At 67.2% G+C, this 446,779-nt stretch carries 434 protein-coding genes, 4 tRNA genes, 1 other RNA gene and 4 pseudogenes (2 of these 443 running past the window's edge); 213 read left to right on the top strand and 230 right to left on the bottom strand.

The window, feature by feature from the left end:
- The 4 genes from AC1DFC_RS02760 to AC1DFC_RS02745 all read right to left on the bottom strand — a co-directional run.
- Window positions 1–603, bottom strand: the 5' portion of a protein-coding gene (locus tag AC1DFC_RS02760; protein WP_413314148.1) for a M14 family metallopeptidase. Its footprint begins 333 nt before the window's first position; only the first 603 of its 936 coding nucleotides appear in the window; it begins with the start codon at window positions 601–603; its stop codon lies off the left edge, out of view.
- Window positions 604–714: 111 nt separating this feature from the next.
- Window positions 715–1,686 (bottom strand): MBL fold metallo-hydrolase, encoded by a 972-nt coding sequence (locus tag AC1DFC_RS02755; protein WP_478178634.1) that lies wholly within the window; start codon window positions 1,684–1,686, stop codon window positions 715–717.
- Between the two features lie 76 nt (window positions 1,687–1,762).
- Window positions 1,763–2,965, bottom strand: coding sequence for an ammonium transporter (locus AC1DFC_RS02750; RefSeq protein ID WP_007833846.1), 1,203 nt, complete (start codon window positions 2,963–2,965; stop codon window positions 1,763–1,765).
- Between the two features lie 151 nt (window positions 2,966–3,116).
- Window positions 3,117–4,022, bottom strand: a complete 906-nt coding sequence (locus tag AC1DFC_RS02745; protein ID WP_413335125.1) for a LytTR family DNA-binding domain-containing protein — start codon at window positions 4,020–4,022, stop codon at window positions 3,117–3,119.
- 157 nt (window positions 4,023–4,179) lie between these two features.
- Between AC1DFC_RS02745 and AC1DFC_RS02740 the strand changes: the two genes are divergently transcribed.
- Entirely contained in the window at window positions 4,180–5,400 is a 1,221-nt protein-coding gene (locus AC1DFC_RS02740; RefSeq protein ID WP_007833849.1) for an acyltransferase family protein, read from the top strand.
- Here the strand turns inward: AC1DFC_RS02740 and AC1DFC_RS02735 are convergent.
- Together AC1DFC_RS02735 and ylqF are read right to left on the bottom strand one after the other, a co-directional pair.
- Complete coding sequence (locus AC1DFC_RS02735; protein ID WP_007833850.1) at window positions 5,330–5,764, bottom strand: PaaI family thioesterase; 435 nt, start codon at window positions 5,762–5,764, stop codon at window positions 5,330–5,332. The genes AC1DFC_RS02740 and AC1DFC_RS02735 overlap by 71 nt on opposite strands.
- A 166-nt stretch (window positions 5,765–5,930) precedes the next feature.
- Window positions 5,931–6,893, bottom strand: a complete 963-nt coding sequence (ylqF, locus tag AC1DFC_RS02730) for a ribosome biogenesis GTPase YlqF (RefSeq protein ID WP_413335129.1) — start codon at window positions 6,891–6,893, stop codon at window positions 5,931–5,933.
- Between the two features lie 208 nt (window positions 6,894–7,101).
- Between ylqF and AC1DFC_RS02725 the strand changes: the two genes are divergently transcribed.
- The 3 genes from AC1DFC_RS02725 to AC1DFC_RS02715 all read left to right on the top strand — a co-directional run bounded on the left by AC1DFC_RS02725 (window position 7,102) and on the right by AC1DFC_RS02715 (window position 8,774).
- Window positions 7,102–7,716 (top strand): SmpA / OmlA family, encoded by a 615-nt coding sequence (locus tag AC1DFC_RS02725; RefSeq protein ID WP_007833854.1) that lies wholly within the window; start codon window positions 7,102–7,104, stop codon window positions 7,714–7,716.
- Between the two features lie 145 nt (window positions 7,717–7,861).
- Entirely contained in the window at window positions 7,862–8,290 is a 429-nt protein-coding gene (locus tag AC1DFC_RS02720; RefSeq protein WP_007833856.1) for a CBS domain-containing protein, read from the top strand.
- Between the two features lie 124 nt (window positions 8,291–8,414).
- Window positions 8,415–8,774 (top strand): HPF/RaiA family ribosome-associated protein, encoded by a 360-nt coding sequence (locus tag AC1DFC_RS02715; protein WP_007833857.1) that lies wholly within the window; start codon window positions 8,415–8,417, stop codon window positions 8,772–8,774.
- A gap of 6 nt (window positions 8,775–8,780) precedes the next feature.
- On the opposite strand, the gene AC1DFC_RS02710 is transcribed toward AC1DFC_RS02715, so the two are convergent.
- The 7 genes from AC1DFC_RS02710 to AC1DFC_RS02680 form a co-directional block, all read right to left on the bottom strand.
- Complete coding sequence (locus AC1DFC_RS02710) at window positions 8,781–9,227, bottom strand: MerR family transcriptional regulator (protein ID WP_007833858.1); 447 nt, start codon at window positions 9,225–9,227, stop codon at window positions 8,781–8,783.
- Complete coding sequence (locus AC1DFC_RS02705) at window positions 9,217–9,645, bottom strand: nuclear transport factor 2 family protein (RefSeq protein WP_478178633.1); 429 nt, start codon at window positions 9,643–9,645, stop codon at window positions 9,217–9,219. Before AC1DFC_RS02705 ends, AC1DFC_RS02710 begins: the two co-directional genes overlap by 11 nt.
- 102 nt (window positions 9,646–9,747) lie before the next feature.
- Window positions 9,748–10,674: an SDR family NAD(P)-dependent oxidoreductase gene (locus AC1DFC_RS02700; RefSeq protein WP_007833861.1), complete on the bottom strand. Its 927-nt coding sequence runs from the start codon at window positions 10,672–10,674 to the stop codon at window positions 9,748–9,750.
- A gap of 96 nt (window positions 10,675–10,770) precedes the next feature.
- Window positions 10,771–11,154 (bottom strand): response regulator, encoded by a 384-nt coding sequence (locus AC1DFC_RS02695; RefSeq protein WP_042673450.1) that lies wholly within the window; start codon window positions 11,152–11,154, stop codon window positions 10,771–10,773.
- 122 nt (window positions 11,155–11,276) lie between these two features.
- Entirely contained in the window at window positions 11,277–12,833 is a 1,557-nt protein-coding gene (gene gshA, locus AC1DFC_RS02690) for a glutamate--cysteine ligase (RefSeq protein ID WP_042673437.1), read from the bottom strand.
- A gap of 152 nt (window positions 12,834–12,985) precedes the next feature.
- A complete protein-coding gene (locus AC1DFC_RS02685) occupies window positions 12,986–13,303 on the bottom strand; it encodes a putative quinol monooxygenase (protein WP_007833867.1) in 318 nt (105 codons plus the stop codon).
- A complete protein-coding gene (locus AC1DFC_RS02680) occupies window positions 13,300–13,989 on the bottom strand; it encodes an alpha/beta hydrolase (protein ID WP_007833869.1) in 690 nt (229 codons plus the stop codon). The genes AC1DFC_RS02685 and AC1DFC_RS02680 overlap by 4 nt, the downstream gene beginning before the upstream one ends.
- Before the next feature lie 147 nt (window positions 13,990–14,136).
- Between AC1DFC_RS02680 and AC1DFC_RS02675 the strand changes: the two genes are divergently transcribed.
- Window positions 14,137–14,610: a Fur family transcriptional regulator gene (locus AC1DFC_RS02675; RefSeq protein ID WP_413335137.1), complete on the top strand. Its 474-nt coding sequence runs from the start codon at window positions 14,137–14,139 to the stop codon at window positions 14,608–14,610.
- A gap of 6 nt (window positions 14,611–14,616) precedes the next feature.
- Here the strand turns inward: AC1DFC_RS02675 and zigA are convergent, their stop codons facing one another.
- The 3 genes from zigA to AC1DFC_RS02660 all read right to left on the bottom strand — a co-directional run bounded on the left by zigA (window position 14,617) and on the right by AC1DFC_RS02660 (window position 17,685).
- Window positions 14,617–15,810, bottom strand: coding sequence for a zinc metallochaperone GTPase ZigA (gene zigA / locus AC1DFC_RS02670; RefSeq protein WP_413335139.1), 1,194 nt, complete (start codon window positions 15,808–15,810; stop codon window positions 14,617–14,619).
- Between the two features lie 91 nt (window positions 15,811–15,901).
- Window positions 15,902–16,615 (bottom strand): DUF899 family protein, encoded by a 714-nt coding sequence (locus AC1DFC_RS02665; RefSeq protein ID WP_413335140.1) that lies wholly within the window; start codon window positions 16,613–16,615, stop codon window positions 15,902–15,904.
- 104 nt (window positions 16,616–16,719) lie between these two features.
- A complete protein-coding gene (locus AC1DFC_RS02660; RefSeq protein WP_413335142.1) occupies window positions 16,720–17,685 on the bottom strand; it encodes an SDR family NAD(P)-dependent oxidoreductase in 966 nt (321 codons plus the stop codon).
- 81 nt (window positions 17,686–17,766) lie between these two features.
- Here AC1DFC_RS02660 and AC1DFC_RS02655 point away from each other — a divergent pair, with 81 nt between their 5' ends.
- Window positions 17,767–18,420: a glutathione S-transferase gene (locus tag AC1DFC_RS02655; protein ID WP_413335144.1), complete on the top strand. Its 654-nt coding sequence runs from the start codon at window positions 17,767–17,769 to the stop codon at window positions 18,418–18,420.
- Window positions 18,421–18,468: 48 nt separating this feature from the next.
- Here the strand turns inward: AC1DFC_RS02655 and AC1DFC_RS02650 are convergent, their stop codons facing one another.
- The 3 genes from AC1DFC_RS02650 to AC1DFC_RS02640 form a co-directional block, all read right to left on the bottom strand.
- Entirely contained in the window at window positions 18,469–19,266 is a 798-nt protein-coding gene (locus AC1DFC_RS02650; protein WP_007833879.1) for an enoyl-CoA hydratase/isomerase family protein, read from the bottom strand.
- A gap of 18 nt (window positions 19,267–19,284) precedes the next feature.
- A complete protein-coding gene (locus AC1DFC_RS02645) occupies window positions 19,285–19,707 on the bottom strand; it encodes a hypothetical protein (RefSeq protein WP_413314133.1) in 423 nt (140 codons plus the stop codon).
- A gap of 64 nt (window positions 19,708–19,771) precedes the next feature.
- Window positions 19,772–20,044, bottom strand: coding sequence for a DUF2164 domain-containing protein (locus tag AC1DFC_RS02640; protein ID WP_007833887.1), 273 nt, complete (start codon window positions 20,042–20,044; stop codon window positions 19,772–19,774).
- Window positions 20,045–20,148: 104 nt separating this feature from the next.
- Here AC1DFC_RS02640 and AC1DFC_RS02635 point away from each other — a divergent pair, with 104 nt between their 5' ends.
- Both AC1DFC_RS02635 and AC1DFC_RS02630 read left to right on the top strand, forming a co-directional pair.
- Entirely contained in the window at window positions 20,149–21,348 is a 1,200-nt protein-coding gene (locus tag AC1DFC_RS02635) for a lactonase family protein (protein WP_413335148.1), read from the top strand.
- A 30-nt stretch (window positions 21,349–21,378) separates the two neighbouring features.
- Window positions 21,379–21,591, top strand: a complete 213-nt coding sequence (locus AC1DFC_RS02630) for a hypothetical protein (protein WP_007833897.1) — start codon at window positions 21,379–21,381, stop codon at window positions 21,589–21,591.
- Between the two features lie 16 nt (window positions 21,592–21,607).
- Here AC1DFC_RS02630 and AC1DFC_RS02625 read toward each other — a convergent pair whose 3' ends face one another.
- The 3 genes from AC1DFC_RS02625 to AC1DFC_RS02615 form a co-directional block, all read right to left on the bottom strand.
- Window positions 21,608–22,516 carry a DUF808 domain-containing protein gene (locus AC1DFC_RS02625; RefSeq protein WP_007833898.1) on the bottom strand — a complete coding sequence of 303 codons (909 nt, stop codon included), beginning with the start codon at window positions 22,514–22,516 and terminating at the stop codon, window positions 21,608–21,610.
- Between the two features lie 118 nt (window positions 22,517–22,634).
- A complete protein-coding gene (locus AC1DFC_RS02620) occupies window positions 22,635–23,327 on the bottom strand; it encodes a PepSY-associated TM helix domain-containing protein (protein WP_413335150.1) in 693 nt (230 codons plus the stop codon).
- Window position 23,328: 1 nt separating this feature from the next.
- On the bottom strand, window positions 23,329–23,847 hold the full coding sequence (locus AC1DFC_RS02615; protein ID WP_042673438.1) for a GNAT family N-acetyltransferase: 519 nt from the start codon (window positions 23,845–23,847) through the stop codon (window positions 23,329–23,331).
- Between the two features lie 87 nt (window positions 23,848–23,934).
- Between AC1DFC_RS02615 and AC1DFC_RS02610 the strand changes: the two genes are divergently transcribed.
- Genes AC1DFC_RS02610 through AC1DFC_RS02600 form a run of 3 tightly spaced genes read left to right on the top strand, consistent with a single transcriptional unit; the run spans window position 23,935 to window position 24,655 of the window.
- Window positions 23,935–24,084 (top strand): hypothetical protein, encoded by a 150-nt coding sequence (locus tag AC1DFC_RS02610; RefSeq protein WP_007833921.1) that lies wholly within the window; start codon window positions 23,935–23,937, stop codon window positions 24,082–24,084.
- Window positions 24,081–24,371, top strand: coding sequence for a VF530 family protein (locus tag AC1DFC_RS02605; RefSeq protein WP_413335152.1), 291 nt, complete (start codon window positions 24,081–24,083; stop codon window positions 24,369–24,371). Before AC1DFC_RS02610 ends, AC1DFC_RS02605 begins: the two co-directional genes overlap by 4 nt.
- Window positions 24,368–24,655, top strand: a complete 288-nt coding sequence (locus tag AC1DFC_RS02600) for a 2Fe-2S iron-sulfur cluster-binding protein (RefSeq protein WP_413314130.1) — start codon at window positions 24,368–24,370, stop codon at window positions 24,653–24,655. Before AC1DFC_RS02605 ends, AC1DFC_RS02600 begins: the two co-directional genes overlap by 4 nt.
- Here AC1DFC_RS02600 and AC1DFC_RS02595 read toward each other — a convergent pair.
- Window positions 24,652–25,965, bottom strand: coding sequence for an MFS transporter (locus AC1DFC_RS02595; protein WP_413335154.1), 1,314 nt, complete (start codon window positions 25,963–25,965; stop codon window positions 24,652–24,654). The two genes, AC1DFC_RS02600 and AC1DFC_RS02595, sit on opposite strands and share 4 nt — an antisense overlap.
- 87 nt (window positions 25,966–26,052) lie before the next feature.
- Here AC1DFC_RS02595 and AC1DFC_RS02590 point away from each other — a divergent pair, with 87 nt between their 5' ends.
- The gene (locus tag AC1DFC_RS02590) at window positions 26,053–26,709 is read left to right on the top strand and encodes an RluA family pseudouridine synthase (protein ID WP_478178632.1); all 657 of its coding nucleotides are present in this window, start codon (window positions 26,053–26,055) and stop codon (window positions 26,707–26,709) included.
- Between the two features lie 4 nt (window positions 26,710–26,713).
- Here the strand turns inward: AC1DFC_RS02590 and AC1DFC_RS02585 are convergent, their stop codons facing one another.
- The 5 genes from AC1DFC_RS02585 to egtB all read right to left on the bottom strand — a co-directional run bounded on the left by AC1DFC_RS02585 (window position 26,714) and on the right by egtB (window position 30,738).
- Complete coding sequence (locus AC1DFC_RS02585; protein WP_007833935.1) at window positions 26,714–27,154, bottom strand: universal stress protein; 441 nt, start codon at window positions 27,152–27,154, stop codon at window positions 26,714–26,716.
- Between the two features lie 117 nt (window positions 27,155–27,271).
- Window positions 27,272–28,030 (bottom strand): 2OG-Fe dioxygenase family protein, encoded by a 759-nt coding sequence (locus AC1DFC_RS02580; RefSeq protein ID WP_007833936.1) that lies wholly within the window; start codon window positions 28,028–28,030, stop codon window positions 27,272–27,274.
- The gene (locus AC1DFC_RS02575; protein ID WP_007833937.1) at window positions 28,027–28,311 is read right to left on the bottom strand and encodes a DUF427 domain-containing protein; all 285 of its coding nucleotides are present in this window, start codon (window positions 28,309–28,311) and stop codon (window positions 28,027–28,029) included. Before AC1DFC_RS02575 ends, AC1DFC_RS02580 begins: the two co-directional genes overlap by 4 nt.
- 163 nt (window positions 28,312–28,474) lie before the next feature.
- Window positions 28,475–29,371 carry an L-histidine N(alpha)-methyltransferase gene (gene egtD, locus AC1DFC_RS02570; RefSeq protein WP_413334804.1) on the bottom strand — a complete coding sequence of 299 codons (897 nt, stop codon included), beginning with the start codon at window positions 29,369–29,371 and terminating at the stop codon, window positions 28,475–28,477.
- 113 nt (window positions 29,372–29,484) lie between these two features.
- The gene (gene egtB, locus AC1DFC_RS02565; RefSeq protein WP_413334768.1) at window positions 29,485–30,738 is read right to left on the bottom strand and encodes an ergothioneine biosynthesis protein EgtB; all 1,254 of its coding nucleotides are present in this window, start codon (window positions 30,736–30,738) and stop codon (window positions 29,485–29,487) included.
- A gap of 160 nt (window positions 30,739–30,898) precedes the next feature.
- On the opposite strand from egtB, the gene AC1DFC_RS02560 reads away from it, so the two are divergent.
- Window positions 30,899–32,245, top strand: a complete 1,347-nt coding sequence (locus tag AC1DFC_RS02560; protein ID WP_413314126.1) for an NAD(P)/FAD-dependent oxidoreductase — start codon at window positions 30,899–30,901, stop codon at window positions 32,243–32,245.
- Between the two features lie 46 nt (window positions 32,246–32,291).
- Here the strand turns inward: AC1DFC_RS02560 and AC1DFC_RS02555 are convergent, their stop codons facing one another.
- The gene (locus tag AC1DFC_RS02555) at window positions 32,292–32,810 is read right to left on the bottom strand and encodes a thermonuclease family protein (RefSeq protein WP_007833944.1); all 519 of its coding nucleotides are present in this window, start codon (window positions 32,808–32,810) and stop codon (window positions 32,292–32,294) included.
- Window positions 32,811–32,932: 122 nt separating this feature from the next.
- Between AC1DFC_RS02555 and AC1DFC_RS02550 the strand changes: the two genes are divergently transcribed.
- On the top strand, window positions 32,933–33,412 hold the full coding sequence (locus AC1DFC_RS02550) for a tetratricopeptide repeat protein (RefSeq protein ID WP_007833946.1): 480 nt from the start codon (window positions 32,933–32,935) through the stop codon (window positions 33,410–33,412).
- A 119-nt stretch (window positions 33,413–33,531) separates the two neighbouring features.
- Window positions 33,532–36,534, top strand: a complete 3,003-nt coding sequence (locus AC1DFC_RS02545) for a transglycosylase domain-containing protein (protein ID WP_413334770.1) — start codon at window positions 33,532–33,534, stop codon at window positions 36,532–36,534.
- 37 nt (window positions 36,535–36,571) lie between these two features.
- On the opposite strand, the gene AC1DFC_RS02540 is transcribed toward AC1DFC_RS02545, so the two are convergent.
- Window positions 36,572–37,549: a TRAP transporter substrate-binding protein gene (locus tag AC1DFC_RS02540; protein WP_042673454.1), complete on the bottom strand. Its 978-nt coding sequence runs from the start codon at window positions 37,547–37,549 to the stop codon at window positions 36,572–36,574.
- A 216-nt stretch (window positions 37,550–37,765) separates the two neighbouring features.
- Between AC1DFC_RS02540 and AC1DFC_RS02535 the strand changes: the two genes are divergently transcribed.
- Window positions 37,766–38,770 (top strand): hypothetical protein, encoded by a 1,005-nt coding sequence (locus tag AC1DFC_RS02535; RefSeq protein ID WP_193386552.1) that lies wholly within the window; start codon window positions 37,766–37,768, stop codon window positions 38,768–38,770.
- A 118-nt stretch (window positions 38,771–38,888) separates the two neighbouring features.
- Here the strand turns inward: AC1DFC_RS02535 and AC1DFC_RS02530 are convergent, their stop codons facing one another.
- Together AC1DFC_RS02530 and AC1DFC_RS02525 are read right to left on the bottom strand one after the other, a co-directional pair.
- Window positions 38,889–39,794 carry an SMEK domain-containing protein gene (locus tag AC1DFC_RS02530; protein ID WP_007833955.1) on the bottom strand — a complete coding sequence of 302 codons (906 nt, stop codon included), beginning with the start codon at window positions 39,792–39,794 and terminating at the stop codon, window positions 38,889–38,891.
- Window positions 39,795–40,403: 609 nt separating this feature from the next.
- Window positions 40,404–42,095 (bottom strand): long-chain fatty acid--CoA ligase, encoded by a 1,692-nt coding sequence (locus AC1DFC_RS02525; RefSeq protein ID WP_007833957.1) that lies wholly within the window; start codon window positions 42,093–42,095, stop codon window positions 40,404–40,406.
- 227 nt (window positions 42,096–42,322) lie between these two features.
- Here AC1DFC_RS02525 and AC1DFC_RS02520 point away from each other — a divergent pair, with 227 nt between their 5' ends.
- On the top strand, window positions 42,323–42,763 hold the full coding sequence (locus tag AC1DFC_RS02520; RefSeq protein WP_007833959.1) for an OsmC family protein: 441 nt from the start codon (window positions 42,323–42,325) through the stop codon (window positions 42,761–42,763).
- Between the two features lie 43 nt (window positions 42,764–42,806).
- Entirely contained in the window at window positions 42,807–43,775 is a 969-nt protein-coding gene (locus AC1DFC_RS02515) for a Bug family tripartite tricarboxylate transporter substrate binding protein (RefSeq protein ID WP_413334773.1), read from the top strand.
- Between the two features lie 20 nt (window positions 43,776–43,795).
- Here the strand turns inward: AC1DFC_RS02515 and AC1DFC_RS02510 are convergent, their stop codons facing one another.
- The gene (locus tag AC1DFC_RS02510; protein ID WP_413334775.1) at window positions 43,796–44,512 is read right to left on the bottom strand and encodes a Crp/Fnr family transcriptional regulator; all 717 of its coding nucleotides are present in this window, start codon (window positions 44,510–44,512) and stop codon (window positions 43,796–43,798) included.
- A 143-nt stretch (window positions 44,513–44,655) separates the two neighbouring features.
- Here AC1DFC_RS02510 and AC1DFC_RS02505 point away from each other — a divergent pair, with 143 nt between their 5' ends.
- The 18 genes from AC1DFC_RS02505 to AC1DFC_RS02420 all read left to right on the top strand — a co-directional run bounded on the left by AC1DFC_RS02505 (window position 44,656) and on the right by AC1DFC_RS02420 (window position 59,135).
- A complete protein-coding gene (locus AC1DFC_RS02505; protein WP_007833966.1) occupies window positions 44,656–45,165 on the top strand; it encodes an ester cyclase in 510 nt (169 codons plus the stop codon).
- Window positions 45,162–45,935: an SDR family NAD(P)-dependent oxidoreductase gene (locus tag AC1DFC_RS02500; RefSeq protein WP_413314118.1), complete on the top strand. Its 774-nt coding sequence runs from the start codon at window positions 45,162–45,164 to the stop codon at window positions 45,933–45,935. Before AC1DFC_RS02505 ends, AC1DFC_RS02500 begins: the two co-directional genes overlap by 4 nt.
- Before the next feature lie 205 nt (window positions 45,936–46,140).
- Window positions 46,141–47,214, top strand: coding sequence for an MBL fold metallo-hydrolase (locus AC1DFC_RS02495; protein WP_413334777.1), 1,074 nt, complete (start codon window positions 46,141–46,143; stop codon window positions 47,212–47,214).
- Between the two features lie 36 nt (window positions 47,215–47,250).
- Window positions 47,251–48,594: an MFS transporter gene (locus tag AC1DFC_RS02490; RefSeq protein ID WP_413334779.1), complete on the top strand. Its 1,344-nt coding sequence runs from the start codon at window positions 47,251–47,253 to the stop codon at window positions 48,592–48,594.
- A 96-nt stretch (window positions 48,595–48,690) separates the two neighbouring features.
- Window positions 48,691–49,470: a GntR family transcriptional regulator gene (locus AC1DFC_RS02485; protein WP_413314114.1), complete on the top strand. Its 780-nt coding sequence runs from the start codon at window positions 48,691–48,693 to the stop codon at window positions 49,468–49,470.
- A complete protein-coding gene (locus AC1DFC_RS02480; RefSeq protein WP_007829577.1) occupies window positions 49,467–50,270 on the top strand; it encodes a transporter substrate-binding domain-containing protein in 804 nt (267 codons plus the stop codon). The genes AC1DFC_RS02485 and AC1DFC_RS02480 overlap by 4 nt, the downstream gene beginning before the upstream one ends.
- Before the next feature lie 119 nt (window positions 50,271–50,389).
- Window positions 50,390–51,052 carry an amino acid ABC transporter permease gene (locus tag AC1DFC_RS02475; RefSeq protein WP_007829576.1) on the top strand — a complete coding sequence of 221 codons (663 nt, stop codon included), beginning with the start codon at window positions 50,390–50,392 and terminating at the stop codon, window positions 51,050–51,052.
- Window positions 51,053–51,074: 22 nt separating this feature from the next.
- Window positions 51,075–51,728 (top strand): amino acid ABC transporter permease, encoded by a 654-nt coding sequence (locus tag AC1DFC_RS02470; RefSeq protein ID WP_007829575.1) that lies wholly within the window; start codon window positions 51,075–51,077, stop codon window positions 51,726–51,728.
- Complete coding sequence (locus tag AC1DFC_RS02465) at window positions 51,712–52,497, top strand: amino acid ABC transporter ATP-binding protein (RefSeq protein WP_413334781.1); 786 nt, start codon at window positions 51,712–51,714, stop codon at window positions 52,495–52,497. Before AC1DFC_RS02470 ends, AC1DFC_RS02465 begins: the two co-directional genes overlap by 17 nt.
- 70 nt (window positions 52,498–52,567) lie before the next feature.
- On the top strand, window positions 52,568–53,149 hold the full coding sequence (locus AC1DFC_RS02460) for a DUF1439 domain-containing protein (protein WP_007829573.1): 582 nt from the start codon (window positions 52,568–52,570) through the stop codon (window positions 53,147–53,149).
- A complete protein-coding gene (locus tag AC1DFC_RS02455; RefSeq protein WP_478178631.1) occupies window positions 53,146–54,138 on the top strand; it encodes a glycerophosphodiester phosphodiesterase in 993 nt (330 codons plus the stop codon). Before AC1DFC_RS02460 ends, AC1DFC_RS02455 begins: the two co-directional genes overlap by 4 nt.
- Window positions 54,135–54,413, top strand: a complete 279-nt coding sequence (locus tag AC1DFC_RS02450; protein WP_413334785.1) for a hypothetical protein — start codon at window positions 54,135–54,137, stop codon at window positions 54,411–54,413. The genes AC1DFC_RS02455 and AC1DFC_RS02450 overlap by 4 nt, the downstream gene beginning before the upstream one ends.
- A 24-nt stretch (window positions 54,414–54,437) precedes the next feature.
- Complete coding sequence (locus AC1DFC_RS02445) at window positions 54,438–54,857, top strand: hypothetical protein (protein WP_413334787.1); 420 nt, start codon at window positions 54,438–54,440, stop codon at window positions 54,855–54,857.
- A 77-nt stretch (window positions 54,858–54,934) separates the two neighbouring features.
- Window positions 54,935–56,410, top strand: coding sequence for a TolC family protein (locus AC1DFC_RS02440; RefSeq protein ID WP_007829569.1), 1,476 nt, complete (start codon window positions 54,935–54,937; stop codon window positions 56,408–56,410).
- 1 nt (window position 56,411) lies between these two features.
- Window positions 56,412–57,803: a multicopper oxidase family protein gene (locus AC1DFC_RS02435; RefSeq protein ID WP_478178630.1), complete on the top strand. Its 1,392-nt coding sequence runs from the start codon at window positions 56,412–56,414 to the stop codon at window positions 57,801–57,803.
- A gap of 33 nt (window positions 57,804–57,836) precedes the next feature.
- Window positions 57,837–58,355, top strand: coding sequence for a cupredoxin domain-containing protein (locus AC1DFC_RS02430; RefSeq protein ID WP_007829565.1), 519 nt, complete (start codon window positions 57,837–57,839; stop codon window positions 58,353–58,355).
- 10 nt (window positions 58,356–58,365) lie between these two features.
- Window positions 58,366–58,812 carry a DUF411 domain-containing protein gene (locus tag AC1DFC_RS02425; protein WP_093058287.1) on the top strand — a complete coding sequence of 149 codons (447 nt, stop codon included), beginning with the start codon at window positions 58,366–58,368 and terminating at the stop codon, window positions 58,810–58,812.
- Between the two features lie 32 nt (window positions 58,813–58,844).
- On the top strand, window positions 58,845–59,135 hold the full coding sequence (locus AC1DFC_RS02420) for a copper-binding protein (protein WP_413334792.1): 291 nt from the start codon (window positions 58,845–58,847) through the stop codon (window positions 59,133–59,135).
- Window positions 59,136–59,158: 23 nt separating this feature from the next.
- Here the strand turns inward: AC1DFC_RS02420 and AC1DFC_RS02415 are convergent, their stop codons facing one another.
- The gene (locus AC1DFC_RS02415; RefSeq protein ID WP_478178629.1) at window positions 59,159–60,451 is read right to left on the bottom strand and encodes an NAD(P)/FAD-dependent oxidoreductase; all 1,293 of its coding nucleotides are present in this window, start codon (window positions 60,449–60,451) and stop codon (window positions 59,159–59,161) included.
- Window positions 60,452–60,491: 40 nt separating this feature from the next.
- Here AC1DFC_RS02415 and AC1DFC_RS02410 point away from each other — a divergent pair, with 40 nt between their 5' ends.
- From AC1DFC_RS02410 to AC1DFC_RS02390, 5 genes are read left to right on the top strand one after another with little or no spacing between them, the layout of a single operon-like run.
- On the top strand, window positions 60,492–61,520 hold the full coding sequence (locus AC1DFC_RS02410; protein ID WP_007829542.1) for a P1 family peptidase: 1,029 nt from the start codon (window positions 60,492–60,494) through the stop codon (window positions 61,518–61,520).
- A gap of 16 nt (window positions 61,521–61,536) precedes the next feature.
- Window positions 61,537–62,916, top strand: coding sequence for a TAXI family TRAP transporter solute-binding subunit (locus AC1DFC_RS02405; RefSeq protein WP_007829541.1), 1,380 nt, complete (start codon window positions 61,537–61,539; stop codon window positions 62,914–62,916).
- A complete protein-coding gene (gene pabB, locus AC1DFC_RS02400; RefSeq protein ID WP_413334796.1) occupies window positions 62,906–64,675 on the top strand; it encodes an aminodeoxychorismate synthase component I in 1,770 nt (589 codons plus the stop codon). Before AC1DFC_RS02405 ends, pabB begins: the two co-directional genes overlap by 11 nt.
- A gap of 51 nt (window positions 64,676–64,726) precedes the next feature.
- Window positions 64,727–65,224 carry a MerR family transcriptional regulator gene (locus AC1DFC_RS02395; RefSeq protein ID WP_413334798.1) on the top strand — a complete coding sequence of 166 codons (498 nt, stop codon included), beginning with the start codon at window positions 64,727–64,729 and terminating at the stop codon, window positions 65,222–65,224.
- Entirely contained in the window at window positions 65,142–65,594 is a 453-nt protein-coding gene (locus AC1DFC_RS02390) for a carboxymuconolactone decarboxylase family protein (RefSeq protein WP_007829538.1), read from the top strand. Before AC1DFC_RS02395 ends, AC1DFC_RS02390 begins: the two co-directional genes overlap by 83 nt.
- 162 nt (window positions 65,595–65,756) lie before the next feature.
- On the opposite strand, the gene ettA is transcribed toward AC1DFC_RS02390, so the two are convergent.
- Window positions 65,757–67,418, bottom strand: a complete 1,662-nt coding sequence (ettA, locus tag AC1DFC_RS02385) for an energy-dependent translational throttle protein EttA (RefSeq protein WP_056587499.1) — start codon at window positions 67,416–67,418, stop codon at window positions 65,757–65,759.
- 311 nt (window positions 67,419–67,729) lie between these two features.
- Between ettA and AC1DFC_RS02380 the strand changes: the two genes are divergently transcribed.
- Both AC1DFC_RS02380 and AC1DFC_RS02375 read left to right on the top strand, forming a co-directional pair.
- Window positions 67,730–69,529 (top strand): DEAD/DEAH box helicase, encoded by a 1,800-nt coding sequence (locus tag AC1DFC_RS02380; RefSeq protein WP_478178628.1) that lies wholly within the window; start codon window positions 67,730–67,732, stop codon window positions 69,527–69,529.
- 137 nt (window positions 69,530–69,666) lie between these two features.
- A complete protein-coding gene (locus AC1DFC_RS02375) occupies window positions 69,667–70,680 on the top strand; it encodes an endonuclease/exonuclease/phosphatase family protein (protein ID WP_478178627.1) in 1,014 nt (337 codons plus the stop codon).
- Between the two features lie 3 nt (window positions 70,681–70,683).
- On the opposite strand, the gene AC1DFC_RS02370 is transcribed toward AC1DFC_RS02375, so the two are convergent.
- From AC1DFC_RS02370 to AC1DFC_RS02350, 5 genes are all read right to left on the bottom strand, one after another.
- Window positions 70,684–71,754 carry an ABC transporter ATP-binding protein gene (locus AC1DFC_RS02370; RefSeq protein ID WP_007829530.1) on the bottom strand — a complete coding sequence of 357 codons (1,071 nt, stop codon included), beginning with the start codon at window positions 71,752–71,754 and terminating at the stop codon, window positions 70,684–70,686.
- Window positions 71,755–71,773: 19 nt separating this feature from the next.
- Window positions 71,774–72,625 (bottom strand): carbohydrate ABC transporter permease, encoded by an 852-nt coding sequence (locus tag AC1DFC_RS02365; protein ID WP_007829528.1) that lies wholly within the window; start codon window positions 72,623–72,625, stop codon window positions 71,774–71,776.
- Window positions 72,622–73,500, bottom strand: a complete 879-nt coding sequence (locus AC1DFC_RS02360; RefSeq protein WP_007829526.1) for a carbohydrate ABC transporter permease — start codon at window positions 73,498–73,500, stop codon at window positions 72,622–72,624. Before AC1DFC_RS02360 ends, AC1DFC_RS02365 begins: the two co-directional genes overlap by 4 nt.
- 43 nt (window positions 73,501–73,543) lie before the next feature.
- Window positions 73,544–74,926, bottom strand: a complete 1,383-nt coding sequence (locus tag AC1DFC_RS02355) for an ABC transporter substrate-binding protein (protein ID WP_007829525.1) — start codon at window positions 74,924–74,926, stop codon at window positions 73,544–73,546.
- A gap of 107 nt (window positions 74,927–75,033) precedes the next feature.
- Window positions 75,034–75,777: a FadR/GntR family transcriptional regulator gene (locus AC1DFC_RS02350; RefSeq protein WP_007829524.1), complete on the bottom strand. Its 744-nt coding sequence runs from the start codon at window positions 75,775–75,777 to the stop codon at window positions 75,034–75,036.
- A gap of 150 nt (window positions 75,778–75,927) precedes the next feature.
- Here AC1DFC_RS02350 and AC1DFC_RS02345 point away from each other — a divergent pair, with 150 nt between their 5' ends.
- The 5 genes from AC1DFC_RS02345 to AC1DFC_RS02325 all read left to right on the top strand — a co-directional run bounded on the left by AC1DFC_RS02345 (window position 75,928) and on the right by AC1DFC_RS02325 (window position 80,616).
- Window positions 75,928–77,664: an IlvD/Edd family dehydratase gene (locus tag AC1DFC_RS02345; protein WP_007829523.1), complete on the top strand. Its 1,737-nt coding sequence runs from the start codon at window positions 75,928–75,930 to the stop codon at window positions 77,662–77,664.
- A 117-nt stretch (window positions 77,665–77,781) separates the two neighbouring features.
- Window positions 77,782–78,690 (top strand): 2-dehydro-3-deoxygalactonokinase, encoded by a 909-nt coding sequence (locus tag AC1DFC_RS02340; protein ID WP_007829522.1) that lies wholly within the window; start codon window positions 77,782–77,784, stop codon window positions 78,688–78,690.
- Window positions 78,687–79,328 carry a 2-dehydro-3-deoxy-6-phosphogalactonate aldolase gene (locus tag AC1DFC_RS02335; protein WP_007829521.1) on the top strand — a complete coding sequence of 214 codons (642 nt, stop codon included), beginning with the start codon at window positions 78,687–78,689 and terminating at the stop codon, window positions 79,326–79,328. Before AC1DFC_RS02340 ends, AC1DFC_RS02335 begins: the two co-directional genes overlap by 4 nt.
- Window positions 79,328–80,101 carry an aldolase gene (locus AC1DFC_RS02330; RefSeq protein ID WP_413334832.1) on the top strand — a complete coding sequence of 258 codons (774 nt, stop codon included), beginning with the start codon at window positions 79,328–79,330 and terminating at the stop codon, window positions 80,099–80,101. The genes AC1DFC_RS02335 and AC1DFC_RS02330 overlap by 1 nt, the downstream gene beginning before the upstream one ends.
- Before the next feature lie 194 nt (window positions 80,102–80,295).
- The gene (locus AC1DFC_RS02325) at window positions 80,296–80,616 is read left to right on the top strand and encodes a hypothetical protein (protein WP_007829519.1); all 321 of its coding nucleotides are present in this window, start codon (window positions 80,296–80,298) and stop codon (window positions 80,614–80,616) included.
- Between the two features lie 45 nt (window positions 80,617–80,661).
- Here the strand turns inward: AC1DFC_RS02325 and AC1DFC_RS02320 are convergent, their stop codons facing one another.
- From AC1DFC_RS02320 to AC1DFC_RS02305, 4 genes are all read right to left on the bottom strand, one after another.
- Entirely contained in the window at window positions 80,662–81,375 is a 714-nt protein-coding gene (locus tag AC1DFC_RS02320) for an SDR family oxidoreductase (protein WP_413314095.1), read from the bottom strand.
- A gap of 97 nt (window positions 81,376–81,472) precedes the next feature.
- A complete protein-coding gene (locus AC1DFC_RS02315) occupies window positions 81,473–82,888 on the bottom strand; it encodes an MATE family efflux transporter (RefSeq protein WP_007829518.1) in 1,416 nt (471 codons plus the stop codon).
- Between the two features lie 18 nt (window positions 82,889–82,906).
- Complete coding sequence (locus tag AC1DFC_RS02310; protein ID WP_007829517.1) at window positions 82,907–84,220, bottom strand: MFS transporter; 1,314 nt, start codon at window positions 84,218–84,220, stop codon at window positions 82,907–82,909.
- 109 nt (window positions 84,221–84,329) lie between these two features.
- Window positions 84,330–84,785: a MarR family winged helix-turn-helix transcriptional regulator gene (locus AC1DFC_RS02305; protein WP_056587461.1), complete on the bottom strand. Its 456-nt coding sequence runs from the start codon at window positions 84,783–84,785 to the stop codon at window positions 84,330–84,332.
- Between the two features lie 75 nt (window positions 84,786–84,860).
- Here AC1DFC_RS02305 and AC1DFC_RS02300 point away from each other — a divergent pair, with 75 nt between their 5' ends.
- The 10 genes from AC1DFC_RS02300 (at window position 84,861) to AC1DFC_RS02255 (ending at window position 94,003) form a co-directional block, all read left to right on the top strand.
- Window positions 84,861–85,409, top strand: coding sequence for a PaaI family thioesterase (locus AC1DFC_RS02300; protein WP_007829509.1), 549 nt, complete (start codon window positions 84,861–84,863; stop codon window positions 85,407–85,409).
- 3 nt (window positions 85,410–85,412) lie between these two features.
- On the top strand, window positions 85,413–86,375 hold the full coding sequence (locus tag AC1DFC_RS02295; protein ID WP_413334811.1) for a LysR substrate-binding domain-containing protein: 963 nt from the start codon (window positions 85,413–85,415) through the stop codon (window positions 86,373–86,375).
- Window positions 86,376–86,478: 103 nt separating this feature from the next.
- Window positions 86,479–86,754, top strand: a complete 276-nt coding sequence (locus AC1DFC_RS02290; protein ID WP_007829504.1) for a DUF4242 domain-containing protein — start codon at window positions 86,479–86,481, stop codon at window positions 86,752–86,754.
- A gap of 48 nt (window positions 86,755–86,802) precedes the next feature.
- Entirely contained in the window at window positions 86,803–88,659 is a 1,857-nt protein-coding gene (locus AC1DFC_RS02285; protein WP_413334813.1) for an AfsR/SARP family transcriptional regulator, read from the top strand.
- 77 nt (window positions 88,660–88,736) lie between these two features.
- Complete coding sequence (locus tag AC1DFC_RS02280; protein WP_413334814.1) at window positions 88,737–89,792, top strand: Fe(3+) ABC transporter substrate-binding protein; 1,056 nt, start codon at window positions 88,737–88,739, stop codon at window positions 89,790–89,792.
- 46 nt (window positions 89,793–89,838) lie between these two features.
- A complete protein-coding gene (locus tag AC1DFC_RS02275) occupies window positions 89,839–91,518 on the top strand; it encodes an ABC transporter permease (RefSeq protein WP_478178626.1) in 1,680 nt (559 codons plus the stop codon).
- Window positions 91,515–92,198 (top strand): ABC transporter ATP-binding protein, encoded by a 684-nt coding sequence (locus AC1DFC_RS02270; RefSeq protein ID WP_007829498.1) that lies wholly within the window; start codon window positions 91,515–91,517, stop codon window positions 92,196–92,198. Before AC1DFC_RS02275 ends, AC1DFC_RS02270 begins: the two co-directional genes overlap by 4 nt.
- A 105-nt stretch (window positions 92,199–92,303) precedes the next feature.
- Window positions 92,304–92,993: a glutathione S-transferase family protein gene (locus tag AC1DFC_RS02265; protein ID WP_413334820.1), complete on the top strand. Its 690-nt coding sequence runs from the start codon at window positions 92,304–92,306 to the stop codon at window positions 92,991–92,993.
- 63 nt (window positions 92,994–93,056) lie between these two features.
- Window positions 93,057–93,470, top strand: coding sequence for a lactoylglutathione lyase (gene gloA, locus AC1DFC_RS02260; protein ID WP_042672808.1), 414 nt, complete (start codon window positions 93,057–93,059; stop codon window positions 93,468–93,470).
- Window positions 93,470–94,003 carry a DUF1697 domain-containing protein gene (locus tag AC1DFC_RS02255; protein ID WP_413314082.1) on the top strand — a complete coding sequence of 178 codons (534 nt, stop codon included), beginning with the start codon at window positions 93,470–93,472 and terminating at the stop codon, window positions 94,001–94,003. The genes gloA and AC1DFC_RS02255 overlap by 1 nt, the downstream gene beginning before the upstream one ends.
- Here the strand turns inward: AC1DFC_RS02255 and AC1DFC_RS02250 are convergent, their stop codons facing one another.
- The 4 genes from AC1DFC_RS02250 to AC1DFC_RS02235 form a co-directional block, all read right to left on the bottom strand.
- Entirely contained in the window at window positions 94,004–94,732 is a 729-nt protein-coding gene (locus AC1DFC_RS02250; protein WP_478178625.1) for a haloacid dehalogenase type II, read from the bottom strand.
- A 2-nt stretch (window positions 94,733–94,734) separates the two neighbouring features.
- Entirely contained in the window at window positions 94,735–95,370 is a 636-nt protein-coding gene (eda, locus tag AC1DFC_RS02245) for a bifunctional 4-hydroxy-2-oxoglutarate aldolase/2-dehydro-3-deoxy-phosphogluconate aldolase (protein WP_007829490.1), read from the bottom strand.
- A 160-nt stretch (window positions 95,371–95,530) separates the two neighbouring features.
- Window positions 95,531–97,372 carry a phosphogluconate dehydratase gene (gene edd / locus AC1DFC_RS02240; RefSeq protein ID WP_007829489.1) on the bottom strand — a complete coding sequence of 614 codons (1,842 nt, stop codon included), beginning with the start codon at window positions 97,370–97,372 and terminating at the stop codon, window positions 95,531–95,533.
- 196 nt (window positions 97,373–97,568) lie between these two features.
- Window positions 97,569–98,126 carry an OmpA family protein gene (locus AC1DFC_RS02235; protein WP_007829488.1) on the bottom strand — a complete coding sequence of 186 codons (558 nt, stop codon included), beginning with the start codon at window positions 98,124–98,126 and terminating at the stop codon, window positions 97,569–97,571.
- Window positions 98,127–98,261: 135 nt separating this feature from the next.
- Between AC1DFC_RS02235 and AC1DFC_RS02230 the strand changes: the two genes are divergently transcribed.
- Window positions 98,262–98,966: a gamma-glutamylcyclotransferase gene (locus AC1DFC_RS02230; protein WP_478178624.1), complete on the top strand. Its 705-nt coding sequence runs from the start codon at window positions 98,262–98,264 to the stop codon at window positions 98,964–98,966.
- On the top strand, window positions 98,963–99,502 hold the full coding sequence (locus tag AC1DFC_RS02225) for a superoxide dismutase family protein (RefSeq protein ID WP_007829486.1): 540 nt from the start codon (window positions 98,963–98,965) through the stop codon (window positions 99,500–99,502). The genes AC1DFC_RS02230 and AC1DFC_RS02225 overlap by 4 nt, the downstream gene beginning before the upstream one ends.
- A gap of 19 nt (window positions 99,503–99,521) precedes the next feature.
- Here the strand turns inward: AC1DFC_RS02225 and AC1DFC_RS02220 are convergent, their stop codons facing one another.
- Entirely contained in the window at window positions 99,522–100,082 is a 561-nt protein-coding gene (locus AC1DFC_RS02220) for a nucleotidyltransferase family protein (protein WP_478178690.1), read from the bottom strand.
- A 38-nt stretch (window positions 100,083–100,120) separates the two neighbouring features.
- On the opposite strand from AC1DFC_RS02220, the gene pdxH reads away from it, so the two are divergent.
- Complete coding sequence (gene pdxH, locus AC1DFC_RS02215) at window positions 100,121–100,774, top strand: pyridoxamine 5'-phosphate oxidase (RefSeq protein ID WP_007829484.1); 654 nt, start codon at window positions 100,121–100,123, stop codon at window positions 100,772–100,774.
- Between the two features lie 12 nt (window positions 100,775–100,786).
- Here pdxH and AC1DFC_RS02210 read toward each other — a convergent pair whose 3' ends face one another.
- A complete protein-coding gene (locus tag AC1DFC_RS02210) occupies window positions 100,787–101,992 on the bottom strand; it encodes an OmpA family protein (protein WP_413314701.1) in 1,206 nt (401 codons plus the stop codon).
- Between the two features lie 24 nt (window positions 101,993–102,016).
- Between AC1DFC_RS02210 and AC1DFC_RS02205 the strand changes: the two genes are divergently transcribed.
- The gene (locus AC1DFC_RS02205) at window positions 102,017–102,370 is read left to right on the top strand and encodes a hypothetical protein (protein ID WP_413314702.1); all 354 of its coding nucleotides are present in this window, start codon (window positions 102,017–102,019) and stop codon (window positions 102,368–102,370) included.
- A gap of 139 nt (window positions 102,371–102,509) precedes the next feature.
- Here AC1DFC_RS02205 and AC1DFC_RS02200 read toward each other — a convergent pair whose 3' ends face one another.
- The 4 genes from AC1DFC_RS02200 to msrA all read right to left on the bottom strand — a co-directional run bounded on the left by AC1DFC_RS02200 (window position 102,510) and on the right by msrA (window position 106,737).
- On the bottom strand, window positions 102,510–103,463 hold the full coding sequence (locus tag AC1DFC_RS02200) for an AEC family transporter (protein WP_478178623.1): 954 nt from the start codon (window positions 103,461–103,463) through the stop codon (window positions 102,510–102,512).
- A gap of 154 nt (window positions 103,464–103,617) precedes the next feature.
- On the bottom strand, window positions 103,618–105,711 hold the full coding sequence (locus tag AC1DFC_RS02195) for a TonB-dependent receptor (protein ID WP_478178622.1): 2,094 nt from the start codon (window positions 105,709–105,711) through the stop codon (window positions 103,618–103,620).
- A gap of 80 nt (window positions 105,712–105,791) precedes the next feature.
- Entirely contained in the window at window positions 105,792–106,163 is a 372-nt protein-coding gene (locus AC1DFC_RS02190) for a hypothetical protein (RefSeq protein ID WP_042672802.1), read from the bottom strand.
- Between the two features lie 22 nt (window positions 106,164–106,185).
- Entirely contained in the window at window positions 106,186–106,737 is a 552-nt protein-coding gene (msrA, locus tag AC1DFC_RS02185; protein ID WP_478178621.1) for a peptide-methionine (S)-S-oxide reductase MsrA, read from the bottom strand.
- A gap of 104 nt (window positions 106,738–106,841) precedes the next feature.
- Between msrA and AC1DFC_RS02180 the strand changes: the two genes are divergently transcribed.
- The 4 genes from AC1DFC_RS02180 to AC1DFC_RS02165 are packed head-to-tail and all read left to right on the top strand — an operon-like array spanning window position 106,842 to window position 110,190.
- A complete protein-coding gene (locus tag AC1DFC_RS02180) occupies window positions 106,842–107,567 on the top strand; it encodes a TetR/AcrR family transcriptional regulator (protein ID WP_007829476.1) in 726 nt (241 codons plus the stop codon).
- A gap of 21 nt (window positions 107,568–107,588) precedes the next feature.
- The gene (locus AC1DFC_RS02175; RefSeq protein ID WP_413334826.1) at window positions 107,589–108,266 is read left to right on the top strand and encodes a protein-L-isoaspartate O-methyltransferase family protein; all 678 of its coding nucleotides are present in this window, start codon (window positions 107,589–107,591) and stop codon (window positions 108,264–108,266) included.
- Between the two features lie 16 nt (window positions 108,267–108,282).
- Entirely contained in the window at window positions 108,283–108,630 is a 348-nt protein-coding gene (locus AC1DFC_RS02170) for a rhodanese-like domain-containing protein (RefSeq protein WP_007829472.1), read from the top strand.
- 21 nt (window positions 108,631–108,651) lie between these two features.
- The gene (locus AC1DFC_RS02165; RefSeq protein ID WP_413334830.1) at window positions 108,652–110,190 is read left to right on the top strand and encodes a TolC family outer membrane protein; all 1,539 of its coding nucleotides are present in this window, start codon (window positions 108,652–108,654) and stop codon (window positions 110,188–110,190) included.
- A gap of 130 nt (window positions 110,191–110,320) precedes the next feature.
- Here AC1DFC_RS02165 and AC1DFC_RS02160 read toward each other — a convergent pair whose 3' ends face one another.
- Both AC1DFC_RS02160 and AC1DFC_RS02155 read right to left on the bottom strand, forming a co-directional pair.
- Window positions 110,321–111,703 (bottom strand): 3-deoxy-D-manno-octulosonic acid transferase, encoded by a 1,383-nt coding sequence (locus AC1DFC_RS02160; protein WP_007829468.1) that lies wholly within the window; start codon window positions 111,701–111,703, stop codon window positions 110,321–110,323.
- Window positions 111,704–111,707: 4 nt separating this feature from the next.
- Window positions 111,708–113,090, bottom strand: a complete 1,383-nt coding sequence (locus AC1DFC_RS02155; protein ID WP_007829466.1) for a phosphomannomutase/phosphoglucomutase — start codon at window positions 113,088–113,090, stop codon at window positions 111,708–111,710.
- Window positions 113,091–113,201: 111 nt separating this feature from the next.
- Between AC1DFC_RS02155 and AC1DFC_RS02150 the strand changes: the two genes are divergently transcribed.
- From AC1DFC_RS02150 to AC1DFC_RS02140, 3 genes are read left to right on the top strand one after another with little or no spacing between them, the layout of a single operon-like run.
- Window positions 113,202–114,806 (top strand): DNA-3-methyladenine glycosylase 2 family protein, encoded by a 1,605-nt coding sequence (locus AC1DFC_RS02150; protein WP_478178620.1) that lies wholly within the window; start codon window positions 113,202–113,204, stop codon window positions 114,804–114,806.
- Between the two features lie 6 nt (window positions 114,807–114,812).
- Window positions 114,813–115,310, top strand: coding sequence for a methylated-DNA--[protein]-cysteine S-methyltransferase (locus AC1DFC_RS02145; protein WP_478178619.1), 498 nt, complete (start codon window positions 114,813–114,815; stop codon window positions 115,308–115,310).
- 29 nt (window positions 115,311–115,339) lie between these two features.
- Window positions 115,340–116,281 carry a DMT family transporter gene (locus AC1DFC_RS02140; RefSeq protein WP_413331311.1) on the top strand — a complete coding sequence of 314 codons (942 nt, stop codon included), beginning with the start codon at window positions 115,340–115,342 and terminating at the stop codon, window positions 116,279–116,281.
- A 21-nt stretch (window positions 116,282–116,302) separates the two neighbouring features.
- On the opposite strand, the gene AC1DFC_RS02135 is transcribed toward AC1DFC_RS02140, so the two are convergent.
- On the bottom strand, window positions 116,303–116,965 hold the full coding sequence (locus AC1DFC_RS02135; protein WP_478178618.1) for a DUF1345 domain-containing protein: 663 nt from the start codon (window positions 116,963–116,965) through the stop codon (window positions 116,303–116,305).
- Between the two features lie 206 nt (window positions 116,966–117,171).
- On the opposite strand from AC1DFC_RS02135, the gene AC1DFC_RS02130 reads away from it, so the two are divergent.
- From AC1DFC_RS02130 to AC1DFC_RS02115, 4 genes and pseudogenes are all read left to right on the top strand, one after another.
- The gene (locus tag AC1DFC_RS02130) at window positions 117,172–117,987 is read left to right on the top strand and encodes a hypothetical protein (RefSeq protein WP_007829458.1); all 816 of its coding nucleotides are present in this window, start codon (window positions 117,172–117,174) and stop codon (window positions 117,985–117,987) included.
- 41 nt (window positions 117,988–118,028) lie between these two features.
- Window positions 118,029–118,994, top strand: a pseudogene (locus tag AC1DFC_RS02125) (class I adenylate-forming enzyme family protein).
- A 143-nt stretch (window positions 118,995–119,137) separates the two neighbouring features.
- Window positions 119,138–119,974: a phosphate/phosphite/phosphonate ABC transporter substrate-binding protein gene (locus AC1DFC_RS02120; RefSeq protein ID WP_007829454.1), complete on the top strand. Its 837-nt coding sequence runs from the start codon at window positions 119,138–119,140 to the stop codon at window positions 119,972–119,974.
- A gap of 82 nt (window positions 119,975–120,056) precedes the next feature.
- On the top strand, window positions 120,057–120,761 hold the full coding sequence (locus tag AC1DFC_RS02115; RefSeq protein WP_007829451.1) for a glutathione S-transferase N-terminal domain-containing protein: 705 nt from the start codon (window positions 120,057–120,059) through the stop codon (window positions 120,759–120,761).
- A gap of 8 nt (window positions 120,762–120,769) precedes the next feature.
- On the opposite strand, the gene AC1DFC_RS02110 is transcribed toward AC1DFC_RS02115, so the two are convergent.
- From AC1DFC_RS02110 to nthA, 4 genes are all read right to left on the bottom strand, one after another.
- A complete protein-coding gene (locus AC1DFC_RS02110; RefSeq protein WP_042672818.1) occupies window positions 120,770–122,020 on the bottom strand; it encodes a glutamate carboxypeptidase in 1,251 nt (416 codons plus the stop codon).
- A 167-nt stretch (window positions 122,021–122,187) separates the two neighbouring features.
- Complete coding sequence (locus tag AC1DFC_RS02105) at window positions 122,188–122,556, bottom strand: nitrile hydratase accessory protein (RefSeq protein WP_007829434.1); 369 nt, start codon at window positions 122,554–122,556, stop codon at window positions 122,188–122,190.
- A gap of 61 nt (window positions 122,557–122,617) precedes the next feature.
- Window positions 122,618–123,283, bottom strand: coding sequence for a nitrile hydratase subunit beta (gene nthB, locus AC1DFC_RS02100; protein ID WP_413331313.1), 666 nt, complete (start codon window positions 123,281–123,283; stop codon window positions 122,618–122,620).
- A complete protein-coding gene (gene nthA, locus AC1DFC_RS02095) occupies window positions 123,280–123,951 on the bottom strand; it encodes a nitrile hydratase subunit alpha (RefSeq protein ID WP_413314722.1) in 672 nt (223 codons plus the stop codon). The genes nthB and nthA overlap by 4 nt, the downstream gene beginning before the upstream one ends.
- Before the next feature lie 70 nt (window positions 123,952–124,021).
- Between nthA and AC1DFC_RS02090 the strand changes: the two genes are divergently transcribed.
- The 3 genes from AC1DFC_RS02090 to AC1DFC_RS02080 all read left to right on the top strand — a co-directional run bounded on the left by AC1DFC_RS02090 (window position 124,022) and on the right by AC1DFC_RS02080 (window position 125,838).
- On the top strand, window positions 124,022–124,864 hold the full coding sequence (locus tag AC1DFC_RS02090; protein ID WP_413331314.1) for a thymidylate synthase: 843 nt from the start codon (window positions 124,022–124,024) through the stop codon (window positions 124,862–124,864).
- Between the two features lie 5 nt (window positions 124,865–124,869).
- Window positions 124,870–125,394 (top strand): dihydrofolate reductase, encoded by a 525-nt coding sequence (locus AC1DFC_RS02085; protein ID WP_193386530.1) that lies wholly within the window; start codon window positions 124,870–124,872, stop codon window positions 125,392–125,394.
- A gap of 204 nt (window positions 125,395–125,598) precedes the next feature.
- Window positions 125,599–125,838 carry a hypothetical protein gene (locus tag AC1DFC_RS02080; RefSeq protein ID WP_007829428.1) on the top strand — a complete coding sequence of 80 codons (240 nt, stop codon included), beginning with the start codon at window positions 125,599–125,601 and terminating at the stop codon, window positions 125,836–125,838.
- Window positions 125,839–125,919: 81 nt separating this feature from the next.
- Here AC1DFC_RS02080 and AC1DFC_RS02075 read toward each other — a convergent pair whose 3' ends face one another.
- From AC1DFC_RS02075 to AC1DFC_RS02050, 6 genes are read right to left on the bottom strand one after another with little or no spacing between them, the layout of a single operon-like run.
- Complete coding sequence (locus AC1DFC_RS02075; protein WP_413314724.1) at window positions 125,920–126,636, bottom strand: GntR family transcriptional regulator; 717 nt, start codon at window positions 126,634–126,636, stop codon at window positions 125,920–125,922.
- Between the two features lie 58 nt (window positions 126,637–126,694).
- A complete protein-coding gene (locus AC1DFC_RS02070; RefSeq protein WP_413314726.1) occupies window positions 126,695–127,456 on the bottom strand; it encodes an aspartate/glutamate racemase family protein in 762 nt (253 codons plus the stop codon).
- A gap of 23 nt (window positions 127,457–127,479) precedes the next feature.
- Window positions 127,480–128,907: a dihydropyrimidinase gene (hydA, locus tag AC1DFC_RS02065; RefSeq protein WP_413314727.1), complete on the bottom strand. Its 1,428-nt coding sequence runs from the start codon at window positions 128,905–128,907 to the stop codon at window positions 127,480–127,482.
- A gap of 48 nt (window positions 128,908–128,955) precedes the next feature.
- Window positions 128,956–129,684: a maleate cis-trans isomerase family protein gene (locus tag AC1DFC_RS02060; protein ID WP_413331315.1), complete on the bottom strand. Its 729-nt coding sequence runs from the start codon at window positions 129,682–129,684 to the stop codon at window positions 128,956–128,958.
- A gap of 5 nt (window positions 129,685–129,689) precedes the next feature.
- Complete coding sequence (locus AC1DFC_RS02055) at window positions 129,690–130,883, bottom strand: serine hydrolase domain-containing protein (protein ID WP_007829421.1); 1,194 nt, start codon at window positions 130,881–130,883, stop codon at window positions 129,690–129,692.
- A gap of 32 nt (window positions 130,884–130,915) precedes the next feature.
- Entirely contained in the window at window positions 130,916–132,229 is a 1,314-nt protein-coding gene (locus tag AC1DFC_RS02050) for an MFS transporter (protein ID WP_086012090.1), read from the bottom strand.
- A gap of 417 nt (window positions 132,230–132,646) precedes the next feature.
- On the opposite strand from AC1DFC_RS02050, the gene xth reads away from it, so the two are divergent.
- Both xth and AC1DFC_RS02040 read left to right on the top strand, forming a co-directional pair.
- Window positions 132,647–133,432: an exodeoxyribonuclease III gene (gene xth / locus AC1DFC_RS02045; RefSeq protein WP_007829412.1), complete on the top strand. Its 786-nt coding sequence runs from the start codon at window positions 132,647–132,649 to the stop codon at window positions 133,430–133,432.
- A 3-nt stretch (window positions 133,433–133,435) separates the two neighbouring features.
- On the top strand, window positions 133,436–133,963 hold the full coding sequence (locus AC1DFC_RS02040; RefSeq protein ID WP_478178617.1) for a hypothetical protein: 528 nt from the start codon (window positions 133,436–133,438) through the stop codon (window positions 133,961–133,963).
- Between the two features lie 102 nt (window positions 133,964–134,065).
- On the opposite strand, the gene ntrC is transcribed toward AC1DFC_RS02040, so the two are convergent.
- The 12 genes from ntrC to AC1DFC_RS01980 all read right to left on the bottom strand — a co-directional run bounded on the left by ntrC (window position 134,066) and on the right by AC1DFC_RS01980 (window position 147,685).
- A complete protein-coding gene (gene ntrC / locus AC1DFC_RS02035) occupies window positions 134,066–135,598 on the bottom strand; it encodes a nitrogen regulation protein NR(I) (RefSeq protein ID WP_478178616.1) in 1,533 nt (510 codons plus the stop codon).
- A gap of 22 nt (window positions 135,599–135,620) precedes the next feature.
- Window positions 135,621–136,700: a nitrogen regulation protein NR(II) gene (gene glnL / locus AC1DFC_RS02030; protein ID WP_056510423.1), complete on the bottom strand. Its 1,080-nt coding sequence runs from the start codon at window positions 136,698–136,700 to the stop codon at window positions 135,621–135,623.
- Between the two features lie 4 nt (window positions 136,701–136,704).
- Window positions 136,705–137,211, bottom strand: a complete 507-nt coding sequence (locus AC1DFC_RS02025; RefSeq protein WP_007829405.1) for a hypothetical protein — start codon at window positions 137,209–137,211, stop codon at window positions 136,705–136,707.
- A 135-nt stretch (window positions 137,212–137,346) separates the two neighbouring features.
- Window positions 137,347–138,762 carry a type I glutamate--ammonia ligase gene (gene glnA / locus AC1DFC_RS02020; protein ID WP_007829403.1) on the bottom strand — a complete coding sequence of 472 codons (1,416 nt, stop codon included), beginning with the start codon at window positions 138,760–138,762 and terminating at the stop codon, window positions 137,347–137,349.
- Window positions 138,763–138,908: 146 nt separating this feature from the next.
- A complete protein-coding gene (locus AC1DFC_RS02015) occupies window positions 138,909–139,709 on the bottom strand; it encodes a competence/damage-inducible protein A (protein ID WP_007829401.1) in 801 nt (266 codons plus the stop codon).
- On the bottom strand, window positions 139,706–140,596 hold the full coding sequence (locus AC1DFC_RS02010; protein WP_007829399.1) for an EI24 domain-containing protein: 891 nt from the start codon (window positions 140,594–140,596) through the stop codon (window positions 139,706–139,708). Before AC1DFC_RS02010 ends, AC1DFC_RS02015 begins: the two co-directional genes overlap by 4 nt.
- Window positions 140,597–140,646: 50 nt before the next feature.
- Window positions 140,647–141,621 (bottom strand): sterol desaturase family protein, encoded by a 975-nt coding sequence (locus AC1DFC_RS02005; RefSeq protein ID WP_007829397.1) that lies wholly within the window; start codon window positions 141,619–141,621, stop codon window positions 140,647–140,649.
- 13 nt (window positions 141,622–141,634) lie between these two features.
- The gene (locus tag AC1DFC_RS02000; RefSeq protein ID WP_007829395.1) at window positions 141,635–142,447 is read right to left on the bottom strand and encodes a polysaccharide deacetylase family protein; all 813 of its coding nucleotides are present in this window, start codon (window positions 142,445–142,447) and stop codon (window positions 141,635–141,637) included.
- Entirely contained in the window at window positions 142,431–143,438 is a 1,008-nt protein-coding gene (locus tag AC1DFC_RS01995; RefSeq protein ID WP_478178615.1) for a YncE family protein, read from the bottom strand. Before AC1DFC_RS01995 ends, AC1DFC_RS02000 begins: the two co-directional genes overlap by 17 nt.
- A gap of 90 nt (window positions 143,439–143,528) precedes the next feature.
- Complete coding sequence (locus AC1DFC_RS01990; protein WP_413331316.1) at window positions 143,529–144,278, bottom strand: pseudouridine synthase; 750 nt, start codon at window positions 144,276–144,278, stop codon at window positions 143,529–143,531.
- 61 nt (window positions 144,279–144,339) lie between these two features.
- Complete coding sequence (gene ggt / locus AC1DFC_RS01985) at window positions 144,340–146,076, bottom strand: gamma-glutamyltransferase (RefSeq protein ID WP_413331317.1); 1,737 nt, start codon at window positions 146,074–146,076, stop codon at window positions 144,340–144,342.
- A 37-nt stretch (window positions 146,077–146,113) separates the two neighbouring features.
- Window positions 146,114–147,685: a class I SAM-dependent methyltransferase gene (locus AC1DFC_RS01980; protein ID WP_237726042.1), complete on the bottom strand. Its 1,572-nt coding sequence runs from the start codon at window positions 147,683–147,685 to the stop codon at window positions 146,114–146,116.
- A 347-nt stretch (window positions 147,686–148,032) separates the two neighbouring features.
- Here AC1DFC_RS01980 and AC1DFC_RS01975 point away from each other — a divergent pair, with 347 nt between their 5' ends.
- Together AC1DFC_RS01975 and AC1DFC_RS01970 are read left to right on the top strand one after the other, a co-directional pair.
- On the top strand, window positions 148,033–148,308 hold the full coding sequence (locus AC1DFC_RS01975; protein ID WP_007829385.1) for a hypothetical protein: 276 nt from the start codon (window positions 148,033–148,035) through the stop codon (window positions 148,306–148,308).
- A gap of 9 nt (window positions 148,309–148,317) precedes the next feature.
- Window positions 148,318–148,521 (top strand): hypothetical protein, encoded by a 204-nt coding sequence (locus tag AC1DFC_RS01970; RefSeq protein WP_007829384.1) that lies wholly within the window; start codon window positions 148,318–148,320, stop codon window positions 148,519–148,521.
- Window positions 148,522–148,588: 67 nt separating this feature from the next.
- Here the strand turns inward: AC1DFC_RS01970 and ssrA are convergent.
- From ssrA to ompA, 4 genes are all read right to left on the bottom strand, one after another.
- Window positions 148,589–148,973: a transfer-messenger RNA gene (gene ssrA, locus AC1DFC_RS01965) on the bottom strand.
- 12 nt (window positions 148,974–148,985) lie between these two features.
- Window positions 148,986–149,651, bottom strand: coding sequence for an HAD family hydrolase (locus AC1DFC_RS01960; protein WP_042672795.1), 666 nt, complete (start codon window positions 149,649–149,651; stop codon window positions 148,986–148,988).
- Window positions 149,651–150,379, bottom strand: a complete 729-nt coding sequence (gene ubiG / locus AC1DFC_RS01955; RefSeq protein ID WP_007829382.1) for a bifunctional 2-polyprenyl-6-hydroxyphenol methylase/3-demethylubiquinol 3-O-methyltransferase UbiG — start codon at window positions 150,377–150,379, stop codon at window positions 149,651–149,653. The genes AC1DFC_RS01960 and ubiG overlap by 1 nt, the downstream gene beginning before the upstream one ends.
- Before the next feature lie 132 nt (window positions 150,380–150,511).
- Window positions 150,512–151,162, bottom strand: coding sequence for an outer membrane protein OmpA (gene ompA, locus AC1DFC_RS01950; RefSeq protein ID WP_007829381.1), 651 nt, complete (start codon window positions 151,160–151,162; stop codon window positions 150,512–150,514).
- 224 nt (window positions 151,163–151,386) lie between these two features.
- Between ompA and gyrA the strand changes: the two genes are divergently transcribed.
- From gyrA to mnhG, 21 genes are all read left to right on the top strand, one after another.
- Complete coding sequence (gene gyrA / locus AC1DFC_RS01945; protein ID WP_007829380.1) at window positions 151,387–154,032, top strand: DNA gyrase subunit A; 2,646 nt, start codon at window positions 151,387–151,389, stop codon at window positions 154,030–154,032.
- A complete protein-coding gene (locus AC1DFC_RS01940) occupies window positions 154,029–154,619 on the top strand; it encodes a DUF2059 domain-containing protein (protein WP_007829373.1) in 591 nt (196 codons plus the stop codon). The genes gyrA and AC1DFC_RS01940 overlap by 4 nt, the downstream gene beginning before the upstream one ends.
- 7 nt (window positions 154,620–154,626) lie before the next feature.
- Window positions 154,627–155,757, top strand: coding sequence for a 3-phosphoserine/phosphohydroxythreonine transaminase (gene serC / locus AC1DFC_RS01935; RefSeq protein WP_007829371.1), 1,131 nt, complete (start codon window positions 154,627–154,629; stop codon window positions 155,755–155,757).
- 24 nt (window positions 155,758–155,781) lie between these two features.
- On the top strand, window positions 155,782–156,906 hold the full coding sequence (pheA, locus tag AC1DFC_RS01930; protein ID WP_007829369.1) for a prephenate dehydratase: 1,125 nt from the start codon (window positions 155,782–155,784) through the stop codon (window positions 156,904–156,906).
- A gap of 19 nt (window positions 156,907–156,925) precedes the next feature.
- Window positions 156,926–157,816, top strand: a complete 891-nt coding sequence (locus tag AC1DFC_RS01925; RefSeq protein ID WP_007829368.1) for a prephenate dehydrogenase — start codon at window positions 156,926–156,928, stop codon at window positions 157,814–157,816.
- Between the two features lies 1 nt (window position 157,817).
- Window positions 157,818–159,830 (top strand): bifunctional 3-phosphoshikimate 1-carboxyvinyltransferase/cytidylate kinase, encoded by a 2,013-nt coding sequence (locus tag AC1DFC_RS01920; RefSeq protein ID WP_478178614.1) that lies wholly within the window; start codon window positions 157,818–157,820, stop codon window positions 159,828–159,830.
- A gap of 231 nt (window positions 159,831–160,061) precedes the next feature.
- Window positions 160,062–161,750, top strand: coding sequence for a 30S ribosomal protein S1 (gene rpsA / locus AC1DFC_RS01915; RefSeq protein WP_007829366.1), 1,689 nt, complete (start codon window positions 160,062–160,064; stop codon window positions 161,748–161,750).
- A gap of 78 nt (window positions 161,751–161,828) precedes the next feature.
- Entirely contained in the window at window positions 161,829–162,155 is a 327-nt protein-coding gene (locus AC1DFC_RS01910; protein ID WP_007829365.1) for an integration host factor subunit beta, read from the top strand.
- Between the two features lie 57 nt (window positions 162,156–162,212).
- Window positions 162,213–162,548 (top strand): LapA family protein, encoded by a 336-nt coding sequence (locus AC1DFC_RS01905; protein ID WP_007829364.1) that lies wholly within the window; start codon window positions 162,213–162,215, stop codon window positions 162,546–162,548.
- Window positions 162,538–163,707 (top strand): lipopolysaccharide assembly protein LapB, encoded by a 1,170-nt coding sequence (gene lapB / locus AC1DFC_RS01900; RefSeq protein WP_413331321.1) that lies wholly within the window; start codon window positions 162,538–162,540, stop codon window positions 163,705–163,707. Before AC1DFC_RS01905 ends, lapB begins: the two co-directional genes overlap by 11 nt.
- Window positions 163,708–163,845: 138 nt before the next feature.
- On the top strand, window positions 163,846–164,175 hold the full coding sequence (locus AC1DFC_RS01895) for a ComEA family DNA-binding protein (protein WP_413331322.1): 330 nt from the start codon (window positions 163,846–163,848) through the stop codon (window positions 164,173–164,175).
- A gap of 145 nt (window positions 164,176–164,320) precedes the next feature.
- The gene (locus AC1DFC_RS01890; protein ID WP_413331324.1) at window positions 164,321–165,289 is read left to right on the top strand and encodes a TRAP transporter substrate-binding protein; all 969 of its coding nucleotides are present in this window, start codon (window positions 164,321–164,323) and stop codon (window positions 165,287–165,289) included.
- A gap of 21 nt (window positions 165,290–165,310) precedes the next feature.
- Window positions 165,311–165,820: a TRAP transporter small permease gene (locus tag AC1DFC_RS01885; protein ID WP_413314749.1), complete on the top strand. Its 510-nt coding sequence runs from the start codon at window positions 165,311–165,313 to the stop codon at window positions 165,818–165,820.
- Complete coding sequence (locus tag AC1DFC_RS01880) at window positions 165,813–167,114, top strand: TRAP transporter large permease (RefSeq protein WP_413314750.1); 1,302 nt, start codon at window positions 165,813–165,815, stop codon at window positions 167,112–167,114. Before AC1DFC_RS01885 ends, AC1DFC_RS01880 begins: the two co-directional genes overlap by 8 nt.
- Before the next feature lie 31 nt (window positions 167,115–167,145).
- Window positions 167,146–167,526 (top strand): fluoride efflux transporter CrcB, encoded by a 381-nt coding sequence (gene crcB / locus AC1DFC_RS01875; RefSeq protein ID WP_413314751.1) that lies wholly within the window; start codon window positions 167,146–167,148, stop codon window positions 167,524–167,526.
- A gap of 77 nt (window positions 167,527–167,603) precedes the next feature.
- Entirely contained in the window at window positions 167,604–170,543 is a 2,940-nt protein-coding gene (locus AC1DFC_RS01870) for a monovalent cation/H+ antiporter subunit A (RefSeq protein ID WP_413331325.1), read from the top strand.
- Window positions 170,543–170,893, top strand: coding sequence for a Na+/H+ antiporter subunit C (locus tag AC1DFC_RS01865; RefSeq protein WP_007829346.1), 351 nt, complete (start codon window positions 170,543–170,545; stop codon window positions 170,891–170,893). Before AC1DFC_RS01870 ends, AC1DFC_RS01865 begins: the two co-directional genes overlap by 1 nt.
- Before the next feature lie 41 nt (window positions 170,894–170,934).
- On the top strand, window positions 170,935–172,593 hold the full coding sequence (locus AC1DFC_RS01860; protein ID WP_478178689.1) for a monovalent cation/H+ antiporter subunit D: 1,659 nt from the start codon (window positions 170,935–170,937) through the stop codon (window positions 172,591–172,593).
- Window positions 172,590–173,081, top strand: a complete 492-nt coding sequence (locus AC1DFC_RS01855) for a Na+/H+ antiporter subunit E (protein ID WP_478178613.1) — start codon at window positions 172,590–172,592, stop codon at window positions 173,079–173,081. The genes AC1DFC_RS01860 and AC1DFC_RS01855 overlap by 4 nt, the downstream gene beginning before the upstream one ends.
- The gene (locus AC1DFC_RS01850) at window positions 173,078–173,356 is read left to right on the top strand and encodes a K+/H+ antiporter subunit F (protein ID WP_007829342.1); all 279 of its coding nucleotides are present in this window, start codon (window positions 173,078–173,080) and stop codon (window positions 173,354–173,356) included. The genes AC1DFC_RS01855 and AC1DFC_RS01850 overlap by 4 nt, the downstream gene beginning before the upstream one ends.
- Window positions 173,353–173,709: a monovalent cation/H(+) antiporter subunit G gene (gene mnhG / locus AC1DFC_RS01845; protein ID WP_007829341.1), complete on the top strand. Its 357-nt coding sequence runs from the start codon at window positions 173,353–173,355 to the stop codon at window positions 173,707–173,709. The genes AC1DFC_RS01850 and mnhG overlap by 4 nt, the downstream gene beginning before the upstream one ends.
- 98 nt (window positions 173,710–173,807) lie before the next feature.
- Here the strand turns inward: mnhG and AC1DFC_RS01840 are convergent, their stop codons facing one another.
- The 7 genes from AC1DFC_RS01840 to AC1DFC_RS01810 form a co-directional block, all read right to left on the bottom strand.
- Window positions 173,808–174,821 (bottom strand): XdhC family protein, encoded by a 1,014-nt coding sequence (locus tag AC1DFC_RS01840; RefSeq protein WP_007829339.1) that lies wholly within the window; start codon window positions 174,819–174,821, stop codon window positions 173,808–173,810.
- A 17-nt stretch (window positions 174,822–174,838) separates the two neighbouring features.
- A complete protein-coding gene (locus AC1DFC_RS01835) occupies window positions 174,839–175,447 on the bottom strand; it encodes a CoxG family protein (RefSeq protein WP_478178612.1) in 609 nt (202 codons plus the stop codon).
- A 33-nt stretch (window positions 175,448–175,480) separates the two neighbouring features.
- Entirely contained in the window at window positions 175,481–176,695 is a 1,215-nt protein-coding gene (locus tag AC1DFC_RS01830) for a vWA domain-containing protein (protein ID WP_478178611.1), read from the bottom strand.
- 30 nt (window positions 176,696–176,725) lie between these two features.
- On the bottom strand, window positions 176,726–177,628 hold the full coding sequence (locus AC1DFC_RS01825) for an AAA family ATPase (RefSeq protein WP_007829333.1): 903 nt from the start codon (window positions 177,626–177,628) through the stop codon (window positions 176,726–176,728).
- A 67-nt stretch (window positions 177,629–177,695) separates the two neighbouring features.
- Complete coding sequence (locus AC1DFC_RS01820) at window positions 177,696–178,487, bottom strand: FAD binding domain-containing protein (RefSeq protein WP_478178610.1); 792 nt, start codon at window positions 178,485–178,487, stop codon at window positions 177,696–177,698.
- Between the two features lie 20 nt (window positions 178,488–178,507).
- The gene (locus AC1DFC_RS01815) at window positions 178,508–180,892 is read right to left on the bottom strand and encodes a xanthine dehydrogenase family protein molybdopterin-binding subunit (RefSeq protein ID WP_007829328.1); all 2,385 of its coding nucleotides are present in this window, start codon (window positions 180,890–180,892) and stop codon (window positions 178,508–178,510) included.
- A gap of 13 nt (window positions 180,893–180,905) precedes the next feature.
- Complete coding sequence (locus tag AC1DFC_RS01810) at window positions 180,906–181,403, bottom strand: (2Fe-2S)-binding protein (protein ID WP_007829325.1); 498 nt, start codon at window positions 181,401–181,403, stop codon at window positions 180,906–180,908.
- Between the two features lie 179 nt (window positions 181,404–181,582).
- On the opposite strand from AC1DFC_RS01810, the gene AC1DFC_RS01805 reads away from it, so the two are divergent.
- On the top strand, window positions 181,583–182,722 hold the full coding sequence (locus AC1DFC_RS01805; protein WP_478178609.1) for a helix-turn-helix domain-containing protein: 1,140 nt from the start codon (window positions 181,583–181,585) through the stop codon (window positions 182,720–182,722).
- Between the two features lie 25 nt (window positions 182,723–182,747).
- Here AC1DFC_RS01805 and AC1DFC_RS01800 read toward each other — a convergent pair whose 3' ends face one another.
- The 8 genes from AC1DFC_RS01800 to AC1DFC_RS01765 form a co-directional block, all read right to left on the bottom strand.
- Window positions 182,748–183,125, bottom strand: a complete 378-nt coding sequence (locus AC1DFC_RS01800) for a nuclear transport factor 2 family protein (RefSeq protein ID WP_007829322.1) — start codon at window positions 183,123–183,125, stop codon at window positions 182,748–182,750.
- 92 nt (window positions 183,126–183,217) lie between these two features.
- On the bottom strand, window positions 183,218–184,714 hold the full coding sequence (locus AC1DFC_RS01795) for a M81 family metallopeptidase (RefSeq protein WP_478178608.1): 1,497 nt from the start codon (window positions 184,712–184,714) through the stop codon (window positions 183,218–183,220).
- Window positions 184,711–185,967 carry a Zn-dependent hydrolase gene (locus tag AC1DFC_RS01790; protein ID WP_007829319.1) on the bottom strand — a complete coding sequence of 419 codons (1,257 nt, stop codon included), beginning with the start codon at window positions 185,965–185,967 and terminating at the stop codon, window positions 184,711–184,713. Before AC1DFC_RS01790 ends, AC1DFC_RS01795 begins: the two co-directional genes overlap by 4 nt.
- 34 nt (window positions 185,968–186,001) lie before the next feature.
- A complete protein-coding gene (locus AC1DFC_RS01785) occupies window positions 186,002–186,715 on the bottom strand; it encodes an ABC transporter ATP-binding protein (protein WP_478178607.1) in 714 nt (237 codons plus the stop codon).
- A complete protein-coding gene (locus AC1DFC_RS01780; protein WP_478178606.1) occupies window positions 186,712–187,479 on the bottom strand; it encodes an ABC transporter ATP-binding protein in 768 nt (255 codons plus the stop codon). The genes AC1DFC_RS01785 and AC1DFC_RS01780 overlap by 4 nt, the downstream gene beginning before the upstream one ends.
- Window positions 187,476–188,435 (bottom strand): branched-chain amino acid ABC transporter permease, encoded by a 960-nt coding sequence (locus tag AC1DFC_RS01775; RefSeq protein ID WP_413313369.1) that lies wholly within the window; start codon window positions 188,433–188,435, stop codon window positions 187,476–187,478. The genes AC1DFC_RS01780 and AC1DFC_RS01775 overlap by 4 nt, the downstream gene beginning before the upstream one ends.
- A 5-nt stretch (window positions 188,436–188,440) precedes the next feature.
- Window positions 188,441–189,301, bottom strand: a complete 861-nt coding sequence (locus AC1DFC_RS01770) for a branched-chain amino acid ABC transporter permease (protein WP_007829315.1) — start codon at window positions 189,299–189,301, stop codon at window positions 188,441–188,443.
- Window positions 189,302–189,323: 22 nt separating this feature from the next.
- Complete coding sequence (locus AC1DFC_RS01765; RefSeq protein ID WP_007829314.1) at window positions 189,324–190,529, bottom strand: ABC transporter substrate-binding protein; 1,206 nt, start codon at window positions 190,527–190,529, stop codon at window positions 189,324–189,326.
- A gap of 209 nt (window positions 190,530–190,738) precedes the next feature.
- Here AC1DFC_RS01765 and AC1DFC_RS01760 point away from each other — a divergent pair, with 209 nt between their 5' ends.
- Window positions 190,739–191,503 (top strand): FadR/GntR family transcriptional regulator, encoded by a 765-nt coding sequence (locus AC1DFC_RS01760; RefSeq protein ID WP_413313371.1) that lies wholly within the window; start codon window positions 190,739–190,741, stop codon window positions 191,501–191,503.
- A gap of 122 nt (window positions 191,504–191,625) precedes the next feature.
- On the opposite strand, the gene AC1DFC_RS01755 is transcribed toward AC1DFC_RS01760, so the two are convergent.
- Window positions 191,626–192,582: a LysR family transcriptional regulator gene (locus AC1DFC_RS01755; RefSeq protein ID WP_007829312.1), complete on the bottom strand. Its 957-nt coding sequence runs from the start codon at window positions 192,580–192,582 to the stop codon at window positions 191,626–191,628.
- Between the two features lie 106 nt (window positions 192,583–192,688).
- Between AC1DFC_RS01755 and aptA the strand changes: the two genes are divergently transcribed.
- Window positions 192,689–194,044 (top strand): omega-aminotransferase AptA, encoded by a 1,356-nt coding sequence (gene aptA, locus AC1DFC_RS01750; protein ID WP_413313375.1) that lies wholly within the window; start codon window positions 192,689–192,691, stop codon window positions 194,042–194,044.
- Window positions 194,045–194,078: 34 nt separating this feature from the next.
- On the opposite strand, the gene AC1DFC_RS01745 is transcribed toward aptA, so the two are convergent.
- Entirely contained in the window at window positions 194,079–194,939 is an 861-nt protein-coding gene (locus AC1DFC_RS01745; RefSeq protein ID WP_413331341.1) for a hypothetical protein, read from the bottom strand.
- A gap of 107 nt (window positions 194,940–195,046) precedes the next feature.
- Between AC1DFC_RS01745 and AC1DFC_RS01740 the strand changes: the two genes are divergently transcribed.
- The gene (locus AC1DFC_RS01740) at window positions 195,047–196,486 is read left to right on the top strand and encodes an MFS transporter (RefSeq protein WP_413331342.1); all 1,440 of its coding nucleotides are present in this window, start codon (window positions 195,047–195,049) and stop codon (window positions 196,484–196,486) included.
- A gap of 10 nt (window positions 196,487–196,496) precedes the next feature.
- Here AC1DFC_RS01740 and AC1DFC_RS01735 read toward each other — a convergent pair whose 3' ends face one another.
- Complete coding sequence (locus AC1DFC_RS01735; RefSeq protein ID WP_413331343.1) at window positions 196,497–197,798, bottom strand: SUMF1/EgtB/PvdO family nonheme iron enzyme; 1,302 nt, start codon at window positions 197,796–197,798, stop codon at window positions 196,497–196,499.
- 176 nt (window positions 197,799–197,974) lie between these two features.
- Here AC1DFC_RS01735 and AC1DFC_RS01730 point away from each other — a divergent pair, with 176 nt between their 5' ends.
- From AC1DFC_RS01730 to AC1DFC_RS01720, 3 genes are read left to right on the top strand one after another with little or no spacing between them, the layout of a single operon-like run.
- Window positions 197,975–198,514, top strand: a complete 540-nt coding sequence (locus AC1DFC_RS01730; RefSeq protein WP_413313379.1) for a TRAP transporter small permease subunit — start codon at window positions 197,975–197,977, stop codon at window positions 198,512–198,514.
- Between the two features lie 58 nt (window positions 198,515–198,572).
- Window positions 198,573–200,114 carry a TRAP transporter large permease gene (locus AC1DFC_RS01725; protein WP_007829307.1) on the top strand — a complete coding sequence of 514 codons (1,542 nt, stop codon included), beginning with the start codon at window positions 198,573–198,575 and terminating at the stop codon, window positions 200,112–200,114.
- Entirely contained in the window at window positions 200,111–200,590 is a 480-nt protein-coding gene (locus AC1DFC_RS01720) for a hypothetical protein (protein ID WP_007829305.1), read from the top strand. The genes AC1DFC_RS01725 and AC1DFC_RS01720 overlap by 4 nt, the downstream gene beginning before the upstream one ends.
- A 162-nt stretch (window positions 200,591–200,752) precedes the next feature.
- Here the strand turns inward: AC1DFC_RS01720 and AC1DFC_RS01715 are convergent, their stop codons facing one another.
- The 4 genes from AC1DFC_RS01715 to xseB form a co-directional block, all read right to left on the bottom strand.
- Window positions 200,753–201,832: a TRAP transporter substrate-binding protein gene (locus AC1DFC_RS01715; protein ID WP_413313388.1), complete on the bottom strand. Its 1,080-nt coding sequence runs from the start codon at window positions 201,830–201,832 to the stop codon at window positions 200,753–200,755.
- A gap of 110 nt (window positions 201,833–201,942) precedes the next feature.
- Window positions 201,943–203,799 carry a 1-deoxy-D-xylulose-5-phosphate synthase gene (gene dxs, locus AC1DFC_RS01710; RefSeq protein WP_007829285.1) on the bottom strand — a complete coding sequence of 619 codons (1,857 nt, stop codon included), beginning with the start codon at window positions 203,797–203,799 and terminating at the stop codon, window positions 201,943–201,945.
- A 21-nt stretch (window positions 203,800–203,820) separates the two neighbouring features.
- Entirely contained in the window at window positions 203,821–204,741 is a 921-nt protein-coding gene (locus tag AC1DFC_RS01705) for a polyprenyl synthetase family protein (RefSeq protein WP_007829284.1), read from the bottom strand.
- Entirely contained in the window at window positions 204,738–205,004 is a 267-nt protein-coding gene (xseB, locus tag AC1DFC_RS01700) for an exodeoxyribonuclease VII small subunit (RefSeq protein ID WP_007829283.1), read from the bottom strand. Before xseB ends, AC1DFC_RS01705 begins: the two co-directional genes overlap by 4 nt.
- 277 nt (window positions 205,005–205,281) lie before the next feature.
- On the opposite strand from xseB, the gene AC1DFC_RS01695 reads away from it, so the two are divergent.
- From AC1DFC_RS01695 to AC1DFC_RS01660, 8 genes are all read left to right on the top strand, one after another.
- A complete protein-coding gene (locus AC1DFC_RS01695; protein ID WP_007829282.1) occupies window positions 205,282–206,421 on the top strand; it encodes an aromatic ring-hydroxylating oxygenase subunit alpha in 1,140 nt (379 codons plus the stop codon).
- A 147-nt stretch (window positions 206,422–206,568) separates the two neighbouring features.
- Window positions 206,569–207,486 (top strand): DMT family transporter, encoded by a 918-nt coding sequence (locus AC1DFC_RS01690; protein ID WP_007831137.1) that lies wholly within the window; start codon window positions 206,569–206,571, stop codon window positions 207,484–207,486.
- Between the two features lie 40 nt (window positions 207,487–207,526).
- On the top strand, window positions 207,527–208,435 hold the full coding sequence (locus tag AC1DFC_RS01685) for a sulfurtransferase (RefSeq protein ID WP_007831138.1): 909 nt from the start codon (window positions 207,527–207,529) through the stop codon (window positions 208,433–208,435).
- On the top strand, window positions 208,432–209,031 hold the full coding sequence (locus tag AC1DFC_RS01680; RefSeq protein WP_007831140.1) for a DUF2796 domain-containing protein: 600 nt from the start codon (window positions 208,432–208,434) through the stop codon (window positions 209,029–209,031). Before AC1DFC_RS01685 ends, AC1DFC_RS01680 begins: the two co-directional genes overlap by 4 nt.
- Window positions 209,032–209,035: 4 nt before the next feature.
- The gene (locus tag AC1DFC_RS01675) at window positions 209,036–209,782 is read left to right on the top strand and encodes an ABC transporter ATP-binding protein (protein ID WP_042673075.1); all 747 of its coding nucleotides are present in this window, start codon (window positions 209,036–209,038) and stop codon (window positions 209,780–209,782) included.
- The gene (locus AC1DFC_RS01670) at window positions 209,779–211,041 is read left to right on the top strand and encodes an ABC transporter permease (RefSeq protein WP_413331344.1); all 1,263 of its coding nucleotides are present in this window, start codon (window positions 209,779–209,781) and stop codon (window positions 211,039–211,041) included. The genes AC1DFC_RS01675 and AC1DFC_RS01670 overlap by 4 nt, the downstream gene beginning before the upstream one ends.
- A 3-nt stretch (window positions 211,042–211,044) precedes the next feature.
- On the top strand, window positions 211,045–211,680 hold the full coding sequence (locus tag AC1DFC_RS01665; protein ID WP_007831145.1) for a DUF3299 domain-containing protein: 636 nt from the start codon (window positions 211,045–211,047) through the stop codon (window positions 211,678–211,680).
- Between the two features lie 167 nt (window positions 211,681–211,847).
- The gene (locus AC1DFC_RS01660) at window positions 211,848–213,920 is read left to right on the top strand and encodes a DUF3300 domain-containing protein (protein ID WP_478178605.1); all 2,073 of its coding nucleotides are present in this window, start codon (window positions 211,848–211,850) and stop codon (window positions 213,918–213,920) included.
- 42 nt (window positions 213,921–213,962) lie between these two features.
- Here AC1DFC_RS01660 and AC1DFC_RS01655 read toward each other — a convergent pair whose 3' ends face one another.
- Window positions 213,963–215,168 carry a M20/M25/M40 family metallo-hydrolase gene (locus tag AC1DFC_RS01655; protein ID WP_413331346.1) on the bottom strand — a complete coding sequence of 402 codons (1,206 nt, stop codon included), beginning with the start codon at window positions 215,166–215,168 and terminating at the stop codon, window positions 213,963–213,965.
- A 23-nt stretch (window positions 215,169–215,191) separates the two neighbouring features.
- On the bottom strand, window positions 215,192–215,905 hold the full coding sequence (locus AC1DFC_RS01650) for a helix-turn-helix domain-containing protein (protein WP_413331347.1): 714 nt from the start codon (window positions 215,903–215,905) through the stop codon (window positions 215,192–215,194).
- 202 nt (window positions 215,906–216,107) lie between these two features.
- On the opposite strand from AC1DFC_RS01650, the gene AC1DFC_RS01645 reads away from it, so the two are divergent.
- Genes AC1DFC_RS01645 through AC1DFC_RS01610 form a run of 8 tightly spaced genes read left to right on the top strand, consistent with a single transcriptional unit; the run spans window position 216,108 to window position 225,793 of the window.
- Window positions 216,108–217,265, top strand: a complete 1,158-nt coding sequence (locus AC1DFC_RS01645) for an NAD(P)/FAD-dependent oxidoreductase (protein WP_413331348.1) — start codon at window positions 216,108–216,110, stop codon at window positions 217,263–217,265.
- Window positions 217,266–217,310: 45 nt separating this feature from the next.
- Window positions 217,311–218,762: a M81 family metallopeptidase gene (locus tag AC1DFC_RS01640; protein ID WP_413331349.1), complete on the top strand. Its 1,452-nt coding sequence runs from the start codon at window positions 217,311–217,313 to the stop codon at window positions 218,760–218,762.
- A 46-nt stretch (window positions 218,763–218,808) separates the two neighbouring features.
- The gene (locus tag AC1DFC_RS01635; RefSeq protein WP_413331350.1) at window positions 218,809–220,401 is read left to right on the top strand and encodes an ABC transporter substrate-binding protein; all 1,593 of its coding nucleotides are present in this window, start codon (window positions 218,809–218,811) and stop codon (window positions 220,399–220,401) included.
- 18 nt (window positions 220,402–220,419) lie between these two features.
- Complete coding sequence (locus AC1DFC_RS01630; protein ID WP_007831166.1) at window positions 220,420–221,355, top strand: ABC transporter permease; 936 nt, start codon at window positions 220,420–220,422, stop codon at window positions 221,353–221,355.
- A gap of 24 nt (window positions 221,356–221,379) precedes the next feature.
- Entirely contained in the window at window positions 221,380–222,273 is an 894-nt protein-coding gene (locus AC1DFC_RS01625) for an ABC transporter permease (RefSeq protein ID WP_413331416.1), read from the top strand.
- Between the two features lie 10 nt (window positions 222,274–222,283).
- A complete protein-coding gene (locus AC1DFC_RS01620) occupies window positions 222,284–223,324 on the top strand; it encodes an ABC transporter ATP-binding protein (RefSeq protein WP_478178604.1) in 1,041 nt (346 codons plus the stop codon).
- Complete coding sequence (locus tag AC1DFC_RS01615; protein ID WP_413331351.1) at window positions 223,321–224,319, top strand: ABC transporter ATP-binding protein; 999 nt, start codon at window positions 223,321–223,323, stop codon at window positions 224,317–224,319. The genes AC1DFC_RS01620 and AC1DFC_RS01615 overlap by 4 nt, the downstream gene beginning before the upstream one ends.
- A 16-nt stretch (window positions 224,320–224,335) precedes the next feature.
- Window positions 224,336–225,793: an N-acyl-D-amino-acid deacylase family protein gene (locus tag AC1DFC_RS01610; RefSeq protein ID WP_478178603.1), complete on the top strand. Its 1,458-nt coding sequence runs from the start codon at window positions 224,336–224,338 to the stop codon at window positions 225,791–225,793.
- A gap of 10 nt (window positions 225,794–225,803) precedes the next feature.
- Here the strand turns inward: AC1DFC_RS01610 and AC1DFC_RS01605 are convergent, their stop codons facing one another.
- The 5 genes from AC1DFC_RS01605 to AC1DFC_RS01585 all read right to left on the bottom strand — a co-directional run bounded on the left by AC1DFC_RS01605 (window position 225,804) and on the right by AC1DFC_RS01585 (window position 229,885).
- Window positions 225,804–226,016 (bottom strand): hypothetical protein, encoded by a 213-nt coding sequence (locus AC1DFC_RS01605; protein ID WP_007831182.1) that lies wholly within the window; start codon window positions 226,014–226,016, stop codon window positions 225,804–225,806.
- A gap of 118 nt (window positions 226,017–226,134) precedes the next feature.
- Window positions 226,135–227,025, bottom strand: coding sequence for a ZIP family metal transporter (locus AC1DFC_RS01600; RefSeq protein ID WP_478178602.1), 891 nt, complete (start codon window positions 227,023–227,025; stop codon window positions 226,135–226,137).
- A gap of 108 nt (window positions 227,026–227,133) precedes the next feature.
- Window positions 227,134–228,030 carry a dienelactone hydrolase family protein gene (locus AC1DFC_RS01595; RefSeq protein ID WP_007831187.1) on the bottom strand — a complete coding sequence of 299 codons (897 nt, stop codon included), beginning with the start codon at window positions 228,028–228,030 and terminating at the stop codon, window positions 227,134–227,136.
- Window positions 228,031–228,133: 103 nt separating this feature from the next.
- The gene (locus AC1DFC_RS01590) at window positions 228,134–228,883 is read right to left on the bottom strand and encodes an aspartate/glutamate racemase family protein (protein WP_007831190.1); all 750 of its coding nucleotides are present in this window, start codon (window positions 228,881–228,883) and stop codon (window positions 228,134–228,136) included.
- Window positions 228,884–228,994: 111 nt separating this feature from the next.
- Complete coding sequence (locus tag AC1DFC_RS01585; protein WP_007831192.1) at window positions 228,995–229,885, bottom strand: transporter substrate-binding domain-containing protein; 891 nt, start codon at window positions 229,883–229,885, stop codon at window positions 228,995–228,997.
- Between the two features lie 186 nt (window positions 229,886–230,071).
- Here AC1DFC_RS01585 and AC1DFC_RS01580 point away from each other — a divergent pair, with 186 nt between their 5' ends.
- On the top strand, window positions 230,072–231,283 hold the full coding sequence (locus AC1DFC_RS01580) for a D-amino acid dehydrogenase (RefSeq protein WP_413331354.1): 1,212 nt from the start codon (window positions 230,072–230,074) through the stop codon (window positions 231,281–231,283).
- Window position 231,284: 1 nt separating this feature from the next.
- Here the strand turns inward: AC1DFC_RS01580 and AC1DFC_RS01575 are convergent, their stop codons facing one another.
- From AC1DFC_RS01575 to polA, 3 genes are all read right to left on the bottom strand, one after another.
- Entirely contained in the window at window positions 231,285–232,187 is a 903-nt protein-coding gene (locus tag AC1DFC_RS01575; protein ID WP_478178601.1) for a LysR family transcriptional regulator, read from the bottom strand.
- A 125-nt stretch (window positions 232,188–232,312) separates the two neighbouring features.
- A complete protein-coding gene (locus AC1DFC_RS01570; RefSeq protein WP_007831196.1) occupies window positions 232,313–233,587 on the bottom strand; it encodes a M20/M25/M40 family metallo-hydrolase in 1,275 nt (424 codons plus the stop codon).
- A 41-nt stretch (window positions 233,588–233,628) separates the two neighbouring features.
- The gene (gene polA, locus AC1DFC_RS01565) at window positions 233,629–236,445 is read right to left on the bottom strand and encodes a DNA polymerase I (protein WP_478178600.1); all 2,817 of its coding nucleotides are present in this window, start codon (window positions 236,443–236,445) and stop codon (window positions 233,629–233,631) included.
- A 97-nt stretch (window positions 236,446–236,542) separates the two neighbouring features.
- Here polA and AC1DFC_RS01560 point away from each other — a divergent pair, with 97 nt between their 5' ends.
- The 3 genes from AC1DFC_RS01560 to AC1DFC_RS01550 are packed head-to-tail and all read left to right on the top strand — an operon-like array spanning window position 236,543 to window position 238,868.
- Window positions 236,543–236,914, top strand: coding sequence for a hypothetical protein (locus AC1DFC_RS01560; protein ID WP_007831198.1), 372 nt, complete (start codon window positions 236,543–236,545; stop codon window positions 236,912–236,914).
- A 58-nt stretch (window positions 236,915–236,972) separates the two neighbouring features.
- Window positions 236,973–238,031, top strand: a complete 1,059-nt coding sequence (locus AC1DFC_RS01555; protein WP_413331359.1) for a homoserine kinase — start codon at window positions 236,973–236,975, stop codon at window positions 238,029–238,031.
- 9 nt (window positions 238,032–238,040) lie between these two features.
- A complete protein-coding gene (locus AC1DFC_RS01550; protein ID WP_007831200.1) occupies window positions 238,041–238,868 on the top strand; it encodes a BPSS1780 family membrane protein in 828 nt (275 codons plus the stop codon).
- A 38-nt stretch (window positions 238,869–238,906) separates the two neighbouring features.
- Here the strand turns inward: AC1DFC_RS01550 and AC1DFC_RS01545 are convergent, their stop codons facing one another.
- The gene (locus AC1DFC_RS01545) at window positions 238,907–241,321 is read right to left on the bottom strand and encodes a UvrD-helicase domain-containing protein (RefSeq protein WP_478178599.1); all 2,415 of its coding nucleotides are present in this window, start codon (window positions 241,319–241,321) and stop codon (window positions 238,907–238,909) included.
- A 206-nt stretch (window positions 241,322–241,527) separates the two neighbouring features.
- Between AC1DFC_RS01545 and AC1DFC_RS01540 the strand changes: the two genes are divergently transcribed.
- Window positions 241,528–242,505 (top strand): GMP reductase, encoded by a 978-nt coding sequence (locus AC1DFC_RS01540; RefSeq protein WP_007831202.1) that lies wholly within the window; start codon window positions 241,528–241,530, stop codon window positions 242,503–242,505.
- 16 nt (window positions 242,506–242,521) lie between these two features.
- Here the strand turns inward: AC1DFC_RS01540 and AC1DFC_RS01535 are convergent, their stop codons facing one another.
- Window positions 242,522–243,388, bottom strand: coding sequence for an alpha/beta hydrolase (locus AC1DFC_RS01535; protein ID WP_478178598.1), 867 nt, complete (start codon window positions 243,386–243,388; stop codon window positions 242,522–242,524).
- 88 nt (window positions 243,389–243,476) lie between these two features.
- On the opposite strand from AC1DFC_RS01535, the gene AC1DFC_RS01530 reads away from it, so the two are divergent.
- Window positions 243,477–243,552, top strand: a tRNA-Ala gene (locus tag AC1DFC_RS01530).
- 51 nt (window positions 243,553–243,603) lie between these two features.
- On the opposite strand, the gene AC1DFC_RS01525 is transcribed toward AC1DFC_RS01530, so the two are convergent.
- A complete protein-coding gene (locus tag AC1DFC_RS01525; protein ID WP_007831205.1) occupies window positions 243,604–244,311 on the bottom strand; it encodes an SDR family NAD(P)-dependent oxidoreductase in 708 nt (235 codons plus the stop codon).
- A gap of 139 nt (window positions 244,312–244,450) precedes the next feature.
- On the opposite strand from AC1DFC_RS01525, the gene AC1DFC_RS01520 reads away from it, so the two are divergent.
- The 4 genes from AC1DFC_RS01520 (at window position 244,451) to AC1DFC_RS01505 (ending at window position 246,609) form a co-directional block, all read left to right on the top strand.
- Window positions 244,451–244,526 (top strand) — tRNA-Lys (locus tag AC1DFC_RS01520).
- Window positions 244,527–245,004: 478 nt separating this feature from the next.
- On the top strand, window positions 245,005–245,457 hold the full coding sequence (locus tag AC1DFC_RS01515; protein WP_413331363.1) for a hypothetical protein: 453 nt from the start codon (window positions 245,005–245,007) through the stop codon (window positions 245,455–245,457).
- Window positions 245,458–245,586: 129 nt separating this feature from the next.
- Entirely contained in the window at window positions 245,587–245,898 is a 312-nt protein-coding gene (locus AC1DFC_RS01510) for a site-specific integrase (RefSeq protein WP_413331365.1), read from the top strand.
- Between the two features lie 540 nt (window positions 245,899–246,438).
- Window positions 246,439–246,609 (top strand): hypothetical protein, encoded by a 171-nt coding sequence (locus tag AC1DFC_RS01505; protein ID WP_007831210.1) that lies wholly within the window; start codon window positions 246,439–246,441, stop codon window positions 246,607–246,609.
- Window positions 246,610–246,701: 92 nt separating this feature from the next.
- On the opposite strand, the gene AC1DFC_RS01500 is transcribed toward AC1DFC_RS01505, so the two are convergent.
- The 4 genes from AC1DFC_RS01500 to AC1DFC_RS01485 all read right to left on the bottom strand — a co-directional run bounded on the left by AC1DFC_RS01500 (window position 246,702) and on the right by AC1DFC_RS01485 (window position 247,742).
- Window positions 246,702–247,265: an HNH endonuclease gene (locus AC1DFC_RS01500; RefSeq protein WP_007831211.1), complete on the bottom strand. Its 564-nt coding sequence runs from the start codon at window positions 247,263–247,265 to the stop codon at window positions 246,702–246,704.
- Between the two features lie 52 nt (window positions 247,266–247,317).
- Window positions 247,318–247,391, bottom strand: a tRNA-His gene (locus tag AC1DFC_RS01495).
- 28 nt (window positions 247,392–247,419) lie between these two features.
- The gene (locus tag AC1DFC_RS01490; RefSeq protein WP_007831213.1) at window positions 247,420–247,626 is read right to left on the bottom strand and encodes a hypothetical protein; all 207 of its coding nucleotides are present in this window, start codon (window positions 247,624–247,626) and stop codon (window positions 247,420–247,422) included.
- Between the two features lie 42 nt (window positions 247,627–247,668).
- A tRNA-Arg gene (locus AC1DFC_RS01485) sits at window positions 247,669–247,742 on the bottom strand.
- 723 nt (window positions 247,743–248,465) lie between these two features.
- Between AC1DFC_RS01485 and AC1DFC_RS01480 the strand changes: the two genes are divergently transcribed.
- Window positions 248,466–248,858 (top strand): hypothetical protein, encoded by a 393-nt coding sequence (locus AC1DFC_RS01480; RefSeq protein WP_007831215.1) that lies wholly within the window; start codon window positions 248,466–248,468, stop codon window positions 248,856–248,858.
- 5 nt (window positions 248,859–248,863) lie between these two features.
- Here the strand turns inward: AC1DFC_RS01480 and AC1DFC_RS01475 are convergent, their stop codons facing one another.
- The 22 genes from AC1DFC_RS01475 to AC1DFC_RS01370 form a co-directional block, all read right to left on the bottom strand.
- A complete protein-coding gene (locus AC1DFC_RS01475) occupies window positions 248,864–249,325 on the bottom strand; it encodes an acyl-CoA thioesterase (RefSeq protein WP_007831217.1) in 462 nt (153 codons plus the stop codon).
- A gap of 2 nt (window positions 249,326–249,327) precedes the next feature.
- Complete coding sequence (locus AC1DFC_RS01470; protein ID WP_007831218.1) at window positions 249,328–249,861, bottom strand: MarR family winged helix-turn-helix transcriptional regulator; 534 nt, start codon at window positions 249,859–249,861, stop codon at window positions 249,328–249,330.
- The gene (locus AC1DFC_RS01465; protein ID WP_007831219.1) at window positions 249,858–250,634 is read right to left on the bottom strand and encodes an SDR family NAD(P)-dependent oxidoreductase; all 777 of its coding nucleotides are present in this window, start codon (window positions 250,632–250,634) and stop codon (window positions 249,858–249,860) included. The genes AC1DFC_RS01470 and AC1DFC_RS01465 overlap by 4 nt, the downstream gene beginning before the upstream one ends.
- Window positions 250,635–250,738: 104 nt before the next feature.
- Window positions 250,739–252,328, bottom strand: coding sequence for an ATP-dependent acyl-CoA ligase (locus AC1DFC_RS01460; RefSeq protein WP_007831222.1), 1,590 nt, complete (start codon window positions 252,326–252,328; stop codon window positions 250,739–250,741).
- Window positions 252,318–253,049: an ABC transporter ATP-binding protein gene (locus AC1DFC_RS01455; RefSeq protein ID WP_007831224.1), complete on the bottom strand. Its 732-nt coding sequence runs from the start codon at window positions 253,047–253,049 to the stop codon at window positions 252,318–252,320. Before AC1DFC_RS01455 ends, AC1DFC_RS01460 begins: the two co-directional genes overlap by 11 nt.
- Window positions 253,050–253,131: 82 nt before the next feature.
- Window positions 253,132–254,919, bottom strand: coding sequence for a branched-chain amino acid ABC transporter ATP-binding protein/permease (locus AC1DFC_RS01450; protein ID WP_413313432.1), 1,788 nt, complete (start codon window positions 254,917–254,919; stop codon window positions 253,132–253,134).
- Complete coding sequence (locus AC1DFC_RS01445; RefSeq protein WP_413313434.1) at window positions 254,916–255,971, bottom strand: branched-chain amino acid ABC transporter permease; 1,056 nt, start codon at window positions 255,969–255,971, stop codon at window positions 254,916–254,918. Before AC1DFC_RS01445 ends, AC1DFC_RS01450 begins: the two co-directional genes overlap by 4 nt.
- Window positions 255,972–256,005: 34 nt before the next feature.
- Window positions 256,006–257,169: an ABC transporter substrate-binding protein gene (locus AC1DFC_RS01440; protein WP_478178597.1), complete on the bottom strand. Its 1,164-nt coding sequence runs from the start codon at window positions 257,167–257,169 to the stop codon at window positions 256,006–256,008.
- A 40-nt stretch (window positions 257,170–257,209) separates the two neighbouring features.
- Complete coding sequence (locus tag AC1DFC_RS01435) at window positions 257,210–257,674, bottom strand: aromatic-ring-hydroxylating dioxygenase subunit beta (protein ID WP_413313438.1); 465 nt, start codon at window positions 257,672–257,674, stop codon at window positions 257,210–257,212.
- Window positions 257,671–258,990 carry an aromatic ring-hydroxylating dioxygenase subunit alpha gene (locus AC1DFC_RS01430; RefSeq protein WP_413313440.1) on the bottom strand — a complete coding sequence of 440 codons (1,320 nt, stop codon included), beginning with the start codon at window positions 258,988–258,990 and terminating at the stop codon, window positions 257,671–257,673. The genes AC1DFC_RS01435 and AC1DFC_RS01430 overlap by 4 nt, the downstream gene beginning before the upstream one ends.
- Window positions 258,991–259,012: 22 nt before the next feature.
- Window positions 259,013–260,158, bottom strand: coding sequence for an ABC transporter substrate-binding protein (locus tag AC1DFC_RS01425; protein WP_478178596.1), 1,146 nt, complete (start codon window positions 260,156–260,158; stop codon window positions 259,013–259,015).
- Window position 260,159: 1 nt separating this feature from the next.
- Window positions 260,160–261,326: an ABC transporter substrate-binding protein gene (locus AC1DFC_RS01420; protein ID WP_478178595.1), complete on the bottom strand. Its 1,167-nt coding sequence runs from the start codon at window positions 261,324–261,326 to the stop codon at window positions 260,160–260,162.
- A gap of 52 nt (window positions 261,327–261,378) precedes the next feature.
- A complete protein-coding gene (locus AC1DFC_RS01415; RefSeq protein ID WP_478178594.1) occupies window positions 261,379–262,113 on the bottom strand; it encodes an SDR family oxidoreductase in 735 nt (244 codons plus the stop codon).
- Window positions 262,110–262,922 (bottom strand): cyclase family protein, encoded by an 813-nt coding sequence (locus tag AC1DFC_RS01410; RefSeq protein ID WP_478178593.1) that lies wholly within the window; start codon window positions 262,920–262,922, stop codon window positions 262,110–262,112. Before AC1DFC_RS01410 ends, AC1DFC_RS01415 begins: the two co-directional genes overlap by 4 nt.
- A 16-nt stretch (window positions 262,923–262,938) precedes the next feature.
- The gene (locus tag AC1DFC_RS01405) at window positions 262,939–264,192 is read right to left on the bottom strand and encodes an SDR family NAD(P)-dependent oxidoreductase (RefSeq protein WP_478178592.1); all 1,254 of its coding nucleotides are present in this window, start codon (window positions 264,190–264,192) and stop codon (window positions 262,939–262,941) included.
- Window positions 264,189–265,361: a thiolase family protein gene (locus tag AC1DFC_RS01400; RefSeq protein ID WP_478178591.1), complete on the bottom strand. Its 1,173-nt coding sequence runs from the start codon at window positions 265,359–265,361 to the stop codon at window positions 264,189–264,191. Before AC1DFC_RS01400 ends, AC1DFC_RS01405 begins: the two co-directional genes overlap by 4 nt.
- Window positions 265,358–266,995: an AMP-binding protein gene (locus AC1DFC_RS01395; RefSeq protein ID WP_478178590.1), complete on the bottom strand. Its 1,638-nt coding sequence runs from the start codon at window positions 266,993–266,995 to the stop codon at window positions 265,358–265,360. The genes AC1DFC_RS01400 and AC1DFC_RS01395 overlap by 4 nt, the downstream gene beginning before the upstream one ends.
- Window positions 266,996–267,002: 7 nt before the next feature.
- Window positions 267,003–267,491 carry an aromatic-ring-hydroxylating dioxygenase subunit beta gene (locus tag AC1DFC_RS01390; protein WP_478178589.1) on the bottom strand — a complete coding sequence of 163 codons (489 nt, stop codon included), beginning with the start codon at window positions 267,489–267,491 and terminating at the stop codon, window positions 267,003–267,005.
- The gene (locus tag AC1DFC_RS01385) at window positions 267,491–268,804 is read right to left on the bottom strand and encodes an aromatic ring-hydroxylating dioxygenase subunit alpha (RefSeq protein ID WP_478178588.1); all 1,314 of its coding nucleotides are present in this window, start codon (window positions 268,802–268,804) and stop codon (window positions 267,491–267,493) included. The genes AC1DFC_RS01390 and AC1DFC_RS01385 overlap by 1 nt, the downstream gene beginning before the upstream one ends.
- 16 nt (window positions 268,805–268,820) lie before the next feature.
- On the bottom strand, window positions 268,821–269,813 hold the full coding sequence (locus AC1DFC_RS01380; protein WP_478178587.1) for a PDR/VanB family oxidoreductase: 993 nt from the start codon (window positions 269,811–269,813) through the stop codon (window positions 268,821–268,823).
- Between the two features lie 16 nt (window positions 269,814–269,829).
- Entirely contained in the window at window positions 269,830–271,314 is a 1,485-nt protein-coding gene (locus tag AC1DFC_RS01375) for an indolepyruvate oxidoreductase subunit beta family protein (protein WP_478178586.1), read from the bottom strand.
- A gap of 137 nt (window positions 271,315–271,451) precedes the next feature.
- Window positions 271,452–273,644, bottom strand: coding sequence for a thiamine pyrophosphate-dependent enzyme (locus tag AC1DFC_RS01370; RefSeq protein ID WP_478178585.1), 2,193 nt, complete (start codon window positions 273,642–273,644; stop codon window positions 271,452–271,454).
- A gap of 145 nt (window positions 273,645–273,789) precedes the next feature.
- On the opposite strand from AC1DFC_RS01370, the gene AC1DFC_RS01365 reads away from it, so the two are divergent.
- The gene (locus AC1DFC_RS01365) at window positions 273,790–274,272 is read left to right on the top strand and encodes a MarR family winged helix-turn-helix transcriptional regulator (RefSeq protein WP_007831268.1); all 483 of its coding nucleotides are present in this window, start codon (window positions 273,790–273,792) and stop codon (window positions 274,270–274,272) included.
- An 18-nt stretch (window positions 274,273–274,290) separates the two neighbouring features.
- Here the strand turns inward: AC1DFC_RS01365 and AC1DFC_RS01360 are convergent, their stop codons facing one another.
- The 6 genes from AC1DFC_RS01360 to orn form a co-directional block, all read right to left on the bottom strand.
- Window positions 274,291–275,175, bottom strand: coding sequence for a quinone oxidoreductase family protein (locus tag AC1DFC_RS01360; RefSeq protein ID WP_413313460.1), 885 nt, complete (start codon window positions 275,173–275,175; stop codon window positions 274,291–274,293).
- Window positions 275,172–275,969 carry an alpha/beta fold hydrolase gene (locus AC1DFC_RS01355; RefSeq protein ID WP_478178584.1) on the bottom strand — a complete coding sequence of 266 codons (798 nt, stop codon included), beginning with the start codon at window positions 275,967–275,969 and terminating at the stop codon, window positions 275,172–275,174. The genes AC1DFC_RS01360 and AC1DFC_RS01355 overlap by 4 nt, the downstream gene beginning before the upstream one ends.
- Window positions 275,966–276,970, bottom strand: a complete 1,005-nt coding sequence (locus AC1DFC_RS01350) for a 3-hydroxybutyryl-CoA dehydrogenase (protein WP_478178583.1) — start codon at window positions 276,968–276,970, stop codon at window positions 275,966–275,968. Before AC1DFC_RS01350 ends, AC1DFC_RS01355 begins: the two co-directional genes overlap by 4 nt.
- Window positions 276,960–278,033 (bottom strand): NAD/NADP-dependent octopine/nopaline dehydrogenase family protein, encoded by a 1,074-nt coding sequence (locus AC1DFC_RS01345; RefSeq protein ID WP_007831275.1) that lies wholly within the window; start codon window positions 278,031–278,033, stop codon window positions 276,960–276,962. The genes AC1DFC_RS01350 and AC1DFC_RS01345 overlap by 11 nt, the downstream gene beginning before the upstream one ends.
- Before the next feature lie 212 nt (window positions 278,034–278,245).
- Window positions 278,246–280,156 (bottom strand): DEAD/DEAH box helicase, encoded by a 1,911-nt coding sequence (locus tag AC1DFC_RS01340; RefSeq protein WP_007831277.1) that lies wholly within the window; start codon window positions 280,154–280,156, stop codon window positions 278,246–278,248.
- A 253-nt stretch (window positions 280,157–280,409) separates the two neighbouring features.
- A complete protein-coding gene (gene orn, locus AC1DFC_RS01335) occupies window positions 280,410–281,006 on the bottom strand; it encodes an oligoribonuclease (protein ID WP_042673080.1) in 597 nt (198 codons plus the stop codon).
- 60 nt (window positions 281,007–281,066) lie between these two features.
- Here orn and AC1DFC_RS01330 point away from each other — a divergent pair, with 60 nt between their 5' ends.
- Genes AC1DFC_RS01330 through rsgA form a run of 3 tightly spaced genes read left to right on the top strand, consistent with a single transcriptional unit; the run spans window position 281,067 to window position 283,666 of the window.
- Window positions 281,067–282,326, top strand: coding sequence for a M48 family metallopeptidase (locus AC1DFC_RS01330; protein WP_478178582.1), 1,260 nt, complete (start codon window positions 281,067–281,069; stop codon window positions 282,324–282,326).
- Window positions 282,327–282,352: 26 nt separating this feature from the next.
- The gene (locus AC1DFC_RS01325) at window positions 282,353–282,703 is read left to right on the top strand and encodes a 4a-hydroxytetrahydrobiopterin dehydratase (protein ID WP_007831287.1); all 351 of its coding nucleotides are present in this window, start codon (window positions 282,353–282,355) and stop codon (window positions 282,701–282,703) included.
- Window positions 282,704–282,715: 12 nt separating this feature from the next.
- A complete protein-coding gene (rsgA, locus tag AC1DFC_RS01320; RefSeq protein ID WP_478178581.1) occupies window positions 282,716–283,666 on the top strand; it encodes a ribosome small subunit-dependent GTPase A in 951 nt (316 codons plus the stop codon).
- Window positions 283,667–283,678: 12 nt separating this feature from the next.
- On the opposite strand, the gene AC1DFC_RS01315 is transcribed toward rsgA, so the two are convergent.
- The 8 genes from AC1DFC_RS01315 to rpsP form a co-directional block, all read right to left on the bottom strand.
- Window positions 283,679–284,704 (bottom strand): hypothetical protein, encoded by a 1,026-nt coding sequence (locus AC1DFC_RS01315; protein WP_478178580.1) that lies wholly within the window; start codon window positions 284,702–284,704, stop codon window positions 283,679–283,681.
- Between the two features lie 13 nt (window positions 284,705–284,717).
- A complete protein-coding gene (gene hisC / locus AC1DFC_RS01310; protein ID WP_007831296.1) occupies window positions 284,718–285,809 on the bottom strand; it encodes a histidinol-phosphate transaminase in 1,092 nt (363 codons plus the stop codon).
- 16 nt (window positions 285,810–285,825) lie between these two features.
- On the bottom strand, window positions 285,826–286,827 hold the full coding sequence (locus AC1DFC_RS01305) for a CobD/CbiB family protein (RefSeq protein ID WP_007831297.1): 1,002 nt from the start codon (window positions 286,825–286,827) through the stop codon (window positions 285,826–285,828).
- A 41-nt stretch (window positions 286,828–286,868) separates the two neighbouring features.
- Window positions 286,869–287,609, bottom strand: a complete 741-nt coding sequence (locus AC1DFC_RS01300; protein WP_478178579.1) for a CoA pyrophosphatase — start codon at window positions 287,607–287,609, stop codon at window positions 286,869–286,871.
- Window positions 287,610–287,733: 124 nt separating this feature from the next.
- Window positions 287,734–288,111 (bottom strand): 50S ribosomal protein L19, encoded by a 378-nt coding sequence (rplS, locus tag AC1DFC_RS01295; RefSeq protein WP_007831302.1) that lies wholly within the window; start codon window positions 288,109–288,111, stop codon window positions 287,734–287,736.
- 110 nt (window positions 288,112–288,221) lie between these two features.
- A complete protein-coding gene (gene trmD, locus AC1DFC_RS01290; protein WP_007831309.1) occupies window positions 288,222–288,968 on the bottom strand; it encodes a tRNA (guanosine(37)-N1)-methyltransferase TrmD in 747 nt (248 codons plus the stop codon).
- Between the two features lie 16 nt (window positions 288,969–288,984).
- Complete coding sequence (gene rimM / locus AC1DFC_RS01285) at window positions 288,985–289,539, bottom strand: ribosome maturation factor RimM (RefSeq protein ID WP_007831310.1); 555 nt, start codon at window positions 289,537–289,539, stop codon at window positions 288,985–288,987.
- 17 nt (window positions 289,540–289,556) lie between these two features.
- Window positions 289,557–289,820: a 30S ribosomal protein S16 gene (gene rpsP / locus AC1DFC_RS01280; protein ID WP_007831311.1), complete on the bottom strand. Its 264-nt coding sequence runs from the start codon at window positions 289,818–289,820 to the stop codon at window positions 289,557–289,559.
- 180 nt (window positions 289,821–290,000) lie between these two features.
- On the opposite strand from rpsP, the gene AC1DFC_RS01275 reads away from it, so the two are divergent.
- Both AC1DFC_RS01275 and AC1DFC_RS01270 read left to right on the top strand, forming a co-directional pair.
- Entirely contained in the window at window positions 290,001–290,525 is a 525-nt protein-coding gene (locus tag AC1DFC_RS01275; protein WP_007831312.1) for a GNAT family N-acetyltransferase, read from the top strand.
- Window positions 290,526–290,532: 7 nt separating this feature from the next.
- Window positions 290,533–290,979, top strand: coding sequence for a TM2 domain-containing protein (locus AC1DFC_RS01270; RefSeq protein WP_007831313.1), 447 nt, complete (start codon window positions 290,533–290,535; stop codon window positions 290,977–290,979).
- 3 nt (window positions 290,980–290,982) lie between these two features.
- Here the strand turns inward: AC1DFC_RS01270 and AC1DFC_RS01265 are convergent, their stop codons facing one another.
- From AC1DFC_RS01265 to hda, 5 genes are all read right to left on the bottom strand, one after another.
- Window positions 290,983–291,993 carry an inorganic phosphate transporter gene (locus AC1DFC_RS01265; RefSeq protein ID WP_007831314.1) on the bottom strand — a complete coding sequence of 337 codons (1,011 nt, stop codon included), beginning with the start codon at window positions 291,991–291,993 and terminating at the stop codon, window positions 290,983–290,985.
- A gap of 14 nt (window positions 291,994–292,007) precedes the next feature.
- Window positions 292,008–292,652 (bottom strand): DUF47 domain-containing protein, encoded by a 645-nt coding sequence (locus AC1DFC_RS01260; protein ID WP_007831315.1) that lies wholly within the window; start codon window positions 292,650–292,652, stop codon window positions 292,008–292,010.
- A gap of 126 nt (window positions 292,653–292,778) precedes the next feature.
- Window positions 292,779–293,390 (bottom strand): 2-amino-4-hydroxy-6-hydroxymethyldihydropteridine diphosphokinase, encoded by a 612-nt coding sequence (folK, locus tag AC1DFC_RS01255; protein WP_478178578.1) that lies wholly within the window; start codon window positions 293,388–293,390, stop codon window positions 292,779–292,781.
- Window positions 293,387–294,985, bottom strand: coding sequence for a polynucleotide adenylyltransferase PcnB (gene pcnB / locus AC1DFC_RS01250; protein WP_478178577.1), 1,599 nt, complete (start codon window positions 294,983–294,985; stop codon window positions 293,387–293,389). The genes folK and pcnB overlap by 4 nt, the downstream gene beginning before the upstream one ends.
- A 26-nt stretch (window positions 294,986–295,011) precedes the next feature.
- Window positions 295,012–295,698 (bottom strand): DnaA regulatory inactivator Hda, encoded by a 687-nt coding sequence (hda, locus tag AC1DFC_RS01245; RefSeq protein WP_235505650.1) that lies wholly within the window; start codon window positions 295,696–295,698, stop codon window positions 295,012–295,014.
- Window positions 295,699–295,838: 140 nt separating this feature from the next.
- On the opposite strand from hda, the gene purM reads away from it, so the two are divergent.
- The 5 genes from purM (at window position 295,839) to AC1DFC_RS01220 (ending at window position 300,286) form a co-directional block, all read left to right on the top strand.
- Complete coding sequence (gene purM, locus AC1DFC_RS01240) at window positions 295,839–296,879, top strand: phosphoribosylformylglycinamidine cyclo-ligase (protein WP_007831326.1); 1,041 nt, start codon at window positions 295,839–295,841, stop codon at window positions 296,877–296,879.
- Between the two features lie 50 nt (window positions 296,880–296,929).
- A complete protein-coding gene (locus AC1DFC_RS01235; protein ID WP_007831328.1) occupies window positions 296,930–298,012 on the top strand; it encodes an AI-2E family transporter in 1,083 nt (360 codons plus the stop codon).
- 119 nt (window positions 298,013–298,131) lie between these two features.
- Window positions 298,132–298,704 (top strand): cysteine hydrolase family protein, encoded by a 573-nt coding sequence (locus AC1DFC_RS01230; RefSeq protein WP_413313485.1) that lies wholly within the window; start codon window positions 298,132–298,134, stop codon window positions 298,702–298,704.
- Window positions 298,701–299,321: a DJ-1/PfpI family protein gene (locus AC1DFC_RS01225; protein ID WP_413313487.1), complete on the top strand. Its 621-nt coding sequence runs from the start codon at window positions 298,701–298,703 to the stop codon at window positions 299,319–299,321. The genes AC1DFC_RS01230 and AC1DFC_RS01225 overlap by 4 nt, the downstream gene beginning before the upstream one ends.
- Window positions 299,285–300,286 (top strand): GlxA family transcriptional regulator, encoded by a 1,002-nt coding sequence (locus tag AC1DFC_RS01220; protein WP_007831333.1) that lies wholly within the window; start codon window positions 299,285–299,287, stop codon window positions 300,284–300,286. The genes AC1DFC_RS01225 and AC1DFC_RS01220 overlap by 37 nt, the downstream gene beginning before the upstream one ends.
- A gap of 28 nt (window positions 300,287–300,314) precedes the next feature.
- On the opposite strand, the gene AC1DFC_RS01215 is transcribed toward AC1DFC_RS01220, so the two are convergent.
- The 7 genes from AC1DFC_RS01215 to murJ all read right to left on the bottom strand — a co-directional run bounded on the left by AC1DFC_RS01215 (window position 300,315) and on the right by murJ (window position 307,221).
- Window positions 300,315–301,922 carry a M14 family metallopeptidase gene (locus AC1DFC_RS01215; protein WP_478178576.1) on the bottom strand — a complete coding sequence of 536 codons (1,608 nt, stop codon included), beginning with the start codon at window positions 301,920–301,922 and terminating at the stop codon, window positions 300,315–300,317.
- Between the two features lie 47 nt (window positions 301,923–301,969).
- The gene (locus AC1DFC_RS01210) at window positions 301,970–303,268 is read right to left on the bottom strand and encodes an RNA polymerase sigma factor (protein ID WP_478178575.1); all 1,299 of its coding nucleotides are present in this window, start codon (window positions 303,266–303,268) and stop codon (window positions 301,970–301,972) included.
- Window positions 303,265–303,690: a YciI family protein gene (locus AC1DFC_RS01205; RefSeq protein WP_007831336.1), complete on the bottom strand. Its 426-nt coding sequence runs from the start codon at window positions 303,688–303,690 to the stop codon at window positions 303,265–303,267. The genes AC1DFC_RS01210 and AC1DFC_RS01205 overlap by 4 nt, the downstream gene beginning before the upstream one ends.
- 47 nt (window positions 303,691–303,737) lie before the next feature.
- On the bottom strand, window positions 303,738–304,169 hold the full coding sequence (locus tag AC1DFC_RS01200) for a YciI family protein (RefSeq protein ID WP_413313495.1): 432 nt from the start codon (window positions 304,167–304,169) through the stop codon (window positions 303,738–303,740).
- Between the two features lie 142 nt (window positions 304,170–304,311).
- The gene (locus tag AC1DFC_RS01195; protein WP_007831340.1) at window positions 304,312–304,740 is read right to left on the bottom strand and encodes a bleomycin resistance protein; all 429 of its coding nucleotides are present in this window, start codon (window positions 304,738–304,740) and stop codon (window positions 304,312–304,314) included.
- Between the two features lies 1 nt (window position 304,741).
- Complete coding sequence (locus AC1DFC_RS01190) at window positions 304,742–305,593, bottom strand: SirB1 family protein (protein ID WP_007831342.1); 852 nt, start codon at window positions 305,591–305,593, stop codon at window positions 304,742–304,744.
- 74 nt (window positions 305,594–305,667) lie between these two features.
- Window positions 305,668–307,221 carry a murein biosynthesis integral membrane protein MurJ gene (murJ, locus tag AC1DFC_RS01185; protein ID WP_478178574.1) on the bottom strand — a complete coding sequence of 518 codons (1,554 nt, stop codon included), beginning with the start codon at window positions 307,219–307,221 and terminating at the stop codon, window positions 305,668–305,670.
- Between the two features lie 119 nt (window positions 307,222–307,340).
- Between murJ and rpsT the strand changes: the two genes are divergently transcribed.
- Entirely contained in the window at window positions 307,341–307,655 is a 315-nt protein-coding gene (gene rpsT / locus AC1DFC_RS01180; RefSeq protein ID WP_007831346.1) for a 30S ribosomal protein S20, read from the top strand.
- A gap of 147 nt (window positions 307,656–307,802) precedes the next feature.
- On the opposite strand, the gene AC1DFC_RS01175 is transcribed toward rpsT, so the two are convergent.
- The gene (locus AC1DFC_RS01175; protein WP_007831348.1) at window positions 307,803–308,126 is read right to left on the bottom strand and encodes a DUF3579 domain-containing protein; all 324 of its coding nucleotides are present in this window, start codon (window positions 308,124–308,126) and stop codon (window positions 307,803–307,805) included.
- A 161-nt stretch (window positions 308,127–308,287) separates the two neighbouring features.
- Here AC1DFC_RS01175 and AC1DFC_RS01170 point away from each other — a divergent pair, with 161 nt between their 5' ends.
- From AC1DFC_RS01170 to AC1DFC_RS01135, 8 genes are all read left to right on the top strand, one after another.
- Complete coding sequence (locus tag AC1DFC_RS01170) at window positions 308,288–309,496, top strand: aspartate aminotransferase family protein (RefSeq protein WP_007831350.1); 1,209 nt, start codon at window positions 308,288–308,290, stop codon at window positions 309,494–309,496.
- Window positions 309,493–310,458: an ornithine carbamoyltransferase gene (argF, locus tag AC1DFC_RS01165; protein WP_056510143.1), complete on the top strand. Its 966-nt coding sequence runs from the start codon at window positions 309,493–309,495 to the stop codon at window positions 310,456–310,458. Before AC1DFC_RS01170 ends, argF begins: the two co-directional genes overlap by 4 nt.
- A gap of 124 nt (window positions 310,459–310,582) precedes the next feature.
- The gene (locus AC1DFC_RS01160) at window positions 310,583–310,897 is read left to right on the top strand and encodes a YkgJ family cysteine cluster protein (protein ID WP_007831354.1); all 315 of its coding nucleotides are present in this window, start codon (window positions 310,583–310,585) and stop codon (window positions 310,895–310,897) included.
- A gap of 74 nt (window positions 310,898–310,971) precedes the next feature.
- Entirely contained in the window at window positions 310,972–311,625 is a 654-nt protein-coding gene (gene kynB / locus AC1DFC_RS01155) for an arylformamidase (RefSeq protein ID WP_478178573.1), read from the top strand.
- Between the two features lie 10 nt (window positions 311,626–311,635).
- Complete coding sequence (kynU, locus tag AC1DFC_RS01150) at window positions 311,636–312,913, top strand: kynureninase (protein WP_042673085.1); 1,278 nt, start codon at window positions 311,636–311,638, stop codon at window positions 312,911–312,913.
- Window positions 312,914–312,926: 13 nt separating this feature from the next.
- Complete coding sequence (locus AC1DFC_RS01145; RefSeq protein ID WP_478178572.1) at window positions 312,927–313,412, top strand: hypothetical protein; 486 nt, start codon at window positions 312,927–312,929, stop codon at window positions 313,410–313,412.
- Between the two features lie 16 nt (window positions 313,413–313,428).
- Complete coding sequence (gene kynA / locus AC1DFC_RS01140; protein ID WP_007831360.1) at window positions 313,429–314,265, top strand: tryptophan 2,3-dioxygenase; 837 nt, start codon at window positions 313,429–313,431, stop codon at window positions 314,263–314,265.
- Window positions 314,266–314,364: 99 nt separating this feature from the next.
- On the top strand, window positions 314,365–315,603 hold the full coding sequence (locus AC1DFC_RS01135; protein WP_413331389.1) for an SMI1/KNR4 family protein: 1,239 nt from the start codon (window positions 314,365–314,367) through the stop codon (window positions 315,601–315,603).
- Window positions 315,604–315,660: 57 nt separating this feature from the next.
- Here AC1DFC_RS01135 and AC1DFC_RS01130 read toward each other — a convergent pair whose 3' ends face one another.
- From AC1DFC_RS01130 to AC1DFC_RS01100, 7 genes are all read right to left on the bottom strand, one after another.
- Window positions 315,661–316,845, bottom strand: coding sequence for an FAD-dependent monooxygenase (locus AC1DFC_RS01130; protein WP_478178571.1), 1,185 nt, complete (start codon window positions 316,843–316,845; stop codon window positions 315,661–315,663).
- Window positions 316,846–316,849: 4 nt separating this feature from the next.
- Entirely contained in the window at window positions 316,850–317,140 is a 291-nt protein-coding gene (locus AC1DFC_RS01125; RefSeq protein ID WP_007831363.1) for a DUF6587 family protein, read from the bottom strand.
- 134 nt (window positions 317,141–317,274) lie between these two features.
- Window positions 317,275–319,170, bottom strand: a complete 1,896-nt coding sequence (gene feoB / locus AC1DFC_RS01120) for a ferrous iron transporter B (protein ID WP_007831364.1) — start codon at window positions 319,168–319,170, stop codon at window positions 317,275–317,277.
- Window positions 319,163–319,465, bottom strand: a complete 303-nt coding sequence (locus tag AC1DFC_RS01115) for a FeoA family protein (RefSeq protein ID WP_007831365.1) — start codon at window positions 319,463–319,465, stop codon at window positions 319,163–319,165. The genes feoB and AC1DFC_RS01115 overlap by 8 nt, the downstream gene beginning before the upstream one ends.
- 152 nt (window positions 319,466–319,617) lie before the next feature.
- Window positions 319,618–320,079: a metallophosphoesterase family protein gene (locus AC1DFC_RS01110; protein ID WP_478178570.1), complete on the bottom strand. Its 462-nt coding sequence runs from the start codon at window positions 320,077–320,079 to the stop codon at window positions 319,618–319,620.
- Window positions 320,080–320,115: 36 nt separating this feature from the next.
- Complete coding sequence (locus tag AC1DFC_RS01105; RefSeq protein ID WP_007831367.1) at window positions 320,116–322,980, bottom strand: aconitate hydratase; 2,865 nt, start codon at window positions 322,978–322,980, stop codon at window positions 320,116–320,118.
- Between the two features lie 153 nt (window positions 322,981–323,133).
- Entirely contained in the window at window positions 323,134–323,568 is a 435-nt protein-coding gene (locus tag AC1DFC_RS01100; RefSeq protein WP_007831369.1) for a hypothetical protein, read from the bottom strand.
- Window positions 323,569–323,703: 135 nt separating this feature from the next.
- Here AC1DFC_RS01100 and AC1DFC_RS01095 point away from each other — a divergent pair, with 135 nt between their 5' ends.
- Window positions 323,704–324,549 (top strand): helix-turn-helix domain-containing protein, encoded by an 846-nt coding sequence (locus AC1DFC_RS01095; RefSeq protein ID WP_413331393.1) that lies wholly within the window; start codon window positions 323,704–323,706, stop codon window positions 324,547–324,549.
- A gap of 15 nt (window positions 324,550–324,564) precedes the next feature.
- On the opposite strand, the gene AC1DFC_RS01090 is transcribed toward AC1DFC_RS01095, so the two are convergent.
- The 4 genes and pseudogenes from AC1DFC_RS01090 to AC1DFC_RS01075 all read right to left on the bottom strand — a co-directional run.
- Complete coding sequence (locus tag AC1DFC_RS01090; RefSeq protein ID WP_413331394.1) at window positions 324,565–325,179, bottom strand: hypothetical protein; 615 nt, start codon at window positions 325,177–325,179, stop codon at window positions 324,565–324,567.
- A gap of 8 nt (window positions 325,180–325,187) precedes the next feature.
- On the bottom strand, window positions 325,188–326,336 hold the full coding sequence (locus AC1DFC_RS01085) for a DUF2827 domain-containing protein (protein ID WP_478178569.1): 1,149 nt from the start codon (window positions 326,334–326,336) through the stop codon (window positions 325,188–325,190).
- Window positions 326,333–327,484 carry a DUF2827 family protein gene (locus AC1DFC_RS01080; protein ID WP_413331396.1) on the bottom strand — a complete coding sequence of 384 codons (1,152 nt, stop codon included), beginning with the start codon at window positions 327,482–327,484 and terminating at the stop codon, window positions 326,333–326,335. Before AC1DFC_RS01080 ends, AC1DFC_RS01085 begins: the two co-directional genes overlap by 4 nt.
- A gap of 84 nt (window positions 327,485–327,568) precedes the next feature.
- Window positions 327,569–328,060: pseudogene (locus AC1DFC_RS01075) on the bottom strand (YadA-like family protein); the annotation flags it as partial.
- Here AC1DFC_RS01075 and AC1DFC_RS01070 point away from each other — a divergent pair.
- Window positions 327,945–328,178 (top strand): hypothetical protein, encoded by a 234-nt coding sequence (locus tag AC1DFC_RS01070; protein WP_414930031.1) that lies wholly within the window; start codon window positions 327,945–327,947, stop codon window positions 328,176–328,178. The pseudogene AC1DFC_RS01075 and the gene AC1DFC_RS01070 sit on opposite strands and share 116 nt — an antisense overlap.
- Before the next feature lie 18 nt (window positions 328,179–328,196).
- Window positions 328,197–328,613 (top strand): hypothetical protein, encoded by a 417-nt coding sequence (locus AC1DFC_RS01065; RefSeq protein ID WP_478178568.1) that lies wholly within the window; start codon window positions 328,197–328,199, stop codon window positions 328,611–328,613.
- Between the two features lie 53 nt (window positions 328,614–328,666).
- Here AC1DFC_RS01065 and AC1DFC_RS01060 read toward each other — a convergent pair.
- Together AC1DFC_RS01060 and AC1DFC_RS01055 are read right to left on the bottom strand one after the other, a co-directional pair.
- Window positions 328,667–335,365, bottom strand: a pseudogene (locus AC1DFC_RS01060) (ESPR-type extended signal peptide-containing protein); the annotation flags it as partial.
- Window positions 335,366–335,719: 354 nt separating this feature from the next.
- Window positions 335,720–335,848: pseudogene (locus AC1DFC_RS01055) on the bottom strand (ESPR domain-containing protein); the annotation flags it as partial.
- Window positions 335,849–336,318: 470 nt separating this feature from the next.
- Between AC1DFC_RS01055 and AC1DFC_RS01050 the strand changes: the two are divergent.
- Together AC1DFC_RS01050 and AC1DFC_RS01045 are read left to right on the top strand one after the other, a co-directional pair.
- Window positions 336,319–337,455 carry a DUF2827 domain-containing protein gene (locus AC1DFC_RS01050; protein ID WP_007830522.1) on the top strand — a complete coding sequence of 379 codons (1,137 nt, stop codon included), beginning with the start codon at window positions 336,319–336,321 and terminating at the stop codon, window positions 337,453–337,455.
- A gap of 20 nt (window positions 337,456–337,475) precedes the next feature.
- Window positions 337,476–338,336, top strand: a complete 861-nt coding sequence (locus tag AC1DFC_RS01045) for a hypothetical protein (RefSeq protein ID WP_413331397.1) — start codon at window positions 337,476–337,478, stop codon at window positions 338,334–338,336.
- 74 nt (window positions 338,337–338,410) lie between these two features.
- Here the strand turns inward: AC1DFC_RS01045 and AC1DFC_RS01040 are convergent, their stop codons facing one another.
- The 5 genes from AC1DFC_RS01040 to AC1DFC_RS01020 all read right to left on the bottom strand — a co-directional run bounded on the left by AC1DFC_RS01040 (window position 338,411) and on the right by AC1DFC_RS01020 (window position 344,442).
- Window positions 338,411–340,996: a bifunctional aconitate hydratase 2/2-methylisocitrate dehydratase gene (locus AC1DFC_RS01040; protein ID WP_007830518.1), complete on the bottom strand. Its 2,586-nt coding sequence runs from the start codon at window positions 340,994–340,996 to the stop codon at window positions 338,411–338,413.
- A 76-nt stretch (window positions 340,997–341,072) separates the two neighbouring features.
- Window positions 341,073–341,621, bottom strand: a complete 549-nt coding sequence (locus tag AC1DFC_RS01035; protein WP_007830517.1) for a hypothetical protein — start codon at window positions 341,619–341,621, stop codon at window positions 341,073–341,075.
- A gap of 36 nt (window positions 341,622–341,657) precedes the next feature.
- Window positions 341,658–342,656, bottom strand: a complete 999-nt coding sequence (locus tag AC1DFC_RS01030; RefSeq protein WP_007830516.1) for an HpcH/HpaI aldolase/citrate lyase family protein — start codon at window positions 342,654–342,656, stop codon at window positions 341,658–341,660.
- A complete protein-coding gene (tam, locus tag AC1DFC_RS01025) occupies window positions 342,653–343,441 on the bottom strand; it encodes a trans-aconitate 2-methyltransferase (RefSeq protein ID WP_478178567.1) in 789 nt (262 codons plus the stop codon). The genes AC1DFC_RS01030 and tam overlap by 4 nt, the downstream gene beginning before the upstream one ends.
- Before the next feature lie 14 nt (window positions 343,442–343,455).
- Window positions 343,456–344,442: a malate dehydrogenase gene (locus tag AC1DFC_RS01020; protein WP_007830514.1), complete on the bottom strand. Its 987-nt coding sequence runs from the start codon at window positions 344,440–344,442 to the stop codon at window positions 343,456–343,458.
- Between the two features lie 185 nt (window positions 344,443–344,627).
- On the opposite strand from AC1DFC_RS01020, the gene AC1DFC_RS01015 reads away from it, so the two are divergent.
- The 19 genes from AC1DFC_RS01015 (at window position 344,628) to accD (ending at window position 364,124) form a co-directional block, all read left to right on the top strand.
- Window positions 344,628–345,386, top strand: coding sequence for a GntR family transcriptional regulator (locus AC1DFC_RS01015; protein ID WP_007830512.1), 759 nt, complete (start codon window positions 344,628–344,630; stop codon window positions 345,384–345,386).
- 233 nt (window positions 345,387–345,619) lie between these two features.
- Window positions 345,620–346,066, top strand: coding sequence for a succinate dehydrogenase, cytochrome b556 subunit (sdhC, locus tag AC1DFC_RS01010; protein ID WP_007830511.1), 447 nt, complete (start codon window positions 345,620–345,622; stop codon window positions 346,064–346,066).
- Window positions 346,067–346,079: 13 nt separating this feature from the next.
- On the top strand, window positions 346,080–346,445 hold the full coding sequence (gene sdhD / locus AC1DFC_RS01005) for a succinate dehydrogenase, hydrophobic membrane anchor protein (protein WP_007830510.1): 366 nt from the start codon (window positions 346,080–346,082) through the stop codon (window positions 346,443–346,445).
- Between the two features lie 7 nt (window positions 346,446–346,452).
- Window positions 346,453–348,261: a succinate dehydrogenase flavoprotein subunit gene (sdhA, locus tag AC1DFC_RS01000; protein WP_007830509.1), complete on the top strand. Its 1,809-nt coding sequence runs from the start codon at window positions 346,453–346,455 to the stop codon at window positions 348,259–348,261.
- Between the two features lie 16 nt (window positions 348,262–348,277).
- The gene (locus AC1DFC_RS00995) at window positions 348,278–348,979 is read left to right on the top strand and encodes a succinate dehydrogenase iron-sulfur subunit (protein WP_007830508.1); all 702 of its coding nucleotides are present in this window, start codon (window positions 348,278–348,280) and stop codon (window positions 348,977–348,979) included.
- Between the two features lie 23 nt (window positions 348,980–349,002).
- Window positions 349,003–349,317 carry an FAD assembly factor SdhE gene (locus AC1DFC_RS00990; protein ID WP_007830507.1) on the top strand — a complete coding sequence of 105 codons (315 nt, stop codon included), beginning with the start codon at window positions 349,003–349,005 and terminating at the stop codon, window positions 349,315–349,317.
- 24 nt (window positions 349,318–349,341) lie between these two features.
- The gene (gene gltA, locus AC1DFC_RS00985; protein WP_007830506.1) at window positions 349,342–350,652 is read left to right on the top strand and encodes a citrate synthase; all 1,311 of its coding nucleotides are present in this window, start codon (window positions 349,342–349,344) and stop codon (window positions 350,650–350,652) included.
- A 121-nt stretch (window positions 350,653–350,773) separates the two neighbouring features.
- Window positions 350,774–350,914 carry an entericidin A/B family lipoprotein gene (locus tag AC1DFC_RS00980; RefSeq protein ID WP_007830505.1) on the top strand — a complete coding sequence of 47 codons (141 nt, stop codon included), beginning with the start codon at window positions 350,774–350,776 and terminating at the stop codon, window positions 350,912–350,914.
- 115 nt (window positions 350,915–351,029) lie between these two features.
- On the top strand, window positions 351,030–351,983 hold the full coding sequence (locus tag AC1DFC_RS00975; protein ID WP_007830504.1) for a LysR family transcriptional regulator: 954 nt from the start codon (window positions 351,030–351,032) through the stop codon (window positions 351,981–351,983).
- 45 nt (window positions 351,984–352,028) lie between these two features.
- Complete coding sequence (leuC, locus tag AC1DFC_RS00970) at window positions 352,029–353,450, top strand: 3-isopropylmalate dehydratase large subunit (RefSeq protein WP_478178566.1); 1,422 nt, start codon at window positions 352,029–352,031, stop codon at window positions 353,448–353,450.
- A gap of 16 nt (window positions 353,451–353,466) precedes the next feature.
- Window positions 353,467–354,117, top strand: coding sequence for a 3-isopropylmalate dehydratase small subunit (leuD, locus tag AC1DFC_RS00965; RefSeq protein ID WP_007830502.1), 651 nt, complete (start codon window positions 353,467–353,469; stop codon window positions 354,115–354,117).
- Window positions 354,118–354,161: 44 nt separating this feature from the next.
- Window positions 354,162–355,250, top strand: coding sequence for a 3-isopropylmalate dehydrogenase (leuB, locus tag AC1DFC_RS00960; RefSeq protein WP_478178565.1), 1,089 nt, complete (start codon window positions 354,162–354,164; stop codon window positions 355,248–355,250).
- Between the two features lie 90 nt (window positions 355,251–355,340).
- A complete protein-coding gene (gene asd, locus AC1DFC_RS00955) occupies window positions 355,341–356,486 on the top strand; it encodes an aspartate-semialdehyde dehydrogenase (protein WP_478178564.1) in 1,146 nt (381 codons plus the stop codon).
- A 169-nt stretch (window positions 356,487–356,655) separates the two neighbouring features.
- Window positions 356,656–359,475, top strand: coding sequence for a FimV/HubP family polar landmark protein (locus AC1DFC_RS00950; RefSeq protein ID WP_478178563.1), 2,820 nt, complete (start codon window positions 356,656–356,658; stop codon window positions 359,473–359,475).
- A gap of 29 nt (window positions 359,476–359,504) precedes the next feature.
- Entirely contained in the window at window positions 359,505–360,326 is an 822-nt protein-coding gene (gene truA / locus AC1DFC_RS00945) for a tRNA pseudouridine(38-40) synthase TruA (RefSeq protein WP_007830498.1), read from the top strand.
- Window positions 360,323–361,015, top strand: a complete 693-nt coding sequence (locus tag AC1DFC_RS00940; RefSeq protein WP_007830497.1) for a phosphoribosylanthranilate isomerase — start codon at window positions 360,323–360,325, stop codon at window positions 361,013–361,015. The genes truA and AC1DFC_RS00940 overlap by 4 nt, the downstream gene beginning before the upstream one ends.
- A gap of 47 nt (window positions 361,016–361,062) precedes the next feature.
- Window positions 361,063–362,340, top strand: coding sequence for a tryptophan synthase subunit beta (gene trpB / locus AC1DFC_RS00935; RefSeq protein ID WP_007830496.1), 1,278 nt, complete (start codon window positions 361,063–361,065; stop codon window positions 362,338–362,340).
- On the top strand, window positions 362,340–363,185 hold the full coding sequence (gene trpA / locus AC1DFC_RS00930) for a tryptophan synthase subunit alpha (RefSeq protein WP_007830495.1): 846 nt from the start codon (window positions 362,340–362,342) through the stop codon (window positions 363,183–363,185). Before trpB ends, trpA begins: the two co-directional genes overlap by 1 nt.
- A gap of 66 nt (window positions 363,186–363,251) precedes the next feature.
- Window positions 363,252–364,124 carry an acetyl-CoA carboxylase, carboxyltransferase subunit beta gene (gene accD / locus AC1DFC_RS00925; protein WP_007830494.1) on the top strand — a complete coding sequence of 291 codons (873 nt, stop codon included), beginning with the start codon at window positions 363,252–363,254 and terminating at the stop codon, window positions 364,122–364,124.
- A 68-nt stretch (window positions 364,125–364,192) separates the two neighbouring features.
- Here the strand turns inward: accD and AC1DFC_RS00920 are convergent, their stop codons facing one another.
- Window positions 364,193–364,753, bottom strand: a complete 561-nt coding sequence (locus AC1DFC_RS00920; RefSeq protein WP_007830493.1) for a YggT family protein — start codon at window positions 364,751–364,753, stop codon at window positions 364,193–364,195.
- 25 nt (window positions 364,754–364,778) lie between these two features.
- Between AC1DFC_RS00920 and AC1DFC_RS00915 the strand changes: the two genes are divergently transcribed.
- From AC1DFC_RS00915 to AC1DFC_RS00895, 5 genes are all read left to right on the top strand, one after another.
- Window positions 364,779–365,447: an LON peptidase substrate-binding domain-containing protein gene (locus AC1DFC_RS00915; RefSeq protein ID WP_478178688.1), complete on the top strand. Its 669-nt coding sequence runs from the start codon at window positions 364,779–364,781 to the stop codon at window positions 365,445–365,447.
- A gap of 123 nt (window positions 365,448–365,570) precedes the next feature.
- Window positions 365,571–367,133 carry a lysine--tRNA ligase gene (gene lysS, locus AC1DFC_RS00910; protein WP_478178562.1) on the top strand — a complete coding sequence of 521 codons (1,563 nt, stop codon included), beginning with the start codon at window positions 365,571–365,573 and terminating at the stop codon, window positions 367,131–367,133.
- 2 nt (window positions 367,134–367,135) lie between these two features.
- A complete protein-coding gene (locus AC1DFC_RS00905; RefSeq protein WP_413331403.1) occupies window positions 367,136–368,407 on the top strand; it encodes an Hsp70 family protein in 1,272 nt (423 codons plus the stop codon).
- Window positions 368,404–368,925 carry a M48 metallopeptidase family protein gene (locus AC1DFC_RS00900; RefSeq protein ID WP_007830489.1) on the top strand — a complete coding sequence of 174 codons (522 nt, stop codon included), beginning with the start codon at window positions 368,404–368,406 and terminating at the stop codon, window positions 368,923–368,925. Before AC1DFC_RS00905 ends, AC1DFC_RS00900 begins: the two co-directional genes overlap by 4 nt.
- A gap of 38 nt (window positions 368,926–368,963) precedes the next feature.
- Window positions 368,964–369,650, top strand: a complete 687-nt coding sequence (locus tag AC1DFC_RS00895) for a hypothetical protein (protein WP_413331405.1) — start codon at window positions 368,964–368,966, stop codon at window positions 369,648–369,650.
- An 18-nt stretch (window positions 369,651–369,668) separates the two neighbouring features.
- Here AC1DFC_RS00895 and AC1DFC_RS00890 read toward each other — a convergent pair whose 3' ends face one another.
- The 24 genes from AC1DFC_RS00890 to AC1DFC_RS00775 all read right to left on the bottom strand — a co-directional run bounded on the left by AC1DFC_RS00890 (window position 369,669) and on the right by AC1DFC_RS00775 (window position 391,531).
- A complete protein-coding gene (locus AC1DFC_RS00890; protein WP_478178561.1) occupies window positions 369,669–370,535 on the bottom strand; it encodes a DUF7164 domain-containing protein in 867 nt (288 codons plus the stop codon).
- A 21-nt stretch (window positions 370,536–370,556) separates the two neighbouring features.
- On the bottom strand, window positions 370,557–371,903 hold the full coding sequence (locus AC1DFC_RS00885) for a glycosyltransferase family protein (protein WP_007830487.1): 1,347 nt from the start codon (window positions 371,901–371,903) through the stop codon (window positions 370,557–370,559).
- A 3-nt stretch (window positions 371,904–371,906) separates the two neighbouring features.
- A complete protein-coding gene (gene nagZ / locus AC1DFC_RS00880) occupies window positions 371,907–373,001 on the bottom strand; it encodes a beta-N-acetylhexosaminidase (RefSeq protein WP_007830486.1) in 1,095 nt (364 codons plus the stop codon).
- Window positions 372,998–373,390: a holo-ACP synthase gene (gene acpS / locus AC1DFC_RS00875; protein WP_007830485.1), complete on the bottom strand. Its 393-nt coding sequence runs from the start codon at window positions 373,388–373,390 to the stop codon at window positions 372,998–373,000. Before acpS ends, nagZ begins: the two co-directional genes overlap by 4 nt.
- A gap of 13 nt (window positions 373,391–373,403) precedes the next feature.
- A complete protein-coding gene (locus AC1DFC_RS00870) occupies window positions 373,404–374,180 on the bottom strand; it encodes a pyridoxine 5'-phosphate synthase (RefSeq protein WP_478178560.1) in 777 nt (258 codons plus the stop codon).
- A complete protein-coding gene (gene recO, locus AC1DFC_RS00865) occupies window positions 374,177–374,947 on the bottom strand; it encodes a DNA repair protein RecO (RefSeq protein ID WP_413314986.1) in 771 nt (256 codons plus the stop codon). Before recO ends, AC1DFC_RS00870 begins: the two co-directional genes overlap by 4 nt.
- Window positions 374,948–375,076: 129 nt before the next feature.
- Complete coding sequence (era, locus tag AC1DFC_RS00860; protein ID WP_478178559.1) at window positions 375,077–376,042, bottom strand: GTPase Era; 966 nt, start codon at window positions 376,040–376,042, stop codon at window positions 375,077–375,079.
- Window positions 376,043–376,049: 7 nt separating this feature from the next.
- Entirely contained in the window at window positions 376,050–376,736 is a 687-nt protein-coding gene (rnc, locus tag AC1DFC_RS00855; protein WP_007830481.1) for a ribonuclease III, read from the bottom strand.
- 17 nt (window positions 376,737–376,753) lie between these two features.
- Complete coding sequence (locus AC1DFC_RS00850) at window positions 376,754–377,122, bottom strand: DUF4845 domain-containing protein (RefSeq protein WP_007830480.1); 369 nt, start codon at window positions 377,120–377,122, stop codon at window positions 376,754–376,756.
- Between the two features lie 34 nt (window positions 377,123–377,156).
- Window positions 377,157–378,122, bottom strand: coding sequence for a signal peptidase I (lepB, locus tag AC1DFC_RS00845; protein WP_007830479.1), 966 nt, complete (start codon window positions 378,120–378,122; stop codon window positions 377,157–377,159).
- A gap of 8 nt (window positions 378,123–378,130) precedes the next feature.
- A complete protein-coding gene (gene lepA / locus AC1DFC_RS00840) occupies window positions 378,131–379,942 on the bottom strand; it encodes a translation elongation factor 4 (protein WP_007830478.1) in 1,812 nt (603 codons plus the stop codon).
- Window positions 379,943–380,463: 521 nt separating this feature from the next.
- A complete protein-coding gene (locus AC1DFC_RS00835) occupies window positions 380,464–381,945 on the bottom strand; it encodes a DegQ family serine endoprotease (protein ID WP_413331409.1) in 1,482 nt (493 codons plus the stop codon).
- Window positions 381,946–382,039: 94 nt separating this feature from the next.
- Window positions 382,040–383,122 carry a MucB/RseB C-terminal domain-containing protein gene (locus AC1DFC_RS00830; RefSeq protein ID WP_007830476.1) on the bottom strand — a complete coding sequence of 361 codons (1,083 nt, stop codon included), beginning with the start codon at window positions 383,120–383,122 and terminating at the stop codon, window positions 382,040–382,042.
- A 29-nt stretch (window positions 383,123–383,151) separates the two neighbouring features.
- On the bottom strand, window positions 383,152–383,826 hold the full coding sequence (locus tag AC1DFC_RS00825; RefSeq protein ID WP_007830475.1) for a sigma-E factor negative regulatory protein: 675 nt from the start codon (window positions 383,824–383,826) through the stop codon (window positions 383,152–383,154).
- A gap of 17 nt (window positions 383,827–383,843) precedes the next feature.
- The gene (gene rpoE, locus AC1DFC_RS00820; RefSeq protein WP_413314991.1) at window positions 383,844–384,518 is read right to left on the bottom strand and encodes an RNA polymerase sigma factor RpoE; all 675 of its coding nucleotides are present in this window, start codon (window positions 384,516–384,518) and stop codon (window positions 383,844–383,846) included.
- Between the two features lie 10 nt (window positions 384,519–384,528).
- On the bottom strand, window positions 384,529–385,011 hold the full coding sequence (locus tag AC1DFC_RS00815) for a hypothetical protein (RefSeq protein WP_007830473.1): 483 nt from the start codon (window positions 385,009–385,011) through the stop codon (window positions 384,529–384,531).
- 16 nt (window positions 385,012–385,027) lie between these two features.
- A complete protein-coding gene (fabF, locus tag AC1DFC_RS00810) occupies window positions 385,028–386,272 on the bottom strand; it encodes a beta-ketoacyl-ACP synthase II (protein WP_007830472.1) in 1,245 nt (414 codons plus the stop codon).
- Between the two features lie 99 nt (window positions 386,273–386,371).
- Complete coding sequence (acpP, locus tag AC1DFC_RS00805; protein WP_007830471.1) at window positions 386,372–386,611, bottom strand: acyl carrier protein; 240 nt, start codon at window positions 386,609–386,611, stop codon at window positions 386,372–386,374.
- 98 nt (window positions 386,612–386,709) lie between these two features.
- The gene (gene fabG, locus AC1DFC_RS00800; RefSeq protein WP_056510018.1) at window positions 386,710–387,453 is read right to left on the bottom strand and encodes a 3-oxoacyl-ACP reductase FabG; all 744 of its coding nucleotides are present in this window, start codon (window positions 387,451–387,453) and stop codon (window positions 386,710–386,712) included.
- Between the two features lie 27 nt (window positions 387,454–387,480).
- A complete protein-coding gene (fabD, locus tag AC1DFC_RS00795; RefSeq protein WP_478178558.1) occupies window positions 387,481–388,434 on the bottom strand; it encodes an ACP S-malonyltransferase in 954 nt (317 codons plus the stop codon).
- 53 nt (window positions 388,435–388,487) lie between these two features.
- Window positions 388,488–389,468, bottom strand: coding sequence for a beta-ketoacyl-ACP synthase III (locus AC1DFC_RS00790; protein ID WP_007830468.1), 981 nt, complete (start codon window positions 389,466–389,468; stop codon window positions 388,488–388,490).
- Window positions 389,468–390,565, bottom strand: a complete 1,098-nt coding sequence (gene plsX, locus AC1DFC_RS00785) for a phosphate acyltransferase PlsX (protein WP_081502619.1) — start codon at window positions 390,563–390,565, stop codon at window positions 389,468–389,470. Before plsX ends, AC1DFC_RS00790 begins: the two co-directional genes overlap by 1 nt.
- 61 nt (window positions 390,566–390,626) lie before the next feature.
- Window positions 390,627–390,809, bottom strand: coding sequence for a 50S ribosomal protein L32 (gene rpmF / locus AC1DFC_RS00780; RefSeq protein ID WP_007830466.1), 183 nt, complete (start codon window positions 390,807–390,809; stop codon window positions 390,627–390,629).
- Between the two features lie 164 nt (window positions 390,810–390,973).
- On the bottom strand, window positions 390,974–391,531 hold the full coding sequence (locus tag AC1DFC_RS00775) for a YceD family protein (protein WP_007830465.1): 558 nt from the start codon (window positions 391,529–391,531) through the stop codon (window positions 390,974–390,976).
- An 82-nt stretch (window positions 391,532–391,613) separates the two neighbouring features.
- On the opposite strand from AC1DFC_RS00775, the gene AC1DFC_RS00770 reads away from it, so the two are divergent.
- Genes AC1DFC_RS00770 through AC1DFC_RS00760 form a run of 3 tightly spaced genes read left to right on the top strand, consistent with a single transcriptional unit; the run spans window position 391,614 to window position 394,119 of the window.
- Window positions 391,614–392,195: a Maf family nucleotide pyrophosphatase gene (locus AC1DFC_RS00770; protein WP_413331413.1), complete on the top strand. Its 582-nt coding sequence runs from the start codon at window positions 391,614–391,616 to the stop codon at window positions 392,193–392,195.
- Window positions 392,192–392,962: an SAM-dependent methyltransferase gene (locus tag AC1DFC_RS00765; protein ID WP_007830463.1), complete on the top strand. Its 771-nt coding sequence runs from the start codon at window positions 392,192–392,194 to the stop codon at window positions 392,960–392,962. Before AC1DFC_RS00770 ends, AC1DFC_RS00765 begins: the two co-directional genes overlap by 4 nt.
- Window positions 392,963–392,964: 2 nt before the next feature.
- Window positions 392,965–394,119: an MFS transporter gene (locus AC1DFC_RS00760; protein WP_478178557.1), complete on the top strand. Its 1,155-nt coding sequence runs from the start codon at window positions 392,965–392,967 to the stop codon at window positions 394,117–394,119.
- A gap of 4 nt (window positions 394,120–394,123) precedes the next feature.
- On the opposite strand, the gene AC1DFC_RS00755 is transcribed toward AC1DFC_RS00760, so the two are convergent.
- Genes AC1DFC_RS00755 through AC1DFC_RS00740 form a run of 4 tightly spaced genes read right to left on the bottom strand, consistent with a single transcriptional unit; the run spans window position 394,124 to window position 397,287 of the window.
- A complete protein-coding gene (locus AC1DFC_RS00755) occupies window positions 394,124–395,140 on the bottom strand; it encodes a S49 family peptidase (RefSeq protein ID WP_478178556.1) in 1,017 nt (338 codons plus the stop codon).
- Window position 395,141: 1 nt separating this feature from the next.
- On the bottom strand, window positions 395,142–395,513 hold the full coding sequence (locus tag AC1DFC_RS00750; RefSeq protein WP_478178555.1) for a Rieske (2Fe-2S) protein: 372 nt from the start codon (window positions 395,511–395,513) through the stop codon (window positions 395,142–395,144).
- A 9-nt stretch (window positions 395,514–395,522) separates the two neighbouring features.
- Window positions 395,523–396,194 (bottom strand): HAD family hydrolase, encoded by a 672-nt coding sequence (locus AC1DFC_RS00745; RefSeq protein ID WP_478178554.1) that lies wholly within the window; start codon window positions 396,192–396,194, stop codon window positions 395,523–395,525.
- On the bottom strand, window positions 396,187–397,287 hold the full coding sequence (locus AC1DFC_RS00740; protein ID WP_478178553.1) for an RluA family pseudouridine synthase: 1,101 nt from the start codon (window positions 397,285–397,287) through the stop codon (window positions 396,187–396,189). Before AC1DFC_RS00740 ends, AC1DFC_RS00745 begins: the two co-directional genes overlap by 8 nt.
- 562 nt (window positions 397,288–397,849) lie before the next feature.
- Here AC1DFC_RS00740 and AC1DFC_RS00735 point away from each other — a divergent pair.
- The gene (locus tag AC1DFC_RS00735) at window positions 397,850–401,056 is read left to right on the top strand and encodes an Rne/Rng family ribonuclease (RefSeq protein ID WP_478178552.1); all 3,207 of its coding nucleotides are present in this window, start codon (window positions 397,850–397,852) and stop codon (window positions 401,054–401,056) included.
- Between the two features lie 212 nt (window positions 401,057–401,268).
- Here AC1DFC_RS00735 and AC1DFC_RS00730 read toward each other — a convergent pair whose 3' ends face one another.
- The 4 genes from AC1DFC_RS00730 to hemC all read right to left on the bottom strand — a co-directional run bounded on the left by AC1DFC_RS00730 (window position 401,269) and on the right by hemC (window position 405,450).
- Window positions 401,269–402,552, bottom strand: coding sequence for a heme biosynthesis protein HemY (locus tag AC1DFC_RS00730; protein WP_007830456.1), 1,284 nt, complete (start codon window positions 402,550–402,552; stop codon window positions 401,269–401,271).
- 105 nt (window positions 402,553–402,657) lie between these two features.
- The gene (locus tag AC1DFC_RS00725; protein WP_413331415.1) at window positions 402,658–403,758 is read right to left on the bottom strand and encodes a uroporphyrinogen-III C-methyltransferase; all 1,101 of its coding nucleotides are present in this window, start codon (window positions 403,756–403,758) and stop codon (window positions 402,658–402,660) included.
- Window positions 403,755–404,528: a uroporphyrinogen-III synthase gene (locus AC1DFC_RS00720; RefSeq protein WP_478178551.1), complete on the bottom strand. Its 774-nt coding sequence runs from the start codon at window positions 404,526–404,528 to the stop codon at window positions 403,755–403,757. Before AC1DFC_RS00720 ends, AC1DFC_RS00725 begins: the two co-directional genes overlap by 4 nt.
- Window positions 404,529–404,544: 16 nt before the next feature.
- A complete protein-coding gene (hemC, locus tag AC1DFC_RS00715) occupies window positions 404,545–405,450 on the bottom strand; it encodes a hydroxymethylbilane synthase (RefSeq protein ID WP_478178550.1) in 906 nt (301 codons plus the stop codon).
- Window positions 405,451–405,554: 104 nt separating this feature from the next.
- Between hemC and ppc the strand changes: the two genes are divergently transcribed.
- The 4 genes from ppc (at window position 405,555) to AC1DFC_RS00695 (ending at window position 410,837) form a co-directional block, all read left to right on the top strand.
- Complete coding sequence (gene ppc / locus AC1DFC_RS00710) at window positions 405,555–408,398, top strand: phosphoenolpyruvate carboxylase (protein ID WP_007830452.1); 2,844 nt, start codon at window positions 405,555–405,557, stop codon at window positions 408,396–408,398.
- 64 nt (window positions 408,399–408,462) lie between these two features.
- Window positions 408,463–408,864 (top strand): GFA family protein, encoded by a 402-nt coding sequence (locus AC1DFC_RS00705; protein ID WP_007830451.1) that lies wholly within the window; start codon window positions 408,463–408,465, stop codon window positions 408,862–408,864.
- Complete coding sequence (locus AC1DFC_RS00700) at window positions 408,861–409,412, top strand: hypothetical protein (RefSeq protein WP_007830450.1); 552 nt, start codon at window positions 408,861–408,863, stop codon at window positions 409,410–409,412. Before AC1DFC_RS00705 ends, AC1DFC_RS00700 begins: the two co-directional genes overlap by 4 nt.
- Before the next feature lie 177 nt (window positions 409,413–409,589).
- Window positions 409,590–410,837, top strand: coding sequence for an MFS transporter (locus AC1DFC_RS00695; protein ID WP_007830449.1), 1,248 nt, complete (start codon window positions 409,590–409,592; stop codon window positions 410,835–410,837).
- An 11-nt stretch (window positions 410,838–410,848) separates the two neighbouring features.
- On the opposite strand, the gene AC1DFC_RS00690 is transcribed toward AC1DFC_RS00695, so the two are convergent.
- Window positions 410,849–411,772 carry a LysR family transcriptional regulator gene (locus tag AC1DFC_RS00690; RefSeq protein WP_478178549.1) on the bottom strand — a complete coding sequence of 308 codons (924 nt, stop codon included), beginning with the start codon at window positions 411,770–411,772 and terminating at the stop codon, window positions 410,849–410,851.
- 48 nt (window positions 411,773–411,820) lie between these two features.
- Between AC1DFC_RS00690 and AC1DFC_RS00685 the strand changes: the two genes are divergently transcribed.
- On the top strand, window positions 411,821–412,345 hold the full coding sequence (locus AC1DFC_RS00685) for an N-acetyltransferase family protein (protein WP_478178548.1): 525 nt from the start codon (window positions 411,821–411,823) through the stop codon (window positions 412,343–412,345).
- Window positions 412,346–412,395: 50 nt separating this feature from the next.
- Here the strand turns inward: AC1DFC_RS00685 and AC1DFC_RS00680 are convergent, their stop codons facing one another.
- From AC1DFC_RS00680 to AC1DFC_RS00670, 3 genes are all read right to left on the bottom strand, one after another.
- Window positions 412,396–413,664 carry an AI-2E family transporter gene (locus tag AC1DFC_RS00680; protein WP_007830446.1) on the bottom strand — a complete coding sequence of 423 codons (1,269 nt, stop codon included), beginning with the start codon at window positions 413,662–413,664 and terminating at the stop codon, window positions 412,396–412,398.
- Entirely contained in the window at window positions 413,661–414,410 is a 750-nt protein-coding gene (locus AC1DFC_RS00675) for a LytR/AlgR family response regulator transcription factor (protein WP_007830445.1), read from the bottom strand. Before AC1DFC_RS00675 ends, AC1DFC_RS00680 begins: the two co-directional genes overlap by 4 nt.
- Window positions 414,411–414,501: 91 nt before the next feature.
- Complete coding sequence (locus tag AC1DFC_RS00670; RefSeq protein WP_007830444.1) at window positions 414,502–415,500, bottom strand: sensor histidine kinase; 999 nt, start codon at window positions 415,498–415,500, stop codon at window positions 414,502–414,504.
- On the opposite strand from AC1DFC_RS00670, the gene AC1DFC_RS00665 reads away from it, so the two are divergent.
- The 3 genes from AC1DFC_RS00665 to AC1DFC_RS00655 are packed head-to-tail and all read left to right on the top strand — an operon-like array spanning window position 415,445 to window position 418,518.
- Window positions 415,445–415,600, top strand: coding sequence for a hypothetical protein (locus tag AC1DFC_RS00665; RefSeq protein WP_235507842.1), 156 nt, complete (start codon window positions 415,445–415,447; stop codon window positions 415,598–415,600). The two genes, AC1DFC_RS00670 and AC1DFC_RS00665, sit on opposite strands and share 56 nt — an antisense overlap.
- A gap of 31 nt (window positions 415,601–415,631) precedes the next feature.
- Window positions 415,632–417,029: an argininosuccinate lyase gene (argH, locus tag AC1DFC_RS00660; RefSeq protein ID WP_007830443.1), complete on the top strand. Its 1,398-nt coding sequence runs from the start codon at window positions 415,632–415,634 to the stop codon at window positions 417,027–417,029.
- Between the two features lie 19 nt (window positions 417,030–417,048).
- Window positions 417,049–418,518 carry a rhomboid family protein gene (locus AC1DFC_RS00655; protein WP_042672965.1) on the top strand — a complete coding sequence of 490 codons (1,470 nt, stop codon included), beginning with the start codon at window positions 417,049–417,051 and terminating at the stop codon, window positions 418,516–418,518.
- Between the two features lie 13 nt (window positions 418,519–418,531).
- Here AC1DFC_RS00655 and AC1DFC_RS00650 read toward each other — a convergent pair whose 3' ends face one another.
- Window positions 418,532–419,842: a hypothetical protein gene (locus AC1DFC_RS00650; RefSeq protein ID WP_478178547.1), complete on the bottom strand. Its 1,311-nt coding sequence runs from the start codon at window positions 419,840–419,842 to the stop codon at window positions 418,532–418,534.
- Between the two features lie 39 nt (window positions 419,843–419,881).
- The gene (locus AC1DFC_RS00645) at window positions 419,882–420,421 is read right to left on the bottom strand and encodes a hypothetical protein (RefSeq protein WP_007830440.1); all 540 of its coding nucleotides are present in this window, start codon (window positions 420,419–420,421) and stop codon (window positions 419,882–419,884) included.
- A 142-nt stretch (window positions 420,422–420,563) separates the two neighbouring features.
- Between AC1DFC_RS00645 and AC1DFC_RS00640 the strand changes: the two genes are divergently transcribed.
- The 3 genes from AC1DFC_RS00640 to AC1DFC_RS00630 are packed head-to-tail and all read left to right on the top strand — an operon-like array spanning window position 420,564 to window position 422,698.
- Window positions 420,564–421,157: an RNA polymerase sigma factor gene (locus tag AC1DFC_RS00640; RefSeq protein WP_007830439.1), complete on the top strand. Its 594-nt coding sequence runs from the start codon at window positions 420,564–420,566 to the stop codon at window positions 421,155–421,157.
- Window positions 421,158–421,188: 31 nt separating this feature from the next.
- Complete coding sequence (locus AC1DFC_RS00635) at window positions 421,189–421,938, top strand: anti-sigma factor (protein ID WP_478178546.1); 750 nt, start codon at window positions 421,189–421,191, stop codon at window positions 421,936–421,938.
- A 28-nt stretch (window positions 421,939–421,966) separates the two neighbouring features.
- Window positions 421,967–422,698, top strand: coding sequence for an SGNH/GDSL hydrolase family protein (locus AC1DFC_RS00630; RefSeq protein WP_007830437.1), 732 nt, complete (start codon window positions 421,967–421,969; stop codon window positions 422,696–422,698).
- A 106-nt stretch (window positions 422,699–422,804) separates the two neighbouring features.
- Here the strand turns inward: AC1DFC_RS00630 and opgC are convergent, their stop codons facing one another.
- Window positions 422,805–423,947 (bottom strand): OpgC domain-containing protein, encoded by a 1,143-nt coding sequence (gene opgC / locus AC1DFC_RS00625; protein ID WP_007830436.1) that lies wholly within the window; start codon window positions 423,945–423,947, stop codon window positions 422,805–422,807.
- Window positions 423,948–424,143: 196 nt separating this feature from the next.
- Between opgC and AC1DFC_RS00620 the strand changes: the two genes are divergently transcribed.
- From AC1DFC_RS00620 to AC1DFC_RS00565, 12 genes are all read left to right on the top strand, one after another.
- Window positions 424,144–430,167 (top strand): alpha-2-macroglobulin family protein, encoded by a 6,024-nt coding sequence (locus AC1DFC_RS00620; protein ID WP_478178545.1) that lies wholly within the window; start codon window positions 424,144–424,146, stop codon window positions 430,165–430,167.
- Between the two features lie 657 nt (window positions 430,168–430,824).
- The gene (locus AC1DFC_RS00615; RefSeq protein WP_478178544.1) at window positions 430,825–432,009 is read left to right on the top strand and encodes an HlyD family secretion protein; all 1,185 of its coding nucleotides are present in this window, start codon (window positions 430,825–430,827) and stop codon (window positions 432,007–432,009) included.
- A gap of 37 nt (window positions 432,010–432,046) precedes the next feature.
- Entirely contained in the window at window positions 432,047–433,360 is a 1,314-nt protein-coding gene (locus tag AC1DFC_RS00610; protein ID WP_007830433.1) for a hypothetical protein, read from the top strand.
- Window positions 433,348–436,749: an efflux transporter outer membrane subunit gene (locus AC1DFC_RS00605; protein WP_478178543.1), complete on the top strand. Its 3,402-nt coding sequence runs from the start codon at window positions 433,348–433,350 to the stop codon at window positions 436,747–436,749. The genes AC1DFC_RS00610 and AC1DFC_RS00605 overlap by 13 nt, the downstream gene beginning before the upstream one ends.
- Before the next feature lie 94 nt (window positions 436,750–436,843).
- Complete coding sequence (locus tag AC1DFC_RS00600) at window positions 436,844–437,212, top strand: nuclear transport factor 2 family protein (protein ID WP_007830431.1); 369 nt, start codon at window positions 436,844–436,846, stop codon at window positions 437,210–437,212.
- Window positions 437,213–437,314: 102 nt separating this feature from the next.
- Complete coding sequence (locus AC1DFC_RS00595) at window positions 437,315–438,232, top strand: LysR family transcriptional regulator (RefSeq protein WP_478178542.1); 918 nt, start codon at window positions 437,315–437,317, stop codon at window positions 438,230–438,232.
- A 144-nt stretch (window positions 438,233–438,376) separates the two neighbouring features.
- Window positions 438,377–439,063 (top strand): hypothetical protein, encoded by a 687-nt coding sequence (locus AC1DFC_RS00590; RefSeq protein WP_478178541.1) that lies wholly within the window; start codon window positions 438,377–438,379, stop codon window positions 439,061–439,063.
- A 53-nt stretch (window positions 439,064–439,116) separates the two neighbouring features.
- Window positions 439,117–440,445, top strand: a complete 1,329-nt coding sequence (locus tag AC1DFC_RS00585) for an MFS transporter (protein WP_478178540.1) — start codon at window positions 439,117–439,119, stop codon at window positions 440,443–440,445.
- 3 nt (window positions 440,446–440,448) lie between these two features.
- Window positions 440,449–441,183: a DUF2848 domain-containing protein gene (locus tag AC1DFC_RS00580; RefSeq protein WP_478178539.1), complete on the top strand. Its 735-nt coding sequence runs from the start codon at window positions 440,449–440,451 to the stop codon at window positions 441,181–441,183.
- On the top strand, window positions 441,180–442,571 hold the full coding sequence (locus AC1DFC_RS00575; RefSeq protein ID WP_478178538.1) for an amidase: 1,392 nt from the start codon (window positions 441,180–441,182) through the stop codon (window positions 442,569–442,571). Before AC1DFC_RS00580 ends, AC1DFC_RS00575 begins: the two co-directional genes overlap by 4 nt.
- Window positions 442,572–442,602: 31 nt before the next feature.
- On the top strand, window positions 442,603–442,881 hold the full coding sequence (locus tag AC1DFC_RS00570; protein WP_413315919.1) for a DUF2277 domain-containing protein: 279 nt from the start codon (window positions 442,603–442,605) through the stop codon (window positions 442,879–442,881).
- Window positions 442,882–442,935: 54 nt separating this feature from the next.
- Window positions 442,936–443,562, top strand: coding sequence for a LysE family translocator (locus tag AC1DFC_RS00565; protein WP_007830424.1), 627 nt, complete (start codon window positions 442,936–442,938; stop codon window positions 443,560–443,562).
- A 67-nt stretch (window positions 443,563–443,629) separates the two neighbouring features.
- Here the strand turns inward: AC1DFC_RS00565 and AC1DFC_RS00560 are convergent, their stop codons facing one another.
- The gene (locus tag AC1DFC_RS00560; RefSeq protein ID WP_007830422.1) at window positions 443,630–443,836 is read right to left on the bottom strand and encodes a thrombospondin type 3 repeat-containing protein; all 207 of its coding nucleotides are present in this window, start codon (window positions 443,834–443,836) and stop codon (window positions 443,630–443,632) included.
- A 264-nt stretch (window positions 443,837–444,100) separates the two neighbouring features.
- On the opposite strand from AC1DFC_RS00560, the gene pbpC reads away from it, so the two are divergent.
- Both pbpC and AC1DFC_RS00550 read left to right on the top strand, forming a co-directional pair.
- Window positions 444,101–446,353, top strand: a complete 2,253-nt coding sequence (gene pbpC / locus AC1DFC_RS00555; protein WP_413334856.1) for a penicillin-binding protein 1C — start codon at window positions 444,101–444,103, stop codon at window positions 446,351–446,353.
- A gap of 125 nt (window positions 446,354–446,478) precedes the next feature.
- Window positions 446,479–446,779: the 5' portion of a FadR/GntR family transcriptional regulator gene (locus AC1DFC_RS00550; protein ID WP_478178537.1), read on the top strand. It continues 401 nt past the right edge of the window; only the first 301 of its 702 coding nucleotides appear in the window; its start codon is at window positions 446,479–446,481; its stop codon lies off the right edge, out of view.

The raw sequence follows: 446,779 nt of genomic DNA, 5'->3' as shown, positions 1-446,779 counted from the left end.
CTCGACCACCATCGCCACGCCCTTGCCGTCCGGCCCGCCGTGGCTGCCGTACTGGATCAGCGGGGTGCCCGAGCCCAGGCCGTCGGGCATCACGAGGTGCACCGAGGGACGGCCGATGGCCAGCGCGACCTTGGCGTTGCGCTCGAACGCCGGGTAGACCCAGAACGGCACGACGGGCTGGCTGGTCGAGTGGATGTCGAGGATGTGGTCGGCCGCATCGACCACCGGGCGAAGGATGCGCGCACGGCTCAGCTCGGGGCTGTCTTCGCTGCCGTCCAGCCACTCGGGCGACCAGATGCGGTTGAGGTTGTGCACGAGCTGGCGGCTGTCGAAGGGGAGCGCCTCGTTGAAGGACTCGTACGCGGCCACGTTGGCAAAACTCACGGTAAGCGTGCCGATCTTCGGGCGCACGTTGTTGTCGAGCAGGTGCGTGGCCGCCGTCATGCCGCAGATCTCGTTGCCATGCGTCAGCGCGTTGATCAGCACGTGCGGGCCGGGCTTGCCGGACTCGAAGCGGTGCACGTAGTCGATGCCGACGTTGCCCTTGCGGTACGCAGAAAGGTCGCGGGGGAGGACTTCGAGGGCGGGGGGAGATTGGGTCATGGGGCGAATGGTTAAGGCGAAGCGGTCGGCCAGTTTGCTACAGGACGCGCATTCGCGCCGAGGGCGCAGCAACACCGGCCCGCGCCGCTCGGGCTTCATCCATTCAGCCGGCTATCGCACCTGCTGGTAGTCCACCGGCACCCACACGTAGCCCTTGCCCTCGGCCCGCAGGTGCCCCAGCCCCGGGAACGGCAGGTGGGCACTGCCCACGAGGTAGCGCCCCTTGGCCGCGTCGGCGTACGCCTTCTTGCGCTCCACGGCGGCAGGCTTCGAGTCGACGTCGAACGAGATCGTGACCTGCGGCTGCGCGAACTGCACGGCGGCAACGTGCATCAGGTCGCCCCACAGCACCAGCTTCTGGCCCTTGGACTCGACGACGTAGATGTTGTGGCCCGGCGTGTGGCCATGGGCGGGCACGGCCCTGATGCCGGGCAGCAGGTCGGTGCCGCCCTTCATGCCCTTGAACTTGCCGGCTTCCACGTACGGGTTCAGCGACGCCATCGCGCTCCGGAAGAAGTCCTTCATCTCGGCAGGGGCCTTCTCCAGGTTGGCCTTGCTCAGCCAGAAGTCGGCGTCTTCCTGCCCGGCGTGGATGGTGGCGTTGGGAAACACCAGCTTGCCGTCCTGCACGAGGCCGCCGACGTGGTCGCCGTGCATGTGGGTGATGAGCACGTCGTCGACCTGGTCGGGCTGGTAGCCCGCGGCCTTGAGGTTGGCCTGCAGGCTGCCGAGGGTAGGGCCGAACAGGCCGCCGGCGCCGGTGTCGACCAGCACCAGCTTGCTGCCGGTGTTGATGAGGTAGCCGTTCACCGAGGTGGGCACGGCATCCTTCTCGAAACCGCGATCGAGCAGCTTGCCGACCTGCGCCTGCGTGGTGTTGGTGAGCAGCTTCTTGGGTTCGAGGTCGAGAGTGCCGTCGAACAGCGCAGTCACCTCGAAGTCGCCGAGCATCATCCGGTAGAAGCCGGGCGCCTGGGTCTTGACCTGCGGGGCGCCGGCCTGCGCCGCGAACGAAAGCATCAACAGGCTGCCGGCCAGTGCGGCGATGCCGCGGCGCAGCCAGCGGGCGGGTGTTCTTGTCATGGGTTCTACTCCTCGGCGGTTGTAAGGGGCGCCGAGAATAGCCCAAGCAGGCCCATCCTGCTGCGATGGCTGGCGATTACCAGTTGACCTCGCGCTCCGGCGTGGCCGAGATGTGATGGATCGACAGGTCGGCGCCGTCGTACTCCTCCTCCTGCGACAGCCGCAGCCCCACCGAAGCCTTGAGCGCGCCATACACCGCCGCACCCGCCAGCGCGGCCCAGGCCACGCCGATGACGGTGCCGATGAGCTGCGCCCACACGTTCACCCCGCCGATGCCTCCCAGCGCCTGCGTGCCGAAGATGCCCGCCGCGATGCCGCCCCAGGTGCCGCACAGGCCGTGCAGCGGCCACACGCCGAGCACGTCGTCGATCTTCCATTTGTTCTGCACCAGCGTGAACATGTAGACGAAGATCGCGCCCGCCACGCCGCCCACCACCAGCGCGCCCAGCGGATGCATCAGGTCGGAGCCGGCGCACACGGCCACCAGGCCGGCGAGCGGGCCGTTGTAGACGAAGCCGGGGTCGTTTTTGCCCATGGCCAGTGCGACCAGCGTGCCGCCGACCATCGCCATCAGCGAGTTGACGGCCACAAGGCCCGAGATCTTGTCGATGCTCTGCGCGCTCATCACGTTGAAGCCGAACCAGCCCACGCACAGCACCCACGCACCGAGCGCGAGGAACGGGATGTTCGATGGCGGATGCGCGCTCAGCGAGCCGTCGCCCCTGTAGCGGTTGCGCCGCGCGCCCAGCAGCAGCACCGCCGGCAGCGCGAGCCAGCCGCCCACCGCGTGCACCACCACCGAGCCCGCGAAGTCATGGAACTCGTGGCCCGTGAGCGAGGCGATCCAGCCCTGGATGCCGAAGTGCTTGTTCCACGCGATGCCCTCGTACAGCGGGTAGACGAAGCCGACGATCACCGCAGTCGCGATCAGCTGCGGCCAGAACTTGGCGCGCTCGGCAATGCCGCCCGAGATGATGGCCGGGATGGCTGCCGCGAAGGTGAGCAGGAAGAAGAACTTCACCAGCTCGTAGCCGCTCTTTTCCGCCAGCTCGGTGGCACCGACGAAGAAGTGCGTGCCGTAGGCCACGCCGTAACCCACGAGGAAATACACGATGGTCGACACCGAGAAGTCGACCAGGATCTTCACCAGCGCATTGACCTGGTTCTTCTTGCGTACGGTGCCCAGTTCGAGAAAGGCAAAACCGGCGTGCATGGCCAGGACCATGATGGCGCCGAGAAGGATGAACAGCGCATCTGCGCCCTGTTTGAGTGCGTCCATTGAAGCTTCTTGCTGATTTTTGATTCGAATTGGTGCGTCGCACCTGAATGACCTGGAGCGGTCGATCGATGAAGCAAAAATGGTGCCCGAAGGCTCTTCGATGGTGCGCAATGAACCAAAACGGACTTCCGCGAGCCCGCCACGCACCGGATCAGCCCGCGCCGGCGCGCAACGCGTCCCGGTGGCGGCGGCTGCAGGGCACGGTGGTGCCGTCGTGCATGTGCAGCCGGGCATCGCCGCCGTCCAGCGGCTCGATTTCCTTGATGCGGCCCAGGTTCACCGCATGGCTTCGGTGCACCCGAACGAAGCGGACGGGGTCGAGCTGCGCCAGGAAGTCGGTCAGCGTGGCGCGCAGCAGGTAGTCATGGCCGTTGACGTGCAGGCCGACGTAGTTGCCCTCGGCCTGGAGCCAGTCGATGTCGGTGGCGGCGATGAGGAATTCGCGGCGCAGCTTGCGCACCAGGAAACGCTCGGGGCGCACGGGCGGCGACAAGGCTTCGGGCTCGGCGGGTGCGGCGCCCTCCTGTTCCGCCGGAGCCTCCGGCGCATCGAGCACCCGCGCCTCGCCCTGCAGCCGCAGCATGAACAGCCGGTAAGCCCAGATGCCGAAGACGATGCTTGCGTACACACGCACGTCCTTCAGGTACTCGTAGCCCCATTGGTCGATCCAGCCGCCGAATTCGTAGCGTTCGCCGGCCAACGCGTAGACGACTGCGCGCAACCCGAACATGCCCACCACGTGGACCACGCTGAACGCCACGCTCGCCACCGCATGCCAGGCCAGGAAGCGCACCCAGTGCCCGCGCACCAGCGGCGACAGCCGGCGCTCGACGGCAACCAGCGCCGGGATCAGCAGCAACAGCACCAGGTGGCTCGATCCTTCCCAGGTCGCGACCTCCCAGTTGGCGCGCGGCACAGCGCGCGCGCGCATGTCGACGATCGCGACCATCGTGCTGAACACGGCCTGCAGCGTCATCAACACGATCCAGAAGGCCACCTCCACGGGACGGCGGATCGGCTCGTAGCGCTCGTAGAGGTTCCTGCGTGGGTCTCCCATGGGGCGGGATTCTCCCGAAAACGGGCCTTTGGGGGCGGTGAATTTCGTCCCTCGAGACCACCGCTCGTCACAAAGCGGGGGGCATCCGTCCCCCGGATGCGCCGCGCGGGGAACACGGGCCCGAGCATCGCGGCTTCTTTGCATCGAGGAGCTTGCGATGAACACCGCCGCCGACCCGTCCGCCCATCGCCGCCACGACATCGACGCCCTGCGCGCGCTGGCCTTCCTGTTCGTCATCCTCTATCACGTGGGCATGTACTACGTGGCCGACTGGCCCTGGCACCTGAAGAGCCCGCACGCGGCCGAATGGCTGCAGTGGCCGATGCGCGTCCTGAACCTCTGGCGCATGGACCTCGTCTTCCTGGTCTCGGGCGTGTCGCTCGGCTTCCTGAGCCGGGGCCAGGGCACCTGGGGCCTGCTGCGCAGCCGGGGGCTGCGGCTGATGCTGCCACTGGCCTTCGGCATGGCGGTGATCGTGCCGTACCAGGCCTATGCGCAGGGGGTGGCCAACGGGCTGGTCGCGCCGGGCTTCGGTGCCTTCGTGCTGCGCTACCTGTCGATGGCCGAACCGTGGCCGAAGCGGGCCTTCGACGGCGCGGAGTTCGGCATCACCTGGAACCACCTCTGGTACCTGCCCTATCTGTTCACCTACACGGCGCTGGTCGCGCTGACACTGCCGCTGTGGAATTCCGCCGCCGGCCAGTGGCTGCGACGCGGCTTCAACGGCCTGCGCGGCTGGAAACTGCTGTTGCTGCCTGCCGTGCCGCTGCTCGTCTTCACCACGCTGCTGGCCTCGCGCTTTCCCCCCACGCACAACCTTGTGCGCGACTTTCACCTGCACAGCCTGTACTTCACGATGTTCCTCTACGGCTACTGGATGGGCGTGGACACCGGCGTGTGGAGGGAACTGGAGCGGCTGCGCCGGGTGTCGCTCACGCTTGCGGTCGCGGTGATCGCCGCCTTCATCGCGCTGCGGGCCGGCGCGAAGGGCCCGGCGTCCGGCCTGCCGATGGACACGCTGCGCATGCTCTACCTGTGGCTGGCCGTCGCGGCCATCCTCGGCCATGCCCACCGCCACCTGAACCGCCCATGGCCCTGGCTTCGCTGGGCCAACGAGTCGGTGTACCCGTGGTACGTGCTGCACCAGACGCTGATCATCGCTGCCGCGAGCGCGCTGGCACCGCTTGCGCTCGGCCCGGTGCTGGAGCCCGCGCTGCTGGTGGCGCTCACGGTGCTCGGCTGCTGGGCGCTGACCGACGGTCTGATCCGCCGCGTGAACTGGCTTCGGCCGCTGTTCGGGCTGAAGCTCAGGCAGCCGGCTTCGCCGCAGCCTCTTCCACCGGAACCAGGATGGCGTTCCCCGTCGCCACGAGCTTGAGCGCATCGTCGCCTCCGCCTTCGGGTTGCGCATAAAGCTCGGACGCAACGAACACCTGCTTGCGCCCGGCCTTCGCCACACGCGCGCGTGCCACGAAGGCTTGACCCACGGCCGGTGACATGAAGTTCACCGAGAAGTGCGACGTCATCACGCGGCCGGCCAGCGAGGCGGCTGCGTAGCCGCTCACGGTATCGAGCAGTGCGGAGATCATCCCCGCGTGGAGGAAGCCGGCGTACTGCCCCATGTCTTCCTTGCGCCATTTCATGCGCAGCTCGGCCTCGCCGTTGCCGGCCTGGGTGGCCTCAATGCCGGCCCAGCGATTGAAGGATGCGGTTTCGTTGAGAGCCTTGAAGGTTTCGAGCATGGCGTGTCCTTTGCGGGGGCGGGTGTGAGAAGCGGTTCAGGCCACTCTACGAACCACGCAGGACAGGCGCCGTCACGCGCGTGACGGGCGGGGCAGTGAACAATTGCATTGGCGACAGCGGCGCTCTTCGCGCCGGAGTGGCGAGTCTCGGGGCGTCGGGCGCCTCTCAGGCGTCCTGTTCGGGCGCGATCTCGGGCTTCGGCTTGCCCTTGTGCTTGCGCGCGGCCTTCTTCGCCGCGCGCTCGGCATCGGCACGCTGGCCATCGGCCAGCCACAGCGTGAACTCTTCCGGCGTTTCGAGCGTGATGCGCCCCAGGTTGCCCGCGCGAAACTCGTGCATCACGATCTCCGCTGCCTTCTGAAGGTTGACGCGGCCCTTGCCCAGCAGCGCGCCGCGCTTGCGGCCGATGGTGTCGAGCAGCGCCTCGTCCTTCATGCCGGCCATGGTCTCGGTGTCGAGCTCCACGAGCTTGAAGCGCGCGGCCACGCCCGCGGCGTAGTGCGTCTTGAGGTAGTTGAGCAGCTCCAGCGCCACCTCTTCCTCGTCGAAGGCGTTGCGCCCCACCGCGCCGCTGGCCGCTAGGTTGTAGCCGCTCTTGGGCACGATGATGCGCGGCCACAGCATGCCGGGCGTGTCCCACAGATAGAAGTCGTCGGCCAGCGTGATGCGCTGTTCGAGCTTGGTGATGCCGGCCTCGTCGCCGGTCTTGGCCTTGCGTCCGCCGGTGAGCGTGTTGATGAGGGTGGACTTGCCCACGTTGGGAATGCCGCAGATCAGCACGCGCATCGGCTTGGCCATGCCGCCGCGGTTCGGTGAAAGCTCATGGCAGGCCTTCACCAGTTGTTGCGCGGGCGTGGTCTGGCTCGCATCGAGCCCGATGGCGCGCGTGGCAGGCAGCGCGTTGTAGTGCGCCAGCCAGAGTGCGGTGCGCACGGGGTCGGCCAGGTCCTGCTTGTTGAGCACCTTCAGCGTGGGCCGCCCGGCCGTGAGCTCGGCCAGCATCGGGTTGGCGCTGGAACCGGGCAGGCGCGCATCGAGCAGTTCGATGACCACGTCGATGTCCTTCACCCGCTCGGTGATGGCCTTCTGGGTCGCATACATGTGACCGGGGAACCACTGGATCGCCATCGGTTGGCTCTTTCTTTCGCGCTGTCTGGGAATGGGTGGCCACCGAAAGGGGGCCGGGTGCGCATTGTGAACCGGGAACCTGAACGGGACCTTGTTGCTACGCTTTCGATAGCTGGATGCGGGCATTCTGCCTTCGCTTCGGGCCTGTTCGATCCTAGAATCCGCGCGCTGCCCCGCGCAGCCACTCCAACAACTTCGAGGGAAATCCATGTTCAAGCGCCTTGCCGCTGCCGCCTTGCTGGCAGCCATCGTCGTGCCCGCGACCGTCACCGTCGCCCATGCCCAGCGGCCTTCTCCTCCCCCCGGCCCCATGATCAACGGCTACCTGTGCTGCAACATGCGCACCTACGGCGACTCGATCAGCGACATCAACTACGACGAGCAGGGCACGAGCATCGTCGCGGTGGGCACGCCGGCGCGCATCACCGCGTACGACTTCCGCTGGTTCAACCTGGATCTGGCCGGCAAGCCGCAGCGCATCAAGAACGACTACAGCCGCAACATCCCGTTGCCTGCGTTCGCGCAGCGCTATGTGGTGACCGAAGACCCGAAGCAGAAGATGGCGGCCTTCCCGCCCGCCGTGCGCAACGCCATCCTCGCCGTGAAGGTGATGCCCGGCATGACGCGCGAGCAGGTGCTGATGGCCATCGGCTATCCGGTTGCCAGCGAGAACCCCAGCCTCGACGCACCGGTGTGGCGCTACTGGCGCGACAGCTGGTCGGAGTTCCAGGTGCAGTTCGACGAGAAGGGCCTCGTGAAGACGGTGGTGGGCGATCCCGTGGCGTTGAGCCGCGTGCTGGCCGCTGCACCCGCCCAGCCTTAAGTCCTCTCGCATTGCGCGTGCGTTGCAAACACGCGCAATCCCCTAGTGGGTTTGCATCGCGGGGGCAGTCATCGCCCCTATGATTTGACCGAGTGCGGCGCCCGAGCGTCGGTCGAATCGAAACCCTTTGATGGAGTTACCTGCGATGAAACCCGTCTCCGAACTGCTCAAGCGCCATGATTCCGCAGCATGGCGCACCTCCCCCGACACCAGCGTGTTCGATGCGCTGTCCACCCTGGCGCGCTTCGAGGTGGGCGCGCTGATGGTGATGGACGGCGAGAAGCTGGTGGGCTTCCTGTCCGAACGCGACTACACCCGCAAGGTCGCCTTGCAGGGCAAGAACTCGAAGGAAGTGAAGGTACGCGACATCATGACGCCCGACGTGATGACCGTCACCCCGCAGACCCGCACGCGCGCCTGCATGACGCTGATGAGCCAGCGCAAGTTCCGCCACCTGCCGGTGGTCGACGGCGACAAGGTGATCGGCATGATCTCCATCCAGGACCTGATGGACGACATCATCTCGGACCACGAGGCCACCATCGAGCAGCTGACCACGTACATCCAGAGCTGAACCCCTGTTGCCCGCTTTGCGGACCCTGCCCGGCGCATGGGTAGGGAACAGGCCTACGCACGCCGGGGCACAGGGGGGCGCACAGTGGGCCTTCGTTCATCCATCTATCCAGCAGGAATATTGCATGCAGATCCAGGTCAACACGAGCAACGGCATCACGAACAAGGACGCGCTGGAGCGTTGGGCCGACACCGAGATCAAGCAGCACCTGAGCCGTTTCGTCGACGACGTGACGCGCGTCGAAGTGCACTTGAGCGACGAGAACCACGACAAGACCGGCGGCGGCGACAAGTGCTGCGTGATGGAGGCACGCCTGGCGCACCACCAGCCGCTGGCGGTGACGCAGCACGCTACCAGCCTCGACGAGGCCTTCCGCGGCGCGGCCGACAAGCTCAAGCGCTTGCTGGACAACACGCTGGGGCGCCTGCACAACCACCGCGACCGCGGCTCGATCCGCACGGACCCGGGCTTCATCGCCGAGTAGGTCCGCTCACCTGCCCTTGCGCTTCGGCGGCTTCAGGCCGGGCGTTTCGGCGGGAACGAGCGGCGGGCGGCGGCCGCTGGCCATCCATTCGTCGTAGAAGCCGATCTTGCGGTCGACCAGCGACAGCGCCCGCTTCCACTCGGCAATGGTCTGCGTCACGCGCTCCCGGTGCGCGGCGAGCATGTCGCGCCGCTGGCGCAGCGTGACCTTGCCCTGCACTGCCAGCGCGGTGTATTCGCGCATCTCGGCAATCGACATGCCGGTGCGGCGCAGGCGCTCCATCAGGTCGAGCCATCCGACGTGCAGCTCGACGTAGAGGCGCCGGCCGCCCTCGTCGCGCGCCACGCCGGGCACCAGTCCCTGCGTCTCGTACCAGCGGATGGCGTGCACCGTGCGGCCGGTGCGCGTGGCCAGCTCGCCGATGTGGAAAGGCGTGCCGCCGTCAGCCGGCATGGGCGGCAACGGCGGCCGGGGGCGCCTGCAGCGCTTCCTGGACCAGTGCGGTGTCGAAGTACTCGGTCAGCTCTTTCACCTTGCCTCCTTCGAGTCGGTAGACGTAGCAATAGTGGTTGTTGTAGCGCTTGCCGGCCTTGGTGGGCACGTCGCCGCTGAACAGCACCACCACGCGGTCCCCCTCGGCGATGAGGCACTCGGTCCTGCTCACGTAGGGCGCCGCGAATTGCGCGAAGAGCGGGTTCAGCAGCTCCTCCCGGATCGCCTTCTTGCCCCGGTAGGTGCGCGACCACGGGGTGGTGCCTTCGAGCTTCCAGCTGGCGTCGTCCGCCAGGCTGTCGACGAAGGCCTGGCCGTTGCCCTTGTCCAGCTCGTCATGGATGCGCTGGACCAGGGCCTTGTTGTCGATCGTGTTCATGGCTTGATTTCCTTGGATTGAATGAACCGGCGATTCCGGAAAATCCATTGGAAATGCTCGAGTGCACTCGAGGTCAAGCGCCATGGACACCATGGGCGTCGATCAGCCCCTCTTCGCGTTCGCCATGCCCTTGGCGACTTCGTTCGCGCCCTGCGCGGTACCGCTCTGTGGCACGGCCTCGCCTTCGCGCTGCGTGACCTCCGACAGGCGCGCCGCCAGTTGCTCCGGCGTGTCGGCGTCAATGCCCAGCCAGACGCCCTGCGTCAGCGTGATGTGCGCGGCCTCGAAGGTGCCGGCGCCCGCGCACAGGATGGTGCGGTTGGGCGCATCCTGCGCGGCCAGCACCAGCATCGCGGGCACCACGGCCTCGGGGCGGAAGGCCTCGAGCATTTCCTTGGGGAACAGGTCCTCGGTCATGCGCGTGGCGGCGGTGGGCGCCAGGCAGTTCACGCGGATGTCGTTCTTCGCGCCTTCGATGCTCAAGGTCTGCATCAGGCCCACCAGCGCGAGCTTGGCCGCGCCGTAGTTGCTCTGGCCGAAGTTGCCGTACAGGCCCGACGACGAGGTGGTCATCACGATGCGGCCGTACTTCTGCTCGTTCATGAGCGCCCAGACGGCCTTGGTGCAGTTCACCGCGCCCATCAGGTGCACGTCGACCACCAGCTTGAAATCGGCCAGCTCCATCTTGGCGAAGCTCTTGTCGCGCAGGATACCGGCGTTGTTGACCAGGATGTCGACGCGGCCCCAGGCATCGACCGCCTGCTGGACCATGGCCTGCACCGCCTCGAAGTCCGTGACGGACGCGCCATTGGCAATAGCTTCGCCGCCCGCGGCCTTGATCTCGTCGACCACCGCCTGCGCGGCACTCACCGAACCGCCGGAGCCATCGCGCGCGCCGCCCAGGTCGTTGACCACTACCCTCGCGCCGCGCGCGGCCAGCGCCAGCGCATGCTGGCGGCCGAGGCCGCCGCCCGCGCCGGTCACGATGGCCACGCGGCCCTTGAAGTCGATGCTGCTGTTGTTGCTCATTTCTCTCTGTCGCTTTCCTGGGAGTTGCTCGGCGCCGCCTCGGGCGGCAGCGTGGCGTTTTACCCCAGAAGGCGTACGACCCCAGTCGTGCGCGCGTCACCCGGGAGAGCGCACCTTCTCGCAGAAGGCCACCAGCTGGTCGAGTTCGGCCGATTTGTCGAAGAAGGCATCGGCGCCCAGCGCGCGCGAACGCTCGCGCATGTCGGCGGTGGCGTAGTTACTGAGCACGACCACCTTCTGGTGCGGCGCCCGGTGACGGCAGGCGCGAATCACGCCGAACCCGTTGCCGCGCTGGAGGAACAGGTCGATGATGGTCAGGTCCCAGTCATCCTTGGAGCCGTGCAGGCGCAGCCAGTCGATGGCCTCCTGCTCGGTGCTCGCGGAAGCCACGACTTGTGCCTCGGCCAGGTCTTCCAGAAAACCGGCCAGGTTCTCCCGGATCACCGGGCTGTCTTCGACGAGATATGCCTTGAACCGCATGGCGGCCATCTTCGCCCCGGCCCGTTTGCACGCGGTGGGCAATGCGGGTCAATGCCTGTAGGTCATCCGCCACCCCCCCTGTCGTCAAGCGAAGGGGCTCGAAACGAGACTGAACCAAAGTCCTAAGCGGCGACGGCCATGCGGCCGCGTGACACGCCCAGGCGCGCGGGCGAGACGTACTGCTCGCGATAAATTTCGAAGGGCATGGTGTCGGCCGCCTCGATGCGCTTCTGCTCCTGCAGCGACTCGGCCGTCATCTGCTCGAATTCGGCCTGCTGCGCGGCCGGGAACGGCAGCCCCAGCAGCGTGGCGCGGGTCTGCTCGGACTGGGCGCGCACGAAGCCGATGAAGGAGTTGCCATGGTCTTTCTCGACGGCTGCGAGCACGCGGGCCGAGGGCAGGCTGTCGGGGTTGTGCAGCGCGGCCCTGGCGGCGCGCACCGCGTCGGCATGCGCCGTGCCGCCCTGCGCCGCGTCGAGCGCGGCGGCGATGGGCTGGCACTGCTCGACCAGCTCCAGGCCCCAGTCGGCCAGCGCCACCTCGCGCCCGCCGCGCAGCAGCTTCAGGCCCGGCTCGCGGCCGCGCGCGGCCGTGAGGTGCTGGTTCTGCGCGAGCTCGGCGATTTCCTGCGGCGTGTCGTTGGGGCTGTCGCTCAACAGGCAGTGCAGCAGGAACACGTCGATGAAGCGCATGGTCTGCGCGTTGATGCCGACGGTCTCGAAGGGGTCGAGGTCCATCAGGCGCACTTCGACGTACTCCACACCACGCTCGCGCAGCGCATGCAGCGGGCGCTCGCCGGGGTTGATCACGCGCTTGGGGCGGATGGTGCCGTAGAACTCGTTCTCGATCTGCAACAGGCTGGTGCCGAGCTGGTTGTAGTCGCCGCCGAGGTTGCGGATGCCGATGGCTTCGTACGCCGGCCACGGGCGCGTGAGCGCGTCCTGTAGCGAGGCGGCGTAGCCCTCGAGGCTGTTGTAGCTCACGGCCAGCGAGGCCTGCGCATCGCTCTGGTAGCCCAGGCGGCCCATGCGCAGCGAGGTGCCGTGCGGCATGAACATGCTGCCGTCACCCAGCGGCTGCAGCTCGTGCGGACGGCCCGCCACGAAGCTCGAACACAGGGCCGGCGAAGCGCCGAACAGGTACAGCAGCAAAAAGGCCTGGCGACGGAAATTGCGGATCAGCGCGAAGTACTGTTCGCTCGACACGTCGGGCAGCGACCAGTTGTAGTGGATGCCCGAGATGGTCTGCATGCGCCGGCCGTAACGGTGGCTCAGGCCCATGCGGTAGACGCTCTTGGCGCGGCCCACGTTCGAGGAGCCGTAGCGGCCGATCGGAATCGTCTCGTCGGTCGGCAGGCCGCAAGGCATGCTCGACACCCAGAGACGCTCGTCGCCGAGCTGGTCGAGCACGCGGTAGGTGAACTGGTGAACCCGCGTCAGTTCCTCGAGCGCCGATTCGACGCCCGCATGCACGCCCGTGATGAGTTCGAGCTGCGATTCGCTGAAGTCGGTGGTGATGTGCGGATGCGTGAGCGCCGAGCCCAGGGCGATCGGATGCGGCGTCAGCGCGAGCTTGCCGTCGGGCAGCGCGCGCAGGCTTTCCTTCTCGATGCCACGCCGCATGCCCTTCAGTCGTGCGGCTGAAAGTGCAACCAGCCTCTCCTGCAATCTGTTGCTCATATTGTTATACCCATCAATCTTCTGAGGGGCTGGAAGGTAGCACGGGCGCGCGGGCATTGCTCGTGCAGGGAATCCCTCGCCCCGCTACCCTGTCGCTCGCTATGTTTTTGATAGCTTTCTGCATAGGCCGCGCTTCGGATGGCGCACGAAGCTCAGGCCCCGGCGCGGCCTGCCGACAGGTCGATCTCGCTCGACTCGTAGACGTGCATCTCCGGCGTGCCGTCGGCCATGGCCGCGAGCGCCTTGCCGAAAGCCCGCGAGGCATCCACGCGGAAGTGCGCCTGCAGCGCGGCCATGTCGCTCCACCGCTCCACGAAAGTCAGGCGCAGCGGCTCCTGCACGTCGGTCGAGACCTCGTGCGAGATGCAGCCGGGCTCGGCACGCGAGCGCAGCACGTGCTCGGTGCTGATGGCGAGCATCGCCTGCAGGGTGTCGGGCTTTGCCAGGGCGTGTCCGATGACCAGAATCATTTTGTTGCCTCCTTCGACAAGGTTCGGCCGAGCACCCGCAGCAGGAAGCTGTTGAGGTCGGCGATTTCTTCCATGCACACCGAGTGCGCCATCGTGTATTCGTGCCACTCGACAGCATGGCCCAGAGCGGCCAGCGCGTCGCGCGAGCGCATCGCGGCGGCCAGGGGCACCACGGGGTCCTGCCGGCCATGGGCAAGGAACACGGGCGTTTCGTGGTTGGCTGCGTGCCGTTCGGCCGCCGTGGTGGCCGCGATCGGCAGGTAGCCGGAGAGGCCGACGATGCCGGCCAGGCGCTCGGTGTGGCGCAGGCCCGTCATGAGCGCCATCGCGCAGCCTTGCGAGAAGCCGGCCACCACGATGCGGCTGGCGGCGATGCCGCGGGCCTTTTCATTCGAGATGATCGCTTCGATGGTCGCCTGCGAGCGGCGCAGGCCGGCCTCGTCCTCCTGCGCCGCCAGGTCGGGCAAGGCGATGTCGTACCAGGCCGGCATCCGGTAGCCGCCGTTGATGGTCACGGGCATGACCGGCGCATTGGGGAACACGAAGCGCACCGGGCCCACGGGCGAGAGGTCGAGTTCGTTGGCGATGGGCACGAAATCGTTGCCGTCGGCGCCGAGGCCGTGCATCACGATCACCGTGGCGGTGGGATTGGGGGCGGTTTCGATCTCGATGGGAGGACGGGACATGGTCGGACAAAGGTATTCAGGAATGCGGATGGCCAGACCTTAGCGCATTCGGGCCCGGCCGAAGGCGCCGATACGGCCGGTTGGCTGACTTGCACATCGTTTCGCCGCCCGCGGCGCCGCGGAATGCAACACAATGGCGTTTCGCATATGAAGACCACCACCTCGCATCCGAAGCCCTGTCCCGCCGCCCCGTTCGACAGCGAAATGCTGCTGCGCGGCAGCGGCCTGCGCGTGACCCGCGCTGCGCAGACCGTGCTCGAACTGCTCGAACACAATTCGCAGCCGCTCACGCACGAGGAAGTGGCCGCTGCCTATACGGCGGCCACAGGCGAAGCACCCGACCGCGTCACCGTCTACCGTGTGCTCGACCGACTGGTCGAGGCGGGCCTGTGCGACCGCCGCGTGGGCACCGACCGAGTCAATCGCTTTTCGCGCCACGTGGAGGCCGAGTCGGGCAACACCTTCGAATGCGACCAGTGCCACAAGGTGCTGGCGCTGCCGTCCGACCCCGAGCTTCCGAAGGTGATGGGCCGGCTGGGCCGGGCCTTGCGCAAGCAGGGCATCGATACGCGGCACACCGCGCTGACGCTGCACGGCACCTGCGGCGACTGCGCCCGATAGCTCTTTTCACGCGTTCCACGAAGGGAACGGGTCCGGGAAGTTCCGCCACCACGAGGCGCCGAAGCGCATTTCGTCTTCCGTGAGCAGGCAGGCATCGAGCCGGGTGCGCAGCGCTTCCTCATCCATGCCGATGCCGATCAGCACCAGCTCCTGCCGGGCGTCGCCCGTGGCCGAGTCCCAGTTCTTGCGGATCAGCTCCAGCGCGTCAGGGTCGGTCGGCCAGTGCTCGCGCGGCACCGCCGCCCACCAGAAACCCGCCGCGCCATGGCGGCAGGCGCCGCCGGCCTGCGACCACGAGCCGGCGCGCGTGGCGCGGCTCGCGAGCCAGAAGAAGCCCTTGGAGCGCACCACGCCTTCCCATTCGCTGTGCACCAGCTCCCAGAACCGCTTGGGATGGAACGGAATGCGCGAGCGGTACACGAAGCTGCGGATGCCGTATTCCTCGGTTTCCGGCAGGTGCTCGCCGCGCAGCTCGGCCAGCCAGCCCGGCGCCTGCTCGGCCTGCCCGAAGTCGAACAGGCCAGTGTCGAGCACGCGGTCGAGCGCCACGCGGCCGAACTCCGACACCTCGATGCGCGCGCGCGGATTCAGCCTGTGCAATATCGCCATCAGCCGCTCGCGCTCCTCGCGCGTGACGAGGTCGGTCTTGTTGACCACCAGCACGTCGCAGAACTCGATCTGCTCGATCAGCAAGTCGACCACCGTGCGCGTGTCTTCATCGCCGAGGGACTGCCCCCGCTGGCCGAGGCTGTCGGGCGAGCCGTAGTCGCGCAGGAAGTTGAAGGCGTCGACCACGGTCACCATGGTGTCGAGCCGCGCCACGTCGGCCAGGCTCTTGCCGTCCTCGCCCGCGAAGGTGAAGGTCTCGGCCACGGGCAGGGGCTCGGAGATGCCGGTGGACTCGATCACGAGCTGGTCGAAGCGGCCCTCCTTCGCCAGGCGATGGACCTCGAGCAGCAGGTCTTCGCGCAGGGTGCAGCAGATGCATCCGTTGCTCATCTCGACCAGCTTCTCGTCGGTGCGCGAGAGCTGGGCGCCGCCGTCGCGCACGAGCGCAGCGTCGATGTTGACCTCGCTCATGTCGTTGACGATGACCGCCACGCGCCGGCCCTCGCGGTTGTGGAGGATGTGGTTGAGCAGCGTCGTCTTGCCGGCGCCGAGAAAGCCGGAGAGCACGGTGACAGGAAGGCGGTCGGCCATCGGGGCGGTCTCCATATATGCAACAGAATTGCATTATATGAAGCAACGCAACCATGTTGCGTTTATACCCCCCCCCGAGAGGCCCAATCGCTCAGTAGGACAGCTTGGGATACCAGTCGGTCCCCCGCCCTTCGGGCGTCATGTCGAGCAGGTTCCATATCGGCATCGCATCGGGCGCTCCGCGCGGGTCCTGCCCGGGGTCGGAGGTTCCAGCGCCCATCTCGCCGCCCCAGAAGTGGCGGATCGTCCCGCCGTCGCGCCAGAACACGTTGAATGCCGGGTTGTCGCCGCTTTCGGGCGTCTCGCCGGCGTAATCGCGGTTGAAGGTGTTGCCGGCCGATGAATACAGCGGCAGGTGCCGCCAGCCGCGCTCCCTGGCGAAAGCCGTCATCCGCTCGATCGGCGAGCTCGCGACGACCGCGAACGCCACGCGCTGCAGGATGTCGGGCATCTCGCCGTCGTAGGCGCTCAGCAGCGAGGTGCACATGGGGCACGGACGCTCACGTTTCGGGCCATACATCCAGTTGTAGGTGATGAGCGTGCCGTGCTCGCCGAAAAGTTCGGAGAGCCTGACCGGCCCACCGGCTCCCTGAAACTCGTAGTCTTGCGGCACCTCGCCACCCGGGGGCAGTGCGCGGCGCATTTCCGCGACGCGTTCGATGCGTCGGCGCAAATCGATCTCCTCGGCAAGGAGTTCCGTGCGAGCCCGCCGGTAGGCGACGCTTTCGCCCGGGAACCGGACGGAATTGGAACGGGCAAGCCGGCTGGCGGATACCAGTTCGGTGGCTTCGGCTGGGGCGGACATGGCAGGTCACCTCCTGGGGTGATTGAAGGGATTGACGTGCATGGTGCACCCGCGCGCAGGCCGTTGCCGGTACGCGCTTTTCCCCGGTCGGGCGCGAACTTGTCCTACGGCCCTACCTGCATCTCGAAAGCCGCGACCTGCCTTCCATCGATGTCGGTGAAGCCGTACTCGCGCGCCAGGTCGGCAACGCGCAACACCTCGCCGCTTTTCTCCAGCACCCTCGCATCGCCCGCCAGCGCCGCGACCGCCCGCCCCAGGTAGCGCGGCGATTCGGTGCGCGCCAGCTCGGGCCGCTGTTGCCAGTCCGCCTCGTCGGTCTTGTGGCCCGCGAGCACGAACTCGGTGCGCATCCAGCCTGGGGACACGGCAACCGAGGCCACGCCGTGCGGCTTCAGCTCCTGCGCGATGCCGAAGGCCAGCCGCGTCATCGACGCCTTGGCCAGGTCGTAGAAGAGATTGCCGCGCAGGTAGTGGCCGCGGTCCCAGAAGGTGGTGGTGACGATCAGCCCCCTCTTGCGCCGCACCATCAGCGGCGCGGCGCAGCGGCTCGCCACGAGGTGGTTGCGCACGCCGCGGTCGAACATCGCGTCCCAGTTGGCAAGGGGATGCTCCCAGAACGGCGCGTCGAACACGCCCGTGAATGTCTCGTGGCCGCCCCAGGCGTTGTTCACGAGCAGGTCGAGGCGGCCTGCCTCGCGCTCCACGCGGGCGAAGAGCGCAGCCACTTCCTGTTCGTTCGTGTGGTCGCATTGCACCGCGATGCCGCGCCCGCCCTGGCGCGTGACCTCGTCGGCGGTGTCGTCAATGCTGCCGGGCGCCACGGCCATGTCCGACAAGGCGAGCAACTGGCCGTAGGTATCGGCGGGCCTTTCGCGCGTGCTGCGCCCGGTGACGTACACGGTGGCGCCGGCCGCACCCAATTCGACCGCGATGCCGCGCCCCGCGCCGCGGCTCGCGCCGGTGACCACCGCCACGCAATCCTTCAGCGGGCGTAGCGTGCCGGCGGGCAGGTTCGATTCAGGCCCGTGCAAGGGGTCGTCGTCGAGCCGGAGGAAAAGGTGTTCGGGCATGCGGCGATTGTGTAGAAAAACCTGCCCGCACGCGACCGGGCACGGTCACCGAAAATCGGCCGCTTCGCCTGTACGCCGCGCATGCCCAACGCTCTCCCCGTCCTCTATTCGTTCCGCCGCTGCCCCTACGCGATGCGCGCCCGCCTGGCGCTGGTCGCGAGCGGCCAGCCTTGCGAGCTGCGCGAAGTGGTGCTGAAGAACAAGCCCGCCGAGATGCTGCAGGCCTCGCCCAAGGGCACGGTGCCCGTACTGCTCACCGAAGACGGTACGGTGCTGGAACAAAGCCTCGATGTGATGCTGTGGGCCCTGCGCCGCAATGATCCGCGGCGCTGGTTGCAGCCCGGCACCGGCACGCTGCAGGACATGCTCGCGCTGGTCGGCGCCTGCGACGACGACTTCAAGCCCCAGCTCGACCGCTACAAATATCCCAACCGGCATGCGGATGGTGGGAAGCCCGCCCGCGAGCGCGGCGCCCAGTTCCTGCGCGGCCTCGAAGCCAGGCTGTCGGCCACGCCGCATCTGGCCGGCGCCCACGCCACGCTGGCCGACGCCGCCGTCATGCCCTTCGTGCGCCAGTTCGCGATGGTCGACGCCGCATGGTTCGATGCCCAGCCCTGGCCCCGCCTGCAGGCATGGCTGTCGGACTGGACCGTCTCGGACCTGTTCGAGCGCGCCATGCACAAGTACGCGCCCTGGAAGGCGGGCGAGGCGGGTGTCGACTTTCCTCCAGGCTGAGGACCGCGCACCGTGCCTGGAGTTCGGCACGCTGCCTGATGGAAGCAGTCAGCCGAAGTCCGGCGCGCGCCGTTCGCGCAGTGAGGCCACGCCCTCGCGCACGTCGGCGCCCGCGAAGCCCATGAATTCGAGCGCCAGCGAGGCATCGAAGGTCGGCCCGGCCTGGCGCAGCCAGTTGTTCAGCGCGTACTTGGTCAGGCGGATCGCGCTCTGGCTGCCGGCCGCGAGCCGGTCGGCCACCTCGTAGGCGCGCGGCAGCAGGTCGGACTCCTCCACCGCGAGCGACACGAGGCCGATGCGCTCGGCCTCCTCGCCGCTCACCGGCTCGCACAGCAGCAGGTGGTACTTGGCCTTGGCCATGCCGCACAGCAGCGGCCAGACGATGGCCGCATGGTCACCCGCCGCCACGCCCAGGCGCGTGTGGCCGTCGACGATCTTCGCGTTCTTCGCGGCGATGGAAATGTCGGCCAGCAGCCCCGCCACCAGCCCCGCGCCCACGGCCGGGCCGTGCATGGCGCTGACGATGGGCTTGTCGCAATTGATGATGTTGTAGACGAGGTCGCGCGCCTCGCGCCACACGCGCTGGCGCACTGCATCGTCGGTGGTCATGTCCTGCACCATCGCGAGGTCGCCGCCGCCCGAGAAGCCCTGGCCTTCGCCCCGCAGCACCGCGCAGCGCACGCTGTCGTCGGCCGATGCGTCGCGCCAGATTTCGGCCAGCTCGCGGTGGCCGTCATGGCCCGCCGTGGGCAGCTTGCCGTTGGCGGCCCGCATCTGGATGTCGAGCACCGCGCCATTCGCACCTCGGCGCGTGATGGCGAGGGTCTGGTAGCGGGCGTAGTCCATGGCGGGTGCCTCTTTCGTCTACTTTTTCGCGGCCGCTTCGCGGCAGCGCTGCACATTGGCATCGAAGCGCGAGGCCAGCCCCGGTTCGCACTCGTCGGAAGGCGTGAGCCTGCACATGCCGACGACCACGTAGTCCATCACCGCCGACGTGCACATCGGGTAGGCCGCGAGATCGGGATTGGCCTTGACCTTGAAGCCCCAGCGTTCCGAAAACTGCACCGTGCGGATCATCGCGCCATGGAAGAAGCTGCGGTCCCTCGCGGCGATGGCGGCTTCCATGCGAGGCAGTTCCTCGTTCAAGTACCCGACCGAATCCATCGGAAAGCCGGACGGCTCCTGCTGCGCGGTGGCAAGGGACGCAGCCAGCACGAGGGGCAAGGCGGCAAGGGCGCGCAGAGCGGAGGTGAGCGCGGAACGTGGGGAAGTGCGGTGGAGATGCATGGCTTCGAATTCTGCAACGTTTTGAAGCACTTCTGAATGCACGGCGATGCGCGGGCGCGACGCCCTACCTTCCCTTCTTCTGCTTGTCGTACTTGCGCCAATACTGGAATTCGTCCTCGTGCACTTCGAGGTCGACCTCCGAGATGCGCGATTGCAGGCGCTCCTGCACATCCGCCACGGCCTTGTTGTAGACGAGCGGGCCGACCTCTTCGAGGAAGAAGCCGAGCAGCGCGCCGGCCGCGATGTTGCCGATCGGCTCCTCCATGTTTTCGCGGAAGTAGCGCTCGATGGAGGTGATGGCCTGCTGGCGCGCTTCCTTCGGTATCTCGATGGTCATGTGGGCCCCAGGGAGTGAATCGATCGATTGTGCCGGGCGCGGGCCGGCGGCGAAGCCGCGCCGTTCGCTACCATGCGCGCACAACAACACCGGAGACAGACAGCATGAAGTTCCGCCCCGCCGCACTCGCGGCCCCCGCCCTGGCCGCCGCCCTTGCAGTGCTTGCCGGCTGCGCGAACATGACGCCCACCGTGCCGCAGCGCCAGCTGATGCTGGTCGCCAACGACGAGAAGCAGTCGTGGAACGACGCCGGTGTCGTGGCCCTCGGCCCGATGGGGCGCGACACGGTGCAGGTGCTCGACATCGGCACCGACCCGCTGGCGCCCAAGGTGCTCGGCACGCTGCAGCTGGACAACACCATCGCCGGGCCGCCGACCAACCTCGCGATCACGCCCGGCGAAACGCTGGCGCTGGTCGCCAACTCGCTCAACGTGATCGAGGAGAACGGCGCGCGCAAGCAGGTACCCGACAACCGCCTCTTCGTGATCGACCTGACCACCACGCCGCCCAGGCTGCTCGACACGCTGCAGGTCGGCAAGCAGCCCTCGGGCCTGTCGATCAACCGCGCGGGCAACCTCGCGCTGGTGGCCAACCGCGCCGACAACTCGGTGAGCGTGCTGCGCATCGCGGGCAAGAAGGTGACGCTGATCGACACCGTGGCCATGGGCGATTCGGTGGCGCACGTGCGCTTCACGCCCGATGGCAAGCGCGCGCTGGCTGCCAAGTTTCCGAGCCACAAGATCGCGCTGCTCGACGTGAACGGCGAGAAGGTCAGCTACAACAAGGTCGACCTCGCCGCCGGCCTGTGGCCCTACAACGTCGACGTGACGCCCGACGGCAAGCTCGCGCTCACGGCCGACAACGGCAACTCGGGCGCCTCCGACGGCCAGGTCGACACGGTGAGCGTGATCGACCTCGAAGCCGCACCGCCACGCGTGGTCGACAAGGTGGTGGTGGGCGACGGCCCCGAAGGCCTCGCCGTGAGCCCGACCGGCAGGCATGCGGTGGCGGTGATCCTGCGCGGCAGCAACGCGTCGAAGAGCGCTTACTTCTACAACCGCAACGGCTCGGTGGTCCTGCTGAAGATCGACGGCAAGAAGGTCACGCGCGCCAATGAGGTGGAGGTGCGCGGCCTGCCCGAGGGCGCGGTGTGGAGCGCCGACGGCAAGTACCTCTACGTGGGCAACTTCATCGACCAGGACATCACGATCCTGCGGCTCGATGGCGACACGCTGGTGCCGACGGGCAAGTCGTTTCCGCTGCAGGGCCATCCGGCCGCGATGCGCGGGACAATGACGCACTGATCGATCCACACACCCCCGCACGAAAAAGCCATGGCGCAACCCAAACGACAACTCCGCACGCTCGAGCGCGGCATCCTCTGCCTCGTGATCGGCGTCGCCGTTCTGCTGGGGCCGCGCTTCCTGCAGGGCACGCGCTGGTTCGAGATGGTGGCAGGGGCCTATCTGGTCGGCTGGTTCGCGGTGGTGCTGGGCGTGGCGTTGATCGCGGTCGAGCTGGTGAAGCGCGGCAAGCCGCGCCAGTAGCCAACAACCTGGCCTCTCAGGCCTTCTTGCCGCGCAGCTTGCCGACCAGTTCCACCACGGCCAGCACGATGGCGCCGGCCACGAGGCCCACGCCGGCGTTCACGCCCATCGAGCCCAGCGTGCCGAACACGCCGCCCGTGGCCGTGGCCCAGCCCTCGACCGCATGGCCCAGCGCCGGCAAGCCATGCACCAGGATGCCGCCGCCCACGAGGAACATCGCGGCCGTGCCGGCCACCGACAGCGCCTTCATGAGCCAGGGTGCCGCAGCCAGGATGCCGCGGCCCAGGGCGCGCGATGCGGCGCTGGCGCGCTGGCTCAGGTAGAGGCCCGCGTCGTCGAGCTTCACGATGCCGGCCACGAGGCCATAGACGCCGATGGTCATGATCAGCGCGATGCCGACCAGCACGGTCAACTGCGTCGTGAAAGGCTGGCCCTGCACGGTGCCCAGCGTGATGGCGATGATCTCGGCCGAGAGGATGAAGTCGGTGCGTACCGCGCCCTTGATCTTGTCCTTCTCCATCGCGACCACGTCGACCGAGGCGTCGGCCACGGCCTTCTCGTGGCGCTGGGTGTCGGCTTCGTGCTCCTTCTTGTGCAGGAACTTGTGCGCGAGCTTCTCGGTACCTTCGAAGCACAGGAACGCACCGCCCACCATCAGCAGCGGCGTTACCAGCCACGGCAGCCAGGTGCCGATGGCGAGCGCCGCGGGCACGAGGATGGCCTTGTTGACGAACGAGCCCTTGCACACGGCCCAGACCACCGGAATCTCGCGCTCGGCCTTGACGCCGGACACCTGCTGCGCATTGAGCGCAAGGTCGTCGCCCAGCACGCCGGCCGTTTTCTTGGCGGCGACCTTGGTGAGGATCGACACGTCATCGAGAACGGTCGCGATGTCGTCGAGAAGCAGGAGCAGGCTGGTGGCCATGGGGCAAGATCAGGGCTGAAAAAGAAGCGGCGAGCTTATCCGCAGCCGCCACCCGCCCCCTGCAATAACCGTACGCGGGCGCCCTGAACGGGAGCCGGCATGCGAGCTTGCCGGCGAATCAGAGAGCGCCGAGCGCAATGGCCAGCATCGCGGCCAGCGACACGCCGAACAGCGCCAGGCCCACGCGGCGGCGGCGGTGCGTAAGCATCCACAGCGCCACGCCCGAGATCGACAGGAAGATCAGGCTGCCGGCCAGCGTGTCGACCAGCAGGATCCACGGCAGCGGCATGCTGCCGCCCTTGTGCATGTTGGTGAGCGTGGCAACGAAGCCATTGTGCGTAGTGGCGACGCCGACCGAGCGGTTGCCCTGCCAGTACTCGGCCTGCACGATCTCGTTGGGGCCGCCGAAGTTGAACACCCAGTGCGCCGGCTGCATGAGCGCCGGGGCGCTCTTGTCGCCCGTGTCACTCTTGTCGGCCCAGGCGACGGGCTTGGCCGGTTCGATGCGCGAGGCGCTGGGCGGGCCGCTCATGCGCAGCGCCCCCTGCAACCACAGGCTCATCGCCTCGGGCGTTGCCGGCACCGGATCGGGCAGCGCCAGCTGGGCGCGCGTGCGCTCCTGGGCCTGCGGCAGCTTCAGCACGTTGCGGTGGTTGAGCCAGATGCCGCTGAAACCGAACAGCAGTCCCAGCACCGCGCCCCACAGGCCGAACCAGCCATGGGTGCGGCGAATCCATTGCACGGCGGCGGTGCGGCGCTGGTGCGATCGCACGCGCGCGGCGTGGCCGAGGGTGCTGCCGCCGGCGTCCATGTCAGGAAACGTCGCGCTTGAGGCGGATTTCCTCGACGCGCACCGTGCCCAGGGCGGTGGTCTTGGCGGTCTTCATCTCGCGCTTGAAGCCGGCGAGTTCGTGGAAGCGCATGGCGCGATCGTTGCGGATCGGCACCCAGATGGTGACCGTCGTGCAGCCCTCTTCTTCCAGGCCTTCGCGCGCGGCGTCCCAGAGGGCCACGCCCACGCCCTTGCCCCAATGCTCGGGCTTGACGTAGATCGCCCAGATCTCGCCGGTGGTGGGCGGCGTCTTGGGGTCACGCGAGCGGTCGAAGCCGACGAAGCCGACGATCTGGCCGTCGAGCGTGGCCACGTGCACCTGGGGTTCGCTGAATTCGATGGCTTCGCGCCACTTGGCTTCGCGCGAGGCCGGGGCCAGCATGCGCAGCTCTTCTTCGGGGAGGATGCCTTCGTAGGCGGCCTTGGCGGACAGGGCGTGGACCTCGGCAACGGCCTTGGCGTCGCGCATGGTGGCGGGGCGAACTTCGTAATCTGACATGAATGCGGGAAATCGGATGGAACCGCGTATTGTCGCCGCACCGCTAAACTGCCTGCTGTATCCGTCGCAACAACAGGAGAATTCGACATGGCCAAGGGTCAGCAACGCAGCACCAAGGAAGCGAAGAAACCGAAGAAGGACACTTCGCCACCCAAGCCTGTGGGCACCGGCGGCATCGAGCCCGTGCGCACGATCACCACCGCCGTGATCCCCCGCGGCAAGCTCAAGAACAAGTGACCGGTCAAGCGCCAGCCCCCGCGGCCAAAAAGGCCCAGCCACGCAACCCGTTGCACGGGCTGACGCTGGAAGCCATCGTCACGGCGCTGGTCGACTACTACGGATGGGAGCACCTGAGCGAACTCGTGCCCGTCCGTTGCTTCACGCTCGACCCGAGCGTGAGTTCCAGCCTCAAGTTCCTGCGCAAGACGCCGTGGGCGCGCGAGAAGGTCGAGAGCCTGTACCTCTTCATGCTGCGCGAGCAACGCCGCGAACAGCAGCAACAGGAACCGCCGCCGCAACCATGAAGGTCCGACTCGAGCCCTCGGGCCTCGACTTCGAGACCGACGCCGCCACCACGCTCCTGAAGGCCGCCGAAGAAGCCGGCATCGAACTGCCGAGCTCGTGCCGCAACGGCACCTGCCGCACCTGCATCTGCCGGCGGCTGTCCGGCGAAACCCGCCACACCATCGAATGGCCCGGCCTGAGCGCCGAGGAAAAGGCCGAGGGCTGGATCCTGCCTTGCGTGGCACAGGCGCTGGGCGACCTGACGCTCGACGTGCCCGGCGCTCGCGCCCTGTTCGCGGATTAGGCCGGGGGAGGCCTGGCGGAAGGCGCCGCCACCACCAGCCGGTCCCGCTGCGCCAGCGACGGGAACAGCTTGAACCACGTCAGCGCGACCAGCATCGTCCCCACGCCGCCCGCCACCACCGAGCCGACCGGTCCGAGCAGCGCCGCCGTGGCGCCCGATTCGAACTCGCCGAGCTGGTTGCTCGCGCCGATGAAGATCGAGTTGACCGCGCTCACCCGCCCGCGCATCGCATCGGGCGTCTCGAGCTGCACCAGCGTCTGGCGGATCACCACGTTGACCATGTCGGCGCCGCCCGAGACCGCCAGCGCGATCAGCGAGACGACGAAGCTCTTCGAAATGCCGAACACCACCATGCACACCCCGAAGAGCCCCACGGCCAGCAGCAGCGTGCGCCCCACGTTGCGCTCGACCGGCCGGCGCGTGAGCGCGATGGACATCACCAGCGCGCCCACCGCCGGCGCGCTGCGCAGCAGGCCGAGCCCCCAGGGCCCCGTGTGCAGGATGTCCTTGGCGTAGATCGGCAGCAGCGCCACCGCACCGCCCAGCAGCACCGCGAACAGGTCGAGCGAGACTGCGCCGAGCACGGGCTTGCGCTTCCAGATGAAATCGACGCCCGCGAACACGGTGGCCAGCGTGACCGGTTCGCGCGCGGCCGGCGTGTAGGCATAGCGCAGCCGCAGAACCAGCGCGCAGGCGACCGCAAAGAACGCCACGCTGGCGCCGTAGACCACCGCCATGCCCGCCACGAACAGCAGGCCGCCGAGGGCCGGCCCGCCGATGATCGCGCCCTGCATGCCGGCCGAGCTGAAGGCCATCGCGCGCGACAGCATGGCGGGCGGCACCAGCAGCGGCGTCAGCGCCTGCTGTGCCGGCATCTGGAAGGCGCGCACCGCGCCCAGCACCAGCGACAGCCCCAGCAGCAGGCCGCGCGTGTCGTGCTTCTCGAGCACCGCCAGCAGCAGCGCCAGTGCCACCAGTCCCTGCACCGCGAAGCAGGCCGCCACGATGCGCCCGCGATGGTGGCGGTCGACGACATGGCCGGCCAGCAGCGCCAGCAGCAGTGCGGGTACGAACTGGTAGAGGCCCACGAGGCCCAGGTCCCAGGCGCTGCCGGTGAGCTCGTACATGTGCCAGCCGATGGCCACCAGCAGCATCTGCGAGGCGGCGGTGCCGAACAGCCGCGCCGTCCACATCTGCATGAACGGACGCTCGCGCGTCAGGTCGGAAAAGCCGGGGGAAGAGACCGCGGCGCCCAAGGGAATGGCTGCGGCGTCGGTGGAAGAAGCGGAAACAGGGGCGGGGCCGGACATTCGTTCGAGGATAGCCGAGGCTTCATGAGCGCGGCATGAGAGGGCCAAAACGGGCCTGCAACGGGCTCTCTACACTCGGCGGCATCCATGACCGCGCCGCCGCTCCTGCACCCCCTCCACGAAGACCCCTACCTGCTGGTGTTCGACAAGCCCGCCGGCCTGCTCTGCGTGCCCGGCCGCGGCGAGGACAAGCAGGATTGCCTGAGCGCGCGCGCAATGCGGCAGTGGCCCGACGCGCTGATCGTGCATCGCCTCGACATGGGCACGAGCGGGCTGGTGGTGATGGCACGCGGCATCCCCATGCAGCGCGCGCTGAGCGCGGCCTTTGCCAAGCGGCGGGTGCACAAGCGCTATGAAGCCGTCGTCGACGGCGCGATGCCGGTGCGGGCAGACTGGTCGCTGATCGACGCGCCGCTGATGGCCGACTGGCCGCGCCGGCCACTGCAGAAGATCGATCCTGCGGGCAAGCCCAGCGTCACGCGGTGGAAGGCGGTGTCGCTGCTACCCGGCGCGCCCGCCGCGACCCACGTGCTGCTGGAGCCGCTGACGGGCCGCTCGCATCAGCTGCGCGTGCACCTGCTCTCGATCGGCCATCCGATCCTCGGTGATGCGCTGTACGGCGATGCAGCCCTGCAAGCGCGTGCGCCGCGCCTGTTGCTGCACGCGAGCGAGTTGGGATTCGTGCACCCGGTGACGCAGCAAGACCTTTGCTTCAATCGGCCGCCCGATTTCATCGTCTCCTGAGCGATCAGCCGCCCTTGACGACCAGCACGGGCATGTTGGCGTCCTGCAGCACGCGCTGCGTCACGCTGCCCAGCAGCAGTTTCTCGATGCCGCTGCGGCCGTGCGAGCCCATCACGATCAGGTCGGCCGCGATGGCGATGGCCGTATCGACGATGCCTTCGTGCACCACGTGGCCGTCGATCACGCGCTGGTCGCTGTGAAGGCCTTCGGCCGCGAGCGCCGCCACGCCGCGCGCGAGCGCCGCATTGGCACTGGCCGTGGCTGCGGCGAGGTATTCGTTCTGGCCGAGCGCGTAGTCCGCGCCCACACCGATGAAGGGATAGTTGTCGATCACGTGAATCAACGTGATGCGGCTACCGAAAGCCAGCGCGAGGCCGCTGGCCTTGCTGACGGCGAGCATGGAAGTTTCGGAGCCGTCGATCGGAACCAGGATGTGATTGAACATGGCGGGACCTCGCTTTCGTCGCAGACAGACACGACTCACCGTCGAGCCGGACCCCGAATTTAACCCCGATGCCGGAGGGAACCTGTAGGACTCAAGGCAGCGACGGGAAACGGGGCGTCAATCCCCCTGGAAACCCTTGGCCCGGCAAGTGATCACGAGCGTGTCGCGCCAGCCTTCGCCGCCCTCCTCGAGCGGCTGGATCGGCGTCGATTCATGGATCACACGCGCGTCGTCGAGCAGCAGCAGGGTCCACGGTTCGGTCATGGTGAAGCGCTCGCCGCGGCGGCCATTGGCCTCGAACACGCGCGTCTCGCCGCCCTTGATGCCGTGCCTGCCGACGAGTGCCACGGCCACGAGATCGACCCCATCGCGGTGCGCACCTTCGGGCGTCGGCCGGCCGATGCCGCCGGCGGTGTCGATGCGGAACTGGTGCGCTTCCACGTACCAGCGCTGCCGTGTCGTGCCACGCATGTCGCTGCAGGCCTTGCCGAGCTGCCGCAGCAGCCGCTGCCACACGGGTTGTGCCACGGTGGCATCGAGCATCGGCGCAAACCAGCGCTGCATGCCGCCGTGCAGCGCGTTGTATTCGACCGGCTGCCAGTGCGCGCGGTGCGGCACCTGCGTGAGCGTGGCGTGGTCGTCGGCTTCGATGGTGAAACAGGCGTGGCGCCGAGTGCGGTAGCGGCCACCGTCCTTCAGGTAGTCGTCGGGCGGGAGGCCGTTCCAGTCGGCGTGCAGTGCATCGAGCTGCGCGATCGGTGCGCCAAGCCATTCGCCCACACCCTGCGGGCTGAGTACCGCATAGCCTTGCTCGCGCAGTGCGGCGGGCAGCTCGGCCGGGGCGATGAACGGCGGAGTGAAGGCGGCCGTGGTCACTGCGCGCTGACCTTCACGTCCTTCCAGAACGCGACGCGGTCGCGGATCTCTTCGGCTTCGGGCTTGGGGTCGGCGTAGTACCAGGCGGCGTCGGTGTGGAGCTCGCCGTTGACCAGCAGCGAGTAGTAGCTGGCCGAGCCCTTCCAGGCGCAGGTGGTCTTGTGGTTGCTGAAGGTGACGTAGTCGCGGTTGAGTGCGCTCATCGGGAAATAGTGATTGCCTTCGACGATCACGGTGTCGTCGCTTTCGGCGATGGTGACGCCGTTCCAGGTTGCTTTCATGGTCTTGGCTCCAGGGGGAGGGTTGCGGGGCGCTGGCCGTTGCGCTGCCGCACGGGGCCGGGGTATTGTGCCGTTTGCTTGGCACAGTCGCTTTCTTCGTTGCTGTATGTGCCCTGTTGGGGTGTTTGTTTTTCGGGGCCGGGTCTCGGCCCCGGAAGCAAACCTAGGCAACCAGCCAGTGAACACTAAAAAGCTTCTCCGGATCCGTCCAGACAGCCCCAGGTCGAAACCCGGCCCGAACAGCCAAGGCACGAAGCCCTTCAACAGTGAACTTGTGCGAGTACTCCGTATGAATGGTCTCGCCCTCCTCGAACCCGAACGTCTCCCCATTCAGCGAAACGCTCTGAGCCACCCGGCTCACAAGATGCATCTCGATCCTCTGCCGAGGCGCGTTATAGAACGCCGCATGCGCAAACCCGTCAAGATCGAAGTCCGCATCGAGCTCGGCATTGGCGCGCCGCAGGAGATTCAGATTGAAGTCCGCAGTCACCCCTTGCGCATCGTTGTAAGCCGCATGCAGCCGCCCCGGATCCTTGACCAGGTCCACGCCAATCAAGAGCCCTCCGCCACGCAACATCCGGGCAGCCAGTTGCAGGAAGGCCAGTGCCTCTTCAGGCTCGAAATTCCCGATCGTCGACCCCGGGAAAAAACCGACGCGCCGCCCGGCACCCGCCACGGGCGCGGGCAGCACCAAGGGCATCGTGTAGTCAGCGGCAATGGGCTGCACCACCAGCTCCGGATAGTCGGCCTTCAGCCGCTGCGCAGCAGCCTCCAGATGCTCGCCGGAAATATCGATGGGCAGATAGCGCTTGGGCGAGTCGAGCGCATCGAGCAGCAGCCGCACCTTCGTCAACGACCCCGCACCGAACTCCACGATCTCCGCATTCGGCCCGATCTGCCCGGCGATCTCCCCTGCGCACTCGCCAAGAATGCGCAGCTCGGTGCGCGTCGGGTAGTACTCGGGCAGTTCGCAGATCCGGTCGAACAGCCGCGAACCCGCCGCGTCGTAAAAAAACTTCGGCGAAATGCGGCGTGGCGACCGCGCGAGCCCGGCCTGCATCTCGCGTCCGAACTCGGACAACGGCGCGGCGGCTGCGGGCGCAGACGAAGCGCGCGGCTTCGCGGCAGGCACGAACGACAGCGATGAGGACGAGGAAGTTGGATTGCGCATGATCAAAGGTCTTTCGCGAGCCGCAGCCCCGAGAACTGCCAGCGCGCCGCCGGCGGAAAGAAGTTGCGGTAGCTGGGCCGCGTGTGCCCCGCCGGCGTGGCCACGCTGCCACCGCGCAACACCAGTTGCCCCACCATGAACTTGCCGTTGTATTCGGCAGCGATGCCGGGCATCGGCCGGAAGCCGGGGTACGGGTCGTATGAGGAACGCGTCCACTGCCAGACATGGCCGGCCATCTGCGCGATGCCGGGCGCATCGAACGCGGCCTCCCATTCGAATTCGGTCGGCAGCCGCGCGCCGGCCCATTCGGCATACGCGGCGGCTTCATAGAAACTGAGCTGCGAGACGGGTGCATCGGCCTCCATCGGCCGCACACCATGCAGGCCGAACACATGCCAGCCCGCAGCACCCTGCGGCTGCGAACCGAAGCCCAGCCGCGGATCGTCGGACGCGAGCCAGTACGCCGGATGCCGCCACCCGTTCGCCTGCACGGCGGCCCAGCCGTCGGACAGCCAGAGCTCGGGCCGCTGGTAGCCGCCATCCGCGATGAACTGCGCGTAGTCGCCGCAGTTCACCAGCCGGTCGGCAATCGCATGGGGCTGCAGCAGGGCCTTGTGGCGCGGCGTCTCGTTGTCGAATGAGAAGCCCTGCCCCGCATGCCCCACCTCGGCCACGCCACCGGGCTGCGCGAGCCAGCGCGCAGCCGGCGGTACCGCGGCCAGCCGCAGCGCAGGCCCGCCGGCCGGCTTGTAGGCCGGCAGCAGCGGATTGCATGACAGCGCGTGCAGGATATCGGTGAGCAGCAGTTCCTGGTGCTGCTGCTCGTGGTTCAGCCCGAGCGTGACGATGGGCTCGACGGTGGCCCAGTCGAGCCCGCCCTCTTCCAGCAGCGCGACCACCGCCTCGTCCACGTGCCGGCGATAGGCATGCACCTCGTCCACCGACGGCCGCGTCAGCAGGCCCCGCTGCGGGCGCGGGTGGCGCGGCCCCAGCGCCTCGTAGTACGAGTTGAAGAGATAGTGAAAGCGCACATCGAAAGGCTGGTAGCCCGCCGCATGCGGCTGCAGCAGCACGGTCTCGAAGAACCACGTGGTGTGCGCGAGGTGCCACTTGGTCGGACTCGCGTCGGGCATGGACTGGATGCACTGGTCTTCGGCGGAAAGCGGGGCGGCAAGCGCCAGGCTCGCTGCACGCACCTCGCGAAACCTGTCGCGCAGTGCGCTCGCCGCCTGTGTGATCGGCCGGGAAAGCGTCATGGAATCTCCAGTCGGGTCAGCCGCAAGTTGTAGCCCATCCGGGCCGCGGCGGCGCGTAGGACAAAACGCCGCCGGCCCGCCGCGAGCACATCGGCAAAAAGGGCAGCCACTGTGGCACAAGATGGAAGCACGTGCAGGGCGGCTGCGTATCATTCGCCGCATGCAAACGACCAACCCCTCGGGCAGGCCCCAAGTCGTCATCGTCGGCTGCGGCTTCGGCGGGCTCGAAGCCGCGCGCAAGCTGCAGAACGCCGACGTGGACGTGACGGTGATCGACAAGACCAACCACCACCTGTTCCAGCCGCTGCTGTACCAGGTGGCGACCGCGGGGCTGGCGGCGCCGTCGATCGCGGCGCCGGTGCGCGCGCTGTTCCGCAAGCAGCCGAACATCACGACGCTGCTCGGCGAAGTGGCCGGCATCGACCCGGCGACGCGGTCCGTGCACCTGGCCAACGGCGACCGGGTGCCGTACGACCACCTGATCGTCGCGGCGGGCGCCACGCACAGCTACTTCGGGCACGACGAATGGGCGCCCGTGGCGCCGGGACTGAAGACGCTGGCCGATGCCTTCGAGATCCGCCGCCGCGTTCTGCTGTCGTTCGAAAGCGCCGAAATCACGGCCGACCTGGAACACCGCCGAGCCCTGCTCACCTTCGTGGTGATCGGCGCGGGCCCCACGGGCGTCGAGATGGCCGGCACGCTGGCCGAGATCGCCAAGCACACGCTGTCGGGCGAGTTCCGCCACATCGACCCTGGCAGTGCCCAGGTGCTGCTGGTCGAAGGCGGTCCGCGCGTGCTGCAGGCCATGCCCGAATCGCTGAGCCGGAAGGCGCTCGAACAGCTGGAGAAGCTGGGTGTCGAAGTGCGGCTCAATGCGCGCGTGACCTCCATCGACGCCACCGGGCTTGAAGTGCAGACCGGCGGCGGCGCGGACGGTGCACCCGTCGAGAGCTACCGGATCGATAGCAGCTGCGTGGTGTGGGCGGCCGGCGTGGCAGCATCGCCGCTGGGCCGCATGCTGGGCACGGCCACCGGCGTCGAGTGCGACCGCGCGGGCCGCATCAAGGTCGAGCCCGACCTGAGCCTGGCGGGCCGTCCCGAGATCAGCGTGGTCGGCGACCTCGCGGCCGCCATGAGCCACGCGCCCGGCAAGCCGCCCAAGCCGGTGCCCGGGGTGTCGCCCGGCGCCAAGCAGATGGGCCGTGCAGCCGCCGCCAACATCCTGCGCCGCATCGCGGGCCAGCCGACGGTGCCGTTCCGCTATGCCGACTACGGCAACCTCGCCACCATCGGCCGCAACTCGGCCGTGGTCGACCTGGGCACGCCCTTCGGCCCGCTGCGCTTCAGCGGCCGGCTCGCGTGGCTGTTCTGGCTGTTCGCGCACGCGTACTTCCTGATCGGCTTTCGCAATCGCATCGTCGTGATGATGGATTGGGCCGGCGCCTACTGGAGTTTCCAGCGCAACGCGCGCGTGGTGGCGGAAGTGCAAGGCAAGAGCGAATCCTGAGCGATGCCCTCCTCGCCAGCGGCCTCAGGCTCCGATCACACCGCCGTCAGAAGAAGCTGCCCCAGTGCGGCTGCTCGTCGCGCTGCTGCCTGCGCCATTCCCAGGGCGGGGTGGGCTTCGAGTCGGCCCACAGGCCCAGGCGCCGGGCGCGCGCGCTGTCCTGCAGCCTGAACAGCCCGCCGCCGCGCCGGGTGGCCAGGTGGTTGTAGTCGTACACCCAGGCCCAGCCTTCGGCCACCATGCGGCTGCCGGCGTCCTCGCCGTTGCAGCTCACGTCGGCCACCGTGCGGCCGTAGCGGTCGGTGTCGATCTCGGTGATGAGCGCCTGCTCCCGAAAGCAGATGTTGCTCAGCGCCTGCCTGCTGCGCTGGCCGTAGGGCTGGGCTTTCTCGGGCGCGTCGATGGCGGCGATGCGCACCTTCACGCGCTCGTAGGCGCCGATTCGGCCGCAGCGGGCCGTGAGCGTGTCGCCGTCGCTGATGCCGACGACGAGGCAGGTGCGCGGAGCGGCCTGGGTGAGAAGAGGAAAGGCAAGAAGAACGATGGGCAGCGCGCGAAAGTGCATGGAAGAGCCGGATGTGGGCAGAATGGCCGGACCGATCGAGGCTAAGTGATCCGTGCGCAGGGAGGGGTCGGGACACAGATTTTTTCTTTCTTCTGAACCGCGCTTCGAAGGAGACCCCTCACATGCAGGAACCCACCCGGGACGACTGGTTTTTCGCGGCGAACGACGCGTGGGACGCCGGCGCGCACAAGAAGGCGCTGTCGCTGTTTCTCAAGGCGGCGGCCGCGGGCGAGGCCCACGCGCTCAACAGCGTCGGCTACTTCCTCGACCACGGCATCGGCGTGAAGCAGGACAGCGCCGCTGCGCGCGACTGGTACCGCAAGGCCGCCAGGGCCGGCGATATCGCGGGCTGCGCCAATCTCGCCATCTGCTATCGCGACGAAGGCAACTTCCGCTGGGCCCGCTTCTGGTTCGAGCGCGCCTATGCGCAAGGCGACGGCGACGCGGCGCTGGAACTGGGACGGCTCTTTCTCTGGGAAGGACCGAACCAGAATCACCGCAAGGTGGTCGACTACCTGACGAAGGCGATGGCCTCCTCGTATGTCAGCGTGGACGGGAAGAAGGAAGCCGGCAGGCTGCTGAAGTCGCTGGGCCGGAAGTAGGAAAGGCAAGGACGCCCGGGCCAGTTGGCTGGCGCGATCTTACCCATGCCAAATCGACGCGAAAAAGAGCATCATCGTCACTGACGAACCCACGGTGCAGACTGTTCGCGAGGCAGAGCATGACATGGTTCAAGAAGCTTTTCTGGGTCGGCGCCGGGGTCGCCGTGGGGGGCACGCTTGCCGTATTCGCGGTAGACGAACTGAAGACTTCCCGGCTGCAATCGGCCCTGTGGCGCGACCTCGGCAACGGTGCCAGCTTCAGCGTCGGCAACGGTGCCAGCGATGCCATCCGCTTTCCCCACACCGGACCTTACGACGAGCGGCTGGGCTATCACGATCTTCCCGACTTCATCCAGCGCCTGGACTCCCAGGGCTACGCCATCACCCGCCAGGCCCGCCTGTCGCCTCGGCTGATCGAACTGCAGGAGCGCGGGCTCTTCATCCCGTACCGAGAGAAGAACCAGGCCGGCCTGGCCGTGCGCGACTGCCGCAATGCGGCACTGCTGCACACGCGTGTGCCTCAGCGCGCATACGAGCGCTTCGAGGACGTGCCGCCGCTGCTGGTGAGCGCCCTGCTGTTCGTCGAAGACCGCCACCTGCTGGACGCGGAGCCGGCGCAGCGCAACCCCGCGATCGATCCGGAACGCTTCGCGAAGGCCGCGCTCGAGCAGGCGCTGCGGGCGGTCAGCCTGAGCCCTACGGCGACGGGCGGCAGCACGCTGGCGACCCAGATCGAGAAGTACCGCCACTCGCCGCAAGGCCGCACCGGGTCGGTCCGCGACAAGCTGCGCCAGATGGCATCGGCCTCGCTGCGTGCCTACCAGGACGGTGAGGACACGCAGGCGCGGCGCCGCCAGATCGTCGTCGACTACCTCGACACGGTGCCGCTGGCCGCACGCCCGGGCATGGGCGAGGTGCACGGCCTGGGCGACGGCCTGTGGGCCTGGTATGGACGCGACTTCGGCGAAGTGAACCGCCTGCTCGCCGACAACGCCGAGGGGACGGCGCTCACCGACGAAGCGCTGCGGCAGCAGGCCGAGGCCTTCAAGCAGGCACTGTCGCTGATGATCGCGCAGCGCCGACCGTCGCAGCACCTGCTCGGCGACGGCACAGGCCTTGGCCGGCTGACCGACAGCTACCTGCGGCTGATGGCCGAGGCAGGCCTGATTTCGCCCGAGCTGCGCGATGCGGCCCTGCCACTGCCCCTGCGGCTGCGGCCCGAACTGCCGCCAACGCCCCGGCCGGACTTCGTGCAGCGCAAAGCCGCGACTGCACTGCGCACCCACATCTCCACGCTGCTCGGCGTGCCGCGCGCCTACGACCTGGAGCGGCTGGACCTCGAGGCCGAGACCAGCCTGGACGGCGAGGCGCAGGCGATGGTGGCGCGGGTGCTGGCCGGCCTGCGGACGCCCGCCGCGGCCAAGGCTGCGGGATTGTTCGGCTTCCACCTGCTCGATCCGGGTGCGGACCCGGGCCCGCTGGTCTACAGCTTCACGCTGTTCGAGCGGGGCGCGCAGGAGAACCTGCTGCGCGTTCAGGCCGACAACATCGACCAGCCCTTTGACGTGAACCAGGGCGCGCGGCTGGACCTCGGCTCGACCGCCAAGCTGCGCACCCTGGTGAGCTACCTGGAGCTCGTGGCCGAGTTGCACGCCCGCTGGGCCGACCTCTCCCCCGCCCAGCTCTCGGCGCTGGAGAACAATCCGCGCGACCCGCTGGGCGCGTGGGCGCGGCAGTACCTCCTGCGCGCCAAGGATCGCCGCCTCGCGCCGATGCTCGAGGCGGCCATGGAGCGGAAGTACTCGGCCAACCCCGGCGAGGCCTTCTTCACCGGCGGCGGCCTGCATCAGTTCGCGAACTTCGAGCGCTCGAGCGACAGCGAAACGATGACGGTGCGCGAGGGCTTCAAGCATTCGGTCAACCTGGTGTTCATCCGCCTGATGCGCGACCTAGTGCGCCACCACATGTTCGGCGGCGCGTCGGACGCCGAGCGCCTGCTGAACGACCCTGCCGACCCGCGCCGGCGCGAGTTGCTCGCGCGCTTTGCCGATCGCGAAGGCTCGGCCTTCCTCGTCCGCTTCTATCGCAAGTACCAGCACCGGTCGGCTGCGGAGGCCGAAGCCCTGCTGCTGCAGGGCCTGAGGCCATCGGCGCCGCGCCTGGCGAGCGTGCTGTTCACGATCGAGCCCGAGGCCAGCGACGCGCGGCTCGACGAGCTTCTCGTGCAGCGGCTGGGCCGCGGCGCCGGCTCGCCGCGCGCATTGCGGGCGCTGCGCAGTACCTACGCCGGCTTGTCGCTCGCCGATCGCGGCTACGTCGCGCGCGTGCATCCGCTGGAGCTCTGGCTTGTCGGTTTCCTGCAGCGCCAACCCGGCGCCTCGCTGACCCAGGTGCTGGAGGCGAGCGCGCGTGAACGCCAGGAAACCTACGCCTGGCTCTTCAAGACGCGCCACAAGAGCGCGCAGGACAAGCGCCTGCGCGAGCTGATCGAGCTCGACGCCTTCGCGCAGGTTCATCGCTCGTGGCAGCGCCTGGGCTACCCCTTCGCATCGCTGACGCCGTCCTACGCGAGCGCGATCGGCGCGTCGGGCGACCGGCCGGCTGCCCTGGCGGAACTGATGGGCATCCTCGTCAACGACGGTGTACGGCTGCCCACGCAACGAATCGGTGCACTGCACTTCGGGCGCGACACGCCCTACGAGACACGGCTGGAACCGCGCAACGCGAGCGCCGAACGGCTGCTGCCCGCGGAGGTGGTCGCGACGGTACGGCGCGCGCTGGTCGAGGTGGTGAACGACGGCACGGCACGGCGCCTGAAGGGCTCGCTCGTGGACACGCATGGCCGCGCGATCGAGATCGGTGGCAAGACCGGCACCGGAGACCATCGCTACGAGAAGACCGACCGGAACGGACGGGTGATCTCGGAGCGCAAGATCGATCGATCGGCCACCTTCGTGTTCATGATCGGAGACCGCTACTTCGGCACCATCATGGCTTATGTGCACGAGCCCTATGCCGCTCGCTATCGGTTCACGAGCGCGCTGCCGACCCAGTTGCTGAAGTCGCTGGGTCCGCAGCTACTGCCAGTGCTCCAGCGCAACGGGTGCGGGGGAGATCGATAAGACCGACGCGGGATCTATCGCCGCCCTGCTGCTTTCCTCACTGCTTGCCGACGATGGCAAATAGCGCGGCCCGGGTTGTGGGATCAGCCATGTACTTGGCGTAGAGCGGCGACATTCTCCGGATGTATGAAGAAAAGTCCTGCACGTTGGAAAACTGGGCGCCTTCTTTCGTCACGGCAGCACGTGCGGAGACGACTCGTTTCTCCCAGAGCTCCCGCATCAGGTTCGCCGATTTTTTCCCGGCCTTCTGGAACACCGCTTTTTCGTCCGCACTGAGCCGGTTCCACAGTTTGGTGGAGACGACCAATGCTTCGGGAGAAATCATGTGGCTGTCCAGCAATGTGTATTTGGCCGCCTTGTAGTGTCCGGTGGCTTCGTAGGAGACCATGTTGCCTTCGGCGCAATCGATCGTTCCCTTCTGGAACCCATCGAGCACGTCCTTGTAGGGCACCACCACCGGAATGGCGCCCAGCAGCTTGACCATCTCGATGTAGACCTCGGACTGTTGCACCCGAACTTTCTGGCCAACAAGATCTTCTCGCGTGGTCAATGGTTTGTTGGCGCAATAGAACGACCGAGCGCCCCCGTCATACCAGCCGAGCACCACGTAACCCGAAGCCTGCAGTGTCTGCGCCAGTCGCGCCCCTATTTCGCCATCCAGGTAGCGAAACATGTGGGCCGAGTCCGTGAACAGGAACGGGAGATTGAATGCCTTGAGTTCCGGCGCCGCTTCGGACAGTGGCGCCGAATTGAACTCGGCGACATCGATCTCGCCGGCCTTGAGCATCGCTACAGCCTTGCCCTGGTCTCCCAGAACAGCGTTGGAAAACAGCTCGATCTTGTATTTCCCCTTGGTTGCCGCATCCACTTCCTGAATGAAGCTTTTCATCGCCTCCGTCACCGGGTAGCCATCGGGGTGGGTGTTCCAGGCTCGCAACGATGTTTGAGCGTTGGCGGCAACGCCCCCCAAACAGAGGGCCGAGAGGACAAGACTGCAAAGCCGAGAGGAGCGCATAGATAACTTTTTTACAACGAATGTGTTGCAAAGAATAACGGAGAGGATCTTCTGAATCCTGACCATCGAAGTCAGCTTGCGCCCTGCTTTTGAATATGTTTGTACTCATTGCAGTGCAGCTTCAAATAGGGTAGCGCCTGTGAAGCCAGTAATTTCCCCGGCCGATCATGCGATGAAGCGCAAGCACGGCCGCGGGCTCGATCTCGAGAAGATAGTTTGCCTACCCGTCCAGGCAAAGTCGAGCGAGTAGATATTGGGCTGTACTGCGTGCGGCGCAGCAACCTTCAGCGCGCCCGTTGTTTCGAGGCGCTGCGGATCACCTCGATCGAGGTTTGGCTGCTCACGCCGGTTTCGTCGCGCAAGCTGTTGGACAACGGTCTGAACATTGAGCGACTGCGGTGCGCGTTGTTGGAGTCTTGTCACTGCGGAAATCGCCCGATTGCCCCACTGGCGCGCCATGGCGATCTCTCATATGCTGCCGACGTGTACCAGCCACACCCCAGCCAGAGTCTCACCGCGATGTTCCGCGACAAGCCCTACCAAGGTGCCCGGCCGGAAAGTGCGGAGTTCGTCTTCGTGGGGCTAGATGCGAACTACGACGCTCAGATCGAAAGCAGTCCTGCCTACCCCCGTGTGTGGGAGTATCACGACGATGGCGTTGCCTTCTGGTGGCGCCAGAAGGTGCACCACCCGTTTCTTCTGACCGATTACAGGGGTGACGGCCAACACTATCACCGCAACTTCGCACGGACGGGTTTCGAGCCGGAGGACGCGTGCCGCGTGTCGTTTGTCGAACTACTGCACATCCCGACTGTCGGTCGCAGTAAGTTAGTGGCGAAGGACCTGGACCTCGCGCACTTGAAATGGCTGGATGGGATCATCTGGCGTGGTGCCAAGCGGAACGTCTTTCTGTCGGATAAGGTGATCAGGCTCATGCTCGACAGCAGGCGCTTGCTCGACAGCAGGCTCTTCTTCGATCTGCCCGAACCTATTGCGAACCACGTGCTCCCTACGCTGCACAAGATTAAAGAGACGACGATCTACCAGCACCTGCACTTCTCCAACTGGGGACGACGCCTGATGCTTGAGGCGGCCGCCATCGCTCGTCTGCGTACTGACTCGCCGCACCTCTTGCCGTGCTCACTCTGCGCTGAACATAAGGACGCGGCGCATCCGGATGATTGGCTTGGACGCATTGGCCCGGATCGAGAACTGCACTGACCTCACCGGCCGCCGCCACCAAGGTTCAGCAGCAAGCGATCACCAGTCGATTGAAGCGGAGGCAGAGTTGATCGCGCAGCTGCTTTGCCCGATCGCCGTGGTGCGCTACTGCCGGATGCTAGTCGACCCCGTGCATGTCTAACGGCGTGGCGATACCGTGCCTTGCGGCAATGCGCTGCGCCGATGTGGCGATCGACCGCTTCTGCTCATCGATGGCTCTCATGTCCTGCTGGTTCAAGTAGACGAAACCGTTGCGGTTCGCACGGTTCATGATCGCTGCGATACCGCCAATTTGGCTCAGCACGTGCCGCAGAAATTCGCCGATCTCTTGATCTTCGAATTCATGGTGGGCCTTTGATTTCTGCTTGCCGTCGACGGTGCCCTTTCCGATGAGCTCCGAGATTTCTTTAAGGCCCCTCGTCATGTCGTCGAGGTTACCCTCGCAGGACATGTAGTGCCTGACGGCATTGCGCCCCACATAGCCCAACACGATCTTGAGACACTCAATATCGCCATAAGGGTGGATCGAAGAATAGTCCCCGAGACGACGGACCGAGTCGATGATCGTCTGCAGCTTTTCTTCATCACCGAGGTCGACGAGCTTGCCAACGAAGAAGGCGGGATCGACCACCCGGCAGTAGTTGGGAACGGTCGCAGTTCTTGACGCTTTGCAGAAGCCGAAGATGTAGAGCGCCGCGTAGCCGTCCTTCAAGCACTTCCCTGCAGCGTCCTTCTTCTCGAAGGTTGTGATCGTTTTACTGATCTTCTTGGCGTCCGCGACCGAGGTGACCTGCACGGCAATCCCACCATCCTTGTCGTCGTCCGCGGCATCAATAGCCGGGAAGTTCACTCGAATCTGATTCTTGCTTTTGAGGTTCGCAATGCCCACGGCTTTGAAGAACTGGATCGACATCGACTCCAGCAGCCGCGCCATGTCGTTAAAGCCGGCATCCTTGTCCCTCTCAATACGAAGTTGAAGGAGCGCAATATCCTGGTTCAGGTTCTTGATCAGCGATTCAATCAAAACAGCCTCCCTGCTTCCTTTTGTTCGTGTCCTTTTGAGCTTCCCTGCTAACTATGCCGCCTTCGGGTTGCGCTGGGAAGCCGCCGGCGTACTGGAAGACCCTGCCTGACTGGTATGGCAATGCCGCCGCCGGCTCCATCCTGCTGGTGCTCTTGGCCATGGAAGCCACCAGCCCCCTGCAGGCGGCGCAGCGCCTCCTCGACGACCCGCTCCTGCGTCTGGTCAAGCTGGCGGCGGCGCGCTTCGGCCACCGTCAAGGTCCGTCAAGAGGGAGGCGGTCCTCACGTGCATCGCCATGTTGAGTTGTGCGCTCACGCTGCCCAGCAAATGGCTCGGCCCGCCTCCAGGAGGCCCGCTGGCAGGTTTTTCCACCTAGGCGGGCGCGAGGCCCCATCCCAGAGCGAAATCGCGCTGTAAGGCCCTGGCCCCTGAAGGCGAGAAAGGGCACATTGCGCGGTTCCAGCAGCCCCAGCAAATCTCGTGGGGGCCAGCTTAGGCTCGGCGTGTCCTTAGCGCCCCGCACGAAAACTGTCGTTTTCCGTACATTTTTCGTACTCAACCCGTGCACCTGGCTATTGCTATCTATTTAATAGCATTAAATACACGTATCTACTTGCTCTCCACCTCCTGCAGCAGCCGCCACATCACCTTGCCGCTGCCGCTCTTGGGCAGCGCATCGACGAACTGCACCTTGCGCGGGATCTTGTAGACCGCCATGTTCTCGCGGCACCAGTCGATGATCTCCTGCTCGGTGGTGTCCTTGTGCGTGGCGCGCAGCACCACCACGGCCTTGACCGACTCGCCGCGGTAGGCGTCCTTGGTCGAGATGACGCAGGCCTCCTGGATCGCCGGGTGGCGGAACATCAGCAGCTCGACCTCGGCCGGCCACACCTTGAAGCCACTCGCGTTGATCATGCGCTTCAAGCGGTCGGTGATGAAGAAGTAGCCGTCCTCGTCCATGCGGCCCATGTCGCCCGAGCGGAAGAAGCGCTTGCCCTCGAACTCGACGAAGGCGGCGGCCGTGGCGTCGGGGCGCTTCCAGTAGCCCTGGAACACCTCGGGGCCATGGATGATGATCTCGCCCGATTCGCCGATCGGCATTTCGGCCAGCGTGTCAGGGTCGACCACGCGCGCGTCGGTACTCATGAACGGGATGCCCAGGCACTGCTGCTTGGGATGGTCCGACGGGTTGGTGTGCGACGGCGCGGCGGTCTCGGTGAGGCCGTAGCCCTCCTGGTACTTCAGGCCGTACTGCTCGAGCAGGCGCTGCGCCACGGCCTGCGGCATGGCCGCGCCGCCGCCGCCGATGTAGGTCATGCTCGACAGGTCGTAGCTCGCGAAGTTGGGGCTGGCCATGAGGTCGATGACCATGGTCGGGATGTTGGTCCAGGCCGTGACCTTCCAGCGCGAGATGAGCCGACCGGCCACGTCGCGGTCCCAGCGCGGCATGATGATCAGCGTGGCCGCCGCCAGGATCGCCGTGTGCATCATGCTCACCACGCCCGTGATGTGGAACATGGGCACCACGGCCAGCACCACCGTCTCGGAAGTCGACCCGCCCCACAGCTGCCCGGCCACCGCGTTGTGCATCAGGCTCGAATGGTGGTGCACGCAGCCCTTGGGCAGGCCGGTGGTGCCGCTGGTGTAGGGCAGCAGCGCCATGTCGTTGGCGCCCACCACGTGCTCGGGCGGCGGGTGGTTGGCTTCGAGCGTGTCGGTCCACGCGATGGTCTTGCCGCCGTCCAGCGCGGGCAGCGGGTGGCGGGTGGTGAGCCAGTCTTTCCAGGCGGGTGCCGGAGCGTCGTCGCCCGATGCGTCGGCGTCGAAGGCATCGGTGAACTGGGTCACGACCATGTGGTCGAGCCGCTGCTCCACGGGCAGCGCATTGCTGGCCTTGGCCAGCTCGCCCGCCAGGTCGCCGGTGATGATGGCCACCTTGGCGTCGGAGTCGGTGATGTAGTGCTTGAGCTCCTCGGCCCGGTTCATCGGGTTGACCGGCACCACGACGGCATTGGCGCGCAGTATCGCGAAATGCGCGATCACCAGTTGCGGGCAGTTCTGCATGTCGAGGATCACACGGTCGCCGCGCTTCACGCCCAGCGCATGCAGCGCGCCTGCCAGGCGCTCGGCCTGGGCGGCGAAGTCGCGGTAGGTGGTCACGCGGCCGAAGAACACGAGCGCGGGCTTGTCGGGATAGCGTGCGGCCGAGGTGGCCAGGTTGTGCCAGAGCGAGGTGGCGGGGACGGTGATCGAGTGAGGGAGGCGTTTGGGCCAGAACTTGTAATGCGGGCGTTGTTGCATGGTGGGTACAGGCGGGGAAAAGAAAAAGCGACAGCCCGCCAGACTAAGCCGCCACGGCCGCCGCTCCCATGGGGGAAGCCCCCCGGAGCGTCGCCTAGGCGACGCCCATTCTTCTGACGCCCCTCCCCCTTTCGAACCTGCGCACGCGCCGTACGACTACAGACAGCCGCCGGTTTCTGGGCGAACCTGCCGTTCCCTCCACACACCACCCAAGCGAAGGAACCGACATGCCAGCAGACAAGCACGCAAGCGTCCACTGGGAAGGCGCCGGCAAGACCGGCAAGGGCCAGGTCAGCACCGAGACCGGCGCCCTGAAAGACTACCCCTACGGCTTCGCGAGCCGCTTCGAGGACGACAAGCGCGGCACCAACCCCGAGGAGATCGTCGGCGCGGCGCATGCCGCCTGCCTCACGATGGCCTTCGCCTTCGCGCTCGAACGGGAAGGCCTGACCGCCACACGCATCGACACCAAGGCCGCCGTGCGGCTGGCCAAGGACGGCGACGGCTTCAAGATCGACCGCATCCAGCTCGAGCTCGACGCGGCCGTGCCGAACCTCGAGGAAGCCAGGTTCCAGCAGATCGCGGCCGCCGCCAAGGCCGGCTGCCCGCTGTCGAAGGCGCTGGCGAGCGTGCCCGAGATCACGCTGAAAGCCACGCTGGCCGGCTGAGCGCGCTGCCTATGATCGTCTCCTCACAAAAAGGAGACGGATCATGAACAACAAGACTGCCCGGATCGCGATCGCGGTCCTTTCCCTTGCCATCGGCACCACGGCGATGGCCGCCTACCCCGACAAGCCGATCAAGGTCGTGATCGGCTTCCCGGCCGGCGGCCCGCTCGACCAACATGCGCGCCTGCTCACCGACAGGCTGCAGGCCGTGCTCGGCCAGCCGCTGATCGTCGACTACAAGCCCGGCGCGGGCGGCTCGGTGGGCGCCGACGCGGTCGCCAAGAGCCCGGCCGACGGCTACACGCTCATGCTGGCCAACACCGGCGTGGCCGTGATCAACGGCGCGCTCTACAGCAAGCTGCCCTACAACACGCAGCGCGACTTCGTGCCCATCGCGCGCACCGCCATGCAGCCGCTGGCGCTGCTGGTCACGCCGAAGCTGCCGGTGCAGAACCTCAGGCAGTTCGTCGACTACGCCAGGGCGCGGCCCGGCCAGGTCAACTACGGTTCGGCCGGCAACGGCGGCATCAGCCACCTCGTGCCCGAGATGTTCAAGACCGCCACGGGCATCTTCATGGTGCACATCCCGTACCGCGGCAGCGCGCCCGCCTTTACCGACCTGATGGGCGGACAGGTGCAGTTCATGGCCGAGTCGATCCCGCAGGCAGCCAACTACCACAAGCAGGGCAAGGTGCGCGCGCTGGCCGTGACCAGCCGCGAGCGCAACCCCGCCCTGCCCGACGTGCCGACCGTGATCGAGTCGGGCTTCAAGGGCTTCGAGGTGGTGGGCTTCTATGGCTTCTTCGCGCCGAAGGACACGCCGAAAGACGTGGTCGCCAAGCTCGGCGAAGCGTTCAAACACGTGCTGACCAGCCCCGAGGTGCGCGAACGCATGGTGAGCCAGGGCGCCGACCCGGCCTTCCTGGGCAGCGAGGAGTTCGCGCGCTTCCTGGCCGCCGAAACGCCGCGCTGGGAGAAAGCAGTGAAGGCCTCCGGCGCGCGGATGGATTGAACCGGAGCCCGCCGGCGCGTTCAGCTCGGCGTGGCCGCGTGCCGCTCCAGCTGCGCGCGGCTGAGCAGCTCGATGCCGCGGTAGCGCACGCGCAGCGTGCCATCTTCCTCCCACAGCTTCAGCTGCCGGTTCACGCTCTGGCGCGACACGCCGAGCATGAACGACAGGTCTTCCTGCGACACGCCGAGCAGCGTGCCGCCGCCCTCGCCCGGGCTCGATGCGCGCGCGTCCAGCGTCAGCAGCCGGTGCGCGAGCCTCACCGGCAGCGGCATCAGGATCACGTCGTCGATCCACGCCAGCGCCTGGCGCAGCCGCAGGCACACCAGCCGGGTGAAGGCCATGTGCACGTCGGGATGCGCGGCCACCAGCCGGTGGAAGTCGGCCGCCGCGACCACCGCCATCTCGGTCGTGTCGACCGCGCAGGTGTCGTAGACGCGCTCTCGCCCGACCAGCAGCGACACCTCGCCGAACCAGTGCCCAGGTTCGAGCATGGCGATCACCGCCTCGCGCCCGCCCGTTGCGACCACGCTCACGCGCAGTGAACCGCTGACCACGCCGAACAGCGCATCGGGCCGCGAACCCTTGTGGAACAGCGACTCGCCGCGCGCCAGCGTGCGCCGGTGCGCCACCGCGAGCAGCCGCTGCTGCACGTCGTCGGCCAGACGCATGTCGCAGTTGTGCGCCGGTGTCGACGGCGCATGCGGCTGGCTGCTGGAAGAGAGGGGCGTGCGTGGCATCGCGGGTTTGTCCGGAGCGGCGATTGCCAACACCGGACAGTCTTGTTTCAAGGGCGTGCCGATAGTACGCAGCGAGCCCGGGCCGGCGCATTCGCAGCAACCCGATGTCACCTGTCGTCCCTGTCACATGGAGCACACCCCCGATGAACACACAACGCACCGAACTTCAAGCCCGCCGCGAGCGCCTCGTGCTCGATCACTTCGCCGACGAAACCCGGCAGGACTTCGACGCCGTGCTCGGCACCTTCCCGCACCCGCACTACGAGCTGATCCCGAGCGGCGAGGTGCACGACGGCATTGCCGACGTGCGCCAGTACTACACCGACACGCGCCGTGCCTTTCCCGACCAGCGCCACGAGATCATCCAGCTGCGGCACGCCGACGATTCGGTGGTCGTCGAGTTCTGGCTGCTGGGCACGCATCGCGGTCCGCTCAAGGGCCTGCCCCCGACGGGCAACAGCTTTCGCTGCCGCATGAATGCCTTCTTCATCTTCGAAGGCGACCGGCTGGTGTGCGAGCGCGTGTACTTCGACACGCTGACGATGCTGCGGCAACTGCTGGCGGGCGTGCCCGCGGAGCACGTGGCCGCGCTGATGGGCGCACTGTTGGGCCAGCCCGCAGCCGCACGCCCGCAAGAAGCGGCAGCCGCATGACTGCGCCGCGCAACGATGCGCTCGCGGGCCGCCACGCCGTCGTGACGGGTGGCGCGCGCGGCATCGGCCGGGCGATTGCGCAGCGCTACCTCGCGGCCGGCGCCAGCGTCGCGCTGTGGGACCTCGATGCGGCCGTGCTGGCGAATGCGCTGCAAACGCTCGCACCGCTCGGCACCGCGACCTCGGCGGTCGTCGATGTGCGCGACGAAGACCAGATTGCTCGCGCGGCCTCGCAGTCGCAGGAGCGCTTCGGCGGCATCGACATCCTCGTCAACAACGCGGGCGTGCTCGGCCCGACCGTGCCGGCCTGGGAGCACACGCCCGCACAGTGGCGCAACGTGCTCGACATCAATCTGACGGGCGCGTGGCTGTGCTGCCGCGCGGTGGCGCCGGTGATGCTCGCGCAGCGGCGCGGGCGCATCGTCAACATCGCCTCGGTCGCCGGCAAGGAGGGCAACGGATTCAATGCCGCGTACTCGGCGTCGAAGGCGGGGCTCATCGCGCTGACCAAGTCGCTGGGCAAGGAGCTGGCTTCTTCGGGCGTGCTGGTGAACTGCATCACGCCGTCTGCGGCCGACACCGAGGTGTTCGCGGCCGTGCCTGTGGAGCACCGCGAACAGCTGCGGACTGCGCTGCTGTCGCGCGTGCCGATGGGGCGCTTTGTCGAGGTCGATGAAGTGGCTGCGATGGCTGCGTGGCTTGCATCGGATGAATGTTCGTTCAGCACTGGCGCGGTGTTCGACATCTCGGGCGGGCGGTCGATGTACTGAAGGGGCATTCGGGGCGTGAGCACAGGCCACCGGGTACTCCCCTGCGCGAATGTCCCCCGGCCTGCGGCCTCCTCCTTTATTTCGCTGCGGGGAGCACCCGGTGCCCTGCGCACGATGAGCGCTCTGCTCATGCCGGCAGTTCAACCGCTCCCCCGAACAACGCACGACGAATCGAAAAGCAAGCATTCATTTCCAGGAGACGACCATGATCCGAGACCCCGAGCCCACCGGCTTCGCACAGCTGCCGGAATTCGACGGCACACGCAACGCCGCCATGCCGCAGGATCGCCTGCGCGCCATCCGCCATGAGGCCGAAGGCCTGCGCGAGCGGCTGCTCGACGCGCCGCCGGTGCGCTTTGCGCGCAGCTTCAACCTGCTGCGCATTCCGTACCCCGCGTGGTTCGCCTTTACCGGCGTGTACTCGCAGCAACTGCTCAAGCCGCACATGGTCCACCTGCTGGCGCGCACCGTGCTGATCCAGTACGACGACTTCGAGGGCCGCCTGCGCACGCTGCTGTTCACGCCGGCCGACTTCGAGGCCGGCAACGAAACGCCCTACTTCAAGCGCCTGAGCGAGCAGACGCCGAAGTTCCTGCACAAGGCGATCGCGCCGGTCTACCAGACCGTGCCGCAGGCGCTGGCGAGCTGCGGCATCGCGCCGGAGCAAGTCGACTACATCACCTACGACCACCTGCACACGCAGGACGTGCGCCGCTGGCTCGGCAACGCCGGCGCGCCGGGCCTGCTGCCGAACGCAAGGCTGCTGGTGCACCGCCAGGAGCTCGCGAACGTGCAGGGCCTGCTGCCGATACAGGCCGAGTGGTACTGCCCGCGCGGCCTCGACGGCGTGCCGGCCGAACGCATCGTCGCCTTCGACGGCAGCATCCAGCTGGGCCGCGGGCTCGCTCTGGTGCACACGCCGGGCCACACCGAGGGCAACCATTCGCTGGTCTACCGCACCGGCGACGGCCTGCGTGTGAGCAGCGAGAACGGCGTGGCAGCCGACAGCTGGGCGCCTTTGCAGTCGCGGCACAACGGCATCCGCCGCTACGCGCAGGCCACTGGCGCGGAGGTGATCCTCAACGGCAACACGCAGGAGGGCAGCAACGACCAGTACCTGTCGATGGTGCTGGAGAAGACCCTCGCCGGCACCTCGTCCTCGCACGGGTTCAGCAACGTGGTGCCGTCGGCCGAATGCTCGCCGCACTGGCTGTTTCCGGGTGCGCCGGCCAGCCACCTGTGGGGCGAGACGAGCTTCGGCACGCCCACGGTCGCCTGAAGCATCTCGGGCAGGAACAACAGAAGGAGACACACGATGAACACCGCCACCCTCGACGCAGCGGATGCGCGCACCCCGGCAGCAGATACCGCCGCGCGCGACGACGCCGCGCTCTTCCGCAGGATCACCTGGCGCCTGATGCCGCTGCTGTGCGCCTGCTACGTGCTGAACTACCTCGACCGCACCAACGTGGGCTACGCGCAGCTGCAGATGAAGGACCAGCTCGGCTTCAGCGACGCGGTGTTCGGCCTGGGCGCGGGCATCTTCTTCATCGGCTATGCGGTGTTCGAGATTCCGAGCAACCTGATGCTCGCGAAGATCGGTGCGCGCGCGACCCTGCTGCGCATCATGGGCCTGTGGGGGCTGGCGTCGGCGGCGATGATGTTCGCGACCACGCCCACGCACTTCTATGTGCTGCGCTTTCTCATCGGCGTGTTCGAGGCCGGCTTCGCGCCGGGGGTGCTGTTCTACCTGACGCTGTGGTTCCCCTCACACCGCCGCGCGCAGGCCACCGCGCTGTTCTTCATGGCCTTCGGCGCCGCGCCCATCGTGGCGGGGCCCATCGCAGGGCTCACGATGACGTATCTCGACGGCGTGCTGTCGCTGCGCGGCTGGCAGTGGCTGTTCCTGCTCGAAGGGATTCCGAGCGTGCTGCTCGGCGTGGCGGCTTTCCGCTGGCTGTCGAACAGCCCGTCGCAGGCGGCCTGGCTGTCGCCGGCGCAGAAGCAGCGCGTGGCGCGCCTGCTGGCCGAAGACCAGGCCGCCAACGGTGCCACCGGGCGCCACACCTTCGGCGCGGCGATGCTCGACGCCCGGGTGTGGCTGATCGGCTTCATGTCGTTCCTGATCATCCTCGGCATCTATGCGCTGTCGTTCTGGCAGCCCACGATCCTGAAGTCGATGGGGCTCAGCGTGCTGCAGATCGGCTTCTATTCGGTCGTTCCGGCGGTGGCGGGCATCGCGGCCAACATCGTCGTCGGGCGGCATTCGGACCGGCACAAGGAGCGCCGCTGGCATTTCGCACTGAGCGCGGTGGTGGGCGCGGCCGGGCTGGCGCTGACCACGCTGTTCATGCACAACGCCTTCGCCGCCGTGCTGTGCCTGGCACTGGCGGCCATGGGCATTTCCGCCGCGTTCACCGTGCTCTGGTCGGTGCCCGGCAATTTCATGTCGAAGAGCGCCGCGGCCGCGGGCATCGCGCTCATCAGCACCATCGGCGGCAGCGCGGGGCTGGTGGCGCCGATGATGGTCGGCGCGCTCAAGACGCTGACGGGCGGGTTCGCCGCCAGCCTGTATGTGCTGAGCGGGGCGCTGGTGCTGTCGGCATTGCTCATGCTTGTGGCACTTCCGGCCAGCGCACTGGGCCGCACCAGGCACTGAGCACGCGCCCGCCGGGGCCCCGGGGCAGGGCCATGTCCCATTTCGGTGCACAGATCTTGCATACCAGTTGGCACAGAAGCTGCTGGTATGCAGGCCATGGCCACTTCCGCATCCCAAATCAGTGCACGCATCATCGAAGCGGTGATGGCGCAGAAGCTCGCGCCGGGTTCGCGCCTGGGCGAGCAGCAGTTGGCGATGCTGTTCGACTGCAGCCGCACCATCGTGCGAGAGGCGCTCACGCGGCTGGCGGCGCGCGGCATCGTCACGGTGAGCGCACGGCGCGGCTGGTTCGTCATCGAGCCCTCGCAGGACGAGGCGCGCGAGGCCTTCGAGGCCCGGCGCGTCATCGAACTGGGGCTGATCCGCAGCGCGGGCAGCGCCGGCAAGATCGACAAGGCCGCCCTGCGCGAGCTGAAAGCGCACCTTCAGCGTGAAAAAGCCGCACTGAAAGAGAGCGACGTCGGCAACCGCAGCTTTCTGCTGGGCGACTTCCATGTATGCCTGGCCGAATGCCTGGGCAACACGCTGCTGGCCGATACGCTGCGCGACTACACCGCGCGCACCACGCTGATCGCCATGCTCTACCAGTCCACGCACGACGCGGTGCAGTCGTGCGAAGACCACGTGCAGATCGTCGCGGCGCTGGAGCGCGGCGACCACGCCGCCGCCGAGGCGCTGATGGCCGCGCACATCGGCACGGTGCAGTCGGCGTTGCGCGTGCAGGCGCCCGCCGATCCGCTCGCGCAGCTGCGCGATGCGCTGGCGCCGCTGCAGAACACGAACACCGCCGCCGCAGCGGCGCCCAAGGGCAAGCGCCGCAAGGCGGCCGCATCCCCTGCTTCCGATTCTTCGACTTACCTAGGAGCCTTGCTATGACCTTCTCTTCTCCGTCCAAACGCCGCTTCGCGCTCGCACTGGCTTCGCTCGCCATGATGGCCGCCACGGGCGCCGCCCAGGCCCAGAACGCACTCGACAACGTGCTCAAGGCCAAGACCATCAAGATCGCCGTGCCGACCGACTACCCCCCCTACGGCTCGGTCGACAGGAACATGAAGCCCCAAGGCCTGGACATCGAGATGGCCGAGCTGATCGCCGCCAAGCTGGGCGTCAAGGTCGAGCTGGTGCCCGTGACCAGCGCCAACCGCATTCCGTACCTGCAGACCCGCAAGGCCGACCTCGTGATCTCCACGCTCGGCAAGAACGCCGAGCGCGAGAAGGTGATCGACTTCACCTCGGCCTACGCGCCCTTCTTCCAGGCCGTGTATGCGGCCAAGAGCATGAAGCTCACGAGCTTCGCCGACATGGCCGGCAAGACCGTCGCCGTGACGCGCGGCGCAATGGAAGACCAGGAACTGAACAAGGTGGCCCCACCGAACGTCGACTACCGCCGCTTCGAGGACAACAACGCGACGATCGCGGCCTTCGTGGCCGGCCAGACGCAAACCATCGCGACCAGCGCGGCGGTCGCCGGCGACATGCTCGCCAAGAATCCGAAGGTGAGCGCCGAGTTCAAGCTGCTGCTGAAAGACAGCCCCTGCTTCGTCGGCGTCGCCAAGGGCGAAACCGCATTGAAGACCAAGGTCAACGAGATCATTGCCGCCGCCAAGAAGGACGGCACGCTGGACGCCATGTCGAAGAAGTGGCTCGGCAAGGCCGCCGGCGAGCTGCCGGTCTGAACAAGCGCTCCCCCATGCTTCGCGCACTTCGTGTCGCTGCGCACACCCCCTCGCCGGGGGCAACGCCTGCGGCCCGGCAAAGCCGGTTCCGCGGCGTTCCACGAAGAGAAGACTGACTTATGAACATCGAGTTTGATTTCGGCGCGGTGCTCTCCGAGTGGCCGCTGCTGCTTCGCGGGGTGGCGTGGACCATCGGCCTCACCGCCGTGGGCACCGTGCTGGGCATGATCGTGGGCACCTTCTGCGCGTGGGCGCGTGCCAATGGCCCTGCATGGCTGCGCGCCATCGTGGGCACCTACGTGGAGCTGATCCGCAACACGCCCTTCATCGTGCAGCTGTTCTTCATCTTCTTCGGGCTGCCCGCGGCGGGCGTCAAGCTCACGCCGGAGACGGCATCGATCATCGCGATGGTGATGAACCTCGGGGCCTACTCCACCGAGATCATCCGCGCCGGCATCGAGGCCACGCCCAAGGGGCAGATCGAAGCGGCCGTGAGCCTGGCACTCAGCAAGGCGCAGGTGTTCACCCGCGTGGTGCTGCCGCCGGCACTCAAGAAGGTGTGGCCCGCCATGGTGAGCCAGATCATCATCGTGATGCTGGGCTCGGCCGTATGCGGGCAGATCTCCACCGAGGAGCTGAGCTATGCGGCCAACCTCATCCAGAGCCGCAACTTCCGCGCCTTCGAGGCCTTCATCGTTGCCACGCTGATCTACCTGGCCCTGGCGGTCGCGCTGCGGCGGCTGCTCAACTGGGCCGGGCCGAAATTCTTCTTCGGCCGCTGAACGCGGGAAAGCCACACACACCATGGTCGATTTTTCCCTCTGGGACATCCTGCGCAACCTGCTGATGGCGCTGCGCTGGACTGTCGTGCTGTCGCTCATCGCCTTCATCGGCGGCGGACTGGTCGGCGCCTTGCTGCTGTTCCTGCGCCTGCGCGGCGGCAGCGCCATGAACCGCGCCGTCGGCCTCTATGTGCAGCTGTTCCAGGGCACGCCGCTGCTGATGCAGCTGTTCCTCGCCTACTTCGGCATCGCGCTGTTCGGCGTCGACGTGTCGGCGTGGACCGCGGCCAGCGTGGCGCTCACGCTGTACACCAGCGCCTTTCTCACCGAGATCTGGCGCGGCTGCGTGGCCTCGATCCCGAAGGGCCAGTGGGAGGCCTCGGGCAGCCTGGCCCTGAGCTTCGCCGAGCAGATGCGCCATGTGATCCTGCCGCAGGCCGTGAAGATCGCGGTCGCGCCGACGGTGGGCTTCCTGGTGCAGGTGATCAAGGGCACGGCGCTCGCCTCGGTGATCGGCTTCGTCGAGCTCACCAAGGCCGGCAGCATGATTTCGAACGCCACCTTCAAGCCCTTCGTGGTGTTCAGCTGCGTGGCCCTGCTTTATTTCGTGCTGTGCTTCCCCGTGAGCCTGTACGCCAAGAACCTCGAGAGGAAGACCCATGGCCGCCGTGCTTGAACCGCAACAACAGCAACCCGCCACCTCGGTGGGCGCCCCCATCGTGCGCATCACCGCGCTGCGCAAGTCCTACGGCACCAACGAAGTGCTGAAGGGCATCGATCTCGACGTGAAACGCGGCGAGGTGATCGCCATCATCGGCAAGAGCGGCTCGGGCAAGAGCACGCTGCTGCGCTGCATCAACGGGCTCGAGGTGTTCCAGGAAGGTTCGCTCACCGTCGACGGCAAGCCGCTGCTGCACGAAAGCACCATGGCCATGCGCGAGCTGCGCCAGCGCGTGGGCATGATCTTCCAGAGCTTCAACCTGTTTCCGCACCTCACGGTCGGCAAGAACGTGATGCTCGCGCCCACGCTGGTGAAGAAGCGTAGCAGCATGGAGGCGGCCTCGCAGGCGCGCAAGCTGCTCGACCGCGTGGGGCTGGCCGAGAAGTTCGACGCCATGCCCGACCAGCTTTCGGGCGGCCAGCAGCAGCGCGTGGCCATCGCGCGCGCACTGGCAATGGAACCGGCCGTGCTGCTGTGCGACGAGATCACCTCGGCGCTCGACCCCGAACTGGTGGGCGAGGTGCTGCGCGTGGTGGAGTCGCTGGCCGACGAGGGAATGACGCTGCTGATGGTGACGCACGAAATGAGCTTCGCGCGCAAGGTCAGCGACCGCGTGATCTTCATGCACCAGGGACGTGTGCACGAGATGGGGCCGCCGGCGGAGCTGTTCGGGAATCCGCAGACGGCGGAGCTGAAGCAGTTTCTTTCTTCGCTGCACGATTGATTCTGGCCTGGGTGCGCTGATCCATCGCACTGGCGGGAACGTTCCCGCCTGTGGCAAGCTCGGAGCCCCCATGAACCTCCGCACCCCGTTTCCCACCTCCCGCCGCCGGGTGCTGCGCGCGCTGCTGGGCGCCGCGGCCCTGCATGCGCCCTTCGCGGCGCTGGCCGGCTTCAATTTTTTCACGAGCGAATACACCGCCACCCGCGACGAGCTGCAGATGCAGATCGCCAAGCGTTTTCCGGTGGCCGAGCGCTACGCCGAGATCTTCATGGTCGGGCTGCGCGATCCTCAGCTGGGCCTCGACGCGCAGGCCAACCGCGCAGCCATCACGGCCACGCTGACCATCGCGAGCCCCCTGCTGGCGGCGTCGCCGGTGCAGGGCGTGGTGTCGGTCAGCAGCGCACTGAAGTACGACGCAGCCGCGCGCGCGCTGCGGCTCGACCAGCCCAAGGCCGAGCGCATCGAACTGCAGGGTATCGAAGGCCGCGATGCCGAGCGGCTGCAAAAAATCGGCGCCCTGGTCGCGCAGGAGCTGCTGCAGGGCCAGGTGCTGCGCAGCTTCACGGCCAACGAACTGACGGTCGGGCGCAAGACCTACGAGATCGGCGACATCACTGTGCAAGACGACGGCATCAAAGTGCAGCTCAAATGAAATACGTCCTCCTCGCCTCTGCCCTGCTCGTCGCCGGCTGCGCCGCCATCGCACCCACGGCCAAGCAGCACTTCGACCTCGAAGCCCACCGCGGCGGACGCGGGCTGGCACCCGAGAACACGCTGGCCGCGTTCTCCAACGCCATCGACCTGGGCGTGACCACGCTCGAACTCGACATCGGGCTCACGGTCGATGGCGTGGTCGTGATCTCGCACGACACCTCGCTCAACCCCGACCACACGCGCGACGCCAGCGGCGCCTGGCTGGCACCGAACAGCGGCGCGTCGATCCGCTCGCTCACGCTGGCGCAGCTGCAGACTTACGACGTGGGCCGCCTCAATCCGGCGAGCAACTACGGCAAGCAGTTCGCGCTGCAGCAGCCGCGCGACGGCGAGCGCATCCCGACGCTGGCCGCGCTGTTCGCGCAGGTGCAGGCGCGCGGCGCCGACGCGGCAACGGTGCGCTTCAACATCGAGACCAAGATCGATCCGACCAGGCCGGAGGAAACCGCCGCGCCCGAGCCGATGGTGCGCGCGCTGCTCGCCGAGATCGACAAGGCGAAGATGGCAGGCCGCGTGACGATCCAGAGCTTCGACTGGCGCACGCTGGCGCTGGTCGGCAAGCTCGCGCCGCAATTGCCCCGCGCCTACCTGACGACGCCCCGCACGCTGAAGGACAACCGCTGGACGGCCGGGATCGACGCGGCGGGCTTCGTCTCGGTGCCGCAGATGGTCAGGGCCGCATCGGCCAACGCACCGGGCCCGGTGATCTGGTCGCCGGCCTTCGCCGACCTGACGCCCACCGTCATCAAGGAAGCGCAGAAGCTCGGCCTGAAGGTGCTGCCCTGGACCGTGAACCAGCGCGCCGACATGCAGCGGCTGATGGACTGGGGCTCGGACGGGATCATCACGGACTACCCGGACATCCTGCRCGACCTGATGCGCGAGCGCGGGTTGTCGCTGCCGCCGCCCGGAAAGAACAAGCAATGAGCGCCGCCCAGCAACTCGACGCCATCGCCGCGCGCATCGCGGCCCTGCGCACCGATGGCGGCGGATCCGTCACCACGCTGTCGAACGAAGCCCGCGCCAGCACCGAGTTGCTCGGTGCCCTGCCACCGCGCTACGGCGAGGTGCTGCTGAGCCTGCTCGACCGGCTGGAGTCGAGCGCGCTCTTCAGCGAGGAAAGCTGCTCCTTCAGCCAGAAGGACCTGCTCGACAACCTGCAGGTATGGGTGGACAAGGCCCGAGGCCAGCTGGTGTCTTAAGAGCGCAGGTTTATCATCCCGCCCATGCGCACCCTGCTGCTCGCCCTCATGATCGCCCTGCTGCCCATCCGCGGCTGGCTCGGCGATGCCATGGCGATCGAGATGGTGCGGCATTCGCTGCCGGCGGCTGAGGCAGCCGTGTCCATGGCGACTGCGGCCACCGAAGCCCACTGCCACGAGGCGATGGAGGCCGGCAACAGCATGGACATGCAGATGGACATGGCGGACCACGCCGGTTCACATGACAACCACAGCAGCAACGACGGCGCCGGCCATCAAGGCTGCGGCACCTGCACCGCCTGCCAGGTCTGCCACACGGTGGCCCTTGGCGGCATGCCCCTCGTCGACATCGTGCACAGCGCGCCCCAGGCGCCGCCTGCGGCACACGCGGCCCGCTTCGCCAGTGCAGAGCCCGTTGCGGGCCTGAAGCCGCCCATTTCCTGATCTCCCTGCCCGTAGTCCGTCCGCGGTGAGCCCTTTCCGGCTCGCGGCGTCCGTCGTATTGCTCATGGAGATCGAGCGTGAACCCCATTGTTCGCCGGCAGCCTGCCGGCCCCCCTTGCTATCGAAGAAGTAGCGCGCTGCTCAAACGCGCCACTGCACTCGCGAGCGTCCTGATACTGGCCGGCTGCGCCAGCCTCTCGCCCGACGGCGGCACCGCCGACGTGCAGGCGCTGGTCAACGGCAACCCGCTGATGGCGGGCACCGCAGCCCAGCGCACGCCCGACGAAGCCTCGCAAAAGAGCGTCGATGCCCTGCTTGCCAAGCCGCTGGACGTCGAAGCCGCGGTACGCATCGCACTCATCAACGGCCCGCGCGTGCAAGACGCCTTCGCCACCCTGCAACTGAGCGATGCCGACCGTGTGCAGGCCGCGAGCCTGCCGAATCCGGTGCTTTCCTTCAGCCGGCTGGCGCAGGGCAGCGAGCGCGAGTTCGAGCGGATGCTCAGCTTCAACGTGGTGGGCCTGGTCACGCTGCCATGGCAGGCCCGATGGGCCGGCCAGCGGCACGAGGCGGCCAAGCTGCAGGCTGCGCAGAGCGTGCTGACGCTCGCCGCTGACACTCGCCGCGCCTGGGTGCGCGCGGTGGCGGCGCAGCAGAGCGTGGTCTACCTGCGCGACGCGAAGGAGGCCGCGGAAGCCGGCGCCGAACTCGCGCATCGCATGGCCCAGGTCGGCAACTGGAGCGCGTTGCAGCGCACCCGCGAACAACTGCTGCTGGCCGACGCGGCCGCGCAGCTCGCGCGTGCCGAGCAGGCGGCTGTCGCTAGCCGCGAGCAGCTCACGCGCCTGATGGGCCTGGGCGGCGCTCGCGCCGGCTACACCCTGCCCGACCGCCTGCCACCGCTGCCGCAAGCCGCGCCCGAACTGGGCGACGTGCAGGCGCTGGCGCTGCGCGACCGCCTCGACGTGCGTTCGGCGCAAGCACAGAACACCGCCGTGGCCGGCTCGCTGGGCCTGACGCATGCCACCAGCGTGATCAACGCGATGGAGCTCGGCGTGGTGCGCAACACCACCTTCGACAACGACGCCGATCGCACGAAAAAGACCAAGCGCGGCTTCGAACTCGACCTGCCCATTCCGATCTTCGACTGGGGACAGGCCCGCAATGGCCGCGCCGAGGCGCAATACCTGCAGTCGGCCGCCCGCGTGCGCGACGTGGGCGTGCTGGCCGCGAGCGAGGCGCGCGAGGCATGGCAGGGCTGGAACACCGCCTACACCCTCGCCCGCCGCTACCGCGACGAGGTGCTGCCGCTGCGCAAGAAGGTCAACGAAGAGATGGTGCTGCGCTACAACGGCATGCTCGCGAGCGTGTGGGAACTGCTCGGCGAGACGCGCGCCAGCATGCTCGCGGTGAACGCGGGCATCGAGGCGCAGCGCGATTTCTGGCTGGCGGACACCGATCTGCAGCTGGTGCTCACGGGGAGTTCGCCCGGTGGCATGACGGCGCTGCAGACCGCTGCGGCCGGTGACGCCCCCGCCAAGGGAGGCCACTGACATGAACCGCCGCAACTTCTTCGCAGGCGCGGCCACAGCCGTCGCCGCAACCACCGTAAGCCGTGTGGCCATGGCCGCGCTGCCCGAACCGGTGTCGCGGGGCTCCACCGCCACCGCGCCGCCACTCGTGCCGCCGAACGGCCGCTCCTACAACCCCGTCGTCACGCTCAACGGCTGGACGCTGCCCTGGCGCATGAACGCCGGCGTCAAGGAATTCCACCTCGTCGCCGAACCCGTGGTGCGCGAGATGGCGCCTGGCTTCAAGGTCAACATGTGGGGCTACAACGGCCAGTCGCCCGGCCCGACCATCGAGGTGGTCGAGGGCGACCGCGTGCGCATCTTCGTGACCAACCGGCTGCCCGAGCACACCACCGTGCACTGGCACGGCCAGCGCCTGCCCAACGGCATGGACGGCGTGGGCGGCATCACTCAGCCGCACATTCCGCCGGGCAAGACCTTCGTCTACGAGTTCACCGCGCGCCGGCCCGGCACCTTCATGTACCACCCGCACGCCGACGAGATGGTGCAGATGGCGATGGGGATGATGGGCTTCTGGGTCACGCACCCGAAGGAGAGTCATCCGCTGATCGAGCCCGTGCAGCGCGACTTCTGCTTCCTGCTCGGCAGCTTCGACGTGGAGCCCGGCAGCGCCACGCCCAAGGTCAACACCATGACCGACTTCAACATCTGGAGCTTCAACAGCCGCGTGTTCCCGGCCATCGACACGCTGAACGTGCGCAAGGGCGACCGCGTGCGCATCCGCGTGGGCAACCTCACGATGACCAACCACCCCATTCACATCCACGGCCACGAGTTCGAGGTGACCGGCACCGACGGCGGCCCCGTGCCGCGCACCGCGCGCTGGCCCGAGGTGTCGGTTGACATCGCGGTGGGCCAGATGCGGCAGATGGAATTCATAGCCGACGAGGAAGGCGACTGGTCGCTGCACTGCCACAAGGCGCACCACACCATGGGGCCGATGGGCCACGACGTGCCGACCATGATCGGCGTGGACCACAAGGGCGTGGCCGAGAAGATCCGCAAGCTCGTGCCCGACTACATGGTGATGGGAGACAAGGGCATGGCGGACATGGGCGAAATGGAAATGCCCATCCCCGACAACACCGTGCCGATGATGACCGGCACCGGCCCCTTCGGATCGGCCGAGATGGGCGGCATGTTTACGCTGCTGAAGGTGCGGCGCGACCAGAAGCCCGGCGACTACCGCGATCCGGGTTGGTTCAAGCACCCGGCCGGCACGGTCGCACGCGAAGTGCCGAACGCGAACGTGCCGCCGGCCACGCGCAAGGAAACGCCCGCACCGTCGATGAAGAACAGTAGCCCCGACGCAACCGTGCGCAAGCCCTCCGGGCATGGCGCACACAACCACTGATTCCTTTACCCCTTCCTCTCTGGAGCTCAACTCATGAACAAGACACTCATCAAGTCCATCGCCGCGGGCCTCGTGCTCGCGGCTGCCACTACTGCTTCGTTGGCCCACGAGGCCCACAACGGCCCCAAGCCCAAAGGCGCTGCCACGCTCGCGCCCGAGCAGAAGGCCTGGGGCATCGCAGGCAAGGCCAATGCAGTGAAGCGAACCATCGACATCGCGATGGCCGACGACATGACTTTCACGCCCTCGGTCATCGAAGTGCGCGAAGGCGACACCATCCGCCTGCGCCTGAAGAACCGCGGCAAGGAACTGCACGAACTCGTGCTCGGCACCACCGCCGAGATCGAGGCTCACGCGGCCATGATGAAGAAGTTCCCGGACATGGAACACGACGACCCGTGGATGGTGCACGTGCCCGCCGGCAAGACCGGCGACATGGTCTGGACCTTCAACCGCGCCGGCGACTTCGACTTCGCCTGCCTCGTGAAGGACCACTACGAACTCGGCATGGCCGGCCGCATCCGCGTGCTGGCTGCCGCTGGCAAATCCTGAAGGAGAAACCATGCAACGAAGAAACCTGCTGCTGGCACTGGCTTCCACTGCCGTGCCTTTCACAGCGATGGCCGCGGCACCGATGGTCGAGATCTGGAAAGACCCGAACTGCGGCTGCTGCCAGGACTGGGTCAAGCACCTCAACAAGAGCGGCTTCGCCACGCGCGTGCACGACGAAGGCAACGCAGCCGCGCGCACCCGCCTGGGCGTGCCTGCCAAGCTGGGCTCGTGCCACACGGGCCTCGTCGGCGGCTACGCCATCGAAGGCCACGTGCCCGCACGCGAAGTACAGCGGCTGCTCAAAGAAAAGCCCAAGGCCGTCGGCCTCGCCGTGCCCGGCATGCCGGTCGGCTCGCCGGGCATGGATGGCCCCGCCTACGGCGACCAGCGCGATCCCTACGACGTGCTGCTGGTGCTGGCCGATGGCAGCACGCGCATCTATCAAAGCTATCGCTGAATCAACCGACAACCGAGGAAAGCAAACTCATCATGAAGAAACTGTTCACCGCACTCTGTGCCGCCCTGCTCGCTGCAACCGCCTTCGCGCAAGCTGCATTGCCGTCCGTCGAAGGCGAGGTCCGCAAGATCGACACCGACGCGAAGAAGATCACGCTGAAGCACGGCGACATTCCCAACCTCGAGATGACGGGCATGACGATGGTCTTCCGCGTGAGCGACCCTGCGTTGCTCGCGAAGGTGAAGCCGGGCGACAAGGTGCAGTTCACGGCCGACAAGGTCGATGGCGCGCTCACGGTGCTGTCGATCGCACCGGCGAACTGACGCGCTCGGCATGTCGGCTGGCCCTATGGCTTGAAGCGGCCCGGATCGAACGGGGCCAACGGTATCTCCGCCGCAACGCCCGCGAGCAGTTGCGCCGCCAGACGCCCCGTGCGCGCCGAGCCGCACAGGCCCACGTGACCATGCCCGAAGGCCAGGACGATGTCGGCGCTGGCGGCGGCCGGGCCGATGCAGGGCAGTCCGTCGGGCAGGCTCGGGCGATGGCCGAGCCAGTGCTTCGCCGGCGATGCACCTGCAGCGAGCGCGGGAAACATCGATTGCAGATGCCGGTGCAGGATCCCGGCGCGGCGCCAGTCGGGCGCCGCTTCGAGGCCGGCAATCTCGACCTGCCCCGCCGCGCGCAGGCCGCCGTCCATCCAGTGGGCGATGAGCTTGCCGTCGGCCACCATCGTCGGGGTGCGCGGGCCGGCCGCGGCGTCTTCGATGACCACGTGGTAGCCGCGCTCGGACTCCAACGGCACCGCGGAGCCGGCCGCCGCCGCGAGCGGGCCCGAGCGCGCACCGGCGCAGATGGCGGCGCCGTCGCAGGCGATGTCGCCGGCCTCGGTGCGCACTGCGCGCAGCCGCCCGCCATCGACGAGAAAGCCCGTCGCGCGGGCGGTGATGCGTTCGGCGCCCGCATCGAGCGCATGCCGCGCCAATGCGGCCACGTAGGCGCCCGGATTGCGGCAATGGCCGGCTTCGGGCACGAAGATGCCGAGCGTGTAGCGCGCATCCAGATCGGGCTCGCGGCGGCGCAGCTCGTCTTCGCTCCACTCGTTCCATTGGATGCCCACATGCCGGCGCACGCGCCAGCCCAGCGCGTCGCCATCGAATTCCGCGCGCGAGCGATAGGCATGCAACAGCCCGCGCCGCTCGATGAGCTGCGGCACGCCAGCCTCGGCCGCAAGTTGCGCGTGCAGCGCGGGCGCATCGACCAGCAGCGTGCGCAGCGCGTCGGCCGTGCGCTGCACGCGCGCCTCGGTCCAGCCCGAAGCCAGGTAGCGCAGCAACCACGGCAAGGCGCGCGGCAGATAGCGCCAGCGCAGGGCGAGCGGACCGAGCGGGTCGGCCAGCCAGCCCGGCACCTTGCGCCAGGCGCCCGGCAACGCAGGCGGCACCACGGAGTGCGACGACAGCCAGCCGGCATTGCCGTAGCTCGTGGCCTGCGGGCCGCCCGGTTCGCCGGGCTCCAGCACCGTCACGCGCAGGCCCGCGCGCAGCGCCTCGATGGCGGTGGCGCTGCCCACCGCGCCCGCGCCGATCACCACCACATGGCGGCGTCCGCCACCGGGAGAGAAACTTCTTGCAACTGTCATGACGAGGATCGTAGAGGGTGCGGTCCCATAATCGGCCGCCATGCCAGCCTCAGTTTCTGCTCCCTCCCAATCCGCCGGTTCCATCACCGACGTCGCCGGCATCGAGGTCGGCCATTTCTCCGACACCCGCCGCCCCACCGGCTGCACCGTGGTCATGGCGCGCGACGGCGCGGTGGCCGGCGTGGACGTGCGCGGCGCCGCCCCCGGCACGCGCGAGACCGACCTGCTCGCGCCCGGCAACCTCGTGCAGCAGGTGCACGCCGTGATGCTCGCGGGCGGCAGCGCCTGGGGCCTCGCGGCCGCCGACGGTGCCATGCGATGGATGGAAGAACGCAACATCGGCATGGACGTGCGCTTCGGCATCCTGCCCATCGTGCCGGCCGCCGTGCTGTTCGACCTGCCCATGGGCGATGCGCGCATCCGCCCCGATGCCGCCGCCGGCTACGCCGCCTGCGAGGCCGCGAGCACCGCGGCGCCCGCCGAAGGCAACGTGGGCGCGGGCACCGGCGCGCTGGTGGGCAAGCTCTTCGGTGTGGACCGAGCGATGAAGGGAGGTGTCGGCACCGCGTCTGTCACGGTCGGCGGCGTCACGGTCGGCGCGCTGATCGCGGTCAACTCGCTGGGCGACGTGATCGACCACAACACCGGCCAGCCCGTGGCCGGCGCGCGCACCGAAGACGGCAAGGCGCTGCTCGACACGCGCCGCGCGCTGCTGCGCGGCGACAGCCCCAAGCCGCTGCTGGCGGGCACCAACACCACCATCGGCGTGATCGCCACCGATGCGGTGCTGACCAAGGTGCAGGCCAACCGGCTCGCCATGGTCGCCCACGACGGTCTGGCGCGCGCCATCAACCCGGTGCACACCATGAGCGACGGCGACACGCTGTTCGCGCTGGCTACCGGCCGCGTGCCGCTGGAAGGCAGCGCGCCGGGCATGACGGTGCTCAGCACCATGGCGGCCGAGGCCGTCGCGATCGCCACGCTGCGCGCGGTGCACGCAGCGCGGTCCGTGACCGTGGGCGAGTTGCACATTCCCTGCGCGGCCGATCTCGCCACGCCGCGCGGCTGAACACGGAAGAGACACCATGGCGTTTCCCAGAACCTTGAAACTGATCCTGCTGTCGATCCGCGACCTGATCGCCTCGGCCGGGCCGATCGTGTTCATCGTGATCGGCCTGCTGATCGCCGCCTACTGGTGGCTGCAGCCACAGCCGCCCAAGCACGTCACGCTCGCCACCGGCCCCACGGGCAGCGCCTATGCACAGTTCGGCAAGCACTACGCGGAAGCGCTCAAGCGCGCCGGCATCGAGGTGGAGCTCAAGCCCACGTCGGGCTCCACCGAGAACCTGCAGCTGCTGCGCACCGGCGGCGCCGACGTAGGCTTCGTGCGCGGCGGCAGCGCCGACCCGGTGGCCGACGAAGAAGCCGGCCTGACCTCGCTCGGCAGCCTGTTCTACGAGCCGATCTGGCTGTTCTACCGCGCCGACTCGGCGCAGAAGATCGACCGCAAGACCGGCACGCTGACATCGCTCACGCAACTGCGCGGCCTGCGCGTGAACGTCGACCTGCCGGGCAGCGGCCTGCCCGACATCATGGAGCGGATGCTCAAGGCCAACCATCTGGGCCCCGACGACCTGCTGCTGTCGAACCTCGAGCAGGCGGCGGCGGCCGAAGCGCTGCAGGCCGGGCTGCTCGATGCCATCGTGCTGTCTTCGGCGCCGCAGTCGCCGCAGGTGCAGCGGCTGCTGCGCTCGGACGACATCAAGCTCATGGACTTCGGCCAGGCCGATGCCTACTCGCGGCGCTTTCCGTTCCTCTCGGCAGTGACGCTGCCGCGCGGCGTGGTCGACCTGTCGAAAGACCTGCCGCCGCACGACGTGTCGCTGCTCGCGGCCACCACCTCGCTGCTGTCGCGCGAGGAAACGCACCCCGCCCTGCGCCAGCTGTTCGCGCAGGCGGCGCAGTCGATCCACGGCGGCGCCGGCTGGTTCAACCGGGCGCGCGACTTTCCCAACACCCGCACCAGCGAACTGCCGGTGAGCCCCGAGGGCGACCGCGCCATCAACGGCACGCCGCCGGCCTGGCAGCGCTACCTGCCGTTCTGGGCCAGCAACCTGGTCGAGCGCATGTGGCTGGTGCTGGGCGGCCTGCTGGTGCTGATGCTGCCGCTGAGCCGCGTGGTGCCGCCGCTGTACCAGTTCCGCGTGCGGCGGCGCGTGTTCCGCTGGTATGCACGGCTGCGCGACATCGAGGCCAAGGTCGATGCGAAACAGGGCGAGCAGAAAACGCTGCTGGACGACCTCGACCAGCTCGACCGCACGGTCAACAAGGTGGCGGTGCCTCTGTCTTATGCCGACGAGCTCTACGCACTGCGCAACAACATCTATGCGGTGCGCAAGCGGGTGCTGGCCAGGACGTCGCAAGGCGCTGCCGCACCGACGGCCGCGGCGAACGATGCCGGCTGATGGAGCCCTGCTTCCGGCCTTGCGCACGCTGATCGATTTTGCGCAGCCGCACGGCGACGGTGCGAGCCGGCTGCGCCTGGCCTTCGGCGCGCCGTCGCGCGTGCTGGTGGCGCGGACTGCCAGCGAGGTGCGGCCGGTGCTGGAGGCTGTCGAGGCGCTGGCGCGCGAGGGGCACTGGTGCGTGGGGTACCTGCGCTACGAGGCGGCTGTGGCGTTCGATCCTGCGTTGGCCGGACACGAAGCCGACGGCCCGCTGGCATGGTTCGGCGTGCATGACGAAGTGCTGCCCTGGCCGGAAGATTCGCCCGCAATGCCGCCGGTCGAATGGCAAGGCAGCCTCTCGCGCGAGTCCTTCGACCAGCGCATGCAGGCCATCCACCGCGCAATTGCGGACGGCGAGCTCTACCAGCTCAACTACACCGCCGCGTTGAATGCCGAATTCCACGGCGATGCGCTCGACTGGTTCCTCGCGCTGCGGCAGGCGCAGCCCGGCGGCTACAGCGCCTTCATCGACACCGGCGAAGAACAGGTGCTGTCGGTGTCACCCGAACTCTTCTTCGACTGGCACGGCGACCGCATCCTGGCGCGCCCCATGAAGGGCACGGCCCCGCGCGGCACGACACCGGCCGAGGACGCAGCGCTGGCACGGCGGCTGCGCACCGTGCCGAAGGAGCGGGCCGAGAACGTGATGATCGTGGACCTGATCCGCAACGACCTGTCGCGCGTGGCGCAGCCCTTCTCGGTGCGCGTGCCGCGGCTCTTCCATACCGAGGCTCTGCCGACGGTGTGGCAGATGACGTCGGATGTCGAGGCGCTCCTGCGCGAGGGCATCACGCTGGCCGACGTGTTCGGGGCGCTGTTCCCGTGCGGCTCGATCACCGGCGCGCCCAAGGTCAGCGCGATGCGGCTGATCCGCGAGCTGGAGCCCGAGGCGCGCGGCGTGTACTGCGGCGCGGTCGGCGTGGTGCAGCCCGGCGGCCATGCGACCTTCAATGTACCGATCCGCACCGTGGCGCTGCGCGGCACCGAGGCGCGCTGCGGCATCGGCAGCGGCATCACGGCCGATGCGCGGGCGGACGCCGAATGGGAGGAATGGCGCCACAAGCGGGCCTTCCTGGGCCAGGCGGCGAACCCGCCGTTCGAGCTGCTCGAAACCCTTGCGCTGGTTGGCGGCGAGCTGCGCGATGCGCCCGCACACCTTGCGCGCATGGCGGCCGCGGCAGCGCATTTCGGCCGCGCGTGGAGCGAAGCGCCCGTCACTGCATGCCTCGATCGACTCAAGGCACGGCATGCCACCGGCACATGGCGCGTGCGCCTGCTGCTCGACGCGCAAGGCGCGCCGCGCGCCGAAGCCTTTGCGATGGAGGCGCCACCCGCGCGCGTGCAACTGCAACTGGCCACGCGCGCGTTCGACGAGGCCGACAGCGACTTCACCCGCTTCAAGACCACCCGCCGCGCCCACTACGAGGCCTTCGCGCCCACCGCCGCGGGCGTGTTCGACACGCTCCTGTGGAACCGCGATGGCGAGATCACCGAATGCACGCGCGGCAACATCGCCCTGCTGCTCGACGGCCGCTGGGTCACGCCGCCCTTGCACTGCGGCCTGCTGAACGGCGTCGGCCGCGCCAACCGGCTGCGCAGCGGCCAGCTTGCCGAAGCCGTCGTGCGGGTGAACGATCTGCCACGCGTGCAGGCCCTTGCCTTCGTGAACAGCCTGCGCGGCTGGCTCGATGCCGACCTGCACACTGCGCAAAAATAGTTCGTCAAAGCGCTTGACTTGGAGCGCGCTCTAACTTCGAGAATCAACGCCATGGAAACCAGTCTGACCATCGCGGAAGTCGCGCAGCGAACCGGCCTCACGGCCTACACGCTGCGCTACTACGAACGCATCGGGCTGATTGCCGCGGTGCCGCGTGCACCGGGCGGTCAGCGGCGCTATGCGAGCGCCGACATGGACTTGCTGGATTTCCTGTTGCGCCTGCGCGAGACCGGCATGTCCATCCAGGGCATGCAGGCCTTCGTCAGGCTTCGAAACCAGGGGGACGCCAGCGTCGGCGAACGGCGCGAGATGCTCGAACAGCACCTTGCCGAAGTTCAGGCCCGGGTGGCGGCGCTGCAGCAATCCATGCAGGCGCTGTCGCTCAAGATCGACCACTACCGCGCGGTCGAGAAGACGAAGAAGCGTCCTCCTTCATCGGGCACCGCCCCGGAAGGAAAGACGAGCAATGACGAATACACAGAACCAGGGCCACAACGACAACCTGCGCTACACGCGCGGCCTCGCCAAGCTCCACGAGATCGACGGTGAAGGCGGCGTCAAGGTGGTCGAGAGCCTGGCCGACATCGCGCCCGACTTTGGCCGTCTGGTGATCGAGTTTCCGTTCGGCGACATCTACTCGCGCCCCGGCCTCGACCTGCGCTCCCGCGAGATCGCGACCGTGGCCGCGCTCACAGCCATGGGCAATGCGACGCCGCAGCTGAAGGTGCACATCCAGGGTGCGCTGAACGTCGGCGCGACGCGCACCGAGGTTGTCGAGGTCATCATGCAGATGGCGGTGTACGCGGGCTTCCCGGCGGCGCTCAACGGCCTGTTTGCGGCGCGCGAGGTGTTCGCGGCCGACGATGAAAAAAGCGCGCAGTCCCTTGCGGAACCGCGCGCTCTTGCCGAAACGAACTGAGGGGTTTCTCGCAGGCCGTCGTGCCCCCGCCCCAACCCTCCCCCAGCGGGGGAGGGAGCAAATCCAGGAACACCGAGGAACCGGCTCCGCCGGGCCTCAGGTGTTGCCCCCGGCAGGGGGTAGGCGAAGCGACACGAAGTGCGCGCAGCCTGGGGGCGAGCCCTATTTCAAGGCCTTGTAGCGCATGCGCTTGGGCTTTGCGCCTTCTTCGCCCAGGCGCTTCTTCTTGTCGGCTTCGTACTCCTGGTAGTTGCCGTCGAAGAAAGTCCACTGGCTGTCGCCTTCGGCCGCGAGGATGTGCGTGGCGATGCGGTCGAGGAACCAGCGGTCGTGGCTGATCACCATGACGGTGCCGGCGAACTCGAGCAGCGCGTCTTCGAGCGCGCGCAGCGTTTCCACGTCGAGGTCGTTCGACGGTTCGTCCAGCAGCAGCACGTTGCCGCCGGCGATCAGCGTCTTGGCCAGGTGCAGGCGGCCGCGTTCACCGCCCGACAGCGTACCGACCTTCTTCTGCTGATCGGCCCCGTTGAAGTTGAAGCGGCCCGCATACGCGCGGCTCGCCATCTGGAACTTGCCGACGTTGATGATGTCCAGGCCGTTCGAGATGTCTTCCCACACGGTCTTCTGGTTGGCCAGCTCGTCGCGGTGCTGGTCGACGAAGGCCATCTTCACGGTCTGGCCGATGACGACCTCGCCCGAATCGGGCTTTTCCTTGCCCGCGAGCAGCTTGAAGAGCGTCGACTTGCCGGCGCCGTTCGGGCCGATGATGCCGACGATCGCGCCCGGCGGCACGGTGAAGCTCAGGTTGTCGATCAGCATGCGGTCGCCGAAGGACTTGCTGACGCCGTGGAACTCGAACACCTGCTGACCCAGCCGCTCCGCCACCGGAATGAAGATTTCCTGGGTCTCGTTGCGCTTCTGGTATTCCATGTCGCTCAGCTCTTCGAAGCGGGCCAGGCGGGATTTGCTCTTGGCCTGGCGTGCCTTCGGGTTCTGGCGCGACCACTCCAGTTCCTTCTTCAGCGCCTTGGCATGGGCTTCCTCGCTCTTCTGCTCCTGCGCGAGCCGCTCGCCCTTCTGCTCGAGCCAGGTGCTGTAGTTGCCCTTCCAGGGGATGCCGCGACCGCGGTCCATTTCCAGGATCCACTCGGCCGCGTTGTCCAGGAAGTAGCGATCGTGGGTGATGGCCACCACGGTGCCCGTGAAGCGCTGCAGGAACACTTCGAGCCACTCCACCGATTCGGCATCCAGGTGGTTGGTCGGTTCATCGAGCAGCAGCATGTCCGGCTTGGACAGCAGGAGGCGGCACAGCGCCACGCGGCGCTTTTCACCGCCTGACAGCAGGCCGATCTTCGCGTCCCACGGCGGAAGGCGCAGGGCATCGGCGGCGATTTCCAGCTGATGCTCGGAATCGGTGCCGGCGGTGGCGATGATGGCTTCGAGCTGGGCCTGTTCGGCCGCCAGCGCGTCGAAGTCGGCGTCTTCGGCACCGTAGGCGATGTACACCTCTTCGAGGCGCGCCTTGGCCGCAAACACCGCGCCCATGGACTCTTCGACCGATTCGCGCACCGTGTGCTCGGTGTTGAGCTTGGGTTCCTGCTCCAGATAGCCGATCGTCATCCCCGGCATGGGCAGCGCCTCGCCCTCGAACTCCTTGTCCACACCCGCCATGATCTTGAGCAGCGTGGACTTGCCCGAGCCGTTCAGGCCGAGCACGCCGATCTTGGCGCCGGGGAAGAAAGAGAGCGAAATGTCTTTCAAGAGCTGCCGCTTGGGCGGCACGGTCTTGCTGACGCGGTTCATCGAATAGACGTATTGAGCCATCTGGGAATAGTTACCTTGGGTACAAAGATTCGGGGGGAAAGCGCGGTCGCCAGAAAGAAGCCCTTGGGAAGCATTCAGGCGCGGCAAACCACCGATTATCGACTCATGCGACAATAGCCACCGTTGCCGGGTCCAGTTGCCCGCAACACCGGCTCTCTGCCGGGGACGAAGAAAGCTCCATTTCAACCCTTTTGCGAGGGCGGACTTTCCGGCTCCCACCCCTGACCTTCATCTGCCTTGACTGGCTCGGCGTCAACAAGACGCCTGGCGGGCCGATGCCACTGCGCCGTGTATGGCGCTTATTGTTTCCAATGAATTTTGACGAACTGAAGCTGGCCCCCGCCATCTTGAAGGCTGTGCACGAGCACGGCTACGACACCCCCACCCCCATCCAGGCGCAAGCCATTCCCGCGGTTCTCGAAGGCCACGACTTGCTGGGCGGCGCCCAGACCGGCACCGGCAAGACGGCCGCCTTCACGCTGCCGATGCTGCACAAGCTCAGCATGAGCCGCAGCGCCACCAACAAGTTCGGCGGTACCGGCATCCGCGCCCTCGTGCTGACCCCCACGCGCGAACTCGCGGCCCAGGTCGAAGAGTCGGTGCGCACCTACGGCAAGTACCTGCAGCTCGACTCGACCGTGATCTTCGGCGGCGTCGGCATGAACCCGCAGATCAGCAAGCTCAAGAAGGGTGTCGACATCCTCGTGGCCACCCCTGGCCGCCTGCTCGACCTGCAGCAGCAAGGCATGCTCGACCTGAGCCAGGTCCAGATGCTGATCCTGGACGAAGCCGACCGCATGCTCGACATGGGCTTCATCCACGACGTGAAGAAGATCCTGGCCCTGGTGCCCAAGGAAAAGCAGAGCCTGCTGTTCTCGGCCACCTTCAGCGACGAGATCCGCGACCTCGCGGCCACGCTGCTGAAGAACCCGCAAAGCATCCAGGTCACGCCGCGCAATACCACCGTGCAGCGCATCACCCAGGTGATCCACCCCGTGGGCCGCGGCAAGAAGAAGGCGCTGCTCGCGCACATCATCAACGAGAACAAGTGGAGCCAGGTGCTCGTGTTCACGCGCACCAAGTTCGGCGCCAACAGCGTGGCCGAATTCCTCACCAAGAACGGCATCGAGGCGATGGCGCTGCACGGCAACAAGAGCCAGAGCGCCCGCACGCAGGCGCTGGCCGGCTTCAAGACCGGCGACATCCGTGCGCTGGTGGCCACCGACATCGCGGCGCGCGGCATCGACATCGATGAACTGCCGCACGTCGTGAACTACGAGATTCCGAACGTCAGCGAAGACTACGTGCACCGCATCGGCCGCACCGGCCGCGCCGGTTCGAGCGGCGAGGCCGTGAGCTTCGTGTGCCTGGACGAAGAAGGCTTCATGCAGGAAATCGAACGCTTCACCAAGCAGACGATTCCCGTGCAGATCGTCGAGGGCTTCGGCCCCGAAGAAGGTGAACGCGCCGAGCCGATCGCCATGGGCCGCCAGACGATCTGGGGCGGCGCCGGCCGTCCGCCGAGCCGCGACGTGATGCAGGCGGCCGCCAAGGCTGCCCGCACCGAGATGCTGCAGCGCATCCGCGAGAACAAGGCCGGCCAGGGCGGCGGCGAGCGCGCTGGCGGTGGTGGCGGCGGCAATGGCGGCGGTCAACGCCGCGGTGGTGGCGGCCAGGGCCGCAACGCCAACGGTGGCGGCCAAGGCCAGGGGCAAGGCCCGCGCGGCCAGGGAGCTCGCGCACCGCAGGGCCGTGGCCCGCAGGGTCCGGCACGCGCGCCGCACCATGCGCCGCATCAGCAACAGGCCCATCAGCCGCATGACGAGCGCCAGCCACGCCATCACGGCAACAGCCATAGCCCGACCCAGGCCAACCAGGTCGCACACCTGCGCGCCGAAGCGGTCGCAGGCGGCGCCGGCCAGCCGGATCCGTTGCGCACGAGCGTCGACCACATGGGTGGCGGACGCGGTCGCGGTCGCCCGGGTGGCGGCGGTGGTGGTGGCGGCTACGGCGGCAACCGTTCGGGCGGCGGTGGCCGTTCGGGTGGCGGCGGCTATGGTGGCGGTGGCCGCTCGGGCGGCGGCGGTGGTGGCCGTTCGTTCGGTCGCTGAGACTCGCCGCGGGTAGAACACCTACCCGAAAGATGAAGAAAGGGCACTCGGTGCCCTTTTTCTTTTGAGGTCGTCAGCGCGTGTGGCAGGCAAGGTTTCGATAGGCAACGGTGACCCGAGCCACAATCATCGCCGCCATGCAATACATCCCACCCAACTACGCCACCCTCTTCGTAGCCACCTGCAACCTCCTCAATCTCGCGGCACCGAACCGCGTGTATTACGAGAACCAGGACGCCTACACCGAGCGCGAGTACGAACGAAAGATCGACTGGACCGGCGAGCGCTTCCATGCACTCAACGCCGACGTGCTGGCGGTGCAGGAGGTGTGGGACGAGTCGGCGCTCAAGGCCTGCATCGCGCGCAGCGGCCTGCGCTACGACTTCGTCTCGGTGCCGGGTGCCGAGAACACGCCACCACACACCGGCGCGCAGGGCACGCCGCGCGTGGGCATCGCGACGCGGCTGAAGGTGGACGAGCTTCGCTCCTTCGTCGACTTCCCTCCGGGCTTCGGCGTTGAGGTGCCGGGCCTGGGCCCCCACACGCGCTTCGAGCGGCCCCCCCTGCTCGCCACGGTGCGCATGAAGCACGGCCAGCAGGTGCATGTGCTCACGGTGCACCTGAAGTCCAAGCGCCCGAAGTTCCTGCAGGACGCCCAAGGCAACCCGCTCGAAGACCGGGACGACCGCAAGGTGGGCGTGATGGGGTCGCTGCGCTCGCTGCTGATGCGCGGCGCGGAAGCCGCGGCCCTGCGCTGCATCGTCATCGACCTGCTGCAGGACACGAACGTGCCGCTCGTGGTGATGGGCGACTTCAACGACAACCCGCACAGCGTGACGACGCAGCTCGTGGCTGCCACCTCCGAAGTGGCCTACGACAAGGCCGCGCGCGACGTGGCCCTGTTCAACGCCTACGAGATGCAGGGTGAATCAGCACTCAAGAAGGACGTGGCGTATTCGCACATCCACCAGGGCTTTCCGGACGTGCTCGACCAGATCTTCGTGAGCGAGGAGTTCGTCGCCACCAGCCGGCACAGCCTGGGCGACGTGCGGCGGGTCGACTATTTCAACGACCACCTGCACGAAGGGCGCGACCGCTCGCGCTCCGACCACGGCTTCGTGCGCGCCTTGCTGCGGCTGCGCACGGCCTGAGGATCAGCCCATGCGCCGGCCGGTCTGCCGGTCGAACAGGTGCACGTTCTCGGCCTCGATGGCCAGCCGCACCGTTTCGTCAGGTCCGGCATCGACGCGGCCATGCACCGCCAGCACCAGCTTTTCTTCGCCGACCTGCACCAGCAGTTCGGTCTCCGCACCGGTGGGTTCGACCACGATCACCTTGGCTTCGACGCTGTGCGGGCCGCCGCCGAGCGTCATGTCGCCGGGCCGGATGCCGTAGTGCACCGGCTGGCCGTCGGGGGCCGAGGTGCCGGCCGGCACCGGCCAGCGCGCGCCTTGCGATTCGACCCAGCAGTCGCCGCCCGCGCGCCGCACCGTGCCTTCGATGACGTTCATCGACGGCGAGCCGATGAACTGCGCGACGAACAGGTTGTCGGGCCGGTCGTACAGCTCCAGCGGCGTGCCGATCTGCTCGATGATGCCGTCGTGCATCACCACGATGCGGTCGGCCATGGTCATGGCCTCGATCTGGTCGTGCGTCACGTAGACGGTGGTGGTCTTCAGGCGCTGGTGCAGCGCCTTGATCTCGGCGCGCATCGCCACGCGCAGCTTGGCGTCGAGGTTGGACAGCGGCTCGTCGAACAGGAACACCTTCGGGTCGCGCACGATGGCGCGGCCCATGGCCACGCGCTGGCGCTGGCCGCCCGAGAGCTCGCGCGGATAGCGGCCCAGCAATGCGTCGAGGTTGAGTATCTTCGCGGCCCGCGCCACGCGCTCGTCGGTCACCGATTTCTCGGCGTTGCGCAGCCGCAGGCTGAAGCCCATGTTCTCGCCCACCGTCATGTGCGGATAGAGCGCGTAGCTCTGGAACACCATGGCGATGTCGCGGTCCTTCGACTCGAGGTCGTTGACCACGCGGCCGTCGATGACGATCTCGCCGCCGCTGATGTCTTCCAGGCCCGCGAGCATGCGCAGCAGCGTCGACTTGCCGCAGCCCGAAGGGCCGACCAGCACGACGAATTCGCCGTCGCTGATGTCGAAGCCCAGGCCCTTGATGATCTGGACCTTGCCGAAGGATTTCTGGATATTGCGAAAGGTTACGGATGCCATTTGTGATTCCTGGATTCGCTCAGCTCTTGACGGCGCCGGCAGTAAGACCACCGACCATGTAGCGTTTGAATGCGTAGTAGATCGCCGCGGGCGGCAACGCATAGATGAGGCCGGTGGCCATCAGCAGCTCCCATGGCGAATCGTCCGCCGAGAGGAAGTTGCCGAGCGCGACGGCAAGGGTCACGCTCCTGTCGTTCGACAGCAGCAGGAAGGCGTAGAGGTATTCGTTCCATGCCAGCAGCAGCGAATAGGTGCCCACCGCCACCAGCGACGGCACCATCAGCGGCAAGTACACCAGGCGGAACAACTGCAGCGGCGAGGCGCCGTCCATGCGCGCGGCCTCGTCGAGTTCGTAGGGCAGTTTGTCCGACGCCTGCTTCAGTACCCAGATGCAGTACGGCGAAGCGATGGTCACCATCGCCAGGATCAACGCCCACTGGCTGTTGAGCAGCCCGTAGTTGCCCATGGTCTTGTACATCGGCACGGCCAGGAACGCCGCCGGGATGAAGTACGTGAACAGCGCCAGGTTCATCACCGTGCGCCCGCCGCGCACACGCAGCCGGCTGATGGCGAATGCGGCTGTGGTCGCCACGAACAGCGTGAGCACGCCCACCGACAGCGCGATCAGCAGCGAGTTCCACAGCTGCAGCCAGAAGTGGTCGAGGTAGAAATGCTTCTGCTGGAACACGATGCGGAAGTTGTCCAGCGTCGGGTTCTTGGGCCACAGGTGGCCCGAGGTCGCTGAGTCCTTCGACGAGATCGCGAACAGCACCATGTGGTAGACCGGGATCAGCGTCCACAGTAGCACAGGTATGCCGATGAGCAGGAGCCGGGCTTCGGTGAGCACGGCTTTCGGAGTCCAGCGCTTCATTTCGAGAGCCTCTTCATCATGAAGTACACGAGGGGCAGCACGAGCGGCAAGGCCACCACGATGGAAGCCATCGACAGGTCGACCTGGTCGAGGCGCAGGTAGCGGATGCCCAGCGTGGCGAGCACATGCGTCAGGTCGGCGGGGCCGCCGCCGGTCAGCAGGTAGACGCTGTTGAAGTCGCCCAGCGTCCAGATCATCGAGAGGATGGTCGAGGTGATGTAGAGCGTCTTCAGTGCCGGCCAGCTCACGAAGCGGAACTTCTGCCACGACGAGGCGCCGTCGACGGAGGCCGCCTCGTATTGTTCGGATGGAATGGCCAGCCGCCCCGCCACCAGGATCAGTGTCCAGAACGGCAGCGACTTCCACACGTGCACCACCATCGCGAAGGCCAATGCCAGCGCGGGGTCGTTGAGCCAGTTGGGCCCATCGGCGCCGGTCAGGCGGAAGATGGTGCTGTTGATCACGCCCCACTCGGGGTTCAGCATGAAGCGGATCGACAGGATGGTCGGGATCGAAGGCATCGCCCAGGGCAGGATAAAGATCGCCGAGACGATCTTGATCCACCAGCGCGATGTCACGAAGAAGCCCGAGAGCACCAGTGCCACGAGCATCTTGAGGTTGATCGCCACGATCAGGAAGATGGCCGTGTTGATCACCGAGCGGAAGAAGATCGGGTCTTCGACCAGCTTCACGTAGCTTTGCGGATGGCGGGCGAGCCAGAGGCCATAGCCCACCGGGTACAGCACGAACACCACGAACACCAGCAGGTAGGGCACGACCATGACCGCGCCCCAGAACTGCCAGCGCGCATGCCGCGCTCCGGGATTGACGACAGGCGTCGGGGTCGACGCGGCGGCGGTGGCTGTGGCGCTCATGGCATGCAGCTGCTGGTGGTTGCGGGTGTCGCGTGTGCGCCGCTTACTGCGCCGCCACCGTCTTGATGCGCGCGATCATCTCGTCCACGGCCTTGTCCACCGGCACCTTGTCGGTGACGACACGGCTCATGGCCTTGGCCCAGACGTTCTCGTTGTTCAGCACGGTGAACTTGTAGTTCTTGGTGAACTCGAAGGTCACGGTGCCGGCGGCGTACTGGTTGTAGACCGAGAGGCGGTGCGGGTCGGCCTTCCAGAAGTCGCGCTGCTGCGCGGCCTTGGTGACCGGGAACCAGCGGCCCAGCGAGCCTTCGACGTACGGCGTCAGGTTCTCTTCCTGCATCAGGAAGGCGACGAACTCCTTGGCGCGCGCCTTGTTCTTCGCGTCCTTGAACACCACGCCGGTCTTCACGGCGGTGCGGTACACCATCTTGCTGCCGTCAGGCTTGCTCGGGAAACCTGCCGTGCGGATGCGCTCGGTGTAGTTCTTGCGCGCTTCCTCGCGCTGCTCGGGCGTGAGCGAGGCGTTGTCCGAATCGTCGAGCCACTTGGCGGCGATGGAGATGGTCGCGTTGTGCGTCATCAGCGTCGTCTTGTTGTGGAACGCGACGTTGTTGTCCGGGTCCTTCCAGCTTGTCGACGACGGCGGCGTGCAGCCCTTGGTGTAGGGCGTGGTGTAGTCGGTCAGCGCGCCGATCAGGCCGGTGCGCACCTTCGGGTCGTCGACCAGCAGCTTGCCGTTGTCGTCCACCAGCTTGACGTTGTAGGCGTCCATGAAGGTCAGGAACGAATAGAACGAGTCGCTCGAATCCACGCCCATTGGCATGCCGATGCCGAAGGTGCGCTTGCCGCTCTTCTGGCGGCTGGCGGTCTGCGCCTTCTCGCACCAGAACGTCCAGTACTCCTTCCAGGTCGTCGGGATGTCCGACTCCTTGAAGCCCGCCTCCGCCAGCATGTCGCGCCAGTACTCGATGTGCATCGTCTGCTGCTTGATCGGGAAGGCGTAGTAGGCCTTGCTCTTGGTCTGGTCGTTGTAGAGGTAGGTGGTCTCGATCGTGTTGGGCGCGAAGCGGTCCTTCATGGGCGTGAGCACGCTGCTGATGTCCTCGAGCTTGCCGTCGAAGGCCCACTTGCCCGTGACCTGGAAGTCGTACACGTCGGCGTAGGCCACGTCGGGCGGGCTGCCCGAGTCGAGCGCGGACACGGTCTTGGGGATCATGTCCTGGATCGGGTACTGCGACAGTTCGATCTTGACGTTCTTGTTCTTCTCCTCGAACTTCTTGATGGCGGCGAACAGCGCATCGTCCTCCGCCTTGTAGAAGCCCTTGACCCACCAGACGGTGAGTTTTTCCTGCGCGGCAGCGTGGCCTGCCGACAGCAGGCCCAGCGCGACCAGCGTCGGCGCGATGAGCGACTTGACGAGTTTCATGGTTGATGTCTCCTTCTCTTCTTGGGTGGAATTTGCTCGGGGCGCGAGCGTAGGGTGAAAGAACCGGATGCGAACTGCGGACAAACGCGTAGACGGCGCAGATGCTGCTAGCTGGCCTTGAGCCTGGGCGGCGGCCTGCTCAGGCGCGGCAATCGCCGGCGAGAGCCCAGCACGTCCTCGATGTCCTGGCGCGCGCCGTCGATGAGGCGGATGATCGCGCGCTCGGCCCCGCTCGGGTCGTGCGCGATCACCGCGTCGATCACCGCGCGATGCAGCGGCAGCGAAAGCGCGGGCCCGTCGGGCTTGGCGGTCGATATCTCGAAACTGGTGCGCAGCAGTGCGCTGAGCACCTTGCTCATCTGCGCCAGCATGCGGTTGCCGGCGGCACTCAGCAGGCCGTTATGGAAGCGCAGGTCGAAGGTGACGTAGTCGCCGCCGTTTTCCACCGCCTCCTTCATGCCGGCGAAGGCCGTTTCTATTTCCGCGATGTCCTTGGCCGTGGCCCGCTCGGCCGCGAGCCTGACGGCCGCCGGCTCCACGACGCGACGCAGGTCCTGCAGGTCGCGCAGGAACTCGGGCGTGAGCCCCGCGCGCGCCTGCCAGGTGATGACATCGGGGTCGAACCAGTTCCACTTGTCCTGGGGCAGCACGCGCGTGCCGACCTTCGGCCCCGTGACGATCAGGCCCTTGGCCGCCAGCGACTTGATGGCCTCGCGCACCACGGTCCGGCTCACGCCGAGTTCCTCGCCGAGCACCGGCTCGGAGGGGATCGACGCACCGATCGCATAGCGTCCCGACACCACGGCTTCACCGAGCAGCTCGAGCGTGCGACCGTGGATGTTCTTGATCATGTGTGATGCGAAATTCGGTATCTCGACGCTCGAAAACACCAAGGGTCCGGCGTGCTGGTCGCGCTTATCATATGATGATTGAAAGCCCGGATCGGCAGGACAAACCCTGAGAGTTCTGCCTCTTATTTCGACAACAAAGAGAGACACTCCATGAGCACCGCTCCCAAGAAAAAACCCGGTGAACTTCGCAGCCAGCAATGGTTCGGCCGCAACGACCGCGACGGCTTCATCTACCGCAGCTGGATGAAGGGCAAGGGCCTGCCGCACGACCAGTTCGACGGCCGCCCGGTCATCGGCATCTGCAACACCTTCAGCGAACTCACGCCCTGCAACTCGCATTTCCGCACGCTGGCCGAGCAAGTGAAGATCGGTGTGTACGAAGCGGGCGGCTTTCCACTCGAGTTCCCCGTGATGTCGCTCGGCGAGACGCTGCTGCGCCCGACCGCCATGCTGTACCGCAACCTCGCGAGCATGGACGTCGAAGAAAGCATCCGTGGCAATCCGCTCGACGGCGTGGTGCTGCTCATGGGCTGCGACAAGACCACGCCCGCACTGATGATGGGCGCGGCCAGCGTCGACCTGCCGACCATCGGCGTCTCCGGCGGCCCGATGCTCTCGGGCAAGTGGCGCGGCCAGGAGCTGGGCTCGGGCACCGGCGTATGGCAGATGAGCGAGCAGGTGCGCGCCGGCACGCTCAAGCTGCAGGAATTCTTCGAGGCCGAGAGCTGCATGCACCGCAGCCACGGCCACTGCATGACGATGGGTACCGCCAGCACCATGGCGAGCATGGTCGAGTCGCTGGGCATCGGGCTGCCGGGCAACGCGGCCTACCCCGCCGTGGACGGCCGCCGCAACGTGCTCGCGCGCCAGGCGGGCCGGCGCATCGTCGACATGGTGCACGAGGACATGAACATGTCGAAGATCCTCACGCGCCAGGCGATCGAGAACGCCATCAAGGTGAACGCGGCCATCGGCGGATCGACCAACCTCGTGATCCACCTGCTGGCCATCGCGGGGCGCATCGGCGTGGACCTCACGCTCGACGACTTCGACCGCCTCGCCTCCGAGCTGCCCTGCCTCGTGAACCTGCAGCCTTCGGGCCAGTTCCTGATGGAAGACTTCTGCTACGCGGGCGGCCTGCCGGTGGTCATCAAGGAGATCGCCGACCACCTGCACAAGGACATCCTCACCGTCACCGGCCAGAGCGTGTGGGAGAACGTGAAGGACGCCGAGAACTATGGCCCGCAGGTCATTCGCACGCTGGCCGAGCCCTTCAAGGAGAAGGCCGGCATCTGCGTGCTGCGCGGCAACCTCGCGCCCAACGGCGCCATCATCAAGCCCAGCGCGGCCACGCCCGAACTGCTGGTGCACAAGGGCCGCGCGGTGGTGTTCGAAAGCGCAGAAGACCTGCACAAGCGCATCGACGACGAGAACCTCGACATCGACGAGCACTGCATCATGGTGCTGAAGAACTGCGGCCCCAAGGGCTACCCCGGCATGGCCGAGGCCGGCAACATGCCGCTGCCGCCGAAGGTGCTGCGCAAGGGCATCACCGACATGGTCCGCATCAGCGATGCGCGCATGAGCGGCACGGCCTACGGCACCGTGGTGCTGCACACCGCACCCGAAGCCGCAGCCGGCGGCCCGCTGGCGCTGGTGCAGGACGGCGACATCGTCGAGCTCGACGTGCCGAACCGCAAATTGCATCTGCATGTGAGCGACGAAGAGCTGGCGAAGCGCCGCGAGAAATGGGTCGCTCCCAAGGCGCCGCTGGACTCGGGGTACTGGAAGCTCTACGTCGACACGGTGCTGCAGGCTGACCAGGGGGCCGACCTGGGCTTTCTGCGTGGTCGCCGTGGGGCTTTCGTGCCGCGCGACAATCACTAGGACCGAGGGCTGAGGGTTCGCGGCGCGATCACGCCGACGGGGGACATTCGCGGAGGGGAGCACCCGGTGGCTTGTGCACGCACCCCGACACAAATCCTCAAAACGCAGGCGACAGACATGACACGACTGATAGCCATCGACTGGGGCACAAGCTCGCTGCGCGGTGCCTTGCTGGACGCCCAAGGCAAGGTACAGGAAGAACGCAGCGATGCGCGAGGCATCCTCGCGGTGCCCGAAGGTGGCTTTCCCGCCGTCTTCGAGTCACTGTTCGGCGACTGGATGCGCCTCGAGGGCGCGCGCTGCCTGATCTCCGGCATGGCCGGCAGCAAGCAGGGCTGGGTGGAAGCACCGTACTGTGCCTGCCCCGCCGGCCGCGTCGAGGTGGGCCGCAGGATCATCGACGTCGACGCCATCCCCGGTGCCAGCATCGCGATCGTGCCGGGCCTGAACGACGAGCACGACGGCGTGCCCGACGTGATGCGCGGCGAAGAGGTGCAGATCTTCGGTGCGATGTCGATCACCGGCCTGGACGACGGCGTCTTCGTGCTGCCCGGTACGCACAACAAATGGGTCACGGTCAAGAAGGGCCGCGTCGCGGGCTTCCGCACCTACATGACGGGCGAGTTCTACGCGCTGCTGAGCCAGCATTCGATCCTGGCGCGCATGCTCGACGCGTCGGCACCGCTCGACGAGGCCTCTTTCCTCGAAGGCGTGACCTGCTCGGAAAACGGCCACGGCCTGCTGCACAACGCCTTCGGCACGCGCACGCTGGCGCTGTTCGAGCGCATGCCGAAGCAGGAATTGTCGAGCTATCTCTCGGGCCTGCTGATCGGTGAGGAACTGCGCACGCAGTCGCTGCAGGCCGCCGGCGAGGTGATCCTCATCGGCTCGTCCGCCCTCACCCAGCGCTATGCACTGGCCCTGCGCGCCACCGGCGTCGCCACACGCACGCTGGGCGCCGAAGCCACCTGGGCCGGACTGCACGCGCTGTCCGGTTTTCTCGACACCGACAGAACCCCCACATGACCACGCCCCTCGAAAAATTCCATGCCGCGATGCGCGAGCTGCCCCTGGTGGCGATCCTGCGCGGTCTCACGCCCGCCGAGGCCGCCGACATCGGCGACGCCATCGCCGGACCCGGCTTCCGGCTGCTCGAGGTGCCGCTCAATTCGCCGCATCCTCTGGAAAGCATTGCGCTGATGCGCAAGCGCTTTCCGCACGCGCTGGTCGGCGCCGGCACGGTGCTCGGCGCGCAGCAGGTGCGCGAGGTGCACGCGGCCGGCGGCGAGCTGATCGTCTCGCCCAACTTCAACGCCGAGGTCATCGCCGAGGCCGCACGGCTCGGCATGGTGTGCCTGCCGGGCGTCATGACGCCAACCGAGGCCTTCGGCGCGCTCGCGGCCGGCGCCACGGGGCTCAAGCTGTTCCCGGCCGAACTGGCCTCGCCCGCCGTGGTGAAAGCGCTGCTGGCCGTGCTGCCGGCCGGCACGCCCGTGATGCCCGTGGGCGGCATCACGCCCGCGAACATGGCCGAATGGCGTGCGGGCGGGGCTGCAGGGTTCGGTATCGGCTCCGCGCTCTACAAGCCCGGCAAGCAGGCCGCGGCGGTGTGCGACGATGCGAAGAAATTCATCGCGGCCTGGACGGGATTGATCCAGGCCTGATCCAGGACGCAACCCAAGAACAAGGAGCCCCCTCGATGTCCGCCGATGCCGCCTACGCCAGCCCCGCCGTCAGCAAGCTGCGCGAAGACCTCGCCCTGGCCTTGCGCGCCGCCGCCCACCACGGGTTGTCCGAAGGCGTCTGCAACCACTTCAGCGTGATGCTGCCGGGCGCGCAGGACCGCTACCTCATCAACCCCCGCGGGCTGCACTGGAGCGAGATCGGCCCCGACGACATCGTGCTGATCGACGTGCACGGCGAGGTGCTCGCGGGCCGCCACGGCGTGGAGCCCACCGCCCTCTTCATCCATGGCGCGGTGCACCGGCTCACGGGCCATGCGGTCGTGATGCACTGCCACATGCCGTACGCCACCGCGCTCACGATCACGGCCGACCGCGCGCTCGACCCGACCGCCAGCCAGAACGCGATGCGCTACATGAACCGCATCGCCATCGACGCCGAATACAACGGCCTCGCGCTCGACGACGCCGAGGGCGAACGCATCGCCCGCGCGATGGCCGGCAAGGACGTGGCCTTTCTCGCGAACCACGGTGTGATCGTGGCAGGCGGCACCATCGCCCATGCCTACGACGACCTCTACTACCTGGAGCGCGCCTGCCTGCACCAGGTGATCGCGCAATCGACCGGCCGTCCGCTCGTGCCGGTCGACGCGAAGCTGGCCGCGCATGTGGCGGCGCAGATCCAGGGCGAGCGCGAACAGTCGGACCTGTTCTTCGAAGCCCTGCGGCGCATGCTGCCCGCCCCGCGCGACTGAGCATCCGGCCGATACGGCCAATGGCCTGTCCGCGGGACATGTTCCGCGGTGCAAAGCCATTCACAATTGTGTCTTGACCATGCCGCGTCCGGCGCGCACGGGCTTACAGCTCTTCATCCGATTTCGCTTCAGCCTTACAACAACTTCACACGCAGGCGCGAGGATGAGGCTTCCAACCACAACCGGGGGATCAAGTGAAAAAGCTTAGTTTCGCAATCGGCGCCGCGGCCTTGTTGTCGCTGGCCACACTCAGCATTCCGGCCCAGGCCCAGACGGGCGGGCGCTTCATCCAGGCGCAGGTGTATGTCGTGCCCGCACCGCCACCACCGCCCCGCCACTATTACGCGCCGCCGCCCCCGCCGCGCCACTATTACGGCCCCGGCTACTACCGCGGTCCGGATCGCCACTACGGCCGCCGCTGGGACGACCGCCCGCGCTATGGCCGCAGGGACAACGACGGCGACGGCGTACCCAACCGCTACGACCGCCGGCCCAACAACCCCTACCGCTATTGACGAAGGCCCGGGCCGCGCGCCCGGGTGCTCCATTCGGGCATCGGTTCAGGCTGCCCGCGGCGAGCCGGCATAGGGCGGCGTCGGACTCGACAGGCCCTGCTTGAGCTGCCGCGAGACCTCGTCGGCCAGCACCTCGGGCTGCCCCGCCTCCACGCCCGCCAGCGCCTGGCGCGCCACATCATCCGGTGAGGCCTTGTCGCCTTCCGCGTGCGCGGCCATGTCGGTGTCCATGTAGCCCACATGCAGGCTCGTGACCTGCGTGCCCTGTGCGGCCAGTTCGTTGCGCAGGCCGTTGCTCAGCGACCATGCCGCCGATTTCGTCGCGCTGTAAGTCGCCACACTGGGGAAGGTGGTCCAGCTCAGCGCCGACAGCACGTTGATCACGCCGCCACCGCCGTTGGCCGCGAGCACGGGCGCGAAAGCCTGCGCCAGCGTCCAGGGGCCGAAGAAGTTGGTTTCGAACTCGGCGCGCGCGGCTGCCACCGCATCGGGCGAACCGAGGAAGCTGGAGCCGCGCGAGATGCCTGCGTTGTTGATCAGCAGCGTGACGTCGCCGCAGGCGCGCGCGGCCGCTTCGGCCTGCGCGGGCTGCGTCACGTCGAGCGCCACCGGCGTCACGCCGGGCAGCGTGATGCTCTTCGGGTCGCGCGCCGCGCCATAGACCTTGCGCGCGCCCGCCGCCAATGCCGCCTTCGCAAAGGCGAGCCCGAGGCCGCGGTTGGCGCCGGTGATGAAGACCACGGAATCCTTGATTTGCATGTGAGCCTTTCGTTGATGGAAGTCGTTGGATGCCTGCATTCGAAGTTCGCGTGAGCCGGGATGCATGAAGCGCGAAGCCTGGGGCAAGCTAGCTTCATCAGGCCTGCGCCATGCGCCGCAGCAGCCCGCCGGTGGTACGCGGCCAGCCGACGCGGCCGAACCAGGCCCCGCCCGCGATGGCCGATGCGATCACGATGCCGTACACCGCCAGCGCCACGCCCTGCGCCCCGAACACGCCGGTGAGCCCGCCTCCCCAGCGCAGCGCGAGCCAGCCTCCCGTGCCCGCCACCGCCAGGCGCGCGATGTTGCCCAGCACCGGCCACAGCAGGCGGCCCGCGCCCTGCGACGCGAAATACAACACCAGCCCGACGCCGAAGAAGCCATACAGCGGCCCGACCACGCGCAGGTAGTGCGCGCCGGTCTCGAGCATCGCCGGGTCGCTGCCGAACAGCAGCAGCCACGGGCGCGGGAACAGCGCGGCCGCGAGTCCGATGGTTTCTGTGAGCGCAAAGGCCAGCGCCGCACCGGTCCAGGTGGCGCGCAGCGCGCGTTCGCGCTGCCCTGCCCCCATGCAGGTGCCGACCATGGCCACCAGCGGTGCGCCGAGGCCGAACACCAGCGGCACCAGCAGGTATTCGAGCCGCGAGGCCGTGCCGTAGCCGGCCAGCGCGCCCGAGCCGAAATGACCTGTCAGCGCAGTGGCGATGCCGATCGACAGGTTGGTCGCCACCGTCGACACCGCCCCCACCAGCCCGATGCGCAGGATGTCGCGGAACAGTGGCCAGCGCAGCTTCAGCGCGGCCAGCGTGGGCCGCAGCAGGCTGCGCGGCGAGCGCAGGTAGACGATCAGCGCGACGGAGCCCAGCAGGTAGTACAGCAGCAGCGCCATCGCACCGCCCGCGATGCCCATGCCCGGCAGCGGTCCGATGCCGAAGATCAGCAGCGGCGACGCGGGAACGAGGAACACCACGCCCACCACCGTCACGTTGGCCGGCACCGACATGTTGCCGGTGCCGCGGATGATGGCCGAGAGCGAGTTGAAGAGCCACACCAGCGTCGCGCCCGCGAACACCCAATTCGAGTACGTGAGCGCAGCCTCGAGCGCCGGCCCCGTGCCGCCCATGGTCCCGTAGAGCCATTGCCCGCCCAGCAGCAGGGCCAGCGTGAAGCACAGGCCGAAGCCCAGCGCGATGACGATGGCATGCCACACCAGCGCATCCGCATCGTCTTTGCGGCGTGCGCCAAGTGCGCGCGCGATCGACGAGGCGATGCCGCCGCCCATCGCGCCACTGGAGGTCATCTGCATCAGCATCACGATGGGAAACACCAGCGCCATGCCGGCGAGCGCATCGGTGCCGAGCCTGCCGACGAAGTAGGTCTCGATAAGGCCGACGGAGGCCTGTGCCAGCATCACCAGCACGTTGGGCGCAGCCAGGCGCAGCAGGGTGGGCACGATGGGCGCCTCGAGCAGGCGGCGCGTGCGCGGGTCGAGCTCGGTGTGGGCTGTCGTCATGTCGGGGGCTCCGCGCGCTCAGGCCCGTGCCGCGGCAGGCGCGACCTGCGCGCCGGCCTTCGCCGCCGGACGGCGGATCATCATCACGACCACCGCCGCCACCAGGCAGGCTGCGCCGGCCGCGTAGAGCGCCGGTGTGTAGGTCAGCAGCAGCGTGCGCGCGAAGCCGGCGCCGTAGGCGGCCGTGGCGGCGCCCAGCTGGTGCGCGGCAAAGACCCAGCCGAACACCAGGCCCACCTTGGCGGGACCGAAGGCGGCGCCCGCGAGCTTGACGGTCGGCGGCACGGTGGCGATCCAGTCGAGGCCGTAGAACATCGCGAAGATGCCCAGGCCGTAGATAGTGAACTCCGAATGCGGCAGCCAGAACAGCGACAGGCCGCGCAGGCCGTAGTACCAGAAGAGCAGCTTGCGGTTGTCGTAGCGGTCCGAGAGCCAGCCCGAGAGGATGGTGCCGACGAAGTCGAAGGCCCCCATCATCGCGAGCACCGAGGCTGCGGGCACTGCGCTCATGCCGTAGTCGCCGCACAGCGAGATGAAGTGCGTCTGCACGAGCCCGTTGGTGCTCAGGCCGCAGATGAAGAAAGTGGCGGCGAGGATGAGGAAGGTGCGGTTGGTCGAAACTTCCTTCAACACGCGAAACGGCGTGGCGAAGTTCATCGCCGGCGCGGCGGCGGCAGGCGCGGCCGGCTGGGTGCCGGGCAACTCGCCGTAGGGCAGCAGGCCCAGGTCCGAAGGCCGGTTGCGCATGAGGCACAGCGCCAGCACGCCGATCAGTATGCTGCCGGCCACGATCGGCACGATGGCCGAGCGCCAGCCCCAGTGCTCGATCATCCAGGCCGCGAGCGGCAGGAAGGCCAGCTGACCGGTGGCCGAACTGGCCGTGAGCATGCCGACCACGAGGCCGCGCCGCGCGACGAACCAGCGGTTGGCCACCACTGCGCCGAGCACCAGCGCCGTCATGCCGGTACCCAGGCCCAGCATCAGGCTCCACAGCACGAACAGGTGCCACAGCTGCGAAGCCATGGTGACCAGTGCCATGCCCAGGCCGACCAGCGCGAGGCCGGTGCAGACCACGGCGCGCAATCCGTAGCGCTCCATCAGCACCGCGGCGAACGGCCCCATCAGGCCGAACAGCGCGAAGCGAAGCGCCAGCGCCGACGAGATCTGCCCGGTGCTCCAGCCGAACTCCTTGCCCAGCGGCTGCAGCATGGCGCCCGGCAAGCCCAGCGCGGCCGACATGGTCAGCATGGTGAGGAAGGTGATGGCGGCGACGATCCATCCGTAGTGAATGCCGCGGCGCTGCAGCCATGCGGAGACGGGAGTGGCGAACATGGGACCTCTGCTGTTGGAATTGAATGTGAGGAGAAGCAAGAAACGAAAACGGAATCCGCGCGCGGCCTCGGACGCGATGGGTGAAGGCGTGCGGTTGGAAAGAAAAGGTTCAGTCTTCGGCGTCGGGCTCGTCCTCCGCGCCCAGCAGTTCCATCGACTCGTCGATCAGCCGGTGCAGCGCGAGCACACGCTCGACGCCCAGCAGCGCATTGAGTTTTTGCTGCGCTGCCTTCCAGTGCAGCTGCGCCTCGCGGCGCTTGGCATCGCCCTCTTCGGTGATCTGCACCAGCCGGCTGCGCGCATCTGCGCCGGCGCCCAGCGAGATCCAGCCCGCGGCGATCAGCGGCTGCAGGTTGCGGCTCAGGGTCGAGGCGGTCATCTTGAGTTCGCTTGCCAGGTCGACCGGGCGCGAGGGCCCGAGCCGCGCCAGATTCGACAGCAGCGAGTACTGTGTGGTCTTCAGGCCGCTCTTCGACACCTCGGCGTCGTAGTGCTGCGAGAGGCGGCGCGAGAGCTGGCGCACCTTTAAGCTGGTGCAGCCGCGTGGCTTGGCGAGGGTGTCCATGGGGTATTATTGTAGCTACAACTATTGCATATGCAACTTAACCCTCCAGACAACCCGGACAGGAGAACACCCGGCATGACGCAGAACCCCAGCCAGCTCGACGCATGGATCGCCGAAGAGCGAAAGATCACCGAACGCCTCGAAGCCGGCCCAGGCCCTGGCCTCGCCCGCCCCGACCAGATCGCGGGCAAGACCGGCCTCGAGATGATGCAGGCGATGCTGAACGGCGAGATTCCCTTTGCAGCCATCGCCAGGACGCTGGACTTTACGATCCTCGAAGTGCGCCCGGGCGTGGCCATCTTCCAGGGCACGCCGCTGCCGCAGCACCTGAACCCGCTGGGCACCATCCATGGCGGCTGGGTCGCCACGATGCTCGACTCCGCCCTGGGCTGCTCCGTCCACACGATGATGCCGCCCGGGCGGGCCTACACCACCGCCGAGCTGAACGTGAACTACGTGAAAGGCCTGACGCCCAAGGTGCAGCGCGTGCGCGCCGAAGGCAAGGTGATCCACTGCGGCCGCCAGCTGGCCACCGCCGAGGCCCGCCTCTTCGGGCCCGATGGCACGCTGTACGCGCATGCCACCACGACCTGCCTGGTGTTCGAGACGCGGCCGGCGGGCTGAGCCGTGGGAAACGAGATCCAGCCGGCCGACCTGGGCTTCTTCTGCGCGCTGGCGAGCGCCGGCAGCCTCAGTGCCGCGGCACGCGAGCTGGGTGTCTCGACGGCGGCCGTGAGCAAGCATCTCGCGCAGATGGAAGCGCGCCTGAGTGTCAGCCTGCTCAACCGCACCACGCGGCGCATGAGCCTGACGCCCGAAGGCGAGCTCTATCTCGAGCACGCGCGCCGGATCCTGAACGACATCGACAGCATGGGCGAAATGCTGGGCGCGTCGAAGGCGACGCCACGGGGTCTGCTGCGCGTCAACGCCACGCTCGGCTTCGGCCGCAGCCACATCGCGCCGTTGATATCCAAGTTCGTGCGCGAATATCCGGAGGTGGAAGTGCAGCTGCAGCTGTCGGTCAATCCGCCGCCGCTGACGGACGATTCCTTCGACGTCTGCGTGCGCTTCGGCGCGCCGCCGGATTCGCGCGTGATCGCAAGGCGGATCGCTGCCAACCGCCGCCTGCTGTGCGCCGCGCCGGCCTACATCGCCAGGCGCGGCATGCCCAAGGTGCCCGGCGACCTGGCCAGGCACAACTGCATCGGCATCCGGCAGGGCGAGGAGGCCTACGGCCTCTGGCGGCTGTCGAGCGGCCGGGGCAAGAGCGCCACCACGCAGGCCGTCAAGACACGCGGCACGCTGACGACGAACGACGGAGAGATCGCCGTCAACTGGGCGCTCGACGGGCACGGCATCCTGATGCGCGCGGAGTGGGACATTGCCCGCCACCTGCGCAGCGGCCGCCTCGTGCAGGTCCTGCCGCAGCACCACACGCCGGACGCGGACATCTACGCGGTCTACCCGCAGCGCCACCGACTCGCGGCGCGCGTGCGCGCCTTCGTCGACTACCTGGCACTGTCGCTCGCACGGCAGGCTTCGGCGGACCAGCCGGCGGACTCATCGGCGGCTGGCACCAGGCGGCGGTAGTCGCCAAGGGGGCCGCGGCGGGGTAACCCGCCGTCAAACGCAAGCTCAAACGCGCCGCGCCTACGGTCGCGCTCCCTTCGACTCTCTCTTCAAGGTGAGCCTCATGCCCAAATTCGTCATCGAACGCGCCATTCCCAACATCGGCGCCGCCAGCGCCGCCGAACTGCAGGCCGTGTCCCAGAAGTCGTGCGGCGTGCTGCGCGAACTCGGCCCCGACGTGCAATGGGTCCACAGCTACGTCACGGGCGACAAGATCTACTGCGTCTACAACGCGGCCAGCGAAGAGCTGGTGCGCGAGCACGCGCGCAAGGGCGGATTCCCCGCCGACAGCGTGGCCCGCGTGGTGACGACGATCGATCCGACGACTGCGGAGGCCTGACCCCACGATCCTGCCGCGCCCCGTGCCTCGCTCTGCCACACTGCGGGCATGAGGCCCTTCGTCCAGCTTCTTGGCGTGCCGTGTGTGGTGAGCGCAGACGGCCCGGTCGCGCCCATCCGGGGCCACAAGGCCTGGGGACTGCTTGCCTATCTCGCGCTCCAACCGGGCGCTGTTGCGCGGCAGCGCCTGGCCGGATTGCTGTTCGAGGACGCCGAAGACCCGCTGGCTGCGCTGCGCTGGAACCTTCGCGAACTGCGTCGGGCCCTGGGCGACTGCACGCTGCGCGGAGATGCGATCGCCTTTCCGCACGAGCACGTCGCCGGCGTGGACGTTGCCGTGCTGACGCGGGGAGACTGGTCGGACGCGTTGTCGCTCCATGGGCTCGGATGCGAGCTGCTGGAGGGCCTGGGCTTTTCATCGAGCCCGTCGTTCGCAGCGTGGCTGCAGTCCGAGCGACGAAGGATGCAGGCCACGGCGGAAGCCGTGCTGCGCGAAGCCGCCTTGTCCCGCGTGGCGGACGGGGCGCCGGGCGCGGCCGCCGACCTGGCCTACCGGCTCGTCAGCCTGGACCCGTTGGACGAAAACGCGCATGTCCTGCTGGTGCGCTGCCTTGCGGCGGCGGGCGACGGGATGGGCGCGGCGCGGCAGGCGGCCGCCTGCCGGGAACTGTTCAGGCGCCAGCTCGGCGTCGCACCCGGGCCCGCGCTGGCCGATGCACTGCACACCGTGACGGCCACGCCGACAGCCCGGCCGGCCATTGGCCGCGCGGGTGCCCTGGCGCAGCTCGAGGCTGGCGAGGCCGCCATCGGCGCGGGCGTGCTCGAGGCCGGCCTGCAATGCCTGCGCCGAGCCATGGTCGACGCCGACGGCACCGGCGATCCCGCCCTGCGCACGCGCGCGCGGGTCGCGCTGGGCGGCGCGCTGGTGCACGCGGCGCGCGGCCGCGACGAAGAGGGCGCCGCGGCCCTGCACGAGGCCTTGGCCATCGGCCGTGAAGCCGCGCCCGCACTGGCCGCCGCCGCATGCCGCGAACTGGGCTACGTCGAGTTCCTGCGAGGTCGCTATGAGCGCGCGCTGGCCTGGATGGCACGGGCAGAGCCATTGGCAGGCGACTCCCTTGCCGAGCGGGCCCGGATCGCCACGGTGAAGGGCTCCATCCTGAGCGACTCGGCCTATTACCCGGCCGCCATGGAAACGCTGCGCGACGCCGCAGCCTGGGCGTCGGAGGCGGGCGAGCCCAAACAGGTGATCTACGCCGAGTCCATGCTGGGTCGGGCCATGATCCTGCGCGGCGAATGGGAAGCAGCGAGGCCGATCGTCGACCGTGCCGTCGACCAGGCTGGCCGGCTGTGGGCCGCCTTCCTTCCCTGGCCCTTGTCCTTTCGCGCCGAAATAGATCTGAGCGACGGCCAACTGGAGCCGGCCGCTGAGCGCTTCGAGCACGCCTTCGCGCTGGGATGCCAGCTGGGCGATCCATGCTGGGAAGGCATTGCCGGCCGCGGCCTCGGACTGGTCGCGATGGCTCGCGGCGACGCTGCGCGCGCCGAGGAAATCCTGCTGGACACACTGATCCGCTGCACCCGCCCGCCGGACGCCTACCTGTGGGGCGAGGCCTATGTGCTGGAGGCGCTTTGCCGCCTTGGCGTGTCGCGGCGCACGTCGCCGATCCGCCGGCAGGTGGACGAGTTGATGGACATCGCCGCACGAACCGGCATGCGGGAACTCGTGGTGCGGGCCCACCTCCTTCGCGCCGCCCTCGGCGATCCGGATGGGGCGGTGGCCGCACGAACCCTGGCCACCGACATCGACAACCCGGCGCTCACCGCGTTGACGCTGAACGTCGATTCGCCTGCAGTAGGCCTTCAGCTCGTAAGTCCAAACGGCTCATCCCCTCTTCGTCAGTGATAATTGTTCGCATTGGTGCCGCACGCCGTGCCGCCGATGCTTTCACAAGAACACTTCACCGTCCTGGAGGATTTTTCATGACCGAACGCTCTGGCGCTCAAGTCCGCGCCGCGCGCGCATTGATCGGCGCCACTACCGCCTGGCTCGCCCTCACCGCCCTGCCCGCCCACGCTGCGAACGACGAACTCACGCTCTACACGACGCGCGAGCCCGCACTGATCCAGCCGCTGATTTCTGCCTTCAGCGCGCAGAGCAACGTCAAGGTCAACACCGTGTTCGTGAAGGACGGCCTGCTGGAGCGCGTCAAGGCCGAAGGCGCCCGCTCGCCGGCCGACGTGCTGATGACCGTGGACATCGGCGCGCTGATGGACCTCGTCGACGGCGGCGTGACGCAGCCCGTGAAATCGCCCGCGCTCGAATCGGCCATTCCGGCCAACCTGCGCGGCGCCGACGGCCAGTGGTTCTCGCTCTCGCTGCGCGCGCGCGTGCTCTATGCCGACAAGGCCCTGCCGCTCACGAGCTTCCGCTACGAAGACCTCGCCAGCCCGAAATACAAGGGCAAGGTCTGCATCCGCGCCGGCCAGCACCCCTACAACACCGCGCTGGTCGCCGCGCTGATCGCGCACGACGGCGAAGCCAAGGCCGAGCAGTGGCTGCGCGGCGTCAAGGCCAACCTGGCGCGCAAGGCCACGGGCGGCGACCGCGACGTGGCGCGCGACATCCTCGGCGGCATCTGCGACGTGGGCCTGGCCAACTCGTACTACGTTGGCCAGATGAAGAGTTCCAAGGAAGGCACCGACGCGCGCAAGTGGGGCGACGCCATCAAGGTGGTGCGCCCGACCTTCGCCAAGAGCGGCGGCACGCACGTCAACATCAGCGGCGCGGCTGTGGCGAAGAACGCGCCGCAGCGCGCCAACGCGGTCAAGCTGCTCGAGTTCCTGGTGTCGGAGCCGGCGCAGGCGCTGTATGCGCAGACCAACTACGAGTACCCGGTGCGCAAGGGCGTCGCGCTCGACCCGATCATCGCGTCGAGCATCGGCGAGCTGAAGGCCGACCCGCTGCCCGTGGCCGAGATCGCCAAGTACCGCAAGCAGGCCAGCGCGCTGGTCGACAAGGTCGGCTTCGACCAGTGACGCAAGCGGCCGGGCACGCCTTCCCGGTGCCTGAGGAAGCATGCGAATGACACGACGCCAGCTCCCGGGCCTGCACGCCGCAGGTCCGGTCTGGCGTCTTGCCTCGTTCGCCATCGCCGTCGGCGTGCTCGCGCCGGTGCTCACGCTGGCGTGGCTCGCCTTCGGCTCGGGCCTCGGGCACTGGGGGCCGCTGTTTGCGAACGTGCTGCCGCAGGCGGCGCTCAACACGGCCATGCTGCTCACGGGCGTGGGCGTGCTGGTGCTGGTGATCGGCACCGGCTGCGCGTGGCTGGTGACGGCGCATGACTTCCCGGGGCGCGGCGTGCTGCACTGGGCGCTGCTGCTGCCGCTGGCGATGCCAACCTACATCGTCGCCTTCGCGTACCTCGACCTGCTGCACCCCATCGGCCCCATGCAGGGCGCGATCCGCTGGATGCTGGGCTTCGACAGCCCGCGCCAGTTCCGCCTGCCCGACCTGCGCTCGATGCCCGGTGCAATCTTCGTGCTGGGCTTCGTGCTCTATCCGTACGTCTACATGACGGCGCGCGCGATGTTCATGACGCAGCCGGCGCACCTGATGGAAGCGGCGCGCACGCTCGGCGAGAGCCGGCGCGGCGCGTTCTTCCGCGTGGCGCTGCCGCTGGCGCGGCCGGCGCTGGCCGTGGGGCTGAGCCTCGCGCTGCTCGAAACGCTCAACGACATCGGCGCCTCGGAGTTCCTCGGCGTGAACACGTTGACGGTGGCGGTCTACACGACGTGGATCACGCGCTCCGACCTCGCAGGGGCCGCGCAGATCGCGTGCGCGATGCTGTTCGTGGTGGTGGCGCTGGTCTGGCTCGAACGCAATGGCCGGCAGCACCAGCGCTTCGGCTCGGCGCAGCGCATGCGCGCGGTGCAGCCGCGGCGGCTGCACGGTGGTGCGGCGTGGGCCGCCAGCGCGGCGGCGGCGCTGCCGGTGCTGATCGGCTTCGTGGCCCCTGCGTTCTACCTCGTGCGGGAAAGCTTCAAGCGGCTGCATCAGGGCGGCGGCATGTCCCAAGGCCTGGTCGCGAGCCTCGGCAACACGCTGGCGCTGGCTTCGGGTGTCACCGCGGCCGCAGTCGCGGCGGGGCTGGTCGTCGCCTGGGCCTCGCGCAGCCAGGGCGCGGGCCTCGCCAACCGCGCGCGATGGCAGGCGCGTGCGGCGACGCTGGGCTACGCGGTGCCGGGCACAGTGCTGGCCATCGGCCTGCTCACGCCGGCGCTGGCCTTCGACAGCGCGCTCGCCACGGCATTCGGATGGCAGGGCCTGCCGCTCATGGGCGCGGGCATCGTGCTGGTCGTGGCCTGCGCGATCCGCTTTCTCGCGATGCCGGTCGGCGGCATCGAGGCCGGCCTCGCGCGCATTCCGCCTGCCATCGAACAGGCTTCGCGCCTGCTCGGCGAAACCACCGGCGGGACGCTGCGCCGCGTGCACCTGCCGCTGCTGCGCCCCGCCATCGCCACGGGCGCGCTGCTGGTGTTCGTCGATGCGATGAAGGAACTGCCGGCCACGCTGCTGCTGCGGCCCGCCAATTTCGACACCCTCGCCACCTGGCTGTATGCCGAGGCCGCGCGCGGCACGTATGAAGAAGGCGCGATTGCCGCGCTCGCCATCGTGCTGGCCGGCCTGCTGCCCGTCCTGCTGCTCGCGCGCAACCAGCTGGGCGCGCCTTCGGCCGCACCCGGCCCCGACCAGACACCATGAGTTCCCCCCTGCACCTCGATGCGATCCAGCTCGCATACGACACACCGCGCGGCCCACACACGGTCGTCGACGGCTTCTCGCTGGCATTGGACGCCGGCGAAATCGGCTGCCTGTTCGGCCCTTCGGGCTGCGGCAAGACGACGGTGCTGCGTGCCATCGCAGGCTTCGAGCCCGTGCGCGCCGGCACGGTCCGGCTCGGCGACGTGCTGCTCTCGTCCGCGCAGAAGCACCTGCCGCCCGAGCAGCGGCACGTGGGCATGATGTTCCAGGAGTACGCGCTGTTCCCGCACCTGTCGGCGGCGAAGAACGTGGCCTTCGGCCTGCGCCGGCTCGGCCGCACGGCGCAGCAATCGCGCGTGGCGGAAATGCTGGCGCTGGTCGGCCTCGCCGACGCGGGCGAACGCTATCCGCACCAACTCTCCGGCGGCCAGCAGCAACGCGTCGCACTGGCCCGCGCGCTCGCGCCCTCGCCCGCCCTGCTGCTGCTCGACGAGCCGTTCTCCAACCTCGACGGCGGCACGCGCGAGCGGCTGGCTGCGGAGGTGCGCGGCATCCTCAAGCAGGCCGGCCAGACCGCCATCCTCGTCACGCACAACGAGGCCGAGGCGCACGCCATGGCCGACCGCATCGGCGTGATGCACGGCGGGCGCATCACGCACTGGCTCGACGCAGCGGCATAGCACACGAGGCCCATTTTCCGAATGGGCTTTCCGGGAAAAGGTTGTTCCGGACCGCAAGAATCGCGGCCTTCCAGACACATCCATCACCCAGGAACGGAAAGCCCCATGACGCAAGCTCTCACCCTCGTCAGCCACCTGCTGTGCCCGTACGTCCAGCGCGCCGCGATCGCACTGCATGAAAAGGGCGTGCCCTTCGAGCGCGTCGTCATCGACCTCGCGAACAAGCCCCAGTGGTTTCTCGACATCTCGCCGCTCGGCAAGGTACCGCTGCTGAAGGTGCGCCGGCCCGACGGCAGCGAGGCCGTGCTGTTCGAGAGCAACGTGATCTGCGAGTACCTCGAGGAGACACAGCCCGGCGCCCGCCTGCACCCCGAAGACCCGCTCCAGCGCGCCGAACATCGCGCGTGGATGGAGTTCGGCTCGGCCATCCTCGGCGACCTCTGGGGTTACGAGACCACGCAGGACGCGGCCGTGTTCGAGCAGAAGCGGCTGGCGCTCGTCGCCAGGTTCGAGCGCGTGGAAGCTGCGCTGGCAGCCTCGGGAGAAGGTCCCTACTTCGCCGGCCAGAACTTCAGCCTCGTCGACGCGGTCTTCGCACCGATGTTCCGCTACTTCGAGGTGTTCGACGCGATCAGCGACTCGCATGTCTTCGACGCACTGCCCAGGGTCAAGGCCTGGCGCAAGGCGCTGGCGGCCCGCCCCAGCGTGCGCGATGCGGTGGTGCCTGAATATCCCCGGCACCTGATGGAATTCCTGAAGCGCCACCAGGCCCACCTGCTGACACTGGCGGCTTGATCGTCGCGGCGGGAGGCAGACAATAGCGGCCTCCCTTTCTTCACGCCCAACGGCCCCCACGAGATGCGACTCCTCCACACCATGCTGCGCGTCGGCAACCTCCAGCGCTCCATCGACTTCTACACCAAGGTGCTCGGCATGAACCTGCTGCGCACCTCGGAGAACCCCGAGTACAAGTACAGCCTCGCTTTCATCGGCTACGGCAAGGGCAACCCCGAGCAGGCCGAGATCGAGCTCACCTACAACTGGGGCACCGAGAGCTACGAACTGGGCACCGCCTACGGCCACATCGCGCTGGGCGTGCCCGACGCGTACGCGGCCTGCGAGAAGATCAAGGCCGCGGGCGGCAACGTGACGCGCGAGGCCGGGCCGGTCAAGGGCGGCACCACCGTGATCGCGTTCGTGACGGACCCCGACGGCTACAAGATCGAGCTGATCCAGCGTGACGAAGGCGCCGCCGGCGGCGGCCTGCGCTGATGACTCGCCGCGTTGCCCTGCTGCGTGGCGTGAACGTCAACGGCATCGCGATCAAGAGCGCCGACCTGAAGGCGCTGTTCGCGGAAGAACTCGGCTTCGGCGCGGTGCGCACCGTGCTCGCCAGCGGCAACGTGCTGTTCGACACCGACGAGCGCGATGCCACCGCATTGCGCAAGCGCATCGAGCAGGCGCTGCGCAAGCGATTCGGCTACGAGGCGTGGATCGTGCTGCTCACACAGAAGCAGGTGGCCGACGTGGCCAAGGCCTATCCCTTCGAGCGCATCGACGACGAGCGGCATCCCTACATCGTGTTCGGCTCGGACACCGCGATGCTCGACGAGATCGTGGAGAAGGCCGGCACCGTCGATGCCGACGTCGAACAGCTGGAGCCCGGCAAGGGCGTGCTGTACTGGCAATGCCCGCGCGGCGAGAGCCTCGATACGCCGGTGGCCAAGCTGCTGGCCAAGACGCGCTACAAGTCGAGCACCACCACGCGCAACCTGCGTACGGTGGAGAAGCTGCTCACCGGCTGATCAGCAGCCCAGCAGGTCGGCCAGCGCCTCGATGTCGCGCGCATGCAGGTTGTTGTCCGGCTGCGGCGACACGTCCTTCGGCTTGGCGCGGCCGAATTCATGCGGGCGCTCGATGTAGGCCGTCTTCAGGCCGCACACGCGCGCGGCGGCCAGGTCGTCGTGGTGCGCGGCGGCCAGCATCACCTGACCCGGCGTTGCATCGAACACACCCGCCACGCCGAGGTAGGTGCGCGGGTCGGGCTTGTAGGCCTTGAACACCTCGGCCGACAGCACGCAGTCCCAGGGCAGGCCCGCACGCTTCGCCATCTCGGTGAGCAGGCCAATGTTCCCGTTCGACAGCGTGCAGATGGTGAACTTCTTCTTGAGCCGCGTGAGACCCGGCACCGAATCGGGCCAGGCCGGCAGGCGGTGCCAGGCGCGGCTCAGGTCGCGCCTGGCGGCCGTGTCGAGGCGCTCGGACAGGCCGAAATCGCGCAGCACCTGTTCGAGCATGCTCAGGTGCAGCTCGTCGAGCAGCGTGAAGCCGCCCTCGCCCGCGGCAATGCGCTCCATCACGGCCTTCATCGCGGGCTGGTAGCCCGCGCGCCACGCCAGCGCGAAGGCCGCGCCGTCCACGCCCGGCAATGCGCGCTCGACCTCGGCGGCAATGCCGCTGTGCCAGTCGACCACCGTGCCGAAGACGTCGAACGCGATGACCTTCAGGTCGCTCGCGTCGAAATCGGCGCGCATGATCAGCGCGGCAGCTGGCTCGCGGCGCGTGCCAGTTGCTCGATGCGGGCCCAGTCGCCTTCGCGGATCGCGTCGGTCGGCACGATCCACGAACCGCCCACGCAGGCCACGTTCGACAGCGCGAGGAACTCGGCCGCGTTGCCCGCCTGGATGCCGCCCGTCGGGCAGAAGGTGACGTCGCCGAACGGACCCTGCCAGGCCTTGAGCATCGGCAGCCCGCCGGCCTGCAGCGCGGGGAAGAACTTGAGTTGGGTGTAGCCGTCTTCCTGCGCCATCATGATCTCGCTGCCGGTGGCCACGCCGGGCAGCAGCGGCAGGCCGAGGTCGTGGCAGGCCTTGCCGACCGCACGCGTGTAGCCCGGGCTCACGCCGAACTTCGCGCCGGCCAGCGCCGAGGCCTGGGCATCGGCCGCGCTGCGGATGGTGCCGGCGCCGGCCACGGCCTCGGGAACGTCCCTGGCGATGGCTTCGATGCACTGCAGCGCCTGCGGCGTGCGCAGCGTGACTTCGAGCATGCGGATGCCGCCAGCCACCAGTGCGCGAGCGAGAGGGACGGCGTCTTTCACGTCGTTCAGCACGATGACCGGAATGACCGGCGCATCGCGCATGACTTCGAGGGCGGTGAGTTTCTTTGTCATTTCATAGCTCCATTACTTCAAGCACATCCGCGATCCTGAAAATCGCGGTGCTCAATTCCAGAAACACCGCGGAACGGGCTTTTGCCGGGCCACCGGTGTTGTCCCCGGAAGGGGGAAGGCGAAGCGGCACGAAGCACGCGCAGCCTGGGGGCGAGCCCGATTACAGCCATGAGCAGGCTCCTTCTTCGGCAGTGAGTGCATTGCGGCGCATGCCGGCGAACAGTTCGCGGCCGAGGCCGTGTCCATCGGCGATGCGCTGCGCTTCGGGCAGCGTCGCGGTTTCGCGCGCGGCCCATTCGTCTTCGGGCAGCAGCACGGCCAGCGTACCCGCTACCGCATCGAGGCGGATCAGGTCGCCGTCGCGCACCTTGGCGAGCGGGCCGCCCGCAGCCGCTTCGGGCGAGACGTGGATGGCGGCCGGTATCTTGCCCGACGCGCCGCTCATGCGGCCGTCGGTGACCAGCGCCACGCGGAATCCCTTGCCCTGCAGCACCGACAGCGGCGGCGTGAGCTTGTGCAGCTCGGGCATGCCGTTGGCCTGCGGGCCCTGCCAGCGCACCACGCAGACCACGTCGCGCTCGAGTTCGCCGGCGGTGAAGGCCTTGTGCAGCGCGGCCTGCGAGTCGAACACGCGCGCGGGCGCTTCGATGACATGGCGATCGTCGGGCACCGAGGACACCTTGATGACGCTGCGCCCGAGGTTGCCGCCCAGCAGCTTGAGGCCGCCAGTGGCACTGAACGGATTCGCGACCGTGCGTGTGATGGCTTCGTTCTTCAGCGGCGCCGCGGGACTCCATTGCAGGCGCTGTTCGGCGCCATCACCCGCCAGCGCCGGGATGTTCGCGTATTCGCGGATGCCGCCCGCGCGCACCGTCAGCACGTCGGCATGCATGAGGCCGGCGTCGACCAGTTCGCCGATCACGAGGCCGGGACCGCCCGCGGCCTGGAACTCGTTCACGTCGGCGCTGCCGTTGGGATACACGCGGCTCAGCAGCGGCACCACATCGGAGAGCTTCGAGAAGTCGTCCCAGTCGATCACGATGCCGGCGGCGCGCGCCACGGCCACCCAGTGGATCAGGTGGTTGGTGGAGCCGCCCGTGGCCAGCAGCGCGACCATGGCGTTGACGATGCAGCGCTCGTCCACCATCTCGCCGATGGGCGGGCACTGGAAGGAAATGTCGCTCGCCTTGCCCAGCACGGTGCGCACCGCTTCGCGCGTGAGCGTTTCGCGCATCGCGTCGCCGGGCTGGATGAAGGCAGTGCCGGGCACGTGCAGACCCATGGCCTCGAGCAGCATCTGGTTGCTGTTGGCGGTGCCGTAGAAGGTGCAGGTGCCCATCGTGTGATAGGCCGCCATCTCGGCGTCGAGCAGGCCCTGGCGGCCCACGAGGCCTTGCGCCGCCTGCTCGCGCACCTTCGATTTGGCATTGTTCGACAGGCCCGAGGGCATCGGGCCGGCGGGCACGAACACGGTCGGCAGGTGGCCGAAGTGCAGCGCGCCGATCAGCAGGCCCGGCACGATCTTGTCGCACACGCCGAGCAGCAGCGCGCTGTCGAACATGTCGTGCGTGAGCGCGACGGCCGTGCTCATGGCGATCAGGTCGCGGCTGAACAGGCTCAGTTCCATGCCGGGCGTGCCCTGCGTGACGCCGTCGCACATGGCGGGCACACCGCCGGCCACCTGCGCGGTGGCGCCGAGTCGGCGGGCCTCGTGCTTGATGATGTCGGGGTAGCCCTGGTACGGCGCGTGGGCCGAGAGCATGTCGTTGTAGGCGGTGACGATGCCGATGTTGGGCGCGCGCTCGGCCACCACGCGGAACTTGTCGTTCGCCGGGATGCCGGCCACGGCGTGCGCCACGTTGGCGCAGCCCATGCGGTCTGAGCCGCGGTCGCGGTCGCGGATTTCGGCGAGGCGGGAGAGGTACGCGCTGCGCAGCCCCTTGCTGCGCTCGCGGATGCGATCGGTGACGTCGCGGACGATGGGGTGTGTGCTGCTGCTCATGGGGTCGGTGGCTCTTGCTGCGTGCCGCCAGGGCGGCTGTGGGCCTGGAGACCCATGGTAACAAGCCGGGCACGAAAGCCCGATGAAATCCGGGTGCCCGCCAATACGAATCCACTCATCCGCGCCCCTGCAGCACCCATGAAAAAGCCCGGCGTCACCGGGCTTCTTCTGCTCTTGCAGCCGATGCGCGCGACGCTCAGTCCACCAGCTTCACCTCGACGCGGCGCGCCTCGGCATCGTTGCCCGAGCCGGCTGTCACGGCGGGCCTTTGCAGGTCGACCTTGGCCGCGGGCACGCCCAGGCCCACGAGCACGTCGCGCACCATCTCGGCGCGCTTCTTCGCGAGCTGTTCGTTGATGGCGGCGTCGCCGGTGGTGTCGTGGAAGCCCGAGACCACCGCCTTGCGGCCGCTCTCGACGCCTTTGATGACCGCGGCCAGGGCCTCGGCGGCGCCGGGTGCGAGGTCGGCGCTGCCGGTCGCGAAGTAGAAGTTCACCACGCCGTCGACCACGCGGATGCTTGCGCCGTCGGGGATCGTGACTGTCACGGTCTCGGTGACCTCGGCCACCTTGGGCGCGGCGCCGGGGGCCGGCGCCGAGACCACCACCGCCGCGGGAGCGGCGGCGGCCTGCGCGACCGCCGGGTTGTGGCCCCTGTGCCAGAGCACGATGCCGACCACGAAGAAGATCACCAGGGCGATCAGCGCCATGACGAATCCGAGGATGAAATTCTGCTGGCTGTCGTCATCGCTCATCGGGGATCTTGCTCCATAGGGAAGGGGTAGGTAAATAATGGTGCGGTGAACCATGATCAGGAAATTGTAGGCGGCGGTCCCGGCATCCCCATGTCGGACCCTGCGCCGAACCCCGGTCCGCCGGGACTCGACCCCATGCCCAAACCCCTGCGCGATCCGCAGCCGATGCTCGAGCGCGCCATCGCCGACTGGGGCGGGCATGAGGATCTCTGGCTCTTCGGCTATGGCTCGCTGATCTGGCGGCCCGAGTTCGACTTCGTCGAGCGGCGCCAGGCCTGGGTGCGCGGCTGGCATCGCGCGCTGAAGATGTGGAGCCGCGTGAACCGCGGCAGCGTCCAGGTGCCCGGCCTCGTGTTCGGACTGCTCTCGGGCGGCAGCTGCCGTGGCATGGTGTTCCGCGTGCCCAGGGCCGAGGGTCTGGAAACGCTGCGCCGGCTCTGGCTGCGCGAGATGCCGACTGGCGTGTACGACCCGAAATGGCTGCGCTGCGGCACGGCCGAAGGGCCTGTGCGCGCGCTGGCGTTCACGCTGTCGCGGCGCAGCCCCAACTTCACGGGCGAGCTCAGCGACGAGCGCTACCGCCACATCTTCGCCAACGCCGTCGGCCGCTACGGAACTTCGCTCGACTACGCGCGCCAGACGCTGCTCGAACTGCAGCGCCACTCGATCCACGACGCGGCGCTGGCCCGCCTGGTGGCGCTGGCCGCCGTTCAGGAACAGCAGCGCCAGCAGCAAACCGAGGCCGCCGCCGATTGCGGGGCGCCGCAGCCTCCGGTATATGTTCCGGGGTCTTCGAACTCTTCTTCCCAACCTTCCGAATCATCCAAGGAAAACACATGACCCAACGTCGTCTCGCCGCCGCCGGCGCCGCCCTCCTCGCCTGCGCCCTTCTCGCCGCCTGCGGCAGCATGGGCGGCAAGCCGAGCACCGCCGTCGAGCTGGTGCCGACCGGCGCCATCACGCCCAACCCGACGCGCGGCACGGTGACCTTCGCCGCGCTCGACCACGGCGTGCGCGTGTCGGGCGAAGTGCGCGGGCTGGCACCGGGCAGCGAGCACGGCTTCCACATCCACGAGAAGGGCGACTGCGGCAACAACGGCGACGCCTCGGGCGGCCACTTCAATCCGACCGGCGGCACGCACGGCAAGTTCGCCGCCGCGGGCAGCCATGCCGGCGAACTGCCGAGCCTGGTGGCCGATGCCAGCGGCGTGGCCCGCTTCAGCGTGGAAGACCACTCGATCTCGCTGACGGACGGCGCCGCCAACAACGTGGTGGGCCGCGCCCTGGTGGTGCATCGCGACCGCGACGATTTCACGACGCAGCCGTCAGGCAACTCGGGCCCGCGCATCGCCTGTGCGGTGATCACCAAGCCCTGATCGAAACGGGCGGCAAAAGCTAGGCGCCCTCGCGCGCCAGCCACAGCGTCTCGGCCTGCGCCAGCGCCTCGGGTGTGTCGATGTCGGTGATCACGCCGACGTCGTCCACCACCAGGTCGGCCACCGAATCGATGGCACGCATCGACCGCAGGATGGACGATGCGCCCAGACTTCCCTCCAGCATGGCGAGTTGCGCACCGCACCCGGCGGCAAAGCCCACCGGATGGCCGCGCTCGCCCTGGTACTGCGGCTGCACGGCATTCACCCGGCCGCCCAGGGCTGCTGCAACAGCCTGCAGCGTCGCGGGCTGCACCAGCGGCAGGTCGCCCGGCAGGATCAGCCAACCCGCCGCATCGGGCGTTGCGCGCACTGCGGCCGCGATCGAATCGCCCATGCCGGGGTGCCCCGCATCTTCCACGTGCCATGGCAGGCCGCTGGCGCGCACCGCGTCGAGCGTGCGCTCCAGCACCGGCCTGCCGGCGAGCAACGCCTTCAGCTTCGAGCCCGTGCCACCGGCCGCGATGAAGCGTTCGCCGCGGCCCGAGGCCAGCACGATCACCACCGGGGAATTCACCTTCATGGTCGTCATGGGCCGAGTATGTGCGCAACAATCCCGGCATGACCTCCCCCCTCTCCAATGACGCACTGGCGGCGCTGCGCAAGAGCTACGAGCGCGCCGAACTCGGCGAAGCCCACAGCGCCGGCGATCCGCTGAAGCAGTTCGAGCGCTGGCTCACCGAAGCCATCGACGCGCAGGTGCCCGAGCCCAATGCGATGACGCTGTGCACCGTGGGCAGCGACCTGCGGCCGTCCAGCCGCATCGTGCTCATCAAGGGCTACGACGCGCGCGGCATCGTCTGGTACACCAACTACGAGAGCCGCAAGGGCCGCGAGCTGTCGGGCAATCCGTATGCGTCGCTGCAGTTCCACTGGGTCGAACTCGAGCGCGTGGTGCGCATCGAGGGCCGCGTCGAGAAGGCAGGCGCCGAAGAGAGCGACGCCTACTTCGCGAGCCGCCCGCTCGACTCGCGCATCGGCGCCTGGGCCAGTCCGCAGAGCGAGGTGATCAGCGGACGCGACGTGCTGGTGAAGAACGCCGCCGTTGCTGCGGCCAAGCACATGCTCTCGCCGCCGCGCCCTCCGCACTGGGGCGGCTACCGGCTGGTGCCCGACCGCTGGGAGTTCTGGCAGGGCCGCAAGAGCCGGCTGCATGACCGGCTGCGCTACCGGCTCGACGGTAGCGACTGGGTGCGCGAGCGCCTGGCTCCGTGAGGCGGATCGTCGTCAGGCCTCACAACTCACGACTTTGAACTCGACGCGCCGGTCCAGCGCGTCGCTCGCATCGTCCGCCCCCGTACCGACGATGTTCTCGCGGAAGCCCATGCCCGATTCCCGCAGCTTCTTCGACAGGGGCGCCGCCTCGCCCACCAGCCGGGTCTTCACGCTCACTGCGCGCTGCAGCGACAGCCGCTCGTTCACCGCCTCCGAGCCCGTGCGGCTCGTGTGGCCCGTGACCACCACGCACGAATCGATCTGCGCCGCCTGCCGCGCAATCTGGCGCAGCCACATCGGATAGGCAGCGCTGATCTTCGGATCGGCGAGGAAGTCGGTCGAGCCCGGCTTGAACAGGAACTTCACGCTCAGGTTGTTGGTTTCGAGGCCCAGCCGCGCGATGGTGCCGAAGGTCTTCTCGGCATCGGCCGTGCGGCCGAGTTGCGACTGCGTGAGGTACAGCCCGCTGTAGATGCGCAGCTGCTGGCCGTCGGGCCGCTTCGATGCAGCCTCGTAGCGGCCGAGCGCCTCGCTCATGCGGCCGGCCTCGTAGGCGGCGGTGGCCTCCTGCAGCACGGTCGAGGTCGGCAGGCGCTCCAGGTACAGCGCGTCCGCGGCCTGGCCGGGCTGGGTCTCGGCGGTGCGGATGTAGCCCTCGACGCCGCGGTCCTTGCCATTCACCGGGCTGTCACGGAAGAAGGCGGTGGGCCGTGTGTCGAGCGTGGCATCGCTGATGCGCGTGACCGACTGCGCGATCACCATGCCGCTGCGGATCTCGGTCAGCGCAAGGTTCAGTCGGTACGGTGCGCCCGAAGCGTCCCTGTCGCGCACCAGCGTGCCATTGAGCACGTACTGCGCGCTGCCGATCTCGCTCGCGTTGAAGGGCGTGACGGTGAACTGCCTGAACTGCGCCTGCATGCGCTGCACGATGCGCTGCTCGGCCACGCGCGTCACCTCGGTCTGCTGGCCGCTCGCGCCTTCGAGCAGCGGGTCGATCACGATGCGGCGCTGCGTGAGCGTCGACTCCACCTTGGCCAGGAAGGCCGGCAGTTTCTGCGTCTGCACCATCAGGTCGTCCACCGCCTGGTTCACGGCCTGGTCGAAGGGCATGGCGTTGCCCGGCGCGGGGCGGTGCGCGCAGGCGGCGGCAAGCACGGCGGCGCACAGCGCGAGCGCGCGCAGCGCCAGGCGGACTCGTTGGGTGGCGATGGTCGTCATCAGCATTGGCTCCTCAATGTCTTCATGTCCTGGTCCGACAGCGGCTCGCCCACGGCGGCGCGCATGTTGATCTCGCTGCAGCGCTTCGACGGCGCAGGCTTTGATACCGCCGCTTCCCGTTGCACCGGCGGCGGTGCCGACGCGGCTGGCTGTGTGCGCGTCCTGATCACCGGCCTCGGCTTCGACGGCCCCTCGTCGGCCCTTTCAGCCTTCTCGGCGGGCGGCGGCTCGGCGGGCTCGCGCGGCACGTTCGCCGACAGGCACGGCGTGCGGCACGGCCTGGCCTCGCCTGTGGCCTGCGCGGGGCGAACTTGCAGCGCGGCGATCGTCGTCGCGACCACCGCCATAGCAAGAAGGGGCGAAGAGCGCGCCGGGTGAATCATCAGCCGGCAAATGTAGGGCGGCAGAGGCCGCGCGCCATCTCTCCAAACGGCCACCCTGCCGAACGGCATAGGCGTGCGGCGAACCGCGCTAAGGCGAAAGTCTGCGAGGCTCTACGAAGAGACAACCGAAGGGCTCAGGGCAACCACTGCACCCAGACCATCACGAGCGGTAGCGTGGCGAGCCCCAGCACCGTCGACATCGCGACGCTGGCCGTCACCAGGTCTTCGGCCGTGCGGTAGCGCTGCGAAAAGAGGAACACGTTGGCGCCGATCGGCAGCGCCGCCGCCACCACCATCACCGTGAGCGGAATGCCTCGCACGCCCAGCAGCCAACCGATGACGGCCACCAGCAGCGGATGCAGCAGGTTCTTCACCAGCGCCTGCATCAGCGCGCCGCGCCAATGCCGGCCGATGGGTGTGAGCGCGAGCGTGATGCCCACCATCACCAGCGCGATGGGGCCGAAGGCCTGGCCGAGCAACTGGATCGGCTTGTCGATGAACTCGGGCATGACCAGCCCGGTCTGCGCGAACAACAGGCCCGCGATGATCGGCAGCGGCACGGGGTGGATGATGGCGTTGCGCAGCGCACGCATCACGGTGCGTGCCATCGAGGGGCGCTTGTCTTCGCCACCGACACCCACGTGCTCGCGCGCGACGGCCAGCTCCAGCACCACCGTGGCGCTGGTCAGGAGCACCAGCGAATGCAGCGAGATCAGCGTGAGCAGCACCACCATGCCCGCCTCGCCATACGCCAGGCCGATCAACGCGATGCCGATCATCACCGTGTTGCTGTACGTGTTGGCCAGCGCGATCACCGCCGCGGTGCGATTGAATCCGCGCAGCGCCAGCGTGGCCGCGAACAGCAGGCCCGAAGCAACGAAATACGCCGCCACCGGCTTCAGGCTCAGCTGCTCGACGTGCACCGTGCTCATGGCGCGGAACAGCAGCGCGGGCGCGAGCAGCAGGAAGATGAGATGCGACAGGTCCTTCACCGCATTGCCGCCGATCCATCGGCGCTTGCCGGCGAGGTAGCCCGCGGCGATGAGCAGGACGACGGGGAGCAGGGAGGAGATGACGAAGGAATTCACTCGGCGAGGATAGCCCAGTGAGTGCCTTGCTCCTTCCTCCTCTGGGGGAAGGTCGGGATGGGGGCAGGCGGCACTCGCAGGAGCCATGGCCCTGTCAAAGGCCGCTTGCCCCCCACCCCTGCCCTCCCCCAACGGGGGAGGGAGCAAGACAAGATCAGAACGTCACGCGCAAACCGACCTTCAGCGTGCGCCCGGGCAACGGCGCGTTCGGATACACCGTGGTCGTCAGGATCGACGTCGCGCTGTAGGCCAGCTTGTTCGTGATGTTGTCCATGCGCGCGTACCAGGTGAGGTTGGCGCGCTGCACCTTCATGCGGTAGGTGATGGCGGCGTTCCACAGCGTGTAGGCATCGGTCTCGCGCGCACCCACCGACGGAATGCGGTGCTGCGCCGCGTTGTAGTCGAAGCCGAAGCGCGCGCCCCACGGGCCGTTGGCATAGGCCAGCGTCGCCCCAAGGCGCAGCGGCGCGATGCGCGGCAGCGGCTCGCCGGTGTCGAGGTTCTTCGCGCGCACGATGTCGCCGCGCCATTCGAGGTCCAGCGTGCCGGCGTCGTCCATGCGCGCGAAGCCTTCGCTGCCCAGCAGGCGCAGGTTGCCGTTGGCCTCGATGCCGGTGAAGCGTGCACGCACGCCGCTGTAGACGTACTCGGCCAGCGTATCGGTGGCGCCGGGCTCGGCCACGTTGCCCTCTTCATCGAGGCTGCGCCCCGATGCCGTCAGGCCGATGTAGTTGCGAAAGCGCGTGACGTAGGCGTTGACGCGCGCCGTGTTGGGCCCCGACTTCCATTGCGCGCCCAGGTCCAGCCCCGTCGATTTTTCCTTCTTCAGGTTCGGGTCGCCCACCTCCCACGCGGCGGTCGCCACGTGGGGGCCGTTGGCCAGCAGTTCGTAGTCCTTCGGCGCGCGCTCGGTGTAGGCGAGGTTCGAAGTCAGCTGCCACTGAGGCGCGAGGTTGACCAGAGCACCGAAGGCCGCACTGTGCGGGTTGAAGGTGCGCTCGCCGACCGCAAAGCGCGTGACCGTCGGATCGTCCGGATAGCCCAGCGATCGGATGCGGACCTGCTCGGTGCGCGCGCCGAAGCTCAGCCGGCCCCACGAAGTGCCGTACTCCTCGTACATGAACAGCGCATTGGAGCGCGTGCGGCTGTGCGGCGCGAAGGCCTCTTCGCCATCGGCGGCGAAGCGGTTGGTTTCGCTGCTGAAGCCGACGAGGCCCTCGAAGTTGCCGATCTTCTGGTGGCGCGCCTCGATGCGCAGGTCGTTGCTCATGTTCGAGAACGTGGTGCCGGGCGTGCCGCCCTCGAACTCGGTGTGGCGGTAATCGGTGTGGCTCAGCTTGGCGTGGATGCTGCTGATGAAGCCGCCCGGGCGCCACTCGCCTTCGAGCGCATAGCGGTCGGACTTCATGCCGATGGTGACGTCGTCCTCGGCCACGGTGCCGTAGGTGCTGCGGTAAGTGCCGACCGAGGCGCCGATGTAGCCCTGGTCGAAGAACATCGTGCCGCCGAGCGCGCCGCCGTGCGCCTCGTTGGCCGAGTTGCAGATCTTGCGCGCCGTCCACGGCGAGCCGGGCTTGCTGCATTCGAGGGTGATCGGCACCGAGACGTCCTTCGAGTCGCGGTTGAAGGCGTCGACGTGCAGTGCGAAGCGGTCGTTGCCGCCTTCGAGCACCACGCCGCCATTCTTCTCCTTGTTGCCGGTGGAATAGCCCAGGTCGGCGCGGCCGCCGAAGCCGTTGATCGGCTCCGAAGGAATGCGGTTGTCGATCACGTTGACCACGCCGCCGACAGCGCTGCCGCCGTACTGCAGCGCCGACGGGCCGCGCAGCACTTCGATGCGGTCGGTGACCAGCGCATCGACAGGCACCGCGTGGTCGTAGCTCAGCGCGGAGGCATCGGGTGCGCCGCCGCCGTTCTGCAGGATGCGGATTCGGTCGCCGTCCTGGCCGCGGATGATCGGGCGGCTGGCGTTGGGGCCGAAGTAGCTGCTGCTCACGCCGGGCACGTTGTCCAGCGTTTCGCCGAGCGTCGACTGGGAGCGCAGCAGCAGCTTGTCACCCGACAGCGTGGTGGTGGGCGCGATCAGTTCGGAGGCGCCGAGCGGATTGCCGGTGACGGTGACCTCGCGCAGGCTGGCGGCGTCGGCGGGTTGGGCCTGAACCTGCGCCTGGTCCTGGGCCATGCTTGCGAAGGAGGCGAGCGAAAGAACGGCAACGCCGATGGCGTTGCGACGGAATTTGGGAGTCATGAAGGAACACTCGTTGAATCGGGAAACGACCGGCCGCCGCCCGCGCGGGAAGCGGGTGCAGCAGCCGGAACACAGGGGATTCAGCGAGTGGAAGGCGGGCCGCGCGCGTCGAACAGCGCGACCCAGCGGGCGACGGCTTCGCCCTGCAGGAAAGCAAAGACGGCCGACGGCAGCAGCATCGGCAGCACCACCAGCGGCACGCCGGGCACGCCGGATCCGTGCGAGAGCTGGTCGTACAGCCGGCACTCGGCGTCGTTGTGTTCGCCGAACAGGCTGGCCAGCTGGGGGACGGCATGCTTGTGGCCAGCCTGCGCCGCGGCGGCCGGCAGGCCCGGCACGTGCAGCGAGCGGTGCATCAACCCGAGCGTGCCCGCGAACCACACCGCGACCATCAGCGCGATGACGAGCGCGCGGGTCGAACGGGTCCGAGGCTGGCGGATGGAGAGATGCACGGGGCGAGGTACCGATCGGCGCTCAGGCCTTGACGCGCGACGCGAAGGTCTTCTGGAACTTCTCGACCTTCGGTCCCACGACGAACGCGCAGTAGCCCTGGTTCGGGTTGTTCAGGAAGTAGTCCTGGTGGTAGGCCTCGGCCGCCGAGTAGTTGGCGAGCTGCGCCACCTCGGTCACGACAGGCGAGCTGTAGGTCTTGCTGGCCCCGATCTCGCGGATGACCTCCTGGGCCACCTGCTTCTGCGCGTCGCTCGTGTAGTAGATGCCGCTGCGGTACTGGGTGCCGGCGTCATTGCCCTGGCGGTTGAGCGTGGTCGGGTCGTGCACGACGAAGAAGATCTCGAGGATTTCACGCAGGCTGATCTGCGCGGGGTCGAATTCGAGCTTCACCACCTCGGCGTGGCCGGTGCGGCCGGTGCAGACCTGCTCGTAGGTCGGATTGACGGCCTGGCCGTTGCAATAGCCCGACTCCACGTCCAGCACGCCCTGCACCCGGTCGAACACCGCCTCGGTGCACCAGAAACAGCCACCGCCGAGCACGATGGTTTCGGTGGGCGGCGATGAAGTGGACATGGTGCGGCTCCGGGAGGTTGGAAAAGGATGAGCCCGGTATTGTGGCGGCTTGACGTGACGGATATCGGTCACTACATTACTAACCCGCGAGTCATTAACATCCCATGTCCCCGCCCCGTTCCTTCGTCGACAAGATCATCTGCCCGGTGCGCGCCAAGCGCGAGCGCCGCAAAGAGGCGCGCCCCGGCGAACTGCTGGCCGCCGCACTCGACCTGTTCGTCGAAAAAGGCTTTGCCGCCACCCGCTCAGAGGAAGTAGCGGTGCGCGCCGGCGTCTCCAAGGGCACCCTCTTTCTCTATTTCCCGAGCAAGGAAGAGCTGTTCAAGGCCGTCGTCATGGAAAGCCTCGGCGGCCGTTTCACCGAGTGGAACGCCGAATTCGCGGCTTTCGAGGGCACCACGGCCGACATGCTGCGCTACTGCATGAGAGTGTGGTGGGAACGCGTCGGCATGACCCAGGCCTCGGGCCTGACCAAGCTCATGATGAGCGAGGGCGCCAACTTTCCCGATCTGGCGGAGTTCTACCGTCGCGAAGTGGTCCGCCCCGGCCACGAGCTGCTGCGGCGCATTTTCCAGCGCGGCATCGACAGCGGCGAGTTCGCTCCGATGGACGTCGACCACGCGATCTACTCGGTGGTGGCACCCATGGTCTTCCTCATGCTCTGGAAGCATTCAGCCATGGTCTGCGTCGACGGCGAATCGGCCCTCGACCCCGAAAAATACCTCGCCACCCAGGCCGAGGTGGTGATCAACGGACTCTGCGTGCGCCCCGGAAGGCCGACCGCGGCGGAGGCGTCATCGGCGACGCCTAAAATTGAAGGTTTGTCCTGAGCCCACAAGGAAAGCCACGCCATGAACCCCACCCCCACCCTCGAGCGCCTGCGCTTCAACATGATCGAACAGCAGATCCGCCCCTGGGATGTGCTGGATACCGACATCCTCGAACTGCTGGCCGAAATCCACCGCGAAGACTACGTGCCCGACGCGCACCGCACGCTGTCGTTCTTCGACATGGAACTGCCGCTGCTCGACGGCTCCGTGCCCGGCGAGATCATGCTGTCGCCCAAGGTCGAGGCCCGCACGCTGCAGGACCTGCACATCCAGAAGCATGAATCGGTGCTCGAGATCGGCACCGGCTCCGGCTTCATGGCCGCCCTGCTGGGCGCCCGCGCCGCCCAGGTGCTGACGCTCGAAATCAACCCCGTGCTGGCCGCCCGCGCCGCCGAGACGCTGCGCCAGAACGGCGTGACCAACGTCGAAGTGCGCCATGCCGACGGCGCCGTACCGCTGCCCAGCGGCCCGAGCTTCGACGTGATCGTGCTCAGCGGCTCGGTCGCTCGCATTCCGCAGAACCTGCTGGGTTCGCTCAAGGTCGGCGGCCGCCTCTCGGCCATCGTGGGCGAAGAGCCGATGATGCGCGCCCACTTCGTCACCCGCACGAGCGAAAGCAAGTGGGACACGGTCCAGCCCTGGGACACCGTGGCCCCACGGCTGCTGAACTTCCCCGAGCCCTCGCGCTTCTCGTTCTGAACGGGCGGTCCACCGAATGATCGACCAAGTCCGCCCCACCGACCTTGCCGCCTGGTTCGCCCAGGACGCCGACGCCACCCCCGTGCTGCTCGACGTGCGCGAACCCTGGGAACTGCAGACGGCGAGCGTCGTGCCCCAGGGCTTCACCCTGGTCGCGATTCCGATGAACGAGATTCCCGGGCGGCTGGCCGAGCTGAACGACGGCCAGCCCGGACTTCGAATTGCCTGCCTGTGCCATCACGGCGCACGCAGCCAGCGCGTGGCCGCTTTCCTGAACCAGAACGGCTTTGACCAGCTCGCCAACGTGGCGGGCGGCATCGACGCCTGGTCTTCGCAGCACGACCCTTCCGTGCCGCGCTACTGATTCTTTCTCCAAGGACGTTCAATGCCTTCCAGGCCCCGGCTTTCGCCTCTTTCCGCAGCGCTCGCAAGCATCTTCGCAGCCTTGCTCGCATCGCCGGCCCAGAGCCAGACACTGAACGAACTTTATGAATCCGCCCGCGGCTTCGACGCCACCTACCAGGGCGCACGGGCCCAGTACGACGCCAGCATCGCGCGCGCCGCGCAAGCCAAGGCCGGCATCCTGCCCGCCGTGGGACTCACGGCCGGCGTGACGCGCAGCGATCTCGACATCGAAACCCTCACCGGCGCCGGCCGCGGCACCACCACGCCGCGCGACTTCAACACGCAGAACGTCGGCATCAACGCCACGCAGCCGCTGTACCGGCCGGCCAACTGGGCCACCTACGAGCAGGGCAAGCGCCAGGCCGACATCGCACAGGCGGTGCTCACCATTGCCGAGCAGGACCTGATCGTGCGTGTGAGCCAGGCGTACTTCGACGTGCTCGCGAGCCAGGACAGCCTGGCGCTCGTGCGCGCGCAGAAGGTCGCCGTGGCCGAGCAGCTGGCATCGGCCAAGCGCAACTTCGAGGTCGGCACCTCCACCATCACCGACTCGCGCGAAGCGCAGGCGCGCTACGACTTGGTGATCGCCCAGGAAATCGCGGCCGAGAACGACCTGCAGGTGAAGAAGGTGGTGCTCGACCAGCTGGTCGGCCGTCCCGGCAGCGTGCCGGTGCCGCTGCGGGTGCCGGTGGTGCTGCCCACCGCCATGCCCGCGGACATCAACGCCTGGGTCACGCAGGCCGACGAGGTGCACCCCGCCATCCAGCAGGCCCGCCTGGGGCTCGACGTGGCCGGGCTCGAAGTGGAGAAGGCCAAGGCCGGCCACAAGCCCACGCTCGACGCCAACCTGGGCTACAACGTCACGCGCAACCCGACGGGCACCAGCACGAGCACCGTGGGCACGCGCATCAACGCGGCCACGGTCGGCGTCACGTTCAACCTGCCGCTGTTCGCCGGCTTCGCCACCGAGAACCGCATCAAGGAAACGCTGGCGCTCGAGGACCAGTCGCGCAGCGTGCTCGACGGCACCAAGCGCAGCGTGGCGCAGGCCACGCGCGCGGCGTACCTCGGGCTCGTCTCGGGTGCGGGGCAGGTGAAGGCGCTGGAAGCGGCCGAGGCCTCGAGCCAGAGCGCGCTCGATGCCAACCGGCTGGGCTACCAGGTGGGCGTGCGCATCAACATCGACGTGCTGAATTCGCAAAGCCAGCTGTTCCAGACCAAGCGCGACCTCGCGCAGGCGCGCTACAACGTGCTGCTGGGCAACCTGAAGCTGCGCCAGGCCAACGGCACGCTGACGATCGACGACATGAACGCGATCAACGCGACGCTGGCGAGCAGCGGCAGCGTGCCGGCGGTGCCTCCGGCCACGGGGCCGGATCGCAACATAACGACGCCTGCCGTGACGCCGCCGAGCATCCCGGTGATTCCGCCGGTGCCGGTACCGCCGTTCAATCCGCCGGCGCCGACGATGCCGACGGCACCGGTGCCGCCGGTGATCCTCAATCCGCCGGTGCGCTGAAATTCTTTCTCCCTCCCCTTCCGGGGGAGGGTTGGGGTGGGGGCACGACGGCCTTGGGCCAATCATGGCGCTCATTGGGCGCTTGCCCCCATCCCAGCCTTCCCCCAGAGGGGGAAGGAGCCATGCAAACTCAGTCGAGTGTGGGTTCGGCGCGCGGCGGCTCGCTTTCGAGCGGCGCGAGTCCCGACGCCACAGGCTCCGCCGCCTGCGCGATCGCGAGCACCGCGGCGGCCGTGCGCTCGGCCGCCCCGCGATTCGACGAAGAGAACGCCAGCGCGGCCTGCGCCATCGTGGCGCGGCGCTCGGGGTTCTCGACCAGCTTCAGCGCGGCCGTCACAGCCTGCTCCATGTTCTCGACGCGCAGCGATGCACCGGCCGCCAGCGACAGCTGCGCCGCCTCGGCAAAGTTGAAGGTCGACGGTCCCATGACCACCGGGCAGCCGCAGGCGGCCGGCTCGATCAGGTTCTGCCCGCCCAGCGGCTCGAAGCTGCCGCCCAGCAGCGCCACGTCGGCCAGGCCGTAGTACAGCGCCATCTCGCCCAGCGAATCGCCGAGCCAGATCTCTGCCTCGGCCGGCTGGCCCGCCGCGCTGCGGCGCGCCACGGCGAAGCCTTCGGCCTCGATCAGCGCCGCCACTTCGTCGAAGCGCTGCGGATGGCGCGGCACGATCATCCATTGCACGTCGTGCACGCGCTTGGCGATCGAGCGGATCGCGCCCTGCTCCGGCGGCACGGGCGAGGTCGCGCCGAAGCGCTTGAGCACTTCGAGCAGCATCCGCTCCTCGCCGTCGCGCGAACTCGCGAGCACGACCATCGGCCGCGGCAGGTGCTCGCGCAGCGAAACGGCCGCGTTCAGCTGGCGCACGTCGGGCGTGGCGTCGAACTTGAGGTTGCCGTAGATGCCGGCCACCTTGGCGCCGAGCGACACCAGCCGGTGCGCATCGGCCTCGGTCTGCGCCCACACGGCCGCGAGGGCCGAGTAGGCGGGCCGCGCGAGCCATGCGAGCCGTTCGGCCGCGGCCAGCGATTTCTCGTTGAGCCGCGCATTGGCCAGCACCAGCGGAATGCGGCGCTCGGCGCAGGCGGCGGCCATTTCGGGCCAGACCTCGGTCTCCATCAGCACGCCGATGCGCGGCTCGAAGCGATCCAGGAAACGCGCCACCGCGCCCGGTGTGTCCCACGGCTGCCAGACCTGCGTGTCGCCCGGTTCGAGCAGCTTGGCGCCTTCTTCACGGCCGGTGGCGGTGCCGTGCGTGAGCAGGATCGGGATGCCCGGGTACTGCCTGCGCAGCTCGGCGATCAGGATGGCGGCCGCGCGCGTCTCCCCGAGGGAAACCGCATGCACCCAGCATTGGGCCTTGCCGGTGGTGGCTTCGTCGTAATGGCCGAAGCGCTCTTCCACGGCCACGCCATAGCCCGGCTCGGCCTCCGCGCGGCGCCGCAGCTTGCGGCGCACAAGCGGTTGCACAACGGTGGTGAAGACGCCGTAGAGGCGCAGCAGCAGGGAACGCACAGGCTCAGTGGGACGCTTCGGCGAGCTTGGCGTCGGGCTTGGCCGTACGCAGCAGCGCGAGCATCTCGGTTTCGATGCGCTTCAACGCGGCATCGGTCTGGCCTTCGAAGCGAAGCACGAGCACGGGGGTGGTGTTCGATGCGCGGATCAGGCCGAAGCCATCTGGCCAGTCGACGCGCAGGCCGTCGATGGTCGAGACCTTGGCCGGGGCCGCGAAGCTCGCGCCCTTCACGAGCTTGTCGACCACGGTGTGCGGCTCGCCTTCGGCGCAGGGCACGTTCAGTTCGGGCGTCGAGAAGCTGGTGGGCAGCGCGTTGAGCACCTCGCTCGCGTTCGGGCTCTTGCTCAGGATTTCGAGCAGCCGGCAGCCCGCATAGGTGCCGTCGTCGAAGCCGAACCAGCGCTCCTTGAAGAAGATGTGGCCGCTCATCTCGCCGCCCAGCGGCGAATCGATTTCCTTCATCTTCGCCTTGATGAGCGAATGGCCGGTCTTGAAGATCATCGGCACGCCGCCCGCGGCCTCGATGGCCGGCGCCAGGCGCTGCGAGCACTTCACGTCGTAGACGATGGTGCCGCCCGGCACGCGCGACAGCACGTCCTGCGCAAAGAGTTGCATCTGGCGGTCGGGGAAGATGTTCTGGCCGTCCTTGGTGACGATGCCCAGGCGGTCGCCGTCGCCGTCGAAGGCCAGGCCCAGTTCGGCATCGCCCGCGGCCAGCGCGGCCATCAGGTCCTTGAGGTTCTCGGGCTTGCTCGGATCGGGATGGTGGTTGGGGAAGTCGCCGTCGACTTCGCTGAACAGTTCGGTCACCTCGCAGCCGATGGCGCGGAAGATGGCCGGGGCCGATGCACCCGCGATGCCGTTGCCCGAATCGACCACGATCTTCATCGGGCGTGCCAGCTTGATGTCGCCGGCAATGCGCTTCACGTAGGCCTCGGTCACGTCGACCTTGCGCACGCTGCCGCCGGGGGCGAGTTGCGCGGTGCCGGCTTCCATGGTCTTGCGCAGGCCCTGGATCTCGTCGCCGTAGATCGCGCGCCCAGCCAGCACCATCTTGAAGCCGTTGTAGTCCTTGGGGTTGTGGCTGCCGGTGACCTGGATGCCGCTCGTGCACAGCGTGTGGGCCGCGAAGTACAGCATCGGGGTGGTGACGGCGCCCACGTCGATCACCTCGACGCCGGTGGCGACGAGGCCCTTGATCAGCGCCTCGGCCAGCACGGGGCCCGACAGGCGGCCATCGCGTCCCACGGCCACGGACTTCTCGCCGGCGGCGCGGGCGGCGCTGCCGAAGGCCCGGCCGAGCGCTTCGGCCACCTCCGCATCGAGAGTGACGGGCACGACGCCGCGAATGTCATAGGCCTTGAAGATGGACGCGCTGAGCTGCATGAAAGGCGTTTCCCTGTTGGTTTTTGGAACGAGGCATTGTAGGCAAGGCTCCGGGCGCCCACATGTCCGAAAACGGCCAGTTGAAACGAGTCGAAACCGTATCATTTCCCCATGCCCACCAGCCACACCTCCACCGAAGCGCTCGAGAGCGACGCCTGCTACCTGGCGATGAAGACGCACGATGCGCGCTTCGACGGGTCGTTCTTCACCGCCGTGACCTCCACCGGCATCTATTGCCGCCCGGTCTGCCGCGTCAAGCTGCCGCGGCGCGAGAACTGCCGGTTCTTCCGCCACGCGGCGCAGGCCGAGGCCGCGGGCTTTCGCCCCTGCCTGCGCTGCCGGCCCGAACTCGCGCCGCGCGCGGCCACCTGGTCGACCGAGGACGCCTCTCGCATCCTCGCGCTGCAGGCGGCACGACTGATCGACGAGCCCGACGCGTGGTCGGAGGACGGCCCGGGCGCGGCGCAGATCGCGGCGCGGCTCGGCGTGAGCGACCGCCACCTGCGGCGCATCTTCGAGGTGCAGTTCGGCGTGTCCCCGCTGCAGTACCTGCAGACGCGCCGGCTGCTGGCCGCCAAGCAGCTCATTGCCGACACCCGCCTGCCGATGACGCAGGTGGCGCTGGCCAGCGGCTTCGCGAGCGTGCGGCGCTTCAATGCGGCCTTCCTCGAACACTACGGCCTGAACCCGAGCGCCCTGCGGCGCGCCGGCGGCGCCACGGCCGAGGGCGGCGAAGGCAGGGCCATCGAGGTACGGCTGGGCTTTCGTCCGCCTTATGACGCCAACGCCATGCTCGGCTTCTTCGCGCGCCGTGCGCTGCGCGGCGTCGAAGTCGTCTCGACATCGGACGGCAAGGAGCCCGCCAAGGGCAGCACGCCCACTTACGTGAAGCTCACCCGCACGCTGCGCATCCAGCAGGGCGGACAGGCGCACGCAGGCTGGCTGCAGCTGCGCTTCGACCTCGAGCGCGAACAGGTGCTGCTGTCGATCAGCGATTCGCTGGCCGCGGTACTGCCGATCGTCATCAGCCGCGCCCGCGCGCTGTTCGACCTCGACGCCGAGCCGATGGCCATCAATGCGGCGCTGCATGCGGCCTTTCCGCATGGCGACGGACTGCGCGTGCCCGGCGCGGTCGACGGCTTCGAGCTGGCGGTGCGTGCGGTGCTGGGCCAGCAGATCACGGTGGCCGCAGCGCGCACGCTGGGCTCGCGGCTGGTCGAGGCCTTCGGCGAGCCGCTTGCGACGCCCGTCGAAGGACTGGATCGCCTGTTTCCCACGCCCGTGGCCATTGCCGACGCGAGCGGCGACGCACTGGGCCAGCTCGGCATCGTGCGCCAGCGGCAGACGGCGCTGCACGCCATCGCGCGCGAGGTCGCGGCCGGCAAGCTGGCGCTGCATGCGGGCGCGGATGTGCCCTCGACCATCGCCGCGCTGCAGGAGCTGCCCGGCATCGGCGCGTGGACCGCGCAGTACATCGCCATGCGCGCGCTGCGCTGGCCCGACGCCTTCCCGGCCGGCGACGTTGCGCTGCAGAAGGCGCTGGGCGTGACCACCGCGCGCGCGGCCAGCGAGGCCTCGCAAGCCTGGCGGCCGTGGCGCAGCTATGCGGTGCTGCGGGCGTGGCACGCGCCCTCTTCTCCTTCTCCTGCCGTGGCCGCCACCGACGTGGCGATCACGGAATCCCCTCTCATCACTACGGCAGGCCTCACCGCCTGAAATGTCATGAAGTTCAAGAGCAAAGTCATCTACACCTCGCACATCGACACGCCGCTCGGCGGCATCACGATGGCGGCCACCGACCGGGGCCTGGCCGGCGTCTGGTTCGACCAGCAGCGCCACTGGCCCGACACCGCGGGCTGGATCACGAAGGACGACCATCCCGCGCTCGCCGAGGCGGCCGCCCAGCTGCGCGACTACTTCGCCGGCAAGCGCGAGCGCTTCGACATGAAGCTCGACCTGTCGCACGGCACCGCCTTCCAGCAGAGCGTGTGGCAGGAGCTGCTGGCCATTCCGGCCGGCGCCACCACGAGCTACGGCAAGCTGAGCATGAACGTGGGCAATCCGGCCGCGGTGCGCGCGGTGGGCGCAGCCGTGGGGCGCAACCCGATCAGCGTGATCGTGCCTTGCCACCGCGTGCTCGGTGCCGACGGTTCGCTGACCGGTTACGCTGGCGGGCTCGAACGCAAGACCGCCCTGCTCGAACTCGAGGGAGCGCTCTGAGCATCCACAAGAAGCAGAGCGAAAGACGCATGACCCCTACGAACAACAACATCGCCGCCACCAAGCCCCTTGCACCCAGCGCCTGGCTCATCGACCTCGTGCTGCTGGGCGCGCTCTGGGGCGCGTCTTTCCTCTTCATGCGCATCGGCGCGGCGGAGTTCGGTGCGCTGCCGACGGCGGCGGTGCGGGTGGCGATCGCCGCGCTGTTCCTGCTGCCCATCGCACTGCTGCGCGGCCAGGGGCCATCCCTGGCGAAGCACTGGAAGGCCAGCTTCACGGTCGGCGTCTTCAATTCGGGCATGCCGTTCGCGCTGTTCTGCTTCGCGCTGCTGACCATCAACACCGGCCTGGCCGCCGTGCTCAACGCCACCACGCCGATGTTCGGCGCGCTCGTGGCGTGGGCCTGGTTCCGCGAGCGCCCGAACGGATCGCGCCTCATCGGTCTCGCGATCGGCTTTGCCGGCGTCGCCATGCTCGCGAGCCGCAGCGCCGGCCTGCATGCGGGCGCCAGCGGGCATGCCGCGCTCCTCGCGGTACTGGCCTGCCTAGGCGCATGCCTGTGCTACGGCATCTCGGCCAGCGCCACGCGCGCTCACCTGGGCGGCGTGCCCGCGCTGACCACCGCCACCGGCAGCCAGATCGGTGCCACGCTGTTCCTCGCCATTCCCGCCTTCTGGCTCTGGCCCGCGCAGATGCCCAGCCTGCGCGCGTGGCTGGCGCTGCTGGCGCTGGGCATCGCCTGCACGGGCGTCGCCTACATCCTGTTCTTCCGTCTGATCGAACGCGCCGGGCCGGCCCGCGCGCTGACCGTGACCTTCCTGGTGCCGGTGTTCGCGCTGTTCTACGGCGCGGTGTTCCTCGGGGAAAACATCACGCAGTGGATGCTGATCTGCGCGGGCGTCATCGTCTGCGGCGTGGCGCTGTCGAGCGGCATCGTCAAGCTGGGCCTGCCGCGCAGGGCCTCGGCCTGAGCGTGTTTTCTTGCGGGGCGCCTACACGGCACCCGCGACGACGTTCACCGAGAGCGCCAGCACCATCATGTTGAACGCGAAGGCCAGCACGCTGTGCAGCAGCGTGATGCGCCGCATCTCCTTCGACGTCGCCTGCACGTCGGACACCTGCGAGGTCATGCCGATCACGTACGAGTAGTAGAGAAAGTCGAAGTAGTCGGGGGCGTCGTGCCCGCCCGGAAAATCGAGCCCGCCGTCAGGAGTACCGTCCCGCTGGTCGATGTAGTAGCGGTGCGCATAGTGAAAGGCATAGATGGTGTGCATCGTCAGCCACGACCCTGCCAGCGCCACCAGGCCCAGCGCGACATGCGCCGCGCGCTCCCAGCCGCTCAGCCCCTTCACCTGCTGCAGCAGCATCGCGATGGCCACCACGCTCATGCCCACCACCATCAGCATCGAGACCAGGATCACCACATTGGGCTGGTCCAGCGACTGGGCGCGCTCGCGCGTGCGCTTCGCATCGAAGGTGTCGGCCAACCACCACGACAGCAGCTGGAAGACCCCCACGCCCACGCACCATCCGGCCAGCCCGCGCGCCATGCCGCTCATGGGCAGCGGCATCAGCGCGGCCGCAACGGCGCAGCCGGTGGCCGCGCCGTAGAGAAGACGCTGGGGACCGGTGGTGGTGGAAAGATGTCGGCGCATGGGCGAGCACTGTAGCGCCGTAGCGTAGAAGGAGTCCTACAAGTACAGCGGCATTCCGCGCATCGGGAAAGCTCACGCGCGCCACTAGGGTTCTCGCTGTTCAAGGGAGCTTCGCCCGGAAGCACAGCGCAAGGCCTCAGGCCTGCGCCATTTCATCGCGTGCCCGCGGCATCCATTTCCCATCCGGGTCACCAAGGATTTCATCCATGCTGCTGCTCCGCCCTCGCCCCGCTTTCGGCGCACTGTTCGGCTCCGGCCTCCTGCTTGCCGCCGCGCCGGCTCTGGCCGATCCCTCGCCCGCGCTCGACCGGTTCAGCTTCTCGGTCGGTGCCTTCAGCGCCGATCCGAAGTTCAACGCCTCGGTCAGCACGCCGTATGGCACGCTGCAATCTGGCGACATCAAGCCGGGCCGCGTGACCATGCCGCGCATCACGGCCGACGTGCTGATCGGCGACAGCCACGGAATCTCGTTCGACTACTACCAGTACCGGCGCGACTACTCCGGCGGCGTCGCGAACACCACGTCCCTGGGCAACTTCGGTTCGCTGAATACTTTCGGCAACGCCACCGTCAACACCAAGCTCGACTTTGCCAAGCTCTCGTACAAGTGGTGGATCGGCTCGGGCAACACCGTGCTCGGCCTGGGCGCCGGTGCCGCCTACTACCGTGCGACGCTCGGCGCGACTGCGCTCGCCGGGGTGAACGGACAGGTCAGAACGCTGAACGAAAGCTCCAGCGACAACGCCGTGGCGCCGCTGCTCGAAGTGGGCGTGCGCCACGCCATCACGCCGGACCTGCGGCTGTTCGCCGACGCCTCGGGCGTGTGGAAGAGCAGCGGCCGCTTCCACGGCAACATCTACAACGCCTCCGCCGGCGTCGAGTGGTTCCCGGTGAAGAACGTGGGCCTGGTGCTCGCCTATGGCCTGACGAACATCGACCTGACGCGCGAGAGCGGCTCTGCCGATTCGCGCTTGAAGGTCCGCCTGCAGGGGCCTTCGGCTTTCCTCAAGGCACGCTTCTAGGCCCTGGGGCGTTCTGCGTGTAGCCAGTCTTCGCAAGCGCGGTGCGGCGGCCAGCCTTGGGGCTGCGCCCATCACCGAAGAACGGAGACACAGAGCATACCTGCAGCCCCCACCGGCCTCGCGCCGCCGCAGTTCCATCCGCGCATCTCGCGCAGGGACCTCACACGCTGCCCGAAGTGCCCATCGACAGCACACAGCTTGCGCGCATCATGTACATCAGCGGCACCACTGGGCGCCAGAAGGGCGTGATGCATTCGCATGCGTCGGTGCACTCGGTGCTGCTGAGCAACATGATCGAATGAGGCAGCAGCCCCGAGCGCGCCGACGTGTGGAGCTGCGTGCTGCCGCTGTTCCATTGCGGCCAGCACACGGTGCTGATGTCGGCGCTGGCGGTGGGCGGCGCGCTCGTCGTGCTGCGCGGCTTCGACCCCGGCGCGGTGCTCGCCGCCATTGAGCGCCACCGGATCACGGTGATGGTCGGCCTGCCGATGATGTACGGTGCGCTCCTCGCGCAGCCGCAGCGCGCCGCGCGCGACCTGTCGAGCCTGCGGCTGTGCGTCTACGCGATGGCGCCGATGTCGCGCACGCAGTTGCTGCGCCTGCTCGACGGGTTCTGCCCCAACTTCGCACTCGTCTCGGGCCAGACCGAGATGTACCCCGGCGCCACCATCTTCGAGGTGCAGGAGCAGCGCAAGCGCTTCGGCTCGTATTGGGGCGTGGGCACGCTGGTGAACGAGGTCGCCGTGATGGGCGATGAGGGCGACCTGCTCGGGCCGGAGCAGGTCGGCGAGATCGTCTTTCGCGGACCCAACGTGATGCTGGACTACTACAAGGACCCGGAGGCGACGGCGAACGCGCAGCGCTTCGGCTGGCACCACTCGGGCGACCTGGGCAAGTTCGACGCCGATGGGCAGCTGGTCTTCCTCGACCGGCCGAAGGACATGGTGAAGTCGGGCGGCGAGAACGTGCCGTCGATCAAGGTCGAGGAAGTGCTGCTGCGGGGCTGATCCTGCGATAGCGCCTCGCCCGGTCGGCCCGCGGGCCGCCGGAGTGTTGTTTCATCAGTGCTAACCCTGCGGTCCGGGCTTGTTCCTTCGAGTGGATGAATGTAATAATTTAGTTACAACACCACCCTCCGGAAAAAGTCCCCATGAAACACCGCGCCGCCCTCCATTCACCTGGCACCATCGCCCGCGGTACGGCCGCGCTGCTTCTCGCAACCTGCGCTTCGTCACACGCCTTTGTGATCGGTGTCAGCGAAGGCGTGAGCTACAACGTGTCCGACGCGCAGGTCACCGCCCGCTTCGAGCCCATCGCCGAGGTGCTGTCGAAGGCGCTCAAGCAGCCGGTGACGATCAAGATCCTCAATTCGTACAACGGTGCGCGCGACGCGCTGAAGCAGCAGCAGGTCGACTTCGCCTTCGTGCACCCGTCGCACGTGGCGCTCGGCGCCATCAAGGGCGGGCAGTACAGCGCATTCGCCTGGACCACCGGCTACACCGACTACAAGGTGTCCTTCCTGTGCAAGGAACAGCAGCCGATCTCCGACTGGAAGAGCGTGGCCGGCAAGCAGCTGGTCATGCCCGACGCCGACTCGATCACCGCGGTGATCACGCGCGCGATGCTGCGCGAGCAGGGACTGCAGGGCACCGCGGTCAAGGTCACCAACACGCGCTTCCAGGAGGCCGTGCCCTTCTACGTGCAGAACGGCTTTGCAGCCTACGGTGCAACGGCAGCCTCCGGCGTGATCAAGACCTGGAAAGACGGCGGCGGCAAGGTCTGCGCGGAATCGCGCGCAGTGCCGATCAAGCAATGGCTCGCGTCGCGCAAGCTCGATGCGGCCACGGTGAACGCGGCGCGCGATGCGCTGCTGAGCCTGGCGCAGACCGACGCCGGCAAGCGCGCGCTCGCTGCGTCCACCTATGTCGGCTTCGTCACGCCTTCGTCCGACGTCGAGTCCTCGCTGATGAGCTGGCTGGGGATCTGAGGGGCAAGGCCGTACGCGCACGCCGCCTGCCCGGCCCGGGCAGAATCCGGCGCTTGCCGTCTCCCTCCCAAGGACTCCCTCCATGACCGATCTCTCGAGCTTTCCCATCACGAAAAAATGGCCCGCGCAGCATCCTGACCGGCTGCAGCTGTACTCGCTGCCCACGCCCAACGGCGTGAAGGTGTCGATCATGCTGGAGGAGACCGGCCTGCCGTACGAGCCGCACCTCGTGAGCTTCGAGACCCACGACCAGACGTCGTCGGCATTCCTGTCGCTCAACCCGAACAACAAGATCCCGGCCATCCTCGACCCCAATGGCCCGGGCGGCAAGCCGCTGGCGCTGTTCGAATCGGGCGCCATCCTCATGTACCTCGCCGAGAAGACCGGCAAGTTCATTCCGCAGGACGCCGCCGGCCGCTACGAAACCCTGCAGTGGGTGATGTTCCAGATGGGCGGCATCGGCCCGATGTTCGGCCAGCTCGGCTTCTTCAACAAGTTCGCCGGCAAGGACTATGAAGACAAGCGCCCGCGCGACCGCTACGTGGCCGAATCGAAGCGCCTGCTCGGCGTGCTCGACAAACGCCTGTCGGACCGCGCGTGGATCGTGGGCGACAGCTACACCGTCGCCGACATCGCCACCTTCCCGTGGGTGCGCAACCTGATCGGCTTCTACGAGGCAGCGGACCTCGTGGGCTTCAAGGATTTTCCGAACGTGGCGCGCGCGCTCGAAGCCTTCGTGGCGCGCCCCGCCGTGGTGGCGGGGCTGGGCATTCCGAAGCGCGGCTGAGCGCCTGCTCAGTTGGCGCTCAGGTCCATCAGCATGCGCGACAGCAGGTAGAGGCGCGGCACCACGCTCTCTACCTCCGCATATTCCTCCGGCGTGTGGATGCCGCCACCCACGATGCCGAAGCCATCGAGCACCGGCACGCCGACGCCTGCCACCAGGCTCGCATCGGCCGCGCCGCCGCTGCTCTCGATGGTGAGCTTCTTGCCGATCTCGCCGTAGATGCCTTCGGCCATGCGCACCAGCTTGTCGGACGCGGGCGAACGCGGCATCGGCGGCAGGCCGCGGATCAGTCGCACGCGCACCTCGGTCTCGGGGATCAGCTTGTTCTGCGAGATGCGGACCAGGTCTTTCTCGACGCGGTCGAGCTCCTCGGGCGTGGCCGCGCGCACGTCGCCCTTGGCGCTCGCGGTCGCCGGAATCACGTTGGTCGGTCCATTGGCCGTGAGCACCGTGAAGTTGACCGTGGTCTTCTTCGCGGCATCGGCCGTCTTCGACAGCTGCAGCACCTGGTGCGCCACTTCCATCGCCGCATTGCGGCCGGCCTCGGGCGCCACGCCCGCGTGAGCGGCCAGCCCCTTCACCTCGACGAGCGCGGTGGCCGAGCCCTTGCGCTCGACCACGAGGCCATCGGCCGGTCGGCCCGGCTCCAGGTTCAACGCCACGTCGTGCTGCTTGGCGATGCGCTCGATCAGCGCGCTGGTGCCGACGGAGCCGACCTCTTCGTTGGTGTCGAGCAGGAAGGTGATCTGCCCGTAGTCCTGGAAGCCGACCTGCTTGAGGATCTTCAGCGCATAGAGCCCGGCGATCACGCCGCCCTTGTCGTCCATCACGCCGGGGCCGTAGGCGCGGCCATCCTTGATGTAGAAGGGCTTGGCCGCGGCCGTGCCCTCCTTGAAGACGGTGTCCATGTGCGCGAGGATCAGGATCTTCTTCTTGCCCTGCCCTGTCAGCGTGGCCACCACGTTGGTGCCGGGATGCGGATCGGCCGGAAAGGTCTCGATGCGCGCGCCGAGCTTGCGCAGCTCTTCCACCGCCATCTCGCGGACCTTGTCCAGGCCCGCCGTGTCGGCCGAGCCGGAGTCGATGTTGACCATGCGCTCCAGCATCTTCAGCGCCTCGTCCTTGCTTTGCGTGGCGGCGTCGAGCACGCCCTGGTGCGGCTTCTGGGCCATGGCGTTGCCAGTCAGCAGGGCGCACGCGAGCGCGGTGCACTGGGCGATGGCGAGCATGTGGCGGCGAGCGGGAGTCCGGGATTTCATGGCCGAAGAAGCCGAAGCGGGATGGCGCGAGTGAGTCGTCATGTTGTCCGTTCTGTTGAAGGAATGTCGAGGAAAGCGCGGCAGGCTATCACCCGACTCGCGAACGGATCAAGCTCACGATGCGGGCGCTGCCGCACGCACTCTACAGACACTTCAGCCGGAAAAGTTCAACCCGGAAAGTCTTCCCCGCGCAGCTCGATCGGCTGCCCATGCGGCGTGCGGCCGGCCGCGTGCTCCCAGGCATGCCGGTAGCGGGCCAGTTCGTCGCCCGAGCTGGCGCCCTTGGCGGCCACGAGCTTCTCGAGCGCGGCCAGCCAGTGCAGGTAGTAGGTCTGGCCGGTGTCGGGGTCGCCCGCGGCCTGAGCCTCGGAGATCTGCGCCGCCAGCGCCTCGGCCCATTCGGGCCATGTGAAGAGGCCGCGCTCGTGCAGCGCCAGCGTCATCGCGAAGGCCTGGGCCTCCCATGGCGCGCTGAACACCGGCCCGTCCGCATCGCGCGGCATGCCGGGCGACAGCGGCATGCGCTCGCCGCTCATTGGAATACCTTCGTGCTTCGCACTGCGGTGCGAGCTTGCTTGGGGCGGCCCGGCGCGGCGCTCATGCCACGGCCTCCAGATAGCTCTCCCACGCATCCACCGACACCGAGAGGTTCTGGCGCGGCGCATCGTCGCCCCACAGTTCGGCTTCGTCGAACTCCACCGTGTAGAGCCACTGCGGCTGCTCGCCGAGCCCCTGCGCGTTGGTGTCTGCGAACACATGCGTGCCATGTACGTGAACGATGGTGCCGCGCTTGCCTTGCACATAGGCCGGCAGCCGCGTGTGATGGTCGAACTTGCCGAGGTGCATATGCACCTTCTGCCCCAGGGCAAAGCGGGCCGGTGCAGGCGCCGGCCGCTCGGCGGGCGAGCCTTTGGCGAGCACCGACTGCACATCGGCCGCGCGCAGCACGCGGGCCACGGGCGCGGCAGCATGGCTCACCTCGCCGCTGGCGATCTCGTCGGGAAAGAGCTGCCCGCGCTGCAGCATCAGCTGCTCCAGCGCGCGAAGCCAGATCTGGTAGTAGCTCAGCTCGCCATAGTCGGGCAGCGTCTCGCGCACGGAGCGGCTCGCGTCGATGTTCCACGAGCCCGTCGCGCCCATGGCCAGCACGAGCGCCAGCGCGCGCGGCTCCCAATCGGCATGAAAAAGCTCGCCCTCGGCTTCAGGCACCACCTTGCCGAAGCCGGGCTGTCCGCCGAGGTCGGCCTTCGTCGCGTAGCTCATGCGTCGCTCCCGGCTTCAACTGGTGCACCGGCCAGCCGCGTGCCGATCATCGAATCGCGTGAAACCAATGCGGCGAGCTCTTCTTCGCTCAGGCCTTCGGTGCCGGTGGGCCGCTGCGGGATGACGAGGTAGCGCACCTCGGCGGTCGAATCCCACACGCGGATGCGCGTGGTCTCGGGCAGGGTCACGCCGAAATCGGCGAGCACGCCGCGCGGGTCCTTCACCGCGCGCGAGCGGTACGGCGCGCTCTTGTACCAGGTGGGCGGCAGGCCCAGCACCGGCCACGGATAGCAACTGCACAGGGTGCACACCACCATGTGGTGCGTATCGCCGGTGTTCTCCACTGCCACCATGTGCTCGCCCTGCCGCCCCGTGTAGCCCAGCGAGGCGATGGCTGCCGTGGCGTCGGCCAGCAGCCACTGCCGGAAGGCCGGGTCGACCCAGGCCCGCGCCACCACCCTTGCGCCGTTGCGCGGGCCGATGCGGGTCTGGTAGGTGTCGATCAGCACGTCGAGCGCGCCCGGGTCGATGTAGCCCTTCTGCGCGAGCACGCTTTCGAGCGCACGCACGCGCAGGTCCATCTCGCCGAGTTCGCTGTGTTCGTGGTCATGATCGTGGCCGTGGTGGTGACCGTGGCCGCTGTCGTCGTGGGGGTGGTCTGCGCTCATTCCGGCGATGCTAAGCCCGGGCACTTAAAATTCGAAGCCTCCCGCCAGATCCTCCGGAAGCCTTTCGCCCATGACCTCCACGCCCGCCCGCCCCGTCCGCTCCCAGTACGAAGACTTCATGCGCCACGTCGACACGCATGGCGTCTTCAAGAGCGACCGCACGGGCACGGGCACCAAGAGCGTGTTCGGCCACCAGATGCGCTTCGACCTGAACGAGGGCTTCCCGCTGGTCACCACGAAGAAGGTGCACCTGAAGTCCATCATCCAGGAGCTGCTGTGGTTCCTGACCGGGTCGAGCAACAACAACTGGCTCAAGGAACGCGGCGTCACCATCTGGGACGAATGGGCGCGCGAGGACGGTGACCTGGGCCCGGTATACGGCGTGCAATGGCGCAGCTGGCCCACGCCCGACGGCGGCCACATCGACCAGATCGCCGACGTCATCAAGACGCTGAAGACCAACCCCGATTCGCGCCGCATCATCGTGAGCGCATGGAACGTGGCCGAGCTGTCGAAGATGGCGCTGATGCCCTGCCATGCCTTCTTCCAGTTCTACGTGGCGCCGCCGCAGGCCGAAGGCGAACGGGGCAAGCTCAGCTGCCAGCTCTACCAGCGCAGCGCCGACATCTTCCTGGGCGTGCCCTTCAACATCGCGAGCTACGCGCTGCTCACGCACATGGTGGCGCAGCAGTGCGACCTCGACTTGGGCGACTTCATCTGGACCGGCGGCGACTGCCACATCTACAGCAACCACGCCGAGCAGGTCGCGCTGCAGCTCAGCCGCACGCCCTACCCCTACCCCACGCTGAACATCAAGCGCAAGCCGGCGTCGATCTTCGAATACCAGTACGAAGACTTCGAGGTGCTGGACTACCGGCACGGCGATCCGATCAAGGCGCCCGTGGCGGTATGAGCGGAATGAGCAAGCCCCGCGTCAACCTCATCTTCGCGCGCGCCGCCAACGGCGTGATCGGCGCGAACAACACGATCCCCTGGCACATCCCGGAGGACATGGCGCACTTCAAGCAGCAGACCGTGGGCGCGCCGGTGATCATGGGCCGCAAGACCTGGGACTCGCTGCCGCCACGCTTCCGGCCACTGCCGGGCCGGCAGAACATCGTGGTGACACGGCAGCCCGGCTGGCAGGCCGACGGCGCGCTGCGCGCGGGCAGCCTGCAGGAGGCACTGTCGCTTTGCGAATCGTCATCGAAGGCCGACGCCGTATGGGTCATCGGCGGCGCGCAGATCTACGCCGAAGCCGAGCCGCTCGCGCAGCGCGCGGTCGTGACCGAGGTTGCGCGCAACTACGAAGGCGATGCCTATGCTCCGGATCTCGACGCAGCCGTATGGCGCGAGACGCAGCGCGAATCGCATGTCTCGGCCAAGGAAGGCCTGGGCTTCAGCTTCGTGACCTACGAGCGCATCGCATCCCCGAACGGATGAGCGGCGACAGTTTGGCCGGCCCTGACGCTCAACAAAAATAGTCGCCCGGTTACCAGAAACAAACTGGCACCTTCGTCGCCCCTTTCAGGGCGAAAGGAACACTTCGGTACACGCGTGTAAAGGCATGCGCGGCTCAGGGTTTAGACAACGCCAATTGTTTGTGCGCAAAATGTCGCTCCCGCCCTCAACCCAAGGAGACGGCTCATGTCCATGGAATTTCTTCGGGTCATCGCCGAGCAGAAATTGCCATACGTCATTCACACGCCGGCAGACATCGACAGGCTGCGCGTGCTGCGTGCGGCAGAGTTGGTGACGGCCTTCATTCCGCCCTCGGACCGCGCGCCCGATGCGCGCGCGATACGCCAGCTGGCCCAGGTCGAATCGATCACCGCCAAGGGCAAGCTGGCGCTCAACAAGGCCACGTCGGCATTCATCGAACTGTAGGAAGCCGCGCCTGCGGCGCATGAACGATGTCATTGAGCGTGCCAATTCCAGGGCGCACGGCTCGCCTGCACCGTTCCTGCTTCAGCTGAACACGCTTTCGAGGTCGACCTCTTCGGCGCTGTCGTCCAGCTTCAGGCTCTGCTCGATGTGGTCCAGGTGATGCAGCATCAGCTTCTCGGCGCGCTGGGCATCGCCGCGGTTCACGGCAGCGACGATTTCCTCGTGCTCGTCGGCGCGGCAACTGGTGGCCGTGGGGGCGTCGTACAGCGAGATGATCAGGCAGGTCAGCACCGACAGCTCGCGCATCGATCGCGCCAGAGCCGAGTTGCCGGCCAGTTCGGCCAGCAGCACATGGAACTCACCCGACAGGCGGACGATGGCGCGCTTGTCGTCGCGGCGTCGCGCGTCGGCCTCGAGCTCGATGTGGCGCTGCAGGCGCTGCTTCTTGGTGTCGTCGAGCGTACGGATGAGGCGGCGCAGCACGCCGGGTTCGATGAGGCGGCGCGCCTCGAACACGTCCTGCGCCTGCTCGATGGTGGGCTTGGCGACGAAGGCGCCGCGTTGCGGCACCAGCTCGACGATCTGCTCGTGAGCCAGCCGGGCCAGCACTTCGCGCACCTTGGCGCGGCTGGTCGCGAAGATCGTGGCCAGCCGGTCTTCCCCCAGCTTCGTGCCGGGCGCGAGACGGTGCTCGAGGATGGCTGCCGAGATCTTCTCGGCGATCTCCTCGACACTGTGTTCGCGGGCGTTGGCCGCGCCGTTCGCGCTGGTCTTGCGGGCTGGGGCTTTGGTGGACATCGGCGCCGATTCTATCGGCGGGCCCCCTACGCTGCAGAGCGCCACGGGACCCGCAACCTCAGCCCGTGCTGCGTCCGGCATCGCGCGCCAGCAGCCGCGCCAAGGCGTCTGGCAGCCCCTGGTTCGGCTTGATCGGCGGCGGCGCGAAACTGCCCCGGCGCGCCGGCGCAGGCGCCAGGGACACGAGCGTCTGGGCATGGCACACGGCGCTCGACACACCATCGACCACCGGCACCGGAATGCGGTCCTTGATCGAACGCGCCAGGCCCGCCAGCGGCGCGCCGGCGATGATGATCACATCCGCGCCGTCGTCCTCGATGGCCGACATGCACAACGCCTCCAGTCGCTGGCCGTGGTCGTCCTGCACGTGCCCGATGTCCTTGAGCGGACCGTCGAGACTGCGGATGCTCGCCAGCCGGTCGATCAGGCCGTTGGCCTGCACGCACTCGCGGTACCACGCCGTGATGCGCCGCGAGATCGCGACGATCGAGAAGCGCTTGCCCAGCAGGCACGCGCTCATCAGCGCGGCCTCGGTCAGGCCGACCACGGGGATGTCGAGCGCCTCGCGCAGGCCGTCGATGCCGGGGTCACCGAAGGCCGCGACCACGATGGCGTCGTGCCGCGCGTGGTGCTCCGCCGCGAGCGTAGCGGCGGCATAGGCGCCGATCAGCGATTCAAAGCGGGTCTCGATGTAGGCGACACCGAAGGGTGCGGTCAGCACCTCGATGCGCGTGTCGCGCGCGGCCGCACGCCGGGCTTCGGCCGCGATCAGGTCCGAGACGCTTTGCGAGGTGTTGGGGTTGATCAGCAGCAGGTTCATGGCAATGTCTCCAGGCGATTGGCTCAGGCCGGTCGGCGGCTCGGCAGCAAGGTGGGCTCGCCCCGGCGCAGGAATTCTCCGCGTCCGGCACGCGGATGGAAGCGTTCGCCGTCCCACACGACCTCGCCGCGCGCCAACGTTAGCGCCGGCCAGGCTTTCACCTCGATGCCCTCGTAGGGCGTGTAGTCGACGTCGTGGTGCAGATCAGCGTTGCGGATGGCGCGCGGCGTGGTGCCCCAGACCACGAGGTCGGCATCGGCGCCGACGGCGATCGTGCCCTTGCGCGGGTGCAGCCCGTAGGCCTTGGCGGGGTTGGTGGACGTCAGCTCGACGAACTTGTTGATGGTGATGCGCCCATCGAGCACGCCGTGCGAGAACAAGAGCGGCAGCCGCGTCTCGATGCCGGGAATGCCGTTCGGAATGTGGCGAAACGCCACCTCTTCGCCGCCGGGCTTCTTGCCCTCGGGTGCGTCGTAGCGGAACGGCGCATGGTCCGAAGAGAAGATCGTGAACAGCCCGTCCGACAGTCCGTTCCAGATCACCTGCTGGTTCTCGCGGTTGCGCGGCGGCGGACTGCAGACGCAGCGCGCGCCCTGATAGCTGTCGTCTAGCCCCAAGTCTTCGGCGGTCAGGAACAGGTACTGCGGGCAGGTCTCGGCGAACACGCTCAGGCCATGTGCGCGCGCCCAGCGGATCTGCTCGACGGCTTCGCGCCCGGACACGTGCACGATCATGATCGGCACGTCGACCAGTTCCGACAGCGCGATCGCGCGGTGCGTCGCCTCGCGCTCGACCAGCATCGGCCGCGCATGCGCATGAAAGCGCGGCGCAGTGCGTCCGCTGGCTTCGAGCCGCTTGGTCAGCCACTCGATGCAGTCGGCATTCTCGGCATGGATCATGGCCATCGCGCCCTGCTCCCTGGCCACCGCCAGCACGTCGAGGATCTGGCCGTCGTCCAGCTTCAGATCGTCGTAGGTCATGTAGATCTTGAAGGAGGTGTAGCCCTCGGCGATGAGCTGCGGCAGCTCATGCTTGAGTACTTCCTCGGTCGGGTCGCTCACGATCAGGTGAAAGGCGTGGTCCACGTGGGCGCGGCCTTCGGCGCGTTGGTGGTAGTCCTGCACGGCGGCGCGCAACGACTGGCCCTTGTGCTGCGCCGCGAACGGGATCACGGTGGTCGTGCCGCCGCAGGCCGCCGCGCGGGTGCCGGTGTCGAAGTCGTCGGCCATGCGCACCGGCGGCTCCATCGGCTGGTCGAGGTGGCAATGGGCGTCGACGCCGCCCGGCGTCACGTAGCGGCCGGCGGCATCGATCTCCTGCCGCCCCGGCGGCAGGCCGAGGCCGAGCTGCACGATGCGGCCGTCGCGGATGCCGATGTCCGAATCGAAGGTGTCGCTGGCGGTGGCAACGCGGGCGTTGCGCACCACGAGATCGAGGTCGCGGAAGGTCATGGTCTTTCTTTGCTTTTATGTCTGTGTCTGATGGTCGGTGGTGGCCGTTCAGGCCTTCGCGTCGAACAGCCGGCCCCAGCCCTTCACGGCGCTCGGATCGACGCCGACCGTCTTCAGCGCGCGCCAGACCACGGTGGCCACCGAGTCGTAGATCGGGATGCCTAGCTCGCGCTCCATTTCTTCGACCAGCTGCGCGCCGCTGAGGTTTGTGCACATGATGGTGATCGCGTCGGGGCGCTGTTGTGCCACCTCGCGCAGCATGCGGCGCAGCGTGTCGGGCTCGACCTCGCTGAACGCGAAGTTCACCGTCAGGTCCAGGTGGCGCTCGGCCACGCAGTCGATGCCGATGCCCGCGTAGTTGGCGACGATGCGCTGCTGCACGTCCTCGACATACGGCGACACCAGGCCCAGCGCGCGCGCGCCCTGCGCGGCCAGCAGTTCGTTGAGCGCCAGCACCGAGGTGGTGGCCGGGATACCGGTCGCCTCGGTGATGCGCGCGCACAGCGCCTGGTCTTTCTCGAAGCCGAGCCAGCTGGCCGAGGTGCCGCTCCAGCAGATCGTGTCCACGCGCGCGTCTGCCAGCAGCCGCGCGGCGTTGAGGATCTTGCTGTCGTCGAACTGGTTCAGCGAGGCGTCGCGCATCGAGATCTCGGTGACGGTGAAGCGCGAGAAATGCGCGGAGACGCCAGGCACGCCCGCGACCATCGCGCTGGTCAGCGGTTCGAGCGCGGTGTTCGAGGAAGGCGTCAGCACGCCGATGAGCTTTCGTTGCGTCATGGTCGTCAGAGCCGGGGGGTATCGGTCGGGTCGGCCGGTGCGCCGGGCTTGCCCTGGTGGTGGGCGGCCAAGTCGAGTTCGCGCGCCAGGGCCTTGCGGCGCGCGGGCGTCGGGCTCGCATGCGAGGCGTTGTCGAGCGCGGGCAGCACGAAGTCGTTGACCATGCGGCGGATCGCCAGCACGTTCTTCGACTCGCGCAGGCCGCCCTCGATGGGCAGCATGCTCGTCATGACGACCACCGCATTGCGCTGCGGCAGCGCCACGATGAACTGGCCCTTGAAGCCCATGGCATGCACCTCGGGCTCGGTGGCGACGATGTCGTTGATCCACCAGTACTGCCCGTACCAGGGCGCGGACGACGGCGCGGTCATGGTCCGCATCCAGGCCTGCGACGTGATCTGCCGATCGTTCCAGCGGCCGCCCGAGAGCACCAGCATGCCGAGCTTGGCCATGTCGACGGCGCGCAGCCGCAGACCCCAGCCGGAGGACACGAGCCCCTTGTCGTCCGCGCGCTCCCAGGCGTAGTGCACCATGCCCATCGGCTTGAAGATCTTCTGCTCGGCGAAGGCCTGCAGCGGCATGCCGGCATCGGCGCCCAGCGTGGCGCTCGCGAGGATGGGGTTGACGTCGGTGTAGTCGAAGGCCTCGCCGGGCGGGCGCCGGGGCGTGGTGCCGGCCGCGAGCTTCAGGCGGTCCGGCGCGCCGTAGTAGATCGGGTCGTCGGTCGGCTTGAAGTCGTAGAACAGGCCGGTCGACATCGACATCACGTGCCGCAGTTCGATGGCCTGCTTATCTGCGAGCGCGTCCTTCAGGTCGGGACGCGCCTTGGCCAGAATGGGCGCGATCTTCTCGTCGAGGCGTGAGCGGCCCTCGTCGATCAGCACGCCGGCCGCCAGCGCCGTGACGTTCTTGGTGATCGAGTACAGCTCGTAGTTGTGGTCGCGCGTAAGCCCCTGGCTGTAGCGCTCGAAGACCAGCTTGCCGTCCTTGACCACGAGGAAGCTGCGCACGTCGAGGTTTTCCTTGCGGATCCACTCCGACAGCCGCACCAGCGGCTGGGAGTCGACGCCCACGGCCTCGGGCACCGCAACGGCAATCCCGGGCTCGGCATCGACCGCCGGCTGGGCCAGGGCCGCGCCGGCGCAGGCAAGGTGCAGGGCAACCGCACCCGCCGCGAGACGAAGATGAGAAACAAACATGGGAGCGTCTCCTTCCGGTTCGGTTGCGTGCCTCAGACCGGCAGCTTCTTGCTGTAGTCGATCAGCATCGTCGAGCAGACGAACAGGCCGGCACCGGCCGCCGTGAACAGCATCAGCGCCATGAAGTACGAGCCGGTCGCCTGCACGATCAGGCCCACCACGATCGGCACGCCGATGCCCGCGACATTGCCGCCGAGGTTCATGGTGCCGCCGAGGAAGCCGACCCGGGCACGCGTGCCGAGGATCGACGGCACGCACCAGAACAGGCCGCACCAGCGCAGGAAGAACAGCGTCACCGACAGCAGCACGACCACGGCGACCGGGTCCTTGATCTGGGTCACCATGAAGATGGCGATGGTGGCGATGATCGACGAGATGCCGAACAGCGTGCGCAGCACCTTGCTCTGCGAGGCACCGGCCGCCTGCCACTTGTCGGCCAGCCAGCCGCCGAACATCTCGCCGACGAAGCCCGAGAAGAACATGATGAACACCGCGCCGCCCATCTGCTTGATGTCGAAGCCGTGCACCTTCGACAGGTAGTTGGGCATCCACGTGAGCAGGCCGTAGAACAGCGCGTTGAAGCACATCCAGCCGAAGAACATGCCCCACACCGAGCGGTAGCGGAAGAAGTCGAGCACCCGGCCGCTCGCGTCGGCCGACTCCTTGGCGGCGTCGGCAGCGTGGCTGGCCTCGATGTAGCGCGCTTCGGCCTCGTTCACACCGGGATGCTGGCGTGGATGGTTGCGGATGTAGCTCCAGGCGAAGTAGCCTGCCACCACGGTGCCGACGCCGGCGATGACGAACGCCAGGCGCCAGGACCCGAGCACGGCGATCAATGCCGAGATCAGGATCGCGCCCAACGCGGCACCCAGGGGGGCACCGCCGTCGAGCAAGGTGGCGCCGCGCCCACGTTCGGTCTGGGTCATCCAGATGCCGTTGAGCTTGCCGCCCGCGGGGTAGATCGGCGCCTCGGCCGCGCCCAGGCCCAGCCGCGTCAACAGCAAGGGAACCCAGCCCGTGCAGAGGGCAGCGATGGCCTGGAAGGCGCCCCAGCCCACGGTCGCGCCAGCGATGACGACGCGCGGGCCGAAGCGGTCAGCCAGCATGCCGCCCGGGATCTGCATCAGCGCATAGGTCCAGAAGAACGAACTGAGCAGCAGGCCCTGCACGGCCGGGCCGATGTCGAATTCCTTGGCGATCAGCGGCATGGCCACCGAAAGCGAGGCCCGGTCGATGTAGTTGATCGAGATCAGGAACAACATCATCAGGAAGATCTTCCAGCGCACCTTGGTGGGCTGGTGGGCGGCGTCGGGGGCTGCGGCGGTCGCCTTGGCGCCGTCCGTCATGGTGTTTTGCATCGGTTTGTCTCCTTGCAGTGGCACGGATGCCAGCCTGCAGGAAAAGGACCCGGCACGCTGGCGAACTTTGCAGTCGCGGGTCGGGCTGGTCCGGGCCAGTGCACCACCGAGGCTGTCGGGCGTAATCTAGGCTTTGTTGAAATTAACGTCAACATTATTGTTGACAATATTGTCGACGATAGTGGTAAGCACCTAGCAGCGGCGTCGCCCTGCGGTGCCGCTGCTGTTGCGCCCGCTTACCCGAGAAGCAATGGAAGTTCGAGTGCTTTTGCTAAGCTGACCAGTTGCATGCACGCCAACCGAGGCAAAGCGAAACGCCGAACGGGCACACCAAGGGGTGCAGGCTGCCAAAGACGCTCTGAAAATGATAAATTTTCATTTGAAATCAATGACTTACAATAATTTATGAAAATCGCCACCTGGAACGTCAACTCCCTCACCGCGCGCCTTCAGCACGTGCTCGACTGGCTCATCGCCAATCCGGTCGACGTGCTGTGCCTGCAGGAGCTCAAGATGACCGACGACAAGTTCCCGCTCGACGTGCTCAAGTCGGCCGGCTACGAAGCGGCGGTGTTTGGCCAGAAGACCTACAACGGCGTGGCGGTCCTCAGCCTTGCACCAATGCGCGACGTGGTGAAGAACATCGGTGGCTTCACCGACGACCAGTCGCGCGTGATCGCGGCCACCGTTGAAACGCCGTCGGGTCCGCTGCGTGTGGTCAACGGCTACTTCGTGAACGGCCAGGCGCCGGGCACCGACAAGTTCGAATACAAGCTGAAGTGGCTCGACGCGCTGCGAGACTGGCTGCGCCAGGAGATGGTGTCGAACCCGAACCTCGTGCTGCTGGGCGACTTCAACATCACGCCGGAAGACCGCGACAGCTTCGACCCGGTGGGCCTGAAGGAAACAATCCACCACACGACCGAGGAGCGCAACCATTTCAAGGCGCTGCTCGAACTGGGCCTGACAGACAGCTTTCGCATGTTCGAGCAGCCCGAGAAAAGCTATTCGTGGTGGGACTACCGCATGCTGGGCTACCAGAAGAATCGCGGGCTGCGCATCGACCACGTCCTGGTGAGCCAGCCGCTGGTGCCGCGCGTGAAGGGCTGCGTCATCGACCGCGTGCCGCGCAAATGGGAAAAGCCGAGCGACCATGCGCCGGTGGTGCTCGATCTGGACCAGGGGGCCTGACCGATGGCCGCGCCCATCCGCATCGCAGGCCGCATCGCATTGGCGGCCACCGCACTCGCGCTGTCCGCCTGCTCCCTCCTGAAGCCCACCGACAAGGCCGAAGGCGGTACGGGCGCCACCGCGACCGCCCCCGCCGGCGAGGCCGCGCCGGACGACCGCAACGTGCCCACCGTGCGCCTGATCACGGCACAAACGCCGGCCGTGCGAACGTACCGCAAGATCGGCGCGCGCCACATCTACAACAAGTACGCAAGCCGCATCTACAAGGGCAAGATACCGCCGCTGGTGTATGCGGTGGTGGTGGTCGAGACCGAGATCGACGCCACCGGGAAGGTAGTGAACGTCACGTTCAGCCGCACGCCGAGCCATGCGCCCGAAGTGCCGCCGATGATTGCCGAACTGATCAAGGCCACGTCGCCGCTGCCCAATCCGGGCAAGCTGGGCGGTCACACGTACGTTGACACCTGGCTCTGGGACAAGAGCGGGAAATTCCAGATCGATTCGTTGACGCTCGGCCAGCGCAGCAGGTAGCTTGGCACACCCCCTGCAGGGGGCGATACCGGCGGCCCGGCAAAACCGGTTCCGCGGCATCCCTGCTGGGGTCGCGTCGTAAGAAAGCCCCGAAGGGCCTTTTCATTCGATCCCGAGTTCCTGGATCTTTCGGGTGATGGTGTTGCGCCCGATGCCGAGCTTCTGCGCGGCCTCGATGCGGCGGCCTCGCGTGTTGGCCAGGGCCGTGAGGATCAGCCTCGACTCGAAGCGGCGCGTGAGCACGTCCCAGACGTCGGTGCGGCCCGCTGCCAGCAGCGCCTGCGCCTCGACCTCCAGGCCGCTTTCCCAACTGCTCACGCCTGCATGCGCTTCGGTGGATTCGGATACGGCGGGCACGGGCGCTGACTCACCGCTGGCCGCAATCGGCGGCGATGCGACGGGCTGGGCCATCGCAGCCGACGCGGCAGCCACGACTTCGGGCACGTGGGCCTCGGCGCCTGCGCCGACGGCCATCACCTCGGGCGGCAGGTCCTTCGCTTCGATCAGCTGGGCCGGTGCCATCACGGTCAGCCAGTGGCAGATGTTCTCGAGCTGGCGCACATTGCCCGGAAAGCTGAAGGCCGCGAGCCTGGCCAGCGCCGCGTCGGAAATGCGCTTGGGCTCGACGCCGAGCTGGCGCGCGCTCGCCTGCAAGAAGTGGCGCGTGAGCGCGGGCACGTCTTCGCCGCGTTCGCGCAATGCCGGCAGGCGCAGGCGGATCACGTTGAGGCGGTGGAACAGGTCTTCGCGGAAGCCGCCGAGCTTGACGCGCTGCTCCAGGTCCTGGTGGGTCGCGGCGATCACGCGCACGTTGGCCTTCACCGAGTTGTGGCCGCCCACGCGGTAGAAATGGCCATCGCTCAGCACGCGCAGCAGGCGCGTCTGCAGATCGAAGGGCATGTCGCCGATTTCGTCGAGGAACAGCGTGCCGCCCTCGGCCTGCTCGAAGCGGCCGCGGCGCATGGTCTGCGCGCCGGTGAAGGCGCCGCGCTCATGGCCGAAGAGTTCGCTCTCGAGCAGGTCCTTCGGGATGGCCGCGGTGTTGATGGCCACGAAGGGGCCGTTGGCGCGCGGCGAGTGCTTGTGCAGCGCACGCGCCACCAGTTCCTTGCCCGAGCCCGATTCGCCGGTGATGAGCACCGTGACGTTGCTCTGCGAGAGCCGGCCGATCGCGCGGAAAACGTCCTGCATGGCGGGCGCCTGGCCGAGCATCTCGGGCGCGGCGACCATGCGTTCTTCGGCGACTTCCTCGCGCTGGCTTTCGTCGACGGCGCGGCGGATGAGCTCGACCGCGCGCGGCAGGTCGAAGGGCTTGGGCAGGTATTCGAAGGCGCCGCCCTGGAAGGCCGAGACGGCGCTGTCGAGGTCTGAAAAGGCCGTCATGATGATGACGGGCAGGCCGGGATGTTTGGCCTTGATCTTGTCGAGCAGGTCGAGCCCGGAGCCGCCGGGCATGCGGATGTCGCTCACCAGGACCTGGGGACCTTGCTGATCGTCGTCGGCGGCCTGTTCGAGTGCTGCGAGCACCTCGCGCGTGTTCGTGAAACTGCGCGTGGGCAAGTCTTCGCGCAGCAGAGCCTTCTCGAGCACGAAGCGAATCGATTGGTCGTCATCAACTATCCAGATCGGCTTCATGCATCTCCTTGTTGCCGGGCTGCTAGGGCAGCGGTATCAATATCTTGAAATCGGTTCGGCCCGGGACGCTGTCGCACTCGATCACGCCGTGATGCTGTTGCACAAAAGTCTGTGCGAGCGTCAATCCCAGCCCCGTCCCGCCTTCCCTGCCCGATACCAGCGGATAGAAGATGCGGTCCTTGATCGTGTCCGGCACACCCGGTCCATTGTCGATGACATGCAATTCCAGTGCCAGTCGATACCACTGCTTGTTGAAGATCACCTGGCGGGCGATGCGCGTCTTGAAAGTGATCTGCGCATCGCCGGCCGCGCGGCGCTCGGCCAGCGCCTGCGCGGCGTTGTGCGTGATGTTGAGCGTGGCCTGGATGAGCTGCTCGCGGTCGCCGCGGAACTCGGGAATCGACACGTCGAAATCGCGCTCGATGTGCAGGTCGCGCGGAAACTCCGCAAGGATGACCGAGCGCACGCGTTCGCACACCTCGTGGATGTTGACGTCGCCCACCACGTGCGGCCGGCGGTGCGGCGCGAGCAGGCGGTCGACCAGTGTCTGCAGCCGGTCGGCCTCGTGGATGATGACCTGGGTGTATTCGATGAGGTCGCGCGATTCGACCTCCATCTGCAGCAACTGTGCCGCGCCGCGGATGCCGCCGAGCGGGTTCTTGATCTCGTGCGCGAGGTTGCGGATGAGTTCCTTGTTGGCCTGCGCCTGGTCGATGAGGCGCTCTTCGCGGTCCTGCCGCACCTGATGCTCGAGCGGCGACATCTCGATGATGAGTTCGCCCTTCTTGTCGCCATGCGCGAGCGTGACCTGCACCGGCATGAGCTCGTGGTTGACGCGGCGCAGGAAGGCTTCGTAGCGCAGGGTGGCGAAGTCGTTGCTGCTCGCGCCGTCGATCGCCGTGCGCAGCACCTGCGGCTCGTGAAAGCACGCACCGAACTGCGACCCCTCGAGGGTGCGCCGCGATGTGCCCAGTGCGTCTTCGAGGCCTGCATTGGCAAACAGCACCGAGCCGTTGCTGTTGACCACCGCGATGAGCGTGGACAGCAGGTCGAAGGACTGGAAGCGCGGATTGGCGCCGCTCGCCTTCTTCCCGAACACCATATGGCTATTGCGGTTGCTGCTTGTTCGGCAGGCGGCCGATCTCGCGGCGGATGCCGGCGATGTCGCTTTCGTTGCGCGCCAGCTCGGCCTTCATTTCGGCGACGCGGTCCAGGTACTTCTGGTAGTTGCGGCCTTCGCTGCCCTGCTTTTCAGGCTCGCCGTTGTTGTATTCCTTCTGCAGCTCGGCCTGGCGTGCCTCCGCCTTCTTGAGTTCAGCTTCGAGCACCGAGCGCGCCTCGCCGTCGCGCGCGCGCTGGTCAACACCTTCGACACGCGGGCTGCCCGCCGGTGCGCGTGCCGCGGAAGAGCCACCGGACGACGCGGAGCCGCCCGAAGTTTTCGTGCCTTGCACGACCGTGACGTTGCCGCCTTCCATGACCTTGCAGCCCTTCTGCTGGGCGATGGTGGCGTTGTTGGTGTACTCGTTGCCGCAACGCCAGACGCGCTCCTGCGCGAGCGCCGGTAGCGCGATCAATGAACCGGCCAGAAAAATGAGAGAAGCAGTCTTCATGTGTATCGGTGGAGGGCGGCGACAAAGGTGCATTTTCGTGCAATTCGATGCCAACCGTGACCAAATGTTCCAGGCCAATGAAAAAGGACGGCCGAGGCCGTCCTTTTGTCTTGAATCCCCGTCAGGGGCTCGCCTTTACAGCGAGTAGTACATGTCGAACTCGACCGGGTGGGTCGCCATGCGGAAGCGCGTGACTTCCTGCATCTTCAGCTCGATGTACGCATCGATGTATGCATCGGTGAACACGCCGCCCTTGGTCAGGAACGCACGGTCCTTGTCCAGGTATTCCAGGGCCTGGTCGAGGCTGTGGCAGACGGTCGGGATCAGCGCGTCTTCTTCCGGCGGCAGGTGGTACAGGTCCTTGCTGGCGGCTTCGCCCGGATGGATCTTGTTTTCGACGCCGTCGAGGCCCGCCATCAGCAGCGCAGCGAAGCCGAGGTACGGGTTCATCAGCGGATCGGGGAAGCGCGCTTCGACGCGGCGGCCCTTCGGGTTGGCCACGAACGGGATGCGGATCGAGGCCGAGCGGTTCTTGGCCGAGTAGGCCAGCTTCACCGGGGCTTCGAAGCCGGGCACCAGGCGCTTGTAGCTGTTGGTGCCGGGGTTCGTGATGGCGTTCAGGGCACGGGCGTGCTTGATGATGCCGCCGATGTAGTGCAGGGCGAAGTCCGAGAGACCTGCGTAGCCGTCGCCTGCGAACAGGTTCTTGCCGTCCTTCCAGACCGACTGGTGCACGTGCATGCCGGAGCCGTTGTCGCCGACGATGGGCTTGGGCATGAAGGTGGCGGTCTTGCCGTAGGCGTGGGCCACGTTGTGGATCACGTACTTCTGCAGCTGGACCCAGTCGGCGCGCTGGACCAGCGTGCTGAACTTGGTGCCCAGTTCCATCTGGCCGGCGTTGGCCACTTCATGGTGATGCACTTCGACCGGGATGCCGAGCGATTCGAGCACCAGGCACATTTCCGAGCGCATGTCCTGGAAGCTGTCGACCGGGGGAACCGGGAAGTAGCCGCCCTTGACTGCCGGACGATGGCCGGTGTTGCCGTGCTCGTATTCCTTGTCGGTGTTCCACGAGGCTTCTTCGGAGTCGATCTTCACGAAGCAGCCCGACATGTCGTTCTTCCAGCGGACGCCGTCGAACACGAAGAACTCGGGTTCCGGACCGAAGAAGGCGGTGTCGCCCAGGCCGGAGGCCTTCATGTAGGCTTCGGCGCGCTTGGCGAGCGAACGCGGATCGCGCTCGTAGGCCTTGCCGTCGGCGGGGTCGATCACGTCGCAGGTCAGGATCAGCGTCGTTTCTTCGAAGAAGGGATCGATGTTGGCGGTGTTCGGGTCGGGCATGAGCTGCATGTCCGAAGCTTCGATGCCCTTCCAGCCGGCGATGGACGAACCGTCGAACGCGTGGCCCGAGGTGAATTTGTCTTCATCGAAAGCCGAGACCGGCACGGTGACGTGCTGCTCTTTGCCACGGGTGTCGGTGAAGCGGAAGTCGACGAACTTGACCTCGTTTTCCTTGACGAGCTTGAGTACATCGGCGACGGTCTTTGCCATCAGTTTCTCCTGAGTTGGATGGTGGTTAGGAATACAGGGACGAGGGATGCAGTTTCTGTGCCATTGTCGCCTCACCCGACGACGCTTTGGCGAGCGCTGCAAACCCCAAATAGAGGCGGAAATTCACCAAGTTGGTGCAATCGACATCAACGCACCAATTCTGGGCCAAGCTTGGCATCAAAGGTGTGCAACCCTTCGATCAGCTGGACATAGGCGGCATCGAGCCGGCCGGGGTCGCCCTTGACGCCCAGCTCGATGTGCCGGCCATATTCAGGGTGGTCGACACTGGGCAGGCTGAACACCTTGATGCCGGCGTGCGCGGCCTCGATGGCCTGCATGAGCGGGGTCAGCGTGGCTTCCATGGCACCGAAAACGATCACCGATTTCTCGGCGACGGCATTGCGGGTGAACAGGTCGGCGTAGCGACTGTCGAGCACGGACTCGATCATGGGCCAGGCCATGACCGGAAAGCCCGGCACGAAATGCACGTGGTCGACGCTGAAACCCGGAATCTTGTTGTACGGGTTGCGGATGATGGTCGCGCCCTGCGGGAACACGCCCATGTTGAGGCGGTGGATGTTGTCGGGACGGTCGGGCTCATAGGGCAGGCCCTGTTCGTCCGCCGTGTCCCGCATGCGTTCGCGGATCAGCATCTCGGCTTCGGGGTGCAGCGCGAGCGGCACGCGCAGCGCCTGCGCAGCGCACTGGCGGGTATGGTCGTCGGGCGTGGCGCCGATGCCGCCGGTCGAGAACACGATGTCGCCCGAGGCAAAGGCGCGCATGAGCGCGGCGGTGATGCGCGCGGGCTCGTCGCCCACGTACTCCGCCCAGCCGAGCTGCAGGCCGCGCGCGGCGAGCAGCTCGATGACCTTGGCCATGTGCTTGTCGGCCCGCTTGCCGGAAAGGATCTCGTCGCCGACGACGATGAGACCGAATGCGCGTGTCATGGTGAACCCCATTGAGAGAGTGCGGCCTTGCTGGCTCCCTCGGCTTCGAGGGCCGACGTGGTGCCGGCGGCGGTCGACGCTTCGGCCACGGCGCGCTGAGCGCGCAGCTGCGCCAGCGCGTCGAGGCAGTAGTGCGCGAACCAGAGCGCCGAGAAGGCGAAGACCAGTGTGTAGATCCAGATGGCGATCGGCACCAGCACGAAGAAGGCGGCGGCGAACAGCAGGCCCGATGCCCAGACGATGCTGGGCGCGGCGCCCAGGTAGCCGCAAAGCACGCCGATGCACAGCAGCGGCAGCCGATGCGCGCGCAGCAGTGCGGTGCGCTCCTCGGGGCTGGCATGCTCGGCCAGCGCATCGAAGCTCATCACGCGGTAGGTGAGCCAGCCCCAGATCAGCGGCGGCAGGATCAGCACCAGCGGCGGAATGAGCCACAGCGGCATCGACACCACGAGGGCGATCAGCGCCAGGATGGTGACGCCCAGCGAACGCGCGACGCTGCCGAAGAACGAAGCGCCCTTTTTCTGTTCGAGCGAGGGAAAGCGCCGTTCGGCCACCAGCTTCGTCAGCGCGGGCGCCATGAAGCCGGCCACGATCAGCAGGCAGAGCACCACGATCACCGGGGTGGCGGCAAACACCACGACCAGGGACGCCAGCGCGGAAGTGACGTCACCGGAGAAAAGACGGCCGATCCAGGCCCAGAAGCTCGACAGCAGCGGCCAGGCGTCGAGCGCGCCGCGCGTCCATACAACCGCGTCGTCCCAATAGAAGTAACCGAGCCCCGCGGCCAGCACCACCATCAGGCCCAAAGGCAGCAGCGACAGCACGATCACGCGCGGCAGCATGCAATAGGCGACCGCGCGCCAGAAGGAGTCGAGGAGCAGGCGCATGAGGCAGCGAGGATAACGCGTCGGACGCGCCTTTCAGGGCCCGGAGCCCCTCAGCCGCGACCGGCCATCCGCTTCAGGCCGAGCCACTGCTGGGCCCAGAAGCCACGGCCGTAGTCGCGCACGCGCCCATTCGCGTCCGGCTCGACCTGGTCGCGGATGCCGGTCGGGTCGTAGCGATCCTCGAAGTTCGCGGTGCGAAACAGCATGTCCCACCACGGCAGCAGCACGCCGAAGTTGTGGCCGCCCAGCGTGCTCTTGCCGTTCGACTCGTGCCCCAGTCCGATGCTGTGGTGCAGCCGGTGGAAGCGCGGGCTGATCCACAGCCGCTCGCCGATGGCGCCGAAGCTCAGCCGCAGGTTGGCGTGCTGCAGGCTTTCGCTGAGCTGCGTGAAGGCGACGAAGGCGATGAACTGCCCCGGCGCCACGCCGATCAGCTGCGCCACGATGACGATCAGCGTGTCATGGACGATGTCGTCGAGCAGGTGGTTGCGGTCGTCGCTCCACATGGTCATCTGGCGCTGCGAGTGGTGCAGCGAATGCAGGCCCCACCACCAGTTGAACTGGTGCTGGCCGCGATGGATCCAGTAGCCGACGAAGTCGAGCACCACGAGGTAGATGGCGAAGGCCACCACCGGCACGTCGGTCACGCCGGGCCACACCTCGTCGAGATGAAAGGTGCCCCACCCCGCCGTGCGCAGGCTGCCCAGTGCGTCGTCGAAGAAGGGCTGCAGCGTGAAGAACAGCGCCAGCCGGAACAGGCCGAGGCGGTGGATCAGCGTGTAGAGCACGTCGATGCGGACCGCATGGCGATCGACCACCGGCTCCACCGAGCGCCAGCGCTGCAGCGGCCCGATGACCGCGATCAGCACCAGGATCTGGATGAGGCCGACCAGCAGCCAGCCGGTGGCGTCGAAGGCGTCCTCGGTCCAGCCGCCGAGGCCGACGGCATAGACCAGCGGCTGCACGGCGGTCTCGAAGAACCAGCCCTGCAGGGCGGAAAAGGCGTCTGTCAGCCAATCGATCATGGCGGCAACTCGGTCAGGGGTGGGATGCGATCCAGGCGCGGAAGTCCGGATGCTGGCGCAGCGTCTGGAAACAGAAGCCCTTGGCCTTGAGACCGACGATCAGCGGCTCGAGGTTGGCCGGCGCCCACGGGTCCTTGCGCGACCAGATGCCCAGGTGCGCGAGCAGGATGTCGCCAGGGCGAATGGTGTCGAGCGCCTGCGTCAGCAGCCTGGCGTTGCTGAACTTCTCGCTCGGCAGTTCGTCGCCGAGGAAGCCGGCGGGTGCCCAGCCGACGTACTTGTAGCCGCAGCCCTCGGCGGCGGCCAGCAACGCGGGGGACGTCTTGCCGCCCGGCGCGCGGTACAGCGGCAGCGGTTTCTTGCCCGTGATGGCGGCCAGGCGGTCGGACGACTTGCGGATGTTGGTGCAGTACTCGGCCGCGCTCCAGGTCGATTCCTTGCCGTCCTGCGGGCCGGCCGAAGGCTTGATGCGGAAGCTCGGCGGCGCGCCCTTGACGTCGGCGCGCCAGTACGCGTGGTCGTAAGTGTGGGAGCCGAATTCGTTGCCCTCGGCCGCCCTCGCCTTCCACCACGGCGCCCAATGGTCGTCGAGGCTGTCGCCGTCGGTCTGGGTGCGCTCGGCGGCGGCGAAGAAGGTGACGCGCACGTCCTGCCGCTTGAGCACGTCGGCCACCAACGGGGCGACGCCCATGTGGCCGGTGTCGAAGGTCAGGTACACGGGCTTTTCGCAGGTGGCGCCCGGCTGCGCGCCCCAGGCCACGGGCGCCAGGGCCCCGGCCAGCGACAACGCGAGGGCCGCGCCGATGCGGCTAGATGCGCTTGCCATGATCGAGCGTCCAGACACCGTGCGGCGAACGGCCGACGTTGACCTGGCGCACGACCTTGTTGCTGGCCAGGTCGACCACGCTGAGCTTCTTGGCCCATCGCGAAGTCACGTACAGCGTCTTGCCATCGGCCGAGACGTCCATGCAGTCGGGGCCACCGGGCACGGGATAGTTCGCGATGACCTTCAGCGTCGCCAGGTCGATCCGGCTGATGCTGTTGGCCACGCGGTTGCTCACGAACACGCTCTTGCCGTCGCCGGCCGAACGGAAGGCGTGGGCGCCCTTGCCGGTGGGGATCTTGCCGACCAGCTTCGGCTCGGCGCCGGCCACGTCGAACACCTGCACGCCGTCGCTGCCGGTCAGCCCCACCAGCAGGGTCTTGTCGTTGTGCACGCCGAAGATGTCGGCCGGCATGGTGCCGGTGGCGATGCGCCACTTGACGGTCTGCGTCGGCAGGTCGATGGCGATCATCTCGTCGCTGTCCTGCATCGTCACGTAGGCGATGGTGCTGGTGTTGTCGATCCAGATGTGGCTGGGCGTCTTGCCGCTGGCGATGCGCTTGGCCAGCTTCAGGTCTTTCCCGTCCCAGCGGTAGATGTCGACGTGGTTCAGGCGGTTGCCCGCCGTGACGAACCACTTCATGTCGCGCGAGAACTGCAGCTGGTACGGATCGATGATTCCGTAGACCACGCGCTGCACTTCGGCCGTGCGGGGGTTCAGGAAGGTCAGCGAATCGCCCGCCGAGTTGGCCACGATGACCGATTTCTCGTCGGGCGTCATGTAGAGGTGGTGCGGCTCCTTGCCGGTGGCGATGCGCTGCTTTTCCGTCCAGTCGACCGGATTGATCACGCTCACGTTGGCATCCAGCGAGTTGAGCACGAAGATCGGCGGAGGTTCGGCCGGCGCGGCAGCAGCGGTGTGTGCCGCCAGGGCCGTCAGACAGGAAAGCAGGAAGGCCGCGGTGCGGCCGTTCGGTCGAGCAGGGAGTCGCAAGGGAAGGTTCCGAGAGAGAGCTGCGAATCTTAACGGCCAGGTCTTATGGCTGGCTGACCGGGAATACGCTCTTTCGCTCGCTTTTCCCCTCTATTTCGCCGGTTTCGCCGGCTTGGCCGGCGCGCGCAGCGCCGCGACCTCTTCGGCCGTCAGCCACCGCCACTGCCCCGGTGCCAGGTCGCCGGGCAGCACCAGGTCGCCGATGCGCGAACGATGCAGTCCCTCGACCCGATTGCCGACCGCCGCCAGCATGCGCTTGACCTGGTGGTATTTGCCCTCGGTGAGCGTGAGCCGCAGGTGCAGCGGGCTGTCGGATTCGCAAGCGGCCGCGCGCACGGGCTTCGGGTCGTCGTCGAGCACGACGCCGGCCAGCAGCTTCGCGATCTGCGCTTCGTCTACCGGGTGCTTGGCGGTCACTTCATAGACCTTCGGCACATGATGCTTGGGCGAACCCATCTTGTGGATGAACTGACCGTCGTCGGTCATCAGCAGCAGGCCGGTGGTGTCCTGGTCGAGCCGGCCGATCGCCTGCACGCCCTGCACCGCCCCCTTGTTGGGGCGCAGGCGCAGCGGCGACGGCAGCAGCGTGTAGATGCTCGGGTAGGTCGAGGGCTTCTGGGAGCACTCGGTGCCGGCCGGCTTGTGCAGCATCAGATAGGCCTTCTCGTGGTACGCCCACGCGGTGCCCTGGACGGTGAAAAGCAGGCCGTCGGGATCGAGATCGGCAAAGGGGTCGGTCACCGCCTGGCCCGCGACGGTCACGTGGCCTTGCTGGACCAGGCCCGCGCACACGCGGCGCGTGCCGAAGCCCTGGGTGTAGAGGATGTCTTGCAGGTGCATGAAAAATGAAAAAAGCGGCCGTGCCGACAAGGGCACGACCGCCTTCTAGTTTGCCGCAGTATCAGTAGCCGGCGGCCAGGCCGGTGTTGCGGCGGGGGTCGTTGGCGCCATAGAAGCGGTTGGCGCCGACCGGCTTGCCACCAAGGGATGGCGCACCGACGATGATCGCCGCCAGGTGGTTGGCCGGCTGCGGCACGCCCAGGTTGTGGCCCATGTCGGTCAGGATCTTGCGCGTGTCGGGGCTCAGCGCGAAGGTCTCGACGTTGGTGACGTCGGGCAGCCACTGCTGGTGGAAGCGCGGCGCGTCGACGGCCTCCTGCACGTTCATGCCGTAGTCGACGACGTTCAGGATGGTGTGCAGCACGGCCGTGATGATGCGGCTGCCGCCCGGCGTGCCGACCACGAACACCGGCTTGCCGTCCTTCGACACGATGGTCGGGCTCATCGAGCTCAGCGGGCGCTTGCCCGGCTCGATCTTGTTGGCCTCGCCCTGCACCAGGCCGTAGAGGTTGGGCACACCCACCTTCGCGGTGAAGTCGTCCATCTCGTTGTTCAGCAGCACACCGGTCTTGGCAGCCGTGACCTTGGCGCCGAACCAGTCGTTCAGCGTGTAGGTGACCGACACCGCGTTGCCCCACTGGTCGGTGATCGAATAGTGGGTGGTGTTGCTGCCTTCATGCGGCGCCACGCCGGGCTTGATGTCCTTCGAGACGCCGGCCTTCTTCGGGTCGATGGCGGCGCGGATCTTCTCGGCGTAGCCCTTGTCGAGCAGCCGCTCGAGCGGGTTCTTCACGAAGTCGGGGTCGCCCAGGTAGCTGTTGCGGTCCACGTAGGCATGGCGCATGGCTTCGATCTGGTAGTGCACCGATTGCGCCGAGCGGAAGCCCAGGTCCTTGAGCGGATAGCCCTCGAGGATGTTGAGCATCTCGCAGATGATCACGCCGCCCGAGCTGGGCGGCGGCGCCGACACCACGCGGTAGCCGCGGTAGTCGCACTCGACCGGCGCGAGTTCGCGCGTCTTGTACTGGTCGAGGTCGGCCTGCGTGATGATGCCCTTGCCGGCCTGGCTGGAAGCCACGATGGCCTGGCCCACCCAGCCCTTGTAGAACCCGTCGGTGCCCTTGGCGCTGATTTCCTTCAGCGTCCTGGCGAGGTCTTTCTGCACCAGCTTCTGGCCGACGGCGAAAGGTTCGCCCTTGTTGAGGAAGATCGCGCCGGAGACAGGGTCCTTCTTGAAATCGTTGGTGGCCGTGAGCAGCATGTCGATGTCGCCCTGCTCCAGCGCGAAGCCCTTGTCGGCCAGCTGGATCGACGGGGCGATCAGGTCGGCGCGCTTCATCGTGCCGTACTTTTCGCGCGCGTACTCCATGCCGGAGACCGAGCCCGGCACGCCCACGGCGAGGTGCCCGTTGGTGCTCAGGCCCTTGATGACGTTGCCGTCCTTGTCGAGGTACATGTTGGCCGTGGCGGCCAGCGGCGCCTTCTCGCGGAAGTCGAGGAAGGTCTTGCGGCCATCGGCCAGCTGCACAGTCATGAAGCCGCCGCCACCGAGATTGCCGGCGGCCGGATACACCACCGCCAGCGCATAACCCACGGCCACCGCCGCATCGACCGCGTTGCCGCCGCGCTTGAGCACGTCGACGCCGACCTTGCTGGCCAGGTGCTGCGCGCTCACGACCATGCCGTGCTCGGATGCGACGGGCGCCACCGACGCGGCATTCGACGCGCCGGCGGCCGCCAGCGCGAGCACCGCGGCGACGGCGGCGCGCAGCTTCGGGGTCCATTGGATTTGTTGCATGGGAAAGTCTCCTCTTGGGCGTGATGAAGAATGAAGTTCAGGCCGTCAGCAGTGCCTTGCGGCGCAGGGCGTCGAGCGCCAGCGCGACCTGCTGGCGGGCGAATTCCTTGACTGCCGGCGGGTCGGTCAGCGGCTTGTCGTCCTTGACGAAGCGCAGGCGATCGCTGCGCACTTCCGCTTCGAGATGCTCAGCCAGGGCGTCGTGCGAGTGTGTGCCGTCGAGCAGCGGCAGCAGGCTTCGCTCGAGCAGCGTCAGCACCACGGGCTCGTGCCATTGATTGCAGGTGTTGGCTGTGGCACCGGCGCCTGACGCAAGGCCGGAAGCACCCCGAACAGCGGGCAGGACCCGCGGCCGGTCGGAAATCGCGTCGGCCGCCGGCACCGCAGTGCGGCGGATGCGCAGGGCGCCGAGGATCAACAGCTCTTCGAGCATGGCCAGCACGGCGGCCTCGACTTCGGCGGGCGGCTGCGCCGTGAGCGCGGAGGTGGCCTCGATGAGGGCCGGGACCGACATCGACGCCGGATAACGCATGTCGAGCAGATGCGCCACCGCCTTGTGCACCGGTACCCGCAGCGTGACCTTGCGGCCCTGGATCGCGCTGCACGGCTGCTCGCGGGCATCGAGCGTGAGCGCCTCGCCGCCGTCGGCCTTGAAGACGCCGGCGAACTCGAGCAAACGGATGCGCGCGGGCTCCAGCTTGTAGCGGATATGCCTGGCCTGCTCCTGCTTGACCAGCAGGGTCTGGCGGAAGGTGCGATTGACCAGGAAGTCGAGGTACTGCTCCATCATGACCTGGCTGCCGCCGCATTCGCGCAGCAGCGGATCGCGCACCTTGTCGCCGTAGTTCTGCACGAACATCGTCGACGGCTCCGCATCGGCCAGGTAGGCGAGGCCATGAACGTTCGCGCGCGCCACGAACTCCTTGAAATAGCACGGGGCGTTGCAGGGCTCGAGGAACTCGTGCAGCAGGTACGAGCTGTTGGCGCTGCGCACGATCGGCATCGCCTCCTCGAGCGTCTTCTTGAGCACGCTGTCGGCGCGGGCCGACTGCTCGAGGAAATCGAGCATGCCGCGTGCATAGGACAGCTTTTCGTCGGGCGTATCGCGTGGGCCACCGCGCAGGATCATTGCGTCGCGCACGATCTCGCGCGCCTTCCAGCCGGGGTACACGTTGTAGCTCACGTAGGCCACGCCGCTCGGCGCGAGGTTCTCCGAGCAGATGCGCAGGATCGCGTCCTGCACCGGGCCCGGCACCCAGCTGTAGACGCCGTGGCACACGATGTAGTCGAACTGGCCGAACGAGGCGTCGATGTCCGCAAGGTTGAAGGCCTTGAGCTCGATGTTCGACAGCCCGGCGCGCCCGATGGCCGCCATGCCCTGCGCCACCTGCACCGTCGAGAGGTCGACGCCGATCGCAGAAGCCTCGGGGTGGCGCGCCGCAAAGGGAATCAGGTTGCCGCCGGCCGCGCAGCCGAGCTCCAGCACGCGGGCCGTTGCAGGAGACGGAACATCGAGCCCGAAGAGAAATGCCAGCGCTTCCAGATGCTCCATTGCCGACTGTGGAAACGGATGCGAATCATAGGGCACCGTGTCGTAGTAAGTGGTCAACTCTGAAGTCAGCGAATCCGGCACGGGCGTCCTTTTCGGGATCTGGGCAAGCGGCAGTGCCTTGGTACGGGCACCGCGGGCAGCGATGGATTGCAGCAAATGCAATGTGACAACGCTGGCCGACTATAGCCCGCGTTCGAGCAAAAAAACGAGCCCGAGCAGGCCGCGCGAATGGCACAGAAAAAAGCCCAGCCGCGAGGGCTGGGCTTGAAAGCCTCTCTGCTTGGCATGCATCGAGGTCCCCGCACAGGTTGACCAGCGGGGGACGGTTACCCGTCAAGGAGAAATTTCGGCCGGGACACAGTTTACTGTATATTTATACAGTCTTTTCAGAAAGGATACCTGCCATGTCTCTGACCGAAGAAACAACCGCTGCGCCCAATCACGCGCTCAAGGAAGCGCTGGCCTGGATCTCGAAGTTCGCGCACGCGTGGAAGGCCATCGAGCCTTCGCCGAGAAGCCTCAGCATCGACGGCTTCATCATCTGGGGGCCTGTGCTCTACGAGAAGCACAAGAGTGAAGATCCCGTGCGGTTGGCGCACCAGTTGTTCGGCAAGTCCGGTGAATACTTCAAGTATCTCTACCCCGAGCGCGGGCCCGGCTCCAGCGATCGCCGGTCTTAGAATGACCCGATGAATTGGCGCACACTGCTTCCGCTTGCCTTGGTCCTCACCGGCTGCTCGACACCCCCCAACGAAGTGACGCAGGTTCGCGACGGCGTGCTGCGGGCCAAGACGTACGTACAAGCCTCGGACTATTGCGACGCGCAAAGCAAGACGCCGCGCTGGCTCGGCAAGGCGCCTGCAGAACAGGGCGTCCTGTTCCAGTGCAACTGAGTCTGGGTCGCTGGACATGGTCCAGCATCTGCAAGCCCATGTTCAGAGAGGCTCGCGTTGAGAAATGTGGTGGAGCTGGGGGGATTTGAACCCCCGTCCGCAAGCCTTCATCGCGCAGTTCTACATGTTTAGTGATCTGATTTGAATCTCGCTTCCGGAGTCGCGCAGTCACACGCTAAACCGGACGCCAGCACCCTATTTTCTCGCCCCGACCCAAGGTACCCGGATCGGAGCCAGCCCATGTAATTATCCTTGCAGCCGGGAGGTCAGGATTGCTCCAGACCCCCTTGCCCAGCCCATCGGCCAACTGTTGCAAGGCTCACTGGCAATTAAGCAGCGAGTGCGAAACGTTCGTCGTTTGCAGTTAGTTTGTTTGAATCTGTTTTACGAGCGCATTCAGCTCGACATGCCCCGCTGCGACTCCGAACCCACGTCGAAACCAGTGCAGCCCCAAGCCTCACATTTTAGGCTCTATTGAGTAACTTCAAGAGCTCAAGGGGCGAAGAGATTGAAGCATCCGCCTGCCAGAGCGTTGAATCGGCCTGCGGCCCCATGTAGCCATAGGTCGCCGCAACCGTGCGCATGCCCGCAGCCCGGCCCGCGATGATGTCGCGCTCGTCGTCGCCGACGTAGACACATGCCTCCGATGGCACGCCGAGCCGGCGCGCCGCCTCATGCAAGGGCTCGGGATGCGGCTTCGCAAATGGCGTGGTGTCACCGCTCACTACCGCGCCCGCACTCGCGAAAAGCGGAATGGCGCGCGTCAGCGGATCGGTAAAGCGCATCGACTTGTTGGTGACGACGCCCCACAGCAACCCAAGCTCGCGCAGCGCCTCGATCAGCGCCTGGATGCCGTCGAATACCTGCGTGTTGAGCAGCATGCGGCGCTCATAAGCCACGAAGAACTCTTCGCGCAGCTCATTGAACTCGGGCGAATCCGGCGTGATGCCGAAAGCGATACCGAGCATGCCGCGCGCGCCTGCTCCGGCCATGGGGCGGTAGCGCTCCAGCGGGTATGAATGGAGGCCGCGATCGGTGCGCATCTTGTCGGCTGCAGCACCCAGATCGGGCGCACTGTCGATCAGCGTGCCGTCGAGGTCGAACAGCACGGCCCGCGTCTGCGCGCCCATCATTTCCTTGAATCCGGCGAGGCCGGCTTCTGCGTGGCGAACATGTAGTTGACGCTGGTGTCGCCGCTGAGCCAGTAGCGCCGGGTCAACGGGTTGTGCTCCATGCCGCGGGTGTGCCGCAGATCCAAGCCCGCCGCGCGGCAGTAGCCGGCCAGTTCGCTGGGCCGGATCAGCTTTGCATATTCGTGGGTCCCGCGCGGCAGCATGCCGAGGACGTACTCGGCGCCCACGATCGCAAACATGAACGACTTCAGATTGCGGTTGATCGTCGAGAAGAACACCCAACCGCCGGGCTTGACGAGCGCTGAGCAGGCCTGGATCACCGAGGCCGGCTGCGGCACATGCTCGAGCATCTCCATGCAGGTGACGACATCAAAGCTGCCGGGCTGTTCGGCAGCCAGCGCCTCAGCACTGATTTCGCGGTACTTCACTCCGCGGGTGCCGGCCTCGAGCGCATGCAGTTGCGCGACCTTGAGCGCCTTGCCCGCAAGGTCGATGCCCAGCACCTCGGCGCCCTTGCGAGCCATCGAGTCGGCCAGGATGCCGCCGCCGCAGCCGATATCAAGCACGCGGCGCTGCGAAATTGGCGCAATTCCGTCAATCCAGTCCAGGCGCAGCGGATTGATTTCATGCAACGGGCGGAATTCGCTCTCCAAATCCCACCAACGATGTGCGAGCTCTGAAAACTTGGCCAGTTCGGCGGGATCCGCATTCACATTTTCTGTCATACAGCGATTATGAAACGAGCAATGACCGATAAGCACCGTGTCGGCTTTGCCGACAAAAGATCAATCGCGAATTCGACGGCCATAAAAAAACCCCGCCTAGGCGGGGTTTTCATGATCGATGGAATCGACTGATTAGTTGGCGCGAGTGCCGACCACTTCGATTTCCACGCGACGGTTCTTGGCACGGCCTTCCTTGGTGCGGTTGTCAGCCACAGGCTGCTTCTCGCCCTTGCCTTCGGTGTAGACGCGGTTGCGTTCGATGCCCTTCGAGACCAGGAAGGCCTTGACGGCTTCGGCGCGACGCACCGACAGACGCTGGTTGTAGGCGTCCGTACCGATCGAATCGGTGTGGCCCACAGCGATGATGACTTCGAGGTTCACGCCACGGATCTTCTCGACCAGATCGGTCAGCTTGGCGCGACCTTCGGGCTTCAGAACCGACTTGTCGAAGTCGAAGAAGGCGTCAGCAGCGAAGGTCACCTTGTTGGCAGCGACTTGCGGCGCGGCCGGTGCGGCCGGAGCAGCAGGGGTCGGAGCAACAGCAGCCGGAGCAGCAGGAACCAGAGCGCCGTCGCAACCAGCGGCAGCCGTAGCCGGCGTCCAGTTGGCATCGCGCCAGCACAGTTCATTCGTGCCGTTCTTCCAAACCAGTTCGCCGGTGCCGTTTTGCCAGTTGTCGATCGTAGGACCGCCGTCCGCAGCGGTGACACGGGTCTGCGCGCCGGCGGCAGTGGCGAGCGCAGCGACTGCAAACATCATCGCCACTTTATTCAGTTTCTTCATGGTTCTCCTCTTGGGGAAAAAGCCGCAGCCGCGCTGCGAATCAAGGACGCTTTAAGTGACCACCACCCAAAACGTTGAGGCGATTGTGCCATAGGGTCTTTGGCAAACAGGCCGCTGGACAGCCCGGAAGCGTAGGACGGAGGCGGAATAGGCCGCTTGTGTTGCGGCGGTGCGACACCCCTCACAGCGTAAAATTTCGCCTTCCTGCCGCCAGCCCCTTGCTCATGACCTCCTTCGCAAAAGAAACCCTGCCCATCAGTCTCGAAGAGGAAATGCGCAGCAGCTATCTCGATTACGCCATGAGCGTGATCGTGGGCCGAGCGCTCCCCGACGCCCGCGATGGCCTCAAGCCCGTGCACCGGCGCGTGCTGTACGCGATGCATGAGCTCAACAACGATTGGAACCGGCCATACAAGAAGTCGGCCCGTATCGTCGGCGACGTGATCGGTAAATATCACCCGCACGGCGACCAGTCGGTCTACGACACCATCGTGCGACTGGCCCAGGATTTCTCGATGCGCCACATGCTGGTCGACGGCCAGGGCAACTTCGGGTCGGTCGATGGAGACAACGCGGCCGCAATGCGGTATACGGAAATCCGGCTGGCCAAAATTGCGCACGAAATGCTGGCCGATATCGATAAGGAAACTGTCGACTTTCAGGACAATTACGACGGTTCGGAAAAAGAACCGAAAGTGCTGCCCAGCCAGTTGCCGAATTTGCTGGTCAATGGCTCCGGCGGTATTGCGGTCGGTATGGCCACCAATATCCCGCCGCACAACCTGAATGAGGTTGTCGACGCCTGCCTGCACCTGCTGCGCAACCCCGAAGCCAGCATCGACGAGCTGATGGAAATCGTGCCAGCGCCCGACTTCCCCACCGCCGGCATCATCTACGGCATCAACGGCGTGAAGGACGGCTACCGCACCGGCCGCGGCAAGGTCGTGATGCGCGCCAAATGCCACTTCGAGGACATCGACCGCGGCCAGCGCCAGGCGATCATCGTCGACGAGCTCCCCTACCAGGTCAACAAGAAGACGCTGCAGGAACGCATGGCCGAGCTGGTGCACGAGAAGAAGATCGAAGGCATCAGCCACATCCAGGACGAGTCCGACAAGTCGGGCATGCGCCTGGTGATCGAGCTCAAGCGCGGCGAAGTGCCCGAGGTGGTGCTCAACAACCTCTACAAGCAGACGCAGCTGCAGGACACCTTCGGCATCAACATGGTGGCGCTGGTCGACGGCCAGCCCAAGCTGTGCAACCTGAAGGACCTGATCCAGGTATTCCTGCAGCACCGCCGCGAAGTGGTCACGCGCCGCACCGTCTTCACGCTGCGCAAGGCCCGCGAACGCGGCCACGTGCTCGAAGGCCTGGCGGTGGCGCTAGCCAACATCGACGAATTCATCCGCATCATCCGCGAATCGCCCACGCCACCCGTTGCCAAGGCCGAGCTGATGACCCGCAGCTGGGACAGCAAGCTGGTGCGCGAAATGCTCACGCGCACGCGCGCCGACGGCGGCGTGATCAACGCGGACGACTACCGCCCCGAAGGCCTCGAGCGCGAGTTCGGCATGGGCGGCGACGGCCTCTACCGCCTGTCGGAAACGCAAGCCCAGGAAATCCTGCAGATGCGCCTGCAGCGCCTGACCGGCCTCGAGCAGGACAAGATCGTCGCCGAATACAAGGACGTGATGGCCGAGATCGACGACCTGCTCGACATCCTCGCCAAGCCCGAACGCGTCTCGACCATCATTGGCGAAGAACTCGGCACCATCAAGCAGGAGTTCGGCCAGTCGAAGACCGGCGCGCGCCGCAGCCTGGTGGAGCACAGCGCCTACGACCTCTCGACCGAAGACCTGATCACGCCGACCGACATGGTCGTCACGCTCTCGCACAGCGGCTACATCAAGAGCCAGCCGCTGGGCGAATACCGCGCACAAAAACGCGGTGGTCGCGGCAAGCAGGCCACGGCCACGAAGGAAGACGACTGGATCGACCAGCTTTTCATCGCCAACACGCACGACTACATCCTGTGCTTCTCGAACCGCGGCCGGCTGTATTGGCTCAAGGTGTGGGAAGTGCCGGCGGGTTCACGCGGCTCGCGCGGACGCCCCATCGTCAACATGTTCCCGCTGCAGGAAGGCGAGAAGATCAACGTCGCCCTCGCCCTGACCGGCGATAAGCGCAACTTCCCGGCCGACCAATACGTATTCATGGCAACCTCGATGGGCACGGTCAAGAAGACGGCGCTCGACGAGTTCAACAATCCGCGCAAGGGCGGCATCATTGCCGTGAACCTCGATGAAGGCGATTACCTGATCGGCGCGGCACTCACCGACGGCAAGCACGACGTGATGCTCTTCAGCGACAACGGAAAAGCCGTGCGCTTCGACGAGGAAGACGTCCGGCCGCTGGGCCGCAACGCCCGCGGCGTGCGCGGCATGTCGCTGGAGCCGGGCCAGGGCGTGATCGCCATGCTGGTGGCCGAGGACGAGCAGCAAAGCGTGCTCACCGCCACGGAAAATGGTTACGGAAAGCGGACAAGCATTACCGAATACACCCGCCACGGCCGGGGAACCAAAGGCATGATCGCGATTCAACAGAGTGAGCGCAACGGCAAGGTCGTTGCCGCCACTCTGGTGCATGCGGATGATGAGATCATGCTCATCACCGACAAGGGCGTGCTGGTGCGCACCCGGGTTGCCGAAATTCGCGAACTTGGTCGCGCAACGCAAGGCGTTACGCTGATCGGGCTCGACGAAGGCGCCAAACTCAGCGGGCTACAACGTATCGTCGAAAACGACGCGAATGGCGAAACCGAGCCTGACGCGGACGGTACTTCCTCATCTTCAACGGAGAATCCTCAGTGAAAAAAATCAAACTCGCGCTTCTGACGGTCGCCCTGGCTGGCAGTTCGATGGCCGCCATGGCCCAGGACAAGGCCACGCTCATCAAGCAGTTCATCGACATCCAGCGCCCCGGCATCGAATCGCTGGCACGCGGCCTGGTCGAGCAATCGAGCGCTCCGATCGCACAGGCGGGTTCGCAGTACCTCCAGACGCAAGTGCCTGAAGCCAAGCGCGAAGCCGCCGCCAAGGCTGCCGACGCCGAACTGAAGAAGTACTTCGACGAGACCTATCCGATCGTTCGCGACAAGGCCATTCAACTGGCCCCAGGCGCCCTTACCCCTCTGCTTGAGCAGAACTTCAACGAAGACGAACTCAAGCAGCTGCTGGCCTGGATCAACTCGCCCCTGAGCAAGAAGTACCAGGACCTGAACCCGAAGATGCAGACCGCACTGACGGAAAAGCTCGTGTCCGACACGCGCGCCTCGGTCGAACCCAAGATGCGCGCACTCGACACCGCCGTCGCCAAGGCACTCGGCGCGCCGACCGACGGTGCTGCCCAAGGCTCCGCTCCCGCCAAGGCACCTGCCAAGGCTCCAGCCAAGAAGTAAAAGCAACGTGACCCAGCAGCAGACGCCGGCCGGCAAGCGCCCCTACAACTTCTCGGCCGGTCCGGCTGCCATGCCGGAGGCGGTGCTGCAACGCGCCGCCGCCGAAATGCTCGATTGGCAGGGCAGCGGCATGAGCGTGATGGAAATGAGCCATCGCGGCAAGGAATTCGGCACCATCTGCACGCAGGCCGAAGCCGACTTCCGCACGCTGCTGGCCGTGCCTTCGCATTTCCACATCCTGTTCATGCAGGGTGGCGGCCTTGGCGAAAACGCCATCGTGCCGATGAACCTGTCGCGCGGCAAAACCGCCGATTTCGTCCTCACCGGCAGCTGGAGCATCAAGTCGCACAAGGAAGCGCAGCGCTATTGCACGGCGCGCGTGGCCGCGAGCAATGCCGAGGACCAGCATACGAAGCTGCCCGATCCGTCGACCTGGCAACTCTCCAAGGATGCCTCGTACGTGCACGTATGCTCCAACGAGACCATCAACGGCATCGAATTCCAGCAACTGCCCGACCTGGCCGCGCTCGGCAGCAATGCCCCGCTGGTCATCGATTTTTCCTCGCACGTTGCTTCGCGCAGCGTCGACTGGGGCCGCGTGGGCCTTGCCTTCGGCGGCGCACAAAAGAATCTCGGTCCCGCCGGCCTGACGATCGTGGTCGTGCGCGACGATCTGCTGGGCCACGCTCTCGAGATTTGCCCGAGCGCGTTCAACTACAAGACCGTGGCCGACAACAACTCCATGTACAACACCCCGCCGACCTGGGGCATCTACATGGCGGGGCTCACGTTCCAATGGCTGCTGCAGCAGACCGACGGCACGCACACCGGCATCGCCGCCATGGAGCAGCGCAACATCGCCAAGGCGAAGCTGCTGTACGGTTTCATCGACGGCTCCGACTTCTATGCCAACCGCATCGACCCCGGCTGCCGCTCGCGCATGAACGTGCCGTTTTTCCTGGCGGACGAAAGCCGCAACGAAGCTTTCCTGGCCGGCGCGCGCGAGGCCGGGCTGCTGCAGCTCAAGGGCCACAAGTCGGTGGGCGGCATGCGTGCAAGCATCTACAACGCCATGCCGCTGGCAGGCGTACAGGAACTTGTGAGCTACATGCGAGAATTCGAGCGATCGCATGCCTAGGCGCATGCCCTAGCTGCTCGCACGATGACCGCCTCCACACCCACAACGCCCTCTTCTCCTTCCGACAAATCAGAAAGCCTCGCCGATCTGCGCGTGCAGATCGACACGCTCGACCAGCAGCTGCTGAGCCTGCTCAACGAACGAGCCCACGTTGCCGAACTGGTCGGCGAGGTCAAGAAGCGCGAGGGCACGCCGTTCTTCCGCCCTGACCGCGTGGCGCAAGTCATCGAGAAGATGAAGAAGAGCAATGGCGGTCCGCTCAAGGATCTCCATGTGGCGGCCATCTGGCGCGAAATCATGTCGGCCTGCCTGGCGCTCGAATCGCCGCAACGCGTGGCCGTTCTCGGCCCCGAAGGCACTTTCTGCGAGCAGGCGGCCATCGAGTACTTCGGCGGCGCCGCCGACCTGATCTATTGCGCCAGCTTCGACGAGGTGTTCCACGCCACCGCCGCGGGCAGCGCCCAGTACGGCGTCGTCGGCGTCGAGAACTCGACCGAAGGCGTGGTCACGCGCTCGCTCGACCTGTTCCTGCATTCGCCCACCCACGTGGTCGGTGAAGTCAGCCTGCTGGTGCGCCACCACCTGCTGCGCAGCAGCAATTCGCTCGAAGGCATCGAGGCCGTGCTGGCCCATCCACAGGCGCTCGCGCAATGCCAGACCTGGCTGTCCAAGCACCTGCCCAACGCCGAGCGGCGCGCCGTATCGAGCAACGCCGAAGGCGCCCGCCTCGCGGCGACCAACCCGGCCTGGGCCGCGCTGGCCGGCGAACGCGCTGCCACCCGCTTCGGCCTGCACATCGTGGCGCATGCCATCCAGGACGACTCGTACAACCGCACCCGCTTCTCGGTGATCTGCCTGCCGCAGACGCTGGCCATGCCACCGGCCTCGGGCCGTGACTGCACCAGCCTGATCGTCTCAGTGCCCAACCGGCCCGGCGCGGTGCACGACCTGCTGGTGCCGCTGAAGGCCAACAACGTGTCAATGACGCGTTTCGAGTCGCGTCCCGCGCGCACCGGCCAGTGGGAGTACTACTTCTACATCGACCTCGACGGTCACCCTTCGCAGCCCAACGTGGCCGCGGCGCTGGCCGAACTGCGCGGACTCTGCGCCTTCTACAAGGTGCTGGGCGCCTATCCCGTCAAGGCCTGAGCGGCAGGCAAGCAGAAGCATGTTCGAACAACTGGGACTGATCGGCTGCGGCCTGATGGGCGGCTCGTTTGCGCTCGCACTCAAGCGCGCGAAACTGGTGAAACGCGTGGTGGGCTACAGCAAGTCGCCCTCCACCACCGAGCGGGCGCGCCAGCTGGGCGTGATCGACGTGGTGGCGCCTTCGGCGCTGCTGGCGGTATCGGGCGCCGACATCGTGCTGCTGGCGGTGCCGGTGGCGGCGTCGGAAGCCACATTCAAGGCCATCCGCCATGGCATTTCGAGCGAAACGCTCGTGATGGACGTGGGCTCGACCAAGGGCGACGTGATCGAGGCCGCACGCAACGGCCTGCAGAAGCAATTCGCGAACTTCGTGCCGGCGCATCCGATTGCCGGCAAGGAGCTCTCGGGCATCGAGCATGCAGAGGCTTCGCTTTTCACCGGCCGCCAGGTCGTGCTGACGCCCGTCAAGACCACGCTGCGCTCCAATGTGCAGCGGGCCTCGCAGGCATGGAGCGGCATCGGCGCGCACGTCGTCACCATGACGCACGACGAGCACGACGCCGCCTTCGCCGCCGTGAGCCACCTGCCGCACCTGCTGGCCTTCGCGTATACCAACGCCATCGCCAGCCAGCCGCAGGGCGACCGGTTCCTGAGCCTCGCGGGCCCAGGCTTTCGCGACTTCTCGCGCATTGCCGCGAGCGACCCCGTCATGTGGCGCGATGTGCTGCTGGCCAACCGCGAACAGGTGCTGCAGCAGTCGAAGGCCTTCCGCAAGGCGCTGGAAGACCTTGAAGCACTGATGACCGCAGGCGACCTGCAGGCACTGGAGCAATCCATCGCCGCCGCCAGCAAGACCCGCGCGGCCTGGAAGCCGGCCACCGACACCTCGTCGCAGCAGCAGGACAACTGAGATGTTCTCGACGGCCTTCCTCGATCTCCCGCCTCTCGCAGGCGCGGCCGGCACGGTCCGGCTGCCGGGCTCCAAGAGCATTTCCAACCGCGTGCTGCTGCTCGCTGCGCTCGCGAGCGGCACCACCACGATCCACGACCTGCTGGACTCCGACGACACGCGCGTGATGCTCGACGCCCTGCGCGCGCTCGGCTGCGGCATCGACCCTGCGGGCAGCGCGCTGCGCATCACCGGCCTGGGCGGGAAGCTGAAGCCCAACGAAACGCTGCTGCCGCTGTTCCTCGGCAATGCCGGCACCGCGATGCGCCCGCTGACCGCGGCGCTGTCGCTGCTGGGTGGTGAGTTCGAGCTCAGCGGCGTGCCGCGCATGCACGAGCGCCCGATCGGCGACCTCGTCGATGCACTGACCCAGCTTGGCTGCCGCATCGACTATCTCGGCAACCCCGGCTACCCGCCCCTGCGCATCCACCCCGTGCCGCACGGCGAACTCGCGCTCGATGCGCCGATCCGCGTCCGCGGCGACGTGTCGAGCCAGTTCCTCACTGCCTTGCTGCTGGCGCTGCCGCTTGCGGCAGCCGACGACATCGTGATCGAGGTGATCGGCGAGCTGATCTCCAAGCCCTACATCGAGATCACGCTGAACCTGCTGGCGCGCTTCGGCATCCAGGTGCAGCGCGACGGCTGGGAGCGTTTCACCATTCCCGCAGGCAGCCGCTACAGCTCGCCGGGCGACATTCACGTCGAGGCCGATGCTTCCTCTGCTAGCTATTTCATAGCGCTGGGCGCCATCGCAACAGGCGTCTCGGGCAAGAACGGCATCCGGATCGAGGGCGTGGGCGCCGATTCGATACAGGGCGACATCCGCTTCATCGACGCCGCCCGCCAGATGGGTGCGCTGGTCGACAGCGGCCCGAACTGGCTCGAAGTACGCCGCGGGGCGTGGCCGCTCAAGGCCATCGACCTCGACGCCAACCACATCCCCGACGCCGCGATGACGCTGGCCGTGATGGCGCTCTACGCCGACGGCCCGAGCACGCTGCGCAACATCGCGAGCTGGCGCGTGAAGGAAACCGACCGCATCGACGCCATGGCCAACGAGCTGAAAAAGCTTGGCGCCGCCGTCGAAGCGGGCCCCGACTTCATCCGCGTGCACCCGCTGGCGCAGTCCGGCTGGCTACCGGCAAGCATCCGCACCTACGACGATCACCGCGTGGCCATGTGCTTCTCGCTGGCGGCCTTCAACCCGGCCGGCGTGCCGGTGCGCATCCTCGATCCGCACTGTGTCGCCAAGACCTTCCCCGATTACTTCGAGACCATGTTCTCGGTGGCCGAGGCCGCCGAGGTGCCGGTGATCTGCATCGACGGCCCGACCGCCTCCGGCAAGGGCACGCTGGCCGCCGAAGTGGCGCGCCTGCTGGGCTACCACTACCTCGATTCGGGCTCGCTGTACCGCGTGACAGGCCTCGCCATGCGCCGCGCCGGCCTGGACGCCAATGCCGCGAACGAACCGCAGATCGCCACCCTCGCCGCCGCGTTGCCCTTGCAGTTCACCGAGGGAAAGGTGCTGCTGGGCGGGGAAGACGTAAGCGACGACATCCGCACCGAAGCCGCCGGCATGGACGCCTCGCGTGTCTCCGCGCTGCCCGCCGTGCGCGAGGCGCTGCAGGACCTGCAGCACCGCTTCCGCCGCCTGCCCGGCCTGGTGGCCGACGGGCGCGACATGGGCACCGTGATCTTCCCCGATGCGGAGCTCAAAGTGTTCCTCACGGCCGGCGCCGCCCAGCGTGCCGAACGGCGCCATAAGCAGTTGATTTCAAAGGGTATTTCGACTACACTCGACAGTCTTCGCTCCGACTTGGAAGCACGCGACGCCCGGGACTCTTCCCGAAGCGTGGCACCTCTGAAGCCGGCGCAAGACGCTCGCCACCTCGACAACTCCCAGCTGTCAATCGAACAATCGATCGACACGGTGTTGAACTGGTGGCAAGAAATTCAACCGTTCAAGCCCGCTTGAGCGGTTGAAGTGCAGCTCTTCAAGTCCGCTTGAGGGGCTCGCGCCAACCGGGTTTTCCGGGTTGGCGCCTACCGCTCCGGCAGGCTCCTTCCGCGCGACAGCGCACCGGCCTGCTGGTTGTTCAACCAACCGGGCTCATGCCCACAACCAACCGCCGTCTACAGACCCACAGCAGCCGCACGCAATTTCGCATGAGCGCCTGCCAACCCTGCATGACGGAAGGAACCATAAATGTCTGAATCTTTTGCCGACCTATTCGAAGAGTCCCTGAAGCGTTCCGAAATGCGCACCGGCGAGGTCATCACGGCCGAAGTCGTGCGTGTCGAACACAACCACGTCGTGGTCAACGCCGGCCTGAAGTCCGAAGCGTATGTGCCGATCGAAGAGTTCAAGAACGACAAGGGCGAACTCGAAGTCCAGGCCGGCGATTTCGTTTCCGTTGCCATCGGCAGCGTTGAAAACGGCTACGGCGACACCATCCTCTCGCGCGACACCGCCAAGCGTCTGGCTTCGTGGCTCGCCCTGGAGAAGGCCCTGGAATCGGGCGACTTCGTCACCGGTACCACCAGCGGCAAGGTCAAGGGCGGCCTGACCGTGCTCGTCAACGGCATCCGCGCATTCCTGCCGGGCTCGCTGATCGACACGCGCCCGATCAAGGACCTGACCCCGTACGAGAACAAGACCCTCGAATTCAAGGTCATCAAGCTCGACCGCAAGCGCAACAACGTCGTGCTGTCGCGCCGTGCCGTGGTCGAAGCCAGCATGGGCGAAGAACGCGCCAAGCTGATGGAAACGCTGAAGGAAGGCGCAGTCGTGCGCGGCGTGGTCAAGAACATCACCGAATACGGTGCGTTCGTGGACCTCGGCGGCATCGACGGCCTGCTGCACATCACCGACATGGCATGGCGCCGTGTTCGCCACCCGAGCGAAGTCGTTCAGGCCGGCCAGGAAATCACCGCCAAGATCCTCAAGTTCGACACCGAGAAGAACCGTGTCTCGCTGGGTCTCAAGCAAATGGGTGACGACCCGTGGATGGGCGTTTCGCGCCGCTACCCGCAATCGACCCGCCTGTTCGGCAAGGTCACGAACATTGCCGACTACGGCGCGTTCGTCGAACTCGAACCCGGCATCGAAGGCCTGGTGCACGTCTCCGAAATGGACTGGACCAACAAGAACATCGCTCCGAACAAGATCGTCTCGCTGGGCGACGAAGTCGAAGTCATGGTCCTCGAGATCGACGAAGACAAGCGCCGCATCAGCCTGGGCATGAAGCAGTGCAAGGCCAACCCGTGGCAAGAGTTCGCGCAAAACACCAAGCGTGGCGACCGCGTCAAGGGCCCGATCAAGTCGATCACCGACTTCGGCGTGTTCGTGGGTCTGGCTGCCGGCATCGACGGCCTGGTTCACCTGTCTGACCTCTCGTGGAACGAAGCCGGCGAAACCGCCGTTCGCAACTACAAGAAGGGCCAGGAAGTCGAAGCGATCGTGCTGGCTGTGGATGTCGACCGCGAGCGCATCTCGCTGGGCATCAAGCAGCTCGACAGCGACCCGTTCACCACGTTCACCACCGTGAACGACAAGGGCCAGATCGTGACCGGCAAGGTCAAGACCGTGGACGCCCGCGGCGCTGAAATCGACCTCGGCGAAGACATCATCGGCTACCTCCGTGCTTCGGAAATCTCGCGCGACCGCGTCGAAGATGCCCGCAACGTGCTCAAGGAAGGCGACGAAGTCACCGCCATCGTCGTGAATGTGGATCGCAAGACCCGCAACATCCAGCTGTCGATCAAGCAGAAGGACATGGTCGACGAACAAGGCGCCATGGCCAGCCTGAGCCAGCAGTCGGCACGCGAAAACGCGGGCACGACGAGCCTGGGCGCCCTGCTGCGCGCCAAGCTCGACAACAACGACAGCAAGTAAGCTGAGTCCGAAGACAGAGCAGGCCCTGGGGCCGCTCTGTCTTTTTTTTCGTCCACGTTTTTCGTTTATGTTCGGCCTATGACCCGCTCAGACCTTGTCGAAGAACTCGCAGCGCGCTTTGCACAGCTCACACACCGCGATGCCGAATACGCCGTCAAGACCATCCTCGACGCGATGAGCGACGCGCTGGTGCGCGGGCACCGCATCGAGATCCGCGGCTTCGGCAGCTTCTCGGTCAACCGGCGTCCGCCGCGCATCGGCCGCAATCCGCGTTCGGGCGAGAGTGTGCAGATTCCCGAGAAACGTGTGCCGCACTTCAAGCCCGGCAAGGCGCTGCGCGAGGCCGTGGATGCACGCACCGCGGAGCTCGACGCCGGCAAGGAAACCAAGGGCCGCAAGGCCTGACCGGCGGCCCGTCCCGACGGTCGCAAACGTAGAATCGTCCCGCCAACGGGAACGTGCATGAAATACCTCCTGTGGCTGCTCAAGGCAGCCATTTTTTTTACGCTCTTTGCTTTCGCGCTGAACAACCAGCACGACGCAACCGTCTATTTCTTCTTCGGCACCTACTGGCGCGCGCCGTTGGTGCTCGTCGTGCTCGCGGCCTTCGCCGGCGGGCTCGTGGTGGGCGCGCTCGGCATGCTGCCGGGCTGGTGGAAGCATCGCACCGCAGCGGCGCAACTGCCCGCCGCCTCCGAGGCCCAGCCATCCGCGCCGTCGGTCGCCACGAGCACTCCTGCATCGGCGCCGTCCATCTCCGCCACCGACCTTCCCGCCGTACGTCAACATGGACTTTGATCCCAGCTGGCTGTTGATCAGCCTGCCCGTCGCCTTCGTGCTGGGCTGGCTCGCATCGCGCTTCGACATCCGCCAGCTCAAGCTCGAAAACAGGCAAGCACCCAAGGCCTACTTCCGCGGTCTCAACTTCCTGCTCAACGAGCAGCAGGATCAGGCCATCGACGCCTTCATCGAGGCCGTGCAGAACGACCCCGACACGCAGGAGCTGCACTTCGCGCTCGGCAATCTCTTTCGCCGCCGCGGCGAGTACCAGCGCGCGGTGCGCGTGCACGAGCACCTGCTGGGCCGAGGCGACCTGAGCCGCAGCGACCGCGAACGCGCGCAGCACGCGCTGGCACAGGACTTCCTGCGCGCCGGCCTGCTCGACCGCGCCGAAGCCGCACTGCAGAAGCTCGAAGGCACGCGCTACGAGAACGAGGCGCGGCTGTCTCTGCTGGCCATCTACGAGCGCTCGCGCGAATGGGCGCAGGCCGCCGACGTAGCGCAGAAGCTCGACGAGTCCGACCAGGCCAGCTACAGCACGCGCCGCGCGCATCACCTCTGCGAGCAGGCGACCGAGCACGTGGCGGCAGGCGACCTGTCGAGCGCGGCGAAGCTGCTCGCGCAGGCCGTTGAACTTGCGCCGCAAGCACCGCGCCCCGCCATCGACACAGCCAACCTGCAGTTGCGCAAAGGCGAAGCGGCCGCGGCCTTCGACACGCTCGTGGCCCTGAGCGACACGGCGCCGCTGGCGCTGCCGCTCTATGCGGCCACACTGCAGCAGGCCGCCGTGGCCGCGCACCGCCAAGGCGAGGCGCTCGCGCTGCTGCAACGCCGCTACGTGGAGTCGCCGTCGATCGACGTGCTCGAAGCACTGATGGCGCTCGGTGGCACACCGACCGCCACCACCGAAGAACCCAACCCCACGCCGCGCGATGGCTACATCGCACATCTTGCACAGCAGCCCTCGCTGGTCGCTGCCTCGCGCTGGCTCGCGGGCGAACACTTCGAACACCAGCAGTTCCATCCGCAGGTGCAGCGCGCGCTCGACCAGGCTACGCGGCCACTCATGCGCTATCGCTGCGCTGCTTGCGGCTTCGAGGCGCACCAGTACTTCTGGCACTGCCCCGGCTGCCAGGCCTGGGACAGCTATCCGCCGCGCCGCGTCGAAGAACTCTGATCACATTTTTGAACAATGGTCACGTGGCGGCCGGTGCGGCTTCCACGGGTCAACGCGCTTCTTTTGTGCCTCGTTGAGCCTGGGCCGGCGCTCTTGTCGGCTGTCAGTCATATCAACAAGACAAAGGGAGTTCCCATCATGTTCAAGAAAATCCTGGCCGCGACGGCCATGCTGTTCGCGGCCGTTTCGTTCGCCGCCGTCGACGTCAACAAGGGCACGGCCGCCGATCTCGACGGTGTCAAGGGCGTCGGCCCTTCCATGTCCAAGCGCATTCTCGACGCGCGCAAGGAAGGCGAGTTCAAGGACTGGCCCGACCTCATGCAGCGCGTGAAGGGCGTCAAGGAAAAGAAGGCCGCCAAGCTGTCAGCCGAAGGCCTGACGGTCAATGGCCAGGCCTTCGGTGGAGCGGCAGCTGCCGCTCCCAAGGAAGGCAAGACAGGCAAGGTAGCCAAGGCCGCCAAGCCCTGATTTCCTACCCGGTCCCATAGCAAGCAAGCCGCCTGTGGGCGGCTTTTTTCATGCATGCACCAAGGCAGGGAAATGCCTCAGGGATGGTCCGGATTTTGCTCGTATGCTCGTTTTCGTTTTCACTTTCATACGTTCCGGAGAGCTCATGAATCACAAGTTCGGCATCGCCCTCGCTGGCCTGACCCTTGGCGCCGCAGCCTTCGCGCAGACCAAGTGGGACCTGCCCACCGCCTACCCGGCGAGCAACTTCCACACCGAGAACGTCACCCAGTTCGCGAGCGACGTGGACAAGGGCAGCGGCGGCAAGCTCAAGATCACGGTGCACGCCAATGCCTCGCTGTTCAAGGCACCCGAGATCAAGCGCGCAGTGCAGGGTGGCCAGGCGCAGCTCGGCGAGATCCTCCTCGTGAACTACCAGAACGAATGGCAGCTGTTCGGTGCCGACGGCATCCCGTTCCTGGCCGACAGCTACGACGCCGCCTGGAAGCTCTACCAGGCACAGAAGCCTGTGCTCGAGAAGAAGCTGGCCGAGCAAGGCATCGTGCTGCTCTACACGGTCGCCTGGCCGCCGCAAGGCATCTTCGTGAAGAAGGAAATTGCATCGGCCGCCGACCTGAAGGGAGTGAAGTGGCGCGCCTACAGTCCCGCCACCGCGCGCATCGGCGAACTCGTCGGCGCGCAGCCCGTCACGGTGCAGCAGGCCGAGCTCTCGCAGGCCATGGCCACGGGCGTGATCGAGTCGTACATGTCCTCGGGGTCGACCGGCTACGACACCAAGACCTACGAATACATCAAGAACTTCTACGACACCCAGGCCTGGCTGCCGAAAAACGCGATGCTCATGAACAAGAAGGCCTTCGATGCGCTCGACAAGCCCACGCAGGGCGCGGTGCTCAAGGCGGCGGGGGAGGCCGAGAAGCGCGGGTGGGACCTGTCGAAGAAAAAGAACCTCGAATACCTCGACCTGCTCAAGAAGAACGGCATGACGGTGCACGTGCCCTCCGCACAGCTCAAGGCCGACATGAAGAAGGTCGGCGACACCATGCTCAAGGAGTGGACCGAGAAGGCCGGTGCCGAGGGCCAGGCCGTCGTCGACGCCTACAAGAAGATGTGAGGCGGACTCGAACTGCACCCGATGCGCAAGACACTTGACCTTCTCTACACGAGTGCCGCCGCATTGGCGGCGCTCTTCATGGTCGCCCTGCTGGCGATGGTCCTCCTGTCCATCCTCGGCCGCCAGCTTCACTTCAACATTCCCGGCATCGATGCCTACGCCGGCTACCTGATGGCCGGCGCGGGCTTCCTGGCGCTCGCGCACACGCTCAAGCGCGGGGAGCACATCCGCGTGACGCTGGTGCTGCAGACCCTGCCGCCCGCGGCGCAGCGCTGGCTCGAGCGCTGGGCGATGGCCGCCGCGGCGCTCCTCGCGCTGCTGTTCGCCTGGTACAGCGTGCGCCTTGCCTGGCAGTCGTTCGACTTCCACGACATCTCCACCGGCAACGACGCCACCCCGCTGTGGATGCCGCAACTGTCTATGGCGCTCGGCGCCATCGTCTTTGCCGTCGCGTCGCTGGACGAACTCGTGATCGAGTGGCGTGGCCGCCCCGCCAAGGCCGTCGAGACGGAGGCCCTTCGCCATGAGTGACCTCGTCGTCGCAGGCCTCCTGATCGCCGCGCTGTTCCTGATCCTCGGCAGCGGCGTCTGGATCGGCCTCACGCTCTCGGGCGTGGCATGGATCGCCATGCAGATCTTCTCGTCGCGCTCCGCCGGCGACGCCATGGCCGTGACCATCTGGGGATCGGCCTCGAGCTGGACGCTCACCGCGCTGCCGCTGTTCGTGTGGATGGGCGAGATCCTGTTTCGCACCCGTCTCTCGCAGGACATGTTCAAGGGTCTCGCACCCTGGATGCAAAGCCTGCCGGGCCGGCTGCTGCACACCAACGTGGTGGGCTGCGCGGTGTTTGCCGCGGTCTCCGGGTCGAGCGCGGCCACTTGCGCCACCATCGGCAAGATGAGCCTGCCCGAACTCAAGCGCCGCGGCTACCCCGACGACATGGTCATCGGCACGCTGGCCGGCGCGGGCACGCTCGGCCTCTTGATTCCGCCGTCGATCATCATGATCGTCTACGGGGTGAGCGCGGACGTATCGATCGCTCGGCTGTTCATCGCGGGCGTCATCCCGGGCATCATGCTTGCGCTGCTGTTCTCGGGCTACATCGTGTTCTGGGCGCTGCGCCACCCCGACCGCGTCCCGCCGGCCGACGCGAAGCTTCCTTTCATGGAAAAGCTCAAGGCCTCGATGTCGCTGATCCCGGTGGCCCTGCTCATCCTGTCGGTGCTCGGCTCCATCTATGCGGGCATCGCCACCGCCACCGAGGCGGCGGCCGTGGGCGTGGTCGGCGCGATGATCATCTCGGGCGCGCAGGGCTCGCTCACCTGGCAAAGCTTCAGGGACGCGTTGCTGGGAGCCACGCGGCTGTACTGCATGATGGCGCTGATCCTCGCGGGCGCGGCCTTCCTCACGCTGGCCATGGGCTACATCGGCCTGCCGCGGCACCTGGCCGAATGGATCGGCTCGCTGGGCCTGTCGAAGTTCCAGCTCATCCTGGCGCTGGCTGCCTTCTACATCGTGCTGGGCTGCTTCCTCGACGGCATCTCGATGGTGGTGCTGACCATGGGCGTGATCATGCCGACGGTCACAGCAGCCGGCATCGATCCGGTCTGGTTCGGCATCTTCGTCGTGCTGGTGGTCGAGATGGCGCAGATCACGCCACCCGTGGGCTTCAACCTGTTCGTGCTGCAAGGCATGACCGGCAAGGATCTGCTCTACATCGCGCGCGTCACCTTGCCGATGTTCTTCCTGATGGTCGCGGCCGTGCTGATCATCTACTTCGTGCCGCAGTTGGTGACCTGGCTGCCGCAACAGATGGCGCCCTGAAACCGCGGGGCGACGCGCCGACAATAGACGCATGCTTCTTCTACCGATTCTTGCCATCTGCATCGGCGCCTCGATCGGCGCCCTGGCCCGCTGGGGCCTTGCCCTCTGGTTGGGCATGGGCGGCCTCATGCCCTGGGGCACGCTGGCTGCCAACCTGATCGGCGGCTACCTCATCGGCGTGGCCGTTGCCACCTTCCAGCTGCTGCCCGACCTGGATCCGGTCTGGCGGCTCGCGCTGATCACCGGCTTCCTCGGCGGCCTCACCACCTTCTCGAGCTTCTCCATCGAGGTCACCACCATGCTGCTCGAAGGCCGGCTGGGCGTGGCCATGGTCACGGCCTCGGCCCACCTGGGCGGCTCGCTCTTCTTCACTTGGCTCGGCATCCGGACCGTGCGGATCTTCTCGGCTTGAACAGGGCATAAATGCGCCTTATGTCTTGCGGTTATGGATAGGGCTTCCCAAAGGGTCGATCGATAGAATCGATCCCAATGCCTCTGGTCTTTCTCGTCGCACTCCCCTTCATTGCCAGCGTGCTGGCCGCGTTGATGCCATCCAACGCGCGCAACAGGGAGTCGACCCTCGCGGGACTGGTCGCACTGGGCTGCGCGATACAGACCGCGTGGCTCTTTCCGCAGATCGCGCACGGCAACGTGCTGCGGCAGGAGATCGAATGGCTCCCGGCCCTCGGCCTCAACCTCGTGTTCCGCATGGACGGCTTCGCCTGGCTGTTCTGCATGCTTGTGCTGGGCATCGGCGCGCTGGTGGTGCTCTATGCGCGCTACTACATGTCGGCCTCCGACCCGGTGCCGCGCTTCTTCTCGTTCTTCCTCGCGTTCATGGGCGCGATGATGGGCGTGGTGCTCTCCGGCAACCTGATCCAGATGGCGCTGTTCTGGGAGCTCACCAGCCTCTTCTCCTTCCTGCTGATCGGCTACTGGCACCACCGCCGCGATGCGCGGCGCGGGGCGCGCATGGCGCTCACCGTCACCGGCGCGGGCGGGCTGTGCCTGCTGGCCGGCGTGCTGGTGCTGGGCCGCATCGTCGGAAGCTACGAGCTCGACGTGGTGCTGGCATCGGGTGACCTCATCCGCGCGCATGTGCTCTACCCGGCCGCGCTGGTGCTGGTGCTGCTCGGCGCCTTCACCAAGAGCGCGCAGTTCCCGTTCCACTTCTGGCTGCCGCGCGCCATGGCCGCGCCCACGCCGGTCTCGGCCTACCTGCATTCGGCCACCATGGTGAAACTCGGCGTGTTCCTCATGGCGCGGCTGTGGCCCGTGCTCTCGGGCACCGAGCAGTGGTTCTGGATGGTGGGCGGCGCGGGTGCGGTCACGCTGCTGCTCGGCGGCTTCATTGCCATGTTCCAGCGCGACCTGAAGGCACTGCTGGCCTATTCGACCATCTCGCATCTCGGGCTCATCACGCTGCTGCTGGGCCTCAACAGCCCGTTGGCGGCAGTGGCGGCGGTGTTCCACGTCATGAATCACGCGACCTTCAAGGCATCGCTGTTCATGGCGGCCGGCATCATCGACCACGAGAGCGGCACGCGCGACATCCGCAAGCTCAGCGGCCTGCTGCGGCTGATGCCGATCACCGGCACGCTGGCCATCATCGCCAGCGCCTCGATGGCCGGCGTGCCGCTGCTCAACGGATTCCTGTCGAAGGAGATGTTCTTCGCCGAGACGGTGTTCATCCAGTCCACGCCATGGATCGACTGGAGCCTGCCGATCATCGCCACCGTCGCGGGCGTCTTCACCGTGGCCTACTCCGCCCGCTTCGTGTTCGACGTGTTCTTCGGTCCGCCCTGCGGCCCCGACGTGCCCAGGCAACCGCATGAGCCGCCGCACTGGATGCGCGTGCCGGTCGAGCTTCTGGTGCTGCTGTGCCTGGTCGTGGGCGTGGCGCCGGCCTGGTCCATCGGCCCGCTGCTGGCGGCGGCCGCGGCGCCCGTGGTGGGCGGCACGCTGCCCGAGTACAGCCTGGCCGTATGGCACGGTTTCAACCTGCCGCTCGCGATGAGCTTCGTGGCGCTGGCGGGCGGCGCCGCGCTCTACCTGCTGCAGCGCAGCCGGCGCGCGGACGGCGGTCTCACGCACACGCCGCTGCTGCACCGCTTCGACGGCCAGACCATCTTCGAACACCTGCTCGCGCTGCTGAGCGAGGCGGGCCGGCGCAGCCGCCGCCTGCTCGGCACGCGGCGCATGCAGTGGCAGTTGCTGCTGCTGGTTGTCGTGGCCATCGCGGGCGCCGCGGCCTCGCTGTGGGCCACGCCCGCTGCGCCCGGCACGCGCGAGCTGCTGCCCTTCTCGCCGATGTTCGCCATGACCTGGATCATCGGCGGCACCTGCGCGCTGGCCGCCGCGTGGCAGGCCAAGTTCCACCGGCTCGCGGCGCTGATGCTGGCTTCGGGCGCCGGGCTTGTCTCGTGCGTGACCTACATCTGGTTCTCCGCGCCCGACCTCGCGCTGACGCAGCTGGTGGTCGAGGCCGTGACCACCGTGCTGATCCTGCTGGGGCTGCGCTGGCTGCCGATGCGCAGCAAGGACGCCGTGCAGCCCGCGCGCGCACGGCTGCGGCCCTGGGGCCGGCGCGGGCGCGACCTGCTGGTGGCGACTGTCGCCGGCGGCGGCATGGCGATGCTGGCCTGGGCCATGATGACGCGCGAGTTCCCGCAGAGCATCTCGCCCTTCTTCCTTGAACGCGCGCTCACCGAAGGCGGCGGCACCAACGTGGTCAACGTGATGCTGGTCGACTTCCGGGGCTTCGACACTTTCGGCGAGATCACGGTGCTCGGCGTGGTGGCGCTCACCGTGTATGCGCTGCTGCGGCGCTTCCGCCCCGCGATCGAATCGATGGCCCTGCCCATACAGCAGCGCCTGCAGGTCGACGACGGCAGCAGCGACCTGCTGAACCCGCGCCGCGCCAAGGACACCGCCGTCGGCTACCTGATGGTGCCGGCCGTGCTGGTGCGGCTGCTGCTGCCGCTGGCGGTGCTGGTGTCGGTCTACTTCTTCATGCGCGGCCACAACGCGCCGGGCGGCGGCTTCGTCGCGGGGCTGGTGATGTCGGTGGCGCTGGTGCTGCAGTTCATCGTCTCGGGCACCGAATGGGTCGAAGAGCACTTGCGCATCTATCCGCGCCGCTGGATCGCCATCGGCCTGCTGTTCGCGCTCGCCACCGGCAGCGGTGCGGTGTTCTTCGGCTACCCCTTCCTGACCACGCACACCGCGCACGTTCACCTGCCGCTGCTGGGCGAGGTGCATGTGCCGAGCGCCCTCTTCTTCGACATCGGCGTGTTCGCGCTGGTGCTCGGCGCCACCATGCTGATCCTCACCGGGCTGGCCCATCAGTCGATACGCAGCCACCGCTGGGCCGACGAGCAAGCAGAGAGAGAGGCCGAAGCCAAGGCCGCCGCAGAGGGAGCCCGCTGATGGAAATCGTGCTCGCACTTGCCATCGGCGTGCTCACCGGCTCGGGCGTGTACATGCTGCTGCGCCCACGCACCTTCCAGGTCATCATGGGCCTGACGCTGATCTCGTACGCGGTCAATCTCTTCATCTTCAGCATGGGCCGGCTCAAGGTCGACAGCGAGCCGGTGCTCGTCCAAGGCTTCACCGCCACGCTGGCGAACACGGCCGACCCGATGCCGCAGGCCCTGGTACTGACCGCCATCGTGATCGGCTTCGCGATGACGGCGCTGTTCCTCGTGGTGATGCTCGCCTCGCGCGGCCTCACCGGCACCGACCATGTGGACGGTGAAGAGCGGCAGGAGGCAGAGTGAAGGAGATCTCCCATCTGCTCGACAGGTTGCTCGAGTTCAGCATGCCGCATTTGGTGGCGGTGCCGATCCTCGTACCCATGCTCACGGCCGCGCTCATGCTGCTGCTGGGCGAGAACCGTCGGCGCACCAAGTCGGCATTGAGCGTGGTCTCGGGCCTCGTCGGCCTGCTCGCCGCACTCGCACTGCTGCGCTGGGTCAACGCGGCCGACACCGGCGGCGGCCCCGGATCCATCGGCGTCTACCTGCCGGGCAACTGGCGCGCGCCCTTCGGCATCGTGCTGGTGGCCGACCGGCTCTCGACCATGATGGTCACGCTCACCGGCGTCATCGCATTTGCCGCATCGATCTACTCGACCTCGCGCTGGGACCGTGCGGGCGTGCATTTCCATCCGCTGCTGCAGCTGCAGCTCATGGGCCTGAACGGTGCCTTCCTCACGGGCGACCTGTTCAACCTGTTCGTCTTCTTCGAGGTCATGCTCGCAGCCTCGTACGGCCTGCTGCTGCACGGCTCCGGCCGGCTGCGCGTGCAGGCCGGGCTGCACTACGTCGCGATCAATCTCGCGGCCTCGTCGCTGTTCCTGATCGGCGCGGCCATCCTCTACGGCGTGACCGGCACGCTCAACATGGCCGACCTCGGCGTGCGCATCGCCGAACTCGCGCCGGGAGACCGCGGGCTGGTGCATGCGGCGGCAGCCATCCTCGCGACAGCCTTCTTCGCGAAGGCCGGCGCATGGCCGCTCAACTTCTGGCTGGTACCGGCCTACAGCGCGGCGGTGTCGCCCGTGGGCGCAGTGTTCGCTCTGCTGACCAAGCTCGGCATCTACACGATCCTGCGGCTGTGGACCGTGCTCTTCGCGCCCGACACCGGCGACTCGGCGGCCTTCGGGCAGGCCGCGCTGGTGGGTACCGGCCTTGCCACGCTGTTCGTCGGCGCCCTCGGCATCGTCGGCACCCAGCGGCTGTCGAACCTCGCGGGCTTCAGCGTGCTGGTGTCGGCCGGTACCCTGCTCGCGGCGCTCGGACTCGGACGGCCGGCCGTGTGGGCGGGCGCGCTGTACTACCTGCTGAGCTCCACGCTCGCGGTCAGCGCCTTCTTCCTGCTGACCGACATGATCGAACGCTGGCGCAACGCCGGCAAGAGCGTCGCACCGCACGAGGCGGCCGGCAACGCCCCCTTCCTCGCCGAAGACCTGCGCGCGCTCGACAACGTGAACCTCGACGACGAGGCGCAAGCGCTCTACGGCCGCGCGATTCCCGCCGGCGTGGCCTTCCTCGGCCTGAGCTTCGTGGGCTGCACGCTGCTGCTCGCGGGCCTGCCGCCGCTGTCAGGCTTCATCGGCAAGTTCGCGATGCTCTCGGGCTTGCTCGGCGCAAAGGCGCTCGGCACCGCCAGCTGGATCTTCCTCGCGCTGCTGATCGTCTCCGGTTTTCTCTCGCTGATCGCCCTGAGCCGCACCGGCATCCGCCATTTCTGGACGCAGCTCCACCCCACCATGCCTTCGCTGCCCGCGCTCGAAGTGCTGCCGGTGGCCGGACTTCTCGCGGCCTGCGTGGCGCTGACCGTGTGGGCCGAGCCCGTGATGCAGCACGCCAGAGCCACGGCGGAGGGCCTGAAGACCCCCACGGCTTACCGCAACGCGGTGCTGGGCGCCAGGCAGATACCGAACCCAGTGAAGAAAAAGGAAGGCACGGCCCCATGAAGCGCCTTCTGCCTTCCCCGCCGCTGTCGTTCGCGCTGTTCATTGTCTGGCTGCTGCTCAACCAGTCGCTCGATGCGGCCACGCTGCTGGCAGCCCTGGTCCTCGCCATCGCCGTGCCGTTGCTCACCGAGGGCCTGCGTCCGGCGGCGGTGCGCATGCGCCGGCCTGGCGTCGCGCTGCGGCTGTCCTTCATCGTGACCTTCGACATGCTGAAGTCGGCGTACGACGTGGCCCGCCTGCTGCTCACGCGGCGCACCTCGCGCATCGGCTCGAAGTTCGTGCAGATTCCGCTCGACATGCGCGACCCCAACGGGCTCGCGGTGCTGGCGATGATCATGTGCCTCACGCCCGGCACGGCCTGGGGCGAAGTGTCGTTCGACCGCAGCACGCTGCTGATCCACGTGTTCGACCTCGACGACGATGCTGCCTTCATTGCGCTGATCAAGCAGCGCTACGAACGCCCCCTGATGGAGATCTTCGAGCTATGACACCCATCCTCTTCTGGGCCCTGAAATTCGCGCTCTTCCTGCTGGCCGTGGCCATGCTGTGCGCGCTCTCCCGCCTGCTGATCGGCCCGAGCGCGCAGGACCGCGTGATGGCGCTCGACTGCCTCTACATCAACGGCATGCTGATGATGCTGGTGCTCGGTATCGTCTACGCGAGCAACGTCTACTTCGAGGCGGCGATGCTGATCGCGCTGTTCGGCTTCGTGGGTTCCACGGCGATGGCCAAGTTCCTGCTGCGCGGGGAGGTGATCGAATGACGGACTTCATCGCAGGCCCGCTGCCGCTGTGGGCCGAGATCGTCACCGCCGTGTTCGCCGTGCTGGGCGCAGCTTTTGCAGCCATCGGCTCGTTCGGCCTGATCCGGCTGCCCACCTTCTTCCGTCGCATCCATGCGCCCACATTGGGCGCGACGGTAGGCGTGTGGTGCATGACCGTGGCCACCATCGTGTACTTCTCGGTGCAGGGCTTCAGCCTGTTCCTGCACGCGGTGCTGATCGTGCTGTTCATCGCACTCACGGCGCCGATCACCACCATCTTCCTGATGCGCGCGGCGCTGTTCCGCGAGCGGCAGAAGGGTGGCGATGTGCCGCCTGAGGCGAAGTCGGGCTGACTTGTCTGTGTCTGCGTAGTTTCGGGGCGCGATCGTTCAGAGCAAGCGCCGCGCCCATCGTGCTCAGGGCACCCCGAATGCCCCAGACATCGGCCAGGCTACAACTGCTGCATCTCCTTGGCCCGAGCCACTTCGACTTCACGCGGCAGAGTCACCGCGTTCTTCACCGCAAGAATTTCCGCCATCACGCTCACCGCGATCTCCGGCGGTGTCTTGCTGCCGATGTAGATGCCGATGGGCCCGCGCAGCCGCGCGAGCGACTCCTCGGTCTGGTCGAAGTGCTCGATCATGCGGTCGCGCCGCGCGTCGGCGTTGCGGCGCGAGCCGATGGCGCCGACGTAGAAGGCCTCGCTCTGCAGCGCCTCGAGCAACGCCAGGTCGTCGAGCTTCGGGTCGTGCGTGAGCGCGACCACGCAGCTTCGGCGGTCGGGCTTGAAGGCCAGCACCGCGTCGTCCGGCATCTCGGTCGTGATGTGCACGCCAGACAGCGACCACGCCGTTCGGTATTCGGCGCGCGGATCGCACAGCGTCACCGCGAAGCCGCTGAACTTGGCCATCGTGGCGAGGTACTCGGCGAGCTGGCCGGCACCGATCAGCAGCATGCGGTATTCGGGGCCGAAGGTGTTGGTGAGTTCGGTGTCGTTCACCGTGAGCTCGTCGGGCGCCGTCGCTTCGGCGAGCCGAACCTCGCCGGTGGCGAGCGTCACCGTGCGCTGCATGAGCTTGCCCTGTTCCAGCTGTGCGACCAGCAGGTCGAGCGACCCGGCATCGGGCGCGTACTCGAGCAGCAGCTCCAGCGTGCCGCCGCAAGGCAGTCCGAAGCGATGCGCCTCGTCCGCGGTGATGCCGTACTTCACGAGCGCGGGCGGCGCGCCCAGCGGCACGTCCTCGCCCTTGCCGTGGGCGTGGCTGTAGCGCGCGATCAGGTCGTCCTCGATGCAGCCGCCGGAGACCGATCCCACCACCGCACCGTCTTCGGCCAGGGCCATGATCGAACCCACGGGCCGGGGCGACGAGCCCCAGGTGCGCACGACGGTCGTCAGCAGCGCGCGTTTGCCGGCACGCCGCCAGTCACGCAGCGTGCGCAGCACCATGACGTCGAGATTTTCCATAGCGCGGTTCGCCCCCCTCAGCCGGCGCCGCCGGTCGCGGCGGTGTCGTCTTTCTTGCCGAGGCCGATCTTCTTCATGAGGCCGGACATCATGCCGCTCTTCTCGGCCGTCGCCTCGGCGCTGGCGGCTTCCTCGGCCGGCGCAGGCGGGGGGCCATAGCGGCTCTGCATCTCGGCCTCGAAGCGCTTGAAGAAATCATCTGCGGTCGACTTGGCAGCGCCGTCGATCAGGCGTTGGCCAAGTTGGGCAATCTTGCCGCCGACCTGTGCCTGCACGGTGTAGTCGAGCTCGCAGCCGGCAACCGGCGGCGTCGCGGCCTCCGCTTCGGCCACCGGCTTGAGCGTGACGCTCGACGAGCCCTTGGCAAAGCCCGCCACACCGCCCTGCCCCTCGAAGGTGAGCTTGTAGCCATCGGGTGCGACGATGTCCGACAGCACCACCTTGCCGTTGAACTTGGCCGAGACCGGACCGATCTTGAGCGCGAGGGCAACGCTGTACTGGTTGTCGCCCGTGAGCTCGAACTTGTCGCAGCCGGGGATGCATTTCTTCAGCGTCTCGGGGTCGTTGAGCGCGTCCCATGCCTGTTGTTGGGTGATGCCGAGGCGGCGGTTTCCGAGCATTTCCATGGTGGTTTCCTTTTGCTTCCTTCCTGGGCAACGCTAGCGGCCGGACCGCATCAAGGCGGCCAGGCTCGCGGCGAGCTGTTCGAGTGCGCTGAGATTGTGAACCGCCAGCATCGCATCTGCTTGCCGGTGCAGCACGCCGGCCCCACGCGCCAGAGGGGCGTAGCCCTCGAAACGCAGCAAGGGGTTGAGCCACAGCAGGCGGCGCGAATGGCGCTTGAGCCACAGCAGCTCCTGCTCCAGCAGCGATGGCTCGCCGGTGTCGAGCCCGTCGCTGATCACCAGCACCAGTGTGCGGCGCCCGGTCAGGCGGCGGGCGTGGGCGCGGCGCAGTTCGGCCAGGGAACTGCCGAGCCGGGTGCCGCCTGCGAAGTCGTCTATGGCGAGGCTGGCTGCACTGAGCATGGCATCGGTGTCGGCGAGCCGGAAGGCGGGGGTCAGGTCGGTCAGGCGGGTGCCGAAGGCGAACACGTCGCGGCGCCCCGCCCGGCGCGTCGCAGCATGAAGGAACGCCAGAAGCAGCCGTGCATAGCGCTCCATCGAGCCCGACACATCGACCAGCACCAGCAGCGGCAGGGGCTGCTGACGCCGCGCGAGCCTGGGCAGCCGCAGGATCTCGCCACCGGTGCGCGCCGCCTCGTGCAGCACGCCCGGCCAATGCATGCGCGCATGCTGCTGGCCCGCATCGCCGGCCACGCGCAGGCGGCGTGACGGCAGTTCGGGAATGGGCAATCGGATGTCGCGCGCCAGCCGTTCGACGAGGCGGTATTCGGACGCGCCGAGCGCGTTGAAGTCCGCATGCTGCAGGCGCTGGCGATCGCTCGACGTCATGGCGGCGTCGAACTCGATCTCGCGGTCGGGCTTTGCCGGCTCGGCTGGCCTGGCGGGGCTGCGCGGTGCGGTAAGCGCTTCGCGCACGCGCGGCCGGCGCTTCGAGGGCTCGGCCTTGCCTTCGGCACTCGGCAGCATCTGCGCGAGCAGCTTGTTGGCCAGTTCCGGGTCGCGGAACCATGCGTCGAAGAGTTCGCGGAACACCATGCGGTCCTGCTCGCGGCTCACCATCACGGCTTCCATCGCGGCGCCCAGGTCGAGCCTGTCGTCCACGCCCACCAGCGTGGCCGCCTCGGCAGCCAGCGCGATGCGCATGGCATCGGTACGCACGCCGGCACGGCGCAGGGCACGGCCGAAGGCGGCGATGTTGCCGGTGAGCTTGCCGCCGCGGACATCGCCGAGTTGCTGGATTCCGGCCATGCGAAATCGCTGTCTGGAACAGGGACGCGCTCAGCGCGCGACCGGCTCCTCGGGTTTGAGCAGATCCGATGCCAGCTCCCGCGTGAGCGCCGCCACGTCGTCGCGCTGCTTGAACAGGATGCCGGCGGTATCCACCACCACTTCGGGGTCGAGCTCGACGGTGTCGAGCGCGATCAGCGCCCTCGCCCATTCGACGCTCTCGGCAATGCCGGGCGCACGCTGGAAGGCGTTGACGAAGGGCGCATCGCGCAGCCGTGCGACGAAGGCCGCCACCTGCGCCGACAGCTTCTCGCCGGCCTGCGGCACCTGCGCGCGCACGATGGCCAGCTCGCGCTCGCGCTCCGGGTAGTCGAGCCAGTGATACAGGCAGCGGCGCTTGACCGCGTCATTGAGCTCGCGCGTGCGGTTGCTCGTGAGGATGGTCACGGGCGGCACCACGGCGCGCACCGTGCCCAGTTCGGGAATGCTCACCTGGTACTCGCCCAGGTATTCGAGCAGGAAGGCCTCGAACGGCTCGTCGGCGCGGTCCACCTCGTCGATCAGCAGCACGGCACCGGGCAGCGGCGTCTGCAGCGCCTGCAGCAGCGGGCGGCGGATCAGGTAGTGCGGCTGGTAGACCTCGGCCTCCACATCGCGCGCCGCGCCGGTGGCCTCGGCGGCGCGCATGTGCAGCAGCTGCGCGGCGTAGTTCCATTCGTAGAGCGCCTCGCGCTGCTCCAGGCCGTCGTAGCACTGCAGGCGCAGCAGCTCGCGGCTCAGCGCAGTCGACAGCGCCTTCGCCAGTTCGGTCTTGCCGACCCCGGGCTCTCCTTCGAGCAGCAGCGGGCGCTGCAGCTTGAGCGCGAGGAAAACGGCCGTGGCCAGCCGGCGGTCGGCAAAGTAGCCGGCCTGCATCAAACCTTCGGAGAGGGAATCGATGGTCGGGAAGATCATGGCGAAGCGTAGCGGAAGACGCGAGGCTGTCGCGTCTTCCGTTGAGCGAACAACAACCCCGGCTTCTTCAGCCCAGGGCCTTGGTGACTGCGCGCTGCGTCAGCACGCTGATAAGGTTCGCGCGATACGCGGCCGAAGCATGCAGGTCGCTGTTCAGGTCGCTCGCGTCGATCTTCACGGCTGCGGCAGCGGCCGCCGTGAAGCTCTTGTTGAGCGCATCCTCGAGCCCCGCATGGCGGAACACGCCGTTGCCCGCGCCGGTGATCGCCACGCGCACGCCGCTGTCGTATTGCGCAAGGAACACGCCGACCAGCGGGAAGTTCGACGCCTTCTGGCGCAGCTTTTCGTAGACGGCGCGCTTCGGAATGGGAAAGCGGATCGCGGTGATCAGTTCGTCCTCTTCGAGTGCCGTGGTGAACAGGCCCTGGAAGAAATCGTCCGCCGCGATCTCGCGCTTCGAGGTGATGACCGTCGCGCCGGAGCCCAGCACCGCGCTGGGATAGCAGGCGGCAGGGTCGTTGTTGGCCACGGAGCCGCCGATGGTGCCCATCGCGCGCACTTGCCGGTCGCCGATGCGCGCGGCCAGGTCGGCCAGCGCCGGGAAGGCGGCCTTCACGTCGGCGTTGTTCGCCACGTCGAGATGGCGCGACATGGCACCGATGGTGATGGCATTGCCGTTTTTCGCGATGCCGGTGAGTTCCTTGATGCCGCTCAGGTCCACCAGCTGATCGGGGGCCGAGAGCCGCAGCTTCATCGAAGCCAGCAGGGTCTGGCCGCCCGCCAGCGGCTTGGCGCCTGCAGCAACGAGCTTGGCCGCGTCGGCCACGGAAGCGGGCCGTTCGAGTGTGAAGGCGTACATGGTGTGGTTCCTTCTTTGTTTTAGTGTGTGGCTGCGGCCTGCATCGCTTCCCAGACGCGGCTGGGCGAGGCGGGCATGTCGAAGTCCTTGACGCCCAGCGGCGCCAGCGCGTCGAGCACGGCATTGATCACGGCCGGCGGCGAGCCGATGGCTCCCGCCTCGCCGCAGCCCTTGGTGCCCAGCGGGTTGTGCGTGCAGGGGGTGCACACGGTGTCGAGCTTGAACTGCGGAAAGTCGCCTGCGCGCGGCATGGCGTAGTCCATGAAGCTGCCGGTGAGCAGCTGGCCGGTCTCATTGTCGTAGACGCAGTTTTCCAGCAGCGCCTGGCCGATGCCCTGCACCAGCCCGCCGTGTACCTGGCCCTCGACGATCATCGGGTTGATGATGGTGCCGAAGTCGTCCACCGCGGTGAAGCGGTCGACCTTGACCTCGCCGGTCTGCTTGTCGACCTCGACCTCGCAGATATAGGTGCCGCCCGGGAAGGTGAAGTTGGTCGGGTCGTAGAAGGCGGTTTCGTTCAGGCCGGGCTCCAGCTTGTCGAGCGGGTAGTTGTGCGGCACGTAGGCCGTGAGCGCCACCTGGCCGAACGGAATTTTCTTGTCGGTGCCCTTGACCGTGAACTCGCCATTGGCGAACTCGATGTCGGCGTCGCTTGCCTCCATCAGGTGCGCGGCAATCTTCTTGGCCTTGGTCTCGATCTTGTCGAGCGCCTTCATGATGGCCGCGCCGCCCACCGAGATGGAACGCGAGCCGTAGGTGCCCATGCCGAAGGGCACGCGGCCGGTGTCGCCGTGCACCACGTCGACGTTCTCGACCGGAATGCCCAGCCGCGCGGCCACGACCTGCGCGAAGGTGGTCTCATGCCCCTGGCCGTGGCTGTGCGAGCCGGTGAACACCGTCACGCTGCCGGTCGGGTGCACGCGGATTTCGCCGCATTCGAACAGGCCGGCGCGCGCGCCGAGCGCGCCGGCAATGTTCGACGGCGCGATGCCGCAGGCCTCGATGTAACTCGAGTAGCCGATGCCGCGCAGCTTGCCTGCGGCCTCGCTGGCCGCCTTGCGCGCGGCGAAGCCATCGACCTCGGCCAGCACGCGGGCCTTGTCCATGCAGGCGTGGAAGTCGCCCGTGTCGTACTGCAGCGCGACCGGCGTCTGGTAGGGAAAGGTGCTGATGAAGTTGCGCTTGCGGATCTCGTCCTGCCCCAGGTTCATTTCCCAGGCGCAGCGCGACACCAGCCGCTCCAGCAGATAGGTGGCCTCGGGCCGCCCCGCGCCGCGGTACGCGTCGACCGGCGCGGTGTTGGTGAACCAGGCATCCACCTCGACGTAGATCTGCGGCGTGGTGTACTGGCCCGCCAGCAGCGTGGCGTAGAGGATGGTCGGCACCGCGGTCGAGAAGGTCGACAGGTAGGCGCCGAGGTTGGCGTCGGTGTGCACGCGCAGCGCGAGGAACTTTCCGTCCTTGTCCATCGCCATCTCGGCGTGGCTCACGTGGTCGCGGCCGTGCGCGTCCGAGAGGAAGCACTCGGAGCGTTCCGCCGTCCATTTGATGTTGCGGTTGAGCTGCTTGGCGGCCCAGGTGAGGCACACGTCTTCGGCATACAGGAAGATCTTGGAGCCGAAGCCGCCCCCCACATCGGGCGCGATCACGCGCACCTTGTGCTCGGGCAGGCCCAGCACGAAGGCCGTCATCAGCAGGCGTTCGACGTGCGGATTCTGGTTCGACACATACAGCGTGTAGTCGTCGGTACCGCGGCTGTAGCTGCCGATGGCCACGCGCGGCTCGATCGGGTTCGGAATCAGCCGGTTGTTGACCAGGTCGAGCTTGGTGACGTGCGCGGCGCTGGCAAACACCGCGTCGACCGCCGCCTTGTCACCGAGCGCCCACTTGTAGCACTGGTTGTCGGGCGCCTCGTCGTGCAGCGTGACGCCGCTCGCCTTCTTCGCCGCATCGGCCACGCTCACGAGCGCGGGGAGCACCTCGTAGTCGACCACCACCGCCTCGGCGGCGTTCCTGGCCTGCTCGACCGTCTCGGCCACCACCATCGCGACGTGGTCGCCGACATAGCGCACCTTCTTGATCGCGAGGATCGGGTGCATCGGCTCCTTCATGGGGGTGCCGTCGGGGTTGTTGATGAGCCAGCCGCAGGGCAGGCCGCCCATCTTTCCTTCGATGTCCTTGCCGCTGAAGATGCCGACCACGCCGGGCATCTTCAGCGCCTCGGCGATGTCGATCGACTTGATGGCGGCATGGGCGTGCGGCGAGCGCACGAAGACCGCATGGCTCTGGTTGGCCAGCGTGATGTCGTCCGTGTAGTTGCCGGCGCCGGTCAGGAAACGATAGTCTTCCTTGCGCCGCAGGGCCTCGCCGATGTGCGGCAGGTTCGAGAAGTCGGAAGCACCCATGATGTTGCTCCTTTCACGCCGTGACGGTTGTCTTGACCGGCGTACCCGAGGCCATGGCCTCGCCGCCCATCTTCACGGCCTTCACGATGTTCTGGTAGCCGGTGCAGCGGCACAGGTTGCCCTCGAGCAGCTCCCGGATTTCCGACTCGCTCGACTTGGGGTGGTGGGTGCAAAGGTCGATGGCGCTCATGACCATCCCCGGGGTGCAGAAGCCGCACTGCAGGCCGTGGCACTCCTTGAATGCAGCCTGCATCGGGTGCATGGTGCCGTCGGCCTCGGCGATGCCCTCGATGGTGGTGATGTCCGCGCCCGTCGCCTGCGCGACCAGGATGTTGCACGACTTGACTGCCCTGCCGTTGACGTGGACGGTGCAGGCGCCGCACTGGGCGGTGTCGCAGCCGACGTGGGTTCCGGTGAGGTGGAGGTGCTCTCGGATGGCGTGGACGAGGAAAGTATTGGGAGGAGCGTCGACCGTGACCTGACGGCCGTTGACCTTGAAAGCGACCTGCATTTGGCTGTCTCCGTGAAAGGTGATGGCTGGTTCAGCAAAAAGCATCTTGGATGCCCACCTTTCGCACTATCCTAGGCAAAACCCTCGACTCTTGCACAGAGCGAACGAAATTCTCAAAATGAAACAGCTTGCCGTCCGGCGAGCCGGGAAAAGCCGCCCCACACGCGCGAAAAACCACGATGCCCGCCACTGTCGTTTCGCCACCTCCTGAGCGTTCCCTGGCCATTGCCCAAGCCCGCCGCGAACTGATCGAGGGCGAGTCGCCGCCCCGTGCGCGCGGTGCCGCGTGCGTCGATTCGTGGATCACCCGTTCCTGGCAGCGCTGCATCGAGGCCGGCCGCCGGCCGCAGCAGCGGGTCAGCTTCGATCCGGTGAGCCGGGCTGCCGGCTGCGATGTCGCCGAACACAACCGGGCGCTGGTTTCCGCGGCCCGGCCGGTGATCGACCGGCTTTCGCGCGCCATCGCCGACACCCGCTATTTCGCCATCCTGACCAATGCCGACGGCATCGTGATCGACGTGGGCAACCTGCCCGGCGGCGTCGACGCCGCCAGCCGCCATGCGCGCGACATCGCGCGCGTCGGCGTCGACCTGTCGGAACGCGCCATCGGCACCAGCGCGATCGGCACCGCGCTGGCCGAACAGGAATCGGTGTGGCTGCACCGCGGCGAGCATTTCTTCGACGACACCAGCGTCTACAGCTGCGCGGGCGCGCCGCTCTTCGGTCCCCGGGGCGACTGCATCGGCATGCTCGACCTGACCGGCGTGCAGGTGGTCGAGCGCCCGGAGCTGCGCCACCTGGCCACCCTGTCCGCGCGCAGCATCGAGAACATGCTGCTGATCCGCGAGCCCTGCGAGCTGCTGTTGCACCTGGCCTGGCCGGGCAGCCCGAGCAGCGAAGCCACCGAGGGACTGCTGTGCATCGACGCTGGCGGTGGCATCACGGGCGCCAATGCGGCGGCCCGGCAGATGCTGCACCAGCCGCTGGCGCGCTGCGAACACGCATTGAATTTCAACGACCTGTTCGCGCTGCCCCTGCACATGATGTTCGACGCGGCCCGGCGCGGCGACGCGGTGCTCGAAGTGCCGCTCTGGTCGGGCTTGCGGGTGCAGGCGCGGCCCCGGCGCGGCGGCAGCTCCGAAGGTGCTTCCGCATCCAGCACCCGTCCGCGATTGCGCGACGTCGAAACCGAGCTGATCCGCAAGGCGGTGACCGACGCGCGCGGCAACGTGGCGGAAGCCGCGCGGGCACTGGGCATCAGCCGTGCCACGGTCTACCGCAAGCTGTGGCGCGGCCGCTCGGCCGGCATGCCGGACTGAGCGCACAGCGTTCAGCTTTCCTGCTTCAGGCCCCCACGGGTACCTTGTCCAGGAAGCCCGTGACCGAGCGGAGCTTGCCGGCATCCAGCTGGGCGAAGTCGGTGCCCTGGATCATGTCTTCCGCCCCGCTCGGCCCCAGCGTCCACGAGAAGCGCAGATGGTCGCCGTGCGCGTCCGCCTTGCCCAGCAGGTTGAAGCGGAAGCCCGGGTAGCGCTGGTGCACCGCGCCGACCAGCGCGCTGATCTGCTCATGCCCGCTGGCCTGCGCCATCGGGTCCACGTAGTGCGCGTTGGCGGCCCACCCGGCTTCGATCAGCGCGGCGCGGCGCGCGGCGTCGGTTTCGTTCCAGACGGCGATGTAGCGTTGGGCAATCGCGGTGGCATCGTGTGCGGCGGTGTTCATGATGACGATTCCTTTCGAAGGGTTCGGCCCGCAACATCGCGGGGTGAAGGAATGGTCGCGCCGCACGCGATTCGCGTCGATGACGTGGCAGGTTATGCGGCAAGCTCCATCGAGGCGTTCGCATCCAGCGGAAACACCGGCCGGCGCACCTTGCCGAAGGGGAACAGGCCGTAGTCCGAACTGGTCACACCCGGGCTGTCGCACTCCACCAGCGCGGCCGACAGCGGCTCGAACACCGGCCGGCAGTACATGCGCGACTTGAGCAGCAGGAAGCGTTCCCTGCGCGGATCGAGCCCCGCGCACTCGAAGACGCCGATGTCCCACGGCTCCTGCGTGCGCTCGGTCACCACGATGCGCGCGGCGCCGATGTCGAACAGCACCGTGCGGCCCATGCTGCTGCGCTGGCCGGTGTAGGTGGGGCCGGTGATCACGTACTCGCCGTTGCCGATGGTGCGCACGGTGCCCGTCAGGCGCACCGGCGTTTTCTTCAACCCGATGCCTTCCAGCGAGACCTTGTTGCCGAGTGCGACTGTCGCCTCCGCGCCCTCCCCCGCCGCGATCAGCTCGGCCACCGCTTCGGGGTCGCACAGCGGCCCCACGCCGATGCCGTGCAGCCCTTGCGCAAGCGCTTCCTGCAGCACGTCCATGGTGTCGCAGCTGCCGCCCGACATGCAGTTGTCGCCATGGTCGAGCAGCAGCACCGGGCGGGTGGCGCCCTGGGCGATGAGCTTTGCGCGGGCCACCGACTGCGTGAGCGGCTCGCTGCGGTAGATGAAGGCTTCGCGCTCGCTCCACATCTGCATCGCGATGCGGTCGGCCGTGGCCTGCGCGCCTTCGGGCGATTGCGCGTCGACCACGATCACGCTCATGCACGGCGCCTCGATGTCCGACAGCGAGAAGCCCGCCAGGATCGACACCGCGAGCGACTCCGACGATTTCTCGGCTTCGCGCGCCGCCTCGATGGCGCGCTGCATCGCACCGGTGAACGAGGCGCTGCGCAGCGTGTGTGCCATCAGCGGCAGCCGGCGCCAGCGCATCGCCGGCCTGCTGCGCCCGGCCAGCAGGTCGAACAGCAGGCGGCCGGCGTGCTCGCCGGTTTCGTACATGTCGATGTGCGGATAGGTCTTGAAGCCGACGATGACGTCCGCATTGCCGACCATCTCGGGCGTGACGTTGGCATGCAGGTCGAGCGCCACGCCGATGGGCACGCCCGGCGCCGCGGCGCGCAGGCGCACGAGCAGGTCGCCTTCGCCGTCGGCACTGTTCTGCGCGACCATCGCGCCGTGCAGGTCGAGCAGGATGGCGTCGCAGCCCGGCGCCGCATCGACGATGCACTGCGTGAGCGTGGTGTAGGCCTGCGCGTCGACCGGCCCGCTCGGGTTGGCCGAGGCCGACACCGGCGTGACCAGCGTGGCGCCGGCCTGCTCCGCCAGGTCGATGAAGGCCGACATCGCCGTGCGCATGCCCTTGTTGTCCCGGTAGGCCTGCTCGCCGAAGGTCGGGCCGTCGGGGCCGAAAGCCGCGAGCGGCGTGGGCACGGGCGAGAAGGTGTTGGTCTCGTGGTTGAGACGCGCGATCAGCACCTTCATGACGACGCCACTCCCGCGCTTTGCAGCATCGCCTGCAGCAGCACGTTGCAGCCGGCCTCGAGGTGGTCGGGCTGCGCGTCCTCGATCTCGTTGTGGCTGATGCCGTCGAGGCAGGGCACGAAGATCATGGCCGTGGGGCAGACGCGCGCGAGGTACACGGCGTCGTGGCCGGCACCGCTGATCACGTTCATCCAGCTCATGCCCTGCGCCTGTGCGGCTTCGCGCACGGCGGACACGAGCTTGGGCGTGAAGGGCTGCGGCGGGAAGTAGACGACCTGTTCCACCGACATCTCGACCTTGCCCTTCGTCGCGATGCGCTGCACCGCTTCTTTCAGCTCGGCATCCATGGCCGACAGCACCACGTCGTCGGCCGCGCGCAGGTCCACGCTGAGCTTCACGCGGCCCGGGATCACGTTGCGCGAGTTCGGATAGTTGTCGATCCAGCCGACCGTGCCGCGCGCATGCGGCGCGTGCGCCAGCGCGATACGGTTGACCTCGATCACGAGCTCGGAGGCGGCCAGCAGCGCGTCCTTGCGCAGCTCCATCGGCGTGGGGCCGGCATGCGCTTCCATGCCCTGGACCACCACGTCGTACCAGCGCTGGCCCAGCGCCCCTTCGACCACGCCGATCACGCGCTCGTTGGCTTCGAGCACCGGGCCCTGTTCGATGTGCGCCTCGAAGTACGCGCCCACCGGCGACGCGGCCACCGAAGCAGCAGTGCTGCCTGCATAGCCGATGGCGGCAAGCGCGTCTGACACGCTCACGCCCTCGTGGTCGCGCTGCGCCAGCGCATGCTCGAGCGTGAAGGCGCCGACGAACACGCCGGAGCCCATCATCACGGGCACGAAGCGCGAGCCCTCCTCGTTGGTCCACACGGCCACTTCGAGCGGTGCTTCGGTTTCGATCTTCGCGTCGTTGAGGCTGCGGATCACCTCCAGCCCCGCGAGCACGCCATAGTTGCCGTCGAACTTGCCACCCGTGGGCTGCGTGTCGATGTGGCTGCCGGTGGTGATGGGCGGCAGCGCGTTGTTGCGGCCGGCGCGGCGCGCGAAGATGTTGCCGATGGCGTCCACGCGCACTTCGCAACCCGCTTCGCGCATCCAGCGCGTGAACAGGTCGCGGCCCTGGCGGTCGAGGTCGGTCAGCGCGATGCGGCAGACGCCGCCTTTCTCGGTGGCGCCGAGCTGCGCCAGTTCCATCAGCGAGTTCCAGAGCCGCTGGCCGTCGATGCGGAGTTCGGTGTGTGAGTTCATGGCTTTGCGATAAGGAAAAGTGTTGCGGGAAGCCTCAAGCAAGGCCCACGCCCAGATAGCGGTCTTTCACTTCATGGTCTGCCATGAAGTCGGCGTTGCCGGCCTCGTGCACGATCACGCCCTGCTCCACGATGTAGTGGCGGTCGGCCAGCTGCACGCAGACTTCGAGGTTCTGCTCGACCAGCAGGATGGCCACGCCGGCCGCCTTGATGGTCTTGAGTTGCGCGACGATCTCCTCGACGATCACCGGCGCCAGGCCTTCGACCGGTTCGTCGAGGATCAGCAGGCTCGGATGGTTCATGAGCGCGCGGCCGATGGCCAGCATCTGCTGCTCGCCGCCCGAAAGCTGCCCGCCGCCGTTGCGCCGCCGCTCCTTCAGCCGCGGAAAGATGCGGTAGATGTCGGCCAGCTGCCAGGGCGATTCGCGCCGCAGGCCGAGCAGCAGGTTTTCTTCCACCGTCAGCAGCTTGAAGACGCCGCGGTGCTCGGGCACCAGGCACACGCCGCGTGCGGCGATGCGGTGCGGCGGCATGTCCGCGATGTCCGCGCCCTGGAAGCGCACGCGTCCACCCGTGGGTGTGACCGCGCCGGCAATGCTCTTGAGCGTGGTCGACTTGCCCGCGCCGTTGCGGCCCAGCAGCGTGACCAGTTCGGCATCGCCAACGCGCATCGAAACGCCCTGCAGCACATGGCTCTTGCCGTAGTGGGCGTGCAGCCCCTCGACTTCGAGGATGTTCTTTCCGCTCATGCCTTGCCCCCGGTGATCATGTTGCCGAGATAGGCCGTGCGCACGCGCGCATCGGAGCGGATGTCGCCCGGCAGCCCCTCGGCAAGCACGCGGCCCAGCTGCATCACGGTCACTGTGTCGGAGATGTCCATCACGATGTTCATGTTGTGCTCGATCAGCACCACGGTGTGCTGGTCGCGCAGGCCGCGGATCAGGTGCTTCATGTCGTCGAGGTCGTCGATGCCCATGCCCGAGGTCGGCTCGTCGAGGAAGATGGCCTTCGGCCTGGCGGCCAGCGCCATGCCCACTTCGAGGCGGCGCTGCTGGCCATGCGACAACTCGCTGGCCGGCGTGTTCGCCAGCCGTTCGAGCCCCACGCGCTGCAGCACCTCGTCCACCGTCTGCGTGCAGGCCAGTTCGCCGACCGGCGCGCGCCAGCAGTTCATGGCCTGGCGCGGCGAAACGCCCTGCGCCGCCACGCGCAGGTTCTCGCGCACCGACAGGCTCAGGAACAGCGCCGTGACCTGGAACGAGCGCGCCATGCCGCGCTGCACGCGCCGGTGGTCGGGCTCGCGCGTCACGTCGTGGCCGTCGAACAGGATGCGGCCGCCCGTGGTGGTGCCGGTGCCCGTGAGCATGTGGAACAGCGTGGTCTTGCCCGCGCCGTTCGGGCCGATCACCGAGTGCACGGTATTGCGCCTGATCTTCAGGTCGACGCCGCCGAGTGCAGCGAACTTGCCGTAGTGCTTGGTGACGCCGACGGCTTCGATGAGGATGCCCGTCATGCTTTTTCTCCCAGGGCCGCAGGCACTTTGGCGCCAGGCGATGTCTTGCGGAAGATGCGGCGCCACGCGCCCTCGCCCAGCCCCCAGAGCCCGCGCTGCATGCCGATGCTCACGCCGATCAGCAGCAAGCCCAGCAACAACAGCCAGCGCGGCCACAGCGTGGAGAGCCAGTCGGCCAGCAGCACATAGAAGGCCGAGCCCAGCACCGAGGCGAACAGGTTGCCGGTGCCGCCGATCACGGTAATGACCAGGATCATCTCGCTCGTGTGGTACTCGGCGTTCGACAGCGGCGCGATGCCGGTCATCATCGCGTGCAGCCCGCCCGCAAGGCCGGTGACGGCGCCCGAGATCACGAAGGCCAGCAGCTTGAAGCGCTTGAGGTCGTAGCCCACGGCGGCGGCCCGGTCCTCGTTGTCGCGGATGGCCAGCAGCGTGCGGCCGAAGATCGAATCGGTCACGCGCAGCAGCAGGCCGAAGGCGATCAGGAAGATCACCGCGACGAAGGCGTAGTACTTCCACGGCGTGTCCATGAAACCGGGGCGCGGCACGTCGAGCAGGCCGTTGTCGCCGCCCGTGAGGTCGGTCGCGGTGTAGGCGATGAAATAGAACATCTGCGCGAAGGCCAGCGTGAGCATCACGAAGTAGGTGCCGCGCTGGCGGATGGCGACCCAGCCGACCAGCGCCGCGCCAAGCGCGCCCATGGCCACGGCCGCCAGCAGGGCGAGCGGCATCGGCAGGTGCAGGCGCGTGAGCAGGATCGCGATGGTGTAGCTGCCCAGCCCGAAGAAGATGCCCTGCCCGAAGGACAGCAGCCCCGTGTAGCCCAGCAGCAGGTTGCAGCCCAGGGCCGCGAGTGCATAGATCAGCACCTCGCTCGCGAGCGAGCCCGAGCGCAGCACCAGCGGCAGGCCCAGCGCGGCGGTCAGTGCCAGAAGGAAAGTGATTTTTCTCGGCATGGCGTTCATCCTTTTCGGCCGAGCAGGCCATGCGGGCGCAGCAGCAGCACGGCCGCCATCGCGATGTAGATCATCAGGCTCGCCCCCGGCGGCCAGATGGTGCTCATGAGGCTTTGCACGATGCCGATGAGCAGCCCGCCCACGAGCGCGCCGCCGAAGCTGCCGAGCCCGCCGATCACCACCACCACGAAGGCGACGCTCAGCGCCTCGACGCCCATGAAGGGCTCGGCCCCGCGGATCGGCGCGGCCAGCACGCCAGCCAGCGCCGCCGTGGCCGCACCCAGCGCGAACACCAGGCTGAACACGCGGAACACGTTGATGCCGAGCAGCGACACCATCTCGGTCGATTCGCTGCCCGCGCGCACCGCGCTGCCCAGGCGCGTGCCTTCGAGCACCCACCACAGCAGTACCGCGAGCACGGCGGTGAAGCCGATCACGAACAGCCGGTACTTGGGATAGACGAAGGCGCCCCACATGACCACGCCCTGCAGCAGGTCGGGCGTGGCCACGCTGTTGCCCAGCGGGCCCCAGAACACGATCACGATCTCCTGCACCGCGAGCGCCAGGCCCACCGTCACGAGGATGTGGAACTCGTGCGCCTTGGCGTACACGCGGCGCAGCAGCAGCTTCTCGGCCAGCCAGCCCAGCGCGCCCACGGCGAGCGGCACCACAACCAGCGCGACCCAGAAATCCAGGCCCCACTGCATGGCCTGGTAGCACAGGTAGGCTCCGAGCAGATAGAAAGCGCCGTGTGCAAAGTTCACGAAGCGAAGCAGGCCGAACACGATGGACAAGCCAACGGCCAGCAGGAAATACAGCATGCCGATGCCGATTCCGTTGATGGTCTGGAGCAGGTAGACGGTCATGGGCTCGTTGGCTTGCGTTGCGTCAGGCCAGCTTGCAGCCGCTCTTGTCGATCGGGAGGAACGACTTGCCGGAACTCACCACGTCGACATAGTCCGCTGCATCCTTCATCTTCGACTTGGCCTTGCCCTTGAGCAGGTAGTAGTCCTTGACGACCTGGTGGTCGGCCTTGCGGATTTCTTCCGTGCCCGTGAGGCCATCGAACTTCATGCCTTCGAGCGCGGCGATGACGGCCTTCTGGTCCACCGAGCCCGCCTTCACGATGCCGTCGATCAAGATCTTGGTGCAGATGTACGAGCCCGCCAGGCTGTAGTTGGGCACGATCTTGAGCTTGTCGGCCGTGCGCTTCACGAGGTCCTTGTTGAGCGCGGTGTCGGCCGTGTGCCAGTACTGCGCACCGAAGTACACGCCGTCGCACAGGTCGGCGCCCAGCTCGTCGAACTGCTCGAGCCCCGAGGCCCAGGCGATGAGGATCGTCATGTTCTTGTGCATGCCGAAGCTCACTGCCTGGCGCAGCGCGGCCGACGACTGCGCACCGAAGTTCAGCAGCAGCAGCACGTCGGGCTTGGCCGCCATGGCGTTGGTGAGGTAGCCGCTGAACTCCTTCTCGTTGAGCGAGTGGTAGCTGTTGCCCACGTGCTCGATGCCCTTCTCCTGGAAGATGTTCTTGGCCGCGCCCAGCAGGCCCTCGCCGAACACGTACTGCGGCGTGATGGTGTACCAGCGCTTGGCCTTGGGCATCGAGGCGATCAGCGGGCGCACCGTCTGCTCGATGGCGCCGAAGGTGGGCACCGACCAGCGGAAGGTGGCGGGGTTGCAGTCCTTGCCGGTGATCTCGTCGGCGCCCGCGGTGGTGATGAACAGGCCGCCGGCCTTCTCGGCCTCCTTGCCCATGGCCAGCGCTTCGGACGACAGGATGCCGCCCGCGAAGAACTTCGCGCCCTGCTGCTGCGAGGCTTCCTGCACCTTGCGCACGGCGGTCGCCGGCTTGCCTTCGGTGTCGAGCACCGTGTAGGCCAGCGGACGCTTCAGCACGCTGCCGTATTGCTCGATGGCCAGCTTCATGCCCAGGTCGGCGAACTTGCCATTGGCAGCGAACGCGCCCGACATGGGCACCGGGCAGCCGAAACGGATCGCATCGGCCGATTGGGCGAAGGCGGCGCGACCGGCCAGGAGCGAGGCGGGAGCGGCCGAGAGGGCGGCGAGTTGAAGAAGTTGTCTGCGTTGCATGGAGGAACTCCGGTCGTAGTGAAGGGGAGAAAAGAGGCTAGGGAGAGCAGGCGCCGGCAAATTTAAGCGGATAAATAGGATTAATATGCTGGTAAAAACCCGCTAGCAAGCCCTGTGCCCAAAACCAGACCACCCCTCTGCATCACGCCGTTTAAGATCGCGCGCTGTTGCGCATCCCGCGCATCTCCCGATGGGCATGGAGCGTTTCAATGAGAGTGGGAGAGAACCGTCCCAAGCGGCAGAAGCTCTCGGACGTCATCGTCGAGGACGTCAAGCGCTGGATCGTGGCGGAGCGCAAGCAGCCCGGCGACCGGCTACCGAACGAGAAGGAATTGATCGAGCTCTTCGGCTATTCGAAGAGCACGGTGCGCGAGGCACTGAAGGCGCTGGAGGTGCGCGGGCTCATCGCCATCCGCACCGGCCCCGGCGGCGGCGCCTACCTGCAGCAGGTGTCGGTCGAGCATGCCTCGGAGCCGCTGCGCAACTTCCTGCACTTCCATCACCTCGACGGACATCACATCTACCAGCTGCGCAAGGTGCTGGAGCCCGAGCTGGCGGTGAGCGTAATCGGCAAGCTGACGCCCTCGCAGTTCGAACGGCTCGAAGAAAACGTGCGCCTTTGCACCATCGAGCCCGCCAACGAGGACGAATTGCGCACGCAGCGCGAAGCCGAACTGGCCTTTCACACCATGCTGGCCGAGGCCTGCCCCAATCCGGTGCTGTCCTTCATGTGCCGCTTCCTGAACGACCTGCTGCGCGACCTCGTGGTCTATAAGAAGGCGTTGGACCATCACCACTTCGGCGAGACGAACGTCGACTACCACACGCAACTGCTGGCCGCCTACCGGCGCGAAGATGCCGACGAAGTGCGGCGCCTGATGACCGAACACATGGTCGATGCCGAACAGCACATGCACGAGATGGAGGCGCACATCGGGGCGAAGCATCTGTTGCTGCCGAGCGGGCAGCGTTAAATTTTTCAGGGCGCGTGCACAGGCCGCCGGTACTCCCCTCCGCGAATGTCCCCCGGCCTTTGGCCTCCTCATTTAGCTTGTGCCGGCCTATCAACCAGTGCTCTGAACGATCCCGCGCCGCTTCAGGCATGGGCCTTTTCCAGACACGCCTGAAACGCCAATACCGCCCGTGACGGTTTCGGCGACCGCCGCAGCAGGCTCACGAACCGGCACGCGTAATTGAAGCGCGCCGGCAGCACCGCCTTCATGAGCCCGCGCTGCTCGAACGCCTGCGCATAGTGGTCGGGCAGGAAGCCGAGGAAGCGCCCCGAGAGGATCAGCGTCGCGATCGCCTCCTGGTCGAAGCCGGTGGCCTTGCGCGACAGCTTGGCGCGGTGGCTCAGCTCCATGTTGGGCGAGTGGTAGCCCAGCCCCGCGAAATGATGCGCGCCAAGCTTCGACCAGGTGAGCTTGGCATGCGGGCTGTCGAACAGCGGATGGCCCCTGCCGCAGTAAAGCAGCATCGTCTCGTCGAACAGGTCCGCATACACGAGGCTCTTCGAAGTCCGGTGCGCCGGGATGATGCCGATCTGGAAGTTGCCCTCCAGCACGCCCTGCTCGATCGCGTTGATCGAACCCACATGCACCGCCAGGCTCACCTCCGGCGCGATCTCGGTGAAGCGCGCGATTGCCTCGCCGATGCGCGCCTTCGGGTTGGTCGCGGTCTTGTCGAACAAGGCCACGTCCAGTTGTCCGCCCATGCGGTTGTGGATGTCGTCGATGCTTCCGCGAAAGGCATCGACCGAGGCCAACAGCCGCAGCGTCTCGTCGTACACGCGCTGCCCCTCGGCCGTGAGCGCGAAGCCCGCCCGGCCGCGCCGGCACAGCACCAGGCCGAGCCGCGTTTCCAGGTCTTTCACATGGCGGCTCACGGTGGAGGTGCCGATGTTCAGCTCCAGTTCGGCCGCGGCCATGCCGCCGCAATCGACCACGCTCTTGAACACCTTGAGCAGCCGCAGGTCCATGTCGCTGAGCTGCCCCAGAACGGCGCGGCTGCGGGTGCTCTGGGCACTGTTCTGGGCCTTCTCTTTTACTTGCATGAACTGTCAAGTGAACATTGATAATGCGCCATTCTCCACACTGAAGGCTCTGCGAACAATCGGCACATCCCATCACCCCCGGAGCCCGCCCCGTGCGGGAAGCGCCATGACCCTCGCCACGCCCGCCATCGAACCGACGCCCGCCCTGCGCACCGACGCCGCCTGGCTCGACGCGCACTGGATGCCCTACACCGGCAACCGCAACTTCAAGGCCGATCCGCGGATCATCGTGGAGGCCAAGGGCGCCTACTTCACCGACGCCGACGGCCGCAAGATCTTCGACGGCCTCTCGGGCCTGTGGTGCTCGGGCCTCGGCCACGGCCGCCCCGAGATCACCGAAGCGGTGAGCCGCCAGATCGCGAAGCTCGACTACTCGCCCGCCTTCCAGTTCGGCCACCCGCTCTCGTTCGAGCTGGCCAACAAGATCAAGGAGCTCACGCCCGCCGGCCTCGACTACGTGTTCTTCACCGGCTCGGGCTCCGAAGCCGCCGACACCTCGCTGAAGATGGCGCGTGCCTACTGGCGCACCAAGGGCCAGGCAAGCAAGACGCGCCTGATCGGCCGCGAGAAGGGATACCACGGCGTCAACTTCGGCGGCATCTCGGTCGGCGGCATCGCGGCCAACCGCAAGCTGTTCGGCCAGGGCGTCGAGGCCGACCACCTGCCGCACACGCAGCTCGCATCGAACGCCTTCACGCGCGGCATGGCCGAGAACGGCGCCGAGCTGGCCGACCGCCTGCTCGACCTGATCGCGCTGCACGACGCCTCGAACATCGCGGCCGTGATCGTCGAACCCTTCGCGGGCTCGGCCGGCGTGGTGATTCCGCCCAAGGGCTACCTGAAGCGCCTGCGCGACATCTGCACCGCGAACAACATCCTGCTGATCTTCGACGAGGTCATCACCGGCTTCGGCCGCTGCGGCGCGCTCACGGGCGCCGAAGCCTTCGGCGTGACGCCCGACATCATGAACATCGCCAAGCAGGTCACCAACGGCGCACAGCCGATGGGCGCGGTGGTCGCCAACAAAGAGATCTACGACACCTTCATGGCCGCCGGCGGCCCCGACTACATGCTCGAGTTCCCGCACGGCTACACCTACGGCGCACACCCGGTGGCCTGCGCCGCGGGCATCGCCGCGCTCGACGTGCTGCAGAAGGAAGACATGATCGGCCGAGTGCAGGCGCTGGCGCCGCACTTCGAGAACGCGGTGCACAGCCTCAAGGGCAGCAAGCACGTCGCCGACATCCGCAACTACGGCCTCGCCGCGGGCATCACCATCGCCGCGCTGCCGGGCGAACCCGCGCGCCGTCCGTACGAGATCGCGATGAACTGCTGGAAGAAGGGCTTCTACGTGCGCTACGGCGGCGACACGATCCAGCTCGCGCCACCTTTCATTGCGGAGAAGGCGGAGATCGATCGCATGGTCAACGCACTGGCCGACGCGCTGGCCGAGACGGCCTGATCGAAGACAAGGGGAGATCTGGCGGAGCAGCCCCTCAGATCCGCCCCGACTTGATCTTGATGTTGGACGCGCGCACTGCGTAGATGCCGTCGAAAGTCCTGAACCACACCAGATCTTCCGACCGTGCGATGAAGCGGCCGCGCATTTGGATCTCGAAACGCGGCGTCAGCAGATCCGAGACATAGGTGAATTCCTTTTCCGGCGCGGTCTTCCCCAGTCCATCTTTTGGCTGCCCTTCCTTCGCAATGAAGGCCGCAAGTTCCGAGAAGCCCCGTGCGGCCTCCGTACTCAGCTGACGCTGGATCTCCTCGGTAGGCCTGGCCAGATCGTCCAGCGAGTAGGAAAGTGGCAGTTGGTACAGGTAGAGGCCGGTCCACTGGTCGGCACCGGTGCCCTGCTCCAAGCGGACCGCCACGGCTGTGAGCAACCGCTCGTTGCTGGCCTTGCTGATGTGCAGATAGGGCGTTGCGCCGGTTTGCCCCGCCGCACCCGCGCTGGCCACATCCAGCCCCTGGCGAATCGCGGCATCGAGGAACAATTGCCGGGGCTCCAGCGTGAGCTTGCCTTTCAGGCGCTGCGCGTCTAGCTCGGTTCTGTTGTCGATCATGCCGGCGTTGGCCGCTGCGCCCAACGGACCGAACAGCAGCCCGACCGCAACGCCGCCCCCGCCCGCGGACTGCGTATAGACAACGCTCCTGGCTTCATCCAGATGACGCATCGCATGCCGCGGCTCCTCTACCGCCTTTGCATGCGCTAACGCAAAAGTCCCGGGCGAAGCACCGGAAACCGGACGATTCTTGTAGGTGGGCGGCGCGCCGCAGCCCGTCAAGCTGGCAATTGCCAGAAATGCACAAAGCCAGAACGCGCGGCGATGCGCGCCATCGAGACCAGTCATGTTTCCCCTCGCTGCATTGATGTAGTCGCCGCTCCCTCGCGGCGCGCGGATCATAGACCGGCACGGTCCTACAACGACCGCCGCGGCCAACTTCCAGAATCACGGGCATGACGGTGTTGCGCAGCGATATCCCCGCCCGCCTCGACCGCCTGCCGTGGTCGCGCTGGCATTGGCGCGTGGTGATCGCACTGGGCGTGGCCTGGGTGCTCGACGGGCTCGAAGTCACGCTCGTGGGCTCCATCGGCGCGGTGCTGGAACGGCCCGACACGCTCGGGCTCACGGCCGGCGAGATCGGCCTCTCGGGCTCGGTGTACGTGGCAGGTGCGGTGCTCGGCGCCCTGCTCTTCGGGCGGCTCACCGACCGGCTCGGACGCAAGAAGCTGTTTCTCGTCACGCTGGTGGTCTACACCATCGGCACGCTGGCCACCGCGTTCTCTCCCGACTTCGCCTTCTTCGCGCTGTGCCGCTTCGTCACGGGGCTTGGCATCGGCGGCGAATACGCGGCCATCAATTCGGCCATCGACGAGCTGATTCCGGCGCGCGTGCGCGGGCGCGTCAACCTCGCGATCAACGGCAGCTTCTGGATCGGCGCGGCGCTGGGCGCGGCGCTGAGCCTCGTGCTGCTCGACGCGCGCGTGATCGGCCCGGTGTGGGGCTGGCGCGCAGGCTTCGCGCTGGGCGCGGTGCTGGCTGTGGCGATCCTGCTGGTGCGGCGCCACGTACCCGAGAGCCCGCGCTGGCTGGTAGCGCACGGGCGGGCCGATGAAGCCAGGCGCATCGTCGAGCGAATCGAGGCCGAGGTCGAGGCGCAGCACGGACCGCTGCCCACGCCGCAAGGCCATGTGAACTACACGGCCGCGCGCCCCAACAGCCCGCCGATGCGGGAAGTGGCGCGCGTACTGCTCAGGCGCTACCCGCAGCGCAGCGTGGTCGCGCTGGCGCTGATGATCTCGCAGGCCTTCTTCTACAACGCGATCTTCTTCACCTATGCGCTGGTGCTCACGCGCTTCTATGGCGTACCCGAAGGCGACGTGGCGCTCTACATCTTTCCGTTCGCGCTGGGCAACGTGCTCGGGCCGCTGCTGCTGGGGCCGCTGTTCGACAGCGTGGGGCGGCGCCGGATGATCGCGCTGACCTATGTGCTCGCGGGCGTCGGCCTCGCGCTCACGGGCTGGGCTTTCATGATGGGCTGGCTGGATGCGCGCAGCCAGGCGCTTTGCTGGTCGGCGGTGTTCTTCCTGGCTTCGGCGGCGGCGAGCTCGGCGTATCTCACGGTGAGCGAGGTGTTTCCGCTCGAGATGCGGGCCATCGCCATCGCGATCTTCTATGCGGTCGGCATGGGCGCGGGCGGCTTCGCTGCGCCGCTGCTGTTCGGCCTGCTGATCGAGACCGGCAGCCGGGGTGCGGTGATGGTGGGCTACGGCATCGGGGCGGCGCTGGTCATCGTCGCGGGGCTGCTGGCCCTGCGCCATGCGGTCGACGCAGAGCGCAAGCCGCTGGAGGAGGTGGCACCGCCGCTGTCGTCCGAAGCCGGCGGCGAACGCTGACCATCAGTCTCTACAGCGCGCAGGTGCGAAAGCCGAAGAAGCCGTCGTCGCGATGAGGCAGCGCAAAGCCGCGGCGGCGCGGCGAACGCAGGCGCGCACGCGTCGCGAACGAAGCCCCGCGCAGCACGCGCGCGCGGCCGAAGGCTGCCGCAGGATCGAATTCGCCTCCCGCGCTCCACGGGTCGGGCCGGTAGCCCGGCCACGGCTGCAGGGTGCCCGCCGTCCATTCATGCACGTCGGCCCAACGGAAGCCGCGCCGCGCGGCCGTGTGCGCCGCGATCTCCCATTCGACCTCGGTCGCGATGCGACGTCCGGCCCAGCGTGCCCAGGCATCGGCCTCCCACCAGCTCAGGTGCACCGCACTGTGGTGGCCGGCCGCGCGCACCGTCGCGCCGAAGCGCTGCTGCAGCACCGAACCGCCGGTGCCGCTGCGTGCTCCGCCGATCTGTTCGACGTGGCGAGGCCCGCGTCGGCCCTCGGCCTGCGCAGCCAGCCAGCGCCAGCCTTCGCCGTGCCACAGCTCCTCGCGGTCGTAGCCGCCGTCATCGACGAATTCGATGTACTGGTTCCAGGTGACGGGCTGCGCGTCGATCTCGAACTCGGGCACGTCGACGCGATGCGCTCCTCGCTCCTGCGCAAAGGCGAAGCCGCTCTCGGGCATGCCCAGCTCCCAGCGCGTGGCCGGCAGCAGCAGCGGCTCGCGCGTGACGGCGATGGGCGCCTGCTCGAAGCCCAGCGGCAGCCCCAGCGTCTGCGCCATCACCACGAACTGCTCGCCGCGCAGGTCTTCGTGGAACAGCGCGAGGCGATAGAAATACAGGCCGGCATCGGTCTCGGCCGCGTTGTCGAGCAGCTCGAGAGTGCTCTCCAGCGTTTCGAGCAGGTAGGCCTTGGTCTGCGCGAGGTCCGGCAGGTCGGGTGTCCAGCGCCGCTGCGGCGCACTCTGCGCGGGATTCCACCAGCCGTCGGCACCAGGGTCGATGGCCGCAAGGCGCGTGGGCCGCACCGGGCAGTCGACCCCGAAAGCGCGCTGGGTGTTGCGCCCGATCCACCACTCGGCGAACCAGCCGATGTGGCCGGCCAGCCAGACCGGCGGCAGCACGCCCTCTTCCTCGAGCATCGGCGGCGCGGCAAGCGCCTCGGCGCCCAGCACCTGCTCGTACAGCGACAGCAGGTGCAGCGTGTGGTTGCGCGCATCGATCAGCGCCAGGGACAACAGCTCCCGGCCGGCGCGGCACATGTCAGGAGAATCGATCGAATGGGGCAGGCCCATGGCGCCCGAAGGCGTCGAAGGCGGAAGGCGCGAAGACATGGGCGATTATGGCGACCGGGGCGTCCCCCCACGTCCCGGACGAGACCCATATTCCGGGTAAACCCCGCCCCCCGCGTCAAGGCAATACAAAGGTTCACCGAGGTAACATCTCGGGCTTTGCGCAGCCCCCACCAGGGGCAGGCGTTTCACCTTTGGGCTTCGCGGGAGACACCCCCTTGTCTGCATTCCTCAAATTCGCGACCGGCATGGACTGGGTCAGCGAAAAGCTCGGCAAGATCGCCGGCTACGCCGTTCTGGCGGCCTCGCTGATTTCAGCCGGCAATGCGCTCATCCGCTACGGCCTGGACTTCAGCAAGAACTCCTGGCTCGAAATCCAGTGGTACCTTTTCGCAGCCACCGTGATGCTCGGGGCACCTGTTGTGCTGCGCTTCAACGAGCATGTGCGCGTGGACATCATCTATGGCAAGCTCAAGGGCCACGGCCCGGTGTATGTCGACCTGTTCGGCCTCATCTTCTTCCTGCTGCCGGTGATGGGCCTGTTCACCTACCTCACCTGGCCCTTCTTCTGGAACATGTGGGTCACGGGCGAGATGTCGGGCAACATCGGCGGCCTGGTCCGATGGCCCGCCGCGCTGCTGATGCCCGTGGGCTTCGCTGCGATGTTCCTGCAGGGCGTTGCGGAAATCATCAAGCGCATTGCCTACCTGCGCGGCCTGATCACGATGGACACGCACTACGAGAAGCCGGTGCAGTGACGAGCGCCCTGCGCCCCCTTCCGGCCTCGCCCTCTCCCGCACCGCAGGACAAGTAGAAATGCACATGGAAAATTTCGCCCCGATCATGTTCGCGGGGCTCGTGGTGATCATGCTGATCGGCTTCCCGGTCGCGTTCTCGCTCTCGGCCCTCGGCCTGATCTGCGGCTTCTTCGCCATCGAGATGGGCTGGTTTCCGGCCGGCTTCATGGCCAACCTGCCGCTGAACGTCTTCGGCATCCTGGCGAACGAAACGCTGCTCGCGATTCCGTTCTTCACCCTGATGGGAGCGGTACTGGAGAAATGCGGATTGGCCGAGGACATGCTCGACTCGATGGGCCAGCTCTTCGGCCCCGTGCGCGGCGGCCTCGGCTACTCGGTGATCATCGTGGGCTTCATCCTCGGCGCCATCACCGGCACGGTGGCCGGCCAGGTGATCGCCATGGCGATGATCTCGCTGCCAATCATGATGCGCTACGGCTACGACATGCGCTACTCGACCGGCGTGCTCGCCGCCTCGGGCACCATCACGCAGCTGGTGCCGCCCTCGCTGGTGCTGATCGTCATGGCCGACCAACTCGGCACCGACGTGGGCCAGATGTACAAGGGCGCCTGGGGTCCGTCGATCCTGCAGGTTCTGATCTTCGCGATCTACACCTTCATGGTCGGCCGCATCCGCCCGCACTTCGTGCCGGGCCTGCCAACCAGCGCGCGCACACTGAACGGCTGGGCGCTGTGGGGCAAGTGCCTGCGCGGCATCATTCCCTCGGCCATCCTGATCTTCGCGGTGCTCGGTTCGATGGGCGGCCTGCCGTTCATGGACAAGGCCATCGCCACGCCGACCGAGGCCGGTGCGATGGGCGCGGTGGGCTCGCTCATCCTCGCGCTGATCCATCGCCGCCTGAACTGGGAACTGCTGAAGGGCGCGATGGAAGGCACCATGCGCCTCACGGCGATGGTGGTGTTCATCCTGATCGGCTCGCGCGTGTTCTCGCTGGTGTTCCAGGGCGTCGACGGCGCCAAGTGGATCGAGCACATGCTGTCGGGCCTGCCGGGTGGCCAGGTGGGCTTCCTGATCGCGGTGAACTTCTTCGTCTTCTTCCTCGCGTTCTTCCTCGACTTCTTCGAGATCGCATTCATCATCCTGCCGCTGCTGGGCCCCGTGGCCCACAAGCTGGGCATCGACATGGTGTGGTTCGGCGTGCTGCTGTGCGTGAACATGCAGACCTCGTTCATGCACCCGCCGTTCGGCTTCGCGCTCTTCTACTTGCGGGGCATCGCGGACACGCTGTTCAAGAACGGGGCGCTGCCCAAGAAGGTGGACTCGCGCGACATCTATCTCGGCGCCGTGCCGTGGGTGCTGATGCAGCTGCTGCTGGTGGCCATCGTGATCTTCTTCCCGCAGACGGTCACCGTGTTCCTCGAGAAGGAAAAGGTCGTCGACATCGACAAGGTCAACCTCGACATGCCGGTGGACGAGCAGGCCAACTCGCCCGACAACAACAACGGCGTGAACATGGAAGACCCGTTCGGCAACGAGAAGAAGACGCCGGAAGAAACGCCGGCACCGCCGCCGGCTTCCGGCGAAGCCACCAAGCCGTGAGCATCGGCGACGGCAGCAGCAGCGCCCCGCTGGAGAGCCCGGCCTTCCCGCCGCTGCTGCGCACGCTGGCGGTGGTGCTGGTGGTCGACCTCTTCGCATTCGCGATCTGGAGCCTTCCGTCGCTGCGCGCGGCCGAGTGGACGACCGGCGCACTGGTGGTGATGGGCATCGCCGCGCTGTGCGTGGTGTGGGTCGGCTACTGGATCGTCTACAGCCGCACGCGGCTCGAAGGCGATGTGCTGGTGCAGACCTGGCTATGGGACAAGCGCGTGAGCGCGCAGGACGTGGCGCAGCTCAAGCTCGTGCACATCCGCATGCTCGAACGCGTGATCGCGCCGCGGCTGCTGGTGCGGCGGCGCATGGGCGGTATCACATGGTTCCATGCGTCGGACCCCGCGGTGCTGATCGCATTCGGCGAACGCGTTGCGCAGCGCACGATGCCTTCTCCAACGGCGCCTGAGGCGGGCGCACGGTAAGGCTGTTTCCTTCGTTCGGGGCGTGTGCCCAGGCCACCCGGTACTCCCCTCCGCGAATGTCCCCCGTCGGCGTGATCGCGCCCCGAACAGCGCTCCATCCGCCACAAATAAAAAAGCCCCGCCAGACCCGGCAGGGCTTCGAAGTGTTCGCCGACGAACCGCTTACAGCTTCTGCTGCTGCATGAAGCGGTCGAACGTGCCTTCCGTGTAGCGGAACCAGGCGTTCTGGTCAGCCAGGAATTTCGACCAGTCGCTGTAGATCTTCTTCCACTCGGGGTTGCTGTTGTTCAGGTCCGAGTAGATCTGCTGGGCCGACTTGAAGGCGGCGTTCATCACGTCCTGCGAGAACGGGCGCAGCTTGGTGCCCGAGCCTACGAGCTGCTTCAGCGCGATAGGGTTCTTGGCGTCGTACTTGGCCGTCATCGTGATGTTGGCGTGCGCGGCAGCAGCCTCGACGACCGCCTTGTAGTCGGCCGACAGGCCTTCCCATGCCTTGGTGTTGATGTAGAAGTCGAGCTCGGGGCCGCCTTCCCACCAGCCGGGGTAGTAGTAGAACGGGGCGATCTTGTTGAAGCCCAGCTTCTGGTCGTCGTACGGGCCGACCCATTCGAGGCCGTCCAGCGTGCCCTTTTCGAGCGCCGGGTACAGGTCGGCGCCGGGGATCGATTGCGGGATCACGCCGAAGGGCTCGAGCACCTTGCCTGCGAACGGGTTGGTGCGGAACTTCAGGCCCTTCAGGTCGGCAACCGACTTGATTTCCTTGCGGAACCAGCCGCCCATCTGCGCGCCTGTGTTGCCGCCCGGCAGGTTGATGATGTTGTACTTGGCGTAGAACGCACGCATCAGCTTCAGGCCGTTGCCTTCGTACATCCATGCGTTCTGCTGGCGGGTATTCATGCCGAAAGGCACGGCGCAGCCGAGGCAGAAGGTCGGGTCCTTGCCGTAGAAGTAGTACGGGGCCGTGTGGGCCATTTCGACCGAGGCGTTCTGCACGCCGTCGACCACGCCGAACGCGGGCATCAGCTCGCCACCCGCGTGCACGGAAATCTGGAACTTGCCGCCCGTCATGTCGCTGACGCTCTTCGCGAACACTTCGGCGGTGCCGAAGATGGTGTCCAGCGACTTGGGAAAACTCGACGCCAGGCGCCAGCGAACGGTGGCCTGCGCGTGAACCGCGGGTGCGATGCCGGCAGCCAGAACGCCCGCGATGCCGGCGTTTTTGATGAGGGAACGACGATCCATTGATAGCTCTCCGAGTTCTTGGAATAAAACAAAACGCGGCTTGTGGCCGCGTTGGGGACTGTGTAAGTCTTCTTGATTGTAAAAACGCGCTTACAGGGCTCGGCGGGGGTTTACCCTGCGCCCGAAATGAAGCGCTCGCGGATCGAGGCTTCGATGCCGGGCGCGTCGAGCCCGATGCTCGCCAGCAGCTTCGCCGGATCGCCGTGTTCGATGAAGCGGTCGGGCAAGCCGAGCTGCAGCACCGGCTTCTGGATGTTGGCAGCCTGCAGCGCCTCGAGCACCGCACTGCCCGCGCCGCCCATGGTGGCGCCCTCTTCCAGCGTGACGATGGCGTCGTGCGTGCCCGCGACCTTCAGCAGCAGTTCGACATCGAGCGGCTTGGCCCAGCGCATGTTGACCACCGTGGCGTCGAGCGGCTCGGCCGCAGCAAGCGCGGGATACAGCAGCGTGCCGAACGCGAGGATGGCGATGCGCCTGCCTTCGCGGCGGATCTCGCCCTTGCCGAAGGGCAAGGCCTCGAGCGTGAGATGCGGCGCAGCGCCGGCGCCCGCTCCGCGCGGATAGCGCACGGCCACCGGATGGTTCTGCTCGTAGGCGCTGGTCAGCAGCTGGCGGCATTCGCGCTCGTCGGCCGGGCAGGCAATGCTCATGTTCGGAATGCAGCGCAGGAACGGAATGTCGTACGCGCCCGCGTGCGTGGCGCCGTCCGCGCCCACGAGGCCCGCGCGGTCGAGCGCGAACACCACCGGCAGGTTCTGGATCGCCACGTCGTGGATCAGCTGGTCGTACGCGCGCTGCAGGAAGGTCGAGTAGATCGCGACCACAGGCTTGAGCCCCTCGCAGGCCAGGCCGGCCGCGAAGGTCACGGCGTGCTGTTCGGCGATGCCGACGTCGTAGTAGCGGTCGGGGAAGCGCTTCTCGAACTCCACGAGTCCCGAGCCTTCGCGCATCGCGGGCGTGATGCCCACCAGCCGGCCATCGGCGGCGGCGGTGTCGCACAGCCACTGGCCGAACACCTGGGTGAATGTCTGCTTCACCACCGCAGCGGACTTGACCAGCCCCACCTGCGGATCGAACTTGCCGGGGCCGTGGTAGGCGACAGGATCGGCCTCCGCGAGCTTGTAGCCCTGCCCCTTCTTCGTGACCACGTGCAGAAACTGCGGGCCCTCGAGGTGCTTGAGGTTCTCGAGCGTGGGCACCAGCGAGTCGAGGTCGTGGCCGTCGATCGGGCCCACGTAGTTGAAGCCGAACTGCTCGAACAGAGTGGCCGGCACGACCATGCCCTTGGCATGCTGCTCCAGCCGCTTGGCCAGCTCGAACAGCGGCGGCGCGTTGCGCAGCACGCTCTTGCCGACGCTCTTGGCCGCGGCGTAGAAGTTGCCGCTCATCAGCTGCGCGAGGTAGCGGTTGAGCGCGCCCACGGGCGGGCTGATCGACATGTCGTTGTCGTTCAGGATGACGAGCAGCTTGCAGTCGCACACGCCCGCGTTGTTCAGCGCCTCGAAGGCCATGCCGGCCGTGAGCGCGCCGTCGCCGATGATGGCCACGGCATGGCGGTCTTCGCCCTTCTGCTTGGCGGCCATGGCCATGCCGAGCGCGGCCGAGATGCTGGTCGACGAATGGGCGGTGCCGAAGGTGTCGTACTCGCTCTCGGTGCGCTGAGGAAAGCCCGAGATGCCGCCGATCTGCCTGAGCGTAGGCATGCGCTCACGCCGGCCCGTGAGGATCTTGTGCGGATAGGTCTGGTGGCCCACGTCCCACACCAGCCGGTCGTGCGGCGTGTTGAACACGTGGTGCAGCGCGACGGTGAGTTCGACCGTGCCGAGGTTGGAGCTCAGGTGGCCGCCGGTGCGCGAGACGTTGTCGAGCACGCAGGCGCGCACCTCGTCGGACAGTTGGCGCAGCTGGGCCCGGTCGTATTTGCGGATCGGCGAGGGGTCGTGGAGTGTGGGAAGCAGCGGAGCCATGGGAAGGTTTGTACTTTTCTCTCAGCGATCGCGATCGACCACCATGTGGGCCAAAGCGCGCAGCGCTGCGGTGTCGGGCAGGCCGCTGCGGGCCAGCGCGGCCAGCGCGTCGGCCAGCAGCTGGCGGGCCTGGGCGCGCGCGCCGTCGAGGCCCAGAAGGGACACGTAGGTGGGCTTGTCGGCAGCGGCATCCTTGCCGGCGGTCTTGCCCAGGGTGTGCGAGTCGGCCGTGACGTCGAGGATGTCGTCGACCACCTGGAACGCCAGGCCGATGGCCGCGCCATAGTCGCGCAACGCGGCCAGTGCCGAGCCGGCGAGGGAGCCGCAGGCAGCACCCATCTCGACGCTGCCCTGCAGCAGCGCGCCGGTCTTCAGGCGGTGCATTTCGCGCAGCTGTGCTTCATTCAATGCAATGCCGACGCTCGCCAGGTCGATGGCCTGGCCGCCGGCCATGCCCTGGCTGCCCGCGGCCCGGGCAAGCAGTCGGCACAGCTGGGCCTGGGTGGCAGCGGGAATCTCGTCGCCGTCGGGCGTGAGCAGTTCGAAGGCCAGGGCCTGCAGCGCATCGCCGGCCAGCAGGGCATCGGCCTCGCCGAATTTCACGTGCACGGTGGGCTTGCCGCGGCGCAGCACGTCGTTGTCCATGCACGGCAAGTCGTCGTGCACCAGCGAATAGGCGTGGATCAGCTCGGTGGCGCAGGCCGCGCGCAGGGCAGCGGCCTGGTTGCCGCCGACGGCCTCGCTGGCCGCGAGCACCAGCAAGGGCCGCAGGCGCTTGCCGCCATCGAGTACGGCGTAGCGCATGGCATCGCCCAGCAGTACGGGCGCATCGACGCCGACCCAGCGCGACAAGGCCGCCTCGACGTTCGCCAGATGGGGGTCGCTCCAGCCGGCGAGCGTGCGGGCGTCCCAATGGCTGGAATTCAGCGCGGCGGCGCTCATTCAGGCGTCCAGACCTTGAGGCTGCCCGAATCGAGCACCTTGATCTGGTCTTCGACCGCCTGCAGCTTGTCGCGGCAGAAAGCGAGCAGCGCCGCACCTCGCTGGTAGCTCACGAGCAGCTGGTCGAGGGGCAGCTGGCCCGATTCGAGTTCCGCCACCAGTTGCTCCAGTTCCTGGAGTCCGGCTTCGTAACTGGCAGGCAGCGGGCCGGTATCGGGCGTTGCCGCCGGGCTGGACGAGGAAGGGGGAGGCACCTTGGGCATGCAAGCGAAACGTGGGTGAAACCGGGCATTTTAGGACTGGGAGCAGAACAACCGTGCGGCCGTCCCTCCAGACGAGCCGCGCCCACCCTCGAGCGGTGCCCGATTGCACGCGGCCAAGCCGGGTGAAGAGCCGGGGGACAAAAAATGCCCCCCGGGTACAATGCGAACTTCTCTCGTTGGCGACGTCAACACACTCTTCGGGCCGTCGAGCCTCCCGGACGGCGCCTTTCCGTTCTTTCCTTTTTTTCTCCCTGTGGGGAGCTTGGTCAGGTCCTCCATGTCTGATTTAAGTCTTCAACTGCAGCAGGCCGCGAGCCAACTTCCAGTTTCCGCGTATTTCGACGAGGCACTCTATGCCCGCGAAATGCAGAACCTTTTTTCGCGAGGGCCCCGCTATGTCGGCCATCGCCTGGCCGTGCCCGAAATGGGCGACTTCCACACCTTGCCGCAGGAGCACCAGGGCCGTGCGCTGGTTCACACACCCAAGGGCGTGGAGCTGATCTCCAACGTCTGCCGCCACCGCCAGGCCCTGATCCTCCAGGGCCGGGGCCGGCTCGACAACCAGGCCGGCGGCAACATCGTCTGCCCGCTGCACCGCTGGACCTACGCCGCAAGCGATTCGCGCACCACCGGCACGCTGATCGGCGCCCCGCATTTCGAGCAGGACCCCTGCCTGAACCTGCACAACTACCCGCTGACCGAATGGAACGGCCTTCTGTTCGAGAAGAACCCGGATGGCTCAGGCCCTGACGTGGCGGCTGACATGGCCGGCCTCGGGCCGCAGGCCGATCTCGATTTCAGCGGCTATGCGCTCGACCGCGTCGAACTGCACGAGTGCAACTACAACTGGAAGACCTTCATCGAGGTCTACCTCGAGGACTACCACGTTGGCCCGTTCCATCCGGGACTGGGCAGCTTCGTCACCTGCGACGACCTGCGCTGGGAGTTCAAGCCCCGCTATTCGGTGCAGACGGTGGGCGTGGCCAACCGCCTGGGCCGCGCGGGCAGCCCGATCTACCAGAAGTGGCAGGAGCAGCTGCTCAAGTACCGCGACGGCAAGCCGCCGAAGTACGGCGCCATCTGGCTCACCTACTACCCGCATGTGATGGTCGAGTGGTATCCGCACGTGCTCACGGTGTCTACCCTGCACCCGGTGAGCCCGACGAAGACGCTCAACATGGTCGAATTCTTCTATCCCGAGGAAATCGTCGCGTTCGAGCGCGAGTTCGTCGAAGCCCAGCAGGCCGCCTACATGGAAACCTGCGTGGAAGACGACGAGATCGCCGAGCGCATGGACGCCGGCCGCCGCGCGCTGATGCTGCGCGGCGACAACGAAACGGGCCCTTACCAGAGCCCGATGGAAGACGGCATGCAGCAGTTCCACGAGTGGTATCGCAGCGCGATGCAGAACGCCTGAGTCGATGACAGCCGCATCGACGGGTGTGATGGAAACACCGCGGAACCGGCTTTGCCGGGCCGCTGGTGTTGCCCCCGGTGAGGGGGTAGGAGAAGCGACACGAAGTGCGCGAAGCCTGGGGGAGAGTAGATAGTGCAAGCGCTCTGGATGGTGCTCGGCGCCTTTTTGTTCGCCACGATGAGCGTGGTCGTCAAGGTGGCCTCGGCGTGGTTCAACAGCGGTGAGATGGTGCTGGGCCGCGGCCTCATCGGCATCGTCTTCCTCTGGCTCCTGGCCCGCAACCGCGGCGTCTCCCTGGCCACCCGCTACCCCGGCATGCACGCCTGGCGCAGCACCATCGGCGTGGTCTCGCTGGGCGCGTGGTTCTATGCCATCGCCCACATGCCGCTGGCCACCGCCGTCACGCTCAACTACATGAGCAGCGTGTGGGTCGCGGCCTTCCTCGTCGGCGGTTCGCTGCTGGCGTGGGTGCCGGTGCCCGGGCGCGACGGCCGCGTGGAACGCCCGCCGCTGCAGGGCGCGCTGGTGCTGACCGTGCTGGCGGGTTTCGCGGGCGTGGTGCTGATGCTCAAGCCCAGCGTCAACGCCAACGAAGGCTTCGCGGGCATGCTGGGCCTGCTGTCGGGCCTCACGGCCGCCTTTGCCTACATGCAGGTGGTGGCGCTGTCGCGCATCGGCGAGCCCGAACTTCGCACGGTCTTCTACTTCGCGGTGGGCTCGGCCGTGGCCGGTGGCATTGCCACGGCGACCACCGGGTTTTCGGACGGCGGTGCATGGACGTGGCAGCATGCGCTGTGGCTGCTGCCCATTGGCTTGCTGGCCGCCCTCGGACAACTCTGCATGACCCGCGCCTACGCAACCGCCAAGACCGCAGCCGGTACGCTGGTGGTGGCCAACCTGCAGTATTCGGGCATCGTGTTTGCTGCGTTCTACAGCGTGGTGCTGTTCAACGACCGCATCGATGCCACCGGCTGGGCCGGGATGGCGCTCATCATCGCGAGCGGCATTGCTGCAACCGTGTTGCGACAGCGGGCGGTGCCCAAGGCGCCGGCCGAAGAGCACTGAACGACATAAATACATTCTCGATTTCGAAGGAGCACACGCCATGTACACCACCCTCATCTCCGTCGAACAACTCCAGCAATTGCAAGCGGGCGACACGCCCTTGATGGTGTTCGACTGCAGCTTCGACCTCATGAAGCCCGAAGCGGGCGCACAGCAGTACGCCGCCGCCCACATTCCGGGCGCCCTGTACGCCAACCTCGACACCGACCTCAGCGCCAGGCACGGCGTCCCGGGTGCACACGGCGAGGTGGTGGTGGCGCAGGAAGACGGCGTGCCCGCATCGGGCGGGCGCCACCCGCTGCCCAGCCGCGAAAAGTTCGCGGCGTGGCTGTCGAGCATCGGCTTCGCCAACGGCATGCAGGCCGTGGTGTACGACCGCAACGGCGCCAACTACTGTGGCCGCCTGTGGTGGATGCTCAAGTGGATGGGCCACGAGGCTGTGGCCGTGCTCGACGGCGGCCTGCAGGCCTGGCAGGCCGCGGGCGGCGAAGTCACCGACCGCGAGGAGCCCGCGCGCTTCCAGTCGAACTTCGTCGCGGGCGAGCCCATCGCGAAGCTCGTGACCACCGACACCGTGGTGCGCCGGCTCGGCCAGCCTGACCAGAACCTGATCGATGCACGCGCTGGCGCACGTTACCGCGGCGAGGTGGAACCTCTGGACCCGATTGCCGGTCACATCCCCGGGGCCCTCAACCGGCCCTTCGCCGACAACCTCGGCCCCGACGGCAAATTCAAGCCGGCATCGCAATTGCGTGCCGAGTTCGAAGCGCTGCTCGCGGGACGCGAAGCGGCGACCGTCGTCCACCATTGCGGCAGCGGCGTGAGCGCCGTGCCGAATCTGCTCGCCATGCAGATCGCGGGGTTCGGGACGACCGCGCTCTATGCCGGCAGCTGGAGCGAATGGAGCAACACGCCGGGGCTGCCGACCCGGCAAGGCGCTGAACCATGACATTGATGACGACGAGTCGACCATTCCGGAGCTTCCAACGCACCGCGGGACTCGCAATCGCCGCCGCGCTCTTCGCGGCGGCCCCGTTCCTCCCGGCACAGGCCCAGCAGCAGCACGCCCACGTGCACGGCCAGCTCAAGCTCGACGTGGCCGTCGACGGCCCCACGGTGGTGATCGACATGGAGTCGCCCCTGGACAACATCATCGGCTTCGAACGCGCACCCAAGACCGATGCCGAGAAGAAGCTCGTCGAAGAGGCCGTCGCCCAGTTGCGTGCGGCCGACAAGCTCTTCATCGTCGACCCCGCCGCCAACTGCAAGCTCGGACCAGTCGACCTGCGCTCAGGCGCGCTGGGCCTGGGCAACCCCGACCCCGCCGAGCCCGTCGGCCACGCCGACCTCGACGCCACCTTCTCCTTCAACTGCACCAACGCGGCCGCCGCGAAGTTCATCGACCTCAACCTGTTCGGTGCATTCAAAGGCTTGCGCCAGATCGACTCGCAGATTGCCACGGCGCAGGGACAGTTCAAGCGCCAGCTGAAGCGCCCTGCCGGTGCGCAAGCCGCCCAGCCCGTCCGCCTGAGCTGGGGCAAGTAAGGCTGTGAGTACCTCCCTGCAGGCCGAGCCGTCGCCCTTGCGCGTCGTGCTCGCAGCCGAAGCATTGCGCTTCGCATGGCCCCGCGTGAAGAAACCGTGCATCGACATCGAGGCCTTTCGCATCACCGCGGGCGAATCGGTGTTCCTGCACGGCCCGAGCGGCTGCGGCAAGAGCACGCTGCTGTCGCTGCTGGCCGGCGTGCTGGTGGCCGACGAAGGCCGGGTCACGCTGCTCGGGCACGACTGGTCGAAGCTCTCGGGCGCCGCACGCGACCGCAGCCGCGTGGCCCATGTGGGCTACATCTTCCAGCAGTTCAACCTGCTGCCGTACCTGAGCGTGATCGACAACGTGCTGCTGCCCTGCCGCTTCTCGCAGCGGCGCGAGGCGAATGCATCGCGCAACGGCAGCTCGCGCGACGAGGCCGAGCACCTGCTCGACCAGATGGGCCTCGACCGCAACCTGTGGAAGCGCCAGGCCGTTCAGCTGTCGGTCGGGCAGCAGCAGCGCGTGGCCGCCGCGCGCGCACTCATCGGCCAGCCCGAGGTGGTGATTGCCGACGAGCCCACCTCCGCGCTCGACGAAGACCGGCGCGAAGCCTTCCTCGACGTGCTGCTGACGGCCTGCGCCGAGCACCACAGCGCGCTGGTGTTCGTGAGCCACGACCAGCGCATCGCGCAGCGCTTCGCGCGGCATGTGCTGCTGCCCGAGATCAACCGTGCGGCCACCAGCGCGATGGCGGTGGACGCATGAAGGCACTCTTCTCCATTGCATGGCACAGCGCCTGGAACCGGCGCTTCACGCTCGCGCTCACCGTGTTCTCGATCGCACTGTCGACCTTTCTTCTTCTGGGTGTCGAACGCATCCGCACCGAGCTGCGCGAGAACTTCTCATCGTCCGTCTCGGGCACCGACCTGATCGTGGGCGCGCGCACCGGCTCGACGCAGTTGCTGCTGTACTCGGTGTTCCGCATCGGCGCGGCCACCAACAACATCTCGTGGAAGAGCGTGCAGGCCCTGTCCGCGCACCCGGGTGTCGACTGGGTGGTGCCGCTGTCGCTCGGCGATTCGCACCGCGGCTTCGCGGTGCTGGCCACGTCCACCGACTACTTCACGCACTTCCGCTACGGCGACAGGCAGACGCTGAAGCTGCGCGAAGGCAAGCCCTTCAGCGAGCTGTTCGATGCGGTGGTGGGCGCCGAAGTGGCCGACAAGCTCGGCTACCACGTGGGCCAGAAGATCACCCTCGCCCACGGCAGCGGCGAACTCAACGTGGCCGAGCATGCGGACAAGCCCTTCACCGTGGTGGGCGTGCTCGCGCGCACCGGCACGCCGGTCGACCGCACGGTGCACATCGGCCTCGCCGCGATGGAGGCCATCCACCTCGAATGGGTGGGCGGCGCGCCGATGCCGGGCGTGCACATTCCGGCCGAGCAGGTGCGCAAGTTCGACCTCACGCCCAAGAACGTGACGGCCGCGCTGGTGGGCCTGAAGAACCGCGCCGCGGTGTTCGGCGTGCAGCGATGGATCTCGACCTATACCGGCGAACCGCTGATGGCCATCCTGCCCGGCGTGGCGCTCGACGAGTTGTGGAGCGTGATCGGCATCGGCGAGAACGCGCTGCTGCTGATGTCCGCGCTGGTCGCGCTGGTCAGCCTCGCGGGGCTGGTCTCGGTGGTGATGGCCGGCCTCAACGAACGCCGCCGCGAACTCGCCGTGCTGCGCGCCGTGGGCGCTGGCCTGCGCCATGTGCTGGCGCTGCTCGCGCTCGAAGGCGCGATGGTCACCGTGCTCGGCGTGGCCTTCGGCGTGGTGATGGCTGTGCTGGGCATCACCCTGCTCTCGCCATGGCTGCAGTCGCAGTTCGGACTGACACTGAGCCTCTCGGAACCTACACTGAACGAATGGCTGCTGATGGCAAGCCTGCTGGCGGCCGGATGGCTGGCAAGCCTCTTGCCCGGCATCCGCGCCTACCGCCTCTCCCTTGCCGACGGCCTCTCACCGAGAATTTGAATCATGCCCATCGCACACACGACGTCCAAAAGCAAAGCTTTCATCCGGCTTTCGATGCTGCTCGCAGGCACCGGCCTTGCCGCCGCCGCCTGGGCCGTGGAGCCTGCACCCAAGGACACCACCGCCACCAACCCGCTGGGTGGCAAGGCAACGCCAGCCGCGCCCAAGGCCGTGCCGGGCCAGCCGCGCCAGATCACCTGGGAAGAACTGGTGCCCAAGGACTGGGACCCGGCGAAGGAATTCAAGGGCATGGACCTGAGCGCGCTCGACGACGGCGACCCGCGCGCCAACGAGATGCTCATGAAGATGCAGGAGGTGTCGAACAACGCGCCGACCAATCCCGCGATGAACGGCACCGAAGTCAGGATCCCCGGCTTCATCGTGCCGCTCGAGGAAGCCAAGGGCGAAGTCACCGAGTTCCTGCTGGTGCCTTACTTCGGCGCCTGCATCCACACGCCGCCGCCGCCGGCCAACCAGATCCTGCACGTGGTGCCGCAGAAGGGCGCCAAGTTCCGCGCCATGGACACGGTATGGGTCACCGGCAAGCTGCAGACCCTGCGCAACGATTCGATGATGGGCGTGAGCGGCTATCACGTGAGTGCCACCAGCGTCACCAAGTACACGGGCGGCGCCAAGTAGCCGCAGCAAGGCAGCGGCCTCCTGGCCGTGTGGTTCTGCGCCGACAGGCTTGACCGCGCAGAACCGACACAGACCGTTGCATCCGGGGCGCAGGCTTTGTCATCGCCTGCCGCCGCGCACCGTTGAAAGAGTTCCGGGCCGACGCCGGCGCCCACATGGAACTCCAGATGACAAAAACCCATCGCCCAACGGTCCCGCGCCTCCTGACGATTTCGGTGTGCATCGGCGCACTCGCCATCGCAGGCTGCGACAAGCCAACCAGCACGCCAACCGCCGCCGTCGACCCCGCCGCATCGTCCATTCCCGCGCCGTCGGTGCCGCAGAACAACGCGCCTGCAGCCGTGCCAGTGGCCTATGTGCCACCCTCGGCCGACCAGCTCTACCAGATGGTCGCGCCCATTGCGCTGTACCCCGACAAGCTGGTCGCGCAGATCCTGGCCGGCGCCACCTACCCCGAGCAGATCACCGCCGCGCACGACTGGCTCGCGCAGAACCGCGGCCTCAAGGCCGGACCGCTGGCCGATGCAGCCAACCAGCAGCCCTGGGACCCTAGCGTGAAGTCGCTCACCGCCTTCCGCAGCGTGGTCGACCAGATGGCCGCCAACATCCCGTGGACCGAGTCGCTGGGCAAGGCCTACTACAACGACCCGACCGACGTGATGAACGCGATCCAGGTCATGCGGCAACGCGCGGCCAAGGCCGGCCGGCTCAAGAACAACGACAAGCTGCGCGTGGTCAGCGCGGCGACGCCCCAGAACTACGCGCCCGCGCCCGATTCACAAGCCGCGTACTACAGCGGCCCCGCGGTGATCGAACCGCCGCCGCAATACATCACCATCGAGCCCGTGCAGCCCGACGTGGTGTATGTGCCGGCCTATGACCCGCAGGTGATCTACGGCACGCCGCAGCCGGTGTACCCCGGCTATGCGTATGCGCCGCCGGTCGAGGTGGCGCCGGGCTACAGCCAGGGCCAGATGATTACGGCCGGCGTGCTCGCGTTCGGCGCTGGCGTGGTGGTCGGTGCCGCGCTGGAGCGGCACGACTGGGGCTGGCATTCGTGGAACGTGAACTGGGGCGCGCCGGGTTGGCGCGTCCGAGACCGTGGCGCCCCCCCGCCCCCGGCCTACCGCCCGGCCGTGGTCTACAACAACAACACCTACATCTCGCGCTCGACCACGGTGGTCAACAACGTGAACGACGTGCGCACCGTCTACAACAACAACGGCGGCGCACCGCGCGGGCTGCCGGCCGGCGCCGCGGCACCCAACTTCGCGGCCGCTCCGGGCTTCGCGCCGCCGCAGCAACAGCAGATGCAGCAGCAAGCCGCGCTGGCCCAGCAGCAACAACAGCAGGCCCGCCAGCAGGAGGCCCTGCTTCGCCAGCAGCAGATGCAGCAACAGGCGCAACAACAACAGGCGCAGCAGCTTCACGCGCAGCAACAGCAGCAGGACCAATTGCGTCGACAACAAGCGCAGCAGGCAGAACAACAGGCGCATCAGCAGCAGCACCCGCCGGCGCGCCTCGCGGGCCAACCGCCGGGAGCACAGCAGCAGCAGCAACAGGCGCAGTTGGAGCAGTCAAGACGCCAGCAGATGCAGCAACAACAGCAGGCACAACAGCAAGCGCGAGCGCAGCAGCAGGCCCAGTTGCAGCAACAGCAACAACAGGCACAGGTCCAGCACCAACGGGAGCAGCAGCAACAACAGGCGCAGAACCAGGTGCGCCAGCAGCAGGCACAGATGGAGCAAATGCGTCAGCAGCAGGCGCACCAGCAACAGCTGCAACAACAGGCGCAGGTCCAGCACCAACGGGAACAGCAGCAACAACAGGCGCAGAACCAAGCACGCCAGCAGCAGCAGGCACAGATGGAGCAAATGCGTCAGCAGCAGGCGCACCAGCAACAGCTGCAACAGCAGCAACAACAGGCCCAGATCCAGCACCAACGGGAACAGCAGCAACAGGCGCAGAACCAAGCGCGCCAGCAGCAGCAGGCACAGATGGAGCAGATGCGCCAGCAACAGGCGCAACAGCAAGCCGCGCACCAGCAACAGCAGCAACAGGCGATGCAGATGCAACAGCAACGCCAACAACAACAGGCGCAGCAACAGCAGGCAGCGCAGCAGCACGCCCAGCAACAGGCGCAACAGCAACAACAGCGCGTGGCCGCGGCGGCAGCAGCAGCAGCAGCCCATCGCCCGCCCCGTCACGGCGAACCAGGGCAGCCGCAAGAGCGTCCCTGAGCGGCGAGCCGGCTAACGCATGCCGGCTCTTTTCAGAACCTGTCAGTTCTTGCCGATTTCGGTCAGCAGCCGCGTGACGAGGTAGATGCGCGGCACGATCGAATCGACTTCGATGTACTCGTCGCGTGCGTGATAGCCGAAGCCCGCGAGGCCGAAGCTCTCGACCACCGTTGCCTTGCCCGAACGGCCCGCGTAGCCCGCATCGGTGCCGCCGCCGGTCATCGGCATCAGCGCGAGCTCGCGGTCGATTTCCTTGTAGATGGCCTGCGCCTTCTCGGCCAGCGCGCGGCCCTTGTCCCCCGCGATGAAGGCCGGGCGGCCCACTTCCACCTTCACCGTGGTCTCGGTGTCGGGAATCAGCTTGCCGGCGGCGATCTTGGCCTGCAGCGCTTCGTTGAGCTTCTTCTCGGCGCCCGGCTGCGTGATGCGGATGTCGCCCAGCGCCTGAGCCTTCTCGGTGATCTGGTTGATGGGGCCGGTGGCGCGTGCCACGGTCCAATTGAGCGTCACGCCGGGAATGTCCTTGGCGAGGTCCCTGGTCTGCAGCATCTGGTACGACAGTTCGTACAGCGCGTTGCGGCCCAGTTCGGGCGCGGCACCGGCATGCGCGGCGCGCCCCTTCACCTCCATCGTTGCCTGTGCGATGCCGGCCGCGCCCAGGAGCAGCGACTCGCCCTTGGCCACCGATTTCGCCACCGTCGGTTCGAAAGACAGCACCGTGTCGTGCTGGTCGGCCATGGTGGCGATCAGTTCGCCGGAGCCGACCGAGCCCACTTCCTCGTCGGGATTCATCAGCACGGTGAGCGTGTCGTAGTCGCGCCAGCCGGCGTCGGCCAGGATCTTCAGCGACGCCAGTATCACCGCGAGGCCGCCCTTGTCGTCGGCGATGCCGGGGCCGTAGATGCGGTTGCCGTCGACCTTGTAGGGCTGGCTGTTCAGGATGCCGGGCGCGTACACCGTGTCCATGTGACCCTGCAGCATGATCTTGCGCTTGCCCGTGCCCTTGAGGGTGCCGATGACGAGGTCGGCGCCCGCGCCGGCCGTGGCCTTGCGGCGCTCGGTCTTGAAGCCGGCGGCCTTCAACCGCCCTTCTACCACGTCAGCCATCTTGAGCAGGCCCTCGACGTTGAGGCTGCCCGAATCGATCAGCACCATCTCCTTGAGGTTGTCGATCACGGCGGGCTGCGCCTTCTCGGCGGCGGCGAGCATAGCGGGGCAAGGCGCCGGCCGCGCGCAAATCGGAGACACCCGGCGCCGTGCGAGAACGCTGCTCAGCGCTTGGCGCGAGCCGCGGTCTTCTTCGCGGCCCTGGTCTTGCGAGGCGCCTTCAACGCAGGCGCCTCGCGCGCAGATTGCATGTGCCCGCTCTCGCCGATGGTCATGCCCACGATGCGCGCAAGCTGGCGGCTCACGCTGATGTAGGCGTGGCCCAGGCGGCTGTCGAAGTACAGCGAGTCGCCCTTGGCCATGCGCACCACCTCGCCGTTGTCGAAGTGCACCTCGATCTCGCCCGACAGCACATAGGCGAACTCCTCGCCGCCGTGCCGCACGAAGTCTTCCGGGCCGTGGATCTTTCGCGCATGCACCGTGCCGACGATGGGGCTCATCTGCTTGCCCGCCGCGGTGGTGCCGAGGAACTCGTAGGCGATGGAAAGCCCCTTGTAGACCACGCCCTTGCCCGCGCGCGTGACCACCGGCCCGTCGAGCTGCGCGGGCTTGACGCCGGCGCCCGCGAACATGGCGTTCATGTCCATCTCCAGCGCGCGGCCCAGCGCCGTGAAGTTCTCGTAGCCCAGCGCGAGCTGGCCGCGCTCGGCGCGCGAGATGGTGGTGATCGACACGCCCGAGCGCTCCGCGAGCTGCGCCAGCGTCCAGCCGAAGCGCTTGCGCGCGGTGCGCAGGCGGTTGCCGAAGGTGGCGCGGTCCAGCGTGGGCGGCTCGTCCCCGGGCTTCGCTCCCGTCTTGGTCCCTGTGTGTGGATTCACGCTTGGCTTTCTCCTGTGGTGCCGGAGATTCTGCCAGCCGGGGCGCGCGCCATCCATGCCAACCCGCGTGACGCAGGCGCGAAAGTTGCGTATACGCAAATTGCGTGAACGCAAATTTCACCAGCACGGTGCATCATGGTTTCCCCTTGGCATCTCTGAATTAATTTGCGTATCCGCAAAATTCTTCCTACACTTTTCGTCGATGACTTCCAGCACTGCAGAGCCCATCGTGGCTGACTTCCTCGTGATCGGCGGCGGCATCGCCGGGGCCTCGGTGGCCCACTGGCTCGCGCCGCACGCCCGCGTGATCCTTCTCGAACGCGAATCGCAACCCGGCTACCACTCCACCGGCCGCTCCGCCGCCCTCTTCATGGAAAGCTACGGCACCGCGCAGGTGCGTGCCCTCACCATGGCGAGCCGGGCCTTCCTCGAACACCCGCCCGAAGGCTTCAGCGAGCACCCGCTGCTCACGCCCCGCGGCGCGATGATGGTCGCGGGCGCCGACCACATGGCCGAGCTCGAAGCCCACTGGCAGGTGCTGCGCGACATGAACACCGGCGCCTCGCGCCTGAGCGGCGAAGAGGCGCGCGAGATGGTGCCGGCCTTGCGCCCCGAGCAGGTGCAAGGCGCCGTCTACGAGCCTGATGCGTCCGACATGGACGTGCACGCCATCCACCAGGGCTATCTGCGCGGCATGCGGCGCGCGGGCGGCAAGCTGGTGTGCGATGCGGGCGTGACGGCCATTCAACGTGTGGGCGACCGCTGGCGCGTGGAAGCCGGCGGCGCGATGTACGAAGCGCCCGTGGTGCTCAACGCGGCCGGTGCATGGGTCGACACCATCGCGCGCATGGCCGGCGTGCCGCCGCTGGGCATCGAGCCGCGCCGGCGCTCGGCGTTCATCTTCGCGCCACCCGATGGCCAGAGCGTGGCTCACTGGCCGATGGTGTTCGGCGCCGACGAGGGCTGGTACATCAAGCCCGACGCCGGCATGCTGCTCGGCTCCCCGGCCAATGCCGATCCGGTCGAGCCGCAGGACGTGCAGCCGGAGGAGATGGACATCGCCATCGCCATGCATCGCATCGAGGAAGCGACCACCCTCGCCATCCGCCGCCCCACGCGCACCTGGGCCGGCCTGCGTTCCTTCGTGGCCGACGGCGATCTCGTCGGCGGCTTCGAACCCGGCGTGCCCGGCTTCTTCTGGGTGGCCGCGCAGGGCGGCTACGGCATCCAGACATCGGCCGCCATGGGCGAGGCCTGCGCCGCGCTGGCGCGCGGGCTGCCGCTGCCCGAGCGCATCGCCTCCTTCGGGCTCACGGCGGAAATGCTGGGCCCGCAGCGGCTGCGCGCGGCCGCGGGCTGAGCCCGACCCGCCTCCGACAACAAACCCACCCCACGAGGTCCGACCATGCGCGTCTTCAGTGCTTCCCTTGCCACCGAAACCAACACCTTCGGTCCGATGCCGACAGGCCTCGCCTCCTTCAAGGACCGTGGCTACTTCCCCGCCGGCAAGCACCCCGAGGCGATGACGCTGTTCTCGGGCCCGCTGTGGGCCGCACGCATGCGCGGCGCCGACAAGGGCTGGACGCTGTTCGAAGGCATGGTGGCCGGCGCGCAGCCCAGCGGCACGACCACGCGCCACGCCTATGAGACGCTGCGCGACGAGCTGCTCGACGACCTGCGCGCGGTGCTGCCGGTCGACATGGTGCTGCTCGGCCTGCACGGCGCGATGGTGGCCGACGGCTACGACGACTGCGAGGGCGACCTGCTGGCGCGCGTGCGGCAGATCGTCGGCCCCGACGTGGTGATCGGCGCGGAGCTCGACCCGCACAACCACCTCACGCGGGAGATGATCTCCAACGCGAACGTGATGATCTCCTTCAAGGAGTACCCGCACACCGACGTACTCGAGCGCGGGCTGGAGCTGGTCGACATCTGCGCCGCCACGGTCGAGGGCAAGGTGCGGCCGGTGCCCGCGGTGGTCGACTGCGACATGATCGTCACCGTCCACACCTCGCGCCAGCCGGCGCGCGGCTTCGTCGAGCGCATGCAGTCGCTCGAGGGCAAGAACGGCGTGCTCTCGGTCTCGCTCACGCACGGCTTTTCGTGGGGCGACGTGCCCGAGATGGGCACCAAGGTGCTGGTCTACACCGACGGCGACAAGGCCCAGGCCGACCTGCTGGCGCGCCAGCTCGCCGACGAGGTCATCGCCATGCGCGACGGCCTCACCGTCAACTACCCAGGCATCGATGCATCGCTGGACGAGGCCCTGGCCTTCGACGGCGGCCCGGTGGTGATCTCCGACGGCGCCGACAACCCCGGCGGCGGCGCGGCCAGCGACTCCACCTTCATCCTGCGCCGCATGGTCGAGCGCGGCATCACCAATGCGGCGCTGGGCCCGCTGTGGGACCCGATCGCGGTGCGCATCGCCTTCGACGCGGGCGTGGGCGCGAAGCTGCCGATGCGCCTCGGCGGCAAGATCAGCCCGCTGTCGGGCGACCCGCTCGATGTCGAATGCACCGTGAAGGCGCTCAAGCACGACCTGGTGATGACCGGCCTGGCCGGCACGCCCACGCTGATGGGCGACAGCGCGCTGGTCGAGGCCAACGGCATCGAGATCGTGCTGATCACCCTGCGCAACCAGGCGATGGGCACCGACCTCTTCACGCAGCTGGGCTGCGACCTCGCCGCCAAGAAGATCATCGTCGTGAAGTCTTCCCAGCATTTCTACGCGTCGTATTCCAAGGTGGCGAAGCACGTCATCTACGCAGGCGCACCGGGCGCCGTCACGCTCGACCTGAACACGCTGCCGTATCGCAAGGCCCGCCTGCCGAAATGGCCGATCGGCGTCGCGGCCTGAGCCCTTCCTTCTTTTTTTGCTGCCTGCCCTCACCGGAGAACCGACGATGAAACGACGGACGCTTGGCGCTCTCGCCGCCCTGGCCCTTTCCACCGCCTTCGCGGCGAGCCTTCCCGCGCATGCCCAGACGCCGCAGCCCAAGACGCTGAAGGTGGTGGCGCATGCCGACCTGAAGATCCTCGACCCGACCTTCACCACCGCCTACATCTCGCGCAACTTCGGCTACATGGTCTACGACACGCTCTTCGCGCAGGACGCGAACGGCAAGCCGCAGCCGCAGATGGTGGAGAAGTACACCGCCTCGAAGGACGGCAAGCAGTGGAGCTTCACGCTGCGCCCCAACCTCAAGTTCTCCGACGGCAGCGCCGTCACCTCGGCCGACGCGGTCGCCTCGCTGCAACGCTGGGCCGCACGCGACAGCCTCGGCCGCGCCATGACGGCCAGCGGTGCCGAGTGGAAGGCCACCGACGCGCGCAGCTTCATGCTCACGCTCAACGAGCCCTTCGGCATGGTGCTCGACGCGCTGGCCAAGCCCTCGGGCTTTCCGCCGGTGGTCCTGCCCGAGCGGCTGGCGAAGATGCCGGCCACCGCGCCGCTCACCGAAGTGCTGGGCTCCGGCCCCTTCGTCTTCAAGCGCGACGAATGGGTGCCGGGCAACAAGGCGGTGTTCGTGCGCAACCCCAACTACGTGGCACGCAGCGAGCCGCCGAGCGGCCTGGCCGGCAGCAAGAAGAGCAGCTTCGATCGCGTCGAGTGGCTCTACCTGCCTGACGCCAACAGCGCCGTGGCCGCCCTCAAGCGCGGCGAGGTCGACATCATCGAGCAGCTGCCGCCCGACTACATCGCGCCGCTGCGCACCGACACGGGCGTGAAGATCGGCTCCGGCGGCGCCTACCAGGGCTTCCTGGTGATGAACCAGCTGCATCCGCCCTTCAACAACCCGAAGGTGCGCCAGGCGCTGCTGCAGGCCGTGAGCCAGGAGCGCTTCATGGCGGCCATGGGCTTCCCGCTGGACATGCGCATGGCCTACTGCGCCACCTACTTCATCTGCGGCAGCCCCAACGACACCGCGGCCGGCGCCGAGCCCTACCGCAAGGCCGACGTCGCCAAGGCCAAGAAGATGCTCGCCGACGCCGGCTACAAGGGCGAGAAGGTGGTGCTGCTGGTACCCAGCGACGTGCCCTACCTGAACGCCGAGGCGCTGATGGCCGTGCAGACCATGAAGAGCATCGGCCTGAACGTCGACGCCCAGACCATGGACTGGGCCTCCATCGGCGCGCGCCGCGCCAAGCGCGACGCTGGCGATGCCGGCGGCTGGAACATGTACGTCACCGTGGCCGGCGAGTTCGACGCCAACTCGCCCATCAGCAACGCCTACCTGAGCGCGGCCTGCGGCAACACCCTGCCCGGCTGGCCCTGCGACAAGCCACTGGACGAACTCCGCACCGCATGGCTGAAGGAAACGGTGCCCGCCAAGCGCAAGGAACTGCTCGACGCGTTCCAGGCCCGCGCCTACGAGGCCGTGCCCTACATCAACGCAGGCCAGTACTCGGCCGCCTTCGCGGCGCGCACCAGCCTGAAGGGGCTGGACAAGCTGTGGTCCGGCATGCCGACAGTCTGGGCGCTCGACAGGCAATAAGGATTCGAGGGCACCGCCATGGGCTACATCGTTCGACGCTTCATCGCGACCCTGCCCGTCATGGCGGTGGTGGCCGTGGTGGTGTTCCTGCTGATCCATCTTTCACCGGGCGACCCGGCCGCGCTCATCGCGGGCGACCTCGCCACGACCGAAGACATCGAGAAGCTGCGCGCCGCGCTCGGCCTGAACCTGCCGCTGTGGCAGCAGTTCGGGCTGTGGATCGGCAAGCTCTTCACCGGCGACCTCGGCACCTCGATCTTCACGCAGATGCCGGTCACACAGCTGCTGGGTCAGCGGCTGGAGCCGACCGTGTCCATCGCCGCACTGACGATGCTCATCACGCTGGTGGTCTCGGTGCCGCTGGGCACGCTCGCGGCCTACCGCGCGGGCAGCTGGATCGACCGGCTGGTGATGCTGTTCGCGGTGCTGGCCTTCTCGGTGCCGGTGTTCCTCGTGGGCTACCTGCTGGTCTACAGCTTCGCGATCCAGCTGCCGTGGTTTCCGGTGCAGGGCTACGTGCGCTTCGCCGAGGGCCCGGGCGAGTGGCTGCGCTCGCTGGTGCTGCCTTGCGTGAACCTGGCGCTGGTCTACATCGCGCTGGTGACACGCATGACGCGCGCCACCGTGCTCGAGGTGCTGCACGAGGACTACATCCGCACCGCCCGCGCCAAGGGCCTGGGCGTGCTGCCGGTGCTGGGCCATGCGCTGCGCAACGCGGCCATTCCCATCGCCACCACCGTGGGCGCGGGCATCGCGCTGCTGATCGGCGGCGTGGTGGTCACCGAGACGGTGTTCGCCATTCCGGGCGTAGGCCGGCTGGTGATCGACTCGGTGCAGCGCCACGACTACCCGGTGATCCAGAGCGTGCTGCTGCTGTCGGCCGGGGTGTACGTGCTGATCAACCTGCTGATCGACCTGAGCTACCGCCTGTTCGATCCGCGCATCCAGTACTGAACAAACATGTCCACGGTCCTCCCCATGAGCGAGATCGACGCGCCCGCCCCCACGGTGCCGGATGCACACGGCGACACCCCCTTCGTGCCGCCGCGCTGGCGCTGGGCGCGCAAACACCCGACGCTGATCATCGGCGCACTGCTGCTGATCCTGATGGCAGCCCTCTCCATCGGCGCCCCCTGGGTCGCCACGCACGACCCGCAGGACATCGACCCTCTGATGCGCATGCAGCCGCCGTCGGGCGAGCACTGGTTCGGCACCGACGCGCTCGGCCGCGACGTGTTCAGCCGCGCCGTGTGGGGCGGACAGGTGTCGATGATCGTGGGTGCCACGGTCGCGGTGCTGGCCACTCTCTTCGGCGTCGTGCTCGGGCTGGTGTCGGGCTTCGTGCGCTGGGCGGACGGTCCGATCATGCGGGTGATGGACGGGCTCATGGCCATCCCCGGCATCCTGCTGGCCATCGCGCTGATGGCCGTGACGCGCGCCAGCCTGACGACGGTGATCGTCGCCATCACCGTGCCCGAGATCCCGCGCGTGGTGCGGCTGGTGCGTTCGCTCGCGCTCACGCTGCGCGAACAGCTGTATGTGGAGGCCGCGCACGCGGTCGGCACGCGGCTGCCGATGATCCTGCTGCGCCACGTGCTGCCGAACATCGTGGCGCCGCTGGTGGTGCAGGCCACCTTCGTGGCGGCGGCGGCGGTGCTGACCGAGGCGGCGCTGTCGTTCCTCGGCGTGGGCGTGCCGTCGCAGACGCCGAGCTGGGGCAACATGATGGCCGAGGGCCGCAACTTCGTGGCGGTGGCGTTCCACATCATCCTGTACCCGGGCCTGCTGCTGGCGGCCACGGTGCTGGCCATCAACCTGCTCGGCGACGGCCTGCGCGATGCGCTGGACCCGCGCCTGGCGCGGCAACTGTGAAGGGCATGCCATGACGATCACCATGTCCCACACCGCACTTGCCCCCGGCGAGCCGCTGCTCGAAGTCGACAACCTGCGCACCCATTTCCACACGCTGGCGGGCGTAGTGCGCTCGGTCGACGGGGTTTCGTACACCGTGCGCGCGGGTCGCACGCTCGGCGTGGTCGGCGAATCGGGCTGCGGCAAGAGCGTGACCGCGCTGTCGATCCTGYGGCTGGTGCCGACGCCGCCGGGCCGCCACATGGGCGCCGTGCGGCTGCGCGGCACCGACCTGATGCAGCTCAGCGAACGCGAGATGCGGCAGATCCGCGGCAACCGCATCTCGATGATCTTCCAGGAGCCGATGACATCGTTGAACCCGGTGCTCACCGTGGGCCGGCAGATCGCCGAGACGGTGCAGCTGCACCAGAAGGCCAGTCGCGCCGACGCCATGAAGCGCGCGGTCGAGATGCTGCGCGTGGTGCAGATCCCCGAGCCCGAGCGCCGCGTGAACGAGTACCCGCACCAGCTTTCGGGCGGCATGCGCCAGCGCGTGATGATCGCGCTGGCCCTGGCCTGCAACCCAGAGGTGCTGATCGCCGACGAGCCGACGACCGCCCTGGACGTGACCATCCAGGCGCAGATCCTCGACCTCATCAAGCGGCTGCAGAAGGAGCTGGGCATGGGCGTGGTGATGATCACGCACGACCTTGGCGTGGTGGCCGAGAGCTGCGACCGCGTGGTGGTCATGTACGCCGGAAAGAAGGTGGAAGAAGCCGACGTCATCGACCTGTTCGACCGCCCGCTGCATCCCTACACCCGCGCACTGATGGCCTCGATGCCCGCGATGAACACCGCGAGCACGCGACTGACCGAGATTCCGGGACTGGTGCCGGCCGCGCACGAGCTGGGCCGGGGCTGCGCTTTCGCCGCGCGCTGCAGCCACGCGCGTGAACGCTGCCGCACCGAAACGCCGAAGCTGGTGCCGCAGGAGGGCGATCACGTGGTGGCCTGCTTCGCCGTCGAGGAACACTGGGCACAACCGGCCGGCGCCGAGGAGATGGCCGCATGACGACAGCAGCAACAACGACCGCACCGCTGCTGCAGGTGCGCAACCTGCGCAAGCACTACACCACGCCCAAGCGCTGGCTGCGGCCGGCCCGGCCGCCGATCCAGGCGGTGGATGGCGTTTCGTTCGACGTCGCTCGCGGCGAAACGCTATCGCTCGTGGGCGAATCGGGCTGCGGCAAGACGACCACGGCCAAGTCGGTGCTGCGGCTGGTGGAGCCCAGCGCGGGCTCGGTGCAGCTCGAAGGCGAGGAGCTGCTGACGCTTTCCTCGAACGAGATGCGCATGCGCCGGCGGCAGCTGCAGATCATCTTCCAGGACCCGTACGCCTCGCTGAACCCGCGCCTGACGGCCGGCGATATCGTGGCCGAGCCCATGCGCAACTTCGGCATGGGCGCGGCGGCCGAGCGGCGCGAACGGGTGCAGTGGCTGTTCTCGCGCGTGGGCCTTCGGCCGGAAGCGGCGAAGAAATTTCCGCACGAGTTCTCGGGCGGGCAGCGCCAGCGCCTGGGCATCGCGCGGGCGCTGGCGCTGAACCCGAAGCTGATCGTGTGCGACGAGCCGGTGTCGGCGCTCGACGTGTCGGTGCAGGCTCAGGTCGTCAACCTGCTGATGGACCTGCAGGCCGAGTTCGGCATCGCGTATCTCTTCGTCGCGCACGACCTTGCGGTGGTGCGGCACATCAGCCATCGCGTGGCGGTGATGTACCTCGGCCACATCGTGGAGATCGCCGACCGCGACACGCTGTTCTCGGCGCCGCTGCATCCGTATACCGAGATTCTCCTGTCGGCCGTGCCGGTGCCCAACCCGCGCACGCCGGCGCGGCGCATGCTGCTGCAGGGCGATCCGCCGAGCCCGGCGAACCCGCCTTCGGGCTGCCGCTTCCACACCCGCTGCCCGATGGCGCAGGCGGTGTGCAAGGAGAAGGCGCCCGAGCTAGGCGAGCGGCCGTCGTCGTCCGCGAACGGAAGCCATCTGGTCGCCTGCCATTTCCGCTGAAGAAAGGATTTCTCCCGTGTCCGAAAAGCTCCCTCACTACGAACTTCTGATCCGCGGCGGCACCGTGATCGACGGCACCAAGGCGCCGCGCTTCGATGCAGACATCGGCATCGTCGGCGACCGCATCGTCGCCATCGGCAAGCTCGCGGGCCACACGGCGGAACAGACGATCGACGCCACCGGCCGCATCGTCGCCCCGGGCTTCATCGACTCGCACACGCACGACGATCAGGCCGTGCTTTCGCAGGCGCAGATGCCCTTCAAGGTGTCGCAAGGCGTGACCACGGTGGTCGCGGGCAACTGCGGCATCAGCGCCGCGCCGCTGCGCGCCGACATGGACCTGCCCATGCCGCTGAGCCTGCTCGAGTCGCCCGCGGAAGGCCGCTTCACGAGCTTCGCGGCGTACCTCGACGCGCTGCGCGCCACGCCGTCGTCGGTGAACGTGGCCGCGATGGTCGGCCACTCGACCCTGCGCGCCGTGGCCATGGCCGACCTCGACCGCCCCGCGAACGACAGCGAGATCGCATCCATGCAGGCGCTGGTCGAAGAAGCGATGCAGGCCGGCGCCATCGGCATGTCGACCGGCACCTTCTACCCGCCCGCCGTGAAGGCGACGACCGAGGAAATCATCGAGGTTGGCCGCCCGCTCACCGCACGCAAGGCGCTGTACGTGACGCACATGCGCGATGAGAGCGACCGCGTGATGGAGTCGCTCGAAGAGACTTTCCACATCGGCCGCGCGCTCGACATCCCGGTGGTGGTGTCGCATCACAAGGTGCAGAATACGCACAACTTCGGCAAGACGAAAGTCACGCTGCCCTTCATCAAGGAGGCGATGCAGCACCAGTGCATCGGGCTCGACTGCTATCCGTACACGGCGGGTTCCACCATGATCCGCACCGACCGCGGGATGATGGAAGGCCGCGTGCTCATCGCGTCGAGCGTGCCGCATCCCGAGTGCGCGGGCCGCGACCTGAAGGACATCGCCGCCGAATGGGGCGTGTCGGGCGAAGAGGCGGCGAAACGGCTGCAGCCCGGCAGCGCCATCTACTTCATGATGGACGAGGACGACGTGCAGCGCATCCTCGCCTTCGACGAGACCATGATCGGCTCCGACGGCATTCCGCTGGGCGAGAAGCCGCATCCGCGCCTGTGGGGCACCTTCCCACGCGTGCTTGGCCACTACAGCCGCGATGTCGGCCTGTTCCCGCTGGAGACGGCGGTGTGGAAGATGACCGGGCTCACGGCCCGCAACTTCGGCCTGCACGAGCGCGGCACGCTGAAGCCGGGGCACCACGCCGATGTGGTGATCTTCAACGCCGCGAGGGTGCGCGACACAGCGAACTACGAAACGCCGACGCGGGCGGCCGAAGGCATCGACGCGGTGATCGTGAACGGCGCCGTGACCTGGCGCGCCGGCGTGCACAGCGGGGCACGCAACGGACAGGTGATCACGCGGCGCGACGCAGCCTGAGCGAGCGAGATCAGTCGGGCGCGTTCATGACGCGATCGAATTCCTCGTCGGCCGGCACGTTGTCTGCATCGAGCTCGCTCGCATCGGTGAGGTCGATACCCGTTTCCTCCGACAGGTCGTCGGACACGTCGGCATCCTGCTCCTCGAAGTCATCGGCGGGCATGTCGTCCTCGTCGTCTTCGGCGGGCGCAGCGGATCGCGCGGTGGCGTCGATGGTGTTCATGATCGGTTCCTCGGCAGATTTCTGACAGCCCCCCTATGGTGCGCCTGTTTCGACCGTTGCGGTTCATCCGGCGCGCAGCATCGGTGTCGGGAAGTTTCCTGCAGGAGCTGGAGGACCGTCAGTCCTCGTGCACGTGGCCGTGCTCCCCGTGGCCCGGGTCGTCGTGGCCATGGTCGTGCCCTTGCTCGCCGTGTGCCAGCCGGCTCACGAGCGTGACCAGCACGATGCCCGCGGCCAGCCACAGGATCTGCGCGGCGGTCTGGCGCGCCGGCAGGCGCTTCTGCAGTTGCGGAATCAGGTCGGCCAGCGCCACGTAGACAAAACTACTACTAGCCAGCACCAGGAAGTACGGCAGCCAGCTGTGCAGCTGATCGATCAGCCACCAGCCCGCGATGCCGCCCAGCGCGGTCATGGTGCCGGCCAGCGACACCTTCACCAGCGCTGCGCGCTGGTTGGCCGAACTCTGGCGCAGCACGACGAGGTCGCCGATGTGATGCGGAACTTCGTGCGCCAGCACCGCGATGGCGGCGACCAGGCCGAGGCGCAGGTCGGCGGTGAAGGCCGAGGCGATCAGGATGCCGTCGCCGAAGCAGTGCACGCTGTCCCCCGTGAGCACGGCCCACCCGCCGGTGCGGGGCCCGTGGTCGTGTGCATGAGCGTGCGAGTGCTCGTGGCCATGGTCGTGGCCGTCGTGCCCGCCCTTCTCCTCGCCATGGTGATGCTCATGCCCGTGGTGCCACAGCTCGGCCTTGTCGAGCAGGAAGAAGAACACCAGCCCGAACAGCAGCACGGCGAACAGCAGCGCCGGCTCGATGCGGCTTTCGAAGGCTTCGGGCAGCAGGTGCATGAAGGCAGTGGCCAGCAGCGCGCCGGCCGCCAGGCTCAGCAGGTGCTGCGGGTTCACGCCGCCCGACCCGCTGCGCACACCCACCTTCAACAACAGGGCCGCGAGCCAGACGCTCCCGATACCGGCAACCAGGGTCGCCGCGATGATGACTATCAAATTCATAGCTGGGCTTGCGCAAGAAGAGCGGCCGTCAGGGCCGCATACCGTTCATAAAAAGAGAAAGGCCGTCACGCGGACGGCCTTCGGCGGGGTGGCTACAAGGCGCCGTCTTCAGGCGACGCCATTGGCTTTGAACCAGGCCGTGGCGCGTTGCCAGCCGTCTTCCGCCGCGCTCTTGACATAGCTCGGGCGGTAGTCGGCGTGGAATGCATGGCCTGCTTCGGGATACACGACGAAGCTCGACGCCTTGGCCGCCGGGGTTCCGGTGGCCAGAGCTGCTTTCATCTTATCAACCGTGTCAAGAGGGATGCCCTGGTCTTTTCCACCGTACAGGCCGAGCACCGGCGCCTGCAGGCCGGCGGCGATGTCGATCGGGTGTTTCGGCGTCAGTACGCTGGCCTGCCCGACCAGCCGGCCGTACCAGGCCACGCCCGCCTTGACCTTGCCGGTGGCGGCATAGAGCCAGACGATGCGACCGCCCCAGCAGAAGCCGGTGATGCCGGCCTTGCCGGTGTCGCCGCCGTTGGCCCTGGCATAGGCCAGCGCGCCGTCGAGGTCGGCCATGACCTGCGCGTCGGGCACCTTGGTGACGATGTCGGCCTGCAGCTTCGGAATGTCGGTGTAACCGCGCGGGTCGCCCTGGCGCGCATACAGCTCGGGAGCGATGGCCATGTAGCCGAGTTGGGCGAAGCGGCGGCAGGTGTCGGCGATGTACTCGTGCACGCCGAAGATTTCCTGGATCACCAGGATCACCGGCAGGCCGGTCTTACCTTCTGGCGCGGCCGCGTAGGCGGGCACCTCGAAGCCGTTGACGGTGTACTTGATGGGGCCGGCCTTCAGGCCTTCGGCCGTGGTGCTGATGGCGGTCTGCGCCATCACCGGCAACACGGCGGCCGCGTAGCCCACGCCGATGGCGGCCTTGAGCGCGGTGCGGCGCGTGGCGCCCTGCCCGGTGCTCTCGCCGGGGCGAAGCGAATCGAAGTCGGAACGGCTGTCGTCGAGGGACATGGGAAGGGCTCCAGTTGAATCGTCGAACAATGGGGCGTGGCGCCATGGAAAACGCACGCCGCAATGTAGGCGAAATCGGCCCTGCCCCTCCAAGCCCTGAAATTCAGTGGGGTTGGTGCGACGCGTACGCCCGGCACGCCAGCGCAGCGGCCAGCACCTGCGCGGGATCGACCAGGTCCAGCCCGGCCACGGCCGCAGAGCCTTGCAGCCCCAGCGGCACCTCGGTGCAGCCCATGATGATGGTGACGGGGCCGTGGCGTTCGGCGAGCTTCAGGGCCACCTCGGAGAAGCACTGCTCGGCGAGCGGCATGTTGCCGGCCTTCACGCCGTCGAAGATGCCCCGCATGATGGTCCGGCGCTCCTCGGGCAGCGGCACGTGGCAGCCCAGGCCCGCGTCGGCCAGCGCCTGTTCGTAGAGCCGCACGCGGTAGGTGCCTTCGGTGGCCATCAGCGCCACGCCGGCCGCGCCCTGCTCGGCCACGTGGCGCGCCGTTTCGCGCGCCATGTGCAGCAGCTCGACCTGCGGAAAACGCTCCTGCAGGTTGGCGTGCCAGGCATGCGCGGTGTTGCATGCAATGGCGACGGCCCTGCTGCCCAGCGCGGCCAGGCGGCCCAGCGCCTGCAGCATCGGTTCGAGCGGCTGATGCGCGCCCTGCTCGGCCGAAGCCAGCGCGTCGGTGCGGTCGGGCACCGGCACCTGCGCGAGCCAGTGCTCGGGAAAGGCCTGGTCGCGCACCGGCTCGCCGCGCGAGCGCATCTGCTGCGCGCAGGCCTGCACGAAGAGCCGCACGAAGTCAGCGCCCGCCGCGGGGCCCATGCCCCCCAAGATGCCTACAACGTTCGTCGAAGCCATGATCTTTCTCTTTTCAGGAATACCGCGGAACCGGCTTTGCCGGGCCGCTGGTATTGCCCCCGGTAGGGGGTTGGCGAAGCGACACGAAGTGCGCGCAGCCTGGGGGCGAGCTCAAGTAGCGGGCTTGTCGCTGAGGGCCTTCAGGTTTTCCTTCAGCTGCGGGCTCATCGGCAGGTTCAGCGGCACGTTCTTCGGCGGGATCGGCTGCATGAACCACTTGTTGTAGAGCTTCTCGAACTCGCCGCTCTTCATCATGCCGGCGAAGGTGTCGTCCACCAGCTTCTTGAAGGCCGGGTCGTCCTTGGGCAGCATGCAGGCATAGGGCTCGACCTGCAGCGGCTCGCCCACCACCTCGAAGTCGGCCGGCGTCTTGGAATTGGCGATCAGGCCGAACAGCAGGATGTCGTCCATGGCGAAGGCCACGGCGCGATCGCTTTCCACCAGCAGGAACGAATCCGCGTGGTCCTTGCCGAGCACGATGTCCATGCCAAGGTTCTTCTCGGTGTTGTACTTGCGCATGACCAGCGCGTTGGTGGTGCCGGTGGTGCTCGCCACGGTCTTCTTCGCGAGGTCGGCGTAGTCCTTGATCTTCGAAGACTTCTTCACCAGCAGGCGCGTACCGGTATAGAAGTGATTGATGGCAAAGGCCACGTCCTTGCCGCGTGCGGAGTTGTTGGTGGTGGAGCCGCACTCCAGGTCGACGGTGCCGTTGGTGATCAGCGGAATGCGGTTTTGCGAAGTGACGGGCATCAGCGCGACCTGCAGGTTGGGCTTGTTCAGCTTCTTCTTCACTGCTTCGACCACAGCGTTGGAGAGCTCCACCGAAAACCCGATCGGCTTGTTGGGGCCATCGAGATAGCTGAAGGGCACCGACGACTCGCGGTAGGCGAGCGTGATCTTGCCGGACTCGGCGATCTTGGCGAGCGTGTCGGCGGCCTGCGCGCCCGTGGCGGTGAAAAGCACCGCGGCGGCCATCGAAGCCATCAGGACGGAAAGTTTCATTCGAGCCCTCATTCGGTTGGATTGAACAGGCGGCCAGTGTAGGAAGGAGTGACGCAAAGCGACAATTCCAATTGAAATCCGACCCATGCCCAAAGGTTATGGGCGAGGCTTCTTTTGGCATTTCCTGCCGGGGCCGCGTCCTCCTACAGTCTTGGCTCTGATCTCAACCTCCGGAAAGTTGCCTCCATGCATGTGTGTGTGCTCGGTGCCGGCATCGTGGGCCTGGCCACCGCCTGGCAGCTCGAACGCCAGGGCCATCAGGTCACCGTGATCGACCGTGCCGGCCCCGGCGCAGGTGCAAGCGGCGGCAATGGCGCGCAGCTCAGCTATTCGTACGTGCAGCCGCTGGCCGATCCGTCGATCTGGAAGCAGTTGCCCAAGCTGCTGCTGTCGCCCACCTCGCCGCTGAAGCTGCGGCCGCAACTCGATCCGCTGCAGTGGCGCTGGGGCATGGCCTTTCTTGCCGCCTGCAACGCACAGACGTCGCGCGACACGACGGCCAGGCTGCTGGCGCTGGCCGCATCGAGCCGCACCGGGTTCGAGGCGATGCAGGCCGACATCGCGCCCGACTGCGATTTCTCGGCCACCGGGAAACTGGTGCTGTACGGCAACTCGGCGTCGCTCGAGGGTGCACGCGCGCAGCTTGAACTGCAGCGCGCCATGGGTAGCGAACAGCGGTTGGTGACGCCCGACGAATGCATCGCCATCGAGCCCGCGCTCGCCGGCTACCGCGGCCAGATGGCGGGCGCCGTCTACACGCCGAGCGAATGTGCAGCCGACTGCCTCAAGGTGTGCGCCGAGCTGATGCGCGCACTGAGTGCGCGCGGCGTGCGCTTCATGCTCGGCGCCGACGTGAATGGCTTTGCGCGCAGCGAAGACCGCATCGCCGCGGCACGGACCAGCAACGGCGACGTGGAAGCCGATGCTTTCGTGATGGCGCTGGGCTCGGCCTCGCACAAGCTCGGCCGCGCACTCGGCGCCTACCTGCCGGTGTACCCGCTCAAGGGCTACAGCATCACGGTCGACGTCGATCCGGCGCCCGGCGCCGCCCCGCATGTGAACGTGACCGACAGCGCACGCAAGGTGGTGTTCGCGCGCATCGGCTCACGCCTGCGCGTGGCGGGCATGGCCGAGCTCGTGGGACACGACGCGAGCATTCCGGCCACGCGCATCGAGACGCTGTCAGCCGCGACCCGCGCCCTCTTTCCGCATGCGAGCCGGCTGGAAGAACTGCATCCCTGGACGGGCATGCGGCCCGCTACGCCGACGGGGCTGCCGATCATCGGGCGGCTGCCGAGCGCACCGTCGAACATGCTGTTCAACACGGGCCATGGCGCGCTGGGGTTCACGCTGGCGTTCGGCTCGGCGCTGCAGATCGCACAGGACTTGCAGGCCTGAACTAGATGTTTTCCTGAATCGCCTGCTGCATGCAGCGGGTGATGCCGCGCACCGCCACCGAATCGGGCCGTGCCGCGAAGCGCAGCGCGCGGATCGGCACCGGAATATGCGGCTCCAGCGTCAGCACGTCGACCTTCTCGCGGTCCGCCGAGCGCGCCGTGCAGCCATCGACCAGCGCCACACCGATGCCGTGTTGCGCCATGGCCAGCGCCGCGTGATAGGTCTGTACCGTGACCACCGCCTGCTGGAAGCCCACGCCCGCCTGCCGGCAGGCCTGGCTCAGGCTGGTGCCGACGGGGTCGCGGCTGTCGAGGCCGATCACCGGGCGGTTGACGAGGTCGTGCAGCGCCACCGACCCGTTGCGCACCAGCGCGCGCGGCAGCATGCCCTTGGGCGCGACGCACACCATGCGGCTGTCGGCCAGCGTCTCCTGCGTGAGCGAGGGATGCACGGCGGGGCTGAAGGCGAAGCCCACGTCGGCCTCCTGCAGCAGCAGCGCCGACATGATCTGCGGCGAGTGCAGCGACTCGACGGTGATCGCATAGCCCGGATGCTTTTCGCGAAACGCCTTGAGTGCGCGCGGCAGGATGTCGTAGCTCAGCGCCAGCACGCTGAGGATGCGCAGCTCGCCCGTGTCGCCCGCGGTGCGCAGGTTGGCCGCCAGCCGCTGCACCTCGTCGAGCTGCGCGAACAGCCGCTCGATGTGCGGGTACAGCGTGAGGGCCTCGGTGGTCGGCGTGAGCCGGCCCTTGGCGCGCTGGAACAGCGGAAAGCCCAGTTGCAGCTCGGCATGCTGCAGCGTGCGGCTGACCGCCGGTTGCGTGATGTTGATGAGCCGCGCGGCCGCGCTCACGCTGCCCGTGAGCATGATCGCGTTGAAGACCTCGATGTGACGCAGGCGCATACTGAATCAGCGGCTCGATGACTTGTTCGCGGAACACCGTGGAACCGGCTTCGCCGGGCCACCGGTGTTGCCCCCTGCAGGGAGTGGGCGAAGCGGCACGAAGTGCGCGAAGACTGGGGGCGGGTTCATTTCGCGCGCGCGATGTCCATGACCATGCGGGTGCCGAGGTACAGGCGCGGTTCGATCGAATCGATCAGCACGTATTCGGCATCGGCCGAGTGCGCGCCGAAGCCCTGCAGGCCGAAGCGCTCGATGACGGGCGCCTTGGTCTTCAGCGCCGCGAAGGCCGCGTCGGTGCCGCCGCCGGCGGCCTTGTCGTCGGCGCCCAGCGGCCGGCCGAGCTCGTCCTTGTAGATCTGCTGCGCATGGCGGGCCAGGGCGCGCGAGGCGTCGGTGGCTTCGAGCGGCGGACGGCGGCGCTCGAACTTCAGCTCGACCTTGGCCTCGGGAATGAGCTGCTTCTTCACGCGCTCGTTCACCTGCTGCTCGATGCGGTCGTAGTCGCTGACCTTCAGCACGCGCACATCGGCACCCGCTGTGGCGCTGGCCGGAATCACATTGCGGTTGCTGCCCGACTTGGAGATGGTCCAGTTCATCTTCAGTCCGGTGGCCGGATCGGACAGGTCGCGCATCTGCAGGATCTGGTGCGACAGCTCGTACAGCGCGTTCACGCCCAGCTCGGGTGCCGAGCCCGCGTGCGAGGCCTTGCCCGTGACGTGCAGCGTGACCGAGGCGATGCCCGCCGTGGCGAGCGAAAGCTTGTCTTCCTTCACATAGGCACCTTCGAAGGACAGCACCGCATCGTGCTCGCCGCCCATGCGCGTGATGAGCGCGCGCGCGCCGGGCGAACTGATTTCCTCGTCGCCGTTGATCAGCACGGTGAGCGTGCCGTACTCCTTGAATTTCATTGCCTGCAGCATCGACACGATGTGCGTGATGACCGCCACGCCCTGCTTGTCGTCGGCAATGCCCAGGCCGTAGGCCTTGTCGCCTTCGATGCGGAACGGCTGCTTGTCGAGCATGCCCACGGTGTAGACCGTGTCCATGTGCGCGATCAGCAGGATCTTCTTCTTGCCCGTGCCCTTGAAGGTGGCGCGCACCACGCGGCCGATCTTCTCGGGCGTGTCTTCCATGCGGTAGGCCTCGGCGCTCGGATCGATCAGTTCGACCTCGCCGCCCAGCGCCTTGAACTTCGCGGCGACGAGGTCGGAGATCTTTTCGAGCCCGTCGAGGTCGCGACTGCCCGATTCGATGGAGACCAGCTCCTTGAGCGTGTCGAGCAGCGCGGGCTTTTCCTTGGCGGCGAGCGCGGCGATGCGGGCGTCGGGCGCGGCAAAGGCGCAGCCCAGGAAGGCCGCGCAGGCGGCGGCGAGCAGGAATTGGCGATGCGGGAATTTCATGTGCTTGTGTGCTTCCTTCGTTGTCTCTTTTTCAGTACGCCTCAATGCGCCTTGTCCCAGTTGGGACCGACGCCGATCTCGGCCAGCAGCGGCACCTTCAGCGCGGCCACGCCGGCCATGAGACGCGGGATTTCGGTGCGCACCCATTCGATCTCCGCCTCGGGCACTTCGAACACCAGTTCGTCGTGCACCTGCATGATCATCCTGGTGCCGCGCTTCTCTTCGTCAAGCACGTTCTGTACCTTCACCATGCTGAGCTTGATGAGGTCGGCCGCCGTGCCCTGCATCGGCGCATTGATGGCCGCGCGCTCGGCGCCGCCGCGACGCGGGCCGTTGGGCGAGTTGATCTCGGGCAGGTACAGGCGGCGGCCGAACACGGTTTCCACATAGCCCTGCTCCTTGGCGAGCGCCTTGGTCTCGTCCATGTAGGCCTTCACGCCCGGGTAGCGCGCGAAGTAGCGCTCGATGTATGAGGCCGCGGCCTTGGTCTCGATGCCGAGGTTCTTTGCCAGGCCGAAGCTGCTCATGCCGTAGATCAGCCCGAAGTTGATGACCTTGGCATAGCGGCGCTGCTCGCTCGACACCTGGTCTGGCGTGGAGCCGAACACCTCCGCGGCCGTGGCGCGGTGCACGTCGATGCCTTCGGTGAAGGCGCGCAGCAGCGACTCGTCGCCGCTGATGTGGGCCATGATGCGCAGCTCGATCTGCGAGTAGTCGGCGCTGGCGATCACGCTGCCGGCGGGCGCCACGAAGGCCTCGCGCACGCGGCGGCCTTCGGGCGTGCGGATCGGGATGTTCTGCAGGTTGGGGTCGTTGCTGCTCAGGCGGCCCGTTACGGCCACGGCCTGCGCGTAGTGCGTGTGCACGCGGCCGGTGCGCGGGTTGGCGAGCTGGCCGAGCTTGTCGGTGTAGGTGCCCTTGAGCTTCGACAGGCCGCGGTGCTCGAGGATCTTGGCCGGCAGCGGGTAATCCTCGGCCAGTTTCTCGAGCACTTCCTCGTCGGTGCTGGGTGCGCCGCTCGGCGTCTTCTTGACCACGGGCAGGCCCAGTTTGGTGAAGAAGATCTCGCCGATCTGCTTGGGCGAACCGAGGTTGAAGGGCTGGCCCGCGATGTCGTAGGCCTCCTGCTCAAGCGCCATGATGCGCGTGCCGAGTTCGTGGCTCTGTGCGGCGAGCGTGGGTGCGTCGATCAGCACGCCGTTGCGCTCGACGCGGTAGAGCGCCTCGCTCGAATCCATTTCGAGCTGGTAGACGAAGCGCAGCTTTTCGTTCCTCTCCAGCTGGGGCCACAGCGTGTTGTGCACGTCGAGCGTCTGGTCGCTGTCCTCGCACGAATACTCGGCGGCCTTGGCGATGTCGACCTGGCTGAACGGGATCTGGTGCGCGCCCTTGCCGCACAGGTCTTCGTACGAAATGCCGCTGCGGCCGAGGTGGCGCTCGGCCAGGCTGGAGAGGCCGTGCGGCTTGTGCACTTCGAGCACATAGCTCTGCAGCATGGTGTCGTGCGCATAGCCCTGCACCTCGATGCCGTGGTTGGCGAACACATGGCGGTCGTACTTGATGTGCTGGCCGAGCTTCTTCTTCGCGCCGTTCTCGAGCCAGGGCTTGAGCCTGGCGAGCACCTCGTCGATGGGCAGCTGCTCCGGCGCATCGGGGTAGTTGTGGGTCAGCGGGATGTAGGCCGCTTCGCCGGGCGTGACGCTGAAGCTCACGCCGACGATCTGCGCGACCATCTCGTCGAGCGAGGTGGTTTCGGTGTCGATGGCCGCGAGTTCGGCGGCTTCGAGCTTTGCGAGCCAGGCGTCGAGCTGCGCCCAGGTCGTGATCGTGTCGTACTTGAGGTTGCTTGCGGGGGAAGCGGCCTCCAGAGCTTCGAGCCCGGAGGGTTCGTCGAACAAGCCGCCCTGGTCGCTATCGGCCCGGGAGGCGGCCTTCTTCTTGAGGCTCTCCTCGATCAGCTCGGGCGGCACTTCCTGCGCTTCGAGCGCCTTGACCAGACTCTTGAAGCCGAACCTCTCGTAGAAGGGCTTGAGCTCGGCGGTCTGCGGCGCACCGACGGGCAGCCCGTCCAGCGACGGAAGGCCGACAACGTGGCCATCGAGGTCGCAGTCGGTGCGAATGGTGACGAGGCGCCTGCTCAGCGGCAGCTTGTCGAGCGCCTTGCGCAGGTTTTCACCGGCCGCGCCCTTGACCTCGGTGGACCGTTCGATCAGTGCATCGAGCGAGCCGTATTCGAGCAGCCACTTGGCCGCCGTCTTGGGGCCGACCTTCTCGACTCCGGGCACGTTGTCGACCGAATCGCCGACCAGCGTCTGGTAGTCGATCATCAGGTTCGGCGGCACGCCGAACTCCGCCGTCACGCCCGCCACGTCGCGCTTCTTGCCGTTCATCGTGTCGATGATGGTGATGTGCTCGTCGACCAGCTGGCTCAGGTCCTTGTCGCCGCTGGACACGATCACCTCGACACCCTGCGCGGCGGCGATCTTGGCGAGCGTGCCGATGACGTCGTCGGCCTCCACGTCGGGCACGCTGAGCACGGGCCAGCCGAGCAGCTTCACCACCTCGTGGATGGGGTCGATCTGGCTACGCAGGTCGTCGGGCATCGGCGAGCGATTGGCCTTGTACTCGGGGTACCAGTCGTCGCGGAAGGTCTTGCCGGGCGCATCGAAGATGCAGGCCGCGTAATCCGCGCGCACCTCGCGGCGCAGCGCGGTCATCATGTTGATCATTCCCCGGATGGCGCCGGTCGCCGGGCTCTTGGAGTCGCCGGGCACGGCCCGCAGATCGGGCATGGCGTGGAAGGCGCGGTAGAGATAGCTCGAGCCATCGACGAGCAGCAGCGTTTTCTTGTCGGTCATCGGGCCATTTTGCCGTGCCCGCAGCAGCGCTCCGAACCACGACGGCACGAGGCTCCAGCCGACGCCCAAGGATCGGGGCCGCGCCTACAATCGATGCATGCCTAGCTCCACACTCCTGGTCGCCCGCCGCATCCTGCTGGCGCTGGCTTTCGCAGCCCCTTTTGCCGCCGTGCAGGCGCAGCAGCCCGCGTCTGCCCCCGCGGCGGCTCCGGCCAATTCGCTACAAAATCAGGAGCAGGCCAAAACCGAGGGCCGACGCAACCAGAAGGTCGAGAACATCCACACCGAGGACAGCGGCGCATCGGTCGACGAAGTCCGCTACGGCGGCCGCACGCAAAGCATCAACGTCAAGCCCAAGTCGAACGTGCCGGGCTACGAAGTGCTGCCCGCCGACGCCGCCACGGGGCGCCAGGGCTCGTCCGAAACGGGCGCCAATGGCCCCCGCGTCTGGAACGTGATGAAGTTCTGACCGTGCTGCACTCTTCCCTTTCCGTTTTCGAACCAGCAACCCGGCGCTGAGTACCGCCATGGCAGTTTTCACCGAAGTCGGTTTCGGCGAGGCAGACGCGCTCGTCCAACGCCTGGGCCTGGGCCCGCTGCGCGACCTGCGCGGCATCGAAGGCGGCATCGAGAACACCAACTACTTCGCGACCACCGAGTCCGGCGAGTTCGTGCTGACGCTGTTCGAGCGCCTGAGCGCCGGGCAGCTCCCTTACTACCTTTGCCTGATGCAGCACCTGGCGGCCGCCGGCCTGCCGGTGCCCGCGCCTGTGGCGGCGGCGGAGCCTGTCGCCGCCGAGAAGCCCAGGAAAAGCCAGCCTCCCGTACCCGCCGAAGCCTCTTGCGACCTGCTGCACATCGTGGCCGGCAAGCCCGCGGCGGTGGTGCAGAAGCTCTCGGGGCGCAGCGAACTGGCGCCCGGTGCGGCGCATTGCGCCGAACTGGGTGCGATGCTGGCACGCATGCACCTCGCGGGGCGCGACTACCCCCGCATCCAGCCGAACCTGCGCGGCCTGCCCTGGTGGAACGAGACGGTGCCGGTGGTGCTGCCGTACATCGAAGAGCCGCAGGCTGCCCTGCTGCGCGCCGAACTGGCCTACCAGAACCACGTCGCCGAATCGTCGGCCTATGCGGCCCTGCCGCGCGGCCCGGTGCATGCCGACATGTTCCGCGACAACGTGATGTTCGCGACCGATGGCGACGCCGGTGCCGCACCGCGCCTGACCGGCGTGTTCGACTTCTACTTCGCCGGCACCGACACCTGGCTGTTCGACCTGGCCGTATGCCTGAACGACTGGGCCATCGACCTGCCGACCGGCCGGCACGATGCCGGACGCGCCGATGCGCTGCTCTCGGCCTACGAAACCGTGCGAACGCTGAACGCCGCCGAACGCGCCCTGCTGCCCGCAATGCTGCGCGCCGCCGCGCTGCGCTTCTGGATTTCCCGGCTCTGGGACTTCCATCTGCCGCGCGAGGCGAGCATGCTCAAGCCCCATGACCCCGCGCACTTCGAACGCGTGCTGCGCGATCGCGCCACCTACCCGCATGCCATGGCACAGGCCTTCGAGCCGCTGCTGGCTGCCTGATCCACACACATGAAACTCAACCTCGTGCCGGCGCGAACCGGCGTCGAATGGGTCCGCCTCGGGCTCCGGAATTTCTGGCGGCAGCCGCTGGCCTTCGTCTCGCTGTTCCTTCTGTTCATGGCGGTGATTTCCAGCGTGTCGCAACTGCCGCTGGTCGGCAGGTTCCTTCCACTCATGCTGCTGCCGTTTTCCACGCTCGCCTTCATGGTCGCAGCGTCGGTGGCCGATTCCGCGTCCGGCAACGGCAACGCCACGGGCGACGTGAAAAAACCGACCGGCGCGCTCATGTTTCTGGCAGTGGCGCGTGCCATGCGGACGGAATGGCGTTCGCTGGTGGTGCTCGGCCTGATTTCCGCGGTGTATTTCTTCCTGACGGTGCTCGCGACGGCCGTTGTCGATGGCGGCCAGTTCGTGCGCAGCTACTTCCTCGGCGAAGCTCCTGCGAAGGAAGTGCTGGAAAGCAGCCGCTTCCAGGTGGCCAACATGCTTCAGCTGTGCCTCACGCTGCCGCTGGTCGCGGCGATGTGGCATGCCCCCGCGCTCGTTCACTGGCACAAGGTGGAGCCGGTGAAGAGCATCTTCTTCAGCCTGGTGGCGATGTTCCGGAATTTCAGCGCCTACGCGCTGTTCTGGCTCGTGTGGTGCGGCGTGGTCCTGATCAGCCTTGCCTGCGTGGCGCTGATCGCTACCGTCGTGATCGGGGTGGGCTCGCTGGGCTCGGATGCCGGCGCGATGGCCGTCGGCAACGTGTTGATGGTCGGCACGCTGCTGGCGCTCGCCGCCATGGCGCAGGCGTCGAACTGGTTCACCTTCCGCGACACCTTCAAGCCCGACTGAGCGCCGCAAGCGGCTGCTGCCCCCCCTTGGCGGCCGGCTCAGATCGGCGTGAGCTTGGCCACCGACAGCGCCAGCCACTTCACGCCATGCCGCGCGAACTTGACCTGCGCACGCGCATCGTCGCCCGTGCCTTCGAGCGCGGTCACCGTGCCTTCGCCGAACTTGTTGTGGAACACCTGCATACCTGAACGCAGGCCGTGCGACGGCGCGGTCTTCTGCGGCGGCACGGGTGGGCTGGCAAAAGTTTCCTTGTCGCGGCTGTTGCTGCCGCCGCCATAACCACCGCCGTAGCCGCCACCACCGCCGCGCGTGCTCGCGTAGCCGCCGCCATAGCCGAAGGCCGACGGCGTGAAGCCCTGGTTCTTGGGCGTGAGCCACTTGAGCGCGCCCTCGGGCAACTCGTCGAAGAAGCGGCTCTTGACGTTGTAGCGGGTCTGGCCGTGCAGCATGCGCGTCTGCGAATGGCTCAGGTAAAGGCGCTTGCGGGCACGCGTGATCGCCACGTACATCAGGCGGCGCTCTTCCTCGAGGCTCTCGAAGTCGCTCATCGAGTTCTCGTGCGGGAACAGGCCCTCTTCCATACCGGTGATGAACACGCAGTCGAACTCCAGGCCCTTGGCGGCATGCACGGTCATGAGCTGCACCGCGTCCTGCCCGGCCTGCGCCTGGTTGTCGCCCGATTCGAGGGCGGCGTGCGTAAGGAAGGCGGCCAGCGGGCTCAGGGTCTCGCCGGTTTCGGCGTCGGGCGCGAGCGGCTCGTCGACCACCGGGCGGGTCAGGTCGATGCCCTGGCTCGCGGGCGACTGGCGCAGCTCGTCGACCGGCAGCGCCACGGCGTCGCGGCCGAAGCCTTCCTGCGTGACGAAGCTCTCTGCCGCGTTCACGAGTTCCTCCAGATTCTCGATGCGGTCGGCGCCTTCGCGGTCGGCCTTGTAGTGCTCGACGAGGCCGCTGTGGTCGAGCACCAGCTCGATGATCTCACGCAGGCTCACACCCTGGGTTTGCTCGCGCAGCACGTCGATCTTGGCGACGAAGCCCGTGAGGTTCGCGCCGGCCTTGCCGCCGACCACGCTCACTGCATCGTGCAGCGAACGGCCGGCCGCGCGCGCCGCATCCTGCAGGGTTTCGAGCGTGCGCGCGCCGATGCCGCGCGGCGGGAAGTTGACCACGCGCAGGAAGCTGGTGTCGTCGTCCTTGTTCTCGAGCAGGCGCAGGTAGGCCAGCGCATGCTTGATTTCGGCGCGCTCGAAGAAGCGCAGGCCGCCGTACACGCGGTAAGGCACCGATGCATTGAAGAGCGCCGTTTCGATCACCCGGCTCTGCGCATTGCTGCGGTAGAGCACGGCCATCTCTTTTCGGTCGAAGCCATCGCGCACGAGCTGGCGCATTTCCTCGACCATCCACTGGGCCTCGGCGAGGTCGGTGGGCGATTCGTACACGCGCACCGGCTCGCCGGGGCCTTGGTCGGTGCGCAGGTTCTTGCCGAGGCGCTTCTTGTTGTGGCTGATGAGTTCGTTGGCCGAGTCGAGGATGTTGCTGTAGCTGCGGTAGTTCTGCTCCAGCTTGATCTGATGCGTGACGTTGAACTCGCGCACGAAGTCGGTCATGTTGCCCACGCGCGCACCGCGAAAGGCGTAGATGCTCTGGTCGTCGTCGCCCACGGCGATCACGCTGTTGCGGCCCGGCTCGAACTGGCCCGCGGCGGTGTTGCCCGCGAGCATCTTGATCCACGCGTACTGCAGGCGGTTGGTGTCCTGGAACTCGTCGATCAGGATGTGGCGGAAGCGCCGCTGGTAGTGCTCGCGCACCGGGTCGTTGTCACGCAGCAGCTCGTAGCTGCGCAACATGAGCTCGCCGAAGTCGACCACGCCTTCGCGCTGGCATTGCTCTTCATAGAGACGATAGAGCTCGACCTTCTTGCGGTCGTCGTCGCTGCGGACTTCGACGGCGTCGGGGCGCAGGCCGTCTTCCTTGGCGCCGGCGATGAACCATTGCGTCTGCTTGGCCGGGAAGCGCTCGTCGTCGACATTGAACTGCTTCATCAGGCGCTTGATGGCCGAGAGCTGGTCCTGCGTGTCGAGGATCTGGAAAGTCGACGGCAGGTTGGCCAGCTTCCAGTGCGCGCGCAGCAGGCGGTTGCACAGGCCGTGGAAAGTGCCGATCCACATGCCGCGCACATTGACGGGCAGCATCGCCGTCAGGCGCGTCATCATTTCCTTGGCGGCCTTGTTGGTGAAGGTCACGGCAAGGATGCCACCGGGGGAGACCTGCCCCGTCTGCAGCAGCCAGGCGATGCGGGTGGTGAGCACGCGCGTCTTGCCGGAGCCGGCGCCGGCCAGGATCAGCGCGTTGCCCTCGGGCAGCGTGACCGCGGCGAGTTGCTCCGCGTTCAGGTTCTGGAGCAGCGGCAGTGCTGGAGGGTGGGCGTCAGCCGCAGGATCGTGAAACAACATCCTGCGATTGTAGAAACCACTGCGTATGCGGGTTATATGAAGAATCGGAAGACCTGCCTTTGCGAGGCCGCGTAAAATCAATCACCGGGCCCAAGATTCTTGCGCCCGGTTTTTTGTGGGCGTCTTCTTGCAAGAACGTACCGCGAAAGCCGGCCGGACCAAGCGCTCATTCGTTCCTTTCAACGATTCCTTTCAGGAGCCTGGTCATGCAGATTTTCGATTACGACAACATCCTCCTCCTCCCGCGCAAGTGCCGCGTGGAGAGCCGCTCCGAGTGCGACACCAGCGTCACGCTGGGCGAACGCAGCTTCCGCCTGCCGGTGGTCCCCGCCAACATGAAGACGGTGGTCGACGAATCGATCTGCCTGTGGCTGGCGCAGAACGGCTACTTCTACGTGATGCACCGCTTCGACCTCGACAACGTGAAGTTCGTCAAGGAGATGCAAGGCAAGGGCGTGTTCGCGTCCATCTCGCTCGGCGTGAAGAAGCCCGACTACGACACCGTCGACCAGATGGTGGCGCAAGGCCTCGTGCCCGAGTACGTCACGATCGACATCGCGCACGGCCACGCCGACAGCGTGAAGAACATGATCGGCTACCTCAAGCAAAAGCTGCCGAAGGCCTTCGTGATTGCCGGCAACGTCGGCACGCCCGAAGCAGTGATCGACCTCGAGAACTGGGGCGCGGACGCGACCAAGGTCGGCATCGGCCCGGGCAAGGTCTGCATCACCAAGCTCAAGACCGGCTTCGGCACGGGCGGCTGGCAGCTGTCGGCGCTCAAGTGGTGCGCGCGCGTGGCGACCAAGCCGATCATTGCGGACGGCGGCATCCGCGACCATGGCGACATTGCCAAGAGCGTGCGCTTCGGCGCGTCGATGGTCATGATTGGTTCGTTGTTCGCGGGGCACGAGGAGTCGCCCGGCAAGACGGTCGAGGTCGATGGCGCGCTGTTCAAGGAGTACTACGGCTCCGCCAGCGACTTCAACAAGGGCGAGTACAAGCACGTCGAGGGCAAGCGCATCCTCGAACCCATCAAGGGCAAGCTGGCCGACACGCTGGTCGAGATGGAGCAGGACGTGCAGAGCTCGATCAGCTACGCGGGCGGGCGCGCGCTGATGGACATCCGCAAGGTCAACTACGTCACCCTGGGCGGAGACAACGCGGGCGAACATCTGTTGATGTAAGCCCGGGCACTGCCGGTCAGGCCTCGAGCAACTGCACCGCGTGCCGGTGCAGCGCGTGGGCCGGATCGGCGAGCGCATCGACCACGCCGAAGTGGTCGAGCCCTGGAAGCACCTCGCACACCGGCACGGTGTTGCGCCCCCACGCCTCGCGGATCATCGCGTTGTGGCGGATGAACTCCTCGCTCTCCTCGCCGCCTGCAACTGCGTAGAGCTGCCCACGTTTCGGTGCTGGCCACAGGGCGGGGCTGGCGCGCAGGGCGTCCGCGTCGCTCAGCTTCAGTGTGTTTTCAAGGAACGGCGTGCGCTGCAGCGGGCGAAGGTCGTAGAGGCCCGAGATCGACAGCGCATTGCGCACGAGCAGCGCAGGCAGGTCGGAGGCGACCGCTTTCCAGTCGCAGGCCAGCAGCGCCGCCGCCATGTGCCCACCAGCCGAATGGCCAGCGACGGTGATCCGCGAGGGATTGCCGCCATGGGCCGCGACGTGGCGCCATGTCCACTCGAGCGCACGCACCATCTGCAGCAGGATGCCGGGCACCGTGACGGGCCGCCGCGGCGTGCCGGGACACAGCGCGTAGTTGGGCTGGACCACGCAGATGCCGCGGTCATTGAACGCGGGCGCGATGAAGGAATGGTCTTTCTTGTCCATGGCGCGCCAGTAGCCGCCGTGGATGAAAACCAGCACGGGAGCGTCGGGCACGGGTGCCGGAAAGATGTCGAGCGTTTCGTTCACGCTCTGGCCATAGGGCACGTCGATCCGCGCGGGCAAGGCCTCGCGCACCGCGGCGGATTCACGTGCCCAGCGCTCGAAGTAGGCGGGGTGGTCCTTGACCCGTGCGAGGTTGTTGTACATGCCCTCCAGCCAGGCGGGATCGAACGGGGCCATGCGCTTTTTCTCCGTGTTTTGCGAGGCGCGCATCTTGGCACGCCAGCGTGCGCCGAGACGGAGTTTTGGTTAAAATTCGGCTTGTGTTGGGGGGGTAGCTCAGCTGGGAGAGCGCCGCGTTCGCAATGCGGAGGTCGGGAGTTCGATCCTCCTCCTCTCCACCAACCGACACAGAAAAGGCCTTGGCATCTGCCAGGGCCTTTTCTTTTTCCGGCTCAGGTATCCAGCGTCAGATGCTGTCCATGCAGCGCCGCAGCCGCCGGCGATGCGAGGAAGCCAATGGTCTGCGCCGCGACCGAGGTAGACACCCAGTCGGCCGGGTTTGCATCGGGCATCGCCTGCCGGTTGGCTGGCGTATCGAGCACGCTGGGAGCCACGCTGTTGATGTTGACGCCGTGCGGCGAAGCCTCGGCTGCCATGGCTTCCACCAGGCGCTGCAGCGCACTCTTCGAAGCGATGTACGCGGCCATGGCCGGCACGCCGCGTGCCGCGACCTTCGCCGTCACGGCGATGACGCTGCCGGCGCGGCGCGCGATCATCGAGGGCAGCACCGCCTGCGTCACGGCGACGAACGACCATGCGTTGAGATTCATCATCCGGTCCCAGCTCGCGCGCGTGAGTGCATGCGTCGCTTCGCCCATTTCGAATCCGCCCGCGATGTGGACCAGTGCGTCGATGCGGCCGAAGGACTTGAGCGCCTGCTCCGCAAGGGCGGCCATCTCGGAGGTGGAAGTCACGTCGCCCGCCAGCAAGAGATGCTGCGAGTTGTCCAGGCCCGGAAAGACTTCAGCAAGACGGCCCGCATGGTGGTCGACCAGCGCCAGGCGCGCGCCCTGGTCGATGAAATGCTGAGCGACGGCGCGGCCCAGTGCGCCAGCGGCGCCGGTGATCAAGACATGGGGCGTGGTGTTCGCATCGTTCATCGAAATTCTCCTGGTTGAAGGGCCCTACCCTCTCGGGCGTGGTGAATCCTAACGCTGCGGCCACAAATTTTTTGGCCATGCAGAAATTCTGGGATATACTCGTGGTCTTGCCAGAAAACACCAAACGTTTTCAACGCAAGGGCTCTTAGCTCAGTTGGTAGAGCAGCGGACTCTTAATCCGTAGGTCGAGTGTTCGAGTCACTCAGGGCCCACCACCAACACTGGAAACTGCGCGGCTTCCGCGCTGTTTCTTAAGGAGCACTGTTCCGCAAACGCCGAACGTGTTCCGCAAAACAGAAAAACCTCCCGTCGAAAGACTGGGAGGTTTTTTCTTTTTCAGCCAGAGTATTCGGTGAAGCCGATGAGCGCTTGGCGCCGAAGCACCGCAGCTGGGTAGGATGACCAAGTCCGCGTCATTCGCCTGAAGTCCATGGCAGAACCGACAAAGGGACTCCATCAAGCCTCGGCGGGGAGGCTATGCCTTGATCTGCGCAACATCTCAACACGCGTAAAGAACGCAACCAGATGAGCTGCGAGCGCGCTCGCTCCTTCTTCGCTTGCTGAAGCCCGGATGCCGGCCCGCGCACATGCCGCTCCAAGTCCTACATCCGGGCTCGCTTTGGCAGAGCAGAACTTTGACGCTCGGCGCTGACTCGCGCATCGCGACGGTCAAGCTCGGCAAGGAGAATCGAAATGAACCTCACACGACGTCTTCTGACTACCGGCCTCGCCCTTTCCGGCGTATTCGGCTTCATCGATGCGAGCTTCGCCAAGGGAAAGCATCACCACCACAATGGCGCGAAATTGGTGGGCGACAAGCTCAAGAGTAACGGCCAGCATGTCATCGACAAGAGCGGGCCGCACACGGTCTCCGTGGACATCAAAGACACAAAAATCGCTGCGTTCCACGTCAAGCATGCAAACAAGGGCGACCTGCCGGTCAAGAAATACAAGACGAACAAGAAGATGGCCCGGGCGGACGGAATGCAATACGCCACCTTCATCCACGTTCAAGACACGTACCTGGGAATGACATACATCGGGTACAGCTATGTCGACGACTATGGCGACGAGCAGATCTACTGGTATCCCTACGACATGATCCTGGACGGGGACACCGGTGCGGTCGAGTACGTGGCCGTCTGAACCCGACGCTCAGGCTGGTCATTCTGCGTGGTCGCTGCGGTTCGCGCTGCGCCTAGCCCATATCACCGGCCAGCGGCCCGCCGACGTGCTCGGCATGAGCAAGGACCACATCCGCGGCGAGTACCCGCGGTGCACCAGGGCAAGACACAGACGAAGCTGCGGATCGTGGTCGAAAACGCGCTGGAAGAGCTGATCGAAGAAATCCGCGTGTTCAAGGCGGCTAGGCCAAAGCAGTCGGCCCCGCTGCTGGCGAACGAGCGCGGCGCCCCGATGACGGCCGCGATGCTGCGCAAGCGCTTCGACAAGGCCCGCAAGAGCGCGGGGATCGACATCACCACGTTCCAGTTTCGCGACCTGCGCGCGAAAGCGGCAACGGACACCGACGAGTCAGCCGTCGAGTGTTCGAGTCACGCAGGGCCCACCACCAACACCGAAAAATAGCGCGTTCTTCGCGCTATTTTTTTGTCAAAGCCTCCTCACGGTCCACGCGAGGAGGCTTTTTCTTTGGCTCGCCGGCCCCAGGAAGTAGCCCCTGCCGTGCGATCCAATCGGCGACGCAGCGTTCGAGCAGATCGTGCCGCTCACCCACCTCGGCCATCAGGTACTGGCCACCCGATTGATGCACTGCCAGAGCTGCATTGCAGAAGCACAGCGACCCCGGCGCTCAAGTGCACGCGTCAAACCTTCGAGGAAGATTTCCTTTCTCATGCGGGAATATTTCACGATTTGTGCGTCACTTACAAGCTGCTCCGGGTTCAACCTGCAATAGGTCCCCATCCGGCATGGCATCTTGTACCGGCTGTCACGCAGCACAACAACAATGACACAGGGAAATCACTTCGAAGCCATAAAGCTCGTTCAACCCGCTCAGGCGGGTATTTTTTTTGTCCAGCCGCAGCCAAGGTCGACAACGATGTTCGGAGGCCACAGGATGCAGCCAGGCCCCGACCGCGCCTTCACGCGTGAGCTATATTTCCTCTCATGGAAAAGGCGTCCGACATAGGCAAACCCACCGTCCCCATCGACCTGATCGGGCCGGACCACTGGCCCCGCTCGAAACGCGGTTCGGGTCGTGCCACCAAGGTGATTCTCGCCATCGCGAGTGGCTTGGCGGCCGCCGGCCTGATCGCCTATCGTCTCTTCGGACGCTGAACACCGGCGCCTCACACTTACAAAAGCCCGCCGCCTGGGAGACAGGCAGCGGGCTTTTTTCATGGACAAAGACCAGGATCGCAGCCCTGCCCTCACTGAAGCCGCGAGCCCTTGGGCAGCCGCTTTGCCAGCCACTCGTGCACATCCACACGGATGTTGCGTCCTTCGAGCAGGAAGTTCTCGTAGCGGTTCGGCACATAGGGCAGATAGACCAGTGGCATGCCCGCCTCCTCCGGCGTGCGCGCTGCCTTGCGGTTGTTGCAGACCCCGCATGCGCTCACGAGGTTGGTCCAGGTCCACGGACCTCCGCGGGACTCGGGCAGCACGTGTTCGCACTGCAGTTCGCGCTCGTGGAACACCTCGCCGCAGTAGGCGCAGGTGTGGCGGTCGCGGCGCAGCAGTTTGCTCTTGGTGACGCTCGGAATCACGTCGAAGAGGTTGATCTTCGACGCACCGCGCAGCGCAACGATCGGCGCCACGTCGATGCGCGACTGCACGCCGCGCGCCACGTTGAAGCCGCCGCGCAGCGTGGCGAGCGGCAGGCCGCCGTCTTCCCATGCGACCGAGCCGGTCGCGTAGTGCAACACCGCCTGCTCCAGCGAAATCCAGGCTTGCGGCGTGCCCTGGATATCGAGTTGCAGGACGTGGGGATGCATGTCTCGCCTCCTTTTGCGGCGATGGTTGTTGATGAGGTCGAATGAAACGAAGTGGGGTGCACGAACGGGATCGAACCGTCGTCAGCGGGACCACAACCCGCGGCTCTGCCATTGAGCTACGCGCACCATGAAAAACAAGGAACAGGCGGCCGGCCTACCATTCGCCGACTGCGCGAACGCGCTGGTCGGGATCGAGTCCCTCCGGCAGCGGCTCGCGCCCCGCGGAGTCCGCCGCGCATTCGCCTGTGCGACGCGCGTCGACGGCAATGCCGAAACTGCGGGCCAAGGCCATCATCATGCGGTTGCGTGGCTGTGCCGGACGCACGGTGATCATCCGGATCGGGGTATTGCGCTTGCGCATGGTGGCTCCTTGGTTGGCGTGACAGCTCGAACAAAAAAAAGGCCCCACGTGCACGACTCGAACGTGCAACCCCTTGCTTCGTAGGCAAGTGCTCTGATCCATTGAGCTAACGCGGGTCGAAAACAAAAGTGTCCGGCTACGGGTTCCGGCGCCGCCCAATCTTTGCGGCCGGTTTCCGCGGGAGGGCCATCTGCATGGCCCGGTCCCGCTCGGGTTCGGTGGTTCGAAAAAAACGGTGTCCCGCTTTCCATTTCGGTTGTGTCCTCACGCGACGGACAGCGCGCTGGGCGCTGTCCCGTACGACGTCGCTGCACAGGAGTGATCGGTTCCTGCACATCCCGCCAGACCGTCTACGCGGTGGGCTCTGGCGGTGTGGTGAAGGCACACCCGAAATGGCAAACAAGCACGACAGACAAAACAAAAAGGCCCGGAACCTTGCGGTTTCCGGGCCTCTGCATGAGAGAGCTTGGAAGGTGTGCGCCTACGCGCAACCTCCACCCGGTAGCACTTGATCCTCGACTTTTCCAACGCGCAGGCTGGCTGCGGCTTTCGTGGAATACACGTGGTTCTGGTGCTGGTTCGGTCGGATCGACAGCATGCTGTCCAAACCACCGCACGACCAGACGCGCACGAGCGATCGGCCCAAGGCGGGTCGAATGCTGGTGAGGTTCAAGGCGGTGTTCACGATGGTTCCTGAGTCAAAAAATTGCCGCTGTCGGCTGTAAAGGGTTGGACAAAAGGGACGGCCTGGGCCGCGAATGAAGGCAACTGTAAATAGTGTTTACGACGGCGTCAACAACCGGGACAATCTTTTCTTGTCTTGTTGTTGTTTTTGAACAGTGCCCAATATCACCGTCGCGCGCCGCCGCAATGCCCTTGCGTTGCACCGCCGCTTTCTCGAAGAGGCCATCGCCGCGGGCCTGCCAGCCAAGGGGCTGGACCAGGCGTTTGCGAAGAAGCTCGAAATTTCTCCGAGCATGTGGAGCCAGATCAAGAGCTCGCGGCCCATCGGCGACAACCTGGCACGGCAGATCGAACGGCATTGCAGCGTCGAGCCCGGCTGGCTCGACGAAGAAGACCGCCTCAGCGAAGTACCCGATGCAGCGGAAGAGCGCTTCATTGCGGCCGCGCGCAACGCATGGCGCGCCGCCAATGCCAAGGGAAAGAAGGAGCTCGGCGGCTGGCTGAAGAAGCGCGCGCAGGACGCGGCGGGCAGCGAGCCCGCCCCCTAGGACGCTCAGCCCAGCTCGGGCGCGTTGCGCAGGATGGCTGCGCGCATGTCGTCCGGAATGGCGACGGCGCGATGGGTTTCGAGCGACGTGGTCACGAGCACCTGCTGCATCTGCATGCGCAGTTCTCCGGTCGCCGGCTCGAAGCAGCGCACAAGCAGCGTCATCGAGCGCGACCCCAGCCGCTGCACGGTAAGGCCGAGCGTGACCTGGTCGCCCATGCGGCTCACCGCACGGAAGTCGGCTTCGAGCTTCACGGTGGGCAGGCCAATGCGCCGCACGGCCACCAGCCCGTGGTAGCTGAGCCCCAGGCCCTCGTTGACCCAGTCTTCGACGAGCCCGTTGAGCATCACGAAGTACTGAGGGTAGAAAACGATGCCCGCCGGGTCGCAGTCCGAGAAGCGGATCAGCCGCGCGCGGCGGAACTCGCTGCCCTGGGCCGGGAGATCGACAGGGGTGGCCGCGCTCATGCTCAGCCCTCCTCGGCCGGCGGCTCGCCGCGCATCACGTGCACACGCAGCAAGCCCAGTTGGGTGTGCATCTGCTTGACGGTCTTCATGTCGAGCCCCGAGAACATCTCGAGGATCCATTGTTCGTGCTCGCTCGCCATCGTCTCGAAGGTGCGGCGCCCTGTCGGCGTGAGGCTCACGATCCACGCGCGGCGGTCGTCGGGGCTGGGCGCGCGGGCCACCATGCCTTCGCGCTCGAGTTCGTCCGTCAGGCCTGTGACGTTGCCGCCGGTCACCATGAGGTAGCGCGAGAGCACGCGCATCTTGAGCCCGTCCTTGTAGCGATGGAGCTGCGCCATGTAGTCGAAGCGCGCGAGCGAGATGCCGAAGCGCTCGCGCAGCCGGCGCCGGATCTCGGCCTCGATCTGCGTGGTGCTGGCCAGCATGCGCAGCCAGAGCTTGAGCATCGCGTGGTCCTCGTGGCCCGCGCGGGCTTCGTGGCCCAGTTCCTCCGCATCGCTCAGCACCGCGTGCGAGGCATCGTTGTCGCGCGTCATGTCACCTCTCCCCCTGAAACCGAGATCGACTGGCCGGTGACCGACGCAGCGCCCGTGCCGCACAGCCAGCGCACCGCATCGGCGACTTCGGCCGGCTGCACGATGCGCCGCTGCGGATTGACGCTGGAGAATTCGGCCAGCGCGTCGGCCTCGCTGCGCCCGGTCTTGCCGACCACGTTGGCGACGCTGTTGCGCAGGATGTCGGTGTCGGTGTAGCCCGGGCATACGGCATTCACCGTGATGCCCTTGCGCGCCACTTCGAGCGCCAGCGAACGCGTGAGCCCGACCACACCATGCTTGGCCGCGGTGTAGGCCGACACGTAGGCGTAGCCCTTCTGCCCCGCCGTGCTGGCGATGTTGACGATGCGGCCCCAGCCCGCATCGAGCATGTCGGGCAGCGCAGCCTGCGCGCACAGGAAGCTGCCGGTGAGGTTCACCGACAGCATGCGCTGCCAGAGCTCGAACGAGGTCTTGAGGAAAGGCGCGCTCTCGGCGGCACCCGCGTTGTTGACGAGCACGGCAACAGGGCCGCGCGCTGCTCGGGCCTCTGCGAAGGCCGCCTGCACCGCCTGCGGATTCGCCACATCGGCTGCAGCCACGCCATGCCCGCTGCCCGCGAGCGAATCGGCCACACGCTTCAGCGCTTCGCGGTCACGCCCCAGCAGCGTCAGAACGGCGCCTTCGGCGGCCAGGGTGCGCGCGATCTCCGCGCCGATGCCGCGCGCCGCGCCCGTGACGAGTGCATGGCGGCCGGTCAGTGAATTTGATTGCATACCTGAATGTTTTAGTTCTGAATCATTTTAGCGAAATGTACCGGCGAAGCTGTCAGCGCATGAAACAGCCGGAAAGAAGGAACGCGTTGCGTCTGCCGGGAGCCTCAGGCCCTTGCGGGCCGGCCGTCCCAGGTCTGCGGACTCACGCCGCGCTCGCGCAGCTTGAACTTCTGCACCTTGCCGTTTTCGGTGCGCGGCAGGTCGGCCAGCACGTCGATGTAGCGCGGCACGGCGAAGTAAGGCAGCCGGCTTTCACAGAAGCGCACGAGTTCGGCCGGGTCGATCGGCACGCCGTCGCGCGCCACCAGCGCGGCCATCACCTCGTCCTCGGCCAGTTCGGATTGCACCGGGTACACCGCGCACGAAGCCACGCCCGGATGGCTCAGCAGCACCTGCTCGACCTCGAACGACGAGATGTTCTCGCCGCGCCGGCGAATCGCGTCCTTGATGCGGTCGACGAAGCGGAACGCACCGTCGGCGTCCTGCACCACGCGGTCGCCGGTGTGGAACCAGAGATTGCGCCAGGCCTCGACCGTCTTCTCCGGCATGTTGAAATAGCCGCTCGCGAAGGCATGGGGCTCGTCCGCGCGCAGCAGCAGTTCGCCGGCCTCGCCGGGTGGCAGCGCCGCATCGCCTTCGTCGGCCACGCGCGCCTGGAAGCCTGGGCGCAGCCAGCCCATGACACCGCCGCGCGGCGAATCCGGCGCGGTCGCGATGGCGAAATTGGTTTCGGTCGAGCCGTAGCCTTCGAGCAGTTGCACGCCGGTGCGCGCCTTGAATGCGGCACCTGCGGCGGACGGCACGCCGGGCCCGAGGCCGATGCGCACCCGGTGATCGCGTTCGCCAGGCCCTTCGGGCTGCGCGAGCAGGATCGGCACCATTGCGCCCAGCAGGTAGACCACCGTCGCCCCGCTCGCGCGCATCGCCGGCCAGAAGCCCGAGGCCGAGAAGCGCGGCGCGAACACCACCTCTGCGCCCGTCAATGCGGCCTGCGCGAAGGTGTTGAGCGCATTGATGTGAAAGAGCGGCAGCGTGGTGCACAGCACGTCGTCGACGCCGACTCCGAGCACCTCCGCGCTGCTCACGCCCCACCAGAAATACTGCGCATGCGGGCAGACGACGCCCTTGGCTGGCCCCGTCGTACCGGAGGTGTACAGAATCGCGAGCGGGTCGCCAGGTTGCACCGCTGCGGGCGCCAGCGCCTCACCGCCCTCGGGGTAAGGCGTTACGCGCACGCCCTGGGGCGCCTGCCAGCCGGAGGACTCCGCCTCGCCCACCACCCAGACCTCGCGCAACGCGGTGCGCGCCAGATCCGCCGTCGCGAGCCGCTCAAGAAAACCCGCCTCGATCACCAGCAGTTTCGCCTGGCTGTTCGCGAGGAAGTATTCGATCTGCGGCCCCATCGACGCGGTGTTGACCGGCACCATCGACGCACCCAGCCAACCCGCGCCGAGGAAGCTTTCGAGAAACTCGATGCGGTTGCCGCACATCACGGCGAAGCGGTCGCCGCGCACCACGCCGGCCGCGGCCAGCGCACCGGCGCGAACGGCTGCAGCCTGCGCAGCGTCGCGATGCGTCCACTCGTCGCCACCGATCCGAAGCAACGGACGCGAGCCGAACAGCCCGGCCTGCCGCTGCAGCATCGCCGGCAAGGTGCGCTGCACGGGCGGCACAGCCCGCGGGTCACTCGTCATCGTGCGTGCCTCCACCGAGATAGGTCGCCTGCACGCGCGGATCGCTCGCCAGCTCGGCCGAGGCACCCGACAGCGCGATCTCGCCGGTCTCCAGCACATAGCCTTCGTCCGAGCTTTCTAGCGCGGCGCGCGCGTTCTGCTCGACCAGCAGGATCGAGACACCGTCTTCGCGCAGCTTGCGCACGATGGTGAGGATGTCGCGCACGATCAGCGGCGCGAGGCCGAGGCTCGGCTCGTCGAGCATCAGCAGGCGCGGCGCCGACATCAGCGCGCGCCCCACCGCGAGCATCTGCCGCTCGCCGCCCGAGAGCGTGTCGGCGCGCTGCGAACGCCGTTCGGCCAACCGCGGAAATCGGTCGTACACCGACTGCAGCCGCTTCTTCATCGCATCGCCGCGCAGCCGCTTGGCATAGGCGCCGAGCTGCAGGTTGTCGAGCACGGTGAGTTCGCCGAACAGCTCGCGCTTCTCGGGCACGAGGCACAGGCCGCGCTCCACGCGCGCTTCCACGTCGAGCCCCTGCAGGTCTTCGCCCTCGAAGCGCAGCGTGCCCTTGCAAGGCAGCAGACCCATCGCGGCCGCCAGCAGCGTGGTCTTGCCCGCGCCGTTGGGACCGATTACCGAAATGATCTGACCCGGCTGCAGGTCGAGCGACACGCCGCGCACCGCCTCAACCTGCCCGTACGACACGTGCAGATCGCCAATCTCCAGCATCGCGGTCATTTCGCTACCCCCAGGCTTGTCACTTCGTGTACTTCTCCTACCCCCTGAAGGGGGCCCGCGCCTTCGGGCGGCCGTGCGGCGCTCATACAACACTCCCCAGGTAAGCCGCCTGCACCCGCTCGTCCGCGCGCACCGCCGACGGCACGCCCTCCACGAGCTTGGAGCCGAAGTTCATCACCACCAGCCGGTCCACCAGTTTCATCACGAAGTCCATGTCGTGTTCGACGATCAGGATGGTCACGCCCTCCTCGCGCAGCTTGCGCAGCAGGTCGCCGAGCGCCATCTTTTCCTTGCGGCGCAGGCCGGCGGCGGGCTCGTCGAGCACCAGCAGCACCGGGTCCGCGGCCAGCGCGCGCGCGATTTCCAGAATGCGCTGCGTGCCCAGCGGCAGGCTGCCCGCCAGCTCGTGCGCGCGGTCGCCCAGGCCGATGCGGTCGAGCTGGCGCTGCGCCTCCTGCAGGATCTGGCTTTCTTCCAGGCGGTCGAGCCGCAGCCCCGCCTTCAGGATGCCCGAGCGCGTGCGCGAATGCGCGCCCAGCGCCACGTTGTCGAGCAGGCTCATGTGCGGGCGCAGCTTCACGTGCTGGAAAGTGCGCGCCAGCCCCAGCCGCGCCACCTCGCGCTGCGGTTTGCCTGCGATGTCGTGCGCCAGGAAGCGCACCTGGCCCGCGCTCATCGGCAGCGTGCAGGTCAGCAGGTTGAACATGGTCGACTTGCCCGCGCCGTTGGGCCCGATCAGCCCGACGATCTCGCCGGCCTTCACGTCGAAGCTCACGTCGTTGACGGCCACCAGCCCGCCGAAGCGCTTGACCGCACCGTTCACCGACAGCACCTGCGAGCCGCGCTCGGGCAGCGTGCGGTGAGGCAAGGGATCGACCGGCGGGGCCTCGTGGCGCGAAGGCTCCTGCGAGCCGCTGCGCCGGTGCGTCCAGCGGCGCAGCAGGCCCATCACGCCGCCGCGCGCGAAGTGCAGCAGCAGGATGAAGAGCGCGGCGAATGCCACCGCCTCGAGCTGGCCGGCGCGCTGCGTGAGCATCGGCAGCACGTCCTGCAGGCCGTTCTTCAGCACCAGTACCAGCGCGGCGCCCACCAGTGCGCCCGCCAGCTGGCCGAGCCCGCCGGCCACGGCCATCAGCAGGTACTCGATGCTCGCGCGCACGTCGAAGGGCGACGGGCTCACGAAGCGGTTCATGTGCGCGTAGAGCCAGCCCGCCAGCCCCGCGAACAGCGCGGCCGTGACGAACAGTGACAGCCGCACGCGGTAGGCATCCGCCCCCACGCTCGCCAGCAGCGTGGCACCGCCGCGAAGCCCGCGAATCGCGCGCCCCGGCCGCGACTGCAGCAGGTTGTGGCTGAACAGGCAGGCCAGCCCGACGACCACCCAGATCAGGTAGTACATCGAACGCGGATCGGCCAGCGACCAGCCCGCGACCTGCAGCGGTGGAATGTTCGACAGGCCCGTGTGCCGCCCAAGCGCATCGACATTGCCGAACAGCATTGCGATCGACAGTCCCCAGGCGATGGTGCTGAGCGGCAGGAAGTGCCCGCCCAGGCGCAGCGTGAGCATGCCGATGGCCAGCGCCGAGAGGCCGGTGAGCAGCAGCGCGAACAGCAGCCCGATCCACGGCGACATGCCCTGCGTGGTCGTGAGCCATGCCGTGGCGTAGGCTGCGATGCCCACGAAAGCCGCCTGCCCAAACGAGGTCGCGCCGCCCACGCCGGTGAGCAGCACGAGGCCCAGCGCCACCAGCGCGCCGATGCCGATGTCGTTGAGCAGCGAGACCGTGAAGCTCCCCGCCACCACCGGCACCAGGGCCAGCACGACCACCACCGCGGCGATCCACGTCATGCGTTTGCGGTTGGCGCTCATTGGTCCACCTCGTCTTCTTCCTCTTCGGCATGCGTGGCCATGAAGGAGCGCAGCATGAGCACGGGGATCAGCAGGCTGAACACGATCACGTCCTTCAGCGCACCGCTCCAGAACGAGGCGAAGCTTTCCACCACGCCGACTGCGAGTGCACCCACCGCAGTCATCGGGTAGCTCACGAGCCCGCCGATGATCGCGGCCACGAAGGCCTTCAGGCCGATGATGAAACCCGAGTCGTAGTACATGGTCGTCACCGGTGCAATCAGCACGCCGATCAGCCCCGCCAGCAGCGAGGCGCATCCGTAGGCCAGCAGTGCGGTGCGCACCGGCCGGATGCCGACCAGCCGCGCGCCCACGCGGTTGACCGCCGTGGCGCGCAGCGCCTTGCCGGCCACCGTGCGCTCGAACACCAGGAAGAACAGCCCGCTCAGCACGATGGCCGCGCCCACCATCAGCACCACCTGGCCGCTGACCGTGAAGCCGTCGCCCAACGTGAACACGGCGCTGGTGAGCGGCGTGGTGCGGGAGCCTTCAGGTCCGAAGAACAGCAGGCCCAGGCCAGACAGCAGGAAGTGCAGCGCCAGCGACACGATCAGCAGCACCAGCACCGAGGCGTCGGCGATCGGCTGGAACACCACGCGCGCCAGCAGTGGTGCGATGGGCACCACCAGCAGCACGGCCACCGCGATGTGCACCGCGACCGGCACGCCGGGCCGCGCCGCAAGCCACGCGAGCACGCAGGGAATCGCGGGCAGCACGCCCCACATCAGCACCGCCTTGGGAATGCGTGCAGCCTCGCCGCGCCGCAACAGGCTGCCGATTTCCGTTGCCAGCGCCAGGGCAGCGAGCACGGCGACCATGCCTATGGTCGGCGGGACGCGGCCGGTCTCGAAGGCCGCGAGCGACAGCGCCGCAAAGGCCGCGATGTCGCCGAAGGGCACGAACACCACGCGCGTGACGGAAAAGATCAACACCAGCCCCAGGCCGGCCAGCAGGTAGACGGCACCGTTGGCCAGGCCGTCGGTGAGGAGAATGAGCGCCACGTCCCAGGTCATCGCGCGGCCCTCCGGAAAATCAAGGGCGAGCGGTTCAAGGTGCGAGCTTCCATTGGCCGTTGTCGAGCTTGACGATCACGCGGGCGCGTTCGTCCACGCCGTAGAGGCTGCCGGGCTTGAAGGTGTAGACGCCGTGCGTGCCCACCACTTCCTTCGTGCTGAAGATGGCGTCGCGCAGCGCCACGCGGAACTCGGGCGTGCCCGGCTCGGCCTTCTTCATGGCGCGCGATGCGGCGTCCGCAAACACCAGCCAGCCGTCGAACGAATAGGCCGAGTAGGCGTCGCCGGTTGGCGCGTTGTTCGCTTTCTGGAACACGGCGCGAAACTCGGTCGCGATCTTCTTGGTCGGGTAGTTGTCGGGCAATTGCTCGGCCACGATCACCGGGCCGGTGGGCATCAGCGCGTTCTGGCCGGCCGCGCCGACCACCCGCACGAAGTCGGGGTTGATCAAGCCGTGCTGGCCGTACACGCCACCCTTGAAGCCGCGCTCCTGCAATGCGAGGAACGGCAGTGCGCCCGGCGTTCCGGCGCCGCCGGTCATCACCGCATCGGGCCGCAGCGCCACGATCTTCAGCACCTGCCCCGTCACCGACGCGTCGGCGCGCGCATAGCGCTCGTTGCTCACCACCTTGATGCCGGCCTCGGGCGCGGCCTTCATCAGTGCGTTGTAGACCAGGTCGCCCCAGGCATCGGAGAAGCCGATGTAGCCCACCGTCTTCACGTTGTTGCGCTTCATGCGCTCGACGACCGCATCGATCATCAATTGCGTGGGCTGGGCCACGGTCATGACCCAGGGGTTCTCGTTCGGGTCGAGCAAGATGGGCGTGAGGCCGATCATCGGCGTCTTCGCTTCCTTGCCAACCTGCGCCATCGCGATGGCGGCGGGCACGCCCGAGGTGCCCATGAGCACGTCGACCTTGTCCTCCTCGATCAGCTTGCGCGCGTTGCGCCCGGCCGTGGTCGGGTCGGAGCCGTCGTCCAGCACGATGAGCTGGACCTTGCGGCCGTTCACCTCCGGCTTGTACGCCAGCGCGGCCTGCATGCCCTTGGCATAGGGCACGCCCAGCGAGGAATTCGGCCCTGAGAGCGACACGCTGAGACCGACCTTGAGGTCGGCCGCCAGCGCGCTCCCAACACCACAGGCAATCAGCGCTGCGGCGAGTGCACCGCGCGTCAAGGTCTGCATCAGGCTCTTCATGTCGTAGCTCCGGTGAGGATGGTTGGAATGGACAGGTAACTCAGATGAACAACTGGATGGCCGGCAACGCACGCGTGGCGTTGAGCAGGTCGATGCGCTTCTCGCGGATGCGCCAGCCGGCCGGCGTGCGAACGAGGTGATGGCGCGCGGTGCCGCTCAGCAGGATCTGGGATTCGCCTCGCGCTTCGACGTACAGGAATGGCGTGCGCAGGCGCGCTTCATCGGCGTTCTCGTGCTCGATGCGCGAGGGCTGCAGCACGTGCTGGCTGTGGCTGGCTGGATGCTGCGAATGCGCGCGCGGGCTCTTGAGGCGCTCCACGCGCAACTGCAGCAGCAGCCGGTCTTCATAGGCCAGCGAGTTGTGCGAGAACGGATCGGCCTGCGCAGCGCCGAGCAGCGGCACCCAGTAGTGGCCGTCGTCGGCAAAGAGCGCCAGCCAGTCGTCGAAGCGCCGCTCGTCGAGCAGGGCCGCTTCGTGGGCGGCGAAATCGCGCGGAACGGTCATGGCGCGGCCTCCACCGACATCGACTTCGCCCAGGCGCGGAATTGATTGCGCATGAGCAGCTCGTTGGTGCCGTTGGTGGTGATGGTCGACTGCGCGAGCTCGGCCGCATCGAAGTTGCGGTGCAGGCTCACCCATTCGTTGCCGCCCGCGCGCAGGCCCTGCTGGATGCTCTCGAACAGGTGCACGTCATCGTGCGCCACCACCGACATCGGTGAGAAAACAAGCCGGTTGTAGCTCATGGCGCGCTCGAACAGCAGCGCGGGTGCGCCGGCCGCGCGGAAGCTCCACGCCTCGATCAGCGTGCGGCCGGCGGCCAGCGGACGGATCACGCGGATGGCCTGCGGCGAGCCCTTGACCGACAGGCTCGGATAAAGAACGGAGTTCTGCGGCGATCTCTGCAGAATTTCGGTGGCGCGCCCAATGCCGTGCGCCGCCTGCATCGCGGCCTCGTACTCCGGCAGCTGCGCATAGTTGGAGTGGATGCTGAAGTTCACGCCCAGCACGCTGTGGCCATTGGCGAACACGCGCCCGCCCATCTTGTCGAAGAACTCGTAGCCCGAGCCGAAGGGCAGGATCTGCTCCATCGCCATCGGCTTGGGGTCCGTGGGCGCGTGGCCTTCCCACAGCGCCTCGGCCGCCTTGGTGGCCGACTCGTGCGTGGACATCGGGTGCACCGTGTCGTTGATGTTCTCGAGGTACATCTTCCAGTTGCAGTGGACGATGTTGCGCAGCACGCCACCGCCCACGGTGAGATTGCCCTCGGGCGAGCGGTCGACCATGTTGTCGATGGCACCCAGCACCTCGCCGAAGTAGTCATCGAACGATGGCCCCGTGTCGGAGAGGCGCACGAACACGAAGTCGCGGTACACCTTCACATGCCTCACCACCGACAGCCCCTGCCCCGACTCGCACGCCTTGAGCTGCGTGCCCTCGTAGCCGTTCTTCAACGGTACCCCGAGCGGCGCGCCGTCGAGCTTGTAGGTCCACGCGTGATACGGGCAGCGGAAGAAGCGGCCGGTGTTGCCGCTCTCGTCCGTCACCAGTTGCGTGCCCTTGTGGGCGCAGCGGTTGTAGAGTACGTGCACCGCGCCGTCGGGCTGCCGCACCATCAGCAGCGGCCGGCCCGCGATGTCCTGCGCCACGAAGTCGCCGGGCTCGGGCACCTGGCTCGCATGGCCGAGGAAGACCCAGCTGTTCGCGAACAGGCGCTCCTGCTCGAGCGCGAAGATCTCCTCGCTCAGGTACAGGTCGCGATGCACGCGGTCGTGCTGCACGAGGGCGGCGACGCGTTCGGGATAGTGGCGATAGCTGGTCATCGACGTGGGCCCGGGTCTTTTTTCAGGGAACCAGCTTCCACTGCCCCCTGTTCATCTGCACGATCACCACGCCGCGCCGGTCGGAGCCATAGCTATCGCCGGGCTTGAAGGTGTAGATGCCGTGCGTACCCACCAGCTCCTTGGTGCTCACGATGGCGTCGCGCAGGGCGGTGCGGTATTGCGGTGTGCCGGGCTCGCCCTTGGCGCGCGAGGCGGCATCCGCCAGCAGCAGGTAGGCGTCGTAGGTGTAGGAAGAAAAGGCGTCGGTCGGCACCGCGCCGTTCACTTTCTGGTAGGCGTTGCGAAAGCCCATCGACACCTTCTTGATGGGGTTGCTGTCGGGCAACTGGTCGGCCACCAGCACCGGGCCGCTGGGCACCTGCAGGCCTTCGACGGAGGCGCCGCCCACGCGCACGAAGTCGGCGTTGATGAGGCCGTGCGTGCCATAGATCTTTCCCTTGTAACCGCGCTCGGCCAGTGCGATGTAAGGCAACGCACCGGGCGTGCCGGAATTGCCCGCGAACACGGCGTCGGGTCGAGCCGCGACGATCTTCAGCACCTGCCCGGCCACCGAGGAATCGCTGCGCGCATAACGCTCGTTGGCCACCACCTTGATGCCGGCAGCATCGGCGCTCTTCACGAGCGAGTCGTAGGCCAGGTCGCCCAGTGCGTCCGAGAAGCCGATGAAGGCGACCGTCTTCACGCCGGACTTCTGCATGCGGTCGACCACGCCCGCGACCATGAGCGGGAATGGCTGCGACACCGTCACCGTCCACGCGCCCTCGGGGCCGGCGATGGTGACCGGCGTGGGCGAGATCAACGGTGTGTTCAGTTCCCTGGCCACCGCAGCGATGGCCATCGCACCTGGCACGCCGGAGGTTCCTATGAGCACGTCGACCTTGTCTTCGGTCACCAGCTTGCGTGCGTTGCGGCCGGCGGTGGTGGGGTCTGACGCGTCGTCGAGCACGATCAACTGGACCTTGCGGCCGGCGATCTCGGGATGCTCGGCAATGGCAGCGCGGATGCCCTTCTCGTACGGAATGCCGAGCGCAGCCACCGGACCCGAGAGCGAGCTGATGAAGCCGATCTTCAGGTCAGCCGCCATGGCCTGCGAAGCTGCCAGAGCAAGCACTGTGGCGCCAAGGATGTGGGCTAGCTTGTTCTTCATCTCAGGGCACCAGCTTCCATTGACCCTTTTCGAGCTTCACGACGACGCGCGAGCGATCATCCGAGCCATAGCGATCAGTGGGCTTGAAGTTGTAGACCGAATGCGTGCCCACCAGCTCCTTGGTGCTCACGATGGCATCACGCAGCGCCAGCCGGAATTGCGGCGTGCCGGGCTCAGCCTTGCTGGCCAGCGCACGCTGCGCAGCATCGAGATAGATCAGCCACGCATCGAAGCTGTAGGCCGAGAAGGTATCAGTGGGCGCCGCGCCGTTGGCCTTCTGGTAGGCAGCGCGAAAGTCCATCGCGATCTTCTTCATCGGGTTGTTGTCGGGCAGCTGCTCGGCCACCACCACCGGGCCCGTGGGCGCCAGCAGGCCTTCGACCGACGAACCGCCGACGCGGATGAAGTCGGGGTTGATCAGCGAGTGCATGCCGTAGATCCTTCCCTTGTAGCCACGCTCGGTCAACGCGAGGTACGGCAACRCACCGGGGGTGCCCGAGGCACCGGTAATGACCGCATCAGGCCGCAGCGCCACGATCTTCAGCACCTGCCCGGCCACCGACGAATCGCTGCGCGCATAACGCTCGTTCGACACCACCTTGATGCCGGCCGTGGGCGCCGATTTCATGAGCGCGTCGTAGACCAGGTCGCCCCAGGCGTCGGAGTAGCCGATGTAGGCCACCGTCTTCACGCCGGCCTGCTTCATCTTCTCGACCATCGCACCCATCATCAACGGCGCGGGCTGCGGCAGCGTCACCATCCAGGCGCCGTCCTCGCCGGCCAGGTCGGCATTGGCGATGGAGATCAGCGGTGTCTTCGTCTCGCGCGCCACGCCGGCAATGGCCAGCGAGCCGGGTGCGCCGGCCGTCCCGATGATGACGTCGACCTTGTCTTCCTCGATCAGCTTGCGCGCATTGCGCGCGGCCGTGGACGGGTCGGACGCATCGTCGAGCTGGATCACCTGCACCTTGCGACCGCCGACTTCGGACTTGTAGGCCAGCGCGGCTTTCATGCCCTTGTCGTAGGGAATGCCGAGCGAAGACACCGGTCCCGACATCGAGGTGATGAAGCCGACCTTGAGATCGGCGGCCCATGCGCCCGCGGCGCTCAGCGCGCCGAGGCCCGCGGCAATGGCCGCGAGTGTGCGAATTCGGTTCAGGACTTTCATGGCGATGCTCCAGGGATGGTTTGGGATGAACGTGGAAAAGCGAAAGAAGAATTCAGAGGGCCAGGCTGCCGACGCTGGTACCGCCGCACACGTACAGCACCTGGCCGGTGACGAAGCTGCTGTCGGCATCGGCGAAGAAACGCACGGCGCGTGCCACATCGGCCGATTCGCCGAGGCGCCTGACCGGCACCGAGGCGGCGAGCGCGCGTTCCTTCTCGCTGCCGGCCTCGATCACGTCGTAGAACATGTCGGTGCGGATCGGCCCCGGGGCCACCACGTTCACCGTGATGCCGTCCGCAGCAAGTTCCAGCGCCCAGGTGCGCGCCATGCCCAGCATGCCGGCCTTGGTGGCCGAATAGCTGGTGCGCGTGGCCAGGCCCAGCGCAGCGCGCGACGACAGCAGCACCACGCGGCCGAAGCGCTGTGCGCGCATCGCGGGCAATGCGCCCTGCACCAACTGGATCGCGCAGCCCAGGTGCAGGTCGACCAGCGCATCGAGGTCGTCGAGCTTCACGTCGGGCAGCAGCGCGGCGCGTATGACGCCGGCGTTGTGGACGATGGTGGTCGGCGCAAAGCGTTCGACCAGTTCGCGCACCGCTTCGCCCGTGGCGGCGCGGTCGCTCAGGTCGACCTCGAGGCTGTGCAGCTTCGGATGGCCGATCTCGGCCTTGCGGCGCGCGAGCGAGACCACCTCGTAGCCCTGCGCGAGCAGGTCTTCGCAGATGGCCTTGCCGATGCCGGCGCTGCCGCCGGTGACCGCCGCGACCTTGGGTGCCGCGCCGCTCATGCCGATGCCCCCACCAGCGCCAGCACCCGCAGCGGACTGCCGCTGCCCTTCTCGATCTTCAGCGGCGGGCAGATCAGCACCGCGCCCGACGGCGGCAGCAGGTCGAGGTTGCTCAGGCACTGCAGCCCGTAGCGCCCCGCGCCGTGCATGTAGTAGTGGCACGGGTACGGCGGGCGCAGGTGGTAGCCCTGCCCCGCGTCGGTGCCGATGGCCTCCGAGCCGAAGCCCAGCACGTCGCGCTGTTCGACCAGGAAGCGCACGGCCTCGGTGCTCGGGCCCGGCGTGTGCTGGCCGGTTTCGTCGAAGTTCTGGTAGGCCTCGGGGTCGGTGCGCTTGGACCAGTCGGTGCGCATCAGCACCCACGCACCCTTCGGGATGCGGCCGTGTGCCGCTTCGTAGCGCTCGATGTCGGCCACGCTCAGCAGGTAGTCGTCGTTCGCCTGCACGTCGGCCGAGCAGTCGATCACGCAGGCCGGCGCCACGAAGTGCTGCACGGGAATGGTGTCGACCGAGTTGTTCGGCAGGTCGCGGCCCGAGATCCAGTGGATCGGCGCGTCGAAGTGCGTGCCGGTGTGCTCGCCGCACGAGAAGTTGTTCCAGTACCAGCCCGGACCGCGCTCGTCGTACTTCGACACTTCCTCGATGCGGAAGGGCCAGCACTGCCCCATCTCGGGCGGCAGCGCGATCTGCGGAAACTCGGGCGTGAGCGTCTGCGTGAGGTCGATCACGCGGATGCGGCCGCTGGCCATCGCGGTCACGAGGCCGCCGAGGATTTCTGCGGCGGACATCAGTTCGGTTGTCGTGCTCATTCGTTTGGCTCCTGTCTCAGCCGCCCGCCGCGAGTTCGCGTTCGAGCACCTTCGGGTTGTCTCGCCAGCGTTCCAGCCATTCCTGCGCCACGTCGCCGGGATACACGTCCTCGACGCCGTCGCGCAGCGCCTTGACGATGGCATTGGCCAGCGCGGTGGGTGCCAGCTTGGGCGGCGGCGTGTGCTGGTTCCATTCGTCGTCGATGGGCCCCGGGAACACATTGATCACGCGGATGCCGGCCGGCCGCATCTCGGCACGCAGGCACTGCGCAAGCGAATGCGCAGCGGCTTTCGACGCGCTGAAGGTGCCGTGCGGCGGGAAGTTGCTCAGCGCGTAGATCGACAGCAGGTTGACCCAGGCCGTGGCGCCCGTCGCGCCGTCGGCCGAGCGGCCCTTCAGCGCAGGGCCGAACTCCTGTGCGAGGCGCAGCAGGCCGAAGTAGTTGATGTCCATCTCGGCCTTGGCCACGTCGGTGCCGCGCCGCGCGCCGATGCCGAAGGTGCGGTGCACCTCGGCGTTGTTGATCACGATGTCGACCTTGCCGCCGATGGAGCCCGCAAGCTCCGTCACCTGGCGGCCGTTGGTCAGATCGAGCGGCACCAGCGTGACTTGCGGCAGCGCCGAGATGTCGTCGAGCCCGTCGCCCATCTTCTTCCAGGGCTCGGCATGGCCGACCCAGACGATGTCGGCGCCAGCCTTCACCAGCGCGCGCACGATGGCCTGGCCGGTCTCGGTCTTGCCGTCGGTCACCAGCGCCTTGCGGAACTTCGGATCACTGGTCATTTCGCGAAGCATCTTGTCGTCGGCCATATGGGCACTCCCTTCATTCGGAAAACCAATGAGAACGGCCTGCCCCGCGCGGTCGAGCCGGGCGCCGACACGCACTCGCTGCGGCGCATCACCAACCTCACCATGCAGGTGGACCATGAGCGTCGGGCCGGCATCGAGGTGCACCAGGCCCAGCCGCCAGGGCAGCCGCTCGCGGAAGAACAAGTCGTTGCTGTGATGCAGCGTGGTGCTGCCGAGCAGCTCCCCCTCGCCGCTCTGCTGGCGCCAGCGCAAGGCGGCCGAGAGGCATTTGTGGCAAACCTCGCGCGGCGGGTACTGCACCGTGCCGCATCGGTCGCAGGCCTGCAGCTCGAAGCGGCCTTCGGCAGCCGCCGCCGTGAGGCCGAGCGCCACGCGGCCGCGCGCGCCGGGCGGCAGGTTCATCTGCCGGGTGCGCAGCACCGGGTTCTTGCGCGGGGGGCGCATCAAGGGCATCGTCATGCGGGTCTCCCCAGGATCACCGCGCCTGTGCACAGGCAGCGGTCGTAGGTCACCATGCCGAAGCCGGCGACAAGGCCCAGCTGTGCATCGGGCACGGTGCGTGGACCTGCTTGATCGGTCAGTTGGCGGATCGCCTCGACCATGCCGAGGAAGCCGCCTGCCGCACCGGCCTGTCCCGCCGAGAGCTGGCCGCCACTGGTGTTGTTCGGAAAGCTGCCGTCGAAGGTCATGGTGTGCGACTGCACGAAGGCCGGGCCCTCGCCCTTCTCGCAGAAGCCCAGATCCTCGAACTGCATCATCACGATGACGGGGTAGTCGTCGTAGGTCTGCACGAAGTCGAGCTCGGCGGGCTGGATGCCGGCCTGCGCGTACAGGTCATCGCGATCCTTGCGCCATCCGCCCTGCACCATCACGGGGTCTTCGGCGTAGGCGTTGTGGCGTTCGATGGCGCCGCGGATCACCACGTGCGCCAGGCCCAGGTCGCGTGCGCGCTCCTCGCTCATCACGAGGAAGGCATCGGCGCCCGCACAGGGCATCACGCAGTCGAACAGGTGGATCGGGTCGGAGATGGGCCGCGCGGCCATGTACTCGTCGAGGGTCAGGCCCTTCTTGAACATCGCGTTCGGGTTGCCGAGCGCGTTGGTGCGCTGGTCGACGCAGATGCGGCCGAAGTGTTCGCGCTTCGCGCCGTAGGTGCGCATGTAGTTGGCGGTGATGAACGCGAAGATCGAGTTCGGGCCGCCCGAGCCGTAGGGGTAGCTTGCGTCGCGCGCGAAGTTGCTGAAGCTGCCCAGCGTCTGGCGGAAGGAATCGACGTGGTTGGTGTCGGCGCCCACGCAGGCCACGATGTCGGCATCGCCCGCCTGCACCGCCCGCGCCGCGCGGCGCAGGCACATCACCCCCGAAGCACCGCCGGTGGGCACATGGTCGAGCCAGCGCGGCGACAGGCCCAGGTGCTGCGTGACGCCCACGGCCGTGTCGGGCGCGAGCGAAAAGCTGCTGAGGCACAGGCCGTCGATCTGTTCCTTGGCCACGCCGCTGGCCCGGACCAGCGCCTCGATGGCCTGGCCGATGAACCAGTGGGCGGTGCGTGTGGAGTAGCGCACATAGGGCACCGTGATGGGCACGGCCACCGCGACGCCTTCGTAGGAAAGCCGGCTGCGAGTCATGACTGCCTCTTCTTCATCGCGCGGGTGTCGATGCAGTGGCCCTGCCCCGGCAGCGACTGCGCCATCTCGCGCAATTGCCCGCGCTGGATCTTCTGCGACGGCGTGAGCGGCAGCGCATCGACGAATGCCACATAGCCGGGCGCCTTGTAGTACGCCAGCTGGTCCAGCGCATGCGCGACGATGCTGGCGGCGAGCTGCTCGCGCTGCGATGCATCGGCGCCTTCGCGCACCACGATGCAGGCCAGCACCTCGTCGCCGCGCACCGCGTCAGGCGTGGCGGCCACGGCGGACGCCTTCACCGCCGGGTGCTGGTTGAGCACGCTCTCCACTTCGACGGCCGAGATGTTCTCGCCGCTGCGGCGGATCACGTTCTTCTTGCGGTCGACGAAGAAGAAGTTGCCTTCGGCATCGCGGCGCACGAGGTCGCCGGTGTGGAACCAGCCGCCGGCCCAGGCTTCGCGCGTGGCGTCGTCGTCCTTCAGGTAGCCCGAGAAGAAATAACGCTTCGGGTCGCTGCCGGCCGAACGCACCAGCAACTCGCCGGGTGCATCGACGCCGACTTCATCGCCGTCTTCACCCACCAGGCGGATCTCGACAAAGTCCTCCTGCCGGCCGAAGCAGCTGGTGCCCACGAGCCGCGGCTCGCGATTTGCCATGATGCAGGCGGCAGCGCCGGTCTCGGTCATGGCCCAGGCCTCGACCAAAGGGAAACCAAAACGCTCTTCGAAAGGCGCGTGGTTCTTGCGGTCGACGCCGGCACCGAAGCCCCAGCGGATCGCATGGTCGCGGTCGGCGGCCGATGCCGGTGCGGAAAGCAGCATCGCAGGCATCACGCCCAGGTAGTGCGCAATGGTCGCGCCGCTTTCGCGTGCGCTCGCGAGCCAGGTCTTCGGATGGAAGCGGTCGAGCTGTACCAGGCAGCCGCCCGCGACCAGCACCACCATCGTGGAGAAGGCCATCGCGTTCATGTGGTTGAGCGGCAGCGGCGTGATGACGCGCTCGGCATCGCTCCGGATGCTGCAGACGCCGTCGAGCGCCGCATACCACTCGCCGGCGCGCAGGAAGTAGGCGTTGCTCAGGATGCAGCCCTTGGGGCGGCCGGTAGTGCCCGAGGTGTAGAGCAGGCCGCATTCGGTGTCGGCGCCGATGGGCTCGTGGGCGCGCGGCGCGCTGGTCCTCGCACGCGGCACCTCATCGTCGGGGCCCATCGTCTCGAAGGCCACACCGGCCTGTACAGCCGCCACGCGCAGGTCTCCGGCGCGCTCCGGCAGCGTCACCGCCAGGCCGATTTCGCTGTGGCCGATCAGGTAGACCAATTCGGCCGAGCGCATCTCCGCGTTGATCGGCACCACGCTCGCACCCAGTGCGTTGAGTGCGAACCAGTGGAAAAGGAATGCGGGCCGGTTCTCCAGCAGCAGGCCGACGCGGTGGCCATGGCCGTAGCCCGCTTGCGCGTAGGCCGCGCGAAGGCGCTCGACCTCGGCGGCAGCCTCGCCCCAGCGAATGGCGCCTGCCGTAATGCCGTAGGCGGCTGCGGTCACCGATTCGGTGAACAGGAACTCGGCCTGTGGCGCGCGGGCCGCGGTGGCTGCGAAGACCTGGTGGACGGTGGCCCGGACTGTGGCGTCTTGCATTGCGTCCCTAGATGAAGAGCTGCACGGCCGGCAACGCCGCGTCGCAGTTGAGCAGGTTGACGCGCTTGAGCGTCATGCGCAGCGCGCCGTCCTGCACCGTGAGGTGATGGAAGAAGGTGCCGACGTAGAACTGCAGTTCGTCGCCCTGCGACTCCGTGTAGTGGAACCCGGTGCGCACCACGTAGCGGTTCGCCTCGGCGTCGAATTGCTCGACCACCGGCATCTGCAGCAGGTGGTGGCAGCGGCTCGGCGGCTGTTGCGAGAAGGCGCGCGGGCTCTTGAGGCGCTCGATGCGCAGTTCGCGCAGCAGCTTGTCCTCGTAGAGATGCGAGGTGTGGTTGAGGCCGTCTTCCTGGTCGGGAACCAGCGGCACCCAGTAGAAGGCATCGTCGGTGAAGAGTGCGTTCCACTCCTCATAGCGGCGCGTGTCGAGCAGGTGCGCTTCGTTCACGACGAAATCGATCAGGACCTGGCGGGTGACTTCGATGCCGGCCATCACATGGTCTCCGTCATGCGCTGGACCCATGCGCGGTACTGGTTGCGCATCGGCAGCTCGTTGGTTCCGCCCGTGGTGATCTCTCCGCCCTTCAGCTCCGACGGGTCGTAGTTGCGATGCAGGCTCACCCACTCGTTGCCGCTCGCATGCAGGCCTGCCTGCATGCCGCGGTAGGCCTGCAGGTCGTCATGCCCCACCACCGAGAACGGCGAGTTGATGAGCCGGTTGTACATGGTGGTGCGCTGCAGCAGCTCGGGCGGCGCGCCCTTGAGGCGGAAGGTCCAGCTCTCGATCAGCGTCCTGTCGGCCGAGATCGGCTTGACCACGCGGATCGCCTGGATCGCGCCCTTGATCGTGAGGTTCGGGTAGTACACCGTGTTGTGGCGCGCCATGCCGAGGATCTGCGCGGTTTTTTCCTCGCCGTAGCGCGCCTTCATGGCGTCGTCATAGGCCGGGATCGCCTTGTACTTGCTGTGGATGCTGAAGTGCACACCCGTGAAGCTGTGGCCGTTGTCGTAGGTACGGATGCCCATGTCCTCGAAGAACTTGTAGTCGGACATGAAAGGCACGAACTGCTCGACCGCCATGGGCTTGGGCTCGTCGGCGGGCTTGTCGGCCCACATGCGCTTGGCGGTACCGGCGGAGGACTCGTGCGCCACCATGGGGTGCATGGTGTCGTTGAGGTTCTCGACGAACATCTTCCAGTTGCACTGGTGCATGAAGCGCAGGCAACCGCCGGCGATTTCCAGCTCGCCTTCGGGCGAACGGTCGGCCATGTTGTCGATGGAGCTCAGCGAGTCGCCGAAGTACGCGTCGAAGTCCGGCCCGGCGTCGTTGATCTTCACGAAGATGAAGCCGCGATGGCTGCGCACGTGCTTCAGCGTGGTGAGCCCCTTGGCCGATTCGCACTCGTGCAGCGCGGTGTTCTCGTAGCCGGTCTTGAGCGGAATCGCCAGCAGCGAGCCGTCGGTCTTGAAGGTCCAGGCGTGGTACGGGCAGCGGAAGAACTTGCCCGTGTTGCCGCAGGGCCCATTGACGAGCCGCGAGCCCTTGTGGGCACAGCGGTTCATCATGGCGCGCACGCTGCCGTCGGCGTGGCGCACGACGATCAGCGGGCGGCCGGCGATCTCGTTGCTGATCCAGTCGCCGGGCTTCGGCAGTTGGCTCTCGTGGCCGACATAGTTCCAGGTGTTGGCGAAGAAGTGCTCCTGCTCCAGCTCGAACAGTTCCTGGCTGGTGTACAGATCGCGGTGCACCTGGTCGTTGCGCACCAGCGCGCGGACGGCTTCAGGGTTGTCTCGGTATGAAGGCATGGTTCTCGTGGCTCCTTCAGAGGTCGAGCACTAGGCGCGCACCCTTGGCGCGCGAGATGCAGATCTGGATGACGTTGCCGGCCGCTTTCTCGCGGGCGGTGAGCACGTAGTCGCGATGCTCGATCTCGCCTTCGATGACGGGCACGGCGCACACGCCGCATTCGCCGCGCTTGCAGTCGAACATCGGGTCGCAGCCGTGCTCGATCAGGCAATCGAGGATGCTCTGGTCGGCCGGCACTGTGAAGCGCTGGCCCGACTGGGCGAGTTCCACCTCGAAGGGCTGGTCGCCCGCTTCCACGACCGGCTCGGTGAAGAGTTCGAAGTGCACGCGGTCGTGCTCCCAGCCGCGCGCCTGGGTGCGGGCCAGCACGGCGTCCAGCATGAGCTTGGGGCCGCAGACGTAGAGGCGGTCGCCAGCGGGCACGCCGTCGAGCAGCGCGTCGATGTCGAGAGGCGCACCGGTTTCGGCATCGGCGTGCACGCGCAGGTCGTCGCCGAGCAGCGCCTGCAGCTCGGGCAGGAAGGCCATCAGCTCGCGGCTGCGGCCGGCGTAGTGCATGCGCACCGGCGCCTCTTCGGCGCGGCGGCGCGCGGCCATGGTGGCAAGCGGCGTGACGCCGATACCACCCGCCACCAGCACGGTGCCGCCGGGACCGGTGTGCAGCGGAAAGTCGTTCTTCGGCGCCTCGATGGCGACCGTATCGCCTTCTTTCAGCTGCTCGTGCATGAAGCGCGAGCCGCCACGGCCTTCGGCCTCCTTGCGCACGGCGATCACGTACTCGGTTGGTGCGTTGGTGGCGTTGCGCGCGGTCGCGAAGTTGATGAGCGAGTAATGGCGCCAGTCGGTCTTGCCATCGGGCAGCGACACCTGCACGCGGATGTGGGAGCCGGCCGCGAAGCCTGGCAGCGCGCGGCCGTCTTCGGCGCGCAGGCGCAGCATGCGGATCAGCGGATTCAATGCCCGCGCTTCGACGACGCGCAGCGAGAGGGTGGCGGAGGGTGCGGTCATCTTCGTTGTCTCTTCGTCAGGCCAGTGCGTGCAGCGCCAGTGCAGCCTGCAGCTTGTGGCCGTGTTCGTCGGCCAGTGCCGCGTCGCGCAGTTCGCGCAGCGTGGCCGGTGCCAGCCCCGCGCCGGCGCGCTCGACGGCACGCATCACGGTGTCGTAGTTGCGAACGCCGCGCTCGTGCGTGTCGCTGTAGCCCTTCACGAGCCGCTGGCACTGCGCGAGTTCGACGGCGAGCTCCGGGTTGCGCTGCGCAGTCGCGGCGATGCGCTGCAGCCATTCCTCGATGCGGCGGTTCTCTTCGGCATAGCGCATCGTCGACAGGCGCCAGCGCTTCATGGCTGCCACCGTGCGCAACATCAGGTAGCCGCGCAGCGAGCTGGTCCGGATCACGCGGCCGTGCTGCGTGAAGCGCTCGACGAGCTTCTTCGGCAGCGTCGAATCCATGAGCCAGCGGCCGATGCCACCCGGCAGCGTCTCGCAGATTTCCTGCAGGCGTGGGTGCATGTATTCGTTGATGGCCAGCACCTGGCCCGGCTGCACGCGCGCCTCGCCGCGCACGCGCTCGAAGCGGGTCGCGCGGGTCTTCAGGGCCGCGACGCGGGCGGTGTCTTCGTAGGACATCCAGAGCGCAAGGTGGCGCGCGGTTTCGCGCAGCAGCCGGTGGTTGCCGGCCGGCAAGGCTGCCATGCGGTCGAGGTACAGGCCGGCGTAGGCCGGGTCCTGGTAGTCGATAAGGCGGCGCACGCCTTCGAGCAGGAAGTCTTGCGCGGCAGCCGGAAAGTCACGCTGCACGCGCTCGACCAAGGCACGCACGGCCGGGTGGCGGGGTTGCGGTGCCGGCGTGGCGAGCGGGGCCTCTTTCACCGGCTCGCCGTCGTCGCCGCCCTGCGCGCGGGCGAATGCGGCACCGAAGGCCTTGAGGCTGGGCTTCACACCTACGCCGCCGCGTTCGATCGTCGCCTCGAACTGCGCACGGCTGAACGGCAGCACGCCTGATCCTGCCAACGCACCAAAGAGCACAGCGCTGATCACGCTGCCCGAAGCCTCGGCCGCCTGTGCCATGTCGAAGCGGATGAAGCGCTTGGCGGCCCGCGCCGTGTGCGCGAGCAACTGGTCGCTGTCGACGCGGCCGTCACCCAGCGCACTCTTCTCCGCGATCGAGAACACACGGTGCGTGGAGGCGATCAGCGTGGTGCGGTCGTTCGTGACCAGCCCGCGCTGAACTGCGCGTCCGGCCTCCATAAGTTCCGACGCCAGCACCACGTCGACATCGCCCGGCAATGGCATCAATGCGAGCACGGGTCGGCCGCCGTCCGCCTCGGCCTGCGCGCTCGGATAAAGCTCGACGTAGTAGATGGTTGCGCCCGTGCGCTGCGCCACGCCTGGCACCGACGTGGTCTGCGCCACGTAGCCATTGGCCTCGCCCATGTCGACGATCCAGTCGGCCAGAACGCCGCCTCCCTCCCCGCCCATGGCGAGGATCGCGATCTTGATCGGGCTCATGGCTCCCCCCCAGTCTTGCTCACTTCGTGTAGCCGCCAACCCCCTACCGGGGACGATACCTGCGGCCCGGCAAAGCCGGTTCCGCGGCATCCCTGGCACTTCGACGCAATGTCTTCGCTTTGCATGGAGGGACTCATTCAGAAGGCATAGGCTTCACGGCGACGAGCCTCGCCGCGCTGCAGCCAGCCGATGACGGCAGCGCGCACACGCTCGCGCAGCAGGTCCCAGCGGCTCGGGTTGCTCACGATCTGCGCCTTGTAGAACGAGGGGCACAACACGGCGGCGTGCGAAACCTCGCCGCACACGCCGCAACCCACGCAGCTGTCGAGCACGGTCGCGACCGGGTCGGTGCGCAGCGGATCGGGGTTGGGCTTGATCGACAGCGACGGGCAGCCCGACAAGCGGATGCACGAGTGGTCGCCGGTGCAGGTGTCGGCGTCGACGCCGAACTTCTCGCGCACCATGCGCTTGCCGTCGGCGATCGCCTTGCGTACCAGCGGCTTCTCGCGGCGTTGCTTGTTGAGCATGCATTCCGACTGGGCGATCAGCACCTTCGGGCCCCGGGTCTTGGTGGTGAGCGCTTCTTTCAGCGCATCGCGCATGCCCGCGACGTCGTAGGTTCGGCGCAATGTCTTGACCCACTCGACGCCCACGCCGCGCACGGCGCGCTCGATTTCGTGGCCGGTACTGCGCGTCTTGTTGACGGCGTTCGACGAGAGGATGTCCTGCCCGCCCGTGGCCGAGGTGTAGTTGTTGTCGACGACGATGGTGAGGTTGTCGCTCTTGTTGAAGACCGCGTTCGCCACGCCGCTGGTAAGGCCGTTGTGCCAGAAGCCGCCGTCGCCCATCATCGAGATCGCGCGCTTGCCGGCCGGCGCGTTGAGCGCGGAAGCACCTGCGCCGCCGAGGCCGTAGCCCATGGTGGTGTTGCCGATGTTGAAGGGCGGCAGTATGGAGAACAGGTGGCAGCCGATGTCTGCGCTCACGTGGTGCGGGCCCAGTTCGCGCTCGACCAGCTTCATGGCGCTGAAGATGGGGCGCTCGGGGCAGCCGGTGCAGAAGCCCGGTGGACGGGCGTGGACCACTTCACCCAGCGCCGTGGACGGCAGTGCGGGCTCGGGTGCGGCATCGACGCCGATCGCTGCGACCTCCACCAGAGGGATCACCTTGCGCACGGGGGCGGGCACCGGCAGCGGCGCGAGCCGGTCGTAGCGCTCGCAGAAGCTGCGTGCGCCCTTCAGCAGTTCGGCGGCGGTGTATTCGCCGGCCACCGGCAGCATGTCCTTGCCATGCAGCGCGGTGGTCGAGCCGGCCTGTCGCAGAATGGTTGCAAGGTTCTGCTCGACGAAGTTGGGCTGCCCCTCTTCCACCACCATCACCGCGCGCTTGCCTTCGCAGAAGCGGATCACCTCGCTCTCGATGACCGGGTAGGCCACGTTCATCACGTAGAGCGGCACCTGCGTGTTGCCGTACACGTCGGCCAGGCCCAGGCGCTCTAGCGCGCGCAGCAGCGTGTTGTAGCTGCCGCCCTGCACGATGATGCCGATGTCGTCGGCGTCTTCGGAGAAGAACTCGTTGAGCTTGCGCTCCTCGATGAAGCGCACGGCGGCGGGCCAGCGGTCCTTCACCTTTTCCTGCTCGTGCACGAAGCTCGCGGGCGGCAGCACGATGCGCCCGACGTCGCGTTGTGGATTCTCGAGCGCGTCCTTCAGCGTGAACTTCGCGCGCTTGTTGTCGCCGGCGATGAAGTGGCCGTGCACATGGCAAGCGCGGATGCGCAGCTGCAGCATCACGGGCGTGTTGCTGGCTTCGGAGAGATCGAAGCCCTGCTTCACCGCATCGACGATGCTCGGCAGGTTGGGCCTCGGGTCGAGCAGCCAGATCTGCGACTTCATGGCGAACGCATGGCTGCGCTCCTGCATGATCGACGAGCCCTCGCCGTAGTCCTCGCCCACGATGATGAGCGCGCCGCCGGTCACGCCGCCCGACGCCAGGTTGGCCAACGCGTCGGAAGCCACGTTGGTGCCCACGGTGGCCTTGAAGGTGACGGCGCCGCGCAAGGGGTAGTTGACCGACGCCGCAAGCGTGGCGGCAGCAGTGGCTTCGCTTGCACTGTTCTCGAAGCGGATACCCTGCTCGGCAAGGATGTCCTGTGCGTCGGCCAGCACATCCATCAGGTGCGAGATGGGCGCGCCCTGGTAGCCCGCCACATAGGAAACTCCGGATTCGAGCAAGGCCTTGGTGACCGCCAGAATGCCCTCGCCACGAAAGACATCTCCGCCAGAAAGCCTCAGCTTCTTGACTTCTTCGACGAACGAACGCTCAGCCATTGGGGGTCCTTCTTCCTTCGCGTGGGAGGATGCGCTTCAGGTGCCACATCACGCTTCCTATAATGTTGACAAATGAATGTATCCACAATCATGAATTACCCTAGACATGCAAGCTGCGTGCCCGCGGCGACTGTGAGGTGCCTTCATGGCTGAACCAGATCCATCCACCGAATCGCATCGCTTCGTCGACGACTACCTGCCGGCGCTGCTGGCACAGGCCAGCCAATTGATTTCCTCGGAGTTCCATGAGGTCGCGCGGCAGCAGGGGTTCTCCGTGTCGGAATGGCGCGTGATGGCATCGCTTGCGGGCAGCGAGCCGATCAGCATCGGCCAGCTCGCACAGGTGACTGTCACCAAGCAGCCGACGGTGACGCGGCTGCTCGACCGCATGGAAGCACGCGGACAGGTCGAACGCCTGCCCCACGAAAGTGATCGCCGCATCACGCTGGTGCGCATCACGCGCAAGGGGCTGAAGGCGGTCGAGCATCTGATGGAACTCGCGCGCGACCACGAGCGGCGCGTGCTCGAACCCTTCGGGCTGCGGCGCGCCGAAGAGCTCAAGCAGACGCTGCGGCAGATGATCGACCTGCATGTGCACGTACCCGTCGAGGGGCCGGAAGAAGACTGAGTCTCCGCGCCTCGCTGGTCAAAGGCGAGGCACGAGAACAGCCCGTCCGCGGTGGCCGCGTTGCGCAATCCAGTCGAGCGCGCCGGCCGCATCGTCGAATGCGAAGAGCCGAACGTCCAGATGCAGGCGGCCGTCGGCGAGCCTTGCGAGCAACTCGGGGGCAGCGGCGCGGCCGGCCGATTCACGCCGGAACATATTGAGCGGCAGAAGCGCGACATCGCGTTGCAGGAAATGTGCAATGTCCAGCTGCAGCGTCGGGCCGGCGGTGTAGCCGATCAGCACCGCGCGCCCACCGGGACGCACCGCGGGCAGGACTTTCGCAAGGACGTCGCCGCCGACGGTGTCGATGAGCAGGTCGGCGCTGGCCGCGGGCGGCGCTTCGGCATTCGCATCGACGGCCGTCGCTGCGCGGCCCAGGCTGCCTGCCAGCTGCATCACTAGCGAGCCGACGGCACCGCTCGCGCCGGTCACCAGCACCTGTTCACCGGGCCGCAGCTTCGCGACGTCGTGCAGCGCCACCCAGGCCGAGGTGCATGGGGAAAAGAACGCGGCACCCAGCGTCATCGGAACGCCGTCAGGCAAGAGTCCCAACGCTTCGTCGGGCGCATCGACAAGTTCGCACCAGGTGCCATCGAAGAGCGTGCCAAGTCCGCCACCGCGCAGCCACACGCGCTGGCCGACGTCGTAACGTTCGCTCGCGACGACGGTGCCCGCAGCCTCCACGCCGGGCGTGTAAGGCAACGGCGGATGCCGCAGGAAGCTGCCGCGCCACACGGTGCGGTCGATGTGGCCGACCGTCGCGGCTTCCATGCGCACGATGGTGCGGCCCGGCCTTGCGACGGGATCGGCCACCTCTTCCAGCACGGGGACTGCATCGAAGCCGTGGACGCGCACGGCCTTCATGGCAGCGTCGCCAGAAAGTCGAGTACCGTGCGCGCGAAGGTATCGGGCATCTGATCGGGCAGCGGCACCATGCCGCCTTCGATGTCGACGATGCGCGCGTGCGGCAAGTGATGCCGCAGCTCCACCGCATGCGGCGCCGCGAACGGATCGTCGGTGGCGCGCACGATCAGCGTGGGGTGCGCGACAAGACCGATGCGTTCTTCCATGCGGTACGACGCGACGGCGCGATGGCCCTCTTCGACGCGTTCGACCTTCAACGCATCGCGCACGAAGGCTTCGAGCAGTTCGGGCCGCCCCGGTGGATAGAAGCTCTGGCGCTTCTGCCACAGCGCAGCGAGATGGGAGCCGTCTTCGCTTGGCGCGACTTCGTCGATGGGCGGGCGCTGCGCACGCACGCGGCGAAAAGCTTCGTCGGTGCAAGGCGTGGAAGACAGCACCAGGCTGCGCACGCGATCGGGAAACGCAGCTGCAAGCTCCACTGCCACGACGCCGCCGGTGTGGTGGCCCACCACGTCGGCCTGCGCGATGTTCAACACGTCCAGCAGTTCGCACGCCACGCGCGCCCATTGCCCGATGCTCGCGGGCACGCCGCCGTCCGCGGAGTCGCCGAAGCCGGCGGTGTCCATCGCAATGGCCCGGCGCTGCGCGCCGATCAACGGCAGCACGGCGCGGTACTCGGCCCAGCTGCGCGGCGACTGGTGCAGCAGCAGCACCACCGGCGCGCTGCGGTCGCCGCATTCCGCATAGTGGACCTGCCCCACCGACAGGTCGGCAAAGGCGCGGCGGATGCTCATGGCAAGGTCTCGTCGGCCGGCGCGCGCCACAGACCCGCGTGCCGCAGTTCGCCGAGCGTGCGCGAGAGCACGTCGCGCCGGTAGGCTGCGACGTCGCGGCCCGCGTAATCGTAAAAGCCGCTGCCGCTCTTGAGGCCGAGCCGCCCCTGCTCGACCATGCGCCCGACGATGGCCGGCGCGGTGTAGCGGCCTGCGTCGAGCGAGGCCGACATCTCGCGGCTCGCGTGATGCAGGATGTCGCAGCCGCCGAAGTCGATGAACTCGACCACGCCAAGCGCCGCGAAGCGCAGGCCGAGGCCGTAGCGCGTGGCCTTGTCGATCTCCTCGGCTGTGGCGACGCCCTCCTCGATCATTCGCGCGGCTTCGTTCATCACCAGCGCCTGCAGGCGCGGCACGATGTAGCCGGGCGACGCGCCGCAGACCACGGGCAGCTTGCCGATCTCTTCCATCAGCGCCTTGGTGCGCGCGAGCACGGTGGCGTCGGTGCCCGGATGGCAGCTGAGCTCCACCACCGGGATCACGTAGGCCGGGTTGAGCCAGTGCATGTTGAGGAAGCGCTCTGGCAGCCGCACTAGTGCGGCCAGCTGCGTCACGAGGATGCTGCTGGTGGTCGAGGTGAGGATGGCGTCGTCGCGGCAATGGCGGTTGAGATGCTCGAAAGCCTCGCGCTTGGCCTCCATGGTTTCGGGCACGCCTTCGAACACGAGTTCGGCGGCGGCGAGCACCTGCGGTGCGGCGGCAGCGTTGACGAAATCGATACGCGCGGCGACGCGTTCGACTTGCGAGGCATCGATCACGCCAAGCTGGGCGAGACCCGAAAGGCTGGCTTCGATCTCTGCCCTGGCCTCGTCGCGCAAACGACGCCACGCATCGTCGCTGCGTGGGCGCAGGTCGATCAGCGAGATGCGCCGGCCGGCATAGGCGAACGCGATGGCGATGCCGCGTCCCATGCGGCCCGCGCCGACGGCCGCGAAGCGCGGGAGCACGGCCTCATTCGCCATCGTGCAGCCTCTGCTTGAGTTGGGCGGCGCTCAGGCCGGCAAGGCCGAGGCTTTCGAAAGTGCGAGGCCCGCGCCGAAGGTCGCGGCCGAGAAAGCCGCCGACGATGGCCAGCAGGCCATGGGCGATGGGCGCATCCACGCCCGCATGGCGCGCGGCCGAAGCCAGGAAGGCGAGGCCGAGTTCGGTGTCCTCGGTGATGTAGCGGTGCGTGTGCAGGTCGATGTTCTCACGCCAGTCGCCCGACTTCACGAGCTGCTTGTGCGCGTCGCCGTACATCCACTGGTCGTTGTTGTAATGGTCGGCCAGCGGATAGTGCGGCGCGCCCTGCCCGAAGGCTTCGCGCACGGCGATGCGCTCCTGGTCGAGCCGGTCGGTCACATCGCGCACAGCGCGCTGCGTGCCTTCGTTGTGGATGTCCCAGCGCTCGAAGTGCTGCAGCGGCGCGGCGTTCATCACCATCAGCGGCGGATGGATGACGGGGCCGGCGTTCATCAATGCGCCCGAGAGCGCGTCGCCGCAGCCGTGCACGGCCGGGTAGGCCTTGCGGATCACCTCGATCGCGTCGGCCTCCTTGCGCGCCGGATAGACGCCGGTCGGCAGGCGGATGGCGCGGATGGTGACGTTCACCTCGCGTTCGCCGTGCTTGCGCGCGAGGTACGGCAAGGTGCCGGTCTCGGCCCAGGCGACGTCGGCGCGGCTGCCGGCCTCCTTCACCGTCCTCGCCATCACGTAGCTGCCGAAGGTGCCCGGCGGCAGGAACACGACTTGGCCATCGACCAGATGCGGCGCCATCGCGAGCGCGATGTCGTGCTGGGCGATGGCGGGCGTGGGAATGACGATCAGCTCGGCGCCCTTCAGGGCAGTGCCGATGTCGGCGGTCGCCAGCGCAATAGGCACCTCGCGGGTGCCTTCGGCGTCTTTCAGAGTGATCGCGCCAGCGCGGACGACGGGCTCCAGTGCGGCGGCATCGCGGCGCCACAGGCGCACCTCGTGGCCGGTTTCAGACAGGTCGGCGGCGGCCGCATAGGCGCCATGACCACCCCCAAGAATCGCAATTTTCATGTCGAAAGTCGAAAAGCAGGTGTCGATGAACCGGCGGCCGCAGGACGGACCCGGGGAAGCAATGCGCCATTACATTACTTTTCATCGATTCAGGTGTCAATCAAAATCAAGCGACACCGTACCGCTCGGAAACCCGAAATGAAAAAGCCCGCGTTCGTGAGAAGCGCGGGCTTTCGAGGGGGCGAGGCGGCTGTCAGGCCGCTCGGCAAGGATCAGCGGCTGGGCTTGAACGAGCGCTTCTGCGCGTCGCGGGGCACGAACACCTTGCCCTGGCCGCCATGGCCTGCGCCATTGCCGCGGGGCGCGAAGCCTTCACGCGGTGCGAAACCTTCGCGGGGAGCGAAATCACGGCCACCGCCATTGCCGCCGCGCGGGGCGCTGTCGCCCCAACCCGGCTTGCGACCATAGCCGCCGCCTTCGTCACGGCCGCCGCCGAAGCCGGCGTTGTGACCGCCGCCATGGCCGTGGCCCTGGCCGCCGAAGCCACCGCCGCGCGGTGCCGGGGGACGCGAGCCGCGGTCGTTGAAGCCGCTGGCGCCTGCGTAGTTGCTGTTGCCGCCGCCGAAGCCGCCGCCATTGCCACCGCGATGACCGCCGCCGCCGAACTTGCGGTCACGCGAATGATTGTCGCCGCGGCCGCCGCGGAACTCGCCTTGTGGCGGGCGCGATTGCGGCATGCGCTGTTGCGGTTCCATGCCCGGCACCACTTCGGCCTTGAACTGCTGGCGGCTGTAGTGCTCGATGTCCATGATCTTGCGGCGATCGCGGAACTCGGCGAACGTGACGGCAATGCCGTCGCGGCCTGCACGGCCGGTGCGGCCGATGCGGTGGGTGTAGTCCTCGGCCTTCATCGGCAGGCCGAAGTTGAAGACGTGGGTGATGGTCGGCACGTCGATGCCGCGGGCGGCAACGTCGGTGGCCACCAGGATCTGCACCTGGCCCTGGCGCAGTGCCATCAGGCGGCGGTTGCGCAGGCCCTGGCTCAGGGCGCCGTGCAGCGCCACGGCGCTGAAGCCGTCCTGCTGCAGGTCGTTGGCGAGGCCGTCGCACTCGACCTGCGTGCTCGCGAACACGATGGCCTGGTTGATGGTGGTGTCACGCAGCCAGTGGTCCAGCAGCTTGCGCTTGTGCTGGCTGTTGTCGGCCCAGAACAGCACTTGCTTGATGTTCGCGTGCTTTTCTTGCGGGCTGTCGATGGTCACACGCTGCGGCTCGCGCATCACGCGCTGGGCCAGCTGCTGGATGCGCGGCGCGAAGGTGGCGCTGAACATCATCGTCTGCTGGCGCTCGATGGTGAGCTGGTTGACTTCGGCCAGGTCATCGGCAAAGCCGAGGTCGAGCATGCGGTCGGCTTCGTCGACCACCAGGAACTTGACCTGGTCGAGCTTGATTTGCGACGAGCGCTGCAGGTCGAGCAGGCGGCCCGGCGTGGCGACGACGAGGTCGGCGTTCTGCAGGCGGGCGATCTGGAGCTGGTAGGGCATGCCGCCCACCACGTTGGCGATGCGCAGGCCGCGGCAGTGGCGAACCAGTTCGATGGCGTCGTGCGCGACTTGCTGCGCGAGTTCGCGCGTCGGGCACAGGATCAGCGCGCCGGGGGTGGCGGGCTTGAAGTGACGGGCGTTGGTCGGGTCCTTGCGCTTCGGCTTCTTCGGCACGGCTTCGCCGCGGGCAGCGGCTTCGGCGGCGAGGCGCTGGAATTCGGCCTTGGCTTCGGCTTCGGCTTCGGCCTGGCGCTTCAGCAGCGTGTGCAGCACGGGCAGCAGGAAGGCGGCAGTCTTGCCCGAACCGGTCTGGCTCGAAACCATCAGGTCGACGAAACGAGCGGTCTGGGCGGCGCCCTCTTGCTCGCCCATGGCGATCGGGATGACCTTTTCCTGGACGGTCGTGGGCTGGGTGAAGCCCAGGTCGGCCACGGCGGCGATCAGCTCGGGCGCGAGGCCCAGCTTGATGAAGCCGTTGGGCTGGGCGGGCTCTTCGGCCACGGCCACTTCGGGAGCGGCTGCATCCAGCGCTTCGAGGATGGGCGATTCGGACACGGTGTCCGAAACGGCGGTGAATTCGTTATGGGTAGCGGATTGCACAGGCGCGAACTCGCCCTGCGCTTCAAAAGCGTCGGTCATGAATATCAATCTCAAACGCGAGCGCTGCCGTAGGCGGCGCCCCGTTGGTGGTTAAAAACATCAACCATCCAACGACATTCAACTTCGGGCTGGTGCCCAAGGCTGCGGCCCTTTTTGATCAGCGAATGCGATCGGGCGCGGTGTGCAAGATAGGGAGATGCAAGAGACGCTGGCCGGGCTTGAAATACCCGCCCGATCAGCGAAGCCTGCGATTATGGCATGAACTCGGGTTTTTACCTAATTCCCGGGTTTCTCAATCCGTGAGGCGCAGGAAGGTCTCGCGGTAGTGCGCCAGTTCCTCGATGGATTCATGCACGTCCGCCAGCGCGGTATGCGCCTGCTGCTTCTTGAAACTGTTGTAGGCCGTGGGTTTCCAGCGCTTGGCCAGCTCTTTCAGCGTGCTGACGTCGAGGTTGCGGTAGTGGAAATACGCCTCGAGCTTGGGCATGTACTTGACCAGGAAGCGGCGGTCCTGCCCGATGGTGTTGCCGCACATGGGCGAGCCGCTGCGCGGAATGTACTTGGCGATGAATTCCAGCAGTTGCTGCTCCGCGGCGGCTTCGTCGAGGGTCGAGGCCTTCACTTTGTCGATCAGGCCGCTGCGGCCATGGGTGCCCTTGTTCCAGGCATCCATGGCGTCGAGCACGGCGTCGCTCTGGTGGATGACAAGAACAGGGCCGTCGATGCGGGGCGTGAGGTCGGGGCCGGTGACGACCACGGCGATTTCGAGCAGGAACTCTTTCTCGGGGTCGAGGCCGCTCATTTCGCAGTCGAGCCAAACCAGGTTCTGGTCGCTCTTCTTCAGGGTGGGCACTGCGGCGGGAGGCGTCGGGTCAAGGAATTCGGGCATCGCAGGATTGTCGTCGAAGGCCCCGCGGCGCCAGATACCGAGGACTAAACTCACTGCTTCATGTCCTATTCGCTCATCTTCACCCTGGCCTTTGCGGCCGCACTGGTTGCAGGCCTGCTCGTGAAGTTCTGGCTCGCCTCGCGGCAGGTGCGCCATGTGGCGCTTCACCGCGGCGCCGTGCCAGCCGCTTTCGCGCAGACCATCACCCTCGCCGCCCACCAGAAGGCAGCCGACTACACCATCGCAAAGGCCCGCTTCGGCCTGATCGAGATGGCCTGGAGCGCGACGCTGCTGCTCGGCTGGACCCTGCTCGGAGGACTCGATGCGCTCAACAAGCTGCTGCTGGCGTGGATCGGCGGCGGCATGGTGCAGCAGCTGGCGCTGCTGGCTGCCTTCGCAATCATCGGCGGACTGCTCGAACTGCCCTTCACTCTCTGGCAGACCTTCAGGCTCGAAGAGCGCTTCGGCTTCAACAAGATGACCTGGAAGCTCTGGCTCGCCGACACGCTCAAGTCGACGCTGCTGGGCGCGGTGATCGGCCTGCCCATCGCGGCGCTGATCCTCTGGCTCATGGGCGCGGCCGGCCAGCTGTGGTGGCTCTGGGCCTGGGGCGCGTGGATGGGCTTCAACCTGCTGCTGATGCTGATCTACCCGACCTTCATCGCACCCCTGTTCAACAAGTTCAAGCCGCTCGACGACCCCACGCTCAAGGAGCGCGTGACGGCTCTCATGAAGCGCTGCGGCTTCGCAGCCAAGGGCCTTTTCGTGATGGACGGCAGCACGCGCAGCGCGCACGCCAATGCCTACTTCACGGGCTTCGGCGCCAGCAAGCGCGTGGTGTTCTACGACACGCTGCTGCGCCAGCTCAACGCGGGCGAGGTGGAAGCCGTGCTCGCGCACGAGTTGGGCCACTTCAAGCATCGCCACATCGTGAAGCGGCTGGTCGCGATGTTCGCCCTGAGCCTGGCCGGCTTCGCGCTGCTGGGCTGGGTGTCGACGCAGGTCTGGTTCTACACGGGCCTGAGCGTGCAGCCCAACATGACGGCGCCCAACAGCGCGCTGGCGCTGCTGCTGTTCATGGCCGCCGTGCCGGTGTTCGGCTTCTTCGTTGCCCCACTGCCCGCACGGCTGTCGCGCAAGCACGAGTTCGAGGCCGATGCCTATGCGGTGGCGCAGACCAGCGGGGCCGACCTGTCGGCCGCACTGCTCAAGCTCTACCAGGACAACGCTTCGACGCTCACGCCCGACCCGGTGTTCGTCAAGTTCTACTATTCGCACCCGCCGGCTTCCGAGCGCCTTGCGCGCATGACGGCGGCCTGACCCACTACCCTTCGACGAAGCCCACCATGAGCAGCATGTTCAAGCCCAAAGACTGGAAGAACCTTCCTCCCCGCAAGTCGCTGAGCGCCACCGAGATCGTTTCGGGCCTCGCAAAGCTCGACGGCTGGAAGCTCACCGGCGACGGCGCCAATGTCGCCATCGAGAAGACCTTCACCTTCGCCAACTACTTCGAGACCATCGCCTTCGTGAACGCGCTGGCCTTCGTGGCGCACACGCAGGACCACCACCCCGACCTGTCGGTGCACTACAACCGCTGCGTGGTGCGCTTCAACACGCACGACGTGGGCGGCCTGTCGGTCACCGACTTCGACTGCGCTCGCCAGGCCGACGCGCTGGTCGCCAGCCCCGCCGCATGACGGACCACGTCCTTGGCTAAGTCCGGCCGCGCCGCGCCCACGGCAACCGCTGCGAAGGCACTCCACGAGGGCCTTGTCGTTGCCAGCCATGGACGCCACTGCCTGGTCGAAACACCCACGGGTGAACGGCTGATCTGCCATCCGCGCGGCAAGAAGAGCCAGGCCGTGGTCGGCGACCGTGTGCATTGGCAGGCCAGCGAGGACGAAGGCACCATCGAGCAGGTGCTGCCGCGGCGCAACCTGTTCTACCGGCAGGACGAGATCCGCACCAAGTCGTTCGCGGCCAACCTCGACCACGTGCTGATCCTGATCGCGGCCGAGCCGGAATTCTCCGAACATCAACTGGCGCGCGCGCTGATCGCGGCGCAGGCCGAGCGCATCGCGCCGATCATCGCGCTCAACAAGAGCGACCTGGTCGAGCCCTTCGAGCGCGCGTGGAACAAGCTGGCGCCCTACCGCCGCATGCACCACGGCGTGCTGCCGCTGTCGCTCAAGGCATCGGGAGAGGCGGACTACGCGTCGCTGATGAAACTCCTGGCCGGCAAATCCACCCTCGTGCTCGGTCCGTCCGGATCGGGCAAAAGCACCTTGACCAACTTGCTGGTGCCGGGCGCTACGGTGTTGACGCAGGAGATTTCGCAGGCGCTGAACTCGGGCAAGCACACGACCACGAGCACCACCTGGTACTGGATCGACGAGGCCCGCACCACCGGTCTGATCGACTCGCCGGGCTTCCAGGAATTCGGCCTGAACCACATCGCGCCGATGCAGCTCGCGGGGCTCATGCCCGACATCGCCGAGCATGCGAACGACTGCAAGTTCTACAACTGCACGCACCTGCACGAACCGGGCTGCGGCGTGATCGCGAACGTGGAGACGGCGAACGGGCCGGGCGCCATCAGCGCGAGCCGCTACAGGATCTACGGCGAGCTGTTCGCCGAGCTGAGCCAGAAGCGGTACTGACCAACGGCTGCCTCAGCCGACCCAGATCCGGTATGACTTCCAGGTCGGATCGAAGGCAAGGTCCAGCGTCGCCGGCAGGTCCATGTCATCCTGCAACGATTGCGCATGCGAGATCGCCGTCTCGGGATCGGCCACCTGGAAGTGCACGGTGCGAACGCCCTCCTCCAGCACGACGTGCGTGCAGCAGCCCGCTTCGTGCGTCTGCAGCCGCGCCGTCAGCCGGTCTTCATAGGTGCGCGCTTCTTCCAGCTCCTCGCCCGATTCGATCGGCGTGGCGACCGACAGGCGGTGGCACAGGTCGGCGCGCCCCACCAGTGCGGTGGCCGCGTCGTTGCGCATGACGATCACCTCGACCTCGCGGCCGTCTTCGGCCTCGCGCGTCGCGCTCACGCCCGACCACGCGTGCTCGCCCGGAGGAAACACACCGGTGTGGCCGAGTTCGTCGCGCCAGCAGGCGTCGAACAGCGGCACGAAATCGTCGAGCGGCACGCCATCGAAATCCGCCTGCGCATCGACCTCGACGTGGTCGACCGCCCCGACCTTCACCGCAAAGGCGTACTCGCCCAGGATGTGGTCGAGCATGATGAGGCTCATGTGGCGCGCGTGGTCCTGCATGTCCATCGGAATGGGCTTGGCGAAGCCGATCTCCAGCGCCACCCGGCCCCGATAGGGTTCATGCTTCACGAGGACTTCGGAGCTCGCCAGTTCGAAGTCGTTCATGCGCATGCCGAAACCGTCGCTCGAACGCTGGCGGAAAGCTTCCACCTCCACCTGCGGCAGCCTGGGGCTGCTTTGCACCAGCGCCATCAGGTCCTCGAAGTCGTCCACCGAACCGTGCGCCGTCAGCACGAGCTTGAACGCGGGCGGTTCGCCCGCCACCTCGGCCGACAGCCGAGGAAAGAAAGGCTCCAGCAGTTCGTTGAGCCCCTCCATCAGTTCGCGGGCAGGCAGGGCGCGAAGGCTCTCGAGTTGATCGCTCACTGCCTGCCAGAAGCCTGCGCAGGCCGCCGCGCGCGGGTCGGTGTCGTGGGTCGGCATCGCCAGGGTTCCTTCAGGGAGTCAGGTCAAGAATGTCCTGCAGGCGCTGCACAAGCAGGCTGCATTGCTCGCGTGTGCCGATGCTGATGCGCAGGTACTGTGTGATGCGCGGCAGCCTGAAATGCCGCACCAGCACCGCACGCTCGCGCAGCAGCGCCGCCAGCTCGGCCGCATCGCGCTGCGGATGGCGTACGAAGATGAAATTGGCCTGCGACGGCAGCACCTCGAAGCCCAGGTCTTCGAGCTGGAGGGCGAGGCCCTCGCGGGTGTCAACGACCTTGTCGCGGCTGCTGCGAAACCAGTCTTCGTCTTCCAGCGCGGCCACGGCACCGGCCGAGGCCAGGCGGTCGAGCGGGTACGAGTTGAAGCTGTCCTTCACGCGCACCAGCGCGTCGATCAGGTGCGCCTGGCCGCAGGCGAAGCCGACCCGCAGGCCGGCCAGCGAGCGGGACTTGGAAAGGGTCTGCACCACCAGCAGGTTCGGGTACTTGCCAATCAGCGGCAGCGCACTCTCGCCGCCGAAATCGACATACGCCTCATCGACCAGCACCACGCGATCGGTGCAGGCTTCGAGCAGTTGCTCGATGCGCGCGAGCGGCAGGCCGATGCCGCTCGGCGCATTCGGGTTCGCGATCACGACGCCCGCACAACCCTTGCGGGCGCGCGCCACGAGGGCGTCGACGTCGATGCGCAGGCCATCGTCGACCGGCTGCAGCTCGCACGCGATGCCATAGAGCTGCGCATAGACCTTGTAGAAGCTGTAGCTCACATCGGGCATCAACAGCGGTTCGGCCTGCTGGAAGAATGCGAAGAAGGCATGCGCGAGCACCTCGTCCGAGCCATTGCCCGCGAACACCTGATCGGCTTGCAGGCCGTGCCGCCGCGCCACTGCTTCGCGCAGCGCGAGCGAGGTGGGATCGGGATACAGCTCCAGGCCGTTCTCGGCCGCACGCCGGACGGCCTCGATGGCAAGCGGCGACGGCGGGTACGGGTTCTCGTTGGTGTTGAGCTTGACGAGATTCGCGATGCGCGGCTGCTCGCCGGGCACATAGGGTTCGAGCGCGCCGATGCGCGGGCTCCAGAAAGCCGGGACGGGTTTTGCCATTGGGGTTCTTTTTTGCTCAGCCCAGCAGGCGAGCCAATGTGAGCAAGGCCAGCAGCACCATCCACATCACGACCGAGCGCCAGACCAGGCCCACCACGCTGCGCAGATGGCCGGGCTCGGGCTCGCGCCCCGGCGTGCTGCCGCTGTCGATGCGGCGGCCATCGGCCAGCGATTCACCGGCCTGTGCGCGGGGCAGCGGATCGGCAACCGGGATCGGGCTCAGCGAGCCGCCGCCCAGGCGAACGTTGACCGCACCCGATGTGGCCGCAAGGATCACGCCGTCGTTCTCGTTGGGAAAGCGCTGCGCGTCATTGCGCCAGCAATCGATCGCTTCCTCGAAGCTGCCGACCACCGCGAAGCCCAGCGCCGTGATGCGGGCGGGCAGCCAGTCGATCGCATGCCAGGCGCGATCCGCGGCCTCCTGCACCGAGACGCTCGACGGCTGCACCGCGGCGCCGTTCTTGTGCGCCCAGTAGCGCGAGACGAACTCGCTCATGCGATAGAACACCGCGCCCGCCGGTCCGAGGCCGATGGCCGCGACAATCGAGAACCACGCGAGCACGCCGAACACATGGCGATGCGCGGCGATCACCGAATGCTCGATGACGTGGCGCACGATCTCGCTGCGCGGCAGGTCGGCCGCGTCGACGCCCTGCCAGTGCGCGAGCAGCGAGCGCGCGAGCGGCTCGTCGCCTTCGTCGAGCGCATCGCGGATGTCGGTGAAATGGTGGCTGAACTGCCGGAAACCCAGCGTGACGTAGAGCACCGCGATACTCCAGAGCACCGCGAAAGGCAACCCCAGCGTGAGCACGAGCAGCCAGTGCACGCCCAGCGCGCCCAGCGTGGGCACGAACACCGCGAGCCCCCAGGCGATCCATCCGTGATGCGGCTTGCCCGCGTCGAAGTTGCGGCTGGTCCAGCGTGTCCACGCCAGCACCGCGCCATACACGGGGTTGTGCGGGCCCAGAGGCCGCACCTGCTCGATCAGCAGCGCGCACAGGATGGCAAAAAAACTCATCCTTCGATGATAGCGAGGGCGCCTGGAGATTCAGGCGGGATTCAGGCGCTCAGGAAACGGTAAAGATTGCGCAGCATGCCGGCGGTCGCACCCCAGACGAAGCGCTCGTCGGCGCCGTCCTGGTAGGGCATCGAATACCACTGGCGCCGGGTGCCATCGGGGGCGGGCACGGTGTGGTGGCGGTGGTTGGCGGGGTCCATCAGCCACGCGAGCGGCACCTCGAAAGCCTCCGCCACTTCGTAAGGATTGATGGTGAGCTCGAAGTCGGGTTGCACCAGCGCGACCACGGGCGTCACGATGAACGAGGTCACCGTCGTGTAGGTCGGCAGGTTGCCGAGCACTTCGATGTATTGCGCAGAAAGGCCAACCTCTTCCCAGGCCTCGCGCAACGCGGCGGCCGCGATGTTGGCGTCCTCCGGATCGACACGGCCACCGGGAAACGCAACCTGTCCCGAATGGGTCGACAGGTTCGAGGTGCGCTCTGTCAGCAGCACGGCCGCGCCCTGCGGTCGCTGCACGATCGGCACCAGCACCGCGGCCTGCGCGGGAATGCGATCTGTCATTCGCGGTTCATGGCGCAGTTCGGGTGTCCAGGCGGGCGGCGTGGCGAAACGCGTCCGCAGTGCCTGCGCAGTCAGTTGCGCAGGCGGCACTGCCGGCAATCCCTCGGGTCCGGCCACGAAAGGCACCTGGCGCGGGTCGAACTGCAGCAGTGCGGGCGGCACCACGGCATTGACGGGTTCGACGGAGGTGGCCTGCAGGGGAACGGATGAGTTGGTCAAGAGATGAAAGATACCGGAGCCGGATGGAAGAAGTAGAGCGGAAAAATGGAAAGTTGTCTTTGAGCGGGAGCAACAATGCAAAAAGCCGCCAGAGCGGCGGCTTTCTTGCACGAAGGCGAACTGCTTACTTGGCAGCAGCCGTCGACTTGCTCGGCAGCTTTTCCTTGATGCGTGCCGAACGGCCGCTGCGGTCGCGCAGGTAGTACAGCTTGGCGCGGCGCACATCGCCGCGGCGCTTGACTTCGATGCCGGCGATCAGCGGGCTGTAGGTCTGGAACGTACGCTCCACGCCTTCGCCGCTGGAGATCTTGCGCACGGTGAAGCCGCTGTTGAGGCCACGGTTGCGCTTGGCGATCACGACGCCTTCGTAGGCCTGCACACGCTTGCGGGTGCCTTCGACGACGTTCACGCTGACGATGACCGTGTCGCCGGGCATGAAGTCGGGGATGGTCTTGCCGAGACGGGCGATTTCTTCCTGCTCGAGGGTCTGGATGAGGTTCATGATTTCCTGATGTTCGATCGTGCCGGGCTACACAAAAGGCGCCTTGGACTTTCGCGGGACAACCGCAAGAAGGCCGGGCGCGGCCGGGCAGAGGATCGGGGAACCGGGGATTATAGCTTTTTTTTCAGCGCGGCCTCATCGGCCTTGCCAAGACGCCCCGCCGCCCGGGCCGCATCGATCAGTTCGGGGCGCCGCGCAGCCGTGATGGCCAGTCGCTGGTCGCGCCGCCAGCGCTCGATCTGGGCATGATGGCCCGAGAGCAGCGGCGCCGGCACGCCCTGCCCGTTCCACTGCTCGGGCCGCGTGTAGTGCGGGCAGTCGAGCAGGCCGTCGAGCGCCGGGTTGAAGCTGTCCTGCACGTGGCTGGCCTCGTCGCCGAGCACCCCGGGCTGCAACCGCGCGACGGCATCCAGCAGCGCCATGGCGGCGATCTCGCCGCCCGAAAGCACGAAGTCGCCAAGGCTGACCTGATGGGTGACGCGTGCGTCGATGAAGCGCTGGTCGATGCCTTCGTAGCGCCCGCAGATCAGTACCGCACCCTCACTTGCCGACCAGCGCTCGACCGATTCATGGCGCAATGCCTCGCCGATGGGCGAGAACAACACCACGGGAGCTTCTGCGCCGCGCGCCGCCAGCGCCGCATCGAGGCAGGCTGCAAGCGGCTCGGCCATCATCACCATGCCGGGGCCGCCGCCGAAGGGGCGATCGTCCACGCGCTTGTAGTTGCCCTGCGCGAAGTCGCGCGGATTCCACAGAATGACTTCGACCTGCTTCGACTCGTAGGCACGGCGCGTCACGCCGCTGGCCATGAAAGGAGCGAACAGTTCGGGGAAGAGCGTGAGGACGTCGAAGCGCATGCGCGCAAGCCTCGAATCAGAAATCGGGTTGCCAGTCGACGGTGATGAGCCGGCCGGCCAGGTCGACCTTGTCGACGAAGACCGAGACGAAAGGCACCATCCGTTCGATGGCCTTGCCGTCTTCTTCGGCGGCCAGCACCAGCGTGGTCTGCGGACCAGTGGCGAGCAGTTCGCGCACCGCGCCAAGCACGACGCCTTCGCGATTGACCACCGACAGGCCGATCAGGTCGACCCAGTAGTACTCGTCGTCGCCCGCCGTTGGAAAGCTCGAACGCGGCACGAACACGCGCGCACCGCGCAGCGCCTCGGCTGCGTTGCGGTCTGGCACATCGTCGGACGTGGCGACGATGCAGTCGGAATGTTCTTTGGCTTCGCGGATCGCGAGCCGGAAAGCGGCGTTCGCAACAGCTCCGGGAGCTTGCAGGAACCAGCGCTTGGAWGAAAAAAGCGCCTCGGGCTGGGCGCTGTGGGGCAGGACCTTGAACCAGCCCTTGATGCCCCATGCATCGGCGATGCGCCCTACTTCAATCGCATCCGCCGGCAATTCGGCGGTTTCGAGTGCGGGCAGCATCGCCGTGCGGGGACGGCTTAGGCCGCCGCCTTGGGAGCCGCGGCAGCGGCTTGCTTGATCAGGCGCAGAACGGTGGGCGAAGCTTGTGCGCCGACGCTCTTCCAGTACGCCAGGCGGTCCTGGGCGATACGGATGCTTTCTTCGTTTTCCTTGGCGGTCGGGTTGTAGAAACCCAGGCGCTCGATGAAACGGCCATCGCGGCGAACGCGCTTGTCCGACACGACGATGTTGAAGAACGGACGGCCTTTGGAGCCGCCGCGGGAGAGTCGAATGACGACCATGATTTATCCTTGGGTGGTCAGCAGGCCTTGTGGATGAAGAAAAGGCCCGCTCACAATGTTCTTCCAGCGTCGAGACACGCGACATGGCCACCCGGCCAGCGACACGCTGAAAAGCCTGCGATTATAGCCCGTCCCGCGTTTTCTTCGAATTCCGGCCTTGCGCCACCCGCTTCCACACGCATGCCCCTCACCATCCGCCCCAGCCGCGAAGAAGACATCGCAGCCATCACCTCCATCTACGCCCATCACGTGCTGCACGGCACCGGCACCTTCGAAACGGAGCCGCCCTCCCCTGCCGACATGAGCGCCCGCCGTGCCGACGTGCTGGGCAAGAACCTGCCCTACCTCGTGGCTGAAGAAAATGGCGAAGTGTTGGGTTTTGCCTACTGCAACTGGTTCAAGCCGCGCCCGGCCTACCGTTTTTCGGCCGAAGACTCGATCTACATGTCGGAGTCAGCACGCGGCAAGGGTCTGGGCGCCAAGCTGCTCGCAGCGCTGTCGCAGGCCGCCGAAGCGGCCGGCGTGCGCAAGCTGATCGCGGTGATCGGCGACTCGGCCAACGCGGGCTCGGTCGGCGTGCACCGCAGCCAGGGTTTCACGCACGTGGGCGTGCTGAAAGACTGCGGCTGGAAGTTCGGCGAATGGCGCGACGTCGTATTGATGGAGAAAGTGCTTGGCGAGGGCAGCACAACCCGCCCCGAGTGACACCCGAATGAAAAACAAGACCACCGCCGCCTGGCTCTCTTTCCTCGGCGGCCCGCTGGGTCTGCACCGCTTCTACCTGCGCGGCATGGGCGACTGGCTCGGCTGGCTGCTGCCCATTCCCACGGCACTGGGCATCTACGGCATAGAGCGCGTGCGCATGTACGGCGTGGACGACGGGCTGAGCTGGGCGCTGATCCCGCTGCTGGGTTTCACCATCGCGGGCTGCGCGCTGACGGCCATCGTCTATGGCCTGATGACGCCCGAGAAATGGAACACCCGCTACAACGCCGGCGCCTCTGCCGACGCCGAACCTGGCCGCACGAACTGGTTCACCATCGGTGCAGTGGTGCTGGCCCTTTTCTTCGGCAGCACGATCCTGATGGCCAGCATCGTGTTCAGCTTCCAACGCTACTTCGAACACCAGATCGAAGAGGGCCGGAAAATCTCCCAGTAGCCGTCAGAACACCTGCAGGCTGATCCAGTAGGCGATTGCGGCGACGAACGCCGAAGCGGGGATCGTGAAGATCCACGCCCACACGATGTTGCCCGCCACGCCCCAGCGCACCGCGCTCGCGCGCTGCGCGGAACCCACGCCGACGATGGCGCCGGTGATGGTGTGCGTGGTCGACACCGGAATGCCCAGCGCCGTCGCCAGGAACAGCGTCAGCGCCCCGCCCGTCTCGGCGCAGAAGCCGCCGACCGGCTTGAGCTTGGTGATCTTCTGGCCCATCGTCTTCACGATGCGCCAGCCGCCGAACATGGTGCCCAGCGCGATCGCGGTATAGCAGCTCACGATGGTCCAGGTCGGCGGGTTCGCGTCCCCGGCGTTGGCATAGCCGGTAGCGATCAGCAGCATCCAGATGATGCCGATGGTCTTCTGCGCATCGTTGCCGCCGTGGCCCAGGCTGTAGGCGCCGGCCGAAACCAGCTGCAGCCGCCGGAACCAGCGGTCCACCCGCGAAGGCGTGGCACGCCGGAAGCCCCAGGCGACCAGCACCATCATCATCGAGCCCAGCACGAAGCCGAGCAGCGGCGAAACGAAGATGAAAGCGACTGTCTTCCAGATGCCCGCGGCGACCAGCCCGCTGGTGCCGGTCTTGGAGATCACCGCGCCCACGATGCCGCCGATCAGTGCGTGCGACGAGCTGCTCGGGATGCCGTAGTACCAGGTCACGAGGTTCCAGCTGATGGCGCCGACGAGCGCGCCGAACACCACGTGCACGTCGACCACTCCCGGCTGGGCAATGCCCTTGCCCACGGTGGCCGCCACGCTCAGGTGGAAGATGAAGATCGCGATCAGGTTGAAGAAGGCCGCGAACACCACGGCCTGCCCCGGCTTGAGCACCCCGGTGGACACCACCGTCGCGATCGAATTGGCGGCATCGTGGAACCCGTTCATGAAGTCGAACAGGATCGCGAGCACGACCAGCACTATCACCACCCAGAGGGCGACCTGAACCGTTGCCATCGGTCGCTACCCGCTCAGGAATTCTCGAGGACGATGCCCTCGATCACATTGGCCACGTCCTCGCACTTGTCGGTGATCGTTTCCAGCAGCTCGTAGATCGCCTTGAGCTTGATCACTTCGCGCACGTCGGGCTCCTCGCGGAACAACTTGCTCATGGCGCTGCGCATCACGCGGTCGGCGTCCGACTCGAGGCGGTCGATTTCCTCGCAGGTCTTCAGCGTGGCCTCGGCCACGGCCGGGTCGGCGATCTTGCCGAGGAACTTGACGGCGTCCTTCAGGCGGTCGCAGCACTTCACGCTCAAGGCCGTGAGGCGCACGATCTCTTCGGTCATGTGGCGCACGTCGTACAGCGCCATGGTCTCGGCGGAGTCCTGGATCAGGTCGGCCACGTCGTCCATCGTGTTGATGAGCTTGTGGATCTGCTCGCGGTCGATGGGTGTGATGAAGGTCTTGTGGATCAGCCGGTTGACGTCGTGCGTCACGCGGTCGGCGGCTCGCTCGGCGTTGTCGACGTCGCGGTTGTACTGCTCACGCAGGTGCACGTCGTTGTAGTTGGCGACCAATTGCTCGAACGCGCGCGCTGCCTCGACGATGCGCTCGGCGTGCTGGTTGAACATCTCAAAAAAATTCCCCTCGCGGGGCAGCAGCTTGCCGAACATGGCGCTCTCCTGGGATCTCGGGTCTCGCCCAGCCACAAACGTGTGACGGAGTCGTGAAAAACCGCGCAAGTGTAATGGGAGCCCGGAACCGGACCGCTGCGCCGGGGTTCCAGGCCCGTTGCCCGGTCAGTTCCGGATACGTTCGATCACCTGGCCCGACACACGGGCCAGCGCAGCGCGCGGCACCTTGTCGGGCGCGATCTCGGCCAGCGGCTTCAGCACGAAGGCGCGGTCACGCATGCGGGGGTGCGGCAGGGTCAGCTCGGGCGTGTCCATCACCGAATTGCCGTGCATCAGCAGGTCGAGATCGAGCGTGCGCGGCGCGTTGGGAAAAGCCCGCTCGCGCCCGGCCTGCGTCTCGAGACGCTGCAGGGCGACGAGCAGTTGCTCGGCGTCGAGCCCGGTGCGCAAGGCCACCACGGCGTTGATGAAATCGGGGCCCGTGGCATCGACCGGCGCGCTGCGATAGAGCGACGAGCGGGCCGTCACCTGGGTTCGCTGCAATGCGCCCAGAGCATCCATGGCCGCCTTGACGGCCGCCTGGGCATCGCCGAGGTTGGCGCCGATGGCGACGAAAGCCTGCACGGTCGGATAGTCCTCCCGCACGCGGCCCGGGGACCGCGCGGGCGCCCGCCGAGCCGCGGGCGCGCCCTTGGCACCCGCGGGCCTGGCCCCTGCCGGCTTGCCCATGGTGGCGCCGCTTTTCTTGCCGTCCTTCGGCTTGCCGGACGCGCTCATGCGCCTGCGGCGCTCTCGCCGCCTCCACCCGCGGAACGCGGCTTGCGGCGACGCCGGCGCTTGCGCGGCACGGCCTCGCCATCGGGCGGCACGGCGCCGGCTTCGACTTCGACCTCGTCCTCGGCGTCCGAATCGGCGTCCTGGCGCGCCACCGGCCCACTGCGCGGCTTCGGCGGCGGGGTTTCGCGCACCCGCACGCGCTGGCGCACCTTCTGCTCTTCGCGCACCTGCTCCAGCAGGTCCTGCCGGCGCACGTCGTCGGCGATGCTGAACTCCTGCCACCACTCGGCAATCGCCTCGCCGACTTCACCCACGTCGGCGCGCAGGCGCATGAAGTCGAAGGCGGCGCGGAAGCGCGCCTGCTCGACCAGGCTGTAGGGCGTGGAGCCGGTGCGCTTGTCGAAACGCGGCTGCATCATCCAGATCTCGCGCATGTCGGCGGCCAGCTTGCCGCGGCCCGAGACATCGCCGATACGGGCGTTGAACACGTCGTCGATGGCGTCCTGCAACGCCGGGAACGGCGGTTGCGCGCGCTGGCCGTGCCGGCCCTCCTGGCGCTGCGCCCAGCCGTCGCGCACGTCGGCCCACAGCACGCAGGCCAGCAGGAAGCTGGGCGCCACGGGCTTGCCTTCGCCGACGCGGCGGTCGGTGTCCTGCAGGGCCGCCTTCACGAAGGGCTGGTCAGCGCGCTCGACCACCACGTCGAGCAGCGGGTAGATGCCACGGGCCAGGCCGAGCTTGTTCAGTTGCTCGACCGTCGCGACGGCGTGGCCGGTCTGCAGCAGCTTGAGCATCTCGTCGAACAGGCGGCTCTGCGGCACGTCGGCCAGCAGCCTGCTCGATTCGACCAGTGGAGCCGCCGTCTTGGCTTCCATCTTGAAGCCCAGCGCGGCGAGCTTGGCCGAGAAGCGGATGGCGCGAATGATGCGCACCGGGTCTTCCCGGTACCGCGTGGCCGGGTCGCCGATCATCCGCAGCGTGAGCTTCTGGGCGTCCTTGATGCCATTGTGATAGTCGACCACGACCTGGTTGGCCGGGTCGTAGTACATCGCGTTGACGGTGAAGTCGCGGCGCGCCGCGTCTTCTTCCTGCGGACCCCAGACGTTGTCGCGCAGCACCCGGCCGCTGGCGTCCACGGCGTGTTTCATGCTCGCGAGCTCGCCCTTGCTGGTGCGCTCGTTGCCTGCAACCTGCTCGGCGGCGGCGTTGTCCATGTAGGCGCGGAAAGTCGAAACCTCGATCACCTCGTGCTCGCGCCCACGGCCGTACACCACGTGCACGATGCGAAAGCGCCGCCCGATGATGAAGGCGCGACGAAACAGCGACTTGACCTGCTCGGGCGTGGCGTTGGTTGCCACGTCGAAGTCTTTCGGTCGCAGCCCCAGCAGCAGGTCGCGCACCGCGCCGCCCACCACGTAGGCCTCGTAGCCGGCCTGCTGCAGTGTGGTGACCACGTTCTTCGCGCGTTCGTCGACCAGGGCCGGATCGATCTTGTGAACCTCTGCCGGCACCTCCTGGCGCTTGCCGAAGCGGCTCTTGCCCTGTGCGCCGCCGGCGTTCTTGCCGAGCAGCTTGTCGATGAATTTCTTGATCATTGTTGGTTGGAAGCCTTGTTCGCTCTTTATTCGTTCTCGAGCATGGAGCGGATCAGCGGAATGGTGATCGCGCGTTGCGTCTGCAGGGCATAGCCGTCGAGCTGCGTGAGCAGCTCCATCAGGCTGCCGAGGTCGCGGCTGAAGCGGTGCAGCATGTAGTCGAGCACTTCGTCGGACAGCATCACGCCGCGTGCATCGGCGGCTTGGCGCAGCACCGCGCGGCGTTCGCTTTCGCTCAGCACCTGCAAGTGGAACACGTGGCCCCAGCCGAGGCGGGTGCGCAGGTCTTCGCGCAGCGGCAGGTCGGCCGGCGGCAGGGCGCCGGCGGCGACCACGCCGCGCTGCAGGGTCTGGGCGTTGACGAACCAGTTGAAGGCCGCGTGCTGCTGCACGGCGGTATAGAGGTGGACGTCGTCGAGCAGCACAGCGCCCCAGCGCTCGTCGAACTCGGGCGGCTCCAGCAGGCCGGCGTGCAGCCAGCCCACGCTGGCGCCCTGCTCGCGCAGTGCGACACGCACCGATTCGAGCAGATGGGTCTTGCCGCTGCCGCCTTCGCCCCACAGGTAGGTGGGCACCGGCGAGTGCAGCGCAGGGCTGCCGGCGCCGCCCACCCACACTTGCAGGTGCCGCAGCGCCGCCTCGTTGGGGCCGGCAAAAAAGGCGTCGAAGCTGGGGCCCGTCGCAATGCCGATATCGAGCGCGAGCTGTTTCATCCCGGGAAGGTTCATGGAGGGGGCCGCGAGGACCCTTAAAATCGTGAGGAATTCTATCGGCCCGGCCAACATGGTTACCGGAGCCGCCTTCCGCTCCTACTCTCCGCATCCTTTCGCGTCCCTCCCGACCTCGACCACCCATGACCTCCTCCACGCCCACCCCGCTCAGCTACAAGGACGCCGGTGTCGACATCGATGCCGGCGATGCGCTGGTCGACCGCATCAAGCCGCTGGCCAAGAAAACCCTGCGCGAGGGCGTGCTGGCCGGCATCGGCGGCTTCGGCGCCCTGTTCGAAGTGCCCAAGCGCTACAAGGAGCCGGTGCTGGTGAGCGGCACCGACGGCGTGGGCACCAAGCTCAAGCTGGCTTTCGAATGGAACATGCACGACACGGTCGGCATCGACCTCGTGGCCATGAGCGTCAACGACGTGCTGGTGCAGGGCGCCGAGCCCCTGTTCTTCCTCGACTACTTCGCCTGCGGCAAGCTCGAAGTCGACACGGCCGCGGCCGTCATCGGCGGCATCGCGCGCGGCTGCGAGCTGTCGGGCTGCGCCCTCATCGGCGGCGAAACCGCTGAAATGCCCGGCATGTACCCGGCCGGCGAATACGACCTCGCGGGCTTCGCGGTCGGCGCGGTCGAGAAGTCGAAGATCCTCACGGGCCAGAACGTCAAGCCCGGCGACGTGGTGCTGGGCCTGGCCTCGGCCGGCGTGCATTCCAATGGTTTCAGCCTCGTGCGCAAGGTGATCGAGCGTGCCGGCGCCGATCTGCCCGCCACGCTCGACGGCAAGCCCTTCCGCCAAGCCGTGATGGAACCCACCCACCTCTACGTGAAGCCGGTGCTCGAGGCGCTGGCCAAGCATCCGATCAAGGCGCTGGCCCACATCACCGGCGGCGGCCTGCTCGAGAACATCCCGCGCGTGCTGCCCGAAGGCACAGCCGCCCACCTCAAGAAGGGCAGCTGGCCGCAGACGGAGCTGTTCGCCTGGCTGCAGAAGGTGGCCGGCATCGACGACATCGAGATGAACCGCACCTTCAATAACGGCATCGGCATGGTCGTGGTGATCGATGCGGCAGAAGCCGCCGCCTGCGCGGCCACGCTGCGCGCCGCTGGCGAATCGGTGCACGAGATCGGCGTGATCGCCGCGCGCGGCGAAGGCGCCGCGGTGGTCGTCGGCTGAGCGGCGGCCGCACCTTCCACTTTCCCGAACAGAGCGCCTGACACCCCCGGATGGCCAAGAAGCCGCAACCCGTCACCACCGCCGTTCCGACGGTCCCCATCCACCGCGCCACGGCCTCGCGCGGCGTGACGATCGCAAGCTACCTGCTGATGCTGGGAACGCTGATGCTGGTGATGTGGGAGCACCTGCTGCCAGGATTGCTCTGCGTGTGCATCGGCTTCCTGGCCACGCGGTGGTTCGCGCGGCTGCTGGCTGGCGACACGCGGCGCAATCCGGCCCCCAGCCAGCGCACCGACGGCTGGGCCCGCGTGCTGGCTGTCGTCGTCGTGCTGGTGGGGCCGATTGCGCTGATCACGCTGCTGCTGTCGCAGGCCCGCGAATACATCGTCGACGCGCCCGACCAGTACCGCGAGCTGCTCGACTACACGGCGCGCACGGTGCTCGAGCTGCGCTCCAAGCTGCCGGTCGAGATCGCGGTCTACCTGCCCGAGGGCGCCGCCGAAATCCAGCGCGTGATCGCCAACTACCTGCGCGCGCAGGCCGGTTCGCTCGCCGTGGCCGGGCGGGCCTGGCTGCACGGCATCCTGTTTTCGTACGTGGGCCTGATCGTGGGCAGCCTGGCCGCCGTGTCGCACGCGCCGCTGCGCCGGATGCCGCTGGCCGAGCAGCTGCACCAGCGCGTGCAGACCTTCGGCGAGGCCTTCGGCCAGATCGTGGCGGCCCAGTTCTGGATTGCGGCCTTCAACACGCTGCTGACCGCCATCTTCCTGCTGTTCGTCATGCCGCTGTGGGGCGCGCACCTGCCGTACACGCCGGCGCTCATCACCCTCACCTTCCTGGCCGGACTGGTGCCGATCGTGGGCAACCTGGTCTGCAACTCGGTGATCACGCTGGTGGGCCTCTCGGTGTCGCCGGTCACGGCGCTGGCCTGCCTGATCTTCCTGATCGTGATCCACAAGGCCGAGTACGTCATCAACGCCAAGGTGGTCGGCGCGCGCACGCAGATGAGCGTGTGGGAGCTGCTGGCCGTGATGTTCGTGGCCGAGGCGGTGTTCGGGCCGGCCGGGCTGGTGGCGGCGCCGCTGTACTACGCGTACCTGAAGAAAGAGCTGCAGGCGGCGGCGCTGGTCTGAAAAGACGGTACCCGGCGATGTCCTGATCTGATCGATTCTGGTCCGCTCCCGAACGGACCCTGGGCTGGCAACGCACAAGAATAGGCGCATCATTCATTCCGCCCTTGCGAGCCACCGCCATGAAAACCTGTCTGATTGTGATTGACGCCCAGGCGTCGTTTCGCCAGCGCCCCTACTGGGACGAACGCCAGGCCGCTCCCTACCTCGCCGCGCAGAACACGCTCATCGCAGGCTGCGCCGCTGCCGGCACGCCGATCGTGCGGGTCTTCCACGTCGACGAACCGGCCGACGCGAGCAATCCCTTCGCGGTCGAATCGGGCCACATCCGGCCCATAGAAGGCCTGGCTGATTTCGAGGCCGCGGCCACCTTCACCAAGCACCGCCACAGCGCGCTGGTCAACAGCGGACTGGACATCTGGCTCACGCAGAACGGCATCGGCCGGCTCATCGTGAGCGGCATCCGCACCGAGCAATGCTGCGAAACCACCACACGCCATGCCTCGGACCTGGGCTGGGAAGTCGACTACGTGACCGACGCCACCCTGACCTTCGACATGACCCAGCCCGACGGCCGGCCGCTGGCCGCCGCCGACATCAAGGCGCGCACCGCCACCGTGCTGCACGGCCGGTTCGCGACGGTCTGCAGCGTGGCGCAGGCGCTGGAACGCGCCGGCGCGGAGGCAAGCGCATGAGCCTGCGCGTGCTGATCCTGGCCTACGACGGCGTCGAAGCACTCGACTTTGCCGGTCCCTTCGAGGTGTTCACCACCGCCAGCCGCGTCAGCCAACGGATGCAGCCCGGCACGGCCGCGCCGTTCGAGGTGGCCCCGGTCGCACAGGCATCGCCCGTGCAGGCGCGCGCGGGCCTTCGCCTGCTGGCCGACCAAACGCTCGAAGGCAGCCCGAAAGCCGACGTATTGATCGTTCCCGGCGGCGTGGTCGATGTGCCGATGGCCAGCCCCGACACCTTGCGCTGGATCGCGAAAAGCGCAGCCGACGCGCAGCTCGTGGCATCGGTCTGCACCGGCGCCTTCCTGCTCGCGAAGAGCGGCGTGGCCACGCACCAAGCGGTCACCACGCACTGGGAAGACATCGCCGACCTGCGCGCGCAGTTTCCGCGACTCGATGTGCGCGAAGGCGTGCGCTGGGTCGACAGCGGCCGCATCGTCAGCTCGGCCGGCATCAGCGCGGGCATAGACATGAGCCTGCACCTGGTCGAACGCCTGGCCGGACGCGAACTGGCCGAGCGCACCGCGCGCCAGATGGACTACGCATGGACCCACAACAGCAGCAACAGCCCATCCGCGTAGTCTTCGCGCTCCTGCCCGGCAGCCTGGTGCTCGACTGGGCCGGGCCGGCCGAGGCCCTGCGCATCGCCAACCAGCGGCTGCGCGCAACGGGCCAGCCTGAGCGCTTCACGCTCGAGTTCGCGAGCCCCCGGCCCGATTCCCTCAGCTCGGTCGGCGTTGCGCTCACCGGGCTGGCGTCGCTGCCCACGCGGTGGGACGGCCCGGCCTGGGTAGTGCTGGTCGGCCTGCCCGGGAACAGCATCGCCATCGACAATCCCGAGGCGCAAGACCTGTTGCACTGGCTGCGCGGCCTGCGCTTCGAGCGCAGCCGGCTGGAGCTGGTGACGATCTGCGCCGGCGCCGTGCTTGCGGCGCATGCCGGCGCGCTCGCGGGCCGACGCGCCACCACACACCACCATCACCTGGACGAACTGCGCACGGTGGAGCCACGCTGCGACGTGGTGGCCAACCGCGTCTTCGTGATCGACCCGCCGCTCTACAGCAGCGCGGGCGTCACGACCGGCATCGACCTCGTGCTGCACCGCATCGGCGAGATTTGCGGCGAAGCCCTCGCGGCCCAGGTGGCGCAGACCATGGTGGTGGCGCTGCGGCGCGGCCCGAACGATCCGGAGCTGTCGCCCTTTCTCGCCTACCGCAACCATCTGCATGCCGCGCTGCACCGGGTGCAGGACGCGGTCAGCGAACAGCCTCAGGCCGAGTGGAGCGTGCCGCGCATGGCGGAGGTGGCGCACACCTCGGCGCGGCATCTCACGCGCCTGTTCGTCGAGCATGCGGGCGTGGCGCCGCTGGCGTACCTGCGCCGGCTGCGGCTGGCGGCCGCGCAACTGGCGCTGGCCTCGGGTGCGAACGTCACGCGAGCGGCGGAACTGTCGGGCTTCGGCTCCGATACGCAGTTGCGTCGCGCGTGGCACCAGTTCGGCTTGCCGGGTTCGCCGTCCGAGGCGAATACGCCGCTGAAAACCTGACGGGTGTTCGGGCTGCGCCCCGGGGCGCTCAGTGCCAGACGCCCGCAGGCGCGGGGCCGGTCACGCGCAGCAGCTTGTCGTCGCCGATCTCCAGCAGGCGGTTGGCCGCATAGCTGTTCTGCGAATCGGGCTCCAGCGCGGCGCTGACCAAGGGCGACAGCGGCTGCGCCAGCGACACATAGAAGCTGCCCGGCGGCATCACGGCACGCCCCATCCTTGGCCGCACGCGGAAGGTGCGGATCGCCTCGCCGTCCTCGATGGCGCCGCGCGCGTCCTGGCGCTGGCCGTCGCTCTGCGACAGGATCTCGTAGCGCTCGACCTGCCACGGCGCGGCGCTGTCGATGCGCTCGACGCGCACGCCCAGCATCTGCAGGCGCTGCACGGCCACCGTTTCACTGGCCGCCAGCAGATAGCCGCACGGGCGCGGGCGCGCATTGGCGACCTTCAGCGGCTCGGCCGCGCGCCACTCGACGTCGACCGCCTTTTCTTCCCCGCTCTTCTCGTCGAGAAAGTCCAGGCGCTGGCGCGTCGTCGTCTGCCAGGCCTCGACCACGAGGTCTCCGTGGCAGGCGTCGGCCTTGGCGCGCTGGCCGGCCTGCGCGGTGAGCTGCATCAGCGCCGGGCCCTGGCGCGCCGCCGTCTCGATGACGGTGGTGGCGGCCAGCACCTGCGTGTACACGCGACGGGCGAAATGCGCGCGGCCCAGCCCCACGCCCCGCACTTCCAGCAGCAGGCTCACGGCCTGATGCAGGCCGCTCACATTGCGGCCGGTGTCGGGCTGCACACCGCCCATCGAGACGGTGCGGTCGGCGCTCTTGCCGCCAGAAGTGGTGTGGTACTTGAAGCCCTGCAGCCCCGCCTGCGTGAACGCGGCCTGGATGGCGTCGATGTAGTCGCGCTGCGCGCTCGCGGCAATGGCGGCGTCGAGGTTGCCCACGGTGGCGGGCTGCAGCAGGCCGTCGTACTTCATGACCGCGCCGAACTTGTCGATCCAGCGGCCGCCGACGGTGAACTCGTGCAGGTCGAGCACCACCTGCGGCCGAAAGCGCAGGGTGGCGGCCGCGATCGAGCGGGCCTCGGGCGTACGCAGCAACAGGTGGTCGCGGTTCACGTCGATGCCGTTGGCGGTGACGCGGGTGAAGTGCTCCGCGCCGTCAGGGTTGCCGCGCGGCAGCAGGACGAGGTTCACCTTCTGCAGCAGCGCCGCGCCCGGCCCGCTGGCGAACTGCTGCGCCAGGGCCAGCACCGCTTCGCCGCCGGCTGGCTCGTTGCCGTGTTGCTGGCCGATCACCATGACGGTGGGCCGCGCAGGATCGACGCGGCCCTGGTCGGCAAGCAGCACCAGCGGCATCTCGCGCCCCTGTTGCGACACGCCCAGGCGTTCGACGCGCACGTTCGGCGACTGGCGCGCCAGGTCATCGAGAAAGGCCAGCACCTCGGCGTGCGAAGCGAAATCGGTGCGGCCGGCGCGAAAGCCCGGCGTGGCGTAGCTCACGGTTGGATCGGGAAAGCGCGCCGCGATGGCCGGCGGTTCGACCCACACCTTGGCGGGATCGAACTGGGCACAGGCCGATGCGGCCGACAGCAAGGTCAGGCCAAGGATGCACAGGAAACGGAAGGCAGGGGTGCGGCGCATGGCGCGCATTTTCCTCTCGCCCAGGCTGCCGCAGCTTCGGCAGGCGCTCAGTTCAGGGTGCACGCCCGCGCACGTGCCAGCAGGAGCGCCCGTTCGCGCGTGTTGCGGGTGAGCGAAGCCGCGCGATCGAATTCCTTGCGCGCCTCGTCGCGGCGGCCGAGCTTGAAGAGCAGGTCGCCGCGCACGGTCGGCAGCAGGTGGTAGCCCTTGAGTGCGGGCTCGTCCACGAGCGCGTCGACCACCTCGAGCCCCGCAGCCGGCCCGAAGGCCATCGACAGCGCCACCGCGCGGTTGAGCTCGACGATGGGCGACGGCGTGAGCTCGGCCAGCGCGTCGTAGAGCGCGGCGATGCGGCCCCAGTCGGTCTCGTCGGCGGTGCGCGCGCGGCCGTGGCAGGCGGCGATGGCCGCCTGCAGCGCATAGGGGCCGAGCGCGCCGCCGAGCGACTCGGCGCGCGTGAGCGCCGCGAGGCCGCGGCGGATCAGCATCTGGTCCCAGCGCGCCCGGTTCTGTTCGAGCAGCAGCACCGGTTCGCCCGAGGCACCCACACGCGCGGCGGTGCGGGAGGCCTGGATTTCCATCAGCGCCACGAGGCCGTGCACTTCGGATTCGCCGGGCACCAGCTCGGCCACGATGCGGCCCAGGCGCATCGCTTCGTCGCACAGCGCCGGACGCATCCAGTCGTCGCCGGCGGTGGCCGAATAGCCTTCGTTGAAGATCAGATAGAGCACTTCGAGCACCGAGGCGAGCCGTGCCTCGAGCTCGTGCCGGCGCGGCACCTCGAAAGGCACGCGCGCCTCGGCCAGCGTGCGCTTGGCGCGCACGATGCGCTGCGCCACGGTGGCTTCGGGCACGAGGAAGGCGCGAGCGATCTCGCCGGTGGTGAGGCCGCCCATCAGCCGCAGCGTGAGCGCCACGCGCGCCTCGGTCGACAGCACCGGGTGACAGGCGGTGAACACCAGGCGCAGCAGGTCGTCGCCGATGTCGTCGTCGAGCGCGGCATCGACCGCCTCGGCGAAATCGTGCTGCGCCATGTCGTGCCGGGCGTCGAGTTCGCGGCCGATCTCGCCGGCCTTGCGTTCGGCCAGTTGCAGGTGGCGCAGGCGGTCGAGGGCGCGGCGCTTGGCCACTGCCGTGAGCCAGGCCGCCGGGTTGTCGGGCACGCCCGATTCGCTCCATTGCTCGAGGGCCGAGACCAGCGCGTCCTGGGCCAGCTCTTCGGCCAGCCCCACGTCGCGCACCATGCGCGCGACAGTGGCGATGATCTTCGCGGACTCGATGCGCCATACCGCCTCGATGGTGCGGCGGATGGCGGTGGTGTCCGCGCGGCCCTCGCCGTGGCTCATGCGCCGGTCTTCTTCACCGTCTGCATCGACGTGAATTCGGTGGCCACGGCCTGCACGTCGGCCGGGAAGTCGCCGATCTCCTGGATCTGGCGCACCTCGATGACCTCGTTGTCGCCGCCCGGGCAGCGGCTGGCCCATTCGATGGCGGCGGCGCGCGAGGGCACGTCGATGATCCAGAAGCCGCCGAGCACTTCCTTCGCCTCGGCAAAGGGGCCGTCGACCACGGTGGGCTTGCGGTCCTTGAAGCTCACACGCGCGCCCATCGAGGGGGGATGCAGGCCGTCGCAGCTGATCAGCACGCCGGCTTTCTGCAGCGACTCGTTGTAGGCCATCATGGCCGACACCGCCTCGACGTCGTCGGGCATGGTGCCGGGCGCGGCGGTTTCGTAGCCGTGGGGAATCATCAGCAGCATGAATCGCATGGTGCGTCTCCTTGGGTAGGTCCGGTTGCGTTGTGCTGGCGGCCGCTTCAGCCGCCGGCCTTGGCGCGGGCCTCGGTCTCGGCCCGCAGGCGGTCTTCCTGGGCGAGCAGCTCGGGCGTCATCGAGTCGCCGAAGTCGGCCGCCTCGAACACCTGGCGGATCTCGATCTCGCCTTCCTGGAACGGACTGCGCTTGATCCATTCGATGGCTTCTTCCTTGGACTTGCACTGGAACAGCCAGAAGCCGGCCAGCAGCTCCTTGGTCTCGGCGAAGGGGCCGTCGATGACGGTGCGCTTGGCCGGACCCTCGCAGCGCACGCGCACCCCCTTGGAGCTGGGGTGCAGGCCTTCGCCAGCCAGCAGCACGCCGGCCTTGACCAGTTCCTCGTTGAACTTGCCCATGGCCGTGAGGATTTCGGTGCTGGGCATCACGCCGGCTTCGGAATCGGCGTTGGCCTTGACCAGAATCATGAATCGCATGTCGTTTCTCCTGAAGGTTGATGAGCTTGGGAGCGGCTCGATGGAATTTGCCTGCTCCTGTTCACACGTCGGACGAGCGGAAGACGGATCGACACGCTCGCGTCGATCTATTTGTAATTTTGTGCTTCAGAAACTCGAGGCTTCAGGGCAGGTAGCCGCAGAAGCGCAACACATGCCCGTCGGGCTCGCGGATCGCGAATTCGCGCAGTCCCCAAGGCTGGGAGACCGGCGGCTCGATGATCGTCACGCCGCGCTTCACGTAAGCGGCATGCAGCCCGTCGATGTCCTTGCCCACGTGGATCACGATTTCGCCGCGCCAAGGTTTGGCCTCGCGCGCGTTGCACTGCCACAGCCGCAGGTAGACCGGGTCGCCGTAGCTGCGGTCGCCCTTCTTCACGCGGGCGTAGCTGGGCGGCTCTCCCGCGATGAAATCGAGCTCGAAGCCCAGCACGTCGCGAAACCAGCGCGCGGCGCGCGAGACATCCGACACCGGCAGCACCGGCTGAACGCCATGGAATTCATGCAGGGTGCCCAGATCGGGCGCCGGGCTCACACCGGCCTTCGCGTCCATTTCAATTGGCCGTGCGGCGAAGGGTGGCGACGCGCTCGGCAATCGCGTCGATGTCGAGGGCGTCCTCGGCCTTCGCCAGGTAGGTTTCCAGGTCGCGCACGGCCTGCGTCGTGTTGCCCTGTTCGGCGTGCGCGACGCCGCGGTCGCGGTACTCGCCCCAGGCGCTGGGCAGCAGCGCGATCAGGCGGTCCTGCACGGCGATGACGCGCTGCCAGTCTTCCTGCGCGTGATGCACTTCCTTCAGGTTGCGCAGCATGCGGGCGATGATTTCGCGCGGACTGGCAGGCTGCAGGTACAGGCCCAGCGGCACGTCGAAATCGCCGACGAGGCCGTTGCTGCGCTTGTAGGGCTCGAGCCGCTCGCCCAGTTCCTCGCGCGACAGCGACTTGCCGGTGAAGGGATCGATCACCACCTGCCCCTTGGGCAGCGTCACCTTGAGCATGAAATGCCCCGGAAAGCCGATGCCGCGCGCCTGCAGGCCCAGGCCCTGCGCCAGCTCCATCCACAGCACGGCCAGCGAGATCGGAATGCCGCGGCGGGTGCGCAGCACGGCGTTCAGGTAGCTGTTGTCGGGGTCGTAGTAGTCGTTGACGTTGCCGCCGAAGCTCAGGTCGTTGAAGAAGAACTGGTTCAGGGCGCGCAGGCGGGCCAGTGGCGCGGCGTCGGCCGGCAGGCGGCGCTTGAGGCGGGCGAGGAGTTGGTCGACATCGCCCAGCACCTGCTGCACATCGAGTTCGGGGTATTCGTCCTGCGCCAGGCTGGCGGCCGCTTCGAGCAGCGGAAAGTGATCGTCGCTGCAGACCAGCGATTCGAAATACTCCAGTGCGGTGGGAACCTGAAAGCTGAACGTCATGTGTCTTTGTAGAGGAGCCCGCCAGGTGCGTCAAGGCGGGACACGTGCGGATTGCGGCGCCTGCGCGCGAGGGTTCAGCGGCGAACGAAGCTGCGCAGCCGCACACCCACCGCCGCCAGCACGGCGAAATAGAGCAGCGCGGCGCCGGCGATCAGCGCGGCGAGCAGGCCGATGCGCAGCAGGCGCTGGTCGCGCAGAGCGATCCAGTCGAAATGCGCCGAGCCCCAGACCAACAGGCCCGCCAGCACCAGCGTGCCGGCCAGCACCTGCAGCGCGAACCTGCCCCAGCCCGGCTCGGGCCTGTAGCTGCCGCGGCGCACCAGGCCGACCAGCAGCCACGTCGAGTTGACCAGCGCGCCGATGGCGATGGTCAGGGTCAGCGCCGCGTGCTGCAGCACCGGCACCAGGAAGATGTTGAGGATCTGCGTCAGCACCAGCACGCCCACGGCGATGAGCATCGGCGTGCGCGTGTCGTGCTTGGCGTAGTAGCCGGGTGCCAGCACCTTCACGGCCACGATGCCGACCAGCCCGACGCCGTAGCCCATCAGCGCCAGGGTGGTGCGGCCCACGTCCTCTCCCGAGTAGGCGCCGTTGTGGAAGAGCACCGCCACCAGCGGTTTTGCGAACAGCAGCAAGGCGACGGCGCACGGCGCCGACAGCAGCACCACGAGGCGCAGGCCCCAGTCGAGCAGCGAGGAATAGCGCGCGTCGTCCTTGGCGGCGCGGGCGCCGGCCAGCTGCGGCATCAGCACCACGCCCAGCGCCACGCCGAGCATCGCGGTGGGAAACTCCATCAGCCGGTCGGCGTTGGTGATCCAGGTGACGCTGCCCACCGCCAGGTGGGAGGCGATCTGCGTGTTGATGAGCAGCGATATCTGCGCCACGCTCACACCCAGCAGCGCGGGCAGCATCAGCCTGAGCACCTTGCGCGTGTTCGGGTCGGTCCAGGCGGTGCGCAGCGCCCGAAGGCTGGTTCCCACGCGCGGCATCAGCCCCAGCTTGCGCAGTGCCGGCATCTGCAGCGCAAGCTGCAGCACGCCGCCCACCATCACGCCCACGCACTGTGCATAGATCGGCTCGATGCCCCAGTGCCGGAAAAGCGGCGCCCCGACCAGAATCGACAGGATCAGCGCCACGTTGAGCAGCACCGGCGAGGCCGCCGGCACCGCGAACTTGCGCCAGGTGTTGAGAATGCCGCCCGCCAGCGCCACCAGCGACATGAAGCCGATGTACGGGAACATCCAACGCGTCATGACGATGGCGGCGTCGAAGCCGGGCAGCCCGCTGGCCATGGCCCAGACCAGCAGGGGCGCGCCGGCCACGCCTGCCACGCAGACGACCAGCAGCGTCCAGGTCAACAGCGTGGCGACGTGGTCGATGAGCTGCCTGGCGCCCTCCTCCCCGGCTTCGGCCTTGCGCGCGGCCAGCACCGGCACGAAGGCCTGGCTGAAGGCGCCTTCGCCGAAGACCCGCCGGAACAGGTTGGGGATGCGGAATGCGACGTTGAACGCGTCGGTCAGCGCGCTGACGCCGAAAACCGAGGCAAACAGCACGTCGCGCACGAGGCCCGTGATCCGCGAGGCGAGGGTCAGCAGGGAGACGGTGGAGGCGGATTTGAGCAGGGACACGGGGGCCGAGTGTAGGGCCCGCCAAACCCCTGAAACGGGCCGATTCGGCGGAAAAGGCAACCCGGCCTATAATCGAGGGCTTTGCTGCATCATCCTCAGACACCTAAGGAACATTAAATATGGCATCCGCCAAGCCCAAGAAGAAGAACCCGCGCCTCGCCTCCGGCCGTAAGCGCGTCCGCCAGGACACCAAGCTCAACGCTGCGAACACCTCGCTGCGCTCCAAATACCGTACCGCTGTCAAGAACGTCGAAAAGGCTGTTCTGGCTGGCGACAAGACCAAGGCAAGCGAACTGTTCGCGAAGGCCCAGAGCATCGTCGACACCGTCGCCGACAAGGGCATCTTCCACAAGAACAAGGCCGCCCGCGACAAGAGCCGCCTGTCGGCCAAGGTCAAGGCCCTCGCCCTGGCGCCTGAAAAGGCCGCCGCCTGACACCTGTCAGGCAAGCCCGGATCGGAATCCTCCGGTCCGCCGTTTGAACGGGGTGCGCTGCAGCAAAGAGTAAAAAACCGCCTTCGGGCGGTTTTTTCATGCCCGGCTGGTTCATGAAGCCAGGGGACGGACAAGAAAAAAGGCCGGTCAGGCCTTTGGGGGTGGGGTGTCGGGAACCAGACAGGCTTCGGCGACCTGCAGATCGTTGTCCTTGGCGAAATTCACACAGAAGTCCCAAGCCATGGGCTCGGCGTCGCGCAGCGCTCGGTTCACGACCACGCACTTCACGCCGTTGATGGTCGTCGGCACGCACCAGGGCGAATAGCTCAGGTAGCTGCCCGGAAAGGCGCCGCCGGGGCGAAAAGAGCTCATGACGCCGGCCAGGCGCTCGGCCCAATCGCTCGGGCGAAAGGTCCGGCCATCCTTGGTAATTCCCTGGATGAAGATTTCTTTGGCAGTGGAGGAAATCATCGTTGAATGAGGCGACCGGAGCAGGTGCTGCGGTGCAGCAAGCGATTCTATCCGCGGCACTTTTTGCATCCTGAACACGGGGCATTGCTGTAATGCGCAATCCTCAACGAAGCCGTCAAACCGCACGCCTAGAATCCGCGTTCCCTATCTGGAGAACCCGAATGAGCGCTACCGCCCAGCCCACCTCGCCCCACGTCATGAACACCTACGGTCGCCTGCCGATCGCGCTGTCGCACGGCCAGGGCTGCCGAGTCTGGGACACCACGGGCAAGGCCTACATCGACGGCCTCGGCGGCATCGCAGTGAACACCCTGGGCCACAACCACCCCGAGCTGGTGCCCGCCCTGCAGGACCAGCTGACCAAGCTGATCCACAGTTCCAACTACTACCACGTGACCGGCCAGGAGCAGCTCGCCACCAAGCTGACCGAAATCTCGGGCCTCACCAACGCGTTCTTCTGCTGCACGGGTCTCGAAGCCAACGAAGCCGCACTGAAGCTGGCCCGCAAGTTCGGCCATGACAAGGGCATCGAGCGCCCCGAGATCGTCGTCTACGAAGCCGCCTTCCACGGCCGCAGCATCGCCACCCTCTCGGCCACCGGCAATCCCAAGGTGCAGGCCGGCTTCGGCCCGCTGGTCGAGGGCTTCATCCGCGTGCCGCTGAACGACATCGAGGCACTGAAGAAGGCCACCGAAGGCAACCCCAATGTTGTGGCCGTGTTCTTCGAAACCATCCAGGGCGAAGGCGGCATCAACCCGATGCGCTGGGAATACCTGAAGCAGGTGCGCGCCCTGTGCGACGAGCGCGACTGGCTCATGATGATCGACGAGGTGCAGTGCGGCATGGGCCGTACCGGCAAATGGTTCGCCCACCAGTGGGCGGGCATCAAGCCCGACGTCATGCCGCTGGCCAAGGGCCTGGGCTCGGGTGTGCCGATCGGCGCCGTGGTGGCCGGCCCCAAGGCCGCCAACATCTTCGGGCCCGGCAACCACGGCACCACATTCGGGGGCAACCCGCTCGCGATGCGCGCCGGCATCGAGACCATCCGCATCATGGAAGAGCACCAGCTGCTCGAGAACGCTGCCACCGTGGGCGCCCACCTGAAGGCCGCGCTGGAGCGCGAAATCGGCGGCCTGCCGGGCGTGAAGGAAATCCGCGGACAGGGCCTGATGCTCGGCATCGAGCTCGACCGCCCCTGCGGCGTGATCCTGAACCGCGCCTGCGACGCCGGCCTCCTGCTGAGCGTGACGGCCGACAAGGTGATCCGCCTCGTGCCGCCGCTCATCCTGACCACGGCCGAAGCCGACGAGATCGTCGCCATCCTCGCGCCGATCGTGAAAACCTTCCTGTCGGAGCCTGCAGCGCAATGACGACCGCCGCCACCCCCAACGCCATCCGCCACTACCTGCAGTTCTCGGACTTCACGGCCGACGAATATGCCTACCTCTTCGATCGCATGGCGATCATCAAGAAGAAGTTCAAGACCTACGAGAAGCACCAGCCGCTGGTCGACCGCACGCTGGCCATGATCTTCGAGAAGGCCAGCACGCGCACCCGCGTGAGCTTCGAGGCCGGCATGTACCAGCTCGGCGGCAGCGTGGTGCACCTGACCACCGGCGACAGCCAGCTGGGCCGCGCCGAGCCCATCGAGGACAGCGCCAAGGTCATCAGCCGCATGGTCGACCTCGTGATGATCCGCACGTACGAGCAGACCAAGATCGACGCCTTCGCCGCGCACTCGCGCGTTCCGGTCATCAACGGCCTGACCAACGAATTCCACCCCTGCCAGATCCTCGCGGACATCTTCACCTACATCGAGCACCGCGGTTCGCGCGACGCGGGAGGCGATGCACTTTCGTGCCTCAAGGGCAAGACCGTGGCCTGGGTCGGCGACGGCAACAACATGGCCAACACCTGGCTGCAGGCGGCCGAGATCCTGGGCTTCACGGTGCACGTGAGCACGCCCAGCGGCTACGAGGTCGACCAGTCGATCGCGGGCATTCGCTCGGGCGACAGCTACAAGGTCTTCCAGGACCCGATGGAAGCCTGCCGCGGCGCCGACCTCGTCACCACCGACGTCTGGACCAGCATGGGCTACGAGGCCGAGAACGAGGCGCGCCGCAAGGCCTTTGCCGACTGGTGCGTCGACGAGGACATGATGCGCATCGCGCAGCCCGACGCCCTCTTCATGCACTGCCTGCCCGCGCACCGCGGCGAGGAAGTGCAGGCCGAAGTGATCGACGGGCCGCAGTCGGTGGTGTGGGACGAGGCCGAGAACCGGCTGCATGCGCAGAAGGCGCTGATGGAGTTCCTGCTCCTCGGCAGGTTATAGACACTCCCCCAGGCTGCGCACACTTCGTGTCGCTTCGCCAACCCCCTCGCCGGGGGCAACACCTGCGGCCCGGCAAAGCCGGTTCAGCGGTGTTCCTGAGACAGATCGTCAACTGGGACTTGCCATGAATGACTGCCAGCAATGCGGCGCCTGCTGCGCCAGCTACCGCGTCGACTTCAGCGTCCATGAGCTCGACGACAACGGCGGCAGCGTGCCTTCCGGCCTCGCGGTCGAGGTGAACGACGCCATCTGCCGCATGCGCGGCACCGACCACACGCCCATGCGCTGCGCAGCGCTCACCGGCAAGATCGGCCAGGCCGTGGGTTGCGGCATCTACGAATGGCGCCCCAATCCGTGCCACGAGCTGCAGGCCGGCAGCGACGCCTGCGAGCGGGCGCGCGCCCGGCACGGACTGCCCGCGCTGTCGCCGCTTCATTGACGGCTTCAACTCGTCACATAAGGTGTTGGAAATAACCGACACCACGACCGCTCGCCGGGCGCTAACTTCGCGCCATGCGTTCAAAGCAACCCCGCCCCCGAATCTGGGACATCTCGCCGCCCGTGCATGAAGGCACGCCGGTGTTTCCCGGCGATACGCCCTACCAGCAGCGCTGGGCAGCGACCATCTCGCCGGACTGCCCGGTGAACGTCAGCGAGATCAAGCTCTCGCCCCACGTCGGCGCGCACGCCGATGCGCCGCTGCACTACGACCCCGCAGGCCAGACCATCGGCGACGTCGACCTCACGCCCTTCCTCGGCCCCTGCCGCGTGATTCATGCGATCGACAAGGGCCCGCTGATCGAATGGGAGCACATCTCCCACGCCGTCGACAGCGACCTGCCGCAGCGCGTGCTGGTGCGCACCTACACCGCCATGCCGGTGGACCGATGGGACCCTCGGCTTGCCGCCTACGCCCCCGCCACCGTCGAGCGCCTCGCGGCCATGGGCGTGAAGCTGATCGGCATCGACACCGCCAGCATCGACCCGGCCGACAGCAAGACGCTGGAAAGCCACCAACGCATCCGCCGCCTCGACCTGCGCGTGCTCGAGAACCTCGTGCTCGACGACGTGCCCGAAGGCGACTACGAACTCATCGCGCTGCCGCTCAAGCTGGTCAGCGCCGATGCATCCCCCGTTCGCGCGGTCCTGCGCGAACTCCCCCGCTGAAAACTCCAACATGACGACCCTTGCAGACTGCCGCGCGCTAGACGCGCAAGACCCGCTGCGCGCCTTGCGCGACCAATTCACCATTCCCGAGGACGTGCTCTACCTCGACGGCAACTCGCTCGGCGTGATGCCCACGGCCGCCGCGGCGCGCATCGCCGAAGTCGTGACGAAGGAATGGGGCGAAGGCCTGATCCGCTCGTGGAACACCGCAAGCTGGTTCGACCTGCCGCAACGCCTGGGTGACAAGGTAGCCCGACTGATCGGCGCCGCGCCCGGCGAAGTGGTGTGCACCGACAGCACCTCGGTCAATCTCTACAAGGTGCTGTTCGCTGCGCTGTCGCAGCACAAGGACAGTGGCCGAAAGCTGGTGGTGAGCGAACGCAGCAACTTTCCGACCGACCTCTACATCGCCGAGTCGCTGTGCCGCGAACGCGGCTTCACGCTCAAGCTGATCGATGCGAGCGAACTGCCGGACGTTCTGACCGACGAAGTGGCCGTGCTGATGCTGACGCACGTGAACTACCGCACCGGCGCCATGCACGACATGAAAGCCGTCACCGCCGCCGCGCACGCCGCGGGCGCGCTCACGGTGTGGGACCTCGCTCACAGCGCGGGCGCGGTGCCGGTCGCACTCAACGAGAGCAACGCCGACTACGCGATCGGCTGCGGCTACAAGTACCTCAACGGCGGCCCCGGCGCACCGGCCTTCGCATGGGTGCACACGAAGCATGCGGGCCAGTTCGAGCAGCCGCTGTCGGGCTGGTGGGGCCACGCGGCGCCCTTCGAGTTCACGCCGCACTATCGCCCGGCCCCAGGCGTCGGGCGGTATCTCTGCGGCACGCAGCCGATCATCGCGCTCGCGGGCCTGGAATGCGGTCTCGACACCGTGCTCGCGGCCGAAGCCTTCAACGGCGATCACGGCGCGATGGCAGCGCTGCGCACGAAGTCGCTCGCGCTGACCGATCTCTTCATCAAGCTGGTGGAAGAACGCTGCGCCGGCCAGGGCCTCTCGCTCATCACCCCACGCGATCACGCCCAACGCGGCTCGCAGGTCTGCCTGAGCCGTGAAGAAGGCGCCTACGCCATCGTGCAGGCGCTGATCGCGCGCGGCGTCATCGGCGACTACCGCGCCGGCGACTCGCAGATGCCCGACATCCTGCGCTTCGGCTTCACGCCGCTGTACATCGGCTTCGAGGACGTGTGGAATTCGGTCGAACACCTCGTGCAGGTGCTCGAGACGGGCGAGTGGAAGCGCGAAGAGTTCAACCGCAAGAACGCCGTCACCTGAGCGGCGCCGCATCATGAAACACGCATTGCTCGCTCTTTCCGCCACGCTGCTGATGGCGGCAGCCCCCGCCCTTGCACAGCAGCCGAACTTCACGCTGCCGCAACTGAAGGCCTTCGTCGTCCTGTCGCCCGACGCCTTCCGCCAGGAGATCAAGCGCCAGGGCTTCTCGTATGCCGACAAGACCGTGACCGACGAGGTCAGCATGATCGAGTACGAGAAGTTCGTCGACGGCCAGACCACGCATCTCATGAAGTCCACCTATGTGGAAAGCCGCGGCAGCGAGAACAGCATCCAGCTCTCGCTGACCGACAAGGCCGCCTTCGATCGCCTCGTGAAGGAAGTGCGCAACGCCGGCTACGCCCCGGCCGAGAAAGGCCGCATCCCGGGCGGCGAAACCTACCAGCAGTTCAAGCGCAAGGACGAAGCCGTGCGCTTCGTCTACCCCAGGAAAGAGTCCGGCATGGGCCTCCCCTCCTACACCGCCGTGGTCTGGCGATGACCAACCAGCAAACATCATGAGCACCGAAAAAATCGTACACGAAGAAAAGGCGCAACTGGACTTCAGCAAGTCCATGAGCTACGGCGACTACCTGCACCTCGACGAGATCCTCAACGCCCAGCACCCGCTATCGCCCGCGCACGACGAGATGCTGTTCATCGTGCAGCACCAGACCAGCGAACTCTGGATGAAGCTCATGCTGCACGAGTTGCGCGCGGCCATCGGCTGCATCGCCGACGAGAAGCTGGCCGACGCCTTCAAGATGCTCGCGCGCGTGAGCCGCATCATGGAACAGCTGGTGAGCGCATGGACCGTGCTCTCGACCATGACGCCGCCCGAGTACACGGCGATGCGCCCCTACCTCGCCAACTCCAGCGGCTTCCAGAGCGCGCAGTACCGCTGCATCGAGTTCGCGCTCGGCAACAAGAACGCCGCCATGCTCAAGCCGCACGCGCACCGTGCCGACCTGCTCGCGCAGGTCGAGGCGGCCTATCGCGCCCCCTCCCTGTACGACGAATCGCTTCGCCTGCTGGCGCGCCGCGGCCTTCCTGTGCCCGCCGATCGGCTGGAACGCGACTGGACCCAGCCCTACGAGGCGAGCGACGGCGTCGAAGCCGCGTGGCTCACGGTCTACCGGAACCCGCACGATCACTGGGATCTGTACCAGCTCGGCGAAAAGCTCACAGACCTCGAAGATGCATTCCGCCTCTGGCGCTTCCGCCACGTGACGACGGTGGAGCGTGTGATCGGCTTCAAGCGCGGCACCGGCGGCACGGGCGGCGTGAGCTACCTGCGCAAGATGCTCGACGTGGTGCTGTTTCCCGAGATCTGGAAGCTGCGCACCGATCTGTAGGCGCACAAGCCACGCAAACGCCCTAATAAAGCTGGGGTGGTCCGGATTGCTCCGCTGGCGCAAAGCGCTACATTTTTGGAAACAACGGAGGCCACCGCCATGAACGACATCCGGTTCACACCCGACGAGCTTTCCACCTTGCGCGAACATGGCGTCGTGCTGTTCGCCGACCGCGTGATCTTCGACGCACAGCCGCCGATGCCGCGGCAGCAGATCGATGCCGTGCAAGCCCAGTGCGCGGGCCCGGTCCCCGAAGCGCTGCTCGCGCTGTGGCTGCAGACCGCGGGCGGGCGGCTCGACTACGACCTGTCGCTCGAGATGAACGGCAATCTCGAAGCCATCAGCTGGAACGAGCTGTTCTGGAACGGCAGCGACGGCTACCACGACCTGCAGGGCTGGATCGCGCACGAACTCGAACTGGCCGAGGAAGCCGCGCAGGAAGGCGGCACGGCGTGGAGCGGCAAGCTCACGCACCTGCCTTTCGGCGGCTTCGAATACACCGACCGCATCTACGCGGTGGTGGAGCCCGGCGCCGGGCACGGGCAGGTCATCGCCTGGAAGAAGGGCCTGCCGCCGGCATGGACGCATGCGCTGCACGAAGACAGCGTGAACACCATCGCGCCCGACCTCATGGGTGCCTTCGCGGCTCTGCACCTGGAAGAAGACCCGCTGGCTCCCACGGGCGACTACTTCTCGGGGCAGACGCTGCTCGAATACCTCGACGACCGCCACGAGGAGCACGGACTCGACCTTGACCTGATGGACAAGCTGGTGGCCTTCTATTCCCGTGCCGTGGCCGACTGGCGCTCGCCACTGGCCGCGGGCACGCTGCGCCACCAGCCCTCGCTTGCACGCGTGGCGCTGCGCCATGCCATCGCGACCGACGATGCCGAGCTGGTCGCCGAGCTCGCCGCCGCGGGCGTGGACTTCGACGGCCCGCTGCAAGGTAGCGCGCTCGCGACCGACGTCGCTGTGGGGCACGGCGCTTTCGCCGCGGCCGCGGCACTGGTGCGTGCGGGTGCGCCGGTGGCGGCCGATGCACTGCGCAACATCGATGGACAGATCGCGCCCGAACTCACGAGCGCGCTGCTGGCCAACGGCGCGGAGCCCAACGTGGCTGCGATCGTCAAGTGCGCGGCCTGCGGTGCGCCCGCGAGCGCGCACCTGATCGCGGATGCCTGTGCGCGGGCGGGCATCGACGTGCAGCCGGCCTTCACCGCGGACCGCGATGCGATGCTGCTCGAACTGAAGACCACGCTCGCCGACAAGCACGGCCACTACCTGGGGCAGGAAGGGCTTGCAGAGCGCATCGAGCACCTGCAGACTTTTCAGCTGTGAAACGAGCTCTCCTTGCGTGATGCGTGGCCTGTGCACGCACCCCGGGGGACACAAGCATCAACCGCCGTACAGCCACGGCTGGTCGAGCAGCTTTGCTCCCAACAAGCGCATCGCCATGTCGCGCCCCAACCGCATTGCGCCCGTGGCGTGGAAGATCTCGCCGTTGCGGCGCGCACGCGCCTGCACCTGCGCATTGCGTGCCCAGCGCGCCTCGGCATAGCGCGCGAACGCGGCGGGTACGTCGGCGGCGCTGCCGTCGCCCAGCGCATCGGCCAGCGCCACCGCGTCTTCGATGGCCATGCCCGCGCCCTGCGCGAGGTACGGCACCATCGGATGCGCCGCATCGCCTACCAGCGCGATGCGCTCGTGCGCCATGTCGGCCGCGCCGCTCAGGGGTGCGCGGTCACCGAGCGACCACGCGCGCCAGCCGGGCATGGCGTCGAGCAGCGCCTGCAGGCCCGCGCAGCTGCGGCCCATGGCCTGCTTCAGCGCGGCGATGCTGACGGCCTGGTCCCAGTCGCGCGCATCGCCTGCGGGGGCGGACTCGGCGATGACAACCACGTTGAGCCAATCGCCGCCGCGCACCGGGTACGCCACCGCATGCAGGCGCGGGCCGAGCCAGACGTCGACTTGCCGGCGGCGCAATGCAGCGGGCAGCCTCGCCTGCTCGGCCATGGCGCGCCAGGCCGTGTGGCCGGTGACGCGCGGCGGTTGCGCGGCAGACGCGGAGTCGAGCTCCTGCCGCACCATGCTCCATAGGCCATCGGCCCCGACGACGGCTTCGCCTTCCCAGGCGCGCGCATCGGTGCTCGACAGGCACACGAGGTCGTCGCTGGTTTCCACCTGCGTGATGTGCGCCGCGGTGACGAGCGTGCCGGTGCCGCGTGCGCGTACGGCATCGAGCAGCAGGCCGTGCAGATCGGCGCGGTGCACGCAGAAATAGGGAGCGCCGTAGCGCTGCTGCATGGCGTCTCCGAGCGGCATGCGAGCCAGCTCCGAGCCGCCTTCGGCGCTGTGCACCGCGAGCGCATCGGGCCGCGCCGCAATGGCCGCGAGCCCGGAGCCCAGGTCGAGTTGCTGAAGGCGCCGCGTGGCGTTGGGGCCGAGCTGCACGCCGGCGCCGATTTCGCCGAAAGCCGCGGCCTGTTCGAAGACGTCGGCCCGGTGCCGTTGGCGGGACAGCGCCAGCGCAACGGCCAGCCCTCCGATGCCGCCCCCGGCGACGAGGATGTGCGCGGGCATCGGCTCAGCGGCCGTGCGTGGACGACGGCGCGATAGCGCCCTGGTCGGCTTCGGGTTGCTTCAGGGGAGTCTTGGGAGCGCAGCTTCCACAGCTGTCGCAAGAGCCGCAGCCCGAGGTCTTTGCCAGCGAGGCGGCCAGCTCCTTCGCGCGGACTTCGTCGACCCAGCCCGCGCGGTGCGTACCGGCCGCGAGCTTCTGCGCCGCACCGCGGCGCCAGCCCGCGGGCATCCAGCGCCAGACCGCATAGAGCGCGGCTGCCGCGACGATCAATCCGACGATCAGTTGTTGCGTCATATCTCAAATACTCCAATCCCGAAGCCTATACCGCGGGGAATACCGCGGAACCGGCTTCGCCGGGCCGCCGGTATTGCCCCCCTGCAAGGGGGTGGGCAGCCACACGAAGTGGGCAAGCCTGGGGGTTTGCTTTTTTACCCCGCTCCGAGTGCCAGTGCAACGCGGTAGGTGATGAAGCACGCCATGTAGGCCAGCGCAAAGAGATAGCCGGCCATGATCCAGACGTACTTCCACGAGCCTGTCTCGCGCTTCACGGCCGCGAGCGTCGAGATGCACTGCGGTGCGAACACGTACCAGACCAGCAGCGACAGCGCGGTAGCCAGCGACCAGCTGCCCGCGATCAGCGGCTCCAGCTGCCCCGCCACGTCGTCGCCCGTGGCCGACAGCGCATACACCGTGCCGAGCGCTCCCACGGCCACCTCGCGCGCCGCCATGCCCGGCACCAGCGCGATCGAGATCTGCCAGTTGAAGCCGATGGGCGCGAAGATGTGCTCCAGCCCGCGGCCGATCATGCCGGCCAGGCTGTACTGGATGGCCGGCCCGGTCGCGCCTTCCGGCGGCGAGGGGAAGGTCGACAGGAACCACAGCAGGATGGTCAGCGTGAGGATGATCGTGCCCACGCGCTGGATGAAGATCCAAGCCCGTTCGTACAGGCCCAGCGCCAGGTTGCGCGGGTTCGGCCAGCGGTAGGCGGGCAGCTCCATCAGCAGCGGCGAATGCGAGGTGCTGTCGCGAAAGCGCTTCATCACCCAGGCCACGGCCATCGCCGAGACGATGCCGAACACGTACAGCGCGAACAGCACCACGCCCTGCAGGTTGAACACGCCGCCCACCGTGCGCGCCGGAATGAAGGCCGCAATCAGCAGCGCATACACCGGCAGCCGCGCCGAGCAGGTCATGAGCGGCGCGATCATGATGGTCGTGATGCGGTCGCGCCAGTTGCTGATGGTGCGCGTGGCCATCACGCCGGGAATGGCGCAGGCGAAGCTCGACAGCAGCGGAATGAACGAGCGGCCCGAGAGGCCCACGGTGCCCATCACGCGATCGAGCAGGAAGGCCGCACGCGGCAGGTAGCCCGAGTCTTCCAGAGCGAGGATGAAGAGGAAAAGAATCAGGATCTGCGGCAGGAAGACGATCACGCCGCCCACGCCGGCGATGACCCCGTCGACCAGCAGGCTCTGCAGCATGCCCTCCGGCATGTGCGCCTTGAGCAGGCTGCCCAGCCCCTCGGTGCCGGCCTTGATGGCGTCCATCGGCACATTGGCCCAGCTGAACACGGCCTGGAACATCAGGAACATGGTGACGGCGAGCACCAGCATGCCCCACAGCGGATGCATCACCACGCGGTCGATGCGGTCGCTGGTGGCGAGGCTGCCCGCCGGCTCCTTCACCGCCAGGCCGAGGATGCGGCGCACCTCGCGCTGCGTGGCCAGCACGTCGTCGAGCCCCGGTGCCTGCCAGGGCCGCGGCGCAGCGGCGGCCACGGGCGTGTCGAGCGCTTCGAGCAGGCCCTGCGCGCCACCGCTGTGCACGCCGACCGTCTCGATGACCGGCACGCCCAGTTCGCGAGAGAGCACCGCCGTGTCGACCGCGATGCCCTGCTTCCTGGCCATGTCGGTCATGTTGAGCGCCACCACCATCGGCAGGCCCAGCCGCCTGGCCTCGAGCACCAGCCGCAGGTTCAGGCGCAGGTTGGTGGCGTCGGTGACGCACACCAGCAGGTCGGGCAAGGCTTCCTTGCTCCGGCCGGTGACGACGTCGCGGGTGACGGCCTCGTCGGCGCTCAGCGCGTTCAGGCTGTAGGCACCCGGCAGGTCGAGCACGAACACGCGGCGGCCCGACGGCGTGCGCAGCGTGCCTTCCTTGCGCTCGACCGTCACGCCGGCGTAGTTGGCCACCTTCTGGCGGCTGCCGGTGAGCAGGTTGAACAGCGCGGTCTTGCCGCAGTTGGGGTTGCCCAGCAAGGCGATACGGCCGGGCTGAGCGGTAGGCGCGAGGCGCCCGGGACCCTGGATGACGGCTTCAACCATGGTTGGCGGCTCCCGGCGTGACGTGGATCAGCGCGGCCTCGTGGCGGCGCAGTGCGAAGGTGGTGTGGCCGAGGCGGACCGCCAGCGGTTCGCGGCCCGGGATGCCGCTGGCGACGATGCGCACGGCCTCGCCGGGCACGAAGCCGATTTCCGTCAGGCGCAGGACCAGTTCGCGGCCGTCCGCATCCTCGGGGCGCGCCACGTCGAGCACGGTCGCCCACTGGTTGTTCGGAAGCTGGTCGAGGCGCAGGGCGACGGCGGTGGTCGGTGCTGCGCCGAAATCGATGGTTCGCACGGTGAGATGACGCCCGGAATATCGGGCGCGCCGGTAAGCAAAGGCTAGATGCTAGCAATTCTCACTCACAAAAACCTGACCAACCCCCTCAAAAGCATGGAAGCCCGGCAAATCGGGGGGTTTTCGCTCGGTTCGGCCGCCCCGTGCGGGGCTCAAGCGGCCAGTTCGACGACGCGCGCGGTGACGGCATCGCCGTCGATCAGCAGTTCGGCCACGGCGATGGGCAGCTTGAACCGGCGCGGGCCCGCGCTGCCCGGGTTGACGTACAGCACGCCGCCGCGCTCCGCGATCTTCGGCTGGTGCGAATGGCCCGAGACGACCACGCGCACGCCGGCCGCCGACGGGTCGATGCCGAGCTGCGCGAGGTCGTGGATGGCATAGAGCTGCACATCGCCGAACGCCAGCCGTTCGGTTTCAGCGATCACCTCGGCCCAGGGCTCGCGGTCGTTGTTGCCGCGCACGGCCGTCAGCGGCGCGATGGCCGCGAGCGCTTCGAGGATGCCGACGCTCCCGATGTCGCCGCCATGCACGATGAAGTCGCTGCCCTTCAGGAAAGCGACGGCCTCGGGCCGCAGGAGCCCGTGGGTGTCGGAAATGAGGCCGATGCGGAGCATGGAAGAAGAAAGGCCTCTCGGGGAAACAAGCCCGTGCTATTCCAGCAGTTGCCGCAGCACGAAGGGCAGGATGCCGCCGTGCTTGTAGTAGTCGACCTCGATCGGCGTGTCGATGCGCAGGCGCACCGTCACCTCCTGATGCGTGTCGTCGGCGCGGTGCACGACCAGCTTCACGTCCATCTGCGGCTTCAGCTCGCTGCCGATCACCACGTCGATCTTCTCGTCGCCGGTGAGGCCCAGCGTCTGCCACGAATCGGCGCCGCGGAACTGCAGCGGCAGCACGCCCATGCCGACCAGGTTGGCGCGATGGATGCGCTCGAAGCTGCGCGCCACCACGGCCTTGATGCCCAGCAGCTGGGTGCCCTTGGCCGCCCAGTCGCGCGAGGAGCCGGTACCGTATTCCTCGCCGCCGAACACCACCGTCGGCACGCCCTGCGCCATGTACTTCATGGCGGCGTCGTAGATGAACATCTTCTCGTTGCCGGGCTGGAACAGCGTGACGCCGCCCTCTTCCTGCGTGCCGTTGGCGTCCGGCGGAATCATCAGGTTCTTGATGCGCACGTTGGCGAAGGTGCCGCGCATCATCACGTCGTGGTTGCCGCGGCGCGAACCGTAGCTGTTGAAGTCGGCCTTGGCCACGCCATGCGCCTTGAGCCAGATGCCCGCGGGCGAGCTTTCCTTGATGGAGCCGGCCGGCGAGATGTGGTCGGTGGTGATCGAGTCGCCGAACAGCGCCATGACGCGTGCGCCCTTGAAGCCCGCGTCCGACGCGTGCGGCGTCATCCTGAAGCCCTCGAAGAACGGCGGCTCGGCGATGTAGGTCGACTTCGGCCAGTCGTACACCTGGCCGTTGGTGCCCTCGATGCTGCTCCAGAACTTGCCCGGGTCGGTCTTGACCTTGTCGTAGTTCTCGCGGAACGATTTTGCATTCATCGCGTAGCGCAGGTTCTCGTCGATTTCCTTCGGCGTCGGCCAGATGTCGCCCAGGTACACGTCCTTGCCGTTCCGGCCCTTGCCCACGGGCTCGGTCATGAGGTCGGTCATCACGTTGCCCGCGATGGCGAAGGCCACCACCAGCGGCGGCGAGGCGAGGAAGTTGGCCTTCAGGTTCGGATGGATGCGCGCCTCGAAGTTGCGGTTGCCCGACAGCACGGCCGCGCCGATCAGGTCGTTCTTGGTGATGGCCTCGTTGATCTCGGGCGTCAGGTCGCCGGCGTTGCCGATGCAGGTGGTGCAGCCGTAGCCCGCGAGGTAGAAGCCGAGCTTCTCGAGGTACGGCAGCAGGCCGGCCTTCTCCAGGTATTCGGTGACGATGCGCGAGCCGGGCGCCAGAGAGGTCTTGACGTGCGGCTTGACCGTGAGCCCTGCCTCCACCGCCTTCTTCGCGAGCAGGCCGGCGGCCAGCATCACGCTCGGGTTCGAGGTGTTGGTGCACGAGGTGATGGCCGCGATCAGCACGTCGCCGTTGCCGATGGTGACTTCGCCCTTGGGCGCCGGCGGTGCGGTGGCGCTGGTGTGTGCCGCGGCGTGGGTCGAGCGGTTGGCCACCATCTCGATCACGTCGCGCGGCGCACCGGGCGGCGGCGCCGCGGCTTCGTCGTCGCCGCGCACGCCGTTCACGCTCAGCGGATAGCGCAGCTTGAGCTTGTCGGCCGGCTGGTTGAAGCCGTTGGCTTCGTTGGGCTTGCTGTAGAGCTCGGAGAACTTGGTGGCCAGGTGGCCAAGGTCGATGCGGTCCTGCGGGCGCTTCGGGCCGGCCAGGCTCGGGGACACGGTGCCGAGGTCGAGCCTGACGATTTTCGTGTAGTCGATGTCGCCCGGGTTGGGCATGCCGTACAGGCCCTGCGCCTTGTAGTAGGCGGCGAAGCGCTCGACCTCTTCCTTGGTGCGGCCGGTGCCTTCGAAGTACGCCACGGTCATGTCGTCGACCGGGAAGAAGCCCATGGTCGCGCCGTATTCGGGCGCCATGTTGCCGATGGTCGCGCGGTCGGGCACGGCGATGGAAGCCGCGCCGGGACCGAAGAACTCGACGAACTTGCCCACGACCTTCTCGGCCCGCAGGATGGACGTGACGTACAGCACCAGATCGGTGGCCGTCACACCTTCGCGCAGCTTGCCGGTGAGCTCGAAGCCCACCACGTCGGGCGTGAGCATGTAGACCGGCTGGCCCAGCATGGCTGCCTCGGCCTCGATGCCGCCCACGCCCCAGCCGACCACGCCGATGCCGTTGATCATGGTCGTGTGGCTGTCGGTGCCGACCAGCGAGTCGGGATAGTAGGTGGGCACGTCGTTCGCGTCGCCCGGGCTCTTGTAGACGCCGCGGGCGAAGTATTCGAGATTGACCTGGTGCACGATGCCGAAGCCCGGCGGCACGACGCGGAAGGTGTCGAAGGCCTGCATGCCCCACTTCATGAACTGGTAGCGCTCGTTATTGCGCTGGAACTCCAGCTTCATGTTCAGGTCGAGCGCCTTGGGCGTGCCGTAGTAGTCGACCATGACCGAGTGGTCGACCACCAGGTCGACGGGCACCAGCGGCTCGATGGTCTTGGGCGACTTGCCGAGCTTGGCGGCCACACTGCGCATGGCGGCCAGGTCGGCCAGCAGCGGCACCCCGGTGAAGTCCTGCAGCACCACGCGGGTGACGACGAAAGGAATCTCGTCGGTGCGCTCGGCGTTCGGCGCCCAGTGGGCCAGCTCTTCGACATGCTTGGCCGAGACCTTCTGCCCGTCGCAATTGCGCAGCACCGATTCGAGCACGATACGGATGGAAACCGGCAGGCGGTCGATGGTCGGGTACTGCTTGGCCAGTTCCTTCAGGGACCAGTATTTGCCGGACTTGCCCGATGCGGTCTTGAAGGTCTTGAGGGTGGACGCAAAGGCATGCGCCGGCGCTTTGGCCATGGGGGAACTCCTGTTTGTTCGTGGAAGCCTCTCAAAGATATCAGGGTTCGATGTCAACGGCTGTAGTCGGTCTTCCCTGCTGACGCCTTGCCGGGCCATGTTCCTCATGGCGAAAAATGCCGGGGGCAGGGGTGTCGCCGGCATTCCGCGATCTCACCAGCGGCCAGCCGGCTCCAGGCCGGAAACCACGCGGGCACCGCCGCGGGTGCGGCGCAGCCCGGTCCACTGCAGCTCGGCCAGCACGACCACGCAGGCCACCTGAGCCAGCACCCAGGCCATGCCCAGCGCAGTGACCGGGAAGATGCCGCTCACCAGCAGCGCGACGCTGGCCACGGCCCAGCCGAAGTTGCCGGCGACGACCAGGCCGATGAGGGTACGCGGCGGCGCGCGGCGGCTGGCCATGAAAGCAGCCGCAGCCGCATAGGCCAGCAGAAAAACGCCCGTACCCGTGAGCAGCGGCGCCGGCAGGCCGGTCAACCTGGCCAGTGCGCCGGTGAACGCCACTTGCAGCGCGCCCGTCGCGGCGCAGGAAGCGGCATCGGCCCACATCACGTTGGGCAGGAAACGGGGGGATGCGAAGACGGACATGTGAATCTCCTTAGGTGTGGTTACGCCGCAAGCCAGCCCTGCCGCGTTGGAGCCCATGATTCCGGCCGACGTGGATCGCGTCGATGACCTGGGAGGTCATGGCGCCGCGCCGCCGGCGCGCCAGAATGCAGCCCCATGAACATCACCCGCTCCCACCTGTCCAAGGCCAGCCAGCCCGGCGCGCGCGACCCGTTCGGCGCCCACCTGCGGCACTGGCGCACCCACCGCCGCCTGAGCCAGCTCGACCTGGCGCAGGAGGCCGAGGTCTCGACCCGGCACCTGAGCTACGTGGAAACCGGCCGCGCCGCGCCCAGCCGCGAGATGGTGCTGCGCCTGGCCGAGCGTCTCGAGGTGCCGCTGCGCGAACGCAATGCGCTGCTGGTGGCCGCGGGCTTTGCGCCGATGTACCGGCAGCGCTCGCTCGACGATCCGGCGATGGCCGCCGCACGCCGCGCTGTCGACCTGGTGCTGAAGGGGCACGAGCCCTTTCCCGCGCTGGCTGTGGACCGCCACTGGAACCTGGTGGCGCACAACGCGCTGGTGCCGATGCTGATGGAAGGCGCCGCGCCCGAGTTGATGCAGGCGCCCATCAACGTGATGCGGCTGAGCCTGCATCCCGACGGCGTGGCTCCGCGCATTGCCAATCTCGCCGAATGGCGCACCCATCTGCTCGAACGGCTGCAGCAGCAGATCGCCGCCACCGGCGACGCGGTGCTGCAGGAATTGCATGACGAACTCGAGGCCTACCCTCCACCCGCGGTCAGCCACGACCTGCCCGCCATCGACACGGCACTGTCGGCCATTGCGGTGCCGATCCAGTTCGTCACGCCGAACGGGGTGCTGAGCTTCATCAGCACCACCACCATCTTCGGCACGCCGGTGGACGTCACGCTGCAGGAACTGGCTGTGGAATCGTTCTTCCCGGCCGATGAGCAGACCGCTGCGGCGCTGACGGCGTTGGCGGCGCAGGCGACGGCTTGAAAGCCTGCGACTGGCTCAGCGCTTCTTCGGAGGCTGGCCCGCGGCACCGGCCGGGGCTGCGCCAGTAACTGCGGCCGGGTCCCGCCAGCCGTATTCAACGTAGCGGCGGATGATCAGGCAGCCCGGCGGCGAATCGATCAGCGAGACCGAGGAGGTGGGCTCCTTCTCGTCGGTGTAGACCGCGTAGTTGGGCAGCAGCCGCGTCATCTTGTAGCTCGCCAGCTCCTGCTGCCCGACGCTCGCGCAGGTGAAGGGCGCGACCGAGATGCGCTCGGCCGACACGGTACAGGCGCCGCTGTCGTCGGGAATGGCGGTGATCGACGCGGCCACGCCGGCGTTCGGAAACTCCATGCCGATCAGCGAGAACATCGGCCCGGCGTCGGGGCGCTTGCGGTCCCAGTCGAGCAGCACGTCGTGGCTGCGGCTGCCCTGCACGGTGAGCGTGGAAAGCCGGGTGATGGCGGGCAGGCAGCGCTTGATGCCCACGCTGGTTGCTGCGCGCGTGAGCGTGTCCTGCGGCGCCGCCGGTGGCGCCTGGGGCACCAGCACGCCCTGCGCGAGTGCAACACCGGCAGCGCCACACGACAGGGCGGCAAGCAGCAGGCGGGGGAATCGTTGGTTCGGCGTCATCCCGGTCCTCATGCGTAAAGGTTCTCGATGGCGGCGGTGTACGTTCGCACGTTGTCCTCGCCCTCGGGGTCGAGCGTCGCGATGAAGCGGCGCGCGCGTTCGCGGTAGGCCGGCAGATCGGCGTCGTGTTCGGCGAAGGCGCGCTGCAGGGCGCGACCGCCCTCCTCGCAGTCGAAGCCGTGATAGCGGTAGCCGCAGTCGCCGATGAGGTGCGAGTTGTGGATCAGCGGATAGCCGCCGTACAGGGCCTCGTAGTAGAGGTAGTTCTGCGCGTTCTCCCAGTGGTGCGCGAACACGGCGTCGATCTTGCCCGGCATCACCTGGTAGACCGGGAAGCGCCCCTCGAAGGTGGCCAGCCCGTGCTGCACGATGTCCAGGTTTTGCGCGAAGCCGATGAACAGCGGCTTGTCCTTCAGATGGAAGCTGTTGTAGACCCACATCTTCTCGATCAGCCGCGGCTGCGCGCGGTGCGCCGCCTCGCAGCCGAGCATCGGGATGAAGCTCGTCTTCACCATGCAGATGTTGGGCTCGAAGATGGCCACGCGCCACTGCCTGCGGCCGGGTTCGTAGGCAAACGGCGGACTCTGCGGCGCGCGGGCCATGGCGCGCTCCAGCACCATCGGGCTCCAGAGGTGAGGCATCAGCCGCACCGGCGCGCGGAAGGTGCTCTCGAAGTAAGGCTTGCAAGACACCTCGTACTCGGGGATCGTCCAGACCTCGTCGTACGGTGCGCCAGAGACCAGCAGGCCGTGCGGCTTGTTGAAGATCATCCGCTCGATGTCGATCACGTAGTCGTTGCCCACACGCATCGAGACGATCTTGCCGCCGCGTTCGCGAAACGCCACGGACCACGACATGGCCAGCTGGGCACTCATCTCGATCATGAGATCGAGCTCTTGTGCGGCCGTGGCCATGTCGATGATGGGCACCGGCGAGTCGGCCAGAAAATTGGTTGCATCCGCAGGACCGCCGTCGCCGCCGCCGGCCACCAGCACGGCGCTTTCCACGCGCGGCGAACGCAGCAGCAGCATCACGAGGAACAGGCAGTTCTGGTAGACGCCGTTCTCCCACAGGCTCTGCTCGCCCTTGCGGATAAAGATGGAAACGCCGACCTTCAGCTTGGCCGGCATGGTGGTCTTTTTCTGCGCTTCGCTCATGCGGCGCTCCTCACGCCGCCGGCACGGAATGCGGCATTGCCGCCCACCAGGTGCAGCAGGCGCTGCGCATAGCCGTCGACGTTCGCCCGGTGGAGCGGATCGAGCGTCTCAAAGACCCGCAGGGAGCGCGCGCGATAGTCATCCAGTTGCCTGTCGTGGCTGCGCACCGCCTGCAGCAGTTGCGCCGCGCCGGCGGCGATGTCGAAGTCGGGGTAGTAATAGCCGGCATCGCGCAGCCAGGGCGAGTTGTGCACCAGCGGATAGTTGCCGTAGAGCGCATCGAGGTAGCTGTAGTTCTGGTCGTTCTGCCACTGGTGCGAAACCACCGCGTCGGCGAACTGCACCATGAAGCCCGCGAAGTCGTGCCGGCCATGGAAGATCGCCTTGTGCTGGCGCACGATGTCGAGCGAGTTCGCCAGGTACAGCATCGTCGGGTGGTCCTTGACGTGCAGGGTGTTGAGCACCTGCATCGAGGCCACGGCGGTTGGGTCGGCGCGATAGGCCCCGTCGCAGATCAGCATGGGCACGCTGCTGGACTTCACCACCGAGATATTGGGCTCGAAGATCGCCACCCGAAACCCCGGCTGCTCGGCCGTGCGCGGCGTGTAGCCGAAACGGTGGCCCGCGGCCTCGACCTCCGCGACGCGCTGGGCCAGGAACTGCGGCGACCAGAGATACGGCACCTCGAACACCGGGCAGCGGTGCATGGTGCGCATCATCGGCGCGAACACCGCGTCCTTGGGCAACAGCCACACCTCGTCGCAGCGGTCGGGCTTGCTGAAGTGGCCCTTGTCGTTGAACACGATCGGCTCGGCCAGCGCCGCGAAGGGCTGGCCCACGCAATGGAACACCACGCGGCCGCCGCATGTGCGGAAGTAGGAGAGCCATTGCACGTCGAGCGCGCCGGCCATCTCGATGACCACGTCCAGCGCATCGGTCAGGTCGCGGGCCCGCCCGAAAGCCAGGCCCATGGCGGCCAGGTCGACCTGGGGCGGCATGCTCGGCTGGTCGCCGGCGTCGACCAGGGTCACGGATTCGACGAACTCGATGCGTTGCAGCAGCCGGGCGAGAAACAGGACGTTCTGCCCCATTCCGTTTTCCCAGATGTTCTGCCCCGCGTGGGTGAGGACTGAAATACCAATGCGCATGGGGGCGAAGTGTGTACCAAAAAAAAACGGCTCCCGCACCGTCAGCGCGGGAGCCGCCCGGTCAGGGGCGATTCAGCGGCTTGCTTACTTCCACTTCCAGCCGATGCCGGCGTTGATGCCCCACTCCTTGCCCGTGGTCGTCAGGCCCGCGCCCCAGGACATCTTGCCGTCATCGGACAGCGCCTTGAATGTCAGCGCCACGGCGCTGTAGCCCTTGTAGCTGCCGAGACCCACGCCCACGGTCTTTTCGCCGGGGTACAGCGTCGGCAGGTACGTGCCCGACATCGCGAAGGCCATGGCCGTGCCCGAGTAGGCGATGCGCGCCACGTCGCCGACCTGTCCCTTCACCTGGTTCAGCTGGTTCAGGTTCACGGCGTCCGTCGGCAGCACGCCCGGCGCCACGTTGCTGATGCGCGTGCCGCCCGGTGCCTGCCCGCCGCCCAGCGTGACCTGGTTGTAGTTGACCGAGCCGTCCGGGTTGGTCGCGTACTGCACGCCGCCGGCCGCAACCGCATTGGCCGTGGCCCTCAATTGCGCCACGTTGGTGGCGTCGCTGTCGGCCGTACCTGCCGCCACGCCGGTGATCTGGCGATACTGGCCGGAGGCCGCATCGCCCACCGACACTGCGGCCTGCGTGCTGGTGGTTGCCCTGATGGCCGCCGCCTGCTGCGCCGTCGCGCTGCCCGGCACGTAGCCGGCCACACCCGCCGCGGTGGAAGCCACCGAGCCCGAGCCCAGCGCCACGCCGCCGCTTTGCTGCACGATGGCGCCGAAGCCGATGGCCGTGCCCTTGGAGATGTTCTGCGCCTGGCTCAGCGCCGTACCGCCTGCGTCGGCGTTGTCGCCCAGCGCCACGCCACCGCCGCCTGCGCGGGAGTTCACACCAATGGCCTGCGAGCCCGTGGCCAGCGCCCCGGTACCGATGGCGATCGCGTTCGCACCCGTCGCCTGGGCGCCGAAGCCCACCGCCACCGCGCCGTCGGCCGTGGCCCGGGCGCCGTTGCCGGCTGCAAACGAGTTGGCGCCGCTGGCCACCGATTGCGGGCCGATCGCCACAGCTTCCTGGCCAGAGGCTTGGGCATCCGCCGCCGTCGAGTTGGCGTGGAAGTACTTGGTGCCGGTGTTGTAGATGTTGTTGACCGACGTGCTCAGGCTGTTGACGTTGACGTTGGTCGTGCTCAGGCTGCTCGACAGGCTGCCGAGACCGGTCGACAGACTGGCGATGCCGCTGGTCGCGGTGCTCAGGCCCGACGAGGTCGAAGTCGACAGGCTTGCCACGCTGCTGTTCGTCGTGCTCAGGCCGGTGGACAGGCTGCCGATGCTGCTCGTCGCCGTGCTCAGGCCGGTCGAAGTCGAGGTCGACAGGCTGGCCACGCTGCTGTTCGTCGTGCTCAAGCCCGTCGACAGGCTGCCGATGCCGCTCGTCGTGGTGCTCAGGCCGGTGGACAGGCTGTCGACCGTGCTCGACACCGTGCTCAGGCCGGTGGAGAGGCTGCCGATGCTGCTGGTCGCGGTGCTCAGACCTGTGGAAGTCGAGGTCGACAGGCTGGTCACGTTGCTGTTCGTCGTGCTCAAGCCCGTGGACAAGCTGCCGATGCTGCTCGTGGTCGTGCTCAGGCCGGTCGAGACCGATGCCGACAGGCTGGCCACGTTGCTGTTGGTCGTGCTCAGGCCCGTCGACAGGCTGCTGATGCTGCTGGTCGCGGTGCTCAGACCCGTCGAGGTCGACGTGGACAGGCTGTCGATGCTGCTCGTGGCAGTGCTCAGGCCGGTGGAAGTCGAAGTCGAGAGGCTGGCAACGTTGCTGTTGGTCGTGCTCAAGCCGGTGGACAGGCTGCTGATGCCGCTGGTCGCGGTGCTCAAGCCCGTCGAAGTCGACGTGGACAAGCTGTCGATGCTGCTTGTAGCCGTGCTCAGCCCGGTGGACGTCGACGTGGACAGGCTCGCAACGTTGCTGTTCGTCGTGCTGAGCCCCGTCGACAGGCTGCTGATGCTGCTGATGGCGGTGCTCAGACCCGTCGAAGTCGACGTGGACAAGCTGTCGATGCTGCTCGTGGCCGTGCTCAGGCCCGTGGAGGTCGAGGTCGACAGGCTGGCCACGTTGCTGTTTGTCGTGCTCAGGCTGGTCGACAGGCTGCCGATACCGCCACCAAGCGAGGTCGACAGCGACGTCAGCTGGCCGAAGTTCACTGCATCGGTGGGATTCACACCCGCGGCGACGTTCGTGAGGATGACCGGCGAGGTTGCACCCACGCCTCCCAGCGTGACCCTGGAGTGGCTTGCATCGTCGTACTGGACCGAATTGGCAAGGCCGGTCGACAAGCTGCCGATGCTGCTGGTCGCGGTGCTCAGGCCGCTGGACAGGCTGCTGATGCCGCTTGTTGCGGTGCTCAGGCCAGTCGAGGTCGACGTCGACAGGCTGGCCACGTTGCTGTTGGTCGTGCTCAGGCCGCTCGACAGACTGGTGATACCGCTGGTCGCAGTGCTCAGACCCGTCGAGGTCGAGGTCGACAGGCTGCTCACGTTGCTGTTGGTGGTGCTGAGGCCGGTCGAGAGGCTGCTGATGCCGCTGGTAGCAGTGCTCAGACCGGTCGAGGTCGAGGTCGACAGGCTGGTTACGTTGCTGTTTGTCGTGCTCAGGCCGGTGGACAGGCTGCTGATGCCACTGGTCGCGGTGCTCAAACCCGTCGAGGTCGACGTGGACAGACTGTCAATGCTGCTCGTGGCGGTGCTCAGACCGGTGGAGGTCGAGGTCGACAGGCTGGCGACGTTGCTGTTCGTCGTGCTCAGGCCAGTGGACAGGCTGCTGATGCCGCTGGTGGCCGTACTCAGACCGGTCGAGGTCGAAGTCGAGAGGCTGGCGACGTTACTGTTTGTCGTGCTCAAGCCAGTGGACAGACTGCTGATGCCGCTGGTTGCCGTGCTCAGGCCCGTCGAGGTCGAGGTCGACAGGCTCGCCACATTGCTGTTGGTGGTGCTCAGTCCAGAAGACAGGCTGCTGATGCTGCTCGTTGCGGTGCTCAGGCCAGTCGAGGTTGAAGTCGACAGGCTGGCAACGTTGCTGTTCGTCGTGCTCAGCCCCGAGGACAGATTGGTGATACCGCTCGTCGCAGTACTCAGCCCTGTCGATGTGGAGGTCGACAGGCTGCTCACATTGCTGTTGGTCGTGCTGAGGCCCGTCGACAGGCTGCTGATGCCGCTTGTCGCGGTGCTCAGACCCGTCGAGGTCGATGTGGACAGGCTGTCGATGCTGCTCGTCGCTGTGCTCAGACCGGTGGAGGTCGAGGTCGACAGGCTGGCGACGTTGCTGTTCGTCGTGCTGAGGCCGGTGGACAGACTGCTGATGCCGCTCGTTGCGGTGCTCAGGCCAGTCGAGGTCGAGGTGGACAGGCTGTCGATACTGCTCGCGGCCGTGCTCAGACCCGTGGAGGTCGAAGTCGACAGGCTGCTCACATTGCTGTTGGTTGTGCTGAGGCCCGTCGAAAGGCTGTTGATGCCGCTCGTCGCTGTGCTCAAGCCGGTGGAGGTCGAGGTCGACAGGCTGGCGACGTTGCTGTTCGTCGTGCTCAGGCCGCTCGACAGACTGGTGATACCGCTGGTCGCCGTGCTCAGACCCGTCGAGGTCGAAGTCGACAGGCTGCTCACGTTGCTGTTGGTCGTGCTGAGGCCAGTCGAGGTCGACGTCGACAGGCTGGCGACGTTGCTGTTCGTCGTGCTCAGGCCGGTGGACAGGCTGCTGATGCCACTGGTCGCCGTGCTCAAACCCGTCGAGGTCGACGTGGACAGACTGTCGATGCTGCTAGTGGCCGTGCTCAGACCGGTGGAGGTCGAGGTCGACAGGCTGGCGACGTTGCTGTTGGTCGTGCTCAGGCCGGTCGACAGGCTGCTGATGCCGCTGGTCGCCGTGCTCAAGCCGGTGGAGGTCGAGGTGGACAGGCTGTCGATGCTGCTCGTAGCAGTGCTCAGACCCGTGGAGGTCGAGGTCGACAGGCTGGCAACGTTGCTGTTCGTCGTACTCAGGCCGCTCGACAGGCTGGTGATACCGCTTGTCGCAGTGCTCAGGCCGGTGGACAGACTGCTTATGCCGCTTGTTGCAGTGCTCAGGCCCGTCGAAGTCGAGGTCGACAAGCTGGCCACATTGCTGTTCGTCGTGCTGAGGCCCGTCGAAAGGCTGTTGATGCCGCTCGTCGCTGTGCTCAAGCCGGTGGAGGTCGAGGTCGACAGGCTGGCGACGTTGCTGCTCGTCGTGCTCAGGCCGGTGGACAGGCTGGTGATGCCGCTGGTGGCCGTGCTCAGGCCCGTCGAGGTCGAAGTCGACAGGCTGCTCACATTGCTGTTGGTTGTGCTGAGGCCCGTCGAAAGGCTGCTGATGCCGCTCGTCGCGGTACTCAAGCCGGTCGAAGTCGACGTGGACAAGCTGTCGATGCTGCTGGTAGCCGTACTCAGCCCGGTAGACGTCGAGGTCGACAGGCTGGCGATACCGCTGGTCGCCGTGCTCAAACCGGTCGAGGTCGACGTGGACAGGCTAACCACGTTGCTGTTTGTCGTGCTGAGCCCCGTCGACAGGCTGCTGATGCCGCTTGTCGCAGTACTCAGACCCGTCGACGTCGACGTAGACAGGCTAGTCACGTTGCTGTTGGTGGTGCTCAAGCCGCTCGACAGGCTAGAAATACCGCTGGTGGCCGTGCTTAGCCCCGTGGAAGTCGAAGTCGACAGACTGCCGATACTGCTCGTCGCAGTGCTCAGGCCGGTTGACGTCGAGGTCGACAAGCTGGCAACAGTACTGTTGGTCGTGCTCAGGCCGGTCGACAGACTGTCGAGACCGCTGCCCGCCGTGCTCAAAGCGGTCGACAGGCTGGAGATGCCGCTGGTGGTCGTACTCAGCCCCGTGGAGGTCGAGGTCGACAGGCTGGCAACGGCACTGTTGGTCGTGCTCAGGCCGGTCGACAACGAACCCGCGGTCGTGGAAAGTTGGCTGACATTGACGGCATCCTGCGGAGCACTGCCCGGGGCCACCCCCGTGATCTGGCGATTGCCCACGTTTACCTCGCCCGACGAGGTTTGCGGCGCGGCTAGGCCGAAGGCGGTGTAGTTGGTCAGCGCCCCCACGTTGGCCACTGAGCCAGCGCCCAGCGCTACGCTGTTGGCCACGTTGGTCTGCGCATTCAAGCCCAGCGCCACGCTGGAGTTGCCATTCGATATCGCGTTCTGGCCGATGGCCACGCTGTCGGCACCGAGAGCCTGACTGTCTGCACCCGTACTGTTGGTATGGAAATACTTCGTACCGGTGTTGTAGATCGTGCTGACCGACGAACTCAGCGTACTCAGGTTGCTGTTCGTCGTGCTCAGCCCCGTCGACAAGCTTCCAATGCCGCTGAAGGAGGTGCTCAGGCCCGAGGATGTCGAAGTTGAGAGGCTGCTGAGGCTGCTGTTGGTCGTGCTGAGGCCCGTCGACAGGCTGGTGATGCCGCTGGTCGCAGTGCTCAAACCCGTCGAAGTCGACGTGGACAAGCTGCCGATGCTGCTCGTAGCCGTGCTCAGACCGGTCGACGTCGAGGTCGACAGGCTAGCCACATTGCTGTTCGTCGTGCTCAAGCCACTCGACAGACTTGTGATGCCGCTGGTCGCGGTGCTCAGCCCCGTGGAGGTCGAGGTCGACAGGCTGGCGACGTTGCTATTGGTCGTGCTCAGGCCGCTCGACAGGCTGGTGATGCCGCTGGTAGCTGTGCTCAGGCCCGTCGACGTCGAGGTCGACAAGCTACCCACGCTGCTGTTCGTCGTGCTCAGGCCGGTGGAGAGGCTGCTGATACCGCTGGTCGCGGTGCTCAAACCCGTCGAAGTCGAGGTGGACAAGCTGTCGATGCTGCTGGTGGCCGTGCTCAGCCCGGTGGACGTTGAAGTCGACAAGCTGGCAACGTTGCTGTTCGTCGTGCTGAGCCCCGTCGACAGGCTGCTGATGCCGCTTGTTGCAGTGCTCAGGCCCGTCGAGGTCGACGTAGACAGGCTGGCCAGGTTGCTGTCCGTTGTGCTGAGGCTGGTAGACAAGCTACCGATACCGCTGGTCGCAGTGCTCAGACCCGTCGAAGTCGAAGTCGACAGACTGCTCACGTTGCTGTTGGTTGTGCTGAGGCCCGTCGAAAGGCTGCCGATGCCGCTCGTCGATGTGCTCAAGCCGGTGGAGGTCGAGGTCGACAGGCTGCTGATGCTGCTGGTGGCCGTGCTCAGCCCCGTGGAGGTCGAAGTCGACAGGCTGGCAACAGCACTGTTGGTCGTACTCAGGCCGCTCGACAGGCTGGTGATACCGCTCGTAGCAGTGCTAAGACCCGTCGAAGTCGAAGTCGACAAGCTGGAGACATTGCTGTTCGTCGTGCTCAGGCCGCTTGACAGGCTCGTGATGCCGCTGGTTGCGGTGCTCAGGCCTGTGGAGGTCGAGGTCGACAAGCTCGTCACATTGCTGTTGGTGGTGCTCAGACCAGAAGACAGGCTGGTGATGCCGCTGGTCGCAGTGCTCAAACCCGTCGAAGTCGACGTGGACAAGCTGCCGATGCTGCTCGTAGCCGTGCTCAGGCCGGTCGACGTCGAGGTCGACAGGCTGGCCACATTGCTGTTCGTCGTGCTCAAGCCACTCGACAGACTTGTGATGCCGCTGGTTGCAGTGCTCAGCCCCGTGGAGGTCGAGGTCGACAAGCTCGCGACATTGCTATTGGTGGTGCTCAGGCCCGTCGAAGTGGAAGTCGACAGGCTAGCCACATTGCTGTTCGTCGTGCTCAAGCCACTCGACAGACTTGTGATTCCGCTCGTTGCCGTGCTCAGGCCTGTGGAGGTCGAAGTCGACAAGCTCGCGACATTGCTATTGGTGGTGCTCAGGCCCGTCGAAGTGGAAGTCGACAGGCTGGCCACATTGCTGTTCGTCGTACTCAAGCCACTCGACAGACTTGTGATGCCGCTGGTTGCGGTGCTCAGCCCCGTGGAGGTTGAGGTCGATAAGCTCGCGACATTGCTGTTGGTGGTGCTCAGACCAGAAGACAGGCTGGTGATACCGCTCGTCGCGGTGCTCAGACCCGTCGAAGTGGAAGTCGACAGGCTCGCCACGTTGCTGTTCGTCGTACTCAGGCCACTCGACAGACTTGTGATGCCGCTGGTTGCGGTGCTCAGCCCCGTGGAGGTCGAAGTCGACAAGCTGGTGACGTTGCTATTGGTGGTGCTCAGGCCAGAGGACAGGCTGGTGATACCGCTCGTCGCAGTGCTCAACCCCGTGGAGGTCGAGGTGGACAGGCTAGCCACATTGCTGTTCGTCGTGCTCAAGCCACTCGACAGACTTGTGATGCTGCTGGTTGCGGTGCTCAGCCCCGTGGAGGTCGAGGTCGACAGGCTGGCGATGCTGCTGCCGGTCGTGCTCAGCCCGGAAAACAGCTGACTGCCGTTGATCGCATCCGTCGAGCTGGATGTCACGCGGCCCGCGGCCACATTGGTGACTTGGCGCTCCGAACCCACTCCACCACCGACGCTGACCACTCCGATCGGTGCAGCGCCTGCGAAGCCCCCATAAGTGACGCTTCCGATGGTTGCACTGGGAACGGCGGTCGCCGCAGCCGTCGTACTGCCATCACCGAGCGCGACGCTGCGCGCGGTGCTCGCAACGGCACCGCGCCCGATGGCAATGCCGGATGTTGCAGCCGCAACCACGGATGACTCGCCGCCAATGGCGATGGCATCGGATGCACCTGCCTGCGCTCCCTTGGTCGCATTGCTGCCGATGGCAACAGCTCCAGCGCCCGAGGCGGTCGTGGAATTGGCAACGCTCAACGGTGTAGTCCCATTTCCCCCTGAGCCTCCTATCGCAACAGCATTGATAGCTGAAGCGTTGCTCCCGAAGCCCATCGCGATACTCGAGATGCCCGTTGCGCTGGACTCGAGGCCAAAGGCAGTGCTCCATTTATTCGCGTTGCTGAGAAAACCGAACGCCGCAGCACCGTCTCCGCCAGCCTTTGCAAAGGCGCCCACCACAGTAACGCCAATAAACCCCCCACCAACGGCGTTACACCCCTCGACGACCGAGTACGTGCCTGAGCCGTCTTGCGCCGGCGAACCGTTGCCAGAAGGCCCGTCAGTTGTGGTACCGGGATTGATTCGACCGACCACACCGCTCGAAAAGGTGGTGCACGTGTCGTTCGTTTTGACAACATTGGCTAGCGATGCAGTCGGCCACCCCTGCATCAATCCAAATGCGGCAGCGATCGCAGCCAATACAGGCATGGATCTTGTCGTCCCGCTACTCCGTTTACCCCGTGCCAAAGTGATTTCGGACGTAGCCACCCATGCACCAAGTGCTTCGTTCCAGATGCTTCTGTAGGACTTGTTCATTTGCTTTGATTCGGCTCGCGGTGAGAAACGGGCAGGTTGAAATCGACCGAAAGTGCGATGCGCCCTGCGCCAGGTTTCATCGCTGAAGGCACACGCGGGCGCCTTGATTGCAGGAATGCTGGAATGTACGGACTTGTTTACATTTAGGAGTAATCGCCGGGACCAGGAAAACTAATCCTGATGATTTAGTTCACAAAACCAGGAGAAGAGTTACTTTTCCCGGAGGCGGTAGTTGTCGGAGTACTACGGCCAGAAGAGCAACTTCTAGAATGCCAACAGGGAGTAACTTCGCTCATCGCCGCCCTTACTGCTGCGTTCTGGACGACCGGCGATCCCCTCTCTTTTTCGCAAGATTCAAGGGCGACTACCCGGAAAAGTATGAAATTCATCACAAAAATCCGGACGAATTCGATATACGAATACGGTCTTAAATGGTCTGCCTAGGCAATTAACATTTACGAAACAATTTAATGCCACCCGCTTCCAAGCTTCGCATCGGCATCACCATCGGCCTCCACCACGAGGCCGAAACCCTCTGGAACAACGGCATCAAGCAGAACGCCGTGTTCCTTGCAGAAGCGCTGAAGCACTGCCCGGGCGTGGCCTCGGTGGTGTTGGTCAACACCACGGCGACCCCCATCACTCCTTCCCTGCCCTGGGATCAGGCGCGCTGGCCCACCATCACCTTCGATGGCGCCAAAGACGGCGTGGACGTGCTGATCGAGCTCGGTGGCCAGATCGACCCGGCGCAGACCGACTACCTGAAGCGACGAGGCGCGCGGCTGGTGTCCTACTGCTGCGGCTTCGAATACGTGCACGCCATGGAGTCGATGCTGTTCAACAAGCCGCTCTGGGGGCAAAACCTGTTCGTGAACCAGCGCTACGACGACATCTGGATGGTTCCGCAGGTGGCAAACATCAGCCAGCCCTACTTCGAGGTGCTGCGACGGGCCGAAGCGCGCCCCGTGCCCTTCGTCTGGAGCCCCGTGTTTCTCGACGAACGCACGCGCGCCCTGCCCGATGCCGGCGTCTATCAGCCGCACGCCGGGCCGCGCCGGCTGAGCGTGATGGAGCCGAACATCAACGTAGTGAAGTTCTGCCTCTACCCCGTCCTGATCGCCGAACTGGCCTACCGCGCGCGGCCCGGCTCCATCGCACTGCTGCAGGTCACCAACGCCGAACGCCTGGCCAGGGAGAACATGGAATTCATCACGCTGATGAACCAGCTCGACCTCGTCCGCGAGCACAAGGCGGTGTTCCTCGGGCGGCACGAAACGCCTGTTTTCCTGGCGCAGAACACGGACATCGTGGTCTCGCACCAGTGGGAGAACCCGCTCAACTACTTCTACCTGGAAACCTGCTGGCAGGGCTATCCGCTGGTGCACAACGCGCACCTGTGCGCGGACCTCGGCTACTACTACGAGGGCAACGATGTGGCCGGTGGCAGCGACCGGGTGCTCGAAGCCATCGACACGCATGATGCGCAGGCAGCCGCCTATCGCGAGCGCCAGCGCAGCCTGATCGACCGCTACCTCCCCGGCAACGCCGCGGCCACCGAGGTCTACAACAACCTGCTGCTCGGCCTGATGCAGCGCCCCGCCCGATAGACAGGCACACGGAGTCCGCAATGCTTGACCCGTCCGAACTCGGGCAGTTCTTTCCCGTGGTCGTGACGCCGAGTCACGACGGCAAGTTCTTCCAGAACTACGTCGCCTCGATGCTGAACTTCACGGTCCAGGCCGAGCGCGCCGGCATGCGGATGCAGGTGCTGATGCACCAGGGCGAGAGCCTGGTGACGCGCGCGCGGAACAACTGCGTGGCCCAGTTCCTCGCCAATCCGCAATGGACCCACCTGTTCTGGATTGACGCCGACATCGGCTTCTCGGCGCAGGCGGCCTTCCGGCTGCTGCTGTCGGGCTACGACATCGCGGCCGGCGTCTACCCATTGAAGCGGGAGAACTGGCCCGATGGCGGCGTGGCCGCGGGCACGACGCAGCAGCAGTTCGAGGCCACCTTCACCCGCTACACGGTCAACGCCAAAGCTTCGGAGACCACTTCGCAGGTCGAGCTCACGATCCAGCCTGACGGCTTCATGGAGATGACCGAGGCGCCGACCGGCTTCATGGTGATCAAGCGTGCCGTGTTCGAGCGGCTCATGGCGAGCTACCCTGATCTCCGCTACGTACCCGACAGCATCGGCGAGGCCGACGTCGGCCTGCACTACCGCTTCTTCGATGTCATGGTCGACCCGCAGACGCGTCGCTATCTCTCGGAAGACTACGGCTTCTGCCGCCTGTGGTCGGGGCTGGGCGAGTCGATCTACATCGATGCCAATTCCAACCTGACGCACCAGGGCGCCAAGCTGTACCGCGGCGACTTCGCCAACTCGTTGCTGACCTCCCTGCCCCATGCAGTGGGCGGCCCGGTCGGCGCGAAGATGGTGCTCACGGGCCAGGAGTACCTGCAGCCCAACGCGCCGTCGCTCTGAGCAACGAGGGGCGCATCGCCCACAAAAAAGCCCCGCCGAAGCGGGGCTTTTTGATTGGAGCGATCCGAAGAAGATCAGGCCGCGACCGTGTCCGCCACACCCTTGTAGTCTTCGATTTTGTCGAAGTTCAGGTACTGGTAGATCTGTGCGCTGGACGCATCGAGCACGCCCGTGGCAGCCATGTATTCTTCACGCGTCGGGATGCGACCCAGGCGCGAGCAGATGGCGGCCAGTTCGGCCGAGCCGAGGTACACGTTGGTGTTCTTGCCCAGGCGGTTCGGGAAGTTGCGGGTGCTGGTCGACATCACCGTGGCGCCTTCGCGCACCTGTGCCTGATTGCCCATGCACAGCGAGCAGCCCGGCATTTCGGTGCGGGCACCGGCATTGCCGAACACGCCGTAATGGCCTTCTTCGGTGAGCTGGTGTGCGTCCATCTTGGTAGGCGGCGCGATCCAGAGCTTGACCGGAATGTCGCGCTTGCCCTCGAGCAGCTTCGACGCGGCGCGGAAGTGGCCGATGTTGGTCATGCACGAGCCGATGAACACTTCGTCGATCTGGGCTCCGGCCACGTCGCTGAGCGTCTTCACGTCGTCGGGGTCGTTCGGGCAGGCCACGATGGGCTCGTGGATCTCGGCCAGGTCGATTTCGATGACAGCGGCGTATTCGGCGTCAGCGTCGCCCTTGAGCAGTTGCTGGTCGGCCAGCCATGCCTCTTGCGCGGCGATGCGGCGTTGCAGCGTGCGCGCGTCGGTATAGCCTTCGGCAATCATCCACTTCATCAGCGTGATGTTGCTGTTGATGTACTCGGCGATCGGCTCCTTGTTCAGGTGCACGGTGCAACCAGCGGCCGAGCGTTCGGCCGAAGCGTCGCTCAGCTCGAAGGCTTGCTCCACCTTCAGGTCGGGCAGGCCTTCGATTTCGAGGATGCGGCCCGAGAAGATGTTCTTCTTGCCTTGCTTGGCCACGGTCAGCAGGCCCGCCTTGATGGCGTACAGCGGAATGGCGTTGACCAGGTCGCGCAGCGTGACGCCGGGCTGCATCTTGCCCTTGAAGCGCACGAGCACCGACTCAGGCATGTCCAGCGGCATCACGCCGGTGGCGGCCGCGAAGGCCACGAGGCCGGAGCCCGCGGGGAAGCTGATGCCGATCGGGAAGCGGGTGTGGCTGTCACCGCCGGTGCCGACGGTGTCGGGCGTCAGCAGGCGGTTGAGCCAGGAATGGATCACGCCGTCGCCCGGGCGCAGCGACACGCCGCCGCGGTTGGCCATGAACTCGGGGAGTTCGTGGTGCATCTTGACGTCGACCTTCTTCGGGTACGCGGCCGTGTGGCAGAACGACTGCATCACAAGGTCGGCCGAGAAGCCCAGGCAAGCCAGGTCCTTCAGTTCGTCGCGCGTCATCGGGCCGGTGGTGTCCTGCGAGCCGACCGAGGTCATCTTGGGTTCGCAATACGTGCCCGGGCGCACGCCCTGGCCTTCGGGCAGGCCGCAGGCGCGGCCGACCATCTTCTGCGCGAGCGAGAAGCCCTTCTTGGTGTCGACGGGGCTGGTCGGCAGGCGGAACAGCGTCGACACGGGCAGGCCCAGTGCCTCGCGCGCCTTGGCCGTCAGGCCGCGGCCGATGATCAGCGGAATGCGGCCGCCGGCGCGCACTTCGTCGAACAGCACGTCGCTCTTGACCTGGAATTCGGCGATGACCTTGCCGTCTTTCAGCGCCTTGCCTTCGTAGGGACGCAGCTCGACCACGTCGCCCATGTTCATCTGCGTGACGTCGAGTTCGATCGGCAGCGCGCCCGAGTCTTCCATCGTGTTGTAGAAGATCGGGGCGATCTTGCCGCCGAGGCAGACGCCGCCAAAACGCTTGTTAGGCACGAAGGGAATGTCTTCGCCGGTGAACCAGAGCACCGAGTTGGTGGCGCTCTTGCGCGACGAACCCGTGCCGACCACGTCGCCGGCGTAGGCCACGAGGTGGCCGCGCGCGCGCAGGTCTTCGATGAACTTCACCGGGCCGCGCTTGCCGTCTTCCTCGGGCACGATGCCGGGGCGCGCGTTCTTGTGCATCGCCAGGGCGTGCATCGGAATGTCGGGACGGGTCGTCGCGTCGGGGGCGGGCGACAGGTCGTCGGTGTTGATTTCGCCAGCCACCTTGAAGATGCTGACGGTGATGCTCTTCGGCACTTCGGGGCGGCTGGTGAACCACTCGGCGTCGGCCCAGCTTTGCAGCACGCCCTTGGCGTGCACGTTGCCCTTGTCGGCCTTTTCCTTGACGTCGTGGAACTGGTCGAACATCAACAGGGTTTTCTTCAGGCCTTCGGCCGCCACGGCGCCGACTTCGGCGTCGTCGAGCAGGTCGATCATGGGGCTGATGTTGTAGCCGCCGAGCATGGTGCCGAGCAGTTCGGTGGCGCGGGCGCGCGACAGGAACTCGCTCTTCTCGGTGCCGTGGGCCACGGCCGCAAGGTAGCTCGCCTTGACCTTGGCCGCGTCGTCGACGCCGGCAGGCACACGATGGGTGAGCAGATCGAGCAGGAAGGCGCCGTCTTTTGCATTCGCGCTCTTGAGGAGCTCGATCGCTTCAGAAGTCTGCTTCGCGCTCAAAGGCAGCGGCGGGATACCGAGCGCGGCGCGTTCGGCAACATGGTCAACGTAGGCTTGCAACATCTTCTTTTCTCCGGAAACTGGGCTGGCGGGCGTGCAACGCAGCAAGCAAGAGCCGCGCCGCACGCCGTTTCGTTACTTACTTCTTGGCCGGGTCGGCGCCTTCGAAAAGGCTCTTCGGCGGGTTTTTCTTCATTTCTTCTGCAAACGCGACCTGGGCGGCCGTCTGGCATTCGTCGGCGATGCGCAGGCCGGCCTTCTGGTTCATCAGCATCGACTTGTTGCCAAGCTGCAGCCACATGGCGCCGGCACGCGGGTCTTCGAGGCGGATGGCGCCGGTGCGGCTTTCGACCGGGTGCATCCGGTACTTCAAGCCCTTGGTGGTCACGGTGAAGAAGCCGGGCTTCTTCTCGTCGGGCGTGACGGTCACGTCGGCGCCGAGTTCGCACTGGGCACGGCCGGTCGACACGCGCTGGGCCACGGCCAGGTCAGCGTCGTTGAGCGTCACGTCGGTATCGGTGTTGACCGGCGTGACTTCCTCGACGGCCTTGGCGGCGCGGCGGGTGACTTGATGCTTGGCCGGCGCCTTCTTGGCCGTCGTCTTGGCGGCGGGCTTGGCCGCATCCTGGGCCAGTGCGGCGAACGGCAGCGCCAACGCGACGGCGGCAATCAGGGCAATTTTCTTCATGTGTGGGTTTCCTTGAGGCTGGATTCAGGGGTGGTTTCAGGAGGCCGCGAGCGCAAACCAGGCTTTCGCCTCGGGGGGCAACGCGCGCCCTGTTGCGTGGGCACGCGTCAAGACCTGCCAAAAGTGGCGGTAGCTCGCGCGGTCGTGCAATGTGCCATCAATTTGTGTCGGAGCCCAATCCGCGGCCGCGGCTTTTGCAATGATTTGTGAGGCGATCTGAATCTGCGCCTCATCCGGCGCAAAGGCCTCGAGGATGGGGCGGATCTGGTTCGGGTGGATGCTCCACATGCGCGTGTAGCCGAATTCGTCGGCCGCCTTGCGCGCCGCCGTACGCATGGCATCGGCGTTGTTGAACTCGGTAACCACGCAGTGCGACGGCACCTTGCCATAGGCATGTGCGGCCGACGCGATGGCCAGCTTGGCGCGCACCACCAGCGGGTGGCTGAACTGCCCTGCCGCCCCCATGCCATCGGCGGGGATCGCACCAGCATGCGCCGAGACGAAATCCATGAGGCCGAAGCTCAGCGACTGCACGCGCGGATGGGCCGCAATCTCGAAGGCGTTGTGCACGGCGAGCGGCGATTCGATCAGCACGTGCAGCGGCAATGCGCCGGCATCCGCCGCCTCGAGCGCCGCAACAGCCTGCAACACATCGGCCACCGATTCGACCTTCGGCACCATCAGGTGGCTCAGGCGTTGGGCGGCACGGCCGGCAATGGTGATCACGTCGCCAGCAAAGGCGGGGTGATCGACGGGGTGCACGCGCACGCCGACGCGCATGCCGGGTTTCGCGGCCAGCGCCAGTTCGGTAACGAGCGCGGCATGCTCGGCTTCGCCACCCACGGGGGCGCCGTCTTCGCAATCGAGGGTGACGTCGAATACGCAGGCGCCGAACTCCTCGGCCATCTCGGCCTGGAGCGCGAGGCTCTTCTTCATGCGCGCCTCGACGCCGCTGTAGTGATCGCACACGGGCAGCGTCACGGCGCCGGCCTGTGCACCCAGCAGCACTTCGGCGGGATGGGCGGTGTGGGTCATGCCCTGCCCTTTTGCGCCACGATGAACATGCGCGGGAAGGCGAGCAGCCGCTTGCCGTCGGCGCGGGCGGGATATGCCTCGTCCACGCGGCGCTGGTACTCGGCGAGGTAGCTCGCCTGCAGGTCGACCGGCAAGCGGTCGACGAAAGGCTTCAGGCCGGTGCTGCGCACCCATTCGACGATGGAGGCGGCATCGGCCATGCGGTGCTGGTAGATCGTGTGCCAGACATCGACGCTGGCGGCATGGGGCGCCAGCAGGTCGTAGTAGCCGCCGAGCGGCAGCAGCAGGGTGCGCAGCCTGTCGGCATCGCCGATGGGCTCGGCCCACGGCGCTTCGGCCGCCAGCGCGCGCATCAGGCGGTGTGTAGGTTCCTGACGGTTGTCGGGCATCTGGATGGCGAGCACGCCACCCGGGGCCAGCGCGTCGAACAGGCGCGGGATCAGCTTTTTGTGATCGGGCACCCATTGCAGGGACGCATTGGCGTAAATGAGGTCGGGCGCTTGTTCCGGAGACTGCGGCGCCCAGGTCGCGATGTCGCTCAACTCGAAGCCTGCCTTCGGCAGCCGCTCGCGCGCGCTGACCAGCATGGCTTCGGAGTTGTCGGTTCCGAGGACTTGCGCCTTCGGGAACCGCTGCACCAGCAGCTCGGTGGAATTGCCCGGCCCGCAACCGAGGTCGACCACGCGGTCGGCTGCGGTTAGCGGCACCCGCGCGAGGAGCTCCTGCGCGGGTCGTGTGCGCTCGTCCTCGTAGCGACGGTAGAGCGCGGGATTCCAGTCGAGCATGCTGATCGAGTTGCTTACAGCAGGTGGGCGACGCCGGCGCGTTCGCCTTCGAGCTCTTCGAGCGTCTTGTTGATGCGTTCCTGGCTGAATGCATCGATCTCGAGGCCTTCGACCAGCTTGTACTCACCGTTTTCGCAGGTGACCGGAAAGCCGAACATCACGTCCTTCGGAATGCCGTACTGGCCATCCGACGGGATACCCATCGTGACCCACTTGCCGTTGGTGCCCAGGGCCCAGTCGCGCATGTGGTCGATGGCGGCGTTGGCGGCCGAGGCGGCAGACGACAGGCCGCGAGCTTCGATGATGGCCGCGCCGCGCTTGCCGACGGTCGGCAGGAAGGTGTTCGCGTTCCATTCCTGGTCGTTGATCATCTTGGCGACGGACTCGCCCTTGATCGTGGCGAAACGGTAGTCGGCGTACATCGTGGGCGAGTGGTTGCCCCAGACGGTGAGCTTTTCGATGTCGGCCACGGGCTTGCCGGTCTTGGCGGCGATCTGGCTGGCAGCGCGGTTGTGGTCCAGGCGCAGCATGGCGGTGAAGTTCTTGCGCGGCAGGTCCGGTGCGCTCTTCATGGCGATGTAGGCGTTGGTGTTGGCCGGGTTGCCGACCACCAGCACCTTGACGTTGCGGCTGGCGACGGCGTTCAGTGCCTTGCCCTGTGCGGTGAAGATGGCACCGTTGACGGCCAGCAGTTCAGCACGCTCCATGCCGGGGCCGCGGGGACGCGAGCCGACGAGCAGTGCGTAGTCGGCGTCCTTGAAGGCGGTCATCGGGTCGCCGTGGGCTTCCATGCCGGCCAGCAGCGGGAAGGCGCAGTCGTCGAGTTCCATCATCACGCCCTTGAGCGCCTTCTGGGCCTTCTCGTCGGGGATTTCGAGCAGCTGAAGAATGACCGGCTGGTCTTTGCCGAGCATTTCACCGGAGGCGATACGGAACAACAGGGCGTAACCGATTTGACCGGCTGCACCGGTGACGGCAACGCGGACGGGCTTTTTGCTCATGGGAAGACTCCAGAAGGTGATGAAAACGGTGTTGGCGCTCTCGTGGGGCGCCAGGGTCCTGCGGGATCGGAATACCTTCCCGCAGCGCGGGACCGGCCGCATTTTAAGCCGATTCAATGAGCCTTGTCTTATGTCTTATATAAGATATCCTCCTGGGGTCCGCCAAGGCGCACCCCACCGCTGCCATGAACACGCCCACCACACTCGACGAGCCCTCGACGCCGTCCTTCAGTCCGCTCTATCAGCAGATCAAGACCCTGATCCTGCAGAGCCTGCAGGCGGGCGAGTGGAAGCCGGGCGAGCCCATCCCGAGCGAGATGGAACTGGCCGTGCGCTTTCGCGTGAGCCAGGGCACGGTGCGCAAGGCCATCGACGAACTCTCGGCCGAAAACCTGGTGGTGCGCCGCCAAGGCAAGGGCACCTTCGTCGCCACGCATGCCGAGCAGCATGTGCAGTACCGCTTCCTCAAGCTCGTGCCCGATGCGGGCGACCCGAACACCGAAGGTCCCGCGGTACGCACCATCGTCGACTGCAAGCGCCTGCGCGCATCGGCCGACGTGGCGCGTGCCCTCGGCCTGCGCACGGGCGACGCGGTGCTGCAGGTGCGGCGCGTGCTCGCCTACGGCGGCGTGCCGACCATCCTCGAAGACCTCTGGCTGCCCGGCACACCCTTCAAGGGACTCACCGCCGAGCGGCTGCGCGCGTGGCCCGGCCCGATGTACGCGCTGTTCGAGACGGAGTTCGGCGTGCGCATGGTGCGTGCCGAAGAAAAGATCCGCGCCGTGCTGCCCGATGCCGAACAGGCCGCGCTGCTCGACGTGACACCGCAGATGCCCCTGCTGAGCGTGGAGCGCGTGGCGCACACCTACCATGACATGCCGATGGAACTGCGTCGCGGGCTCTATCGCACCGACACCCACCACTACAGAAACCAGCTGGGCTGACCCGATGCAGACGAAAGCCGGATACCGGTGCGCCAGCGTGCGCACACAACGCGTGCGAAGCGCAGCGAAGTCAAGAGCATCCGACTGCAACGGTGCACTGACTCGCATGCGTCCGCTGCCCGATGGTGCATTGCAATAGAATTTTGCGTTGTTTGCATTTCCGCAGAAGAAACAAAAGCGTTCGCTCTCAGAACAAGCCAACAAGTCACAAAGCCACGAAAGCAATCCCCCCAATGACAGAGCTTGCAACCCCTCCCCGGCCACCGCGTCGCGAATTCCGCAACATCAATGCCTTCACGGACCTCACGACCTATCGGCTGCCGCCGGCGGGCATCGTGTCGATCCTGCATCGCGTCAGCGGCGTGCTGATGTTCCTGCTGCTGCCGTTCATCATCTGGATGTTCGACACGTCGCTGTCATCCGACTATTCGTTCGCGAGATTCAAGAGCGCCTTCAACGTCGGCATCGGCTTCGCTCCGGGGTGGTTCTTCAAGCTCGTCGCGCTCGCGCTCATCTGGGCCTACCTGCACCACTTCATCGCCGGCCTGCGCCATCTCTGGATGGACGTGAGCCACGCCGCGGTGACCAAGGAGTTCGGCCATACCTCGGCCGTCGTCACGCTGGCACTGAGCATCCTGCTCACCGTGGTGCTCGGCGCCAAGCTGTTCGGCCTGTACTGAGAAGGAGCCAACCATGTCTGTGAATTACGGCTCCAAGCGCATCGTCGTCGGCGCTCATTACGGTTTGCGCGACTGGCTCAGCCAGCGCATCACGGGCGGCCTGATGGCGCTCTTCACGATCATCCTGCTCGCACAGCTGATCTTCTCGCGCGGCCCCATCGGCTACGACCTCTGGGCCGGCATCTTCGCCGCGCAGTGGATGAAGGTGCTGACCTTCTCCGTGATCGCTGCCCTGCTCTATCACGTGTGGGTCGGCATGCGCGACGTGTGGATGGACTACGTCCAGCCCGTCGGTATTCGCCTCGCCCTGCAAATTTTCACCATCGTCTGGCTTGTCGGTTGTGCGGGTTGGGCCATTCAAGTGCTTTGGAAGATCTGACCCCACCATGACCTACACAAAAGAAAAAATCACCAAGCGCAAGTTCGACGTCGTGATCGTCGGTGCCGGCGGTTCCGGCATGCGCGCTTCGCTGCAACTCGCACGCGCCGGCCTCAACGTGGCCGTGCTCTCGAAGGTGTTCCCCACGCGTTCGCACACCGTTGCTGCGCAGGGCGGCGTCGGCGCCTCGCTCGGCAACATGAGCGAGGACAACTGGCACTACCACTTCTACGACACGATCAAGGGCTCCGACTGGCTCGGCGACCAGGACGCGATCGAGTTCATGTGCCGCGAAGCACCGAAGGTCGTGTACGAACTCGAGCACTTCGGCATGCCGTTCGACCGCAACCCCGACGGCACCATCTACCAGCGTCCGTTCGGCGGCCACACGGCCAACTACGGCGAGAAGCCCGTGCAGCGCGCCTGTGCCGCGGCCGACCGCACCGGCCACGCGATGCTGCACACGCTCTATCAAAAGAACGTCGAAGCGCGCACGCAATTCTTCGTCGAATGGATGGCGCTGGACCTCATCCGTGACGACGAGGGCGACGTGGTCGGCGTGACCGCGCTCGAAATGGAAACCGGCGACCTGCACATCCTGCAGGCCAAGACCGTGCTGCTGGCCACCGGCGGCGCGGGCCGCATCTTCCAGGCCTCGACCAACGCCTTCATCAACACCGGCGACGGCCTCGGCATGGCGGCCCGCTCGGGCATTCCGCTGCAGGACATGGAGTTCTGGCAGTTCCACCCGACCGGCGTAGCCGGCGCGGGCGTGCTGCTGACCGAAGGCTGCCGCGGCGAAGGCGCGATCCTGCTGAACAGCAACGGCGAACGCTTCATGGAGCGCTATGCGCCCACGCTGAAGGACCTGGCACCGCGCGACTTCGTCTCGCGCTCGATGGACCAGGAAATCAAGGAAGGGCGCGGCTGCGGTCCCAACAAGGACTACGTGCTGCTCAAGCTCGACCACCTGGGCGCCGACACCATCCACAAGCGCCTGCCTTCGGTGTACGAAATCGGCGTCAACTTCGCCAACGTCGACATCACGAAGGAGCCGATTCCCGTGGTGCCGACCATCCACTACCAGATGGGCGGCATTCCGACCAACATCCACGGCCAGGTCGTCATCCAGAAGGGTGAAGAGAACAGCGCCGTGGTGAACGGTCTCTACGCCGTGGGCGAATGCTCCTGCGTGAGCGTGCACGGCGCCAACCGCCTGGGCACCAACTCGCTGCTCGACCTCTTGGTGTTCGGCCGCGCGGCCGGCAACCATATCGTCGAGTTCAACGACAAGCTCAAGGAACACAAGGAACTGCCCAAGGATGCGGCCGACCGCACGCTGGAGCGCCTGAACCGCCTCGAGTCGACCACCGGCGGCGAATACGCGCAGGACGTGGCCGGCGAGATCCGAGCCGTCATGCAGCAGCACGCGGCCGTGTTCCGCAAGCAGGCCTCGATGGACGAAGGTGTGACCAAGATCGCCGCCGTGCGCGAACGCGTCAAGGCCATCGGCCTGAAGGACAAGTCCAAGGTGTTCAACACCGCCCGCATCGAAGCGCTGGAAGTCGACAACCTGATCGAAGTGGCGCAGGCCACGATGGTCTCTGCCGCCGCCCGCAAGGAATGCCGCGGCGCCCACACCGTGGAAGACTACGAACGCCCGGCGGACGATCCTGTCGCGCCGCTCGGCCGCGACGACGCCAACTGGATGAAGCACACGCTCTGGTACAGCGCGGACAACCGCCTCTCGTACAAGCCGGTCAAGCTGCAGCCCCTGACGGTCGCATCGGTGCCCCCGAAGGTCCGGACATTCTAAAAATTAGGAACACACGATGAAGCGCACATTCCAGATCTACCGCTACGACCCGGACAAGGACGCCAAGCCCTACATGCAGACTGTCGAGATCGAACTCGACGGCCATGAGCGCATGCTGCTCGACGCCCTGATGAAGCTCAAGGCGCAGGACCCGACGCTGTCGTTTCGCCGCTCGTGCCGCGAAGGCGTCTGCGGTTCCGACGCGATGAACATCAACGGCAAGAACGGTCTGGCCTGCCTGACCAACATGAACACGCTCAAGGGCACCGTGGTGCTCAAGCCGCTGCCGGGCCTGCCCGTCATCCGCGACCTGATCGTGGACATGACGCAGTTCTTCAAGCAGTACAACTCGATCAAGCCCTACCTGCAGAACGACAGCGTGCCGCCCGAGAAGGAGCGCCTGCAGTCGCCCGAGGAGCGCGACGAGCTCAACGGCCTGTACGAGTGCATCCTGTGCGCGAGCTGCTCCACGAGCTGCCCGAGCTTCTGGTGGAACCCCGACAAGTTCGTGGGCCCGGCCGGCCTGCTGCAGGCCTACCGTTTCATCGCCGACAGCCGCGACGAAGCCACCGCTGAGCGCCTGGACAACCTGGAAGACCCGTACCGCCTGTTCCGCTGCCACACGATCATGAACTGCGTGGACGTGTGCCCGAAGAGCCTGAACCCGACCAAGGCCATCGGCAAGATCAAGGAACTGATGGTGCGCCGCGCCATCTGACGCTCGTCCTGCAAGAAGTCACCATGCAAACCGCCGCCGACTCCGACCAGCCGCTCAGCGAACGTGCGCTGAGCAAGCTGAAATGGCGCTGCCGGCGCGGACTGCTCGAGAACGACCTGTTCATCGCCCGCTTCTTCGAGCGGCACGAATCCCGCATGACCGTGGGTCAGGCGGGAGCGATGGAGACATTGATGGACCTGTCGGACAACGATCTCCTCGACCTCCTTCTGCGCAGAAAGGAGCCCGAGCCCGAATGGGCCGGGGCCGAGGTGGTCGCATTGCTGCAGCTGATGCGAACCGACGGCGCACAGCGTCCCGCCATCTCTCCTTCGTCCTGAATCCACCTCTGAAAGTAAACCGAAATGAAAGCATCCGATACCAAGGCCACGCTGTCGTTCAGCAACGGCGGCGACAGCGTCGACCTGCCGATCTACAAGGGCACCGTGGGCCCTGACGTGATCGACATCCGCAAGCTGTATGCGCAGACCGGCATGTTCACGTACGACCCAGGCTTCATGTCGACGGCGGCTTGCCAATCGGCCATCACGTACATCGATGGCGACAAGGGCGAACTGCTGTACCGCGGCTACCCCATCGAGCAGCTCGCAACCAACTGCGACTTCCTCGAGACCTGCCACCTGCTGYTGTACGGCGAACTGCCGGACGCCGCCAAGAAGGCCAACTTCACCAAGATCGTGACCAACCACACGATGGTGAACGAGCAGATGCAGTTCTTCCTGCGCGGCTTCCGCCGCGATGCGCACCCGATGGCCATCATGACCGGCCTCGTGGGTGCGCTGTCGGCCTTCTATCACGACAGCACGGACATCAACAATCCCGAGCACCGCGAGATCGCCGCGATCCGCCTGATCGCGAAGATGCCCACGCTCGTGGCCATGGCCTACAAGTACACCGTCGGCCAGCCCTACATGTACCCGAAGAACGACCTGAGCTATGCGGGCAACTTCCTGCACATGATGTTCGCCACGCCGTGCGAGGAGTACAAGGTGAACCCGGTGCTCGAGCGCGCGCTCGACCGCATCTTCATCCTGCACGCAGACCACGAGCAGAACGCCTCGACCTCGACCGTGCGCCTGTGCGGCTCGTCGGGCACCAACCCCTTCGCGGCCATCGCGGCCGGCGTGGCCTGCCTCTGGGGCCCGGCCCACGGCGGCGCCAACGAAGCGGCGCTCAACATGCTCTACGACATCCAGAAGGAAGGTGGCGTGGAGAAGATCGGCGAGTTCATCAAGAAGGTCAAGGACAAGAACTCGAACGTCAAGCTGATGGGCTTCGGCCACCGCGTGTACAAGAACTACGACCCGCGCGCCAAGCTGATGCAGGAAACCTGCAACGAAGTGCTGACCGAGCTGGGCCTGGAGCAGGATCCGCTGTTCAAGCTGGCCAAGGAACTCGAGAAGATCGCGCTGGAAGACGAGTACTTCGTGTCGCGCAAGCTCTACCCGAACGTCGACTTCTACTCGGGCATCGTGCAGCGCGCCATCGGCATCCCGGTGCCGCTGTTCACCGCGATCTTCGCACTGGCCCGCACGGTCGGCTGGATCGCCCAGCTGAACGAAATGATCGGCGACCCCGAGTACAAGATCGGCCGCCCGCGCCAGCTGTTCGAAGGCTCGCCCAAGCGCGACGTGCAGCCCATCGGCAAGCGCTGATCGCGCTGCCTGCGCTCAATACGGAAAGCTGCCCTCGGGCAGCTTTTTTGCGTCTTGGCCGACATGCAGCGCGCGGAAATCGGCGATAGCCTGCAACGCACTTAGTCGAAGGAGTTTCATCATGAAGTCGCTCGTCGCATTGTTCGCGGTCGCGTTTACTCTTGCCGTGCCACTGTCGGGTTGCAACACCTGGAGAGGAGCCGGCCAGGACATCCAGAAGGCAGGGGAAAAGATGGAGGATTCGGCCAAGAAGCGTCAGTGATGCCTCCTTCGCTCATCGCGCGACGACAGTAATGCCATCGCGCATGGCGATGACCAAGACCTGAAAACAAGGGGAAAATACGGGATTCCATCTCCATATGAGATGCCAAACCCGTATGACCTCTTCCGAACGCAACTTCGCCCGGCGCATCGACCTCACGTCGCTGCAACTGTTCGTGGCCGTTTGCGAACTGGGCAGCATCGGGCGGGCGGCGGAACGCGAATTCATTGCCGCTTCGGCCATCAGCAAGCGGCTTTCGGACCTGGAAGCCACCCTGGGCACCACCCTGCTCTACCGCCACGCACGAGGCGTCGATCTTTCCCCCGCGGGCGAGAGCCTGCTGCACCATGCGCGCTCGGTGCTCTACAGCCTCGAGAAAATGCAGGGCGAACTCAGCGAATACGCCGAGGGCGTGCGCGGCCATGTCCGTGTGCACGCCAACATCTCGGCCATCGTGCAGTTCCTCCCCGAGGATCTCGGCGCCTTCACGCGCGAGCACGACGCGATCAAGATCGACCTCGAAGAGCATCTGAGCAACGAGGTGGTGCGCGCGATCCAGGAAGGCGCCGCCGACCTTGGCATCTGCCACATTCCCGACGGCACCAACGAGTTGCAGACGCTTCCCTACCGCCACGACCGGCTCGTGCTGATCGTGCCGGCCGGGCACCCGCTGGCCACACAGGGGCCGATCGATTTCTCCGCCTCGCTGGACTTCGACCACGTCGGCCTGCACACCAACAGCTCGATCTACGTGGCCATGCACCAGGCCGCGCTGGAGGCGGGCCGCGGCGTCAAGCTGCGCATTCACGTGACGGGGCTCGACGCCATGTGCCGCATGATCGACAACGGACTGGGCATCGGCGTGATGCCGCAGCGCGCATTCGAACTGTTGCAGGCAGGCATCGGCAGCCGCCTGCGCAGCGTGGCGCTGAACGACACCTGGTCCAGGCGCGAGATCCGACTGGTGGCACGCGACTTCTCCACCTTGCCGGTGGCCGCGCGCACATTGGTCAACCATCTGCGCACGTCGGCGGCCGCCGCCGATGCCGCCGAGCCTCTCGCCGCATAGAACGCAAGACAATTCACCTCCCCACGAAAGACAGAAGAGACCGACATGGCACGCACGCTCTACGACAAGATCTGGGACGAACACGTCGTCCACACCGAGGAAGACGGCACCGCGATCCTCTACATCGACCGCCACCTGGTGCACGAAGTGACCAGCCCGCAGGCCTTCGAAGGCTTGCGCGAAGCCGGCCGCAAGCTGTGGCGCATCAGCTCGGTCGTGGCCACGGCCGACCACAACACACCGACCACCGGCTGGGAGCGCGGCTACGAAGGCATTGCCGACCCGACCAGCAAGGAACAGGTCACCACGCTGGACCACAACATCGCCGAATTCGGCGCCGCCGCGTTCTTCCCGTTCCTGAGCAAGCGCCAGGGCATCGTGCACGTGATCGGCCCTGAATCGGGCGCGACGCTGCCGGGCATGACGGTCGTCTGCGGCGACTCGCACACCTCCACGCACGGAGCCTTCGGCGCGCTGGCGCACGGCATCGGCACCAGCGAGGTCGAGCACGTGATGGCCACGCAGACGCTGCTCGGCAAGAAGGCAAAGAACATGCTCGTGAAGGTCGAGGGCAAGCTGCCTTTGGGCTGCACGGCCAAGGACATCGTGCTGGCCATCATCGGCAAGATCGGCACGGCCGGCGGCACGGGCTACACCATCGAATTCGCGGGCTCGGCCATTCGCGACCTGAGCATGGAGGGCCGCATGACGGTCTGCAACATGGCCATCGAGGCCGGCGCGCGCGCCGGGCTGGTGGCGGTCGACGAGAAGACCATCGCCTACGTGAAGGGCCGCCCGCTCGCGCCCACCGGCGTTGAATGGGACCAGGCCGTGGCCTACTGGCGCACGCTGCAGTCCGACCCGGGTGCGAAGTTCGATGCCGTGGTCGAACTCGACGCCACGCAGATCCAGCCCCAGGTGACCTGGGGCACCTCGCCCGAGATGGTGGTCGACATCAACGGCCGCGTGCCCGATCCCGACAAGGAAAAGGACGCCAGCAAGCGCAGCGCCATCGAGCACGCGCTCGTCTACATGGGCCTGGAGCCGAACAAGGCCATGAACGACATCTTCATCGACAAGGTGTTCATCGGCTCGTGCACCAATAGCCGCATCGAGGACATGCGCGAAGCCGCTGCCGTGGTGAAGAAGCTGGGCCAGAAGGTCGCCAAGAACGTGAAGCTCGCGCTGGTCGTGCCCGGCTCGGGCGTGGTGAAGGAACAGGCCGAGCGCGAAGGACTCGACCTGATCTTCAAGGCCGCGGGCTTCGAATGGCGCGAGCCCGGCTGCTCGATGTGCCTGGCGATGAACGCCGACCGCCTGGAACCCGGCGAGCGCTGCGCATCCACCAGCAACCGCAACTTCGAAGGCCGCCAGGGCGCCGGTGGCCGCACCCACCTCGTGAGCCCGGCCATGGCCGCCGCCGCCGCGGTGCACGGCCACTTCGTCGACGTCCGTACGTTCGCCTGACCCCAGAGAGATTCACATGCAGAAATTCACCGTGCACAAGGGCCTCGTGGCCCCGATGGACCGCGAGAACGTCGACACCGACGCGATCATTCCGAAGCAGTTCCTCAAGTCGATCAAGAAGACCGGCTTCGGCGTGAACCTGTTCGACGAATGGCGCTACCTGGACGCCGGCTTTCCGGGCCAGGACCCGGCCAGCCGCAAGCCGAACCCCGACTTCGTGCTGAACCAGCCGCGCTACGCCGGCGCCTCGGTGCTGCTGACGCGCAAGAACTTCGGCTGCGGCTCGTCGCGCGAACATGCGCCGTGGGCGCTCGACCAGTACGGCTTCCGCGCGATCATCGCGCCGAGCTACGCGGACATCTTCTTCAACAACAGCTTCAAGAACGGCCTGCTGCCGATCGTGCTGCCCGAAGCGCAGGTGGCCCAGCTGTTCGACGAGACCTTCGCCTTTCCGGGCTACACGCTGACCATCGACCTGGAGCGCCAGGTGGTCGTGAAGCCTGACGGCCAGGAGTTTGCGTTCGACGTGCAGGCCTTCCGCAAGTATTGCCTGATCAACGGGCTGGACGACATCGGCCTGACGCTGCGCCACAAGGACAAGATCAAGGCCTTCGAGGCCGAGCGCCTGGCATCGAAGCCTTGGCTGGCGCACACGATGATCTCGTGATCGACCGCATTTCCGTTTTCAAGAAAAAAACCTCGGACCAACTTATGAAAATCGCAGTTCTCCCCGGTGACGGCATCGGCACCGAAATCGTGGCGGAAGCCGTCAGGGTGCTCGAAGTCCTCGACCTGAAGTTCGAGATGGAGTCGGCGCTGGTCGGCGGTGCCGCCTACGAGGCCCACGGCCATCCCCTGCCCGAATCGACGCTGAAGCTGGCAAAGGAATCCGACGCGGTGCTGTTCGGTGCGGTCGGCGACTGGAAGTACGACAAGCTCGACCGCCCGCTGCGCCCCGAGCAGGCCATCCTGGGGCTGCGCAAGAACCTGGGCCTGTTCGCGAACTTCCGCCCGGCCATCTGCTACGAGCAGCTGGTGGGCGCATCGAGCCTGAAGCCCGAGCTGATCGCGGGCCTGGACATCCTGATCATCCGCGAACTGACCGGCGACATCTACTTCGGCCAGCCGCGCGGGCGCCGCACTGCGGTCGACGGCCACTTCCCGGGCGCCGAGGAAGCCTTCGACACGATGCGCTACTCGCGCCCCGAGATCGAACGCATCGCCCGCGTGGCCTTCGAGGCCGCCCGCAAGCGCAGCAAGCGCGTGACCAGCGTGGACAAGGCCAATGTGCTCGAGACCTTCCAGTTCTGGAAGGACGTCGTCACGGAGGTGCACAAGGACTATCCGGACGTCGAGCTCGACCACATGTACGTCGACAACGCAGCCATGCAGCTCGTGAAGGCGCCCAAGAAATTCGACGTGGTCGTCACCGGCAACATGTTTGGCGACATCCTCTCGGACGAAGCCGCGATGCTCACCGGCTCGATCGGCATGCTGCCCTCGGCATCGCTCAATTCGAGCAACCAGGGCCTGTACGAGCCCAGCCACGGCAGCGCGCCGGACATTGCCGGCAAAGGGGTTGCCAATCCTTTGGCTACAATCCTGTCTGCTGCCATGATGCTTCGCTTTTCACTCAACCAGCCCGAAGCTGCCGACCGTATCGAGTCGGCGGTCAAGGACGTGCTCGCTTCGGGGCTGCGCACGGGCGACATCTGGTCGGAAGGCACGAAGCGCGTCGGCACCCGCGAGATGGGCGACGCGGTCGTTGCAGCAATCACCAAAAAGACGATTACCGGCTAACCGCAGCCCGCTTCGTCACGCCCCTCCCCGGCTCGACGAGTCGGGGGCAAAAAAAGACAACTTTTTCTTTTTTCACAAGGGCAAACTGAAATGGCGAACGCATCCAATCAACCTCTGGTCGGCCTCGTAGGCTGGCGCGGCATGGTCGGCTCGGTCCTGATGGACCGCATGCAGGCCGAAGGCGACTTCGGTCTCATCGAGCCAGTCTTCTTCTCGACCTCCAACGCTGGCGGCAAGGCTCCGGCAATGGCCAGGAACGAAACCGCGCTGAAGGATGCGAACGACATCGAGGCACTGAAGAAGTGCGACATCGTCATCACCTGCCAGGGCGGGGACTACACCAGCGAGGTCTTCCCCAAGCTGCGCGCCGCGGGCTGGGCCGGCCACTGGATCGACGCCGCCTCCACCCTGCGCATGCAGGACGACGCGGTCATCGTGCTTGACCCGGTCAACCTGCCGGTGGTCCAGAACGCGCTCGCCAACGGCGGCAAGAACTGGATCGGCGGCAACTGCACCGTGAGCTGCATGCTCATGGGCGTTGGCGCCCTCTACAAGGCCGGCCTTGTCGAGTGGATGACCAGCATGACCTACCAGGCAGCCTCTGGCGGCGGCGCTCAGCACATGCGCGAGCTGCTGACCCAGTTCGGCACCCTGAACGCCGAAGTGCGCGCGCTGCTGGACGACCCGAAGTCGGCCATTCTCGAGATCGACCGCAAGGTGCTGCACAAGCAGCAGAACCTGAGCGCAGCCGAAACGGCCAATTTCGGCGCGCCGCTGGGCGGCTCGCTGATCCCCTGGATCGACAAGGACCTGGGCGACGGCATGTCCAAGGAAGAGTGGAAGGCCGGTGCAGAAACCAACAAGATCCTCGGCCAGGGTGCGGGCTTCGGCACTGCCGCCGTACCCGTCGATGGCTTCTGCGTGCGCGTCGGTGCGATGCGCTGCCACAGCCAGGCCCTGACCTTCAAGCTCAAGAAGGATGTCCCCCTGGCCGACATCGAAGCGATGATCGCCGCGGACAACCCGTGGGCCAGCGTGGTGCCGAACACGCGCGAAGCCACCGTGAAGGACCTGACGCCGGTGGCCGTGACGGGCACCATGAACATTCCGGTCGGCCGCATCCGCAAGCTGGCGATGGGCCCTGAGTACGTCGGTGCCTTCACCATCGGCGACCAGCTGCTGTGGGGCGCCGCCGAACCCCTGCGCCGCATGCTGCGCATCCTGCTCGAAGCCTGATGCAGGCAGCTCAGGGCCTTTTGAAACACAAACTGTTGCCTTCCGGCAACGGAAGATGTGATCGTAAGTATGCGCGCACTGGGTAGAACACGCGCACTGCCTTGTCAGTACCCGGTGATGGTGCTAACGTCCTCTTACAAATTCTGGGCCTGAGCCGCCCCCTATCAGCATGACAAGACATCTGTTGCCTGCGGCCAGCCCATCGGCCGCTCGCCCGCTTCTGCCATCGAATGGCTGGCGGCTTTCCATCCTCGGCGCGGCGGCAGCCGTGGCCCTGGGCATCGCCAGCACCGACGCCAGCGCTTTTGCGCTGGGTCAGCTGAAGGTGCAATCGGCCTTGGGCGAACCGTTGCGCGCCGAGATCGACGTGACCGAAATCGCCGCCAACGAGGCGGACGGTCTGAAGATCAACATCGCCACGGCCGAAGCCTTCAAAAACGCGGGCGTTCCGTACAACTCGGCACTGAGCGACGTCAAGGCGACGCTGCAGCGTCGCGCCGGCGGCCAGTACGTGGTGCGTCTGAGCGGCAACCGCCCATTGAACGACCCGTTCGTCGACCTGCTGCTCGAAGCCAACGGCGCCTCCGGCCGGATCGTGCGCGACTACACCGTGCTGCTCGATCCGCCGGCCACGCGCCAGCCAACGACCAGCGCGCCGGCCACGCCCATCGCACCCCGGATCGCCACGCCGACCGAACGCACTGCCCCGGCAGCGCGTGCGCGCCGCGAGCGCGCCCCTGTGGCGGCGCCATCGGCAGCACCCGCGGCGCCTGCGCCGGCCGCAGCAGCGCCCGCGCCGGTCACTGCGGCCGCACCTGCTCGCAGCAGTGGCGGCGAACAGGTTACGGTGCAGCGCGGCGACACCGCCAGCAAGATCGCGGCCGCCCACAAGCCCGCCGACGTGTCCCTGGACCAGATGCTGGTCGCGTTGCTGCTCGCCAATCCGGATGCGTTCTCGGGCGGCAACATCAACCGCATGCGCGCCGGCGCCGTGCTCGATCTGCCGAGCAGCGCCGAGGCGGCCGCCGTCCTGCCGGACGAAGCCCGCCGCACGGTCACGGCACAAAGCCGCGACTTCGGCGCCTATCGCCAGCGGCTGGCCGACAACGCGCCGACCTCGAACGTCGCGGCCGCGAGCCGCAAGGCCTCGGGCAAGCTGCAGGCCAACGTCGAAGACCGCAACGCAGCGGCCAGCACGCCCGACAAGCTCACGATCTCGCAAGGCAGCGCGGCCTCCCGCGCCGCCGACGAGAAGGTCGCCCAGAGCCGCCAGGCGCAGGACAGCAGCAACCGCGTCGCGGAACTGTCGAAGAACATCAGCGAGCTGAACAAGCTCAAGGCTGCAACGGGCACCGGTTCGTCGGCACCTGCTGCTGCCGGTGCGGCTGCACCGGCACCGGCACCGGCAAAGCCGGGCATCCCGGTTCCGACACCGGCCACCAGCGCGACGGTTGCGCCTCCAGTCGCCGCAAGCCCTGCCCCCATTGCTGCGCCGGCGCCAGCCCCGGCCCCGGCTCCTGTCGTCGCGGCCGCACCCGCAGTTCCTGCAGCGGCAACGGCAGCACCGAGCCCCGCCGCGCCCACGCCCGAGGCAACGGCTGCCGCTCCTGCTGCTGCCCCGACGGCAGAGGCCGCCGCTGCCGCACCGGCCGCAGCCGCAACCGATGCAGCTGCTGCTCCCGCAACTCCGGCTGCGAGCGCCGCCGTGGCCGCCACGGCACCCAAGCCGGCCGTGAAGAAGCCGGCACCGCCGCCCCCGCCGGAGCCCACCTTCCTCGAAGAGCTCCTGGACAACCCGCTGATGCTGGCCGGCGCGGCACTGATCGCGCTGCTCATCGGCTTCCTGCTGTACCGCGTGCTGGGCCGCCGGCGCGAGGAAATGAGCGAGAGCGTGTTCCTCGAAAGCCGCATCCCGAAGGACTCGTTCTTCGGCGCCAGCGGCGGCGAATCGGTCGACACCAAGCATCGTGGCGACTCCACCGTCTCGTCGCTGTCGTACTCGCCGAGCCAGCTCGACGCGGGCGACGTCGATCCCGTGGCCGAAGCCGACGTCTACCTGGCCTATGGCCGCGACCTGCAGGCCGAGGAAATCCTGCGCGAAGCGCTGCGCCTGAACCCGGACCGCACCGCCATCCACCTCAAGCTGCTCGAGATCCACGCCAAGCGCCGCGACGTGCGTGCCTACGAAGGCCTCGCCACCGAAGTGCACAAGCTGACGGGCGGCCTCGGCTCCGACTGGAACCGTGTGGTCGACATGGGCAAGGATCTCGATCCGGGCAACCCGCTGTACGAATCGGGCGCTCCCCGCAGCGGCGGCGCCAGCGCGGCCGAGACGGCCGCCTTCGCGGGCGCCCTCGCCGCGGCCGCCAAGCCGGCAGCACCTGCTCCCGTTGCACCGCCGGTTGCCGTTGCTCCGCCCGCCTTCGTGCCCTCGGTGGCACCGCTGGACTTCGACCTCGACCTGACCACGCCGCCGGCACCCGCCCCCGCACCGGCCCAGCAACATGCACCGGTCAGCGCCAGCCTGCCGAAGTCGATCTACGCGTCCGCTCCGACGACCGCACGCCCCCCAGCCCCCCTGTCGAATGGCCACGCCGCCACGCCTGTCGATCTCGAAAACGATTTCGACACCGCCCCCGGCGCGCTGACGGTCGACACGCTCCCCGGTTCGCTGAGCGATGCGGACAACACCCGCCCCGCCATGCTGCGCAATGCGCTGCCGGCCGACTCGGGCTTCATCGAGTTCGACATGAGCGCGCTGGCAGGCCTGCCAGCCCGCCCCGTCGAAACCGCGAAGCCCGCCGCAACCGCCACGCACGATGACGATGAAGGCGACGACAGCCCGCACGCCGTCAAGCTGTCGCTGGCTCGCGAACTGCAAGCCATCGGCGACGTCGAAGGTGCCCGTTCGCTGGTCGAGGAAGTCGAAGCCGAAAGCGCCGGCGATCTCAAGTCGCAAGCCCGTCAGCTGCTCGCAGAACTGCGCTGAGCGGTTGTTGTTGTACCGTCCCTGAATTCGTGAGGCTGGCGCTCGGCATCCGGTACAACGGCCAGGCGTACGAGGGCTGGCAAAGCCAGCGCTCGGGCCGCACGGTGCAGGACAAGCTCGAAGCGGCCCTCACGAAGTTCGCCGCGCAGCCATCCGGCAAGATCGGCACGCTGTGCGCCGGCCGCACCGACGCCGGCGTCCACGCGCTGATGCAGGTGGTGCACTTCGACACCGACGTCGAGCGCGAACCCTTCTCCTGGACGCGCGGCACCAACCGCTTCCTGCCCGACGACATCGCGGTGCAGTGGGCGCACCCGGTGCCCGATGAATTCCATTGCCGCGCCAGCGCGCTGGCACGCCGCTACCTCTATGTGCTCTCGCAGTCGCCGGTGCGGCCCAGCCTGGATTCGGGCCGGGTCGGCTGGTCGATGCATGCGCTCGACGGCGATGCAATGCGCAAAGCCGCCGCCGTGCTCATCGGCACGCATGATTTCAGTTCGTTCCGTGCCTCGGCCTGCCAGGCCAAGTCGCCCGTGAAGAACCTGCGCCGCATCCAAGTCACGCGGGTTGGCGAAGGCGAACGCTGCCGCTGGCATTTCGAGTTCGAGGCCGACGCGTTCCTGCACCACATGATCCGCAACCTGATGGGCTGCCTCGTGCGCATCGGCCGCGGCGACGAGCGGCCCGAATGGATTGCCGAGGTGCTCGAGGCGCGCAGCCGCAAGGCGGCGGCGCCGACCTTCTCCGCGGACGGCCTGTACTTCCTGGGCCCGTTGTACGACGCCAAGTGGGGTCTGCCGGCCGAGGCGACGCTGCAGGCCGGCGGCGCTCCGTATGATGGACCTCCATGACGTCTCCCCGCACCCGCATCAAGATCTGCGGCCTCACACGCGAGGCCGACGTGGATGCCGCGGTCGAAGCGGGTGCCGATGCCATCGGCTTCGTGCTCTATGCGAAAAGCCCCCGCGCAGTGACGGCCGAACGCGCTGCCGAACTCGCTTCGCGCCTGCCCCCGTTCATCACACCGGTGCTGCTGTTCGTGAACGAGGATGCTCCTGAAGTCATAGCAGCACTCGCCCACGTGAAGGGCGCGATCGCCCAGTTCCACGGCGAGGAAACGCCCGAACGGTGCGAGGAAGCCACCGGCCCAGGCCGCTTCCGCTACATGCGCGCCGCCCGCATTCCACTGGGGGCTGCCGGCGCCGGCTTCGACCTCGTAAAATACGCTTCCGATTACTCCCACGCCCAGGCCATCCTGCTCGACGCGCATGTCGAAGGTTATGGCGGTGGCGGCAAGGCATTCGATTGGTCACTTCTTCCACCCGCCGTCGACGCTCACCTCGTCTTGAGTGGTGGGCTCACACCTGCAAACGTGAGCGATGGCATTCGCATCCTGCGGACGCGCTGCAAGACGCTGTCCGTTGATGTGAGCTCGGGCGTCGAAATCGACGGTCCCGGGAACAAGGGCCTCAAGGACGCCGGAAAGATCCGGCAATTCGTCGCAGCCGTCAGGGCGGCCGACGCGTCCTTCTCCAGCTAGCCGCCGCAGCCGATCGATGTCGGGCTGCGGCCCACCGATCGAGAACCATGCAAAGCAACTACCAGCAACCCGACGCGACCGGCCATTTCGGCAATTACGGCGGCACCTTCGCGAGCGAAACGCTCACCCACGCGATCAACGAACTGCGCGACGCGTACGCCAGGTTCAAGGACGATCCGGCCTTCCTTGCCGAATTCCACTACGAGCTGAAGCACTTCGTCGGCCGTCCCTCGCCGATCTACCACGCCGCGCGCACCAGCCGCGAAATGGGCGGCGCGCAGATCTACCTGAAGCGCGAGGACCTGAATCACACCGGCGCCCACAAGATCAACAACGTGATCGGCCAGGCGATGCTCGCGCGCCGCATGGGCAAGCCCCGCGTCATCGCCGAGACCGGCGCCGGCCAGCACGGCGTGGCCACCGCCACCATCTGCGCACGCTACGGCCTCGAATGCGTGGTCTACATGGGCAGCCAGGACGTGAAGCGCCAGAGCCCGAACGTCTACCGCATGAACCTGCTCGGCGCGACCGTGGTGCCCGTCGAATCGGGCAGCAAGACGCTGAAGGACGCGCTCAACGAGGCGATGCGCGACTGGGTCACGAACGTGGAAAACACTTTCTACATCATCGGCACCGTGGCCGGTCCGCACCCCTACCCGACCATGGTGCGAGACTTCCAGAGCGTGATCGGCACCGAGTGCATCGAGCAGATGCCCGCCATGCTCGCGGCCGACGGCATTACCGGCGAGGCCGAGGGCAAACAGCCCGACGTGGTGGTCGCCTGCGTGGGCGGCGGCAGCAATGCGATGGGCATCTTCCATCCGTACATTCCGTTCACGGGCACGCGCCTGATCGGCGTCGAGGCGGCAGGCGAAGGACTCGACAGCGGCAAGCACTCGGCCTCGATCCTGCGCGGCAGCCCGGGCGTGCTGCACGGCAACCGCACCTACCTGCTGCAGAACGACGACGGCCAGATCACCGAGACGCACAGCATCAGCGCGGGGCTCGACTACCCCGGCGTGGGCCCCGAGCACGCGTACCTGGCCGACATCGGCCGGGCCGAATACGTCGGCATCACCGACACCGAGGCGCTCGAAGCCTTCCATTATTTGTGCCGAACGGAGGGCATCATTCCCGCGCTCGAATCCAGCCATGCCGTGGCCCACGCGATGAAGCTCGCGAAGACCATGCGCCCCGATCAATCCATCCTGGTGAACCTCTCGGGCCGTGGCGACAAGGACATCGGCACCGTGGCCGACCTGTCGGGCGTCGACTTCTATGACCGCCCCTCGATGCGCGGCCTCAGCGTGAAGGGAGGCAAGTGATGAGCCGCATTGCAACCACCTTCGACGCACTGAAAAAAGACGGCCGCCGCGCCCTCATTCCCTACGTCACCGCCGGTTTCCCGTTCGCAGACATCACGCCCGAGCTGATGCACGGCATGGTCGAGGCCGGCGCCGACGTGATCGAGCTGGGCGTGCCCTTCTCCGACCCCATGGCCGACGGGCCCGTGATCCAGAAGGCCGGCGAGGCCGCGCTGGCGTTGGGCATCGGCATGAAGCAGGTGCTGGCCATCGTCGCCGCCTTCCGCCAGAAGGACGCGACCACGCCCGTGGTGCTGATGGGCTATGCCAACCCGGTCGAGCGCTACGACCTCGTGCACGGAAAGAAGGCCTTCATCCGCGATGCGGCCGCGGCCGGCGTCGACGGCCTGCTGGTGGTCGACTACCCGCCCGAGGAATGCGAAGCTTTCGCTGCGGACCTGAAGGCGGCCGGCATCGACCTGATCTTCCTGCTCGCGCCAACGAGCACCGACGAGCGCATGGCGCAGGTCGCGCGCATCGCGAGCGGCTACGTCTACTACGTGTCGCTTAAGGGCGTGACCGGCGCCGGCCACCTCGACACCGAGGCGGTCGGGCAGATGATTCCGCGCATCCGCCAGCACGTGAGCATTCCGGTCGGCGTGGGTTTCGGCATTCGCGACGCGCGCACCGCGCAGGCGGTCGGCTCGGCCGCCGATGCGGTCGTGATCGGTACGAAGATCATCCAGTTGATCGAAGACCAGCCCCGCGAAAAGGTCGTGCCCGTGGTGCGCGAATTCCTCGCCGGCATCCGCGAGGCGCTCGATGCGCTGCCGGCGGCTATCCCGAAGAATGCGGCTGGCCGATAATCGCTGCTGCCCCTCACCCCCAGCCCCTCTCCCGCATGCGGGAGAGGGGAGCTAATTCGGAGTCCTATGAGCTGGCTTGAAAAACTGCTACCCGCCAAGATCGCACAAACCGACCCATCGGAGCGCCGCCAGGTGCCCGAGGGCCTGTGGATCAAGTGCCCCGCCTGCGAGACCGTCCTCTACAAGACCGACCTCGAGCACAACCAGAACGTCTGCCCCAGCTGCAGCCACCACCACCGCATCGGCGCCCGCGCGCGGCTCGACGCGTTCCTCGACGCCGAGGGCCGCTACGAAGTCGGCCAGGAAGTGCTGCCGGTCGACGCCCTGAAATTCAAGGACAGTCGCAAGTACCCCGAGCGGCTCAAGGAAGCGCTGGAGAACACCGGCGAGACCGACGCGCTGGTCGTCATGGGCGGCTCGGTGCACAGCATCAGCGTGGTCGTGGCCTGCTTCGAGTTCGAGTTCATGGGCGGCTCCATGGGCAGCGTGGTCGGCGAGCGCTTCGTGCGCGGCGTCGAAACCGCCATCGAGCAGAAGGTGCCCTTCATCTGCTTCACCGCAACCGGCGGCGCGCGCATGCAGGAAGGCCTGCTCTCGCTCATGCAAATGGCCAAGACCAACGCCGCGCTCACGCGCCTCGCGAAGAAGGGCCTGCCCTACATCAGCGTGCTGACCGACCCGACCATGGGTGGCGTGTCGGCCGGCTTCGCCTTCGTGGGCGACGTGGTGATCGCCGAGCCCAAGGCGCTGATCGGCTTCGCCGGCCCGCGCGTGATCGAGTCGACCGTGCGCGTGACGCTGCCCGAAGGCTTCCAGCGCGCCGAGTTCCTGCAGACCAAGGGCGCCATCGACTTCATCAGCGACCGCCGCGAACTGCGCAAGACCATTGCCAGCTCGCTGGCCATGCTGCTGCGCCAGCCGGCCGACGCGGTCAGCTGAGGAACGAACAGCAAGCCAATGCAAAAGAGCCCGGGTGCATCGCACCCGGGCTCTTTTGCTTGTGAGGCTCAGAACGTCAGTTGATAGGCAAACACCAGCAGGTTGCCCAGCACGATCGCGATCACCTGCAGTACCACGATGGCCGCCAGCGGCGAGAGATCGACGCCGCCGATCAGCGGGATGAAGCGCCTGAAGGGCCGCACCAGCGGCTCGGCCAAACGGGAGATCAGGTCAAGCAGCATCGGCGACGCGCCCGGAATCCAGGACAGCACCGCATAAACCACCAGCAGTGCGGTCAGGCCCGAGACGGCCAGCTGCATCAGCCCGACCAGCGACACCAGGGGAAGGGTCGCGATCCGCCCCAGGTTGCCGGCAAGCAGCCACAGCAGCAGGAACTTCAGCAACACCAGCAGCCAGGCCGCTATCAGGCTGGCCAGGTCCCAGCGCTTCACCGACGGCACGATGCGCCGCAGCGGCAGCACGATCCAGTCGGTGATGGCGAACACGAAGCGCCCGAGCGGATTGCCGAACGGCACCCGGTGGTATTGCATGTAGAGGCGCAGCAGGCAGGCGCCGCCGAGCAGGCCGACGATCACGTCGAGGAGGAACGAGGGAATCTGATAGAGCATGGGGCGCAGCCGTGAGCGGAATGCGATGATAGCCACGCAAGGCTCTTCGATGACGACACTACCCCTTTTGCATTCACTGCCATTGTTTCCGCTCGGTACGGTCCTGTTTCCGGGCGGCCTTCTTCCGCTGCGCATCTTCGAGGTCCGCTATCTCGACATGATCGGCAAATGCCGAAAGGCCGACGCGCCCTTCGGCGTGGTGAGCCTCACCAGCGGCAGCGAAGTGCGCAAGGCCGGCGCCGATGCGGAGAGCTTCGCCGCCATCGGGACGTTGGCGATGATTCGCGAGTTCGAATCGCCGCAAAGCGGGCTGCTGCAGATCGAATGCGTGGGCACGCAACGCTTCCGGGTGCGCGACACTGAGTTGCAGAAGCACGGTCTGTGGGTCGCCGAAGTGGAGGCCGTGGCCGACGACGTCGCGCTGGAAATTCCCGACGACCTGAAACACACCGCCACGGCACTGCAACGCCTGATCGACACGCTCGAGGAGCGGCGCCGCGAACAGGGCGGATCGGTACGGTTGCCCATCGGCATGCCCTACCTGCTCGACGATTGCGGCTGGGTGGCGAACCGCTGGTGCGAACTGGTGCCGATGCAGCTCGAACTGAAGCAGCGCCTGATGGAGCTCGACAGCCCGCTGATGCGCCTCGAGCTGATCAGCGATCTGCTCGCACGCACGGGTATTGCTCAATAGATCGCTATATTTTTCGTAGCGCATTACGCAGGATCGGCGGGCATTGGACAGCGGCTTCGCCTGAATCCGATCGGCTAAAATGCCGGGCTCGCGCACGCTCCCGTTGCGCCTCACCCGCTCCCCATGTCCGATCACCTGACCCCTCCCATTCCCACGCCCGCTGCAGCGCCCGCCCCTGCGCCGGCCGTCGACGACAACCAGCTCATCGCCGAACGCCGCGAGAAGCTCAAGCTGCTGCGCACAGCGCAGACCGAGGGCAAGGGTGTTGCGTTCCCGAACGACTTCAAGCCGGGCCACCGCGCCGCGGCACTCGTCGAGGCACATGGCGCCACCGAGGCCGAGGCCCTCGAAGCGCAAGCCGTTTCCGTGAGCGTGGCCGGCCGCATGATGCTCAAGCGCGTGATGGGCAAGGCCAGCTTCGCGACCGTACAGGACGCCACGAGCCGCATCCAGCTCTACGTGACGCGCGACGCGGTCGGCGAAGACGTCTACGCCGATTTCAAGCGCTGGGACCTCGGCGACATCGTGGGCGCCGAAGGCACGCTGATGAAGACCAAGACCGGCGAGTTGTCGGTCAAGGTCACGAAGCTGCGCCTGCTTACCAAGAGCCTGCGCCCGCTGCCCGACAAGTTCCACGGCATGGCCGACCAGGAGCAGAAGTACCGCCAGCGCTACGTCGACCTGATCACCGACGAAACCGCCCGTGTGCGCTTCACCGCTCGCAGCAAGGCAGTGAGCGCGCTGCGCGAATTCATGGTGGCCAATGATTTCCTCGAAGTCGAGACGCCCATGCTCCACCCGATTCCGGGCGGCGCGAACGCCAAGCCTTTCAAGACGCACCACAACGCGCTCGACCAGGAAATGTTCCTGCGCATCGCGCCCGAGCTCTACCTCAAGCGCCTGATCGTCGGCGGCTTCGAGCGCGTGTTCGAGATCAACCGGAGCTACCGCAACGAGGGCATCTCGGTGCGGCACAACCCCGAGTTCACGATGATGGAGTTCTACGCGGCCTACTGGAACTACCGCGACCTGATGGACTTCACCGAGACGCTGATCCGCACCATCGCCGACAAGGCCGTGGGCACGCAGCAGCTCACGTACGGCGGCAAGGCCGTCGATCTGACGCAGCCCTTCGAACGCCTGACGATCCGCGAAGCGATCCTCAAGCACACCGACGCCGGCGACGGTGTGGACGACAGCGCCTGGCTGATCAATGCATTGCGCAAGATCGGCCTCAGCGAAGAGAAGGACAAGCTCTCGCAGCGCAGCCTCGCGAGCCTGCAGGTGATGTACTTCGAGGAAACCGTCGAAGAAAAGCTCTGGCAGCCGACCTTCATCATGGAGCACCCGACCGAGATCTCGCCGCTGGCGCGCGCCAACGACGAGCGCCCCGAAGTCACCGAGCGCTTCGAACTCTACATCACGGGCCGCGAATTCGGCAATGGCTTCAGCGAGCTCAACGACGCCGAAGATCAGGCCGCGCGCTTCAACGCCCAGGTGGCCGCCAAGGACAGCGGCGACGACGAAGCCATGTTCTACGACCACGACTTCGTTCGCGCCCTCGAATACGGCATGCCGCCCACCGGCGGCTGCGGCATCGGCATCGACCGGCTGATGATGCTGCTGACCGATTCGCCGAGCATCCGCGATGTGATTCTGTTCCCGGCGCTGCGCAGGGAATCTTGAACGTGCAGTTACCGTCGTCGCTGCCGACGATCGGCATCGACTTCGGCACCTCCAACTCCGCCGTGGCCTGCCGGGTCGACGGCGAGGCCCGCTTGTTGCCCATCGAAGGCGCGGCCACCACCCTGCCCACCGCGATCTTCTTCAATGCCGAAGACCGAACCACGCATTTCGGCCGCGACGCCATCGGCCAGTACCTCTCGGGCACCGAAGGCCGGCTGATGCGCTCGCTGAAGAGTCTGCTCGGCAGCGCCCTGATGCAGGAGAAGACCGCCATTTACGACGGCCTTGTGAGCTTCGAGGACATCATCGCCCGCTTCCTGCGAGAGCTGGCCGTGCGCGCCAGCCGTGAACTCGGCCAGCTGCCCGAGCGCGTGGTGATCGGCCGGCCCGTGCACTTCGTGGACGACGATCCGAAGCGCGACGAGCGTGCCGAGGAAAGCCTGCGCCACGCGGCACGCGCAGCGGGGTTCCGCGAGATCGCCTTCCAGCTCGAGCCGATCGCAGCCGCGTTCGACTACGAGCAGCGCATCGCCAAGGAGTCGATCGTGCTCATCGTCGACATCGGCGGCGGCACCTCCGACTTCACCGTGGTGCGCGTCGGCCCCGAGCGCGCGACCCGCGAGGACCGCAGCGACGACGTGCTGGCCACCAGCGGCGTGCACATCGGCGGCACCGATTTCGACCAACGCCTGAACCTCGAGCGCGTGATGCCGCAGTTCGGCTTCCGGCACCACGGCCCGCAGGGGCGCGAAGTGCCGAGCAAGGTGTTCTTCGAACTCTCCTCCTGGCACCTTATCAACTGGCTCTACGCCGCCAAGGCAGTGCGCCAGGCGAAAGACCTGCGCACGAGCTACAGCGACACGCGGCTGCACGACCGGCTGATGACCGTGCTCGAGGAACGGCACGGGCATCGCATCGCGAGTGCGGTGGAAGCGGCCAAGATCGATGCGTCGATCACCGACGCCGAAACCGCCATCGATCTCGGTTGTGCCGAGCGCGGGTTGGTGGCCTCGCTCACGCCGGCCGACATGGCTCAACAATTGGCAGGTTCGCTCGAGAACGTGATCGCCTGCGCGCACGCCTGCGTCAAGCGCGCGGGCCTGCGCAGCGGTGACCTCGACGCGATCTATCTCACCGGCGGCTCTTCCGCCCTTCGGCCGTTCCAGCACGCTCTGCGCAGGAGCTTCGCGGGCGTGAATCTGGTCGAGGGTGACCTGTTCGGCGGCGTGGCTACGGGACTCGCCTGCGCGGCGCGCACCGGGTACCGGGCATGAAATACCTGGCGGGCTATCCGGCGCCCCTGCTGGATCAGGTCCGCCAGCTGATGGCCGAGGACAAGCTGGCCGCAATGCTCGGCAAGCGCTATCCCGACGGGATGCACAGCGTGCAGACCGACCGCGCGCTCTACGACTACGTGAGCGACCTCAAGAGCGAGTTCATGCGCAAGGCCGAGCCGCTGTCGAAGGTCATGTTCGACAACAAGCTGCATGTGATCCGCAACGCGCTCGGGACGCACACAACAGTTTCGCGCGTGCAGGGCGGAAAGCTCAAGGCAAAGCGTGAAATCCGGGTGGCGAGCCTGTTCAAGGGCGTGCCGCTGGCTTGGTTGCGGATGATCGTTGTGCACGAACTCGCACATACCAAGGAAAAGAGTCACGACAAGGCCTTCTACGCGCTATGCGCGCACATGGAGCCCGACTACCATCAGCTCGAATTTGACCTGCGGCTCTACCTGACCCACCTGGACACCGGCGGCGAACCGCTCTGGTCGACGGCCTCGAAGGCGCCGTGACCGCCCGCCTTTCCCTTTTCCACGGATCGACCGCATCCATGTCCACCCCGCCGACCGAAGCCATCTTCTCGAACATCTTCAACACCAACACGTGGGGTTCGATGGAAAGCGTGTCGGGCGCGGGCTCCGAGCTCAGCAACACCGCGCAGATCATCCGCGAGTTGCCGGCCCTGTTGCGCGAGCTGCGCGTGCAGACCTTCCTCGACATGCCCTGCGGCGATTTCAACTGGATGCAGCATGTCGACCTTGAAGGCATCGACTACCTGGGCGCGGACATCGTCGATGAACTGGTGCAGCGCAACAACGAGCGCTTCGGCCGCAGCGGCCGGCGCTTCGGCAAGCTCGACCTGCTCTCGGGCGACCTGCCCAAGGTCGACCTGGTGTTGTGCCGCGACTGCCTCTTCCACTTCTCGCATGCGGACGTGTTCCGGGCGCTGCACGCACTAGCCGAAAGCCGCTCGCAGTGGCTGCTGACCACCACCTTCACCTACCGCACGCTGCCGCGCAACGGGGACATCGAAACGGGCGGCTGGACCCCCATCAACCTCGAGATGGCGCCCTATCACCTGCCGCCGCCGCGGCGACTGATCGTCGAAGGCAACGTGACCGAGGCGATCATCTATCCCTTGCTGGAAGGCTCCCCGCGGTTTCCGCAGACCGACCGCAGTCTGGGTTTGTGGCTGCTGGACGATGTGCGCGAGACGCTGGCACGCATCGGGCGCTGAAGACTTCCCGCGTCTTCCTCAGTCCACCGCGGCCCTTACCTGCTCGACGTCGGCGACGGCCAGCCAGTGGCAGTAGCCGCCCGAGGTGCGCCGGTCGATTTCGTCGAGCGCCATGCCGGCATATTTGCCAGCGCGGTACTGGTGCTTGGACCAGTACTGGTCGGTGTGCCACGCATGGATGTGCAGGACGTCGCTGCCCAGCGCGCGGTTCGCATAGGGCAGATGGTCAAGCAGTCCCAGCGAGCATTGCTGGGGGTAGGTGCGACGCAAGGCCAGTTCGCCCGCGTACATCGTGACGACGTTCTTGCACCAGCCCGGCCATGTACCCTGGAAGTGGCGAAACTCCTCGTCGAGCAGCTTGTTGCAGTAGTCGAGCTGGGACTCCACGAAATTGCAGACGAACTCGGACGGCCCGAGCACCGAAGCGCCGACGTTGTGCAGGCCGGAATGCGGAAAACCCCAGCGCTGGCTGCACTCGGACAGCTTGCGGCGAACCTCTTCTTCATAGGCGTACGCGCCGAAGCCGAAGCACAGGCCGGTCGGCGTGAAGTTCGTGAGCGCCGGCGTGACGAAGGTATCGCAATCGGTCTTCAGCAGGGTGTCGTACTTCCTGCACTCCTCGATCACGGCCGGCTCGCACAGGTTCGCCACGGAATTGATGTAGCCATAGCCGTTCCAGTCGGCATTGCGCTGCGCGTAGGGCTCGCTCGGAATCACGACGATCTGCTCGTCCTGAGGCAGTGCGCCGACGGCGTCCGGATGGCAGACGGCGATGATCCTTGCACGCGAGAACAGGTTCGAGAAGATCATGCTTTTGTAGAGCCATGAAAACTCGTCGATGATTTCCCGTTTGTTGTCGATGTAGACCAGCACGCCCATCGTCATGTCGTTTCCTTTCGCCAACTGCTATCGGATCCGTTGCGAGCGGGCATCCATCGCGGCCATGTACACGGAGCGGTAAGGCTCGCCGAGATTGATGAAATGCACCAGCAAGGAGTCCTCGCTGGCCAGATGCGGCGGCGTGTTGATGCTGAGGTTGTCAAGGATGTTCTGCTCGCCGACAAGGCCCTCTTCCATCAGCACCTCGTTCGTGTAGTACTGGTCGCCCTGGCTGCTGTAGACCGCCGACTTGTCAGCCACGCCGCCGATGCGCTCCCAGATGCGGTCGAGCAGGCGCGAGTTGCCGGGCGTGTTCCGAAAACCCATGACGCCAGAGTTGAACTGCCAGGCGCCGACGTCCTTGGCAAGCAGCAGGTCGCGGCCTTCGAGCAGTGGCTCGATGCGTTTCGCCTGGTTGTAGAAGACGACATCCGCATCCACCCAGATGACCCACTCATGACGGGTCAGGTGCTGGTTGATGAGCCAGCTCCGGATCCAGGAGCCGTTGATGTTCGGACCGATGGATGCGGGAATGTCGCGGTACACGTGGTACGCATGGCCATGCCTGTCGCAATAGCGGCGCACGTTGTGCTCGGACACCCGCGCGTAGCTCCGGATATGCGGCGTATAGAGCGTCAGAAAGGCGACGGGCGCCTCCGGGTTGTAGCTGTCCACCGCCGCCGGCGATACCTCCGGGTACGCCGGCTCCTGCAGGACCGGACGCCCCTGGGTCAACGCCTCGTCGACCTGCTCTGCCAGCAAGCGCTGCAGGTTCAGATCGTGCAGCATGTCCTCGCGCAGTTCGCCCTCCACCTCGACCGGCAGCGGTCCCAGGTTGACCACGAAGATCGACGCCTGGTACCACTGCGCAATGCGCCAGGACACGTTGACGTAGAACCCCTGCTCCATGGCATTGCATCCCAGCAGGCCCGCAGGCCGCAGGCGCGCGGCCTCGTCGATGCGTTTCGCCGCCAGCGCGATCACGTGCCCTGAATCGACGATCAACTGGTGCAGCATCGACCGGTTGGCAGCCGTGTTGCGCACGACCATCATGTTGGTCATGGCCAGGCCCGTCTGGCTGCCCACGGGAGGACTCTCGACCGCGAGCAGGTCACGTCCCTGCATCAGGACGTCGATCGCCACGGGGTGGAAGACCACCGAATCGCCATCGATGAAGAACAGCCAGTCTCCTTCGGTCAGCGTGCGCAGATGGCGCAGGATCTCGCTGTACTTGGCGCTGGCGCGAAGCGCCGGGTGAAGGATGCGGTCGCTCTCGATCCATTTGTGGGGATAGCCGTAGAGCCTGCAGTAGTGCGCGTGGTTGCGCAGCACCGCTTCGTCCTGGCGCTGAAGGATACTGAGGCACAAGGGCATGGCTTACTCCGCAAGGCCGGGCTGGGCCAACGCACGCTTGGCGTCACGGTAGGCCGTGGAAGCCACCAGTGCGTCCCAGGCAATCGAGGGGCCACTTGGCAACAGGCCCCTGCGGCGCGCTTCGCTGCGCATGTCAGGCTTCCAGCGCTCAGTACGCGCCGCGAGAGCGAAGTCTTCGAGCATTTCATCCAGCGGCGCGCCGTCGCCAACGCTCTTGTTGCACAGCATCGCCAGATCGCACCCGGCTTCGAGCGCAGCCAGCGCCGCATCGGCGTAGCTGAGCAACCGGCCATCGATATAGCGGCCCGCCTCCATGCTCAGGTCGTCGCTGAACACGGTGCCGCCGAAGGCAAGGCGCTGGCGCAGGATCGCCTTGAGCCACTTCGACGAAAACCCCGCCGGCCGCTTGTCGACCTTCGGATAGATCACGTGCGCAGGCATCACCGCAGCGAGCGTGCCCGACAGCCAGTCGTATGGCTTGGCATCGTCGTCCAGGATGGCCTTGAGGCCGCGCTCATCCACCGGAATCTCGACGTGCGAATCCGCATGCACGAACCCGTGTCCCGGGAAGTGCTTGCCGCAGTTGCGCATGCCCATCTGCAGCATGCCGTGCATCACGCTCTTGGCCAGCAGCGCGACCACGCGCGGGTCGCGGTGGAAGCTGCGGTCGCCGATGACGCTGCTGCCGCCGTAGTCCAGGTCGAGCACCGGTGCGAAGCTGAAGTCGACGCCGCAGGCGCGCAGCTCGCCCGCCAGCACCTGTCCGGCAGCGGTCGCGGCCTGGGTGGCGCGCATGGCGTCGCGCATCCACAGCTCGCCCAGCGCGCGCATCGACGGCAGGCGCGTGAAGCCGTCGGTGCGAAAGCGCTGCACGCGGCCACCTTCGTGGTCGACGCAGATCAGCAGGTCGGGCCGGATTGCCTTGATCTCGGCATTGAGCGCGGTCATCTGGGCGCGATCCCGCCAGTTGCGGGCGAAATGGATCACGCCGCCGACAAGCGGATTGGCGAGGCGCCGGCGGTCGGCGTCGTTGAGTTCAGTGGCCGCCACATCGATGATCAGCGGCGCGTGGGGGCGATCGGCAAGCCCGGCGGTCATGTTTTCTCCACCACCACGAAGCTCGCGGCGTATTCGGTTTCGTCGGTCACGGTCACGTGGGCCGTGAGGCCCTGCGCCTCGAACCAATCCTTCAGGTCGCCATGCAGCACGATGACGGGCTTGCCGCTGCGCAGGTTCGCGATTTCGCACAGCCGCCAGCTCATGGGCGAACGCATGCCCAGGCCGATAGCCTTGCTGAAGGCCTCCTTGGCGGAGAACCGGGTCGCAAGGTAGCTCAGGCCGCGCTTGGGCCAGCGAGCGCGGCGGGCTTCCCAGACCTTGAACTCGGCATCGCTCAGCACCTTGCGGGCAAAGCGTTCACCCTGCCGCTCGAAGGTCGCTGCAATGCGACGCAAGTCGCAGATGTCGGTGCCAATGCCGTAGATCATGCGGCGCTGGCGTTCATTGCTGCGCCTCGTCGATGCAGCGCAGGTAGTCGCGCGTGGCGGCCGTGTAGCCAAGCTCGAGCGCGTCGGCCACGAAGGCATGGCCGATCGAGACCTCCTGCACGCCGGGCACCGCGCGCAGGAAGGCGGTGAGGTTGTCGCGGCTCAGGTCGTGCCCGGCATTGACGCCCAAACCCGCGGCCAGCGCCGCGCGCGCCGAATCGGCATAGCGCGCCAGCACCGCCTGCTCGTCGGGCGTGCCGCGTGATGCCGCGTAGCCTTCGGTGTAGAGCTCGACGCGGTCGGCGCCCACGGCCTTGACCGCGGCCATCATCTCGGGGATCGGGTCCATGAACAGGCTGACGCGTACGCCCAGCGCCTTGGCTTCGGCGATCAGCGGGCGAAGGCGGTCGGCGTCGTCGGGGAAGGTCCAGCCGTGGTCGCTGGTCGACTGGGTTTCGCTGTCGGGCACGAAGGTGGCCTGGTGCGGCTTCAGCGTGCGCACGAAATCCATCAGGTTCTGGAACGGGTTGCCTTCGATGTTGAACTCGACGGCCGGCCAGTCCTTGGCGAGCAGCGCCGACAGGTCGCTGACGTCGTGCGCGCGGATGTGGCGTGCATCGGGCCGCGGATGCACCGTGATGCCGTGCGCACCGGCGGCCAGGCAGGCCTGGGCAGCCTTCACCACGCTCGGAATGCCCAGGTGGCGCGTGTTGCGGACCAGGGCGACCTTGTTGAGGTTGACCGACAGCGAGGTGGGAGTGGCGATGCCGGCGTGGCCTGAAGTGCTCATAGTGCTTGCAGATCTCTCATCATTTGCCGCGTGCGCAGCGTGGACACGCCGCAATGGTAGTTGAGCAAGGCGCGCAACTGGTTGCGCAGGGCACTGTTGCTACCGGCGTTCATGGTGGCAATTTCACGCAACGTGGCGGTAAAAGGAGCCCGGTCGTCGAGAACGGCCTGCAGAGCCTGCCACTCGGTACCGGTCAGTGCTGCCTCGTCGGCGGCGGCCTGGCGCAATCCGGCTTCGGGCACGAGGCTGTAGCGCTCCCGGGCGGCGAGCGGTTCCAGCGTGAGGGTCTGCGCATCGAGCGAGGGCAGCAGGCCGACCCCGCGCAGCAGCAGCAGTTCGAAAGCGCGCAGCGCCGCCGCCTGGGTGGCCGCCTGGGCCTCGGCGTGATCGCCCGCCAGCACCTGAACAACCCCGGCGTAGGCGTCGAACAGCGCTTCGTGGGCGTCATCGCGCGCCAGCAGTCGCAGCAGCAGTTCGTTGACGTAGTAGCCCGACAGCAGCGCCTCGCCGGTCGGCATGACGTGGCCGCCCATCCATTCGGCGCCCTTGAGCGTGCGGATCTCGGCGTCGCCACCGTAGTTGAGCTGCAGCGGCTGCAGCGGCAGCAGCACGGGACGGAAGTTGGAGCTCGGCCGCTTCGCCCCCTTGGCCACGAGCGCGATGCGCCCGTGGTGGCGGGTGAATACCTCGAGGATCAGGCTCGACTCGCTCCAGTCGTAGCGATGGAGGACGTAAGCCGGCTCGTGCGAAACGCGGTGGGTGGCCATGTCAGTGCGCTATGGAGCATCGAGGCTTGAAGGCGGCAAACGCCGTGGAACCGGCTTCGCCGGGCCACTGGCGTTGCCCCCTGCAAGGGGGTTGGCGGCTACGCGAAGCGAGCAAGCCTGGGGGTTTGCCTACTCATAGCCGAAGGAACGCACGCGGGCTTCGTCATCGGCCCAGCCCGAGCGCACCTTCACCCACAGTTCGAGGAACACCTTGGCGTCGGCCAGCTTTTCGAGCTCGACGCGCGTTTCCATGCCGATGCGCTTGATGCGCTCGCCCTTGTCGCCGATCACCATGGCCTTGTGGCCGTCGCGCTCGACCACGATGGTGGCGGCAATGCGCAGCAGGCGCTTCTGGCCCTTCTTCTGGGGCGGCTCTTCCTCGAACTTGTCGATGATGACGGTCGAGGTGTAGGGCAACTCGTCGCCGGTGAGGCGGAACAGCTTCTCGCGCACCAGCTCGCCGGCGAGGAATTTCTCGCTGCGGTCGGTCAGCTCGTCCTCGTCGTAGAACCAGGGCTGTTCGGGCAGGTACTTCTCGCAGATGCCGAACAGGCGCTCGACATCCTTGGCGTTCTTCGCCGACATCGGTACGAACTCGGCGAAGCTGTGCTTCTCCTGCATGGTCTTCAGCCAGGGCGCGATGTCACCGCGGCGATGCACGTTGTCGAGCTTGTTGGCCAGCAGCACGGTCGGGATGCCCTTGCCGAGCAGCTTGAGCACGCGCTCGTCGGCCGGCGTGAAGCTGCCGGCCTCGACCACGAACAGGATCAGGTCCACGTCGCCGACCGCGCCCTGCACGGTCTTGTTGAGCGACTTGTTCAGCGCGTTGGCGTGCAGGGTCTGGAAACCCGGCGTGTCGACGAACACGAACTGCGTGGCGCCCAGCGTGCGCATGCCGGTGATCCGGTGGCGCGTGGTCTGCGCCTTGCGCGAGGTGATGCTGATCTTCTGGCCCACCAGCGCGTTGAGCAGCGTCGACTTGCCCACATTGGGCTTGCCGACAATGGCGATGAGCCCACAGTGCTGGGGACCGCCGGTACCCGCGCCGCCTTCTGCGTCTTCGGGCCCGGCTAYGGGATTGATAGCATCGTTCATAGTGATTTCACGCGGCACCGCGTGCCTTGAGCCGGATCAACATGGCAGCCGCGGCCGCCTGCTCACCGGCGCGGCGCGAGCCGCCGATGCCGCGTTCGCGAAGCCCCAACTCGGGCACCTCGCACTCGACATCGAAAGTCTGCTTGTGCGCCGCGCCCAGTGTGGCAGCCACGCGATACACCGGCAGCTTCATTTTGTGACCCTGCAGCCATTCCTGCAATTCGGTCTTCGGATCCTTGGCCGCGGCTTCCATGCGCGGGTTGATTTCGACCGACTCGTAGAGCCGGTGCACCAGCGCCTCGGCGGCGGCAAAGCCGGCGTCCAGATAGACCGCGCCGATCAGCGCCTCGAGCGCATCGGCCAGGATCGACGGCCGGTTGGGCCCGCCCGAGCGCGCCTCGCCCTCGCCGAGCCGCAGCAGCGGCGACAGCGCCAGTCCTACCGCCAGGCGATGCAGCGTGTCCTGCTTGACGAGGTTGGCACGCACGCGCGACAGGTCGCCTTCGGGCAAAGCCGACAGGCGCATGTAGAGCAGATGCGAGACCGCCAGGTTCAGCACCGAGTCGCCGAGAAACTCGAGGCGCTCGTTGTGGTCGGCCGAGAAACTGCGGTGCGTGAGCGCGAGCTGGAGCAGCCGCGGGTCGGAGAAGGTGTGCTGGAGGCGCGCCTGCAGCGCGGCGAGGCTGCCGTCCACCTTTTTTGGCGCCGTGTTCAGCGGGTTTCGCCCTTGTACTTGAGCGTCAGGAAGGCGGGGCCGAACAGGGGGATCTCGCGCTCGTACGAATACGACACGACCACCTTGTCGCCGACCTTCTTGATCTCGAGGTCCCTGCCGCTGACCGACTTGAAGTCGTCGATGGCCTGGGCGCGATCGAAAATCGCGCGCACTTCGGGCACGGTTGCCCCCTCCTTGGCCTTGTTGGCGGCCTTGTCGATGGCCTGCCATTCGATCAGCGTCGGGATGACCTGCGCGACGACCACGCCCAGGCACCCGAGCACCACCGCGACGAACACCAAGCCGATGAACGAAATGCCGCGTTGCTGCGCAGCCCTGCTGCGAACGAACCGATGTGTTCTCATGCCCTCATACCCCTCGAACTATGCTGATGAATGCTTATTGAAACGGACCGATGCGACCCAGATCGCCGAAGTTCATCCAGACGAAGAACGCCCTGCCCACGATGTTCTTGTCTGGAACGAAGCCCCAGAAACGCGAGTCCGCCGAATTATCGCGGTTGTCGCCCATCATGAAATAGTTGCCGGCCGGCACCTTGCAGACCACGCCTTCGACCGAGTAACGGCAGTTTTCGCGAAACGGAAAGTCGCTGGCGCCCGGAACGAAGGACGGCGCGGCCTCGTCGTTGAGCAGCTTGTGCTGCTTGCCGCCCAGGTCCTCCCCGTATTGCTTGAGCAGGCGCATCGACTCGCTGTCGAGGTAGTCGGCATCCGCCACCTTGGACACCGGCTGGCCGTTGATCGTCAGCTTCTTGTTCAGGTAGGCCACTTCGTCGCCGGGAATACCGACCACGCGCTTGATGTAGTCCATGCTCGGCTTGGGCGGGTAGCGGAACACCACCACGTCGCCGCGCGCCAGCGGCGTTCCGTCGGTGATCTTGGTGTTGATCACGGGCAGGCGCAGGCCGTAGGTGAACTTGTTGACCAGGATCAGGTCACCGGTCAGCAGCGTGGGCATCATCGAGCCCGAGGGAATCTTGAAGGGCTCGTAGAGAAACGAGCGCAGCAGGAACACCACCAGGATCACGGGGAACAGGCCCGCGGTCCAGTCGAGCCACCAGGGCTGCATCAACAGCCGCTCGCTCGCCTTCGCGTCGGCCGTATCGACCTGCCTGATGCCCTGCTCGGCCAGGCGCGCATTGCGCTCGGTCAGCGAGTCTTCGAGCCTGGCGGCGGCCCGTTCGCGCCGGGGCAGGAAATAGAAGCGCTCGGCCAGCCAGTACAGCCCGGTGACCACTGTGGCCAGGAACAGCAGCAAGGCAAAGTTGCCTTCGATCGCGTTGAAATACCAGGCGCCGACATAGGCGGCGAAGGCCGCGAGGACCAGGGTGGTGATGAATGCCATTTTTTTGATCAGTCTTCGACTTGCAGAATCGCGAGGAAGGCCTCTTGCGGGACCTCGACGGAGCCGATCTGCTTCATTCTTTTCTTGCCCGCCTTCTGCTTCTCGAGGAGCTTCTTCTTGCGGGTGATGTCGCCGCCATAGCATTTGGCCAGCACGTTCTTGCGAAGCGCCTTGATTGTCTCACGCGCAATGATGGTGACCCCAATGGCCGCCTGGATTGCCACGTCGTACATCTGGCGCGAAATGATCTCGCGCATCTTCGACACCACCGCCCGGCCGCGGTACTGCGACTGGCTGCGGTGCACGATGATCGACAGCGCGTCGACCTTGTCGCCGTTGAGCAGGATGTCGACCTTGACCACGTCCGAAGCGCGGTACTCCTTGAACTCGTAGTCCATCGAGGCGTAGCCGCGGCTCACCGATTTCAGCTTGTCGAAGAAGTCGAGCACGATCTCGCCGAGCGGCATCTCGTAGGTCAGCATGACCTGGCGGCCGTGGTAGGCCATGTTCATCTGCACGCCGCGCTTCTGGTTGGCCAGCGTCATGACGGAGCCGACGTATTCCTGCGGCATATAGAGATGCACGGTGACGATGGGCTCGCGGATCTCCGCCATCCTGCCGACGTCGGGCATCTTGGACGGGTTCTCGACCATGAGCACTTCGCCGTCGTTCTTGACCACCTGATAGACCACGCTCGGCGCGGTCGTGATCAGGTCCTGGTCGAACTCGCGCTCCAGGCGCTCCTGCACGATCTCCATGTGCAGCAGGCCGAGGAAGCCGCAGCGAAAGCCGAAGCCGAGCGCCTGGCTCACCTCGGGCTCGTAGCGCAGCGACGAATCGTTGAGCTTGAGCTTTTCGAGCGCGTCGCGCAGCGAGTCGTACTCGCTCGCCTCGGTCGGGTAGAGGCCCGCAAACACCTGCGGCTGGATCTCCTTGAAGCCGGGCAGCGCCTCGGTGGCCGTGGCCGCCGCGCCGCCGCTGCCGGGCTTGATCAGCGTGACCGTGTCGCCGACCTTGGCCGCCTGCAGTTCCTTGATGCCCGCGATGATGTAGCCCACCTCGCCCGCCTCGAGCGACGCACGCGCTTCGTTGGCGGGCGTGAAGACGCCGACGCTGTCGGCGTTGTACATCGCACCCGACGCCATCATCTTGATGCGATCGCCCTTCGCGAGCCGGCCGTCGACCACGCGCACCAGCATGACGACGCCGACGTACGCATCGAACCAGCTGTCGACGATCATCGCGCGCAGCGGACCGTCGGGATTGCCGCGCGGCGCGGGCATTTTGGCGACGATGGCTTCGAGAATGTCGTCGATGCCCACGCCGGTCTTGGCCGAGCACGGGATCGCATCGGTCGCGTCGATGCCGATCACGTCTTCGATCTCGGTGCGTGCGTTGTCGAGATCCGCGTTGGGCAAATCGATCTTGTTGAGCACGGGCACCACTTCGACGCCGAGGTCGAGCGCGGTGTAGCAGTTGGCCACTGTCTGCGCTTCGACGCCTTGCGATGCATCGACGACGAGCAATGCGCCTTCGCATGCCGACAGCGAGCGGCTCACTTCATACGAGAAGTCGACGTGGCCTGGCGTGTCGATCAGATTGAGGTTGTAGACCTGCCCATCGCGTGCCTTGTAGTGCAGCGCAGCGGTCTGTGCCTTGATGGTTATCCCACGCTCTTTTTCGATGTCCATCGAGTCGAGCACCTGCGCTTCCATCTCGCGTTCTGCGAGGCCGCCGCAACGCTGGATCAAACGGTCTGCGAGCGTCGACTTGCCGTGGTCGATGTGCGCAATGATCGAAAAGTTTCTGATGTGATTCATCAACGGGAACGCTTAAGTACTTGAATTGGCTCGTGCGCAGAGTGCGACAGGCAAGAAAAAAGGGCGCGTCTTCTGGAGACGCGCCCTGAACCAACAAGCAATGGCAACTGCAGTAGTTGGAACTTCATTGTAGGCAAAAAGGGAAGCACGTACATCCGGGAACAGGGTCCAAAGGGGTCGTTGCAGGTCCACAACATCAAAGATACGAACAGGTTATCCACAGGATCGGTGGAGCAGTTGCTGAACAACTTGTGGGCGATCTGTGGAGCACCGGTGGACTGCCGTCTGACATCTCGCATCGTGAAGGTCAGGGCACTCCTTATGCGCTGACCGCCCGCCGAGGGTGCCCTATTCTACCGAAATCCGTCCTTAGCCTTCCGATAAGTTAGTAATCGCAAACAAATATTGGCATTTCCAGGCCGTCAGATTTTTTTCGAGGCTGGCCCCAGAACGTCGCAAACACCTCAAAAAATGGCCCCAAACCCGACTGCCGGGTGGGGCCACTTGACGCCAACGCCGGATCAGCGTGCGGGACGAATCAGAGCGTACTGCGCCCAGTCGCCGCGACGGAACAGCACACTGAGCGGCTTGCTCTTGTCGGCCTTGCCGACGGCCGACTCGAATTCGCGCACACTCGAAACCTCGACATTCGCCACCGCCAGGATGACGTCGCCTTCGCGCAGGCCCGCACGAGCCGCGGCGTCGTTGGCGGCATCGACCTTCACGCCGCCCTTCAGCTTGAGTTCTTTCTTCTGCGCATCGGTGAGATCGCTCACGGCCAGGCCGAGCGACTTGAGGGCAGCGGATGCCGACGGCTTCGGCGCCGGCTCGTCGCGGTCGCTCGCGCGCTTGCCGGGCTTGTCGGGCTCGATCTCGGCAATGGTCACGTTGAGCTCGCGCGAAGCACCGCGGCGAAACACCGTGAGCGTGCTCTTGGTGCCCGGCTTGGTGTTGCCCACCAGGCGCGGCAGGTCGCTCGGCTTCTCGATGGCCTTGCCGTCGAACTTGGTGATGACGTCGCCCGGCTCCACGCCGGCCTTCTCGCCCGGCGAACCGGCTTCGACGCCGCGCACCAGTGCACCCTGCGCCTTGCCCAGGCCGATGGCTTCGGCCACGTCCTTGGTCACCTGGTCGATCTGCACGCCGATGCGGCCGCGCGAAACGCGCCCCGACGTGCGCAGCTGCTCGCTCACGCGGATCGCCTCGTCGATCGGGATCGAGAACGAGATGCCCATGAAACCGCCCGAGCGCGAGTAGATCTGGCTGTTGATGCCGACCACTTCGCCGCGCATGTTGATCAGCGGGCCACCCGAGTTGCCGGGGTTGATGGCCACGTCGGTCTGGATGAACGGCAGGTATTCGCCGGTGTCGCGCTGCTTGGCGCTCACGATGCCGGCGGTGACGGTGTTCTCGAGGCCGAAGGGCGAGCCGATGGCCATCACCCATTCGCCGACACGCAGCTTGGAGATGTCGCCGATCTTCACCGCGGGCAAGCCCGCGGCCTCGATCTTGACGACCGCGACGTCGGTGCGCTTGTCGGCGCCGATGATCTTGGCCTTGAACTCGCGCTTGTCGGTCAGCGTGACCAGCACTTCGGAGGCGTCCTCGACCACGTGCGCATTGGTCATCACGTAGCCGTCGGCCGTGAGGATGAAACCGGAGCCGACGCCGCGCGGACGCTCCTCTTCCTGCGGCTGCTGCGGCCGGTTCGGCCGCGGGGTCGAGCGCGGTGTGCCGGGCAGCGGCTGGCCGAAGAAGCGGCGGAAGAACTCCTGCATTTCCTCGTCCATCTCGCCGTTGCTGCCGCGCTGTGCGACCTTCTCGACGGTGCGGATGTTGACCACGGAGGGGCCCACCTGATCGACCAGGTCGGTGAAATCGGGCAGTGTGCGCGTCTGCGCATGGGCCGGCTCGACCGGCAGGAATGTGGCGCCAGCTGTCACTGCGAGCGCAAGAGCCAGCAGGCCGGAACGAAACTTGTGTCCCTCGACTTTGAAGATCATCGGTTTTCTTTCAAAAGAACAGAGCGGCTGAAAACAAGTGCTGTGAGTCTGCATCGTCCGCTTGGTTCAGCGCAATTGGCGCTTGTGCGGCCCGTCAGCGCGTACGCGCGAGGCTTTGGGCGAATGCATTGAGCGTCTGCTGCGGCACCTCGCCGACCGCGGTCAGCCACCAGTCGCCGGCCGGTTCGGGCAGACGCCGGCGGATGGCATTGGTCGCGCCGATGGTCAGCACGCCGTCGCGGGGCGCGCGCGCCGCGTCGTAGCGCTCGATGAAGAGCGACACCGAGGCCAGGCCATCGGAGAAGGTCCACTGGACCGTGGCCGCGTCCTGCTTCGGCTTGCCGCCGCTGCCTTCGCTGCCTGCTGTCGGACGGCGGAAGAAGCTTCGGGGCTTGAATCCGGCCACGGGTGTTCGCAGCATCCAGCCTTCGTCCTGCGCGTTGCTGCGCTCGAGCTCCAGCTTCTCGACGCGGTAGCCCGAGGTGTTGGACATCATCTGCGAGAGCGCCTGCGCCTTCACCGGCGCGTCGAGCTGCAGTTCGGAGAAGGCCGATTGCTCCACCACGCGGGATTCGCTGTCGACGGTCTGCAGCTTCACCACCAGTCCCGAGCGGCGCTCGCTCCAGATGCGATAGCCGAAGCGCAGCCCGTCGTGCGGCACCAACTGCACCACGTCGGCGTCGAAACCGGCCACGCGGTCCTTGCCGATCGCGCGCACGTCGTAGAAATCGCCGATCGATGAATCGGGCTGGTCCGGCAGGTTCGGGAAGAGATCGAGGTTCTCGCGCTTCTCGACCTTCACAACTTTTGCTTCCGGCAGGAAGGTCATGACATTGCGGTTGCGCCGGAAGGTCGAGCGCTGCGGCCCCGACAAGGCTTCGATGCGTTCGATCTGGTGCTCGCCGTCGCGCACATGCCAGATGCGCGCGCTCGACAGATCGCCGCCCGGCGCCGACACCACGAAGGTGCCCACATAGTTGCGCTGCCGAGCCCCCGCGTGCATGCGCTGCAGCCACTCGGTCACGCCCATGGCCGGTGGCTCGTCCGTCTGTGCGGTGGCCGCACTCTTCGCATTTGCAGCGCCCGAGCGGGTCTGCGCGGTGGCAGCCTGCGCAAGGCAGAAAGCGGCAAACACAAGCACGCAGGCGCGTGCGGAGATCGGCATCTGAACGGTCATTGCGGGCGGCGGGTAGGAGTTGCGCGCGCTCAGCGCGTCGGTCCCTCGAAAGTGGCATTGCGCAGGAAACCCGAAGGCATTTGCGATGCGCCGCCGGCCTGCTGGTGCGCCTCGAGCAGTTGGTCGAGCCGCGGATCGCGCAACATGACTTGAGGATTGCCATTGCCCACGAGCACGCGCGTCGGGGTCAGCACGCTGCCGGCGGGCTGCGGGCTGTTGATCGCTGCTGCCGCCAGCACCGAATTCACCGCCGGCTGCTGTTGCTGCGGGACCGACGCCAGCTGCGCGCCTCCCTGAGGAACCGCGGTGCCATTGCCGACCAGGGTCCAACTGATGGCGGCCACGGCCATCAGCGACGCAGCGCCGGCCACCAGCTTCCATCGGAACACCGGCTCGTTGGCCGCTTCCGCCCTGCGCTGCACAGGCTGTGCCACCGATGCGGCGACCGGCGTCGACGCAGGGGCGACCATCACGGGCTCCGCCGCCAATCGCTGTTGGAAGCGCGCCAAGAATGTGGAGGTGTCGCTGCACGGCGAATGCGAACCCGAACGCAGCACGTCGCCCGCGACGTGGAAGGCCTGCCATGCCGCCCGCGCCTCGCCATCGGCGCAGATTGCTTGGATCGCCTGCGCGAACGCCTCGCCCTGCAAATGACCATCCGCAAGTGCGGACACCTGTTCCCGAACCGTCATCGTCTGATTCATTTCATTCACCTGCTTACTTACCAACGCTTGCCGGACTGGTTGTCCAGCAGTGGCTTGACCCTGGCCGAAATGGCCTCGCGCGCCCGGAAAATACGCGAACGCACCGTACCGATGGGGCAATCCATGACCTCGGCAATCTCTTCGTAACTCATGCCCTCGATTTCACGCAGCGTGACCGCCTGGCGCAGCTCGACAGGGAGTGCTTCCATGGCTGCCTCGACGGCACTGGCGATTTCGTTCGCCGCCATGACCGATTCGGGGGTTTCGTCGGTGGTTGGTTCGTTTCCGGGACGGTAAGTTTCATCGTCGTCCTCAGAAGAAGGCCTCAGGGCAGCCTCGGAAATGGTTGGATCGCGCTTCATGTCCACCAGTGCCTTCTTGGCGGTGTTGACGGCGATCCGGTAGAGCCAGGTGTAGAACTGCGCCTCGCCGCGGAACTGATGCAACGCGCGGTAGGCACGAATGAAAGTTTCCTGCGCGATGTCCTCGATCAGGTCGACGTCGCGCACCATCCGCCCGATCAGCCGCTCGATGCGGCGCTGGTATTTGATGACCAGCAGTTCGAATGCCTTCTGGTCACCCGCGACGGTACGCTGGACCAGTTGGAAATCGACCTCGCCCGGACGCGGCGCCGCGGCGGGCACATCGGTCAGGCCGGATTCCGGCGGCACGGGAGGCACGGAAGTGGTCATCGACGGGAGTTCAGGGCGCGTCTGCCGGCGCCGTCGCGCGCCAGGGATCGCCAGCAGATGCCGCGGACGGGGCGCGCGCATATATCGCGCGGCGCACGTCGCGCCAGCGCTCCGGCATGGCCCTCTGCTCGATCCAGAGCCAGCGCCTGGCGCGGCCCGGCTCGGTGAGGCCGACCAGCATCAGCGACTGGAAATCGAGTGCTGCAAATGCCCGGGCGGCATGCACGGTGCGGGAGGCAGGGGCTCCCGTCAGCGACCAATGGAGGCCGTCGAAATGCAGCACGCCCGCGCCATCGCGCCGCAAGCCGAAGCCCGCAGCGACGCCCGCGAACACGACACTGAAAACCAGCAGCAGCTGGCGCCATCCAACGCTATCGAAGAGATAGCAGGACGCGCCCGCACAGCAAGCGCCAAGGGCCCAGAGAACAACGAGAATCCGGGTTGCGCCACGCGAGCGCCCCACCGGATAGGTCACCGACGGCGCGCTGTGCATGAAAGAGCAATGCTGCTCAAGCGCGCTTGAACACCAGCGTGCCGTTGGTGCCGCCGAAGCCGAAGTTGTTCTTGACCGCGACATCGATCTTCAGATCGCGCGCCTCGTTGGCGCAGTAGTCGAGATCGCACTCCGGATCCTGGTTGAAGATGTTGATGGTCGGCGGGCTCTTCTGCTCGTGCAGCGCCATCACCGTGAACACCGATTCGATGCCACCCGCGCCGCCCAGCAGGTGGCCGGTCATGGACTTGGTCGAATTCACGACGAGCTTCTTCGCGTGATCGCCGAATGCCAGCTTGACCGCGTTGGTCTCGTTGAGGTCGCCGATCTGCGTCGAGGTGCCGTGCGCGTTGAGGTACTGCACTTGGTCGGCATTGACGCCGGCATTGGCCAGCGCCATGGCCATCGAGCGGCGCGGGCCGTCGACGTCCGGCGCGGTCATGTGGTACGCGTCGCCCGTCAGGCCGAAGCCCGCGACTTCCGCATAGATCTTGGCGCCGCGCGCCTTGGCGTGTTCGTACTCTTCAAGCACCAGCACGCCGGCGCCCTCGCCCAGCACGAAACCATCGCGGTCCTTGTCCCACGGGCGCGAGGCCGTGGCGGGATCGTCGTTGCGCGTGCTCAATGCGCGAGGCGCGGTGAAGCCGCCGATGCCGAGCGGGGAAATGGTCGATTCCGCACCGCCCGCGATCATCACGTCGGCATCGCCGTACTCGATCATGCGTGCCGACGTGCCAATGGCATGCAGGCCGGTGGTACAGGCCGTGACGACAGCAATGTTCGGGCCCTTGAAGCCGTACTTGATCGAGACGTGGCCCGAGATCATGTTGATGATCGACGCCGGCACGAAGAACGGCGAGATGCGGCGCGGGCCGCGATTCGCGTATTCGCCGTGCGTTTCTTCGATCATCGGCAGTCCGCCGATGCCGGAGCCGATGTTGCAGCCGATGCGCACGGCTTTTTCATAGGACAGCGCTTCGCCGGTCGGCAGTCCGCTGTCCTGCACCGCCTGGATGGCGGCGGCGAGTCCCAGATGAATGAAGCGGTCCATGTGACGCGCTTCTTTCTCCGAGATGTATTGGGTGATGTCGAAACCTTTGACCTCACCGGCGAACTTGCAGGCGAAGGCGCTTGCATCGAACGCGGTGATGTTCGCAATACCCGACTTCCCGGCCAACAGGTTGGCCCAGGATTCGGTTGCGGTGTTTCCGACAGGAGCGATGCAACCGAGTCCGGTCACGACGACGCGGCGTTTGGTCATGCCGGCAAACCTTTCTGGAAGCGCTGAACAGTTGCCTGTCGGCGCGAGCGGTTCAAGTAAAAGCCGCCGGCCGCAGTTGCAGTGTTGTCAGCTGGCCTATCAGGCCTTTTGATTCTTGGTGGCGTAGTCGACGGCGTTTTGCACCGTGGTGATCTTCTCGGCATCTTCGTCGGGAATTTCGATGCCGAATTCGTCTTCGAGTGCCATCACGAGTTCGACCGTGTCGAGCGAGTCCGCGCCGAGGTCGGCCACGAAGGCCTTTTCATTCGTCACTTGGGACTCTTCCACGCCGAGCTGCTCGGCGATGATTTTCTTGACACGTGCTTCGATATCGCTCATTTGGTTCCCTCTGAGGGTTGTAGGTAATCGGTGGATTTTAGCCGGGCGCATTGTGGCATTTGCCGTGCACCCGGTACGGGGAAATTTGCGCCTTGCGGCTACATGTGCATGCCGCCGTTGACGTGCAGCTCCTGCCCCGTGACGTAGGACGCCTGGGGCGATGCGAGGTAAGCCACCGCGTGCGCGATGTCGGCCGGCTTGCCCAGGTGGCCCAGCGGGATCTGCTGGAGCAGCGCCTGTTGCTGGGCTTCGGGAAGGCTGGCCGTCATGTCGGTCTCGATGAAACCGGGTGCGACGCAGTTGACGGTGATGTTGCGGCTGCCCAGTTCGCGGGCCAGCGCACGGGTCATGCCCGCGACGCCGGCCTTGGCGGCCGCATAGTTGGCCTGGCCGGCGTTGCCGGAAGCGCCAACCACGCTGGTGATGCTGATGATGCGGCCGTAGCGCTGCTTCATCATCGGCCGGATCACCGCGCGCGAGAGCGAGAAGACGGCCTTGAGGTTGGTGTCGAGCACCGCATCCCAGTCGCTGTCCTTCATGCGCATGGCGAGCGTGTCGCGCGTGATGCCGGCGTTGTTCACCAGCACGTGGATTGCGCCGTAGGCCTGCACGATCTCGTCGATCAGGGCCTCGACGGCGGCGCCGTCATTCACGTCGAGTGCACGGCCGCGGCCGTCGAAGGCACTGAGGGCCGAGGTGATCTTGGCCGCGCCGTCATCGGTGGTGCCGGTGCCCACGACCTTGAGGCCGCGCTGGGCAAGTTCCAGCGCGATCGCCGCGCCGATGCCGCGCGTTGCGCCGGTGACCAGGGCGACTTGCCCTTCGAATTTGGGAATGCTCATAAGAAAAAGTGTCGGGGCCTTGCCGGTTCAGCCGGCGAGCGATTGTCGGGTGTCCGCGAGCGTGGCCGGGTCGTACACCGACGCGGCTTCCAGATCGGGGGCGATGCGCTTCACCATGCCGGCCAGCACCTTGCCGGGACCGCATTCGATGATGGCGGCTATACCGCGCAGTTTCAAGGCCTGCACGCTCTCGACCCAGCGCACCGGGCCGGCAGCCTGCCGCACCAGGGCGTCGCGAATGCGGTTGGCATCGGTTTCAACGGCAACGTCGATATTGTTCAGCACGGGAATCTGTGGCGCGGCCAGTTCAATGGAAGCCAGCTTCTCGCGCAATGCTTGCGCCGCGGGTTTCATGAGGCTCGAATGGAACGGAGCCGAAACCGGCAGCAGCAGCGCGCGCTTGGCGCCGTTGGCCTTGAGCAGTTCGCAGGCCTTGTCGACCGCGGCCTTGCTGCCGGCGATCACGGTCTGCATCGGGTCGTTGAAATTCACCGCCTCGACGATTTCCGCACTGCCGGCGCCAAAACTGGCCGTGGCTTCCGCACACCCGGCCACTACCTTGCCCGACTCCATGCCAAGCACCGCAGCCATCGCGCCGACACCGACAGGCACCGCCTGCTGCATCGCCTGCGCGCGAAAACGCACCAGCGGCGCAGCCTGCGCGAGCGTGAGCACGCCCGAAGCCACCAGCGCGGAATACTCGCCAAGCGAATGGCCGGCCACGGCGGAAGGCGTCGCGCCTCCCTCCGCCAGCCAGGCACGCCACACGGCCACGCCGGCAACCAGCATCACGGGCTGGGTGTTGGTGGTGAGCGCCAGCTCTTCCTTGGGACCATTCTTGATCAACGCACCGATGTCTTCGCCGAGCGCTTCGGAAGCTTCGCGAAGCGTTTCGACCACAGCCGGATGATCGCCCCAGGCGTCGAGCATGCCGACGGCCTGCGAGCCCTGACCCGGAAAGACAAAAGCAAAGGATTTCATTGTTTCAAGCGTCATCTTGCATCGCAGCACCCTCTTCCGGGCGCTGCAACGCACTACAGATTCAACAGCACCGCGCCCCAGGTGAAGCCGCCGCCCACACCCTCGAGCATGAGTGTCTGGCCCTTTTTCACCTTGCCGGAGCGCACGCCCTCATCGAGCGCCAGCGGAATCGATGCAGCGGAGGTGTTGCCGTGCTCGTTCACCGTGACGATCAATCTCTCGCGCGGAAGCTTCAGCTTCTTCGCCGTACCTTCCATGATGCGGATGTTGGCCTGGTGCGGGATGAGCCAGTCGATATCGGCATCGGTCTTGCCGGCCTTGGCCAGCGTGGTGCGCGCAGCTTCCTCGAGCACGCGCACTGCGAGCTTGAAGACGGCCTGGCCATCCATGTGCAGCAGCGGCGTGCCCAGCACGTTGCCGCCGGACACGTGGCCCGGCACGCAAAGAATGCCGACGTGCTTTCCGTCCGCATGCAGGTCGCTGGCCAGGATGCCGGGCTCCTGACTGGCTTCGAGCACCACCGCGCCCGCGCCGTCGCCGAACAGCACGCAGGTGGTGCGGTCATTGAAGTCGAGGATGCGGGAGAACACTTCGGCGCCCACCACCAGTGCGCAGCGCGCGGAGCCGGTGCGGATCATCGCGTCGGCAACGGTGAGCGCATAGACGAAGCCGCTGCAGACCGCCTGGACGTCGAATGCCGGGCAGCCGGCAATGCCGAGCTTGTTCTGCAGGATGGCGGCCGACGACGGGAACACCATGTCGGGGGTCGAGGTCGCGACGATGATCAGGTCGACGTCGCTGGCCTTGCGGCCGGCGGCTTCCAGGGCGTGCCGGGCCGCTTCGAAACCAAGGTCGCTGCTCGTGACGTCCGGCGCGGCGAAGTGCCGCGCATGGATGCCGGTGCGTTCGACAATCCATTGGTCGGAGGTTTCGATGCCGCGCGTCGCCAGATCCTTGGCGAGATCGTCATTGGTCACGCGGCGTGGAGGCAGGTAGCTGCCGGTGCCGGTAATGCGTGAGTAAGGAGGGGTCATCAAACGTGAAGGGCCGTCGCGTCGACCGGCGCCGCCGGGTCCTGCCGCGCGAGCAAAGGCGCGGCGTGGGCGATGCGGGCCCGCACGCGATCGAGCAGGTTGTTGCGAGCGGCATCATAAGCGCGATCCAGCGCATGGCCGAAAGCCACTTCGTCAGCCGAGCCATGGCTCTTGAAAACCAGGCCACGCAGGCCCAGCAGCGCTGCACCATTGTACCGCCGATGATCCAGGCGAGTTTTAAATGCTTTTAGGACCGGATAGGCAACAATTGCAGCAAGTTTCGTGAAAACGCTTCGCGAAAACTCGACTCGAATGAACTCGCCAATCATGGAGGCCACGCCTTCGCTGGCCTTCAAAGCCACGTTTCCGACGAACCCGTCGCAAACGACGATATCGGTGGTGCCCTTGAAGATATCGTTGCCTTCCACGTTGCCGTAGAAGTTCAGATCCTTGGAATTGGCAGCTGTACGCAGCAGTTGGCTTGCTTTTTTGATGGTTTCGCTGCCCTTGATGGCTTCTTCGCCAATGTTGAGCAAGCCGACCGAAGGCGCCTCGTTACCGGTCAACGCCGAGACCAGCGCCGAACCGAGCACCGCGAACTGAAGCAGGTCCTCAGCATCGCAATCGACATTTGCGCCCAGGTCGAGCACCGTTGTCGCCCCGCCCTTCGCGTTCGGCAACTGTGGCGCGATGGCTGGGCGGTCGATGCCTTCCAGCGTCTTGAGCAGATAGCGGGCAATTGCCATCAAGGCGCCGGTGTTGCCGGCCGAGACCGCTGCCTGGGCAGCGCCGTCCTTTACCTGCTGGATTGCCACGCGCATCGAAGAGTCTTTCTTCTTGCGCAGGGCGATTTCAATCGGGTCGTCCATGCCCACCACTTCGCTGGCAGCGACGATGCGGGCACGCGGATGCGCGGCAAATCCCGCCAGCGCGGCCGGCGCACCGACCAGCAGCAACGAGGCCTCGCTGTGCCGCTCGAGAAATGCGCGGCAGGCCGCGAGCGTGACGCGCGGCCCATGGTCGCCCCCCATGCAATCCACGGCGAGCGTGATTGCGGAAGGCGCAGCAGTGATTTCGGGAGAAGAAGGCGTAGCCATCAAAACAAAGGCCCGACGCTACGGCAGAAGTAGCTTCGGGCCTTGGCCTTGGGATGCGGAATCAGGCTTCGGACTTGTTCTTGAGCACCTGGCGGCCACGGTAGAAACCGTTGGGGCTGATGTGGTGGCGCAGGTGCGTTTCGCCGGTGGTCGGCTCCACGGCGATGCCGGGAACGACCAGCGCATTGTGGGAACGGTGCATGCCGCGCTTGGAAGGCGACTTCTTGTTTTGCTGGACGGCCATGATGGCTCCTGGACTGTTAGGTGAGTGATTGGATGCGGGCTCAAGCGGTGGCAATACAGAAACTTCAGCGGCATGTATGGAATGCCCCTCTCGTTGCTACCTGTATCGCTGCTCACGGCGGCGCGCGCGAAGCCCATGATTATAGCCCAGCCGGCAGGAAAGAGCTATTTCCCATCTTCCGGCTTGCGCGAACGCAACGCACCGAGCACCGCAAAAGGGTTCGGCTTGGCTTCTTCGGCCGCCTTGAAGTCTTCGTCGCTGGACGAAAGCTGTACCGGCGTCGGGCAGACATCGTGGGCGGGCATGACGGGGATTTCCATCAGCAGTTCGTCCTCGATCAGGGCGTGCAGGTCGAAATCCCGGCTCACGACGAGCAGGTCTTCCTCGGATTCCTCGTCCTGCGCCTCGGCGGTGGCCTCATCGGCCACGAAGCGGAACCAGCGATCCACCGACAGCAGGGAATCGACGGGCGACAGGCAGCGCTGGCAAACCAGTGGCACCACGGCTTCGGCCTCCAGGTGCAGCCAGGGCGTTGCCTTGCCATCCGCGCCGGGGCGTTCTTCCCCATGGGCCGCCCACCGGACCAGCGCATCGGGCGCCGGAACGGCCAGTTCGGCGGCCAGGCGTTCGTAGTCAGGAACCGGGTCGGTGGCTTCCAGGGTGGCGGCAGCGGCGGCAAAGCCCGGCACATTGAGCCGTTCGGGGGCAAATTCTCTCTTCATCCGCGGCAGTCTAGCGCGCCGGACGTTCCCCCGGCGCGGGGCATGGCGGAGGGTCTTGAGCGGCTCACGCACAATCGTCCCCATGCAACGCACCGTGATCCTCGCCTCGACCTCGCGCTACCGCCGCGAATTGCTCTCCCGCCTGCGCCTGCCCTTCGAAGTGCACTCGCCGGAAGTCGATGAAACACCTCTTGCCGGCGAAACACCGCATGACCTCGCCGTTCGCCTCGCGCTGGAAAAGGCGAACGCCGTGGCCGCCCGCTTTCCCGACGCCGTGGTCATCGGTTCCGACCAGGTGGCCGACCTGGCGGGCGAAGCGCTCGGCAAGCCCGGCGACCATGCCCGCGCCACCGCCCAGCTGCGCCGCATGCGCGGCCAGACGCTGATCTTTCAGACAGCCGTGGCCGTCGTCTGTCACGCCACCGGCTTCGCCCAGCGCGACATCGCCCCCGTGCGCGTGGTGTTTCGCGACCTCACCGACACCGCCATCGAACACTATCTGCAAGCCGAGCAGCCCTACGACTGCGCCGGCAGCGCCAAGAGTGAAGGCCTGGGCATCGCATTGCTGAGCGCCATCGACAGCGACGACCCGACCGCACTGGTCGGCCTGCCGCTGATCCGCACCTGCCAGATGCTGCGCGCCGCGGGGGTCGATCTGCTGTGACTCGACAAAAGGGCAAGCTCTACCTCGTACCCGCGCCGCTCGACTTCGGCTGCGATGTGCAAGCCCCGCTGCAGGACGCCCTGCCGCTGGGCACGCTGCAGGCGGCCGCCGGCATCACCCACTGGATCTGCGAGAACGCGAAGTCCGCGCGCGCCTACCTCAAGCGCATCGACGCAGTCGCACCGCTGGCTGCACCACTGCAGGCTCAAGCCATCCAGGAGCTGCCGCGCGAAGTGCACAAGAAAGGCGATCATGCAGGCCAGTTCGATGCCCGCCCCCTGCTGGCCGACGCGCTCGAAGGCCACGACATCGGCCTGCTGAGCGAAGCCGGCATGCCGGCGGTGGCCGATCCGGGCTCCTCGGTGGCGCGCGCCGCTCACGACCTGGGCATCACGGTGGTGCCGCTGACCGGCCCCGTTTCACTGCTGCTGGCGCTTGCAGCAAGCGGGCTCAATGGCCAGAACTTCGCCTTTGTCGGCTACCTGCCGCAGGACGCCGTGGAACGCCAGACCCGCATCCGCGAGCTCGAAGCGCTCGCGCTCAAGTCCGGCCAGACGCAGCTGTTCATCGAAACGCCCTACCGCAACGCCGCGCTGCTGCAGGCGCTCGTGCAGACCCTGCAGCACAACACCCGGCTCGCCGTGGCGCGCGGCCTGACGCTCGCCACTGCCCACGTGCGCAGCGAGACGATCAAGTCCTGGCGCGCCGCCAAGCCGCAAGCCACGACAGACGAACGCCTGCCCGCCGTGTTCGCCATCGGCCGCTGACGATGGGCGGCGTTACCGCAGCCACGCGCTGGGCATCGCGCGCGCAGTTCTTTTGCGCCGGCTTCATCTTCGCGACCTGGGGCGTGCACGTGCCGACGGTCAAGGCGCACTACGGCATCGACGAGGCGCAGCTCGGCCTGGCGATGCTCGCGGCCGGTGCCGGCGCGATGTTCGGCCTGACCAGCGCGGGCCGCTGGATCGGACGCCACGGCCCGCGCCGCGTGGCCGGTATCTGCGGCTGCATTTACGCGCTGCTGCTGGCCGGCCTGATCGCGATGCCCGGCTATGCCGCCCTGCTGGGCCTGCTGGCCGCCTTCGGCCTCGTGACCAGCGTGTTCGACGTGTCGATCAACACCGAGGCGGCGCAGCTCGAACTGCACGGAGACGCGCCCTTGATGAGCGGCATGCACGGCATGTTCAGCCTGGGCGGCATGGCCGGCGCCGCGAGCGGCAGCGCCGCGCTGGCAGCCGGACTCGGCGCGCAGGTGCACCTGCTTCTGGTCGCCGCAGCAATGGCGCTGCTCGTCGCCGCGGCCTCGACACGCATGCTGCCCAGAGCCGCCACCAGCGGAGCCACCGAGGCCGATCATGGCTTCCTGCTGCCCCGCGGCGCACTCGCGGTACTGGGCGTGCTGGCCGCGCTGGGACTGATCGCCGAGGGCGCCATCTACGACTGGAGCGTGCTCTACATGCAGCAGGAAATCGGCAGCCCGCAACAACAGGCCGCGCTGGCTTATGCGAGCTTCTCGGCCGCAATGGCGGCGGCGCGTTTCGGCGGCGACGCGATGCGCGCCCGCTTCGCACCGACCACCCTGCTGCTCGGCAGCGGCCTCCTGGCAGCGCTAGCGATGACGCTGGTACTGGCCACCGACCTGCCGTGGCTGGCGCTGATCGGCTTCGCGGGAGTGGGCGTCGGCTTTGCGAACGTGGTGCCGATCCTGTTCTCGGCTTCGGCGAAGGTGCCGGGCATCGAGCCTGCGCGAGGCATTGCATCGGTCTCGGCCCTGGCGTACCTGGGATTCATGGCAGGCCCGGCGGCAATCGGGCTGCTGGCGCGGGCGACCTCGCTGACTGCGGCGCTCTATGTGGTCGTGGCCTTCGCCGCGGCGCTGGCGGCGTCGGCGCGCTACACCGCCAGCGGCGAGAACAACAAATAGGAAATCAGCGCAGGGCCGGAGCGGTGTGCATGAGGCGCACCGTGGTTTCGGCCATCGCGGCGCCGAATTTCTTGGCCAGCTTCTCGGCCACGTTGTCGCGCCGCGTGTAGTCGATCACCTCTTCGGCCTTGATGACTTCGCGCGCCACGAAGTCGACGTTGCCCAGCTGGTCGGCAAGGCCGAATTCGACCGCCTGCTCGCCGCTCCAGAACAGGCCGCTGAACAGGCCCGGAGTGTCGAGCTTCAGGCGGTCGCCGCGGCCGGCCTTGACCACGTTGATGAACTGCGTGTGGATCTGGTTCAGCATCGTCTGCGCATGGGCGCGCTGTGCATCGCTCATCGGGCTGAAGGGATCGAGGAAGCCCTTGTTCTCGCCGGCGGTCAGCAGGCGGCGCTCGACGCCAACCTTCTCCATCACGCCCGTGAAGCCGAAGCCGTCCATCAGCACGCCGATGCTGCCGACGATGCTGGCCTTGTCGACGAAGATCTTGTCGGTGGCAGCAGCGATGTAATAGGCAGCCGAAGCGCAGGTTTCCTCGACCACGGCATAGACCGGCTTCTTGTATTTGGCCTTCAGGCGCTTGATCTCGTCGTTGATGATGCCGGCCTGCACCGGACTGCCGCCGGGCGAGTTGATCAGCAAGACCACGCCCTTGGCGCCATCGTCCTCGAAGGCCGTCTTCATCGCAGCGACCACGAATTCCGCGCTCGCATCCCCGCCGTTGGCGATTTCGCCCTTGATCTCGACGACGGCCGTGTGGGCCGTGGTCTTGGCCGCGCTCGGCGTGCCGCGCGAGAGCGCGAACCAGGCCAGGAAGACGAAGAAAGCCAGCCACGACAGGCGTACGAAGGTCTTCCAGCGGCGCGTGGCCCTCTGTTCGTTCAGCGAAGCGAAGGCGAGCTTTTCGAGCGTGGTGCGCTCCCATCCGGGGCGCTGCGTGGGATCTTTGGCCATGTTCTTGTAGGGGGCCGGCTCAAATGGCTCGAACCCTTCGGGTTCCGTTCGGTTCGGGTCGGTCATGTCAGAAGGTCAGGGGGTGAAGGTTCCAGCCAGTATGCCAGTGCACCACGCCGTCCTGCTCGCTCAGGGCGATCTTCACGAGGCCACCGCGGCATGGGCCGCCCATGCATTCACCGGTGTCGGGCTTGTAGACCGCGCCGTGCGTGGCGCACAGCAGCCACTGCCCGGTGTCGTCGAAGAAGCGGTCGGGCTGGAAGTCGAGCTCCATCGCGACATGGCTGCACCGGTTGAGAAACGCATGCGGCCGCCCCTCGAAACGCACCGCGAAAGCGCGGCATGTTTCCCCGCCGTAGACCACATCGAAAGGCACGGCCAGGCCACCTTCGACCAGGTCCGAGGCATTGCACAGCGGAATGCGTTCTTCGTCACTCATGGCGGGGTCTCAGGCGTTGTCGAGGAGCCAGGCTTCCAGCCCGGCCACCGAATGCGCGATGTGCAGCGGCTTGAATTCGTCGAAGCTGGCCGGTTCGTGCGCGCCGTAGCTCACGCCCACGCTGGCGGCGCCCGCGTTCTGGGCGAGCTGCAGGTCGTGCGTGGTGTCGCCGATCATCAGGGTGCGTTCCGGCGGCACGTCGAGTTCTTCCATCAGCTCCAGCAGCATGCGCGGATGCGGCTTGCCGAAGGTTTCGTCGGCCGTGCGCGAGGCGTCGAAGCGGTCGCGCAGGGCAACCGACTTCAGCGCTTCGTTCAGTCCGCGGCGCGACTTGCCCGTGGCCACGGCCAGCTTGTGGCCGCGCGCGCGCAGCGCATCGAGCATCTGCAGCACGCCGTCGAAAAGCACGAGGTCGTCCTGGTGCTGGAGGTAGTGATAGCGATAGCGCGCGCCGAGTTCGGCATATTTTTCCTTCGGCACGTCGGGCGCCGCGCGGGCGAGCGCCTCGGCCAGGCCCAGGCCGATCACCCAGGCGGCGTCGTTCTCGCTCGGCTTGGCACCACCGACGTCGATCACCGCCGCCTGGATGCAGCGCACGATCAGGCGCGTGGAGTCGTAGAGCGTGCCGTCCCAGTCGAAGGCGATCAGGTCGAAGCGAAGGGGGCGGGGGGAATCAGTCATGGGGCATCGGAACGGGGTGTTGGGCCAGTGCCTCGAGGGCGGCAGGCGGCATGAGCGCGTGCAGCTCGGGCGGCAGGCCGGCCTGCAGCGCCACGCGATCACCGCTGGCCGGATGGTTGAATTGCAGCCGCCAGGCATGCAGGAACATGCGCTTGAGGCCGAGTTTCTGCAGCGCACGCTGACGTTCGGACTCGCCGTATTTGTCGTCGCCCGCAATCGGATGGCCGGCCGACGCGAGGTGGACGCGGATCTGGTGCGTGCGGCCGGTCTTGATCGTCACCGCAAGCAATGACAGCGGCGTGGCATCCCCCGGCAGCGACAACCGTGCCAGCACGCGCACCAGCGTGACGGCGCGCATGGCATCCGGATGGTCCTTGGCGACCACGCGCACACGGCGCTCGCCGGCGCCCGCACCGGAGCCGTCGGGCAGCAGATATTTGGCGAGCGGCGCATCGAGCACCTTCTTGTTGGCGGGCCAGGCTCCCTCGACCAGCGCCAGGTAGGTCTTGCCGGTCTCGCGTTCACGGAACTGGTCCTGCAGCGCGACCAGCGCGCTGCGCTTCTTGGCGACCAGCAGGATGCCGGAGGTTTCGCGGTCCAGCCGATGCACCAGTTCCAGGAATTTGGCGGCGGGCCGCGCCGTGCGCAATTGCTCGATCACGCCAAAGCTCACGCCGCTGCCGCCATGGACGGCCACGCCGGCCGGCTTGTCGATGGCCAGCACGGCATCGTCTTCCAGCAGCACCGGAAACTCGCGCGCCGGTGCGGGCGGGGCCGCGCCCTCTTCCGCGCGGGGCGAGATGCGGATCGGCGGCAGCCGCAGCACGTCGCCCACCTCGATGCGGGTTTCGGCCTGCGCCCGGCCCTTGTTGATGCGCACCTCGCCGGACCGGATGATCCGATAGACGTGCGTCTTCGGGACGCCTTTCAGATGGCGGAACAGGAAGTTGTCGAGCCGCTGCCCGGCAGATTCGGCGTCGACCGTGAGGAATTTGATGGCCGAATGCGGCGCCCCAGTTTCGGTTGGGGCTTTTGGGTCTGCGGGATTTGGAGCAGCCGCCGGGCCCTGCTTCGCACCTATAATGTTTTTCACCAGCGCGGTCATGTAAGTGCTTGATTAGACAGAAGTTTAGTCCACTGCCATCAAATACCCAGGACAGCGCTGCGAGGTCGATGCCGCTTTGGCGCCGAGCTGCAAACCCCGCGCAATGGCGCAAAGTGGCAGACCAGGCACCCAAGTCAAGCCGACACCCACGAAACACCGATACGGAATACCCAGCCTGCAGCTTCCAAGCTGCCGGCGGATCGAAGCGAGTCCCTTGTTGTGTTGATGCTGCTGATTCAAATGTGCCTGCGCTGGCCGACCTGGTTTCGACCAGCGGCCTCAGGCATTGAATCGTCTGCGGCGCGCGCCACCCTTGCGCAACCGGCTATCAAAAAGATAGCCACTCAACACCGAATCTGGCTCGCGCCCATCCACGCGCCCCCACCCCGGCTGTCTTCTTGAGCTAAAGCTCGAGAGGCCTGCTCGCGCTTGGCGCGGCAGTCACAGCATCCGGGGCCCAAGCGGCAATTCCCCTGGTTTCGCGGGCGTCGTCCGTGCATCGTTGGCTCGTCAAGAGCCGGTAGAACGATACATATAAGGACAACGCATCATGAAGCGGATGCTGATCAATGCCACGCAGGCCGAAGAACGCCGCCTGGCCATCGTCGACGGGCAGAAACTGCTCGACTACGAAATCGAAATCGAAGGGCGCGAACAGCGCAAGGGCAACATCTACAAGGCGGTCGTGACCCGCGTCGAGCCCTCGCTCGAAGCCTGTTTCGTCGACTACGGCGAAGACCGCCACGGCTTCCTGCCGTTCAAGGAAATCTCCAAGCAGTACTTCGCCGAAGGCGTGTCGGCCAGCCAGGCCCGCATCCAGGACGCGATCCGCGAAGGCCAGGAACTCACCGTCCAGGTCGAGAAGGAAGAACGCGGCAACAAGGGCGCAGCCCTCACCACCTTCATCTCGCTGGCCGGCCGCTACGTCGTGCTGATGCCGAACAACCCCCGTGGCGGCGGCGTCTCTCGCCGCATCGAGGGCGACGACCGCGCCGAGCTCAAGGAGGCGATGGACCAGCTCGAGTACCCCAAGGGCATGAGCATCATCGCGCGCACCGCCGGCATCGGCCGCATCGCGTCCGAACTCCAGTGGGACCTGAACTACCTGCTCAAGCTCTGGAGCGCCATCGACGGCGCGGCCAAGGGCGGCAAGGGCGCCTTCCTGATCTATCAGGAATCGTCGCTCGTCATCCGCGCCATTCGTGACTATTTCAATCACGACATCGGCGACATCCTGATCGACACCGACGACATCTACGACCAGGCGCAGCAGTTCATGGCGCACGTCATGCCCGAGCATGCCGCCCGCGTGAAGCGCTACCGCGACGACGCAGCGCTGTTCAGCCGCTTCCAGATCGAGCACCAGATCGAATCGGCCTACGCACGCACCGTGCAGCTGCCTTCGGGCGGCGCCATCGTGATCGACCACACCGAAGCGCTGGTCTCGGTCGACGTGAACTCGGCCCGCGCCATCAAGGGCGGCGACATCGAAGAAACCGCCACCCGCACCAACCTCGAAGCCGCCGACGAAGTGGCCCGCCAGATGCGCCTGCGCGACCTGGGCGGCCTGATCGTCATCGACTTCATCGACATGGACGAGTCGAAGAACCGCCGCGAGGTCGAAAGCCGCCTGCGCGACGCGCTGCGGCAAGACCGCGCCCGTGTGCAGTTCGGCTCGATCAGCAAGTTCGGCCTGATGGAAATGAGCCGCCAGCGCCTGAAGCCCGCGCTCAGCGAAGGCTCGTCGATCCCCTGCCCCCGCTGCGGCGGCTCGGGCCACATCCGCGACACCGAGTCGAGCGCGCTGCAGATCCTGCGCATCATTCAGGAAGAGTGCCTGAAGGACAACACGGCCGCCGTGCACGTGCAGGTGCCCGTGGAAGTCGCCTCGTTCCTGCTGAACGAAAAGCGCCCCGAAATCGCCAAGATCGAACTCAAGCAGCGCGTCACCGTGCTGATGGTGCCCAACAAGACGCTCGAAACGCCCAACTACAAGCTCGAGCGCCTGAAGCACGACGATCCGCGCCTCGACCACATCGAAGCCAGCTACAAGATGGCCGACGAGATCGAAGACCCGACCTCGGTCACGCGCCGTTCGCAGGAGCCCACCAACAAGCAGACGCCGGTGATCAAGGGCGTGCTGCCCGACGCTCCCGCGCCGGTGGTGCCACCCAAGCCCGAAGCGGTGCGCACGCCTGTCGCCGCGCCCGCGCCGGTCGCTCCACCCGTGGTGAGTGCGCCGGTTCCGGCGCAGACCGGCTTCTTCGGCTGGATCAAGAACCTGTTCGGCAGCACGCCGGCACCCGCTGCAGCACCTGCGCCGGCTGCGATTCCGGTCGAGGCGCCGAAGCCCCGCCGCGACGGCCGTCCGGGCCGCGATGGCGAACAACGCGGCGGCGCACGTGACGGCGAACAGCGCCGCGGCGGCCGTGGTGGCGAAGGTCGCGGTGAAGGCCGTGGCGAGAGCGGCGGGCGCTCCGGTGGCCGCGATGGCGAACGCCGTGGTGGCCGTGGCGGCGAGCGCCGTGAAGGTCGAGAAGGTCGCGAAGGTCGTGGCAGCGAGCAGCGCAACGACGGCATCAACCAGCCGCGTGAACAACGCGAACCGCGCGAGCAGCGTGAGCCCCGCGAGCCGCGTGAAGCGCGCGCACCGCGTGACGGCGAACAGCGCCGCAACGGCCGTGGCGAGCGCCGCGAAGGCGAAGGCCGTGAAGGCCGCAACAACGCGCCAGTCGAGGCCCTCGACGGCAACATCAGCCTGGAAGCCCAGCAACTGGCATCCGGCGCCGTCGCAGGCGACGAAGGCAACGCAGTTGAACGCGCACCCCGCGCCCGCGGCGAACGCCGTGAACGTGGCGAGCGCAATGAGCGTGGCGAACGTGCTGAACGCGGCAACGACCGTGGCGGCGAACGCGCCGAGCGCAACAGCGACAACGGCCAGCCGCGCGGCGACGCGGCACCCGCTGGCGACGAAGCCGCACAAGGCGAGCGCCAGCCCCGCAACGGCCGCGACGAACAGCGCGCTCCGCGTGGTGACCGTGGTGGCGATCGTGGCGACCGCAACGACGGCCGCCGCGAACGCCGCAACGATGCGCCGCAAGCCGAAGTGGATGCACGCGGCGCCGAAGCCGCGGTTTCCGATGCAGCGCAAGGCAATGAAGCCATCAACGGCAACAACGAGCAGATGCCCCGCCGCGAAGGCGACGAGCGCCGCGGCCGTTCGCGCGACCGCTACGGCCGTGACCGCCGCGAACGCGGCCCGCGCGACGAAGCCGAAGCCGGCAACACGGCCGGCGCGCCGGTCGCCGAAGGCGCCGCGGCGGAAGCCCCGGAGTCCCGTCCGCAGCAGCAACTGCCGCTGGTGTCGGAACGTGCCGAAGCAGCTCAAGAAGTTGCCGCACCACAGCAGGTCCGCAGCGAGCGCCCGGCACCGGTGTCCGCACCGATCGTGGTCGAAAGCTCCAAGGCGCCCGCAGCCGCCAACGGCCGCGCACTGCCCAAGGTCCAGTCCTTCGAGCTGCCGCTGGCCGAACTCGCGCAGATCGCCGAGAACTCGGGCCTGCAGTGGGTCAACTCGGACGCCGAGCGCATCGCCCAGGCCCGCGCCGCCATCGAGGCCGAGCCGAAGCCGGTGCATGTGCCGCGCGAACGCCCGCCGGTGGTCGTGCTCGACGAAGGTCCGCTGGTGCTGGTCGAAACCCGCCGCGACCTCGGCTCGATGTCGCTGCCGTTCGAGCAGCAGCAACGCACGCTCTGAGCGACACACGCCCGCAACCAAAAACGGCGCCATCTGGCGCCGTTTTTTTATGCCTTGCAATGAGCCGGCAGCTCGCATCGCCGCGCGAATGCCATGGCTGGATCGCCGGGATATCTTCAGGGCGCGTCGGGCTACGACGCGGTCATGGCGGCCCGCTCGGGACTCCGGGAGTGCGCCCCGCCCGCGCTCATTGCACCCGCCGCTGCAGACGCTCAGCTGTTCTCGACCTGCGCCGCGCGCTTCCACGCCTCGGCAGCCTGCTCGGTGTCGTTGCGGTCTTCGGCCAGCCTGGCCAGTGCGAGCCAGGCGCGGCGGTACAGCTCGGTGTCCTGCAGTCCCAGGCCGGCCTGCGTCAGCAACTGCTGGGCCTTGCCCCACAGCTGGCGCTTCATGCAGGCCATGCCCGCAAGGTATTGCAGGTTCGGGTCGCGCGGGTTGTTGCGCTGTGCACTTTCAATGCGCGCCAGCCAGTCGGCGTCCACCGAATCGAGCCCGGCTTCGAGCGCGCGCGCGAGCTTGACGCGCAACGCGTCGCCCAGCCCACGCGGATTGGCCACCATGCGCTCCCAGGCCGGCAACAGCCAGCCGCGCGCCAGCGCGAGGTCGCCGCGCAACGCGACCATGCGTTGTGCGGCATGGATCGCCACCTCGGGCATTCCGCGTTCGTTGGCATCGAGTTCGGTCCAGGCGCGAAGCAACTGCGCAGGATCGTGCGCGCCCGACAGCAACTCGGTCGCGAGGCCGCGCACGATGCTCTGCGCCGCGGCTTCCGAGAACGCCCGGTGCTTGGCCAGCAGGCGCGCGGTTTCGAGCGCCTCGAGCGTGCGGCGATCCTGCCGCGCCGCCTTGAGCCGCAGCCGCAGGGCCAGCGTGCGGCGCTGCGCGCCTTGCGGCAGCTCTTCGAGCCGCGCGAGCGCCGCCGCCGCATCGCGGTCTTCGAGCGCCCAGCGCGCCGCGCGCAGCTGCACGCCTTCACGCGTCTCCGGGCTGGCGAGCACGGCGCGGTCCACACTTTCGTTGAGGGCCTGCTGCAGATGCGCGTCGCGCGCCGGCTTGTCCTGCAGGGCCTGCGCGCTCTCGGCGGCCAGCAGGTGCGACAGCACGCGCACCTGCTGCGCCTGCGGCAGGCCGGCGCCGAGTGCCGCCAGCGTCTTCTCCTGCGTGAGCGCGGCCTGCGCGGCCTTGCGTGCGCGCGAGAAACGGCCCGCGATCAGCTGCACCATCGCATCGAGCAGCGCCGCATGCAGCGTGCGCTCCTTCTGCTGCAGCCGCCACTGGCGCGCCTGCGTCGGCAGCGAGAACAGCGCCGCCAGCGCCCGCAGCGCCGCGTGCAGCAGCACGAAGGCCACGAGCAGGATCACGAGCACGAGGTTCAGCGACAGATCGACGCGCCATGGCGGCCAGAACACGGTGATCGTGCCCTGGTTGTTGCCCGCGAACAGGGCGACCGCCGCGGCGACGGCGAACAGGGCGAGGAGCCAGATTGCAGCGCGCATGTCAGCGGTCGCCGCCGGGCCGCCCCAAGGCGAGCTGCGCCTTCCCCAAGGGGGATGGCGAATTACACGGAGCGAAGCAAGTGAAAAGCCGGTGGGTCATTCGTTCTAGCGCCCTGCGGCCGCGGTGGCCAGTGCCGCCAGCGTGTCGTCGATGCGCACCGGCTCGGTCGTCTTCAGCTGGGCCTGCAATTGCTGCAGCAGCGTGGCGGCAGCCTGGGTGCGGCGCGATGCGGGATCGAAATAGCGGTTGAGCGACGCGGTCACCTGCGACAGCTCGCTGCGCGTGGCTTCCATCTGCCGCGACAGCAGCGACAGGCGCGCGTTGAGCAGCTTGAGCTTGAGGTTCTCGCGCAGGAAATAGGACTGCTCGGGCGCCAGCAGGATCGCCTCCGGGCTCTGGATGCGGCCGACGCGCACCAGCGAGCGGGCTTCGCCGCGCACCGTGAGCAGTGCGCGCTGCCACCACGGCGCATCGGCGGGAATCGGTTCGGCCTGCCAGGCGTTGGTGCCGTTGCCGCGCACGGCAACTGCGTTGAGCGTGGGCAGGTCGTCCACGCCGCGCATCAGTTCGTCGAGCTTCTGCAGCGCTTCGGCGCTGTCGGTGCTGACGCTGCTGCGCAAGCGGTCGGCATCGCGCTGCATGGCCCGCTGCAGCGGGGTCAGCCGCGGCTGCGCGGCACGCGCGATGCGCACGTCGCCGGCCTTGAGCGCGGCCAGCAGCGGCTCGACGCTGCCCGTGACCTGTGCCTGCTGCAAGGCAAGGCGCACGGCCGAGTCGATGTCGACCACGAGGTTCTCGTCGCGCGAACGCGAGAGGCTTTGAATCAGTTCTTCGAGCTGCGAGCGTTGCAGCGCGACTTCGGCCACGCGGGTTTCGACCAGGGCCACACGGGCCGAAGCGTCGCGCACCGTGTCGCTCGCCTGGCGCGCCAACGTGCGCGCCTCCATCGATTGCGCGATGGCGTCAGCGCTCTGGCGCGCCAGTTGCTCCTTCATGCCGCTGACCTTCTGCCACAGTGCGATCGCAATCAGCAATGCGGCCAGCGCCACGAGGGCCACCAGGCCGAACGCCATGCGGGAGAGAAGCAGCGCGCCCGCGGCCTGCGCGGCCGGCGTCTGGTGCGGTGCCAGCGTGGCAGGCACCGGCGCGGTGGCAGCGGTTGGGGAAGAAGAGGAAAGATCGTCTGACGGGGACGCGGCGCTCATGCCAGGGATTCTATAGACGCGATCAGTGCATCCAGCAGCGGCGTGCTTACACGCAACGCCCCGAAACCCGCGGCCCGCGCGGCTTCGCCGATGCGTGCATGCGTGGCGACCGCGCTTGCGGCATGCCAGTCGACGCCAGGCATCGCCCGCTGGAGATTGCCGATGGCCTCGGAACTGCTGAAGAGCCAGATCGCACGGCCCTCGGCACCATCGATGGCCAACTGGCGTTGTACGACGTCCAGTGATGGCGACAGCCGGCGGTATGCCACCACGGTGTCGCGATGGCCGCCCGCGGCATCGATCTCGTTGGCGAGCCAGTCGCGCCCCGTCGGTCGTCCGGCCTCGTCGCCGCCACGCACGATCAGCACGCGCACGCCGGCCGATACCTGGGCCTGCACGCGCTCCCACAGCGCTTCGGAGTCGAAGCGCGTGGCTTCGGGCGGCGGCGCGTCGATGGACCCGGTCGGCACGCCGGCACGAAGCAAGGCGCGCGTGGTACCCGGGCCCGTGGCCCAGAAGCGGCATCCCGCCAATGCGCGGGCAGGCTCCCTGTGCTGGAAGAAATGCTCGACGGCCGTGGCGCTCACGAACATCAGCGCCGAGTAGTCCGCGAGTTGCCGCCACGCCGTGCGCAAGGGCTCGGCATCGACCACCGGCTCGATCACGATGAGCGGCAGCGCGACTGCGTCGAGTCCCGCTGCGTGCAGGTCCCTCACCCATTGCACTGCCTCTCGCGCCGGCCGCGTGACGATGACGGGACGGGCGGTCATGCGATGACCACGGATGTCAGTGGGCTCCGGCGGCGCGCAGCAGCGCCGCGGCGCGCTGGCCGAGCGCGTCGGCCTCGGCGAAGCCGGCGGCGGGCGCCAGCGCATGCACCTTCACCAGCGGCGCGTTGCCTTCCGGGTCGCCCCACGCTGCATCGATGCGCAACGCGCCATCGGCCTGCCATCGCGCGTGGGCCGCGAGCGGCATCGAGCAGCTGCCGCCCATTGCGCGGCTCACCGCGCGCTCGGCGGTGGTGGAAAGCCAGTCGCCGTCATGGGCCAGCGAGCCCAGCAGCCCGATGAGGTCGGTGCGGTCCGCGCGCACCTCGATGCCCAATGCACCCTGCCCCGCGGCCGGCAGCATGGTGTCGGGGTCGAAGGCCACGCGGATGCGGCTCTCGAGCCCCAGCCGCTTGAGCCCGGCCGCCGCCAGCACGATGGCGTCGTACTGTCCTTCGTCGAGCTTGCGCAGGCGGGTGTCGAGGTTGCCGCGCAGCGGTTCGATGCGCAGGTCGGGCCGCAGCGCGCGCAGCAGCACCACGCGGCGCAGGCTGGAGGTGCCGACCACCGCGCCCTGCGGCAGTGCGTCGAGCGAGTCGTAGCGCGGGGAGACGAGCGCATCGCGCGGGTCTTCGCGCTCCAGCACGCAGGCGAGCGCAAAGCCTTCCGGCAGGTCCATCGGCACGTCTTTCAGCGAATGGACCGCGATGTCGGCGCGTCCTTCTTCGAGCGCGAGTTCGAGCTCTTTCACGAAGAGCCCCTTGCCGCCCACCTTGCTGAGCGAGCGATCGAGGATCTGGTCGCCGGTGGTGGTCAGGCCGAGCAGGCTGACCGTGTGGCCCTTTTCTTGCAAAAGCGCCTGCACGTGTTCGGCTTGCCAGAGTGCCAGGCGGCTTTCGCGCGTGGCGATCACGATATTGCTCAAGACCTGTTCCAAAAGTACGTGTTCCAAACCCTTGGAATGCTAGCATGTTGCGCCGCAGCAACGCAGACGGCGCATCCATTCAAGAAGTCCAGGACCAACATCGAATGAAAGCCAGCAAGACCCCTTCTCCCCCCAAGCGCCGCCAGGCCGAAGACCAGCCGTTGATCGACGACATCCGGCTGCTGGGCCGGATCCTCGGCGACGTGATCCGGGAGCAGGAGGGAGACGAGACCTACGCGCTGGTCGAGAAGATCCGCACCTTGTCCGTGGCTTTTCGCCGCGATGCCGACCACGCCGCCGACCGCGCGTTGAAGAACCTGCTCAAGGGCCTGAGCGCGGCCGAGACGGTGCGCGTGATCCGCGCCTTCACCTACTTCAGCCACCTGGCCAACCTCGCGGAAGACCGTCACCAGATCCGCCGCCGCACCGAAACCGAGCGCGCCGGCGAAAGCGTCGACGGCGACCTGCAGACCGCCCTCGCCCGCATCCGCAAGGCCGGCGTGAAGCCCGACGAAATCGTTGCCTCGCTGGCCCACAGCTACGTCTCGCCGGTGCTCACCGCGCATCCGACCGAGGTGCAGCGCAAGAGCATCCTCGACGCCGAGCGCGCCATCGCGCAACTGCTCACCGCGCGCGACGAGATCAAGCTGCGCCAGAGCGCCTACGCCGGGGGAAAGGACGCGCTCACGCCACTCGAATTCGCCGAGAACGAAACGCAGATGCGCATCCGCGTCACGCAGATCTGGCAGACGCGCCTGCTGCGCTTTTCCAAGCTCACCGTGGCCGACGAGATCGAGAACGCGCTGAGCTACTACGAAGCCACCTTCCTGCGCGAGATCCCGCGCGTGTACGCCGACCTCGAAAAGGCCCTGGCCCAGGGTGGCCACACACCCTCGGTCGCCCCCTTCCTGCGCATGGGCCAGTGGATCGGCGGCGACCGCGACGGCAACCCCAACGTCACCGCCGAGACGCTCGAATACGCACTGAGCCGCCAGTGCGAACTGGCGCTGCGCTACTACCTCACCGAGGTGCACTACCTCGGCAGCGAGCTGTCGCTGTCGGCCACGCTGGTCGACGTATCGGTCGAGATGCAGGCGCTGGCCGAGCGCTCGCCCGACAAGAGCGAACACCGCAAGGACGAGCCCTACCGCCGTGCGCTCACCGGCGTGTATGCGCGCCTCGCGGCCACGCTGCGCGAGCTCACTGGCGGCGAGGCCGCGCGCCACGCCGTCGCGCCGCAGAACCCATACGCCACAGCCGAAGAGTTCCTGGCCGACCTGCGCACCGTGGCCGAGTCGCTCGAAGAAAAGCACGGCACCGTGCTCGCCGCGCCGCGCCTGCTGCCGCTGATTCGTGCGGTAGAGGTGTTCGGATTTCACCTGGCCACAGTCGACCTGCGCCAGAGCTCCGACAAGCACGAGGCCGTGATCGCCGAGCTGCTGGCCACCGCGCGCATCGAGCCTTCGTACGCCTCACTGGCCGAAGAGGCCAAGCAGACGCTGCTGCTCAAGCTGCTCGACGACGCCCGCCCGCTGCGCGTGCCCGACGCCGATTACTCGCCGCTCGCGAAGAGCGAGCTGGCCATCTTCGCCGCCGCCCGCACCGCGCGTGCGCGCTATGGCGCAGCGGCCATCCGCCACTACATCATCAGCCACACCGAGACGGTGAGTGACCTGCTCGAGGCGCTGCTGCTGCAGAAGGAAGTGGGCCTGCTGCGCGGCGCAATGGCCACCAACGCGGTGTGCGACCTGATCGTGGTGCCGCTGTTCGAAACCATCGAAGACCTGCGCAACGCCGCGCCCATCGTGCGCGCCTTCTACGCGCTGCCGAACATCCAGGCGCTCATCGAACGCTCGGGCGCCGAACAGGACGTGATGCTCGGCTACAGCGACAGCAACAAGGACGGCGGCATCTTCACAAGCAACTGGGAGCTGTACCGCGCGGGCATCGCGCTGGTGTCGCTGTTCGACGAGCTGAACAAGAAGAAGGCCAACCCGATTCGCCTGCGCATGTTCCACGGCCGCGGCGGCACGGTGGGGCGCGGCGGCGGCCCGAGCTACCAGGCGATCCTCGCGCAGCCGCCGGGCACGGTGCGCGGCCAGATCCGCCTCACCGAGCAGGGCGAAGTCATCGGTTCGAAGTACGCCAACCGCGAGATCGGCCGGCGCAACCTCGAGACGCTGGTGGCCGCCACGCTCGAAGCCACGCTGCTGCCGCAGGGCAAGCTGGCGCCGGCCACCTTCCTCTCGGCGGCCGGCGAACTCTCGACCGCGAGCATGGCCGCATACCGCAAGCTGGTGTACGAAACCCCGGGCTTCGGCGACTACTTCTTCGGCTCCACGCCGATCCGCGAGATCGCCGAACTCAACATCGGTTCGCGCCCCGCGTCGCGCAACCCGAGCCACAAGATCGACGACCTGCGCGCGGTGCCGTGGAGCTTCAGCTGGGGCCAGTGTCGCCTGACCATTCCGGGCTGGTTCGGTTTCGGTTCGGGCGTGGAACAGTTCCTGGCCGCCGCCGGCACCGCCGCGGGCAAGAAGGAACGCGTGGCGCTGCTGCAGCGGATGTACGCGCAATGGCCCTTCTTCCGCACGCTGCTGTCGAACATGGACATGGTGCTGGCCAAGAGCGACCTCGCACTGGCGTCGCGCTACGCCGAGCTGGTTACGGACCGCAAGCTGCGCCAGAAGGTGTTCTCGATGATCGATGCCGAATGGCACCGCACGTCGGATGCGCTCACGCTCATCACCGGCGCGAAGCAGCGGCTCGAAGGCAACGCCGAGATGCAGCGCTCGGTGCGCCACCGTTTCCCCTACATCGATCCGCTGCATCACCTGCAGGTCGAGCTGATGCGGCGCTACCGCGCGGGCGACGGCGGCGAGCGGCTGCAGCGCGGCATCCACATCTCGATCAACGGGGTGGCGGCGGGGCTGCGCAACACGGGATGACGCATCCGGGGGAGAGGCGAAAGCGGGCATAGACTCGCTGCCCCAACACCCAAGAGAGATCGCCATGAAAGGCTCCTGCCTCTGCGGCACCGTCCGGTACGAAGCCGCCCGCCTCGCCGGGCCCATCGCCCACTGCCATTGCGCGACCTGCCGCAAGGCGCACAGCGCGGCCTTCACCACGACCGCTCGCGTCGACAGGTCCGACTTCCGCTGGACCGCGGGCGAAGACGCCATCGGTTCGTTCGAGTCGACGCCCGGCAAGCTGCGCCATTTCTGCACCCGCTGCGGCACGCACCTCGTGGCCGAATGGGTGGCGCAGCCGCAGGTGATCCTGCGCCTGGGTTCGCTCGACGACGACCCGGGCCAGCGTCCAAGCGCGCACATCTGGACCTCGCACGAAGTGCCGTGGCTGGACCACGCTTGCGACATTCCCTCCTTTGCGGAAGCGGCACCGCCCAAGGCATGAGCACGAAGATCCAGTTCCGCCGAAAGGTCATCGTCGCCGTGCTGTTGTGCGTAGCCATCGGCGGCGCCGTCGTGCGGCACTACGCAGTACCCGGCTCCACCACCCGCGACATCGGCACGCTGCTGATGGTGCTGTGGGTGCCGATCATCGGCAACGTCATCGCGTGGCTCATCAGCAAGCGGCCACGCCGCGCGCCGCCGCCCGCGGCCGTGGCGCCACCGAGCTTCGACACACTGGGTGCCTTCGCGCCGCATGTGCTCGCCGAGCTCACCTTCCGCAAGCCGGCCCTGCCCTCGCAGGACATTCCTATCGCGCCGGGCGAATACCGCTGCGCGCTGGTGATCGACAAGGAAGGTTTCTCGGCGCGCTGGGTCGTGCCGCCGGGCGATGCGCTGGAGCGCGGCAAGCCTGCGGCGCTGGAGATCGAGTTTCTCTCGCCGGCCATTGCCCAACCGAAGTTTCCGCAGGGTGCGGCCTTTCGCGTGCTGATCGGCGACTCGTTCATCGCCGATGGCCGGATATTGCAGCTGCGGCCAACGCTCACCTGAGCCGCGCCAGCGGGCATGCGGATGGCGATAGCCATCAAAAAGGGCCGATTGTTCGCCCTCGGGAAACTGACTACTGCTTCCCGGCCCCTATGTCGCGCACGCGACCGCTCGCACACTCGAATGCCTCTTCACCAGCATCGGCGAGTTCGTCGCCGGTGCTTCCAAGGACCGCATTCCATGATGAATTCACCCAGCAGCAACCCCTGCATCGACGAGCTCGCGAGCGCGGCGGCACCCGCACCGGCCTCGGCCTCCCGCTCCGCATGGCTTGCCGTCGGCTCCATCGCCGTCGGCACCTTCGCCATGGTCTCGACCGAGTTCATGCCCATCGGCCTGCTGACCGACATTGCGCGCGGGCTCAACGTGTCCGACGGCACGGCCGGCCTGATGGTCACCATGCCCGGCGTGCTGGCCGCCTTCGCCGGCCCGGCGCTGATCGTCGCTTCGGGCAAGCTCGACCGCCGCACCGTGCTGATCGCGCTCACCACGCTGCTGATCGCCTCGAACCTGCTCGCCGCCTTCGCGCCCAACTTCGCCACCATGCTGGTCGCGCGCCTGCTGCTCGGCTTGTGCGTCGGCGGCTTCTGGACCTTCGCACCCGCCGCCGCCACGCAACTGGTGCCGCATGCCTCGCAGGCGCGGGCCATGTCGTACGTGCTCGCCGGCGTGTCGGCCGCCACCGTGCTCGGCGTGCCGGCCGGCTCGTTCCTCGGCACGCTGTTCGGCTGGCGCGCCTCGTTCGCCGTGACCGGTGCTCTCGCCGCGCTCGTGCTGCTGGTGCAGCTGTGGCTGCTGCCATCGATTCCGCCGGTGCGCGCCATCGGCGCGCGCGACCTGCTGACGCCGCTCACGCGCCGCATGGCGCAGGTCGGCCTGCTCGCGGTGCTGTTCTTCATCGCCGGCCACTTCGCGGCCTACACCTACCTGAAGCCGCTGCTGCAGCAGGTGTTCGGCCTCGCGCCCAACTCGGTGTCGACGCTGCTGCTCGTGTACGGCGCGGTGGGCTTCGTCGGCACCTTCCTCGGCGGCAGCCTGGTGGCGCGCAGCGTGCGCGGCACCACCCTGCTGGCGGCGCTGATGCTCGCCACCGCGCTGCTGCTGACGACCGTGATCGGCTCCGGCTTCGTGCCCGGGGCAGTGGTGGTCGTGATCTGGGGCGTGGCCTTCGGCCTCATCCCGGTGGCGCTGACCGGCTGGATGATGGAAGCGGTGCCCGACGCGCCCGAAGCCGGCCAGGCCCTGCTGGTGAGCGGCTTCCAGGTGGCGATCGCCTCGGGCGCGCTGATCGGCGGCGTGACGGTCGACAGCTTCGGCATCTCCAGCGCGATGGTGCTGAGCGGCGTGCTGGTGCTGATCGCCGCGCTGATTGTCGGCACGCTGGGCCGGGCACGCGGCGGCGCGGCGCTGGCCGCCATTCCCGAGTAACGAAAACCTGGCTAGCGGCGGCCGGGCTTTCCGGCCGCCACGATGGCATCGAGCACCGCGCGCAAGGCCTTGCTGACGGGCTTGTCCCGCCGCATCACCACGGCCAGCGTGCGGTGCATGCGGGGATTCAACCGGCTGGTCTTCAGCTCGGGATGGGCGCCGCGGCCCGCCATCGACATGCCGGGCACGATGGCGTGGCCCAGCCCCGCGGCCACCATTTCCTTCATCGCCTCGACGCTGCCCAGTTCCATCACGGGCTGCGGATGCAGGCCCTGCGCGACGAACCAGCGGTCGACCAGCTTGCGCGTGTTGGCGGCAGGCTCGAACAGCACCAGCGGCAACGCGCCAAGGTCACCCGGCGCCACCCTCGCCTTGAGCGGCGCAAAGTCCGCCCGACCGATCGCGACGAACTCGTCGTCGAGCACCGGCATCACCGCCAGCGAACGCCCCGCCACCGGCAGCGTGACCAGCGCGAGGTCGAGGCTGTTCTCTTCCACCTTGCGCGCCTGGTCTTCCGTGTTGCCGGTGCTCACCACCACGCCGAGTTCCGGAAACCGTTCGCGCAGGCCGCGCAGCACGGCCGGCAGGAAATGCAGGCAGGCCGTGGCGCCCGTGCCCAGCCGCACCCGGCCCGCGATGCCGCTCGCATGGTCGGCCAGCGCATCGATCGCGTTCTCCACCGCGGCGTCGATATGCGGCATGTGGCGCAGCAACTCCATACCCGCGGGCGTGGCCTTCGCGCGCTTGCCGACACGCTCGACAAGCCGCACCGCCAGGCGACGTTCCAGTTGGCGGACCTGCAGGCTCACGGCCGGCTGCGAGAGCCCGAGCCGCTCGGCGGCCGCCGAAAAGCTGCCCGTTTCGATCACCAGCCCGAAGGACCTGAGCTGGTCGAGGTTCAGCGACTTGTCCAAAGTATTTCTCATGCCTTGCATATCTCGGCGAAGCTTCACTTATCGAATGTGGGTCGTCAAGATCGGGGCATGCCATCACAACCCATCGCTTCCACCACCGTTGAAGTCCTCGACGCCGAACCGCACCACATGGCCGCCGTGCAGGCCATCTACAGCCACTACGTGCTGCACGACCTCTGCTCCTTCGAGGAAGAAGTGCCCACCATCGAGCTGATGCAGGCGCGCCGTGCCGACGTAACCGCTCGCGGCCTGCCCTACCTCGTGGCGACGATCGGCGGCGAAGTGGCCGGCTATGCCTACGCCACGGCCTACCGCGCCCGCTCCGCCTACCGCCATACGGTGGAAGACTCGATCTACGTCGCGCACGGCGTGCACGGCCACGGCATCGGCAAGGCGCTGCTGCACGAAGTGATCCGCCGCTGCACTGACAGCGGCTTCACGCAGATGGTGGCGGTCGTCGGCAACAGCGCGAACATGGGCTCGCAGCGGCTGCACGAAAAGCTGGGCTTCGATCGGGTCGGCGTGCTGCGCGACGTCGGCTTCAAGTTCGGGCAGTGGGTGGACACCGTGTTGATGCAGCGCGCCCTGCGCTGAGCGACACGACGGCGCCCGGGAGCGGCTGGCTTGCGCTGCTGCGCGCAGCCCTACTCCCCCAGCAGCTCTCCGACCGGCTGCAGGTCCTCGACCCGGTCGCAGATCGACTTGATCACCATCGTGATCGGAATCCCCAGCAGCAGCCCCCAGATACCCCAGAGCCAGCCCCAGAAGATCACCCCGACGAACACCGCCACCGGGTTCATGCGGCTGGTGCGGCTGGTAAGCCAGGGCATGAGCAGGTTGCCGACCAGCGTGTGGATGACCAGCGAGGTGCCGGCCACCAGCAGGCCCATCTGCAGCGTGTTGAACTGCAGGAAGGCCACGAGTCCGGCCGCCGAAAGCACGATCACCGAGCCGATGTAGGGAATGAGGTTGGTGACCGCCGCGACGATGCCCCAGACGGCAGCGTTCTCGAGGCCGATGGCCCAGAACGAGAGGCCGGTGGCGAGGCCGACCAGCGCACTCGTGAAGATCTGCACCAGCAGATAGCGCTCGATGTTGCGCGTGATGTCGTCGAGCACATGCACGGTGACCTTCTTCTTCTGCAGGCTCGGCCCCGTGATCTTGATCAGCTTGCGCCGGAAGGTGTCGCCCGAGCACAGCGCGAAGTAGGTGAGAAAGGCCACCAGCGTGAGCTGCCCCATGGCGCCGAGCAGCCCGACGGTGCCGCTCAGCAGGTAGTCGCGCACGTTGAAGTTGGGCCGTTCGACGATGACGCGCGCCACGCCCTTGCGCGCCGCCACGCGGGCCGAGTTTTCCTCGGCGGCGCGTTCGAGCTGGGCGGCGGCCTGCTGCACGCTTTCGAGCGGCGTGGCGCTGGCATTCCTGTCCCTGCGCATCGCCTGCCCGAGCTTCTGCGCGGCGACCGGCAGTGCATCGAGCAGCTGCGAGGCATTGCCCGAGAGCGAGTAGCCAGTCCAGCCCACTCCGCCGAACACGCCCGCGAGGATCAGCGCCGCGCCGATCCAGCGCGGCAGCTTCCAGCGATACAGGCGCTCGACCAGCGGCGACAGCGCATAGGCCAGCAGCAGGCTCAGCATCAGCGGAATGAAGACCGCCTTCGCCCACTGCAGCGTGAAGACCGTGGCCAGCACCGCGAGCAGCACCAGGGAGGCGCTGCGCACGTCGATCGGCATGTCCAGCACCAGGCGTTCGCGCCCGGTCGGCGCGGGCTGCGCGAGCAGTTCCTCCGGCGAAGGTTCGGGCGGGGGTTCGGACGCGGCCCCGGATGCAGGCGCGGCAGCCGGAGGCTCCGCGGAGGCTTCGGCGGGTGCGGGCTTTTCTTCGGAGGCCGGGGTCTTCTGCTCGTCGTTCATCGCGTTTCCTTCAGCACTTCGCGCACCGCGGCAAGTTGGCGGCGCGACACGGCCACGGGTTCGGGAATGGCGTCGAGCCGCAGCGCCCAGCCTTCGGCGTCCTCACCATCGTCGTACTTTTCCAAAGCGCGGATGGCCCAGCGCGCCACCAGCGCATTGCGGTGCACGCGCAGGAAGCGGTTCGGATAGCGCTCCTCGAACTCGTTGAGCGAACCGTCGAGGATGTGACTGCGCGTGGCGGTGCGCACGGTGAGGTACTTGTATTCGGACTTGAGGTAGAGCACCTCCGACAGCGGCACGCGTTCGGCGCGGCCACGGTCCTGGATCAGCACCGTCTCGGGTACCTGGGCCTCGGCCTGCAGTGCACGGCGCTCCTTCAGGAAGCGCTCGGCCTTCTGCAGCGCCTGCTGCAGGCGCTCGGCGCGCACGGGCTTGGTCAGGTAGTCGACCGCATCGAGATCGAAGGCCGTCACCGCATGGCTCGCATGCGCGGTCACGAACACCACGGCCGGCGCGTCGGGCCGGCTGCGCAGTGCGCGCGCCACCTCGATGCCGTCGACGCCGGGCATGTGCACGTCGAGCAGCACCAGGTCGAGCGCCAGCGCAGCAAGATGCCGCTGCGCTTCGGCCCCCTGAGAGGCCTCGGCCACCACGTCGGCGGCAGGCGAGGTGCAGTCGCGCAGCAGCGTGCGCATGCGCGAACGCGCCAGGGCTTCGTCGTCGACGATCAGTGTCCTGAGGGTCATGCAGTCTCTCTTCTTCTCTTTCGGTGAACACCGCGGAACCGGCTTTGCCGGGCCGCAGGTGTTGCCCCCGGCAGGGGGCGAGCCTGATCCGTCATGATTCGGCGGGAATGGCGATGCGAACCCGGTAATTTTTCTGGTCCATGCCGGCGCTGAACTGCATCTGCATGTCGTGCAGCAGCCGCAAACGGTCGCGCACGTTGGCCAGCGCAATGCCGTGGCCGCGCGGCAGCGGCTCGTCGGCCCAGCGCAGCGGCGGCAGGCTGTTGACCACCTCGATCACCACCATGCCGCCGCGCCGCTCGGTGCGGATGCGCACCTTGGCGCCCTCGGGGCTGGGCTCCACGCCGTGCTTGATGGCGTTCTCGACCAGCGGCTGCAGCAGCAGCGGCGGCAGGCGCGCGTTGCTGGCGGCGGCATCCAGGTCCCAGCGGATGCGCAGGCGGTCGCCGAAGCGCACCTGCTCGATGGCGAGGTAGCGCTCGGCCAGCGCGATCTCGTCGGCCAGCGTGCCCGATTCGCCCGGGTCGGCCAGCGCCTGGCGGAACAGCTCGGCCAGGTCTTCGAGCATGGTCTCGGCCTTGGCCGGCTCCTCGCGCACCAGCGCGATGGCGCTGTTGAGCGTGTTGAACAGGAAATGCGGGCGGATGCGCGACTGCAGCTCTTCGATCCGGGCCGTCATCGCCGCGGGCGTCTGGCCGCGCGCGCGCAGCACCATCGCGGCCATCACCAGCGCCGAGAACAGGGTGCCGGCCAGGGCGCTGGCCAGCCAGGGCGCGGTGGAGAGCACGCCCGTGAGGCGCAACAGGCCACAGCCATACAGCGCCGACGCCGCGCCAAGCACGGCGCCGGCCGCGTACTGCCATTGCTTCGGCAGGCGCTGCAGCGGCTTCTTGAGCCCGCAGGCGCTCACCAGCCACAGCAGCGTGGCAGGCAGGGCCCCGCCCGTGACCGTGGCCGCCTGCACCAGCCATTCGCCGGGCGTGGACGCCACGAACAGGGTCGCAATCGCCACCACCACCTCGACGAACACCACGGTGCGCAGCACCACCCCGATCTGGCAGGCGTCGAAGATGGACGGACTGCCGCGCAAGGGCGCGCGCGCCCTTTCGGGCGATGGCGGGGGCGTGGTTGTGGAGCTGGCCGATAAAATCGCCGGGTTGCGCATCGCAGACATCAGTTACATCGGGTGACCAACCCATTATTGCCTCCTGGACGGCTCCCATGACCCAAAACCAACTCGACAAGAAATCCGAAGCCTGGTCGGCCCTGTTCTCCGAACCGATGAGCGACCTGGTGAAGCGCTACACCTCCAGCGTCTTCTTCGACAAGCGCCTGTGGCAGGCCGACATCCAGGGCTCGCTCGCCCACGCCGGCATGCTGGCTGCGCAGGGCATCATCGGCGTGCAGGACCACGCCGCGATCGAACGCGGGATGGCGCAGATTCGCGCCGAGATCGAATCCGGCGCCTTCGAGTGGAAGCTCGACCTCGAAGACGTGCACCTGAACATCGAGGCCCGCCTGACCCAGCTGGTCGGCGACGCCGGCAAGCGCCTGCACACCGGCCGCAGCCGCAACGACCAGGTCGCCACCGACGTGCGCCTGTGGCTGCGCGGCGAGATCGACCTCATCGGCGACCTGCTGGTCGAGCTGCAGAAGGCGCTGGTGGACATCGCCGAGAAAAACGTCGACGTGATCCTGCCGGGCTTCACCCACCTGCAGGTGGCGCAGCCGGTGAGCTTCGGCCACCACATGCTGGCGTACGTGGAAATGTTCAGCCGCGACGCCGAACGCGTGGCCGAGGTGCGCCGGCGCGTCAACCGCCTGCCGCTGGGCGCCGCCGCACTGGCCGGCACCAGCTACCCGCTGGACCGCGAGCTGGTCGCCAAGACGCTGGGCATGGACGGCGTCTGCCAGAACAGCCTGGACGCCGTGAGCGACCGCGACTTCGCCATCGAATTCACCGCTGCGGCCAGCCTGTGCATGGTGCACGTGAGCCGCATGAGTGAAGAGCTGATCCTGTGGATGAGCCAGAACTTCGGCTTCATCAACATCGCCGACCGCTTCACCACGGGCTCGTCGATCATGCCGCAGAAGAAGAACCCCGACGTGCCCGAGCTGGCGCGCGGCAAGACCGGCCGCGTGGTCGGCCACCTGATGGCGCTCATCACGCTGATGAAGGGCCAGCCGCTGGCCTACAACAAGGACAACCAGGAAGACAAGGAGCCGCTGTTCGACACCGTCGACACGCTCAAGGACACACTGCGCATCTTCGCCGAGATGATTGGCGGCATCACCGTGAAACCCGAGGCGATGGAAGCCGCCGCGCTGCGCGGCTACGCCACCGCCACCGACCTGGCCGACTACCTCGTGAAGAAGGGCCTGCCCTTCCGCGACGCGCACGAAACCGTGGCCCATGCCGTGAAGGCCGCCACCTCGCACAAGGTCGACCTGGCCGAGCTGCCGCTGTCCGTGCTGCAGCAGTTCAACCCGAGCATCGAAAAGGACGTGTACGACGTGCTGAGCCTGCGCGGCTCGCTGAACGCGCGCAACATCCTGGGTGGCACCGCGCCCGCGCAGGTGAAGGCGCAGGTAGTCCGCCACCGCGCCCGCCTCGGCTGATCGCAACCGAAGCGGCACCGTGTTCTACGCCATACCGCTCGAGAACAAACCGAGCTGGCGCAATCCACCGTGGATGACGGTGCTGCTGATCCTCGTGAACATGATCGTGTGGTGGGGGCCGCAGCGCAGCGAGGAGAACGCACGCGAGCGCGCCGCCCACTACTACGTGAACAGCGTTCTGCCCGAACTCGAGCTGCCGCCTTTCGTGGAATGGCTCGAAAAGACGGACCCCAAGCGCGGCAAGCTGGCTCGCCGGATGCTGCCGCACGAGGAAACCTACCCCCAGCTTCTTGAAAGCCTGCAGAACGACAGGAAGTTCCTGGCGAAGCTGCAAGCCGACGGGATCATCACGCCCACCAACCCGCAGTACGGCGAATGGAAGCGGGACCGCCAGCAGTACGAGGCCATGCTGCCCACGCCCTTCACCGCGCGCTGGTCGCAGGACTACACCAAGGACGCCGAGTTCAAGCCCTGGACCTGGATCACCGCCGCCTTCCTGCATGGCAGCACCGGCCACCTGCTGGGCAACATGCTGTTCCTGTTCCTGTTCGGCTTCTCGGTCGAGCTGGCGCTCGGACGCGGCACCTACCTGAGCTTCTATCTGCTGGGCGCCGTCGGCGCCTCGGCGCTGGCCGGCTGGGCTTATGCCGGCAAGGACGGCTATGGGCTGGGCGCCTCGGGCGCCATCTCGGCGTTGATGGGCATGTACGCGGTGATGTACCGGCTCAAGCGCATCCGCTTCTTCTACCAGCTGTTCTTCTATTTCAACTACGTCACCGCGCCGGCCTTGCTGCTGCTGCCGGCATGGATCGTCAACGAGCTGATGCAGCATTGGCTGGGCGGCCAGGGCATCGCCTACATGGCCCACCTGGGCGGCCTGCTGACCGGTGCAGCATTGATGACCGGCGCGCTGCTGCTGCGCCGGGTGCAGGCGCCGGAGACGGCCGCCGCACCCGAGCCCGACCGCTTCGGCGAGCATGTGGCCGCGGCCCAGAAGTTCGGCGCCGCGATGAAGTTCGACAAGGCGTGTGGCGAATGGCGCGCCGCCGCCGCGCTGCGCCCCGGCGACAGCGACACGCTGCGCGCCTGGTTCAACACCGCGCGGCTGCAGCCCGCGAGCGACGACTTCCACCAGGCCGCCCGCCGCATCTTCCGCCTGCCCGCCACCGACGAGGGCACGATGGCGCTGCAGCACGCCAGCTACAAGACCTATCTCGACCAGGCCAAGCCCGGCGCACGGCTGAAGCCCGAGGACATGGCCCGGCTCGCGCGCCGCTTTGCCCGCATCCGCCAGTTCGAAGACACCGACAAGCTCTGCCGCATCCTGCTGAAGACGGCGCCCGACCATCCGGAACTGGCCGACACGCTGTCGGCCTGTGCGAACGGGTTGCTGCATGCGGGCGAGCGCGACAAGGCGATCGGCCTGCTGCCGCACCTGCTGCGCCTCGCGCCGAACGACATGGTGACGCGCGCACTGCAGAGCGCCTGAGGAGCCTGAAGAACTAGGCGGCCGCCGCCGGCCGCAGCAGCCAGCGCACTTCCTGCGTCTGCTCGCTGTCGGGGTAGCGCGACTCCATCGTCGCCAGGATGGGCTGCGCCATGTCCGAGCGCCCCAGCCCCTGCACCAGCGCACGCGCCGCCAGCTCGTAGGCCTGCGGAATCGCCTCGTGGCCGCGAAAACGCTTGTCGAAGCCCGACAGCAGCGCCAGCGTGGCGTGCGCGTCGCCGCTGCGCCATTCGGCGCGTGCCATCGCGACCACCATCGCCGCGTCGTCGAGCGCGAAGGCCTTGTCCTTCTCCTTGCAGGCCTTGAAGACCTTGAGCGCCTCCGAGGCGAGGTCGCGCCGCATCAGCAGCGGAATGAAACGCCGCGCCTGGTCGAGCATGGTGTCCTTCTTCTCGGGCATCAGCGCCAGCACGCGGTGGTAGCGGCGCTGCGCCGCAAGGTCGTCGGACGCGGCCGTGCGCTGGGCCTCGTAGGCCGTGCCCAGCGCGGCCGCGAGATCGCCCTCGGTGACCAGGTGGGCCACCTCGGCGTCGATGCGCTGCGCCGCGATCTGCTCGGGCGTGCGGCGGTCAACCGGGGAGCCGTCGCCCAGTTCGCTGCCCGGCACCGCGTCGAAACCGAAGGCGTCGTGGTGCTGGAACATCACGTAGCCCAGCAAGCTCGCCATGACCCAGCCGAAGTAAATGAACGCGAAGTTGACGACCGGCAGCGCGATGCGCCCGTCGAACATCGGCAGCAGCAGCGACAGCGCCACCTGCGCGCCCGTGCTCAGCAGGAACAGGAAGAAGCACAGCAGCGCATACGGCCAGCCGATGGTGCGCATCGCGTCCATCACGTGGCCGGGGTTCATCGCCTGGAAGAAGCTGGCCGACTGCACCAGCACGATCACCGCCGCCGGGAAGGTGAAGGACATGACGAACAGCCCCACCGTGCCCAGGATCGGCGCATACCAGGCAAGCCAGCCGATCAGGAAGGCCTGCACCAGCGTGATCGCGAACAGCTTCCACGGCAGGTAGGTCCAGTCGTCGCTCGATTCGCGGCCGAAGTCGGCCGAATCGCGAATGCCGCGCGCGCCCAGCGCGATGATCTTGAAGCCGTATCGGCTGGCCGCCAGCATGATGCCGACCTCGATGACGAAGAGCGCCAGCGCATCCGGCAGGAAGAAGATCGCATCGAAGAGCAGGCTGCAGAAAGACAGCAGCAGGCCATAGGCCAGCGGCCGCATCTGGAACGGGAACGCGAAGAAGCTGTTCAGCCGGCGCCAGAACGGCGGTGGCGGCGGCAGCGAATCCTTGACGGCGATCATGGCAATTCCTCCTGTTTTTCTTCTTGTGCCTGTATCCGCTTACTTGCGGAAGAACTCGCTCTGGCTCATGGCGCCGGCACCGCCGATGCGCATCACCGTGACCTCGTCGGCATGAACGAGGCGCATCTGGCCGAGCTCGCGCTCCAGGCGCTGGGTGAAGCTGGTCTTGTATTGCAGCAGCGACTCGCCCATCTTCAGCACATTGGTGCCCGTGACGGTCGCGCTCTTGCGGTCGGTGGCCACCTCGATGGTGTCGATGTGGTAGTCGTACTCGATGGTGAGGATGCCGCCCATGCGCTCGCCGACCCTGCTGAAGGTCTCGAAGGCCTCGCGGTTCGCCTGGCAGGCCTCGTCGCGGTTGTGGGAGCGCTCCACCGTTTTCCCCATCATGGTGGTCTTGCTCTCGATCCGGGCCTTGCGGCTGAGCTGCTTGCACAGCATCTCGGCGTCGCGCGAATAGATGGCGTGGGCTTCCTTCTGGTAGAAGTCGCGCACCATCGATTCGTCGAGCTTGCGGCCGCCGATAAAGAAATACCACGCGCCCACGCAGAGCGCGATCACGATCGCAATTTGCTTCATTTCTTCCCGCCCGCGCCTGCGCGCATCCCTCTTGATTTTGCGGGGCAGTATACGTTGCCGAATGTTTCCTGGAGGCGTCGAAACGAGCTCGCGCCCCTGAATCCGGCCGCCCGGGAGCCCCGTATACCGGGCATGTGCATCGATGCCCGACAATCCCCGAATGCCAGCACCCAGCCCCGACGCCGAACTGATGGCACTGATCGACCGGATCGGCCGTCGCGACGAAGCCGCCCTGCGCCAGCTGTACGACCGCACCTCGCCCAAGCTGATGGGCCTCGCGATGCGCGTGGTGCGGCAGCGCGAATGGGCCGAGGACGTGCTCCAGGAAGCCTTCCTGACTGTCTGGCGAGTCGCCGGCGACTATCGCGCCTCGCTCAGCCCTCCGCTCGCGTGGCTCGGGTTGATCGTGCGCAGCCGGGCGCTCGACCTGCTGCGTCGCCGCGCCGCCGACCGCACCCGGCTGACCCAGGAATTCGACGAACTCATGGCCGACCAGTTCGAATCGGATGCGCCCAGCCCCGCCGACACTGCCGATGCCAGCGAGCAGGCCTGGGCACTGCACCAGTGCCTGAGCCAGCTCGAGGGCCGCCAGCGCGAGGTGGTCAGCCTGGCCTACCTGCGCGAAATGAGCCACGGCGAGCTGGCCGAGCAGCTCAGGCTGCCGCTGGGCACGGTCAAGACATGGATCCGGCGCGGGCTGGAAAAGCTGCGCATCTGCATGGGGCGCTTTGCGTGAGAGCGATGGCGAAGAAGAAGGCGGCCCTCCCATGAATCTCCTCGCACACCCCGAGCTGCTCGAACTGCTGGCCGCGAACCACGCGCTCGGCACGCTGCGCGGTGGCGCCCGCCGCCGCTTCGAGACCCTGGCCCGCGAACAGGCGCCGGTACGCGCCGCCGCGCTGGTCTGGCAGAGCCGGCTCGCGGGCATGACCGAAATGCAGTCCCCGGTCGTGCCCGACCCGGCCGTATGGACCCGCATCCGCAACACGATCGACGCCGAGCAGTCCGCGCTCGCCATCGAACGCCAGCGCAATGCCGCCGCCGGCAAGCCGCAGCCGCAAGGCGGCTGGCAGCGCAGCCTCGCGCTGTGGCGCGGCGCCACGGCCGCCGGCGCACTGGCCACGGTGCTGGCCGTGGTGGTCGGGCTGAACCTGCGCGACCAGCTGCAGAACGCCCCGGCGGTGCAGTACGTGGCCGTGCTGAACGACGACAAGGCCGCGCCCTCGATGCTCGTCACCTTCGATCCGAAGAAGAAGCAGCTGGTGCTGCAGCGCGTGGGTGGCTTCGACGAAGGCAACGACAAGTCGCTGCAGCTCTGGGCCCTGCCCCCGGGCGGCGCGCCGCGTTCGTTGGGCGTGCTCGACAAGGCGCCCGCGCTGCGGCTGGCTGCGTCAGAATCCGACGTGCGCGTGCCGGCCCTGGCGATCAGTCTCGAACCGAAGGGCGGCGTGCCCAGCGAGGGCGGCCCGACCGGCCCGGTGCTCTTCCACGGCGCCCTCATTGAAAAAACCATCTGACCTGTTTGCTGCCCTTCCGATGCCTTCGATGAAAACCGCGCTGGCCGCGGTCGCGCTGCTGACTGCGGCACTCGCCTCGCATGCCCAGTCCGCCTTCTTTCCCCAGGAATCGGAGACCGCCGCCGCCGAGGCCGCGTCCGCGCGCGACTACCTCGCCGCCAAGGAGCGCTGGCACAACGAGCTCGCGGCCTTCGCGCGCGCCGACCAGGAGCGTTTTCCGGCGCCCGGCGGCGTGGTGTTCGTCGGCAGCTCCACGGTGCGCATGTGGACCCGCCTCTCGCAGGACTTCGCGCGCGTGCCCGGCGGCGTGGTCAACCGCGGCTTCGGCGGCTCGACGCTGGCCGACTGCAGCTTGTTCGCACGCGACCTCGTGGTGCGCTACAAGCCGCGCCAGGTGATGGTCTATGCGGGCGACAACGACCTGGCCGAAGGCCGCACCCCGCTGCAGGTGCTCGACAGCTTCGCGCGCTTCGCCAACGCGGTGCGCGCAGAGCTGCCCGACACGCGCATCAGCTTCATCTCGGTCAAGCCCAGCCCGTCGCGCGAGCAGCTGATGCCGCAGATCCGCGAGACCAACCACGTGATCTCGGCCTACCTGAACCTGCTGCCCAACAGCGAGTTCATCGACGTCTACACGCCGATGCTGGGCGCCGACGGGCGCCCGCGCGCGGAGCTGTTCCGGGGCGACAGGCTGCACATGACGGACGAAGGCTACCGGTTGTGGCATTCGATCATTGCGCCGCACCTGCCGAATCCTTGACTCGCCCCCAGGCTTCGCGCACTTCGTGTCGCGCGCGCCTTCCCCCTACCGGGGGCAACACCAGTGGCCCGGTAAAGCCGGTTCCACGGTGTTCCAGGAAAAGACCTCAGGCGGGCGCGGTCTCCGACGGCATGTCGTCCGCCGGCGGCGGCACATCAGCCCCGCGCGTGAAGCGGGCCACGAAGTACATCCCCGAGAGCACCGCCAGCAGCAGCAGGCCGTCGCCCCACCACGGCCGCGCCATCTGGTTGTCGCCGTAGAAGGCCAGCACCAGCAGCACCGCCACGAGGTGCGCGCAGAACACCGGCAGCGAGGCGGAACCCATCGCCTCCAGCCAGCGCAGCCGCGGAATGCGGCGCATCAGCCACGGCCCGAAGCGCACTGCCAGGATGCACAGCGCCACGAGGTTCACCAGCCGCAGCGGGCCGAGTTGCCATTTGTCGAACAGCAGGTTCAGCTCGACGTCGCCGCCGAACGGCGCCTGGCCGTTGATGCCGGTGTGGCGCCAGTAGACCCCGTAGAGCGCAATGCCCGCCGCAAGCATCAGCAGCCACCACGGAAAACGCAGGGGCCGGGCTTCCGGCCCGCTGCGCGTGGCGCCGATGCACAGACCCGCGAACCACAGGAACTGCCACGCATAGGTGTTGAACGCGCCCATCTCATGGAACGGCACCGGCACGTCCAGGTAGCGCACAGCCAATGCATAGATCCATTCGCTGACCCCGAACTGCGCCGCCGCCCACACGGTCGCGCTCGCCACCATCACCCCCGTCCAGCCGTGGCGCATGGCAAAGGCCAGCACCCAGGGACTCATGAGCATGAAGAAGATGTACATCGGCAGGATGTCGAGCAGCGCCGGCTCGTAGATCAGCAGCAGCCCGAACAGGAAGCCGTCGCGCGGCTCCGCCAGGTAGTACGACACCAGGTTCTTCACGGCTGGCTGGTCGATGTGCAGCCCCACCGCCGCGATCACCGTGAACAGGAACAGCAGGATCGCCGCCTGGCACAGGTAGACCTTCACCACGCGCCGCCAGAAGGCCTGGCGCATCGAGTCGACGCCGCGCAGGTAGCCGATGCGGCTGTACACCAGCCCGGCCACGAAGGCCGACAGCAGCACGAAGCCCTCGGCGGCCGAGACGAAACCGAAGGGCTGGCCCAGCGGATCGGTCAAGCGGGTGGGCAGATGGGTGACGGTCATCAGCACGAGCATCAGCCCGCGCAAGGCGTCTATTTCCCAGTAGCGTTTCATCGGTCGGCGGCGAGGTCTTGGTGGCGGTCCGCGCGGCGCACGCACGACGGCCCCGATTGTAAGAAGACCGGCGTAAAGCCCGCGTAAGGCCCGCCGCGCCCGGCGATCAAGCCAACGGCCTATGACTGTTGGCACTCCCGAACCGTCGCGCAAATCGGATACGCTGCGCGCTGCCTTCAGGTGGAGATACAAAAAAGTGAATCGTTTCTTTCCAACATTGCTCCTGGCTGGCGGTGTCCTCGCGGCCGCCCCGGGCTTTGCCCTCCAGATAACCAGCCTCACGCCGCAAGGCGAAGTCGCCCGCGTGCGCCAGGTCGTCGCCAAGTTCGACCAGGCGGCCGTCAACTTCGGCGACCCCAAGGCCCCTGCCCCGCTTGCGGTGAGTTGCACCGACGCGCAGGCCGCCAAGGGTACCGGCCGCTGGACCGACGCCAAGGCCTGGGTCTACGACTTCGAGAACGACCTGCCGCCCGGCGTGCGCTGCACGGTCACCCGCATTCCCACCTTCAAGCCCGCGTCCGGCGAACTCACCGGACCCGAGCGCTACCAGTTCAACACCGGCGGCCCGTTCGTGCGCAACTACATGCCGGGCAGCTACAGCCGCATCGACGAGCAGCAGATGTTCATGCTGGAGCTCAACGGCGCGGCCACGCTCGACAGCGTGCGCCAGAACGTCTGGTGCGCGGCCGACGGCGTGGGCGAGCGCATTCCGGTCAAGCTGCTCGATGGCGATCAGCGCGCCGGCCTGCTCAAGGCCTTCGGCCGCGACAAGGCGGCAGAGAAAGACCCGCTGCGCTTCGTCACGATGCAATGCAACCGCACGCTGACGCCCGGTGCGAAGGTGCAGATCGTCTATGGCAAGGGCGTGGCCACGCCCTCGGGCGTGCCCAACAACGTGGAACGCCGCTTCGACTTCCAGGTGCGCGAGCCCTTCGCCGTGTCGTTCACCTGCGAGCGCGAGAACGCGCAGGCCGGCTGCCTGCCGCTGCGCCCGATGCAGCTGACCTTCAACGCGCCGGTCACGCGCAAACTGGCTTCGCAGATCGAGCTCAAGGGCAAGGGTGAGACCGTCAAGGCCCAGATCGAAGGCAGCACGCAGAGCGACGATGACGTGGTCAACGGCGTGTACTTCGGCCCGCCGCTGGCCGAGAGCGCGCAGTTCAGCATCGAGCTGCCCTCGAAGTTCGAGGACGCCTCGGGCCGCCCGCTGGCCTCGCCCGGCAGCTTTCCGCTGAAGGTGGCGACCGGCGCGATGCCGCCGCTGGCCAAGTTCGCCGCCTCGCCCTTCGGCGTGGTCGAGCGCCTGGCCGAGCCCGACACCCCGGCCATGATGCCGGTCACCGTGCGCCGCGTGGAGCCGAAGCTGATGGTGAATGCCCTCACGCCCGGCAAGGTGAGCGACATGAACCCGAAGACCGACGCGGAAATCATCGCGTGGTTCCGCAAGGTGCGCCGCTACGACAGCTTCACCATCTCGCGCGAACAGGCCCGCAAGGACGTGAAGGGCCCGCTGCCCCCGGTCATCGACAAGGACGACCGCACCACGCTGCAGACCCGCATGCTGTCGCTGCTGGCGGGCCAGTCGGGCGTGAAGGCGCTGGACATGCCCAAGTCGGACAGCGGCGATCCGCGCCCCTTCGAGGTCATCGGCATCCCGCTGACGCCGGGCTTCCACGTGCTCGAAATCGCCTCGCAGAAGCTGGGTGAGGCGCTGCTCGACGAGCGCTACAACGCCGGGCGCACGATGTACGTGCGCACCACCGCGCTGGCCACCAACCTGGCGGTGCACTTCAAGCTGGGCCGCGAGAACTCGATGGCCTGGGTCACCACGCTGGACAAGGGCAAGGTCGTGGCCGGCGCCGATGTGCGTGTGTCGGGCTGCGACGGCAAGGCCGTGGCCACCGGCACCACCGATGCCAACGGCGTCGTCATGCTCAATGGCATCTCGCCGCAGGCGCCGTCGTGCAACGGTCCGAACGAATACGACACGGCGGCCTGGTTCGTCAGCGCCCGCGCCAAGGACGACAAGGGCGTGGAAGATCTCGCCTTCACCTGGAGCGACTGGCAGCGCGGCATCGAGCCCTGGCGCTTCAACGTGCCGACCAGCATGCAGGCCGAGGCCGACCGCGTCGCCCACACGATCTTCGACCGCACGCTGCTGCGCGCCGGCGAGACGGTGTCGATGAAGAGCCTGATCCGCACGCAGACCAGCAAGGGCTTCGGCCTGCCCGAGAACCGGCCCGACACGCTGGTCATCACCCACGTGGGCAGTGGCCAGCGCTTCACGCAGCCGCTGAAATGGCGCAAGACCGCCACCGGCGGCCTGAGCGCGGAGAACACATTCCCCATTCCGCCGGCCGCCAAGCTCGGCGTGTACGAGGTGATGCTGCGCACCGGCGGCGGCAAGGACGCCAACGGCGAGGGCGAAAGCGATGGCGACGAAGGCTACGGCCGCAGCTTCTCCACCGGCATGTTCCGCGTCGAGGAGTTCCGCCTGCCCGTGCTCGAAGGCCGCATCGCGCCCACCGACAAGAAGCCGCTGGTGGCCGCCACCAGCGTGCCCACCGACGTGCAGATCAACTACGTGGCCGGCGGCGGCGCCGCCAACCTGCCGGTGCGCGTGTCGGCCATGGTGCGCGGCAAGAGCTTGAGCTTCTCCGACTACGACGCCTTCAGCTTCAACCCGCCGCGCGCAGCGCAGGGGGACGGCAGCGAGGCCGCCACCGCAGTCAGCGCCGCGGCCGAGGCCGGCTCGGGCGAGGAAGACCTCAACAGCGTGAACGACACCCGCGTGATCGCAGACAAGCTGCCCCTCACGCTGAACAAGGACGGCGCCGGCAAGGTCACGATCGACAAGGTGCCGAAGGTCAAGGCCGCACGCGAGCTGCTGCTGGAGGCCACCTACGCCGACCCGAACGGCGAGGTGCAGACCATCCGCAGCACGCAGACGCTGTGGCCGGCCTCCGTCATCGCCGGCATCAAGACCGAGGGCTGGGTTTCCACTGCGCAGAAGCTGAAGTTCCAGGCGCTCGCGCTCGACCTCTCGGGCAAGCCTCAGGCCAACGTGACGCTCAACGTGCGCGCCGTGGCGCGCATCACCACCACCAGCCGCAAGCGCATGGTGGGCGGCTTCTACACCTACGACAACAAGACCGAGACCAAGGACATCGGCACCGTCTGCAGCGGCAAGAGCGACGCGCGCGGCCTGCTGCTGTGCGAATCCGAGCTGAAGGAAGCCGGCGAGGTCGAACTCATCGCCAGCGCCACCGACGGCGAAGGCCGCGACGCCAAGGCGGTGAGCTCGGTCTACGTGACCAAGCAGGGCGAACTCTGGTTCGGCGGCGAGGACAACGACCGCATCGACGTGCTGCCCGAGAAGAAGAGCTACCAGCCCGGCGAAGTCGCCAAGTTCCAGGTGCGCAGCCCGTTCCGCTTCGCGACCGCGCTGGTCGCAGTGGAACGCGAAGGCATCATCGAGACGCACGTGGTGCAGCTCGACGGCAAGGACCCGACCGTCACCCTGCAGGTCAAGCCCGAATGGGGGCCCAACGCCTACGTGAGCGTGCTCGCCCTGCGCGGCCGCCTGCGCGAAGTGCCGTGGTACAGCTTCTTCACCTGGGGCTTCAAGTCGCCGCGCGAGTGGTGGACGGCCTTCTGGTACGAAGGCAAGGAATACGTGGCGCCGACCGCCATGGTCGACCTGAGCAAGCCCGCCTACCGCCTCGGCATGGCCGAGATTCGCGTCGGCACGCGCGCCCACCAGCTCGACGTGACCGTCACCAGCGACAAGCCCAGCTACCCGATACGCAGCAAGGCGCAGGTCACCATCAGCGCCAAGCTGCCCGACGGCAAGCCGGCGGCAGGTGCCGAAGTGGCGCTGGCCGCGGTCGACCAGGCCCTGCTGGAGCTGATGCCCAACGACAGCTGGAACCTGCTCAACGCCATGCTGCAGCGGCGCAGCTGGGGCGTGAGCACCTCCACCGCGCAGATGGAAATCGTCGGCCGGCGCCACTACGGGCGCAAGGCCGTGCCAGCGGGCGGCGGCGGCGGCAAGGGCCAGACGCGCGAACTGCTCGACACCCTGCTCGTGTGGAACCCGAAGGTGGTGCTCGACGCCAATGGCCAGGCCGTGGTGACGGTGCCGCTGAACGATGCGCTCACCACCTTCAAGATCGTGGCCGTGGCCGATTCGGGCGCCAGCCTGTTCGGCACCGGCCAGGCCAGCATCCAGGCCACGCAGGATTTGCAGATCATCAGCGGCCTGCCGCCGCTGGTGCGCGAGGACGACCAGTTCCGCGCGCAGATCACCTTGCGCAACACCACGCAGAAGCCGATGAAGGTCGAGGCCACGCCGCGCGCCACCCTGCTCACGCTGGAGACGCAGACCGTGGACATCCCGGCCGGCGAAGCACGCGAGGTGGCCTGGACCGTGACCGCGCCCGCGCAGCTCGCGCAGACGCGCGCCGAAGCCATCCTGTGGGAAATCGAGGCCAAGGACACCATCGGCGGCGCGCGCGACGCGCTCAAGGTGCGCCAGCGCATCATCCCGTCGGTGCCGCTCACGGTGCAGCAGGCCACGCTGGTGCAGCTCGATGGCCCCTTCACGCTCGACGTGGCACCGCCCGCCGACGCCCTCCCCGGCCGCGGCGGCCTCAAGCTGTCTCTGCAGCCCAAGCTGGCCGAGGGCCTGCCGGGCGTGCGCGACTGGTTCGCGAACTACCCCTTCATTTGCCTCGAGCAGAAGACCAGCAAGTCGGTCGGCCTGCGCGACGCGAAGATGTGGCAGAGCGTGCTGGCCCAGCTGCCGACGTACCTCGACAGCGACGGCTTGGTCAACTACTTCCCGCCGCGCGACGGCGAGGCCAACCGCGGCAGCGACATCCTCACCTCGTACCTGCTCGCGGCGACGAACGAGGCCGCGCAGCTCAACCCCGCCTTTGCGCTCGCCGACGACGTGCGCGCGCCGATGGAGTCGGGCCTGATCGCGTTCGTCGAAGGCCGCATCACGCGCGAGTTCTGGAGCCCGCGCAAGGACCTGGACGTGCGCAAGCTCGCCGCGCTCGAAGCGCTCTCGCGCTACGGCAAGGCCAAGGGAAGCATGGTCGGCAGCATCACCATCGCGCCGAACCAGTGGCCCACCGGCGCGGTGGTCGACTGGCTCAACATCCTCAAGCGCGTGAACGACGTGCCGCAGCGACAGCAGCGCCTGGACGAAGCCAACAACGTGCTGAAGGCGCGCCTGTCGTACCAGGGCACCAAGCTGATCTTCAGCACCGAGCAGGACGACTACTGGTGGTGGCTGATGACCAACGGCGACGTCAACACCGCCCGCCTGCTGCTCAGCGTGATGGACGACCCGGCCTGGAAGGACGACATCGGCAAGCTCGCCAACGGCTTCATCGGCCGCCAGCAGAACGGCGCCTGGCACACCACCACCGCCAACCTGTGGGGCGGGCTGGCGCTGGAGAAATTCAGCAAGGTGTTCGAGAGCACCCCGGTGGCCGGCGTCACCGCCGCCACGCTCGGCGCGGTGAAGGCGCAGGTCGACTGGAGCAAGGTCGAGCGCGTGAAGACCAGCGACGCCACCGGCGCGCCCAACCAGACCACCTTCTTCGGCGCGCCCGCCTCGCCGGGCAACCTGAAGAACAACACGATGTTCCTGCCGTGGGCTGCATCGCCGTCGGGTGCACCCGTGCGCGACACGCTGCTGGTCACGCAACAGGGCACCGGCAAGCCGTGGCTCACGCTGCAGTCGATCGCGGCCGTGCAGCTGAAGGCGCCGTTCGCGGCCGGCTATGCGCTCAAGAAGACCATCACCCCGGTCGAGCAAGCCGTGGCCGGCAAGTACACGCGCGGCGACGTGCTGCGCGTGAGCATCGAGGTCAACGCCAGCACCGACATGACCTGGGTCGTCATCAGCGACCCGATCCCCGGCGGCGCCACCATCCTCGGCAGCGGCCTGGGTCGCGATTCGCAGATCGCCACGCAGGGCGAGAAGAAGAGCGGCTCCGGCTGGCCGGCATTCGAGGAGCGCAGCTTCGAGGCCTTCCGCAGCTACTACGAGTACCTGCCCAAGGGCGTCGTGAAGATGGAATACACGGTGCGCCTGAACAACGTCGGCGACTTCGCATTGCCCCCGAGCCGCGTCGAGGCGATGTACGCGCCCGAGATGTTCGGCGAGACGCCGAATGCGCGGGTGAAGGTGGAAGCGGCGAAATAGCGGCCCACCGCGCTTCTTCTCCGGCTTCCTTACCTCGTCGACCCGGCCGGCTCCGCACCCCGCGGCGCATCCGGCTGTTTCGCCCCGGCCGCGGGCGAGCGCAGCGCGGGGGGATCGGCGAGCGGCGCAACCTGGCCAGGTTGTGCGGCCGCGGTCAGCATCGTTACTGAATACCCCGCCGGTTCGCCTCCCGCCATCCCGCATGGCGGAAGAGCAAGGGCCGCCCATCGGCGTCTTTAGGCGCCGCCACCCCGCGCATTCCCTTGAGAAGCCCGGCCCCGCCTCGGCCGGCATGCCTGTGCGCCTTTTGATCGTCAACGGCGCGCAATCCGACGCCTTTGTAGGACTTTGGCCTGACTCGCGCTGTGGTTGAAATGTGAAGTTTGCACACTTTGTTTCGCCTCGAAGCAGCCCAAATCCGGGTTTTGCCCTACCTTTATATTGCACTGCAGCATGCCACGTGAGGGCCGCGGGCAGTCTCTTCAATCCCATGGATGTACGCCGACGTTCCGGCGTGCGCCGTCGCCACGAGAGGTTGGTATGCATGTCTCGAAAACCGGTTCGTTCCGTCCTTCCCGCGCCCTAAGGCGCAATGCCCGCGCCTCGGCACGCCGACCTTCCGGCTCGTCCGGCCGCCACCGGCAGCGGGGCGCTTTCGTGCCCAAGCTCGCGGGCTACGGGCTGCTCGCGTTCGTGCTGTGGCTGATGGTCGAGACGCTGATCCAGCCGCTGCTGTCCTCGCAGGCCACCCGGGCCGTGTTGCAGGCGCCGGTAGGGCTGATCACCTCGCCGATCAACGGCGTGGTCACCCGGATGGTGGTCCACACGCGCGATGCGGTCGAAGCCGGCACCGTCGTGGCCACGGTACGCAATCCGACCGTCAGCCAGGAATTACTGACCACCCTGAGATCGCAGCACCTCGCGCTGCAGAGCCAGCTTGCGCAGCTGGGCAACCAGTTCAAGGCCGACAGCCAGGAAATGAAGTTCGTCGGCCATGAGGCCAATGTCCATCGCGAGGCCTCGCTGGCCCAGGCCTGGGAGGCCTGGCAGATCGCCCAGCGCCAGCGCGACGTGGCGCAGAGCGTGGTGGAGGAGCAGGAGAACAAGGTCCGCACCAACCAGGCGCTGCTGGAACAGGGGGCGATCAGCGAGCAGGTGATGAACGCGTCGGAGGCCCAGCTGAACACGGCACGTGCCAACGCCGCGGTGGCGGCACAGGCCTTCGCCGGGCAGGCCCAGACGGTGGCGAGCGCCGGACAGGGCGCCTTCGTGGGAACAGGCGGCAACAGCCTGTTCCAGACGCTGGAGAGCCGGCGCGGCGTGCTGCGCAACAGTGTCGACCGTGCCCGGCAGGACGGCACCGCCATCCTCCAGCAACTCAAGCAGGTGGCGGCGCTCGAGGAAGAAGAGCGCCAGCGGGTGGAGAAACTGTCCTCCTACGAGATCAAGGCCAGCCAGCCGGGACAGGTCCACACCGTGCTGGCGCCCGAAGGCGCGTACGTCACGGCGGGACAGTCGCTGGTGCGCGTCACCGATTGCAGCCGGCTGGGCGTGGTGGCGGTGTTTCCGGCCCGGCTGGCCAAGCGGCTGAGCATCGGTTCGGTGCTTGACGTGAAGGTCGGCCAGGCCGTCGCATCGGTGCCGGCGCGCGTGGAGCAATTGCTGCCGGTGGCATCGGACGCGCTGCAGAGCACCTACAGCGTGCCCTTCCCCTTTGCCGAGCAGGGCTCCATCTACGCCGTGGCGCGCATCGACAGCAACGAGCCGCCGAAGGCGCAGTCCGCCGGCGAGAGCAACCTGTGCGCGCCCGGCAAGGTGGTCTCGGCCAGCCTCAGGTCCTGAGTACAGGCAATGAACTGCCCTGCATCGAAAGACAAGCATGCGTTTTTCCCCCCGCGGCCTGGCCCTGGCGCATTGCGCGGCCGCCCTGGCGGCGCTGGCCTCGCCGCCGGCGCTCGCCGAGCAACCCGGTGCCACGCAGCAGCGGCTCGCACAGCAAAGCTGTGAGGGTTTGCGACGGGCGGTGGCCGAAGACCAGAAGGGCGCTGCGTCCGGCCCCCTCTTCCTTGCCAGCTACAGGCTCGCCGCAGGCGGCCAGGGCACGCCACCGCTGGAACCCGCGCTGGCGGGCGCAGCCTTCACCTACGACAACGCACTGGCCGGCATCGCGCTGCTGGCATGCGGCGACGCGGGCTCGGCCAGGCGCATCGGCGACGCGATCGTCCGCGCGCTCGAGCGCGACCCGAACGTGGCCGACGGGCGCGTGCGCAACGCCTATCGCGCCGGGCCGATGACCGAGGACAAGGCCGCGCTGCCGGGCTACTGGGATGCGGGCAAAAAGCAATGGATCGCCGACGCCTACCAGGTGAGCACCGCGACGGGCAACGTGGCATGGGCCGCACTGCTGCTGTTGAACCTGAACCAGGCCGAACCGTCGCCAGCCTATCTGGCGAGCGCGCGCAAGCTGCTCGGCTGGATCGAGCAGCGCACGCGCGCCCGGAACGCCCCCGACGGCTACAACGGCGGCTGGTACGGCTGGGACAACAAGCAGCGCCCCCAGACCTGGAAGTCGACCGAGCACAACATCGATATCGCGGTGGTCGCTGCGTGGGCGGCGCGCGCCGGCGGGCAAGGCGAGGCCGAGACCCAGCAGGCGCGCACCGCGCTCGATTTCGTGACCCGCATGTGGAACCCGTCCGAGCAGCGCTTCAACATCGGCACCAAGGAAGACGGCGCCACCATCGCCACCGAAGGCTCCGGGCTCGATGCCCAGCTCTGGCCGCTGCTGGCGGCTACCGACCGTTCCTGCGGCTGGATGCGGGGGCTCGAATGGGTGGAGAAGAACCATCGCTTCGGCGAAGGCTACGGCTTCTCGCGCAGCCCCGACGGCATCTGGACCGAAGGCAGCGCGCAGGTCGCCGCCACGCTGGTGGCCCGCAAGGGCGCGGCGCCCGAAGCGCTGTGGCGCCTGCTGGCGTCGCAACGCGCCGACAACGGCCTGTACTACGCCACCCCCGCTCCCCGCATCTCCACGGGGCTGGCCATCGGGCCCGACTCGGCGGGCGCCGACTTCTTCTACTACCACTGGCCGCACCTGGGCGCCACTGCGTGGATCGCATTGGCCGCCACCGGCTTCAACCCATTCACCGGCAAGACCGCCGCAACCGGAGCCAATCCATCATGTCCCACCTGATCGCCACGCCGGAGTTCCAGCTCAATGCCCTCGTGGCGGGGCTCGCGCTTCTCCTGATGACGTGGGGCCGCGTCGAGCGCATCGGCCACCGCGCGTTGTTCGGGGCACTCACCGCCCTGCTGCTGATGCGCTACGCCGTCTGGCGCGTGGTGGCGACCATGCCGCCCTCGGACCTCGGCTTCGAGACCCTGTTCGCCTGGGTCTTCCTGGTCTTCGAGCTGACGGCCATCGTCTACACGCTGATGTCCATCCACATGCTGCTGCGGCGGCGCGACAACCACGGGCTGGCCGATCGCGGCGAGGCCGCGCTGCGCGGACGCGGCGAGCAGGTGCCGGCACTGGACGTGTTCATCTGCACGTACAACGAGGAGCTGGACGTGCTCGAGAAAACCATCATCGCCGCCCAGGCCATCGACTACCCGCAACTGAAGGTCTGGGTGCTGGACGACACCCGCCGCGACTGGCTGCGCGACTACTGCGAGCGCCGGGGCGTGCACTACGCGCGGCGGCCCGACAACAACCACGCCAAGGCCGGCAACCTCAACAACGGCCTGCGCCTGTCGGCGGAGGTGACCAACGCGCCGTTCATCCTGGTGCTCGACGCGGACTTCGCGCCGCAGCGCCAGATCGCCTACCGCATGCTGGGCCTGTTCGACGATCCCAAGGTGGGCCTGGTGCAGACGCCGCAGTTCTACTACAACGCCGACCCTATCCAGCACAACCTGCGCGCCACCAACAGCTGGGTCGACGAGCAGCGCGTGTTCTTCGACGTGCTGCAGCCCGCGAAGGATGCCGTGGACTCGGCCTTCTGCGTGGGCACCTCGTTCATCGTGCGACGCGACCTGATCACGGCCGCGGGCGGCTTCCCCGTCGGCAGCGTCTGCGAGGACATCCACACCACCTACCTGCTGCTGCGGCATGGCCACATCACGCGCTGGCTGGGCGAACGGCTTTCGCACGGCCTGTCGGCCGAGAGCATCGTCGACTACATCAACCAGCGCAGCCGCTGGTGCCTCGGCACGGTGCAGCTTGCGCTGCTGCCCCAGGGACCCTTGCGCGGCAAGGGCTACAGCCTGTCGGCGCGGCTGCATTTCCTGCACGGACTCCTGCACTGGCTGGGCAAGCCGTTCATGGCGATGATCATGGTGGCGCCGGCGTTGTACTGGTATGCCGGCGTCTCGGTCTTCCACGCGACGCCGCAGGCCTTCGCAACCTACGGGTTGCCGCCGCTCGTGATGTTCTGGGCCTACAGCTACTGGATCAGCCAGCGGCGCTGCCTGCCCGTGTTCAGCGAGGTGAGCCAGCTCGTGGCGGCGATGGCCGTCACCAGCACGCTGCTCGCCGCGATGCTGAAGCCCTTCGGCCACCCCTTCAAGGTGACCGCCAAGGGCCTGGACCGCTCCAAGACAGTGGTGCACTGGAAGCTGGTCGCCGTGTTCGGCGGGCTGCTCGTCGCACTGCAGGGCGGCGGTGCATCGGCCGTCATGAGCGGCGCTGCGCTCACGCCGGGCGACCAGCTCAATCTGGTGTGGACCGGCATCGCGCTCATCCTGTGCCTTGGCGCGCTCATCGCCTGCGTCGACCTGCCGCGGCCCGACCAGGAAGAGCGCTTCCCCTGGCGCGCCGCGACGCGGGTCCGCACGGCGACGGGCGAAGGCGATTCGCGCTTCGTCAATATCGCCGTGGACGGGGCGCTGCTCGAAGGCGGCGCCCAGCTGAAACGCTTGCGCGTGGGGCAGGCCCTGGAGGTCTACGTCGATGCGGTGGGCTGGCTGCCCGCGCTCGTCGCCGGTCGCAGGCGCACCAGCGCGGAGCTGCGCTTCGCCGGCACCGAGACGCAGCGCGAGCAACTGGTGAGCCATGTCTTCAACGTGCTGCCGAGCCACGTCGCGGTGCAGGTGCGCCCGTGGGGGGCGGCTTCGGCGCTGCTCGCGAGTGCGGGGTTCCGTGCGCCTGGCGCCGGCTTCGTGCGCCTGTTCCTGCGGCTGTCGCTGCTCGTCCTGGCGGCCGGCCTCCTGCTGGTGGTGAGCGGCTGCAACCTCACGCCGCCGCTCAAGCAGCCCGACCTGGCGGTGCCTTCCAGCTGGCCCGCCGGCCAAGCGGTGCCGGCATCGGAGCCCGCGGACTGGCGCAGCTTCGTGCGGGACGATGAACTGCGCGGCCTGATCGCCACTGCCCTGAACCAGAACCGCGACCTGCGCGTCTATGCGGCCCGTGCGCGCGAAGCCCGCGCGGCCTACGCGGGCAGCCGTGCCTCGCTGTTCCCGCAGATCGGGCTGTCGAGCCATGCACAGCGCGCCCAGACCACGACACAGGGTTCGCTCAGCCCGGTGGGGAACGTGCCGTCCGACGGGCGGATCTCGAACAGCTTCGACGTGCAGGCCGGCGTCACGTCGTACGAGCTCGACTTCTTCGGCCGCCAGCAGAGCACCGCCCAGCAAAGCGGCTCCCTCGCCGAGGCCGGCGACAAGGACTACGCCGCAGCCCGCATGAGCCTGGTAGGCGAAGTGACCAATGCGTATCTCACGCTGCGCGCCGACCGCGCCCAGCTCGCCCTGGCCAGTGCCAACGAGGCCTCGCTGTCTTCCAACGCCGACATGATCGGCCGCGCCAAGGCCGCGGGCGGTGCGGCGCAGCTGGACGTCTTCCGCGCGCAGTCGCTGCTGCAGAACGCCCGCGTGCGGCAGGAGGAATACCGCATGCGCGTTGCCCAGGACCTGCAGGGGCTCAACGTGCTGGTGGGCCAGCCCGTGTCGCCGGACACCGGCGCCGCGCGCCCCTGGCCCGAACAGTCGACGGAATCCGTGGCGGCGGGCCTGCCGTCCAGCCTGCTGCAGCGCCGGCCCGACCTTCTCGCGGCCTATGCCCGCGTCGAGGCTGCGAACTCGGGCGTCGGCGCGGCCAAGGCGGCCATGCTGCCGACCATCTCGCTGACGGCCCTCGCCGGCGGCGTCAGCGGCGAGCTGTCGACGCTGCTGAGCAGCGGCAGCCGGAGCTGGGCCGGCGTGCTCGGCGTGTCGCTGCCTCTGTTCGACTGGGGACGCCGCTCGGCCAACATCACGGGCAGCGAAGAGCGGCTTGCGGCAGCGATGGCCTCGTACGAATCCGCCGCGCAAGTGGCCTTCCGCGAAACCGCCAATGCGCTGATCGCCAGCGACCACCTGCGCCCGCAGCTGCAGGCGCAGCAGTCCCGCGTGCAGGCGCTGGAAAACGTGGCCCGCATCTCGCGCACGCGCTTTCGCAGCGGCCTGGAAGACTACTTCTCCAGCCAGGATGCGCAGCGCGAGCTCTATTCCGAGCAGCAGCAGCTGATCGAGCTGCAGCTCAAGGAAGCCGTGAACATGGTCAACCTCTACAAGGCCCTGGGTGGGGGGTGGAGCAGCACCTGAAGCGAGCCGGCCCCTGCTGAAGACACACACACGCATGTAGCTTCGGCAGGCGCACCGGCCTACACTCGCGCCTCGATCAGTGCAGGAGAAACGCATGGACACCCTGGAGATCGCCAACAAGCTCGTGGCGCTGTGCAAGGAAGGTAAATACGAGGATGCCAAGGTGCTCTACGCACCCGAGGCCGTGAGCGTCGAGGCCGGTGCGCCGCCCGGCCAGGCGCGCGAAGCGGCCGGCCTTGCGGCCATCAAGGCCAAGGGCGATTGGTGGGTCGCCAACCACGAGGTGCATTCCGCGCAGGTCGCAGGCCCGTGGCCGCATGGCGACCGCTTCATTGTCGGCTTCCGCTTCGACGTGACCATGAAGTCCAACGGCCACCGCTTCACGATGGAAGAAATGGCGCTCTACACCGTCAGGGACGGGAAGATCGTGCGGGAAGAGTTCTTCTACGACACCGGCGAATAGGCGCCGATGGCGCCGCGCCGGCAGCCTTGCGCACGCAGGCACAAGTAGGAAGCAAGTTCTCCTGTGGGCGCGATGCGGGCAGAATGCCCCGCAGGTGCCCTCATGAACACAAGATTTGTCGAAGCCTTCCTCTGGGCCGCCCGGCTCGGCAGCTTCCGCGCGGCGAGCGACCGGCTCCACATCACGCAAGCGGCGGTGTCCAACCGCGTCGCCTCGCTCGAAGAAGACATCGGCGCGCGCCTGTTCGAGCGCGACGCGCGCGAACTGCGGCTCACGCCCGTTGGCGTGCGGCTGATGGACTACGGCGAGCGCCTGCTGGAGCTGCGGCGCGAGATCGTCTCGCTCGGCCGGCCGCGGGAAGACATCCTCGGGCTGGTGCGAATCGGCGCCATCGAGACCGTGGTCCACACCTGGCTGCTGGGCTTTCTCACCAACCTGCGCTCCACCTATCCGGGCATCGAGGTGCAGCTCACCTCCGAGACCACTCTGGCGCTGCATCGCGGCCTGCGCGAGGGCGCGCTCGACATCGCGCTGCAGACCGACCACATCGCCGGCGCGGGCATCGTGAGCACACCCTGCCTGCCGATGCCCATGGGCTGGGTGGGCGCGCCCGGTGCGGAGCCCGTGCAGACCGTCGAGCAGCTCCTGCGCCAGCCCGTGCTCACGATGAGCCCCGGCTCGCAGCCGCACGAGGCGTTGAAGAACCTGTTCCGCGCGGCGGGCATTCCGCTGGGCAAGGTGCACTGCGTGAGCTCGATCTCGGCGCTGGCGCGGCTGGTGAAGGCGGGCTTCGGCAACGCGCTGGTGCCGCTGCCGCCCTGCTACGAATACGTGGCCATCGGCGACGTGAAGATCATCGAGTGCGACGCGCTCATCTCGCCCCAGCGCATCGTGGTGAGCCACCTGGAAGCCGCCGACTCCGACGCCATCCGGCTCGTGGCCGAGCTGGCCTGCCGGGCCTCCGACCAGTTCACCACCTCGGCCATCGCACCAACCTGGAGCGCGACCACAGAGGATTAACCCTCGAGATGGCGCATTTCGGCCCCGAAAAGGGGCCAGTAATTCTTGTGGCTGTCGCCCAGAAAAACTCGTTTGTGACAGCCCGACCACGCGGCGGAAGATCGCGCCTTCATTTTTTCGAAGGCCCGCTCCTCTTTCGCCGTCATGACCCCCCCTGACTCCCTTTCTTCCGCAACAGCAGCAGCAGTGAACGGCCTGCTGTTCGTGGCCTCCGACGTCGAGCCCGCCGACGAGGCCGACTTCAATCGCTGGTACGACCAGGAACACGTGGAAGAGCGCGTGCGCATTCCCGGCTTTCTCTCGGGCGCGCGCTACTTCTCGCTCGAAGGCGGCCGCAAGTACCTGGGGCTGTACCGCACCGAGTCGCTGGCGGTGTTCGGCTCGCCCGGCTACCGCGCCGCATTCGAGAAGCAGACGCCGTGGTCGGTCTCCAACCTCGATCGCATGCGCCAGCCGATGCGCCGCGTGTGCGCCGTGCGTGCCGTCACCGGCTTCGGCAGCGGCAGCCACGTGGCCGTGCTCCCCCTGGCGCCCGCCGCCGATGCCGAAGCCCAGGTGGCAGCCGCCGCCAGCACCGGCGCGCAGCTGAAGAAGGAGCAGGCAGGCTTCGTGCAGTCGTACCTGCTCGTGCCCGACGCTGCGCTCAGCACGCCGCTGCCGCGCGAATCCACCGAAGGCCGCGTCCTTCAGCCGCTGCTGGTGATCGAAACCAGCAGCGAAGGCGCGGCCCGCGCCGCGCGCGCCACGGCCGCCGCCGCATTCGACGCCGATCCCGCCAGCGGCTGGCTGCTCGCGCTCGGCTGGAAGCTGACCGCGGCCGAGCTGGCCTGAAACAGCAGACCTCTGTCCCCCACACATCCCCCCTCACCGAACAAAGGCATCCAATGACCGAACATGTTCTTCCCGCCGCGGCTTCCGTGGCACCCGGGCAGGCCGCGCCGGCCTCCGCGAAGATGGGCCGGCTGGCCATGGCCAGCTCCATCGGCACCACGCTGGAGTGGTACGACTTCACCGTCTACAACATCATGGCGGCGCTGGTCTTCAACGCGGTGTTCTTCCCCTCGTTCGACCCGCTCACCGGCACCATCCTCGCGTTCTCGACCTACGCGGTCGGCTACATCTCGCGCCCGCTGGGCGGCGTGGTGTTCGGCCACCTCGGCGACCGGCTGGGCCGGCGCTTCGTGCTGGTGGCCACGCTGGTCATCATGGGCGTGTCCACCGGCCTGATGGGCCTGCTGCCCACCTATGCGAGCTGGGGCATCTGGGCACCCGTCGCGCTGGTGGCGCTGCGCTTCGTGCAGGGCGTGGCGCTCGGCGGCGAATGGGCCGGCGCGGTGCTGCTGTCGATGGAGCACGGCAAGCCCGACGAGCGCGGCCGCAATGCCTCGTTCACGCAGGTGGGGCCCTCGTGCGGCACGCTGATCGGCACCGGCTTCATCGCCATCGTGTCGGCCTGGCTGAGCCCTGAGGACTTCCAGAGCTGGGGCTGGCGCATTCCCTTCATCTCCAGCGTCGCGCTGGTGCTGTTCGGCCTGTGGCTGCGCCGGGGCGTGGACGAGACGCCCGTCTTCCGCGAGATGGAAGAGAAGAAGGCCACCGCCAAGACGCCCATCAAGGAAGTGCTCACGCAGCACTGGCGCCGCCTGCTGGTGGCCGGCGGCTCGCGCATCGGCTCCGACGTGCTGTATGCGCTGGTGGTGGTGTTCACGCTGACCTACGTGACGACGGTGCTGCACCTGTCGCGCCCGCTGGCGCTCACCGCCACGATGATCGGCGCGGCCTGCAACGCGATCGCAGTGCCGTGGTTCGGCAGCCTGTCGGACCGCATCGGCCGCCGCCCGGTCTACATCGCCGGCGCGCTGCTGGGCATGGTCTGGGCCTTCGTGTTCTTCGTGCTGATGAACAGCGCGCACCCGGTCGCGATCTGCGCGGCGGTGGTGGTGGGCCTGCTGATCCACGCGATGATGTACGGCCCGCAGGCCGCCTTCGTGACCGAGCAGTTCCCCGGCCGCGTGCGCTACGCGGGCGCCTCGCTGGCCTACACGCTGGCCGGCATCGTGGGCGGCGGCTTCGCGCCGCTGATCATCGCGAGCCTGTTCAAGTCGTGGGGCAGCACAGTGGCCGTGTCGTTCTACGTGGTGGCCGCACTGTGCGTGACGCTGATCGCCCTGGTGGTGGCGCGCGAAACCGCCAAGCGCCCGCTGGAGAGCTGACCGATGACGACGAGCAACACGAATTCCCGCCTGCGCTTCGCCTGCGAGAGCATCGCCGACGACGGCACGCGCTCCACCGCCTTGCACCTCGTCGCGCCGCGCGCGCTGGTGGTAGCGGGCTGGACCGGGCGCGACATCGCCGCCATCGAGCACCACATCGAGGAGCTGGCCGCGCTCGGCGTGCCGCGCCCTTCGAGCGTGCCGCTGTACTACCGGGTGGCCGCCCAGCTGTTGACGCAATCGCCCGCCATCGAGGCGCTGGGCGACCAGAGTTCCGGCGAGGCCGAGCCGGTGCTCTTCTTCTCGCAGGGCGAGTGGTGGCTGAGCGTGGCCTCGGACCACACCGACCGGCAGGTCGAGAGCTACTCGGTGGCGGTGTCGAAGCAGATGTGCGCCAAGCCCGTGGCCGAGACCGCCTGGCGCTGGCGCGACGTGCAGGCGCACCAGGACACGCTGGAGCTGCGCTCGCGCATCCTGGAGGACGGCCGCTGGGTCGACTACCAGCGCGGCACGCTCGCATCGATCCGACCGCTGGCGGGCCTGCGTGACGGCATGCCCGGTGCCGATGCGGTTCCCGAGGGCCTCTTCATGACCTGCGGCACGCTGGGCGCACTGCCCAACGCGAAGGGCGAAGGCATCCGGCCCGCGACGCAGATGGAAATAGAGCTGCACGACCCGAAGCTGCAGCGCCGCATCGTGCATCGCTATGCGGTGGAAGCACTGCCGGTGGTGGCATGACGATGAAGAACGGCAACACCATCACGGCGCTGCGCAAGCGCATCGCGCGCGGCGAGCTGTCGCACGAGGCACTGATCGACGAGGTGCTCGAAGCGGCTGAACAGCCTGCTGCACAGCATGTCTTCACGCGCCTTTACGCCGACGCAGCCCGCGCCGCCGCGCGCCATGCCGATGCGGCGCGCAAGGCCGGCGTCGAGACCGCCCCGCTCGCCGGGCTGCCGGTGTCGGTGAAAGACCTGTACGACGTGGCCGGCGAAACCACCATGGCGGGCTCCGCCGTCTGCGCGGGCGAAGCGCCGGCGGCGCACGACGCGACCGCCGTGGCGCGGCTGCGCGCACAGGGTGCGGCCATCGTCGGCAAGACCAACATGACGGAGTTCGCGTTTTCCGGCGTGGGCATCAACCCGCACTACGGCACGCCGCGCAACCCGGCCGATGCACAGACGCCGCGCATTCCGGGCGGTTCGTCGTCCGGCGCTGCAGTGTCGGTGGCGCTCGGGCTCGCGGTGGCTGGGCTGGGCTCGGACACGGGCGGCTCGATCCGCATCCCCGCCGCGCTGTGCGGCCTGGTCGGCTTCAAGAGCACGCAGTCGCGCGTGCCGCGCACGGGCGCCTTCGAGCTCGCGCGCTCGCTCGACACGGTGTGCGCCATGGCACGCAGCGTGGAAGACTGCCTGATCGCCGATGCCGCCATTGCCGACGCGCCGCTCGCGGTGCGCCGCCGTCCGCTGCAGGGCATGCGCCTGGCCGTTCCGCGCACGCTGATGTTCGACGACATCGAGCCCGCGGTGGCGCGCGCCTTCGACCGCGCGCTGCAGGCGCTCTCGGCGGCGGGTGCGCAGATCGTGGACATCACGCTGGCCGAACTCGCCGAGATCGCGACCGTCAACGCGCCCGGCGGCTTCTCTCCGGTGGAAGCCGCCGCCGTGCACCGCGAGCGCTTCGCCGCCAGGCGCGACGGCTTCGACGCGCGCGTGGCCGCCCGCATCGCGCTCGGCACCGAGGTGCGCGCCGCCGACTACATCGCCATGCAGGACCGCCGGCGCGACTGGATCGGCCGCGTCGAGCGCGCCATCGAAGGCTTCGACGCACTGGTGTGCCCGACCGTGCCCATCGTCGCGCCGCCCATCGATGCGCTGGCGGAAGACGCGGCCTTCTTCAAGGCCAACGGCCTGCTGCTGCGCAACACCTTCGCGATCAACCTGCTAGACGGCTGCGCCTTCAGCCTGCCATGCCATGCGCCGGGCGAACTGCCGGTGGGGCTGATGCTGGCGTCGGTGCACGGCGACGATGCGCGGCTGGCGGCGGTGGCACTGGCTGCCGAGCCCGTGCTGCGCCACATCGATGGCATCTACCGCGACTCTCACGCCATGGCCCTCCTTCGCTAGACTGGATGGCGTCGTCGAATGGAGAGCACCCATGTGCCGCAGCATCAAGACCCTCTACAACTTCGAGCCGCCCGCCACCGAGCAGGAAATTCGTGCCGCGGCGCTGCAATTCGTGCGCAAGCTCAGCGGCTTCAGCGTGCCGTCCAAGGCCAATGAGGAAGCCTTCGGGCGCGCGGTCGATGAAGTGGCCGCCACCGCGGCTCGGCTGATCGAATCGCTGGTCACCACGGCCGAGCCGCGCGACCGGGGCGTCGAGGCCGAACGCGCCAAGGCCCGCGCGGCCCTGCGCTTCGGCAACAGCCCTGCATGATAGAAGACAAGCGACAGCCTCCATCCAACCAACAGCCACACAGGAACACAACCCATGCCTATCGAACTCTGGCTCGCTTTCGTCGCGGCCTCCGCCGTCATGCTGGTCATTCCGGGGCCGACCATCCTCACTGTCATCAGCTATTCGATGTCGCACGGGCGCCGTGCCAACGTGCCGCTGGTGGCGGCCGTGGCGCTCGGCGACTCGACCGCTCTGGTGGTGTCGCTGCTGGGGCTGGGTGCGCTGCTGGCCACCTCGGCCTTCTGGTTCACGGTAGTCAAGTGGGTGGGCGGGCTGTACCTGCTGTACCTCGGCATCAAGCTGCTGCGCGCGGGCATCTCGTCCACCGAAATCGCCGCGCCGGCCGCGCCCGCCTCGCGGCTGCGCCTGTTCGCCAACACCTACCTGGTGACGGCGCTGAACCCGAAGGGCATCGTGTTCTTCGTGGCCTTCCTGCCGCAGTTCATCAGCCCGGCGGCCAATGTCACGTACCAGTTGTGGGTGCTGGCCGTCACCTTCGTCGTGATGGCAGCGACCAATGCCACGCTCTATGCGGTGTTCGCGGGCTCGGCGCGCAGGCTGCTGTCATCGCCGCGCGCGCAGCGGCGCTTCAACTTCGCGGGTGGCTCGCTGCTGGGCGCGGCCGGCATCTGGGCGCTGATGGCGCGCCGGCCGGGCTGAGCGGCCCGCGCGTGCTCATGAAAAAGGCCGCGAAGCGCCATGCCTTCGCGGCCTTTGCCTGCGGCAGTCAGTAGCGGTACGGATTGTTCGGGGCGCGGTCGTAGCGATTGGGCACGCCGTCGTTGTCGCGGTCCCTGTCGTAGCGGTTAGGCACGCCGTCGCGGTCGCGGTCGCCGTAGTAGTGGCCGCGCGGCGGCGGGCGGTCGTAAGGCGCGACCACGCAGCCGGCCAGGATGGCCGACGCGGCCAGCAGGATCGCCAATGTCTTCGTCATGTGAGTTCTCCTTGGAGTGTTTGTGGAACCGGGCTTCGCCTCCTGCGAGCCGGTACTGCATTGAAGGCCACGCCGGTACGCATCGGGTTTCTCCAGTGAAGCGCTTGTGTGAAGTTGGTTACCGGATGTGGAACATGGCGAGAACTTTGGGCTGAAGTCTTCATGCCCGCAAGGCGGCAAGCCGCCCGTCGCGGAGTAGGCGCCGTTCCCGTGGTGCATCGCAGAGAATGTCGGCGCCCACGCTTCCGGACACCGACCTTTTCGATGCAATCCGCGCCCCTCTTCGTTCCCGCCCGCAAGGCCCTCGCCGCAGCCCTGCTGGCGGCGGCCTGCGTCCATCCGGCCTGGGCCCTCGTGAGCTTCGAAGAAGTCAAGCGCGACTTCCGCTCGTCCGACACCGAGGTGCTCGACCGCAACGGCGAGTTGCTGCAGCGCGTGCGCACCGATCCCACCGTGCGGCGCGGCCGGTGGACCGCGCTGGCCGACGTGTCGCCCGCGCTGCGCACGGCCATGGTGCTGAGCGAGGACAAGCGCTTCTACGAACACAGCGGCATCGACTGGCGCGCGGTCTCGGCCGCGGCCTGGGCCAACGTGTGGAACACGCGCACGCGCGGCGCCTCGACCATCACGATGCAGCTATCGGGCCTGCTCGACGACGACCTGCGCCGCGCCTCTGGCGGACGCAGCTTCACGCAGAAGATCGGCCAGACAGTGGCGGCCGCGCAGCTGGAGCGCAACTGGCGCAAGGACCAGATCCTGGAGGCCTACCTCAACACCGTGCCGTTCCGCGGCGAGATCGTGGGCATCGACGCGCTCTCGCGCACGCTGTTCGGCAAGGCACCGAGCGGGCTCGATGCGCGCGAGGCCGCCGTGGCCTCGGCGCTGGTGCGCGCGCCGAATGCAAAGCCTGCCGTGGTGGCGCAGCGCGCCTGCGAGGTGCTGCGCGCGATGGAGCCGCAGCAGAAGGTCGACTGCGAGGCACTCGACATGTTCACGAGCGCAGCGGTGCAGCGGCGCGCCTTCGAGACGAACGAAGGGATTGCGCCGCATGCGGCTCGGCGCGTGCTGCGCGAGATTCGGGATGCGAATGCGGTGGCAGCCCCCACCCCGGCCCTCCCCCAGAGGGGGAGGGAGAAAGACAGCAAGGAAACCGGTGTGCGCACCACGCTGCGCGCGGCGCTGCAGCGCTTTGCGCTGGACACGCTGCAGCGCCACCTGCGCGAACTGCGCGAGCGCCACGTGGAAGACGGCGCGCTCGTCGTGCTTGACAACACGACCGGCGAGGTGCTTGCCTGGGTCGGCTCCTCCGGCCCGCTGAGCCAGGCGGCCGAGGTCGATGGCGTGACCGCGCTGCGGCAGCCCGGCTCCACGCTCAAGCCGCTGCTCTATGGCCAGGCGATTGCCGAGCGGCGCATCACCGCGGCCTCGCTGATCGAGGACTCGTCGGCGCAGATCAGCACCGCCAGCGGCCTCTACATTCCGCAGAACTACGACCGCCGTTTCAAGGGCCCGGTGTCGGCGCGCACCGCGCTGGCCGCCTCGCTCAACGTGCCGGCCGTGCGCACGCTGGTGATGGTGTCGCCCGAAGCCTTCGCGCGCGAGCTGCGCGCCGCCGGCCTGCCACTGCGCGAGAGCGGCGACTACTACGGCTACAGCCTCGCGCTCGGCAGCGCCGAGGTGTCGCTGCTGTCACTCACCAATGCCTACCGCATGCTGGCCAACGGCGGGCGCTACGGCACGACGACGCTGACCATGCGGCCACCCGTCCCGGCCGAAAGATCGAAGCCGCCGATGCTCGACCCGCGCGCCGCCTTCATCGTCGGCGACATCCTCTCCGACCCCAACGCGCGCACCCGCACCTTCGGCCTCGACAGCATCCTTTCCACCCGCTTCTGGACCGCCGTGAAGACCGGCACCAGCAAGGACATGCGCGACAACTGGGCCGTGGGCTGGTCGCAGCGCTACACGGTGGGCGTGTGGGTCGGCAACGCCAGCGGCGAATCGATGTGGGACGTGAGCGGCACCAGCGGCGCCGCGCCGGTGTGGGCCGAGGTGATGCGCTTCCTGCACGCGCGCGAGCCCAGCCGCGCGCCCGCGCCGCCGCCCGGCCTCGTCGAAGCGCGCGTGAGCTTCGGCAACGGCGCCGACGGCAACCCGCTCGAAGCGGCACGCAGCGAGTGGTTCCTACAGGGCACCGAGCAGACGCTGTTCGCGCTCGACGCCGGCATGGCGACCGACGCCGCCTCGGCGCGCATCACCGCGCCGGCCGACGGCACCATCATCGCGCTCGACCCCGACATCCCGCCGCAGCGCCAGCGCGTGCGCTTCGACTCCGAAGGCCGCGGCGTGCAGTGGCGCATCGACGGCAAGCCCTTCGAGCGCGGCAACAGCGTGCAGTGGTTTCCCTGGCCGGGGCGCCACGTGATCGAGCTGGTGGACGCCGGCGGCAAGGTGGTCGACCAGCGCCGGCTCGAAGTGCGCGGCGCCGGCGTGGTGACGAAAAGCGCGCGCCGATAAAGACCGCGGACGGCGCGCTTCGGGGCGCGAAGAGAGGGCCGGCGCTTGGTAAAGATGCTGTCCAGGCCAACCACCACATGTACAGTCCGGGCTTTGTTTGGCGGCAAAATTCGTCCAATCATTGAATGACCCAGGCCCTCCCGATGCTTGCCCAAGCCCCCCGAACCTCCCTGGCGGACACCGCCGCCGACAGCATCCGCGCCGAGATCTCTGCCGGCCGCTGGGCCGTCGGCTCCCGCATCCCCATCGAGCCTCAGCTCGCGCAATTGCTGGGCGTGAGCCGCGGCACGGTGCGCGAGGCGGTCAAGACGCTGGTGTCGCGCGGGCTGCTCGAAGTGCGGCAAGGCTCCGGCACCTATGTTCGTTCGGGCTTCGACCCCTCGTCCAGCCTGCAGAAGCTGCGCCTGGCGAGCCTGCGCGACCAGT

It is taken from the genome of Variovorax sp. 10L421, assembly GCF_056395365.1.
This window is presented reverse-complemented; position numbering and strand designations above follow the sequence as displayed.

Bases quoted from the DNA above. Each gene is read 5' to 3' on its own strand.
- AC1DFC_RS02700 (WP_007833861.1), bottom strand. From the start codon at position 10,674: ATGAGCAACAACAGCAGCATCGACTTCAAGGGCCGCGTGGCCATCGTG.
- AC1DFC_RS01615 (WP_413331351.1), top strand. From the start codon at position 223,321: ATGACGACAGCAGCAACAACGACCGCACCGCTGCTGCAGGTGCGCAAC.
- rpoE (WP_413314991.1), bottom strand. From the start codon at position 384,518: ATGACCACTTCCGTGCCTCCCGTGCCGCCGGAATCCGGCCTGACCGAT.
- AC1DFC_RS02130 (WP_007829458.1), top strand. From the start codon at position 117,172: ATGCTGCTGCTCCGCCCTCGCCCCGCTTTCGGCGCACTGTTCGGCTCC.
- AC1DFC_RS00760 (WP_478178557.1), top strand. From the start codon at position 392,965: ATGGGCGGCGTTACCGCAGCCACGCGCTGGGCATCGCGCGCGCAGTTC.
- fabD (WP_478178558.1), bottom strand. From the start codon at position 388,434: ATGAAATCCTTTGCTTTTGTCTTTCCGGGTCAGGGCTCGCAGGCCGTC.
- AC1DFC_RS01555 (WP_413331359.1), top strand. From the start codon at position 236,973: ATGGCAGTTTTCACCGAAGTCGGTTTCGGCGAGGCAGACGCGCTCGTC.
- AC1DFC_RS01550 (WP_007831200.1), top strand. From the start codon at position 238,041: ATGAAACTCAACCTCGTGCCGGCGCGAACCGGCGTCGAATGGGTCCGC.
- AC1DFC_RS00995 (WP_007830508.1), top strand. From the start codon at position 348,278: ATGAAGCGCACATTCCAGATCTACCGCTACGACCCGGACAAGGACGCC.
- fabG (WP_056510018.1), bottom strand. From the start codon at position 387,453: ATGAGCATTCCCAAATTCGAAGGGCAAGTCGCCCTGGTCACCGGCGCA.
- AC1DFC_RS02575 (WP_007833937.1), bottom strand. From the start codon at position 28,311: ATGAAAGCAACCTGGAACGGCGTCACCATCGCCGAAAGCGACGACACC.
- AC1DFC_RS01315 (WP_478178580.1), bottom strand. From the start codon at position 284,704: ATGCCGACCCACGACACCGACCCGCGCGCGGCGGCCTGCGCAGGCTTC.
- AC1DFC_RS01855 (WP_478178613.1), top strand. From the start codon at position 172,590: ATGAAGCGCCTTCTGCCTTCCCCGCCGCTGTCGTTCGCGCTGTTCATT.
- rpmF (WP_007830466.1), bottom strand. From the start codon at position 390,809: ATGGCCGTCCAGCAAAACAAGAAGTCGCCTTCCAAGCGCGGCATGCAC.
- hda (WP_235505650.1), bottom strand. From the start codon at position 295,698: ATGAAACAGCTCGCGCTCGATATCGGCATTGCGACGGGCCCCAGCTTC.
- AC1DFC_RS02235 (WP_007829488.1), bottom strand. From the start codon at position 98,126: ATGAGCGATGACGACAGCCAGCAGAATTTCATCCTCGGATTCGTCATG.
- AC1DFC_RS02025 (WP_007829405.1), bottom strand. From the start codon at position 137,211: ATGAAGACTGCTTCTCTCATTTTTCTGGCCGGTTCATTGATCGCGCTA.
- AC1DFC_RS01895 (WP_413331322.1), top strand. From the start codon at position 163,846: ATGTTCAAGAAAATCCTGGCCGCGACGGCCATGCTGTTCGCGGCCGTT.
- AC1DFC_RS01380 (WP_478178587.1), bottom strand. From the start codon at position 269,813: ATGACCGCACCCTCCGCCACCCTCTCGCTGCGCGTCGTCGAAGCGCGG.
- AC1DFC_RS02120 (WP_007829454.1), top strand. From the start codon at position 119,138: ATGAAACACCGCGCCGCCCTCCATTCACCTGGCACCATCGCCCGCGGT.
- AC1DFC_RS01045 (WP_413331397.1), top strand. From the start codon at position 337,476: ATGCTTGACCCGTCCGAACTCGGGCAGTTCTTTCCCGTGGTCGTGACG.
- AC1DFC_RS00730 (WP_007830456.1), bottom strand. From the start codon at position 402,552: ATGCGCGCTGCAATCTGGCTCCTCGCCCTGTTCGCCGTCGCCGCGGCG.
- AC1DFC_RS01080 (WP_413331396.1), bottom strand. From the start codon at position 327,484: ATGCGCATTGGTATTTCAGTCCTCACCCACGCGGGGCAGAACATCTGG.
- AC1DFC_RS01505 (WP_007831210.1), top strand. From the start codon at position 246,439: ATGGAAAAGGCGTCCGACATAGGCAAACCCACCGTCCCCATCGACCTG.
- AC1DFC_RS01090 (WP_413331394.1), bottom strand. From the start codon at position 325,179: ATGACGCCGAACCAACGATTCCCCCGCCTGCTGCTTGCCGCCCTGTCG.
- AC1DFC_RS02300 (WP_007829509.1), top strand. From the start codon at position 84,861: ATGACGCAGAACCCCAGCCAGCTCGACGCATGGATCGCCGAAGAGCGA.
- leuD (WP_007830502.1), top strand. From the start codon at position 353,467: ATGCAGAAATTCACCGTGCACAAGGGCCTCGTGGCCCCGATGGACCGC.
- AC1DFC_RS01170 (WP_007831350.1), top strand. From the start codon at position 308,288: ATGAGCGCTACCGCCCAGCCCACCTCGCCCCACGTCATGAACACCTAC.
- AC1DFC_RS01430 (WP_413313440.1), bottom strand. From the start codon at position 258,990: ATGACCAGCTATCGCCACTATCCCGAACGCGTCGCCGCCCTCGTGCAG.
- AC1DFC_RS01905 (WP_007829364.1), top strand. From the start codon at position 162,213: ATGAAATACCTCCTGTGGCTGCTCAAGGCAGCCATTTTTTTTACGCTC.
- kynB (WP_478178573.1), top strand. From the start codon at position 310,972: ATGCGTTCAAAGCAACCCCGCCCCCGAATCTGGGACATCTCGCCGCCC.
- glnL (WP_056510423.1), bottom strand. From the start codon at position 136,700: ATGGTGTTCGGGAAGAAGGCGAGCGGCGCCAATCCGCGCTTCCAGTCC.
- AC1DFC_RS02540 (WP_042673454.1), bottom strand. From the start codon at position 37,549: ATGCGCTCCTCTCGGCTTTGCAGTCTTGTCCTCTCGGCCCTCTGTTTG.
- AC1DFC_RS02715 (WP_007833857.1), top strand. From the start codon at position 8,415: ATGCAGATCCAGGTCAACACGAGCAACGGCATCACGAACAAGGACGCG.
- edd (WP_007829489.1), bottom strand. From the start codon at position 97,372: ATGAGCAGCAGCACACACCCCATCGTCCGCGACGTCACCGATCGCATC.
- AC1DFC_RS02430 (WP_007829565.1), top strand. From the start codon at position 57,837: ATGAACAAGACACTCATCAAGTCCATCGCCGCGGGCCTCGTGCTCGCG.
- AC1DFC_RS02005 (WP_007829397.1), bottom strand. From the start codon at position 141,621: ATGATCGATTGGCTGACAGACGCCTTTTCCGCCCTGCAGGGCTGGTTC.
- AC1DFC_RS02390 (WP_007829538.1), top strand. From the start codon at position 65,142: ATGACGAATACACAGAACCAGGGCCACAACGACAACCTGCGCTACACG.
- AC1DFC_RS01865 (WP_007829346.1), top strand. From the start codon at position 170,543: ATGGAAATCGTGCTCGCACTTGCCATCGGCGTGCTCACCGGCTCGGGC.
- rpsT (WP_007831346.1), top strand. From the start codon at position 307,341: ATGGCATCCGCCAAGCCCAAGAAGAAGAACCCGCGCCTCGCCTCCGGC.
- AC1DFC_RS02115 (WP_007829451.1), top strand. From the start codon at position 120,057: ATGACCGATCTCTCGAGCTTTCCCATCACGAAAAAATGGCCCGCGCAG.
- AC1DFC_RS00835 (WP_413331409.1), bottom strand. From the start codon at position 381,945: ATGATCTTCAAAGTCGAGGGACACAAGTTTCGTTCCGGCCTGCTGGCT.
- AC1DFC_RS01040 (WP_007830518.1), bottom strand. From the start codon at position 340,996: ATGTTGCAAGCCTACGTTGACCATGTTGCCGAACGCGCCGCGCTCGGT.
- AC1DFC_RS02470 (WP_007829575.1), top strand. From the start codon at position 51,075: ATGGTCGATTTTTCCCTCTGGGACATCCTGCGCAACCTGCTGATGGCG.
- gloA (WP_042672808.1), top strand. From the start codon at position 93,057: ATGCGACTCCTCCACACCATGCTGCGCGTCGGCAACCTCCAGCGCTCC.
- egtD (WP_413334804.1), bottom strand. From the start codon at position 29,371: ATGCAGGCCGGGCTCGCGCGGTCGCCACGCCGCATTTCGCCGAAGTTT.
- AC1DFC_RS02510 (WP_413334775.1), bottom strand. From the start codon at position 44,512: ATGCCACGCACGCCCCTCTCTTCCAGCAGCCAGCCGCATGCGCCGTCG.
- AC1DFC_RS00610 (WP_007830433.1), top strand. From the start codon at position 432,047: ATGCGTTTTTCCCCCCGCGGCCTGGCCCTGGCGCATTGCGCGGCCGCC.
- AC1DFC_RS01805 (WP_478178609.1), top strand. From the start codon at position 181,583: ATGCCCGCCACTGTCGTTTCGCCACCTCCTGAGCGTTCCCTGGCCATT.
- AC1DFC_RS02395 (WP_413334798.1), top strand. From the start codon at position 64,727: ATGGAAACCAGTCTGACCATCGCGGAAGTCGCGCAGCGAACCGGCCTC.
- AC1DFC_RS00755 (WP_478178556.1), bottom strand. From the start codon at position 395,140: ATGACCGACCCGAACCGAACGGAACCCGAAGGGTTCGAGCCATTTGAG.
- pbpC (WP_413334856.1), top strand. From the start codon at position 444,101: ATGCAATCCGCGCCCCTCTTCGTTCCCGCCCGCAAGGCCCTCGCCGCA.
- AC1DFC_RS01110 (WP_478178570.1), bottom strand. From the start codon at position 320,079: ATGCTCCGCATCGGCCTCATTTCCGACACCCACGGGCTCCTGCGGCCC.
- dxs (WP_007829285.1), bottom strand. From the start codon at position 203,799: ATGGCTCCGCTGCTTCCCACACTCCACGACCCCTCGCCGATCCGCAAA.
- AC1DFC_RS00680 (WP_007830446.1), bottom strand. From the start codon at position 413,664: ATGAACGACGAGCAGAAGACCCCGGCCTCCGAAGAAAAGCCCGCACCC.
- AC1DFC_RS01580 (WP_413331354.1), top strand. From the start codon at position 230,072: ATGCATGTGTGTGTGCTCGGTGCCGGCATCGTGGGCCTGGCCACCGCC.
- AC1DFC_RS02520 (WP_007833959.1), top strand. From the start codon at position 42,323: ATGCCAGCAGACAAGCACGCAAGCGTCCACTGGGAAGGCGCCGGCAAG.
- AC1DFC_RS01210 (WP_478178575.1), bottom strand. From the start codon at position 303,268: ATGAGCCACGGCGAGGGCCGCGCGGACACCACCGCCATCCGCCGCACC.
- AC1DFC_RS01595 (WP_007831187.1), bottom strand. From the start codon at position 228,030: ATGTCCCTCGACGACAGCCGTTCCGACTTCGATTCGCTTCGCCCCGGC.
- pcnB (WP_478178577.1), bottom strand. From the start codon at position 294,985: ATGATCAAGAAATTCATCGACAAGCTGCTCGGCAAGAACGCCGGCGGC.
- AC1DFC_RS01575 (WP_478178601.1), bottom strand. From the start codon at position 232,187: ATGCGCCTGCGTCACATCGAGGTCTTCAACGCGATCATGCTCACGGGC.
- AC1DFC_RS02415 (WP_478178629.1), bottom strand. From the start codon at position 60,451: ATGACAGTTGCAAGAAGTTTCTCTCCCGGTGGCGGACGCCGCCATGTG.
- AC1DFC_RS01330 (WP_478178582.1), top strand. From the start codon at position 281,067: ATGTCCTATTCGCTCATCTTCACCCTGGCCTTTGCGGCCGCACTGGTT.
- AC1DFC_RS02705 (WP_478178633.1), bottom strand. From the start codon at position 9,645: ATGAACACGATCGACAACAAGGCCCTGGTCCAGCGCATCCATGACGAG.
- AC1DFC_RS01265 (WP_007831314.1), bottom strand. From the start codon at position 291,993: ATGGCAACGGTTCAGGTCGCCCTCTGGGTGGTGATAGTGCTGGTCGTG.
- AC1DFC_RS01825 (WP_007829333.1), bottom strand. From the start codon at position 177,628: ATGATCTTCCCGACCATCGATTCCCTCTCCGAAGGTTTGATGCAGGCC.
- AC1DFC_RS01370 (WP_478178585.1), bottom strand. From the start codon at position 273,644: ATGGCTGAGCGTTCGTTCGTCGAAGAAGTCAAGAAGCTGAGGCTTTCT.
- AC1DFC_RS02675 (WP_413335137.1), top strand. From the start codon at position 14,137: ATGAAGACCACCACCTCGCATCCGAAGCCCTGTCCCGCCGCCCCGTTC.
- AC1DFC_RS00940 (WP_007830497.1), top strand. From the start codon at position 360,323: ATGACGTCTCCCCGCACCCGCATCAAGATCTGCGGCCTCACACGCGAG.
- AC1DFC_RS01605 (WP_007831182.1), bottom strand. From the start codon at position 226,016: ATGAACACCATCGACGCCACCGCGCGATCCGCTGCGCCCGCCGAAGAC.
- AC1DFC_RS00775 (WP_007830465.1), bottom strand. From the start codon at position 391,531: ATGAAGAGAGAATTTGCCCCCGAACGGCTCAATGTGCCGGGCTTTGCC.
- ompA (WP_007829381.1), bottom strand. From the start codon at position 151,162: ATGAAGAAACTGAATAAAGTGGCGATGATGTTTGCAGTCGCTGCGCTC.
- AC1DFC_RS02090 (WP_413331314.1), top strand. From the start codon at position 124,022: ATGACCTCCACGCCCGCCCGCCCCGTCCGCTCCCAGTACGAAGACTTC.
- AC1DFC_RS02495 (WP_413334777.1), top strand. From the start codon at position 46,141: ATGATCCGAGACCCCGAGCCCACCGGCTTCGCACAGCTGCCGGAATTC.
- AC1DFC_RS01760 (WP_413313371.1), top strand. From the start codon at position 190,739: ATGAGAGTGGGAGAGAACCGTCCCAAGCGGCAGAAGCTCTCGGACGTC.
- AC1DFC_RS01780 (WP_478178606.1), bottom strand. From the start codon at position 187,479: ATGACGGGCATCCTCATCGAAGCCGTCGGCGTCACCAAGCACTACGGC.
- AC1DFC_RS00585 (WP_478178540.1), top strand. From the start codon at position 439,117: ATGACCGAACATGTTCTTCCCGCCGCGGCTTCCGTGGCACCCGGGCAG.
- AC1DFC_RS00635 (WP_478178546.1), top strand. From the start codon at position 421,189: ATGAATCTCCTCGCACACCCCGAGCTGCTCGAACTGCTGGCCGCGAAC.
- AC1DFC_RS02055 (WP_007829421.1), bottom strand. From the start codon at position 130,883: ATGTTTGTTTCTCATCTTCGTCTCGCGGCGGGTGCGGTTGCCCTGCAC.
- AC1DFC_RS02180 (WP_007829476.1), top strand. From the start codon at position 106,842: ATGTCCCCGCCCCGTTCCTTCGTCGACAAGATCATCTGCCCGGTGCGC.
- AC1DFC_RS00705 (WP_007830451.1), top strand. From the start codon at position 408,463: ATGAAAGGCTCCTGCCTCTGCGGCACCGTCCGGTACGAAGCCGCCCGC.
- AC1DFC_RS02750 (WP_007833846.1), bottom strand. From the start codon at position 2,965: ATGGACGCACTCAAACAGGGCGCAGATGCGCTGTTCATCCTTCTCGGC.
- lapB (WP_413331321.1), top strand. From the start codon at position 162,538: ATGGACTTTGATCCCAGCTGGCTGTTGATCAGCCTGCCCGTCGCCTTC.
- AC1DFC_RS01270 (WP_007831313.1), top strand. From the start codon at position 290,533: ATGAAAAACAAGACCACCGCCGCCTGGCTCTCTTTCCTCGGCGGCCCG.
- AC1DFC_RS01205 (WP_007831336.1), bottom strand. From the start codon at position 303,690: ATGCGATTCATGCTGCTGATGATTCCCCACGGCTACGAAACCGCCGCG.
- AC1DFC_RS02740 (WP_007833849.1), top strand. From the start codon at position 4,180: ATGAACACCGCCGCCGACCCGTCCGCCCATCGCCGCCACGACATCGAC.
- AC1DFC_RS02050 (WP_086012090.1), bottom strand. From the start codon at position 132,229: ATGACGGACGGCGCCAAGGCGACCGCCGCAGCCCCCGACGCCGCCCAC.
- AC1DFC_RS01440 (WP_478178597.1), bottom strand. From the start codon at position 257,169: ATGAAGAGCCTGATGCAGACCTTGACGCGCGGTGCACTCGCCGCAGCG.
- AC1DFC_RS00570 (WP_413315919.1), top strand. From the start codon at position 442,603: ATGTGCCGCAGCATCAAGACCCTCTACAACTTCGAGCCGCCCGCCACC.
- AC1DFC_RS01050 (WP_007830522.1), top strand. From the start codon at position 336,319: ATGCCACCCGCTTCCAAGCTTCGCATCGGCATCACCATCGGCCTCCAC.
- AC1DFC_RS00565 (WP_007830424.1), top strand. From the start codon at position 442,936: ATGCCTATCGAACTCTGGCTCGCTTTCGTCGCGGCCTCCGCCGTCATG.
- AC1DFC_RS01820 (WP_478178610.1), bottom strand. From the start codon at position 178,487: ATGTACGCCTTCACACTCGAACGGCCCGCTTCCGTGGCCGACGCGGCC.
- AC1DFC_RS02595 (WP_413335154.1), bottom strand. From the start codon at position 25,965: ATGTCCGGCCCCGCCCCTGTTTCCGCTTCTTCCACCGACGCCGCAGCC.
- AC1DFC_RS02070 (WP_413314726.1), bottom strand. From the start codon at position 127,456: ATGAACCTGCTGCTGATCAACCCCAACACCTCGCAAAGCGTCTCGGAC.
- hydA (WP_413314727.1), bottom strand. From the start codon at position 128,907: ATGACCTTCCGCGACCTCGATCTCGTGGTGCGCAACGCCCGCGTTGCC.
- AC1DFC_RS01800 (WP_007829322.1), bottom strand. From the start codon at position 183,125: ATGAACACCGCCGCACACGATGCCACCGCGATTGCCCAACGCTACATC.
- AC1DFC_RS02725 (WP_007833854.1), top strand. From the start codon at position 7,102: ATGTTCAAGCGCCTTGCCGCTGCCGCCTTGCTGGCAGCCATCGTCGTG.
- AC1DFC_RS02310 (WP_007829517.1), bottom strand. From the start codon at position 84,220: ATGTTCGCCACTCCCGTCTCCGCATGGCTGCAGCGCCGCGGCATTCAC.
- opgC (WP_007830436.1), bottom strand. From the start codon at position 423,947: ATGAAACGCTACTGGGAAATAGACGCCTTGCGCGGGCTGATGCTCGTG.
- purM (WP_007831326.1), top strand. From the start codon at position 295,839: ATGACCTCCTCCACGCCCACCCCGCTCAGCTACAAGGACGCCGGTGTC.
- AC1DFC_RS02650 (WP_007833879.1), bottom strand. From the start codon at position 19,266: ATGGACTACGCCCGCTACCAGACCCTCGCCATCACGCGCCGAGGTGCG.
- AC1DFC_RS01490 (WP_007831213.1), bottom strand. From the start codon at position 247,626: ATGCGCAAGCGCAATACCCCGATCCGGATGATCACCGTGCGTCCGGCA.
- AC1DFC_RS00850 (WP_007830480.1), bottom strand. From the start codon at position 377,122: ATGAGAACACATCGGTTCGTTCGCAGCAGGGCTGCGCAGCAACGCGGC.
- AC1DFC_RS00700 (WP_007830450.1), top strand. From the start codon at position 408,861: ATGAGCACGAAGATCCAGTTCCGCCGAAAGGTCATCGTCGCCGTGCTG.
- AC1DFC_RS02135 (WP_478178618.1), bottom strand. From the start codon at position 116,965: ATGCGCCGACATCTTTCCACCACCACCGGTCCCCAGCGTCTTCTCTAC.
- AC1DFC_RS01455 (WP_007831224.1), bottom strand. From the start codon at position 253,049: ATGACCGCGATGCTGGAGATTGGCGATCTGCACGTGTCGTACGGGCAG.
- AC1DFC_RS02625 (WP_007833898.1), bottom strand. From the start codon at position 22,516: ATGGCCACCAGCCTGCTCCTGCTTCTCGACGACATCGCGACCGTTCTC.
- trmD (WP_007831309.1), bottom strand. From the start codon at position 288,968: ATGCGCTTCGACGTCCTCACGCTCTTCCCCGAACTGTTCGCTCCTTTC.
- mnhG (WP_007829341.1), top strand. From the start codon at position 173,353: ATGACGGACTTCATCGCAGGCCCGCTGCCGCTGTGGGCCGAGATCGTC.
- AC1DFC_RS01395 (WP_478178590.1), bottom strand. From the start codon at position 266,995: ATGCAAGACGCCACAGTCCGGGCCACCGTCCACCAGGTCTTCGCAGCC.
- AC1DFC_RS00645 (WP_007830440.1), bottom strand. From the start codon at position 420,421: ATGAAGCAAATTGCGATCGTGATCGCGCTCTGCGTGGGCGCGTGGTAT.
- rpsP (WP_007831311.1), bottom strand. From the start codon at position 289,820: ATGGTCGTCATTCGACTCTCCCGCGGCGGCTCCAAAGGCCGTCCGTTC.
- AC1DFC_RS01795 (WP_478178608.1), bottom strand. From the start codon at position 184,714: ATGAAGGTGCTGATCGCGCGTCTCAACCACGAGACCAACACCTTCTCG.
- AC1DFC_RS01970 (WP_007829384.1), top strand. From the start codon at position 148,318: ATGAATTGGCGCACACTGCTTCCGCTTGCCTTGGTCCTCACCGGCTGC.
- AC1DFC_RS02500 (WP_413314118.1), top strand. From the start codon at position 45,162: ATGACTGCGCCGCGCAACGATGCGCTCGCGGGCCGCCACGCCGTCGTG.
- AC1DFC_RS02340 (WP_007829522.1), top strand. From the start codon at position 77,782: ATGACACGACTGATAGCCATCGACTGGGGCACAAGCTCGCTGCGCGGT.
- sdhA (WP_007830509.1), top strand. From the start codon at position 346,453: ATGACCTACACAAAAGAAAAAATCACCAAGCGCAAGTTCGACGTCGTG.
- AC1DFC_RS01665 (WP_007831145.1), top strand. From the start codon at position 211,045: ATGCCCATCGCACACACGACGTCCAAAAGCAAAGCTTTCATCCGGCTT.
- AC1DFC_RS02315 (WP_007829518.1), bottom strand. From the start codon at position 82,888: ATGACGACAGCCCACACCGAGCTCGACCCGCGCACGCGCCGCCTGCTC.
- AC1DFC_RS00590 (WP_478178541.1), top strand. From the start codon at position 438,377: ATGACCCCCCCTGACTCCCTTTCTTCCGCAACAGCAGCAGCAGTGAAC.
- ppc (WP_007830452.1), top strand. From the start codon at position 405,555: ATGAAAGCCAGCAAGACCCCTTCTCCCCCCAAGCGCCGCCAGGCCGAA.
- AC1DFC_RS02150 (WP_478178620.1), top strand. From the start codon at position 113,202: ATGCCCACCAGCCACACCTCCACCGAAGCGCTCGAGAGCGACGCCTGC.
- xseB (WP_007829283.1), bottom strand. From the start codon at position 205,004: ATGCCCAAGGTGCCTCCCCCTTCCTCGTCCAGCCCGGCGGCAACGCCC.
- AC1DFC_RS02680 (WP_007833869.1), bottom strand. From the start codon at position 13,989: ATGTCCCGTCCTCCCATCGAGATCGAAACCGCCCCCAATCCCACCGCC.
- rplS (WP_007831302.1), bottom strand. From the start codon at position 288,111: ATGAACCTCATCCAGACCCTCGAGCAGGAAGAAATCGCCCGTCTCGGC.
- lysS (WP_478178562.1), top strand. From the start codon at position 365,571: ATGTCCGATCACCTGACCCCTCCCATTCCCACGCCCGCTGCAGCGCCC.
- AC1DFC_RS00575 (WP_478178538.1), top strand. From the start codon at position 441,180: ATGACGATGAAGAACGGCAACACCATCACGGCGCTGCGCAAGCGCATC.
- trpA (WP_007830495.1), top strand. From the start codon at position 362,340: ATGAGCCGCATTGCAACCACCTTCGACGCACTGAAAAAAGACGGCCGC.
- AC1DFC_RS01785 (WP_478178607.1), bottom strand. From the start codon at position 186,715: ATGAGCGGAAAGAACATCCTCGAAGTCGAGGGGCTGCACGCCCACTAC.
- AC1DFC_RS02010 (WP_007829399.1), bottom strand. From the start codon at position 140,596: ATGCGCCTGCTCCTCGACTCCTTCTGGCGCGCGGTCGCCTATTGCATG.
- ggt (WP_413331317.1), bottom strand. From the start codon at position 146,076: ATGCAACAAATCCAATGGACCCCGAAGCTGCGCGCCGCCGTCGCCGCG.
- AC1DFC_RS01410 (WP_478178593.1), bottom strand. From the start codon at position 262,922: ATGAGCACGACAACCGAACTGATGTCCGCCGCAGAAATCCTCGGCGGC.
- AC1DFC_RS01585 (WP_007831192.1), bottom strand. From the start codon at position 229,885: ATGAAACTTTCCGTCCTGATGGCTTCGATGGCCGCCGCGGTGCTTTTC.
- AC1DFC_RS01345 (WP_007831275.1), bottom strand. From the start codon at position 278,033: ATGAAAATTGCGATTCTTGGGGGTGGTCATGGCGCCTATGCGGCCGCC.
- AC1DFC_RS01190 (WP_007831342.1), bottom strand. From the start codon at position 305,593: ATGACGTTCAGCTTTCAGGTTCCCACCGCACTGGAGTATTTCGAATCG.
- AC1DFC_RS00825 (WP_007830475.1), bottom strand. From the start codon at position 383,826: ATGAATCAGACGATGACGGTTCGGGAACAGGTGTCCGCACTTGCGGAT.
- AC1DFC_RS01445 (WP_413313434.1), bottom strand. From the start codon at position 255,971: ATGACCTGGGACGTGGCGCTCATTCTCCTCACCGACGGCCTGGCCAAC.
- AC1DFC_RS02350 (WP_007829524.1), bottom strand. From the start codon at position 75,777: ATGATCAAGAACATCCACGGTCGCACGCTCGAGCTGCTCGGTGAAGCC.
- rpsA (WP_007829366.1), top strand. From the start codon at position 160,062: ATGTCTGAATCTTTTGCCGACCTATTCGAAGAGTCCCTGAAGCGTTCC.
- leuC (WP_478178566.1), top strand. From the start codon at position 352,029: ATGGCACGCACGCTCTACGACAAGATCTGGGACGAACACGTCGTCCAC.
- AC1DFC_RS02515 (WP_413334773.1), top strand. From the start codon at position 42,807: ATGAACAACAAGACTGCCCGGATCGCGATCGCGGTCCTTTCCCTTGCC.
- AC1DFC_RS00920 (WP_007830493.1), bottom strand. From the start codon at position 364,753: ATGCTCTATCAGATTCCCTCGTTCCTCCTCGACGTGATCGTCGGCCTG.
- AC1DFC_RS01880 (WP_413314750.1), top strand. From the start codon at position 165,813: ATGAGTGACCTCGTCGTCGCAGGCCTCCTGATCGCCGCGCTGTTCCTG.
- AC1DFC_RS01860 (WP_478178689.1), top strand. From the start codon at position 170,935: ATGCCGCATTTGGTGGCGGTGCCGATCCTCGTACCCATGCTCACGGCC.
- AC1DFC_RS01600 (WP_478178602.1), bottom strand. From the start codon at position 227,025: ATGAATTTGATAGTCATCATCGCGGCGACCCTGGTTGCCGGTATCGGG.
- AC1DFC_RS02410 (WP_007829542.1), top strand. From the start codon at position 60,492: ATGCCAGCCTCAGTTTCTGCTCCCTCCCAATCCGCCGGTTCCATCACC.
- AC1DFC_RS02220 (WP_478178690.1), bottom strand. From the start codon at position 100,082: ATGAAGGTGAATTCCCCGGTGGTGATCGTGCTGGCCTCGGGCCGCGGC.
- AC1DFC_RS02250 (WP_478178625.1), bottom strand. From the start codon at position 94,732: ATGCGCGCCGATTTCGACGCGAGCGACCTGAAGGTCATCGCGTTCGAC.
- AC1DFC_RS02645 (WP_413314133.1), bottom strand. From the start codon at position 19,707: ATGCATCTCCACCGCACTTCCCCACGTTCCGCGCTCACCTCCGCTCTG.
- AC1DFC_RS01390 (WP_478178589.1), bottom strand. From the start codon at position 267,491: ATGGCCGGCATCGAAGTCACCCGCCAGGTCCTGATCGATTTCGTCGTG.
- AC1DFC_RS02590 (WP_478178632.1), top strand. From the start codon at position 26,053: ATGACCGCGCCGCCGCTCCTGCACCCCCTCCACGAAGACCCCTACCTG.
- AC1DFC_RS02270 (WP_007829498.1), top strand. From the start codon at position 91,515: ATGAGTTCCCCCCTGCACCTCGATGCGATCCAGCTCGCATACGACACA.
- argF (WP_056510143.1), top strand. From the start codon at position 309,493: ATGACGACCGCCGCCACCCCCAACGCCATCCGCCACTACCTGCAGTTC.
- AC1DFC_RS00720 (WP_478178551.1), bottom strand. From the start codon at position 404,528: ATGACCGCCCGTCCCGTCATCGTCACGCGGCCGGCGCGAGAGGCAGTG.
- AC1DFC_RS02755 (WP_478178634.1), bottom strand. From the start codon at position 1,686: ATGACAAGAACACCCGCCCGCTGGCTGCGCCGCGGCATCGCCGCACTG.
- AC1DFC_RS01450 (WP_413313432.1), bottom strand. From the start codon at position 254,919: ATGAGCGCCAACCGCAAACGCATGACGTGGATCGCCGCGGTGGTGGTC.
- AC1DFC_RS01835 (WP_478178612.1), bottom strand. From the start codon at position 175,447: ATGGAAATGCTCGGAAACCGCCGCCTCGGCATCACCCAACAACAGGCA.
- AC1DFC_RS02000 (WP_007829395.1), bottom strand. From the start codon at position 142,447: ATGGCAAGCGCATCTAGCCGCATCGGCGCGGCCCTCGCGTTGTCGCTG.
- AC1DFC_RS01460 (WP_007831222.1), bottom strand. From the start codon at position 252,328: ATGACGAGTGACCCGCGGGCTGTGCCGCCCGTGCAGCGCACCTTGCCG.
- AC1DFC_RS00815 (WP_007830473.1), bottom strand. From the start codon at position 385,011: ATGCACAGCGCGCCGTCGGTGACCTATCCGGTGGGGCGCTCGCGTGGC.
- AC1DFC_RS02710 (WP_007833858.1), bottom strand. From the start codon at position 9,227: ATGCCGGCTGACGGCGGCACGCCTTTCCACATCGGCGAGCTGGCCACG.
- AC1DFC_RS02155 (WP_007829466.1), bottom strand. From the start codon at position 113,090: ATGCAGCTCAGCGCGTCCATCTTCAAGGCCTATGACATTCGCGGCGTC.
- AC1DFC_RS02720 (WP_007833856.1), top strand. From the start codon at position 7,862: ATGAAACCCGTCTCCGAACTGCTCAAGCGCCATGATTCCGCAGCATGG.
- AC1DFC_RS01425 (WP_478178596.1), bottom strand. From the start codon at position 260,158: ATGAAGAACAAGCTAGCCCACATCCTTGGCGCCACAGTGCTTGCTCTG.
- AC1DFC_RS01035 (WP_007830517.1), bottom strand. From the start codon at position 341,621: ATGAAGAAAATTGCCCTGATTGCCGCCGTCGCGTTGGCGCTGCCGTTC.
- AC1DFC_RS01135 (WP_413331389.1), top strand. From the start codon at position 314,365: ATGAACGACATCCGGTTCACACCCGACGAGCTTTCCACCTTGCGCGAA.
- AC1DFC_RS02640 (WP_007833887.1), bottom strand. From the start codon at position 20,044: ATGACCATCGAGATACCGAAGGAAGCGCGCCAGCAGGCCATCACCTCC.
- AC1DFC_RS02655 (WP_413335144.1), top strand. From the start codon at position 17,767: ATGCCCAACGCTCTCCCCGTCCTCTATTCGTTCCGCCGCTGCCCCTAC.
- AC1DFC_RS01500 (WP_007831211.1), bottom strand. From the start codon at position 247,265: ATGCATCCCCACGTCCTGCAACTCGATATCCAGGGCACGCCGCAAGCC.
- nagZ (WP_007830486.1), bottom strand. From the start codon at position 373,001: ATGACCGCCGGGCTTGCCGATCGCCCCCACGCGCCGCTGATCATCGAT.
- AC1DFC_RS02205 (WP_413314702.1), top strand. From the start codon at position 102,017: ATGTCCTGGTCCGACAGCGGCTCGCCCACGGCGGCGCGCATGTTGATC.
- AC1DFC_RS02305 (WP_056587461.1), bottom strand. From the start codon at position 84,785: ATGGACACCCTCGCCAAGCCACGCGGCTGCACCAGCTTAAAGGTGCGC.
- AC1DFC_RS02265 (WP_413334820.1), top strand. From the start codon at position 92,304: ATGACGCAAGCTCTCACCCTCGTCAGCCACCTGCTGTGCCCGTACGTC.
- AC1DFC_RS02660 (WP_413335142.1), bottom strand. From the start codon at position 17,685: ATGCCCGAACACCTTTTCCTCCGGCTCGACGACGACCCCTTGCACGGG.
- AC1DFC_RS02695 (WP_042673450.1), bottom strand. From the start codon at position 11,154: ATGCGGTTCAAGGCATATCTCGTCGAAGACAGCCCGGTGATCCGGGAG.
- AC1DFC_RS02610 (WP_007833921.1), top strand. From the start codon at position 23,935: ATGGCCAAGGGTCAGCAACGCAGCACCAAGGAAGCGAAGAAACCGAAG.
- AC1DFC_RS01350 (WP_478178583.1), bottom strand. From the start codon at position 276,970: ATGGCGAATGAGGCCGTGCTCCCGCGCTTCGCGGCCGTCGGCGCGGGC.
- AC1DFC_RS01815 (WP_007829328.1), bottom strand. From the start codon at position 180,892: ATGGGTGCTTCCGACTTCTCGAACCTGCCGCACATCGGCGAGGCCCTG.
- trpB (WP_007830496.1), top strand. From the start codon at position 361,063: ATGCAAAGCAACTACCAGCAACCCGACGCGACCGGCCATTTCGGCAAT.
- AC1DFC_RS01630 (WP_007831166.1), top strand. From the start codon at position 220,420: ATGGGCTACATCGTTCGACGCTTCATCGCGACCCTGCCCGTCATGGCG.
- fabF (WP_007830472.1), bottom strand. From the start codon at position 386,272: ATGACCAAACGCCGCGTCGTCGTGACCGGACTCGGTTGCATCGCTCCT.
- AC1DFC_RS01590 (WP_007831190.1), bottom strand. From the start codon at position 228,883: ATGGCTTCGACGAACGTTGTAGGCATCTTGGGGGGCATGGGCCCCGCG.
- AC1DFC_RS00630 (WP_007830437.1), top strand. From the start codon at position 421,967: ATGAAAACCGCGCTGGCCGCGGTCGCGCTGCTGACTGCGGCACTCGCC.
- AC1DFC_RS00605 (WP_478178543.1), top strand. From the start codon at position 433,348: ATGTCCCACCTGATCGCCACGCCGGAGTTCCAGCTCAATGCCCTCGTG.
- AC1DFC_RS02345 (WP_007829523.1), top strand. From the start codon at position 75,928: ATGAGCACCGCTCCCAAGAAAAAACCCGGTGAACTTCGCAGCCAGCAA.
- AC1DFC_RS00885 (WP_007830487.1), bottom strand. From the start codon at position 371,903: ATGCCCTTGTGCCTCAGTATCCTTCAGCGCCAGGACGAAGCGGTGCTG.
- AC1DFC_RS01635 (WP_413331350.1), top strand. From the start codon at position 218,809: ATGAAACGACGGACGCTTGGCGCTCTCGCCGCCCTGGCCCTTTCCACC.
- AC1DFC_RS00830 (WP_007830476.1), bottom strand. From the start codon at position 383,122: ATGACCGTTCAGATGCCGATCTCCGCACGCGCCTGCGTGCTTGTGTTT.
- AC1DFC_RS00675 (WP_007830445.1), bottom strand. From the start codon at position 414,410: ATGACCCTCAGGACACTGATCGTCGACGACGAAGCCCTGGCGCGTTCG.
- zigA (WP_413335139.1), bottom strand. From the start codon at position 15,810: ATGGCCGACCGCCTTCCTGTCACCGTGCTCTCCGGCTTTCTCGGCGCC.
- acpP (WP_007830471.1), bottom strand. From the start codon at position 386,611: ATGAGCGATATCGAAGCACGTGTCAAGAAAATCATCGCCGAGCAGCTC.
- AC1DFC_RS01645 (WP_413331348.1), top strand. From the start codon at position 216,108: ATGACTTCCAGCACTGCAGAGCCCATCGTGGCTGACTTCCTCGTGATC.
- AC1DFC_RS01560 (WP_007831198.1), top strand. From the start codon at position 236,543: ATGCCTAGCTCCACACTCCTGGTCGCCCGCCGCATCCTGCTGGCGCTG.
- AC1DFC_RS00750 (WP_478178555.1), bottom strand. From the start codon at position 395,513: ATGAGTGACGAAGAACGCATTCCGCTGTGCAATGCCTCGGACCTGGTC.
- sdhC (WP_007830511.1), top strand. From the start codon at position 345,620: ATGACAGAGCTTGCAACCCCTCCCCGGCCACCGCGTCGCGAATTCCGC.
- AC1DFC_RS01435 (WP_413313438.1), bottom strand. From the start codon at position 257,674: ATGACCGTTCCGCGCGATTTCGCCGCCCACGAAGCGGCCCTGCTCGAC.
- AC1DFC_RS02425 (WP_093058287.1), top strand. From the start codon at position 58,366: ATGCAACGAAGAAACCTGCTGCTGGCACTGGCTTCCACTGCCGTGCCT.
- xth (WP_007829412.1), top strand. From the start codon at position 132,647: ATGAAAATCGCCACCTGGAACGTCAACTCCCTCACCGCGCGCCTTCAG.
- AC1DFC_RS02525 (WP_007833957.1), bottom strand. From the start codon at position 42,095: ATGCAACAACGCCCGCATTACAAGTTCTGGCCCAAACGCCTCCCTCAC.
- AC1DFC_RS02290 (WP_007829504.1), top strand. From the start codon at position 86,479: ATGCCCAAATTCGTCATCGAACGCGCCATTCCCAACATCGGCGCCGCC.
- AC1DFC_RS02745 (WP_413335125.1), bottom strand. From the start codon at position 4,022: ATGGGAGACCCACGCAGGAACCTCTACGAGCGCTACGAGCCGATCCGC.
- AC1DFC_RS02490 (WP_413334779.1), top strand. From the start codon at position 47,251: ATGAACACCGCCACCCTCGACGCAGCGGATGCGCGCACCCCGGCAGCA.
- AC1DFC_RS01385 (WP_478178588.1), bottom strand. From the start codon at position 268,804: ATGCCTTCATACCGAGACAACCCTGAAGCCGTCCGCGCGCTGGTGCGC.
- AC1DFC_RS02040 (WP_478178617.1), top strand. From the start codon at position 133,436: ATGGCCGCGCCCATCCGCATCGCAGGCCGCATCGCATTGGCGGCCACC.
- AC1DFC_RS01015 (WP_007830512.1), top strand. From the start codon at position 344,628: ATGAACACGCCCACCACACTCGACGAGCCCTCGACGCCGTCCTTCAGT.
- AC1DFC_RS00950 (WP_478178563.1), top strand. From the start codon at position 356,656: ATGACAAGACATCTGTTGCCTGCGGCCAGCCCATCGGCCGCTCGCCCG.
- AC1DFC_RS02465 (WP_413334781.1), top strand. From the start codon at position 51,712: ATGGCCGCCGTGCTTGAACCGCAACAACAGCAACCCGCCACCTCGGTG.
- AC1DFC_RS02460 (WP_007829573.1), top strand. From the start codon at position 52,568: ATGAACCTCCGCACCCCGTTTCCCACCTCCCGCCGCCGGGTGCTGCGC.
- AC1DFC_RS01840 (WP_007829339.1), bottom strand. From the start codon at position 174,821: ATGGAAAATCTCGACGTCATGGTGCTGCGCACGCTGCGTGACTGGCGG.
- sdhD (WP_007830510.1), top strand. From the start codon at position 346,080: ATGTCTGTGAATTACGGCTCCAAGCGCATCGTCGTCGGCGCTCATTAC.
- AC1DFC_RS01910 (WP_007829365.1), top strand. From the start codon at position 161,829: ATGACCCGCTCAGACCTTGTCGAAGAACTCGCAGCGCGCTTTGCACAG.
- AC1DFC_RS01975 (WP_007829385.1), top strand. From the start codon at position 148,033: ATGTCTCTGACCGAAGAAACAACCGCTGCGCCCAATCACGCGCTCAAG.
- AC1DFC_RS02545 (WP_413334770.1), top strand. From the start codon at position 33,532: ATGACATGGTTCAAGAAGCTTTTCTGGGTCGGCGCCGGGGTCGCCGTG.
- gshA (WP_042673437.1), bottom strand. From the start codon at position 12,833: ATGAGCAACAGATTGCAGGAGAGGCTGGTTGCACTTTCAGCCGCACGA.
- AC1DFC_RS01195 (WP_007831340.1), bottom strand. From the start codon at position 304,740: ATGGACGCGAAGGCCGGTGTGAGCCCGGCGCCCGATCTGGGCACCCTG.
- AC1DFC_RS02620 (WP_413335150.1), bottom strand. From the start codon at position 23,327: ATGGACGCCGGCGGCAGCACCCTCGGCCACGCCGCGCGCGTGCGATCG.
- leuB (WP_478178565.1), top strand. From the start codon at position 354,162: ATGAAAATCGCAGTTCTCCCCGGTGACGGCATCGGCACCGAAATCGTG.
- AC1DFC_RS00900 (WP_007830489.1), top strand. From the start codon at position 368,404: ATGAAATACCTGGCGGGCTATCCGGCGCCCCTGCTGGATCAGGTCCGC.
- polA (WP_478178600.1), bottom strand. From the start codon at position 236,445: ATGACCGACAAGAAAACGCTGCTGCTCGTCGATGGCTCGAGCTATCTC.
- AC1DFC_RS02360 (WP_007829526.1), bottom strand. From the start codon at position 73,500: ATGAGCGCCACAGCCACCGCCGCCGCGTCGACCCCGACGCCTGTCGTC.
- AC1DFC_RS02735 (WP_007833850.1), bottom strand. From the start codon at position 5,764: ATGCTCGAAACCTTCAAGGCTCTCAACGAAACCGCATCCTTCAATCGC.
- lepB (WP_007830479.1), bottom strand. From the start codon at position 378,122: ATGGCATTCATCACCACCCTGGTCCTCGCGGCCTTCGCCGCCTATGTC.
- AC1DFC_RS02505 (WP_007833966.1), top strand. From the start codon at position 44,656: ATGAACACACAACGCACCGAACTTCAAGCCCGCCGCGAGCGCCTCGTG.
- AC1DFC_RS01340 (WP_007831277.1), bottom strand. From the start codon at position 280,156: ATGACCGACGCTTTTGAAGCGCAGGGCGAGTTCGCGCCTGTGCAATCC.
- AC1DFC_RS01925 (WP_007829368.1), top strand. From the start codon at position 156,926: ATGTTCGAACAACTGGGACTGATCGGCTGCGGCCTGATGGGCGGCTCG.
- AC1DFC_RS01685 (WP_007831138.1), top strand. From the start codon at position 207,527: ATGTACACCACCCTCATCTCCGTCGAACAACTCCAGCAATTGCAAGCG.
- AC1DFC_RS01325 (WP_007831287.1), top strand. From the start codon at position 282,353: ATGAGCAGCATGTTCAAGCCCAAAGACTGGAAGAACCTTCCTCCCCGC.
- AC1DFC_RS02355 (WP_007829525.1), bottom strand. From the start codon at position 74,926: ATGAAACTCGTCAAGTCGCTCATCGCGCCGACGCTGGTCGCGCTGGGC.
- AC1DFC_RS01095 (WP_413331393.1), top strand. From the start codon at position 323,704: ATGAACATCACCCGCTCCCACCTGTCCAAGGCCAGCCAGCCCGGCGCG.
- AC1DFC_RS00595 (WP_478178542.1), top strand. From the start codon at position 437,315: ATGAACACAAGATTTGTCGAAGCCTTCCTCTGGGCCGCCCGGCTCGGC.
- gyrA (WP_007829380.1), top strand. From the start codon at position 151,387: ATGACCTCCTTCGCAAAAGAAACCCTGCCCATCAGTCTCGAAGAGGAA.
- hisC (WP_007831296.1), bottom strand. From the start codon at position 285,809: ATGGCAAAACCCGTCCCGGCTTTCTGGAGCCCGCGCATCGGCGCGCTC.
- AC1DFC_RS02085 (WP_193386530.1), top strand. From the start codon at position 124,870: ATGAGCAAGCCCCGCGTCAACCTCATCTTCGCGCGCGCCGCCAACGGC.
- AC1DFC_RS02210 (WP_413314701.1), bottom strand. From the start codon at position 101,992: ATGACGACCATCGCCACCCAACGAGTCCGCCTGGCGCTGCGCGCGCTC.
- AC1DFC_RS01415 (WP_478178594.1), bottom strand. From the start codon at position 262,113: ATGAGCGGCGCGGCACCCAAGGTCGCGGCGGTCACCGGCGGCAGCGCC.
- AC1DFC_RS01545 (WP_478178599.1), bottom strand. From the start codon at position 241,321: ATGTTGTTTCACGATCCTGCGGCTGACGCCCACCCTCCAGCACTGCCG.
- AC1DFC_RS02375 (WP_478178627.1), top strand. From the start codon at position 69,667: ATGCAATACATCCCACCCAACTACGCCACCCTCTTCGTAGCCACCTGC.
- AC1DFC_RS02195 (WP_478178622.1), bottom strand. From the start codon at position 105,711: ATGACTCCCAAATTCCGTCGCAACGCCATCGGCGTTGCCGTTCTTTCG.
- AC1DFC_RS02255 (WP_413314082.1), top strand. From the start codon at position 93,470: ATGACTCGCCGCGTTGCCCTGCTGCGTGGCGTGAACGTCAACGGCATC.
- AC1DFC_RS01660 (WP_478178605.1), top strand. From the start codon at position 211,848: ATGACAAAAACCCATCGCCCAACGGTCCCGCGCCTCCTGACGATTTCG.
- AC1DFC_RS01540 (WP_007831202.1), top strand. From the start codon at position 241,528: ATGCAGATTTTCGATTACGACAACATCCTCCTCCTCCCGCGCAAGTGC.
- AC1DFC_RS01535 (WP_478178598.1), bottom strand. From the start codon at position 243,388: ATGGCCCCGTTCGATCCCGCCTGGCTGGAGGGCATGTACAACAACCTC.
- AC1DFC_RS00980 (WP_007830505.1), top strand. From the start codon at position 350,774: ATGAAGTCGCTCGTCGCATTGTTCGCGGTCGCGTTTACTCTTGCCGTG.
- AC1DFC_RS00685 (WP_478178548.1), top strand. From the start codon at position 411,821: ATGCCATCACAACCCATCGCTTCCACCACCGTTGAAGTCCTCGACGCC.
- AC1DFC_RS02475 (WP_007829576.1), top strand. From the start codon at position 50,390: ATGAACATCGAGTTTGATTTCGGCGCGGTGCTCTCCGAGTGGCCGCTG.
- AC1DFC_RS01885 (WP_413314749.1), top strand. From the start codon at position 165,311: ATGCGCAAGACACTTGACCTTCTCTACACGAGTGCCGCCGCATTGGCG.
- AC1DFC_RS01225 (WP_413313487.1), top strand. From the start codon at position 298,701: ATGAGCCTGCGCGTGCTGATCCTGGCCTACGACGGCGTCGAAGCACTC.
- AC1DFC_RS00895 (WP_413331405.1), top strand. From the start codon at position 368,964: ATGTCCACCCCGCCGACCGAAGCCATCTTCTCGAACATCTTCAACACC.
- AC1DFC_RS02555 (WP_007833944.1), bottom strand. From the start codon at position 32,810: ATGCACTTTCGCGCGCTGCCCATCGTTCTTCTTGCCTTTCCTCTTCTC.
- AC1DFC_RS02585 (WP_007833935.1), bottom strand. From the start codon at position 27,154: ATGTTCAATCACATCCTGGTTCCGATCGACGGCTCCGAAACTTCCATG.
- AC1DFC_RS00640 (WP_007830439.1), top strand. From the start codon at position 420,564: ATGCCCGACAATCCCCGAATGCCAGCACCCAGCCCCGACGCCGAACTG.
- AC1DFC_RS01220 (WP_007831333.1), top strand. From the start codon at position 299,285: ATGGACCCACAACAGCAGCAACAGCCCATCCGCGTAGTCTTCGCGCTC.
- AC1DFC_RS02685 (WP_007833867.1), bottom strand. From the start codon at position 13,303: ATGATTCTGGTCATCGGACACGCCCTGGCAAAGCCCGACACCCTGCAG.
- AC1DFC_RS00650 (WP_478178547.1), bottom strand. From the start codon at position 419,842: ATGATCGCCGTCAAGGATTCGCTGCCGCCGCCACCGCCGTTCTGGCGC.
- AC1DFC_RS01695 (WP_007829282.1), top strand. From the start codon at position 205,282: ATGTCTGATTTAAGTCTTCAACTGCAGCAGGCCGCGAGCCAACTTCCA.
- AC1DFC_RS01670 (WP_413331344.1), top strand. From the start codon at position 209,779: ATGAAGGCACTCTTCTCCATTGCATGGCACAGCGCCTGGAACCGGCGC.
- AC1DFC_RS02280 (WP_413334814.1), top strand. From the start codon at position 88,737: ATGACCGAACGCTCTGGCGCTCAAGTCCGCGCCGCGCGCGCATTGATC.
- AC1DFC_RS01375 (WP_478178586.1), bottom strand. From the start codon at position 271,314: ATGAGCCCGATCAAGATCGCGATCCTCGCCATGGGCGGGGAGGGAGGC.
- AC1DFC_RS01755 (WP_007829312.1), bottom strand. From the start codon at position 192,582: ATGCAAGTAAAAGAGAAGGCCCAGAACAGTGCCCAGAGCACCCGCAGC.
- AC1DFC_RS01145 (WP_478178572.1), top strand. From the start codon at position 312,927: ATGAAACACGCATTGCTCGCTCTTTCCGCCACGCTGCTGATGGCGGCA.
- AC1DFC_RS02485 (WP_413314114.1), top strand. From the start codon at position 48,691: ATGGCCACTTCCGCATCCCAAATCAGTGCACGCATCATCGAAGCGGTG.
- AC1DFC_RS01775 (WP_413313369.1), bottom strand. From the start codon at position 188,435: ATGCCGAGAAAAATCACTTTCCTTCTGGCACTGACCGCCGCGCTGGGC.
- AC1DFC_RS02320 (WP_413314095.1), bottom strand. From the start codon at position 81,375: ATGCAAATCAAGGATTCCGTGGTCTTCATCACCGGCGCCAACCGCGGC.
- AC1DFC_RS01230 (WP_413313485.1), top strand. From the start codon at position 298,132: ATGAAAACCTGTCTGATTGTGATTGACGCCCAGGCGTCGTTTCGCCAG.
- AC1DFC_RS00560 (WP_007830422.1), bottom strand. From the start codon at position 443,836: ATGACGAAGACATTGGCGATCCTGCTGGCCGCGTCGGCCATCCTGGCC.
- AC1DFC_RS01960 (WP_042672795.1), bottom strand. From the start codon at position 149,651: ATGGGCGCGCAGACGCGGGCCGTGCTGTTCGACCTCGACGGCACGCTG.
- AC1DFC_RS01275 (WP_007831312.1), top strand. From the start codon at position 290,001: ATGCCCCTCACCATCCGCCCCAGCCGCGAAGAAGACATCGCAGCCATC.
- AC1DFC_RS01175 (WP_007831348.1), bottom strand. From the start codon at position 308,126: ATGATTTCCTCCACTGCCAAAGAAATCTTCATCCAGGGAATTACCAAG.
- AC1DFC_RS00915 (WP_478178688.1), top strand. From the start codon at position 364,779: ATGATAGCCACGCAAGGCTCTTCGATGACGACACTACCCCTTTTGCAT.
- pheA (WP_007829369.1), top strand. From the start codon at position 155,782: ATGACCGCCTCCACACCCACAACGCCCTCTTCTCCTTCCGACAAATCA.
- AC1DFC_RS01515 (WP_413331363.1), top strand. From the start codon at position 245,005: ATGAACCTCACACGACGTCTTCTGACTACCGGCCTCGCCCTTTCCGGC.
- AC1DFC_RS01690 (WP_007831137.1), top strand. From the start codon at position 206,569: ATGGTGCTCGGCGCCTTTTTGTTCGCCACGATGAGCGTGGTCGTCAAG.
- AC1DFC_RS01020 (WP_007830514.1), bottom strand. From the start codon at position 344,442: ATGAGCAAAAAGCCCGTCCGCGTTGCCGTCACCGGTGCAGCCGGTCAA.
- AC1DFC_RS01625 (WP_413331416.1), top strand. From the start codon at position 221,380: ATGAGCGAGATCGACGCGCCCGCCCCCACGGTGCCGGATGCACACGGC.
- argH (WP_007830443.1), top strand. From the start codon at position 415,632: ATGACCCAAAACCAACTCGACAAGAAATCCGAAGCCTGGTCGGCCCTG.
- AC1DFC_RS01260 (WP_007831315.1), bottom strand. From the start codon at position 292,652: ATGTTCGGCAAGCTGCTGCCCCGCGAGGGGAATTTTTTTGAGATGTTC.
- AC1DFC_RS01810 (WP_007829325.1), bottom strand. From the start codon at position 181,403: ATGCAGGTCGCTTTCAAGGTCAACGGCCGTCAGGTCACGGTCGACGCT.
- folK (WP_478178578.1), bottom strand. From the start codon at position 293,390: ATGAGCGCGTCCGGCAAGCCGAAGGACGGCAAGAAAAGCGGCGCCACC.
- AC1DFC_RS02175 (WP_413334826.1), top strand. From the start codon at position 107,589: ATGAACCCCACCCCCACCCTCGAGCGCCTGCGCTTCAACATGATCGAA.
- feoB (WP_007831364.1), bottom strand. From the start codon at position 319,170: ATGGTTGAAGCCGTCATCCAGGGTCCCGGGCGCCTCGCGCCTACCGCT.
- kynA (WP_007831360.1), top strand. From the start codon at position 313,429: ATGAGCACCGAAAAAATCGTACACGAAGAAAAGGCGCAACTGGACTTC.
- AC1DFC_RS00600 (WP_007830431.1), top strand. From the start codon at position 436,844: ATGGACACCCTGGAGATCGCCAACAAGCTCGTGGCGCTGTGCAAGGAA.
- AC1DFC_RS00735 (WP_478178552.1), top strand. From the start codon at position 397,850: ATGAAGCGGATGCTGATCAATGCCACGCAGGCCGAAGAACGCCGCCTG.
- acpS (WP_007830485.1), bottom strand. From the start codon at position 373,390: ATGATCTACGGCATTGGCACCGACATCTGCGACTTGCGTCGCATTGCA.
- ntrC (WP_478178616.1), bottom strand. From the start codon at position 135,598: ATGAAGCCGATCTGGATAGTTGATGACGACCAATCGATTCGCTTCGTG.
- AC1DFC_RS01030 (WP_007830516.1), bottom strand. From the start codon at position 342,656: ATGACCCACACCGCCCATCCCGCCGAAGTGCTGCTGGGTGCACAGGCC.
- AC1DFC_RS01740 (WP_413331342.1), top strand. From the start codon at position 195,047: ATGACGGTGTTGCGCAGCGATATCCCCGCCCGCCTCGACCGCCTGCCG.
- AC1DFC_RS01085 (WP_478178569.1), bottom strand. From the start codon at position 326,336: ATGAGCGAAGCGCAGAAAAAGACCACCATGCCGGCCAAGCTGAAGGTC.
- AC1DFC_RS01680 (WP_007831140.1), top strand. From the start codon at position 208,432: ATGACATTGATGACGACGAGTCGACCATTCCGGAGCTTCCAACGCACC.
- ubiG (WP_007829382.1), bottom strand. From the start codon at position 150,379: ATGACAGAAAATGTGAATGCGGATCCCGCCGAACTGGCCAAGTTTTCA.
- AC1DFC_RS00725 (WP_413331415.1), bottom strand. From the start codon at position 403,758: ATGAGCGCCGCGTCCCCGTCAGACGATCTTTCCTCTTCTTCCCCAACC.
- AC1DFC_RS00745 (WP_478178554.1), bottom strand. From the start codon at position 396,194: ATGACTGATTCCCCCCGCCCCCTTCGCTTCGACCTGATCGCCTTCGAC.
- AC1DFC_RS02165 (WP_413334830.1), top strand. From the start codon at position 108,652: ATGCCTTCCAGGCCCCGGCTTTCGCCTCTTTCCGCAGCGCTCGCAAGC.
- AC1DFC_RS01400 (WP_478178591.1), bottom strand. From the start codon at position 265,361: ATGACTCGCAGCCGGCTTTCCTACGAAGGCGTCGCGGTGGCCGTGCCC.
- AC1DFC_RS01640 (WP_413331349.1), top strand. From the start codon at position 217,311: ATGCGCGTCTTCAGTGCTTCCCTTGCCACCGAAACCAACACCTTCGGT.
- AC1DFC_RS00695 (WP_007830449.1), top strand. From the start codon at position 409,590: ATGATGAATTCACCCAGCAGCAACCCCTGCATCGACGAGCTCGCGAGC.
- pabB (WP_413334796.1), top strand. From the start codon at position 62,906: ATGCCGGCTGATGGAGCCCTGCTTCCGGCCTTGCGCACGCTGATCGAT.
- AC1DFC_RS02170 (WP_007829472.1), top strand. From the start codon at position 108,283: ATGATCGACCAAGTCCGCCCCACCGACCTTGCCGCCTGGTTCGCCCAG.
- AC1DFC_RS01870 (WP_413331325.1), top strand. From the start codon at position 167,604: ATGCCTCTGGTCTTTCTCGTCGCACTCCCCTTCATTGCCAGCGTGCTG.
- AC1DFC_RS02335 (WP_007829521.1), top strand. From the start codon at position 78,687: ATGACCACGCCCCTCGAAAAATTCCATGCCGCGATGCGCGAGCTGCCC.
- AC1DFC_RS02145 (WP_478178619.1), top strand. From the start codon at position 114,813: ATGAAGTTCAAGAGCAAAGTCATCTACACCTCGCACATCGACACGCCG.
- kynU (WP_042673085.1), top strand. From the start codon at position 311,636: ATGACGACCCTTGCAGACTGCCGCGCGCTAGACGCGCAAGACCCGCTG.
- AC1DFC_RS01790 (WP_007829319.1), bottom strand. From the start codon at position 185,967: ATGAACTCACACACCGAACTCCGCATCGACGGCCAGCGGCTCTGGAAC.
- AC1DFC_RS02140 (WP_413331311.1), top strand. From the start codon at position 115,340: ATGACCCCTACGAACAACAACATCGCCGCCACCAAGCCCCTTGCACCC.
- AC1DFC_RS02435 (WP_478178630.1), top strand. From the start codon at position 56,412: ATGAACCGCCGCAACTTCTTCGCAGGCGCGGCCACAGCCGTCGCCGCA.
- ettA (WP_056587499.1), bottom strand. From the start codon at position 67,418: ATGGCTCAATACGTCTATTCGATGAACCGCGTCAGCAAGACCGTGCCG.
- crcB (WP_413314751.1), top strand. From the start codon at position 167,146: ATGCTTCTTCTACCGATTCTTGCCATCTGCATCGGCGCCTCGATCGGC.
- AC1DFC_RS02600 (WP_413314130.1), top strand. From the start codon at position 24,368: ATGAAGGTCCGACTCGAGCCCTCGGGCCTCGACTTCGAGACCGACGCC.
- AC1DFC_RS00580 (WP_478178539.1), top strand. From the start codon at position 440,449: ATGACGACGAGCAACACGAATTCCCGCCTGCGCTTCGCCTGCGAGAGC.
- AC1DFC_RS02225 (WP_007829486.1), top strand. From the start codon at position 98,963: ATGACCCAACGTCGTCTCGCCGCCGCCGGCGCCGCCCTCCTCGCCTGC.
- plsX (WP_081502619.1), bottom strand. From the start codon at position 390,565: ATGGCTACGCCTTCTTCTCCCGAAATCACTGCTGCGCCTTCCGCAATC.
- AC1DFC_RS00790 (WP_007830468.1), bottom strand. From the start codon at position 389,468: ATGACCCCTCCTTACTCACGCATTACCGGCACCGGCAGCTACCTGCCT.
- asd (WP_478178564.1), top strand. From the start codon at position 355,341: ATGGCGAACGCATCCAATCAACCTCTGGTCGGCCTCGTAGGCTGGCGC.
- AC1DFC_RS01725 (WP_007829307.1), top strand. From the start codon at position 198,573: ATGCACATGGAAAATTTCGCCCCGATCATGTTCGCGGGGCTCGTGGTG.
- nthB (WP_413331313.1), bottom strand. From the start codon at position 123,283: ATGAGCTACGCGACGAAGGCCGACCTCGGCGGACAGCCCGGCTTCGGC.
- eda (WP_007829490.1), bottom strand. From the start codon at position 95,370: ATGACAAAGAAACTCACCGCCCTCGAAGTCATGCGCGATGCGCCGGTC.
- AC1DFC_RS02420 (WP_413334792.1), top strand. From the start codon at position 58,845: ATGAAGAAACTGTTCACCGCACTCTGTGCCGCCCTGCTCGCTGCAACC.
- AC1DFC_RS02060 (WP_413331315.1), bottom strand. From the start codon at position 129,684: ATGACGCAACGAAAGCTCATCGGCGTGCTGACGCCTTCCTCGAACACC.
- AC1DFC_RS01200 (WP_413313495.1), bottom strand. From the start codon at position 304,169: ATGCGATTCATGATTCTGGTCAAGGCCAACGCCGATTCCGAAGCCGGC.
- AC1DFC_RS01715 (WP_413313388.1), bottom strand. From the start codon at position 201,832: ATGGATCGTCGTTCCCTCATCAAAAACGCCGGCATCGCGGGCGTTCTG.
- lepA (WP_007830478.1), bottom strand. From the start codon at position 379,942: ATGAATCACATCAGAAACTTTTCGATCATTGCGCACATCGACCACGGC.
- AC1DFC_RS02550 (WP_007833946.1), top strand. From the start codon at position 32,933: ATGCAGGAACCCACCCGGGACGACTGGTTTTTCGCGGCGAACGACGCG.
- AC1DFC_RS01830 (WP_478178611.1), bottom strand. From the start codon at position 176,695: ATGGCCGGAATCCAGCAACTCGGCGATGTCCGCGGCGGCAAGCTCACC.
- AC1DFC_RS01990 (WP_413331316.1), bottom strand. From the start codon at position 144,278: ATGCACCTGCAAGACATCCTCTACACCCAGGGCTTCGGCACGCGCCGC.
- AC1DFC_RS01130 (WP_478178571.1), bottom strand. From the start codon at position 316,845: ATGCCCGCGCACATCCTCGTCGCCGGGGGCGGCATCGGAGGGCTGGCC.
- AC1DFC_RS02285 (WP_413334813.1), top strand. From the start codon at position 86,803: ATGAGGCCCTTCGTCCAGCTTCTTGGCGTGCCGTGTGTGGTGAGCGCA.
- AC1DFC_RS01770 (WP_007829315.1), bottom strand. From the start codon at position 189,301: ATGACCGTCTACCTGCTCCAGACCATCAACGGAATCGGCATCGGCATG.
- AC1DFC_RS01525 (WP_007831205.1), bottom strand. From the start codon at position 244,311: ATGAACGATGCGAACACCACGCCCCATGTCTTGATCACCGGCGCCGCT.
- ylqF (WP_413335129.1), bottom strand. From the start codon at position 6,893: ATGGCGATCCAGTGGTTCCCCGGTCACATGTATGCGACCCAGAAGGCC.
- AC1DFC_RS02365 (WP_007829528.1), bottom strand. From the start codon at position 72,625: ATGAAGCGCTGGACTCCGAAAGCCGTGCTCACCGAAGCCCGGCTCCTG.
- AC1DFC_RS02405 (WP_007829541.1), top strand. From the start codon at position 61,537: ATGGCGTTTCCCAGAACCTTGAAACTGATCCTGCTGTCGATCCGCGAC.
- recO (WP_413314986.1), bottom strand. From the start codon at position 374,947: ATGGCCACCCACCGCGTTTCGCACGAGCCGGCTTACGTCCTCCATCGC.
- AC1DFC_RS02275 (WP_478178626.1), top strand. From the start codon at position 89,839: ATGACACGACGCCAGCTCCCGGGCCTGCACGCCGCAGGTCCGGTCTGG.
- AC1DFC_RS02630 (WP_007833897.1), top strand. From the start codon at position 21,379: ATGGCGCAACCCAAACGACAACTCCGCACGCTCGAGCGCGGCATCCTC.
- AC1DFC_RS02665 (WP_413335140.1), bottom strand. From the start codon at position 16,615: ATGTCCGCCCCAGCCGAAGCCACCGAACTGGTATCCGCCAGCCGGCTT.
- AC1DFC_RS02380 (WP_478178628.1), top strand. From the start codon at position 67,730: ATGAATTTTGACGAACTGAAGCTGGCCCCCGCCATCTTGAAGGCTGTG.
- AC1DFC_RS00690 (WP_478178549.1), bottom strand. From the start codon at position 411,772: ATGCAAGGCATGAGAAATACTTTGGACAAGTCGCTGAACCTCGACCAG.
- AC1DFC_RS01735 (WP_413331343.1), bottom strand. From the start codon at position 197,798: ATGTCTTCGCGCCTTCCGCCTTCGACGCCTTCGGGCGCCATGGGCCTG.
- AC1DFC_RS01100 (WP_007831369.1), bottom strand. From the start codon at position 323,568: ATGTCCGTCTTCGCATCCCCCCGTTTCCTGCCCAACGTGATGTGGGCC.
- AC1DFC_RS01765 (WP_007829314.1), bottom strand. From the start codon at position 190,529: ATGCAACGCAGACAACTTCTTCAACTCGCCGCCCTCTCGGCCGCTCCC.
- AC1DFC_RS01355 (WP_478178584.1), bottom strand. From the start codon at position 275,969: ATGAGCATCCGCCGCGCCTTTGCCGACCTGTCGGTGGGGCAGGTCCAC.
- glnA (WP_007829403.1), bottom strand. From the start codon at position 138,762: ATGGCAAAGACCGTCGCCGATGTACTCAAGCTCGTCAAGGAAAACGAG.
- AC1DFC_RS00990 (WP_007830507.1), top strand. From the start codon at position 349,003: ATGCAAACCGCCGCCGACTCCGACCAGCCGCTCAGCGAACGTGCGCTG.
- AC1DFC_RS02015 (WP_007829401.1), bottom strand. From the start codon at position 139,709: ATGACACGCGCATTCGGTCTCATCGTCGTCGGCGACGAGATCCTTTCC.
- AC1DFC_RS01405 (WP_478178592.1), bottom strand. From the start codon at position 264,192: ATGACGATGCCCTTGATGCGCCCCCCGCGCAAGAACCCGGTGCTGCGC.
- AC1DFC_RS01235 (WP_007831328.1), top strand. From the start codon at position 296,930: ATGGCCAAGAAGCCGCAACCCGTCACCACCGCCGTTCCGACGGTCCCC.
- nthA (WP_413314722.1), bottom strand. From the start codon at position 123,951: ATGAGCGCAGACCACCCCCACGACGACAGCGGCCACGGTCACCACCAC.
- orn (WP_042673080.1), bottom strand. From the start codon at position 281,006: ATGCCCGAATTCCTTGACCCGACGCCTCCCGCCGCAGTGCCCACCCTG.
- AC1DFC_RS02450 (WP_413334785.1), top strand. From the start codon at position 54,135: ATGAGCGCCGCCCAGCAACTCGACGCCATCGCCGCGCGCATCGCGGCC.
- AC1DFC_RS02230 (WP_478178624.1), top strand. From the start codon at position 98,262: ATGCCCAAACCCCTGCGCGATCCGCAGCCGATGCTCGAGCGCGCCATC.
- msrA (WP_478178621.1), bottom strand. From the start codon at position 106,737: ATGTCCACTTCATCGCCGCCCACCGAAACCATCGTGCTCGGCGGTGGC.
- AC1DFC_RS00975 (WP_007830504.1), top strand. From the start codon at position 351,030: ATGACCTCTTCCGAACGCAACTTCGCCCGGCGCATCGACCTCACGTCG.
- AC1DFC_RS02370 (WP_007829530.1), bottom strand. From the start codon at position 71,754: ATGGCATCCGTAACCTTTCGCAATATCCAGAAATCCTTCGGCAAGGTC.
- AC1DFC_RS02080 (WP_007829428.1), top strand. From the start codon at position 125,599: ATGTCCATGGAATTTCTTCGGGTCATCGCCGAGCAGAAATTGCCATAC.
- aptA (WP_413313375.1), top strand. From the start codon at position 192,689: ATGACCCTCGCCACGCCCGCCATCGAACCGACGCCCGCCCTGCGCACC.
- AC1DFC_RS02105 (WP_007829434.1), bottom strand. From the start codon at position 122,556: ATGAGCGGCGAGCGCATGCCGCTGTCGCCCGGCATGCCGCGCGATGCG.
- AC1DFC_RS01365 (WP_007831268.1), top strand. From the start codon at position 273,790: ATGGCTGAACCAGATCCATCCACCGAATCGCATCGCTTCGTCGACGAC.
- AC1DFC_RS01305 (WP_007831297.1), bottom strand. From the start codon at position 286,827: ATGAGTTTTTTTGCCATCCTGTGCGCGCTGCTGATCGAGCAGGTGCGG.
- AC1DFC_RS02615 (WP_042673438.1), bottom strand. From the start codon at position 23,847: ATGTCAGATTACGAAGTTCGCCCCGCCACCATGCGCGACGCCAAGGCC.
- AC1DFC_RS01475 (WP_007831217.1), bottom strand. From the start codon at position 249,325: ATGAGCGCGGCCACCCCTGTCGATCTCCCGGCCCAGGGCAGCGAGTTC.
- AC1DFC_RS01890 (WP_413331324.1), top strand. From the start codon at position 164,321: ATGAATCACAAGTTCGGCATCGCCCTCGCTGGCCTGACCCTTGGCGCC.
- AC1DFC_RS02445 (WP_413334787.1), top strand. From the start codon at position 54,438: ATGCGCACCCTGCTGCTCGCCCTCATGATCGCCCTGCTGCCCATCCGC.
- AC1DFC_RS01215 (WP_478178576.1), bottom strand. From the start codon at position 301,922: ATGCGCCGCACCCCTGCCTTCCGTTTCCTGTGCATCCTTGGCCTGACC.
- AC1DFC_RS01160 (WP_007831354.1), top strand. From the start codon at position 310,583: ATGAATGACTGCCAGCAATGCGGCGCCTGCTGCGCCAGCTACCGCGTC.
- AC1DFC_RS00770 (WP_413331413.1), top strand. From the start codon at position 391,614: ATGCAACGCACCGTGATCCTCGCCTCGACCTCGCGCTACCGCCGCGAA.
- AC1DFC_RS01360 (WP_413313460.1), bottom strand. From the start codon at position 275,175: ATGAAGGCCGTGCGCGTCCACGGCTTCGATGCAGTCCCCGTGCTGGAA.
- AC1DFC_RS01125 (WP_007831363.1), bottom strand. From the start codon at position 317,140: ATGACGCAACAACTGATCGTCGGATTGATCGTCGCGGCAGCCGCGCTC.
- pdxH (WP_007829484.1), top strand. From the start codon at position 100,121: ATGACCTCCCCCCTCTCCAATGACGCACTGGCGGCGCTGCGCAAGAGC.
- AC1DFC_RS01745 (WP_413331341.1), bottom strand. From the start codon at position 194,939: ATGACTGGTCTCGATGGCGCGCATCGCCGCGCGTTCTGGCTTTGTGCA.
- AC1DFC_RS01920 (WP_478178614.1), top strand. From the start codon at position 157,818: ATGTTCTCGACGGCCTTCCTCGATCTCCCGCCTCTCGCAGGCGCGGCC.
- AC1DFC_RS02075 (WP_413314724.1), bottom strand. From the start codon at position 126,636: ATGTCCACCAAAGCCCCAGCCCGCAAGACCAGCGCGAACGGCGCGGCC.
- AC1DFC_RS01465 (WP_007831219.1), bottom strand. From the start codon at position 250,634: ATGCAATCAAATTCACTGACCGGCCGCCATGCACTCGTCACGGGCGCG.
- tam (WP_478178567.1), bottom strand. From the start codon at position 343,441: ATGCTCGACTGGAATCCCGCGCTCTACCGTCGCTACGAGGACGAGCGC.
- AC1DFC_RS01105 (WP_007831367.1), bottom strand. From the start codon at position 322,980: ATGGCCAAAGCGCCGGCGCATGCCTTTGCGTCCACCCTCAAGACCTTC.
- AC1DFC_RS02635 (WP_413335148.1), top strand. From the start codon at position 20,149: ATGAAGTTCCGCCCCGCCGCACTCGCGGCCCCCGCCCTGGCCGCCGCC.
- AC1DFC_RS02560 (WP_413314126.1), top strand. From the start codon at position 30,899: ATGCAAACGACCAACCCCTCGGGCAGGCCCCAAGTCGTCATCGTCGGC.
- accD (WP_007830494.1), top strand. From the start codon at position 363,252: ATGAGCTGGCTTGAAAAACTGCTACCCGCCAAGATCGCACAAACCGAC.
- AC1DFC_RS01570 (WP_007831196.1), bottom strand. From the start codon at position 233,587: ATGAAATTCCCGCATCGCCAATTCCTGCTCGCCGCCGCCTGCGCGGCC.
- AC1DFC_RS00890 (WP_478178561.1), bottom strand. From the start codon at position 370,535: ATGACGATGGGCGTGCTGGTCTACATCGACAACAAACGGGAAATCATC.
- AC1DFC_RS01470 (WP_007831218.1), bottom strand. From the start codon at position 249,861: ATGACGCGCGACAACGATGCCTCGCACGCGGTGCTGAGCGATGCGGAG.
- AC1DFC_RS02480 (WP_007829577.1), top strand. From the start codon at position 49,467: ATGACCTTCTCTTCTCCGTCCAAACGCCGCTTCGCGCTCGCACTGGCT.
- AC1DFC_RS00870 (WP_478178560.1), bottom strand. From the start codon at position 374,180: ATGAGCACTTCAGGCCACGCCGGCATCGCCACTCCCACCTCGCTGTCG.
- egtB (WP_413334768.1), bottom strand. From the start codon at position 30,738: ATGACGCTTTCCCGGCCGATCACACAGGCGGCGAGCGCACTGCGCGAC.
- AC1DFC_RS02110 (WP_042672818.1), bottom strand. From the start codon at position 122,020: ATGAAATCCCGGACTCCCGCTCGCCGCCACATGCTCGCCATCGCCCAG.
- AC1DFC_RS01850 (WP_007829342.1), top strand. From the start codon at position 173,078: ATGACACCCATCCTCTTCTGGGCCCTGAAATTCGCGCTCTTCCTGCTG.
- AC1DFC_RS01705 (WP_007829284.1), bottom strand. From the start codon at position 204,741: ATGAGCGCCGCCGCGCTGAATTCCAGCCATTGGGACGCCCGCACGCTC.